At 33.4% G+C, this 461373-nt stretch carries 422 protein-coding genes, 1 tRNA gene, 1 other RNA gene, 8 pseudogenes and 3 riboswitches (2 of these 435 running past the window's edge); of the genes and pseudogenes, 259 read left to right on the top strand and 173 right to left on the bottom strand.

What is annotated here, in order from left to right; genetic code table 11:
* The 3 genes and pseudogenes from AL499_RS03275 to AL499_RS12250 form a co-directional block, all read left to right on the top strand.
* A protein-coding gene (locus AL499_RS03275) for a cytochrome d ubiquinol oxidase subunit II (protein ID WP_002493060.1) crosses the window boundary here: on the top strand, positions 1 to 818 show its 3' portion. Its footprint begins 199 nt before the window's first position; only the last 818 of its 1017 coding nucleotides appear in the window; its start codon lies off the left edge, out of view; its stop codon occupies positions 816 to 818.
* Positions 819 to 886: 68 nt separating this feature from the next.
* Complete coding sequence (locus tag AL499_RS03270; RefSeq protein ID WP_002459431.1) at positions 887 to 1546, top strand: potassium channel family protein; 660 nt, start codon at positions 887 to 889, stop codon at positions 1544 to 1546.
* Between the two features lie 296 nt (positions 1547 to 1842).
* Positions 1843 to 2021, top strand: a pseudogene (locus tag AL499_RS12250) (IS5/IS1182 family transposase); the annotation flags it as partial.
* 109 nt (positions 2022 to 2130) lie between these two features.
* Here AL499_RS12250 and rnjA read toward each other — a convergent pair.
* From rnjA to def, 3 genes are all read right to left on the bottom strand, one after another.
* A complete protein-coding gene (rnjA, locus tag AL499_RS03260; RefSeq protein ID WP_002478368.1) occupies positions 2131 to 3810 on the bottom strand; it encodes a ribonuclease J1 in 1680 nt (559 codons plus the stop codon).
* Positions 3810 to 4028 carry a DNA-dependent RNA polymerase subunit epsilon gene (locus tag AL499_RS03255; RefSeq protein WP_002459428.1) on the bottom strand — a complete coding sequence of 73 codons (219 nt, stop codon included), beginning with the start codon at positions 4026 to 4028 and terminating at the stop codon, positions 3810 to 3812. Before AL499_RS03255 ends, rnjA begins: the two co-directional genes overlap by 1 nt.
* A gap of 434 nt (positions 4029 to 4462) precedes the next feature.
* Positions 4463 to 5014, bottom strand: coding sequence for a peptide deformylase (def, locus tag AL499_RS03250; RefSeq protein WP_002493063.1), 552 nt, complete (start codon positions 5012 to 5014; stop codon positions 4463 to 4465).
* A gap of 137 nt (positions 5015 to 5151) precedes the next feature.
* On the opposite strand from def, the gene AL499_RS03245 reads away from it, so the two are divergent.
* From AL499_RS03245 to AL499_RS03185, 13 genes are all read left to right on the top strand, one after another.
* Positions 5152 to 5781, top strand: a complete 630-nt coding sequence (locus tag AL499_RS03245; protein WP_002493071.1) for a YkyA family protein — start codon at positions 5152 to 5154, stop codon at positions 5779 to 5781.
* Between the two features lie 166 nt (positions 5782 to 5947).
* Entirely contained in the window at positions 5948 to 7060 is a 1113-nt protein-coding gene (gene pdhA / locus AL499_RS03240; protein ID WP_002459425.1) for a pyruvate dehydrogenase (acetyl-transferring) E1 component subunit alpha, read from the top strand.
* A 3-nt stretch (positions 7061 to 7063) separates the two neighbouring features.
* Complete coding sequence (locus tag AL499_RS03235; RefSeq protein WP_002459424.1) at positions 7064 to 8041, top strand: alpha-ketoacid dehydrogenase subunit beta; 978 nt, start codon at positions 7064 to 7066, stop codon at positions 8039 to 8041.
* A 212-nt stretch (positions 8042 to 8253) separates the two neighbouring features.
* Positions 8254 to 9558, top strand: coding sequence for a dihydrolipoamide acetyltransferase family protein (locus tag AL499_RS03230; protein ID WP_002478366.1), 1305 nt, complete (start codon positions 8254 to 8256; stop codon positions 9556 to 9558).
* 3 nt (positions 9559 to 9561) lie between these two features.
* On the top strand, positions 9562 to 10968 hold the full coding sequence (gene lpdA, locus AL499_RS03225) for a dihydrolipoyl dehydrogenase (protein WP_002493058.1): 1407 nt from the start codon (positions 9562 to 9564) through the stop codon (positions 10966 to 10968).
* A gap of 203 nt (positions 10969 to 11171) precedes the next feature.
* Positions 11172 to 11459, top strand: a complete 288-nt coding sequence (locus AL499_RS03220; RefSeq protein ID WP_002493056.1) for a UPF0223 family protein — start codon at positions 11172 to 11174, stop codon at positions 11457 to 11459.
* Between the two features lie 328 nt (positions 11460 to 11787).
* A complete protein-coding gene (locus AL499_RS03215; RefSeq protein ID WP_002459420.1) occupies positions 11788 to 12327 on the top strand; it encodes a helix-turn-helix domain-containing protein in 540 nt (179 codons plus the stop codon).
* A gap of 14 nt (positions 12328 to 12341) precedes the next feature.
* Positions 12342 to 13436 (top strand): ABC transporter ATP-binding protein, encoded by a 1095-nt coding sequence (locus tag AL499_RS03210; RefSeq protein ID WP_002478364.1) that lies wholly within the window; start codon positions 12342 to 12344, stop codon positions 13434 to 13436.
* Positions 13429 to 14226 (top strand): ABC transporter permease, encoded by a 798-nt coding sequence (locus tag AL499_RS03205; RefSeq protein WP_002493062.1) that lies wholly within the window; start codon positions 13429 to 13431, stop codon positions 14224 to 14226. Before AL499_RS03210 ends, AL499_RS03205 begins: the two co-directional genes overlap by 8 nt.
* Positions 14227 to 14231: 5 nt before the next feature.
* Complete coding sequence (locus tag AL499_RS03200; protein WP_037540687.1) at positions 14232 to 15044, top strand: ABC transporter permease; 813 nt, start codon at positions 14232 to 14234, stop codon at positions 15042 to 15044.
* The gene (locus AL499_RS03195) at positions 15041 to 16114 is read left to right on the top strand and encodes an ABC transporter substrate-binding protein (protein WP_002478363.1); all 1074 of its coding nucleotides are present in this window, start codon (positions 15041 to 15043) and stop codon (positions 16112 to 16114) included. The genes AL499_RS03200 and AL499_RS03195 overlap by 4 nt, the downstream gene beginning before the upstream one ends.
* A gap of 72 nt (positions 16115 to 16186) precedes the next feature.
* Positions 16187 to 17233: a lipoteichoic acid stability factor AuxB gene (auxB, locus tag AL499_RS03190; RefSeq protein WP_002493069.1), complete on the top strand. Its 1047-nt coding sequence runs from the start codon at positions 16187 to 16189 to the stop codon at positions 17231 to 17233.
* Between the two features lie 131 nt (positions 17234 to 17364).
* Positions 17365 to 17820: a DUF4064 domain-containing protein gene (locus tag AL499_RS03185; protein WP_002478361.1), complete on the top strand. Its 456-nt coding sequence runs from the start codon at positions 17365 to 17367 to the stop codon at positions 17818 to 17820.
* A gap of 262 nt (positions 17821 to 18082) precedes the next feature.
* Here AL499_RS03185 and AL499_RS03180 read toward each other — a convergent pair whose 3' ends face one another.
* Both AL499_RS03180 and AL499_RS03175 read right to left on the bottom strand, forming a co-directional pair.
* Positions 18083 to 19435, bottom strand: coding sequence for an Nramp family divalent metal transporter (locus AL499_RS03180; RefSeq protein WP_002459413.1), 1353 nt, complete (start codon positions 19433 to 19435; stop codon positions 18083 to 18085).
* A gap of 261 nt (positions 19436 to 19696) precedes the next feature.
* Positions 19697 to 20308 (bottom strand): YktB family protein, encoded by a 612-nt coding sequence (locus AL499_RS03175; protein ID WP_002493059.1) that lies wholly within the window; start codon positions 20306 to 20308, stop codon positions 19697 to 19699.
* Between the two features lie 182 nt (positions 20309 to 20490).
* Between AL499_RS03175 and AL499_RS03170 the strand changes: the two genes are divergently transcribed.
* The gene (locus AL499_RS03170) at positions 20491 to 21306 is read left to right on the top strand and encodes an inositol monophosphatase family protein (protein ID WP_002493064.1); all 816 of its coding nucleotides are present in this window, start codon (positions 20491 to 20493) and stop codon (positions 21304 to 21306) included.
* A 172-nt stretch (positions 21307 to 21478) separates the two neighbouring features.
* Here the strand turns inward: AL499_RS03170 and AL499_RS03165 are convergent, their stop codons facing one another.
* The gene (locus AL499_RS03165; RefSeq protein WP_002478359.1) at positions 21479 to 21676 is read right to left on the bottom strand and encodes a DUF5325 family protein; all 198 of its coding nucleotides are present in this window, start codon (positions 21674 to 21676) and stop codon (positions 21479 to 21481) included.
* 98 nt (positions 21677 to 21774) lie between these two features.
* On the opposite strand from AL499_RS03165, the gene typA reads away from it, so the two are divergent.
* Positions 21775 to 23622 carry a translational GTPase TypA gene (gene typA, locus AL499_RS03160; protein WP_002459409.1) on the top strand — a complete coding sequence of 616 codons (1848 nt, stop codon included), beginning with the start codon at positions 21775 to 21777 and terminating at the stop codon, positions 23620 to 23622.
* Positions 23623 to 23778: 156 nt separating this feature from the next.
* Here the strand turns inward: typA and AL499_RS12710 are convergent.
* Both AL499_RS12710 and AL499_RS03150 read right to left on the bottom strand, forming a co-directional pair.
* Positions 23779 to 23922: pseudogene (locus AL499_RS12710) on the bottom strand (DUF2197 domain-containing protein); the annotation flags it as partial.
* A 1-nt stretch (position 23923) separates the two neighbouring features.
* Complete coding sequence (locus tag AL499_RS03150) at positions 23924 to 24409, bottom strand: hypothetical protein (protein ID WP_002459407.1); 486 nt, start codon at positions 24407 to 24409, stop codon at positions 23924 to 23926.
* Between the two features lie 143 nt (positions 24410 to 24552).
* On the opposite strand from AL499_RS03150, the gene AL499_RS03145 reads away from it, so the two are divergent.
* The 4 genes and pseudogenes from AL499_RS03145 to AL499_RS12445 all read left to right on the top strand — a co-directional run.
* On the top strand, positions 24553 to 24831 hold the full coding sequence (locus AL499_RS03145; RefSeq protein WP_002459406.1) for an Fpa/YlaN family protein: 279 nt from the start codon (positions 24553 to 24555) through the stop codon (positions 24829 to 24831).
* A gap of 300 nt (positions 24832 to 25131) precedes the next feature.
* A complete protein-coding gene (gene ftsW / locus AL499_RS03140) occupies positions 25132 to 26370 on the top strand; it encodes a cell division peptidoglycan polymerase FtsW (RefSeq protein ID WP_002478357.1) in 1239 nt (412 codons plus the stop codon).
* Between the two features lie 606 nt (positions 26371 to 26976).
* Complete coding sequence (locus AL499_RS03135) at positions 26977 to 30423, top strand: pyruvate carboxylase (RefSeq protein ID WP_002493061.1); 3447 nt, start codon at positions 26977 to 26979, stop codon at positions 30421 to 30423.
* Positions 30424 to 30889: 466 nt separating this feature from the next.
* Positions 30890 to 31077: pseudogene (locus AL499_RS12445) on the top strand (IS5/IS1182 family transposase); the annotation flags it as partial.
* Positions 31078 to 31179: 102 nt separating this feature from the next.
* Here AL499_RS12445 and AL499_RS03130 read toward each other — a convergent pair.
* Positions 31180 to 32091, bottom strand: a complete 912-nt coding sequence (locus AL499_RS03130) for a COX15/CtaA family protein (RefSeq protein ID WP_002493108.1) — start codon at positions 32089 to 32091, stop codon at positions 31180 to 31182.
* A gap of 235 nt (positions 32092 to 32326) precedes the next feature.
* Between AL499_RS03130 and cyoE the strand changes: the two genes are divergently transcribed.
* From cyoE to AL499_RS03110, 4 genes are all read left to right on the top strand, one after another.
* Positions 32327 to 33238, top strand: a complete 912-nt coding sequence (gene cyoE, locus AL499_RS03125) for a heme o synthase (RefSeq protein WP_002493104.1) — start codon at positions 32327 to 32329, stop codon at positions 33236 to 33238.
* 25 nt (positions 33239 to 33263) lie between these two features.
* Positions 33264 to 33725, top strand: coding sequence for a DUF420 domain-containing protein (locus AL499_RS03120; RefSeq protein WP_002478353.1), 462 nt, complete (start codon positions 33264 to 33266; stop codon positions 33723 to 33725).
* Positions 33726 to 33911: 186 nt separating this feature from the next.
* Positions 33912 to 34967, top strand: coding sequence for a CAP-associated domain-containing protein (locus tag AL499_RS03115; RefSeq protein ID WP_037540411.1), 1056 nt, complete (start codon positions 33912 to 33914; stop codon positions 34965 to 34967).
* 16 nt (positions 34968 to 34983) lie between these two features.
* On the top strand, positions 34984 to 35418 hold the full coding sequence (locus tag AL499_RS03110) for a YlbF/YmcA family competence regulator (protein ID WP_002478351.1): 435 nt from the start codon (positions 34984 to 34986) through the stop codon (positions 35416 to 35418).
* Positions 35419 to 35505: 87 nt separating this feature from the next.
* Here the strand turns inward: AL499_RS03110 and AL499_RS03105 are convergent, their stop codons facing one another.
* Positions 35506 to 36432 carry a lysophosphatidylglycerol phospholipase D gene (locus AL499_RS03105; protein WP_002493085.1) on the bottom strand — a complete coding sequence of 309 codons (927 nt, stop codon included), beginning with the start codon at positions 36430 to 36432 and terminating at the stop codon, positions 35506 to 35508.
* Positions 36433 to 36590: 158 nt separating this feature from the next.
* On the opposite strand from AL499_RS03105, the gene AL499_RS03100 reads away from it, so the two are divergent.
* On the top strand, positions 36591 to 36842 hold the full coding sequence (locus AL499_RS03100) for a YlbG family protein (protein WP_002459394.1): 252 nt from the start codon (positions 36591 to 36593) through the stop codon (positions 36840 to 36842).
* A gap of 16 nt (positions 36843 to 36858) precedes the next feature.
* Here the strand turns inward: AL499_RS03100 and AL499_RS03095 are convergent, their stop codons facing one another.
* Positions 36859 to 37248: a DUF7147 family protein gene (locus AL499_RS03095; RefSeq protein ID WP_002478349.1), complete on the bottom strand. Its 390-nt coding sequence runs from the start codon at positions 37246 to 37248 to the stop codon at positions 36859 to 36861.
* A gap of 68 nt (positions 37249 to 37316) precedes the next feature.
* Here AL499_RS03095 and rsmD point away from each other — a divergent pair, with 68 nt between their 5' ends.
* The gene (rsmD, locus tag AL499_RS03090; protein WP_002478348.1) at positions 37317 to 37868 is read left to right on the top strand and encodes a 16S rRNA (guanine(966)-N(2))-methyltransferase RsmD; all 552 of its coding nucleotides are present in this window, start codon (positions 37317 to 37319) and stop codon (positions 37866 to 37868) included.
* Positions 37861 to 38343 carry a pantetheine-phosphate adenylyltransferase gene (gene coaD, locus AL499_RS03085; RefSeq protein WP_002459391.1) on the top strand — a complete coding sequence of 161 codons (483 nt, stop codon included), beginning with the start codon at positions 37861 to 37863 and terminating at the stop codon, positions 38341 to 38343. Before rsmD ends, coaD begins: the two co-directional genes overlap by 8 nt.
* Positions 38344 to 38414: 71 nt before the next feature.
* Here the strand turns inward: coaD and AL499_RS03080 are convergent, their stop codons facing one another.
* Positions 38415 to 39548: a nucleotidyltransferase gene (locus AL499_RS03080; RefSeq protein WP_002493103.1), complete on the bottom strand. Its 1134-nt coding sequence runs from the start codon at positions 39546 to 39548 to the stop codon at positions 38415 to 38417.
* A gap of 126 nt (positions 39549 to 39674) precedes the next feature.
* Here AL499_RS03080 and AL499_RS03075 point away from each other — a divergent pair, with 126 nt between their 5' ends.
* The 5 genes from AL499_RS03075 to pheT all read left to right on the top strand — a co-directional run bounded on the left by AL499_RS03075 (position 39675) and on the right by pheT (position 45332).
* Complete coding sequence (locus AL499_RS03075) at positions 39675 to 40226, top strand: YceD family protein (protein WP_002459389.1); 552 nt, start codon at positions 39675 to 39677, stop codon at positions 40224 to 40226.
* Between the two features lie 85 nt (positions 40227 to 40311).
* Positions 40312 to 40485, top strand: a complete 174-nt coding sequence (gene rpmF, locus AL499_RS03070; protein ID WP_002435373.1) for a 50S ribosomal protein L32 — start codon at positions 40312 to 40314, stop codon at positions 40483 to 40485.
* A 254-nt stretch (positions 40486 to 40739) separates the two neighbouring features.
* The gene (locus AL499_RS03065; protein ID WP_002493092.1) at positions 40740 to 41480 is read left to right on the top strand and encodes a TrmH family RNA methyltransferase; all 741 of its coding nucleotides are present in this window, start codon (positions 40740 to 40742) and stop codon (positions 41478 to 41480) included.
* 391 nt (positions 41481 to 41871) lie between these two features.
* Positions 41872 to 42930 (top strand): phenylalanine--tRNA ligase subunit alpha, encoded by a 1059-nt coding sequence (pheS, locus tag AL499_RS03060; protein ID WP_002493102.1) that lies wholly within the window; start codon positions 41872 to 41874, stop codon positions 42928 to 42930.
* Positions 42930 to 45332 (top strand): phenylalanine--tRNA ligase subunit beta, encoded by a 2403-nt coding sequence (gene pheT / locus AL499_RS03055; protein ID WP_002493083.1) that lies wholly within the window; start codon positions 42930 to 42932, stop codon positions 45330 to 45332. The genes pheS and pheT overlap by 1 nt, the downstream gene beginning before the upstream one ends.
* 545 nt (positions 45333 to 45877) lie before the next feature.
* On the opposite strand, the gene rnhC is transcribed toward pheT, so the two are convergent.
* Positions 45878 to 46810 (bottom strand): ribonuclease HIII, encoded by a 933-nt coding sequence (rnhC, locus tag AL499_RS03045; protein ID WP_002478344.1) that lies wholly within the window; start codon positions 46808 to 46810, stop codon positions 45878 to 45880.
* A 230-nt stretch (positions 46811 to 47040) separates the two neighbouring features.
* Between rnhC and zapA the strand changes: the two genes are divergently transcribed.
* The 12 genes from zapA (at position 47041) to AL499_RS02985 (ending at position 60217) form a co-directional block, all read left to right on the top strand.
* Positions 47041 to 47298: a cell division protein ZapA gene (zapA, locus tag AL499_RS03040; protein WP_062248857.1), complete on the top strand. Its 258-nt coding sequence runs from the start codon at positions 47041 to 47043 to the stop codon at positions 47296 to 47298.
* A gap of 1 nt (position 47299) precedes the next feature.
* A complete protein-coding gene (locus AL499_RS03035) occupies positions 47300 to 47821 on the top strand; it encodes a CvpA family protein (RefSeq protein ID WP_002478343.1) in 522 nt (173 codons plus the stop codon).
* 55 nt (positions 47822 to 47876) lie between these two features.
* A complete protein-coding gene (gene polX, locus AL499_RS03030) occupies positions 47877 to 49589 on the top strand; it encodes a DNA polymerase/3'-5' exonuclease PolX (RefSeq protein WP_002493100.1) in 1713 nt (570 codons plus the stop codon).
* A 9-nt stretch (positions 49590 to 49598) separates the two neighbouring features.
* Positions 49599 to 51950, top strand: a complete 2352-nt coding sequence (locus tag AL499_RS03025) for an endonuclease MutS2 (RefSeq protein ID WP_002493099.1) — start codon at positions 49599 to 49601, stop codon at positions 51948 to 51950.
* A gap of 162 nt (positions 51951 to 52112) precedes the next feature.
* Positions 52113 to 52427, top strand: a complete 315-nt coding sequence (gene trxA, locus AL499_RS03020) for a thioredoxin (protein ID WP_002459379.1) — start codon at positions 52113 to 52115, stop codon at positions 52425 to 52427.
* An 89-nt stretch (positions 52428 to 52516) separates the two neighbouring features.
* The gene (uvrC, locus tag AL499_RS03015) at positions 52517 to 54295 is read left to right on the top strand and encodes an excinuclease ABC subunit UvrC (RefSeq protein ID WP_002478340.1); all 1779 of its coding nucleotides are present in this window, start codon (positions 52517 to 52519) and stop codon (positions 54293 to 54295) included.
* Positions 54296 to 54639: 344 nt separating this feature from the next.
* Positions 54640 to 55254 carry a succinate dehydrogenase, cytochrome b556 subunit gene (gene sdhC / locus AL499_RS03010; RefSeq protein WP_002478339.1) on the top strand — a complete coding sequence of 205 codons (615 nt, stop codon included), beginning with the start codon at positions 54640 to 54642 and terminating at the stop codon, positions 55252 to 55254.
* 51 nt (positions 55255 to 55305) lie between these two features.
* Entirely contained in the window at positions 55306 to 57072 is a 1767-nt protein-coding gene (sdhA, locus tag AL499_RS03005) for a succinate dehydrogenase flavoprotein subunit (RefSeq protein ID WP_002459376.1), read from the top strand.
* Positions 57072 to 57908, top strand: a complete 837-nt coding sequence (sdhB, locus tag AL499_RS03000) for a succinate dehydrogenase iron-sulfur subunit (protein WP_002459375.1) — start codon at positions 57072 to 57074, stop codon at positions 57906 to 57908. Before sdhA ends, sdhB begins: the two co-directional genes overlap by 1 nt.
* Before the next feature lie 406 nt (positions 57909 to 58314).
* Positions 58315 to 59115 (top strand): glutamate racemase, encoded by an 801-nt coding sequence (gene racE / locus AL499_RS02995; protein ID WP_002493101.1) that lies wholly within the window; start codon positions 58315 to 58317, stop codon positions 59113 to 59115.
* An 11-nt stretch (positions 59116 to 59126) separates the two neighbouring features.
* The gene (locus AL499_RS02990; protein ID WP_002459373.1) at positions 59127 to 59708 is read left to right on the top strand and encodes an XTP/dITP diphosphatase; all 582 of its coding nucleotides are present in this window, start codon (positions 59127 to 59129) and stop codon (positions 59706 to 59708) included.
* Positions 59708 to 60217 carry a YfcE family phosphodiesterase gene (locus AL499_RS02985; RefSeq protein WP_002459372.1) on the top strand — a complete coding sequence of 170 codons (510 nt, stop codon included), beginning with the start codon at positions 59708 to 59710 and terminating at the stop codon, positions 60215 to 60217. The genes AL499_RS02990 and AL499_RS02985 overlap by 1 nt, the downstream gene beginning before the upstream one ends.
* 168 nt (positions 60218 to 60385) lie before the next feature.
* On the opposite strand, the gene AL499_RS02980 is transcribed toward AL499_RS02985, so the two are convergent.
* Positions 60386 to 61078, bottom strand: a complete 693-nt coding sequence (locus AL499_RS02980) for a YjjG family noncanonical pyrimidine nucleotidase (protein ID WP_002493098.1) — start codon at positions 61076 to 61078, stop codon at positions 60386 to 60388.
* Positions 61079 to 61324: 246 nt separating this feature from the next.
* Between AL499_RS02980 and AL499_RS02975 the strand changes: the two genes are divergently transcribed.
* A tRNA-Arg gene (locus tag AL499_RS02975) sits at positions 61325 to 61398 on the top strand.
* Positions 61399 to 61866: 468 nt separating this feature from the next.
* On the opposite strand, the gene AL499_RS02970 is transcribed toward AL499_RS02975, so the two are convergent.
* The gene (locus tag AL499_RS02970; protein ID WP_002459370.1) at positions 61867 to 62313 is read right to left on the bottom strand and encodes an N-acetyltransferase; all 447 of its coding nucleotides are present in this window, start codon (positions 62311 to 62313) and stop codon (positions 61867 to 61869) included.
* Between the two features lie 173 nt (positions 62314 to 62486).
* Between AL499_RS02970 and bshC the strand changes: the two genes are divergently transcribed.
* The 30 genes from bshC to AL499_RS02820 all read left to right on the top strand — a co-directional run bounded on the left by bshC (position 62487) and on the right by AL499_RS02820 (position 96301).
* Complete coding sequence (gene bshC, locus AL499_RS02965; protein ID WP_002493095.1) at positions 62487 to 64100, top strand: bacillithiol biosynthesis cysteine-adding enzyme BshC; 1614 nt, start codon at positions 62487 to 62489, stop codon at positions 64098 to 64100.
* A 143-nt stretch (positions 64101 to 64243) separates the two neighbouring features.
* On the top strand, positions 64244 to 64675 hold the full coding sequence (gene mraZ / locus AL499_RS02960; RefSeq protein WP_002459368.1) for a division/cell wall cluster transcriptional repressor MraZ: 432 nt from the start codon (positions 64244 to 64246) through the stop codon (positions 64673 to 64675).
* A gap of 35 nt (positions 64676 to 64710) precedes the next feature.
* Positions 64711 to 65625: a 16S rRNA (cytosine(1402)-N(4))-methyltransferase RsmH gene (gene rsmH, locus AL499_RS02955; RefSeq protein WP_228865542.1), complete on the top strand. Its 915-nt coding sequence runs from the start codon at positions 64711 to 64713 to the stop codon at positions 65623 to 65625.
* Positions 65626 to 65638: 13 nt separating this feature from the next.
* On the top strand, positions 65639 to 66040 hold the full coding sequence (gene ftsL, locus AL499_RS02950; RefSeq protein ID WP_002459366.1) for a cell division protein FtsL: 402 nt from the start codon (positions 65639 to 65641) through the stop codon (positions 66038 to 66040).
* Positions 66021 to 68324 carry a penicillin-binding protein gene (locus AL499_RS02945; RefSeq protein WP_037540435.1) on the top strand — a complete coding sequence of 768 codons (2304 nt, stop codon included), beginning with the start codon at positions 66021 to 66023 and terminating at the stop codon, positions 68322 to 68324. Before ftsL ends, AL499_RS02945 begins: the two co-directional genes overlap by 20 nt.
* Before the next feature lie 359 nt (positions 68325 to 68683).
* On the top strand, positions 68684 to 69649 hold the full coding sequence (mraY, locus tag AL499_RS02940; protein ID WP_002493096.1) for a phospho-N-acetylmuramoyl-pentapeptide-transferase: 966 nt from the start codon (positions 68684 to 68686) through the stop codon (positions 69647 to 69649).
* Between the two features lies 1 nt (position 69650).
* Positions 69651 to 71000: a UDP-N-acetylmuramoyl-L-alanine--D-glutamate ligase gene (gene murD, locus AL499_RS02935; RefSeq protein WP_002478330.1), complete on the top strand. Its 1350-nt coding sequence runs from the start codon at positions 69651 to 69653 to the stop codon at positions 70998 to 71000.
* 15 nt (positions 71001 to 71015) lie between these two features.
* Positions 71016 to 72290, top strand: a complete 1275-nt coding sequence (locus AL499_RS02930) for a cell division protein FtsQ/DivIB (RefSeq protein WP_002493105.1) — start codon at positions 71016 to 71018, stop codon at positions 72288 to 72290.
* Between the two features lie 102 nt (positions 72291 to 72392).
* Positions 72393 to 73802 (top strand): cell division protein FtsA, encoded by a 1410-nt coding sequence (gene ftsA / locus AL499_RS02925; RefSeq protein WP_002459361.1) that lies wholly within the window; start codon positions 72393 to 72395, stop codon positions 73800 to 73802.
* A gap of 29 nt (positions 73803 to 73831) precedes the next feature.
* Positions 73832 to 75013, top strand: coding sequence for a cell division protein FtsZ (gene ftsZ / locus AL499_RS02920; RefSeq protein ID WP_002459360.1), 1182 nt, complete (start codon positions 73832 to 73834; stop codon positions 75011 to 75013).
* Between the two features lie 156 nt (positions 75014 to 75169).
* Positions 75170 to 75961 (top strand): peptidoglycan editing factor PgeF, encoded by a 792-nt coding sequence (gene pgeF, locus AL499_RS02915; RefSeq protein ID WP_002493082.1) that lies wholly within the window; start codon positions 75170 to 75172, stop codon positions 75959 to 75961.
* Positions 75962 to 75979: 18 nt separating this feature from the next.
* Complete coding sequence (locus AL499_RS02910) at positions 75980 to 76648, top strand: YggS family pyridoxal phosphate-dependent enzyme (RefSeq protein WP_002478328.1); 669 nt, start codon at positions 75980 to 75982, stop codon at positions 76646 to 76648.
* Between the two features lie 13 nt (positions 76649 to 76661).
* On the top strand, positions 76662 to 77240 hold the full coding sequence (locus AL499_RS02905; protein WP_002493091.1) for a cell division protein SepF: 579 nt from the start codon (positions 76662 to 76664) through the stop codon (positions 77238 to 77240).
* 11 nt (positions 77241 to 77251) lie between these two features.
* The gene (locus AL499_RS02900) at positions 77252 to 77548 is read left to right on the top strand and encodes a YggT family protein (RefSeq protein ID WP_002459356.1); all 297 of its coding nucleotides are present in this window, start codon (positions 77252 to 77254) and stop codon (positions 77546 to 77548) included.
* Between the two features lie 62 nt (positions 77549 to 77610).
* Positions 77611 to 78405, top strand: coding sequence for a YlmH family RNA-binding protein (locus tag AL499_RS02895; RefSeq protein WP_002459355.1), 795 nt, complete (start codon positions 77611 to 77613; stop codon positions 78403 to 78405).
* Positions 78406 to 78428: 23 nt separating this feature from the next.
* A complete protein-coding gene (locus AL499_RS02890) occupies positions 78429 to 79061 on the top strand; it encodes a DivIVA domain-containing protein (protein WP_002478327.1) in 633 nt (210 codons plus the stop codon).
* Between the two features lie 228 nt (positions 79062 to 79289).
* Positions 79290 to 82040 carry an isoleucine--tRNA ligase gene (gene ileS, locus AL499_RS02885; protein ID WP_002493088.1) on the top strand — a complete coding sequence of 917 codons (2751 nt, stop codon included), beginning with the start codon at positions 79290 to 79292 and terminating at the stop codon, positions 82038 to 82040.
* A gap of 375 nt (positions 82041 to 82415) precedes the next feature.
* Positions 82416 to 83213 carry a VOC family protein gene (locus tag AL499_RS02880; protein ID WP_002459352.1) on the top strand — a complete coding sequence of 266 codons (798 nt, stop codon included), beginning with the start codon at positions 82416 to 82418 and terminating at the stop codon, positions 83211 to 83213.
* 306 nt (positions 83214 to 83519) lie between these two features.
* Complete coding sequence (gene lspA / locus AL499_RS02875) at positions 83520 to 83993, top strand: signal peptidase II (protein ID WP_002459350.1); 474 nt, start codon at positions 83520 to 83522, stop codon at positions 83991 to 83993.
* Positions 83994 to 84006: 13 nt separating this feature from the next.
* Complete coding sequence (locus tag AL499_RS02870; protein WP_002493086.1) at positions 84007 to 84924, top strand: RluA family pseudouridine synthase; 918 nt, start codon at positions 84007 to 84009, stop codon at positions 84922 to 84924.
* A 304-nt stretch (positions 84925 to 85228) separates the two neighbouring features.
* The gene (gene pyrR, locus AL499_RS02865; RefSeq protein WP_002459348.1) at positions 85229 to 85756 is read left to right on the top strand and encodes a bifunctional pyr operon transcriptional regulator/uracil phosphoribosyltransferase PyrR; all 528 of its coding nucleotides are present in this window, start codon (positions 85229 to 85231) and stop codon (positions 85754 to 85756) included.
* 288 nt (positions 85757 to 86044) lie between these two features.
* Entirely contained in the window at positions 86045 to 87355 is a 1311-nt protein-coding gene (locus tag AL499_RS02860; protein WP_002459347.1) for a uracil-xanthine permease family protein, read from the top strand.
* A 23-nt stretch (positions 87356 to 87378) separates the two neighbouring features.
* On the top strand, positions 87379 to 88275 hold the full coding sequence (locus AL499_RS02855; RefSeq protein WP_037540419.1) for an aspartate carbamoyltransferase catalytic subunit: 897 nt from the start codon (positions 87379 to 87381) through the stop codon (positions 88273 to 88275).
* Positions 88275 to 89549 (top strand): dihydroorotase, encoded by a 1275-nt coding sequence (locus tag AL499_RS02850; protein ID WP_002493090.1) that lies wholly within the window; start codon positions 88275 to 88277, stop codon positions 89547 to 89549. The genes AL499_RS02855 and AL499_RS02850 overlap by 1 nt, the downstream gene beginning before the upstream one ends.
* A gap of 1 nt (position 89550) precedes the next feature.
* Positions 89551 to 90651 carry a carbamoyl phosphate synthase small subunit gene (locus AL499_RS02845; RefSeq protein WP_002493107.1) on the top strand — a complete coding sequence of 367 codons (1101 nt, stop codon included), beginning with the start codon at positions 89551 to 89553 and terminating at the stop codon, positions 90649 to 90651.
* Positions 90644 to 93817: a carbamoyl-phosphate synthase large subunit gene (gene carB / locus AL499_RS02840; RefSeq protein WP_002459343.1), complete on the top strand. Its 3174-nt coding sequence runs from the start codon at positions 90644 to 90646 to the stop codon at positions 93815 to 93817. The genes AL499_RS02845 and carB overlap by 8 nt, the downstream gene beginning before the upstream one ends.
* A gap of 176 nt (positions 93818 to 93993) precedes the next feature.
* Positions 93994 to 94686, top strand: coding sequence for an orotidine-5'-phosphate decarboxylase (gene pyrF, locus AL499_RS02835; protein WP_002493094.1), 693 nt, complete (start codon positions 93994 to 93996; stop codon positions 94684 to 94686).
* A complete protein-coding gene (gene pyrE / locus AL499_RS02830; protein ID WP_002459341.1) occupies positions 94687 to 95298 on the top strand; it encodes an orotate phosphoribosyltransferase in 612 nt (203 codons plus the stop codon).
* A 27-nt stretch (positions 95299 to 95325) separates the two neighbouring features.
* Positions 95326 to 95556, top strand: a complete 231-nt coding sequence (locus AL499_RS02825; RefSeq protein ID WP_002459340.1) for a hypothetical protein — start codon at positions 95326 to 95328, stop codon at positions 95554 to 95556.
* 328 nt (positions 95557 to 95884) lie between these two features.
* Positions 95885 to 96301 carry a VOC family protein gene (locus AL499_RS02820; protein WP_002459339.1) on the top strand — a complete coding sequence of 139 codons (417 nt, stop codon included), beginning with the start codon at positions 95885 to 95887 and terminating at the stop codon, positions 96299 to 96301.
* Between the two features lie 193 nt (positions 96302 to 96494).
* On the opposite strand, the gene AL499_RS02815 is transcribed toward AL499_RS02820, so the two are convergent.
* A complete protein-coding gene (locus AL499_RS02815; RefSeq protein ID WP_002493106.1) occupies positions 96495 to 98192 on the bottom strand; it encodes an Rqc2 family fibronectin-binding protein in 1698 nt (565 codons plus the stop codon).
* A 159-nt stretch (positions 98193 to 98351) separates the two neighbouring features.
* On the opposite strand from AL499_RS02815, the gene gmk reads away from it, so the two are divergent.
* The 13 genes from gmk (at position 98352) to AL499_RS02750 (ending at position 112288) form a co-directional block, all read left to right on the top strand.
* Entirely contained in the window at positions 98352 to 98975 is a 624-nt protein-coding gene (gene gmk / locus AL499_RS02810; RefSeq protein ID WP_002459337.1) for a guanylate kinase, read from the top strand.
* Positions 98975 to 99187 (top strand): DNA-directed RNA polymerase subunit omega, encoded by a 213-nt coding sequence (gene rpoZ, locus AL499_RS02805; protein ID WP_002459336.1) that lies wholly within the window; start codon positions 98975 to 98977, stop codon positions 99185 to 99187. The genes gmk and rpoZ overlap by 1 nt, the downstream gene beginning before the upstream one ends.
* A gap of 226 nt (positions 99188 to 99413) precedes the next feature.
* Positions 99414 to 100613, top strand: a complete 1200-nt coding sequence (coaBC, locus tag AL499_RS02800; RefSeq protein WP_002493097.1) for a bifunctional phosphopantothenoylcysteine decarboxylase/phosphopantothenate--cysteine ligase CoaBC — start codon at positions 99414 to 99416, stop codon at positions 100611 to 100613.
* A complete protein-coding gene (gene priA, locus AL499_RS02795) occupies positions 100613 to 103021 on the top strand; it encodes a primosomal protein N' (RefSeq protein ID WP_062248854.1) in 2409 nt (802 codons plus the stop codon). The genes coaBC and priA overlap by 1 nt, the downstream gene beginning before the upstream one ends.
* 351 nt (positions 103022 to 103372) lie before the next feature.
* Complete coding sequence (locus AL499_RS02790) at positions 103373 to 103861, top strand: peptide deformylase (RefSeq protein WP_002493109.1); 489 nt, start codon at positions 103373 to 103375, stop codon at positions 103859 to 103861.
* A complete protein-coding gene (gene fmt, locus AL499_RS02785) occupies positions 103854 to 104786 on the top strand; it encodes a methionyl-tRNA formyltransferase (RefSeq protein ID WP_002493087.1) in 933 nt (310 codons plus the stop codon). Before AL499_RS02790 ends, fmt begins: the two co-directional genes overlap by 8 nt.
* Entirely contained in the window at positions 104783 to 106090 is a 1308-nt protein-coding gene (gene rsmB, locus AL499_RS02780; RefSeq protein ID WP_002493084.1) for a 16S rRNA (cytosine(967)-C(5))-methyltransferase RsmB, read from the top strand. The genes fmt and rsmB overlap by 4 nt, the downstream gene beginning before the upstream one ends.
* A 2-nt stretch (positions 106091 to 106092) precedes the next feature.
* Positions 106093 to 107187, top strand: a complete 1095-nt coding sequence (gene rlmN / locus AL499_RS02775) for a dual-specificity RNA methyltransferase RlmN (protein WP_037540427.1) — start codon at positions 106093 to 106095, stop codon at positions 107185 to 107187.
* A 6-nt stretch (positions 107188 to 107193) separates the two neighbouring features.
* The gene (locus AL499_RS02770) at positions 107194 to 107937 is read left to right on the top strand and encodes a Stp1/IreP family PP2C-type Ser/Thr phosphatase (RefSeq protein ID WP_002459329.1); all 744 of its coding nucleotides are present in this window, start codon (positions 107194 to 107196) and stop codon (positions 107935 to 107937) included.
* Positions 107934 to 109937 (top strand): Stk1 family PASTA domain-containing Ser/Thr kinase, encoded by a 2004-nt coding sequence (gene pknB, locus AL499_RS02765; protein WP_002492935.1) that lies wholly within the window; start codon positions 107934 to 107936, stop codon positions 109935 to 109937. The genes AL499_RS02770 and pknB overlap by 4 nt, the downstream gene beginning before the upstream one ends.
* Before the next feature lie 183 nt (positions 109938 to 110120).
* Positions 110121 to 110996: a ribosome small subunit-dependent GTPase A gene (gene rsgA, locus AL499_RS02760; RefSeq protein WP_002492929.1), complete on the top strand. Its 876-nt coding sequence runs from the start codon at positions 110121 to 110123 to the stop codon at positions 110994 to 110996.
* A complete protein-coding gene (rpe, locus tag AL499_RS02755) occupies positions 110996 to 111640 on the top strand; it encodes a ribulose-phosphate 3-epimerase (RefSeq protein WP_002459326.1) in 645 nt (214 codons plus the stop codon). Before rsgA ends, rpe begins: the two co-directional genes overlap by 1 nt.
* A 6-nt stretch (positions 111641 to 111646) precedes the next feature.
* Complete coding sequence (locus AL499_RS02750) at positions 111647 to 112288, top strand: thiamine diphosphokinase (protein ID WP_002492934.1); 642 nt, start codon at positions 111647 to 111649, stop codon at positions 112286 to 112288.
* 125 nt (positions 112289 to 112413) lie between these two features.
* Here the strand turns inward: AL499_RS02750 and rpmB are convergent, their stop codons facing one another.
* On the bottom strand, positions 112414 to 112602 hold the full coding sequence (rpmB, locus tag AL499_RS02745; protein WP_002459324.1) for a 50S ribosomal protein L28: 189 nt from the start codon (positions 112600 to 112602) through the stop codon (positions 112414 to 112416).
* Between the two features lie 388 nt (positions 112603 to 112990).
* On the opposite strand from rpmB, the gene AL499_RS02740 reads away from it, so the two are divergent.
* From AL499_RS02740 to rplS, 22 genes and pseudogenes are all read left to right on the top strand, one after another.
* Positions 112991 to 113365 (top strand): Asp23/Gls24 family envelope stress response protein, encoded by a 375-nt coding sequence (locus AL499_RS02740; RefSeq protein WP_002459323.1) that lies wholly within the window; start codon positions 112991 to 112993, stop codon positions 113363 to 113365.
* A gap of 13 nt (positions 113366 to 113378) precedes the next feature.
* Positions 113379 to 115034 carry a fatty acid kinase catalytic subunit FakA gene (gene fakA / locus AL499_RS02735; protein WP_002478304.1) on the top strand — a complete coding sequence of 552 codons (1656 nt, stop codon included), beginning with the start codon at positions 113379 to 113381 and terminating at the stop codon, positions 115032 to 115034.
* A 276-nt stretch (positions 115035 to 115310) separates the two neighbouring features.
* On the top strand, positions 115311 to 117356 hold the full coding sequence (gene recG, locus AL499_RS02730; protein ID WP_002492933.1) for an ATP-dependent DNA helicase RecG: 2046 nt from the start codon (positions 115311 to 115313) through the stop codon (positions 117354 to 117356).
* Positions 117357 to 117471: 115 nt separating this feature from the next.
* Positions 117472 to 118041: a transcription factor FapR gene (gene fapR / locus AL499_RS02725; RefSeq protein ID WP_002492927.1), complete on the top strand. Its 570-nt coding sequence runs from the start codon at positions 117472 to 117474 to the stop codon at positions 118039 to 118041.
* Complete coding sequence (gene plsX / locus AL499_RS02720) at positions 118034 to 119020, top strand: phosphate acyltransferase PlsX (protein WP_002478302.1); 987 nt, start codon at positions 118034 to 118036, stop codon at positions 119018 to 119020. The genes fapR and plsX overlap by 8 nt, the downstream gene beginning before the upstream one ends.
* Entirely contained in the window at positions 119013 to 119939 is a 927-nt protein-coding gene (gene fabD, locus AL499_RS02715; RefSeq protein WP_037540432.1) for an ACP S-malonyltransferase, read from the top strand. Before plsX ends, fabD begins: the two co-directional genes overlap by 8 nt.
* On the top strand, positions 119932 to 120666 hold the full coding sequence (gene fabG / locus AL499_RS02710) for a 3-oxoacyl-[acyl-carrier-protein] reductase (RefSeq protein ID WP_002459317.1): 735 nt from the start codon (positions 119932 to 119934) through the stop codon (positions 120664 to 120666). The genes fabD and fabG overlap by 8 nt, the downstream gene beginning before the upstream one ends.
* 182 nt (positions 120667 to 120848) lie before the next feature.
* Positions 120849 to 121082: an acyl carrier protein gene (locus AL499_RS02705; RefSeq protein WP_001830184.1), complete on the top strand. Its 234-nt coding sequence runs from the start codon at positions 120849 to 120851 to the stop codon at positions 121080 to 121082.
* 142 nt (positions 121083 to 121224) lie between these two features.
* On the top strand, positions 121225 to 121932 hold the full coding sequence (gene rnc, locus AL499_RS02700) for a ribonuclease III (protein ID WP_207754609.1): 708 nt from the start codon (positions 121225 to 121227) through the stop codon (positions 121930 to 121932).
* Between the two features lie 85 nt (positions 121933 to 122017).
* The gene (gene smc / locus AL499_RS02695) at positions 122018 to 125587 is read left to right on the top strand and encodes a chromosome segregation protein SMC (RefSeq protein ID WP_002492116.1); all 3570 of its coding nucleotides are present in this window, start codon (positions 122018 to 122020) and stop codon (positions 125585 to 125587) included.
* Complete coding sequence (ftsY, locus tag AL499_RS02690; RefSeq protein ID WP_002478299.1) at positions 125584 to 126807, top strand: signal recognition particle-docking protein FtsY; 1224 nt, start codon at positions 125584 to 125586, stop codon at positions 126805 to 126807. The genes smc and ftsY overlap by 4 nt, the downstream gene beginning before the upstream one ends.
* Positions 126800 to 127132, top strand: a complete 333-nt coding sequence (locus AL499_RS02685; RefSeq protein WP_002459313.1) for a putative DNA-binding protein — start codon at positions 126800 to 126802, stop codon at positions 127130 to 127132. The genes ftsY and AL499_RS02685 overlap by 8 nt, the downstream gene beginning before the upstream one ends.
* A 17-nt stretch (positions 127133 to 127149) precedes the next feature.
* Positions 127150 to 128517: a signal recognition particle protein gene (gene ffh / locus AL499_RS02680; protein WP_002459312.1), complete on the top strand. Its 1368-nt coding sequence runs from the start codon at positions 127150 to 127152 to the stop codon at positions 128515 to 128517.
* Between the two features lie 225 nt (positions 128518 to 128742).
* Positions 128743 to 129156: pseudogene (gene tnpA / locus AL499_RS02675) on the top strand (IS200/IS605 family transposase); the annotation flags it as partial.
* A 416-nt stretch (positions 129157 to 129572) separates the two neighbouring features.
* Complete coding sequence (locus tag AL499_RS02670) at positions 129573 to 130937, top strand: AMP-binding protein (protein ID WP_235605119.1); 1365 nt, start codon at positions 129573 to 129575, stop codon at positions 130935 to 130937.
* Positions 130934 to 132079, top strand: coding sequence for an acetyl-CoA C-acyltransferase (locus tag AL499_RS02665; RefSeq protein WP_002493073.1), 1146 nt, complete (start codon positions 130934 to 130936; stop codon positions 132077 to 132079). Before AL499_RS02670 ends, AL499_RS02665 begins: the two co-directional genes overlap by 4 nt.
* Positions 132048 to 132422: a hypothetical protein gene (locus AL499_RS02660; protein WP_002493076.1), complete on the top strand. Its 375-nt coding sequence runs from the start codon at positions 132048 to 132050 to the stop codon at positions 132420 to 132422. Before AL499_RS02665 ends, AL499_RS02660 begins: the two co-directional genes overlap by 32 nt.
* Entirely contained in the window at positions 132412 to 132672 is a 261-nt protein-coding gene (locus AL499_RS02655) for a hypothetical protein (RefSeq protein WP_002459308.1), read from the top strand. Before AL499_RS02660 ends, AL499_RS02655 begins: the two co-directional genes overlap by 11 nt.
* 214 nt (positions 132673 to 132886) lie before the next feature.
* A complete protein-coding gene (gene rpsP, locus AL499_RS02650; protein WP_002459307.1) occupies positions 132887 to 133162 on the top strand; it encodes a 30S ribosomal protein S16 in 276 nt (91 codons plus the stop codon).
* A gap of 129 nt (positions 133163 to 133291) precedes the next feature.
* Positions 133292 to 133792: a ribosome maturation factor RimM gene (rimM, locus tag AL499_RS02645; RefSeq protein WP_037540673.1), complete on the top strand. Its 501-nt coding sequence runs from the start codon at positions 133292 to 133294 to the stop codon at positions 133790 to 133792.
* Positions 133792 to 134529 (top strand): tRNA (guanosine(37)-N1)-methyltransferase TrmD, encoded by a 738-nt coding sequence (gene trmD, locus AL499_RS02640; RefSeq protein WP_002459305.1) that lies wholly within the window; start codon positions 133792 to 133794, stop codon positions 134527 to 134529. Before rimM ends, trmD begins: the two co-directional genes overlap by 1 nt.
* 105 nt (positions 134530 to 134634) lie before the next feature.
* Positions 134635 to 134985, top strand: a complete 351-nt coding sequence (rplS, locus tag AL499_RS02635; RefSeq protein ID WP_002459304.1) for a 50S ribosomal protein L19 — start codon at positions 134635 to 134637, stop codon at positions 134983 to 134985.
* Between the two features lie 246 nt (positions 134986 to 135231).
* On the opposite strand, the gene AL499_RS02630 is transcribed toward rplS, so the two are convergent.
* Complete coding sequence (locus AL499_RS02630) at positions 135232 to 137838, bottom strand: YfhO family protein (protein ID WP_002493078.1); 2607 nt, start codon at positions 137836 to 137838, stop codon at positions 135232 to 135234.
* 4 nt (positions 137839 to 137842) lie between these two features.
* Positions 137843 to 140434, bottom strand: a complete 2592-nt coding sequence (locus tag AL499_RS02625) for a YfhO family protein (RefSeq protein WP_002493075.1) — start codon at positions 140432 to 140434, stop codon at positions 137843 to 137845.
* 256 nt (positions 140435 to 140690) lie between these two features.
* On the opposite strand from AL499_RS02625, the gene ylqF reads away from it, so the two are divergent.
* The 44 genes and pseudogenes from ylqF to rny all read left to right on the top strand — a co-directional run bounded on the left by ylqF (position 140691) and on the right by rny (position 195915).
* Positions 140691 to 141575: a ribosome biogenesis GTPase YlqF gene (gene ylqF / locus AL499_RS02620; RefSeq protein WP_002493074.1), complete on the top strand. Its 885-nt coding sequence runs from the start codon at positions 140691 to 140693 to the stop codon at positions 141573 to 141575.
* Positions 141559 to 142326: a ribonuclease HII gene (locus AL499_RS02615; RefSeq protein ID WP_002493079.1), complete on the top strand. Its 768-nt coding sequence runs from the start codon at positions 141559 to 141561 to the stop codon at positions 142324 to 142326. The genes ylqF and AL499_RS02615 overlap by 17 nt, the downstream gene beginning before the upstream one ends.
* A gap of 110 nt (positions 142327 to 142436) precedes the next feature.
* Complete coding sequence (sucC, locus tag AL499_RS02610) at positions 142437 to 143603, top strand: ADP-forming succinate--CoA ligase subunit beta (protein WP_002493081.1); 1167 nt, start codon at positions 142437 to 142439, stop codon at positions 143601 to 143603.
* Between the two features lie 21 nt (positions 143604 to 143624).
* The gene (gene sucD / locus AL499_RS02605) at positions 143625 to 144533 is read left to right on the top strand and encodes a succinate--CoA ligase subunit alpha (protein ID WP_002478289.1); all 909 of its coding nucleotides are present in this window, start codon (positions 143625 to 143627) and stop codon (positions 144531 to 144533) included.
* A gap of 160 nt (positions 144534 to 144693) precedes the next feature.
* Complete coding sequence (locus tag AL499_RS02600) at positions 144694 to 145929, top strand: aminoacyltransferase (RefSeq protein WP_037540675.1); 1236 nt, start codon at positions 144694 to 144696, stop codon at positions 145927 to 145929.
* A gap of 634 nt (positions 145930 to 146563) precedes the next feature.
* The gene (gene dprA / locus AL499_RS02595) at positions 146564 to 147460 is read left to right on the top strand and encodes a DNA-processing protein DprA (protein WP_051002514.1); all 897 of its coding nucleotides are present in this window, start codon (positions 146564 to 146566) and stop codon (positions 147458 to 147460) included.
* A gap of 165 nt (positions 147461 to 147625) precedes the next feature.
* Entirely contained in the window at positions 147626 to 149701 is a 2076-nt protein-coding gene (gene topA / locus AL499_RS02590) for a type I DNA topoisomerase (RefSeq protein ID WP_172412355.1), read from the top strand.
* A gap of 51 nt (positions 149702 to 149752) precedes the next feature.
* Complete coding sequence (trmFO, locus tag AL499_RS02585; RefSeq protein ID WP_002459294.1) at positions 149753 to 151060, top strand: FADH(2)-oxidizing methylenetetrahydrofolate--tRNA-(uracil(54)-C(5))-methyltransferase TrmFO; 1308 nt, start codon at positions 149753 to 149755, stop codon at positions 151058 to 151060.
* Between the two features lie 131 nt (positions 151061 to 151191).
* Positions 151192 to 152085, top strand: a complete 894-nt coding sequence (xerC, locus tag AL499_RS02580) for a tyrosine recombinase XerC (protein WP_002491833.1) — start codon at positions 151192 to 151194, stop codon at positions 152083 to 152085.
* The gene (gene hslV, locus AL499_RS02575; protein ID WP_002459292.1) at positions 152086 to 152628 is read left to right on the top strand and encodes an ATP-dependent protease subunit HslV; all 543 of its coding nucleotides are present in this window, start codon (positions 152086 to 152088) and stop codon (positions 152626 to 152628) included.
* Positions 152629 to 152674: 46 nt separating this feature from the next.
* Positions 152675 to 154078, top strand: a complete 1404-nt coding sequence (hslU, locus tag AL499_RS02570; protein ID WP_002478282.1) for an ATP-dependent protease ATPase subunit HslU — start codon at positions 152675 to 152677, stop codon at positions 154076 to 154078.
* 21 nt (positions 154079 to 154099) lie between these two features.
* On the top strand, positions 154100 to 154873 hold the full coding sequence (codY, locus tag AL499_RS02565) for a GTP-sensing pleiotropic transcriptional regulator CodY (protein WP_002459290.1): 774 nt from the start codon (positions 154100 to 154102) through the stop codon (positions 154871 to 154873).
* Positions 154874 to 155091: 218 nt separating this feature from the next.
* Positions 155092 to 155880 (top strand): 30S ribosomal protein S2, encoded by a 789-nt coding sequence (rpsB, locus tag AL499_RS02560; RefSeq protein WP_002459289.1) that lies wholly within the window; start codon positions 155092 to 155094, stop codon positions 155878 to 155880.
* Positions 155881 to 156063: 183 nt separating this feature from the next.
* On the top strand, positions 156064 to 156942 hold the full coding sequence (tsf, locus tag AL499_RS02555) for a translation elongation factor Ts (RefSeq protein WP_002459288.1): 879 nt from the start codon (positions 156064 to 156066) through the stop codon (positions 156940 to 156942).
* A 136-nt stretch (positions 156943 to 157078) separates the two neighbouring features.
* The gene (pyrH, locus tag AL499_RS02550; RefSeq protein WP_002459287.1) at positions 157079 to 157801 is read left to right on the top strand and encodes a UMP kinase; all 723 of its coding nucleotides are present in this window, start codon (positions 157079 to 157081) and stop codon (positions 157799 to 157801) included.
* 84 nt (positions 157802 to 157885) lie between these two features.
* Positions 157886 to 158440 carry a ribosome recycling factor gene (gene frr / locus AL499_RS02545; RefSeq protein ID WP_002491836.1) on the top strand — a complete coding sequence of 185 codons (555 nt, stop codon included), beginning with the start codon at positions 157886 to 157888 and terminating at the stop codon, positions 158438 to 158440.
* A 261-nt stretch (positions 158441 to 158701) separates the two neighbouring features.
* Entirely contained in the window at positions 158702 to 159463 is a 762-nt protein-coding gene (locus AL499_RS02540; RefSeq protein WP_002478281.1) for an undecaprenyl pyrophosphate synthase, read from the top strand.
* Positions 159464 to 159476: 13 nt separating this feature from the next.
* Entirely contained in the window at positions 159477 to 160259 is a 783-nt protein-coding gene (locus AL499_RS02535) for a phosphatidate cytidylyltransferase (protein ID WP_002478280.1), read from the top strand.
* A 210-nt stretch (positions 160260 to 160469) separates the two neighbouring features.
* Positions 160470 to 163151 carry an MSCRAMM family fibrinogen-binding adhesin Fbl gene (gene fbl / locus AL499_RS02530; protein WP_062248846.1) on the top strand — a complete coding sequence of 894 codons (2682 nt, stop codon included), beginning with the start codon at positions 160470 to 160472 and terminating at the stop codon, positions 163149 to 163151.
* 508 nt (positions 163152 to 163659) lie between these two features.
* Positions 163660 to 164946 carry an RIP metalloprotease RseP gene (rseP, locus tag AL499_RS02525; RefSeq protein ID WP_002491842.1) on the top strand — a complete coding sequence of 429 codons (1287 nt, stop codon included), beginning with the start codon at positions 163660 to 163662 and terminating at the stop codon, positions 164944 to 164946.
* Between the two features lie 18 nt (positions 164947 to 164964).
* On the top strand, positions 164965 to 166665 hold the full coding sequence (locus AL499_RS02520; RefSeq protein WP_002459281.1) for a proline--tRNA ligase: 1701 nt from the start codon (positions 164965 to 164967) through the stop codon (positions 166663 to 166665).
* A 227-nt stretch (positions 166666 to 166892) separates the two neighbouring features.
* Positions 166893 to 171203: a PolC-type DNA polymerase III gene (locus AL499_RS02515; protein ID WP_096801220.1), complete on the top strand. Its 4311-nt coding sequence runs from the start codon at positions 166893 to 166895 to the stop codon at positions 171201 to 171203.
* 136 nt (positions 171204 to 171339) lie between these two features.
* The gene (gene rimP / locus AL499_RS02510; protein ID WP_002478277.1) at positions 171340 to 171807 is read left to right on the top strand and encodes a ribosome maturation factor RimP; all 468 of its coding nucleotides are present in this window, start codon (positions 171340 to 171342) and stop codon (positions 171805 to 171807) included.
* 20 nt (positions 171808 to 171827) lie between these two features.
* A complete protein-coding gene (gene nusA, locus AL499_RS02505; protein ID WP_002459278.1) occupies positions 171828 to 172991 on the top strand; it encodes a transcription termination factor NusA in 1164 nt (387 codons plus the stop codon).
* Positions 172992 to 173008: 17 nt separating this feature from the next.
* Entirely contained in the window at positions 173009 to 173293 is a 285-nt protein-coding gene (gene rnpM, locus AL499_RS02500; RefSeq protein WP_037540354.1) for an RNase P modulator RnpM, read from the top strand.
* On the top strand, positions 173290 to 173607 hold the full coding sequence (locus tag AL499_RS02495) for a L7Ae/L30e/S12e/Gadd45 family ribosomal protein (protein WP_002459276.1): 318 nt from the start codon (positions 173290 to 173292) through the stop codon (positions 173605 to 173607). The genes rnpM and AL499_RS02495 overlap by 4 nt, the downstream gene beginning before the upstream one ends.
* A gap of 4 nt (positions 173608 to 173611) precedes the next feature.
* Positions 173612 to 175768, top strand: a complete 2157-nt coding sequence (gene infB, locus AL499_RS02490) for a translation initiation factor IF-2 (protein ID WP_002478274.1) — start codon at positions 173612 to 173614, stop codon at positions 175766 to 175768.
* A gap of 209 nt (positions 175769 to 175977) precedes the next feature.
* On the top strand, positions 175978 to 176325 hold the full coding sequence (gene rbfA / locus AL499_RS02485) for a 30S ribosome-binding factor RbfA (protein WP_002459274.1): 348 nt from the start codon (positions 175978 to 175980) through the stop codon (positions 176323 to 176325).
* A 197-nt stretch (positions 176326 to 176522) separates the two neighbouring features.
* The gene (gene truB / locus AL499_RS02480; protein WP_002491848.1) at positions 176523 to 177440 is read left to right on the top strand and encodes a tRNA pseudouridine(55) synthase TruB; all 918 of its coding nucleotides are present in this window, start codon (positions 176523 to 176525) and stop codon (positions 177438 to 177440) included.
* A 13-nt stretch (positions 177441 to 177453) separates the two neighbouring features.
* Complete coding sequence (gene ribF, locus AL499_RS02475) at positions 177454 to 178425, top strand: riboflavin biosynthesis protein RibF (RefSeq protein WP_002459272.1); 972 nt, start codon at positions 177454 to 177456, stop codon at positions 178423 to 178425.
* Positions 178426 to 178538: 113 nt separating this feature from the next.
* Positions 178539 to 178808, top strand: coding sequence for a 30S ribosomal protein S15 (rpsO, locus tag AL499_RS02470; protein ID WP_002459271.1), 270 nt, complete (start codon positions 178539 to 178541; stop codon positions 178806 to 178808).
* 135 nt (positions 178809 to 178943) lie between these two features.
* Positions 178944 to 181040 (top strand): polyribonucleotide nucleotidyltransferase, encoded by a 2097-nt coding sequence (gene pnp, locus AL499_RS02465; RefSeq protein ID WP_002491850.1) that lies wholly within the window; start codon positions 178944 to 178946, stop codon positions 181038 to 181040.
* A 183-nt stretch (positions 181041 to 181223) separates the two neighbouring features.
* Positions 181224 to 182897, top strand: coding sequence for a ribonuclease J2 (rnjB, locus tag AL499_RS02460; protein ID WP_002459269.1), 1674 nt, complete (start codon positions 181224 to 181226; stop codon positions 182895 to 182897).
* A 412-nt stretch (positions 182898 to 183309) separates the two neighbouring features.
* Positions 183310 to 185541 (top strand): annotated as a pseudogene (locus AL499_RS02455) (FtsK/SpoIIIE family DNA translocase); the annotation flags it as partial.
* A gap of 3 nt (positions 185542 to 185544) precedes the next feature.
* The gene (locus AL499_RS02450) at positions 185545 to 186279 is read left to right on the top strand and encodes a GntR family transcriptional regulator (protein ID WP_002459267.1); all 735 of its coding nucleotides are present in this window, start codon (positions 185545 to 185547) and stop codon (positions 186277 to 186279) included.
* A 78-nt stretch (positions 186280 to 186357) separates the two neighbouring features.
* Positions 186358 to 187626, top strand: a complete 1269-nt coding sequence (gene yfmF, locus AL499_RS02445; protein ID WP_002478270.1) for an EF-P 5-aminopentanol modification-associated protein YfmF — start codon at positions 186358 to 186360, stop codon at positions 187624 to 187626.
* Entirely contained in the window at positions 187619 to 188911 is a 1293-nt protein-coding gene (yfmH, locus tag AL499_RS02440) for an EF-P 5-aminopentanol modification-associated protein YfmH (RefSeq protein ID WP_002491845.1), read from the top strand. The genes yfmF and yfmH overlap by 8 nt, the downstream gene beginning before the upstream one ends.
* Entirely contained in the window at positions 188908 to 189612 is a 705-nt protein-coding gene (gene ymfI / locus AL499_RS02435; protein WP_037540356.1) for an elongation factor P 5-aminopentanone reductase, read from the top strand. Before yfmH ends, ymfI begins: the two co-directional genes overlap by 4 nt.
* 97 nt (positions 189613 to 189709) lie before the next feature.
* On the top strand, positions 189710 to 190543 hold the full coding sequence (locus AL499_RS02430) for a YmfK family protein (RefSeq protein WP_002459263.1): 834 nt from the start codon (positions 189710 to 189712) through the stop codon (positions 190541 to 190543).
* A 21-nt stretch (positions 190544 to 190564) separates the two neighbouring features.
* Entirely contained in the window at positions 190565 to 190957 is a 393-nt protein-coding gene (locus AL499_RS02425; protein ID WP_002492103.1) for a helix-turn-helix domain-containing protein, read from the top strand.
* A 21-nt stretch (positions 190958 to 190978) separates the two neighbouring features.
* Positions 190979 to 191554: a CDP-diacylglycerol--glycerol-3-phosphate 3-phosphatidyltransferase gene (gene pgsA / locus AL499_RS02420; RefSeq protein ID WP_002459261.1), complete on the top strand. Its 576-nt coding sequence runs from the start codon at positions 190979 to 190981 to the stop codon at positions 191552 to 191554.
* 170 nt (positions 191555 to 191724) lie between these two features.
* Positions 191725 to 192867: a CinA family nicotinamide mononucleotide deamidase-related protein gene (locus AL499_RS02415; RefSeq protein ID WP_002492107.1), complete on the top strand. Its 1143-nt coding sequence runs from the start codon at positions 191725 to 191727 to the stop codon at positions 192865 to 192867.
* A gap of 173 nt (positions 192868 to 193040) precedes the next feature.
* On the top strand, positions 193041 to 194087 hold the full coding sequence (recA, locus tag AL499_RS02410; protein WP_002478267.1) for a recombinase RecA: 1047 nt from the start codon (positions 193041 to 193043) through the stop codon (positions 194085 to 194087).
* Between the two features lie 268 nt (positions 194088 to 194355).
* Positions 194356 to 195915: a ribonuclease Y gene (gene rny / locus AL499_RS02405; RefSeq protein ID WP_002478266.1), complete on the top strand. Its 1560-nt coding sequence runs from the start codon at positions 194356 to 194358 to the stop codon at positions 195913 to 195915.
* Between the two features lie 356 nt (positions 195916 to 196271).
* On the opposite strand, the gene AL499_RS02400 is transcribed toward rny, so the two are convergent.
* Entirely contained in the window at positions 196272 to 196490 is a 219-nt protein-coding gene (locus AL499_RS02400; RefSeq protein ID WP_002459257.1) for a hypothetical protein, read from the bottom strand.
* Between the two features lie 155 nt (positions 196491 to 196645).
* Here AL499_RS02400 and AL499_RS02395 point away from each other — a divergent pair, with 155 nt between their 5' ends.
* The 17 genes from AL499_RS02395 to hfq all read left to right on the top strand — a co-directional run bounded on the left by AL499_RS02395 (position 196646) and on the right by hfq (position 216529).
* Complete coding sequence (locus tag AL499_RS02395) at positions 196646 to 197434, top strand: TIGR00282 family metallophosphoesterase (RefSeq protein WP_002459256.1); 789 nt, start codon at positions 196646 to 196648, stop codon at positions 197432 to 197434.
* Positions 197435 to 197567: 133 nt separating this feature from the next.
* Positions 197568 to 199328, top strand: coding sequence for a 2-oxoacid:acceptor oxidoreductase subunit alpha (locus AL499_RS02390; RefSeq protein ID WP_002459255.1), 1761 nt, complete (start codon positions 197568 to 197570; stop codon positions 199326 to 199328).
* The gene (locus tag AL499_RS02385; protein ID WP_002459254.1) at positions 199329 to 200195 is read left to right on the top strand and encodes a 2-oxoacid:ferredoxin oxidoreductase subunit beta; all 867 of its coding nucleotides are present in this window, start codon (positions 199329 to 199331) and stop codon (positions 200193 to 200195) included.
* A 541-nt stretch (positions 200196 to 200736) separates the two neighbouring features.
* Positions 200737 to 201357, top strand: coding sequence for a poly-gamma-glutamate hydrolase family protein (locus tag AL499_RS02380; RefSeq protein WP_037540357.1), 621 nt, complete (start codon positions 200737 to 200739; stop codon positions 201355 to 201357).
* Between the two features lie 57 nt (positions 201358 to 201414).
* Positions 201415 to 201708 carry a thiamine-binding protein gene (locus tag AL499_RS02375; protein ID WP_002492111.1) on the top strand — a complete coding sequence of 98 codons (294 nt, stop codon included), beginning with the start codon at positions 201415 to 201417 and terminating at the stop codon, positions 201706 to 201708.
* A gap of 186 nt (positions 201709 to 201894) precedes the next feature.
* The gene (miaB, locus tag AL499_RS02370; RefSeq protein ID WP_002459250.1) at positions 201895 to 203439 is read left to right on the top strand and encodes a tRNA (N6-isopentenyl adenosine(37)-C2)-methylthiotransferase MiaB; all 1545 of its coding nucleotides are present in this window, start codon (positions 201895 to 201897) and stop codon (positions 203437 to 203439) included.
* The gene (locus AL499_RS02365) at positions 203440 to 203808 is read left to right on the top strand and encodes a YlbF/YmcA family competence regulator (RefSeq protein ID WP_002459249.1); all 369 of its coding nucleotides are present in this window, start codon (positions 203440 to 203442) and stop codon (positions 203806 to 203808) included.
* Positions 203809 to 203826: 18 nt separating this feature from the next.
* Positions 203827 to 204315: an energy coupling factor transporter S component ThiW gene (gene thiW, locus AL499_RS02360; RefSeq protein WP_002459248.1), complete on the top strand. Its 489-nt coding sequence runs from the start codon at positions 203827 to 203829 to the stop codon at positions 204313 to 204315.
* A gap of 187 nt (positions 204316 to 204502) precedes the next feature.
* A complete protein-coding gene (gene mutS / locus AL499_RS02355) occupies positions 204503 to 207112 on the top strand; it encodes a DNA mismatch repair protein MutS (RefSeq protein ID WP_037540359.1) in 2610 nt (869 codons plus the stop codon).
* A gap of 16 nt (positions 207113 to 207128) precedes the next feature.
* A complete protein-coding gene (gene mutL, locus AL499_RS02350; protein ID WP_037540362.1) occupies positions 207129 to 209042 on the top strand; it encodes a DNA mismatch repair endonuclease MutL in 1914 nt (637 codons plus the stop codon).
* 14 nt (positions 209043 to 209056) lie between these two features.
* The gene (locus tag AL499_RS02345) at positions 209057 to 209590 is read left to right on the top strand and encodes a glycerol-3-phosphate responsive antiterminator (protein ID WP_002459245.1); all 534 of its coding nucleotides are present in this window, start codon (positions 209057 to 209059) and stop codon (positions 209588 to 209590) included.
* A gap of 329 nt (positions 209591 to 209919) precedes the next feature.
* On the top strand, positions 209920 to 210738 hold the full coding sequence (locus tag AL499_RS02340) for an MIP/aquaporin family protein (RefSeq protein WP_002459244.1): 819 nt from the start codon (positions 209920 to 209922) through the stop codon (positions 210736 to 210738).
* Positions 210739 to 210830: 92 nt separating this feature from the next.
* A complete protein-coding gene (glpK, locus tag AL499_RS02335; protein ID WP_002492109.1) occupies positions 210831 to 212330 on the top strand; it encodes a glycerol kinase GlpK in 1500 nt (499 codons plus the stop codon).
* 142 nt (positions 212331 to 212472) lie between these two features.
* On the top strand, positions 212473 to 214146 hold the full coding sequence (locus tag AL499_RS02330) for a glycerol-3-phosphate dehydrogenase/oxidase (RefSeq protein ID WP_002492114.1): 1674 nt from the start codon (positions 212473 to 212475) through the stop codon (positions 214144 to 214146).
* A 251-nt stretch (positions 214147 to 214397) separates the two neighbouring features.
* On the top strand, positions 214398 to 215333 hold the full coding sequence (locus tag AL499_RS02325; RefSeq protein ID WP_002492112.1) for an alpha/beta hydrolase: 936 nt from the start codon (positions 214398 to 214400) through the stop codon (positions 215331 to 215333).
* A 6-nt stretch (positions 215334 to 215339) separates the two neighbouring features.
* Positions 215340 to 216293 carry a tRNA (adenosine(37)-N6)-dimethylallyltransferase MiaA gene (miaA, locus tag AL499_RS02320; RefSeq protein WP_002459239.1) on the top strand — a complete coding sequence of 318 codons (954 nt, stop codon included), beginning with the start codon at positions 215340 to 215342 and terminating at the stop codon, positions 216291 to 216293.
* Positions 216290 to 216529 carry an RNA chaperone Hfq gene (gene hfq / locus AL499_RS02315; RefSeq protein ID WP_002459238.1) on the top strand — a complete coding sequence of 80 codons (240 nt, stop codon included), beginning with the start codon at positions 216290 to 216292 and terminating at the stop codon, positions 216527 to 216529. The genes miaA and hfq overlap by 4 nt, the downstream gene beginning before the upstream one ends.
* 160 nt (positions 216530 to 216689) lie before the next feature.
* On the opposite strand, the gene AL499_RS02310 is transcribed toward hfq, so the two are convergent.
* Positions 216690 to 217166, bottom strand: a complete 477-nt coding sequence (locus AL499_RS02310) for a glutathione peroxidase (protein WP_002459237.1) — start codon at positions 217164 to 217166, stop codon at positions 216690 to 216692.
* Positions 217167 to 217276: 110 nt separating this feature from the next.
* Here AL499_RS02310 and hflX point away from each other — a divergent pair, with 110 nt between their 5' ends.
* The 4 genes from hflX (at position 217277) to glnA (ending at position 221899) form a co-directional block, all read left to right on the top strand.
* Positions 217277 to 218515, top strand: coding sequence for a GTPase HflX (gene hflX / locus AL499_RS02305; RefSeq protein ID WP_002492660.1), 1239 nt, complete (start codon positions 217277 to 217279; stop codon positions 218513 to 218515).
* 18 nt (positions 218516 to 218533) lie between these two features.
* A complete protein-coding gene (locus AL499_RS02300) occupies positions 218534 to 219772 on the top strand; it encodes a methionine gamma-lyase family protein (RefSeq protein ID WP_002492656.1) in 1239 nt (412 codons plus the stop codon).
* Positions 219773 to 220200: 428 nt separating this feature from the next.
* Entirely contained in the window at positions 220201 to 220539 is a 339-nt protein-coding gene (locus tag AL499_RS02295) for a MerR family transcriptional regulator (protein WP_012990857.1), read from the top strand.
* A 19-nt stretch (positions 220540 to 220558) separates the two neighbouring features.
* Positions 220559 to 221899: a type I glutamate--ammonia ligase gene (gene glnA / locus AL499_RS02290; protein ID WP_037540365.1), complete on the top strand. Its 1341-nt coding sequence runs from the start codon at positions 220559 to 220561 to the stop codon at positions 221897 to 221899.
* 393 nt (positions 221900 to 222292) lie between these two features.
* Here the strand turns inward: glnA and AL499_RS02285 are convergent, their stop codons facing one another.
* On the bottom strand, positions 222293 to 223318 hold the full coding sequence (locus AL499_RS02285) for a threonine aldolase family protein (protein WP_037540366.1): 1026 nt from the start codon (positions 223316 to 223318) through the stop codon (positions 222293 to 222295).
* Between the two features lie 230 nt (positions 223319 to 223548).
* Between AL499_RS02285 and cls the strand changes: the two genes are divergently transcribed.
* The 5 genes from cls to AL499_RS02260 all read left to right on the top strand — a co-directional run bounded on the left by cls (position 223549) and on the right by AL499_RS02260 (position 228491).
* Positions 223549 to 225030, top strand: a complete 1482-nt coding sequence (gene cls / locus AL499_RS02280) for a cardiolipin synthase (RefSeq protein ID WP_002478254.1) — start codon at positions 223549 to 223551, stop codon at positions 225028 to 225030.
* A gap of 154 nt (positions 225031 to 225184) precedes the next feature.
* Positions 225185 to 226057 (top strand): ABC transporter ATP-binding protein, encoded by an 873-nt coding sequence (locus AL499_RS02275; protein ID WP_002492670.1) that lies wholly within the window; start codon positions 225185 to 225187, stop codon positions 226055 to 226057.
* Positions 226054 to 226785: an ABC transporter permease gene (locus tag AL499_RS02270; protein ID WP_002459228.1), complete on the top strand. Its 732-nt coding sequence runs from the start codon at positions 226054 to 226056 to the stop codon at positions 226783 to 226785. Before AL499_RS02275 ends, AL499_RS02270 begins: the two co-directional genes overlap by 4 nt.
* Complete coding sequence (locus tag AL499_RS02265; RefSeq protein WP_002492667.1) at positions 226786 to 227892, top strand: sensor histidine kinase; 1107 nt, start codon at positions 226786 to 226788, stop codon at positions 227890 to 227892. It abuts the gene before it with no gap.
* Positions 227889 to 228491, top strand: coding sequence for a response regulator transcription factor (locus AL499_RS02260; RefSeq protein WP_002459226.1), 603 nt, complete (start codon positions 227889 to 227891; stop codon positions 228489 to 228491). Before AL499_RS02265 ends, AL499_RS02260 begins: the two co-directional genes overlap by 4 nt.
* Here AL499_RS02260 and AL499_RS02255 read toward each other — a convergent pair whose 3' ends face one another.
* Together AL499_RS02255 and AL499_RS02250 are read right to left on the bottom strand one after the other, a co-directional pair.
* The gene (locus AL499_RS02255) at positions 228492 to 228677 is read right to left on the bottom strand and encodes a hypothetical protein (RefSeq protein WP_002478251.1); all 186 of its coding nucleotides are present in this window, start codon (positions 228675 to 228677) and stop codon (positions 228492 to 228494) included.
* 233 nt (positions 228678 to 228910) lie between these two features.
* Complete coding sequence (locus AL499_RS02250; RefSeq protein WP_002459224.1) at positions 228911 to 229102, bottom strand: hypothetical protein; 192 nt, start codon at positions 229100 to 229102, stop codon at positions 228911 to 228913.
* 138 nt (positions 229103 to 229240) lie between these two features.
* Here AL499_RS02250 and nucI point away from each other — a divergent pair, with 138 nt between their 5' ends.
* Positions 229241 to 229783 carry a thermonuclease NucI gene (gene nucI, locus AL499_RS02245; RefSeq protein ID WP_002492004.1) on the top strand — a complete coding sequence of 181 codons (543 nt, stop codon included), beginning with the start codon at positions 229241 to 229243 and terminating at the stop codon, positions 229781 to 229783.
* Positions 229784 to 229863: 80 nt separating this feature from the next.
* Here the strand turns inward: nucI and AL499_RS02240 are convergent, their stop codons facing one another.
* Complete coding sequence (locus AL499_RS02240) at positions 229864 to 230721, bottom strand: NERD domain-containing protein (RefSeq protein WP_002459222.1); 858 nt, start codon at positions 230719 to 230721, stop codon at positions 229864 to 229866.
* 314 nt (positions 230722 to 231035) lie between these two features.
* Here AL499_RS02240 and AL499_RS02235 point away from each other — a divergent pair, with 314 nt between their 5' ends.
* Positions 231036 to 231614 (top strand): hypothetical protein, encoded by a 579-nt coding sequence (locus AL499_RS02235; protein WP_002459221.1) that lies wholly within the window; start codon positions 231036 to 231038, stop codon positions 231612 to 231614.
* 292 nt (positions 231615 to 231906) lie between these two features.
* On the opposite strand, the pseudogene AL499_RS02230 reads toward AL499_RS02235, so the two are convergent.
* Positions 231907 to 233279 (bottom strand): annotated as a pseudogene (locus tag AL499_RS02230) (aspartate kinase).
* A gap of 193 nt (positions 233280 to 233472) precedes the next feature.
* Here AL499_RS02230 and AL499_RS02225 point away from each other — a divergent pair.
* Genes AL499_RS02225 through AL499_RS02210 form a run of 4 tightly spaced genes read left to right on the top strand, consistent with a single transcriptional unit; the run spans position 233473 to position 237591 of the window.
* Positions 233473 to 234750, top strand: a complete 1278-nt coding sequence (locus AL499_RS02225; RefSeq protein WP_002459219.1) for a homoserine dehydrogenase — start codon at positions 233473 to 233475, stop codon at positions 234748 to 234750.
* 5 nt (positions 234751 to 234755) lie between these two features.
* Positions 234756 to 235817 (top strand): threonine synthase, encoded by a 1062-nt coding sequence (gene thrC / locus AL499_RS02220; protein ID WP_002459218.1) that lies wholly within the window; start codon positions 234756 to 234758, stop codon positions 235815 to 235817.
* The gene (gene thrB / locus AL499_RS02215; RefSeq protein ID WP_002478247.1) at positions 235817 to 236734 is read left to right on the top strand and encodes a homoserine kinase; all 918 of its coding nucleotides are present in this window, start codon (positions 235817 to 235819) and stop codon (positions 236732 to 236734) included. Before thrC ends, thrB begins: the two co-directional genes overlap by 1 nt.
* Positions 236735 to 236781: 47 nt before the next feature.
* Complete coding sequence (locus tag AL499_RS02210; RefSeq protein WP_002492007.1) at positions 236782 to 237591, top strand: Cof-type HAD-IIB family hydrolase; 810 nt, start codon at positions 236782 to 236784, stop codon at positions 237589 to 237591.
* Positions 237592 to 237790: 199 nt separating this feature from the next.
* Here AL499_RS02210 and AL499_RS02205 read toward each other — a convergent pair whose 3' ends face one another.
* Entirely contained in the window at positions 237791 to 238105 is a 315-nt protein-coding gene (locus AL499_RS02205; protein WP_002459215.1) for a hypothetical protein, read from the bottom strand.
* Between the two features lie 178 nt (positions 238106 to 238283).
* Positions 238284 to 239729, bottom strand: coding sequence for an amino acid permease (locus AL499_RS02200; RefSeq protein ID WP_002492000.1), 1446 nt, complete (start codon positions 239727 to 239729; stop codon positions 238284 to 238286).
* A gap of 220 nt (positions 239730 to 239949) precedes the next feature.
* On the opposite strand from AL499_RS02200, the gene AL499_RS02195 reads away from it, so the two are divergent.
* The 5 genes from AL499_RS02195 to AL499_RS02175 all read left to right on the top strand — a co-directional run bounded on the left by AL499_RS02195 (position 239950) and on the right by AL499_RS02175 (position 244292).
* The gene (locus AL499_RS02195; RefSeq protein ID WP_002478245.1) at positions 239950 to 241455 is read left to right on the top strand and encodes a catalase; all 1506 of its coding nucleotides are present in this window, start codon (positions 239950 to 239952) and stop codon (positions 241453 to 241455) included.
* A gap of 79 nt (positions 241456 to 241534) precedes the next feature.
* Complete coding sequence (gene rpmG / locus AL499_RS02190; RefSeq protein WP_002459212.1) at positions 241535 to 241684, top strand: 50S ribosomal protein L33; 150 nt, start codon at positions 241535 to 241537, stop codon at positions 241682 to 241684.
* 160 nt (positions 241685 to 241844) lie between these two features.
* Positions 241845 to 242114 (top strand): 30S ribosomal protein S14, encoded by a 270-nt coding sequence (rpsN, locus tag AL499_RS02185; RefSeq protein WP_002492006.1) that lies wholly within the window; start codon positions 241845 to 241847, stop codon positions 242112 to 242114.
* Positions 242115 to 242277: 163 nt separating this feature from the next.
* Positions 242278 to 243255: a GMP reductase gene (gene guaC, locus AL499_RS02180; protein WP_002459210.1), complete on the top strand. Its 978-nt coding sequence runs from the start codon at positions 242278 to 242280 to the stop codon at positions 243253 to 243255.
* A gap of 11 nt (positions 243256 to 243266) precedes the next feature.
* Positions 243267 to 244292: a CAP domain-containing protein gene (locus AL499_RS02175; protein WP_002478244.1), complete on the top strand. Its 1026-nt coding sequence runs from the start codon at positions 243267 to 243269 to the stop codon at positions 244290 to 244292.
* Positions 244293 to 244505: 213 nt separating this feature from the next.
* Here AL499_RS02175 and lexA read toward each other — a convergent pair whose 3' ends face one another.
* Positions 244506 to 245129 carry a transcriptional repressor LexA gene (gene lexA, locus AL499_RS02170; protein WP_002459208.1) on the bottom strand — a complete coding sequence of 208 codons (624 nt, stop codon included), beginning with the start codon at positions 245127 to 245129 and terminating at the stop codon, positions 244506 to 244508.
* A 142-nt stretch (positions 245130 to 245271) separates the two neighbouring features.
* Here lexA and sosA point away from each other — a divergent pair, with 142 nt between their 5' ends.
* The 7 genes from sosA (at position 245272) to sbcC (ending at position 253598) form a co-directional block, all read left to right on the top strand.
* Complete coding sequence (sosA, locus tag AL499_RS02165; RefSeq protein ID WP_002492001.1) at positions 245272 to 245505, top strand: DNA damage-induced cell division inhibitor SosA; 234 nt, start codon at positions 245272 to 245274, stop codon at positions 245503 to 245505.
* 262 nt (positions 245506 to 245767) lie between these two features.
* Positions 245768 to 246004 carry a DUF896 domain-containing protein gene (locus AL499_RS02160; protein ID WP_002459206.1) on the top strand — a complete coding sequence of 79 codons (237 nt, stop codon included), beginning with the start codon at positions 245768 to 245770 and terminating at the stop codon, positions 246002 to 246004.
* Between the two features lie 110 nt (positions 246005 to 246114).
* Positions 246115 to 248103 carry a transketolase gene (gene tkt, locus AL499_RS02155; RefSeq protein ID WP_002491993.1) on the top strand — a complete coding sequence of 663 codons (1989 nt, stop codon included), beginning with the start codon at positions 246115 to 246117 and terminating at the stop codon, positions 248101 to 248103.
* A gap of 258 nt (positions 248104 to 248361) precedes the next feature.
* Positions 248362 to 248604 carry a YneF family protein gene (locus AL499_RS02150; RefSeq protein ID WP_002459204.1) on the top strand — a complete coding sequence of 81 codons (243 nt, stop codon included), beginning with the start codon at positions 248362 to 248364 and terminating at the stop codon, positions 248602 to 248604.
* Positions 248605 to 248775: 171 nt separating this feature from the next.
* A complete protein-coding gene (locus tag AL499_RS02145; RefSeq protein ID WP_012990854.1) occupies positions 248776 to 249243 on the top strand; it encodes a CcdC family protein in 468 nt (155 codons plus the stop codon).
* Between the two features lie 199 nt (positions 249244 to 249442).
* The gene (sbcD, locus tag AL499_RS02140; protein WP_002478241.1) at positions 249443 to 250567 is read left to right on the top strand and encodes an exonuclease subunit SbcD; all 1125 of its coding nucleotides are present in this window, start codon (positions 249443 to 249445) and stop codon (positions 250565 to 250567) included.
* Positions 250568 to 250571: 4 nt separating this feature from the next.
* A complete protein-coding gene (gene sbcC / locus AL499_RS02135) occupies positions 250572 to 253598 on the top strand; it encodes an exonuclease subunit SbcC (RefSeq protein WP_037540370.1) in 3027 nt (1008 codons plus the stop codon).
* A 132-nt stretch (positions 253599 to 253730) separates the two neighbouring features.
* On the opposite strand, the gene mscL is transcribed toward sbcC, so the two are convergent.
* A complete protein-coding gene (mscL, locus tag AL499_RS02130; RefSeq protein WP_037540403.1) occupies positions 253731 to 254087 on the bottom strand; it encodes a large conductance mechanosensitive channel protein MscL in 357 nt (118 codons plus the stop codon).
* A 204-nt stretch (positions 254088 to 254291) separates the two neighbouring features.
* On the opposite strand from mscL, the gene AL499_RS02125 reads away from it, so the two are divergent.
* The 3 genes from AL499_RS02125 to menI all read left to right on the top strand — a co-directional run bounded on the left by AL499_RS02125 (position 254292) and on the right by menI (position 259581).
* Complete coding sequence (locus AL499_RS02125; RefSeq protein ID WP_002459199.1) at positions 254292 to 255932, top strand: BCCT family transporter; 1641 nt, start codon at positions 254292 to 254294, stop codon at positions 255930 to 255932.
* Positions 255933 to 256186: 254 nt separating this feature from the next.
* Positions 256187 to 258892, top strand: coding sequence for an aconitate hydratase AcnA (gene acnA, locus AL499_RS02120; protein WP_002459198.1), 2706 nt, complete (start codon positions 256187 to 256189; stop codon positions 258890 to 258892).
* 215 nt (positions 258893 to 259107) lie between these two features.
* Entirely contained in the window at positions 259108 to 259581 is a 474-nt protein-coding gene (menI, locus tag AL499_RS02115) for a 1,4-dihydroxy-2-naphthoyl-CoA hydrolase MenI (protein ID WP_002491890.1), read from the top strand.
* Between the two features lie 160 nt (positions 259582 to 259741).
* On the opposite strand, the gene AL499_RS02110 is transcribed toward menI, so the two are convergent.
* A complete protein-coding gene (locus AL499_RS02110; RefSeq protein ID WP_002478237.1) occupies positions 259742 to 260038 on the bottom strand; it encodes a HesB/YadR/YfhF family protein in 297 nt (98 codons plus the stop codon).
* Positions 260039 to 260414: 376 nt separating this feature from the next.
* On the bottom strand, positions 260415 to 261023 hold the full coding sequence (gene plsY, locus AL499_RS02105; protein ID WP_002459195.1) for a glycerol-3-phosphate 1-O-acyltransferase PlsY: 609 nt from the start codon (positions 261021 to 261023) through the stop codon (positions 260415 to 260417).
* Positions 261024 to 261228: 205 nt separating this feature from the next.
* On the opposite strand from plsY, the gene parE reads away from it, so the two are divergent.
* The 5 genes from parE (at position 261229) to mprF (ending at position 271535) form a co-directional block, all read left to right on the top strand.
* Positions 261229 to 263223: a DNA topoisomerase IV subunit B gene (gene parE / locus AL499_RS02100; protein WP_161510815.1), complete on the top strand. Its 1995-nt coding sequence runs from the start codon at positions 261229 to 261231 to the stop codon at positions 263221 to 263223.
* Positions 263220 to 265622 carry a DNA topoisomerase IV subunit A gene (gene parC, locus AL499_RS02095; protein ID WP_002491897.1) on the top strand — a complete coding sequence of 801 codons (2403 nt, stop codon included), beginning with the start codon at positions 263220 to 263222 and terminating at the stop codon, positions 265620 to 265622. Before parE ends, parC begins: the two co-directional genes overlap by 4 nt.
* A gap of 211 nt (positions 265623 to 265833) precedes the next feature.
* Positions 265834 to 267291, top strand: a complete 1458-nt coding sequence (gene alsT / locus AL499_RS02090; RefSeq protein WP_002478235.1) for a glutamine transporter AlsT — start codon at positions 265834 to 265836, stop codon at positions 267289 to 267291.
* A gap of 309 nt (positions 267292 to 267600) precedes the next feature.
* Positions 267601 to 268824: an AI-2E family transporter gene (locus tag AL499_RS02085; protein WP_002459191.1), complete on the top strand. Its 1224-nt coding sequence runs from the start codon at positions 267601 to 267603 to the stop codon at positions 268822 to 268824.
* A 188-nt stretch (positions 268825 to 269012) separates the two neighbouring features.
* A complete protein-coding gene (mprF, locus tag AL499_RS02080; protein WP_062248833.1) occupies positions 269013 to 271535 on the top strand; it encodes a bifunctional lysylphosphatidylglycerol flippase/synthetase MprF in 2523 nt (840 codons plus the stop codon).
* A 196-nt stretch (positions 271536 to 271731) separates the two neighbouring features.
* Here mprF and AL499_RS02075 read toward each other — a convergent pair.
* The 4 genes and pseudogenes from AL499_RS02075 to msrA (AL499_RS02060) form a co-directional block, all read right to left on the bottom strand.
* Positions 271732 to 272097: pseudogene (locus tag AL499_RS02075) on the bottom strand (transposase); the annotation flags it as partial.
* A gap of 318 nt (positions 272098 to 272415) precedes the next feature.
* Positions 272416 to 272673 carry an SdpA family antimicrobial peptide system protein gene (locus tag AL499_RS12820; RefSeq protein ID WP_002459188.1) on the bottom strand — a complete coding sequence of 86 codons (258 nt, stop codon included), beginning with the start codon at positions 272671 to 272673 and terminating at the stop codon, positions 272416 to 272418.
* A gap of 140 nt (positions 272674 to 272813) precedes the next feature.
* Positions 272814 to 273035 carry a hypothetical protein gene (locus AL499_RS12815; protein ID WP_158519353.1) on the bottom strand — a complete coding sequence of 74 codons (222 nt, stop codon included), beginning with the start codon at positions 273033 to 273035 and terminating at the stop codon, positions 272814 to 272816.
* 948 nt (positions 273036 to 273983) lie between these two features.
* On the bottom strand, positions 273984 to 274496 hold the full coding sequence (msrA, locus tag AL499_RS02060) for a peptide-methionine (S)-S-oxide reductase MsrA (protein ID WP_002491893.1): 513 nt from the start codon (positions 274494 to 274496) through the stop codon (positions 273984 to 273986).
* A 139-nt stretch (positions 274497 to 274635) separates the two neighbouring features.
* On the opposite strand from msrA (AL499_RS02060), the gene AL499_RS02055 reads away from it, so the two are divergent.
* The gene (locus AL499_RS02055; RefSeq protein WP_002478232.1) at positions 274636 to 275616 is read left to right on the top strand and encodes an LCP family protein; all 981 of its coding nucleotides are present in this window, start codon (positions 274636 to 274638) and stop codon (positions 275614 to 275616) included.
* A 58-nt stretch (positions 275617 to 275674) separates the two neighbouring features.
* Here AL499_RS02055 and AL499_RS02050 read toward each other — a convergent pair whose 3' ends face one another.
* Positions 275675 to 275860, bottom strand: coding sequence for a 2-hydroxymuconate tautomerase (locus tag AL499_RS02050; RefSeq protein WP_002459183.1), 186 nt, complete (start codon positions 275858 to 275860; stop codon positions 275675 to 275677).
* Between the two features lie 152 nt (positions 275861 to 276012).
* On the opposite strand from AL499_RS02050, the gene AL499_RS02045 reads away from it, so the two are divergent.
* Positions 276013 to 277275, top strand: a complete 1263-nt coding sequence (locus tag AL499_RS02045) for a Y-family DNA polymerase (RefSeq protein ID WP_002459182.1) — start codon at positions 276013 to 276015, stop codon at positions 277273 to 277275.
* A 115-nt stretch (positions 277276 to 277390) separates the two neighbouring features.
* On the opposite strand, the gene AL499_RS02040 is transcribed toward AL499_RS02045, so the two are convergent.
* The 9 genes from AL499_RS02040 to AL499_RS02000 form a co-directional block, all read right to left on the bottom strand.
* A complete protein-coding gene (locus AL499_RS02040; protein ID WP_037540377.1) occupies positions 277391 to 278482 on the bottom strand; it encodes a prephenate dehydrogenase in 1092 nt (363 codons plus the stop codon).
* A 594-nt stretch (positions 278483 to 279076) separates the two neighbouring features.
* Positions 279077 to 280168 carry an L-ascorbate 6-phosphate lactonase gene (gene ulaG / locus AL499_RS02035; protein ID WP_002459180.1) on the bottom strand — a complete coding sequence of 364 codons (1092 nt, stop codon included), beginning with the start codon at positions 280166 to 280168 and terminating at the stop codon, positions 279077 to 279079.
* A gap of 73 nt (positions 280169 to 280241) precedes the next feature.
* A complete protein-coding gene (locus AL499_RS02030; protein WP_002459179.1) occupies positions 280242 to 281918 on the bottom strand; it encodes a BglG family transcription antiterminator in 1677 nt (558 codons plus the stop codon).
* Positions 281919 to 281950: 32 nt separating this feature from the next.
* Positions 281951 to 282655, bottom strand: coding sequence for an L-ribulose-5-phosphate 4-epimerase (locus tag AL499_RS02025; RefSeq protein WP_002459178.1), 705 nt, complete (start codon positions 282653 to 282655; stop codon positions 281951 to 281953).
* A 1-nt stretch (position 282656) separates the two neighbouring features.
* Positions 282657 to 283520 (bottom strand): L-ribulose-5-phosphate 3-epimerase, encoded by an 864-nt coding sequence (locus AL499_RS02020; RefSeq protein WP_002492662.1) that lies wholly within the window; start codon positions 283518 to 283520, stop codon positions 282657 to 282659.
* A gap of 4 nt (positions 283521 to 283524) precedes the next feature.
* Positions 283525 to 284190: a 3-keto-L-gulonate-6-phosphate decarboxylase UlaD gene (locus tag AL499_RS02015; RefSeq protein WP_002459176.1), complete on the bottom strand. Its 666-nt coding sequence runs from the start codon at positions 284188 to 284190 to the stop codon at positions 283525 to 283527.
* Positions 284191 to 284238: 48 nt separating this feature from the next.
* Positions 284239 to 284718 carry a PTS sugar transporter subunit IIA gene (locus AL499_RS02010; RefSeq protein WP_002492664.1) on the bottom strand — a complete coding sequence of 160 codons (480 nt, stop codon included), beginning with the start codon at positions 284716 to 284718 and terminating at the stop codon, positions 284239 to 284241.
* A gap of 24 nt (positions 284719 to 284742) precedes the next feature.
* Positions 284743 to 285024: a PTS sugar transporter subunit IIB gene (locus AL499_RS02005; RefSeq protein WP_002459174.1), complete on the bottom strand. Its 282-nt coding sequence runs from the start codon at positions 285022 to 285024 to the stop codon at positions 284743 to 284745.
* A gap of 37 nt (positions 285025 to 285061) precedes the next feature.
* Complete coding sequence (locus AL499_RS02000; protein WP_002478227.1) at positions 285062 to 286507, bottom strand: PTS ascorbate transporter subunit IIC; 1446 nt, start codon at positions 286505 to 286507, stop codon at positions 285062 to 285064.
* 840 nt (positions 286508 to 287347) lie between these two features.
* Between AL499_RS02000 and AL499_RS12705 the strand changes: the two genes are divergently transcribed.
* A complete protein-coding gene (locus tag AL499_RS12705) occupies positions 287348 to 287500 on the top strand; it encodes a M42 family peptidase (protein WP_002459171.1) in 153 nt (50 codons plus the stop codon).
* A gap of 292 nt (positions 287501 to 287792) precedes the next feature.
* On the opposite strand, the gene AL499_RS01985 is transcribed toward AL499_RS12705, so the two are convergent.
* On the bottom strand, positions 287793 to 288194 hold the full coding sequence (locus AL499_RS01985; protein ID WP_002492661.1) for a ribonuclease HI family protein: 402 nt from the start codon (positions 288192 to 288194) through the stop codon (positions 287793 to 287795).
* Between the two features lie 207 nt (positions 288195 to 288401).
* The gene (locus tag AL499_RS01980) at positions 288402 to 289106 is read right to left on the bottom strand and encodes a queuosine precursor transporter (protein WP_002492666.1); all 705 of its coding nucleotides are present in this window, start codon (positions 289104 to 289106) and stop codon (positions 288402 to 288404) included.
* A gap of 236 nt (positions 289107 to 289342) precedes the next feature.
* Here AL499_RS01980 and AL499_RS12230 point away from each other — a divergent pair, with 236 nt between their 5' ends.
* From AL499_RS12230 to brnQ3, 24 genes and pseudogenes are all read left to right on the top strand, one after another.
* Positions 289343 to 289537: a zinc-finger domain-containing protein gene (locus AL499_RS12230; RefSeq protein WP_002459168.1), complete on the top strand. Its 195-nt coding sequence runs from the start codon at positions 289343 to 289345 to the stop codon at positions 289535 to 289537.
* Positions 289538 to 289547: 10 nt separating this feature from the next.
* Positions 289548 to 289802 (top strand): NifU N-terminal domain-containing protein, encoded by a 255-nt coding sequence (locus AL499_RS01975; RefSeq protein WP_002459167.1) that lies wholly within the window; start codon positions 289548 to 289550, stop codon positions 289800 to 289802.
* Positions 289803 to 290034: 232 nt separating this feature from the next.
* On the top strand, positions 290035 to 290472 hold the full coding sequence (gene brxA, locus AL499_RS01970; RefSeq protein ID WP_002492665.1) for a bacilliredoxin BrxA: 438 nt from the start codon (positions 290035 to 290037) through the stop codon (positions 290470 to 290472).
* A 193-nt stretch (positions 290473 to 290665) separates the two neighbouring features.
* Positions 290666 to 291622 carry a thymidylate synthase gene (locus AL499_RS01965; RefSeq protein WP_002478224.1) on the top strand — a complete coding sequence of 319 codons (957 nt, stop codon included), beginning with the start codon at positions 290666 to 290668 and terminating at the stop codon, positions 291620 to 291622.
* A gap of 40 nt (positions 291623 to 291662) precedes the next feature.
* On the top strand, positions 291663 to 292148 hold the full coding sequence (locus AL499_RS01960) for a dihydrofolate reductase (protein WP_002459164.1): 486 nt from the start codon (positions 291663 to 291665) through the stop codon (positions 292146 to 292148).
* 485 nt (positions 292149 to 292633) lie between these two features.
* Positions 292634 to 293473, top strand: coding sequence for a DegV family protein (locus AL499_RS01955; protein ID WP_002459163.1), 840 nt, complete (start codon positions 292634 to 292636; stop codon positions 293471 to 293473).
* Between the two features lie 88 nt (positions 293474 to 293561).
* Positions 293562 to 294089: a peptide-methionine (S)-S-oxide reductase MsrA gene (gene msrA, locus AL499_RS01950; RefSeq protein WP_002459162.1), complete on the top strand. Its 528-nt coding sequence runs from the start codon at positions 293562 to 293564 to the stop codon at positions 294087 to 294089.
* Positions 294082 to 294510 carry a peptide-methionine (R)-S-oxide reductase MsrB gene (msrB, locus tag AL499_RS01945; protein WP_002459161.1) on the top strand — a complete coding sequence of 143 codons (429 nt, stop codon included), beginning with the start codon at positions 294082 to 294084 and terminating at the stop codon, positions 294508 to 294510. The genes msrA (AL499_RS01950) and msrB overlap by 8 nt, the downstream gene beginning before the upstream one ends.
* A 12-nt stretch (positions 294511 to 294522) precedes the next feature.
* Positions 294523 to 295023 (top strand): PTS sugar transporter subunit IIA, encoded by a 501-nt coding sequence (locus tag AL499_RS01940; protein WP_002492789.1) that lies wholly within the window; start codon positions 294523 to 294525, stop codon positions 295021 to 295023.
* Positions 295023 to 295244, top strand: a complete 222-nt coding sequence (locus AL499_RS01935; protein ID WP_002492786.1) for a YozE family protein — start codon at positions 295023 to 295025, stop codon at positions 295242 to 295244. Before AL499_RS01940 ends, AL499_RS01935 begins: the two co-directional genes overlap by 1 nt.
* Positions 295245 to 295448: 204 nt before the next feature.
* Positions 295449 to 296864 (top strand): S41 family peptidase, encoded by a 1416-nt coding sequence (locus AL499_RS01930; RefSeq protein ID WP_207754615.1) that lies wholly within the window; start codon positions 295449 to 295451, stop codon positions 296862 to 296864.
* Between the two features lie 15 nt (positions 296865 to 296879).
* Complete coding sequence (locus AL499_RS01925) at positions 296880 to 297383, top strand: GNAT family N-acetyltransferase (RefSeq protein WP_002459157.1); 504 nt, start codon at positions 296880 to 296882, stop codon at positions 297381 to 297383.
* Positions 297384 to 297400: 17 nt separating this feature from the next.
* The gene (locus AL499_RS01920) at positions 297401 to 298474 is read left to right on the top strand and encodes an undecaprenyldiphospho-muramoylpentapeptide beta-N-acetylglucosaminyltransferase (protein ID WP_002459156.1); all 1074 of its coding nucleotides are present in this window, start codon (positions 297401 to 297403) and stop codon (positions 298472 to 298474) included.
* A gap of 14 nt (positions 298475 to 298488) precedes the next feature.
* Positions 298489 to 299112 (top strand): phosphatase PAP2 family protein, encoded by a 624-nt coding sequence (locus AL499_RS01915; RefSeq protein ID WP_002492773.1) that lies wholly within the window; start codon positions 298489 to 298491, stop codon positions 299110 to 299112.
* Positions 299113 to 299545: 433 nt separating this feature from the next.
* A pseudogene (locus AL499_RS12700) lies at positions 299546 to 299644 on the top strand (hypothetical protein); the annotation flags it as partial.
* 135 nt (positions 299645 to 299779) lie between these two features.
* Positions 299780 to 300439, top strand: coding sequence for a response regulator transcription factor (locus tag AL499_RS01910; protein ID WP_002459153.1), 660 nt, complete (start codon positions 299780 to 299782; stop codon positions 300437 to 300439).
* The gene (locus AL499_RS01905) at positions 300436 to 301815 is read left to right on the top strand and encodes a HAMP domain-containing sensor histidine kinase (RefSeq protein WP_037540381.1); all 1380 of its coding nucleotides are present in this window, start codon (positions 300436 to 300438) and stop codon (positions 301813 to 301815) included. The genes AL499_RS01910 and AL499_RS01905 overlap by 4 nt, the downstream gene beginning before the upstream one ends.
* 194 nt (positions 301816 to 302009) lie before the next feature.
* A complete protein-coding gene (locus AL499_RS01900) occupies positions 302010 to 304817 on the top strand; it encodes a 2-oxoglutarate dehydrogenase E1 component (RefSeq protein WP_037540383.1) in 2808 nt (935 codons plus the stop codon).
* A 13-nt stretch (positions 304818 to 304830) separates the two neighbouring features.
* Complete coding sequence (gene odhB, locus AL499_RS01895; RefSeq protein ID WP_037540386.1) at positions 304831 to 306138, top strand: 2-oxoglutarate dehydrogenase complex dihydrolipoyllysine-residue succinyltransferase; 1308 nt, start codon at positions 304831 to 304833, stop codon at positions 306136 to 306138.
* A gap of 288 nt (positions 306139 to 306426) precedes the next feature.
* Positions 306427 to 307233 carry a VOC family protein gene (locus tag AL499_RS01890; protein WP_002492774.1) on the top strand — a complete coding sequence of 269 codons (807 nt, stop codon included), beginning with the start codon at positions 306427 to 306429 and terminating at the stop codon, positions 307231 to 307233.
* Positions 307234 to 307269: 36 nt separating this feature from the next.
* Positions 307270 to 307473, top strand: a complete 204-nt coding sequence (locus AL499_RS01885) for a DUF6501 family protein (protein ID WP_002459148.1) — start codon at positions 307270 to 307272, stop codon at positions 307471 to 307473.
* Positions 307474 to 307599: 126 nt separating this feature from the next.
* Entirely contained in the window at positions 307600 to 308391 is a 792-nt protein-coding gene (locus AL499_RS01880; protein ID WP_002478216.1) for an ATP-binding protein, read from the top strand.
* Positions 308392 to 308407: 16 nt separating this feature from the next.
* Positions 308408 to 310297, top strand: coding sequence for a vWA domain-containing protein (locus AL499_RS01875; protein ID WP_002459146.1), 1890 nt, complete (start codon positions 308408 to 308410; stop codon positions 310295 to 310297).
* Between the two features lie 126 nt (positions 310298 to 310423).
* A complete protein-coding gene (gene brnQ3, locus AL499_RS01870; protein WP_002492788.1) occupies positions 310424 to 311767 on the top strand; it encodes a branched-chain amino acid-like transporter carrier protein BrnQ3 in 1344 nt (447 codons plus the stop codon).
* Positions 311768 to 311822: 55 nt separating this feature from the next.
* Here brnQ3 and AL499_RS01865 read toward each other — a convergent pair whose 3' ends face one another.
* From AL499_RS01865 to AL499_RS01855, 3 genes are read right to left on the bottom strand one after another with little or no spacing between them, the layout of a single operon-like run.
* Complete coding sequence (locus tag AL499_RS01865; RefSeq protein ID WP_002492771.1) at positions 311823 to 312962, bottom strand: toxic anion resistance protein; 1140 nt, start codon at positions 312960 to 312962, stop codon at positions 311823 to 311825.
* Positions 312963 to 312986: 24 nt separating this feature from the next.
* On the bottom strand, positions 312987 to 313610 hold the full coding sequence (locus tag AL499_RS01860) for a 5-bromo-4-chloroindolyl phosphate hydrolysis family protein (protein WP_002478214.1): 624 nt from the start codon (positions 313608 to 313610) through the stop codon (positions 312987 to 312989).
* Between the two features lie 15 nt (positions 313611 to 313625).
* Positions 313626 to 313895 carry an acylphosphatase gene (locus AL499_RS01855; RefSeq protein WP_002459142.1) on the bottom strand — a complete coding sequence of 90 codons (270 nt, stop codon included), beginning with the start codon at positions 313893 to 313895 and terminating at the stop codon, positions 313626 to 313628.
* Between the two features lie 167 nt (positions 313896 to 314062).
* Between AL499_RS01855 and msaA the strand changes: the two genes are divergently transcribed.
* From msaA to AL499_RS01840, 3 genes are all read left to right on the top strand, one after another.
* Positions 314063 to 314371 carry a regulatory protein MsaA gene (gene msaA, locus AL499_RS01850; protein ID WP_002492780.1) on the top strand — a complete coding sequence of 103 codons (309 nt, stop codon included), beginning with the start codon at positions 314063 to 314065 and terminating at the stop codon, positions 314369 to 314371.
* Between the two features lie 204 nt (positions 314372 to 314575).
* Complete coding sequence (gene cspA / locus AL499_RS01845; protein ID WP_002433901.1) at positions 314576 to 314776, top strand: cold shock protein CspA; 201 nt, start codon at positions 314576 to 314578, stop codon at positions 314774 to 314776.
* 403 nt (positions 314777 to 315179) lie between these two features.
* The gene (locus tag AL499_RS01840; RefSeq protein WP_080679162.1) at positions 315180 to 315998 is read left to right on the top strand and encodes a hypothetical protein; all 819 of its coding nucleotides are present in this window, start codon (positions 315180 to 315182) and stop codon (positions 315996 to 315998) included.
* A 614-nt stretch (positions 315999 to 316612) separates the two neighbouring features.
* Here the strand turns inward: AL499_RS01840 and lysA are convergent.
* The 9 genes from lysA to AL499_RS01790 all read right to left on the bottom strand — a co-directional run bounded on the left by lysA (position 316613) and on the right by AL499_RS01790 (position 327405).
* The gene (gene lysA / locus AL499_RS01830; RefSeq protein WP_002492782.1) at positions 316613 to 317878 is read right to left on the bottom strand and encodes a diaminopimelate decarboxylase; all 1266 of its coding nucleotides are present in this window, start codon (positions 317876 to 317878) and stop codon (positions 316613 to 316615) included.
* Positions 317879 to 318955, bottom strand: a complete 1077-nt coding sequence (locus AL499_RS01825) for an alanine racemase (protein WP_002492784.1) — start codon at positions 318953 to 318955, stop codon at positions 317879 to 317881.
* A 4-nt stretch (positions 318956 to 318959) separates the two neighbouring features.
* Positions 318960 to 320111 (bottom strand): M20 metallopeptidase family protein, encoded by a 1152-nt coding sequence (locus AL499_RS01820; protein WP_002492785.1) that lies wholly within the window; start codon positions 320109 to 320111, stop codon positions 318960 to 318962.
* Positions 320112 to 320266: 155 nt separating this feature from the next.
* Entirely contained in the window at positions 320267 to 320986 is a 720-nt protein-coding gene (gene dapD / locus AL499_RS01815; RefSeq protein WP_002478209.1) for a 2,3,4,5-tetrahydropyridine-2,6-dicarboxylate N-acetyltransferase, read from the bottom strand.
* A 20-nt stretch (positions 320987 to 321006) separates the two neighbouring features.
* A complete protein-coding gene (gene dapB, locus AL499_RS01810; RefSeq protein WP_002478208.1) occupies positions 321007 to 321732 on the bottom strand; it encodes a 4-hydroxy-tetrahydrodipicolinate reductase in 726 nt (241 codons plus the stop codon).
* Positions 321732 to 322616 (bottom strand): 4-hydroxy-tetrahydrodipicolinate synthase, encoded by an 885-nt coding sequence (dapA, locus tag AL499_RS01805; RefSeq protein ID WP_002492783.1) that lies wholly within the window; start codon positions 322614 to 322616, stop codon positions 321732 to 321734. Before dapA ends, dapB begins: the two co-directional genes overlap by 1 nt.
* Positions 322617 to 322618: 2 nt before the next feature.
* Positions 322619 to 323608, bottom strand: a complete 990-nt coding sequence (locus AL499_RS01800) for an aspartate-semialdehyde dehydrogenase (RefSeq protein ID WP_002492792.1) — start codon at positions 323606 to 323608, stop codon at positions 322619 to 322621.
* 216 nt (positions 323609 to 323824) lie between these two features.
* On the bottom strand, positions 323825 to 325027 hold the full coding sequence (locus tag AL499_RS01795; RefSeq protein ID WP_002492777.1) for an aspartate kinase: 1203 nt from the start codon (positions 325025 to 325027) through the stop codon (positions 323825 to 323827).
* 85 nt (positions 325028 to 325112) lie between these two features.
* Positions 325113 to 325288, bottom strand: a riboswitch (Lysine riboswitch).
* A 515-nt stretch (positions 325289 to 325803) separates the two neighbouring features.
* Positions 325804 to 327405, bottom strand: coding sequence for an ABC-F family ATP-binding cassette domain-containing protein (locus AL499_RS01790; RefSeq protein WP_002459128.1), 1602 nt, complete (start codon positions 327403 to 327405; stop codon positions 325804 to 325806).
* A 142-nt stretch (positions 327406 to 327547) separates the two neighbouring features.
* Between AL499_RS01790 and cvfB the strand changes: the two genes are divergently transcribed.
* From cvfB to phoU, 6 genes are all read left to right on the top strand, one after another.
* Entirely contained in the window at positions 327548 to 328444 is an 897-nt protein-coding gene (cvfB, locus tag AL499_RS01785) for an RNA-binding virulence regulatory protein CvfB (protein ID WP_002492768.1), read from the top strand.
* 263 nt (positions 328445 to 328707) lie between these two features.
* Complete coding sequence (locus AL499_RS01780) at positions 328708 to 329688, top strand: PstS family phosphate ABC transporter substrate-binding protein (protein ID WP_002459126.1); 981 nt, start codon at positions 328708 to 328710, stop codon at positions 329686 to 329688.
* 187 nt (positions 329689 to 329875) lie between these two features.
* Complete coding sequence (gene pstC, locus AL499_RS01775; protein ID WP_002478202.1) at positions 329876 to 330802, top strand: phosphate ABC transporter permease subunit PstC; 927 nt, start codon at positions 329876 to 329878, stop codon at positions 330800 to 330802.
* Position 330803: 1 nt separating this feature from the next.
* Complete coding sequence (gene pstA, locus AL499_RS01770) at positions 330804 to 331724, top strand: phosphate ABC transporter permease PstA (RefSeq protein ID WP_002459124.1); 921 nt, start codon at positions 330804 to 330806, stop codon at positions 331722 to 331724.
* A 69-nt stretch (positions 331725 to 331793) separates the two neighbouring features.
* Positions 331794 to 332693 carry a phosphate ABC transporter ATP-binding protein PstB gene (gene pstB / locus AL499_RS01765; protein ID WP_002459123.1) on the top strand — a complete coding sequence of 300 codons (900 nt, stop codon included), beginning with the start codon at positions 331794 to 331796 and terminating at the stop codon, positions 332691 to 332693.
* A gap of 5 nt (positions 332694 to 332698) precedes the next feature.
* A complete protein-coding gene (phoU, locus tag AL499_RS01760) occupies positions 332699 to 333349 on the top strand; it encodes a phosphate signaling complex protein PhoU (protein WP_002459122.1) in 651 nt (216 codons plus the stop codon).
* A gap of 78 nt (positions 333350 to 333427) precedes the next feature.
* On the opposite strand, the gene pepF is transcribed toward phoU, so the two are convergent.
* Positions 333428 to 335236, bottom strand: a complete 1809-nt coding sequence (pepF, locus tag AL499_RS01755) for an oligoendopeptidase F (protein WP_002492889.1) — start codon at positions 335234 to 335236, stop codon at positions 333428 to 333430.
* Positions 335237 to 335464: 228 nt separating this feature from the next.
* Here pepF and AL499_RS01750 point away from each other — a divergent pair, with 228 nt between their 5' ends.
* Complete coding sequence (locus AL499_RS01750) at positions 335465 to 335839, top strand: hypothetical protein (protein ID WP_002459120.1); 375 nt, start codon at positions 335465 to 335467, stop codon at positions 335837 to 335839.
* A 263-nt stretch (positions 335840 to 336102) separates the two neighbouring features.
* On the opposite strand, the gene AL499_RS01745 is transcribed toward AL499_RS01750, so the two are convergent.
* The 19 genes from AL499_RS01745 to AL499_RS01655 all read right to left on the bottom strand — a co-directional run bounded on the left by AL499_RS01745 (position 336103) and on the right by AL499_RS01655 (position 357252).
* Positions 336103 to 337104 (bottom strand): siderophore ABC transporter substrate-binding protein, encoded by a 1002-nt coding sequence (locus AL499_RS01745; protein ID WP_037540392.1) that lies wholly within the window; start codon positions 337102 to 337104, stop codon positions 336103 to 336105.
* A gap of 59 nt (positions 337105 to 337163) precedes the next feature.
* Entirely contained in the window at positions 337164 to 337937 is a 774-nt protein-coding gene (locus tag AL499_RS01740; RefSeq protein ID WP_002459118.1) for an HAD-IIB family hydrolase, read from the bottom strand.
* Positions 337938 to 338528: 591 nt separating this feature from the next.
* Positions 338529 to 339788 carry an aminoacyltransferase gene (locus AL499_RS01735; protein ID WP_002491880.1) on the bottom strand — a complete coding sequence of 420 codons (1260 nt, stop codon included), beginning with the start codon at positions 339786 to 339788 and terminating at the stop codon, positions 338529 to 338531.
* A gap of 17 nt (positions 339789 to 339805) precedes the next feature.
* On the bottom strand, positions 339806 to 341065 hold the full coding sequence (locus AL499_RS01730) for an aminoacyltransferase (RefSeq protein WP_002478197.1): 1260 nt from the start codon (positions 341063 to 341065) through the stop codon (positions 339806 to 339808).
* Between the two features lie 649 nt (positions 341066 to 341714).
* On the bottom strand, positions 341715 to 342455 hold the full coding sequence (trpA, locus tag AL499_RS01725) for a tryptophan synthase subunit alpha (protein WP_002459114.1): 741 nt from the start codon (positions 342453 to 342455) through the stop codon (positions 341715 to 341717).
* Positions 342445 to 343662, bottom strand: a complete 1218-nt coding sequence (trpB, locus tag AL499_RS01720; RefSeq protein WP_002491871.1) for a tryptophan synthase subunit beta — start codon at positions 343660 to 343662, stop codon at positions 342445 to 342447. The genes trpA and trpB overlap by 11 nt, the downstream gene beginning before the upstream one ends.
* On the bottom strand, positions 343655 to 344290 hold the full coding sequence (locus AL499_RS01715) for a phosphoribosylanthranilate isomerase (RefSeq protein WP_002491882.1): 636 nt from the start codon (positions 344288 to 344290) through the stop codon (positions 343655 to 343657). The genes trpB and AL499_RS01715 overlap by 8 nt, the downstream gene beginning before the upstream one ends.
* The gene (gene trpC / locus AL499_RS01710; RefSeq protein ID WP_037540405.1) at positions 344287 to 345069 is read right to left on the bottom strand and encodes an indole-3-glycerol phosphate synthase TrpC; all 783 of its coding nucleotides are present in this window, start codon (positions 345067 to 345069) and stop codon (positions 344287 to 344289) included. The genes AL499_RS01715 and trpC overlap by 4 nt, the downstream gene beginning before the upstream one ends.
* Positions 345070 to 345071: 2 nt before the next feature.
* Positions 345072 to 346073 carry an anthranilate phosphoribosyltransferase gene (gene trpD / locus AL499_RS01705; protein WP_002478193.1) on the bottom strand — a complete coding sequence of 334 codons (1002 nt, stop codon included), beginning with the start codon at positions 346071 to 346073 and terminating at the stop codon, positions 345072 to 345074.
* A gap of 7 nt (positions 346074 to 346080) precedes the next feature.
* Positions 346081 to 346647 carry an anthranilate synthase component II gene (locus AL499_RS01700; RefSeq protein WP_002491878.1) on the bottom strand — a complete coding sequence of 189 codons (567 nt, stop codon included), beginning with the start codon at positions 346645 to 346647 and terminating at the stop codon, positions 346081 to 346083.
* Positions 346644 to 348047, bottom strand: a complete 1404-nt coding sequence (locus AL499_RS01695) for an anthranilate synthase component I (RefSeq protein WP_002459108.1) — start codon at positions 348045 to 348047, stop codon at positions 346644 to 346646. The genes AL499_RS01700 and AL499_RS01695 overlap by 4 nt, the downstream gene beginning before the upstream one ends.
* 870 nt (positions 348048 to 348917) lie before the next feature.
* The gene (locus AL499_RS01690) at positions 348918 to 349799 is read right to left on the bottom strand and encodes a 5'-3' exonuclease (RefSeq protein WP_002459107.1); all 882 of its coding nucleotides are present in this window, start codon (positions 349797 to 349799) and stop codon (positions 348918 to 348920) included.
* Positions 349789 to 353253, bottom strand: coding sequence for a dynamin family protein (locus AL499_RS01685; RefSeq protein WP_002491875.1), 3465 nt, complete (start codon positions 353251 to 353253; stop codon positions 349789 to 349791). Before AL499_RS01685 ends, AL499_RS01690 begins: the two co-directional genes overlap by 11 nt.
* 263 nt (positions 353254 to 353516) lie before the next feature.
* Entirely contained in the window at positions 353517 to 354152 is a 636-nt protein-coding gene (locus AL499_RS01680) for an SDR family oxidoreductase (RefSeq protein ID WP_002459105.1), read from the bottom strand.
* Between the two features lie 138 nt (positions 354153 to 354290).
* Positions 354291 to 355421, bottom strand: coding sequence for a THUMP domain-containing class I SAM-dependent RNA methyltransferase (locus AL499_RS01675; protein WP_002491877.1), 1131 nt, complete (start codon positions 355419 to 355421; stop codon positions 354291 to 354293).
* 131 nt (positions 355422 to 355552) lie between these two features.
* Positions 355553 to 355937: RNase P RNA component class B (gene rnpB, locus AL499_RS01670), an RNA gene on the bottom strand.
* 53 nt (positions 355938 to 355990) lie between these two features.
* Positions 355991 to 356329, bottom strand: a complete 339-nt coding sequence (gene gpsB / locus AL499_RS01665; RefSeq protein WP_002478187.1) for a cell division regulator GpsB — start codon at positions 356327 to 356329, stop codon at positions 355991 to 355993.
* 25 nt (positions 356330 to 356354) lie between these two features.
* On the bottom strand, positions 356355 to 356909 hold the full coding sequence (locus AL499_RS01660) for an SLOG family protein (RefSeq protein WP_002459102.1): 555 nt from the start codon (positions 356907 to 356909) through the stop codon (positions 356355 to 356357).
* 1 nt (position 356910) lies between these two features.
* The gene (locus tag AL499_RS01655) at positions 356911 to 357252 is read right to left on the bottom strand and encodes a DUF1798 family protein (RefSeq protein WP_002478186.1); all 342 of its coding nucleotides are present in this window, start codon (positions 357250 to 357252) and stop codon (positions 356911 to 356913) included.
* A gap of 249 nt (positions 357253 to 357501) precedes the next feature.
* On the opposite strand from AL499_RS01655, the gene recU reads away from it, so the two are divergent.
* Positions 357502 to 358128 carry a Holliday junction resolvase RecU gene (gene recU / locus AL499_RS01650; RefSeq protein WP_002459100.1) on the top strand — a complete coding sequence of 209 codons (627 nt, stop codon included), beginning with the start codon at positions 357502 to 357504 and terminating at the stop codon, positions 358126 to 358128.
* A complete protein-coding gene (locus tag AL499_RS01645) occupies positions 358125 to 360320 on the top strand; it encodes a transglycosylase domain-containing protein (protein WP_062248830.1) in 2196 nt (731 codons plus the stop codon). Before recU ends, AL499_RS01645 begins: the two co-directional genes overlap by 4 nt.
* A gap of 89 nt (positions 360321 to 360409) precedes the next feature.
* Here the strand turns inward: AL499_RS01645 and AL499_RS01640 are convergent, their stop codons facing one another.
* The 25 genes from AL499_RS01640 to cmk form a co-directional block, all read right to left on the bottom strand.
* Entirely contained in the window at positions 360410 to 360742 is a 333-nt protein-coding gene (locus tag AL499_RS01640; RefSeq protein WP_002459098.1) for a YpoC family protein, read from the bottom strand.
* A 6-nt stretch (positions 360743 to 360748) separates the two neighbouring features.
* Positions 360749 to 361408 carry an endonuclease III gene (nth, locus tag AL499_RS01635; RefSeq protein WP_002478185.1) on the bottom strand — a complete coding sequence of 220 codons (660 nt, stop codon included), beginning with the start codon at positions 361406 to 361408 and terminating at the stop codon, positions 360749 to 360751.
* Complete coding sequence (locus tag AL499_RS01630; RefSeq protein WP_002459096.1) at positions 361398 to 362084, bottom strand: DnaD domain-containing protein; 687 nt, start codon at positions 362082 to 362084, stop codon at positions 361398 to 361400. The genes nth and AL499_RS01630 overlap by 11 nt, the downstream gene beginning before the upstream one ends.
* Positions 362085 to 362267: 183 nt before the next feature.
* Positions 362268 to 363560, bottom strand: a complete 1293-nt coding sequence (gene asnS / locus AL499_RS01625; RefSeq protein WP_002459095.1) for an asparagine--tRNA ligase — start codon at positions 363558 to 363560, stop codon at positions 362268 to 362270.
* A gap of 107 nt (positions 363561 to 363667) precedes the next feature.
* Positions 363668 to 366349, bottom strand: coding sequence for a helicase C-terminal domain-containing protein (locus tag AL499_RS01620; RefSeq protein ID WP_002492100.1), 2682 nt, complete (start codon positions 366347 to 366349; stop codon positions 363668 to 363670).
* Positions 366350 to 366372: 23 nt separating this feature from the next.
* Entirely contained in the window at positions 366373 to 367344 is a 972-nt protein-coding gene (locus AL499_RS01615) for a biotin--[acetyl-CoA-carboxylase] ligase (protein WP_002478183.1), read from the bottom strand.
* A complete protein-coding gene (locus AL499_RS01610) occupies positions 367331 to 368533 on the bottom strand; it encodes a CCA tRNA nucleotidyltransferase (RefSeq protein WP_002492330.1) in 1203 nt (400 codons plus the stop codon). The genes AL499_RS01615 and AL499_RS01610 overlap by 14 nt, the downstream gene beginning before the upstream one ends.
* Positions 368534 to 368545: 12 nt before the next feature.
* Positions 368546 to 369664, bottom strand: a complete 1119-nt coding sequence (bshA, locus tag AL499_RS01605) for an N-acetyl-alpha-D-glucosaminyl L-malate synthase BshA (RefSeq protein WP_002478182.1) — start codon at positions 369662 to 369664, stop codon at positions 368546 to 368548.
* 26 nt (positions 369665 to 369690) lie between these two features.
* Complete coding sequence (locus AL499_RS01600) at positions 369691 to 370014, bottom strand: nucleotide pyrophosphohydrolase (RefSeq protein ID WP_002478181.1); 324 nt, start codon at positions 370012 to 370014, stop codon at positions 369691 to 369693.
* 169 nt (positions 370015 to 370183) lie between these two features.
* Positions 370184 to 370879 (bottom strand): zinc metallopeptidase, encoded by a 696-nt coding sequence (locus AL499_RS01595; protein WP_002459089.1) that lies wholly within the window; start codon positions 370877 to 370879, stop codon positions 370184 to 370186.
* A 45-nt stretch (positions 370880 to 370924) separates the two neighbouring features.
* A complete protein-coding gene (locus tag AL499_RS01590) occupies positions 370925 to 371521 on the bottom strand; it encodes a DUF1405 domain-containing protein (protein WP_002492329.1) in 597 nt (198 codons plus the stop codon).
* 3 nt (positions 371522 to 371524) lie between these two features.
* On the bottom strand, positions 371525 to 372085 hold the full coding sequence (locus AL499_RS01585) for a YpiB family protein (RefSeq protein ID WP_207754588.1): 561 nt from the start codon (positions 372083 to 372085) through the stop codon (positions 371525 to 371527).
* Positions 372086 to 372108: 23 nt separating this feature from the next.
* Complete coding sequence (locus tag AL499_RS01580) at positions 372109 to 373353, bottom strand: tetratricopeptide repeat protein (RefSeq protein WP_002492334.1); 1245 nt, start codon at positions 373351 to 373353, stop codon at positions 372109 to 372111.
* Positions 373354 to 373356: 3 nt separating this feature from the next.
* Positions 373357 to 374652, bottom strand: a complete 1296-nt coding sequence (gene aroA / locus AL499_RS01575; RefSeq protein WP_002459085.1) for a 3-phosphoshikimate 1-carboxyvinyltransferase — start codon at positions 374650 to 374652, stop codon at positions 373357 to 373359.
* Between the two features lie 10 nt (positions 374653 to 374662).
* Complete coding sequence (gene aroB / locus AL499_RS01570; protein WP_002478177.1) at positions 374663 to 375727, bottom strand: 3-dehydroquinate synthase; 1065 nt, start codon at positions 375725 to 375727, stop codon at positions 374663 to 374665.
* 33 nt (positions 375728 to 375760) lie between these two features.
* The gene (gene aroC / locus AL499_RS01565) at positions 375761 to 376927 is read right to left on the bottom strand and encodes a chorismate synthase (protein WP_002492340.1); all 1167 of its coding nucleotides are present in this window, start codon (positions 376925 to 376927) and stop codon (positions 375761 to 375763) included.
* A 398-nt stretch (positions 376928 to 377325) separates the two neighbouring features.
* Positions 377326 to 377775, bottom strand: a complete 450-nt coding sequence (ndk, locus tag AL499_RS01560; RefSeq protein WP_002492333.1) for a nucleoside-diphosphate kinase — start codon at positions 377773 to 377775, stop codon at positions 377326 to 377328.
* 142 nt (positions 377776 to 377917) lie between these two features.
* A complete protein-coding gene (locus AL499_RS01555; protein WP_002478175.1) occupies positions 377918 to 378874 on the bottom strand; it encodes a polyprenyl synthetase family protein in 957 nt (318 codons plus the stop codon).
* Position 378875: 1 nt separating this feature from the next.
* Complete coding sequence (locus AL499_RS01550; protein WP_002492336.1) at positions 378876 to 379601, bottom strand: demethylmenaquinone methyltransferase; 726 nt, start codon at positions 379599 to 379601, stop codon at positions 378876 to 378878.
* 12 nt (positions 379602 to 379613) lie between these two features.
* A complete protein-coding gene (locus AL499_RS01545; protein WP_002478173.1) occupies positions 379614 to 380180 on the bottom strand; it encodes a hypothetical protein in 567 nt (188 codons plus the stop codon).
* A 275-nt stretch (positions 380181 to 380455) separates the two neighbouring features.
* Complete coding sequence (locus AL499_RS01540) at positions 380456 to 380728, bottom strand: HU family DNA-binding protein (protein ID WP_002478172.1); 273 nt, start codon at positions 380726 to 380728, stop codon at positions 380456 to 380458.
* A 169-nt stretch (positions 380729 to 380897) separates the two neighbouring features.
* Positions 380898 to 381896: an NAD(P)H-dependent glycerol-3-phosphate dehydrogenase gene (locus AL499_RS01535; RefSeq protein WP_002492343.1), complete on the bottom strand. Its 999-nt coding sequence runs from the start codon at positions 381894 to 381896 to the stop codon at positions 380898 to 380900.
* 17 nt (positions 381897 to 381913) lie between these two features.
* Positions 381914 to 383224: a ribosome biogenesis GTPase Der gene (gene der / locus AL499_RS01530; RefSeq protein WP_002459076.1), complete on the bottom strand. Its 1311-nt coding sequence runs from the start codon at positions 383222 to 383224 to the stop codon at positions 381914 to 381916.
* 173 nt (positions 383225 to 383397) lie between these two features.
* A complete protein-coding gene (rpsA, locus tag AL499_RS01525) occupies positions 383398 to 384576 on the bottom strand; it encodes a 30S ribosomal protein S1 (protein WP_002492345.1) in 1179 nt (392 codons plus the stop codon).
* Positions 384577 to 384858: 282 nt separating this feature from the next.
* Positions 384859 to 385518 (bottom strand): (d)CMP kinase, encoded by a 660-nt coding sequence (gene cmk, locus AL499_RS01520; protein ID WP_002459074.1) that lies wholly within the window; start codon positions 385516 to 385518, stop codon positions 384859 to 384861.
* Between the two features lie 76 nt (positions 385519 to 385594).
* Between cmk and AL499_RS01515 the strand changes: the two genes are divergently transcribed.
* The gene (locus tag AL499_RS01515; RefSeq protein ID WP_037540397.1) at positions 385595 to 386563 is read left to right on the top strand and encodes an asparaginase; all 969 of its coding nucleotides are present in this window, start codon (positions 385595 to 385597) and stop codon (positions 386561 to 386563) included.
* 290 nt (positions 386564 to 386853) lie between these two features.
* On the opposite strand, the gene AL499_RS01510 is transcribed toward AL499_RS01515, so the two are convergent.
* From AL499_RS01510 to AL499_RS01490, 5 genes are all read right to left on the bottom strand, one after another.
* Complete coding sequence (locus AL499_RS01510; RefSeq protein WP_002492335.1) at positions 386854 to 387837, bottom strand: amidohydrolase family protein; 984 nt, start codon at positions 387835 to 387837, stop codon at positions 386854 to 386856.
* Positions 387838 to 388199: 362 nt separating this feature from the next.
* Positions 388200 to 389186 (bottom strand): bacillithiol disulfide reductase YpdA, encoded by a 987-nt coding sequence (gene ypdA / locus AL499_RS01505; protein WP_002478167.1) that lies wholly within the window; start codon positions 389184 to 389186, stop codon positions 388200 to 388202.
* A gap of 289 nt (positions 389187 to 389475) precedes the next feature.
* Positions 389476 to 390804 (bottom strand): elastin-binding protein EbpS, encoded by a 1329-nt coding sequence (gene ebpS / locus AL499_RS01500; RefSeq protein WP_226952583.1) that lies wholly within the window; start codon positions 390802 to 390804, stop codon positions 389476 to 389478.
* 130 nt (positions 390805 to 390934) lie between these two features.
* A complete protein-coding gene (locus AL499_RS01495; protein ID WP_002459069.1) occupies positions 390935 to 392314 on the bottom strand; it encodes a RecQ family ATP-dependent DNA helicase in 1380 nt (459 codons plus the stop codon).
* Positions 392301 to 393260: a helix-turn-helix domain-containing protein gene (locus tag AL499_RS01490; protein ID WP_002492332.1), complete on the bottom strand. Its 960-nt coding sequence runs from the start codon at positions 393258 to 393260 to the stop codon at positions 392301 to 392303. Before AL499_RS01490 ends, AL499_RS01495 begins: the two co-directional genes overlap by 14 nt.
* A gap of 110 nt (positions 393261 to 393370) precedes the next feature.
* Here AL499_RS01490 and AL499_RS01485 point away from each other — a divergent pair, with 110 nt between their 5' ends.
* Positions 393371 to 393619, top strand: a complete 249-nt coding sequence (locus AL499_RS01485; RefSeq protein WP_002449743.1) for a ferredoxin — start codon at positions 393371 to 393373, stop codon at positions 393617 to 393619.
* A 141-nt stretch (positions 393620 to 393760) separates the two neighbouring features.
* Here AL499_RS01485 and AL499_RS01480 read toward each other — a convergent pair whose 3' ends face one another.
* The 6 genes from AL499_RS01480 to AL499_RS01455 all read right to left on the bottom strand — a co-directional run bounded on the left by AL499_RS01480 (position 393761) and on the right by AL499_RS01455 (position 399629).
* Positions 393761 to 394303: an ECF transporter S component gene (locus tag AL499_RS01480; RefSeq protein WP_002478165.1), complete on the bottom strand. Its 543-nt coding sequence runs from the start codon at positions 394301 to 394303 to the stop codon at positions 393761 to 393763.
* Positions 394304 to 394368: 65 nt separating this feature from the next.
* Positions 394369 to 394499, bottom strand: a riboswitch (FMN riboswitch).
* 524 nt (positions 394500 to 395023) lie between these two features.
* Positions 395024 to 396772 (bottom strand): ATP-binding protein, encoded by a 1749-nt coding sequence (locus tag AL499_RS01475; protein WP_002492342.1) that lies wholly within the window; start codon positions 396770 to 396772, stop codon positions 395024 to 395026.
* Positions 396756 to 397481 carry a response regulator transcription factor gene (locus AL499_RS01470; RefSeq protein WP_002459064.1) on the bottom strand — a complete coding sequence of 242 codons (726 nt, stop codon included), beginning with the start codon at positions 397479 to 397481 and terminating at the stop codon, positions 396756 to 396758. Before AL499_RS01470 ends, AL499_RS01475 begins: the two co-directional genes overlap by 17 nt.
* Positions 397482 to 397631: 150 nt before the next feature.
* Entirely contained in the window at positions 397632 to 398369 is a 738-nt protein-coding gene (locus tag AL499_RS01465) for a pseudouridine synthase (protein WP_002478163.1), read from the bottom strand.
* Between the two features lie 2 nt (positions 398370 to 398371).
* Positions 398372 to 398905, bottom strand: coding sequence for an SMC-Scp complex subunit ScpB (scpB, locus tag AL499_RS01460; protein WP_002492337.1), 534 nt, complete (start codon positions 398903 to 398905; stop codon positions 398372 to 398374).
* Positions 398898 to 399629 carry a segregation and condensation protein A gene (locus AL499_RS01455; protein ID WP_002459061.1) on the bottom strand — a complete coding sequence of 244 codons (732 nt, stop codon included), beginning with the start codon at positions 399627 to 399629 and terminating at the stop codon, positions 398898 to 398900. Before AL499_RS01455 ends, scpB begins: the two co-directional genes overlap by 8 nt.
* A gap of 93 nt (positions 399630 to 399722) precedes the next feature.
* Here AL499_RS01455 and AL499_RS01450 point away from each other — a divergent pair, with 93 nt between their 5' ends.
* A complete protein-coding gene (locus AL499_RS01450; protein ID WP_002478161.1) occupies positions 399723 to 400238 on the top strand; it encodes a DUF309 domain-containing protein in 516 nt (171 codons plus the stop codon).
* Between the two features lie 12 nt (positions 400239 to 400250).
* Here AL499_RS01450 and xerD read toward each other — a convergent pair whose 3' ends face one another.
* From xerD to AL499_RS01435, 3 genes are all read right to left on the bottom strand, one after another.
* Positions 400251 to 401138, bottom strand: coding sequence for a site-specific tyrosine recombinase XerD (gene xerD, locus AL499_RS01445; RefSeq protein WP_002478160.1), 888 nt, complete (start codon positions 401136 to 401138; stop codon positions 400251 to 400253).
* Between the two features lie 38 nt (positions 401139 to 401176).
* Entirely contained in the window at positions 401177 to 401641 is a 465-nt protein-coding gene (gene fur, locus AL499_RS01440; protein WP_002459058.1) for a ferric iron uptake transcriptional regulator, read from the bottom strand.
* Positions 401642 to 401749: 108 nt separating this feature from the next.
* On the bottom strand, positions 401750 to 402292 hold the full coding sequence (locus AL499_RS01435; protein WP_002478158.1) for an NUDIX hydrolase: 543 nt from the start codon (positions 402290 to 402292) through the stop codon (positions 401750 to 401752).
* A gap of 83 nt (positions 402293 to 402375) precedes the next feature.
* On the opposite strand from AL499_RS01435, the gene AL499_RS01430 reads away from it, so the two are divergent.
* Positions 402376 to 403284, top strand: coding sequence for an aldo/keto reductase (locus tag AL499_RS01430; RefSeq protein WP_002492339.1), 909 nt, complete (start codon positions 402376 to 402378; stop codon positions 403282 to 403284).
* Between the two features lie 165 nt (positions 403285 to 403449).
* On the opposite strand, the gene AL499_RS12615 is transcribed toward AL499_RS01430, so the two are convergent.
* Positions 403450 to 403758, bottom strand: a complete 309-nt coding sequence (locus tag AL499_RS12615; RefSeq protein WP_037540399.1) for a hypothetical protein — start codon at positions 403756 to 403758, stop codon at positions 403450 to 403452.
* 128 nt (positions 403759 to 403886) lie between these two features.
* Positions 403887 to 404642, bottom strand: a complete 756-nt coding sequence (locus tag AL499_RS01420; protein WP_002491899.1) for an SDR family NAD(P)-dependent oxidoreductase — start codon at positions 404640 to 404642, stop codon at positions 403887 to 403889.
* Between the two features lie 87 nt (positions 404643 to 404729).
* Here AL499_RS01420 and proC point away from each other — a divergent pair, with 87 nt between their 5' ends.
* Positions 404730 to 405542 (top strand): pyrroline-5-carboxylate reductase, encoded by an 813-nt coding sequence (gene proC, locus AL499_RS01415; RefSeq protein WP_002478155.1) that lies wholly within the window; start codon positions 404730 to 404732, stop codon positions 405540 to 405542.
* Positions 405543 to 405629: 87 nt separating this feature from the next.
* On the opposite strand, the gene rnz is transcribed toward proC, so the two are convergent.
* Positions 405630 to 406553 carry a ribonuclease Z gene (gene rnz / locus AL499_RS01410; RefSeq protein WP_002459053.1) on the bottom strand — a complete coding sequence of 308 codons (924 nt, stop codon included), beginning with the start codon at positions 406551 to 406553 and terminating at the stop codon, positions 405630 to 405632.
* A gap of 154 nt (positions 406554 to 406707) precedes the next feature.
* Between rnz and zwf the strand changes: the two genes are divergently transcribed.
* The gene (gene zwf, locus AL499_RS01405; RefSeq protein WP_002478153.1) at positions 406708 to 408192 is read left to right on the top strand and encodes a glucose-6-phosphate dehydrogenase; all 1485 of its coding nucleotides are present in this window, start codon (positions 406708 to 406710) and stop codon (positions 408190 to 408192) included.
* Positions 408193 to 408333: 141 nt separating this feature from the next.
* Positions 408334 to 409215, top strand: a complete 882-nt coding sequence (locus AL499_RS01400; RefSeq protein WP_002491902.1) for an AraC family transcriptional regulator — start codon at positions 408334 to 408336, stop codon at positions 409213 to 409215.
* 264 nt (positions 409216 to 409479) lie between these two features.
* On the opposite strand, the gene AL499_RS01395 is transcribed toward AL499_RS01400, so the two are convergent.
* From AL499_RS01395 to AL499_RS01380, 4 genes are all read right to left on the bottom strand, one after another.
* Positions 409480 to 411126, bottom strand: coding sequence for a glycoside hydrolase family 13 protein (locus AL499_RS01395; RefSeq protein ID WP_037555001.1), 1647 nt, complete (start codon positions 411124 to 411126; stop codon positions 409480 to 409482).
* Positions 411127 to 411137: 11 nt separating this feature from the next.
* Complete coding sequence (locus AL499_RS01390; protein WP_002491900.1) at positions 411138 to 412142, bottom strand: LacI family DNA-binding transcriptional regulator; 1005 nt, start codon at positions 412140 to 412142, stop codon at positions 411138 to 411140.
* 264 nt (positions 412143 to 412406) lie between these two features.
* Positions 412407 to 413813: an NADP-dependent phosphogluconate dehydrogenase gene (gndA, locus tag AL499_RS01385; protein ID WP_037540401.1), complete on the bottom strand. Its 1407-nt coding sequence runs from the start codon at positions 413811 to 413813 to the stop codon at positions 412407 to 412409.
* Positions 413814 to 413888: 75 nt separating this feature from the next.
* Complete coding sequence (locus AL499_RS01380) at positions 413889 to 415013, bottom strand: M20/M25/M40 family metallo-hydrolase (protein ID WP_002492590.1); 1125 nt, start codon at positions 415011 to 415013, stop codon at positions 413889 to 413891.
* A gap of 155 nt (positions 415014 to 415168) precedes the next feature.
* Between AL499_RS01380 and prli42 the strand changes: the two genes are divergently transcribed.
* Both prli42 and tnpA (AL499_RS01375) read left to right on the top strand, forming a co-directional pair.
* A complete protein-coding gene (gene prli42 / locus AL499_RS12605; RefSeq protein ID WP_014533303.1) occupies positions 415169 to 415264 on the top strand; it encodes a stressosome-associated protein Prli42 in 96 nt (31 codons plus the stop codon).
* A gap of 186 nt (positions 415265 to 415450) precedes the next feature.
* On the top strand, positions 415451 to 415933 hold the full coding sequence (gene tnpA / locus AL499_RS01375) for an IS200/IS605 family transposase (RefSeq protein ID WP_062248827.1): 483 nt from the start codon (positions 415451 to 415453) through the stop codon (positions 415931 to 415933).
* 124 nt (positions 415934 to 416057) lie between these two features.
* Here the strand turns inward: tnpA (AL499_RS01375) and AL499_RS01370 are convergent, their stop codons facing one another.
* From AL499_RS01370 to AL499_RS01285, 18 genes are all read right to left on the bottom strand, one after another.
* A complete protein-coding gene (locus tag AL499_RS01370) occupies positions 416058 to 417035 on the bottom strand; it encodes an aromatic acid exporter family protein (RefSeq protein ID WP_002459046.1) in 978 nt (325 codons plus the stop codon).
* Between the two features lie 13 nt (positions 417036 to 417048).
* A complete protein-coding gene (brxB, locus tag AL499_RS01365) occupies positions 417049 to 417486 on the bottom strand; it encodes a bacilliredoxin BrxB (protein WP_002478146.1) in 438 nt (145 codons plus the stop codon).
* A 147-nt stretch (positions 417487 to 417633) separates the two neighbouring features.
* Positions 417634 to 418887, bottom strand: coding sequence for a dihydrolipoamide acetyltransferase family protein (locus AL499_RS01360; protein WP_002491916.1), 1254 nt, complete (start codon positions 418885 to 418887; stop codon positions 417634 to 417636).
* A gap of 13 nt (positions 418888 to 418900) precedes the next feature.
* The gene (locus AL499_RS01355; protein ID WP_002491924.1) at positions 418901 to 419884 is read right to left on the bottom strand and encodes an alpha-ketoacid dehydrogenase subunit beta; all 984 of its coding nucleotides are present in this window, start codon (positions 419882 to 419884) and stop codon (positions 418901 to 418903) included.
* Positions 419877 to 420875, bottom strand: coding sequence for a thiamine pyrophosphate-dependent dehydrogenase E1 component subunit alpha (locus AL499_RS01350; protein WP_002459042.1), 999 nt, complete (start codon positions 420873 to 420875; stop codon positions 419877 to 419879). The genes AL499_RS01355 and AL499_RS01350 overlap by 8 nt, the downstream gene beginning before the upstream one ends.
* Before the next feature lie 15 nt (positions 420876 to 420890).
* A complete protein-coding gene (lpdA, locus tag AL499_RS01345; RefSeq protein ID WP_002491913.1) occupies positions 420891 to 422315 on the bottom strand; it encodes a dihydrolipoyl dehydrogenase in 1425 nt (474 codons plus the stop codon).
* A 211-nt stretch (positions 422316 to 422526) separates the two neighbouring features.
* Positions 422527 to 423414 (bottom strand): phosphate acyltransferase, encoded by an 888-nt coding sequence (locus AL499_RS01340; RefSeq protein WP_002459040.1) that lies wholly within the window; start codon positions 423412 to 423414, stop codon positions 422527 to 422529.
* 31 nt (positions 423415 to 423445) lie between these two features.
* Positions 423446 to 425125, bottom strand: a complete 1680-nt coding sequence (gene recN / locus AL499_RS01335) for a DNA repair protein RecN (protein WP_002459039.1) — start codon at positions 425123 to 425125, stop codon at positions 423446 to 423448.
* Between the two features lie 15 nt (positions 425126 to 425140).
* On the bottom strand, positions 425141 to 425593 hold the full coding sequence (ahrC, locus tag AL499_RS01330; RefSeq protein WP_002478141.1) for a transcriptional regulator AhrC/ArgR: 453 nt from the start codon (positions 425591 to 425593) through the stop codon (positions 425141 to 425143).
* 303 nt (positions 425594 to 425896) lie between these two features.
* On the bottom strand, positions 425897 to 426778 hold the full coding sequence (locus AL499_RS01325) for a polyprenyl synthetase family protein (RefSeq protein WP_037540760.1): 882 nt from the start codon (positions 426776 to 426778) through the stop codon (positions 425897 to 425899).
* Positions 426756 to 426986, bottom strand: a complete 231-nt coding sequence (locus AL499_RS01320) for an exodeoxyribonuclease VII small subunit (RefSeq protein WP_002459036.1) — start codon at positions 426984 to 426986, stop codon at positions 426756 to 426758. Before AL499_RS01320 ends, AL499_RS01325 begins: the two co-directional genes overlap by 23 nt.
* Complete coding sequence (xseA, locus tag AL499_RS01315) at positions 426979 to 428316, bottom strand: exodeoxyribonuclease VII large subunit (RefSeq protein ID WP_002491920.1); 1338 nt, start codon at positions 428314 to 428316, stop codon at positions 426979 to 426981. Before xseA ends, AL499_RS01320 begins: the two co-directional genes overlap by 8 nt.
* A gap of 20 nt (positions 428317 to 428336) precedes the next feature.
* The gene (nusB, locus tag AL499_RS01310; RefSeq protein WP_002459034.1) at positions 428337 to 428723 is read right to left on the bottom strand and encodes a transcription antitermination factor NusB; all 387 of its coding nucleotides are present in this window, start codon (positions 428721 to 428723) and stop codon (positions 428337 to 428339) included.
* Between the two features lie 24 nt (positions 428724 to 428747).
* Positions 428748 to 429110: an Asp23/Gls24 family envelope stress response protein gene (locus AL499_RS01305; RefSeq protein WP_002491912.1), complete on the bottom strand. Its 363-nt coding sequence runs from the start codon at positions 429108 to 429110 to the stop codon at positions 428748 to 428750.
* Between the two features lie 16 nt (positions 429111 to 429126).
* On the bottom strand, positions 429127 to 430482 hold the full coding sequence (gene accC, locus AL499_RS01300; protein ID WP_002478138.1) for an acetyl-CoA carboxylase biotin carboxylase subunit: 1356 nt from the start codon (positions 430480 to 430482) through the stop codon (positions 429127 to 429129).
* On the bottom strand, positions 430482 to 430955 hold the full coding sequence (gene accB, locus AL499_RS01295; RefSeq protein ID WP_002459031.1) for an acetyl-CoA carboxylase biotin carboxyl carrier protein: 474 nt from the start codon (positions 430953 to 430955) through the stop codon (positions 430482 to 430484). The genes accC and accB overlap by 1 nt, the downstream gene beginning before the upstream one ends.
* A 236-nt stretch (positions 430956 to 431191) precedes the next feature.
* Positions 431192 to 431749 (bottom strand): elongation factor P, encoded by a 558-nt coding sequence (gene efp / locus AL499_RS01290; RefSeq protein ID WP_002459030.1) that lies wholly within the window; start codon positions 431747 to 431749, stop codon positions 431192 to 431194.
* 27 nt (positions 431750 to 431776) lie between these two features.
* Positions 431777 to 432838 (bottom strand): M24 family metallopeptidase, encoded by a 1062-nt coding sequence (locus AL499_RS01285; RefSeq protein ID WP_002491911.1) that lies wholly within the window; start codon positions 432836 to 432838, stop codon positions 431777 to 431779.
* Positions 432839 to 432941: 103 nt separating this feature from the next.
* Here AL499_RS01285 and AL499_RS01280 point away from each other — a divergent pair, with 103 nt between their 5' ends.
* On the top strand, positions 432942 to 433532 hold the full coding sequence (locus AL499_RS01280; RefSeq protein WP_002491910.1) for a putative periplasmic lipoprotein: 591 nt from the start codon (positions 432942 to 432944) through the stop codon (positions 433530 to 433532).
* Positions 433533 to 433560: 28 nt separating this feature from the next.
* Entirely contained in the window at positions 433561 to 433776 is a 216-nt protein-coding gene (locus AL499_RS01275; RefSeq protein ID WP_002459027.1) for an SA1362 family protein, read from the top strand.
* Positions 433777 to 434230: 454 nt separating this feature from the next.
* On the opposite strand, the gene AL499_RS01270 is transcribed toward AL499_RS01275, so the two are convergent.
* On the bottom strand, positions 434231 to 435061 hold the full coding sequence (locus AL499_RS01270) for a lipoate--protein ligase family protein (RefSeq protein ID WP_002459026.1): 831 nt from the start codon (positions 435059 to 435061) through the stop codon (positions 434231 to 434233).
* A gap of 150 nt (positions 435062 to 435211) precedes the next feature.
* Between AL499_RS01270 and AL499_RS01265 the strand changes: the two genes are divergently transcribed.
* On the top strand, positions 435212 to 435598 hold the full coding sequence (locus tag AL499_RS01265; RefSeq protein ID WP_002459025.1) for a rhodanese-like domain-containing protein: 387 nt from the start codon (positions 435212 to 435214) through the stop codon (positions 435596 to 435598).
* 305 nt (positions 435599 to 435903) lie between these two features.
* On the opposite strand, the gene gcvPB is transcribed toward AL499_RS01265, so the two are convergent.
* The 28 genes from gcvPB to dnaG form a co-directional block, all read right to left on the bottom strand.
* Positions 435904 to 437379 (bottom strand): aminomethyl-transferring glycine dehydrogenase subunit GcvPB, encoded by a 1476-nt coding sequence (gene gcvPB / locus AL499_RS01260; RefSeq protein ID WP_002478135.1) that lies wholly within the window; start codon positions 437377 to 437379, stop codon positions 435904 to 435906.
* Positions 437369 to 438718, bottom strand: a complete 1350-nt coding sequence (gene gcvPA / locus AL499_RS01255; protein WP_002478134.1) for an aminomethyl-transferring glycine dehydrogenase subunit GcvPA — start codon at positions 438716 to 438718, stop codon at positions 437369 to 437371. Before gcvPA ends, gcvPB begins: the two co-directional genes overlap by 11 nt.
* Before the next feature lie 16 nt (positions 438719 to 438734).
* Positions 438735 to 439826, bottom strand: coding sequence for a glycine cleavage system aminomethyltransferase GcvT (gene gcvT / locus AL499_RS01250; RefSeq protein ID WP_037540763.1), 1092 nt, complete (start codon positions 439824 to 439826; stop codon positions 438735 to 438737).
* 73 nt (positions 439827 to 439899) lie between these two features.
* Positions 439900 to 439999: riboswitch (glycine riboswitch) on the bottom strand.
* Positions 439996 to 440514: a shikimate kinase gene (locus tag AL499_RS01245; protein WP_002459021.1), complete on the bottom strand. Its 519-nt coding sequence runs from the start codon at positions 440512 to 440514 to the stop codon at positions 439996 to 439998. (Overlaps the previous riboswitch by 4 nt.)
* Positions 440515 to 440667: 153 nt before the next feature.
* Positions 440668 to 441027 (bottom strand): competence type IV pilus minor pilin ComGF, encoded by a 360-nt coding sequence (locus AL499_RS01235; protein ID WP_002459019.1) that lies wholly within the window; start codon positions 441025 to 441027, stop codon positions 440668 to 440670.
* Positions 441028 to 441088: 61 nt separating this feature from the next.
* Positions 441089 to 441382 (bottom strand): hypothetical protein, encoded by a 294-nt coding sequence (locus AL499_RS01230; RefSeq protein WP_002459018.1) that lies wholly within the window; start codon positions 441380 to 441382, stop codon positions 441089 to 441091.
* Positions 441369 to 441863: a competence type IV pilus minor pilin ComGD gene (gene comGD, locus AL499_RS01225; protein WP_225306455.1), complete on the bottom strand. Its 495-nt coding sequence runs from the start codon at positions 441861 to 441863 to the stop codon at positions 441369 to 441371. Before comGD ends, AL499_RS01230 begins: the two co-directional genes overlap by 14 nt.
* Positions 441796 to 442110, bottom strand: coding sequence for a competence type IV pilus major pilin ComGC (comGC, locus tag AL499_RS01220; protein WP_002459016.1), 315 nt, complete (start codon positions 442108 to 442110; stop codon positions 441796 to 441798). The genes comGD and comGC overlap by 68 nt, the downstream gene beginning before the upstream one ends.
* Before the next feature lie 14 nt (positions 442111 to 442124).
* A complete protein-coding gene (comGB, locus tag AL499_RS01215) occupies positions 442125 to 443189 on the bottom strand; it encodes a competence type IV pilus assembly protein ComGB (RefSeq protein WP_002478130.1) in 1065 nt (354 codons plus the stop codon).
* Positions 443161 to 444135, bottom strand: a complete 975-nt coding sequence (comGA, locus tag AL499_RS01210) for a competence type IV pilus ATPase ComGA (RefSeq protein WP_002491905.1) — start codon at positions 444133 to 444135, stop codon at positions 443161 to 443163. The genes comGB and comGA overlap by 29 nt, the downstream gene beginning before the upstream one ends.
* Before the next feature lie 46 nt (positions 444136 to 444181).
* Positions 444182 to 444805, bottom strand: a complete 624-nt coding sequence (locus AL499_RS01205; RefSeq protein WP_002459013.1) for an MBL fold metallo-hydrolase — start codon at positions 444803 to 444805, stop codon at positions 444182 to 444184.
* Positions 444806 to 444808: 3 nt separating this feature from the next.
* A complete protein-coding gene (locus tag AL499_RS01200) occupies positions 444809 to 445132 on the bottom strand; it encodes an MTH1187 family thiamine-binding protein (RefSeq protein ID WP_002459012.1) in 324 nt (107 codons plus the stop codon).
* On the bottom strand, positions 445132 to 446118 hold the full coding sequence (locus AL499_RS01195) for an ROK family glucokinase (RefSeq protein WP_002491907.1): 987 nt from the start codon (positions 446116 to 446118) through the stop codon (positions 445132 to 445134). The genes AL499_RS01200 and AL499_RS01195 overlap by 1 nt, the downstream gene beginning before the upstream one ends.
* On the bottom strand, positions 446115 to 446318 hold the full coding sequence (locus tag AL499_RS01190; protein WP_002459010.1) for a YqgQ family protein: 204 nt from the start codon (positions 446316 to 446318) through the stop codon (positions 446115 to 446117). Before AL499_RS01190 ends, AL499_RS01195 begins: the two co-directional genes overlap by 4 nt.
* Positions 446302 to 447759, bottom strand: a complete 1458-nt coding sequence (locus tag AL499_RS01185; protein WP_002491909.1) for a rhomboid family protein — start codon at positions 447757 to 447759, stop codon at positions 446302 to 446304. Before AL499_RS01185 ends, AL499_RS01190 begins: the two co-directional genes overlap by 17 nt.
* Positions 447760 to 447775: 16 nt before the next feature.
* Entirely contained in the window at positions 447776 to 448312 is a 537-nt protein-coding gene (locus tag AL499_RS01180; protein WP_002459008.1) for a 5-formyltetrahydrofolate cyclo-ligase, read from the bottom strand.
* 249 nt (positions 448313 to 448561) lie between these two features.
* On the bottom strand, positions 448562 to 448711 hold the full coding sequence (rpmG, locus tag AL499_RS01175; RefSeq protein WP_001830957.1) for a 50S ribosomal protein L33: 150 nt from the start codon (positions 448709 to 448711) through the stop codon (positions 448562 to 448564).
* Positions 448712 to 448914: 203 nt separating this feature from the next.
* Positions 448915 to 450996, bottom strand: coding sequence for a peptidoglycan D,D-transpeptidase FtsI family protein (locus AL499_RS01170; RefSeq protein WP_002459007.1), 2082 nt, complete (start codon positions 450994 to 450996; stop codon positions 448915 to 448917).
* A gap of 118 nt (positions 450997 to 451114) precedes the next feature.
* Entirely contained in the window at positions 451115 to 451717 is a 603-nt protein-coding gene (locus AL499_RS01165; protein ID WP_002459006.1) for a superoxide dismutase, read from the bottom strand.
* A gap of 225 nt (positions 451718 to 451942) precedes the next feature.
* The gene (locus tag AL499_RS01160; RefSeq protein WP_002459005.1) at positions 451943 to 452362 is read right to left on the bottom strand and encodes a Fur family transcriptional regulator; all 420 of its coding nucleotides are present in this window, start codon (positions 452360 to 452362) and stop codon (positions 451943 to 451945) included.
* 2 nt (positions 452363 to 452364) lie between these two features.
* Positions 452365 to 453204: a metal ABC transporter permease gene (locus AL499_RS01155; RefSeq protein ID WP_002491919.1), complete on the bottom strand. Its 840-nt coding sequence runs from the start codon at positions 453202 to 453204 to the stop codon at positions 452365 to 452367.
* Between the two features lie 78 nt (positions 453205 to 453282).
* Entirely contained in the window at positions 453283 to 454074 is a 792-nt protein-coding gene (locus AL499_RS01150; RefSeq protein ID WP_172412353.1) for a metal ABC transporter ATP-binding protein, read from the bottom strand.
* A 95-nt stretch (positions 454075 to 454169) separates the two neighbouring features.
* Complete coding sequence (locus AL499_RS01145; RefSeq protein ID WP_002491914.1) at positions 454170 to 455060, bottom strand: deoxyribonuclease IV; 891 nt, start codon at positions 455058 to 455060, stop codon at positions 454170 to 454172.
* Positions 455061 to 455069: 9 nt separating this feature from the next.
* Positions 455070 to 456413 carry a DEAD/DEAH box helicase gene (locus AL499_RS01140; protein WP_002459001.1) on the bottom strand — a complete coding sequence of 448 codons (1344 nt, stop codon included), beginning with the start codon at positions 456411 to 456413 and terminating at the stop codon, positions 455070 to 455072.
* 36 nt (positions 456414 to 456449) lie between these two features.
* Positions 456450 to 457550 carry a Nif3-like dinuclear metal center hexameric protein gene (locus AL499_RS01135; RefSeq protein ID WP_002491917.1) on the bottom strand — a complete coding sequence of 367 codons (1101 nt, stop codon included), beginning with the start codon at positions 457548 to 457550 and terminating at the stop codon, positions 456450 to 456452.
* Positions 457540 to 458229 carry a tRNA (adenine(22)-N(1))-methyltransferase gene (locus AL499_RS01130; RefSeq protein WP_037540768.1) on the bottom strand — a complete coding sequence of 230 codons (690 nt, stop codon included), beginning with the start codon at positions 458227 to 458229 and terminating at the stop codon, positions 457540 to 457542. The genes AL499_RS01135 and AL499_RS01130 overlap by 11 nt, the downstream gene beginning before the upstream one ends.
* A 68-nt stretch (positions 458230 to 458297) precedes the next feature.
* Positions 458298 to 459404 carry an RNA polymerase sigma factor RpoD gene (gene rpoD, locus AL499_RS01125; RefSeq protein ID WP_002458998.1) on the bottom strand — a complete coding sequence of 369 codons (1107 nt, stop codon included), beginning with the start codon at positions 459402 to 459404 and terminating at the stop codon, positions 458298 to 458300.
* 292 nt (positions 459405 to 459696) lie between these two features.
* On the bottom strand, positions 459697 to 461373 hold the 3' portion of the coding sequence (gene dnaG, locus AL499_RS01120) for a DNA primase (RefSeq protein WP_002478118.1). Its footprint extends 138 nt past the window's final position; 1677 of the gene's 1815 nt are visible here — the last part of the coding sequence; its start codon lies beyond the right edge, outside the window — the gene reads right to left on this strand; the stop codon is at positions 459697 to 459699.

The raw sequence follows: 461373 nt of genomic DNA, 5'->3' as shown, positions 1-461373 counted from the left end.
ATGTAGGTATGATTGCTTTATTTCCATCAGCAATTCACTATTTGAATACAATGATTTTAATTCCTGGTTCAATAGCACTTATCTGTATAATCATCAGAGGTTGCAGTTATATTTTTATCAATAAAAGAGCTGACATAAGTCTACCATGGCTGTTGATATATTGTTTGTCTGGATTAGGAATTCCGGCTGCATTAGCATCTGTTCTCACTATATCAGAAGGCGGTTATATTGTAGAAGATGGCGCACACCTTGATTTGAATTGGGTACAACTGGCCATTAGTCCGTTTGCTTGGTCAGTAGTCTTTTTAGCCGTGATAACAGTGTTGTATATTTCAGCAGGTTTTTTGACATATTCTGCAGCAAAATTAAAAGATACACACGTATATTTAACTGTAAGAAAGTGGCTGTTGCTTTGGAGTATACCAATGATTATGGTCTCATTATTTGTTTTTCTATCATTACGAATTCAAAATGCGAATCATTTTACCAATGCGATATATAATTATTGGTGGATGTTTACTTTAAGTTTACTATGTTTTATCATTGCGATGTCTCTAGCTTTGTTAAAAAAATACCATGGAATCGCAATGCTTATGATGATATTACAACTGTTTTTTGCTTTTTTCGGTTACGGGTTGAGTAAGTTACCTTATATTGTATATCCATTTGTTAAAATAACAGATACTACAGTTAGTGTTGCTACAGGATTAACACTTATGATTGTTATTATTTTAGGTTTACTTTTACTTATTCCATCGTTAATATTATTATTGAGATTAGCAACAGACAATAAAGGGATTGTCAAAAATCAGAAATAAAGATTGAGTGAGGATTGGGTTCTTATTATACCTATCCTCATTTCTATCATGATAGGAGTATACTTACTATGGATAAAGAGTACGTTGTGATTGGATTAGGACGTTTTGGGGGAAGTATTGTTAGAGAACTAAACGCACTTGATATGGATGTTATGGCGATTGACCACGATGAAGCTAGAGTTAATGAATATAGTGATATTGCAACACATGCGGTCATTGCTGACACTACGGATGAAGCAGTAATGAAAAGTTTAGGTATTCGAAACTTTGATCATGTCATCGTAGCCATAGGGGAAAATATTCAATCTAGTACTTTAACAACGTTGATATTAAAGGAACTAGGTGTTAAGAAAGTAACGGCTAAAGCCCAAAATGATTATCATGCTAAAATATTAAATAAAATTGGGGCAGATACGGTAGTACATCCAGAACGGGATATGGGACGACGTATTGCACATAATGTAGCAAGTGCCAGTGTGCTTGATTATTTAGAGTTATCTGATGAACATTCACTAGTTGAACTTAAGGCGAGTGAAAAGATGGCTGGACAGTCCATTGTCAATTTAGATATTCGAGCTCAATATGGAATCAATATCATTGCAATAAAGCGGGGTAAAGAAATAATTGTATCACCAGACCCAAATATCAATATTGAAATTGGCGATATTTTAATCATGATTGGACATGATAATGATTTAAATCGCTTTGAAAAGAAAATTGTTCGCTAAGAAATAATCTATTTTAAACATAAAAAGAGGCTGGGATATAAATCTCAGAAAAATAGCGCTCAGATGAATTGAATTCAACTCATCTGAGCGCTTCTTTTTATTCAATACTTCGTATTGTTGGCTCGCTTTCTTAGGGGACAGCTTCAGCTTGTAGTCTTCAGCTCGTCCTGTTTCCTCGAGAGTCTCGCCAAAATACGTCGCATTTATATGTAATTTTACATCAACATACTTTAAAAAAATAAGGCACTTTCGTATCATTTAATAAACTTCACTAAACTAAATTAACGAGGTGCCTTATGTATAAAGATTATAACATGACTCAACTTACATACCAATGGAAACTTCAATTCTTATTCCTACAAATGATATTTCTCGATATGTAAATGAAATTGTTGAAATAATCCCAGATAATGAATTCAAACACCATCGTGGGGCTACATCTTACCACTCTAAAATGATAACGAGCTGTATATTATCTAATACATAAGGGAAAAGCCAATTTCTATCAAATAATTTTAATAGAAATTGGCTTTTTTACATTGTTTAAGAACTTAATGTCTGAGACCCTTAGTATGGTCTAAACATCATTCTTCATTGACTTTCATAATCACAGGTAAAATCATTGGTTTGCGCGCTGTTTTTTCGTATAAATAAGGCTGCAATGTTTCAATGATAGATGATTTAATTTGATGCCATTGAATGTCTTTATTACTATTTAATTTGGAAATAACATCAGTTTTGATGCGACGTTGTGCATCGTATATCAATTGTCCAGATTCACGCATGTAGACGAAGCCACGTGAGATAATATCTGGTCCAGATAATAATTTGTTTGTTTTGAAATCAATGCTAACAACAACAATCACGAGACCTTCTTCAGAAAGAAGTTTACGGTCACGAATAACTACATTGCCAATATCACCAATACCACTACCATCAACCAAGACGTTACCGGATGGAATGCGACCAGCTTTACGTGCTGAATCATGTGTTAAAGCAAGTACATCACCAATGTCAAAAATAAAGACATTTTCTTCTGGTACACCGCAATCCACACCAGTTTGACCATGTGCTGTTAACATGCGATACTCACCATGAATAGGTAAGAAGAACTTGGGTTGTATTAAGCGTAACATTAATTGTTGGTCACCTTGAGAACCATGTCCAGATGTATGGATATTAGATATTTTACTATGAATAACCTCTGCACCAGCTTTATATAATGCATTGATGGTTCTATTAATACTTTTAGTATTACCTGGTATAGGTGAGGAGCTAAATACAACTGTATCTTCTGGGATGATTTTAATTTGTTTGTGTGTACCATTAGCTATTCTTGATAATGCAGCCATTGGTTCACCTTGAGAACCTGTACATAAAATCAATAATTCATGTTTTGGAATATGATGAATTTTATTAGGTTCAACGAATGTTTCAGGTGGAGCTTTAATATAGCCTAACTCCATACCAATTTTAATATTATTTTCCATTGAACGACCAAATGTCACAATTTTACGGTTGTACTTAATTGCTGCTTCTACCGCTTGTTGGACACGATAAATATTTGAAGCGAATGTTGCAAAGATAATACGGCCTTTGCAATTTCTAAAAATCTTATCCACATTTTGGCCAACTTCACGTTCACTTAATGTGAAGTCCGGGACGAGCGCATTCGTAGAGTCTGATAACAGACACAATACGCCTTCTTTACCAAGTTGCGCCATCTTAGCGATATTTGCAGGCGCTCCTACAGGTGTAAAGTCAAATTTGAAGTCTCCCGTGTGAACAATTTTACCTTCAGGTGTGTCAACAATAACACCATATGCTTCGGGAATGCTGTGTGTTGTAAGATAGAATGATACTTCAAAATGTTTAGATTTAATTACACTATCTTCTGTAATTTCAATCAATTCCGCATTTCTTAATAAATTGTGTTCATCTAATTTATTTCTAATTAAGCCTAGAGCTAATGGGCCACCATATATAGGCACATTAATTTGCTTCAATAGGTAGGGCACACCACCTATATGGTCTTCGTGACCATGTGTTATAAACAGACCGACAATTTTGTCTTGATTCTGTTCTAAATAAGTGTAATCGGGAATAACGTAATCAATACCCAATAAATTGTCATCTGGAAATTTTATTCCAGCATCGATAATGACAATTTCATCTTTGTACTCAACGGCGTAAGTATTTTTACCTACCTCTCCAAGACCGCCAAGTGCATATACACCTACTTCATTTTGATGTAATTGTTTCATTATTCAGCGTTCTCCACATTAAAATGTTCAGAATGTTCTTTTTCATATTCTAAATGTGCGCCCTCTAATTTTGTAATAAATTCGATGTTATAATTACGATCTTTTAAATAGCGTCTAACTTGTTCTTCTGTTTCGCCTTCAACATAAATAGTTTGAGTGTTTTCTCGTACGATAACCTCGTTTTTATTATGCTGATAAAATACTTTAAATATTGCCATGTTATCTATTTCCTCCTAATACGTTAACTTTTAAATGAATTTAAATAAGAACCTAGTACATACACAGGGTAGCTAAACTAAGTACCAATGTCCTGCTCGTTTTTTAATTAATGAAATAAAATGTCACAACATACAAGCCTTTTAATTGAAATTAAAATCTTACTGCCCGTTATGTTTTCTAGGGTATATTTCGTCGTTCATGTATTGAAATTAGTAAGTACTTTACTAAAATTCCAGTTATTCATTATTTTACATGAAGTAACGGAATAAATAAAGCAGTTTATAATATACTGATAATTATTATAAAAAAACTAAGCTTTATGGCAAAAATGAACAGCTAGTATCTCGTTTTAAAGATACTAGCTGTGATGATGTCACCATGATATATTGATAACTATATAATATTGTAAATATACTGCTTAGCAGTTCCCAAATTATACTTCTATTGAATCAGGTAGTGGTGTTAAAGGGTGTTCGGCATCAATATGATCATAGAACATGATACCGTTTAAATGATCAATTTCATGTTGAACGACAATAGCTGGATATCCTTTTAATCTAAGTTTAATATCTTTACCATCAACGTCTTTAGCTTTCACTGTTACTCGGTAGTGTCTATGAACGAGACCAGGTATGTTTTTATCAACGCTTAGGCAACCTTCGCCAGTAGGTAAATATGCGTACTGAACACTATAGCTTACCACTTTAGGATTGACTAACATTAAATCGTAAGAACGACCATTTCCATCATCAGGTAAATAGACAGCAATCATTTTCTTTGAAATATCTATTTGAGGTGCTGCTAAGCCAACACCTGATCGTAAGCCATATCGATTAGCAATTTCATCGTCTTGACTATTAATTAAAAATTCACGCATAGATTTTAAAGTTTGTTTATCTTCATCAGACAGTGGAAAATCAACATCTTGAGCTTCGGCACGTAATGTTGGATGACCGTCTTTAATTATATCTTTCATAGTTAACATGAATATACACCTTCCTTTATTAATTATAATCTATTATATTGAATAGCATTTATTATACGCTATTTGATTTGATTTATAAAAATACTTTCTATATCATTACAATCATTACAGTGAGTATATCTCGGGAGGGACTATAAATGAAATTATATCGAGCTTTGGGTGTCTTGCTTGCATCCACTCTTTTGCTGGCCGGATGTACAACGGATAGAAAAGAAGTGAGAGCTTATGAAGATACGATACAACAAGCCTCTAGCAATGAACAAGTTATAAACTCAACTGGTCAAAAATTAAATGATTTAGAAAAGCAAAAGCAACAGTATTATAAAAAAATTGTAACTAATAATCCAGACACACGTGTTAAAATTGCTGATAAGATGATTAGTAATATCAATGAAAGAAGCAAAGAATTTAATAAAGAAGTCAAAGCTATGAATGCTTCAAATAAAGAATTCAAAAAAGCAAGCAAACATATTAATCAAATTAAAGATGATTCCAAAAGAAAAGAACTCAAGGAACTTGATGATGCACTCAAAGATAAATACAAAAAGCACGATGATTATGCCGCAGCATATCGTAATATTTTAGATAAAGAACGATCATACTTTAAATTGTTGAAACAAAAAACGGTTATGCAACAACAAGAAAAAGAAAAGGGAGAAGCAATTAACAAGGCTCAAAAAACATTTAAGAAAAAATTTGAAGCATACATAAAAGCGTTGAATAAGGTCAATAAAGAAAAAGGAGATATTGACAAAATAAGCGAATGATTTAACTAATACAGATTGTCTAAATGGACTAATACAGATGGACAATCTGTATTCTTTTTTAGTAACACAGAACTTTTCCAAATTGATTAACAGGTCTATTTATTTATGATACAATACAAATGGATAAAATGAATTTCTATTATATGGGAAAGGTATGGTGAATTGAATGGCTCCTAAGTTACAAGCCCAATTCGATGCAGTAAAAGTTTTAAATGAGACGCAATCGAAATTTGAAATGGTTCAAATTTTGGATGTAGATGGTAATGTCGTAAATGAAGACTTAGTACCTGATTTAACAGATGAACAACTTGTAGAATTGATGGAAAGAATGGTATGGACTCGAATTCTTGACCAACGTTCTATTTCATTAAATAGACAAGGACGTCTAGGTTTCTATGCGCCTACAGCAGGACAAGAAGCTTCACAATTAGCTTCACAATATGCTTTAGAAAAAGAAGACTTTATTTTACCTGGTTACCGTGATGTACCACAAATTATTTGGCACGGTTTACCATTAACTGAAGCATTCTTATTCTCAAGAGGTCACTTCAAAGGAAATCAATTCCCTGAAGGTGTAAATGCCTTTAGTCCACAAATTATTATCGGTGCGCAATACATTCAAACTGCTGGTGTCGCATTTGGTATTAAAAAACGTGGTAAAAAAGCAGTAGCGATTACTTACACAGGTGATGGTGGATCTTCACAAGGTGACTTCTATGAAGGTATAAACTTTGCTTCTGCTTATAAAGCGCCTGCAATTTTTGTAATTCAAAATAATAACTACGCAATTTCTACACCACGTAGTAAGCAAACAGCTGCCACTACATTGGCTCAAAAAGCAATTTCTGTAGGTATTCCTGGTATTCAAGTTGATGGAATGGATCCATTAGCAGTTTATCAAGCAACTAAAGAAGCACGTGATCGTGCAGTTGCAGGTGAAGGTCCTACTTTAATTGAAACAATGACATATCGTTATGGACCACATACAATGGCTGGTGACGACCCAACTCGTTACAGAACTTCAGATGAAGATGCAGAATGGGAGAAAAAAGATCCATTAGTACGTTTCAGAAAATTCCTTGAAAATAAAGGTTTATGGAATGAAGATAAAGAAAACGAAGTAATCGAACGTGCTAAAGATGATATTAAAAAAGCAATCAAAGAGGCAGACAAAGTTGAAAAACAGAAAGTTACTGACTTAATGGACATCATGTATGAAGAAATGCCTCAAAACTTAGCTGAACAATATGAAATTTACAAAGAGAAGGAGTCGAAATAAGCCATGGCACAAATGACAATGGTTCAAGCGATTAACAATGCGCTTAAAACTGAATTGCAAAATGACGAAAATGTTTTAATTTTCGGTGAAGACGTTGGTGTTAACGGCGGTGTATTCCGTGTTACTGAAGGTTTACAAAAAGAATTCGGTGAAGACCGTGTATTCGATACTCCATTAGCTGAATCAGGTATTGGTGGTTTGGCTCTTGGTTTAACTACTCAAGGATATCGTCCAGTTATGGAAATTCAATTCCTTGGCTTCGTTTTTGAAGTGTTTGACGAAGTTGCTGGACAAATCGCGCGTACTCGTTTCCGTTCAGGTGGTACAAAAACAGCTCCTGTAACTATTCGTACACCATTTGGTGGTGGGGTACATACGCCTGAGTTACACGCTGATAACTTAGAAGGTATTTTAGCTCAATCACCTGGTATTAAAGTGGTTATTCCTTCAGGCCCTTACGATGCAAAAGGTTTATTAATTTCATCTATTAGATCTAATGACCCAGTTGTTTATTTAGAACATATGAAATTATACCGTTCATTCCGTGAAGAGGTACCTGAAGAAGAATATACAATTGAAATTGGCAAAGCTAAAGTTGTTAAAGAAGGTACAGACATCACTTTAATCGCTTATGGTGCAATGGTTCAAGAATCCGTTAAAGCTGCTGAAGAACTTGAAAAAGATGGTCATTCAGTAGAAGTGATTGACTTACGTACTGTTCAGCCATTAGATATGGATACGCTAGTTGCTTCTGTTGAAAAAACAGGACGCGTTGTTGTTGTTCAAGAAGCACAACGTCAATCAGGTGTTGGCGCAAATGTTGCTGCTGAATTACAAGAAAGAGCAATTTTATCATTAGAAGCACCAATTGCACGTGTTGCTGCTGCTGATACAGTTTATCCATTCACTCAAGCTGAAAATGTTTGGTTACCAAACAAAAATGATATTGTTGAACAAGCAAAAGCAACATTAGAGTTCTAATAATTTGTTGTAAAAAATTGCAAGACTTACTTTTGAATAAATGATTTAGATGTGTAAAAATGAACTATGAGGTCGGGACAACTAAGGGTTTTGTATCATCTGGTAAAACGCATTAAAAAAGCTTTTCTAGTTGCATATTAAGCTGATGTCTCAACCTCATGTTATAAATTTAATGAAATAATTGAAAATGACATTATTAGGAGGACAAGAACGTGGCATTTGAATTTAGATTACCCGACATTGGTGAAGGTATCCACGAAGGTGAAATTGTAAAGTGGTTTGTTAAAGCCGGAGACACTATTGAAGAAGATGATGTGTTAGCTGAAGTTCAAAACGATAAATCCGTAGTTGAAATCCCTTCTCCAGTAAGCGGTACAATTGAAGAAGTGGTAGTAGACGAAGGAACTGTTGCAGTAGTAGGAGACGTCATCGTTAAAATTGATGCACCTGATGCTGAAGAAATGCAATTTAAAGGTCATGATGACGATTCATCAGCTAAAGAAGAGCCAGCTAAAGAAGAAGCTAAAGCTGAAACTGAAGAAGCGCCAGCAGCATCAGCTTCACAAGATGAAGAAGTAGACGAAAACAGAAAAATTAAAGCAATGCCTTCAGTTCGTAAATATGCACGTGAAAAAGGTGTTAATATTAAAGCGGTTGCTGGTTCAGGTAAAAATGGCCGTATCACAAAAGAAGACATTGACAACCACTTAAATGGTGGCGGTGCTCAAGCTGCATCTGCTTCTAATGAAAGTGCAGCTGCTTCAACTTCTGAAGAGACTTCTGCACCTCAAACTCAATCGGTTCCAGAAGGCGACTTCCCTGAAACAACTGAAAAAATCCCTGCAATGCGTAGAGCAATTGCTAAAGCAATGGTTAACTCTAAACACACTGCACCTCACGTAACATTAATGGATGAAATTGATGTTCAAGACTTATGGGATCACCGTAAAAAATTCAAAGAAATTGCAGCTGAACAAGGTATTAAATTAACATTCTTACCATATGTAGTTAAAGCACTTGTTTCTGCACTTAAAAAATATCCAGCACTTAATACTTCATTCAATGAAGAAGCTGGCGAAATTGTTCACAAACATTATTGGAATATTGGTATCGCAGCTGACACTGACAGAGGTTTATTAGTGCCAGTAGTTAAAAATGCAGATCGTAAATCTATCTTCCAAATTTCAGATGAAATTAACGAATTAGCTGTTAAAGCTCGCGACGGTAAATTAACTTCTGAAGAAATGAAAGGTGCTACATGTACTATCAGTAATATCGGTTCTGCTGGTGGACAATGGTTCACTCCAGTTATCAATCACCCAGAAGTAGCTATCTTAGGTATTGGCCGTATTGCACAAAAACCAATCGTTAAAGACGGCGAAATCGTTGCAGCTCCTGTATTAGCATTATCATTAAGCTTTGACCACAGACAAATTGATGGTGCAACTGGACAAAATGCAATGAACCATATTAAACGATTATTAAATAATCCAGAATTATTATTAATGGAGGGGTAAAACATGGTAGTTGGAGATTTCCCAATTGAAACAGATACTATTGTTATTGGAGCAGGCCCAGGTGGCTATGTTGCAGCAATTCGCGCAGCACAATTAGGACAAAAAGTTACAATCGTAGAAAAAGGTAACTTAGGTGGCGTATGCTTGAACGTTGGTTGTATTCCTTCAAAAGCATTATTACACGCTTCTCATCGCTTTGTTGAAGCACAACACTCTGAAAACTTAGGTGTAATCGCTGAAAGCGTATCACTTAAATTTGACAAAGTTCAAGAATTCAAACAATCAGTTGTAAACAAATTAACTGGTGGTGTTGAAGGCTTATTAAAAGGTAATAAAGTGGAAATTGTTAAAGGCGAAGCTTACTTCGTAGATAACAATAGCTTACGTGTTATGGATGAAAAAAGTGCTCAAACTTATAACTTCAAAAACGCTATTATCGCAACTGGTTCTAGACCAATAGAAATTCCTAACTTTGAATTTGGTAAACGTGTTATCGACTCAACTGGTGCGTTGAACTTACAAGAAGTTCCAGGTAAATTAGTTGTTGTTGGTGGCGGTTATATTGGTTCTGAACTTGGTACTGCATTTGCTAACTTCGGTTCTGAAGTTACAATCCTTGAAGGTGCGAAAGACATCTTAGGTGGATTTGAAAAACAAATGACACAACCTGTTAAAAAAGGCATGAAAGACAAAGGTATTGAGATCATTACTGAAGCAATGGCTAAAAATGCTGAAGAAACTGAAAATGGCGTTAAAGTTACTTATGAAGCTAAAGGTGAAGAACAAACAATCGAAGCTGATTACGTATTAGTAACTGTTGGCCGTCGTCCAAATACAGACGAATTAGGCTTAGAAGAATTAGGTCTTAAATTTGGTGATCGTGGATTATTAGAAGTAGACAAACAAAGCCGTACTTCTATCGACAATATTTATGCAATTGGTGATATCGTTCCTGGTTTACCACTTGCTCATAAAGCAAGCTATGAAGCTAAAGTAGCTGCTGAAGCTATCTCTGGACAAGCTTCAGAAGTTGATTATATTGGTATGCCTGCTGTATGCTTCACTGAACCAGAATTAGCTCAAGTTGGTTACACTGAAGCTCAAGCTAAAGAGGAAGGTTTAGAATACAAAGCTTCTAAATTCCCTTATGCAGCAAATGGCCGTGCGTTATCATTAGATGATACTACTGGTTTCGTTAAATTGATCACATTAAAAGAAGATGACACACTTATCGGTGCACAAGTTGCTGGTAATGGTGCTTCTGATATCATTTCTGAATTAGGTTTAGCTATTGAAGCAGGAATGAACGCTGAAGATATCGCATTAACAGTACATGCTCACCCAACATTAGGTGAAATGTCTATGGAAGCAGCTGAAAAAGCTATTGGATTACCAATCCACACTATGTAATAGTGATTTATAAATCGTTTAGAGCCTAAGACATCATTATGTTTTAGGCTCTAAGCTATATATTGGCGGCAGTTGACTGAATTGAAAACACGCTTATACTAAGTTTTTTCAATTTAAATCAACCTTGCCAGGGCGGGAATACGAATTCAAAATGAACTCTGTCCCGCTCTCTTTTTTGCTATATTACTTAAGGAGGTAAATTAATGGAATATCAATATCCTTTAGATATGGACTGGACACATGATGAAATGTTAAAGGTGATTGCCTTTTTTAATCAAATAGAGCGCTATTATGAGTCATCTGTGTCATTCGATCAAGTTATAGCGCACTATCGAAATTTTAAACAAATTGTACCTGGAAAAGCAGAAGAAAAACAAATATTTAAAGAATTCGAGCAAAACAGCGGTTACAACAGCTACCAAGTCATTAAAGAAGCAACAACACAAAATAAACCAACACACATACAACAAAAAAACAACACAAGAACATAGGGGCCCCAACACGGAGGCTTTCAAAACGAAAGCCAACAAACAACGCGAGTTGGGGTGGGGCCCCAACAAAAAGAAATGCAACAAGCATTTCCACGGACAAAGCAAGTTGGGGTGGCCCCAACTTGGAGAAGTTCGGTCAGAAATCCAACAAGCAAAACAAGCTGAGATAATACTAAGAATCTTATTATGCATTATTTTTTTCCATTCATAATTAAATAATTATAAAAAGTATTGCAACATGAGCTGTATTTTGTTATTTTTATTAAGCATTAAACAAAATGTTTAATATTACTAAACATGATACAGCTATTTTTAGGTGGTTACATAGATGGATATTGGAATGAAATTGAAAAATTTAAGGATGCTCAAAAATTTAACGCAGGAAGAATTAGCTGAACGTACTGACTTAACGAAGGGATATATTTCTCAAATTGAGAGTCAACATGCGTCTCCAAGTATGGAGACATTTCTAAATATATTAGAAGTTTTAGGTACGCGGCCAAGTGATTTTTTTCAGGAGAAAACTAAAGAAAAGGTGCTTTATACAGCTGAAGATCAAACAATTTATGATGAATATGACAAGGGCTATATTTTAAAATGGTTAGTCACAAATTCAAATGAGTATGACATGGAACCACTCATGCTTACGTTAAAGCCTGGTGCATCATATAAACATTTTCAGCCTTCTAATTCAGATACCTTTATTTATTGTTTAGAAGGGCAAATTACTTTGTCACTCGGGAACCAACTTTATCGTGCAAATGCAGAAGATGTACTTTATTTCAGGGCAAATGATGTTCATCAATTATGCAATAACAGCAAGCAGAACGTTACGATATTGATTGTAGCAACTGCATCATATTTATAAGGAGTTATGACATTATGCAACCATTATTATCATTTAAATCAGTGAGTAAAGGCTATGATGATTTAAATATTCTTGACCATATGGACTTAGATATTGAATCAGGCTATTTCTATACTTTATTGGGTCCATCAGGATGTGGTAAGACGACTATTTTAAAGCTTATTGCGGGGTTCGAGACACCAGACAGTGGAGAGATTATTTATCAAAATCGTTCTATCGAAAATTTACCGGCTAATAAACGTAAGGTCAATACCGTTTTTCAAGATTATGCGTTATTCCCGCATCTCAATGTTTATGATAATATTGCTTTTGGTTTAAAGCTTAAGAAATTATCTAAAAAAGATATTGATCAAAAAGTGACAGATGCCTTGAAGTTAGTAAAGTTATCAGGTTACGAACAGCGCAGTATTAATGATATGAGTGGTGGTCAAAAACAACGTGTAGCTATAGCTCGAGCGATTGTTAATGAGCCAGAAATATTATTGTTAGATGAATCATTATCAGCCTTAGACTTAAAACTACGTACTGAAATGCAATATGAGCTCAGAGAATTACAATCACGATTGGGTATTACATTTATTTTTGTTACGCATGATCAAGAAGAAGCCTTAGCATTAAGTGACTACATTTTTGTGATGAAAGACGGTAAAATACAACAATTTGGTACACCAACAGATATTTATGATGAACCAGTGAATCGTTTTGTAGCTGATTTTATTGGCGAATCAAATATTGTAAATGGCACCATGGTCAAAGATTATGTAGTTAATATTTATGGGCAGGATTTTGATTGTGTTGATATGGGGATTCCTTCTGGTAAAAAGGTTGAAGTTGTGATTCGTCCAGAAGATATCTCTTTAATAGAAGCCGAAGCTGGTTTGTTTAAAGCTACAGTGGATTCTTTGCTCTTTAGAGGTGTGCATTATGAAATTTGTTGTGTAGATCGAAAGGGCTATGAATGGGTTATACAAACTACTAAAAAGGCGGATGTGGGTAGTGAAGTTGGTTTATATTTTGAACCAGAATCTATTCATATCATGGTTCCAGGAGAAACTGAAGAGGAATTTGATAAACGTATTGAAAGCTATGAGGATACTGATGATGAGTAATATTAAAAAGATACTATTAGTGCCTTATATATTATGGATGATTATCTTCATAATTTTGCCTGTATTATTGTTAATATATTTTTCATTTACCGATATAAATGGACATTTTAGTTTCACTAATTATCAACAAATATTTCAGTATAAGTATTTTGAAATGTTTTGGGACTCAATTCTTTATGCCGCATTAATTACTATGATCACGTTGTTCATCAGTTACCCAACTGCATATTTTATTAGAAACGCTAAAAATCCTAATTTCTGGTTATTAATACTTATTATTCCAACTTGGATTAATCTGTTATTAAAAACATATGCTTTTATTGGTTTGCTTAGTCACGATGGGCTGATTAATAAAGTACTTGGAATATTAAATGTTCCAAAAGTAGACATGCTATTTACATCAGCTGCCTTTTTAGTTGTAGCTAGTTATATTTATATTCCTTTTATGATATTGCCGATTTTCAACAGTATGAAATCAATACCTGTAAATCTAATTCAAGCATCTAGTGATTTAGGTGCAAACCCATTTACAACATTTAGAAAAGTGATATTGCCACTAACAAAAGAAGGTGTTTTGACAGGGGTACAAGTTACTTTTATTCCCTCATTATCGTTATTTATGATAACGCGATTAATTGCAGGTAACAAAGTAATCAACATAGGTACTTCTATTGAAGAACAGTTTTTAGTGATTCAAAATTATGGTATGGGAGCTACGATTGCAATCGTCTTAATTGTATTTATGGCACTCATCCTTATCATTACGAAATCTAACGATGAAAGAAGGTGACCAATGTGAAATGGTATGGCAAATTATATATAAGTATCTTATTGGTCATCTTATATGTCCCAATATTTTTTCTAATGTTTTATTCATTTAATTCTGGTGGAAATATGATACATTTTGAGCATTTTACGTTCGAACATTATCAAAGCTTATTTAAAAATGACAAACTCATGGCAATTATTTTTAATACAATAGCAGTAGCACTATTGGCTGCATCAATTTCAACTGTTATAGGAACATTTGGAGCGATAGCACTCTTCTATTTAAGACAGAAGAAACTCAAAGTAACATTATTGACATTAAACAATGTACTTATGGTGTCATCTGATGTAGTTATCGGTGCTTCATTTTTAATTATGTTTACTGCGCTTGGACATTTTATGGGAATCGGATTAGGTTTCGGTACTGTTTTAGCATCGCATATTGCGTTTTGTATTCCAATTGTAGTTATTGTTGTTTTACCACAACTTTATGAAATGAATCACAATATATTAAATGCTGCACGAGATTTAGGAGCAACAGAATCACAAATTTTAAGTCGCGTACTTATTCCAAATTTAATGCCTGCGATTATAGGTGGTTTTTTTATGGCTTTAACATATTCATTAGACGATTTTACGGTTAGCTTTTTTGTGACTGGGAATGGTTTTAGTGTCCTATCAGTTGAAGTCTATGCCATGGCTAGAAAAGGAATAAGTATGGAAGTAAATGCGATTTCAACACTGCTATTTGTTGTTATCGTCATTGGTATAGTTGGTTATTATGGTATCCAGCATACCTTAAAGCGTAAACCTAGATTGAAAAGAGGTATGCTACGATGAAACAGTTTCTTCAATTAGTTTGCGGCGCGCTGGTTATTGGATTACTTTGTCTAGGGATAAGTCATCTTTTTAGTGGACATGAAAAAGCAAAATCTGGCAAAAAAATATATGTTTATAATTGGGGAGAATACATTGATCCTGAATTGATTAAACAATTTGAAAATCAAACGGGGATAGAAGTTATATATGAAACGTTTGATTCTAACGAGGCGATGGAAGCCAAAATAAAAAATGGTGGTACTCACTATGACGTTGCTTTTCCAAGTGAATATACGGTACAAAAATTAAAGCGTGCAAACTTACTTGTGCCATTGAATCATCATAAATTACCAAATATGCGAAATTTAGACCCAGATTATTTAGACAAGTCTTATGATAAGGGAAATCAATATTCTATTCCATATTTTTTTGGTACAGTGGGTATATTATACAATAAACAAGCATATCCAGACGCGTCATTTAATCATTGGTCTGATTTATATCAAGAACGATATCGTAATGATGTATTACTTGTCGATGGGGCGCGAGAAATTATAGGATTAAGTTTAAATAAATTAGGTTATAGTTTAAATGACACCAATTCACAACATTTACGACAAGCTGAACAAGATTTGAAAAAGCTAGGACCACAAGTTCGAGGCGTTGTTGGTGATGAAGTAACAATGATGTTGCAGCAAAATGAAGGTAACATCGCGGTAGTGTGGAGTGGTGTTGCTGCACCACTTGTGCAAGGAAGCGATAAGTATAATTACGTTGTTCCTAAAGAAGGCTCCAATCTATGGTTCGACAATATGGTGATACCAAGGACAGCTCAAAATAAAGAGGGTGCATATCAATTTATAAACTTCCTTTTAGATGCGGAAAATAGCAAGAAAAATACGGAATGGGTAGGCTATGCGACACCAAATAAAGCAGCACGTCAGTTACTACCTAATGAAATTAGAAACGATCATCGTTTCTATCCAACACAACAAGAACAAGCCCGCTTAGAAGTATATAAAGATCTTGGTCAGCGAACACTTGGGAATTATAATGAAAGCTTTTTGAATTTTAAAATGTCGTTAAAGTAGCATAAAATTGTAGTTATTTAAGTTAAAATTCGATATAATTATTTGATAAGGATGGTAAGGGAGTTGTAATAAATGTCAGGAGAACAGTATACTCAAATCAAACGGCCTGTAAGTCGTTTAACTGAAAAAATACTTGGTTGGTTTAGCTGGATTTTCTTGTTGCTAATGACAATTATTACTATGTTTATTGCATTAGTTTCATTCAGTAATGATACGTCAATACAGAATTTAGAAGCCACATTAAATAACAATGATTTAATTCAACAAATATTAGGTAATAATGGTTTTAATACAACTCAGTTTGTAATTTGGTTACAAAACGGTATTTGGGCAGTGATAGTATATTTTATTATTTGTTTGCTCATCTCATTTTTAGCACTGATTTCAATGAATATTAGAATATTATCAGGAATATTATTTTTAGTTGCATCTGTTGTTACGCTACCACTCGTACTTTTATTTGTGACATTAATCATTCCTATTTTCTTCTTTATCATTGCTATTATGATGTTTGCAAGAAAGAATAAGGTAGAAATAGTACCTGCATATGGCTATCCTGGTTATGATGATAACTTTGATTATCGCTATAATGAGCCGGATTATCAACAACAGCCACCGATATATGATGATTATGAACGTCATCAGCCTAACGACGGCATGGCATATCACATGCCACAAGAATCGAGCAATCCATCATTTAACGAAGATGATAAATATGATCAATATCCTAAACGTGCGATTATGAGTGACTATCAATCAACAGATGATGAAGATGAGACACCACAAGTACTCTCAAGACAGGCAAAATATCATAAGAATAAATATCAAGATGAATTTAGCGATGAAGGAGCTGCCCCATTTAATGAAGCAGTTGTCCAACAAGAACCGGTATTAGATAAAAAAGAGTTAAAAGCGCAACGCAAACAAGAAAAAGCTGAAATTAAAGCAAGAAAACGTGAAAAACGAAAAGCTTATAATCAGCGTATGAAAGAAAAACGTAAAAATCAGCCAAGCGCAGTAAATCAGCGACGTATGAACTATGAAGAACGTAAACAAATATTTAATCATGAAAATAGTGCAAAAGATCAGCAAGAAAGTCATCTTGATGATTCAAAATAAACTATGAAGTAAAGCGCGGAGCATCGAGTCAATAAAGACTGATGTTCCGCTTTTTATTATTATAATGTATTCGCTTTTAACATATATTTTTAGTATGATAGATATTGAGTACAATAAGGGAGAGTTGCTATTTGAAGACAAAGAAAGAGCTGGTCATTGCATGGATAGCAAATGGTCTAAGTCTAATTTTTTTGCTTTTTAATATCTTATCCATGCTTTTAACAGATGAAAAGAATAATGTGAAAGAATATGAACAAATGGCGAAACAATTTGCTGGTAAAAACGTTACAGTGACCCCAGAGCTAATTCATTTTATTATGGTGTTTTTCATAGGCATTTTAGCATTTTCAACTATATTGGGAATCGCTGCGACAACATTGATAAAAAATCGTTCACTTATTGCAATATTTCTATTTATTTCTGCAGTTTTAATAGGACTATTTAGTATGAACATCATTGCAATGATTTTATGGTTAATCGTTATTGTGTTGTTGATTGTTAAAAGAAACCAATATAAAAATGATTCCGATTGGCATGCAGAACAATATAAACATGCAGAAAAGAAAGAAAATCCATATATCTATTAAATGAAAAGTTGAAGCATTACGTGTATATTAATAGTGTTTAAGACATAATTTATAAAATAAAAGCTCGTAAATGATTTTTCACAATCATCTACGAGCTTTTTTATCTTGATACTTCATATTGAATAGCTTGGTTCTCCTAGAAGAACGTTCATAACCAATCCCAAATGAAAGGGTTTGTAAATTTTCGCTTTGAAAAATTTTTACCGAGTCTCGGTCTTTAGCATGTCCTATAGATCGAGTTTTATTTTAAATTAGGAGCCATTTATATAAATTCTTTAAATGTTTCGATAATCAAATAAACATTTAATACACTTAAAACAATGATAAGTATCCATGAGCAATAATTAACCCATGATTTATTTACGAAAGGTCCCATTAGCTGTTTGTTACTTGTAGATAGCTGCAACGGTATAAGTGAAAACGGCAAAGCAATACTTAAAAATACTTGTGAAAATACTAGTAATTGTTCAATTTTCTCTTCATTACCTTTAAAAATGATGAGGCAAATAATAACTGGAATAACAGCAATTGCTCGAGTGACAAGACGTCTTAACCAGTTAGGTAATGAAATATTTAAAAAACCTTCCATAACAATTTGACCTGCTAATGTTCCTGTAATGGTCGAATTTTGACCTGAAGCTAACAAGGCAACAGCAAAAAGTGTACTCATGATAGCACCTAACGCAGCTCCAAGAATAGGTTGTGTCCGTAATGCATGGTATAAATCATAAAAGCCACCTAGTTGATCTTGGTTAACGCCATAAAATAGTGATGCACCTAATACTAATAATAAACAATTAACTACAAAGGCAACGGATAATTGTAGATTAGAATCAATTGTTGCATACTTAATTGCCTGTGCTTTTTCTTTTATAGAGTGTCTATCATATTGGCGTGATTGGACAATAGATGAATGTAGATACAAATTATGTGGCATAATTGTAGCTCCAACAATACCCAACGCGATATATAAAATTCCATGATTTGTAATGATTTCTTTATGAGGAACAAATCCTTCTAAAATAGCTGTTGTACTTGGAGAAGAGATAAATACCTCAAAGACAAAAATGGCTAATACAGTAAAAATTAATGTTCCAACAATGGCTTCAATTTTTCTAAAACCAAATTTCATTATAAATAGTAATAAAAATACATCACAGACTGTAATAATAGCGCCAACAATCAATGGGATGCCTAACAACAAATTTAGTGCGATGGCACTACCTATAACTTCTGCAATATCTGTTGCTATAATGGCAAGTTCTGCAATAATCCAGAAAATAATTGCCACTGGTTTTGAAAGATAATGTTTTGTCATTTGAGCTAAATCATGACTGGTCGCAATCCCTAGACGCAGTGTCATGCTTTGCAGTAGCATAGCAGATAAACTGGATATTAAGATAATAAATAATAAGGTATATCCAAATTGTGCTCCACCTTGCATTGAAGTAATCCAATTTCCGGGGTCCATATAACCAACAGCAACTAATAGGCCAGGGCCCAAAAATGCTAGAAATTTTTGGCTTGATGTACCATTTGAATCAAATTTAATCGTATTATTAATTTCATCTAAGCTTAGATGTTTAGGTTGATGTGTAGTGTCTCTCTTATTCATTCATAAAACTCCTTAATAGTAGATGTATAAATATTAACCTAAAATAAAAATTAGGTCAACCTAAACTTTTTTTATTATTAGAAAAAAATTATGCTTATTTAAGAAAATATATAATTTTTTGGTCAGTACGATAACACCTAGTTATAGTATCAACTATATCGGTTGAATGTATAAACAATAAAACGCAATTAAAAAAACTGCCACTGACATTTGAAATGATTCATTGTCAGTGGCAAGGTTAGAATAATTATATGGCTAAAATTATGCGTAGAATTTAATAAATTCGTTAAATGTTTCTTCAACAAAATTTAGGAAAGCTCGATCGCTTTTTAAGCGTTTATCGTTTGGTGCAAGTGTACGTGCAACAAAGAATTCGCCTTTTTTCACATTTTTGACTCTATCAATTGCTTCATGTAATTCGTCGACGGATAAGTCTTTGATAAGTGGTTTATCAGGTTTCATGTGATCAAGACAAATGCGATAATCTTCAGGTAAATGTGTTAACGTATCGAAGTGTTTATCAAATGTCTTAACACGTTGGGCTTTATCTTTAGTTTCGTGCATAACACCATACATGATAAACAGATGGTCTTTAAATAGCCCAATTTGAAAATGAGGCAACATTTTATAACCACGTTTATTCGTTGCAAATGCTACCCATGTGTCTTTAGGTGGATTAACACTGCGACGTGCATGCTTTGCTACATGTGAATAAAATGTTTCACCTGTTTGAGATGTAAAATAATCAGCAAAATAATCTCCTAAAGCACGTAATTGAGGTCTAACATGCGCTTCTAGAGCTTCCATGCGTGCATCTAAACCGTCGACATCAAATGCTTTAAAATCTTTTTGTTTAAACGTATACTTAGTCATTGTTTAACTCCTTTATAATGGAATAAGGTTGTTACTATTGTAGCATAAGTCCACACTATTCGACTTCGAAGTTGATTATAGAAATAACGTTTAAAGATCTATTGAAAAGGAAAACAAAATTGTATTGTATATAACAATGTAGGTGGAATCATGTATAATGATAGATAATAGGAGATGGTACCGTGGCACTATATGATTTTGCGAAAAGTTTAATACTAGAAGCAGGCAATAATGTTAGATTAATGATGAAAGAAAAGTTAAGTATTGAAACGAAATCAAATCCGAATGATTTAGTAACTAATGTTGATAAAGCAACAGAAACATATATTTATGAGGCAATTCACTCCAACTATCCTGAACATAAGGTGATTGGAGAAGAAGGACATGGACATAACATCAGAAATATTGATGGAGTAGTATGGGTTGTCGATCCTATTGATGGCACGCTTAATTTTGTGCATCAACGTGAAAATTTTGCGATTTCTATTGGTATTTATTACAACGGAAAAGCCTATGCAGGATTTGTTTATGATGTTATGAAAGATGCTTTATATCATGCAAAAGTACATGAGGGAGCCTTTGAAAATAATCATCGTCTTGAAGCAATTGGTACATCAGAATTAAAATCAAGTTTAATTGGTATAAATCCTAACTGGGTAACAAAGCCTATCATTGGGCCGATTTTTCAGCCAGTTGTAAATCGTGCTAGAAGTTCCCGTGCGTACGGGAGTGCTGCACTTGAAATTATTGCTGTAGCTAAAGGACAACTAGCAGCATACATTACACCAAGATTGCAACCTTGGGACTTTGCTGGCGGGTTAATTATACTAAATGAAGTTGGTGGCAAGGGAAGTAATTTGTTAGGAGAAACTTTAGAGATTACACATCCTGATTCTGTTTTAATGGCTAATCAAACAGTTCACGAAGAACTTCTTCAACAGTTCTTTTTACCACATCAACAAACTTTAACAGAATTACATGCTAAATATTACAAATAAAAGAGAGCGGAACAGAATGCATTATGAATTCGAAGTTTCGCCCTGACATGGTTGACTAGGATTGAAAAAACTTGTATAAGCGTATCTTTAATCCAGTCAACTACTGCCAATATAGAGTTCAGAGCCCAGAACAAGAATAATGTTCCAGGCTCTTCTAATATTCATCTGAAGTTTATAGCCAATGATTATTACGATATTTTTTCTTAAGTGTAAAGCCTATGCCAAATATTGCAATGAGCAATATAAGTGTTAAAATCATCATTGGAACACTTCCAGCACCAACACTGAAGCTAAATAACACTAAAAATATAACAGCTAAGATTGATAATATCCAAAATATAGATTTTGATTTTTGTTTTTGATTTTGCATACCCCACCCCACCTTTTGCTTATCATTTCTTAATAGTATGATATAATAAAAAAGTTGTAATTAAAAGTGGGAGTTTACCTAAGAAAGGAAATAATAATATGACTAATAGAAGAGAAGATGTACGTAATATCGCAATTATTGCTCACGTCGATCATGGTAAAACGACATTAGTAGATGAATTACTTAAACAGTCGGGTATTTTTAGAGAGAATGAACATGTTGACGAGAGAGCGATGGACTCTAATGATTTAGAGAGAGAACGTGGTATTACAATTCTTGCCAAAAATACTGCAGTCGACTATAAAGGAACAAGAATTAACATCTTAGATACACCTGGACACGCTGATTTTGGCGGTGAAGTAGAGCGTATCATGAAAATGGTTGATGGTGTCGTTTTAGTAGTAGATGCGTATGAAGGTACGATGCCACAGACACGTTTTGTATTGAAAAAAGCATTAGAACAAAATTTAAAACCAGTTGTGGTTGTTAATAAAATTGACAAACCATCTGCTAGACCTGAAGGTGTAGTAGATGAAGTTCTAGATTTGTTTATCGAATTAGAAGCTAACGATGAGCAATTAGATTTCCCAGTAGTTTATGCTTCAGCTGTAAATGGTACAGCGAGTCTTGATGCTGAGAAACAAGATGAAAATATGCAATCACTATATGAAACAATTATTGATTATGTGCCAGCACCAATTGATAACAGTGATGAACCATTACAATTCCAAGTAGCATTATTGGATTATAATGATTACGTTGGCCGTATTGGTATTGGGCGAGTTTTCAGAGGGAAAATGCATGTAGGTGATAATGTTTCATTAATTAAATTAGATGGCAGTGTAAAAAATTTCCGTGTGACTAAAATATTTGGTTATTTCGGCTTAAAACGTGAGGAAATTGAAGAAGCGCAAGCCGGTGATTTAATCGCTGTTTCTGGTATGGAGGACATTAACGTAGGTGAAACGGTTACGCCAACGGATAATCAAGAAGCATTACCGGTGTTACGCATTGATGAGCCTACATTAGAAATGACATTTAAGGTGAATAATTCACCATTTGCTGGGCGTGAAGGAGATTTTGTGACAGCACGTCAAATTCAAGAACGTCTAGAACAACAGCTTGAAACAGATGTTTCCTTAAAAGTATCACCAACTGACTCTCCTGATACATGGATTGTTGCTGGTCGTGGAGAATTACATTTATCTATTTTAATTGAGAATATGAGACGTGAAGGGTTCGAGCTTCAAGTATCTAAACCACAAGTTATTTTAAGAGAAATTGATGGTGTATTAAGTGAACCATTTGAACGTGTTCAATGTGAAGTACCTTCTGAAAATGCAGGTGCTGTGATTGAATCATTAGGTGCACGTAAAGGCGAAATGGTTGATATGACAACAACGGATAATGGTTTAACGCGCTTAATCTTTATGGTTCCAGCACGTGGTATGATTGGTTACACAACTGAATTCATGTCTATGACACGTGGATACGGTATTATCAATCATACATTTGAAGAGTTTAGACCGCGAGTGAAAGCACAAATTGGTGGTCGTCGTAACGGTGCATTGATTTCAATGGATCAAGGTCAAGCAACAGCATATGCCATTATAGGTTTAGAAGATCGTGGTGTTAACTTCATGGAACCAGGTACTGAAGTATATGAAGGTATGATTGTTGGAGAACACAATCGTGAAAATGATTTAACTGTAAATATAACAAAAGCAAAACACCAAACAAACGTGCGATCTGCAACAAAAGATCAAACACAAACAATGAATCGTCCTAGAATTTTAACGTTGGAAGAAGCGTTAGAGTATATTAATGATGATGAATTAGTAGAGGTAACACCGCAAAGTATTCGTTTGAGAAAGAAAATTTTAAACAAAGCAGCACGCGAAAAAGAAGCAAAACGTGTAAAACAAATGATGCAAGATAACGAATAAAATAGATTAGTAAGTGATATAAAAAAGCTGATTGAAGTATTGACTTCAATCAGTTTTTTTAGTCTTTGCAGTTTTTTTATTCTTCTTGAGCGACTTTTTCGGCTGTTTGTGACAGCGTTTATCTGTTGCATTTCTTTGTGTTTCTTGTGTATAAGGTCGTTGTTTAGGTTTATCCAGTCGACTCTTACAATCATCGCACATAAACGTGCGTATAGGATTATTTTGTAATCGCTTAGCTTCAACGGTTGCTTCATCAATAAATACTTTGCGATCACAAATGATACATTGCACTTCACGCAAATTAAATCACCTCGATATGAGTTATATGCTTAAACTGGTAATCATATCCTTTATTTTGTATATAAACAAAACTATCAACAGCATTGTCTTCATAGAGACGTTTACCATCTTTAGCGAATTGGAAAAATAAATAGGGGAGTAAATCTAATGGAACATCGATAGCATCTTGGTTTTTATCAATTAAGCGAATCATTGTTGCATTATTATGCGGTTCAGCATTTTTGAAAAACGGAGTCATATTAATGACGAAAGAGTCCTCTAAGACGGCACGTTTTTTATATTTAATCTCAGAATTAAGTGTTGGTGGGTTTGTTTGACCTTCAAGTATGGCACGATTCCATTCTCTATTATCATCAAATTCAATGGGTTTAGATCCGTCAAAAACGCCTTGTTCAAGGTCAGAAATACTGACTTTACGATCATCAAAAATCCAAGTTGTACTATCCAATGTAATCGGATATTTAACTTCACCTGTTATCTGTATCATTATATGTTACACTCCCTAAATTTAAACTACGATTTCATTTTAGCATAAATTTAAAATTTCCTTTACTGAAATTCACTTGCTTTTTGGTATGTAGTAAGATAAACTTTTTACATGAAGATATTTAAGGATAGGGGGAGTATGTGATGGCGAACCAAACTAATTTAAAAAGTGTGGCATATGAACAATTAAACAAAGATGCAGATAGAATATTACAACTTATCAAAGTTCAAATAGATAATTTAACGTTACCATCTTGCCCATTATATGAAGAAGTTCTCGATACTCAAATGTTTGGCCTACAAAAAGAAGTTGATTTTGCTGTTCAACTTGGGCTTGTTGATAAAGAAGATGGCAAAGATTTAATGTTAAGACTTGAGAAAGAACTTTCAAAATTACATGAAGCATTTACAGATGTTAAATAATAAATGGGAGTTTTTAATAACTTATATATAATTAAGTGTTGCGTACTAACAAGATACATACATGCGGGTTGATGACAAGTGACTGGAGTATTAATTGAACTTAATATTCTCAGTCACTTTTATGTTAAGTATGATGAATGTTGTGTTTGATTTTGTTTATGAGCTATAGTCAGTTAATATTTGAGAAATAGCTCGCTTGAAGTATATAATAGTTTAGAAAGATTTCTTTACATAATTTTAAAATATAAATTTTTCAGATGAAATAACTAGTTTAAAATTTAGAATTGGATGATCAACTTTATGAATAATTTTAAAAATTTAATGAGAAAGATTGGTAAAACATCTAAATTTATCGATTATCCATTATTAATAGCTTATGTGATATTGTGCCTGATTGGATTAGTTATGGTATATAGTGCAAGTATGGTTGCTGCTACTAAAGGAACGTTAACTGGTGGCGTTGAGGTAGCTGGTACGTATTTTTACGATCGACAATTACTCTATGTTATTTTGAGTTTTGCGATTGTATTTGTCATTGCATTTTTGCTAAACGGCAAAATCTTGAAAAACCCTCAAGTGCAGGTAGGTATTATGGGAACAATCATACTATTACTACTTTTAACGCTCATTATTGGGAAGAACATTAATGGTTCAAAAAGTTGGATTAACCTCGGATTTATGAACTTACAAGCGTCAGAATTACTTAAAATTGCCATTATTATGTATATCCCTTTTATTATTGATAGAAAAATGCCTAGAGTAAAAAAAGATTTTACTTTAATATTTGCACCTGTGGGATTAGTTTTATTCTGTTTAGCGCTTGTCTTTTTACAGCGCGATGTTGGGCAAACATTATTGATTATTATTATATTTGGTTCGATATTGTTATATTCAGGTTTAGGCTTTGAAAAGTTTTTCAAAGGAAAGTTCTTTATCATCTTAACGGCTATTGCTGCAGCTTTTTTCATAGTATTACTTATAGTGGCATTATCAGGACATTTGCCTGGCTATTTACAAGCGCGTTTTAGTACATTAGTTGATCCGTTCGCATCATCGGCTGGAACGGGTTATCACATTTCTAACTCACTTATAGCTATAGGTAATGGAGGTCTATTTGGTCGAGGACTAGGCAACAGTGTGATGAAGTTAGGTTATTTACCTGAACCACATACCGATTTCATCTTTGCTATAATTTGTGAAGAATTAGGATTAGTCGGTGGTTTATTCGTTATAGGCTTATTATTTTTTATTGTCTATAGAGCTTTTATACTTGCAAATAAAACGACATCATATTTCAATAAACTTGTATGTGTTGGTGTAGCAAGCTATATTGGCAGTCAAACATTTGTTAATTTAGGAGGCATTTCTGCAACCATTCCATTGACTGGTGTACCATTGCCATTTATTAGTTTTGGTGGTTCATCAATGATTAGTTTAAGCATTGCACTTGGCTTATTGCTTATGATCGGTAAACAAATTAAGAAAGAAGATAAATTACGCAAACAACGTCAAAAAAGTATGCCAAAACGCATAATGTAGTAACATCTATCTTTATAGCTATTTGAATCATTTATCATCCAAGATGCTGCGACATAGAAGCCTCTGACAAGTTGAAGAAGTCAATTTCTACTGAAACTCAATAGAAATTGACTTCTTCATTATTTCTATCATTAAAGGACCATTAAGACAAATACGAAGCCCTTCACCAAAACACATAAAAGTGGGGCCCCAACAAAGAGAAATGCAAGAAGCATTTCTACAGACAACGCAAGTTGGGGTGGGGCCCCAACAAAGAGAAATGCAAGAAGCATTTCTACGGACAACGCAAGTTGGGGATGCTGAAGTCTGTCTTTATATGTCAAACTACCTTTAATGCTATTTTGGAGAGATGTATGTCCTAGCTGGTTTTAATCATTTATGATTATTTTACTAAGTTTTAGATATAGTATAGCAACAAATACTGAATGATGATAAAATTAAATTATGATATATAATAACTTTTGCTTATTCGCTTATGGTCAGTTTTAGTTTGTGTATTGTTAGCATATTTTCACAAAATATTAATGGCTTTTTAGCGTAAATTAAGATAAAATTTTATTATCTAATTAGTTAGAATTTTCAAATAATAAGAGGGGTGTCACTGCTTTGAAACACATTAAAAAGTTACTGGTTGCCAACCGCGGTGAAATAGCAATAAGAATTTTTAGAGCAGCAACTGAATTAAATATTAAAACGGTCGCAATTTATTCTAATGAGGATAAAAGTTCTTTACATAGATATAAAGCTGATGAGTCCTATTTAGTTGGTAAAGATTTGGGACCAGCCGAAAGTTATTTGAACATCGAACGCATTATAGCTGTAGCTAAAGAAGCTGGTGCAGATGCCATACATCCAGGGTATGGTTTTTTAAGTGAAAATGAACATTTTGCACATCGATGCCATGAAGAAGGCATTAAATTTATAGGACCTCATTTAGATCATTTAGATATGTTTGGGGATAAGGTTAAAGCAAGAACAACTGCAATAAATGCGGATTTACCTGTTATACCAGGGACAGATGGACCGATAGAAAACTTTGAAAGTGCTCGCGCATTTGCGGATGAGGCGGGCTATCCGTTAATGATTAAAGCCACAAGTGGTGGTGGCGGTAAAGGTATGCGTATCGTTAGGGAAGCGAACGAATTAGAAGATGCCTTTCATCGTGCTAAATCTGAAGCTGAAAAATCTTTTGGCAATAGTGAAGTATATATTGAAAGATACATTGATAATCCTAAACATATTGAAGTACAAGTTATTGGAGATGAATTTGGCAATATTGTGCATCTATATGAGCGTGATTGTTCAGTACAACGTCGCCATCAAAAAGTTGTTGAGGTAGCGCCATCTGTTGGTTTGTCAAAAGAATTGCGAGAGAAAATTTGTAATGCAGCTTTACAATTAATGACTAAAATCAAATATGTAAACGCCGGTACGGTGGAATTTTTAGTTTCAGGTGAAGACTTTTATTTTATTGAAGTCAATCCTCGTGTCCAAGTAGAACATACGATCACTGAAATGATTACAGGTATTGATATTGTTAAAACTCAAATATTAGTGGCTGATGGTGCAAGCTTATTTGGTGAGGAAATTGGTTTACCACAACAACAAGATATCCATACTTTAGGATATGCAATTCAATGCCGCATTACAACAGAAGATCCTACTAATGATTTTATGCCTGATTCAGGTACAATCATTGCTTATCGTTCAAGTGGTGGCTTTGGCGTTAGATTGGATGCTGGTGATGGATTCCAAGGTGCGGAAATTTCACCTTATTATGATTCATTGCTTGTCAAATTATCAACGCATGCCGTGACTTTTAAACAAGCAGAAGAAAAAATGGAACGATCATTACGTGAGATGCGTATCCGTGGTGTGAAAACGAATATTCCATTTTTGATTAATGTGATGAGAAATGAAAAATTTAGAAGCGGCGATTATACAACTAAATTTATTGAGGAAACACCTGAATTATTTGATATACAACCGACACTGGATAGGGGAACAAAAACACTTGAATACATTGGCAATGTAACAATCAATGGCTTCCCAAATGTTCAGCAAAGACCTAAACCAGATTATGAAACGACTTCTATACCACGTATTGCAAAGAAACAAATCAATAGTTTGTCTGGTACTAAACAATTGTTAGATCAGCATGGACCAAATCATGTTGCACAATGGGTGCGTCAACAAGATGATGTCTTAATTACTGATACCACTTTTAGAGATGCACATCAATCTCTCTTAGCTACGAGAGTACGTACAAAAGATTTAATGAATATTGCTTCAAAAACAGCTGAAGTCTTTAAAGATAGTTTTTCACTTGAAATGTGGGGTGGCGCAACCTTTGATGTTGCATATAATTTCCTTAAAGAAAACCCATGGGAGCGATTAGAACGTCTTCGTGAAGCAATTCCAAATGTATTATTCCAAATGTTGTTGCGTGCGTCGAATGCGGTGGGGTATAAGAATTACCCCGATAATGTTATCAAGAAATTTGTTGCTGAAAGCGCCAAAGCTGGGGTAGATGTCTTTAGAATTTTCGATTCATTAAATTGGGTCGATCAAATGAAGGTAGCCAATGAAGCGGTGCAAGAAGCAGGTAAGATTTCTGAAGGTACCATCTGTTATACAGGTGATATTTTAAATCCGGAGCGTTCTAATGTCTTTACGTTAGAATACTATGTAAATTTAGCTAAACAATTAGAACGTGAAGGTTTCCATATATTAGCGATTAAAGATATGGCAGGTTTGTTGAAACCTAAAGCAGCATATGAATTAATTGGCGAATTGCGCGCAGCTGTTGATATGCCTATTCATTTGCATACACATGATACAAGTGGCAACGGATTGTTGACATACAAAGAGGCAATTGATGCTGGGGTAGATATTATTGATACAGCAGTCGCATCAATGAGTGGTTTAACAAGTCAACCAAGCGCGAACTCTTTATACTATGCTTTAAATGGCTTTGATCGTAATATGCGTACTGATATCGCTGGACTTGAAACGTTGAGTCATTACTGGGGGCATGTGCGTGATTATTATAATGATTTTGAAAGTGATATTAAATCTCCAAATACTGAAATTTACCAACATGAAATGCCAGGTGGTCAATATTCAAATTTAAGTCAACAAGCTAAAAGTTTAGGTTTAGGAGAACGCTTTGACGAAGTTAAAGATATGTATCGCCGTGTTAACTTCTTATTTGGTGATATCGTTAAAGTTACGCCTTCATCAAAAGTTGTTGGGGATATGGCACTTTATATGGTTCAAAATGATTTGGACGAAGAAAGCGTGATTAGAGATGGTCATAAACTTGATTTTCCTGAATCAGTAGTTTCTTACTTTAAAGGGGAAATTGGGCAACCAGTTAATGGTTTTAATAAGCAATTGCAGGATGTTATTTTAAAAGGTCAGCAGCCGTTAACCGCACGACCAGGTGAATATCTGGATGATGTAAACTTTGATGCAGTACGTAAAGAATTGGCTAATAAACAACAAGAAGAAGTGACTGATCAAGATTTAATTAGTTATGTATTGTACCCTAAAGTATACGAACAATATATAGCGACTAAAGAGCAATATGGTAATTTATCATTACTAGATACACCTACTTTCTTCTTTGGAATGCGTCATGGAGAAACAGTAGAAATTGAAATTGATACTGGTAAACGTTTGATTATTAAATTGGAAACGATTAGTGAGCCAGATGAAAATGGCAATCGTACAATCTATTTTGTGATGAATGGTCAAGCACGACGTATCTACATTAAAGATGAAAATGTTAAAACAAATGTGAATGTAAAACCTAAAGCAGACAAGACGAACCCAAGTCATATTGGTGCGCAAATGCCTGGATCTGTGACAGAAGTTAAAGTTGCTGTAGGAGATGAAGTTTCTGTAAATCAACCGTTATTAATAACTGAAGCTATGAAAATGGAAACAACAATACAAGCACCATTCAATGGTATAATTAAGCAAGTCACTGTGGCAAATGGTGATGCCATCGCTACTGGTGATCTGCTTATCGAAATTGAAAAAATATAACATAATAATAAAGGCACAAAAAGGGTCTGGGACATACATCTCAGAAAAACAGCAGTAAGATATTTTCAATTTAAAAATATCTTGCTGCTGTTCTCTATTTTCACAATACTTCGTATTGAATGGCTTCGCTTTCCTAGGGTGCCGTCTCAGCCACCCCAACTTGCTTTGTCCGTTGGCTTTCTTTTCGAAAGCCTATCTGTCGGGGCTCCACCACAACTTGCTTTGCTTGGTGAAATGCTTTTCGCATTTCTCTTTGTTGGGGGCCCACCCCAACTTGCTTTGATCGACGAAATACTTTTCGTATTTCTCTCTGTTGGGGCCCCTGTCTTCGACTGGCACTGCTCCCTCAGGAGTCTCGCCATAAATACTGCGTATTAACATGTAATTTTACCTTTAAATGCTTTAAAAATAAGGCACTTTCGTGTCATTTAATAAACTTTACTAAACTAAATGAACGAGGTGCCTTATGTATAAAGCTTATAACATGACTCAACTTACACTATACACTACCAATGGAAACTTCAATTCTTATTCCTACAAATAATATTTCTCGATATTTAAATGAAATTGTTGAAACAATCCCAGATAATGAATTCAAAACACCATCATGGGGCTACATCTTACCACCTTAAAATGATAACGAGCTATATATTATCTAATACATAAGGGAAAAGCCAATTTCTATCAAATAATTTTAATAGAAATTGGCTTTTTTACATTGTTTAAGAACTTAATGTCCCAGACCCTTTTTTAAAATTATAAATGTGAGCTGCGAATTGTTCGAAGCATTAACATAATAAAGTATGCAATCATACCAAACAGTATCGTAATAAATAATGCGTGGAATAAAGCTATAATTAAATTAACGTGCGTAATGATTGAAAGTGCACCAGTCACAACTTGTAAAATAATAAGTATAAATGCTGCAGTGTAACCATAACGAACCGTTCTATTTTCTGAATAATTCTTAACGGCATGAATAAAGGTAATTAAAATCCATGTAAAAGCAATCAATGCCATACCTCTATGAACAAATTGTACCCATTCTTGTTCACCATGTGGCATAATATGATCGAATGGAACTGGCCACGCCCCATAAGCTAGACTTGCTTTGGTATGACGTACTAAAGCACCAGTATAAATTGTAAGATAAACGATAATCGTCATAATCCAAGTTAATGTTCTTAGTGGTTTTTTGATATATAATTCATCAGCTTCGTATTTTTGGTCTACTTCAAAAACAATCAACATTAAGACAAAAACAGATGAGAAACTAATTAAAGAAATACCAAAGTGTAATGCTAAAACATAAGAATTTTGTTGCCAAATAACGGCTGCTGCGCCCACTAATGCTTGTACAAGTAAAAAAGCGACACTGATAATACATAGTGGCTTCACTTCTTTGATATAACCAATATTTTTCCATGCTGTAATAACAAGCCATAAAACAATGATTAGAGATAAACCTGACATTGCTCGGTGACTTAATTCAATAATCGTTGCGATCGGTAAATTTTCTGGTAATAAAGCACCGTGACATAGTGGCCATGAAGCACCACAACCATCTTCAGAACCAGTTTTTGTTACTAAAGCCCCACCTAATTGTACAAACCCCATAATTATGGCAGCTAGTACGGATAACCATTTAAGGTTTTTTTGTTTAAACAATTTTATACACCCCATCATTAAATAATAGTTAGCCTAAATTATACCTTGGATGACTATAATTTAATGTCCATATTTCTATTCTAGCCATTATTTCAATTATACATCATTCATAGTGTTTTCAAAAAGAGAGTTTTTGAATGTCGATAAAGTGTCACAAATAATTTTTTATTCAACTGGTCAATTTACTATATTTAATATATCATAGTACTATATGGAAATTTTAAGGAGGGGGCATATGAATAAAGAACAGACTTTATCACACACTTCAAGTCGCGTTTCTTTCAAAGAATTACAACAAATAATTAAAATGGGTCTTGTTCAAGGTAATTTGATTCCTGCATTTGCGGGTGCTTGGCTTGCAGTCGTTATGACTAGCCATTCCTTCCTATCATCGATTCCACAAATTATATTAATGATAATAGGGTCGACTTTGATTATGGGGGGCGCTTGTGCAATAAACAACTACTACGATCAAGATATAGATCGTATTATGCCAAGTAAACAAAACCGACCGACCGTTAATGATAGAATTTCAGATAGAAACTTAATGCTATTAAGCTTCGGAATGATGTTAGTGGGGGAAGCTTGTTTATTTTTATTAAATATTCCAACTGGTGTACTAGGTCTTGTAGGTATAGTTGGTTATGTATCATTTTATTCTATTTGGTCTAAACGTCATACAACGTGGAATACTGTAGTAGGTAGTTTTCCTGGTGCAGTACCTCCATTAATTGGATGGGCAGCTATTGACGGACAATTAAGTCTTGCTGCTTTCGGACTATTTTTAGTGGTATTTTGTTGGCAACCAATTCATTTTTACGCTTTAGCAATTAAAAGAAAGGATGAATATGCATTAGCCAACATTCCAATGTTACCATCCGTTAAAGGTATCAAAAGAACGCGTGTCAGCATGTTCTTTTGGCTTGTTTGTTTATTGCCTTTACCATTCTTCTTCACTAATTTAGGTACTACATTTATTGTGTTAGCTACTTTATTAAATTTAGGATGGCTTTTCATTGGTTTGACAACATTTAAAAAGGATACAGACCAAACAAAATGGGCTACAAAAATGTTTATATACTCGCTCAATTATTTAGTAGTATTTTTCGTAATGGTTGTTGTAGTTTCATTAATTAAAATGATATAAAATACTGAAGGCAAGGATGAAATTTATGAATGTACCTATTCTACCTACGATTAGTACGAGTTGTATTGTAATTAGTGCCATTTTAATTGCCATCGGTTGGTGGCAAATTTGGCATAGGCATGTAAATGCTCATAAGAAAACAATGTTATGGGCCGCTGTATTCGCATTAACGTTCTTTATTATTTATGCAACACGTACTGTGTTTATAGGTAATACGGACTTTGGTGGTCCCGATTCATTGCGACCATTTTATAAAGGTTTTTTATTTTTCCACATAAACCTAGCTACATTAGGTGGTATTGGTGGTTTAGTACAGATTATTACTGCTTTTAAGGATAAATTTAATATTCATAGAAAAATTGGTCCTACAGCATCTGTTATTTGGTTTTTGACAGCTATTACAGGTGTTACGGTGTATATACTACTTTATGTATTATATCCAGGTGGGGAGACGACGTCGGTAATTAAGGCAACGTTAGGATTATAATCTCAATACAACTGGGCTATAGGGGCTCTATTAACTGGTGAAACTTGTCGTTTTACCAGTTTTTTATCTACTTAATTGAATATTACGATTAAATTAAAGTACAATAAAAGCCGAAGTCCTTATATAAAATGTTTTGTAGTTTAAAGTATCAATTTTTATAATATATTATTAAGTAAGAGGTGAAAGATAATCAAATTATTATTGAAAATATTAGGTGTCGTGCTGTTAGTAACATTTTTAATATATTTATTTTATTCACCTCGATTACAATTTGATGTATTAGAAAATCCAAATAAATCTACTAATACGAGTCGTTCAGATCAAAGTGCACATCAAAACAATCAAAAAGATGATGGAAATCCTAAGCCTAAAGAAGGGATTGGCACTTGGATAGGAAAAGACATCTCTTATTTAACTAAAAAGTTTGGACAGGCAGATCGGTCATATCGATATAGTGATCATTATAAAAACTATGTTTTTAAACAACAAGATGCTTATTATGTTGTATTAGTTAGAGATAAGCGTATTAAATCGGTTTATGCTACGGGTGAAAATGCCAATGTTGCCCCTTTAAAAATTAATGATAGTGCAGCTAGAATTTTTGAGAATACGAGTATTAACCCTGATCCAACATTTAAAGTTAATAATAGGACATATCATTTTGAATTATCAGATGAAGATTTGAAAACTCAAACATTGATAAAATATGGTGAAAATTATGCTCAAGTTTATGTTGATCAACAAACGAATGATATTATGGGAATACGTTATTTAGATAAAGAGGCACTTGCACTTTTTAAACCTTATCGTTTAGAAGATGATGAACAATCATCGAAGTCTCGCATCAAGCATTCTGCAGATATTCCTTTTGAGCAAAACCCAAATCAGCTTATGACACTTTATGAAATAACTAATGAAATACGTAAACTAAAAGGAATTAAACCGATGCGTGTTAATAGTGATATTGCCCATATCGCCGCAATTAACTTATATGATGCAACAGATTCTGATAGTGTAGCATTTACTGAAGATACGTTACGAAATCAATTAGAGAATCAAAATATTGAATTTAAAACGACAAGTCAAAATGTTGGTTATGATTTTGATGATGTCCCAACACTCATCCATAGTTGGATGAATTCGGATATACATCGCTCAAGATTATTGAATAAAAAATACAATGAAATGGGTGGAGAAGTTATGAAAAATTACTACTCACTTATTTTTGTGGAAGATAAATAAAGGAGGTAGGCCAAAGATGTACACAGAAGAAATGGGTTATATTTTAGATGAAATCGAAAAGTTATCAGATATGGTGACTGATTCAGAAATATATTATCAGTTTAAAGAGGCTCAATTAAAGCTAGATCGTGATGATGAAGCACATCTCATGTATGAAGCTTTCTTAAAATATAAACATATGTATGATGAAGTCATGCGTTTTGGCCGATACCATCCTGACTATCAAACTATAATGTTAGAAACACGGCGTCGCAAACGTGCTTATGAAATGCTTCCGGTTGTGATGGACTATAAAGTTAAGGAAGTTAAGTTACAAAATTTAATAGATGAACTTATAAGCAAAATCGCACATGCAGTATCTGCAAATGTGAAAATTGAGGCAGGAAATCCCTTTTTCCAAACGGATGAGCGTGGTTGTGCATCAGGAGGTTCATGCAAGTGCTCGTTATAAGTAGAATTAGAATATAATTAACATATATAGTAAAAACCTTCAAGTGAGACTATAGCAGTCAAACATTTGAAGGTTTTTCACGATATTTTATTTTATCGTTAATGAATCCTTAAATTGTTTTCCAAGATCAGGGCGATCTGTTACCAGTGTGTGTGCACCTTTTAAATATAAATCATGCATCATATCAATGCTATTAATACCGTAATATCCCGGTACAATATTTAGGGTATTTAACCACTGGATAAAGCGACGAGAAGTTAATGGTATGCCTTTGAAATGTGTTGGCATTTGGAAAGTATTTGCTTGTGGGTGAAAGCTACGTGCAGTGCCACTAAAGAACTTCAAAAATCCTTCTGCGACTTCCTTTTGACTAGCGCCAATTGCAACTGAATTTTGCGCTATTTTATTGAACCTGTCAATTTGTTTACTATAGAAGCTTGTAACTAATACACGGTCTTGCGCTTGATTATTTAAAATATCGTCAAACATCTTTTGTGGTGCAATAGATCCTTCATAGCTCCCTGGATGATCTTTTAAATCAACGTTAATTCGCATGTTTGGATATAATTTTAGTAATTCATCAAATGTTAGAATAGCTGTTTTCTCATGACCACGATAAGGTGTGGTTCCATTTATATCTGTAAAATGATAACCCGCATCCAATTTTTTTAATTCAGCTACAGTATGTTCGCTTACTTTACCTGAACCATTTGTGGTGCGATCAACTGTAGCATCATGAAAAACAATGAGTTTTTCATCTTTAGTAAGGCGTACGTCTGTTTCGAAACCATCTACATCAAAAGATACAGCATGGTCAAATGCAAGTTGAGTTTGCTCTGGTCTTACGGCCATGCCACCTCGATGTGCAAAAATATAAGGTGAACGTCCTTGGAAGAATGGTGGAATCGTCTTTGGCTGTTGTTGGGATTGTTGTCGTTTATAGAATAATAGGCCACTCATAATACCTATTCCAGCTAATCCCCAGTTTATTAAACGTTTATTTTTTATTGACATATATAGTGCCTCCTCAAAGGTATTAATATAAGCGTATCAAATTTATATATTAGGTAACAGTAAAGGTACTTTATTTCGTATTAGGACGAAGTTATTTTCTAAAATATTAAGACATGATATGATAATGAATGCATAAATAAATGGAGTGATGACAAACAATGAACTTAATACCTAGAACGAGTTTGACTGTTTATTTAAAACACATTAAACATGAGCGACAGCTGCGAAAATACGGACATATTGTTCATACAAATAAGCAAGAAAGATATGTCATTATTTATATTAATGAAGTTGATGCAGATGTAATTGTGCATAAGCTGATGCAAATGAAATACGTTCGGCACATTGATGCTTCGCCATATAAATACTTAAAGAAAACATATGAAAAAGAAAAGCACGAAACGCTTTAATTCAATAGTTTAAATATCATTGGAGTGGTGGTATCCAATTTTGTAAACGCAAAATGCTGATTAGATATTTAAAGTATAGGTCTAAATCGTGAAAGGCTTCGATAGGCTGAACATCAACACCAATCGTTTGAATATTATATTGTTCAGCTTTCTCATTAATCATCTGAAACTTTTTGTTACTTTCTGGATAAGGATAAGACATCGCATTAAGCATGATATACATAGCTTGAAAATGATGGCCTTCAGTAGGTTGCATAACGAGTGCTATAGATGATCGTTGCTTTTCAGATTCTGGCGTGTGGAAGTACATTATTTTATCTACACGAGCATGGTCATAATCTATCAGTGTTAAAAATTCAAACAGGTCAGTCAACCCTTCTCCAAGAACGATAAATGATTGTTTCATTAGTTAAGTAATTCTCCTTTTTTAATCAAATTATAGTAAAACACAAGATGAAATGGAAGTGTATTAACATGCGCGTGATAGCTGGTAAACATAAAAGTAAAGCACTTGAAAGTTTAGAAGGTCGAAACACGAGACCAACAATGGATAAAGTTAAAGAAGGCATTTTTAATAGTCTTCACAATGTAAGTGGACTTGGACTAGATTTATTTGCTGGAAGTGGTGCGCTTGGTATTGAAGGTTTGTCACGTGGAATGGATAAAGTAATCTTTGTTGATCAGAATTTTAAAGCAATCAAAGTAATTCAAGCGAATTTACAACAATTAGACTTAACAGAACAAGCTGAAGTATACAAAAATAATGCAGATAGAGCATTAAAAGCTTTAAATAAAAGGGATATTCAATTTGATTATATCTTTTTAGATCCGCCATACAATAAAGGACTTATAGATAAAGCTTTAATTCAAATTGAAACATTTAATTTGTTAAAAGAAAGTGGTATCATCATCTGTGAGTTTAGTCATCAAGAAGATATTGCTATACAATCATTCAAAGAGCTTAAACGCTATCATTATGGTTTAACAGACACGTTGCTGTTAGAAAAAGGAGATAAAAATGGGTAAGACAAAGGCAGTTATTCCAGGAAGTTTTGATCCAATCACGTACGGACATTTAGATATTATTGAACGTAGTGCGGGACGATTTGATGAATTACATGTTTGTGTGTTGAAAAATAGTAATAAAGCTGGCACATTTACGGTAAATGAACGCATTGAACTTATTGAGGAGTCTGTAAAACATTTATCTAATGTTCAGGTCCATCATTTTGATGGATTACTTGTTGATTTTTGTGATCAAATAGGTGCTAAAACAATTATTAGAGGCTTACGTGCGGTTAGTGATTTTGAATATGAATTGCGATTAACATCTATGAACAAAAAGCTTAATAGTGATGTTGAAACGATGTACATGATGACAAGTACAAATTATTCCTTCATTAGTTCAAGTGTTGTTAAGGAAGTAGCACAATATAAAGCAAATATAAGTGATTTTGTACCACCTAACGTAGCAACTGCATTGAAAGAAAAATTTAAATAATATGTAAACAACCCCTTCTGAAAGTACTATTTAACGAGCTTTCAAAAGGGGTTGTCATTGGTATAGCGCTATCATTTTCGAATAACAGGCGTGTTAAAATCATTTTGAGTACTATGGGTACATAAATTATAAAGTTGCGTAGCTTTAATTTCTTGCGTGAAAAAGGGCGCAGTTTTCTTTGTTATATTTGTGATATAATTTCGCTCTGGAAATTGTGCTTTTAGATACTTCAAATATTGTTGACCCTTGTTAGTCATGCCTAAAATACGAGCTGCTTTTATATTAGTAGGAACATCTTGTTGGTGTATATTGAGTACGATGTTCATTAAGGCACGTTGAATGTGCGTGTATGTATAGCGTTTCGTTTTAACGAGGGTTATGAAACTATCTAAATCGTGTGCTTTAGTTATCAATGATTGTAAACGATGTTCTAAGCCTTCATTGATTGTGTATATTTGTGCTAAGTCTTCCGATGATTGTGTAATTAAAGCATATTGAATATAAGGAAACAATGCTTCTTTTGTCATTTGTGGCTGCTCATAAAGATGCCACATGTGATTTGGTACAACTTGTTTCCAAAGTGTGTCATTTGAATTTAAAGCGTGACGAATTGCACTACCACTTGCCAATGTTTGGTGATCAATTGATGATTGATGATGATATGTACCTAAGCGTTCAATCGTCATAGCATTAATGTTTGGTGCAAAATTATGAATAGCTTTTAAATAACTAAGTCCTAAAATATTATTTGGAGTTTGTAAAATGTGATGTTGATTAAAATGGTCACTTAAAACACGTGGGTAACTTTTACCGCTATTGATTTGAGCCCTATACTTTGGATTTGTTTCAAATTGTTGAATATCTTGAGCTATTTTAGTCAACGCCTCAATATTGGCACTTTCACTACCAAATGAAATCGTATCTATGCCTAGATAATCGGCAAGCAATATACCGTATTTGGCAAAGTAATCTGATGAAGATAGACTGCCAATTATAGGAAGTTCAACAACTAAATCGACGCCTTCTAAGGCCATCTCGGCACGAATAAACTTATTGAATATTGCTGGTTCACCACGCATTACAAATTGTCCGCTCATCAATGCAATGGTGACATCGGCATTGGACAGTTTTTTTGATTGTCGGGCATGATACAAGTGACCATTATGAAATGGGTTATATTCCGTTATAAGTCCAACACTTTTCATTTGCAATTCGTCCTTTCAGTATTCATCATAAGTATTGTAACAGATACTTTGATGTTAAGAAAAAATCTTGACAACTCTTGTAGAGAAAGTTAAAATAAATTTTGTGCTTGTTAGAGGTGAAGCCATATGAAATGGTCAATAACACAATTAAGAAAATATCAAGGTCAGCCCTTTGAATTTAATGAAACAGCGAAATTTGATCACTTAAAGGAATCGCTAGGTCTTATTGATTTGTCTGAGATTCATGTAGAAGGTCAACTTAATGTTAAGTCGAATGAAGTGATTGCAGATATGCATGTAACTGGGACATATACGATGCCATGTGCACGTACATTGGAACCAGTTGAAGTGCCACTAGATGTGACAACTTCAGAAGTATTTGATTTAGAGGGATATAATGATTATGCCGATGAAAGTGAGCTTGATGAACATTATCATCTAGCCACTGATGGTATGATAAACATTAAAGATATTGCGGAAGAGCTAGTCATAATTGAGAAACCCATGCGTGCATATTCTGATAACAGCAATCAGATGTTAACAGAAGGTAACGGCTGGGAAGTTATTGACGAAGATCAATTGATTGAACTTGCAAAGGGTGATGAAGATAAATCTTCGGAAACAATGCAAGTTGATCCTAGGCTTCAGAAATTACAACAATTATATGATAAAGAGTAATAGCAGATTACGTCTTGTTATAGTATAATTAGGAACTAATCTGACATTTAGAATTAACTGGCTTTAATATTAAGGAGGATAAATCATGGCAGTACCAAAAAGAAGAACGTCTAAAACGAGAAAAAACAAACGTCGTACACACTTCAAAATTTCAGTGCCTGGTATGACTGAATGCCCAAGTTGTGGCGAATACAAATTATCTCACCGTGTATGTAAAAATTGTGGTTCATACAATGGTGAAGAAGTTGTTAGCAAATAATTTTAGCATAGTGCTAAAATAATATGAATAATAAAGAAACCCAATGATGACAACAAATCATTGGGTTTCTTTATGTGTTTTTATAAATACATTACAAGAATGGACTGCAGAATCACACTACGTAGTTTAAAAATAATTTGATACGATTGAAATGACAATCTTTATATTAATGTAACTGAATGTTCATCAACGTTGTGCTAATATATAGGGCGAAGCATATAACAACCATAATTACATAAAATTGGAGAGTTTTAATGGAACAAATTACATCTGCACAAAATAGTAAGATTAAAAATGCAAATAAACTTAAAAAGAAACGTGAACGTGATAAAACGGGACAAGCACTCATTGAAGGTATTCATTTAATTGAAGAAGCTTATCAAAGTAATCTGACGATTAAACAATTATTTGTTATCGAACCAGAGCGAACAGAGCAAGCATTGATAGATTATGCAGAAGAAACATTTCAAATTAATATGAAAGTGGCAGAAGCATTATCAGGTACAATTACACCTCAAGGATTCTTTGCAGTAATTGAAAAGCCAAACTATGATGTAACACATGCAAAACAAGTATTACTCATTGACCGCATTCAAGATCCTGGCAATTTAGGAACATTAATTCGTACAGCAGATGCTGCCGGTATAGACCTTATTGTTATGGAAAAGGGAACAGCAGATGCGTATCAGGATAAAGTGCTTAGAGCTAGTCAAGGTAGTGTCTTCCATATACCTGTGGTGACTGCAGACTTACAAGGGTTTATAAAGCAGTTCGAAGGTCCTGTATTTGGTACTGCACTAGAAAATGCTGTGTCATATAAAAATCTTGAACCCCAAGAAACATTTGCACTGCTACTTGGTAATGAAGGGGATGGAGTAAATAACGCGTTGTTAGAACATACGACGAAAAATTTAATTATTCCAATTTATGGCAAAGCAGAAAGTTTAAATGTTGCAATTGCTGGAAGTATTTTACTTTACCACTTGAAAGGTTGACCCGTTTGTTTAAAATCGGCTATACTTAGATGTATATAATAAAGTATAGTGATGACAAGTACTCATAAAATTGAATGATAAACCAATAAAAAGACCTTAACTAGTAGAACGAATTGTGCAGGGAGAATAAGCGTGACTGAAACTTATTCCAATTTCGATTAGTTACTTTCATCTTTTTGGTTACTTAAAGAGATTTAAGTCGGAGCGCGTATCTTCGTTAACAATGCAGAACAAGTGTATGTAAAATAAAGTAAGGCTTAGTGTCTTATTTTATAATGACATAAATTTGGGTGGTACCACGGAAGACTTTCGTCCCAAGATATAGGGAGGTAAGTCTTTTTTTATGCTCGAAAACTAAGTTTAAAAATAAAAAGTGTGAGGTGTCATTTATATGACTCAGATGGATTCAATGGCGAAATTAAAACAACAAGCATTAGTTGATATTAATGAAGCTCAAAATGAACGCGAATTACAAGATGTAAAAGTTAAATATTTAGGTAAAAAAGGTTCAGTTAGTGCTCTAATGAAAAATATGAAAGATTTACCTAATGAAGAAAAACCTGCCTATGGTCAAAAGGTAAATGAATTAAGACAAACCATTCAAAATGAATTAGAAGAAAAACAAGCATTATTAAAACATGAAAAATTGAACCAACAACTTGCTGAAGAAACGATTGATGTTACATTACCAAGTCGTAAAATCAACATAGGTTCTAAACATCCTTTAACAAGAACGATTGAAGAAATTGAAGACTTATTTTTAGGTTTAGGTTATGAAATTGTTGACGGTTATGAAGTTGAACAAGATTATTATAATTTTGAAGCATTAAACTTACCTAAGTCACATCCTGCGCGTGATATGCAAGATAGTTTCTACATTACAGATGATATTTTAATGCGCACTCATACATCTCCAGTTCAAGCACGGACGATGGAAAAACGTAATGGTGTAGGGCCAGTAAAAATTATTTGTCCTGGTAAAGTATATCGACGTGACTCAGATGACGCAACACATAGTCATCAATTTACTCAAATAGAAGGGTTAGTCGTTGATAAACATATTAAAATGAGTGACTTAAAAGGCACATTAGAATTATTGGCTAAAAAGTTATTTGGGGCAGAACGTGAAATTCGTCTTCGCCCTAGTTACTTCCCATTCACAGAACCATCCGTTGAAGTTGATGTATCTTGTTTTAAATGTAAAGGTAAAGGCTGTAACGTATGTAAACATACAGGCTGGATTGAAATTTTAGGTGCTGGTATGGTGCATCCAAACGTACTTGAAATGGCTGGATTTGATTCGAATGTATATTCTGGCTTTGCCTTTGGTATGGGGCCAGATCGTATCGCGATGTTAAAATATGGTATTGAAGATATTCGTCATTTCTACACTAATGACGTACGATTCCTTGATCAATTTAAAGCTGTAGAAGATAGAGGTGAATTGTAATGTTGATTTCAAATGAATGGTTAAAAGATTATGTTGATGCAGGTGTAGCTATTGAAGATTTAGCAGAGCGTATTACTCGCACAGGTATTGAAGTAGATGACATAATCGACTATACCAAAGATATCAAGAACTTAGTTGTAGGATATATCCAATCTAAGGAGAAACATCCTGATGCAGACAAATTAAATATTTGTCAAGTAGATATTGGTGAAAAAGAAGCTGTTCAGATTGTATGTGGCGCACCTAATGTCGAAGCGGGACAACACGTTATCGTCGCTAAAGTTGGTGGACGCTTACCTGGTGGCATTAAAATTAAACGCGCTAAGTTGCGTGGTGAACGTTCAGAAGGAATGATTTGTTCATTACAAGAAATTGGTATTTCCAGTAATGTTGTTCCAAAAGCATATGAAAATGGTATTTTCGTTTTTACTGAACCAATTGAACCTGGGACTGACGCTTTAACAGCACTTTACTTAAATGACCAAGTGATGGAATTTGATTTAACACCGAATCGAGCTGATGCATTAAGCATGATTGGTACTGCATATGAAGTAGCAGCGCTATATAAAACTAAAATGACGAAACCTCATACACAAAGTGATGAAATTTCTGAATCCACATCAAATGAGTTATCAGTATCTATTGATAATCCTGAAAAAGTGCCATACTACAGTGCAAGAATAGTTAAAAATGTGACAATAGCCCCATCTCCAATTTGGATGCAGATGCGCTTAATTAAAGCAGGTATTCGTCCAATCAATAACGTTGTAGATATTTCTAATTATGTCTTATTAGAATACGGTCAACCATTACACATGTTTGACCAAGATCACATTGGCTCTAAAGAAATAATTGTGCGCCAAGCAAATGAAAATGAAACTATGACTACCTTAGATAATACGGAGCGTACCTTAGTAAATAGTGACATTGTTATTTCAAATAGCAAAGAACCAATCGCTTTAGCAGGTGTCATGGGTGGAGATTTTTCTGAAGTTACAGCAACAACAACAAATGTTGTAGTAGAAGGCGCTATCTTTGATCCGGTTTCTATTCGTCATACATCTCGTCGTTTAAACTTGCGTAGTGAAGCTTCTAGTCGCTTTGAAAAAGGTATTGCAACTGAATTTGTCGATGAAGCTGTTGATAGAGCATGTTACTTACTTCAAACATATGCAGATGGTAACGTATTACAAGGCCGAGTGTCTGCGGGTAATTTAGGTTCATTTGTGACACCAATTAAAATCACTGCTGAAAAAGTAAACAAAACAGTTGGATTTAACTTATCTTGTGGTGAAATAAAAGCTATTTTTGAACAATTAGGCTTTAAAACACAACAAAATGGTGACGAATTAACAGTCAATGTACCATCACGCCGTAAAGATATTACGATTAAAGAAGATCTGATTGAAGAAGTTGCACGGATATACGGATACGACAACATCCCATCAACAATGCCCGTTTTTGAAGATGTCACAAATGGCGAATTAACAGATCGTCAGCATAAAACGCGTATAGTAAAAGAAACATTAGAAGGTGCTGGTTTAGACCAAGCAATTACGTATTCACTTGTTTCAAAAGATCATGCGAAAGATTTTGCTTTACAAACACGTCCAACAATTAGCTTATTAATGCCTATGAGTGAAGCGCATTCCACTTTACGTCAAAGCTTATTACCACATTTAATCGAAGCAGCTGCATATAATGTGGCGCGTAAAAATAAAGATGTCAAATTGTATGAAATAGGACGCGTTTTCTTTGGTAATGATGAAGGTGAATTACCAGAGGAGGTAGAATATTTGAGCGGCATATTAACTGGTGAGTATGTAGTTAATACATGGCAAAATAAAAAAGAAGCCGTTGACTTCTATATTGCCAAAGGCGTTGTAGATCGTGTCGCGGAAAAGTTAAATCTCGAGTTCAGTTATAAAGCCGGTGAAATTAGTGGGTTACATCCTGGTAGAACAGCAATCATATCTTTACAAGGTAAAGATATTGGTTTTATTGGCGAATTGCATCCACAATTAGCTGTGGAGAATGATTTAAATCGCACATACGTATTTGAATTAAACTATCATACTATAATGGAAGTAGCAGTTGGCTACATTAACTATCAACCAATCCCTAAATTCCCTGGAGTGACTAGGGATATTGCCTTAGAGGTCACAAGTGATGTTCCAGCATCAGTGTTGTTAGAAACAATCCATAGTAATGGTGATGATATTCTTCAAGATTCATTAGTATTTGATGTTTACGAAGGGGAACATTTAGGTGAAGGTAAGAAATCTATTGCGATTCGCTTGAATTATTTAGATACAGAAAATACATTAACAGATGAACGTGTCACAAAAGTACATGATAAAATTTTAGCAGCTTTACAAGCACAAGGCGCTGTAATAAGATAATTTGGCGAAAAGAGACAGACTGGGACACAAATCCTAGAAAAAAATAGCCAGTAAATGAGTTTTTGTAAGCTCATTTACTGGCTATTTTATTGACAATACTTAATGGCTTCGCTTTCCTAGGGTGCCGTCTCAGCCACCCCAACTTGCGTTGTTCGCGGAAATGCTTGATGCATTTCTTTGTGTTGGGGGCCCCACTCCAAATTGCTTTGTCCGTTGGCTTTCTTTTCGAAAGCCTGTCTGTTGGGGCACCTGTCTTCAGCTTGTCCTGTTCCCTCAGGAGTCTCGCCATAAATACTACGTATTAACATGTAATTTTACCGTTAAATGGTTTAAAAAATAAGGCACTTTCACATTGTTTAGTCGACTTCACTAAATGAAATGAACGAGGTGCCTTATATAAGCGATAACTTGAAGCAATAGATGTTACCACTAGAGACTTTAATTTTAATAGTTTCAATTAATATGGTGGAAACCATATCCAATAAAAAGATTTTGGCGTTTCAATTTTAATCTATTACATTTATGTCTTAAATTGTTATTGCTTACTAATTTTGCTTTCTTTCTACTAATTTCAGTGCTTTTTCTCGGTTTTTAAAATGTTTTTTAGAAATACTATCTAATTTGTTAATTCCACTCTTATCAATGATTTTAGCAGCAACTAAATCAACCTTATTACCAGCACCTTTAGGAATTTCGCAATGCATTTTGCGAGCGAGTTGATCCATATATTTGACAAATGCATAGCGAGAGATAATACTGGCAGCTGCAATTGCTAGAGATTTTGACTCTCCTTTTGTTTCAAATTTTGTTTTTTCTGGAAATGGTAATGCACTTAAGGCATAATGTTGATAAACTTCACGCTGAGCGAATTGGTCAATCACAATATAATCGATGTTGTCTGGATGAATTTTTTGAGTAACATTTTTAATAGCTTCATTATGAAGAACGGCTTTCATTTTTACTTGAGACCAGCCTAAAGCTTGGCGCTCATTATATTTAATATTATCTAATGTTAGCAATGAATGTGGAATAAATGTCACTAACTGCTCCGCCAAGTCAATAATTTTAGTATCAGTTAGTTTTTTTGAGTCATCGACACCTAATGTTTTTAAAATAGCAACATGTGATTGAGTGACATAAGCAGCACATACGGTTAAAGGACCAAAATAATCTCCACTTCCGGCTTCATCGCTACCAATACAATCATATTTGTCATATTGAAGTGTATGAGTTGATGATTGCTTTGAAGTTGTTGCTGCCATGGCAGCATCGTGATAATTTGGAAGTAATTCTCGAGCAATATTTTCAGCTTGTTTACCTTGAAACATGACTTTGCCAGAGTTATAGATATTAATGGTTGTCTGTTTATAATTAGTGCGTGCACGCATCCCTTGTGGTAAGTTATGCTGTTCAAAGTCAATTTGATTTAAGAGCTGCTCTATTGCTTCGTTTGTTAGTTTTTGGACGACATTTGCCATAGATGTCAGAAATCCTTTCTTTAAAAAATATTAACCAGCAATATCATATCATGAAATTAATGATGTAGTAATATTCTAGTATAACACTATAACTTACTGAATCAGATGGATGGGCTTACAAATTTAGATGCTGTCATGTATAATGTACTTAATATAACATTACATAGAAACTAGCTGATGAAAAAATGTAATAGAACTGAAGTTTATCAAAAAGGTCAGGAGACATAATTATGAGTGAATTTAAAAACAGAATTAATGTAACGATTAATGATCAACATTATACTATTGTTGGTGAAGACAGTCCTGAGCATATTCGTTATGTCGCTCATTTAGTAGATGAGAGAATCAAGGCGCTAAAAACTTCTGGTCTTGATACAACACGAAAGTCTGTATTAACGGCCGTCAATATTATGCACGAAAAGGTACTATTAGAAGAAAATCGTCGCCTCCAAGAAGAAGTGAATCAATTTAGACGTAGAGAGCTATAATATGATACTAGATTTAATTGTATTATTATTTGTAGGTTATGTCATGCTTATGGGATATCGCCGTGGATGGTGGTTAAATTGTTTACACGTTATGACGACGATGGTTGCCTTGTGGATTGCACATAACAATTATCAAGGTATTGCACAAAGATTATTAGTTTTTTTACCGTTCCCGAAAACTGTAGCTTATGATATGACTTACGCTGTGCCTTTTAGTCAAGTTCAGCAACGCTTTGATGCAATTGTAGCTTTTGCACTAGTTGCTATATTGAGCAAGATTATTTTGTATCTTCTTGTAGTGTCATTTGATAATATAGTAACGTACAAAAAATTATATAATTGGAGTCGCTGGTTAGGGGCCTTGTTTGGATTGCTATCAGCCTTGATATCTGTGCAAATTCTACTTTATATGCTGGCGCTTTATCCTAATGAATGGGTTCAGATGAGTTTAGCTCATTCATGGCTTAGTAAAGCAATTTTATTACATACACCAATCGTTTCAGCATATATTTTAAATTTATAAAATCTGATAAAGGTCAGGATTTCTTTTCCTGGTCTTCTTTTTATGAGGTGACGGTATGACAAAGAAAGATGTTATTAAATTATTAGAGCAAATTGCTACTTATATGGAGTTGAATGGAGAAAATACCTTTAAAGTGTCAGCTTATCGCAAAGCGGCGCAAAGTTTGGAAATGGATGAACGCCCTTTAGAAGAAATTGATGATGTGACGGAGCTAAAAGGAATTGGTAAAGGTGTCGGCGAAGTGATTAGTGAATATCGTCAAACTGGTGAGTCAGAGGTCTTATCTGATCTGAAAAAACGTGTGCCTGAAGGTCTGATTCCACTGTTGAAAATTCAAGGTTTAGGTAGCAAGAAAATCGCAAAGCTATATCAAGAGTTGGGCATTGAAGATAAAGAAAGTTTGCAACGTGCATGTGAAGCTGGTCAAGTAAGTCAGTTAAAAGGATTCGCTAAAAAAACAGAAACTAATATTTTAGAGGCTGTCAAAGCGTTAGGTGCTAAAAAAGAACGGTATCCTATTGATCAGATGCGAGGTTTGAACGAGCAAATTGTCGCTTATATTAAGACGCTGACTGCTATCGATAATTATTCATCAGCTGGGAGTTTTCGTCGCTATAAAGAAATGAGTAAAGATTTAGATTTCATCATAAGTACGACGGAGCCTGACAAAGTTCAAGCGCAATTATTAAATATTCCCAACAAAGCAAAAGAAGTGGCTGTGGGACAAACAAAAATCTCTTTAGAAATAGAATATGATGATGAAACAATTGGTGTAGATTTTAGACTCATTGAACCAGCAGCATTTTATCATACATTACAACATTTTACTGGCTCAAAAGAACATAATATTCGCATTCGACAACTTGCTAAAGCGCAGGGAGAAAAAGTAAGTGAATATGGAATTGAAACGTCAGATGGACAACTGATTCAATATAATAATGAAACTGATATTTATAAACACTTTAACGTGAATTGGATTGCACCGGCGATGCGTGAAGACGGCAGTGAATTTGAAAGAGATTTAAGTGATATTATTACCTTAGATGATATCAATGGTGATATCCATATGCATACGACTTATAGTGATGGCGCATTTTCTATTCGACATATGGTTGAGGCTAACATTGCTAAAGGATATCATTTTATGGTTATTACTGACCATTCTCAAAGCTTAAAAGTTGCCAACGGTCTGCAAGTAGAACGTTTATTACGACAAAATGAAGAAATTAAAAAATTGAATCAAGAATATCAAGAAATTGATATTTATTCAGGCACAGAAATGGATATTTTGCCAGATGGTTCACTGGATTATGATGATGATGTTTTAGCACAATTAGACTATGTTATTGCTGCGATACACCAAAGCTTTAACCAATCTGAAGCAGATATCATGAAACGTCTAGAACATGCATGTCGAAATCCATATGTACGACACATTGCTCATCCAACGGGGCGCATTATTGGGAAGCGTCCAGGATATCAACCTAATATTGAACAATTAATGCAACTTGCTGAAGAAACTCAAACAATTTTAGAAATCAATGCTAATCCAAAGCGACTGGATTTAAATGCAGATATTGTTAAAAAATATCCGAATGTTAAGTTGACGATAAATACTGATGCACACCATACAGATCATTTGGAATTTATGAAATATGGTGTAGCAACAGCGCAAAAAGGATTTGTTACTAAAGATAGAGTCATCAATACCTTATCGCGAGAAGACTTTAAAAAATTCATTGCAAACAATATTAAAATGAAGAAATAGAGGGATTTGATGAGACAGAAAACGTTAGATGTCTTAGAATTTAATAAAATTAAAGCACTCATCGCTAATGAGACAATTAGTGACTTGGGGCGGGAGAAAGTACTACAACTGCATCCTGCGACTGATTATGATACTGTTGTTTTTCAAATGAATGAAACTGATGAAATATCACAAATTTATAATAAATATAGGATGCCAAGTCTAAGTGGATTATCAAAAGTTTCTCCATTACTTCACCGCGCTAAGATTGGTAGTGTATTGAATGTTACAGAATTAAATCAGTTAAAAAGGCTCATTCAAGTTCAAAACCAATTTAAAACATTTTATAATCAATTGCTTGAAGATGATGAACAACAAGTCTATTATCCTTTGCTACATGATAATATGATGCGCTTACCTGTATTAACTGATTTATTTCAAGAAATTAATGATAAATGTGATACACATGATTTATATGATCATGCGAGTTACGAATTACAAGGCATTCGCAGTAAAATTTCAAGTACGACACAACGCATTAGACAAAATCTAGATCGTATTGTTAAAAATCAATCTAATCAAAAGAAACTATCGGATGCTATAGTAACTGTGCGCAATGAACGTAATGTTATACCAGTAAAAGCTGAATATCGCCAAGATTTTAAAGGTATTGTGCATGACCAATCAGCATCTGGACAAACGTTATATATTGAACCATCATCTATTGTAGAAATGAACAATCAAGTGAGTCGCTTACGCAACGATGAGGCTGTGGAAAGAGAACGAATTTTAACTATATTAACAACAATGGTTGCGCAACAAGCTGAACAATGTTTAGTAGCTGAAGAAGTTATGGGTCACTTAGATTTCTTAACAGCTAAGGCACGTTATGCAAGTGCAATAAAGGGAACAAAGCCTACATTTTATGAAGCGCGTACAATTTATTTGCCCAATGCCTTTCATCCATTGTTAGATAAAGAAACTGTTGTTGCAAATACGATTGAATTTGCTGATGATGTGGAAACAGTGATTATTACGGGGCCAAATACTGGTGGGAAAACAGTCACGCTTAAAACACTAGGATTAATTATAATTATGGCACAATCAGGGTTGTTAATTCCCACATTAGACGGTAGTCAGTTAAGCGTGTTTCATGATGTCTTTTGTGATATTGGAGATGAGCAGTCTATAGAACAATCATTATCTACATTTTCATCACATATGAAAAATATTGTCGCTATATTACAACAAGCAGATAAGCATAGTTTAATACTGTTTGACGAGTTAGGAGCAGGAACAGATCCTAGTGAAGGCGCTGCACTAGCAATGAGTATTCTTGATTATACAAGAGCGCTTGGCGCGCTAGTCATGGCAACGACACACTACCCAGAACTTAAAGCGTATAGCTATAACCGCGAAGGTGTCATGAATGCTAGTGTCGAGTTTGATGTTGATACATTGAGTCCCACATACAAATTATTAATGGGTGTTCCTGGCCGATCAAATGCATTTGATATATCGAAAAAATTAGGTCTTAACTTATCAATTATAAATAAAGCAAAAACCATGATTGGTACAGATGAGCAAGAAATCAATTTAATGATAGAATCGCTTGAAAAAAATGCGAAACGTGTAGATACGCAGCGTATAGAACTTGACCATTTATTGAAAGAAGCACAGCAAACACACGATGATCTTGAAAAACAATATAATCAATTCCAAGCATACGAAAAACAATTAATAGAAGATGCGAAAGATAAAGCAAATCAACGTGTTAAAGCTGCTACAAAAGAAGCAGATGAGATATTAAAAGAGTTACGAACGCTAAGAGATCAAAAAGGGGCCGATGTTAAGGAACATGAATTAATAGACAAGAAAAAGCAACTTGATAATCAATATGAAGCGAAATCGATTAAACAACAAGTTCAAAAGCAAAAATACGATAAAATTGTAGCCGGAGATGAAGTTAAAGTTTTATCATATGGACAAAAGGGCGAAGTGTTAGAGTTAGTTGGAAATGATGAAGCGGTAGTTCAAATGGGTATCATTAAAATGAAATTGCCGATTGAAGATTTGGAAAAAATAAAAAAGAAACAAGAAAAACCGACTAAAATGATTAAACGCCAACATCGTCAAACGATTAAAACGGAACTGGATTTAAGAGGATATCGTTATGAAGAAGCGTTAATTGAGTTAGATCAATATTTAGACCAAGCTGTATTAAGTAATTATGAACAAGTTTATATCATACATGGCAAAGGCACAGGCGCTTTACAAAAAGGTGTTCAACAACATTTGAAACGACATAAAAGTGTAAAATCATTTAGGGGTGGTATGCCAAGTGAAGGTGGCTTTGGTGTAACTGTCGCAGAATTAAAATAATCATCACTATTCATTTGCTAAAATGATAGAATAAACTTTACTTCAACTATATATTGCGGTTAATATGAGTGATGTAAGAAAAATGTGAGCAATTGCAATGCAATAGATGATATTGTCTGTTATAATTTGCTCATCATTTAAATTTAAGGAGGATTGGCTGTCATGGCAATCGTAAAAGTAACGGATTCAAACTTTGATGAAAATATTCAAGATGGCGTTAAATTAGTAGACTTTTGGGCAACTTGGTGTGGACCTTGTAAAATGATTGCTCCAGTATTAGAAGAATTAGCAGGAGATTATGAAGGTAAAGCTGATATTTTAAAATTAGATGTTGATGAAAACCCATCAACTGCTGCTAAATTTGAAGTAATGAGTATTCCTACTTTAATTGTATTTAAAGATGGAGAACCTGTAGATAAAGTTGTAGGTTTCCAACCAAAAGAAAATTTAGCAGAAGTATTGGATAAACATTTATAATCACACAGAAATGGGGACGGGGCATTACATCTGATGTAATTGCCTCTTCTTTTTGTGTGTAATAATCGAGAAAGGGGGAGTGTGATACGTTGAGTTATCAGCAAGCTATTCGTGAAAAATTAAGTGTTGTACCTATTGAACCAGGGTGTTATTTGATGAAAGATCGCCAACAACAGGTAATTTATGTCGGTAAAGCTAAACGTTTACGCAATCGTTTACGTTCGTATTTTACAGGGGCTCATGATGCTAAAACAACGCGTTTAGTTGGGGAAATACGTGACTTTGAATATATCGTAACATCTAGTGAAACAGAATCCCTCCTATTAGAATTAAATTTAATTAAACAATATCAACCGCGTTATAATATATTATTAAAGGATGATAAGAGTTATCCTTTTATTAAAATCACTAAAGAAAAGTATCCTCGTTTATTGGTAACACGTACAGTTAAAAAAGGGACAGGTAAATATTTTGGACCATACCCTAACGCTTATTCAGCACAAGAAACCAAGAAGCTATTAGACCGTATTTATCCATTTAGAAAATGTGATACGATGCCAGATAAATTATGTTTGTACTACCATATTGGTCAATGTTTAGGTCCATGTGTTTATGATGTTGATCAACAGCAATATGCCCAAATGACAAAAGAGATATCTGACTTTCTTAATGGTGAAGATAAAACCATTTTACAAAATTTAGAACAGAGAATGATGGCTGCAAGCGAAAAATTAGATTTTGAACGTGCTAAAGAATATAGAGATTTAATTCAACACATTCATAATTTAACGAAGAAACAAAAAATTATGTCATCAGATAATACGATTCGTGATGTGTTTGGTTACCACGTGTCTAAGGGCTGGATGTGTGTTCAAGTATTTTTTATTCGCCAAGGTAATATGATTCAACGGGATGCCACTATGATTCCGATTCAACAAACGGAAGAAGAAGAATTTTATACCTTTATTGGCCAGTTTTATAGTTTAAATCAACATATATTGCCCAAAGAAGTGCATATACCAAAACACTTAGATGCTAAATTAATTCATTCTGTCGTTGATACTAAAATTGTGCAGCCGGCACGTGGAGCGAAAAAAGAAATGGTTGATTTAGCAAATCATAATGCTGAGGTAGCGCTTGATAATAAATTTGAATTAATTGCTCGTGATGAATCACGGACTGTGAAGGCAATTGAAGAGTTAGGTGAGCGTATGGGCATTCAATCACCAATACGTATTGAAGCTTTTGATAATTCAAACATTCAAGGTGTTGATCCAGTATCAGCTATGGTGTCATTTGTTGATGGTAAACCAGATAAGCGTGGCTATCGAAAATATAAAATAAAAACAGTAGAAGGTCCAGATGATTATAAATCTATGAGAGAAGTCGTACGTCGTCGATATACAAGAGTGTTAAATGAAGGCCTTCCTTTACCAGATCTTATTATTGTAGATGGAGGTAAAGGACACATGTCAGGGGTTAAAGACGTGTTAGAAAATGAATTAGGCTTAGACATTCCAATAGCTGGTTTGCGTAAAAACGATAAACATCAGACCTCTGAACTGCTTTATGGGCCAGAAGCTGAAGTGGTACCTATGAAGAAAAATAGTCAAGCATTTTATCTATTACAGCGTATTCAAGATGAAGTGCATCGCTTTGCCATTACTTTCCATCGACAAACACGGCAGAAACAAGGCATGCGTTCTATACTTGATACCGTTGATGGTATAGGTAGTAAAAGAAAAACTAAATTATTGCGTACTTTTGGTTCTATCAAGAAAATGAAAGAAGCAACTTTACCAGAATTGCAAAATTGTGGCCTTCCTGAAAAAGTAGCTAAAAGTTTGAAAGAAGCATTAAATAATTAAAAAATTAAGATTTTGGGACGTGAGAATCATTCTCATGTCCCAAAGTGTTGTAAAAAATGTTACAATATAGTTAACAAACAGCTAATTTTTTTATAGATTTGTGGAAGCGTTTTCTAATTGATAAACATTATCATTTAAGTGTTCCTGATAATGTTTTAATTGAAAAATACACAAATGCTAAATCCACCATCCAGTTCATTTTATAATACTTGCAAATTGTATTTAAAAAAATTTGAAAACTTAAAATTTTTATTTTTCAATTAGCAAGAAATAGGATGTCTTAGTGGTATCACATCATTTAAATTAGCTAATTTTAATTATTGTTTCTTCAGGGGGGAGTTCTTTTGGCTCATACAAAAAACGAATTTTACTTAAGACGTGTTCATTCGTTATTAGGTATTATTCCAATCGGGGCATTTTTAGTAGTGCATTTGATGGTAAACCATCAAGCTACTCAAGGTGCTGAAGCATTTAATAAAGCATCTATGTTTATGGAATCATTGCCGTTTTTAATTATCGTTGAGTTTCTATTTATTTATATCCCAATTTTATATCATGGTTTGTATGGTATTCATATCGCATTTACAGCAAAGGAAAATATTGGGCATTATTCAATATTTAGAAACTGGATGTTTGCATTACAACGCGTAACGGGTGTAATTACGTTTATTTTTATTTTCGTACATTTATGGCAAACGCGCTTACAAAAGGCATTTTTCGGTAAAGAAGTTAATTATGATATGATGCATCAGACATTACAACACCCTTTGTGGGCAATTATTTATATGATTTGTATCGTGGCAGTCGTTTTTCACTTTGCTAACGGTATTTGGTCATTTTTAGTGACATGGGGGATTTTACAATCTAAAAAATCTCAACAAGTTTTCACTTGGGTATCACTCATTGTCTTTTTGATATTGTCTTATATTGGTGTATCAGCAATTGTAGCATTTATGTAAATTTCGTTTTAGCGTAAGTTTTAGTTCAATATTTAGGGGAGTGACAATTCTATGGCAGAGAAGAAAATTATTGTTGTCGGAGGCGGACTTGCCGGTTTAATGTCAACAATTAAAGCTGCAGAACAAGGTGCTCATGTGGATTTGTTCTCATTAGTACCTGTTAAACGTTCGCACTCTGTATGTGCCCAAGGGGGTATCAATGGTGCGGTAAATACAAAAGGTGAAGGAGATTCTCCGTGGATTCATTTTGATGATACCGTTTATGGTGGAGATTTTTTAGCAAATCAACCACCAGTTAAAGCAATGACTGAAGCTGCACCACAAATTATTCATTTATTAGACCGCATGGGCGTCATGTTTAGCAGAACAAAGGAAGGTTTATTAGACTTTAGACGCTTCGGTGGGACATTGTATCATCGAACAGCATTTGCTGGTGCAACAACAGGGCAACAACTATTGTATGCGTTAGATGAACAAGTACGTTCCTTTGAAGTAGATGGACTAGTGACAAAATATGAGGGCTGGGAATTTTTAGGAATTGTTAAAGATGAAGATAATGCAGCTAGAGGAATTATAGCTCAAAATATGACAACTTCAGAAATTCAATCTTTCGGTTCAGATGCGGTCATTATGGCTACAGGTGGTCCAGGCATTATTTTTGGTAAAACAACGAACTCTATGATTAACACTGGGTCAGCAGCTTCAATTGTTTATCAACAAGGTGCTAAATATGCAAATGGCGAATTTATTCAAATTCATCCGACTGCGATTCCAGGTGATGACAAATTACGTTTAATGAGTGAATCTGCACGTGGTGAAGGCGGTCGTATATGGACATATAAAGATGGTAAGCCTTGGTACTTCTTAGAAGAAAAATATCCAGATTATGGTAACTTAGTACCTCGTGATATTGCAACGCGTGAAATTTTTGATGTTTGTATCAATCAAAAATTAGGTATTAATGGTGAAAACATGGTGTATCTGGATCTGTCTCATAAAGATCCACATGAATTAGATGTTAAATTAGGTGGTATCATTGAAATTTATGAAAAATTCACTGGTGACGATCCTCGTAAGGTACCAATGAAGATTTTCCCAGCAGTTCACTATTCAATGGGAGGACTTTATGTTGATTACGATCAAATGACCAACATTGATGGTTTATTTGCTGCAGGAGAATGTGATTTTTCACAACATGGAGGTAACCGTTTAGGTGCAAACTCATTATTATCTGCAATTTATGGTGGTACTGTCGCTGGACCAAATGCGGTAAAATATGTTGAAAATATTGATAAAACTTATGCTGATTTAGATGATTCAATTTATCAAGCACGGGTAGATGAAGAACAACAAAGATTCGATAATTTACTTAATATGCGTGGCACAGAAAATGCCTATAAATTACATCGTGAACTCGGTGAAATTATGACAGCTAATGTTACAGTTGTAAGAGAAAATGATAAATTATTGGAAACCGATAAGAAAATTGTTGAGCTCATGGAACGCTATCAAAATATTGATATGGAAGATACACAGACATGGAGTAACCAAGCCGTGTTCTTTACTCGTCAATTATGGAATATGCTTATACTTGCACGTGTTATCACAATTGGTGCTTATAATCGCAATGAATCACGCGGTGCGCATTACAAACCAGAATTTCCAGAACGAAATGATGAAGAATGGTTAAAAACAACATTAGCAGAGTATATGGGTAAAGATGAAGCACCAAAATTTACTTATGAGCCAGTAGATGTAAGCTTGATCCCACCACGTAAACGTGATTACACTAGCAAGTCTAAAGGAGGTAAAAAATAATGACTGAAACACTATCAGCAAATAACACTCCAAAAGACCAACATGCAGACAGTAATCAACAACCACAAAAAGAAAAACAAAAAACAATTAAATTAATTATAAAACGTCAAGATAATCAAGACTCTAAACCATACGATGAAGCGTTTGAAATCCCTTATAAAGACAACATGAATGTCATTGCCTGTTTGATGGAAATTAGACGTAATCCAGTAAATGCAGAAGGAAAGAAAACAACGCCCGTTATTTGGGACATGAATTGTTTGGAAGAAGTTTGTGGTGCATGTTCGATGGTAATTAATGGTCGTGCAAGACAATCATGTTCAGCCATCGTTGATCAATTAGAGCAACCTATTCGTCTAGAACCAATGAGTACGTTTCCAGTTATTCGTGACTTACAAGTTGACCGTACACGAATGTTTGACAACTTAAAACGTATGAAAGCTTGGATTCCTATTGATGGAACTTATGATTTAGGTCCTGGACCTCGTATGCCGGAGAAAAAACGACAAACAGCATATGAACTGTCAAAATGTATGACATGTGGTGTGTGTTTAGAAGTTTGTCCGAATGTAACACCTAATAATAAGTTTGTCGGTGCACAAGCCATCTCACAAGTTCGTCTATTTGATTTACATCCTACAGGTGCTATGACAAAGGATGAACGATTAGATGCATTAATGGGGACAGGTGGATTGCAAGAGTGCGGTAATTCTCAAAACTGTGTAAATGCATGTCCTAAAGGTATCCCATTAACAACGTCAATTGCAGCAATGAACAGAGAAACAACGTTCCATATGTTCAAATCATTCTTTGGTTCAGATCACAAAGTGGAATAATCGCTGTACAAGCTTTAGAAAAATAGATTTCTAAAATAAATAAGCCTGAAAATGAAGTCAATTGATTTCGTTTTTGGGCTTATTTTATAGCCGAGCTTTGATAGGTGTTTTTCGTAACGCAAAGCTTCAGTGTATGATCCTTTAAAATAGTTATTTAGATATCATTTATTTTAATGATGATACATAGATGCTAAAGTGTAACAAATAACAAAAGATGTTACTGTTAAGTTCAACAGATTTTTATCAATTTTTGTTATGTTTTCATCTACTTTAATTAATATGGTTTTTCACATTAGAATGATGTTTTATGTGTAGGGATATCATTTTTAAAATAGCCTTAGATGATTTCACTATATTTAATGTGCTAAAATAAAAATACTATTGCAATTAATTGAGGATGAAAAATATGAATAAACCCATTGGTGTTATAGATTCAGGAGTTGGAGGATTAACTGTAGCTAAAGAAATTATACGCCAGTTACCAAATGAGACTATATATTATTTAGGTGATATAGCACGGTGTCCATATGGACCAAGACCTGGAGAGGAAGTTAAAGCTTTCACCACTGAACTAGCTAATAAATTAATGGAATTTGACATTAAAATGCTGGTTATTGCTTGTAATACGGCAACTGCAGTCGCTTTAGAGCATTTACAACACATACTGTCTATTCCAGTTATTGGCGTTATTGAACCAGGTGCACGTACTGCTATTATGACGACCAAAAATCAACATGTGCTTATACTTGGAACAGAGGGAACTATTAAATCTGAAGCTTATCGACATCACATTAAACGCATTAATCCTAATGTTGAGGTAACAGGTGTGGCCTGTCCAGGATTTGTACCTTTGGTCGAACAAATGCGTTATAATGATCCAACAATAACGAGTATTATTATTCATCAGACATTAAAACACTGGCGAAACAGTATAGCGGACACTGTCATATTAGGATGTACGCATTATCCCTTGTTATATCAACCGTTGAATGATTATTTTGGTGGAGACAAAACGGTCATTTCTTCTGGACTAGAGACAGCTAGGGAAGTAAGTGCTTTGTTGACATTTAGTAATGAGCACGCCAGCTATACAGCCCAGCCACAGCATCGCTTTTTTTCTACAGGTGATACGACGCATATTACTAATATTATTGCTGAGTGGTTGCATATGAAAGTAAAAGTAGAACAGATTAAATTAACAAATTAGGGGGATAAACGATGACCGATATTGTGATAGCTACAAATAACCAAGGAAAGATTAATGATTTTAAAGCGATTTTTCCAAACGATAATGTTATCGGTATTTCAGAATTGTTGAAAGACTTTGATGTTGAAGAAACAGGGACAACCTTTGAAGAAAATGCTATTCTAAAATCAGAAGCAGCAGCTAAAAGATTGAATAAACGAGTGATTGCTGATGATAGTGGCTTGGAAGTTTTTGCACTTAACGGTGAGCCAGGGGTGTACTCTGCACGATATGCCGGTTTAGACAAAAATGATGATGACAACATAGACAAATTATTATCTAAATTAACTGATATCACACAACGTGAAGCTCAGTTCGTGTGTGTGATTAGTATGAGTGAACCAGATCAACCAACACGGACATTTAAAGGGACGGTATCTGGTCGAATTACTGATGAACGTAGAGGAGATAATGGTTTTGGTTATGATCCTGTCTTTTATGTACCTGAAAAAGGCCGCACAATGGCTGAACTGAGTGCAACAGAAAAAAGTCAAATTAGTCACAGAGGAGAAGCTATAAAACAACTTCAAGCATACTTAAAGGGTGATGTATAATGTCAAAATGGATTATTGTAAGTGATAATCATACTGAAGCTGGTATTTTATATCAAATTATCGCTTGGCATCAAGATTATGATGTTGCTTTGCATTTGGGAGATTCAGAATTTGAATATCATGATACGGAACTAAGTTTATTCCAACGTGTTAAAGGGAACTGCGATTTTTATCCAGAATTTCCAAATGAAGAACTTATCTCATCTGATGACATTAAAGCGTTCTATACTCATGGCCATCTGTATTCTGTTAATCGTGGACGCCAACAATTAGCAGAAAGAGCAGCTCAGGAAGGCTGTCAATTTGCTTTTTACGGACATACTCATGTGGCTAAATATGAACAGATTGGATCTGTCCATGTGATTAACCCTGGTAGTATCTCACAATCTAGAAGTCAAAAAGAAGAGACTTTTGCAGAACTATTAATTGATGATAATAAAAGGCGTGCAGTCTTGCATTTTCGCAATCGGAATAATGAAATTTTAGACACGATACACATAAAGATATAAAGAAATCCGATAACCTTCGAGCTGTATGTCATTCCAGCTTATAGGTTATCGGGTTTTATGCCAAAAATAACTATAAAAGCAATGCTATTATCACTACTTGCATACTAAAAAAGATATTTGTATGGCTTATCAAATTGTTATTGATAGATGCAACAATATTTTAAAACATTAAGTAGATTGTATAATAGGTAATAATTCGGCTAATGTTCGAATCTCAAAGTCAGGTTTAATTGCTGTTGAATTTGTTTTGTTTCTAAAGTTAAACCAGCATGTTGCAATGTTAGCATTATGACCACCTAATATATCTGATGTTAAAGAATCTCCAATAATCATTGCAGTGGATCTCGCAGTAGGTTTAATGTGATTAAAAACATAATCAAAAAATCCAGACATAGGCTTTTGATAACCTGTGTGTTCTGAAATAAAGATACCCTCAAATAAATTATCGAACGGTGTTTGTGCAATACGGCGTTGTTGTGTTATAGCGACACCATTAGTCACAATATAAAGTGAACAATGCTGACGTAATTGAGCTAATGTAGCTAATGTGTCGTTGAAATATTTAACTGGTGCTTTAGCCAATTCATCTCTAAAACACTCATCGGCTTCATGACCATTAACAGTTATATTATGGTGCTTAAAGTATTTAATAAAGCGTTGAGATAACACGTCTTCTTTTGAAAGTTGATTATTTTGAAAAGCTTCCCAGTGTGCTTGGTTAATCTTTTTGAATAAAGTGAAGTCATCATAAGTAGGAGATGACTGGTAATTTTGGGCCATATTGAAAAAGGCTTGTTCTTCAGCATCATCAAAATCTACTAATGTATCGTCAAAATCTAATAACAACGTTGTATATTTCATATTAAAATACTCCTTAAAAAGTAGAATTAAATGCATTTTAACATGAAGATATGCTGAAAAGGTAATAAGTTGGATAAATGTGAGGAAACTTGATGTTAAGTTTAAAATCATTATCTGGGTCAAGTTATTAAAGTAGCGTTAATGGATTAAAATAGCATTAATAGTGAAAAATATAACCTTTTTTTAGATAGTAACTATTGCGCAATAGCGTCGAATTAGATATAATAATTCTTGTGTTAAAAATTTGTCCTGGTAGCTCAGCTGGATAGAGCAATGGCCTTCTAAGCCATCGGTCGGGGGTTCGAATCCCTCCCAGGACGCTATTTGTATTAATCTCGTTTTACCATGTTAGTTTGTAACATTGGTAACACGGGATTTTTTATTTTATATAAAAAGAGAAAATAAAACTTTATGTCACGGAATAACTAGGTATATTTTAGTGCCACTATAAAATAATAAAGTGTTCAATAGCTGAAATAACTTTATCATCTATTTCGGTTAATTTAAAAAATAAATGATTACGATGTGGAATGCTAAAACTATATAAATGTTATTATAAATAATCACAATTACATAATTTAATCAGCAATATGTATTTTGTCCTCAAGCTTAATATGAGTACATTCAAAAAAAGGAGCGTGACAGCATTCGTTACGAATTCGTAGTCCCGCTCCAGCAAGATTGACTAGGGTTGGAAAAACTAGGTATCAGCGTATTTTCAATCCAGTCAACTACTGCCAATATATCGTTCACAGTCTAAAACATAATGATGTCCTAAACTGATCATTTTAAACTTTAGGTGACCATATTAACACGTCATGGCCTTCTGGATTTTTAGCGTTTACGTCTTCAAATCCTAATTTAGTAAAGAAATCTTTTGATTGATTGCGTCCAATAGCTTTGATTGGAAGACCTTTCTCTTTAGCAAAGTCAATGAGTGCACGTCCATAGCCATGATGCTGATATTCGGGGAGCACTTCTAATTTCCACAGTAGTATGTAATTATCGTAATCTGGGAAATAAAGTTCTTCCACGTCACCTTTACGCAATAGTGCCATGCGCGCTACCAAGTTATCTCCGTGAAAAATGCCATAGAAAGGTGTTTCAGAACTTGCATCAATCATTTGTCCTTGAAATTCATCGACCATATATAAATCCTTATTGCCATACTCTCGAAAAGCTTCAAAAAGTTCATCTGTTTTATAATTAATTTCTAATCGTTTAATTTCTACCATAACATATCCCCCTTAGCATCTTTATTTTACTATACCCTAAAAAATATGTGTAATTCATTTAGTTTTGAAACACGAAGCACCGAAAATTTTAAAAAGTGTAAGCCGTTAAATTGTCAATGTGTTGTATAATCTTTATACTGTATTCATAATAGCGATACTGAAGGAGAAAATGTATGGACTGTTTAATTACTAAATTACATGATAATGATTCATTCATGACAAAATTAAAAAACAGTGATCCATCGCTAACATCATTTTTCCAGTATGATGCGATGAAGAAAACAAGTTTTGATGTTAAGATGAACAAGCCTAATAATGGTAGAGAACAACAACTTGCACAAATTATTCAAGATTATATGTCGGATTTAACTTTATCAGAGCAACAGCAAAAAAATATTGATAACTTAGCAGCAGGGGCTAAAGTTGTCATTGGTGGTCAACAAGCTGGTTTGTTTGGAGGACCTTTATATACTTTTCACAAGATATTTTCTTTGATAACGTTATCTAATGAGTTGCGAGAGCGCTATGATTGTAGCGTTGTTCCAGTATTCTGGATAGCTGGGGAAGACCATGATTTTGATGAAGTTAATCATACTTTTGCTTATGATCAACAATTGGCTTCTGTGGAAAAGATTAAATATCATACTTTGACTCCACCGGAAAGTAACGTAAGTCGATATGTCCCGGACAAAGTTCAAATGAAAAATGCACTGCAAGCATATTTCAAGGAATTAGCTGAAACAACACATACTGCTGAATTGTATCATATGTGTTTGCAAATCATAGAACGCTATGACACGTGGTCGAATATGTTTAAAGCACTTGTACATGAAGTGTTCAAAGTGTATGGTGTGTTATTTATAGATGCGCAATATGAGCCACTTAGAAAGTTAGAACGTCCTATTTTAAAGGATATGTTGCGCAAACATAATGATATAAATAAAGCATTTCATCAAAAGCAACGTGAGACTGAAAACAATAAACTATCAAAGATGATTGTGACTGACACAAACGTCCATTTATTTTTACATCAGGATAATATGAGACAATTACTTACGGAAGAAAATGGTATTTATAAGTTAAGTAAATCAGAAGTTACTTATCGTGAAGATGAATTATTAGACTTGATTGAACAAAATCCAGCGCAATTCTCAAATAATGTTGTTACACGTCCAGTAATGGAAGAATGGCTCTTCAATACTGTAGCGTTTATAGGTGGCCCAAGTGAAATTAAATATTGGGCAGAATTAAGCGAAGTATTTAACACGTTAGATGTGGAAATGCCTATTGTATTACCGCGTATAAAAATAACTTATCTCTATACTAGAATAGAGAAACTTTTACAACAATACCAAATAGATATAGCTGATGTATTAACTAATGGAATTGAAGAAAAGCGTCAAAAATTTATACGTGAACAAGCATCGCAAACATTTTTAGATCAAGTTTCACAATTAAAAGAGTTTCATGAAGAAATGTATCAAAAATTAAAGCGAGAAGTACAACATAACCAAAATAATAGTAACTTAGTTGATAAAAATCATGAAATCCACCATAAACAACTTAATTATTTAGAACAAAGATACTTATTAAATATTGAACGTGAAAATGTGATTAGCATGAAACACTTTAAGGAAATCAGTGAATCACTCCATCCAATGGGAGGACTCCAAGAAAGAATATGGAATCCATTACAAATAATGAATGATTTTGGGATGGATGTGTTCAACCCCTCCACCTATCCACCACTTTCTTACACTTTTGATCATATTGTTGTAAAACCTTGATATATCAAGGTTTATAGCCGTTTCGTCTTTTTGGCGAAACGGTTTTTTTATGTCTTTTTTTATAAATTTTAAGATATTTTACAGAATTAGTGGAGGATAGTGGTGAGATGTGGTAAATTATAAATAAGGTGAGGTGAGAAAAAATGTTCATGGGAGAATACGATCATCAATTAGATACAAAAGGACGAATGATTATTCCGTCCAAGTTTCGTTATGACCTCAATGAGCGTTTTATTATCACTCGAGGCCTTGATAAATGTTTATTTGGTTACACGTTAGAAGAATGGCAACAAATTGAAGAGAAAATGAAAACCTTACCAATGACTAAAAAGGATGCACGTAAGTTTATGCGTATGTTCTTCTCTGGTGCGATTGAAGTAGAACTAGATAAACAAGGACGTATTAACATACCTCAAAATTTGAGAAAATACGCCAACTTAACAAAAGAATGTACAGTAATAGGGGTGTCAAATCGAATCGAGATTTGGGACCGCGAAACATGGAATGATTTCTATGAAGAATCAGAAGATAGTTTCGAGGATATTGCTGAAGATTTAATAGATTTTGATTTTTAAATGGGGGAATAAACGTGTTTCATCATGTCAGCGTTATGCTTAACGAAACCATAGATTACTTAAATATAAAGCCTGATGGTGTATACGTAGATTGTACGCTAGGCGGCGCAGGACATGCCCTTTATTTATTAAATCAGCTCAATGATGAAGGTCATTTGATTGCTATTGATCAAGATACAACAGCAATAGATAACGCAAAGGAAGTGCTTAAAGCGCATCTACATAAAGTGACCTTTGTTCATAATAACTTTCGAGAACTCACACACATTTTAAAAGAACTAAATATTGAAAAAGTAGATGGCATTTACTATGACTTGGGTGTTTCAAGTCCACAGTTAGATGTCCCGGAAAGAGGATTTAGTTATCACCATGATGCGAAATTAGATATGCGTATGGATCGAACACAAACGCTTAGTGCTTATGAAGTAGTAAATGAATGGTCATATGAAGCATTAGTAAAAATATTCTATCGCTATGGTGAAGAAAAATTTTCAAAACAAATTGCACGGCGCATTGAAGCACATCGCGAATTACAGCCTATAGAAACGACATTACAACTGGTTGATGTGATTAAAGAAGGGATACCTGCCAAAGCGAGACGAAAAGGTGGTCACCCAGCTAAAAGGGTGTTCCAAGCCATTCGAATTGCCGTCAACGATGAATTGTCAGCATTTGAAGATTCAATTGAACAGGCAATTGAACTTGTAAAGGTTAATGGACGCATTTCAGTAATTACTTTCCATTCATTAGAAGATCGATTATGCAAACAGATTTTCCAAGAATATGAGAAGGGTCCAGAGGTACCTAGAGGTTTACCAATTATTCCAGAAGAATACACACCAAAGTTAAAAAGAGTTAATCGGAAACCTATCACTGCTACTGAAGAAGATTTAAATCAAAACAATCGGGCACGTAGCGCCAAATTACGTGTTGCAGAAATATTGAAATAAGGAGTAATGGACGATGGCTGTAGAAAAAATTTACCAACCATATCAGGATGTTTCTCAAACAAGCATTCCTAAACAACAACCACAAGCAGAACCAAGAAGACAAACTGTAAAAAGAAAAGTAGTTGTACAACTTACTAGATTTGAAAAGGTCTTATACATATCATTGATTACTGTCATTGCCTTGATTAGTATTTATGTGCTATCTTTAAAAATGGATGCGTATGATACGCGAGGAAAGATTGCAGATTTAGATCAAAAGATTGAAAAGCAAACAAGTGAGAACAGCGCACTTAAATCTGAAATTAAAAAGAATTCTTCTTATGAACGCATTTACGATAAGGCAAAAGCACAAGGTATGAGCCTTAAGAATGATAATGTAAAGGTAGTGCGTAATGATGGCGAAGCGAAAAATTAAAATTAAAAAAAATAAATTAGGAGCAGTCCTCCTTGTTAGTTTATTCGGACTGCTCTTTTTTATATTGGTTTTAAGATACTCATATATCATGGTGACCGGACATTCTTCTGGACAAGACTTACTAACACGAGCAAATGAAACGTATCTTGTTAAAAATCAAGAACAACCCGAACGCGGTAAAATTTATGATCGCAATGGGAAAGTGTTAGCTGAAGATGTTGAGCGTTTCAAATTAACGGCAGTGATTGATAAGAAGGCCAGTGAAAACAGTAAAAAGCCTCGACACGTCGTAGATAAAAAGAAAACTGCTAAAAAATTAGCAGAAGTCATCGATATGAAGGCAGATGATATTGAGAAAAAATTAAATCAGAAAAAGGCGTTTCAAGTTGAGTTTGGTCAAAAAGGAACAAATTTAACGTATCAACAAAAAGAAAAAATTGAAAAAATGAACTTACCAGGCATTACACTATATCCAGAAACAGAGCGGTTCTATCCAAATGGAAATTTTGCTTCTCATTTAATTGGACGTGCACAGAAGAATCCAGATACGGGTGAACTGAATGGTGCACTGGGTGTTGAAAAGATATTTAATAGTTATTTAAATGGTAAAAAAGGTGCACTATCATATATACAAGATATATGGGGGTACATTGCACCAAACACGAAACATGAAAGCTCACCTAAACGTGGAGATGATGTACATTTAACGATTGATTCCAATATACAAGTATTTGTGGAAGAAGCCTTGGATGGTATGGTTGAACGCTATCAACCTAAAGATTTGTTTGCCGTTGTAATGGATGCTAAAACAGGTGAGATTTTAGCTTTTAGTCAACGACCTACATTTAATCCTGAAACGGGTAAAGATTTTGGAAAAAAATGGGCAAATGATTTATATCAAAACACTTATGAACCAGGATCTACATTTAAGACTTATGGGTTAGCAGCTGCCATTCAAGAAGGTAAATTTAAACCAAATGAAAAGTATAAATCAGGTCACATGGATATTATGGGATCAAGAATATCTGACTGGAATAGAGTTGGTTGGGGTAGAATACCTATGACACAAGGATTTACTTATTCTTCAAATACACTTATGATGCAATTGCAAGATTTAGTTGGTGCAGATAAGATGAAATCTTGGTATGAACGCTTTGGTTTTGGTAAAACGACTGGCGGCATGTTTGATGGTGAAGCAAGTGGTAATATTGCATGGTCTAATGAATTACAACAAAAAACATCAGCATTTGGACAATCAACGACTGTAACTCCTGTACAAATGATTCAAGCGCAATCAGCCTTTTTTAATAAGGGAAATATGTTGAAACCATGGTTTGTGAATAAAGTAGACAATCCTATTTCTAAAAAAACCTTCTATAAAGGCGAAAAATCTTATGCAGGTAAGCCAATAACTGAAGAGACAGCCAATAAAGTAGAAACTGAACTTGATAAAGTTGTTAACAGTGAAAAAAGTCATGCACAGAATTATCGTGTAGAAGGCTATGATATCGAAGGTAAAACGGGAACGGCGCAAGTAGCGGATGAAAAAAGCGGTGGTTATGTTAAAGGGCCTAACCCATACTTTGTAAGCTTTATTGGAGATGCACCTAAGAAAAATCCACGTATCATTGTTTATGCGGGCATGAAACTTGCACAAAAGAATGACCAAGAAGCATATGAATTAGGTGTTAGTAAAGCTTTTAAACCAATTATGGAAAACACACTTAAATATTTAAATGTCGGCAGCTCAAAAGACAAAACAAACAAAGCAAAATATAGTAAAGTTCCAAATGTTGAGGGTGATGCCACTCAAGATGCGAAATCCAAACTACAAGATAAATCGTTAAATCCAATCGTTATTGGCAGTGGTCAAAAAGTAAAAACGCAATCTGTCAAATCTGGAAGTGAATTATTGCCACATAGTAAAGTACTTCTTCTTACTGATGGAGATGTTACAATGCCAGATATGAAAGGTTGGACGAAAGATGACGTATTGGCATTCCAAAGTTTAACGAATATTAAAGTCATCACAAAAGGAACCGGCTTTGTTACTGATCAATCTATTTCAAATGGCACGAAGCTGAAAAAAAGCGATAAAATTGAGCTTACGCTTTCAGCAAAAGATGCTGATGGCAGTCAATCAGAAGAGCAAGCTACTTCATCGGATAAGAATGATTCAACCGATAACCAAAAGCAAGATAAAAAAGATACATCTAAGTCAAAAGAGTCAAAAGAGGATTCAAAAGATCAACAAGACAATGCAGCTAAAGACAGTGAAGATTAGCTTGCTTCAATTAATGATGTGAGTTAACTAAAAATTTAATTTGTAAATTAAGATATAAACACGTATCACACAGTTTTGCGCTTTATGTTTAACTGCGCAGCTAGATATGGAGGAGCTAGAAGCCCCTATGCCTGTTCTATAAGTAAATTGTAGAACAATTTTCAGAATAACAATGTTTGTCAGCTTCTTCTCCTCGTGATTATCTGGCTAAATCATTGAGTAATGATGAAATATTACTTATCACATGGCAACATAAAATACATCTAAATAATGATGTGAAGTGTTAGTCATATTGTTAAAATAATAAAGTGAAAATGATGTGTATAAAATTTTGTATCTTAGTTAAAAAGGAGAAAATTATGCTTTTTTTATTTGCGATTATTGCGCTACTTATCACATTCGTATTAGTACCTGTACTTATTCCAACTTTAAAGAGAATGAAATTTGGACAAAGTATACGAGAAGAGGGTCCAGAGAGTCATATGAAAAAGACAGGAACGCCAACAATGGGTGGATTGACATTTTTAATTAGCATTATAATAACTTCGCTCATTGCTGTATTCTTCGTCGACAAATCCAATCCAATCATTTTGTTATTATTTGTAACAATTGGTTTCGGTTTGATTGGTTTTATTGATGATTACATCATTGTGGTAAAGAAAAACAATCAAGGTTTAACAAGCAAACAGAAATTTTTGGCTCAAATAGGTATTGCAGTTATATTTTTTGTATTAAGTTATGTATTCCATTTAATTCATTTTTCAACTGCGATTCACATACCTTTTACAGAAGTGGACATTCCTTTATCCATTTTCTACGTGATTTTCATTGTCTTCTGGCAAGTTGGTTTTTCCAATGCAGTTAACTTAACAGATGGCTTAGATGGTTTAGCAACTGGATTGTCTATTATTGGATTCACAATGTACGCGATTATGAGCTTTATCTTAGATTCTCCAGCCATAGGGACATTTTGTGTTATCATGATTTTTGCATTACTAGGTTTCTTACCATTTAATCTTAATCCCGCAAAAGTCTTCATGGGGGATACGGGCAGCTTAGCGCTTGGTGGTATATTTGCTACCTTGTCGATTATGTTAAATGCAGAATTATCATTACTGTTTGTTGGATTTGTATTTGTGGCTGAAACATTATCAGTTATTTTACAAGTAGCTTCTTATAAATTAACTAGAAAGCGTATTTTCAAGATGAGTCCGATTCATCATCATTTTGAATTGTGTGGTTGGAACGAATGGAAAGTCGTTACTGTTTTTTGGACTGTTGGCTTGGTTACAGGACTTATAGGCTTATGGATTGGAGTGCATTAACATGCAGAATTATACAGGTTTAGAAGATAAAGATGTTCTTGTTCTTGGTTTAGCTAAAAGTGGATATGAGGCAGCAAAATTGTTGACTAAACTTGGAGCTATTGTCACTGTTAATGATGGCAAAGATTTATCTCAAGATCCACATGCAAAAGACTTGGAAACAATGGGTGTTACAGTCGTTGGCGGTGGACATCCACTGTCATTATTAGATAAAAGCCCGATGATAGTTAAAAATCCAGGAATTCCATATCATTTACCTATTTTAATCGAAGCGCAAAAACGTGGTTTGAAAATCGTAACTGAAGTTGAATTAAGCTATCTAGTTTCTGAAGCGCCCATTATCGCGGTGACTGGTACAAATGGTAAAACAACGACAACTTCACTTATAGGTGATATGTTTAGCAAGAGCAGGTTGACTGGACGCTTATCTGGTAACATTGGTTATGTTGCATCAAAAGTCGCTCAAGATACACACCCAGATGAATATTTAATTACAGAATTGTCTTCATTCCAATTGCTAGGCATAGATAAGTATCGTCCACACATCGCTATTATTACAAATATTTATTCGGCGCATTTAGACTATCACGGTACACTTGAAAATTATCAAAATGCTAAAAAGCAAATATATAAAAATCAAACAGCAGATGATTATCTTATTTGTAATTATCACCAACGCCATTTGATTGAATCAGAACAATTAAAAGCTAAGACACTTTATTTTTCTACACAACAAGAAGTAGATGGCATTTATATTAAAGATAACTTTATTATTTATAAAGGCGTGCGAATTATAAATATTGATGATTTAGTGTTACCTGGTGAACATAATTTGGAAAATATTTTGGCGGCAGTCTTAGCATCATTATTGGCAGGTGTTCCTGTTAAAGCTATCATTGATAGTTTGACTACATTCTCAGGCATTGAACATAGACTGCAGTATATTGGTACAAATCGAACTAATAAATATTACAATGACTCAAAGGCTACTAATACACTAGCAACACAATTCGCGCTTAATTCATTTAACCAACCTATCATTTGGTTATGTGGTGGGTTAGATAGAGGTAACGATTTTGATGAACTAATTCCTTATATGAAACATGTCAGAGTAATGGTTGTGTTTGGCGAAACACAAGAGAAATTTGTTAAATTAGGAACGAGTCAAGGTAAATATGTAATTAAAGCCACAGATGTTACAGATGCAGTCGATAAAGTACAAGATGTGATAGAACCAAATGATGTCGTATTACTCTCTCCGGCTTGTGCAAGTTGGGATCAATATCAAACCTTTGAAGAACGAGGGGATAAATTTATTGAAAGTTTTAAAGCACACTTACCATCATATTAAAGGGTGTGAATAAACATGGATGAACAAAAATCAGATAGTAAAATAAGACATATCAATGCCAACGATTTTGAACGACAGCGCCGTAAATCTAGTACAAAGCGCAGACGAAACCGCTTATTTAGCGATAAAGACAACTTCGATACTTCAACGGAGCAAGAAGATAACACACAATCAAACATAGACAATCATGATTCTTCAAATGACATCAACATGGCTACACAACATGAAAATAATGAGGAAATCCAAAACACAGAAGATGAAATAAACAACAGTGCTTTAGAAAACAATCTGCATGATCAACAAAATGAACCATCTGAAGAAGACTTATCCAGTACAGCACAAGATGATACAGCAATCCAACATAATACTGATGACGGCGATGTGACAGAAGATAATGAAGATATTGAGAAACCGCCGCCACTTACACCTGAAGAACTAAGAGAACAAAAAAGACGACAGCGTAGAAAACGTCAAAAGACAATCCAATACATTGTTATAACAGCGCTGATCCTTATCATCATACTTTTTCTGTTGTATATGTTTACGCCAATTAGTCGCATAGCAAATGTAACAATTAAAGGTAATCATAATGTATCAACATCAGAAATAAATAAGCAATTAAATGCGAATAGTGGCGAAAGAATGTATACATTTAGTAATAGCAAGGCTAAGGCCAAATTAAAAGACAATCCTTTGATAAAACATGTTGATATACAGAAACATTTACCGAATACATTATCTGTTACAATAGAAGAAAATCAAGTTGTAGGTATGATTAAAGATAAGGATGATTATATTCCAATATTAGAAGGGAATACGGAATTAAAAAACTATAAAGGGCAATTAACAGACCGAGGACCTATCATTGAAGGTTTTAAAGGTGATAAAAAACAAGAAATTGTTCACGCCTTAGCGGAAATGTCTCCTAAAATTAGAAGTATGATTGCTGAAGTAACATACGAACCACAAAAGAATAAGCAAAATCGAATTAAATTGTATACGAAAGATGATATGCAAGTGATCGGCAATATTAAAACGATAGCAGATAAAATGAAGTACTACCCACAAATGTCTCAATCGTTGTCACGTGATCAATCAGGTAACTTAACAACAGATGGATACATTGATTTATCAGTAGGAGCATCGTTCATACCTTACAAAAATCAAGAAGCACAACAATCACAAACTGAACAAGATGTGACAAAAAACTCTCAGCAAGAAAATGAGGCAAAAAGTGAATTACAAAGTGTACTTAACAAAATAAACGAACAATCTAAAAAAAATAATTAAAAAATTCCGATATATTATGTCTTTATAGTTCACAAGTGTAACGACGTATTGTAAACTAAACATAGTGCATTTTAATAGTAATTTGTCAGGAGGTGCCTATCTATGGAGGAACATTACTACGTTAGTGTAGATATTGGTTCATCAAGCGTAAAAATAATAGTAGGCGAAAAATTTCACAATGGTATAAATGTGATAGGTACAGGACAAACCTACACAAATGGTATTAAAAACGGTCTGATTGACGATTTTGACATTGCGAAACAAGCGATTAAAGATACGCTCAAAAAGGCTTCTATTGCTTCTGGTGTAGATATTAAAGAAGTGTTTTTAAAATTGCCAATCGTTTCAACAGAAGTGTTCGATGAAACTAATGAAATTGAATTTTATGAAGATACTGAGATTAATGGCACACACATTGAAAGTGTTTTAGATGGTATTCGGGATAAAAATGATGTCCCTGGTACGGAAATTATTAACGTATTTCCTAGTAAATTTATCTTAGACGGGAATAACGAAGTTTCAGATCCTAAAGAAATTATTGCAAGACATTCTCTTAAAGTTGAAGCAGGCGTGATTGCAATTGAAAAATCAATTTTAATCAATATGATCAAATGTGTTGAAGCATGTGGCGTAGATGTATTAGATGTTTATTCTGATGCTTATAATTACGGTTTCATTTTATCCGCAATGGAAAAGGAACTAGGCACATGTGTTATTGATATTGGTGAAGATTTAACACAGGTAGCTTTCTATGAACGTGGTGAATTACTTGATGCTGCTTCAATTAAACTTGCTGGTAGAGATATAACCAGTGATATTGCAGAAGCATTCAATACTTCATATGAAACGGCTGAAAAGATTAAGCAACAATATGGACATGCTTATGCAGAAAGCGCTTCAGATCAAGATGTATTTACTGTAGATCAAGTTGATAGTGAAGAAACGGTAGAATATTCTCAAAAAGATTTAAGTCACATTATTCAAGCAACAATGGAAGACATTTTCAATTGCGTATTTGATATTCTAATTAATTTAGAATTGACACGAGTGAATGGCGGATTTGTTGTTACAGGTGGATCATCTAATTTATTAGGTGTGAAAGATTTACTAACTATATTAGTAACTGAAAAAATCAGAATACATACACCATCACAAATGGGTATAAGAAAACCTGAATTTACATCTGCAATTTCTACAATTTCTAGCAGTATCACTTTTGATGAATTATTAGATTATGTTACAATAAATTATCAAGATAATGAGGAATTTGAAGAAGAAGTCATCGCTTCTGAAGAAAAAGAAAATACTTCTAGATCAATTGGTTTTAACTGGTTCAAAGGTAAATCAAATAAAAATGATTCTACACAAAATAAAGATGAGCCAGAATACCATGAAAATTACGATGACCATACAACAGATCAAAATTCTGAAGAAGAACATCATGATGGGCACGATAAATCTGATAAAGAAGAAAGTAAATTTAAAAAACTTATGAAATCTCTATTTGAATGATTGGCCATAAAAACTAGGAGGAAAATTAAATGTTAGAATTTGAACAAGGATTTAATCATTTAGCGACACTAAAAGTCATCGGTGTAGGTGGCGGCGGAAATAACGCGGTAAATCGTATGATTGACCATGGTATGAACAATGTGGAATTCATTGCTATTAATACAGATGGACAAGCTTTAAACTTATCAAAAGCTGAAGCTAAAATTCAAATTGGTGAAAAATTAACACGTGGTTTAGGTGCTGGCGCAAACCCTGAAATTGGGAAAAAAGCTGCTGAAGAATCTCGTGAACAAATTGAAGATGCCATTCAAGGTGCAGACATGGTATTTGTTACTGCTGGTATGGGTGGCGGAACTGGTACAGGTGCTGCGCCAGTTGTAGCGAAAATAGCTAAAGAAATGGGTGCATTAACAGTTGGTGTTGTTACTCGTCCATTCGGCTTTGAAGGACGTAAGCGTTCAACTCAAGCAGCAGCTGGTGTTGAAGCAATGAAAGCAGCTGTTGATACATTAATCGTTATTCCAAACGATCGCTTATTAGATATCGTAGATAAATCTACACCTATGATGGAAGCATTTAAAGAAGCAGACAATGTATTACGTCAAGGTGTACAAGGTATTTCTGACTTAATCGCTGTATCTGGTGAAGTTAACTTAGACTTTGCTGATGTTAAAACAATCATGTCTAACCAAGGCTCTGCATTAATGGGAATTGGTGTGTCATCAGGTGAAAATAGAGCTGTTGAAGCTGCTAAAAAAGCAATTTCATCACCATTACTTGAAACATCTATTGTTGGTGCTCAAGGTGTGTTAATGAATATTACTGGTGGCGAATCATTATCATTATTCGAAGCACAAGAAGCTGCAGATATTGTTCAAGATGCTGCTGACGAAGATGTTAATATGATTTTCGGTACAGTTATTAATCCAGAATTACAAGATGAAATTGTTGTCACAGTTATTGCAACAGGTTTCGAAGATAAACCGTCAACACAAGGACGTAAAGCAAACACTGGCTTTGGTTCAAGCGCGCCATCTTCAAGTGCACCTGGAACAGCAAATACAACTAAAGAAGAGCCTTCTTTCAAGGCGAATCATTCTTCACGTAACACTGAAGCTTCAGCAGAGCGTACGCAAACGACTAAGGATGATGACATTCCTAGCTTTATTAGAAATAGAGAAGAAAGACGTTCTAGAAGAACAAGACGTTAATCTAAAGAAAAATACAAAATTCATAAAAAGTCATCGGGTCATAGCGGTCTGATGACTTTTTATTTTAATCTTAAAATCACTGTAATTTTAGTATATAATTGTAATGTATACGTTGCTTATAACTGCGAAGAAGACGGTTAAATTGAGGTGCTTGATATGAAAGATAGATTTAAAAAAGAACCACATCTATTGCGATATGAAGATGACAAACTTGAACATGTAACGTTAGGTTTTACTACAAGAGAAGGCGGTAGCAGCCCTTATCCAGAACGAGCATTTAATATGGCTCGTTATATTGATGATGCGCCAGAACATGTGACTAAGCACCAGCAGCTATTAGCAGCAGCTATTGATTTCCCTAGAGCGCATTGGGTATTTCCAATACAAACACACGAGAACAAAGTGGCTGAGGTTACCGTACGAGACCAAGGTACAAATATCGATGCGCTTAGTCACAAGCTAAATGGTATTGATGGCCTATATACTTATGACTCAAATGTACTGTTGACGATGTGTTATGCGGATTGTGTACCGATATACTTTTATAGTGAATCTCATGACTTTGTAGGTTTAGCGCATGCTGGTTGGAGAGGAACATATGGTCAAATCGTTATTGAAATGATAAATCAAATTAAATTTCCGTTATCTGACTTGCAAGTTGTTATAGGACCTGCAACGTCTAATTCTTATGAAATCAATGATGAAATTAAAGAAAAGTTTGAAACGCTGCCGATTGATAGTCAATGTTATATTGAGACACGAGGAACGAATCGTCATGGCATTGACTTGAAAAAAGCCAATGCATTACTATTACAATCTATGGGAGTACCTCAAAATAATATTTATATTACACAATATGCAACGTCTGAAGATTTAAATCTCTTTTTCTCATATCGACTTGAAGAAGGGCATACAGGTAGAATGTTAGCTTTTATCGGACGCAAGTAAGGAAGGCGATGAATAGATATGGATGTGAAATCCAATTTAGCACATATTCAACAAGAAATTGAAAGTCATAAGAAAAAAAGCACAATAGATAGCCATATCAATGTGATAGCAGTTACAAAATATGTTACAATAGAGCGAGCTAAAGAAGCATACGATGCAGGTTTGAGACATTTTGGTGAAAATCGCTTAGAAGGATTTTTAGAAAAGAAAGCTGCATTACCAGAAGATGCTGTTATGCATTTTATTGGTTCATTGCAATCTAGGAAAGTTAAAGATGTCATCAATGAAGTTGATTATTTCCATGCGCTAGATCGAATGAGTTTGGCTAAAGAAATCAACAAACGTGCGAACCATACTATTTCTTGTTTTTTACAAGTTAATGTTTCAGGTGAAGCGTCTAAACATGGAATCCATTTAAATGAAGTGGACAAGTTTATAGATGATATTAAAGCTTATGAGAATATTAAAATTGTAGGCTTGATGACAATGGCACCATTTACAGATGATACACAATATATTCAAGAATTATTTAAGAAATTAAGATTAAAACGGGATGACATACAACAACGACAATTAACTTATGCACCGTGTACGGAATTATCTATGGGAATGAGTAATGATTACCCTGTAGCAGTTGAAGAAGGCGCAACATATATAAGAATTGGAACTAAATTGGTAGGAGAATAGGAGTGAGCCATCAGTGGCAATTAAAGATTTATTTAATAATTTCTTCGAGTTTACTGACGAAGAAGAAGTTGTCGAAGAACCAGAACAATATCGTGAAAAAGAATCACAAAAACCAGCACAATCACGTACACCACAAGCAACACAGTCAAATTCGAATTTCTCAGCTAATCAAAGCGAACTAAGATCAGTACCTAATAGAAGATCTTCAAGAAATCAAAATAATGAAGAAAGGAATTATCGAATGAACACACTATCAAAATCAGGCTCTAAAAACGTCGTTACTATGGATCAATCATCAGACTATTCGTCACAAGAAAGTTCTAAAATGTGTTTATTTGAACCACGTGTCTTTTCTGATACACAAGATATTGCAGACGAATTAAAAAATCGACGCGCAACATTAGTTAATTTACAAAGAATCGATAAAGTATCAGCTAAACGTATTATAGACTTTTTAAGTGGAACAGTTTATGCTATTGGCGGCGATATCCAACGCGTGGGCACAGATATCTTCTTATGCACACCGGACAATGTTGAAGTGGCTGGTAGTATTACAGACCATATTGAAAATATGGAACAACCGTACGAATAAGGAGATTAAATATGAGCATTAGCTTGTTAGCAACGATATTTAACTTCATATCATTTTTAGTTACTGTTTATTATTTTGGTATGATTATTTATTTCTTTACTTCATGGGTTCCTAATATACGTGAGTCGGTCGTAGGCCGCTTTTTGAGTAGTATTTATGAACCGTATTTAGAACCTTTCAGAAAAATCATTCCACCTCTTGGTATGATAGATATTTCATCTTTAGTAGCACTCTTTGTACTTATTTTATTCCAATGGGGACTAGATAGTATATTTAGAGCAATTCTTATTTATGTAGCTACGCATTAGTTGCGGTTAAACGAGGGAAGTACAATCTACTTAACCTCGTTTTATTACGTTATCGAACTTTATTGGTACGTTTAGGAGGACTTATCATCGATATTTATCAGCATTTTCGCCCTGAAGAACATGAGCTTATAGATCGATTAATTGACAAATGCGATCAGGCAGCACAACAATATGCCCCGGTATTAACAAATTTTCTAGATCCAAGAGGACAATATATACTATCAGTGATAGTGGGAAGTTATGAAGATATACAAGTCGCATTTAATGGTGGGCTTTATGCAGAAAGACAGCGAGCTATCATTGCCCCGTCATATTATGAACCGCGTGTTGAAGACTTTGAGTTATGTTGTTTAGAGATTGACTATCCGGAAAAATTTGTTACGTTGCAACATCAACATGTGCTGGGAACATTAATGTCTTTAGGTATTGAACGAGAGCAAGTAGGAGATATACATGTTGCGCAACGTATTCAATTTGTTTTGACAAGACAGTTAGAATCGTATATCATGATGGAATTAACTCGAATTAAAGGCGCAACAGTAAAACTTAATTCTATTCCATTACAAGATATGATACAATCAGAAGAGAATTGGAAAATTCAACATACTACAGTCAGCGCAATGCGCTTAGACGTTGTATTAAAAGATATGATTCATAAATCAAGGTCAATTGCGAAACAATTGATTGAGAAAAAACGCGTCAAGGTGAATCATACAATTGTTGAAGCATCGGATTTTCAGCTGGAGCCTAATGACTTATTATCTATTCAAGGCTATGGGCGTGCACAATTGTTGGAAATCGGTGGTAGAACTAAAAAGGATAAATACTACATTACGTATCAAACATTATTTAAATAGTGTAAATCGAAGGAGGATATAGCATGCCTTTTACACCTAATGAAATTATAAATAAAGAATTCACTCGTGTAAAAAATGGTCTTGAACCTGAAGAAGTGAGTGATTATTTAAAACAATTAAGCAATGAAATTGAAAGACTTAAAGAAGATAAAAAACAACTTGAAAAAGTGATAGAAGAGCGCGATACTAATATTAAGTCTTATCAAAGTGTTCATCAATCTGTAAGTGATGCACTTGTTCAAGCGCAACAAGCAGGTGAACAAACGAAAGCAGCAGCTGAAAAGCAAGCTGAAGCAACGTTGGCACAAGCACAAGCGAAAGCAGATCAAATTGTTAACGATGCTATCGAAAAGGCACGTCGCTTATCATTCCAAACTGAAGATATGAAACGTCAATCTAAAGTGTTTAGATCACGCTTCCGCATGTTAGTTGAGGCGCAGCTTGATTTATTAAAAAATGATGATTGGGACTACTTATTAAACTATGATTTAGATGCTGAACAAATTACACGAGAGAACGTGCAACATTTAAATGATCAAGATTTAACAGCAGAAGAACGACAACTTAAAGCTGAACAGCAGCAACCAGATCATACATCTCAATCAGCAGAAGATGAAACAACGCAAGATAACACTGATCAGTCATCACCTAAATAATGAATAATATTTAAGTCAGACACGTAAGAAGGATATCACGTTTTAAAGCGAGTCAGGAGTTGGTGGAAGCCTGACAAACGATGACTTCTTATATCACTGATTTAATAAAAAAAGAATTATGACAAGAGAGAGCTCTAAGTTGAGTTAAGCAGGGTGGTACCGCGGCATTTTCCGTCCCTATTAATTGAACTTAGAGTTCTTTTTTAATTATAAGGAGTGAGTAATAGTATGAATTATAAAGAAACATTATTAATGCCTAAAACAGATTTTCCAATGCGAGGAGGTTTACCGAAAAAAGAGCCTCAAATACAAGAAAAATGGGACGCTGACAATCAATATCAAAAAGCTTTAGCTAAAAATAAAGGTAATCAAACATATATACTTCATGATGGTCCGCCATATGCAAATGGTAATCTTCATATGGGACATGCTTTAAATAAAATTATTAAAGATTTTATTGTCCGATATAAAACAATGCAAGGGTATTATGCACCTTTCGTGCCAGGATGGGACACGCATGGCTTACCTATAGAACAAGCATTGACTAAAAAAGGTGTAGACCGCAAAAAAATGTCAATTGCCGAATTCAGAGAAAAATGTAAAGAATTTGCGCTTGAGCAAGTAGAATTACAAAAGAAAGATTTTAAAAGTTTAGGGGTTCGTGGGGATTTCAATAATCCTTATATCACTTTAAAACCAGAATACGAAGCAGCTCAAATTCGCCTATTCGGTGAAATGGCTGACAAAGGCCTAATCTATAAAGGTAAAAAGCCAGTCTACTGGTCACCATCAAGTGAATCATCACTTGCTGAAGCAGAAATTGAATATCATGATAAACGCTCAGCATCTATTTATGTTGCATTTGATGTCAAAGATTCAAAAGGCGTTGTTGATGAAGATGCACAATTCATTATTTGGACAACTACACCTTGGACAATTCCATCAAACGTTGCTATTACAGTTCATCCAGAACTTAAATATGGTCAGTATAATGTGAATGGCAAAAAATATATTATTGCCGAAGCATTAGCTGACGAAGTTGCTGAAGCATTAGACTGGGATAAAAATCACATCAAATTAGAGAAAGAGTTTATGGGTAAAGAACTAGAATATGTCGAAGCACAACATCCGTTCTTAGACCGTGTCTCATTAGTTATCAATGGTAACCATGTTACAACAGATGCAGGTACAGGTTGTGTTCATACCGCTCCTGGACACGGTGAAGATGACTATATCGTAGGACAAAAATACGGCTTGCCAGTTATTAGTCCGCTAAACGATAAAGGTGTCTTCACAGAAGAAGGCGGTCAATTTGAAGGTATGTTTTATGACAAAGCTAATAAAGCAGTTACTGATTTATTAACTGAAAAAGATGCATTATTAAAATTAAGCTTTATTACACATAGTTATCCACATGACTGGCGTACAAAAAAACCAGTTATTTTCCGAGCAACACCTCAGTGGTTCGCATCAATCAATAAAGTAAGACAAGATATTTTAGATGCTATAGAAGAAACTGAATTTAAAGTTAACTGGGGTAAAACGCGTATTTATAATATGATTCGTGACCGTGGTGAATGGGTCATCTCACGTCAACGTGTTTGGGGTGTACCTTTACCAGTATTTTATGCGGAAAATGGCGATATTATTATGACTAAAGAAACAGTTAATCATGTTGCTGATTTATTTGAACAATATGGCTCAAATGTTTGGTTTGAACGTGAAGCTAAGGAACTCTTACCTGAAGGATTTACGCATCCTGGTAGTCCTAACGGTGAATTCACGAAAGAAACGGATATCATGGATGTCTGGTTTGATTCAGGTTCATCTCATAGAGGTGTATTAGAAAACCGTCCAGAACTCAGTTTCCCTGCGGACTTATACTTTGAAGGTAGTGACCAATATCGTGGTTGGTTTAACTCTTCAATCACTACAGCAGTAGCTACGAGAGGTCAAGCGCCATATAAATTCTTATTATCTCATGGTTTCGTTATGGACGGAGAAGGTAAGAAAATGAGTAAATCACTTGGTAACGTTATTGTTCCAGACCAAGTTGTAAAACAAAAAGGTGCTGACATTGCACGTTTATGGGTGAGTAGTACGGACTATTTAGCTGATGTACGTATCTCCGATGAAATCTTGAAACAAACATCTGATGTTTATCGTAAAATTAGAAATACATTAAGATTTATGTTAGGTAACGTGAATGATTTTAATCCAGATACAGATGCAGTATTAGAATCAGATTTACTTGAAGTTGATCGCTACCTCTTAAATCGTTTAAGAGAATTTACAGCAAGTACTATCCATCACTATGATAACTTCGATTATTTAAATATTTATCAAGAAGTTCAAAACTTCATCAATGTTGAACTAAGTAACTTTTACTTAGATTATGGTAAAGATATTCTTTATATCGAAGAGAAAAATTCACATAAACGTCGTAGTATGCAAACGGTGTTATATCAAATTTTAGTGGATATGACTAAATTATTAGCACCAATCTTAGTGCATACCGCCGAAGAAGTTTGGTCACATACGCCACATGTTAAAGAAGAAAGTGTACATTTAGCTGATATGCCTGAAGTCGTTGACGTCGATCGTGCGCTTCTTGATAAATGGAATCAATTTATGTATTTACGTGATGACGTTAATCGTGCATTAGAAGCGGCACGTAATGATAAAGTCATTGGAAAATCATTAGAAGCGAAAGTCATTATTGGAAACAATGATAACTACAATGTTACTGACTTCTTAGCACAATTTGCTGATTTGCATCAATTGTTTATTGTGTCTCAAGTTGAAGTTGTTGATTCAGTTGATAATGGTATAACATATCAGCATGGAGATATCCGTATTGAACATGCACAAGGCGATAAATGTGAAAGATGTTGGAATTATAGCGAACATTTAGGTTCTGTAGGTGAATTAGATCATCTTTGTCCACGTTGTCAAGAAGTTGTAAAAACGTTAGTTTAAAGATGATAGAAGTATAACGCTGTGATAATTGAAAATATTTAGATTTAAAAGTAAAAACTTTGGCATAGACGGATTGTTTTCACAATAACTAAATAGTAATAAATTATAAAATAACACTGATATAACAGTAAATAACTTATATAAAAAGCAGTAGTGATTAATTAAGTCTACACAGATTTTAATTTTCACTGCTGCTTTTTTTCTTTCAATGTCATCGTGTTAAATTTGAAATTTAAGTTTATGCTTGATATCCCATTGTAGGTTTCATAATATAATGTAGGAAACAGCCAAAATAATTTTAAATATGTACACTTAAACTGTAAAGGTAAAATATATCGTATATATTTTAGATTCAATAAAAATGGAGCGTGACCTATGTTTCACTCAGCAGAAGCTCATTTTGTTAATGGCATAACATTAAATGTAAAAAATTTAGCAGCTTTACGGCCTTTTTATGAGGATGTTATTGGATTTCAAGTAGTAACTGCTTCTATTAATTGTGTGCAGTATGATGTAGGCTTATCTCATCATATCCTTACCTTACAAGAGATATCATCTGGACGTGAACCTCAACTAACTGAGGCAGGGTTATTTTACATAGGGATATTATTGCCGCATAATAGCGATTTAGCAAATCTTATGGTTCAATTTAGTGATTTTGATATTCCGATGAATGGCGGGGAGCAAAGTACGTCAACATCACTCTTTGTCGAAGATCCAGAAGGCAACATGTTAAAATTTTATGTTGATTATCCTCTTGAAGATTGGCTATATCGCACGCATCTGCATTCAATGCATATTAAAGCTATGAATATTCCTAAATTACTGAGTTACACGACAGAAGTTGGCTGGCAGGGTATACCTAAAGATACAAAAATCGGCAATATCCATCTAAAAACAACGCGATTATCTGAAGTTGAACAATATTATAAAGCCTACTTTGGTTTAAAGAAAAGCGCCCAATTGGATAAGATGTCTCTTTTTTTAGCTTCACAGTATTATCACCATCACATCGCACTCAATCATTGGATATCTAGAGTTAAGCGCGTTGATAATGAACACACTTATGGTTTAGCATTGATTGATTTTTATTATCCAGAAACGACACATCTTTGGTTAAAAGGACCAGATGGTTTACAATTTCGCTTTAATTTTATAAAAGTAGAATCATGATACGAACAAAGAAATCATCCTAATTGTCGCCAGCATTTTAATGATATTACTAGCAATAGTTGTCGTCATAGAAAATAAAGATATGATGAAAGGTTTCGCTAATGAAAGTAAATGTTTGGTTTTGTTTGCATTAAAGGCTAAATCATTTAGAAGAATATACAACATGAATTCATTGCACTTTATTTTATAAAGTATGATGAGCGTGGCAGGTCTCTGACTGAATGTCACTCTCTCTTTTTTTATATGGTTGAGTAAGCTATAATGAAGTGTGTTGTAAAGAAACAAGTATCGAATGGAGGAACATAGATGCAAAAGAAATTCTATGTTGGCATTTCAACATTGGTTGTATTAGCGTTAGTTATATTTGATCAATTAACGAAATGGCTTATTGTAAAATCAATGTCTATTGGAGATTCATATGAGGTAATTCCTGGATTTTTAAATATTACATCACACCGCAATAATGGTGCAGCTTGGGGTATATTGAGTGGGAAGATGGTATTTTTCTATATTATAACAATTATCATTTTAGCCATCCTTGTCCTCTTTTTTATTAAAGAAGCACAATATCATTTATTTATGCAAATAGCAATTAGTCTACTCTTTGCGGGTGCATTAGGGAATTTTATAGATCGTATCGTTAATGGAGAAGTTGTAGATTTTATTGACACCAATATTTTTGGATATGACTTTCCAATATTTAATGTTGCGGATTCTAGCTTAACTATAGGTGTGTTACTCATCATAATCGCTTTACTTAAAGACACTAAAAAAGAATAGGGAGGTTAATTTAATGACAATGCATAGTATAGAAATTACAGATACTAGACACACAGGACAACGCATAGATAAGTTGCTGTCTGACTATAATCATGACTGGTCCAGAAGTCAAATTCAGGATTGGATAAAACATGAATTAGTAATCGTGAATGGGAAAGCAATTAAAGCAAATTATAAGGTTAAGTTACATGATTCTATTGTCATTACCGAAAAGGAAGTGGTTGATGCAGATATTCAACCAGAAAATTTAAATTTAGATATTTACTACGAAGATAAAGATGTTGCTATTGTATATAAACCTAAAGGCATGGTGGTTCATCCTTCTCCAGGTCACTATAGCGGTACGTTAGTCAATGGTTTGATGTATCAAATCAAAGATTTATCGGGCATCAATGGTGAAATCAGACCCGGCATTGTACATCGAATTGATAAGGACACATCGGGATTGTTAATGGTTGCTAAAAATGATATTGCGCATCGTAGTCTAGTTGATCAGCTTGTAGCTAAATCGGTTAAACGTAAATATACTGCGTTAGTTCATGGTAATATTCCTCATGACTATGGTACAGTTGATGCTCCGATTGGGCGTAATAAAAAAGATCGTCAGTCTATGGATGTTGTAGATGACGGAAAGGATGCTGTGACACATTTCAATGTATTAGAACACTTTAAGGACTATACGTTGATAGAATGTCAATTAGAAACTGGCCGAACACATCAAATTCGAGTACACATGAAGTATATAGGTTATCCTTTGGTGGGAGATCCTAAATATGGCCCGAAAAAAACTTTAGATATCGGTGGTCAAGCCTTGCATGCTGGTTTAATTGGCTTTGAACATCCGGTAACTGGGGAGTATATTGAACGTCAAGCAGTACTTCCTGATGCATTTGAACAGTTGCTTGAAGACATTCGCAAGAGAGATGCGTAGCGTATGATGTGACCATTTCTTTGAGGTTTAAAATGAGATAACTGTAGCATTAAAACATGATTGACAAGCTACTAAAATAACGGTAAACTAAGGACAGTTTAAAACCAACAACGTCTTTAATTGAACGTCCAGAGAGACTTCAAAGGCATGATAACGTTTAATATATGTATGGTGTATTTGTCGATTTTAAATAGCCTATTTCACTATAGTTGCTTGAGAAATATTGTACACCTTTTGTATAGATAACCTCATGTCTTGTAAGACATGAGGTTTTTGTGTTGTAATTCTTAAAAGAGGTGTTAATGTGTCAGAACGTATTATTATGGATGAAGCAGCTGTTCAACGTACAGTGACAAGAATAGCACATGAAATCTTAGAATATAATAAAGGCACTGACAATTTAGTGCTTTTAGGCATCAAAACGCGTGGAGAATTTTTAGCACAACGCATTCAAGAACGTATATTAAAAATTGAGCAACAACTCGTGCCTACTGGAACAATTGATGTTACATCATTTAGAGATGATATTGAACTGACTGAGCAAACGTCTTCGCAACTTGCTTATGATATCGATGTTGATATTACTGGTAAAGTAGTTATTATCATTGATGATGTTCTATATACGGGTAGGACTGTTAGAGCTTCACTTGATGCGATACTTAAACATTCAAGGCCAATCAAAATTGGCTTAGCTGCACTTGTCGATAGAGGACATAGAGAATTGCCAATTCGCGCAGATTTTGTTGGAAAAAACATACCGACTTCCAAAAACGAATCAGTTTCAGTATTTTTAGCAGAAAAAGATTCGCGTACGGCAGTCGTTATATCATAGCCGCCTTTTAAAGCAGTACGAGAGACTGGAAAAGGTGAAGTAAATGAATATACACAAAAATCCGATTGTATTAATGAAAGCAGCGCAACAATATCAGAAGTTAACCTTGATAAGTATTTCTGTATTTACTTGCAAAGTAGATTTAACCGTTACCGATTGTGTATAATACCATACTTCATTTTAATCATTTGAGCACGACTTGAGTAAGAATGTGCTATAAATTTGATTTTTAGTCTCTTTACATTAATTAATGTAAAGAGCTTTTTTTATAAGAAAGGAAGAACAAATATGGAGAATGAACAAATGTTTGAACGCACGGTTAAACCCGTGTTAGATGTAAAGGATAAGCCTAGACCGGCTCAGTGGGGACTGTTAAGTTTGCAACATTTATTTGCAATGTTTGGCTCAACAGTATTGGTTCCTTATTTGACTGGACTTCCTATATCAGCAGCCTTGTTAGCTTCTGGTATTGGGACATTATTATACATATTGATTACACAGGCTAAGATTCCAGCATATCTTGGATCTAGTTTTGCGTTTATTACGCCAATTATTACTGGATTAAGTACACATAGTTTAGGTGATATGCTTGTCGCATTATTTATGAGTGGTGTGATGTACATTATCATTGGTATTTTAATTAAAATAAGTGGAACAGGGTGGTTAATGCATCTTTTACCGCCTGTAGTTGTAGGACCAGTAATTATGGTTATCGGTTTAAGTTTAGCGCCGACTGCAGTGAATATGGCTGTTTATCAAGATTCAGCACATATGAAAGGTTATAGCTTGAGCTATTTAGTCGTAGCACTTATCACTTTGCTAGTTACGATTGTTGTTCAAGGTTTCTTTAAAGGTTTCTTATCATTAATTCCAGTATTATGCGGTATTATTGTTGGATATATCGTTGCAATATTTATGGGGCTTGTACATTTTGCACCTATAGCTAAAGCTAAATGGTTAGATGTGCCTCATATCTATTTACCGTTTAGAGATTATGAGCCGTCTATTCATTTAGGGCTTATCTTGGTTTTAATACCAGTTGTCTTTGTAACTGTAAGTGAACATATTGGCCATCAATTAGTAATAAATAAGATTGTAGGGAAGAACTTTTTCGAAGATCCAGGTTTGCATCGATCAATTATTGGTGATGGTATTTCGACTATGTTTGCAAGTATTATTGGTGGACCACCAAGTACAACCTATGGTGAAAATATTGGTGTACTAGCTATTACGAAAATATATAGCATTTATGTTATAGGTGGTGCAGCTGTCATCGCAATTGTTTTAGCATTTATAGGTAAATTCACGGCCTTAGTTTCATCTATACCGACACCAGTTATGGGCGGTGTGTCCATTCTATTATTCGGAATTATTGCTGCAAGTGGTTTACGCATGTTAGTTGAGAGCAATGTTAATTTCGCGGATAATCGTAATCTTGTGATTGCTTCTGTTGTCTTAGTTGTGGGTATAGGAAACTTAGTGATTAATTTAAAGGACATTGGCATCAATCTTCAATTAGAAGGTATGGCTTTAGCCGCTTTATCTGGAATTATACTTAATTTGATTTTACCAAAAGAAAAAGCACAGCAAATAAAATAATGAATGTATAAGGAGGATGAATGATGAAGCATCTACTGTCTATGGAAGAATTAAGTATTGAAGAAATTTATCATTTAATTGAAACTGCGAGTCAATATAAAGCTGGACATTATCCTGATAAGGCGCATCAACAACAGTTTGTTGCTAATTTATTCTTCGAGAATTCAACACGCACGAAATGTAGTTTTGAAGTAGCAGAACAAAAGTTAGGTTTATCACTAGTTAACTTTGAAACAGCAACTTCATCAGTTCAAAAAGGTGAATCTTTATATGATACATGTAAGACATTAGAGCATATAGGGGTAGATTTATTAGTTATCAGACATCCGCAGAATGCTTATTACAAAGAACTTGCAGATATTAATATCCCAATAGCTAATGCAGGAGATGGTAGTGGTCAACATCCAACTCAAAGTTTATTAGACATTATGACCATTTACGAAGAATTTAAAGATTTTGCTGGTTTAAACATACTCATCTGTGGTGATGTTAAGAACTCGAGAGTTGCACGTAGCAATTATGATAGTTTGACTAAACTAGGTGCACATGTCTGTTTCTCAAGTCCACAACAATGGATTGATGATACATTATCAGCACCATATGTTGATATCGATGATGTGATTGAAGAAGTAGATATCGTGATGTTGCTCCGTGTGCAACATGAACGTCATGAAGCAGCGTCACAAACATCTTTTGAAGCGCAGCATTATCATGAACAATTTGGTTTGACAAAGTCAAGATATGAACGATTAAAAGATAGTGCGATTATTATGCATCCGGCACCAGTAAATCGTGGTGTTGAAATCGATACATCTTTGGTTGAAGCACCTAAATCTCGTATTTTTAAGCAAATGGAAAATGGTATGTACTTACGCATGGCAGTCATTAATGAACTTTTAAAGGAAAAGGAGAATCACTAATGAAATTAATTAAAAATGCACAAATCTTAGATAATGGCGAACTTAAACAAAAGTCAATTTTAATCGATGGACAATACATTAAAGAAATCAATGACACGATTAACATAGATGATAACGTTGAAGTGATAGATGCTCATGGACTATTTGTAGCACCAGGATTTGTAGACGTTCATGTTCATTTGAGAGAACCGGGTGGAGAACATAAAGAGACAATTGAAACAGGAACTAAGGCAGCCGCACGCGGTGGATTTACAACAGTATGTCCTATGCCCAATACGCGTCCAGTGCCTGATTCAGTGACGCATTTTGATAATTTAAAACAATTAATTAAAGAAACTGCACAAGTTAGAGTCTTACCTTATGCTGCTATTACAGTGAGACAAGCAGGTAAAGAACATGTTGATTTTGAAGCGTTAGCTCAAGATGGTGCATTTGCTTTTACTGATGACGGGGTAGGTGTTCAAGAATCTGCAATGATGTACGAAGCAATGCAGGCCGCTGCCAAAGTTAATAAAGCGGTTGTTGCACATTGTGAAGATAATAGCTTAATATACGGTGGTGCAATGCATCAAGGTAAGCGGAGTGAAGAACTAGGCATACCAGGTATACCCAATATTTGTGAAGCCGTTCAAATTGCGAGAGATGTGCTATTAGCTGAAGCAGCTCATTGCCATTATCACGTTTGTCATGTCTCAACAAAAGAAAGCGTTAGAGCCATTCGTGATGCTAAAGCAGCGGGCATTCATGTAACTGCAGAAGTAACACCACATCATTTGCTATTAACAGAAGATGATGTACCTGGAGATAATGCGATTTTTAAAATGAATCCTCCTTTAAGAAGTAAAGAAGATAGAGAGGCGTTATTAGAAGGATTGTTAGACGGTACAATTGATTGTATTGCAACAGATCATGCGCCTCATGCAAAAGAAGAAAAAGCACAACCAATGACGAAAGCGCCATTTGGTATCGTTGGTAGTGAAACAGCTTTTCCATTACTTTACACACATTTTGTTAAAAATGGGGATTGGTCATTACAACAATTAGTTGATTATTTAACTATTAAACCAGCTCAAACTTTTGATTTGCCATACGGACGATTAGAAGAAGGAAGTTTTGCTGACTTAACAATCATCAACCTTGATGAAGAGCGAGAAATCAGAGGAGAAGATTTCTTGTCTAAAGCTGATAACACACCATTTATAGGGTATAAAGTATACGGGAACCCTGTGTTAACAATGGTAGCAGGCGATGTTAAATATAAGGAGGAAGTGTAATATGCTGGAACGACGTTATCTTGTATTAGAAGATGGAACATTCTATGAAGGTTATAAGTTAGGTTCTGATGAACTATCAATAGGCGAAATCGTCTTTAACACTGCTATGACTGGTTATCAAGAGACGATTTCTGATCCGTCATATACTGGACAAATTATTACCTTTACTTATCCACTTATTGGTAATTATGGAATTAATAGAGATGACTTTGAAGCGTTAACACCAACTTTAAATGGTGTTGTCGTCAAAGAAGCTAGTACACATCCAAGTAACTTTAGACAGCAAAAAACATTGCACGAAGTACTTGTTCAATACAAGATACCTGGAATTTCTGGCGTAGATACACGTAGTATTACACGCAAAATTCGTCAGCATGGTGTATTACGCGCAGCGTTTACAGATTGCAGAGAAAATATTGATGAACTTATTAACAAATTAAAGTCAACGGAATTACCGAGAGACGAAGTAATGACAGTATCAACAAAGACACCATATGTATCTACTGGTTCGAATCTTAGCGTAGTATTATTAGACTTTGGGAAAAAACAAAATATTGTACGTGAACTCAATTTAAGAGGATGTAATGTGACTGTGGTTCCTTACGATACAACTGCTGAAGAAATTTTAGCGATGTCACCGGATGGCATCATGCTATCAAATGGACCAGGTGATCCAGATGTTGTTGAAGTTGCCATCAACATGATAAAAGGAATTTTAGGGAAAATACCATTTTTTGGTATTTGTTTAGGACATCAACTATTTGCATTATCACAAGGGGCATCGTCATTTAAAATGAAATTTGGTCATCGAGGTGCTAATCATCCAGTTAAAGATTTGAGAACTGGAAAAGTAGATATTACAAGTCAAAACCATGGCTATGCGATTGACAAAGATTCATTAGCACAAACTGATTTAGAAATTACACATATTGCACTAAATGACGATACGGTTGAAGGTTTACGTCACAAAACATTACCAGCTTTTTCAGTGCAGTATCACCCTGAAGCAAGACCAGGTCCAAGTGATTCTAATTATTTGTTTGATGATTTTATAGCAATGATTAATGAGTTTAAAGAAAAGGAGCGTAATACTCATGCCTAAACGTGACGATATCAAAACGATTTTAGTAATAGGTTCAGGACCAATTATCATTGGACAAGCAGCAGAATTTGACTACGCAGGTACACAAGCGTGTTTAGCACTTAAAGAAGAAGGCTATCGAGTCATTCTAGTTAATTCTAACCCTGCTACGATTATGACTGATAAAGAAATTGCAGATAAAGTATATATCGAACCGTTAACACATGATTTTATTGCGCGTATTATTCGCAAAGAACAACCTGATGCTTTATTGCCAACATTAGGTGGTCAAACGGGATTAAACATGGCAATTCAACTTCATGAGAGTGGTGTGTTAGAGGCGAATAATGTTAAATTGTTAGGCACAGAATTAAAGTCAATTCAACAAGCAGAAGATCGAGAACTATTCCGCACTTTGATGAATGATTTGGATGTGCCAGTACCAGAAAGTGATATCGTTAATACGGTTGAACAAGCGTTTAGTTTTAAAGAACAGGTTGGTTATCCGTTAATTGTGCGACCAGCATTTACGATGGGTGGTACCGGAGGCGGCATTTGTCACAATGATGAAGAACTAAAAGAAGTCGTTAGCAATGGTTTACATTATAGTCCAGCAACGCAATGTTTGATTGAAAAGTCTATCGCAGGATTTAAAGAAATCGAATACGAAGTGATGCGCGATAAAAATGATAATGCTATCGTGGTTTGTAATATGGAAAACATTGATCCAGTAGGTATTCATACTGGGGATTCTATTGTTGTAGCACCAAGTCAAACATTATCAGACGTTGAATATCAAATGTTGCGTGATGTCTCACTGAAGGTGATTAGAGCCTTAGGAATAGAAGGGGGTTGTAATGTTCAACTCGCTTTAGATCCGCATTCATTTAATTACTACATTATAGAAGTTAATCCACGTGTGTCTCGTTCATCAGCATTAGCTTCTAAAGCAACGGGATATCCTATTGCGAAATTAGCCGCTAAAATTGCAGTAGGATTAACATTAGATGAAATGCTTAATCCTATTACAGGCACATCTTATGCAGCATTTGAACCTACATTAGACTATGTTATATCGAAAATTCCGCGTTTTCCATTCGATAAATTTGAAAAAGGTGAACGTGAATTAGGTACACAAATGAAAGCTACAGGTGAAGTGATGGCGATAGGGCGCACGTATGAAGAATCGTTATTGAAAGCGATTCGCTCGTTAGAGTATGGGGTGCATCACCTTGGACTACCTAATGGTGAAAGTTTTGATTTAGACTATATTAAAGAGCGAATTAGTCATCAAGATGACGAACGTTTATTCTTTATTGGTGAAGCAATTCGTCGGGGTACAACATTAGAAGAAATACATGAAATGACTAAAATTGATTATTTCTTCTTACATAAATTCCAAAACATTATCAATATTGAGCATGAATTAAAAGCACATCCTGGAGATTTAGATTATCTTAAATATGCTAAAGATTATGGCTTTAGTGACCGAGTTATTGCCCATCGTTGGGATATGGAAACAGAAGCGGTTTATCAACTGCGCATGGCACATCAAATTAAACCAGTTTACAAAATGGTAGATACATGTGCTGCAGAATTCGAATCATCAACGCCATATTATTATGGAACATATGAAACTGAGAATGAATCAGTTGTAACAGATAAAGAAAAGATCTTAGTACTTGGTTCTGGGCCTATTCGTATCGGCCAAGGTGTAGAATTCGACTATGCAACCGTTCATGCTGTATGGGCGATTCAGCAAGCAGGTTATGAAGCAATTATTGTTAATAATAATCCAGAAACCGTATCAACAGACTTTTCAATTTCAGATAAATTATATTTTGAACCGTTAACAGAAGAAGATGTAATGAATATCATTAATTTAGAACAACCTAAAGGTGTGGTTGTGCAATTTGGTGGGCAAACAGCAATTAACCTAGCGGATAAATTAACAAAGCATGGTGTTCAAATATTAGGTACTTCACTAGAAGACTTGAATAGAGCTGAAGATCGAAAAGAATTTGAAGCATTGTTAAGAGATATTCATGTGCCACAACCAAAAGGAAAAACGGCTACGTCACCACAAGAAGCTTTAAATAATGCACGTGAAATTGGTTATCCAGTAGTTGTAAGACCGTCGTACGTACTAGGTGGACGTGCTATGGAAATTGTTGACAATGATCAAGAATTAGAAAATTATATGGAACAAGCGGTAAAAGCTAGTCCAGAACATCCTGTATTAGTTGATAGATATTTGACGGGTAAAGAAATAGAAGTCGATGCTATTAGTGATGGCGATACAGTTATCATTCCAGGTATTATGGAACATATTGAGCGTGCTGGCGTGCACAGTGGTGATTCAATCGCTGTTTATCCACCGCAAACATTATCACAAGAAGAACTTGATACGTTAGAAGATTATACAATCAAGTTAGCCAAAGGGTTAAATATTGTAGGGTTGATTAATATTCAGTTTGTGATAGCTCATGATGGTGTTTACGTATTAGAAGTAAATCCGCGTTCTAGTCGTACGGTGCCATTTTTAAGTAAAATTACGGATATACAAATGGCACAATTAGCAATGCGTGCAATTATAGGTGAGAAATTAGCAGATTTAGGTTATCAACCAGGTGTGCAACCATATAGTGAAGGTGTTTTTGTTAAAGCACCGGTGTTTAGTTTTAATAAACTAAAAAATGTCGATGTAACACTCGGACCTGAAATGAAATCAACAGGTGAAGTGATGGGTAAAGACTTAACACTTGAAAAAGCATTGTTCAAAGGCTTGACAGGCAGTGGTGTTGAAGTTAAAGATCACGGAACGGTGCTCATGACAGTGAGTGATAAAGACAAAGAAGAAATAGTTAAACTCGCACAGCGCTTAAATGAAGTGGGATATAAAATTTTAGCGACGAAAGGCACAGCGGATAAACTTGCTCAGCATCATATTCCAGCTGAAGTAGTTGGTAAAATTGGTGGCGAAAATGATTTGTTGACGCGCATTCAAAATGGTGATGTTCAAATTGTTATTAACACCATGACTAAAGGTAAAGAAGTAGAACGAGACGGCTTCCAAATCCGTCGCACAACAGTTGAAAATGGTGTGCCTTGCTTAACATCATTAGATACAGCAAATGCATTAACAAATGTGATAGAGAGCATGACCTTTACAATGAGAAATATGTAATTAGGGAGCGGGACAGAATGTATTATGAGTTCGTAGTCCCGCCCTGGCAAGGTTAACTAGGATTGAGAAAAACTTGGTAAAAGTGTGTTTTCAATCCAGTCAACTACTGCCAATATTTAGTTTGTATCCTAAAACAGACCCATATTTCAAGATAGAATTGGAGGTGGAAATTTAACATGAAAAATCTACCAATTATTGCATTAGACTTTGAGTCTACAGACAAAGTCAATGACTTTTTAAATCAATTTAACGAGCCATTATTTGTAAAAGTAGGTATGGAATTATTTTATCAAAGTGGACCACAGTTTATTCGCGATATTAAAGCACGAGGCCATGATATTTTTTTAGACTTAAAATTGCATGATATACCACATACCGTTAACAAAGCGATGCAAGGTTTAGCCAAGCTTGATGTAGACTTAGTTAACGTGCATGCAGCAGGTGGAACACTTATGATGCAAGAAGCAATGAAAGGGTTACGCGTGTTTAATCAAAACACTAAACTAATTGCTGTTACACAGCTAACTTCTACAACTGAAGCGATGCTACATCAAGAGCAAAATATTCAAACATCAATTGAAGAGGCCGTATTAAACTATGCACAGCTTACACAACAAGCTGGCTTAGATGGTGTGGTATGCTCACCGCTAGAAGCCAGATTACTTACAGAACATTTAGGTGCTGACTTCTTAAAAGTGACACCAGGGATTCGACCAAAAGGCGTAACAGCGGACGACCAACAGCGTATTACAACACCAGAAGACGCTAAGCAGTTAGGCTCAACTCATATTGTTGTGGGTAGACCAATTACACAAAGTGGACACCCAGTTGAAAGTTATCATTCTATAAAAGAAAGTTGGTTAAGTTAAATGGCAAAAGAGATTGCAAAAGCTTTATTACAAATTGAAGCAGTTTCATTATCACCTGATGCGTTATTTACTTGGAGTTCAGGTATTAAATCTCCGATATATTGTGATAATCGAGTAACGTTAGGTTTTCCAAAAGTACGTCGTCAAATTAGAGATGGATTAGTTAATTTAATTCAAGCGCATTTTGAAGAGGTTGAGGTTATTTCTGGTACAGCTACAGCAGGTATTCCACATGCTGCATATATTTCAGAAACAATGAATCTACCAATGAATTATGTACGCTCTAAAAGTAAAAGTCATGGTAAACAAAATCAAATTGAAGGTGCTGCAAGCAAAGGGAAAAAGGTTGTTGTTGTTGAAGATTTAATCTCTACAGGTGGTTCTTCTATCAATGCCGTACAAGCATTGGAAGAGGCTGGTGCAGAAGTATTAGGTGTTGTTGCTATATTTACTTATGGCTTAGCTAAAGCAGATGAAATGTTTGAGGAACAAAAATTGCCGTTTTACACGTTGAGCCACTACAACGAGTTAATTCAGGTTGCACGTGAAATGGGTGCAATTAAGGAAGAAGATATAAAAACATTAGTTGATTGGCGCGATAATTTAGCATAATATAGTGTATAAAAGGAGGGGACAATAATGTCTAATGAAAGTAACCAAGGCAATGATTTTTATCATCAGCTTAAGCATGTAAATGAATTTTTACAAAGACCAGAAGACTTTAACTCTCCGATTGCACAAAATGTTGAAGAATATGAACAACATACGTCACAAAGTCAAGGCATACACCAAGAAATTGATGTTTTTGTACGTCCAAGTGATATATTTAAAGAAGCCAAAGCTAATTTAAGAGAAAAGGGTCATATATAATTAAACAAATGCATGTCACATAAGCAGGTAAGTGCGCGTTTATGTGACATGCATTTTTAATAAAAGTGATTAAATTATCGAATAAAGAATTTGACGCATAACCATCCTAGAAACAAAACGATAAAAAAGGCTAATAGCGAAATAATTCCAATTGACATTAATAAGACTCCCTTCATTTAGAATTGATTTTTACCTTTTTATATAAAAATCAACATATAGTCAATATCTAGTTACGTACTTTAATAAAGCATAAGTTTAATTTATTTATGACTTGTATATATATTAAAATAAGAGCAAAGAAAAATAAACTTAAAGGTGGACAAGATAAATGGAAATCCCTAAAATTACGACATTTCTTATGTATAATAATCAAGCAGAAGAAGCAATAAATTTATATACGTCATTATTTGATGATAGCGAGATTATAACGATGGTTAAATATGATGAAGATGGTCCAGGAGAACCTGGAACGGTTCAACATTCTATCTTTACATTAAATGGTCAAGTTTTTATGGCTATTGATGCAAACAGTGGCCAAGAACTTCCAATGAACCCAGCGATATCACTATATGTTACAGTAAAAGACAACGCCGAAATGGAACGGCTATACAATGGACTAAAAAAAGAAGGCGCAATCCTCATGCCTAAAACAGAAATGCCGCCATATAAACAATTTGCTTGGGTTCAAGACAAGTATGGCGTTAGCTTTCAGCTCGCACAGGAGCCTCCAACAAAAAGAAACTGAAGCTAGTTTTGTATGTGTTATAAGTTTATGGGAGCGGGACAGAATTCATAATGAATTTGTAGTCCCGACCCGGCAAGATTGACTAGGATTGAAAAAAGCTTGGTATAAGCGTATTTTCAATCCAGTCAACTACTGCCAATATAGAACTCAGAGCCTAAAATATAATTATATCCCAGACTCGCAACTACTGATGTTAAGATTGTTTCATGCTTTGAATTTTATCGTAATCAGGCGTAGCATATAATGTTTTTTGATTGTCGTAAGTTACAAATCCAGGTTTAGCGCCTGAAGGTTTATGCACGTTTTTTATTTCTGTATAGTCTACAGGGATTTGGCCAGATAGTCCCGCCTTTGAAAAGTAACCCGCTAACATTGCCGCTTCTTTAATCGTCGTTTCACTTGGATGCGCATTTAAAATCACAACATGAGAACCTGGAATATCTTTTGTATGAAACCATAAATGTGATTTATGCGCTTTTTTATTAGTTAAGTAATCATTTTGTTTATTATTTTTGCCGACAAGAATAGTATCTCCATCCGTGGATAAATATGTTTGTAAACGTATGGCTGTCTGCTTTTTCTTATGGCGTTGTCTGCGTTGTTTCATAAAGCCTTGTTCAGCTAGTTCATCACGAATTTCATCAATTTCATCAACAGTAATATGTTGTAGCTGTTGCTCTATTGTTTCAAAATAAGCAATATTTTCTTTCGTTAGTTGAATTTGATGTTTTAACTCATGTTCTCGTGTCTTCATACGCTGATATTGCTTATAATAATATTGTGCATTTACAGAAGGGGATTTAGTTGGATTTAATGGGATTGTGACGTCTTTACCTGTGTAATAATTGAGTGCAGTTACCGTTTTATCACCTTGTTTAATTCGATAAATATTTGCTGTAATAAGCTCTCCGTATAATCGTTGTGTTTCTTTATCTTTAGCTCCCTCATATTCTGAAATTAATTTAGATAACTTATGTTCATTTTTGTTTAATTGCTGTTGCACAAAACGCACTAAATCATTTGCACGTTGCTTTACTCTATCACGTTCACCTCTGGCATCAAAGTAACGATCTAATAATTCATGCAAAGATGCATATTCAGATACATCATCTGAAAATTGTAACAACGGCATAAAGTAAAAATCTTCTTTACCAGTTTCATGATTTTTATGGAAAATAGGCTGTGGTTGATTATATGTTTGTTGCATGACTTCATCATAGGCTAATGGTAACGTTTCATTAGTCATAAATTGACGTCGCTGTACGATTTCATTACTAATTAATGGACTAAAACCTTCAAAGGTATTAAGTAATTGTTTGGCAATTTTTCCTGCATTAAAATCAATATATTTTAACGTTTGTTGTCCAGTAATCTCAAAAGGATTAAGCTTATGCTGAGTTGGTGGTGCTTCATATTTAAAGCCTGGCATAACAGTACGATATTGGTTTGTATTTGGTGTTAAATGTTTTAAGCCTTCTAGTATTTTTCCATCATGGTCTGTCAAGATAAGATTACTGTGTTTACCCATGATTTCTAAGATAATAGTGCGATAGATGGTATCGCCAATTTCATCTTTACTTTCAACGTCAATTTCAACACGACGATCGTTGCCAATTTGGCGAATTGCTTTGATAATACCACCTTCTAAATGTTTACGGAATACCCTTGCAAACATTGGTGGATTAAATGGATTGTCATACTTTTTATATGTTAATTGTAATCTTGAAAAGCTAGAATGAATCGACATGAGTAATTGATGATTTTGTCGCTGTTGTCGAATTACTAATATGACGGTATCATTTTCAGGTTGATTCACTTTATGAATACGTCCGGACACTAAAAATTGTAATGCTTCTACCATTTTCTTTGTAAATAATCCATCAAATGCCATGAATTTTTGCCACCTTCATCTTAATTCATTCATCATATTTTAACATGATAGACGACTATCGTCATGAAAGAAGTTTAATTAAGATATGCTATACAATTTTAATGACAATGTGATATCATATTAAAATAATAGAAGAATAGCATAGAAAGGTCGTAGGGCATGGATAATGAAAAAGGATTACTCATAGTTCTTTCCGGACCATCGGGCGTAGGAAAAGGAACTGTACGTAAGCAAATATTTGATGATCCAACCACATCATATAAGTACTCTATATCTATGACAACACGTGATAAACGTGATGGAGAAATCGATGGCGTAGATTATTTTTTTAAGACGAAAGAAGAATTTGAAACATTAATACAACAAGATCAGTTTATCGAATATGCTGAATACGTTGGTAATTACTATGGCACACCTGTTCAATATGTCAAAGATACGATGGAAGCTGGACATGATGTTTTCTTAGAGATTGAAGTTGAAGGTGCTAAGCAAGTAAGGAAGAAATTCCCGGACGCACTTTTTATATTTTTAGCGCCACCAAGTTTAGAACACCTAAGAGAAAGATTAGTAGGTCGTGGTACAGAATCTGATGAAAAGATTCAAAAACGTGTAAGTGAAGCACGTAAAGAAGTAGAAATGATGAATTTGTATGATTACGTTGTAGTCAATGATAAAGTTAATTTGGCTAAACAGCGAATCCAGTCGATTGTTGAAGCAGAGCATTTGAAGAGAGAGCGTATTGAAGCAAAATATAGAAAAATGATATTGGAGGCCAAAAAATAATGTTAAACCCACCGTTAAATCAATTAACAGCTAAAATTAATTCTAAATATCTGATTGCCACTACGGCAGCTAAACGTGCACGTGAATTAGATGAAAAAGCGAATACGGCATTACTTGCAAATTATCATTCAGCTAAACCTGTTGGCAAAGCGCTTGAAGAAATTGCAAGTGGTAAAATCGTACCAGAAATTCCTGCAGAATATCGCGGTTAATCCTTTTAATTCATGATCATATTGATGTCATACAAATAGCACACCTTTAAATACAATGCAGTCAATGAGACTACAACTTAGGCATTGGTTAAAAGGTGTGTTTTATCTTTTTAGCACTAGTTAAGCTGACAATTATTGCTGTGTTATCTTTTTTTCATCTTACATACATTTGTGTATAATGAAGATAAATAAGGATGGCTAAGTAGACCAAAGAGGAGTTCAAACAATGAAGCATATATTATTAGCGGTTACAGGGGGCATTGCGGCATATAAAGCAATTGATTTAACAAGCAAATTAACACAAGCTGGCTATGAAGTAAAAGTCATGTTAACTGAACATGCACAACAATTTGTTACACCACTGGCGTTTCAAGCAATTAGTAGACATCATGTATATACAAACACGTTTATTGAAGCGCATCCTGAAGAGATTCAACATGTAGCATTAGGAGATTGGGCAGATGTTATTGTTGTGGCACCGGCAACAGCAAATACGATTGCTAAGTTAAGTGCTGGTATTGCAGATGATATGGTGACATCAACATTGCTGGCAACAAAGACGCTAAAATTTATCGCACCAGCAATGAATGTACATATGTATGAGAATCCACGCACGCTTCACAATATAAGCATTTTAGAAGACGATGGGTATCACTTTATTCAACCTGGTGATGGATTTTTAGCTTGTGGTTATGTTGCTAAAGGTCGTATGGAAGAACCACTGGAAATTTTAAACGTAATTAATCGTTATTTTGATCAGCAAGAACATCTACAACAAAGTACGTTTAAAGGTAAACATGCATTAGTAACAGCTGGTCCTACAGTTGAAGTTATAGATCCAGTGCGTTTTGTATCAAATCGGTCATCTGGCAAGATGGGTTATGCACTTGCACAAGCCTTAAAGCAACGCGGTGCAATAGTGACATTAGTCACTGGACCAACACAACTAGACGACCCACAAGGCATTGAAGTTGTGCATGTTCAAAGTGCTGAAGAAATGTTTAAAGAAGTGACAGCACGTTATCAGACCCAGGATATTGTATTCAAGGCAGCAGCAGTATCAGACTATACGCCTAAAGAGGTTCAACCCCATAAGGTGAAGAAGCAAGATGGTGAGTTATCCGTTGTCTTTAAACGCACCCCGGATATTTTAAAATATTTAGGTGAGCATAAAGCACATCAATATTTAGTGGGATTTGCTGCTGAAACGCAAGATATCGAGCGTTATGCACAAGAAAAATTAACACGTAAAAATGCAGATGTAATTATTTCTAATAATGTTGGTGATACATCGATTGGTTTTAGTTCGGATGATAACGAGTTAACAATGCATTTTAAAAATCATTTACAAATTGATATAAGTAAAGGGAAAAAAATAGACGTAGCCCAACGAATTTTAGATGAATTAGAAACTAGGTGGCATTAATGATAGCAAAGGTTATTGTTGATATACCGTCAAAGAGTGTTGATTTCACATTTGACTATGTCATACCCAAACGATTAGCTGCATTTGTTCAAGTAGGTGTTAGAGTTGTTGTGCCATTTGGACCAAGAACAGTGCAAGGGTATGTTATGGATATACAATCACATCCAGATCAAGATATCGATGAAACTAATCTTAAGGAAATCAAAGAAGTACAAGATATTCAACCAGAATTAACTTCGGAATTAATACAATTAAGTGCATGGATGAGTAATTATCATGTTACCAAAAGAATTTCGGTGCTTGAAGCAATGTTGCCAAGTGCCATAAAAGCGAAATATCAAAAAGCATTTGAACTTGTGAAAGAACAAGAAGTTGCTGAAAGTTTACGCGTAAAATTTAATAAAGAAGGTCATTACTTATATAAGGATGCACAAAAAAACAATGATTTAGCTGAATTGGTGCAGTTGTTGAATAATGGTGACATACGAGAGGTTACATTATTATCACAAAAATTAAAGAAAAAAACACAGCGTGCGGTAAAAATTATCCAAGGATACCATCCAGACGAAGTATTAGCGAAGTTGGAAAAATATATAAAACAATATGATTTGTATGCATATTTATTAGATGAGCAGCAACATATTGTCTTTTTAAAAGAAATCAACGATATGAGATTTTCAAATTCGAGTCTCGATGCACTAATTAAAAAGGGATACGTTGAAAAATATGATGCAGAAATTGATAGAGATCCATTTGCAGATCGCGTGTTTGAACAAGAAGTTAAACAAAAACTCACTATAGAACAGCAACATGCGTTTGACACTGTGAAAACAACGCTCGATGGCGACGAAGCCCGTACCTTTTTATTACATGGCGTCACTGGTTCAGGAAAAACCGAAATCTACTTACAAACTATTGAAGCAGTTTTAAATAAAGGTAAACAAGCTATGATGCTCGTGCCAGAGATTGCCTTAACGCCGCAAATGGTGTTACGTTTTAAACGACGTTTTGGTGATGATGTAGCTGTCTTACATTCAGGTTTATCGACAGGAGAAAAGTATGATGAATGGCAAAAAATTCGAGATGGACGTGCTCGAGTAAGTGTGGGTGCACGCTCAAGTATTTTTGCCCCTTTTAAAGAACTCGGATTAATTATCATCGATGAAGAACATGAATCTACCTATAAACAAGAAGACTATCCACGGTATCATGCACGTGAGATCGCTCAATGGAGAAGTCAATACCATAACTGTCCAATTATTTTAGGCAGTGCAACACCATGTTTGGAATCATTTGCACGTGCTGAAAAAGGGGTTTACACGTTGCTTTCATTACCACATAGAGTCAATCAGCAAGCGCTTCCTAATATTGATATTATCGATATGCGAGAAGAATTGTCACGTGGCAATCGTTCTATGTTTTCAAATGATTTGAGAGATGCAATGAATGCACGATTAAAGAAAAAAGAGCAAATTGTGTTGTTTTTAAATCGCAGAGGATACGCTTCATTTATGTTGTGTAGAGATTGTGGTCATGTACCTCAGTGTCCTAATTGTGATATTTCATTAACCTATCATAAAACCACTGACCAGTTGAAATGCCATTATTGTGGTTATGAAGAAACGCCTTCTAATCAATGTCCTAATTGTGAAAGCGAACACATTAGACAAATGGGAACAGGTACTCAGAGAGTTGAAGAACTGTTGCAGCAAGAATTTCCGGATGCACGTATCATACGAATGGATGTTGACACGACATCACGTAAAGGTGCACACGAAAAACTGCTAAGCGATTTTGAACAAGGAAAAGGCGACATTTTATTAGGTACGCAGATGATTGCCAAAGGCTTAGACTATCCTAACATTACTTTAGTTGGTGTTTTAAATGCTGATACTATGCTTAATTTACCTGATTTTAGAGCGAGTGAACGAACATATCAAATATTAACACAAGTTGCAGGCCGTGCTGGTCGCCATGAAAAAGAAGGTCAAGTTATCATTCAAACCTATAATCCAGAGCATTATGCAATTCAAGATGTTAAACAAAATAATTATTTAACATTTTATCAACGAGAAATGACTTATCGAAAATTAGGAAAATACCCACCATATTATTTTTTAATTAACTTCACTATTTCACATAAAGAGATGAAAAAAGTAATGGAGGCTTCTAAGCATATTCATCATATTTTATTGCAACATCTCACCTCAAAATCATATGTGTTAGGCCCTTCTCCAGCAGCATTATCTCGAATAAATAATGAATATCGTTTTCAAATTTTAGTTAAATACAAACGAGAACCAGAACTATTAACAGCTTTACAATATTTAGATGACTACTATCATGAACAATATATAAAAGATAAACTCTCATTGAAAATAGATATCGATCCACAAGTCATGATGTAATGACATTTTAAGAATATTAAATTATAAAACAGAAGTAACCTGACAGTCTGTGACATCATTGATGTTTTAAGTTATGAACTAAATATTGACAGTAGTTGATTGGATTGAAAATACACTTATATCAAGCTTTTTTTCAATCCTAGTCAACTTTTCCGGGGCGGGACTACGAATTCATAATGAATTCTGTCCTGCTCGCTTGTTTTAAGTGGAACAATAATCAACGCATTTAAGAAATAATTCATTTCAGGTTAAAGACATATGTTAAAATGGATGGTGTTATTTGAACAGTGGTCGCAATTTCTTGTTAGATAAGTTATAATGATATGATGAATTTTAAAGAGGAGTCTATACATGACAGTTAAACCATTAATCAAATCGACGCATCCTTTATTAAAAAGGAAAGCACAAAGAGTGACTGAGTTTGATAAACCATTAACACAACTATTGTTAGATATTGAAGACACGTTATATCAACAAGAAGCTTCAGCTTTATGCGCTTCTCAAATAGGGATAGATAAGCAAGTGGCTATCGTTGATATGGAAATGGAAGGTTTATTACAACTTATCAATCCTACTATTATAAAAGCTTCTGACGAACAGGTCATTGATCTTGAAGGCTCTATTAGTTTACCCGGCATTTATGGTGAAGTAGCACGTAGTCAGATGATTGTGGTTCAAAGTTATGATGTACAGGGAAATACTCTAGAATTAACGGCTTATGATGATGTGGCACGCATGATGCAACACATTATTGACCAAATGAATGGCATAGCATTTACAAATAAAGCACAAAAAATTTTAACTGACAAAGAAGTGGAGGCGTATTTTGATAATGAGTAAAGTCATATTTATGGGCACACCAGATTTTTCAACGACAATATTAGAAATGTTAATCAAGGAACATGAAGTGATTGCCATTGTTACTCAGCCTGATCGTCCAGTAGGTAGAAAACGTGTACTGACACCACCACCTGTAAAAAAAGTGGCGCTCGAACATGATATTGCAGTTTATCAACCAGAAAAGTTAAAAGGTTCTGAAGAGTTGGAAGCATTATTACAGTTGGATAGTGATTTAATTGTCACTGCAGCTTTTGGTCAGTTATTGCCAGAAGTATTACTCGAAAAACCTAAATATGGTGCAATCAATGTTCATGCCTCCTTATTACCTAAATATCGAGGAGGCGCACCAATCCATCAAGCCATTATTGATGGTGAAACAGAAACGGGTATAACCATTATGTACATGGTGAAAAAGCTTGATGCTGGTAATATCATTGCGCAACAAGCTATTGGTATTACTGAAGATGATAACGTTGGTACTATGCATGATAAATTAAGCATTTTAGGTGCAGATTTATTACAAAAAACATTGCCGGACATTTTAGAAGGAAAGAATCAGAGTATTCCTCAAGATGATTCTAAGGCAACATTTGCTTCAAATATTAGTCGAGCCGACGAACGTGTTGATTGGCAGCGCAACGCTCAAGAGATTCATAACCATATTAGAGGACTTGCACCATGGCCGGTTGCATATACTACAATGGATGATAAAAATATGAAAATTTTTGCTGCACATATCATTAAAAATAAAGCTGGGGAACCAGGAACAATCATTGCAACAACAAAGCAAGCAATCATTGTTGGTACGCAATCAGATGATGCTATTGCAATAACGGATATGCAGTTGGCTGGTAAAAAACGTATGCCCGTTTCAAATTACTTAAGTGGTGTTCAAACCTCTTTAGTTGGGAAGAAATTAATATGACACAATCTGTAAGACGCCATGCACTAGATAGTATCCATGCGATATTGAATGAAGGGGCTTATAGTAACTTAGAAATCAATGATGTGCTTAGCTCTCAAGACTTGTCAGCTGTTGATAAAGGGTTATACACTGAACTTGTATACGGAACAATTAAACGAAAATTCACACTAGACTATTACTTGAGACCTTTTGTACAAACGAAAATTAAAGGCTGGGTGCGACAATTACTATGGATGAGCATCTATCAATATGTTTATTTAGATAAAGTACCTAATCATGCGATTATCAATGAAGCTGTTGAAATAGCTAAACATAGAGGTGGGCCACACAACGGTAATATTGTTAATGCTATTTTACGTCAGATAATGCGTAGTGATTTACCTAATGTGGATGATATAACTGATGAAAAGAAGCGAATGTCAATTGCATATAGCTTGCCTAAATGGATTGTTGATCATTGGGTAACTCATTATGGCCTAGCTCAAACGCATCGTATAGGCCAAGCATTGCTCACACCCACAGAGACGACTGTTAGGGCTAATATTGTTAAAGCGTCAATAAATGATATTATTGATGCATTAGAACAAGACGGGTACACGGTTACAAAGGATTCTGATATATTAAGTTGCTTGCATATACAAGGACGCCCCGTTATTGAGGCACGTGCATTTAAAGAAGGTTTAATATCCATACAAGATAAAAGTTCTATGTTTGTAGCACAATTGGCAAATTTACAAGCACATGATAAAGTGTTAGATGCTTGTAGTGCGCCTGGTGGTAAAGCATGTCAAATGGCAGAAATTTTAGCTCCAACAGGGAGTGTTGATGCTACAGATATCCATGCACATAAAATTAATTTAATAAAATATAATATCAAAAAATTAGGCTTAAACAACGTACATGCATTTCAACATGATGCAACTCAACCATATACAGAGATGTATGATAAAATCTTGGTGGATGCACCATGTAGTGGTTTAGGAGTGCTGAGACATAAGCCAGAAATTAAATATACGCAATCCAAAGAAGGCACACAAGCACTAGTAGACTTGCAATTAAACATTTTAAATAATGTAAAACATCATTTAAAACCTGGTGGGACAATTATTTATTCAACTTGTACTATTGAACAATTAGAAAATGAAAATGTAATTTATAGTTTTTTAAAGGAAAATAAAGATTTCGAATTTGAGCCAATGATACACCCACAAACAGGTGAGCAAATCAAAACCCTTCAAATTTTGCCACAAGATTTTAATTCAGATGGCTTCTTTATCACGAAGATAAAAAGAAAGGAAAGTTAAGCATGATAACCACTCAAAAAAAGAAGAAGAATAAGTTTTTACCTGATTTTGATAAGCAATCGATTTATTCGTTGCGTTTTGATGAAATGCAACAATGGCTAGTTGAGCAGGGGCAACAAAAATTTAGAGCGAAACAAATCTATGAATGGTTATATCAAAAGCGGGTTAATTCTTTTGAAGAAATGACTAACTTATCCAAAGATTTGCGTAAACTACTGGCAGATCATTTTGTTATAACGACATTAACGACAGTGGTTAAACAAGAAAGTAAAGATGGCACTATTAAATTTCTATTTGAACTGCAAGATGGTTATACAATAGAAACCGTATTAATGCGTCATGATTATGGCAACTCTGTATGCGTAACAACACAAGTGGGCTGCCGCATTGGGTGTACATTCTGTGCGTCTACTTTAGGTGGCTTAAAACGTAATTTAGAGGCTGGAGAAATAGTGTCACAAGTACTTACAGTACAAAAAGCGCTCGATGCAACAGAGGAACGAGTATCACAAATTGTAATTATGGGCATTGGTGAACCATTCGAAAACTACGATGAAATGATGGACTTTTTACGAATAGTTAATGATGATAATAGTCTAAACATTGGTGCACGTCACATTACGGTATCTACCTCTGGAATTGTGCCGCGCATTTATGACTTTGCAGATGAAGAAATTCAAATTAACTTTGCTGTAAGCTTGCATGCTGCGAAAGATGATGTACGCTCTAAATTAATGCCAATCAATCGCGCTTATAATGTTGATAAATTAATGGAAGCCATCCGTTATTATCAACAAAAAACAAACCGACGTATTACATTTGAGTACGGCTTATTTGGTGGCGTCAATGATCAACTTGAACATGCACGAGAATTAGCACATCTAATTAAAAATCTAAACTGTCATGTTAATTTAATCCCAGTCAATCATGTTCCAGAGCGAAATTATGTAAAAACATCAAAAGATGATATCTTTAAGTTTGAAAAAGAATTAAAAAGATTGGGTGTAAATGCTACAATAAGACGAGAACAAGGTTCAGATATTGATGCTGCATGTGGTCAATTAAGAGCAAAGGAACGACAAGTAGAAACGAGGTAAGAGACAATGCTAAACGCACAATTTTTCACTGATACAGGTCAACATAGAGATAAAAATGAAGATGCTGGTGGTATATTTTTAAATAAAACGCATCAGCAATTGTTAGTATTATGTGATGGTATGGGTGGTCACCAAGCGGGTGAAATAGCGAGTCAGTTTGTAACAAATGAACTTCAAGCGCGTTTTGAACAAGAAAATTTGATTGAAGAGTCTCAAGCTGAAACGTGGTTGCGTACAACATTAAAACAAATTAATCTCGAATTATATTATTATGCACAAGAAGACCCAGGATATAGAGGCATGGGGACGACATGTGTCTGTGCCTTGATTTTTGAGAAAAAAGTCGTTATTGCTAACATTGGAGATTCAAGAGCATATGTCGTCAATTCAAGAGAGATAGAACAGCTTACACAGGATCATTCATTTGTTAATCATCTAGTGATGACAGGTCAAATTACTGAAGAAGAAGCATTTCATCATCCGCAAAAAAATATTATTACACGTGTAATGGGAACAGATAAACATGTGACACCTGATATTTATTTTAAGCGAATCAATTACTATAATTATTTATTATTATGCTCTGATGGATTGACAGATTATATAAGAAATGACGTAATCAAGGATGCGCTTTTAGAAGAGTTAACTATAGAACAGTTAGGAAATAAGCTCATACAATTAGCACTTGATTATCAATCTAGAGACAACATAAGTGTAATTCTTGCAGCTATAGAAGGTGACAAAGTATGATCGGAAAAATAATTAGTGATCGTTATAAAGTGATTGATAAGCTTGGTGGCGGCGGAATGAGTATGGTTTACTTGGCTGAAGATATGATTCTTGAACGTCAAGTAGCGATTAAGGCAATTTCTATTCCACCAAACGAAAAGGAAGAAACTCTTCGCCGTTTCGAGCGTGAAGTGAATAACTCGACGCAACTTTTCAGTGAAAATATCGTCAATGTTTATGATGTTGATGAAGAAGACGATTGTTTCTATTTAATTATGGAATATATTGATGGACCAACGTTATCTGAATATATACATACACACGGGCCACTTAACATTGATACTGCAATTCAGTTCACGCAACAAATATTGAATGGAATTCAGGAAGCGCATCATAAAAGAATTGTTCATCGTGATATTAAACCCCAAAATATTTTAATCGATAAAAATAAAACACTAAAAATATTTGATTTTGGGATTGCAAAAGCGCTAAGTGAGACATCATTAACTCAAACAAATCACGTATTAGGTACCGTGCAATATTTATCACCAGAACAAGCAAAAGGTGAGCCAACAGATGAATCAACCGATATATATTCGATTGGCATCGTATTGTATGAAATGTTAGTTGGTGAGCCACCTTTTAATGGAGAAACGGCAGTTAGTATTGCAATTAAACATATCCAAGATGCAATTCCGAACGTTACAGATATTAGACAAGATGTACCTCAAGCACTTAGCAATGTTATCTTAAAAGCGACGGAAAAAGATGTAAGCGATCGTTATATTAATATACAAGCTATGACGGATGATTTGAGTAGTGCACTTATCGATAGCCGTGCAAATGAGGATAAATATCAACACGAAGAAGAAACTGTAAAAACATTGGCTATCGATAAAAATGATATTAAAAGTAAAATGAAAGAATCTGACAATAAAGGTAAAATTGCGCAAACAATGCAAATACCTATTGTAAATCAACGACAATTTCAATCAGCAGAGGAGCATGTTTTTGTTCCTCAAAAGAAAAAATCGTCAAAAGGGAAAAAGTTTTTAATTGCTTTAATCATAATATTATTAATTGCTAGTTTAGCTGGTTTTATCGCATGGGGTGTCTTTGGAGATAAATATGAAGAAACACCAGATTTAAGTGGTAAAACGGAAAAAGAAGCAGAACAATTACTCAAAGAGAAACATTTGAAGTTAGGCAATATATCTAGAAGTTATAGTGATAAGTATGCGGAAAATCAAATCATTAACTCTAAGCCAGAAGCAGGTTCACGTATCAATCAAGGTGATGCAGTAGATATTGTTTTATCAAAAGGTCCTGAAAAGGTCACAATGCCTTATGTTGTTGGAATGACAAAGGCAAAAGCCCAAGAAAAATTAAAGTCATTAGGTTTGAATCATATCTCTATCAAAAAAGATTACAGTCGCACAGTGGCTAAAGGATTGATAGCAAAACAAAATCTACCAGCTGACAGCAAGGTAAGGCTTAATGACCATCATATTGAACTAATTGAATCACTAGGTGTTAGACAAGTATTTGTTAAAGATTATGAGGGCAAAGCCTATTCAACTGCGAAAAAAGAATTAGAAGAAGATGGTTTAAAAGTTAAAGTAACTACAGAAGCAAGTGATAGTGTCAAAAAAGGAAACGTCATTTCACAATCACCAAAAGATAAAGAAGTAGATGAAGGTTCGACGATTCAATTGAAAGTTTCAAAAGGCGAAGATACAGATTCAGACGAGGATAAAAATGATGAAGATGGTGATTCAGATGATGTTAAAACCCATTCTGAAACAGTAGATATTCCATACTCTGGAAAAGATGATGAAAGCCAAACAGTAGATATTTACATTCGTGATGAGGACCATAAAGCGTCAGAAGTTGCACGAAGTTTTAAAATTAAAGATGATAAAACCACTACGATTTCTTTGAAAATAAAAAAAGGAACAACGGCAGGTTATACAGTGCGTGTTGACAATAAAATTGTATTGGATAAAGATGTGGATTATTAATATCATTAAGTGTTGAGTCACCATTATATGATTAGCGGATAAACAAAGATAATGTTAACTTTGTTTATCCGTTTTTTTAATGTCTAGACAACAAAATATTATATAATAAGTGAATTACAGATATATTAATATGGTGCATTTTGATATAATAACCTCGTATCATAAAAATTGAGAGGTGTCAGTTTGAAAACAGGACGCATCGTTAAATTAATAAGTGGCGTGTATCAAGTAGATGTCAATGGTGATCGGTTTAATACTAAGCCACGCGGATTATTTAGAAAAAATAAATTTTCACCAGTGGTTGGAGATATTGTAGATTTTGAAGTACAAAATAACACGGAAGGTTATATTCAGCATGTTCGAGAGCGTAAAAATGCTTTAAAACGTCCGCCAGTTAGCAATATTGATGGTTTAGTTATCGTGATGAGTGCCGTAGAACCGCAATTTTCAACACAATTGTTAGACCGTTTTATCGTTATTGCACATTCTTATAAACTTCATCCATCTATTTTAGTAACAAAAAGAGATTTAGCAAATTCTCAACAAATTAAAGATATTGAAGAAGTATTAAACATATATAAACAAATAGGTTATATGACTCAATTTGTTGGTATAGATGATGATAAAGCAACAATGATGCAACAATGGCCATCAGGATTAATCGTATTGAGTGGTCAGTCTGGCGTTGGAAAAACGACGTTTATCAATCACTATCGTCCCGATTTACAATTAACCACAAATCATATCTCAAAATCTTTAAATCGCGGTAAACATACAACACGACATGTTGAATTATTTGATCGTAATCAAGGATATATTGCCGATACACCAGGATTTAGTGCTTTAGATTTTAATCATATTGAGAAAGATGAAATCAAACATTATTTTGTAGAATTTAATCAGTATGGTGAACATTGTAAGTTTAGAAATTGTAATCACATTAATGAACCCCAATGCCAAGTAAAAGCTGCACTATCAGAAGGCAAGATTGCACAATTTAGATATGATCATTATTTACAACTTTATAATGAAATTGCAGACAGAAAGGTAAGATACTAGTGAAAAAATTATATCCATCGTTATTATCAGCTGATTTCAGCCAATTAAATCAAGAACTTCACAAACTAGAACAAGCAGGCGTTGATGGTCTTCACTTTGACGTGATGGATGGTCAATTTGTGCCTAACATATCGGTTGGGTTTCCAGTATTAGAGGCTGTGAGACGTGAGACTACTTTACCAATTGACGTACATCTGATGATTGCGCAACCTGAACGTTATATAGAACAATTTGCTCAAGCTGGGGCCGATTTTATTTCTGTTCATGTTGAAGCAACGCCACATATTCATCGTGCACTTGAACTCATCAAGTTACAAAATATTAAAGCAGGCGTTGTAATTAACCCAGGTACACCAGTAGAACTGATAAAGCCGGTGTTAAGTATTGTTGACTATGTCTTAGTGATGACAGTAAACCCGGGATTTGGTGGACAACAATTCATTCAAAGTTGTGTTGCAAAAGTTCAACAATTGGCAGAACTTAAAGCAATCAATTCCTATGATTTTGATATTGAAGTCGATGGTGGCATTAATGATCAAACAATTAAACTGTGTGCTGAAGCTGGTGCATCAATGTTTGTCGCTGGTTCTTACTTCTTTAAACATCATGACTATGCAGTTGTAACTCAAGATTTGAAAGGTTGAGACGTCATGAAAATCAATTTGCTTTGTGCGGATAGACATTTACCTGTAGGTGTATTAGAACAGTATCGTAATGAAGCGTGGGCAGGTATTGACCGTGGTGCGCTTATATTGGTCGAACATGGAATAAACCCAGTTTATTCGGTTGGAGATTTTGATTCAGTTAGCGAGCATGAGCGACAACAATTAATTGAAAAATTAGATATTCATCCTGTTAAAGCAGAGAAAGATGATACGGATTTAGCTTTGGGAGTGGAGCAAGCTGTAGCACATGGTTATACGGATATTTTTATCTATGGCGCTACGGGTGGTCGTTTAGATCATTTTATGGGAGCACTTCAGATATTACTTAAAAAACATTATCGTCGCCACGGAATTGCTATTAAAATGGTTGATGCCCAAAATGTCATTCAATTGTTGGAAATGGGACGACACAAAATAGCTAAAGATGAACATTTCCCTTATATTTCATTTATACCTGTCAACGGTGAAGTCGTACTTTCATTAGAAGGTTTTAAATACAATTTAGAACGACGACAATTAGAAATTGGTTCGACTTTAACAATTTCAAATGAAATTAATCATCCATATGCATGGATCGACATACATCAAGGACAAGTATTGCAAATAAGAAGTCGCGATAATGATTAACATAAGAGTAAACATAAAAGGAGCACATCGACTTAAAACGATGTGCTCCTTTATGACTAGATAATCAAACTAGTGAATTAACATGGTCACCACATATGATCATGTTAATGTGTGCATTATATTTATTAAACTCTAGTAACTTTACCAGATTTTAAAGCACGTGCAGAAACCCAAACTTTTTTAGGTTTTCCGTCTACAAGGATTCTAACTTTTTGAAGGTTAGCGTTCCATCTGCGTTTGTTCGCATTTAAAGCGTGTGAACGATGATTACCTGTTGATGCTTTACGACCAGTTACGTAACATTGTTTACCCATCAAAGTACCTCCTTTAATAAATATAAATACACTTAGATACTTATATACTTGAATAAGATACCATAATCACACTATATAAGCAAGAAAATTTCGTTTGATTTTCATTATTATCTATCGTTTACAAATTTTTGTGATATAATTGTTAGCTGTGGAGTTATATAGTATGATACTTTTAAAGATAAGTTAAAGTATAGTGAATGTGAGGACATAGCTAAAGCAAATAGCAAAGTTCCAAAATGAATAAGTAAATAAGATGAATCGGTCAGAGTTTGTCGACCAAGTTAAATTCAAGTTGAAAGAGATGTAATGGCTTGTCATAAGACAATGTTTAGCCATCATCTCAGCATGCGTCATTTTATATTTAACCAATAATCAGGAGGACTTTAAGATGACATTAGAAATTTCAAACGAATATGGCAAAATTGATATTTCAAATGAAGTAATAGCATCTGTGGTCGGTAGTAAAGCCGTAGAAAGTTATGGAATTGTAGGCATGGCTTCCAGACAGCAAGTGCGCGATGGAATTGCTGAAATATTAGGTCATGAAAATTACGCTAAAGGCATTGTAGTTCATGAAAACAATGGTATTTTAGATGTTGATATGTATATCATTGTTAGCTATGGTGTGAAAATTTCTGAAGTAGCTAATAATGTTCAATCTACAGTGAAATATACATTAGAGCAAGCACTTAATGTAAAGGTAAATTCAATTAATATATTTGTACAAGGTGTACGAGTGAATACTAAGGGCAAGAAGGTTTAGGAGGACAATCATAATGATTAGCGAAATAAATGGTAAATTATTTGCCGATATGATTATACAAGGGGCACAAAATTTATCTAATAATGCAGATTTGGTAGATTCATTAAACGTTTATCCTGTACCCGATGGTGATACAGGCACAAATATGAATCTGACGATAACGTCTGGAAGAGAAGAAGTTGAAAATAATCTTTCTCAAAATATTGGAGAATTGGGCAAAACGTTTTCTAAAGGTTTATTGATGGGTGCACGAGGAAACTCAGGCGTTATTTTGTCTCAATTATTCAGAGGTTTTTGTAAAAATATCGAAGATGCTAAAGTCATAGATGCACAACAATTTGCAGCTAGTTTTCAAGCGGGGGTAGATACAGCTTATAAAGCAGTGATGAAGCCGGTTGAAGGGACAATTTTAACTGTAGCTAAAGATGCTGCTAAGGGTGCTGTAGCAAAAGCGGAAGAGACTAGTGATATTATTGAAATTATGACACATACAATTGAAGAAGCTAAAAAATCATTGGATAACACTCCTAATTTATTAGCAGTACTAAAAGAGGTTGGTGTTGTTGACAGCGGTGGCAAAGGTTTACTATGTGTTTATGAAGGCTTTTTAAAAGGACTTAAAGGTGAGCAAGTTGAAGCTCAAGCACCTAAATTAGATACAGAAACATTTGTCAATGAGGAACATGATTTCCATGGTGTAATTAATACAGAAGATATTATTTATGGTTACTGCACAGAAATGATGGTGCGCTTTGGCAAAGACAAAAAGCCGTTCGATGAACAAGAATTTAGAAGTGATATGAGTAAATTCGGCGATTCGTTACTTGTCATTAACGATGATGAAATTGTAAAAGTTCATGTACATACCGAAACGCCAGGTGACGTTTTTAACTATGGACAACAGTATGGTGAATTAATCAAGCTAAAAGTAGAGAACATGCGTGAGCAACATCGAGAAGTAATTCGCAAAGAAGCTAGTGGGAATCAAAAGAAACAAGATAAGCACGAAACAGTTGAAACAGCAATTATTACTATTTCTATGGGTGAAGGCATTTCAGAATTATTTAAATCGATGGGTGCAACACACATTATTAGCGGTGGACAAACGATGAATCCATCAACAGAAGATATTGTTAAAGTAATCGAACAGTCACAATGTAAACGTGCTATTATTTTGCCAAATAATAAAAATATTCTAATGGCTAGTGAACAAGCAGCAAGTATCGTTGATGCTGAGGCAATCGTAATTCCAACCAAATCCATTCCTCAAGGCATCGCAGCTTTATTCCAATATGATGAAGGCTCGTCATTAGAAGATAATAAGGCGCACATGGAAACGGCACTTGAAACTATTCAGTCTGGTTCTTTAACGTTTGCAGTTCGAGACACTAAAATTGATGGTGTTGAAATTAAAAAAGATGAATTTATGGGCTTAGCAGAAGATAAGATTGTGATTAGTGATGCCGATGAATTTGCTGCATTACAAGGCTTATTAAAGCAATTGCTAACAGATGATAGCGAAATTTTAACGGTTATAACTGGGAAAGATGCAACACAAGCCGTAACAGATGAACTTTCGGAATGGCTTGAGGAAAGTTATCCAGACTTAGAGGTTGAACTCCATGATGGTGGTCAACCAATATACAACTATTTATTATCAGTTGAGTAGTCTGTAACCATCTGTTCTCAATTGCAGATATGTGAAGATAATTTATTAGTGAACGGTTGACAATTTAAATGATATATAGTGAGATTTGTATTATTTGTACGATGTGTATCCATAAGTCAACTCATATGATGAGAGTGTTACAGAATTTTTATCTGTGCGCTCTCTTTCTATTTTAAAACATAAGATGGTAACATAAGTGTAGTGAATAATATGAAAAATAAACGAATCGAATATAAATAAAGCTTGTCATAATTTAGATATAATAAGGTGATTGATATGACTAAGGTAAATTTAATAGAGAGCCCGTATCCATTGTCTCATATAAAAGGACTAGGCCCTAAACGTATAGCAATATTAAATGAACTAAATATATATTCAGTTGGTGACTTAGTGTTGTATTTACCTACACGCTATGAAGACAATACAGTAGTTGATTTATCGACGGCTGAAGATCAAACGATGGTAACAGTTGAGGGTGAAGTTTATTCAATGCCAACCGTTGCATTTTTTGGACGTAATAAATCAAAATTAACGATACATTTAATGATTAACAATATTGCTGTTAAATGTGTGTTTTTCAATCAACCTTATTTAAAAAATAAAATCGCCTTAAATCAACGAGTTACGGTTAAAGGGAAATGGAATCGTGCTAAGCAAGAAATAAATGGTAACCGTATGTTCTTTAATCAGTCTAACAGTAAACAGGACGAACTCGAACCCATTTATCGTATTAAAGATGGGATTAAACAAAAAAATATGCGAGATATGATACGTGAAGCACTTCGTGATGTGACAATTCATGAATGGCTTTCTGAGGATCTAAAAGCAAAATATAAGCTAGAATCTCTCGAATCAACAATTAAAATTTTACACCACCCAAAAGATAAGGCTGCGTTATTGCGTGCAAGACGTACATATGCCTTTACGGAATTGTTCATGTTTGAGTTGCGCATGCAGTGGTTGAACCGATTAGAAAAGGCCGCAGATAATGCAATAGAAATTAATTATGATTTAAGGCAAGTTAAAGACTTTATAGATGTGTTGCCTTTTGATTTAACAGATGCACAAAAACAAAGTGTGAATGAAATATTTAGAGATTTAAAAGCACCTATTCGAATGCATCGTTTATTGCAAGGTGATGTAGGATCAGGAAAGACAGTAGTTGCTGCGATTTGTATGTATGCATTAAAAACAGCTGGATATCAGTCTGCACTTATGGTGCCAACGGAAATTTTAGCTGAGCAACATGCAGAAAGCTTAGTTAAACTTTTTGGTGAACGTGTGAATGTTGCACTGTTAACTGGTTCGGTTAAAGGTAAGAAACGTCAGCTGTTATTAGAGCAATTAGCACAAGGTACGATTGACTGTGTAATTGGTACACACGCTCTGATTCAAGAAGATGTTCAGTTTAATAACATAGGATTAGTAATCACTGATGAACAACACCGTTTTGGTGTTAATCAACGACAATTACTGAGAGAAAAAGGTGCAATGACTAATGTCTTATTTATGACTGCAACACCTATTCCAAGAACATTAGCTATATCTGTTTTTGGAGAGATGGACGTATCCTCTATTAAACAGTTGCCTAAAGGACGAAAGCCTATTAAAACAAGCTGGGCGAAACACGAGCAATACGAACAAGTATTACATCAAATGACTTCAGAGTTACAAAAAGGTCGCCAAGCTTATGTGATTTGTTCGTTGATTGAGAGTTCTGAACATCTCGAAGATGTGCAAAATGTTGTCGCTATTTATGAATCGCTGCAGCACTATTATGGAGCTGAACGTGTCGGACTATTACACGGGAAATTATCAACAGAAGATAAAGACGACGTAATGAATCAATTTAGTTGTCATCAAATAGATATATTAGTATCAACAACCGTCGTTGAAGTAGGCGTAAATGTCCCAAATGCGACATTTATGATGATTTATGATGCTGATCGTTTTGGATTGTCGACATTACATCAATTGCGTGGTCGTGTGGGTCGTAGTGAACATCAAAGTTATTGCGTATTAATCGCTTCCCCAAAGACTGAAACTGGTATTGAACGCATGACGATAATGACACAGACGAATGATGGATTTGAGCTAAGTGAACGTGATTTAGAAATGCGAGGTCCAGGTGACTTTTTCGGTGTCAAACAAAGTGGTTTACCTGACTTCATGGTTGCCAATGTAGTTGAAGACTATCGCATGCTAGAAGTTGCCCGAGATGAGGCATCTGAATTAATACAATCCGGTGAATTTTTTACAGCAACATATCATCATTTACGCAGCTTTATAGAAGATCATTTGTTGCATACAAGTTTTGACTAATGACATATGCAAATTTTAAGCTCAACTTAGGTTATTTGTTGAGCTTTTTAAATATAAAATGTTATGATATGTGAAGATGTTTAAGACTTGGTACTAAATAAAAGGGGGGGATGGCATGAAATTGAAAAAAAATGAACGACGCATCGCCATTCAACAAGCGATTGAGCATAACCCTTTTATCACTGATCATGAACTTTGTGAGCAATTCAGCGTCAGTATACAGACGATACGACTAGATCGTACACATCTCAAAATCCCAGAGTTGCGCAAGCGAATTAAATTGGTTGCAGAACAAAATTATCAACATTTACAATCACTAGAAGCAAACGAAATATTTGGTGATATCATTAAGATGAATCCCAATATCGAGGCAGAATCAATCATTCATATTGCCTCAGATTCTGTCTTTTCAAAGAATAATATCGCACGAGGACATATTTTATTTGCGCAAGCGAATTCATTATGTGTTGCTTTAATTCATAAACCGACTGTATTAACATCTGAAAGTAATGTAACGTTTGTCGAGAAAGTGAAATTAAATGATACGGTAAGAGCACGCGCTAAAGTGGTAAAGCATAGTGAAAACTATTATCATATTGATGTTACATCATATGTTAAAGAAATATTAGTTTTTAAAGGTCATTTTAAAATGTTCTATATAAGCGAGGATGAATATAATGGTTAAAATTGCAATTGATATGATGGGTGGCGACGATGCACCTGGTATTGTTTTAGAAGCAGTTGATCAAGCAATTAAAGATTTCAAAGATTTAGAAATCATTCTATTTGGGGATAAGCAACAATATACACTCAATCATGAACGTATAGAATTTAGGCATTGTACGGAAAAAATTGAAATGGAAGATGAGCCTGTAAGAGCAATTAAACGAAAAAAAGATAGCTCTATGGTCCGCATGGCTGAAGCAGTGAAAAATGGCGAAGCAGATGGTTGTGTTTCTGCTGGTAATACAGGTGCTTTAATGTCAGCGGGATTATTTATTGTTGGACGTATTAAAGGTGTTGCACGACCAGCACTTGTCGTTACTTTGCCAACAATAAATGGTAAAGGATTTGTGTTCTTGGATGTAGGCGCGAATGCTGATGCTAAGCCAGAACATTTATTGCAATATGCACAATTAGGTAATATTTATGCACAAAAAATACGCGGTATTGCTGAACCTAAAGTATCATTATTGAATATTGGTACAGAAGCAGCTAAAGGCAATACCCTAACGAAAAAATCATATACATTATTACAAGATGATGGTAGTTTTAATTTTACTGGTAATATTGAGGCTAAGACGTTGATGGATGGAACGACAGATGTTGTTGTTACCGATGGTTATACCGGAAACATGGTATTAAAAAATATTGAAGGTACAGCAAAGTCAATTGGCAAGATGTTAAAAGAAACATTATTAAGTAGCTTTAAAAATAAATTAGCTGCTTTAGTGTTAAAGAAAGATTTAGCTCATTTTGCTAAAAAAATGGATTATGCCGAATACGGTGGTTCAGTGCTATTAGGCCTTGATGGTACGGTAGTCAAAGCACATGGAGGATCAAATGCTAGAGCATTTTACTCTGCAATTAGACAAGCAAAAATTGCAGGGGAACAACATATTGTGCAAACAATGCGAGAAACGGTAGGTGCAAACGATGAGTAAAACAGCAATAATTTTTCCAGGTCAAGGTGCGCAAAAAGTTGGTATGGCTGAAGATTTATATCAACATAATGAAGCTGCAACGAAGATACTTAATCAATCCCAAGAAGTGATGGATTTTGATTTATTCGAAACCATGTTTACAGACCAAGAACAAAAATTAAGTCAAACAGAATATACGCAACCCGCGCTTGTTACGCATAGTATTGCATTACTGCATGCATTAGAACATATTGATGCAGATTATACGTTAGGACATAGCCTAGGCGAATATGCTAGTTTAGTGGCAGCCGGCGTACTTGACTTTGAGGATGCTGTAAAAATTGTGCGCAAACGTGGTCTATTAATGGCTCAAGCTTTTCCTAATGGTGTAGGTAGCATGGCAGCTGTCTTGGGGTTAAGCTATGAAGAGGTAAACCACATATGCCAAACCTTATCTACACAAGATGAAATCATCGAACCAGCAAACATTAATTGTCCAGGACAAATTGTAGTATCTGGCCATAAAACTTTAATAGATAAGCTTGTAGAAGAAGGAAAAGCTTTAGGAGCAAAACGCGTAATGCCTTTAGCTGTTTCTGGACCATTTCATTCTTCAATGATGCAGGTCATTGAAGATGCATTTTCTACATATATTGATCGATTTGAATGGCAGAATGCCAAATTCCCAGTAGTACAAAATGTGAATGCACTGGGTGAGACAGATGCACAAGTGATTAAAGGGAATATGGTTAAGCAATTATATTCACCAGTACAATTTATTCAATCTATTGAATGGTTACTTGCACAAGGTGTCGATCATTTTATTGAAATAGGACCAGGAAAAGTACTATCAGGGTTAATCAAAAAAATTAACCGAGATGTTAAATTAACGTCAATTCAAACTATAGAAGATGTGAAAGGATGGAATCAAAATGGCTAAAAGTGCATTAGTTACAGGTGCTTCTCGCGGAATTGGACGAAGCATTGCATTACAATTAGCAAGTGAAGGTTACAATGTTGCAGTAAATTATGCTGGCAATAAAGAAAAAGCAGAGGAAGTCGTATCCGAAATAAAAGAACTTGGTGTGGATGCTTTTGCGATACAAGCAAATGTAGCAAATGGTGATGAAGTAAAAGCGATGATAAAAGAAGTTGTAGCACAATTTGGCGCGATTGATGTGCTTGTTAATAATGCTGGTATTACAAGAGATAATTTATTAATGCGTATGAAAGAACAAGAATGGGATGATGTGATTGATACCAACTTAAAAGGTACATTCAATTGTATTCAAAAAGTGACGCCACAAATGTTGCGTCAACGCAGTGGTGCAATTATCAATTTATCTAGTGTTGTTGGAGCAGTAGGAAATCCAGGACAAGCGAATTATGTTGCTACTAAAGCAGGTGTGATCGGCTTGACTAAATCTGCTGCACGTGAGCTTGCTTCACGAGGCATTACTGTTAATGCAGTAGCCCCAGGATTTATTGTGTCAGATATGACCGACGCACTTAACGATGATCTTAAAGAACAAATGCTACAACAAATACCATTAGCTAGATTTGGTCAAGATACTGATATCGCTAATACTGTCGCCTTTTTAGCATCAGATAAAGCTAAATATATTACAGGTCAAACCATTCATGTTAACGGCGGCATGTATATGTAAAGTATATATCGCATGTTCATTTAAAATATTTACGTCATGCTAAGTAGAATAACCAGATTTAACTATGTCTAAATTTCAAGCAGCATTTTAAAATTACCATAAAACTTTAGCTTGTATTTTGGCTTTTAAAATGGGAAAATGTAATAGTCTATGAATGGACTTTTTAAAGGAGGTGAATCGACGTGGAAAACTTCGACAAAGTAAAGGATATCATCGTTGACCGTTTAGGTGTAGATGCTGATAAAGTAACAGAAGACGCATCTTTTAAAGATGATTTAGGCGCTGACTCACTTGATATCGCTGAATTAGTAATGGAATTAGAAGACGAATTTGGTACTGAAATTCCAGATGAAGAAGCAGAAAAAATCAACACTGTTGGTGATGCTGTTAAATATATTAACAGTCTTGAAAAATAATAAAATGACATCTGGGTCGTCGAGGAGATGGCTCAGATTTTTTCTTTAGTTTTTAATTTAATTCACTTAAAATAGGGAGTGAAGTGTTTTATTATACACTGAATTAGGAGGTATCTGTGTGGCTAACGTAAAAAAAGATGAGATGATTAAAGATTTCAGACAACGGTTTGAACAAAAGATGAATGAATTAGGTATCCATTTTGATAATATAAAATTGTACCAACAAGCGTTTTCTCACTCTAGCTTTATTAATGATTTTAATATGAATCGTTTGGAGCATAATGAACGATTAGAATTTTTAGGAGATGCGGTATTAGAAGTGACGGTTTCACGTTATTTATTTGATAAACATCCGAACTTACCGGAAGGCAATTTGACAAAAATGCGTGCAACAATTGTATGTGAGCCCTCACTTGTAATATTTGCTAATAAAATTCAATTAAACCAATTAATATTATTAGGTAAAGGAGAAGAAAAAACGGGTGGTCGCACACGCCCTTCACTTATTTCTGATGCCTTTGAAGCATTTGTCGGTGCACTTTATTTGGATCAAGGATTAGGAGCTGTGTGGCATTTTGCTGAAAAAGTAATTTTCCCTTATGTAGAAGATGATGAACTTATTGGAGTTGTAGATTTTAAAACGCAGTTCCAGGAATTTGTTCATAGTCAAAATAAAGGGGATGTGATGTATCGTCTTGTTAAAGAAGAAGGGCCAGCACATCACCGTTTGTTTACATCTGAAGTGATATTAGAACAACAAGCGATAGCACATGGTCAAGGAAAGACTAAAAAAGAATCAGAACAAAAAGCAGCTGAACGCGCATATCATATTATGCGACAACATAAATAATGGCATTTCGACAATGTTTAAAATAAGCTGTTAACAAGCTTTATGTTTATAACTTAACAACGAGGTAAAGATTAAGGAGATTAACATGGTTTATTTAAAATCAATAGATGCCATTGGCTTTAAATCATTTGCAGAACATACAAATGTACAGTTTGATAAAGGCGTCACTGCTATCGTAGGGCCAAATGGAAGCGGTAAGAGTAATATCACCGATGCGATTAAATGGGTGTTGGGTGAACAATCAGCCAAATCTTTACGTGGTTCTAAAATGGAAGATATTATTTTTTCTGGTGCAGAACATCGTAAGGCACAAAATTTTGCTGAAGTAAAACTACATTTGGATAATGCCAAAAAAGATTTGCAAATAGATGCAGATGAAGTCGTTGTCACTCGACGTTTATATCGCAGTGGTGAAAGTGAATATTTTTTAAATAATGAGCGTGCTAGATTAAAGGATATTGTAGATTTATTTTTAGATTCTGGGTTAGGTAAAGATGCTTTTAGCATTATTTCACAAGGTCGAGTTGATGAAATTTTAAACGCGAAACCAATAGATCGTCGTCAAATTCTTGAAGAATCTGCAGGTGTATTAAAGTATAAAAAGCGTAAGGCAGAGTCAGTTCAGAAACTTGATCAAACTGAAGATAACCTCACACGTGTGGAAGATATTCTATATGATTTAGAGGGACGCGTTGAGCCTTTAAAAGAAGAAGCTGCCATCGCAAAAGAATATTTGCAATTGATGAAAGAAATGAAAGAAAGCGATGTCATCGTTACTGTTTATGATATCGATACTTACACTGAAGACAATGAGCAGTTGGATGGACGCTTGAACGAGCTAAAAAGTCAACAAGCTCAAAAGGAAAGCAGTCAAGCACAAGTAAAACAACAATTACAAAAATATAAAGGTACTCGTCAACATATAGACAATCAACTGGAACAGTTAAATAAAGATTTAGTACAGACAACTGAAGATTATGAAAAATTTTCTGGTCAATTGAATGTACTTGAAGAGCGCAAAAAGAATCAGTCGGCTACCAATGCCCGTTATGAAGAAGAACAGGACAATTTGCAACAACAATTAGACAAGCTAAAGATAGAAGAACAGCAAGCAAAGGAACAACTTGAAACACTAAAAAAGAAACAAAAAGAGTTAAATTCAATAATTCAAACGTTAGAGAGTCAGTTATATTCTTCGGATGAACAACATGATGAAAAATTAGAGAACATCAAAAACGACTACTACGCTTTGATGTCTGAACAATCAGATGTCAACAATGATATTCGTTTTTTAGAACATACAATTAGTGAAAATGAAGCTAAAAAATCACGTCTTGATTCACGATTACTAGAAGCGTTTAACCAATTAAAAGAAATACAAAATGATGTGGCAGAAACTACAAAAGCATATAAGCAAGCTAAATCAAAGTTAACCCATGCTGAAAATGAAATTAAACGCCTTGAGCAACAAATGACCCAAGCTAAAAAACGTCAAACAGAACAAGAGAATCAATTATATCAAGCCTATCGTTATACAGATAAGTTAAAGTCAAGAATTGATAGTTTAGCTATTCAAGAAGAGGATTATACTTATTTCTTTAATGGGGTCAAACATGTGCTAAAAGCGAAAGATAAAGCATTAGATGGAATCCATGGTGCTGTAGCCGAAGTTATCCAAGTACCTTCGCAATTAACTCAAGCGATAGAAACGGCTCTAGGTGCTTCACTTCAACATATTATTGTGACATCTGAACAAGATGGGCGTCATGCAATTCAATACTTGAAGCAACGTAACTTAGGACGTGCAACGTTTTTACCGCTGAATGTGATACAACCTCGCCGAGTTGCGCAAGAAATTAAACAAACTGCACAACAAGCAGAAGGATTTGTGAATATTGCTGCAGATGCGGTTAATGTTCATGCATCATATCGCAATATTGTTGAGAATTTATTAGGAAACACGATTATTATTGATAATTTAAAACACGCGAATGATTTGGCTCGTCAAATTCATTATCGTACGCGTATTGTGACGTTAGAGGGGGATATTGTTAACCCAGGCGGCTCTATGACTGGTGGAGGCGCTCGTAAAACGAAAAGCATATTGACCCAAAAAGATGAATTAAGTCAAATGCGTGGACAACTACAAGAATATGAAAGACAAACTCAACAATTTGAACAAGCGTTACAACAACAGAAATCGCAAACTGAACAGTTAGGTAATCAATATTTAGAAGTAAGTCAACAGTTTAATCAATTCAAAGCGCAAGTACACAATTACGAATTATCATTAGACCGCTTAACAACACAAGAACAACATTTAAAAGATGAACATGAAGAATTTGAGTTTGAGAAAAATGATGGCTACCGAAGTGAAAATAGTCGTCAAACCTTAATAGAGAAACAACAGCGTTTACAGACAATACAAACAAAGTTAACTCAATTAGAAAATGACATTGAGCATTATACGCAATTAACAAAAGAAGATAAGGCATCAACGACTCAAACACAGCAAACATTGAACCAAAAACGTTCAGATCTTGCAGTTATCAAAGAGCGAATTCAAACGCAACGTGATGCTTTAGAACGTCTCACACAGCAACGAGCACAAACAACAAAAGAAATGGCCAATGTTGCTGACAAAATTAAATTATTTAATTCAGATGAAATGATGGGGCAAGAAGTATTTGATAAATTACAAGCTCAAATCAATGATAAACAACAAGAAAGAACCATATTAAACGATAAATTAACGGAACTTAAAGAACAGCGACAATTATTAAATAATAATATTGAAGATAGCGAACAGCAATTACAAAGCTATCATCAAGATATTTTATCAATAGAGAGTTATTACCAAGATATTAAAGCAAAGCAATCTAAACTTGATGTGCTGATTAATCACGCAATTGAACACCTTAATGAACAGTATCAATTGACTGTTGAGCGTGCACGTGATTTATATAAAGCTGAAGAGCCGATTGAGTCATTGCGTAAAAAGGTTAAACTTACAAAAATGTCTATCGATGAACTAGGACATGTCAATATCAATGCAATTGAACAATTTGAGGAACTCAATGAACGCTATACCTTTTTAAATGAGCAGCGTACTGATTTAAGAGAAGCTAAAGAAACACTGGAACAAATTATTTCAGAAATGGATCAAGAGGTTGCAGGACGCTTTAAGACAACATTCCATCAAGTGCAAACACATTTTACAAACGTCTTTAAATCGCTATTTGGTGGTGGGCATGCTAAGTTAGAATTGACCGAAGATGATTATTTAGCAGCAGGTGTAGATATTATTGTGCAACCGCCAGGTAAGAATTTACAACATCTATCTTTACTTAGTGGTGGTGAACGCGCATTAAGTGCGATTGCTTTACTCTTTGCAATATTGAAAGTTCGTTCTGCACCTTTTGTTATTTTAGATGAGGTTGAAGCAGCGCTTGATGAAGCTAATGTTATTCGCTATGCCCGGTATTTAAATGAATTATCAGATGAAACACAGTTTATCGTTATTACACATCGTAAAGGTACGATGGAATATGCTGATAGACTATACGGTGTTACGATGCAAGAATCTGGGGTATCGAATTTAGTTAGCGTAAACTTAAACACTATAGATGAAGTAATGAAGGAGGAACTAGAATGAGTTTTTTTAAAAAATTAAAAGATAAGTTTTCTAGTAAGCCTAATGATGATAAAGAAAGAGATTTAACAGATAAAAGTGATGAGGAACAACAACTCTCATCAGATACATCGGCCGATAGTCCAGCTGATTCAGAACCAGCTAAAAAGAAACCGAGAAAATTGAGCGAAGCTGATTTTGATGAAGATGGCTTAATATCAATTGAAGACTTTGAAGAAATTGAGGCACAAAAAATTGGTGCTAAATTTAAAGCTGGTCTTGAAAAGTCACGACAAAATTTCCAAGAACAATTAAATAATCTTATAGCACGCTATCGTAAAGTAGATGAAGATTTCTTTGAAGCTTTAGAAGAAATGCTAATCACTGCTGACGTTGGTTTCAATACGGTAATGCAGTTAACTGATGAATTGCGTACGGAAGCACAACGACGTAATATTCAAGACACAGCTGATTTAAGAGAAGTAATTGTTGAAAAAATTGTCGAAATTTATCATCAAGAGGATGACCAATCAGAAGTGATGAATCTCGAAGATGGTCGCTTGAATGTTATTTTAATGGTTGGTGTTAATGGTGTTGGTAAAACAACAACTATTGGTAAATTAGCATATCGTTATAAAATGGAAGGCAAAAAAGTAATGCTCGCTGCTGGAGATACATTTAGAGCCGGCGCTATTCAACAACTTAAAGTATGGGGAGAACGTGTTGGCGTTGATGTTGTAAGTCAAAGTGAAGGTTCAGACCCTGCAGCTGTCATGTATGATGCTATTAATGCAGCGAAAAATAAAGGCGTGGATATTTTAATTTGTGACACAGCTGGACGTTTACAAAACAAAGCGAACTTGATGCAAGAATTAGATAAAATGAAACGTGTTATTGGTAGAGCTGTGCCAGGTGCACCGCATGAAGCATTACTATGTCTGGATGCTACGACAGGACAAAATGCGTTATCACAAGCCCGTTCATTCAAAGAAGTTACAAATGTATCAGGTATTGTGCTTACGAAACTTGATGGTACTGCTAAAGGTGGTATCGTCTTAGCCATTAGAAATGAATTGCATATTCCAGTGAAATACGTGGGTCTAGGTGAACAACTTGACGATTTACAACCTTTCAATCCTGAAAGCTATGTATATGGTTTATTTGCCGATATGATTGAACAAAATGAAGAAATACCTGAGCAACAACAAGAAACAGCAGCTAATGAGGGAAATAACCATGAGTGATTATGATTTAGTCAAAACGTTACGCATGAATTATTTATTTGATTTCTATCAAGCATTATTAACCAAAAAACAACGCAATTACTTGGAACTCTTCTATTTACAAGATTTTTCATTAAGCGAAATTGCGGATACATTTGAAGTGAGCAGGCAAGCAGTTTATGATAATATAAGAAGAACTGGTGATCTAGTAGAAGATTATGAGCAGAAGCTTAAACTATATGAAAAATTTGAACAACGACGTCAACTATACTATCAAATGAAGCAAGTCATACATCAACCAGATAAAGTAAAAGACTATATTGAACAATTAGAAGAACTAGAATAAATAAGGAGGGCAATATCATGGCATTCGAAGGATTGTCCGAGCGATTGCAAGCCACGATGCAAAAAATGCGTGGTAAAGGAAAAGTAACAGAAGCTGATATTAAAACAATGATGCGTGAAGTACGACTCGCATTGTTAGAAGCAGATGTTAACTTTAAGGTTGTAAAACAATTTATTAATACTGTGTCAGAACGCGCATTAGGCTCAGATGTCATGCAGTCATTAACGCCTGGTCAACAGGTAATAAAAATAGTCCAAGATGAGTTAACACAGCTCATGGGTGGTGAAAATACGACGATTAAAATGGCAAACAAACCACCAACTGTAGTGATGATGGTAGGTTTACAAGGTGCAGGTAAAACAACTACTGCTGGTAAATTAGCCCTTTTAATGCGTAAAAAATACAATAAAAAGCCAATGCTTGTAGCAGGAGACATTTATCGTCCAGCTGCTATAGATCAGTTACAAACAGTGGGTAAACAACTAGATGTTCCAGTATACAGTGAAGGTGATCAAGTTAAGCCACAACAAATTGTTGAAAATGCTTTAAAACATGCCAAAGAGGAACATTTAGATTTTGTCATTATCGATACAGCTGGTCGTTTGCATATCGATGAAGCATTAATGAATGAATTACAAGAAGTTAAAGCGATTTCTAAACCAGATGAAGTCATGTTAGTTGTCGATGCAATGACAGGTCAAGATGCAGTTAATGTAGCACAATCATTTGATGAACAGCTAGATGTAACTGGTGTGACATTAACAAAGTTAGATGGGGACACACGCGGTGGTGCAGCGTTATCTATTCGTTCAGTGACACAAAAACCAATTAAATTTGTCGGTATGAGTGAAAAAATGGATGGACTAGAGCTGTTCCATCCTGAACGTATGGCTTCACGTATTTTAGGTATGGGTGATGTTCTAAGTTTAATAGAAAAAGCGCAGCAAGATGTTGATCAAGAAAAAGCGAAAGATTTAGAGAAAAAAATGCGTGATTCCTCATTTACGTTAGAGGATTTCTTAGACCAATTAGATCAGGTGAAAAACTTAGGACCGCTAGATGATATTATGAAAATGATTCCTGGTATGAACAAGATGAAAGGTATGAATAAGTTAAATATGGACGATAAGCAAATTGACCATATTAAAGCAATTATTCAATCCATGACGCCAATGGAAAGAGCAAATCCTGCAACGTTAAACGTATCACGTAAAAAGCGAATTGCCAAAGGTTCTGGACGTTCATTACAAGAGGTCAATCGTTTAATGAAACAATTTAATGATATGAAGAAAATGATGAAACAATTTACTGGTGGTGGCAAGGGTAAAAAGGGTAAACGTAGCCAAATGCAAAATATGCTAAAAGGTATGAATTTACCATTTTAAACCCATTAAAATCAGTCTGGAAATAAATAATTGTTAACAAGTTGAAGCAGGCAATTTCTATTAATTTTCAATAGAAATTGCCTGCTTTTTTTGTAAAAAGAAAACCATACGCTATGCGTATGGTTCAGAAAAGGTTCTACCATTGTCACAAAAAATGCATCTCTTCGTACTAGAATTAATATTGGTCAGCCAACCAAAATAATCAACACGAGGAGATGCTATTTAATGTCATCCGACACAAACAGTTTAGCACATACAAAATGGAATTGTAAGTATCATATCGTCTTTGCTCCTAAATACAGAAGACAAGTGATATATGGAAAAATAAAAAAAGATATTGGAATGATTTTGCGTCAATTGTGCGAAAGAAAAGGCGTAGAGATAATTGAAGCAGAGGCATGTAAAGATCATATTCACATGTTAGTTAGTATTCCGCCAAAAATAGGTGTATCATCATTTGTTGGCTATTTAAAAGGAAAAAGTAGTTTAATGATATTTGATAGACATGCCAACTTGAAATATAGATATGGAAATAGAAAGTTTTGGTGCAAAGGATATTATGTAGATACTGTAGGTAGAAACAAAAAAGTAATTGAAAATTATATACGAAACCAATTACAAGAGGATATCGTTGCAGATTAAATCTCAATGGAAGAATACCTAGATCCGTTTACAGGAGAAGAAATTAAAAAAAGAAAGAAAAAATAGTAACCCTTTAGGGTTGCTGGAATAGTAGTGCAGTTGGCTAACTTATCAGTGCCCTTTTAGGGCTGGCCAGTATGAAAGGCTTATAGCCGCAGAACAAACCACCCGTTCACACGGGTGGTTTTGATTATATTAACCGCTATTAAAACAATGTTCAGTGCTTTTAACTACTATCATAGGAGCATAAAGACGATTTTTAATTTCAAATCATTTTATGCGCTTATTTTGGAATTATGTCCCCATTTGTAATCTTAGTATGTTTTTTTAGCCAAAAAGTAATAGCATCATGTATAATTGTAAACACGAAATTATTTATAGTTAACAATATGGTGATGATAATGATTGAAACAATGACAAAAATAACGCAATATAGTAAAACACAACCTCATAATCGTGCATTAATCATAAATAATAATCATTTAACATATAAAGAACTTAATCATAAAATAATACAAGCATGTGGTGAGATGCCTTACTCGATACATAATAAAAGAATAGGCTTAATGCACCCATCGTCAATGGTGAGAATAGTACATTATTTTATGGTGCATCAACTTGGAGGTATTCCAGTAATGATGAATTCGCAATGGCATCAGTCTATGGTTGCTGATGTAACAACTCAATGTCATATTGATATGATTATTGATGCATCAGGCTATCATAAAACGGAATACTATGATGATGATACGCTAATACAACAGCCTAATCAGTTATTGCACATTGGTTTTACTTCAGGGACAACAGGGTTACCAAAAGCTTATTACAGAAATGAACCTTCTTGGATAGCGTCTTATAAAATGAACGAAACACTCATCAGTCAAAATCATGATGTTTTAGTGGCACCTGGGCCAATAGAGCACTCATTAACACTTTACACATGTATGTATGCACTTTATAGTGGGCGTACTTTTAGCGGGCAAGATGATTTTGATGCTAAGCAATTAATTCAATCACTTGAATCCACAAATCAGGCAACAATGGCCTTATTTGTTGTACCTACCATGTTGTCGACAATCCTTACTTATGACTTGTCGCATATTTCAATAGGCATGATATTGAGCAGTGGCGCAAAATTATCTACATCACTTTATCATCGTATTCAAGATACAATGCCATCGGTTGATGTTGTAGAATTCTTTGGTACTTCTGAAGCTAGTTTTATCAGTTATAATTATAACCGTCATGCGCCATTAGATTCGGTTGGAAAGATATGTGAAAGTGTTGATATAAAGTTGACACACATAGATAAACAAGGCATTGGTATGTTATCCATTAATAGTAAAATGGCTTTCAGTGGCTATATAGATCATACAAACTACAATCATATTGATTGGCTAGAGACGGGAGATTTTGCTTATGTGGATAAACAAGGCTTTCTCTATTTGATGAGTCGGCACAATGAACGTTTAATCATTGGTGGTAACAATATTTATCCGGCACGTATTGAACAGCTGTTACATAATCATCCGGATATAGATGAAGCAATCATCATTGGTAGACCGCATGCTAAATTTGGTGAAGTAGCAGTTTTGCTTTATACGGGAGAGGTTGCATTAACTTACCAAGACATTCGACAGTATTTAATTTCAAAAGTGACAAGATATGAAATACCTTCAATCGTACAACGTGTTAAAGAAATGACTTATACAGAAAGCGGTAAAATAGCACGGCATATGATGCAAGAAAAATACATAAAAGGGGAATTATCTACATGAGAGAAGCCGTTATTGTTGCAGCCAAACGCACAGCATTTGGTAAGTATGCGGGTCAACTTAAACATTTAGAACCAGAACAATTATTACTTCCACTATTTCAATTTTATCAGAATAAATATCTCAATATATGTGGTCATATTCAGGATGTTATCATTGGTAATACAGTAGGGAATGGAGGTAATGTGGCACGTAAATCATTGTTGACGGCAAATTTAGAATACGGCATACCTGGTTTAACATTGGATCGCCAATGTGGTTCGGGGTTGGAAAGTGTCATTTATGCATGTCGGATGATTCAATGTGGTGCAGGGTCAGTTTATCTAGCTGGTGGCGTTGAAAGTACAAGTCGTGCGCCTTGGAAAATTAAAAGGCCACAATCAGTTTATGATACCAACTTACCGCAATTTTATGAGCGTGCTTCTTTTGCACCTGATAATCAAGATGTTTCAATGATTCAAGCGGCTGAAAATGTAGCGCAACATTATCATATAAGCCGTGATGAACAAGATGAATTTGCTTTTCGCAGTCATCAGAAGACTGCATCCTTTTATCAAAACGGTAAAATTAAGAAAGAGATTGTTCCGATTCACTCAAAAGGACAAACTTTTGCGCAAGATGAAAGTTTAAAACCACGATTAACACCAGCTAAATTTAGTCGATTTAAGCCACTTTTGCCAGGAGGAACTGTAACTGTAGGAAATAGTTGTATGAAAAATGATGGTGCAGCTTTGATATTGGTCTTAGAGAAACAACTCGCAAAACGATTTGGATTTAGCGAAGGACTCGTCTTTAAGCAAGCTGTAACAAAAGGTGTTGATCCAACCATGCTAGGCATTGGTCCAGTTGCTGCTGTCCAACAATTATTATCACAAACGCGTTTTTCTATAAATGATATTGATACATTTGAAATTAATGAGGCATTTAGTTCACAGGTATTAGCTTGTCAGCAACAATTACATATACCTATAGATAAACTCAATATTTGGGGAGGTGCGATAGCGACTGGTCATCCATACGCAGCGAGTGGTGCAGCGCTAATAACACGCTTATTTAATATGGAAGATAAGATGACGAGCATTGCTACAATGGGCATTGGAGGAGGAATGGGTAATGCGGCCCTCTTACAACGAGAACATTTTTAAAACCATTCAATTTATTGAAGCGGATGTACGTGCATATTGCGCTTTATTCCAACAACAATATACCGGCAAAGTACCTGTATTGATGTGTGCACAACTATGGCCTAATTTTGATTTATTTAGCCAGTTTCTTAACGATAAAATCATATTAACTGAAACTCGTGTGGCTAAAAATAAAGAGTTAATTGTCGATCAGTCATACCATGCACATTTAACGTGTATATCACAACGTCAAATCAAGAATATTACAAAATATCAGTTTTGTTTACAGCTTACTATACAAGGAGAGGTATGTGTTGAAATTGAGCAAACCTTTATTAAAGAAGGTGGTAGCGGTGCAGTTTGATTCAAAGATGGTACACACATATTTAAGGCTTGTTCATGATAAAAATCCATTACACTCACATATTGTGCCAGGACAACTTGTTTGTGAATATATTTTTCAAAATTATCAACTGACATGGTCTTCCTTCAAAGTAAAATATCAACGACCTATTCAGATTAATGAAAAATTATATATACAAAAAGAGCAGCAATCGGTAAAAGTATTCAATCAACAACACGAACTAAAATTAATCATTTATAATAGACTTTAATAAGCGATGGTATTGAGATAATATTATCTTCAAATTTAACAGATGATTTAAGCTTTATGATAACAACACTTTTAATAGCACATTGGTCAAAAAAGTGAGATACATTTATAGAGTTAAAAATGGTAAAGAAAAAACTCTTTACAAAGTATAACAGACCTGTTAATATTTATTCTTGTAGAAAATAAATATTGAAATTTAAAGGAGCGTTTTATCAATGGCAGTTAAAATTCGTTTAACACGTTTAGGTTCTAAAAGAAATCCATTTTATCGTATCGTAGTAGCAGATGCACGTGCACCACGTGATGGACGTATTATCGAACAAATCGGTACTTACAATCCAGCACATGTTAATGCACCAGAAGTTAAAATCGATGAAGAATTAGCATTAAAATGGTTAAAAGATGGTGCAAAACCAACAGATACAGTTCATAATATTTTATCAAAAGAAGGTATTATGAAAAAATTTGACGAACAAAAACACGCTAAATAATTAGCTTGTACTATAATTGCTGAATTTTATAAAGGCCGGGACAAACATAACTGTCTCGGCCTATTTTAAAAAGGTAAAAGTATATAGTTAGCGGCATTCATAACTTTAATGACCGAGGGAGCGAAGATAATGCAAGTTGAAGTTGGACAGATTGTAAATACGCATGGTATTAAGGGCGAAGTAAAAGTAAAATCTCATTCTGATTTTACAGATACGCGTTTTCAACCAGGAGAAGTATTAACCTTAAAGCACAATAACGACAATGTTGAGTTAACAGTGACATCATATCGTATTCATAAAGGCTTCCACATGCTAAAATTTGAAGGATTTGATAATATCAATGATGTTGAATCATTTAAAGGTGACTATTTGTATCAAGAGCGAGATCATGAAGGCATTGAATTAGCAGAGCATGAATTTTATTATTCTGACATCATAGGATGTACGGTTTTTAATGGAGAAATACCTATTGGGCGTGTCACAAATATTATTGAAACCGGTGCGAATGATGTCTGGGTAGTAAAAGGCGATAAGGAATATATGATTCCTTATATTGCTGATGTAGTTAAAGATGTTGATATTGAAAATAAAACGATTATGATCACACCGTTAGAAGGGTTGTTAGATTAATGAAAATTGATTATTTAACGTTATTCCCCGAAATGTTTGAAGGCGTGCTTAACCATTCGATTTTAAAACGTGCACAGGATAAAGGAATCATCAATGTGAATACAATTAATTTTAGAGATTATGCAGTCAATAAACATAATCAAGTTGATGACTACCCTTTTGGTGGTGGGCAAGGTATGGTGCTGAAGCCAGAACCTGTGTTCAATGCAATGAAAGATATTCAGCATAATGATGAGACACGTGTTATCCTGATGTGTCCTCAAGGGCGTCCATTTACACAAAAGATTGCGCAAGAACTAAGCTCGACTGAGCATATTGTCTTTATTTGTGGTCATTACGAAGGATATGATGAACGTATTCGAGAACATCTTGTTACAGATGAAATTTCTATGGGTGATTATGTCTTAACAGGTGGTGAGCTACCAGCTATGACTATGACGGACGCTATTGTGCGCTTAATTCCTGGTGTCCTTGGTAACCAACAATCTCATCAAGACGACTCGTTTTCAGATGGCTTACTAGAATTCCCGCAATACACGCGTCCAAGAGAATTTCAAGGTATGACTGTACCCGACGTATTATTATCAGGAAATCATGCACACATTGAAAAATGGAGACACAAACAAAAACTTATACGCACATATCTTAAGCGTCCGGATTTATTAATGGCTTATCCTCTAAGTGAACAAGATAAAGAAATAATAGAAAGCTTTAAAAAGCAATTGAAAAAAGGCTGACCATGTGCTAACATAGTTTAAGTGTGAAAAGACACTAAAAATCACTATGATCCGCTGCTATACTTTTGTCTAGGCAAGAACATAGGTTGAAGGAGAGAAATTATAATGAGTAATCATAAGTTAATTGAAGCAGTAACAAAATCACAATTACGTACAGATTTACCTTCATTCCGTACAGGTGACACTTTACGTGTACACGTACGTATTATTGAAGGTTCACGTGAACGTATCCAAGTTTTCGAAGGTGTTGTAATTAAACGCCGTGGTGGAGGAATTTCTGAAACATTTACAGTTCGTAAAATTTCTTCAGGTGTTGGTGTGGAACGTACTTTCCCATTACACACGCCAAAAATCGAAAAAATCGAAGTTAAACGTCGTGGTAAAGTTCGTCGTGCTAAATTATACTACTTACGTAATTTACGTGGTAAAGCTGCTAGAATCCAAGAAATTCGTTAATCAGCATATCGAAAGTAATGATAAGACAAGGGTTAGTGTAATGCTTGTCATATACAAGAACTTCCAACCTCATGTATGGTTTGCAGAGGCTGGAAGTTTTTCTCTTTGAAATAGGCTATAAAAGTGCTCATAGAATAAAAAGTCACAGATACATGTTAATATTTAGTCCTATAATAAGGAGCGGAACAGACTTGATTATGAATCTGTGCCGCTCCTTATAAATTTTAGGTTTTCTGTCCCGGTTTGTTATACTTTTCTTTTAACCCAAAAACGAAATGCAATACTTAAAATTATTCCAAGTATACTCATGATGAAAAGTAAATGCCAGTGTGGAGGTGTATAGGTTAATCTGATATGTGTGTCTCCTTTGTTAACTGGAATTGCTGTCATAATACCATTCACTTTCTTAACATCTTCGTGGCGACCATTTACAGTAGCCTTCATGCCATCTGCATAAACCATAGGGAGAACGACATAGCCAGATGTTGATTTTGATTTCGAAATCGTATAACCGTTTTTATTTTCTTTTACACTAACAGCTTTTAAGTCTTTTGCTGATTGTTGCAAGGACGAGTAATCTTCGCCATATATTCCTTTAACTGATAAGCGATAAGTTCCTTGAGATAGATGTATATTTAGCTTATCAGACGCTTTTACACGCATCGTGACGGGTGTAACAAAACGACGATATTTGTATGTTAATTCATTACGATCTTGCGCATATTCATTTACACCAACTTCATGATTTTTATCAGGTGTGAGCAACTCAACATCCATTTCAACATATAAATCTTTATATTTTTTAGCTACGTTTTTAGGTAAGGTATACGTAACGCCACCGTTATTTTTATCTACTTTTAAATGAGAATGATTTTGCCAAGTTGCATTATGAGTAGACCGCTTTGCTTCATCTATTAAATTTTGATTAGCTTTAAACGCTGTGTTTGCTTTAATTGAACCATCGCTAGGGACGATGCCTTGTAACATGGCTTGCTCTCTATCTAACGGTGATTTTAAATCTGACGCATTAAATACTTTATTTGTTACATGAGTTGCAGGATAATTTATTGTGTTTTTAGAATGGATTAATGTATCATTACCGTTTTTAATAGTGTCTATCTTTTTAAATCCATAGGGTATATTGAGATCATTTGGATGTCTAAAACGATCTTGAACATTCCAGAGTGCTTCTAAATTCGCACGATTACTCAAATAACGATATGTACTATTTTTATCAACCGGCATATTGATTTGCATAAGATGATCATAGTAGTTTAAGATACTTCCATCAAAAATACTTGAATATAAGGATATGCCGTTATAATGATAAATAAATGGTGAGTTTAAAGCATAGAATGACATATAATCAATACGATGTAGTGGATTGTTATTTTTGTGATTAATCTGCTGAATTACTTTTGCAAGCTTCGTATTATAATAACTTGGATCTGTGATCGTTGACATCGTCGTTGAGTATGGACCTATCGTACGTTTACTTGATTCAATTGTCATCACGACTTGTTGAACAAAGAAGATGACAACGATACCAAGTAAAACCAATGGATGATAAAGCCATTTTTTTCTCCAAACTAACAAGGCTAAGATAATAATAAGTATGAGTGAGATTAGCATCCAATTGACAAAATGTTCCGCAAATAGATATCGACATAAGCCAAAGATAAATACAGGAATAGCAGTAAAGCAATACTGTTTTATCGATAATTCTGATATATGTTGGATATATAAAGCCATTAAAGCACTTGTTGAAAGCACTAAGAAGTATACCCAACGCCTTTGAGGCAATGAAAAGCCATTAAATGCGCTATCAAAATATTGTGTTAATGATCCGATTAATAAAAACCAAGTGATGATCGCGAATAATTTATAATAATAATGCTTATACAACTTGAAGCTTAACAAAGCGACAAGTGCAATAATCGAAATTGTGATGTAAAAGCCATTAGAAAAAATATAATAATTATCCTGTGTTAAATCAGTAAACAGACTGATTTTAAAATCAGAGTTTTGTTGTCTGTCATTATTTAAAAAGGATGATACTCCCGTATAAAAGCCAATGATACTTGAAAATAGTGCTAGTATCGTACCAAACATAAGTAGATAAAACTTTTGCCAACGTGTAACGATATCATAGCGATATTCAAAAATAATACGTAATAAGAAATATATTCCTAAAACAATCGCTTGATAATAACTAAAATAGAAATTAGAAAATAATGTTATAGCTATTGCGACGATAAAAACGCCTATCTTACCACGTTGAAAAAATCTTTCCATCCCCCACAATGAGAGTGGTAAAAAAATTAATAAATCTCCATAAAATGACCACGTGAAATTATAATAAAGACCAACAGTTGATGCGCCATATAAAATCGTGGCTATCATCAAGGGTGCTTGTTTTAATTTTAAATATCTAAAATAATAAAATGCACAAATAAATGTCAATAGTGAACGACCTAAAGCAACAATAAGTTGATTGAATGGCCAAAATCCAATGACATGAGGATTCCAATGTAATAAGCGTTCGCCCAACCATATCATGATAAAGTTACACCACATTGTTGGCGATAGCGAATAATAATAGGCAAGACTTTTAACATAATCGCCACCCAAACCAAATGAGTGATCATAAAATCCTTTTAATTGTGTGTAATGTTCATATAAATACATTTGAAAAGGCATCATTTGTCTAAAACCATCACCAACACCACTAAATACATATCCCTTACTTATCCAATCTTTAATAAAAGGAAAATAAATGATTAGTGTTGCTATAAATGAGATTAAAGTGATCATTACAAATGTCTTCATCGCTTGAACAGTTCTTTTTTGCATCACGTTATTCCTCATCTTTCCTTTTTTTAGTGAAAATACGTGTGATCATTATGCTACAAAGGATACTTATTGATGATAACAGCAGCATGACTATCCAATGTGGTGGTAAATATTTAATGATAATTGAAGTTGTACTTTTCTTAACAGGAATACCTGTCATCATGGTGTTTACTCTGATTGGATTGATACGTTTACCATCTACATACGCCATCATACCTTTACGATAAGGTATATTAACAACCGCCATTCCTTGTGAATGTGGAGCTAAAGTAATACGAACGCCATCGTGAATATCTTGATAACGATGGTCAAAATTAGCTTGACGATGCGTCTGAACTAACTTATGATAATTTTCACCATGTAACGAAATTAACTTCATATCAAATGTACCAGAAGGTGTGAGCTGAATGCTAATATTACCATTCTCATCAGGTTGCGTGCGATACAATTGTGTATTGACGCCTGTGCGATACGTAGATTGATTATACAATCTGTGATTAACATAACCATTGATAGCTACACTATAATTACTATCGGGTTGACCACGTTTAATATACATAGTGAGATAAAAATCAGTGTAATGTTGACGTATTGATTTGGGTACATGTAATTTAATCATGCCACCTTGTTGGCTGTTTACTTTTATATGTTTATTAGATAAGCATTGAATATGTTGGGATGATTGTGAAACTTTATTTAATAAATTTTTACTGTGCTTACGATAATTGTTTCCACCATTATGTACAATGACACCATCTAACATGGCATGTTCTCTATCAATCGAAGTTTTTATTGACTGGTCATTATAAAGATGGTTGGTCACTTTCACTGCAGGTAAATTCAATTTATTTTCATATATGGCATATTGTCCACTTGATTTTATCTTTTGAAAATAGGCAGGTAAATTATTTTGATAATCTTTTAACATCATATAACGAACAGAGAATAAACTTGCAATATTTTGACGTCCATTAGTAGATTGATAACGACTTAATGATTCTTCGGCTAAATTAATTTTCAAGTCATCATAATATAAATCTAAAATATTATGATGAAAAATACTTGAATACAGACTTAAGCCTTTAAACTTCTGATACATAGGTGTATTATCTTGCTCATTGACACGCCAATCAATACGCTCCCATGGCTCTTTTGTATGTGTCATATATGATAAAAGCTGCCGTTGTAACTCAGAATTGTATAGGCTAGAATGGATATACATATTATTCGCACGCTGTTCGTGATCTTTAAAATAAATTTGATTTTTAATAAAAACAGCAGAAACAAGAATACTTAATGAAATAATGGAAAATACATAAATCTGCTTTATTATTAAACGTGATGTAGCATCTTTTATGATTAAAGTGAATAGTCCAATCAAAGAAACTATGGGCACTAAAACTAACCAAGGGACATATTGATGATAAACAATGACGCTAATAAAAACAGCTGATTGTGCTACAATATTTGTCCATATATACGTTTTTAAACGAATTGTACTAAAATATTTTATAAACAGTCCGATAACCATCGCAGAATTAAACGCTAGTAAAAAATGCCAACGTTTTTGCGGTGCCGAAAAACCATTAAATATTTGATCTACGATAGGCATAAAATTAAAAAGGATAGTAATACACGTTAAAAATGCAAAAAGTCTAAAATAATAGTGCTTATATAGCTTAAATGTTAGCAATGCTTGTATCGTGATAAATAACAAGATGATTAAGTAATTGTCAATAAAGATATTATTATTAATATTTAAAGATTCGAATACAGGAACATGATCTTTATACGGAATACGGCGATTGTTAATATAACTTTGAGCACTATAATAAAACATAAATAAGGCATTAGCTAAACCTAGAAACGCGCACAATACAGATAACCATAAAGCTGTTATGCGTTTCATCCTATCATCTTTATGTGGAAAGGTGATGCGAATAAGCAAATAACCTGCACCAATGAGTAAAAAGTAATAGGCGAAATAAAAGTTATTTATCATGATGATGGTAATGGCTAAAATTAACAGACCTATCTTTTTTTGTTGTAGCATGTGTTCGATTGCATAAAGTAATAAATGTAATCCGATAAATACATCACTAAAAAATGGCCAATAGACAGTAAAACGATAATACAATGGTGACATAACAAAGAGAAAAGCAATTAAACTACTGTTCACTCGATGTTTAACAATTCGCATACTAAATAAATATGTAACAAGCATCGCAATTGTAGCTTTGACAATTGATATAACAATTGCATTTATGGTCCAAAAAGTAACATTTCCGGTAGGTAACGATACTATTAAGTTAGTAATATATATTATGATGGCATTTATAATGAACAATAAATTAGTTGAAAAATAGTAACTTAAATCGCTAAAAAAGTCTCCTCCTAGACCAAAGTCAGTAGCATAGAAAAATTGACCTTGACTCCATTTGTCATACAGATACATTTGCATTGGAATCATTTGTTCTATGCCATCATTTGGACCAGTAAACAAAATACCATCGTGAATGAAGCGGTAAAGAATATATGTATGTCCAATAATAGCAAGTGTTAAAAATAGCATAATCATGAGTAACTTTTTTGTCATAACTTAGCCTCGATTAAGTCAATTTGTTATTGTCTTTTTGTGACTCTGTTTAAATTGTAGGGGATGCTGGTTACGATGAAAAGTATTTGTACTTAGGAGTATGCATTTAAACATAACATTAAATTTTTACTATTACAGTTAAATTCTATAAAATAAAAGTGATAGTTGACATAAATTCTTTCTCAATGTTGGGAAGCACTGTGAATATACAGTATAATCAAACAGTTAACAATACATAGGAAGTAAGGTGACAATGATGGCAATACAATGGTATCCAGGACACATGGCAAAAGCAAAAAGGGAAGTGACGGAACAACTAAAAAAAGTAGACGTGGTGTTTGAATTAGTAGATGCAAGAATACCATATAGCTCAAGAAATCCAATGATAGATGATGTCATCAAACAAAAGCCACGTGTGGTTATTTTAAACAAAAAAGATATGACTAACTTAAAAGAAATGTCAAAGTGGGAACACTATTTTGTTGAACAAGGATTCTATCCAGTTGCTGTAGATGCAAAACATGGTAAAAATTTAAAAGGTGTTGAAGCAGCAGCGATCGAAGCAACCAAAGATAAATTTGCGAAAGAACAAGCTAAAGGTCTTAAACCAAGAGCAATAAGGGCAATGATTGTAGGCATACCAAATGTAGGGAAATCGACATTAATTAATAAACTCGCGCGCAAAAATATTGCGCAAACAGGTAATAAACCAGGTGTTACAAAGCAACAACAATGGATTAAAGTTGGAAAAGTATTGCAATTACTTGATACACCAGGTATTTTATGGCCAAAATTTGAAGATGAACTTGTAGGTAAAAAGCTCAGCTTAACAGGTGCAATCAAAGATAGTATTGTACATTTAGATGATGTAGCTATCTTCGGACTTAATTTTCTTATCCAACATGATATCGAAACATTGCGCCAACATTATCATATTTCTGTAGAAGAAGACGCAGCAATTTTGGAATGGTTTGATGCAATTGGACGGCGTCGAGGATTATTACAAAAAGGAAACGAAGTCGATTATGAAGCAGTAATTGAATTGCTCATTAATGATTTACGCAATGCCAAAATGGGTACCTACTGTTTTGATTTATATTCAGAAATGAAAAGGGATATTGCACATGAAAATAACGATTAAAGAAGCTAAAGCGCAGTTAAATAAGGTAACAACATTAGAAGCACTTTCAAATCATGCTTTACACCTTGATGAACGTAAAGGTATACAGCAAGCAATTCGTGTTAGACAGCGCCAACTTGAAAAAGAGTTAAAGTTAGAGCAGGATTATCAGAGAATGATGAAGTATGAACAAGAAATATTGCAGCAACAACCAGACGCTATAATATGTGGTATCGATGAAGTAGGTCGAGGTCCATTAGCTGGGCCAGTAGTTGCATGTGCGGTCATTTTAAATGCAAATCATCATTATTTAGGATTAAATGATTCAAAGAAAGTTTCGGCGGTCAATAGAGCACAGCTGAATCAAGATTTAATGGCTAATGTTAGGGGTTATGCCTATGGAATTGCTTCAGCAGCTGAAATTGATCAATTAAACATCTATAGAGCAACGCAAGTAGCGATGCAACGTGCTATTAATCAACTACAAGTTCGTCCAACACATTTATTAATTGATGCAATGTCAATAGATAGTACGATTTCACAAACAGCTATCATCAAAGGAGATGCCAAAAGTGTATCCATTGCTGCAGCGAGTATTATGGCAAAAGAATATCGTGATCATTTAATGCGTGACTACGCACAAGTATATCCACATTATGGATTTGATAAAAATGTAGGATATGGTACAAAAGCACATTTAGCAGGTTTAGAACAATATGGTGTCACACCTATACACCGAAGAACCTTTGAACCAGTTAAATCTATGTTATAATTATTAGAATTTTAAATAAATTGCAAAAAGTAAATGACTTACAGTTTACAATAGCGCTTTCATTTTTTATAATTGAGTAGAACTTAACCTAAGAAACAGGAGGATGGAAGATGAATATCCACGAGTATCAAGGTAAAGAAATATTTCGTTCTATGGGCGTAGCTGTTCCAGAAGGACGTGTCGCATTTACTGCTAAAGAAGCGGTGGAAAAAGCGAAAGAATTAAATTCAGATGTATATGTGGTTAAAGCACAGATCCACGCTGGGGGTAGAGGTAAAGCAGGTGGTGTTAAAATTGCTAAATCACTTTCTGAAGTTGAAACATACGCAAATGAATTATTAGGTAAACAATTGGTAACGCATCAAACTGGTCCAGAAGGTAAAGAAGTGAAACGCTTATATATAGAACAAGGTTGCGATATTCAAAAAGAGTATTATGTCGGTTTTGTTATTGACCGTGCAACCGATCGTATCACTTTAATGGCTTCTGAAGAGGGCGGTACTGAAATTGAAGAAGTAGCTGCAACAACACCAGAAAAAATCTTTAAAGAAACGATTGACCCAGTGGTAGGTTTATCGCCTTACCAAGCGCGTCGAATTGCATTTAATATTAATATTCCTAAAGAATCTATCAACAAAGCTGCAAAATTTTTAATTTCTTTATATAACGTATTTGTAGAAAAAGATTGTTCTATTGTGGAAATTAACCCATTGGTAACAACTGGAGACGGTGAAGTATTAGCTTTAGATGCTAAAATTAACTTTGATGATAATGCATTATTCAGACATAAAGATATTCAAGAATTGCGTGACTTAGAAGAAGAAGATCCAAAAGAAATCGAAGCATCTAAATATGACTTATCATACATCGCATTAGATGGAGATATCGGTTGTATGGTTAACGGTGCTGGTTTAGCAATGGCAACAATGGATACAATTAATCATTTTGGTGGAAATCCAGCTAACTTCCTAGACGTAGGTGGCGGTGCTACGAAAGAAAAAGTTACTGAAGCTTTTAAAATCATCTTAGGTGATGACAATGTTAAAGGTATCTTTGTAAACATTTTCGGAGGAATTATGAAATGTGACGTTATTGCAGAAGGTATTGTAGCAGCAGTGAAAGAAGTAGAATTAACTTTACCATTAGTTGTGCGCTTAGAAGGTACGAATGTTAAACGCGGTAAAGAGATTTTAAATGATTCAGGTTTAGCAATCGAGCCAGCAGCTACTATGGCTGAAGGTGCTCAAAAAATTGTTAAGCTTGTTAAAGAAGCGTAAGGAAAGGATGGGAACACTAAGATGAGTGTATTTATAGATAAGAATACTAAAGTAATGGTGCAAGGTATTACAGGGTCTACTGCCCTTTTCCATACAAAACAAATGCTTGATTATGGTACACAAATTGTCGCAGGGGTAACACCGGGTAAAGGTGGACAAGTTGTTGAAGGCGTACCAGTATATAACACTGTAGCTGAAGCTAAACAAGAGACAGGTGCTAACGTATCTGTAGTATACGTACCAGCTCCATTTGCAGCAGACTCTATTTTAGAAGCAGCAGATGCCGATTTAGATATGGTAATCTGTATCACGGAACATATTCCTGTAGTGGATATGGTCAAAGTGAAACGATATTTAGAAGGCAGAAAAACGCGTCTAGTTGGACCAAACTGTCCAGGCGTTATTACTGCTGATGAATGTAAAATTGGTATTATGCCAGGCTATATTCATAAAAAAGGTCATGTTGGTGTCGTATCACGGTCTGGGACATTAACTTACGAAGCAGTTCATCAATTAACTGAAGAAGGTATTGGTCAAACAACTGCTGTAGGCATTGGTGGTGACCCAGTTAATGGAACAAACTTTATCGATGTACTTAAGGCATTTAATGATGACGAAGAAACTAAAGCGGTTGTTATGATTGGTGAAATCGGTGGTACTGCGGAAGAAGAAGCAGCAGAATGGATTAAAGCAAATATGACTAAACCAGTTGTTGGTTTTGTTGGTGGTCAAACGGCCCCTCCAGGAAAACGTATGGGACATGCTGGTGCAATTATTTCAGGAGGAAAAGGAACTGCAGCTGAAAAAATTAAAACATTAAATAGCTGTGGCGTGAAAACAGCTGATACACCATCTGAAATTGGTACAACATTAATTGCAGCTGCTAAAGAAGCAGGCATTTATGAACAATTATTAACAATAGATAAATAACTGTCTAATAAAGATAATATTTGATTAGCAGATAGATGACTAATAAGCCATCTATCTGTTTTTTTGTTGGGCATTTTTTAATTAAATATGTATATGTATTAATTTTTGAATATATAGTAATATATATATATATATATAATGATAATTAAGAAGGTGCAGCATGAATTTTACAACTTTGACTTGTGAGGAGTTTAATACCTATGTATCAAAACACTTCTCACATTATACTCAATCAATACAACTATATGAATATCGTAAGCAGCAGCATAAAGGCGTTCATCTCGTTGGTGTGAAAAATATTTATGGGGAAGTTATAGCAGCATGTCTATTAACAGAAGCACGGGTACTCAAAATATTTAAATATTTTTATAGTCATCGTGGACCTGTGATGGATTATAATGACTTATCGCTTGTTAAATTTTTCTTTAAGCATCTTACGCGCTACCTAAAGAAACAGCGTGGTTTATTTGTTCTTATTGACCCTTATATTTTAGAAAATATTCGTAATGCAGAGGGGGAAATTATTCATACGTATAACAATGAAAAGTTGATTGATACGATGCATCGTTTAGGATATGAACATCAAGGTTTTAGCGTTGGATACTCCGATATGAGCCAAATTAGATGGCATTCAGTACTTAATTTACAACAAAAATCTGAAGATCAATTGTTAAAAGAAATGTCGTATCAAACAAGATGTAATATTAACAAAACCTTTGAAATGGGTGTTGAAGTCATTACCTTACCTATAGAAGAGACGGATAGATTTTATCGATTGTTTAAAATGGCTGAAGAAAAACATGGCTTTAATTTCAGAGAAGAGTCATACTTTGAAGAAATGCAAAAGATTTATCATGACAATGGATATATTAAATTAGCGTATATCAATTTAGCTGATTATTTGACGCGGCTTGAAAAACAACGACAAAAATTAATAGTATTATTAAACGATGTAAAAGAAACTTTAGAAATTAATCCAAATTCTAAGAAAAGTAAAACAAAATATCAACAGTTAACACAACAATTAGCGAGTATCGATAAAAATATTGCTAAAACTCAAGATTTACAACAGGAAGATGGTAATATTCTTGATTTAGCAGCTGCATTATATGTCTATAACAATCATGAGATGTATTATTTATCAAGTGGTTCAAATCCTAAATATATCCAATATATGGGGGCATATCGTTTACAATGGGATATGATTTGTTTTGCCAAGTCTCATCATATTCATCGTTATAATTTTTATGGTATAACAGGTGATTTTAGTTCACAGGCGGAGGATTATGGTGTGCAACAATTTAAAAAAGGCTTTAATGCGTTTGTAGAGGAATATATTGGCGATTTCATTAAGCCTTTGCGACCATGGTTATATAAATTCTATTCAAGAAAATAGGACAATTTATAAAATGGACTAGAATTAAAATAAGCTTATTATAAGCGCATTTTCAATCCGGTCAACTACTGCCAATATTTAGTTAAGAGCCTAAAACACAATCATTAAGTTTTAGGTTCTTCTTTATTTACAAGACTTTGAATTATCGACTTGTATAGAAGATAGCCGCACCCCAACTTGCTTTGTTTGTCGAATTTCATTTCGAAATTCTCTTTGTTGGGGCCCCACCCCAACTTGCTTTGTTTGTCGAATTTCTTTTTGAAAGCCTCTTTGTTGGGGACCCTTTAAATAAGGCCTTTTTGTCTCATTTATAAACTAAATGAATGAGGTGTTTTATGAATAAGAGTCAATATAGGCTGCCAATAGAAACTTCAATTTTAATACTTTCAAATGATGTTTCATATCATATTAACTATATTGTGGAGATAATATTGAAGAAAAGGTTTTGGCATCACAATTTTAATCTGTTACTTTTATTTTTAGACTGTTTATTTTATGTAGATGCATCACAATCAGTCATTTAAATAGAAGAAACTGATATAGAAATAAGCATTTTTACTTGTTTCAATTAGATTAAATTAAAGCTAGAATTGTTAAACAATTGAGATATAGATTGTTGCATTGGCAAGTTATAATGAGTAAAAAAGGAAGTGGCCTAGTGGACGATATTGTTTTATTAAAATTACGTTATAGTGGTATACAAGCGCCTCAATTTCAACGGCTTATACATGCGTACCCTAACTTTTTATCATTTTCAGAGGATGATTTACTTAATTTATTATCGAAGACAGAAATTAAAAAATGGTTCGGAGACATAGCTGCACAATACAAACGGATTTCTGAAGATTATATTTTAACATCATTATACGATGCCTCTGTCAAATTTATCACTATCAATAGCCAATGTTATTCTACCTTATTAAAAGAAATTTATGATTTTCCACCAATCCTATTTTATCGTGGTGATATTTCACTCCTTAATTCAAACACTACATTAGCCGTTGTCGGTTCTCGTAAAGCCACAAGTTATTCCTACAAAGCTTTAGACTTTTTATTTAGCCAATTTAATCGTCGCTTCACGATTGTTTCAGGTTTAGCCAAAGGAGCCGATAGCATGGCACACGAATTAGCTATACAACACCATCATGCGACAATCGCAGTGCTTGGATTTGGACATCTCACACATTATCCTAAAGAAACATATATTTTACGTCAAAAAATTGAAGCTCATCACTTATCAATCAGTGAATATTTACCTTTCGAACCAGTAACGAAATATCATTTTCCACAACGAAATCGCTTAATAAGCGGTATTTCTAAAGGTGTACTGATTACCGAAGCTGAAAAACGTAGTGGTAGTCAGATTACAATCGCACATGCACTTGACCAAAATAGAAATGTTTATGTTCTTCCAGGAGATCTATTTAATCCACTTACACAAGGTAATTTATATCGTGCACGAGAAGGAGCGTGTATTGTTACAGGAGCTGAAGATATTTTAATGGATTATGATATTAATAAAGTTTTTTGAAATTATTAAATAATGTGTGCGCAGATAGAAAAAATATAGTATCTTAATTTATGCAATTTTTTTAACAATATCGTTATAAAATGAAAAATAGAACATTAAAAGATTGACAAAAACAAAATTAAGCGTTTATCATTTATCTTTAGTAATTAGTTCAGCGAGGGGGAAATCACTTTGGCAGATAATTTAGTCATTGTTGAATCGCCTGCAAAAGCAAAAACCATTGAAAAATATCTAGGTAAAAAATATAAAGTTATCGCTTCAATGGGACACGTACGTGACTTACCACGTAGCCAAATGGGCGTGGATGTTGATGATAACTTTGAACCGAAATATATAACGATACGCGGTAAAGGGCCGGTAGTAAAGGAATTAAAGAAATATGCGAAAAAAGCTAAAAAGGTTTTTCTTGCTAGTGACCCCGACCGTGAAGGTGAAGCGATTGCTTGGCATTTATCAAACATATTAGAACTTGAAGATTCAAAAGAAAATAGAGTCGTATTTAATGAAATTACAAAAGATGCGGTGAAAGAAAGCTTTAAACATCCACGAGATATTGAAATGGATTTAGTTGATGCGCAACAAGCACGACGTATTTTAGATCGACTTGTAGGATATAACATTTCACCTGTATTGTGGAAAAAGGTAAAAAAAGGATTGTCAGCAGGGCGTGTACAATCTGTTGCTTTAAGATTAGTCATAGACCGTGAAAATGAAATTCGCAATTTCAAACCAGAAGAATATTGGACAATTGAAGGTGAATTTAGATATCAAAAATCCAAATTCACGGCTAAATTTTTACATTATAAAAATAAACCATTTAAATTACAAAACAAAGATGACGTTAATAAAGTAACTGCTAAATTAGATGGTGACCAGTTTGAAATAACAAATGTGAATAAAAAGGAAAAAACTAGAAATCCAGCACAACCTTTTACAACTTCAACATTGCAACAAGAAGCAGCGCGTAAATTAAATTTCAAAGCGCGTAAAACAATGATGATTGCACAACAATTATATGAAGGTATAGATTTAAAACGGCAAGGTACTGTTGGTTTAATCACATATATGCGTACAGATTCTACTAGAATATCAGACGCTGCTAAAAATGAAGCTAAATCATATATTACAGAGAATTATGGCAGCAATTATGTATCTAAGCGTCAAGCCAAAGGTAAACAGGGGGACCAAGATGCCCATGAAGCAATTCGTCCTACAAGTGCAATGCGTACGCCTAATGAAATGAAATCATATTTATCAAGAGATCAACATCGTTTGTACAAATTAATTTGGGAACGTTTTGTTGCAAGCCAAATGGCCCCAGCGATACTTGATACCGTTGCCTTAGATGTAACGCAAAATGACATTAAATTTAGAGCGAACGGTCAAACGATTAAATTTAAAGGCTTTATGACATTATACGTAGAAGCAAAAGACGATAAAGAAAATGATAAAGAAAATAAATTGCCAAATCTTAAAGAAGGAGATAAAGTTACTGCAACTCAAATAGAGCCAGCACAACACTTTACTCAACCACCTCCACGTTATACCGAAGCTAGATTAGTCAAAACGTTAGAAGAATTAAAAATTGGTCGACCTTCAACATATGCGCCAACAATAGATACAATCCAAAAACGTAACTATGTCAAATTAGATAGTAAGCGTTTTGTGCCTACAGAATTAGGTGAAATTGTCTATGAACAAGTGAAAGAATACTTCCCTGAAATCATTGATGTTGAATTTACAGTTAATATGGAAACATTATTAGACAAAATTGCGGAAGGCGATATGAAGTGGCGCAAGGTTATTGATGACTTTTATAATAGTTTTAAACTAGATGTCGCTAGAGCAGAAAAAGAAATGGAAAAAATAGAAATTAAAGATGAACCTGCTGGCGAGGATTGTGAAGTATGTGGGTCTCCAATGGTCATTAAAATGGGGCGTTATGGCAAATTTATGGCATGTTCTAATTTTCCAGATTGCCGTAACACTAAAGCGATTGTTAAAACAATTGGTGTTACATGTCCAACTTGTAAAAAAGGCGATGTTGTTGAAAGAAAATCTAAGAAAAATCGCATATTTTATGGTTGTTCTAATTATCCAGAATGTGATTTTATTTCATGGGATAAACCAATTGGAAGAGACTGTCCAAAATGTGAGCATTATTTAGTAGAGAAGAAAAAAGGACGCAGTAGTCAAGTAGTTTGTTCTAATTGTGATTATCAAGAAGAAGCTCAAAAATAGTATTATCAATAAAGCCTTAAAATAAAGTATGGCTAAAATAGGAGGATTGAAATGACACAAACAGTCAATGTGATTGGTGCTGGACTTGCAGGTTCTGAAGCTGCGTATCAATTAGCCCAACGCGGGATTAATGTCAATTTAATAGAGATGAGACCAGTGAAACAAACACCAGCGCATCATACAGATAAATTTGCTGAACTCGTGTGTTCCAATTCTTTACGTGGAAATGCATTAACAAATGCGGTAGGCGTGTTAAAAGAAGAAATGAGAAGGCTTGATTCGTTAATAATTAAAGCAGCGGATCAGGCTAAAGTCCCTGCTGGGGGTGCATTAGCAGTAGATAGACATGATTTTGCTGGTTATGTTACCGACGCATTACGCAGTCATCCCAATGTAACTGTATTAAATGAAGAAATAACACAAATTCCTGACGGGCATTCAATTATTGCCACCGGACCATTGACAACTTCAAGTTTAGCGCAAGAAATCGTTAATATAACTGGTAAAGATCAACTTTATTTTTATGATGCTGCTGCACCTATCATTGAAAAAGATTCAATTGATATGGACAAAGTATACTTAAAATCACGTTATGACAAAGGTGAAGCTGCTTATTTAAATTGTCCGATGACTGAAGAAGAATTCAACCGTTTTTATGATGCGGTATTAGCAGCAGAAGTTGCGCCAGTTAATGAATTTGAGAAAGAAAAATATTTTGAAGGATGTATGCCATTTGAAGTTATGGCAGAACGTGGGCGTAAAACATTACTATTTGGTCCAATGAAGCCGGTTGGGTTAGAAGATCCTAAGACTGGGAAACGCCCATTTGCAGTTGTGCAACTCAGACAAGATGATGCCGCAGGAACGCTCTACAATATTGTAGGGTTCCAAACGCATTTGAAATGGGGCGCACAAAAAGAGGTTATTCAATTAATTCCAGGATTAGAAAATGTTGAAATTGTAAGATATGGTGTAATGCATAGAAATACTTTTATTAATTCGCCGGATGTACTCAATGAAAAATATGAACTTATTGGGAATGAACACATACAATTTGCTGGTCAAATGACTGGTGTTGAAGGATATGTTGAAAGTGCGGCGAGTGGTCTTGTTGCTGGCGTCAATTTAGCACATAAATTACTTGCAAAAGGTGAAGTGATTTTCCCTAGAGAAACGATGATTGGTAGCATGGCTTATTATATTTCGCATGCGAAAAATGACAAAAACTTCCAACCAATGAATGCTAATTTTGGCTTATTGCCGGTGCTTGAAAAGCGTATAAAAGATAAAAAAGAGCGGTATGAAACACTTGCAAACCGTGCATTAGAATATCTTGAAAAGTATAAAAAAACATTATAATTTATACAAAAACAAGTCTTAAATTGTAAACTAATTTTGACAAATTCTCAAAAAATTTTGAATAAAATATCAAATTATTTTAGCCCCCTTCATGTAATATGCTACAATGCATATGATGGAGGGTATTTTTGTTGAACGAGATTCAGAAAGCGTTTTTATATATGTTAAAAGTAGAAAGAAATTTCTCCGACCATACGATTAAGTCCTATCATGATGATTTGATGCAATTCAATGAATTTTTAGCACAAGAGATGTTGACTTTATCAGCGTTTGAATATAAAGATGCTAGAAATTACTTGAGCTACTTGTATAATAAAAATTTGAAAAGAACAACAGTTTCACGCAAAATTTCGACGTTGCGTTCGTTCTATGAATATTGGATGACACAGGACGAAACTGTTATTAATCCATTTGTGCAGTTAGTACACCCTAAAAAAGAGCAGTACTTACCACAATTTTTTTATGAGGCAGAAATGGATGCACTTTTTGAAACGGTATTACACGATGCTAAAAAGGGATTACGTGATCGAGTAATATTAGAATTGCTTTATTCTACTGGAATGCGTGTTTCAGAACTTGTCCATATTAAGAAAATGGACATTGATTTAACATTGCCAGGAGTTAAAGTGCTAGGAAAAGGGAGCAAAGAGCGTTTTCTTCCTTTTGGAGAGTTTTGTAAGCAAAGCATAGAACAATACTTATTAGAATTTGGTCCTGTAAAACAGAATGACCATCCATTTTTATTAGTAAATATGAATGGACAACCGATAACTGAACGTGGTGTGCGCTATGTGTTAAATGATATTGTAAAACGTACGGCGGGTGTTACAGACATACACCCTCATAAACTACGCCATACCTTTGCAACGCATTTGCTTAATCAAGGCGCAGATTTACGGACAGTTCAGTCTTTATTAGGACATGTTAATTTATCGACGACAGGACGATATACACATGTTTCAAAAGATCAATTACGAAAAGTGTATTTAAATGCTCATCCTAGAGCAAAAAAGGAGCGTAATTAAATGAGTACATCAATACATGCAACAACAATATATGCTGTAAGACATAATGGTGAAGCAGCAATGGCTGGGGATGGCCAAGTGACGCTAGGGCAACAAGTCATCATGAAACAAACAGCACGAAAAGTTAGACGGTTATATGATGATAAAGTTTTAGCAGGATTTGCTGGAAGTGTCGCGGATGCCTTTACCTTATTTGAAAAATTCGAAACTAAATTACAACAATTTAGCGGTAATTTAGAACGTGCAGCTGTTGAGCTTGCCCAAGAATGGCGTGGTGATAAACAACTACGCCAATTAGAGGCAATGTTGATTGTTATGGATAAAAGTGGCATTTTAGTGGTGAGTGGTACAGGAGAAGTTATTGCACCTGATGATGACATTATTGCGATTGGTTCAGGTGGCAATTACGCATTAAGTGCTGGTCGCGCATTAAAACGCCATGCAGCACATTTGTCTGCTAAAGAAATGGCTTATGAAAGTCTTAAAGTAGCATCTGACATTTGCGTCTTTACTAATGATAATATCATTGTTGAAACACTATAAAAATAATACTACACATGATTTGAGTTAAATTGATGGAGGTAACAAAATGGATACAAATGGGATTAAACTTACACCCAAAGATATTGTTTCTCAACTTAATGAATACATCGTCGGTCAAGATGATGCTAAAAGAAAAGTAGCCATTGCTTTAAGAAATCGCTACAGACGAAGTTTATTAGATGAAGAAACAAAACAAGAAATCGCGCCTAAAAATATTTTAATGATTGGGCCAACTGGTGTGGGTAAAACGGAAATTGCTCGGCGCATGGCTAAAATTGTTGGTGCTCCGTTTATCAAAGTAGAAGCAACAAAATTTACTGAAGTTGGCTACGTGGGACGCGATGTTGAAAGCATGGTCAGAGATTTAGTAGACGTAGCAGTTAGATTAGTTAAAAATCAAAAGAAAGCAATGGTTAAAGATGAAGCTGTGGCCAAAGCAAATGATAAATTAGTTAAATTGCTAGTTCCAAGTATGAAGAAGAAAGCAGCACAAGGCAATAATCCTTTAGAAAATCTTTTTGGTGGTGCCATTCCAAATTTTGGAAATAACCAAGAAGATGAGGAAGAACCACCAACAGAAGAAATTAAAACTAAACGCTCTGAAATAAGACAGCAATTGCTAGCAGGAAAACTCGAAGACGAAAAGGTGCGCATTAAAGTAGAGCAAGATCCTGGGGCCTTAGGAATGCTTGGTACAAATCAAAATCAACAAATGCAGGACATGATGAATCAGTTGATGCCTAAGAAAAAGGTTGAACGAGAAGTGCCAGTAAAAACAGCAAGAAATATTCTAGCCGATGATTTTGCCGATGAACTTATCGACCAAGAAACAGCCAATCAAGAAGCAATAGAACTTGCAGAACAGATGGGGATTATCTTCATTGATGAAATTGATAAAGTAGCTACAAATAATCAAAGTAGTGGCCAAGATGTTTCTCGTCAAGGCGTCCAAAGAGATATTTTACCAATACTTGAAGGTAGCATGATTCAAACTAAATATGGTACTGTTAATACTGAACATATGCTCTTTATTGGTGCTGGCGCGTTTCATGTCTCTAAACCTAGCGATTTGATTCCAGAATTACAAGGACGCTTTCCAATTAGAGTAGAACTCGAAAGTTTAACGGTTAATGATTTCTATCGTATATTAACTGAACCTAAACTTTCATTAGTTAAACAATATGAAGCATTATTGAAAACTGAGGAAGTAACTGTTAACTTTACAGATGGAGCAATTACGAAATTGGCAGAAATTGCGTATCAAGTTAATCAAGATACGGATAATATTGGTGCACGTCGCTTACACACAATTTTAGAAAAAATGCTTGAAGATTTATCATTTGAAGCACCAAATATGCCTAATGCAGTCGTCGATATTACACCGCAATACGTGGATGAAAAATTGAAGTCTATTTCAACAAACAAAGATTTAAGTGCATTTATTTTATAATATATATAAAGGAGAAAAATTATGAGCTTATTATCGAAAACGAGAGAGTTAAACACATTATTACAAAAACATAAAGGTATTGCAGTTGATTTTAAAGATGTTGCACAAACGATTAGTAACGTGACTGTAACTAATGTATTTATAGTATCACGAAGAGGTAAGATATTAGGTTCAAGTTTAAATGAGTTATTAAAAAGCGAACGCATTAATCAAATGTTAGAAAGCAAACATATCCCAGAAGAATATACAGAGCAACTTATGGAAGTAAAACAAACACAATCTAATATAGATATAGACAACGTGTTGACTGTTTTCCCACCAGAAGATAGAGAAACATTTATTAATAGCAGAACAACTGTTTTCCCAATATTAGGTGGGGGAGAACGTTTTGGGACGCTTGTTTTAGGTCGAGTTAAAGATGACTTTAATGAAAACGATTTGGTTCTAGGAGAATATGCTGCAACAGTCATTGGTATGGAAATTTTACGTGAGAAACACAATGAAGTAGAAAAAGAAGCGCGTGATAAAGCAGCAATTAATATGGCTATCAATTCTTTATCTTATTCTGAAAAAGAAGCTATTGAACATATTTTTGAAGAATTAGGCGGAAATGAAGGATTATTAATCGCATCTAAAGTAGCAGATAGAGTAGGTATCACACGTTCAGTTATTGTCAATGCATTACGTAAACTTGAAAGTGCTGGTGTCATAGAATCTCGATCATTAGGAATGAAGGGCACATTTATTAAAGTTAAAAAAGAAAAATTTCTTGATGAATTAGAGCGAAATAAATAAAGTAACGTATTAGTAAGGAAGTCATACACAATATGATAAATTTAAAATGTCAAAATATGTACTCAAGTATTGCTTTGACGTACTATTTATGATATATTAATTTTCGGCTATAAAGCCAATACACACATAATAAATGAATATATAAAGGGTGCAATTCGAGGATTGTCTTTATATTAGTTTGTTATGGAGGTAAATAACCAAACAGGAGGAAATGAAACATGGCAGTTATTTCAATGAAACAATTGTTAGAAGCTGGTGTTCACTTCGGTCACCAAACACGCCGTTGGAACCCAAAAATGAAAAAGTATATCTTCACTGAAAGAAATGGTATTTATATCATTGACTTACAAAAAACAGTGAAGAAAGTTGAAGAAGCTTATAACTTCATTAAACAAGTATCTGAAGATGGCGGTAAAGTCTTATTTGTAGGTACTAAAAAACAAGCACAAGAATCAGTGAAAGCAGAAGCTGAACGTGCTGGACAATTCTACGTTAACCAAAGATGGTTAGGTGGAATCTTAACAAACTATAAAACAATCTCTAAACGTATTAAACGTATCTCTGAAATCGAAAAGATGGAAGAAGATGGTTTATTCGACGTTTTACCTAAAAAAGAAGTTGTTGAACTTAAAAAAGAATATGACCGTTTAATCAAATTCTTAGGCGGTATCCGTGATATGAAATCAATGCCTCAAGCATTATTCGTTGTTGACCCTCGTAAAGAGCGCAATGCGATTGCTGAAGCACGTAAATTAAATATTCCAATCGTTGGTATTGTTGACACTAACTGTGATCCTGATGAAATTGATTACGTTATCCCAGCAAACGATGATGCGATTCGTGCCGTTAAATTATTAACTGGTAAAATGGCTGATGCTGTCTTAGAAGGTCAACAAGGTGTATCTAATGAAGAAGTAGCTGCAGAGCAAAACATCGATTTAGATGAAAAAGAAGAAGCTAAAGATGCAGAAACAACTGAAGAAAACACTTCTGTTGAATCAAACTAAGAAATAGTTTAAATGGGTGATAAGATGTGATGCTTATCACCTTTTTTTCAAATCAAATTGATTGAGTCGGCAGTAAAGTGAAAAAATATTTAAATGACAATAGAGTATTGGAAATATCACTACTAATAATGGTAATATTTAAGTATATTGATTATTACAATGAAAATATTGGAGGAATAATGAATGGCAATTTCAGCAAAACTTGTTAAACAATTACGCGAAAGAACTGGCGCTGGTATGATGGATTGTAAAAAAGCGCTTACTGAAACTGATGGTGACATCGATAAAGCAATTGATTACTTACGTGAAAAAGGCATTGCTAAAGCAGCTAAAAAAGCAGACCGTATCGCTGCAGAAGGTTTAGTACATGTTGAAGTTAAAGGCAATGAAGCAGCTATCGTTGAAATTAACTCTGAAACAGACTTCGTAGCACGTAACGAAGGTTTCCAAGAATTAGTAAAAGAAATTGCTAATCAAATTCTTGATACTAAACCTGAGTCAGTAGATGCATTAATGGAAACTAAATTACCAAATGGTCAATCTGTTGATGAAAAAATGAAAGAAGCAATCTCAACAATTGGTGAAAAACTAAGCATCCGTCGTTTCGCAGTAAAATCAAAATCAGATAACGATGCATTTGGTGCATACTTGCACATGGGTGGACGCATTGGTGTATTATCAGTAGTTGAAGGTTCTACAGATGAAGAAGCAGCTAAAGATGTGGCAATGCACATTGCTGCTATTAACCCTAAATATGTTTCTTCTGAACAAGTTAGTGAAGATGAAATCAATCATGAAAGAGAAGTATTAAAACAACAAGCATTAAATGAAGGTAAACCAGCAAATATCGTTGAAAAAATGGTCGAAGGTCGTTTACGTAAATATCTTCAAGAAATTTGTGCAGTTGATCAAAACTTCGTTAAAGATCCAGATCAAACAGTTGAAGCTTTCTTAAAATCAAAAGGTGGAAAACTTGTTGACTTCGTACGTTATGAAGTAGGCGAAGGCATGGAAAAACGTGAAGAAAACTTTGCTGACGAAGTTAAAGGACAAATGAAATAACCCGTCATAAAGTTTACAAGGAAGAAGGCACCTTTGAGGTTTTCTAAATATAAATGATTATATTTATTTTAGAAGACGCGACCGTGTCTTCTTTACTTGTATCTGTTACATATTTTTTAATGGAGAGGACAAAAAAATGACTCAAACTTCTAAATATAAACGTGTCGTATTAAAATTAAGTGGTGAAGCACTAGCTGGTGAAAAAGGCTTTGGCATTAATCCAATTATCATTAAAAGTGTTGCTGAGCAAGTAGCTGAAGTTGCCAAAATGGATTGTGAAATTGCAGTCATTGTTGGTGGTGGAAATATTTGGAGAGGTAAGACAGGTAGCGACTTAGGTATGGATCGCGGTACAGCAGATTACATGGGTATGTTAGCAACTGTGATGAATGCACTTGCCTTGCAAGATAGTTTAGAACAACTTGATTGTGATACTCGAGTATTAACATCCATTGAGATGAAACAAGTAGCTGAACCCTATATTAGACGTCGAGCAATTAGACACCTTGAGAAGAAGCGGGTAGTCATCTTTGCTGCTGGCATCGGCAATCCATACTTCTCAACTGATACAACCGCAGCTTTACGTGCTGCTGAAGTTGAAGCAGATGTTATTTTAATGGGCAAAAATAACGTGGATGGCGTATATTCTGCTGATCCAAAAGTTGACCCTAATGCAGTTAAATATGAACATTTAACACATATTCAAATGTTACAAGAAGGATTACAAGTTATGGATTCTACTGCTTCGTCATTCTGTATGGACAACAATATTCCATTAAATGTATTCTCCATTATGGAAGAAGGCAATATTAAGCGCGCAGTAATGGGCGAGAAAATTGGTACGTTAATAACAAAATAATCATATTGAAATTTTAATAAATGGCATATAGTATATATAGTGAAGTATATAATATTATAGTCGAAAACTTTGAGGTGTAAAAAAATGGCTGACATAATTAAAGATACAAAAGCAAGAATGAACAAATCAATTGAAAATTTATCTCGTGAACTTGCGAATATTAATGCAGGTAGAGCAAACTCTAATCTTTTAAACGGTGTGACAGTTGATTATTATGGTGCACCTACGCCTGTACAACAATTAGCCAGCATTAATGTTCCTGAAGCACGTTTATTAGTGATTTCCCCGTATGATAAAACATCGGTAAAAGACATTGAAAGAGCAATTATCGCTGCGAATTTGGGTGTAAACCCTACAAGTGATGGAGAAGTGATTCGTATCACAGTTCCTGCATTAACTGAAGAACGTCGTAAAGAATTAGTTAAAGATGTTAAAAAAGTTGGAGAAGATGCAAAAGTATCAATCCGTAACATTCGTCGTGATATTAATGATCAATTGAAAAAAGATGAAAAAAATGGCGACATCACTGAAGATGATTTAAGAACTCAAAGTGATGATGTACAAAAAGCAACGGATGATTCAATCAAAGAAATTGATCAATTAGTTGGAGACAAAGAAAAAGATATTATGTCTGTTTAAAACTAATTTCAACAGATTTATTACAAAAATTAGATATAAACACGAATAGTCTGAGTCTTAACTGTATCAAGCTGCATGTGTTATTTCACTTGAGGTTTAACAAGAAATGTACCTTTTTTAGAGAAATATTGCATCAGACTTTGGTACAGTTTTTCTATTTGCTTATTCAATGCCATGAATGAGTATGATAAAATGATAGATGATTTCTTATATAATGATATTTATAATACTACAGAGATGATCAGGCTCGGAGGAAAGACCATGTTCAAGAAGCTAATAAATAGAAATAAGATTGAGATAACAGATGATATTGATTTAGACATGCGTAATATACCTGAACATGTAGCAATTATCATGGACGGGAATGGTCGATGGGCTAAAAAGAGAAAGATGCCGCGTATAAAAGGCCACTATGAAGGTATGCAAACAATCAAAAAAATAACAAGAGAAGCCAATAACCTTGGTATTAAGTATTTAACACTTTACGCTTTTTCAACAGAAAATTGGTCTAGACCTGAAAGTGAAGTTAACTATATTATGAGTTTACCTGTTAATTTTTTAAAAACATTCTTGCCAGAGTTGATTGAAAAGAATGTTAAAGTAGAAACGATTGGATTTATGGAAGGATTACCAGAGTCTACGATAAAGGCTATTAATGAAGCCAAAATTAAAACAGAACATAATACAGGATTAAGATTAATTTTTGCGATTAACTATGGTGGGAGAGCAGAAATTGTACATAGTGTGAAAGCAATTTATAAAGAACTTCAAGCTCAAGGTTTAGATGAAGAAAGTATTAATGAAAATATGATTTCAAGTCATTTAATGACTAAATCATATCCAGAACCTGAATTATTAATTCGAACTTCTGGAGAACAACGGATCAGTAATTTCTTAATTTGGCAGGTTTCATACAGTGAATTTATTTTTAATGAAAAGTTATGGCCGGATTTTGATGAGCAAGAATTGAAATCGTGCATAAAAATATATCAATCTCGCCAACGACGGTTTGGAGGATTATAGTAAGGAGTCTTTTATGAAAGTTAGAACACTGACGGCAATTATTGCATTACTTATATTTCTGCCCATTTTATTAAAGGGTGGATTTATTCTCATGTTATTTGCATTCTTATTAGCGTTGATTGCGCTGAAAGAATTGCTCAATATGAATATGATAAAGTTTTTATCTATTCCAGGCATTTTTAGTGCTATTGCTTTAATAATTATCATGTTACCGCAAGATGCGGGAGCATGGGTTCAAATGATTCAACTTAGAAGTTTAATTGCAATGAGTTTTATCTTATTAAGCTATACTGTTTTATCAAAGAATCGATTTAGTTTTATGGATGCAGCATTTTGTTTAATGTCAGTTGCCTATGTAGGCATTGGTTTCATGTATTTTTATGAAACGCGTTCAGAAGGTTTACATTTCATACTCTATGCATTCTTAGTTGTTTGGCTTACAGATACAGGTGCATATATTTTTGGGAAATTATTAGGGAAGCATAAATTATGGCCGGTTATCAGTCCAAATAAAACAATTGAAGGTTTTATTGGAGGATTATTTAGCAGTTTAATCGTGCCGTTAGTTATGATATTCTTTGTGGATTTTAACATGAATATTTGGCTCATTTTGCTCATCACCATTATATTAAGTATGTTTGGTCAACTTGGAGATTTAGTTGAGTCTGGTTTTAAAAGACACTTTGGTGTAAAGGATTCAGGAAGAATTTTACCAGGACATGGTGGTATTTTAGATCGTTTCGATAGTTTTATGTTTGTCTTACCTTTATTAAATATTTTGCTTATTCAAATTTAAATTTTGGAAATGGCTCATTTTATGTGATAGTGTAAAATGAGTCATTTTTTGTGTATATTCAAAAACTTAATAATTGATTTTATTGAAATTTACCTGTATAATGCTAACTTATTGCATAAACGTTAATTAAAGTCTTATTCTATAAATAATACAATTATTAGTACACGTTTAAATTAGGGGCATAATCATATCAATCAAAGGAGAGATTAAATGAAACTAACAAAGAAAGAAAAGTTTTCAATTCGGAAGCATAAATTTGGCGTATCATCCATACTGGTAGGTAGTATTATTGGTCTGACAATGTTAATGACTAAAGAAGCTGAAGCTGAAGAAGTGGAGCGTAATTTGTCAAAACAACAAATACAGCATAATAATGATGCTACTGGTGACACTCAAGATGATAATAATTATAATAATGAAATATCAAATCAGGAAGCAACAACGCAGAACAAACAAATAACTCAGTCTGACAATGTAAATAGCGAGGCACAAGCAATAAATGAAATAAGCGACAGCCATCGTACAGTCAATAAAGCCACTGAAGCACTAGACAATAACTCTACTTTAAATACATCCACCGATGTATCACCTGCAACGAAACAAGATACAACTACTAGCAATCAAACAACTCAGGAAAACAATGATGCAACAACACAAACCAAAACAAATTATAAGCAAGATGGTAATAACAACGTATTATCCCAAGTAGCAACCAATGACAATCAGTCTTCAAATCAACCACGTAACAGTCACCTAAATACATCCACAGTAACATACAACAATAATCATCAAGTAAGAAGATTAGCAAAAGTTGAAGCAACAAATACAGATAATAACGTTACTCAGACTTCAGACATATCGAATAAACTCTCAAATGTAACAGCGACAATTGAAGCGGCAGATACGATTTACCCACATAAAGCAGAATATGTAAATTTAAATTATCGTTTCCAAGCCCCAGATGATGTTCAAGCAGGAGATAGTATTAAAATTACTATTCCTCAAGCATTAAACTTAAATGGTGTAACAGCTACTGCTAAAGCACCTAATATTATGGCAGGTGACCAAATATTAGCTACTGGGACAATCGATGAAGAAGGAAATTTAATTTATACGTTTACAGATTATGTAACAAATAAAAATAATATTACAGGACAGATATCAATTCCTGGGTATATTGATCCTAAAAATGTAACACATACGGGTAAAGTGAATTTAGAGACATCTATTGGCCAAACAACTGCAAAGAAAACTGTGACAGTTGATTATGAAAAGTATGGAGAGTTTCGTAACTTGTCAATCAAAGGAACTATTGATCAAATTGATAAGGTGAATAACACATATAGACAAACCGTATATGTAAATCCTAGTAGTGATACTGTAGTGGATCCTTATTTAAGAGGCGGTTCAATACCGGGTACCAATAGTAATGTAATTATAGATGAGCAGAATACATCAATAAAAGTTTATAAAGTTAAAGAAAAAGCGCATCTAACAGACAGCTATTATGTTGATCCATCAAATTATGAAGATGTTACAAGTGACGTCAAAATTACTTTCCCTGAAAAAGGAATATATCAAATCAACTTTAATACTGAAGATGATCAAATTAATTCTCCATACGTAGTTGTTATTAATGGTCATGTTGATCCGAATAGTAATGGCAATTTGTATTTACGTTCTACATTATATGGTTACGATTCTAATTTCACTAGAGTTTCTATGGCATGGGATAATGAAGTAGAATATCATGCAGGAAGTGGTAATGGTGACGGTATAGATAAACCTGTAATACCGGATCAACCGGGGGATTCCGATAGTGATGCAGATTCCGATAGCGACGCAGACTCAGATAGCGACGCAGACTCCGACAGCGATGCGGACTCCGATAGTGATGCGGACTCCGATAGTGATGCAGATTCCGACAGCGATGCAGACTCAGATAGCGACGCAGATTCCGACAGCGATGCAGATTCCGATAGTGATGCGGACTCCGACAGTGATGCGGACTCAGATAGTGACGCAGATTCCGACAGCGATGCGGACTCCGACAGCGACGCAGATTCCGATAGTGATGCAGATTCCGATAGTGATGCGGACTCCGACAGCGATGCAGATTCCGATAGTGATGCGGATTCCGACAGCGACGCAGATTCCGATAGTGATGCAGACTCCGACAGCGATGCGGACTCCGATAGTGATGCAGACTCCGACAGTGACGCGGATTCTGACAGCGACGCAGACTCCGATAGTGATGCAGACTCAGATAGTGACGCAGATTCCGACAGCGATGCAGATTCCGACAGCGACGCAGACTCAGATAGCGACGCAGACTCCGACAGCGATGCGGACTCAGATAGTGATGCAGATTCCGACAGCGATGCAGATTCCGACAGCGACGCAGACTCAGATAGCGACGCAGACTCCGACAGCGATGCGGACTCAGATAGTGATGCAGATTCCGACAGCGATGCAGATTCCGACAGCGACGCAGACTCAGATAGCGATGCAGACTCCGACAGCGATGCGGACTCAGATAGTGATGCAGATTCCGACAGCGATGCAGATTCCGACAGCGATGCAGACTCAGATAGTGACGCAGATTCCGACAGCGATGCGGACTCCGATAGCGACGCAGACTCAGATAGTGATTCAGAAAATGATAATGTAAGTGTTGAAGTTGATAATAATTCTAATCAACGTGGTATATCAACAATGAAAGCTCAACATCAACATCATGACTCAAATAACACTACACAGAAAAACGCAGATAAATCCTTGCCAAAAACAGGAGAACAGTCAGAACAAATTGGCTTTATATCAAGCATACTTCTATTTTTAGGTGGATTATTATTCTTAAATCGTCGCCGTTCAAAAAAAGAAGATAAATAAAAGATAGTAAGATGGAAATGTTCTATTAAATATGTAATACTAATATGAATTTAAGCATTACGAATATGAATCTTATAAACTAAGTTACTATACGGGAGTGGAAATGAAAGTTAAAATAACTTTTCCAGCTCCCGTTAACTTATTTGCAGCTATATATTTAACAATTATTAAGTAAAATTATTTGTTTGATAGTAGGAACTAAGTTATATAAAATGATATACTTAAGAAGTTGTTTATCAATATGATAGACAAGAGATTATTAAAATGAATACTGTGATGTAAATAAAAATCATTAAAACGGATATAGTATCAAAGTTAGCATTTTTCTTATATATATTTAAATTTAAAACGTGTTCTTATAAAATAATGCTAAGATAGCTAAACCATGAGTAATAAGTATTATGAAGGTTTATAAAATGAATTGACATTATATGTACGTTTTATATAGTATTTTTGAATAAGTAATGATTTTCAGCATGAAATCAAATAAATTATAGAGGTGTAGTTATTGAGCATATTAATTACAGTTGTATCATTTGCTATCGTATTTGGAGTGCTAGTGACAGTGCATGAATATGGGCATATGTTTTTTGCAAAGCGTGCAGGAATTATGTGTCCAGAATTTGCAATTGGGATGGGACCAAAAATCTTTAGCTTTAGAAAGAATGAAACGTTATACACGATCCGTTTATTACCAGTTGGTGGCTATGTCCGTATGGCAGGTGATGGGCTTGAAGAACTGCCAGTACAACCTGGTATGAATGTTAAAATTAAACTCAATGAGCAAGATGAAATTACACACATTATTTTAGACGATCAGCACAAATTTCAACAAATTGAAGCTATCGAAGTTAAAAAATGTGATTTTAAAAATGAGTTATTTATAGAGGGTATTACAGCGTATGATGAACAACGTCATCACTTCAATATTGCGCAGAAAGCGTTCTTTGTTGAACATGGTAGTTTAATTCAAATTGCCCCTAGAAATCGCCAATTTGCACATAAAAAACCGTTACAAAAGTTTTTAACACTTTTTGCTGGGCCATTGTTTAATTTTATTTTAGCGTTAGTTCTTTTTCTTGGATTAGCTATGTATAGTGGTGCACCGACTACTATAGTAGACAAAACAATTGACAAATATCCTGCCCAACAAGCTGGTATTCATAAGGGAGATAAAATTCTTCAAATCGGCGGGCAAGACATCAAAAATTTTAAAGACATTCAGAAAACCTTAGATGGCACGAAAGCTAAAAGCACAATAGTAAAAATTGAACGCGATAATAAAACAAAGAATATCGAAATTAAACCTAAAGAATTTAAACAAAAAACTACTAAAACTAAAACACAATCTACATTTTTATTGGGTATTGCACCAACATATGACCATTCTTTACTACCATCGTTAAAATTTGGTGTAACAGAATTCTTCGATAAAGGAAAGCTAATTTTCCAGGCTGTGGGTACATTATTAGCTAGTATTTTTACAGGAGACTTTACGTTTAATATGTTAAATGGACCTGTGGGTATTTATCATAATGTAGATACGGTAGTAAAATCTGGAATTTATAATCTAATAAGTTATACAGCGCTATTAAGTGTTAACCTAGGTATAATGAATTTATTACCAATACCTGCCCTTGACGGTGGTCGTATTTTATTCGTTATTTATGAAGCTATCTTTAGAAAACCAATTAATAAAAAAGCAGAAACAATGATTATTGTAGCAGGGGCTATTTTTGTCTTGCTTGTTATGATAGCAGTAACATGGAATGATATTCAACGCTATTTCTTATAATTATAGGAGGAGAAAGTCATGAGACAATCAAAAGTATTTATACCAACTATGAGAGAAGTGCCTGCTGAAGCTGAAGCTTTGAGTCATCAATTACTCCTTAAAGCGGGACTAATCAAACAAAGTACAAGTGGTATTTATAGTTACTTACCATTAGCAACACGTGTCCTTAATAATATTTCTAAAATCATTCGCGAAGAAATGGAACGCATTGATGCGGTTGAAATTTTAATGCCAGTATTACAACAAGCTGAACTTTGGGAAGAATCAGGTCGTTGGAGTGCATACGGTCCAGAATTAATGCGCTTAAAAGATAGAAATGGGAGAGAGTTTGCATTAGGGCCTACACATGAAGAGGTAGTTACTTCTTTAGTTCGAGATGAATTAAAATCATACAAGCGTCTACCACTTACGCTATTTCAAATTCAGTCAAAATTCCGTGATGAAAAACGACCACGTTTCGGCTTATTACGTGGACGTGAGTTTATAATGAAAGATGCCTATTCTTTTCACGCTGATGAAGCATCATTAGATGCAACATATCAAGACATGTATCAAGCATATGGAAGAATTTTTAAACGTGTAGGTATTAACGTGCGCCCTGTACTTGCCGATTCTGGTGCTATTGGTGGCAATCATACCCACGAATTTATGGCACTAAGTAAAATTGGCGAAGATACGATTGTTTATAGTAATGAAAGTGATTATGCAGCTAATATTGAAAAAGCAGAAGTTGTATATCAGCCACAACGTCAAGAAGAATCGTCAGCAGACTTAACTAAAATTGAAACACCAAATGTTAAAACTGCACAAGAGTTAGCAGACTTCCTACAGTTACCATTAAACGCCATTGTTAAATCAATGATTTTTAAAATAGACGGTGAATTTGTCATGATTCTTATCAGAGGTCATCATGAACTTAATGACGTTAAATTAAAATCATATTTTGGCACAGATGCTATTGAGATGGCAACAGAAGATGAAATTGTCAATTTAGTAGGTGCGCATCCGGGTTCACTAGGTCCAATTTTTGATAAAGATATCAAAATAATTGCTGATAATTATGTGCAAGATTTAACGAATTTAGTCATAGGTGCTAATGAAGATGGTTATCATTACATGAACGCAAATATAGGCAGAGATTTTACTGTAGATGATTTTGGTGATTTTCGTTTTATTCTTGAAGGTGAAATGTTGAGCGATGGATCTGGTAAAGCTCAATTTGCAGAAGGTATTGAGGTTGGACAAGTCTTTAAACTTGGCACTAAATATTCTGAAGCGATGAATGCGACGTTCTTAGATAATCAAGGAAAAGCACAACCATTAATTATGGGATGCTATGGCATCGGTGTTTCTCGTACATTAAGTGCTATTGTTGAGCAAAATAATGATGATAACGGTATTATTTGGCCTAAAACCGTAACACCATTTGATTTGCATCTTATTACTGTAAATCCTAAAAAAGAAGAACAACAATCATTAGCAGATAATTTGTATGAGCAACTTAACGGTATGTTCGACGTATTATATGATGATAGAAAAGAACGAGCCGGTGTGAAATTTAATGATGCAGATTTAATTGGGTTACCTATTCGTATTGTTGTAGGTAAACAAGCAGCTGAAGGCATCGTTGAAGTCAAAGTTCGACGTACAGGCACAAGTGAAGATGTACATGTTGAACAACTTGAACAATACATTAAAGCTATTTATAACGAATTATAAAGTTTAAAAGTATAAATGACATAAAGCGGTGAAAATTCCCACTCATAGGTTTTCACCGCTTTTGATTGAACAAAGTACCTGGTTGTGTGACAAAAAGTTATTTTGCAGACATGAATTTTTTAAATTACAGTAGTATAATAAGAAGTAAATTTATTTTTGAATTATTAGCAAAAATTGATATTTTAACGTGATAAAAGTAATATTTTAAGGTGGTAGTTGTCTTGGCAATGACAAATCAAGAAAAATTTAAAGTACTTGCTGACCAGATTAAAATAGCTAATCAGCTTGAGCAAGATATTATAGAACAAGGCGAATTAATGCGTATAGATGTTTCGAAAAAGAACAGAACTTGGGATTTCCAAATTAAGTTACCACGTTTTTTATCTAAAGAAGACTATCTTATCTTTACACACGCAATAGTCGAAGAATTTAAAGAAATAGCAACTGTACAGTGGCATTTTACTATTGCTGATACTCATAACCAAGATGAATTTGCGATAAAATATTTTGATTATTGTATTGATCAGACAGCATTATCTCCAAAAGTTAAAGGACAGTTAAAGCAAAAAAGCCTAATTATGTCAGGCGATGTCTTGAAAGTGATGGTTTCTAATGACGTCGAAAGAAATCACTTTGACAAAGTTTGTAATGGGAGTTTGGTAAAGGCATATCAGCAGTGTGGTTTTGATATCAATAAAGTTGTTTTTGAAACAGATCATAGTCATCAAGATGAAAACTTAGCATCACTTGAAGCACATATTCAACAAGAGGATGAACAAAGTGCACGTGAAGCTACGGAAAAACTTGAAAAAATGAAAGCAGAAAAAGCGAAACAACAAGACAATAATGAAAGTACCGTTTCTAAGTGTCAAATTGGAAAGACAATACAAGTTGAAAATATTAGAACTATCGAATCAATTGTTGAAGAGGAATTTAAAGTTGCAATTGAAGGGGTTATTTTTGACATAAATTTAAAAGAACTTAAAAGTGGTCGTCACATAGTCGAATTAAAAGTTACTGATTACACAGACTCATTAGTATTAAAGATGTTCACACGTAAAAACAAAGATGACTTAGATCACTTTAAAGCTTTAAGTGTCGGCAAGTGGATACGTGCTCAAGGACGCATTGAGGAAGATAGTTTTGTCAGAGATTTAGTTATGATGATGTCTGATATTGAAGAAATTAAAAAAACACCTAAACAAGATAAATCAAAAGAGAAGCGCGTAGAATTTCATTTACATACTGCAATGAGTCAAATGGATGGGATACCTAACATTAATAGTTATGTTGCTCAAGCAGCCGAATGGGGTCACAAAGCGATAGCAGTGACGGACCACAATGGTGTTCAAGCATTTCCAGATGCGCACAGTGCAGCAGAAAAGCATGGCATAAAGATGATTTATGGAATGGAAGGTATGTTGGTAGACGATGGTGTGCCTATTGCATATAAACCCACGAATCGTGACTTAAAAGATGCTACTTATGTAGTGTTTGACGTTGAAACAACGGGTTTATCCAATCAATATGATCAAATCATTGAGTTAGCGGCTGTTAAAGTTTATGATGGTGAAATTATTGATAAATTCGAACGTTTTAGCAATCCACATCAAAAATTATCAGAAACGATTATTAATTTAACGCATATTACAGATGATATGTTGACAGATGCACCCGAAATTGATGAAGTATTGACAGAATTTAAAGAATGGGTTGGGGATGCTATTTTCGTAGCACACAACGCTTCTTTTGACATGGGCTTTATTGACACCGGATATGAGCGCATAGGTTTTGGACCTTCGACCAATGGAGTAATCGATACGCTTGAATTATCTAGAACGATTAATACAGAATATGGTAAACATGGATTAAACTTTTTAGCTAAAAAATATGGTGTCGAACTTACGCAACATCATAGAGCAATTTATGATACTGAAGCTACTGCATATATTTTTATTAAGATGCTTCAACAAATGAAAGAATTAGGTGTATCAAATCATAAAGACATCAATAAGAAGTTGTCGAATGAGGACGCGTATAAACGTGCACGTCCATCTCATGTCACACTGATTGTCCAAAACCAAGAAGGACTTAAAAATCTCTTTAAAATTGTTAGTGCATCATTGGTCAAATATTATTATCGTACACCTCGTATTCCAAGATCTCTACTTGATGAATTCCGTGAAGGTCTATTAATTGGCACAGCATGTGATGAAGGTGAATTATTTACAGCTGTAATGCAACGCGATCAATCGGAAGTTGAAAAAGTTGCGAACTATTATGATTTTATCGAAGTTCAACCACCTGCATTGTATCAAGATTTACTTGATCGAGAGTTAATCCGTGACACAGCGACGTTACATGAGATTTACCAACGTTTGCTTAAAGCAGGAGAACAGGCCAATATACCTGTTATTGCAACAGGTAATGCCCATTACTTAAATGAACATGATGGCATAGCGCGTAAAATATTAATCGCTTCACAACCAGGTAACCCATTGAATCGTTCAACTTTACCTAAAGCGCATTTTAGAACAACTGATGAAATGTTAGATGAATTTCATTTCTTAGGAGAAGAAAAGGCATATGAAATCGTCGTTAAAAATACAAATGCTTTGGCTGATCGCATTGAACGTGTTGTACCGATTAAAGATCAGTTATTTACTCCAAGAATGGAGGGTGCAAATGAAGAAATACGTGAATTAAGCTATAGTAATGCCAAAAAATTATATGGTGAAGATCTACCACAAATTGTTATTGATCGACTTGAAAAAGAGTTAGCCAGTATTATCGGTAATGGTTTCGCAGTTATATATTTAATCTCTCAGCGACTTGTTAAGAAATCTTTAGAAGATGGATATCTAGTGGGATCAAGGGGATCAGTAGGATCAAGCTTCGTAGCAACAATGACTGAAATTACAGAAGTTAATCCGCTACCTCCGCACTATATATGTCCACAGTGTAAAACGAGTGAATTCTTTAATGATGGATCTGTAGGTTCTGGCTTTGATTTACCAGATAAAAAATGTGAAACATGTGGCAGTGAATTAATTAAAGAAGGTCAAGATATTCCATTTGAAACATTCTTAGGATTCAAAGGGGACAAAGTACCTGATATTGACTTGAATTTTAGTGGTGAATATCAACCAAACGCGCATAACTATACGAAAGTTCTTTTCGGAGAAGACAAAGTATTCCGTGCAGGGACTATAGGTACAGTTGCTGAAAAAACTGCCTTCGGATATGTTAAAGGCTATTTAAATGATCAAGGAATTCATAAGCGTGGTGCTGAAATTGATCGTTTAGTTAAAGGATGTACAGGAGTAAAACGTACGACTGGACAGCATCCGGGGGGCATTATTGTTGTACCAGATTACATGGATATCTATGATTTTACGCCAATTCAATATCCGGCTGATGATCAGAATTCAGCATGGATGACGACACACTTTGATTTTCATTCTATACATGATAATGTCTTAAAACTTGATATACTAGGGCACGATGATCCTACCATGATTCGTATGTTGCAAGATTTATCAGGTATTGACCCAAAAACAATTCCAGTTGATGATAAAGAAACAATGAAAATTTTTAGTAGCCCTGAAACGCTAGGTGTGACGGAAGAAGATATTTTATGTAAAACAGGTACGTTTGGGGTACCTGAATTTGGTACAGGATTTGTAAGACAGATGCTTGAAGATACAAAACCAACTACTTTTTCGGAGTTAGTACAAATTTCAGGATTGTCTCATGGTACAGATGTATGGTTAGGTAACGCCCAAGAACTAGTGCGAAGTGGTATATGTGATTTATCGGGTGTGATAGGTTGCCGTGATGATATCATGGTGTACTTAATGTACGCCGGATTAGAACCATCTATGGCATTTAAAATAATGGAATCCGTACGTAAAGGTAAAGGATTAACCGATGAGATGATTGAAACCATGAAAGAAAATAATGTACCAGACTGGTATTTAGATTCATGTTTGAAAATTAAGTACATGTTCCCTAAAGCACATGCGGCAGCATATGTTTTAATGGCAGTACGCATTGCTTACTTTAAAGTACATCATCCATTGTATTATTATGCAGCATATTTTACGATTCGTGCATCTGATTTTGATTTAATCACGATGATTAAAGATAAAGAAAGCATTAAAAATGCTGTTAAAGATATGTATGCACGCTATATGGAATTAGGTAAAAAAGAAAAAGACGTATTAACAGTGTTAGAGTTAGTGAATGAGATGGCTCATAGAGGCTTTAGTATGCAGCCGATTAGTTTAGAGAAAAGCCAGGCATTTGATTTTATTATCGAAGGTGATTCTTTAATTCCACCATTTATTGCAGTTCCTGGACTTGGTGAAAACGTTGCGCAACGTATTGTAGAGGCGCGTAGTGAAGGTCCTTTCTTATCAAAAGAAGATTTAAATAAAAAAGCTGGCTTATCACAAAAGATTATTGATTACTTAGATGATTTGGGTTCTTTACCAGATTTACCAGATAAAGCACAGTTATCTATATTTGATATGTAATTGACGCACTAAATATTGTTACAATTTGTTTACTACAATTAGTTATGGTATACTTTAATTGTGTAAAAAATGATACTCAGGCAAAAAGAGTGGGCATATACCCGCTCTTTTCTATTTGCCAAAAAGGGAGGTCTGTATGAGCAAAATAACTGAAGAGGTAGAAACTCTTATTCAACCAGTGTTGGAAGCTTTAAATTATGAACTTGTAGAAGTTGAATTTGTGAAAGAAGGTAAAGATCATTTCTTACGTGTATCTATTGACAAAGAAGGTGGCGTAGATTTGAACGATTGTACACTTGCCTCCGAAAAAATTAGTGAAGTGATGGATGAGCATGATCCGATTAAAGAAATGTACTATCTTGATGTGGCTTCACCAGGTGCAGAGCGACCAATCAAAAAAGAGCAAGATTATCAAAAGGCAATCCAACAGCCTATCTTTGTGTCACTTTATGCACCTATCGAAAATAATAAAGAATGGCTAGGTATTTTAGTGGAAGTTACAGCAGAAACAATTACCATGGAAGTTAAAGAAAAAGCCAAGAAAAAACAAATTAGCATACCAAGAAATAAAATAGCAAAAGCACGTCACGCGGTAATGCTCTAACGTGATGAGGAGGAATAATTGTGGCAAGTAATGAACTATTATTGGCAACAGAATATTTAGAAAAAGAAAAGAAAATCCCAAGAGAAGTTTTAATTGATGCGATTGAAGCCGCATTAATAACGGCTTATAAGAAAAATTATGATAGCGCACGCAATGTTCGTGTCGAATTAAATATGGACGAAGGTACATTTAAAGTAGTGGCTCGCAAATCAGTAGTTGAAGAAGTTTCTGATCATAGAGATGAAGTGGATTTGAGCACTGCACTTGTTAAAAATCCTGCATACGAAGTGGGCGATATTTATGAAGAAGATGTGACACCAAAGGATTTTGGCCGCGTTGGCGCTCAAGCAGCTAAACAAGCTGTTATGCAACGATTACGTGATGCAGAAAGAGAAATCCTTTATGATGAATTTGTAGATAAAGAAGATGATATTTTAACTGGTCTTATTGACCGTGTTGATCATCGTTACGTTTATGTTAATCTAGGTCGTATTGAAGCCGTATTATCTGAAGCTGAAAGAAGTCCAAATGAAAAGTATATCCCTAATGAACGTATTAAAGTTTATGTCAATAAAGTTGAACAAACAACAAAAGGGCCTCAAATCTATGTGTCTCGCAGTCATCCTGGTTTGCTTAAACGATTATTTGAGCAAGAAGTTCCTGAAATTTATGATGGCACAGTAATCGTAAAATCTGTTGCACGTGAAGCAGGTGATAGATCTAAAATCAGCGTGTACTCAGAGAATCCAGACATCGATGCTGTAGGTGCATGTGTTGGTGCAAAAGGTGCACGTGTCGAAGCTGTTGTTGAAGAGTTAGGTGGAGAAAAAATCGACATTGTCCAATGGGATGAAGATCCTAAAGTTTTCGTTAAGAATGCTTTAAGTCCTTCACAAGTTTTAGAAGTTATTGTCGATGAAAGCAATCAATCAACTGTTGTCATCGTTCCAGATTATCAATTATCATTAGCTATTGGTAAAAGAGGGCAAAATGCGCGATTAGCAGCTAAATTAACAGGTTGGAAAATCGATATTAAATCAGAAACAGATGCACGTGAAGCAGGTATCTATCCTATTGTAGAAGCTGAAAATCATGCAGATGAAGCTGAAATTGAAATAGACGACGAATCAATTGAAACAACAGAAATAGATGCAGCTGAAGAATCCAAAAACACTGAAGAATAGGCTGGTGTATGTATCTTATGAAAAAGAAAAAAATACCAATGCGTAAATGTATCTTAACGAATGAGATGCAACCAAAAAAAGATATGATTCGAGTGGTTATTAATAAAGAAGGCGAGATATTTGCAGATGCTACTGGTAAGAAACCAGGGAGAGGTGCCTATGTTTCTAAAGTGGTTTCAGCTGTTGAACAGGCACAGCAAAAAGGCGTTTTAGAAAAGTACTTCAATGCGAGCAAAGAACAACTTGATCCGGTCTACAAGGAAATCATTCGACTTATATATAGAGAAGAGATACCTAAATGACTGAAGCTCAAATTATGAACTTTCTTGGCTTAGCCATGAGAGCAAGAAAAGTAAAGTCTGGTGAATCAGTTTTGATGACTGAAATCAAAAAAAAGACATTAACATTAGTCATCTTAGCTTCTGATGCATCTGATAATACAACAAAAACAATTAAAAATAAATGTCATAGTTATCAAGTTCCGCTGAGAGTATTTGGAACGAAAGAACAATTAGGACAAGCTTTGGGCAAAAGCGAACGAGTTAATATCGGAATCACTGATGCTGGATTTGCTAAAAAATTAGTGTCAATGATCGATGAATATCGTAAGGAGTGATTATATGAGTAAACAAAGAATTTATGAATATGCGAAAGAATTAAATTTAAAGAGTAAAGATATTATAGATGAACTTAAAAGTATGAATGTTGAAGTATCTAATCATATGCAAGCACTAGAAAAAGAACAAATCACAGCGCTTGATAAAAAATTCAGACCACAAAAACAACAGAATAATAAACAAGAAGCTCAAAATAATCACCAAAAATCATCTAATAAATCAACTCAAAAATCAAATCAACAACAAGGTAGTAAACAACAAGGAAATCAACAAACTAAGAACAATCAAAAGAAAAGCAATCAAAATAATAATAAGGGCAATAAAAATAATAAAAGCAACAAAAATAGTAAAAACAATAAAAATAACAAAAATAATACGGTTAAAAAACCAGTTGAGCCTAAAGAAATTCCATCAAAAATTTCATATACTGAAGGTATTACAGTTGGAGAACTAGCTGATAAAATGAATGTAGAGTCAGCTGAGATTATAAAAAAATTATTCTTATTGGGTATTGTTGCCAATATTAATCAATCTTTAGACGAAGATACATTAGAACTGATTGCTAGTGATTATGATGTTGAACTTGAAAAAGAAATAGTTATTGATGAAGAAGATTTATCTATTTATTTTGATGATGAACAAGAAGATCCTGATGCAATTGAAAGACCTGCTGTTGTTACAATTATGGGACATGTTGACCATGGTAAAACGACACTTCTTGACTCAATTCGTCACACTAAAGTGACTGCAGGAGAAGCTGGAGGGATTACGCAGCATATCGGTGCTTATCAAATTAAAAATGCTGGGAAGAAAATAACATTTCTAGACACACCAGGACATGCAGCATTTACAACGATGCGTGCTCGTGGTGCCCAAGTTACTGACATCACTATTTTAGTTGTGGCAGCTGATGATGGCGTCATGCCTCAAACAATTGAAGCGATTAATCATGCTAAAGAAGCAGATGTACCTACGATTGTCGCTGTAAATAAGATTGATAAACCAACAGCTAATCCTGATCGAGTTATGCAAGAATTAACTGAATATGGACTCATTCCTGAAGATTGGGGTGGCGATACCATCTTTGTACCGCTATCAGCATTAAGTGGTGAGGGTATTGATGATTTATTAGAAATGATTGGTTTAGTGGCAGAAGTTCAAGAATTAAAAGCTAATCCAAGTAAGCGTGCAGTTGGTACAGTGATTGAAGCTGAGTTAGATAAATCACGAGGGCCATCAGCTTCACTGTTAGTACAAAACGGTACTCTAAATGTAGGTGATGCCATTGTTGTCGGTAACACATATGGACGTATTCGTGCAATGGTCAATGATTTGGGCCAACGTATTAAATCAGCAGGACCATCCACACCAGTAGAAATTACAGGTATTAACGATGTGCCACAAGCTGGAGATCGCTTCGTTATCTTTAGTGATGAAAAGCAAGCGCGTCGTATCGGTGAAGCACGTCACGAAGCCAGTATTATACAACAACGTCAAGAAAGTAAGAATGTAACTCTAGATAACTTATTTGAACAAATGAAACAAGGTGAAATGAAAGATTTAAATGTCATTATCAAAGGTGATGTGCAGGGTTCTGTTGAGGCACTAGCTGCATCATTAATGAAAATTGACGTTGAAGGCGTTAATGTACGTATTATTCACACTGCAGTTGGTGCAATCAATGAATCAGATGTTACATTAGCTAATGCATCTAATGGAATTATCATTGGTTTTAATGTGAGACCGGATTCAGGAGCTAAACGTGCAGCAGAAGCTGAAAATGTAGATATGCGCTTACATCGTGTTATCTATAATGTTATCGAAGAAATTGAATCAGCTATGAAAGGAATGCTAGACCCAGAATTTGAAGAACAAGTCATCGGTCAAGCTGAAGTACGTCAAACATTTAAAGTATCTAAAGTAGGAACAATTGCAGGCAGCTACGTTGTTGAAGGTAAAATCACTCGTAATGCAGGTGTTCGTGTGATTAGAGACGGTATTGTTCAATTTGAAGGTGAATTAGATACATTAAAACGTTTTAAAGATGATGCTAAAGAAGTAGCACAAGGTTACGAATGCGGTATTACAATTGATAAATATAATGACCTTAAAGAAGGCGACATTATTGAAGCATTTGAAATGGTAGAAGTAAAACGTTAAATTTATCGAAAATAAATGATAATACAATTAAAAACTGTCAGCATTGAGGAACTATGTTGACAGTTTTTGAATATCAAAAAATTTATAAATTTATGTGTTAAATAGTACAATATAACTTATAATAAACAATGATATTCACATGCAAAGACGTATTATGACTTTATTGAATTTTGAATAAATACAAAAATGGACAAAGAGGTGAACGATTTATGACTAATATGAGAGCTGAACGTGTAGGCGAACAAATGAAAAAAGAGATTATGGATATTGTTAATAATAAAGTCAAAGATCCAAGAGTAGGTTTTATTACTATCACAGATGTAGACTTAACGAACGACTTATCACAAGCTAAAGTATTTTTAACAGTACTTGGCAGTGATAAAGAAATTGATGATACATTTAAAGCATTAGATAAAGCAAAAGGTTTTATTAAATCAGAATTAGCAACTCGTATGAGATTGCGCATAATACCAGAATTATCATTTGAGTATGACAAATCCATAGATTATGGTAATAAAATTGAAAAAATGATTCGAGATTTGCATAAAAAAGATTAAAATTAACGTTAACATTTAAAAGCAAGATTAAGGCAAGCAATTCGATTTTAAATACTCAATCTTCTATGGTTTTTAGTAAAGACAGTGAGTATTTTAAAGCAGCTTGTCTTTTTTCTTGTAAAAATAATGTTCGAAGCGCTAATCATCAGTGTTATAATGTGAAAGAATAGCATTTATTATTTAAAAGGTGTGAAAATATGTATAACGGTATTTTGCCTGTACGCAAGGAAAGAGGACTTACAAGTCATGATGTCGTCTTTAAATTGAGAAAGATATTACAAACTAGAAAAATAGGTCACACGGGCACACTTGATCCTGAAGTTGATGGTGTATTGCCAGTTTGTATTGGCATCGCCACTCGAGTAAGTGATTATATCATGGATATGGGAAAAACCTATCATGCTACTGTGGCTATAGGGATAAGTACCACTACTGAAGATCAAACTGGAGATATATTAGAACAGAAAACAATAAATGTAGGAGAAATTACATCAGAAGCAATTGACTCGACCTTGTCTCAATTTCAAGGATGGATTACTCAAATTCCACCTATGTATTCATCAGTTAAAGTTAAAGGAAAAAAGCTTTATGAATATGCTAGAAATGGTGAAACTGTAGAGCGTCCAGAAAGAAAAGTTGAGATAAAAAGCATACAACGTGTTTCAGAAATTCACTTTAAACAAGGCATGTGCTTATTTGATATAGATATTACTTGTGGTAAAGGGACATACATACGTACGCTTGCTACAGATATTGGCAAAGCATTAGGCTTTCCAGCACATATGTCACGCCTTACTCGAACATCATCTGGCGGATTTAATATAAGTGATAGTTTAACTATTGAGCAAATCAAAGTATTGCATGAGCAAGAACAGTTACAAGAAAAGTTGTTTCCTATAGAATATGGATTAAAAGGTCTACCTTCTATTGAAATATATAATGAGGACATCAAGCATCGTATACTTAATGGACAAAAGTTTCAGAAGTCTATGTTTTCTACAGTTATTCAACAACAAATTGTATTTATTGATGGTAGGACACAACAAGTTTTAGCTATCTATATTTCACATCCAGATAAGCCAAAGGAAATTAAACCAAAGAAAGTTTTTAATTAAAGGAGAAATATTAATGAAAGTGATAGAAGTAACGCATCCTATACAGCCGGAACAACTGATTAACGAAGATGTTGCGATGGCTTTTGGCTTTTTTGATGGTATGCATAAAGGTCATTTAAAGGTTTTTGAAACACTCAACGAACGTGCTGAAGCGCATAACTTGAAAAAAGCAGTTATGACATTTGATCCACATCCTTCTGTCGTTCTAAACCCAAAAAGAAAAAGAACTACATATTTAACACCTTTGACTGATAAATTAGAGATGATTGAACAACAAAATATCGATTATTGCATTGTCATTAATTTTTCTTCGCGTTTTGCTGATGTGACTGCAGAAGATTTTGTTCAAAATTATATTATAAATAACCATGTTAAAGAAGTGGTTGCTGGTTTTGATTTTACTTATGGTAAATTTGGCAAAGGAAATATGACAGTATTAAAAGAAATGGACGACTTTAATACGACCATTGTTGGAAAGCAAGAAATTGAAGCCGAAAAAATTTCTACTACTGCTATTCGTCAGGCTTTGCAAGAAGGTCATTTGCAAAAAGCTAACAATGAATTAGGTTATTTATACCGTTTAAAAGGTACCGTTGTACAAGGTGAAAAAAGAGGGCGTACGATTGGTTTTCCAACCGCGAATGTTCAACCTAGTGATGATTATGTGCTACCGAAAAAAGGTGTATATGCTGTTAGTATGGCTATTGGTGCAGAAAAGAGATTGTATCGTGGTGTAGCAAATGTTGGTGTAAAGCCAACATTCCATGATCCTTCTAAAGCGGAAATTGTAATAGAAGTTAATATTTTTGATTTTGATGAAAATATCTATGGTGAAAGGGTCATTGTTTATTGGCATCATTATTTACGACCTGAAGTTAAATTTGATGGCATTGATCCGCTAGTTGAACAGATGAATGAAGATAAAGCTAAAGCCCAATATTTACTGGCAGTTGATTTTGGCGATGAAGTATCATATAATATATAAAGTTGAGTTTTGTAAATAAAGACATCAACCAATATAATCCTTTATCTTGGCAGGTTGAGACTCCGACGCCTAGCTCAGATTGAGGTGTATACAAATTATAGGAGGAATTGATTATGGCAATCACTCAAGAACGTAAGAATGAAATTATTAAAGAATACCGTGTACACGAAACAGATACTGGTTCACCAGAAGTACAAATTGCTGTTTTAACTGCTGAAATTTCAGCATTAAACGAACATTTAAGTACTCATAAAAAAGACCATCATTCACGTCGTGGACTATTGAAAATGGTAGGTCGTCGTAGACATTTATTAAACTACTTACGTAGCAAAGATATTCAACGTTACCGTGAATTGATTAAATCATTAGGTATTCGTCGTTAATCTTAATACACTTTGAGGGAAGTTCTATTCACTTAGGGCTTTCCTTTTTTTATAGAAATAAGACAAATAACTATTATAAAAATTCAAAAATTAATGATATGATATACATATTAGAATGAAGAGAGGAGATTCATAATGTCTCAAGAAAAGAAAGTTTTCAAAACTGAATGGGCCGGCCGTTCATTAACAATAGAGACAGGACAATTAGCTAAGCAAGCTAACGGTGCTGTTTTGGTACGTTATGGCGATACAGTTGTCTTATCAACTGCTGTTGCGTCAAAAGAACCACGTGATGGTGACTTTTTCCCATTAACAGTAAATTATGAAGAAAAAATGTATGCTGCTGGTAAAATCCCTGGTGGTTTTAAAAAAAGAGAAGGTCGTCCTGGAGATGAAGCGACATTAACAGCACGACTTATCGATAGACCGATTAGACCTTTGTTTCCTAAAGGATATAAACATGATGTTCAAATTATGAATATCGTCTTAAGTGCAGATCCTGATTGCTCACCTGAAATGGCAGCGATGATTGGTTCATCAATGGCGCTTAGCGTATCTGATATTCCATTCCAAGGTCCAATTGCCGGTGTGAATGTTGGTTATGTAGATGGCAAATATGTTATTAATCCTACATTGGAACAAAAAGAGCAATCTCGTTTGGATTTAGAGGTTGCAGGGCATAAAGATGCTGTTAATATGGTTGAAGCCGGTGCAAGTGAAATCACAGAACAGGAAATGTTAGAGGCTATTTTCTTTGGGCATGATGAAATAAAACGTCTTGTTGAATTCCAACAACAAATTGTTGATCATCTCCAACCAGTTAAGTCAGAGTTTATTCCAGTTGAACGCGATGAAGCGTTAGTTAGTAGAGTACAAGCATTAACAGAAGAAAAAGGTCTTAAAGAAACGGTGTTAACATTCGATAAAAAACAACGTGATGATAACTTAGACGAGTTAAAAGCGGAAATTGCAGCAGAATTTATAGACGAAGCTGATCCTGAGAATGAATTGCTAATTAATGAAGTTCATGCAATTTTAAATGATCTAGTTAAAGAAGAAGTACGTCGTCTTATTGCAGACGAAAAAATCCGACCTGATGGGCGTAAACCAGATGAGATTCGTCCTTTAGAATCTGAAGTTGGTATTTTACCAAGAGCACATGGGTCAGGATTGTTTACACGTGGACAAACTCAAGCATTGTCTGTATTGACACTCGGAGCCTTAGGTGATTATCAAATTATTGATGGTTTAGGACCTGAACAAGAAAAACGATTTATGCATCATTATAATTTTCCTAATTTCTCAGTTGGTGAAACGGGTCCTGTAAGAGCACCAGGACGTCGAGAAATCGGACATGGTGCTTTAGGTGAACACGCATTACGTCACATTATTCCGGATACATCTAAATTCCCTTATACAATAAGAATCGTGAGTGAAGTACTTGAATCTAATGGTTCATCTTCACAAGCATCCATTTGTGGTTCTACTTTGGCCTTAATGGATGCAGGTGTACCAATTAAAGCACCGGTTGCAGGTATTGCGATGGGTCTTGTTACACGTGAAGACAGCTATACAATCTTAACAGACATACAAGGTATGGAAGATGCCTTAGGAGACATGGATTTCAAAGTTGCTGGTACAAAAGATGGTATTACGGCAATCCAAATGGATATTAAGATTGATGGGTTAACACGTGAAGTTATTGAAGAGGCTTTAGAACAGGCACGTAAAGGTCGCTTAGCGATTATGGACCACATGTTACAAACGATTGATCATCCACGTGCTGAGCTTAGTGCATACGCACCAAAAGTAGAAATTATGCACATTAATCCAGATAAAATTAGAGATGTCATTGGACCTGGAGGCAAAAAAATCAATGAAATTATTGATGAAACAGGTGTGAAATTAGATATTGAACAAGATGGAACAATTTATATTGGGGCTGTAGATCAAGCAATGATTAATCGTTCAAAAGAAATCATTGAAGCGATTACACGTGAAGCTGAAGTTGGTCAAATTTATGATGCAAAAGTAAAACGTATTGAAAAATATGGTGCGTTTGTAGAAATATTCTCAGGCAAAGATGCATTATTACACATTTCTCAAATTTCAAAAGACCGCATTAATAAAGTTGAAGATGTCTTGAAAATTGGAGATACGATTAAAGTTAAAATCACTGAAATCGATAAACAAGGTCGCGTCAATGCCTCTCATAAAGTACTTGTTGAATAAGGTTCTGTTTTTTAAAACGAATTAAATCAATTAATGAAGTTTTAGGTAGTGTGCTAGACGCGCTACCTTTTCTATTTTTTAACCGGAGTTGAAATGGTTTTAATAGTGTACACAGCGTACAATTTAACTTATAATAATGAATGAGTATATATTTGGACGGGAATTTTTATAGGAGGTAACATTTTGAGTTTAATTAAGAAAAAAAATAAAGATATTCGCATCATACCCTTAGGTGGCGTGGGTGAAATCGCAAAGAATATGTATATCGTCGAAGTTGACGATGAAATGTTTATATTAGACGCCGGCTTGATGTTTCCAGAAGATGAAATGCTAGGTGTTGACATTGTTATACCGGATATTACGTATGTCCTTGAAAATAAAGCGCGTTTAAAAGGGATTTTCTTGACTCATGGACATGAACATGCCATTGGTGCAGTAAGTTATATTTTAGAGCAGTTAGATGTTCCAGTCTATGGATCAAAGCTTACATTGGCACTTGTTAAAGAGAATATGAAAGCGCGTAATATAAAGAAAAAAGTACGCTATTATACAGTTAATCATGATTCAGTGATGAAATTCAAAAATGTAAATATTACGTTTTTCAATACAACACATAGTATTCCAGATAGTTTAGGTATTTGTATTCATACATCATATGGTGCCATTGTCTATACAGGCGAATTTAAGTTTGACCAAAGCTTACAAGGAAACTATGCGCCAGATTTAAAACGAATGTCAGAAATAGGAGAGAATGGTGTTTTTGCGTTAATAAGTGATTCTACAGAAGCGGAAAAACCTGGTTACAACACACCAGAAAATGTCATTGAAACGCACATTTATGATGCATTTGCTAAAGCAAAAGGACGAATTATTGTATCATGTTATGCATCAAACTTTATTCGTATTCAGCAGGTGTTAAATACTGCTAGTAAGTTAAATCGTAAAGTTTCATTCTTAGGCAGATCACTAGAAAGCTCATTTAATATTGCACGTAAGATGGGATATTTTGATATACCTAAAGATCTCCTTATTCCAATTGATGAAGTTGAAAATTATCCGAAAAATGAAGTTGTTATTATCGCTTCTGGAATGGAAGGCGAACCTATTGAAGCATTAAGTCAAATGGCACGTAATAAACATAAAATTATGAACATTCAAAAAGGTGATTCAGTGTATCTAGCCATTACAGCTTCTGCTAATATGGAAGTTATTATTGGTAATACTTTAAATGAGTTGGTTCGTGCAGGTGCACATATCGTTCCTAATAATAAAAAAATACATGCTTCTAGTCACGGTTGCATGGAAGAATTAAAAATGATGCTTAATATTATGAAACCAGAGTACTTTATTCCAGTACAAGGTGAATTTAAAATGCAAATTGCGCATGCTAAATTAGCTAATGAAACTGGCGTTGCTCCAGAAAAAATCTTTTTAGTTGAAAAAGGTGACGTCATGCATTACGACGGTAAAGACATGACTTTGAGTGAGAAAGTTACATCAGGCAATGTTTTAATTGATGGTATCGGTGTTGGTGATGTAGGTAATATCGTGTTAAGAGATCGTCATTTACTAGCAGAAGATGGCATTTTTATTGCTGTCGTAACGTTAGACCCTAAACATCGTCGTATCGCTGCTGGACCTGAAATTCAATCAAGAGGATTTGTCTATGTTCGGGAAAGTGAAGAACTTTTAAAAGAAGCAGAAGAAAAAGTGCGTGAAATCGTAGAAGCCGGTCTACAAGAAAAACGTATTGAATGGTCTGAAATTAAGCAAAATATGAGGGACCAAATTAGCAAGCTATTATTTGAGAGTACGAAACGTCGTCCAATGATTATACCAGTTATCTCAGAAATTTAATAAATTAGCTTCTAGTGAGTTGTTCACATTTATATAAAGAGGTTGGGTCGTATCACTTGAATTTGTACAATGATGCTATCAGAGTGTCGCAGTACATGTAGAAAGATAGATGATAGTGTTATCATAATGTAGCCAGTCGGTTGCTTGATAAAGTTATCTATTAGTGAATATGTCGCCCTACCTCTTTAATCATTTATGTTATGACACAGAACAACAATACATAAGCAACACAGATGTTGTATCATGTTAAAGATTAAAAAGAAGGTGTATGAGTTTGCCACAAACAAAGAAGAAAACTACTTCTAGAAAGAAAAAAACAACCGCGCGTAGAACGTCAAGAAATAGAAAAAATAGCAGTGATAATTCAGTACGTTTCATATTTGCAATCATTGTTATCGCAATATCGATATTTGGTTTATTTCAATTAGGGATTATAGGTCGTGCAGTGGATAGTTTTTTTAATTATCTATTTGGATGGAGTCGCTATATGACTTATATTCTTATTAGTTTAATATCACTTTATATTGCTTTTGCTGGTAAAATACCGAAATCAAGACGGACATCAGGTATATTTTTATTACAATTTGTCTTGTTATTGATAGCACAACTCAACTTTCATTTTACTAAAGGTGTATTAGCGGAGAGAGAACCGGTGTTATCATACGTTTATAGCGCTTATGATTCTTCCCGTTTTCCTGATTTTGGTGGCGGCTTGATAGGTTTTTATCTATTAGCAATATTTGAACCATTAGTTTCAATTATAGGTGTCATATTAATCACCATTGTGTTAAGTGCATCTAGTATCATTTTAATTATGAAATTGAGACATCGTGATGTATTAAAATCATTATTCACAAAAATTAAAGATTTCAGCCAAGCAGCATCTGCTAAAATAAAGCAACAGCGTATTAAAGCACAAGAGAAAAAGCAACAACGTTCAGAAGAAAAACAGCAGCAATTACTAGAAAATGGTCAGCAAGACTCTGAAGTCAAAGATGTATCTGACTTACCTGAAATAACAAGTAATAATGATATTCCTATTTATAATCATAATGAAAAAGGGCAGGCTAATCATTCTTCACGAAAAAAACGTCGCTTTGAAACAACTGATATGAATTCAGATACTGATGAAAACAAAGCGCAATCATTAGAAGCTGAAACCAATGAGGAAACAATGATTGATGACCAAGTAGGTAGCTCGATTTCTGAAGCGGGGGAAGTGGCCAATGAAGCATATCATATTCCGCCTTTATCATTATTGAATCAACCGACTAAGCAACAAACGACATCTAAAGCAGAAGTGCAACGTAAAGGTCGTGTACTAGAAACAACGTTAAAGAACTTTGGTGTGAATGCAAAAGTTACACAAATTAAAATTGGACCTGCAGTAACACAATATGAAATTCAACCAGCTCAAGGCGTTAAAGTAAGTAAGATAGTTAACTTACATAATGATATTGCGTTAGCCTTAGCAGCAAAGGATGTAAGAATAGAAGCACCAATTCCAGGGCGGTCTGCAGTAGGAATTGAAGTGCCTAATGATAAAATTTCATTGGTAACGCTTAAAGAAGTATTAGATTCAAAATTCCCAGCTCAAAATAAATTAGAAGTTGGCTTAGGTCGTGACATTTCTGGGGATCCTATGACAATACAACTTAATGAAATGCCGCATTTATTAGTAGCAGGATCGACAGGTAGCGGTAAATCTGTCTGTATTAATGGCATTATCACGAGTATATTACTTAATGCAAAACCACACGAAGTAAAACTTATGTTAATTGACCCTAAAATGGTAGAATTAAATGTATACAATGGAATTCCACATTTATTAATACCTGTTGTTACTAATCCACATAAAGCTGCACAAGCACTTGAAAAAATTGTTGCTGAAATGGAACGACGCTATGATTTGTTCCAACATTCATCAACACGCAATATAGAAGGTTATAATCAATATATTCGTCAACAAAATGCTGAGTTAGACGAAAAGCAAGCGGAATTACCATATATTGTTGTTATTGTAGATGAGTTAGCTGATTTAATGATGGTAGCAGGAAAAGATGTTGAAAACGCCATACAACGTATTACACAAATGGCAAGAGCGGCAGGTATTCATTTAATTGTTGCAACACAACGACCTTCTGTAGATGTTATTACTGGTATTATTAAAAATAACATACCGTCACGTATTGCGTTTGCAGTGAGTTCACAAACTGATTCAAGAACAATTATTGGCTCAGGTGGTGCTGAGAAACTTCTTGGTAAGGGTGATATGCTTTATGTTGGAAATGGCGAATCATCGCAAACGCGTGTGCAAGGTGCGTTTTTAAGTGATTATGAAGTCCAAGAAGTAGTGAATTATGTTGTGGAACAACAACAAGCAAACTATGTAAAAGAAATGGAACCAGACGCACCAGTAGATAAATCAGAGATGAAAAGTGAAGATGAATTATATGATGAAGCTTACTTGTTTGTTTTAGAAAAGCAGAAAGCGAGTACGTCATTATTGCAAAGACAATTTAGAATTGGATACAATAGAGCATCAAGATTAATGGATGATTTAGAAAGAAACCAAGTGATTGGTCCACAAAAAGGAAGTAAACCACGACAAGTATTAATTGATTTAGATAATGATGAGGTGTAAATCATGGCAGAATTGACCGCTATTTTTAAAGTGAAAGAATATATTTTAAATCAAATACATTCAAATAAATATCTACCTGGTGACAAACTTCCTAGCAATTTAGCAATTGCACGTGAACTTCATGTGAAAACAGATGATGTTTATGATGCTATTGGTGAACTTATCACAGAGCAGGTATTAACGGATAACTTTGAAGAAGGGCCAAGTGTGAAAGCACTTCACCCTTTTTACTATCCGCTAAATAAATTATTTAGCATCAGTGAAATGATAACATGTGCTGGATATCAATCAGGGACAGAATATTTAAGTTTAGAACAGCAGCCAGCGAGTATTTTAGATGCAGAAAAGTTAGGTATACAAGATCAAGAATTGATTACTGTAATAGAACGTATACGCACAGCAAATCAAGTGCCTGTCGTTTATTGTTTAGACAAAATAGCAAACCATCATTTGACCTGTACAGAGTATCAATCGCGAAGTGGTTCAATGTTGAAGGCAATAGAAGATAACACGGGTTTAAGTATTGAATATGCCGAAACAGAGGTTGAGGCTATTAGCTATGAGCCACATATTTCAGAAGTATTAAATGCTTCTCCCCACGAAAGCTTAATGATGTTAAAGGTTACGCATTATGACGAAAATCAGCAGCCCATTCTTTATTCTTTAAATTATTTAAAAAGCAGCTTAGTTAAATTTAAAATAACTAGATGCAAAGGCGAGAATAGCGATACATTTTAAGGTTGTTTTTATTAGTTGTAATTAATAAGCTTTATAAATGGTAGTAGAAAGACAACTTTGAAAGAGAGGCGAAAGAATATGACAGAGAAAGAAAAACAGAATAATATTCATATATTTTCCACAGAAAAGTTCAAAACAACGACTATAACTTTTAAGTTTATGACCCCATTAAATTATGAGACGATTACACAAAGATCAGTGCTCAGCAAAGTTTTAACCAGGGCTACACAACACTTCCCTACAGACAAGGCTTTCAATCAACATTTAGCAGGTTTATATGGTGCTTACATCAATAGTTCTGTATCCAAATATAAGAATCAACATGTAGTAAGTATTTCATTGGAGATTGTTAATGAACGTTATTTAAAGGATACGACACCACTCCTTGAAAAAGGGTTAGACTTACTTTACGAAGTGATTTGGAATCCACTTATTCATGATAAAGCTTTTCATAATACATATGTAACACAAGAAAAAACATTACTTACTAAGAAATTAGAATCCATGGTTGACAATAAATCACAGTTTGCATTTTTAAATTTGATGAAACATATGTTTAAAAATGAAGCCTATCGTTTTTTAGCAACAGGCCAGTTAGAACAAATAGATCAGGTTACGCCAACGAGTCTATACAATACATATCAAGCTATGATTACTAATGATACATCTTCCGTTTATATTGTAGGAAATGTAGATGAAGCACATGTTACAAAAATGATAGAACAAAAGTTCCCTATGTCTTCCATTACACTTGAAAAAGTTGACGAAAATCTAGACTTAGCAAATGAAATCCAAGTTCAAGATATCAAAGACTATGATGTGGTTGATCAAGCTAAATTGAATTTAGGTTATCGTTTCCCTGCTACTTATGGAAACGTAAATTATTACACACTTGTTGTTTTTAATATGATGTTTGGTGGAGATCCATCTTCAGTTTTATTTAGTGAAGTGCGTGAAAAACAAAGTTTAGCATATTCTATTCATTCACAAATCGATGGTAAAAATGGTTATTTATTTGTGTTAAGTGGTGTTTCAGTCGATAAATACCAAGTTGCTAAGCAAACTATTTTAGATGAATTTGATAAGTTTAAAAATGGAAACTTTAGCGAAGAAAAATTAGCTTTAGCCAAAAAGGTTATTGCATCCCAGCGCTATGAATCGATGGATAGACCAAAAAGTATTATCGAAATAATGCATAATCAATTACTACTTGATTATCCTCAAAGTAACGAACAATATATTGATGCTATAAATAAAGTAACCAAAGAAGACATAATCGAATTAGTAAACCAAGCTCAATTAGATACAATTTATGTCTTAACAAAAGGAGATGACATAAATGAATGAACATTATTATGAACTTATTGATGAGCGTGTTTATGAAAAAGAACTAGACAATGGATTGCGTTTATTTATCATTCCTAAAAAAGGATTTCAAAAAACATTTGTTACATATACGACGCAATTTGGTTCCCTTGATAGTAAATTCAAACCATTTGATCAAGATGATTTTGTAACTGTACCAGATGGCGTAGCCCATTTTTTAGAACATAAATTATTTGAAAAAGAGCAAGGCGAAGACTTATTTACATCATTTGCTCAAGACAGTGCTCAAGCAAATGCATTTACTAGTTTTGATCGTACAAGTTATTTGTTTAGTGCAACTGATCAAATTGAAGCCAATATTATTCGTTTATTGTCCATGGTTGAACAGCCTTATTTTTCGGAAGAAACTGTTGAAAAAGAAAAAGGAATCATAGCAGAAGAAATCAAAATGTATCAAGAACAACCAGGTTATAAATTAATGTTTAATACACTAAGAGCTATGTACCATCATCATCCAATCAGGGTGGATATTGCTGGAAGTGTCGAAAGTATCTACCATATTACAAAAGATGATTTATATCGCTGTTATGAAACGTTTTATCATCCTTCCAATATGGTGTTGTTTGTTGTTGGAGACGTTAATCCGGAAGAAATATGCCAAATTGTTGAAAAGCATGAAGCGAAACGAGACAAAGTCTATCAACCTACGATAGAACGATCTTTAGTGGATGAACCGTCATATGTTAAAGATGCTAATGTGCGTGAATGTATGAAATTGCAGTCTCCACGAATTATGCTTGGTTTTAAAAATACGCCAGGTGATTTGTCACCACAACAATTTGTTCAAAAAGATCTAGAAATGACATTATTTTTTGAATTAGTTTTCGGTGAGGAAACAGATTTTTATCAAATGCTGCTTAATGAATCATTGATAGACGAAACATTTGGTTATCAGTTTGTGCTAGAGCCAAGCTATAGTTTCTCAGTTATTACGAGTGCAACACAACAACCTGACAAATTAAAAGAATTATTACTCAATGAGTTAGCTCAAAATCGTGGACAGCTTACAGATGATGCAACGTTCCAATTACTAAAAAAACAATTTATAGGCGAGTACATTTCTAGTTTAAACTCTCCTGAATATATAGCTAATCAGTATACTAAATTATATTTTGAGGGAGTTAGTGTCTTTGAGTTACTAGATATTGTTGAACGTATTACACTTGAAAGTATTAATGAAACGACAATGGCTTATTTAAATCTTGAACAACAAGTAGATAGTCGTTTGGAGATTGAGACACAATGAAGGCATTAGTGTTAGGCGGATCAGGAAGTATTGGAACGGCAATTGTTGAGCGCTTATTATCTGACGGTTATGATGTTATTTTGCATTATTATCGCAGCGATATCGAAGATTTGCGAGAAAAATATCATGGTAAAAGTGTATCTTTTATTCAAGCAGATTTAAGTCAAAATATCGATTTAGAGCAAACATTTGGACACATTGATAAACTGGATTGCCTTATCTATTGTAGCGGCGTAGCCCTATACGGTATGCTCCAAGATATGACGGATGATGATATGGATAAGAGTTATTATATTCATGTTAAACAAATGATGCGTTGTTGCCGTTTTTTTATTGATAAATTACGACAAAGTCAACATGGAAGAGTGATTGTTATCTCTTCTATTTGGGGTGAGACTGGCGCAAGTATGGAAACAATTTATTCGGCGATGAAAGGTGCACAAATAAGTTTTGTTAAAGCATTGAGTCAAGAATTGGCTTTGACGACGGTGACCGTTAATGCTATTGCGCCCGGTATAGTTTCAGGGCGAATGAGCGATATCTGGTCTGAGGATGATTTAGCAGAAATTTTACAGAACATTCCACAACAGCGACTTGTGACACCGACTGAAATTGCACATACCTGTTCATATTTATGCCATCCTTTAGCACGTAGTATCACTGGAACAGTGCAAAAAATTAACGGCGGTTGGTATATTTAATAAGATATTTTGTTGTTTATTTTCTTATATTCATGTAATCATTTGAAGTGTTATAATAGCTTTAATAAATTGATGTTATCTACAAGGGGGATGACTGATGGCCATAATTGAAAAGAAAGAATGGTATCTTGAGTATAGGATTACGTTAAATCGTCCAGGTTTGCTAGGAGATGTATCAAGCCTTCTCGGTATGCTCGGCATCAGCATTGTTACGATTAATGGTGTGGATCAAGGCAAGAGAGGCTTGTTAATCAAAACCGATAGCCTCGAAAAAGTAAAACGTTTTGAAAACATTATTTCAGAGGTTAATGATATTGAAATAACCAAACTAAGACTTCCTGAATTGCGAGATAGGTTAGCTGTAAGACACGGTAGATACATTGAGCAAGATGCAGATGATAAGAAAACCTTTCGTTTTGAACGAGAAGATTTAGGACTGTTGGTGGATTTTTTGGCTGAATTGTTTAAAGAAGAGGGGCATAAGCTTATTGGTATAAGAGGAATGCCTCGTGTTGGCAAGACCGAGTCAATTGTTGCAGGTAGTGTTTGTGCTCATAAACGATGGTTATTTATTAGTTCAACACTTATTAAGCAAACAGTTAGAAGTTCACTTATTAAAGGGGAATATGAGTCAAATCATGTTTATATCATCGATGGTGCAGTAACAGGTAGAGAAACCAATCAAAAGCATCAAGAGCTTGTGCGTGAAGTGATGACATTACCATCTATTAAGGTTGTAGAACATCCCGATTTATTTGTAGAAACATCAGAATATACTATGGATGATTTTGACTATATTATAGAATTGCGGGAAAATAAACTTCAAAAAATTGAATATGAGCATATGAAAGCTCAGACTCAAAAGGTACAAAGCAAGAACAACTTGGATTTTGGTGATCCATTTGGTGGTGGATTTGGTTTCTTTGAATAATAAAGTTGGAGGCTATATCAAGTGAAAACAGTTGGTGAAATATTAAAACATAGAAGAGAACGTTTAGGAATGACATTAGCTGAACTAGAGTCACGAACGCAAATTAAACGTCAAACATTACAGCATATTGAGAATAATAATTATGAATTATTGGCTAAAAAAGATTATGCAGAAGGTTTTATTCGTAAGTATGCTAAAACTGTAAATATTGATGATAACCAATTAGTATCTGCACATAGAGAAGAAATTCCCAATAGTCAAAGCCAACTAGATGATTTAATCACACAGTTTCAAAGTATTGAACCACCAACCCAACACGTTTCTTATAAAGAACCTATTCAATTGACTATAATCATCGTCTCACTAAGTATCATATCTGTTATACTATGGATTATTGCAGTATTAATTTTTTAAATATAGAAATGAGGCTTTTTAATGAACATACCTAACCAGATTACAGTTTTTAGAGTTATCCTCATCCCCGTATTTATCCTTTTTGCTCTTGTAGATTTTGGATTCGGTACGGTATCCGTTTTAGGAGGCTACGATATACGCATTGAGCAGTTGATTAGTGCGATAGTATTTATAGTTGCTTCACTGAGCGATTTTGTTGATGGATATTTGGCGCGTAAATGGGAATTGGTTACGAATATGGGGAAATTTTTAGATCCTTTAGCTGATAAATTACTCGTATCAAGCGCCTTGATTGTAATGGTAGAACTAGGAATAACTAATTCTGTTGTAGCGATTATTATTATAGCACGTGAATTTGCTGTGACAGGACTACGATTATTACAAATCGAACAAGGATTTGTAAGTGCAGCAGGTCAATTAGGTAAAATTAAAACTGCTGTAACGATGGTTGCAATTATTTGGCTACTATTTGGCGATCTGTTCGTTAACGTGATTGGATTCTCAATAGGACAAACATTGCTATACATCGGTGTCTTATTTACAATATTATCTGGCCTTGAATATTTTTATAAAGGTAGAGCTGTTTTTAAACAATAGCTATTTCTGACCAAGATGTTCTGAAGTTTATACACGCATAATAAATGACGTGATTCATAAGTATAAACTTTTTATTAGGACACTTGGTCGTTTTTATTGTAAGTTAATAATTGGCACAAGTTTTTGACACATAAAGTGATAATTTTTTATTGAATAGGAGCTTTTAATTTATGAATATATCAATTATAGCGGTTGGTTCAGAACTGCTATTAGGTCAAATAGCAAACACCAATGGTCAATATTTATCAAAATTATTTAATAGTATTGGAAAAAGTGTAGTAGAACATACAGTTGTTGGTGATAATCCAGAACGATTGGCGCATGCTATATCACAAGGATTTACACGATTTGATACTATCGTATTAACTGGCGGGTTAGGACCAACAAAAGACGATTTAACCAAACAGGTTGTTGCAGATATTTTAGGACGACAACTGGTTATAGATGATGTGGCACTTAACTTTATTCAAGACTATTTTAATGCTCAAGGGCAAATAATGACCCCCAATAATAAGCAACAAGCTTTAGTGATAGAAGGTTCAACTGTATTAGCAAATGATTATGGTATGGCACCTGGCATGTTAATAACAGAAGGTAATAAAAAAATAGTCCTACTTCCAGGACCACCGCGTGAAATGCGTCCAATGGCTAAAAATAAGTTATTACCGTATTTATTAGATGGCGAACATATCATTTTTTCAGAACAACTCCGTTTTGCTGGTATAGGGGAATCAAAAGTTGAAACATTGTTAATGGATTTAATTGATGCACAAGAAAATCCGACTATTGCACCATTAGCGGGTACTGATGAGGTATATATACGCTTAACAGCTAATGCGGATACTAAAGAAGATTGTCACGATTTAATAGCACCTGTGAAAGATGAGATATTAGCTAGAATTGGTGAATATTATTACGGTTCTGATGATATTCTTATAGAAGAAGCCGTGAGTCAAAAGTTAACTGATTCATACGCAATTTATGATGGTGTGACCAATGGTGCATTATATCATCGCTTAAAAGATGTAGATGAAAAACAAAAGTTAGTAGGAATGTTGCCAGATTCAGAAATATTTTTGAGCAACACATCAAATATTCATGACAAGCTGCAACAGGCAGCATTATATATAAAAGAGACATACCATAGTAAAATGGGAATTGCATTATTGAATGAAGATGAGAAAGTCTATATAGGTTTATTAACAGATCAAGCATTTAAAGCTAAAATGTTTAAAATGCCACAAACACGAAATATTCTAAGACGCAGAAGTCAAAATTATGCTTTGATAACATTACTTAATTGGTTAAGATAGTATCATTTTTTGAACTTATGTTCGTATATTTTTAGTTTTAACATGAAATTAATATAAGTTTACCGTAAATATAGCGAACAAATATTCGTAAATCTCTTGTATTTTATATGAAATGATTGTATAGTAATGATAAGACAATAAACAGGAAAATAATCCTATTAGGAGGTCTCGTTTTGGATAATGATCGTCAAAAAGCGCTAGATACTGTAATTAAAAATATGGAAAAATCATTCGGTAAAGGTGCCGTAATGAAATTAGGGGATAATAAAGGCCGTCGCGTATCTAGTGTATCTACTGGATCAGTGACATTAGATAATGCTTTAGGAGTTGGTGGATATCCTAAAGGAAGAATTATAGAAATATATGGTCCTGAAAGTTCAGGTAAAACGACCGTTGCATTACATGCAATTGCCGAAGTTCAAAAAAATGGTGGTATTGCAGCTTTTATTGATGCTGAGCATGCGCTAGATCCTGAATATGCAGCTGCTTTAGGTGTAGATATTGATAACTTATATCTTTCTCAACCAGATCATGGTGAACAAGGTTTAGAAATCGCTGAAGCCTTTGTACGTAGTGGAGCTGTTGATATTGTAGTTGTGGACTCAGTTGCAGCTTTAACACCTAAAGCTGAAATTGAAGGAGAAATGGGAGATACGCATGTAGGTTTACAAGCCCGCTTGATGTCTCAAGCATTACGTAAGCTTTCAGGTGCAATTTCTAAATCAAATACGACAGCCATTTTCATCAATCAAATTCGTGAAAAGGTTGGCGTAATGTTTGGTAATCCTGAAACAACACCTGGTGGCCGTGCACTTAAATTTTATAGTTCAGTACGTTTAGAAGTTCGTCGTGCAGAACAATTAAAGCAAGGTCAAGACATCGTTGGTAATAGAACGAAAATCAAAGTTGTTAAAAATAAAGTTGCGCCGCCATTTAAAGTTGCAGAAGTAGATATTATGTATGGTCAAGGAATCTCTAAAGAGGGAGAACTCATTGATTTAGGTGTTGAACATGATATTGTTGATAAATCAGGTGCTTGGTACTCATACAATGGAGATAGAATGGGCCAAGGTAAAGAAAATGTCAAAACTTATCTAAAAGAAAATCCAGAAGTAAGAGATGATATTGATCGTAAACTAAGAGAAAAATTAGGTATTTTTGATGGTGATGTTGAAGAAAAAGAAGCTAAAGCACCAGAATCTCTATTTGATGAAGAATGATATCAAGTTTGAGTGATATGATTTAACGCATAGTTAATTAACTACAAAATAATTAAATATATAACTTTTAAAATACCTTGTTGGTTTTATGGCCATCAAGGTATTTTTATACACTATTTTTAATAGAATTACAATGATTAATAGGCTTCTTACCTTGACATTCACACAACTAAAAAAGTACAATTAGTTTGTATGATTATTATAAATTTCATAAAATCATATCGATTTTGATATACAGAACATAGCCCTAGAAAAAGGAGGTGTTTGTGTGAATTTATTAGCCCTCCTACTCATTTTGCTTGGGATTATTCTAGGAGTTGTTGTAGGGTATTTCGTAGCCCGAAATTTGTTGCATCAAAAACAATTACAAGCAAGACAAACCGCTGATGATATTATTAGGCAAGGAAACAAAGAAGCTGAAAATATCAAAAAAGAAAAGTTACTTGAAGCAAAAGAAGAAAACCAAATCTTAAGAGAACAAACTGAATCAGAATTACGTGAAAGACGTGGTGAGCTTCAAAAACAAGAAGCCCGACTTCTTCAAAAAGAGGAAAATTTAGATCGAAAATCTGATCTATTAGACAAAAAAGATGAGATTTTAGAACAAAAAGAATCTAAACTTGAAGAAAGACAACAACAAGTAGATGCAAAAGAGAGTAGTGTTCAATCATTAATAATGAAGCATGAACAAGAATTAGAACGCATCTCCGGTCTTACTCAAGAAGAAGCTGTTAGAGAACAACTTCAGAGAGTTGAAGAAGAACTGTCACAAGATATTGCAGTACTTGTTAAAGAAAAAGAAGCAGAAGCTAAAGAAAAAGTCGATAAAACTGCCAAAGAATTATTAGCTACAACTGTCCAAAGATTAGCAGCAGATCATACAACAGAATCAACAGTATCAGTTGTTAATTTACCAAACGACGAAATGAAAGGTCGTATTATTGGTAGAGAAGGTAGAAATATTCGAACATTAGAAACATTAACAGGTATCGATTTGATAATTGATGATACACCAGAAGCAGTTATTTTATCTGGTTTTGATCCAATTAGACGTGAAATTGCAAGAACAGCATTAGTCAATTTAGTATCAGACGGTAGAATCCATCCTGGTAGAATTGAAGATATGGTTGACAAAGCAAGAAAAGAAGTTGACGAAATCATTCGAGATGCGGGAGAACAAGCTACCTTTGAAATGAATATTCATAATATGCATCCTGAATTAGTGAAAATTTTAGGTCGCTTAAATTATCGAACAAGCTACGGTCAAAATGTGTTGAAACATTCGATTGAAGTTGCGCATTTATCAGGTATGCTTGCTGCTGAATTAGGTGAGGATGTAAGTTTAGCCAAAAGAGCTGGCTTGCTCCATGATGTTGGTAAAGCAATAGACCATGAAGTTGAAGGTAGTCACGTTGAAATTGGTGTAGAACTCGCTAAAAAATACGGCGAAAATGATACGGTAATAAATGCTATTCATTCTCATCATGGTGACGTGGAACCCACTTCTATCATATCAATTTTAGTCGCGGCAGCAGATGCTTTATCCGCTGCACGACCAGGTGCACGTAAAGAGACTTTAGAGAATTATATCCGCAGATTAGAACGCTTAGAAACATTATCTGAAGGTTACGATGGCGTTGAAAAAGCATTTGCTATACAAGCCGGACGAGAAATAAGAGTAATCGTTTCTCCGGATGAAATTGATGATTTAAAATCATATCGCCTTGCACGAGATATTAAAAACCAAATCGAAGAAGAACTTCAATATCCTGGTCATATTAAAGTGACAGTTGTTCGTGAGACCAGAGCAGTTGAATATGCTAAATAAAACAGGCCTTTCGTGCCTGTTTCTTAAATGTCGACAAACCTAATGTTGTAAAATATTAGGTTTGTTTTTTTAGGTGTTATTTTTAATTATAAGGCACAACTTACTTCATTATTGTTTCAAATAAAAATGATTAGTTCAACATTAAATAATAAGCTAGGTTAATGCTTATGCATAATTGATCATCTTATTAAGAACTTAAAGTAAGGCATCATAAAAATATATTTATTTGAAATATGAAGTGCCACCAAAAGTTAGAATTTTCATTCAACTTTTGGTGGCAACCTGTATTAATAATTTAAATGTTTATATGTTTATTCATTAATATGCAAATTGTTGTCGTTAATAGGTGTGGTATGTTAATGCTTCAATTGTAAATCCGCTTTGTTCATCTCTGAAATGACTTCAGCAGTGTCATAGCAGTTTGTTGCAACGTTAGAATATCTTTCTGCTAAGCGATAAGCATTAATATATAACTCTAAACATTCTTTTGCGATATCTTCAGCATCTTCAGATTTTGCTGGGTTTGCTGTTAAAACCAATTCTGCAAATCTTTCTGGATCAATGTTAATTGACATGTAATATATACAACTCCTATTATTTTATAAATTCATCTTAACATAGGTTTCTTTACTGAAAAAGAAATGCACTTTAAAACAAAATAAAAATAGTTAATCTGCTTTAATTCTTTTTGATTTTGACTTAAAATTATTTATGAAAGGATGAACAATTCATGAGAATACTTTTTATAGGAGATATCGTAGGGAAAATTGGTAGAAAAGCAATAGCAGAATACCTACCTAAAATAAAGCAATCACATAGGCCAACAATAACGATTGTCAATGCGGAAAATGCTGCACACGGTAAAGGTCTAACCGAAAAAATATATAAGCAATTGCTAAGAGACGGCGTTGATTTTATTACAATGGGAAATCATACCTATGGTCAACGGGAAATATATGATTTTATCGATGAAGCGAAAAGAATGGTGCGACCAGCAAACTTTCCTAGTGAAGCACCTGGCGTGGGTATGAGATTTATCCAAATTAATGATATTAAATTAGCTATAATTAATCTACAAGGACGTTCTTTTATGCCAGTTATTGATGATCCTTTTAAAAAAGCAGATGAACTTATAAATGAGGCTAAACAACAAACACCATATATATTCGTTGATTTTCATGCGGAAACAACATCTGAAAAAAATGCAATGGGCTGGTATTTAGATGGACGGGTGAGTGCTGTTGTTGGTACACATACACATATACAAACAGCAGATGAACGTATTTTACCCCAAGGCACGGGATATATTACAGACGTTGGTATGACTGGTTTTTATGATGGTATTCTAGGTATCAACAAGACAGAAGTTATTGAGCGATTTATTACAAGTTTACCGCAACGTCATGTTGTCCCTGATGATGGACGCAGTGTGTTGTCAGGTGTGCTGATTGATCTTGATAGAGAAGGAAAAACATCACATATTGAAAGGATACTAATTAATCAAGATCATCCATTTTAACAAGTTCCTAAGAACGATATGAAGACTATCGTCCATAAGTATGAGTTTATGAAATTACCACTGTTGACATAGTAATACGGTGGTTCTTTTTGTTATTATTTAAGATGAATTAATTCCACAGGAGGCTTATGATATGAAACCACAATTATCGTGGAAAGTGGGCGGACAACAAGGTGAAGGTATAGAATCTACAGGTGAAATCTTTGCAACTGCAATGAACAGAAAAGGATACTATTTATATGGGTATAGACACTTTTCGAGTCGAATAAAAGGCGGTCATACAAATAATAAAATAAGAGTATCATTAACACCTGTTCATGCTATTAGTGATGATTTAGATATCCTTGTTGCATTTGACCAAGAAACTATCGAATTAAATCATCACGAAATGAGATCAGATAGTATTATTATTGCTGATACTAAAGCAAAACCAGAAAAGCCTGAAAACTGTAAAGCACAACTCATTGATTTACCATTAACTGCAACTGCAAAAGAGTTAGGTACTGCATTAATGAAAAATATGGTAGCTGTCGGAGCAACATGTGCTTTAATGAACTTAAATACACAAACTTTCGAAGATTTAATTCGAAATATGTTTATGAAAAAAGGCGACAAAGTTGTCGATATGAATATAACTGCATTGTATCAAGGATACCAATTGATGCAAGAGCAATTAGATCAAATTCAAGGAGATTTTGAATTAGTAGCAACGGATAGTGCGCCGCATTTATATATGATTGGGAATGATGCTATAGGGCTGGGTGCAATTTCAGCAGGCTCAAGATTTATGGCAGCATATCCGATTACACCTGCATCTGAAATTATGGAATATATGATTGCTAATTTGCCAAAAGCAGGAGGGGCTGTTGTACAGACTGAAGATGAAATCGCAGCTGCCACAATGGCTATTGGTGCAAATTATGCTGGTGTAAGAGCATTTACTGCAAGTTCTGGGCCCGGATTATCTTTAATGATGGAAGCAATCGGTCTTTCTGGTATGACAGAAACACCATTAGTTATTGTAAATACGCAGCGTGGGGGACCTTCAACAGGCTTGCCAACTAAACAAGAACAATCTGATCTTATGCAAATGATATACGGAACTCATGGTGATATACCAAAGATTGTTCTTGCGCCAACTGATGCAGAAGATGCATTTTATTTAACTATTGAAGCTTTTAATTTAGCCGAAATTTATCAATGTCCAGTTATTGTCTTAAGTGATTTGCAGTTGTCTCTAGGTAAACAGACAGTGAAAGCATTAGACTATAATAAAATTGAAATCAATCGTGGTGAGATTATCCAAACTGATATTGAGAGAGAAGAGGGAGATAAGGAATACTTTAAACGCTATGCGATAACAGATAGTGGTATATCCCCAAGACCAATACCTGGTGTAAAAGGTGGTATTCATCATGTAACTGGCGTAGAGCATAATCAACAGGGTAAACCAAGTGAAGCTGCGATGAATCGATGCGAACAAATGGATAAAAGAATGAGAAAAACAGAACAGCTACGAATTGAAAATCCTGTAGAGTCAAACGAAACGTATGATGAAGCAGATATATTATACATTGGTTTTATCTCAAGTAAAGGTGCCATTCAAGAAGGTACATCACGATTAAAAGATGCAGGAATAAAAGTTAATACAATGCAGATTCGCCAATTACATCCATTTCCTAAAGAAATCATCCAAGACGCCATCAATAAAGCTAAAAAGGTAATTGTTGCAGAACATAATTATCAAGGACAACTCGCAAGTATTATTAAAATGAATACGCAGATTCAAGATAAATTAGTACAGCAGACAAAATATGATGGTACGCCATTTTTACCACATGAAATTGAGGAACAAGGACTTAAAATTGTAAAAGAATTAAAGGAGTTGGTCTAATTGGCTACATTTAAAGATTTTAGAAATAGCGTCAAACCAAATTGGTGCCCAGGTTGTGGTGATTTCTCAGTACAAGCAGCCATTCAAAAAGCTGCTGCCAATGTAGGATTAGAGCCAGAAGAAGTAGCCATAATTACAGGTATAGGCTGTTCCGGACGTTTATCGGGTTATGTAAATTCTTATGGTGTTCATGCTATTCATGGTAGAGCATTACCTTTAGCTCAAGGTGTAAAAATGGCAAATAAAGATTTAACTGTTATTGCATCAGGTGGGGATGGAGATGGCTATGCGATAGGTATGGGGCATACGATTCACGCATTAAGAAGAAATATGAATTTGACTTATATCGTTATGGACAATCAAATTTATGGCTTAACAAAAGGACAAACTTCACCTTCTTCAGCTGTTGGTTTTGTTACGAAATCAACACCTAAAGGCAATATAGAAAAAAATGTTGCGCCATTAGAGTTAGCGCTATCTTCAGGTGCAACCTTCGTCGCTCAAGGATTTTCCAGCGATATTAAAGCTTTAACAAAAATGATTGAAGATGCAATTAATCATGATGGATTTTCATTTGTAAATGTTTTCTCACCTTGCGTAACATATAATAAAGTGAACACATATGATTGGTTTAAAGAACATTTGACAAATATAGAAGATATCACTGATTATGATACATCGGATAAGCAATTAGCTATGAAAACAGTCATTGAACATGAATCTTTAGTAAAAGGAATAGTGTATCAAGATACTTCAACTCCGTCTTATGAGTCGCAAATCGTAGAGTTAGAAGATACGCCATTGGCTAAAAGAGATTTGCAGTTACCGGAAGAAGTATTTAACACTTTAACAGAGCAATTTGTATAGTAGTTTATAAAAGGCTAGGCCATTAAGTGTCTAGGGTATAAGTAATCCTGAACAATAAGGTAATATTATTTTCCCAATTTTTGTTAACGCATATTGATTGCAACATATGTTAATTGTAGAAATGATTGTTGTATTTCCCTTTGTTGGGATCCAAGCACAGCGTAACTGGCTAGAACAGTTTTTCTAACAAAGCAAGCCAGTGTGACTGATATAGAATCCTAAAGACGCGAAGCCATACAACATAGAGTATTAAATATAAATAAGGAAGCGGGACAGCATTCATTTTGAGTTCTTATTTACACCCAGTCAAGGTTGACTAGGATAGAAAAAGCTGGGTATCAGTGCATTTTCAATTTAGTCTACTAAATATATAGTTAAGAGCCTCGAACATAATAATCATGTTTGAGGTTCTATTATTTTGGATTATGTCTCTGCTGTTTATTTTTAATAAATTGAAATTTTATTTATTTTCTGTAAATCACTTTTATAACTTCTAAAATAGGTAATATGAAATATAAGTTGTATAAAGGAGTGATGTATGATGGATAAATTTAAAACGATGGAGACATTGGAACAACAAACAGCTGAACATCAAGATTGGAAGATTGAAACGGAAGATAATCACAGTCAAGTGGTTATTATTGCCCCACATGGTGGCGGAATTGAGCCAGCAACTACAGAGTTAACAAAACTGATAGCCAAAGAAGGTAACTATAATTACTTTGTTTTTAATGGAATGAGAAGCAAGGGGAATCAAGAACTGCATGTGACTTCAATTCATTATGATAATAAAATAGCGATAGACCTTGTAAAACGGAGTGAAAGAACAATTGCTATACATGGATGTAAAGGTGAAAGTCCAATAGTCTATATTGGAGGTAAAGATGAACTGCTGAGTAAAAAAATAAGCAATAGTCTGAAACAAATAGGTATAAAAGTGGCGCATGCCCCAAGCAACATGTCAGGCAAACAATCAAATAATATTGTTAATTGTAATCAACTTGGTGCGGGTGTACAACTAGAATTAACATCGGCACTCAGAAAACAATTATTTAAAAATGGAAAATACGGCTATCACAATCGAACTAATAAAGATAATTGGAGTAACTTAATGTATCAGATAGCACAAGCAATTGTAGAATCAACATCTCAAGTTGACTAAATATAAGATAAAAATGATATGATGAACATAAAGAACAATTTTTTCGAGGTGATAATGATGCAAGATACATTAATGAGTATTCAAATTATACCAAAGACACCACAAAATGATGATGTAATCCCATATGTTGACGAAGCTATTAAATTGATAGAACAATCTGGACTGCATTATCGAGTAGGTCCGCTTGAAACAACAGTACAAGGTGAAATGAGTGCTTGTTTAATTCTCATTCAAAAATTGAACGAGAGAATGGTTGAATTAGAATGTTCAAGTATTATTAGCCAAGTTAAGTTTTATCATGTACCCGAAGGTATTTCGATTGAAACTTTAACAGGAAAATATGATGGATAAGCTACGATTTAAATAATAAATAGTGATGGGGTAAGCTTAAAGGACAATGTATTGACCTTTTTCTTGCCCTAATTTTTTTATAATAAAGATGTCTTTAAAATTCAGAATGAAGGCATTTTGCACTTTATAGCTAAATTTAATATAATGGAATAATGATAAAAAGGGCATATGGAAAGGATTTTTTAAGTGAATGAAGAGCAAAGAAAAGCTGGTACGATAGATATTTTAAGTGAACGTAATAAAAAAGAAGAAAAAGATTATAGCAAGTACTTTGAGACGGTTTATCAGCCGCCTAGTTTAAAAGAAGCTAAAAAACGTGGGAAACAACAAGTACAATATAATCGAGATTTTCAGATAGAGGATAAATATCGCAATATCGGTCAAGGACGTACATTTTTAATTAAAACATATGGTTGTCAGATGAATGCGCACGATACAGAAGTAATGGCCGGTATTTTAGAAGCACTAGGTTATCAATCCACCTCTGATATTCAAGAAGCAGATGTCATACTTATAAACACTTGTGCTATCCGTGAAAATGCCGAGAATAAGGTGTTTAGTGAGATTGGAAATTTAAAACACCTAAAGAAAAATAGACCTGATTGCCTAATTGGTGTTTGTGGTTGTATGTCGCAAGAAGAATCAGTAGTCAATAAAATTTTAAAGTCATATCAAAATGTCGATATGATTTTTGGCACACATAATATCCATAAATTGCCAGAAATTCTTGAAGAGGCATATATGTCTAAAGCAATGGTTGTTGATGTGTGGTCCAAAGAGGGGGACATCATTGAAAACTTGCCGAAAGTGAGAGAAGGCAATATTAAAGCATGGGTGAATATCATGTATGGTTGTGATAAGTTTTGTACGTATTGTATTGTTCCTTTCACAAGAGGAAAAGAACGTAGTCGTAGACCAGAAGATATTATTGCGGAAGTCAAAGAACTTGCACGTGAAGGTTATCAAGAAATCACGTTATTAGGTCAAAATGTTAACTCTTATGGGAAAGATATTGAAGATATAGATTATGAGCTTGGCGACTTACTTGAAGCTATTTCTAAAATTGATATTCCTAGAGTTAGATTTACAACAAGTCATCCATGGGATTTTACTGACAGAATGATACAAGTGATTGCGCAAGGTGGTAATATTGTGCCACATATTCATCTTCCGGTTCAATCAGGAAATAATGCAGTGTTAAAAATTATGGGGCGTAAATATACGCGTGAAAGTTATTTAGAATTAGTATCAAAGATTAAAGCGGCTATTCCGAATATTGCTTTAACAACTGATATTATTGTTGGCTACCCTAACGAAACAGAAGATCAATTTGAAGAAACGTTAACACTATACGATGAAGTGGCTTTCGAACATGCTTATACGTATTTATACTCGCAGCGCGATGGTACACCAGCTGCTAAAATGAAAGATAATGTACCGCTAGAAGTGAAAAAACAACGATTACAACGTTTAAATCAAAAGGTTGGACAGTATTCACAACAAGCTATGAGCCATTATGAAAACACAACTGTGACTGTATTATGTGAAGGCACAAGTAAAAAAGATGACACAGTACTAGCTGGATATACTGGTAAAAATAAATTAGTGAATTTTAAAGGTCCTAAAGAAGCGATTGGTCAATTAGTAGAAGTGAAAATTGATGAAGCTAAACAATATTCATTAAATGGTACCTTTGTTAGATTCACTCAACAAACGTTGGTGACGCCTTAAATGTATTCAAAAAAAGATATTTTAACGTATGCCGATGGGATAACAAAGAATATTGAAAAATTGGATATTATCCAAACCTATCAGCGTGTCGAACAACAAATTCATCAAAATAAGACGATTGCAACAAAGATGAATCAGCTTAAAAAGCAACAAAAGCAATCGGTCAACTTTCAGAATTATGGTAAACAACATGCGTTTGAACAATCAGAAGATGAAATTAATCATCTTGAAGCAGAAATTAATCATTTGCCTATTGTAGATGAATTTAAAAGCGCGCAATTTGAAGCTAATGAATTTCTACAATTGATGATTAGCACAATGGAAAATAGATTAAATGAACATCATACTGATGAACATAGTAATCAATAGTGAAAGGATTGTAATCTTATGAACACAAAGAAGTTAACTGTGACTGCCATACTTATTGCCATTAACGTTGTCTTAAGCAGTATCATTGTTATACCGGTAGGACCAATCAAAGCAGCACCAGTACAGCATTTTATCAATGTTTTATGTGCAGTATTTGTTGGACCATGGTATGGCTTAGCACAAGCACTTATCTCATCAATTATCAGAATCACATTTAATACAGGTAGCTTCTTTGCATTTCCAGGTAGCATGATTGGTGTGTTTTTAGCAAGTTTATTTTATATGTATAAAAAACATATCTTTATAGCTGCTATTGGAGAAGTTATTGGTACGGGTATTATTGGTAGTTTGATGTGTATACCAATGGCTTGGATATTAGGATTTCACAATTTTGTTGTTAAACCATTAATGTTAGCTTTTATTGTTTCTAGTGTGATTGGTGCAGTAATAAGCTATATATTATTGATTATTTTAAAAAAGCGAGGTTTACTTGATCGTTTTAAGTAGAGCCTAAAACATTGACTTATGCGTTTATAGCTGCAAAAGTCAATGTTTTTTTATGTTAAACTTTAAAAGATAATATCAATAGGCGACTTGTTTATAGTTATGTTAAAATATATAAGTTAACGAAGGCAAATAATTTTAATAATAATATAAATCAAAAAGTAAAAAGAAATAAGGTTGTGAATAATAAATGGCAAATGTAACACCTATGATGCAACAATATTTAAACATAAAAGCACAATATAATGATTGTTTATTATTCTTTCGATTAGGCGATTTTTATGAAATGTTCTTTGATGATGCTAAAGAAGCATCACGAGTTCTTGAAATTACTTTAACGAAAAGAGATGCCAAAAAAGAAAAAACTATTCCAATGTGTGGCGTACCGTATCATTCGGCAAATAGCTATATTGAAACTTTGATAAATAATGGATATAAAGTTGCTATTTGTGAACAGATGGAAGATCCAAAGCAAACCAAAGGAATGGTGAAAAGAGAAGTAGTACGTATTGTCACGCCTGGTACTGTAATGGAGCAAGGCGGGGTGGATGACAAACAAAATAATTATATATTGAGTTTTATTCAAAGACAAAATCAAATAGCACTTAGCTATTGTGATGTTTCTACAGGTGAATTGAAGACAACACAATTTGAAGGTACATCGACACTGTTAAATGAAATAACTACGATTAATCCGAATGAAATTGTTGTTAATCAAGCGTTGTCTGATGCGCTTACACGACAAATAAATTTGACCACTGAAACGATTACAGTCAATGAATTACTTTCTCAAAACGAATATGAGGTAAATCCCAAAAAAGAAACCTTGATGTTCGATGCAACACAATTATTGTTAGATTATATTCACCATACTCAAAAAAGAGATTTGTCTCATATTGAAGATGTGAAAGAATATGCTGCAATTGATTTTATGAAAATGGATTACTATGCAAAACGAAATCTAGAATTGACAGAAAGTATTCGATTAAAATCAAAAAAAGGCACTTTATTGTGGTTGATGGATGAAACAAAAACGCCGATGGGTGCTAGACGATTAAAGCAATGGATTGATCGTCCCTTAATTCAACAACAAGAAATAGAGCATCGCTTAAATGCTGTTGATCAGCTAATAAACGCTTTTATTGAAAGAGATACATTAAGAGGTTATTTGAATCAAGTTTATGATGTAGAGCGACTTGTTGGTCGAGTAAGTTACGGTAATGTTAATGCTCGAGATTTAATTCAATTGAAACATTCCATATCAGAAATCCCACATATTAAACAATTATTGTTAGAAATGGATCAAACATTTAGTCAGCAATTTGATAAATTGGAACCTTTAGATGACCTATTAGATATATTGGAAAATAGTATTGTGGAAGAACCGCCTATATCTGTTAAAGATGGTGGACTATTTAAACGTGGTTTTAATCAGCAGTTAGATGAATATTTGGATGCGTCTCAAAATGGAAAAAGCTGGTTAGCGCAATTACAAGCTAGAGAAAGAGAAAAAACAGGTATTAAATCTTTAAAAATTAGTTTTAATAAAGTCTTTGGTTATTTCATTGAAATTACAAGAGCAAATTTACAAGGATTTAATCCGACTGATTATGGTTATCATCGTAAACAAACACTTTCTAATGCAGAAAGATTTATTACTGATGAATTAAAAGAAAAAGAAGACATTATACTTGGGGCTGAAGATAAAGCAGTTGAACTAGAGTATCAATTATTTGTAAAATTACGCGAGCATATTAAAACGTATACTGAGAAACTTCAGCAACAAGCAAAAATCATTTCGGAATTAGATTGTTTGCAAAGCTTTGCCGAAATCGCACAACGCTATAATTACACAAGACCTCAGTTTAGCGAGAATAAGACATTGAATTTAGAAAATTCTCGTCATCCTGTTGTTGAACGAGTGATGGATCACAATGATTATGTCCCTAACGATTGCTTGTTAAATAAAGAGAACTTTATTTATTTGATAACTGGGCCAAATATGTCTGGTAAGTCAACATATATGCGACAAGTGGCTATTATAAGTATTATGGCGCAAATGGGTTCATTTGTTCCTTGTGATAAAGCGACATTACCAATATTTGATCAAATATTTACGCGTATTGGTGCTGCCGATGACTTAGTTTCAGGTAAGAGTACATTTATGGTTGAAATGTTAGAAGCACAAAAAGCATTAACTTATGCTACGGCGGACAGTTTAATAATCTTTGATGAAATTGGGCGTGGCACATCAACATACGATGGCTTAGCTTTAGCTCAATCAATGATAGAGTATGTCGCAAAAACATCACACGCTAAAACACTATTTTCAACGCATTACCATGAATTAACAGATCTAGATCAAGAATTAAGCTGTTTGAAAAATGTGCATGTTGCAGCTGACGAGTACCAAGGAGAACTTATTTTCTTACATAAGGTTAAAGATGGTGCGGTAGATGATAGCTATGGTATTCAAGTTGCCAAATTAGCAGATTTACCTAACGAAGTGATTGAAAGAGCACAAGTTATTCTTGACCAATTCGAACAAAAATCGACGCAATCGTCACAGATACGGTCGCAAGACAATAAAGATGCATATATTGCAGAATCACAATCAGCATATCTGAAAGACTCTGAAAATCAAGCTGTAAAACCAGCATATGAACAAACAACCTTTAGCTTATTCGACGATGTAACCACAGAAAGTGAAATTGAAGCTGAAATTAGAACATTAAATATTTCCAATATGACACCACTTGATGCATTAATTAAACTAAATGAATTACAAAAAAAGTTATAAAATGAGGTGAAATGAAATGGGAAAAATAAAAGAGTTACAAACCTCTTTAGCTAATAAAATTGCAGCTGGCGAAGTAGTTGAGAGACCTAGTTCAGTAGTAAAAGAATTATTAGAAAATGCAATCGATGCTGATGCAACTGAAATTAATGTAGAAGTTGAAGAATCTGGTATCTCGTCGATTCGTGTAGTTGATAATGGCTCAGGTATAGAGGCCGACGATTTAGATTTAGTGTTTCATAGACATGCTACAAGTAAGCTGCATGATGATGACGATTTGTTTCATATACGAACATTAGGATTTAGAGGCGAAGCATTAGCAAGTATCTCTTCTGTTGCAAAGGTTACTTTAACGACGTGTACTGATAACGAACAAGGTCATGAGATTTATGCTGAAAATGGTCAAATCGTGCATAAAAAGCCTGCGAAAGCTAGAAAAGGTACAGATGTTAAAGTCGAGTCATTATTTTATAACACGCCGGCACGTTTAAAATATATTAAAAGTTTATATACCGAATTGGGTAAAATAACTGATATTGTGAATCGTATGGCAATGAGTCATCCAGATATTCGTTTTTCTTTAGTATCAGATGGTAAAATAATGTTGCAAACAAATGGTTCTGGAAAAACAAATGAGGTTATGGCTGATATTTATGGTATGAAAGTAGCTAAAGATTTAGTTCATATTACTGGTGATACAAGTGATTACCATATAGAAGGTTACGTGGCTAAACCTGAACATTCTAGAAGCAATAAACATTATATTTCTATCTTTATTAATGGTCGTTATATTAAAAATTTCATTCTTAATAAAGCGATTGTTGAAGGTTATCACACGTTGATGATGATTGGTCGTTATCCAATTTGTTATATTAATATTAAAATGGATCCTATACTAGTAGATGTTAATGTACATCCCACAAAATTAGAAGTGCGATTGTCAAAAGAGGAGCAGTTGTATCAACTTATCGTTGAAAAGATAAGAGAGGCATTCCATGATCGGATTTTAATACCACAAAATAAATGGGATGAGAAGCCGAAAAAGAATAAAGTTCTGCATACATTTGAACAACAACAAATGGATTTTGAGAAACAACGACAAAATACTAACTCAAATGACACATCTAGTGAACGAGCTTCAAATGAATTAGAACAGACAACGACATCTGATGATTTCAATGAGGAAACAGTGCAACCAGTTGACTCTACTTATAATAAACGAAATTCAAATGATGATTACTTTGAACGACAAAAAGAATTTTTGTCTGAGCTAGAAAATAGTACATCTAGCAATAGTTCATTATTGGAACAAGAAGATATTAAAGGTACGGTTAGTAAGACACCATCGCGTCGTGTCCCTTATATGGAAATTGTTGGTCAAGTACATGGAACTTATATTATTGCACAAAATGAAAATGGCATGTTTATGATAGATCAGCACGCTGCTCAAGAACGGATAAAATATGAATATTTTAGAGATAAAATAGGAGAGGTTACTAATGAGGTACAAGATTTACTTATACCTATGACCTTTCATTTTTCAAAAGATGAACAAATCATTATAAACCAATATCAATCGGAGTTAGATAAAGTAGGCGTGCATTTAGAGCATTTTGGAGGTAGTGACTATATTGTAAATAGCTATCCAGTATGGTTGCCGAAAGCAGATGTTGAAGACATTATTAAAGATATGATTGAGTTAGTATTAGAACATAAAAAAATTGATATAAAAAAATTGCGCGAAGATGCTGCAATTATGATGAGCTGTAAGAAGTCAATTAAAGCAAATCACTATCTTAAAATAAATGAAATGGCAGATTTAATTGATCAGTTAAGAAAAGCCGAAGATCCATTTACATGTCCACACGGAAGACCTATTATTATTAACTTTTCAAATTATGAATTAGAAAAACTATTTAAAAGAGTTGTTTAGAAAGGACAGTGCGCATGAATGATAATGTTTTACCGGCAATTAGAAATATGAAAGATTTAGAAAAGCTGACAGAAACCGACTATAAATCTTGTGTCCTTCTAGATATGCATATAGGACATTTGAAAAGTGTTATGGAACTATTAGCACAGCATGATATCTCAGCATACATTCATGTTGATTTGATTAAAGGTATGAGTCATGATGAATTTGCTTGTGAATATATTATTCAAACCTATCAACCCAAAGGTATTGTTTCTACCAAAACAAAAGTGATTCAAAAAGCCAAATCATTAAATAAAACAACGATATTTAGAGTATTTATTATTGATAGCCAAGCATTAAATCGAAGTATTAGATTAATACAAAAGGTTCAGCCTGATTATGTAGAAGTATTACCAGGTGTTGCCAGTAAAATTGTAAAAATAATTAAACAAAGTACAAAGACAGAAGTTATCGCTGGTGGTTTGATTAGCGAAAAAAGAGAAATTGAGGAAGCTGTGTCAAATGGGGCGAGCTATGTAACTACTAGTGATCGCAGTCTTTGGTAGTTTATCAATATAACCTATGATATTAAGAATGATATTAAATGATTAACCAATAAAAATGATAAGTTTAATGATGTGTAGGTAATGAGATTAATTATATGTGGCGGGCAATAAAGTAAACCTTGACTTTGAGCCCGCTGCTTGCTTAAATAAAAAATTGTTGTAATTTTCAAATATTAGAGTAAATATAAGACTCGATTTAAAACAAAATATTGACAACGCTTACATGTCGATAGTATGATAGTCCCAAGTTAATAATAGAATAAGAGACGAGGAGATTTCTACAATGAGGTATGCATTGTGGAGATTTTTTTGTTTAGGAGGTTATTTTAATGAATGTATACGTAGCAGAATTTTTAGGTACTGCTATATTAATTTTGTTTGGTGGTGGCGTGTGCGCAAATGTTAATTTAAAGCGGACATTGGGACACAAGTCAGACTGGATAGTTATTTCGTTTGGATGGGGATTGGCCGTGACGATGGGGGTCTATGCAGTTGGTAATATTTCAGGCGCACATTTAAACCCAGCAGTTACTGTTGCTTTAGCCATGGATGGTAGTTTTAGTTGGACACAATTACCTGGTTATATTTTGGCACAAATGTTAGGTGGCATTGTCGGAGGTGTTCTAGTGTGGCTTATGTACTTGCCTCATTGGAAAGCAACTGATGATCAAGGCGCTAAATTAGGCGTCTTTTCAACTGGTCCAGCTATCAAAAATTATATGGCCAATTTTATTAGTGAGATTATTGGAACTACCATTTTGACAATGGGAATTTTATTTATAGGTATCAATAAGATTGCTGATGGGTTAAATCCTATCATTATTGGAAGTTTAATTATAGCTATTGGTCTAAGCCTAGGTGGTACAACTGGTTATGCTATTAATCCAGCACGTGATTTAGGACCGCGTATTGCTCACGCATTGTTACCTATTGCAGGTAAAGGCGCATCTAATTGGGCTTATGCAATTGTTCCGGTTCTTGGACCTATCGCTGGTGGAATGCTAGGTGCCGCATTATATCAGTTGTTCTATAAAGGACATTTAACTACAATATCGATTATTGGCATTATTGTAGTTATATTAACTGTAATACTAGGTTTTGTTTTAAATAAAATTGTGCAAAGTGATGATATTGAAACGATTTATTAATTAATAATAAAATTGTGTTAGTATTGGCATAATTTAGTAGTTATTTCATTTGTACAGTTTCTAAGCTAAAAGACTAAAGGAGTGGCCATTAAATGGAAAAGTATATTTTATCAATTGATCAAGGAACTACAAGTTCTCGTGCCATTTTATTTAACAAAGATGGAGAAATCAAAGGGATTTCACAACGAGAATTCAAACAATATTTCCCACAATCTGGGTGGGTAGAACACGATGCGAATGAAATTTGGACGTCGGTGTTATCAGTTATGGCTGAAGTATTAAATGAGAATAATGTCAATGCCAATCAGATTGAGGGGATTGGTATTACAAATCAACGTGAAACGGCAGTTGTTTGGGATAAAAATACAGGACGTCCTATTTATCATGCTATCGTATGGCAATCACGTCAAACACAAGGAATTTGTCAAGAATTAAAAGAACAAGGACATGAGGAAAAATTCCGTGATCGTACTGGATTATTATTAGATCCTTATTTCGCTGGTACGAAAGTAAAATGGATTTTAGACCATGTTGAAGGGGCACGCGAAAAAGCAGCTAATGGTGAATTGTTATTTGGAACTATAGATTCGTGGCTTGTGTGGAAACTATCTGGTAAAGAAGCACATGTTACTGATTATACCAATGCTAGCCGTACCTTAATGTTCAATATTTATGATTTAAAATGGGACGACGAATTACTTGAAATTTTGGATGTTCCACGCAATATGTTACCGGAAGTCAAAGCTTCAAGTGAAATTTATGCGAAAACAATTAGTTACCATTTCTTTGGTCAAGAAGTGCCGATTAGTGGTATTGCCGGAGATCAACAAGCTGCTTTATTTGGTCAAGCATGTTTTGATCGTGGAGATGTGAAAAATACATATGGCACTGGTGGCTTTATGTTAATGAATACAGGTGAAAAGGCTGTTAAATCTGAAAGTGGTTTATTGACGACGATTGCATATGGTCTTGATGGCAAAGTGAACTATGCGTTAGAAGGTTCTATCTTTGTATCAGGTTCGGCTATTCAATGGTTACGAGATGGTTTAAGAATGATTAATTCTGCACCGCAAAGTGAAAATTATGCGACACGTGTAGAATCAACTGAAGGGGTTTATGTCGTACCTGCATTTGTAGGATTAGGAACACCATACTGGGATGCTGAGGCACGAGGTGCAATATTCGGATTAACACGTGGCACAGAAAAAGAACACTTTATACGAGCTACTTTAGAATCATTATGCTATCAAACACGAGATGTTATGGAAGCGATGTCTAAAGATTCTAATATAGAAGTTAACAACTTACGTGTCGATGGCGGCGCAGTAAAAAATAATTTCTTAATGCAATTCCAAGCGGATATTGTGGATACGCCAGTGGAAAGACCGGAAATTCAAGAAACAACGGCGTTAGGTGCAGCATATTTAGCTGGATTAGCTGTTGGTTTTTGGGATAGTAAAGATGAAATTGCACATCGTTGGAAACTAGAAAAAGAATTCGAACCACAAATGGAAGATCAAGAACGAACTAAGCTTTATAAAGGATGGAAAAAAGCAGTCGAGGCAACACAAATTTTCAAACTTGAACAATAAACTATGAAATAGACGTAGTGTTTTAATTTGTGTTATACTTTTAATAAGTTAATATTTATCTTGAGAAGAAGAGATCTGTTTGACAGTACTTTGTATTGGGACAGGTCTCTCTTTTTTTATCTAATATAGGAGGGGTATGACGATGACATTATCAACGTTAAAAAGAGAAGCAATCAAACAAAATTTAAAGCATAAAGATTATGATGTGGTAATTATTGGTGGAGGTATTACGGGCGCAGGTATTGCTTTAGATGCAAGCCAGCGTGGAATGAAGGTTGCATTAGTAGAAATGCAAGACTTTGCACAAGGAACGAGCTCACGCTCAACGAAGCTTGTTCACGGAGGTTTACGTTATTTAAAACAACTACAAGTAGGTGTCGTAGCTGAAACGGGTAAAGAGCGCGCCATTGTTTATGAAAATGGTCCACACGTTACAACTCCGGAATGGATGCTGTTACCTATGCATAAGGGTGGAACCTTTCGCAAATTTAGCACATCAATTGGTTTAGCAATGTATGACCGATTAGCAGGTGTTAAAAAAGCAGAGCGTAAAAAAATGTTATCTAAAAAAGAAACCTTGGCTAAAGAACCTCTAGTTAAAAAAGCAGGCTTAAAAGGCGGAGGCTACTATGTAGAATATCGCACGGATGATGCTAGATTAACAATTGAAGTTATAAAAAAAGCTGCCGAACAAGGTGCGGATATCATAAATTATACGAAATCAGAACACTTTATTTACGATACAAAACGCAAAGTGAATGGCGTAGAAGTTAAAGATCAACTTTCAAATGAAACTTATCAAATTAAAGCAAAAAAAGTAATCAATGCTGCTGGACCATGGGTTGATGAAGTAAGAAGCGGTGATTATGCTAGAAATAATAAACAATTACGTCTTACTAAAGGTATTCATGTAGTTATTGATCAATCTAAATTCCCATTACAACAAGCGGTATATTTCGATACAGAGAATGACGGACGCATGATTTTTGCCATACCACGTGAAGGTAAAGCATATGTAGGTACTACAGATACATTCTATGATAATGACAAAGCATCACCTTTAGTGACACAAGAAGATCGAGATTATATTATAGACGCTATTAATTATATGTTCCCCGATGTTCAAGTGACGGATAGTGATATTGAATCTACGTGGGCTGGTGTGCGTCCATTAATTTTAGAAGAAGGCAAAGATCCTTCAGAAATATCACGTAAAGATGAAGTATGGGAAGGAGATTCAGGTCTTCTAACAATTGCAGGCGGTAAACTCACAGGATATCGTCATATGGCATTGGATATAGTTAACTTATTAGCTAAGCGATTGAAGCAGCAATATGGTTTAACATTCGATGCGTGTGCAACGAAACATTTACCAATTTCTGGTGGTGACGTTGGTGGAAGTAAGAACTTTAATCAATTTGTTGAACAAAAAGTCCAAGAAGCAAAAGCATTCCATATCGATGAAAATGTTGCACGACGTCTTGCTTCAAAATACGGATCTAATGTAGATCAATTGTTTAATATTGCACAAACTGCACAATTGCACGATATTGATTTACCACTTGAAATTTATGTTGAACTTATTTATAGTGTTCAAAATGAAATGGTATATAAACCAACCGACTTCTTGGTACGCCGAACAGGTAAATTGTATTTTAATATTCAAGATGTTTTAGCCTATAAAGCAGGTGTTATCGAAGTGTTAAGTAATTTATTGAACTATACGCCTGCGCAGAAGATACAATTCACTGCTGAACTAGATCAAGCTATTGATGAGGCTCAAACTGGCAATGATCAACCTGCTGTAAAAGCATAAGTATTATGTGTAAAAATATTGTTATATAAACGAGTAACACCTTGAAAAGTAGGCGGAGGTCTAATTTTCAGGGTGTTATTTCTTGTTTAATAATATAGGCGTTTTTACTAATTATTTTGAAGATAATGAGCTTTGGCTAAGCTTTTCAACAAAAGCAAACCATTTGATAACAGTGATAAGTAAAGGTATATTAAAATATAACACTGAATTTTATACATAGTACATGATATTTCATTTTAGGAGGCATATATGTGAGCCAAGGCACGTTTTATATCACCGTTGAAGATGGCACAATGTTGGAAGTTAAACTTAATAAAGCGCATAAGACCACAATTGGCGTAGTACATATTTTTCATGGTATGGCAGAGCATATGGATAGATATGATAATTTAGTCCATGCATTTAATCTACATGGTTACGACGTGATTCGTCACAATCATCGAGGACATGGAAAGGAAATAACGATTCATGAACGCGGCCACTATGATGATTTGCGTATTGTAGCTCAAGATGCAGAAGAAATTGCACGGACAATATATGGTGACTTTGGCAAATTGCCATATATTGTTTTGGGTCACTCAATGGGGTCAATTATTGCGCGTCGTTTTGTTGAACAATACCCTGATGTTGTTGATGGCTTAATTTTGACGGGGACAGGTCAATTTCCATTATGGAAAGCCATTCCAGCAGTAGTTAGTCTTAAACTTATAGCTTTATGCCTAGGTAGAAGAAAGCGTCTAAAATGGGTAAATCAACTTGTTTATAAATCATTTAATAAACGTATCGACAATCCTCAAACGCCAAGCGATTGGCTATCTTCTCAACGAGCAGAAGTAGATAAATATGTTGAAGATGAATACTGTGGCTTTTTAGTGTCTAATCAACTTATCTATCAAACGGTTAAATATATGATGGTGACATCATGGAAAAAAGAACTCAAGAAGATAAATAGTAAGCTACCGATTTTGTTGATATCAGGTAAGGAAGATCCATTTGGTGATTACGGCAAAGGTGTGCGTAAGCTAGGACGAAAATTTAAAAGAGCAGGTATAAAACATATCACGGTACAACTATATAAATTCAAAAGACATGAAATATTATTTGAAGATAATTATGATTTAACATGGAATCACATGTTTGAATGGATTGAAAAACATATTTTGAAGCGAACAAACGAGAGAGGATAGTAAAATATGATGAGCAAAAAGCCGTTTATCGTTGTTGTCGTTGGTCCAACGGCATCAGGGAAAACTGAATTGAGTGTTGCCCTAGCTAAGAAAATAAATGGTGAAGTGATTAGTGGCGATTCAATGCAAGTGTACAGACAAATGGATATAGGTACAGCAAAAGTAACACAAGAAGAAATGGAAGGTGTACCGCATCATCTTATCAATATTTTAAATCCAGATGAAGCCTTTTCGGCATACGAATTTAAAAAACGTGCAGAACAATGCATCGCAGATATCACTGCGAGAGGGAAAATTCCTATTATTGCAGGCGGTACAGGTTTGTATATTCAATCACTGATTTATAATTATCCATTTGAAAAGGAAGAAATTACAGCTGAAAAGAAACGTGAAGTCGCAAAAAAAATGAATGAATTAGAAGAATTAGATAATGATCATTTACATCAATATTTAAATACATTTGATTCAAAATCTGCTTTAGAAATACACCCTAATAATCGAAAAAGAGTACTTAGGGCAATAGAATATTATTTAAAAACAGAAAAACTTTTAAGTTCACGCAAGAAAGTTCAACAATTTACAGAAAATTATGATACATTATTAGTAGGGATTGAAATGTCGCGTGAAACATTATATTTTAAAATAAATAAACGAGTTGATATTATGTTGACCAACGGATTATTTAGGGAAGTGGAAGCACTGCTTGAATCAGGATATGAGCATGAACAGAGCATGCAAGCAATTGGCTATAAAGAGCTAATTCCTGTGGTCAAAGGTGAAGAAACATTGTCTTATGCAGTTGATAAATTGAAACAGCATTCGAGACAATACGCCAAAAGACAACTGACTTGGTTCAAGAATAAGATGAAAGTGCGATGGTTAGATAAAGAGAACATGTCGCTTCAAATGATGTTAGATGAGATTACAACCCAAATAAATAAAAGGAGTTCTGTAAAATGATTGCAAATCACAACATCCAAGACCAAACACTAGAAAATTTTAAAGTGAATCAAACAGAAGTCACTGTCTTCTTCTTAAATGGTTTCCAAATGAAAGGTGTTATTGAAGACTTTGACAAATATGTTGTCAACATCGTATCTCAAGGTAAACAACATTTGATTTACAAACATGCGATCAGTACTTTTGCTGTAGATACAGAAGGCTCAGACACTGTTGAAACAAACAGCGAAGAATAGGTTATAAGCTTACAAGCTTTTAATCATCATATCTAAGTAAGCGAAGTATTCGGTTACTACACATGTTTACAAACATAGGCGATAACGCATTAAAATAATATCGTTAGTTGTTTGTAAAAAGCATCCAGCTCGCTAAAAACGAACTGGATGCCTTTTTGTGTTATAAAAGAGCTTCAATTGCTTCATGTAATTGTGCAGGTTTCTTTTGAGGAGAAAAACGTTTAACCACATGACCTTGACGATCAACTAAAAACTTCGTAAAATTCCATTTAATTTTCTCATTAAACATACCATGTTGCGCGTCAGTTAAAAATCTAAATAATGGATGTTGATGCTCTCCCTTTACATCAATTTTTTCGTGAATAGGGAATGTGACACCATAATTAATTTTACAATTTTGATTAGCTTCAGCACCAGAACCAGGTTCTTGACCACCGAATTGATTACATGGAAAACCTAATACGACAAGACCTTGTTCTTTGTATTTATCATAAATCTCTTGAAGTCCTTCAAATTGAGGTGTAAAACCACACTCACTTGCAGTATTCACGATGAGCATGACGTCCCCTTTATATTTTTCTAATTTATAGTCTTTACCATCTGAAGTTTGAACGACAATATCATAAATATTTTCCATTCTATTCACCCTTTCAATTTATCTTTAATTTAACATAATTTATGCAGATAGTCTTAAATAAAGCACTGTGTTAGAATGATTTGAGTAGCAAGATTAAGGAGATGCATACTATGGTGCAACAAGCAGCATATAGCACACAACAGAAACGAGAAACTGCAGTTTTAGTCGGTGTAAATGCCCAAGTAGATAATCAATTTGATTATGATTCAACTATGCAAGAATTACAGGCCTTATCACAGACATGCCAGCTTGAAGTGGTTAGTCAAATAACACAAAATCGACAACAAGTTGATCATAAATATTATGTTGGTAAAGGTAAAATCGATGAAATTAAAGCATTTATTGATTTACATGATATAGATGTCGTTGTAGCAAATGATGAATTAACGACAGCACAGTCCAAAAGTTTAAATGATGCGTTAGATGTTAAGATTATTGACCGCACACAACTTATACTAGAAATTTTTGCATTACGTGCTAAAAGTAAAGAAGGGAAGTTACAAGTTGAATTAGCACAGTTAGATTATTTACTACCTAGACTACAAGGCCATGGAAAGAGTTTGTCACGTTTAGGTGGAGGAATAGGTACGAGAGGTCCAGGTGAAACCAAGTTAGAAATGGATCGACGACATATTCGAACACGAATAAATGAAATTAAACATCAATTACAGACAATAGTTGAACATCGAGAAAGATATCGAAATAAACGCGAGCAAAATCAAGTATTTCAAATAGCATTAGTTGGCTATACTAATGCAGGTAAATCGTCATGGTTTAATGTATTGTCTGGTGAAAGTACTTATGAGCAAAATCTATTGTTTGCTACGCTAGACCCTAAAACTAGACAAATCCAGCTAAATGAAGGATTTAATGTGATAATTACGGACACAGTAGGATTTATTCAAAAACTACCAACAACTTTAGTAGCTGCATTTAAATCCACTTTAGAAGAAGCCAAAAATGCTGATATATTATTACATATAGTTGATGCGAGCCACCCTGAATTTCGCTCACAATACGAAACAGTCAATCAGCTAATTCAAGAATTAGAAATGGACCAAATTCCACAAGTTGTATTGTTTAACAAAAGAGATTTATGCCCTTCTACAATGGCTTTACCAATGTCATCATCATTATCTGAATTTGTATCGACACAGCATCATTCAGATATTACAAAGGTCAAAGCGTTGTTAATTAAACAGATAAAAGAAAGTTTAACTTATTATTCAGAAACTGTGGCAAGTTCCAATGCACAACGCATATACTTTTTGAAACAGCATACACTAATAGAAGAAATGAACTTTAATCCTCAAAACAATTGTTATGAGGTTACGGGATATAGAAAATAACAAAAAGGAAGATTATACATGTCAGATTTAACACACACAATTGCAGAAGTAGAAGATATCTTAGCACCATTTTTTCAACAGATTGAAGACATTGCAGTTTTGAATCAGGAAAAAGTACTAGCAGCATTTCATCATGTAAAAGCAACAGAAAGTGATTTACTAGGAACTACTGGTTATGGATATGATGATATTGGAAGGCAGCATTTAGAAGAGATTTATGCACATACATTTCGAGCACAAGCAGCTTTGGTGCGTCCGCAAATTATTTCAGGTACACATGCGATTACAATAGCGCTTCAAAGTATGTTAAAGCATGGAGATGAACTACTTTATATTACTGGAAGTCCATATGATACTTTATTAGAAGTTATAGGCGTCAATGGTAATGGTATCGAAAGTTTAAAAGAGCATGGCGTTAAATATCGTGATATTCCATTAAAAGATGGTGATATAGACACTTCACAAGTTTTGAGCACGATTACTGATAAAACAAAAGTAGTTGCTATACAACGCTCTAAAGGATATGATCAACGACCATCTCTTAATATTGATAAAATTGAATGCGCTATTCAAAAAATTAAAGCACAATATCCGCATGTTATTATTTTTGTAGATAATTGCTATGGCGAATTTGTTGAAACACGAGAACCAATTGAATGTGGTGCAGATTTAATGGCAGGATCACTGATTAAAAATCCTGGTGGTGGTTTAGCTAAAATTGGTGGTTACATCGCAGGTCGTGAAGATTTAATTGAACGTTGTGGCTATCGACTAACGGCACCTGGAATTGGGCGTGAAGCAGGGGCTTCGGTCTATGCACTTCATGAAATGTATCAAGGCTTCTTCTTAGCACCACACATAGTGAGCCAAAGTTTGAAAGGCGCTTTATTTACGAGTCTTTTATTAGAGAAAATGCATATGCATACAACGCCCAAATATGATGTACCACGCACTGATTTAATCCAAACAGTACAATTTGAAACAAAAGAACAAATGATTTCTTTCTGTCAAAGTATTCAACATGCGTCACCTATAAATGCACATTTTAGTCCAGAGCCAAGTTACATGCCTGGTTATGAAGATGATGTCATTATGGCTGCAGGCACTTTTGTCCAAGGTGCATCTATCGAATTATCTGCAGATGGTCCAATTCGTCCACCATATGAAGTTTATGTCCAAGGCGGTTTAACTTATGAGCACGTTAAACTAGCGATTATTTATGCAGTAAAACAATTACAAGAGCAACAATTAGTATAGTCAGAAACATTTTAGAATATAAATGTAGTGGATTCAAATTGGAACACCAAAACTTTTTCTTTGGATATGGTTCTTACAATATTGGGTAGCGTAGATTAATTTATATCAGGATTTTATACAAAAGGCACCTCGTTCATTTAGTTTAGTAAAGTTTATTAAATGATACGAAAGTGTCTTGTTTTTTTAAGCATTTCAATATAAGACGACATGTTAATACGTATTATTTATGGCGAGACTCCTGAAAGAGCAGTGTCAGTCTATTTTATAAACCACATGACTTCGTATGATTAAGATTAATGAAGTATTAACCATTCTATGTTAGAAAACCTGACATATTTTTGTATTATAAAAAAAAGTATGCTAAATTGTTAACAAGTTCAAAAGTAGAGGTGAGGTTATTAGTGTCTAATGATAAATTAAGGCGTAATATGGCCGTATTCTCTATGAGTGTTGTAAGTAAATTAACGGAATTATCAGCAAGACAAATCCGTTATTACGAAACACATGAACTGATAACGCCCGAACGAACAGCAGGAAATAAACGATTATTTTCAATGAATGATTTGGAACGACTTTTAGAGATTAAAGCGCTTTTAGAAAAGGGTTTTAACATCAAAGCAATCAAACAAATTATTTTAGATGATCAAGGGCATTTAACAACTGATGAACAAGAGACTAGAAAAAGAATGATTGTAGATGCAACGCAAAAACCCATAGGTGAAGCATTGCCAATAAATCGTGGAGATTTATCCAGATTTATTAAATAAAGTAGTGGAGGATTCAAATATGCCAAAACGTACATTCACAAAAGATGACATTCGTAAATTTGCAAAAGAAGAAAATGTAAGATACTTACGCTTACAATTCACAGATATTTTAGGAACAATAAAAAATGTAGAAGTTCCAGTAAGCCAATTAGAAAAAGTGTTAGATAATGAAATGATGTTTGATGGTTCTTCAATTGAAGGATTTGTTCGTATTGAAGAATCAGATATGTATTTACATCCAGATTTAGATACATGGGTTATTTTCCCATGGACAGCAGGACAAGGTAAAGTAGCACGATTAATTTGTGACGTATATAAAACGGATGGTGAACCTTTTGAAGGGGATCCACGTGCGAACTTAAGACGTATCTTGAAAGAAATGGAAGACATGGGTTATACAGACTTTAACCTTGGACCTGAACCAGAATTCTTCTTATTCAAATTAGATGAAAAAGGTGAACCAACACTTGAGTTAAATGACGATGGTGGATACTTCGATTTAGCACCAACTGACTTAGGTGAAAACTGCCGCCGTGATATCGTTTTAGAACTTGAAGACATGGGCTTTGATATTGAAGCAAGTCACCATGAAGTAGCACCTGGTCAACATGAAATTGATTTTAAATATGCAGATGCAATTTCAGCATGTGATAATATTCAAACATTCAAGTTAGTTGTAAAAACGATTGCACGTAAACATAATTTACACGCAACATTTATGCCAAAACCATTGTTCGGTGTAAACGGTAGCGGTATGCACTTCAATGTGTCATTATTCAAAGGTAAAGAAAATGCCTTCTATGATCCAAATGGTGAAATGCAATTAACAGATGACGCATATCATTTCACAGCTGGTATTTTAAATAATGCACGTGGCTTCACAGCTGTATGTAATCCGATTGTAAACTCATACAAACGCTTAGTACCAGGTTATGAAGCACCATGTTATATCGCATGGAGTGGTAAAAACCGTTCTCCATTGGTTCGTGTACCTTCATCAAGAGGGTTATCAACACGTATTGAAGTGCGTTCAGTAGATCCAGCGGCAAATCCTTATATGGCGCTTGCAGCTATTTTGCAAGCAGGGTTAGACGGTATTAAAAATAAAACAGAAGTACCAAAACCAGTGAACCAAAATATTTACGAAATGAATCGTGAAGAACGTGAAGCTGTTGGCATTCATGACCTTCCATCAACACTTTATACAGCATTAAAAGCAATGCGTGAAAATCCAACGATTAAAAAAGCATTGGGTAACCATATTTACAATCAATTTATTAATTCTAAATCAATTGAATGGGATTATTACAGAACCCAAGTTTCTGAATGGGAGCGCGACCAATACATGAAACAATATTAATCGCTAAGCAAACAGGGGACCGACTTAGGGATAACAAGGAGTTAAGGCACTTTGCCTTAGCTTCTTTTTTATATAAAAGTGGACAACTAACCTATAAAAGAAAGCTATTTTTTCATTGGATGGTCAACTATTGGGCAACTCATTTTAAAATATATTCTTGATATATTTCTCAAAGTTTTCATTAGTATCATCATTCATCTTAAATTATTACAGAATGTTTAGATTTGATTAGAAAAGGTTTATATACTCTTTCAAATCACCAAGGTAATACGTTTTAAACTATAAAAAAAGAGTAGATAACAAATATTGTCAAAAACATTGTTATCATACTCAAAAATTTTTAGACGGCTAATTTGTTATATCTTCTTTAGTTAAAAATATAAGTATTTTCTATTATATTAATTCTAATAATTGATTGACATTTTCTTCAGTTGTTGCCCAACTTGTAGCAAATCTTACGACGCGATGATTTTCATCGTATTTTTCCCAAACTGCGAACTTTACTTTTTGTTGTAATTGTTGAATTTTCTCTTCGCTTAATATGAAAAATTGTTGATTCGTAGGTGAGTCGAAATAGACTCTGTAACCTTTGTCAATAAACCCTTTTTTCATTTTATTGGCCATGTGAATCGCATGACGACTGATGTCAAAATATAAATTGTTTGTAAATAATTCTAAAAATTGAATACCAACTAATCGTCCTTTAGCTAATAATGCACCGTGTTGTTTAATGCGTGTAGTGAAGTGTTTTGGTTCATTATATTGCGTAAAGACAATTGCTTCACCGCACAATGCACCAACTTTTGTGCCACCGATATAAAAAATATCACAATACTTTGCAATATCTGTGATATCTACGTCAGTTGCGTCGCTCATTACGCCATAACCCAATCTAGCACCATCCATAAATAATGGTATTTGATGCTTACGACATACTTCTGACAAAGCTTGTAACTCACTTTTTGAATAGAGCGTACCATATTCTGTAGGATGTGATATATAAACCATTCCCGGAAAGGCCATATGTTCTTTTTTGAAATCACTATTAAATGTTTCCAAATATTGTTTCACTGATTCTGCTGTAATTTTTCCTTCGTTTGATTCTAACTCTATTACTTTGTGACCGCTGAATTCAATGGCTCCTCCTTCATGAACGGCAACATGTCCTGTATTGGCTGAAATCACAGCTTCGTACGGTTCTAATACTGTACTTATAACGACTTGATTGGTTTGTGTGCCACCAACTAAAAATCTTACAGTCGCATGTGGACAGTCAATAATTTCTCTAATTTTATCAGCTGCTTGTTGAGAAAATTGGTCGGCACCATAACCGGCTTCTTGCATCATATTTGTTTCTATAAGTCGTTGTAACACTTTTTCATGTGCACCCTCTAAATAATCGTTTTCAAATGAAATCATGAAATTCCCCCTTAAATTAACAGAACTTTCTGAAAATATAATATGACAATTATAGCGCATTTTTCGTTGGAAATAAATTAAATTTCGCAATTAAATAATTGTAAGCGTTTTAAAGTTGATGTTAAAAGATACAGTAGTTTGATATTTAAAACTAAAAAAGCTATTATTTAAATTAGTAAATAAATATGAATAATGAATATAAATGACGCTGAAAGAGGGAAAGATGAATTATGTTCTTAGGGGTAACGGGAAATTTAGGTATTATATTTACATTTTTGTTAATCATTGGCTTTATATTGAACTTGATTTTAGCATTTATTATTATCTTTTTAGAACGTAATAGACGAAGTGCTACGTCAACATGGGCATGGCTTTTTGTGCTGTTAGTATTGCCACTCATTGGCTTTGTTTTATATTTATTTTTTGGTCGAACTGTGTCAAAGCGTAAAATGGAAAAACATAATGGTAAGGAGCTTAATGCATTTAAGCAATTGATAGATGATCAGATAAAAAGTTTTGACAAACATAATTATGGTACTAGCAATGAACTAGTAACAACACATCATGATTTAGTTCGCATGTTGCTTATGAACCAAGATGGCTTTTTAACTGAAAATAATCAAGTGGATGTATTTACGGATGGGCATGAGTTGTTTGATCAAGTTATAGAAGATATATACAATGCTAAACACTACATTCATTTAGAATATTATACGTTTGAGTTAGATGGTTTAGGTAAACGTATTCTTGATGCTTTAGAAACGAAGTTAAAAGAAGGTTTAGAAGTAAAACTCCTTTATGATGATGTTGGTTCTAAAAAAGTTGGCTTATCTAAATTTAAGCAATTTAAAGCACTTGGAGGCGAAGTTGAAGCATTCTTTGCATCGAAGTTTCCATTAATTAATTTTAGAATGAATAATCGTAATCATCGTAAAATTATAGTCATAGATGGTCAAAAAGGCTATATTGGTGGTTTTAATATAGGAGATGATTATTTAGGATTGGGAAAATTAGGTTATTGGAGAGATACACATTTTAGAATTCAAGGTGATGCAGTTGATGCCTTGCAAGTAAGATTTATTTTAGATTGGAACTCTCAAGCACATCGTACTCAATTTGAATATGATAGTAAGTATTTTCCTAAAAAAGATTATGGAGATGGTCATACACCACTTCAAATTGTGGCAAGTAGTCCGGCAGAAGATTGGCATCAAATTGAATTTGGTTATACTAAAATGATTATGAGTGCTAAAAAATCGATTTACTTACAGACGCCTTATTTTATACCGGATAATGCTTATATTAATGCATTAAAAATGGCAGCGAGTACAGGGGTAGAAGTGCATCTTATGATACCATGCAAACCGGATCATCCTTTTGTTTATTGGGCGACTTTTTCTAATGCGGCCGCTCTATTAGATAGTGGGGTGCATATTCATACCTATCAAAATGGCTTTATTCATTCAAAATTATGTATGATTGATGATGAAGTAGTGTCTGTAGGTACAGCTAATATGGATTACAGAAGTTTTGAACTTAATTTTGAAGTCAATGCCTTTGTATATGATAAAACGATTGCACAGCAATTAAAAAAAGCTTATCAAGAAGATATCAAAAAATCTAAATTGTTAACTAAAGAAAAATATAACCAACGTTCATTAAAAATAAAAATAAAAGAAGACATTGCAAAGCTCGTATCACCAATTTTATAACAAGTAGTTAAAGTATTGGAGTATTACCACCTATTGAAATATTTTCAGTAGGTGTTTTTTATGACAAATGTCATTCTAACATGATGACATTTGCATCTAATATCAAACGTCATTCCTTGTTATTGTTGTAATAGTCAAACAAGAGGTGATTTAGATGATTGAAGTAAAAGGTATAAAAAAACAATTTGGGAAAAAATTAGTGTTAAACGACATTAATTTGAAAATTCAAAATGGTAAATGTACGGCTTTTATCGGTAAAAATGGAGCGGGTAAATCAACATTGATTGATATTATTATTGGTAATTTAACTCCTAATGAAGGTCAAATTATAGATAAGTCAGAATTATTAGACCCATCAAAAATGGCTATTTTATTTCAAAAGACGCAATTTCCCAAAATGATAAAAGTGAAAGAGTTATTTTACTTACATCACGCATTATATCCACAAGCAATGTCACTTAAGACATTTAAAGCATTAACATTATTTGACGATGCTCAGTTAAATCAAATGGCTAATAAACTATCGGGTGGACAGCAACGGTTGCTAGATTTTGCCCTTGCATTGGTAGGGCATCCGCAATTACTCATTCTTGATGAACCAACAGCAGCAATGGATATAGAGACTAGAGAATATTTTTGGCAGGTGATTCAACATCTCAAAGATCAAGGAACAACTATTTTATATACGTCACACTACATTGAAGAAGTAGAGCGGATGGCTGATCATATTGTCTTATTAAAAAATGGTGTTATTCAAATGAACGACACGTTATCACAAATTCGCCAACAAGATGCGATGACATTTATTTATATACCTAAAAAATATCAAAAACAGCTTCATATTAATGAAAAGATACAAGAAACAAAGCAACAGCACATCATTAAAATATGTACCAAAGATGTTTCGCGAACGCTACAAGATTTGCAACAACAGCAAGTAAATTTAAATGAGATTGAGATACATAAAGCATCATTACTTGAAATCATGTTTAAAGATAATCATTCAAAAGAGGTGGAAACATTATGACGATGACTTTATTAACAACGGAATTAAAAGTTCTTTTTAGAAAAAAAGTGTATCTAATTTTTTCGATTTTATTACCTTTATTCTTTTATCTTATTTTTACGTCAATTTTAGATTTACCTAAAGCTCAACAACAAGTGTTTAATAAAGAATATATGTATAGTATGGTAGTGTTTAGTTTATTGAACTTTTGTATGATGTCGTTTCCTTTAGATATGATAGAAGAACGTGCCAATGGATGGTATAAACGGTTAATGGTTACACCTATGTCAATATCACGTTATTACGGTGTAAAAGTCGTGCGAACGATGATACAATTTTTATTATCGATTGTTATCATTTTTGTCGTTGCACATTTCTCTAAAGACGTTACGATGAGTATTGCTGAGTGGATGTTATCAGGTATATTACTTTGGATTGGCGCAAGTTTATTTTTAACCTTTGGTCTTGTTATTGCCCAATTTGATGATACGCAAAAAGCAAGTAGTATAGCTAATATGATATGTATATTGCTTGCAATAGCAGGAGGACTTTGGTTCCCAACAACAACTTTCCCCGATTGGATGCAGCAAGTATCAAAGTGGATGCCAACCTACCATTTAAAAGCGATTGCATATGACTTAAGTAAAGGTAGCGGAATCAATGTACAATCATTTAGTATTATATTTATATATAGTATATTTGCCTTAATCATTGCATTGTGGATAAATCATAGAAAAGATGTGTCTTAAATGAAAGAACGTTCAGTAACTATATTTTTAGCAGAAAAAATAACGCCACTCATTTATTTGATATTTCCAATATTGGCTACATTTTCAGATGATATAACACGATCTAAAGTTGAATATGTAAGCATTGTTATTGTATTTACTATCACATATATGATGATTATTTTTGGTTACACTAAGTGGCGAAATAATTGGCTTTTTATATTGTTTATTATACATTATGCGATTTTAATATATTTCGTATTTTGTAATACACCTATGAACACGTTATTTTTCTTTTTTAGTGCGTTTGCTTTGCCATTTATGTTAAAAGTAGGCATAAAATCTAAATTTTTTGTCTTATTTTGCATGGCGCTAGCAGCAGCTCTAATGATGCAATACTATATAGATCAAAGTCATATGTTTGTTTTATTAGTGTATTATTTAGTCATTTTAATGATGTGTCTAGGCAATATCCGAGCTGTTCATGAAAGACATTTAAAAGATCAATTAAATGCTAAAAATGAATATATTAATATGTTGATTACTGAACAAGAAAGAAATCGTATAGGTCAAGATTTGCATGATACACTAGGTCATGTGTTTGCAGGGATGACATTGAAAGCAGAACTAGCTACAAAATTAATTGACCAGCAACCAGAACAGGCAAAAGAAGAAATTGAAGCACTGGCAGATTTATCACGTCAAACATTGACTAAAGTTAGAGCAATTATCGAAGATTTAAAAACACAAACGTTTGATGAAGAGGTTCATGCTATCGAACATGTATTAAAAGATGCGAATATTTCTTTTGATTTTTATAATGCTAATATTGCCAAGACGATGAGCCCTGTACGTCAATCTACATTAGCAATGATATTAAGAGAAGCAATAAATAATATTATTAAGCATGCGCATGCGACCAAAGTAGAAGGAAACTTAATAAACAAACAAGAGAAAATTATATTATGTGTATCGGATAATGGTCAAGGTATGCGACAACCAGAAACTGTTCGTTTAAATAGTATAGAACAACGTGTTGCATATTTAAAAGGAACATTAGTTATTCATTCTAGTAAACAACAAGGAACGACCATTGAAGTTCATATTCCAAGAGGTGAGCAACTATGATTTCAGTTATTGTAGCGGAAGACCAAACAATGTTAAGGCAAGCGATGGTTCAATTACTTAATATGAGCGATGATATTAAAGTGGTAGAACAATTTGGCGATGGCGCTTCTGCATTAAGATATATCCAAAAGCACAGTCCTCAAGTAGCTATATTGGATATTGAGATGCCTGAGATGACGGGGCTGGAAGTCCTTGCTAAAGTGAGAGAAGGAAACGATTCAACTAAGATTATTATCGTAACGACATTTAAAAGACCAGGTTATTTTGAAAAAGCGGTTGCGAATGATGTAGACGCATATGTGCTTAAAGAACGTTCTGTTGATGATTTGATTGGCACGATAAAAAAAGTAATAACAGGGGAAAAGGAATACAGTGCTTCACTCATGACATCAATGATTTCTAATATGAATCCACTCACACACAAAGAACAAATTGTCTTAAGAGAAATTGGGCTGGGCCTCAGCAGTAAAGAAATCGCAAATAAATTGTATTTGTCGGACGGAACAGTGAGAAATTATACATCAGCTATTATTGATAAGATGGAGGCGGACAATCGCTTTGAAGCTTGGAAAAAAGCGTTTGAAAAAGGTTGGGTTTAATTATTTTGTAACTACTTTTTGGTTGCTAGACATTTTATCAACATGTTCAGCCAAAAGTCTCAAAACGTGTGCTACTTTGTCAGGTGGTGTATCACTAGCTAACGTATGTTTAAATGTGTAGCCTTCTTGTGTTTTTACGCAGTATACAAGAGCATCAGTTTCAATAATAATATCCATAATTTCCATTTTAAACACCTCATATCCCATTTGAATTTAATCACAGTCTAAAAACTTAACTTTTAAAATATTTTTCGTAAGAAAGTTCGTCTTTTAGTATCTTTACTTATATATACCACATTTTGAATAAAAATAACATTATTAAACTTTAATCTACAATTTTAAATCAAAAAAATGCCTTCAAAAGCTTGAAATTAGCTTTTGAAGGCATTATAGAAGAAAAACTATTTGTTGCGTGATGATTATTTATTATTACGCTTATTTATGATGTTTTGGATAAGATAAACTAGAAAACCTACGAATACCCCTAGTAGTATAGCGACTACAATTGATACGATGATAGGTAATTTAAAAATGATTTGGAGAATAACTCCTACAATTATAGCAATGACAGCTCCAATGATGGTAACGAGGCTCTCATTTTGTTCGCTCATATTATTCACTCCCAACTTTCAATAATATTATATCATGCTTTAAATAGAAGTGAATGGAATAACAGTGTAATTTCATATTGACCTTGATGAAGATAATTAGATATGATAATTGAGTAAATTTAAAATGAGGAGCAACTAATGAAATCCAAAAAGTCAAAATCAATTGTTATTTTTGCGGTCATAGTACTTATTGTCTTAGGTTTTCAATATATTAATCATACAGGACCTTTTCAATCTCTGTTATCACAATCTAAACAGCAATCATCTACTGATTTAAAAGGAAAGGAAAAAGTTCATATTATACGTGTAGTTGATGGTGATACCTTTGTAGCTCGTAATAGCAAAGGCCAGCAGCTTAAAATTCGTTTAATCGGCGTTGATACGCCTGAAACAGTGAAACCTAATACACCTGTACAGCCATGCGGTAAAGAAGCATCGCATTTTAGTAAAAAGAACTTAACCAATAAAGATGTTTATCTGGAATATGATAAAGAAAAAAATGATCGCTATGGACGTGTTTTAGCATATGTTTGGCTGGATAAAGATACATTATTTAATGAGCTATTAGTAAAAGAAGGGTTAGCTAAAGAAAAATACTTTGCACCTAATGGAAAATATAGAGACGTCTTTATCAAAGCACAAAACGAGGCGCAAAAGAAAAAAATCAATCTTTGGAGTTAGAAAAAGCCAGGAATGCCCATCTGCTTATGTGATTGTGGTTACATCACTTTATGAGAGGTGCATTTCCGGCTTTTTAATTATTAATCAAAACTTTTTGCAATGGTTTCGACTTGTTCTTTAGTCAGTGGATGTTTTGACAACTCTATAGCATGTCCAATGACGGATTTTAATGAAGATTTTGTAGAAACAGTATCTACATATTTTCCTCTTTCATCTGATCCTTCAATTATATTGACACTACCATCATTAAAGTACACAACACCAATACTTTGAATTTTGTGATTGAAGTGGTTTTCAATGCCGTCTTTTAATGTTTTAGAGTTCAGTGCTGCCTGTTGATAAGGATCTACGTCATAAAAATCAAAAATAACACGATTACTTTGTATTTTTTCAATAAACGTATATATTTCTTGACGTGATGAATTAAATTGGCTGTGATACTGCTTGGCAATGTAATGTCCAATGACTTGATCAATTGAACTAAAGCTAGATAAATTTAATTCATCCTTTACAGATGCGTCAAAATGGTAAAATGTTTTTTGCTTCCAATTTTTGACATCGATATTGATTAGACCTACATCTGAGACAACGATAAAGTCAAATGTTCTTAAATACTCGAAGAATGGATGTTTTGTAGCTAATTTACTAGTCTGAATAATTTCGTAGTATTTTAGCTGGCCATTCTTTTTGAAACTTTCAAGTATTTCTTTGACTTCACGTTTTGCATTTTTCTTAGCATGTGTGCTGACATCGTTATTAGAACTTAACATTTGATTTTTGAGTTCAGTATTTTCATTACTGAGAATCGCGTTCTTAGAAGTGAGTTGATTTTTAGCGTATACTTCTGTATCAATTCTACTTTGCATGTAGCGATGATGTAGTATAGAAGCTAAAATGAGTATCACTAATAAAATAATAAGCACTATTGACAAGGTCATTATTTATCACCTTACTCTGTTTATTTTGTATTGTTATATCATTAAAATACTCCTGATTATTAAAGATATTTTAATCATACAAATACACTGTAAATTATATACAGTTTAATTTATTAATTCAATCAATGCGTAGACAAAATGTGTAGCTTATTAAATATCTAAAGTTCAAATTAAAGCCAAAGTAACTATATATATAATTATAGGTAAATATGAAGTAACATGCAGTTTACCAAAAGTTCACAATTCAAAAATTGAAAATGTAGTACGAGCAAGTTATAATTGAGTAATGAAAGCGTTTCCTAAGGAGGGGTCGAATGGCTAAATTACAGGATTACAAAGCTAAGGACTTAGTAAATATTTTACTTGATAACTGTCCACAAGCTTTTAAATTTCATGGAGAAGTAGCCATGCAATTATTTTTGAATAATCAATTTGATCTTCCTTCTATAGTTGATTTATGTGTAGAGCGTAAGCATTTAACAGAAGTGATTACAGCTTTGCCTAATGATATTAAATTAACATACTATAATAAAAACAATCATGTTTTAGATACGAGTCAACTTGTTATTACAGAGGTCGTTCATATTACTGTAATGAACAACACTAGTTTATTATTAAATATATTTATATATGATGTAGCGAATGGTGAATGGATTTTTAGATTAGATAATCATGTGAGATTGCCTCAAAATAATATTTATTTCCATTCTTTGACATGGAATGTGGATTATATTAAACCAGAAATTGTACTAATGTATGATTTTTTAGATAATCAAAATTATCACCAATCTTCTAGTTATAAAAAAGTATTAGATGCATTAAGCTATTATCAATTTGTTATTTTACAGACTGTAGTAGGCGAAGATAAAATTAAAAAATGTCTTAATGAGTAATCAAACAAAATAACATATCGGGAAATATCATTTGTAGGAATAAGTATTGAAGTTTCCATTGGTAGTGTAAGTTGAGTCATGTTATCATCTTCATACATAAGGCACCTCGTTAATTTAGTTTAGTGAAGTTTATGAAATTATACGAAAGTGCCTTATTTTTTAAAGTATGTTGATGTTAAATTATATTTAAATACGACTTATTCAATAAAAAAGAAGCAGTCAGATGAGTTGAATTCAATTCATCTGACTGCTAATTTTCTGAAATTTATGTCCCAGCCTGTTTTGTCTTTGTTTAAACGTTATCGATGCATTTTCCGTGATAACAAAATTCATACGTTGCATGTACGGCTTTTTCAGCATCTTTAACTGAAATACCAAACATCATCGATATTTCAGAAGCACCTTGATTAATCATTTTTAAATTGATGTTAGCTTGTGCTAATGCATGCGTGATTTTATTTGCTGTTCCTACGGTCTGATTCATTCCTTCTCCTACAATCATTAAAATAGCTAAATCATGATCTACACTTAATTCATCAACTTCACACTTCTTACGTATTGCGTTTAGAACGTCTTCTTCTTTACCTTTAAGTTGATGTGAACGCATAATTATGCTGATACTATCGATGCCAGATGGCATATGATCAAATGAAATATTAAAGTCTTCTTATATTTGTAATATTTTTACAGTAAATCCAATTTGACGATTCATTAAATATTTTTTGATATTAATAACTGTAAAATCTTTATCACAGCTTATCCCACTAATGACATTATTTGCACTGATATCTCGGTCATGTTTGATAAAAGTGCCTTTATCTTGTGGACGGTTTGTATTTTTAATCACGACAGGTATGCGATGTTTGTAAAGTGGCTGAAGTGCTTCGTCATGGAAGACACCAAACCCTGCATAAGACAGTTCACGCATTTCTCGATATGTGATTTCTTTAATAAGCTCTGGATGTTTAATAACATTAGGATTGGCTTTAAAAATTCCAGAAACATCAGTGAAGTTTTCATAAAGTGATGCATTAACTCCACGTGCGATGATAGCACCTGTTATATCCGAGCCTCCTCGTGGGAATGTGACAATATAGCCATGTTTAGAAACACCAAAGAAACCAGGAATAATGATTTTTCCTTTAATGTTACGTAATTGTGCAATTCGCTCATAAGCTTGCTCCAATATTTGGGCTTGTTGCGGTAAATCAGTGACTAGAATTCCTGCATCCTCAGGAGATAAATACGTGGTATGTACCCCTTGCGTATTATTATAATCTGCAATGAGCTGTGCATTAAAATTTTCTCCACATGACAATAATGCATCATAGAGACGCGGTGGACGATTTTTTAATGAATGAATTAATTTTTCTAATGTCGTATCTATTGATTTGAGTATCTCGGTCGACATTTGAAGTTCATTAACAATGTCAGCGTATCGTTGCACAATTTGACGCTTCTTATCTTGATAATCTAAACCACTTGTTACTTTTTCATATAGTCGAATTAATAAATCTGTCGTTTTAATATCATTTTTATAACGTTTACCAGGAGCGGAAACAATGATAATTTTTCTTTCGTCATCAGCATTAACAATGTTTAATACTTTTTTATTTGAGATGCATTAGCGACGGAACTACCTCCAAATTTAGCTACTTTAACCAATGGAACCAACCTTTCTAAAAAATCAGAAAATTCTATTTAATTTTCTGATAGCACGTGATAATATATAGCTATATATTTGGAGTGAAGTTTTAAACATTGAAATAATAAGAATTGATTTATATAATATACTATTATATAGTATTTTTCAACAGTACAAATGTATTTTAGAAAAAGACAAAAGGGGGGATAAGTAATGAAAGAATTAAATATTGCGTTATTAGGGCTTGGTACAGTTGGCTCAGGTGTAGTTAAAATAATCGAAGAAAATAGGCAGCAAATTAAAGACACAATTAATAAAGATATTATTATTAAACATATTTTAGTCCGCAATAAGGCAAAGAAGCGTCCTATAAACTTTCAACAATATCATTTAACTGAAGATGTACATGAGATATTAAATGATGACTCAATTGATATTGTTATTGAAGTAATGGGTGGCATTGAACCAACAGTTGATTATATAAGTAGAACACTTAAAAGTGGTAAACATGTGATTACTGCAAATAAAGATTTGCTTGCAGTTCATTTACGTTTACTTGAAGATTTAGCAGAAGCTAACGGTGTAGCGCTTAAATTTGAAGCAAGCGTTGCAGGTGGTATTCCAATTGTAAATGCAATAAATAATGGATTAAATGCCAATAATATTTCAAAATTCATGGGCATATTTAATGGTACCTCAAATTTTATTTTAACTAAGATGTTTCAAGAGCATACATCTTTTGAAGAAGCATTAAATGAAGCGCAGCGTTTAGGCTTTGCTGAAGCAGATCCTACAGATGATGTAGAAGGTATTGATGCAGCTAGAAAGGTAGTTATAACTTCATACTTATCATTTAATCAAGTGATTAAATTAAATGATGTTTACATAAAAGGTATTAGTGAGACAACGCTTGATGATATTCTTGTGGCTGACAAGTTAGGCTATAAGATTAAATTGATAGGTAAAGGCATTTATGAACATGGAAAAGTACATGCGTCTGTTGAACCAACATTGATACATAAAAGTCATCAATTAGCCTCTGTAGACAATGAATACAATGCTATTTATGTTATAGGTGATGCTGTAGGAGACACGATGTTCTATGGCAAAGGTGCAGGTAGTTTAGCGACAGGTAGTGCCGTAGTAAGTGATTTATTAAATGTGTCGTTATTCTTTGAATCTAATTTACACACGCTACCTCCTCATTTTGAACTTAAAACAGATCAGACTAAAGAGTTAATGGATCATGAGCATTTAGTTACACTACAAGAAAAATATAGTTACTTTGTTGTGGTTAATAGTAGTGAAACATTAGACAAAATAAAAGAAATAATCAAGTCTAATCTGCCTTTTCATAAATCTTTTGACATTATAAAAAGAAATGATACTACATATGCTGGAGTTATTACAGGTGTTGATGTATCACCAGAACAATCATTAAAGCAAGCAGGTATTGATATAATCAAAGTTTATCCTGTAGAAGGAGTTTAAATATTATGAAAAGATGGCAAGGATTAGTAGAAGAATATCGGTCTTATTTACCGGTTAATGAAGAGACGCCTCAACTTACACTAAATGAAGGAAATACACCATTAATTCATTGTGACTATCTGTCACAAAAATTAAATATAAATCTATACGTAAAGTATGAGGGAGCAAACCCTACTGGCTCGTTTAAAGACCGTGGTATGGTTATGGCTGTGACAAAAGCAAAAGAACAAGGGAAAAAGATTGTGATATGTGCTTCGACAGGAAATACATCTGCTTCTGCAGCTGCATATGCTGCTAGAGCAGGCTTAAAAGCAATTGTAGTTATTCCAGAAGGTAAAATAGCACTCGGAAAATTATCACAAGCTGTCATGTATGGTGCTGAAATAGTGTCAATTGAAGGTAACTTTGATGAAGCGTTAGAAATTGTTAAAGAAATTGCGAAAGATGGTGAGATTGAATTAGTTAATTCAGTTAATCCGTTCCGCATTGAAGGACAAAAGACGGCATCATTTGAAGTTATTGAGCAATTAACAAAAGCTCCGGATATTTTAGCTATACCGGTTGGTAATGCTGGTAATATTACAGCATATTGGCAAGGATTTAAGGAATATCATGATAAGCATGGTGTAACATTACCACGTTTATTTGGTTTTCAAGCAGAAGGTGCTTCTCCTATTGTTCAAAATAAAGTCATTAAAAATCCAGAAACAATAGCGACTGCGATTCGTATAGGAAATCCTGCGAGTTGGACTAAAGCAACCGCTGCATTAAATGAATCTCACGGATTAATTGATAGTGTAACTGATGAAGAAATTTTAGAAGCTTATCAAATTATGACTTCAAAAGAAGGCATATTTAGTGAGCCAGCAAGTAATGCATCAATTGCAGGATTAATTAAATTACACCGTGCTGGACAGTTGCCAAAGAATCAGACAGTTGTAGCTGTATTAACGGGTAACGGACTTAAAGATCCTGATACGGCTATATCACTTCTAGATAATCCGATTCAACCTTTACCTAATGATAAACGAAGTATTATTGAATATATCAAAGGGGTTCTTAAATAATGGAGGACTATTTACATTTAAAAGTGCCTGCATCTACTGCTAATCTCGGTGTGGGTTTTGATTCAATTGGCATGGCGATTGACAAATATTTACATTTATATGTATATAAAATTGCAGGTGAAAATTGGCAGTTTCATTATTTAAATAAAGAGTTAGATAGCTTACCTAAAAATAAAAATAATTATATTTATCAAGTTGCGCAAGAGGTCGCAGAACGTTATCAGGTTAAGTTGCCGGCATTAAGAATTGATATGAGAAGTGATATTCCTTTAGCACGAGGTTTAGGTTCATCTGCTTCTGCTTTAGTAGGTGCATTGTACATTGCTAATCATTTCGGGAATATACAGTTGTCGAAATATGAACTTTTACAACTAGCAACCGAAATGGAAGGTCATCCAGATAATGTTGCGCCAACTATTTATGGAGGATTACTTGCAGGGTATCATAATCCAGAGACTTTAGAAACAGATGTGGCACATATTAACATACCTAAAGTTGACATTATTTTGACTATTCCACCATATGAGTTAAGAACTGAAGATGCAAGACGTGCACTTCCACAGTCTTTTGGTCATAATAATGCCGTTCAAAGTAGCGCTATTAGCAATACAATGATTTGTGCATTAATACAACATAATTATGAGCTTGCTGGAAAAATGATGATGCAAGATGGCTTTCATGAACCGTTTCGTCAGCAACTGATTCCAGAATTTGCAAAAGTTAAAGAAATTGCGCAAGCATATCATGCATATGCTACGGTTATTAGTGGTGCAGGCCCAACGATTTTAACACTTAGCAGAAGGGAATACAGCGGTGAAATTGTGAGACAATTGCGCCGAGCATGTCCACATTGTATTTCTGAGCTCTCCTATATCAATGAAACAGGAGTATTTGAAGAAATTGTGTTTCAACATTAATTTTATTGTAAAATAAAATTGAGATAGAGAAAGGAGAGACAACTTTTATGACTACATATCAAGTGGTTGTGATGGACATGGATGATACTTTATTAACACGAGACAATAAGGTTGATCCAATTACGAAGCAATATTTAATTGATATTCAAAATCAAGGAATTAAAGTAATATTAGCTTCTGGGAGACCAACGGAAGGGATGTTACCTACAGCGTATGAATTGAAGTTAGACATGCATAAAAGCTATATCATGAGTTATAATGGCGGACAAACGATAAGCGTTGCTGATGAATCTATCGTTGCTGAGCAGTCAGTTCGCAAAGAGGATTTTGATGCTATAGTGGATTATTGTCGTCAAAATAACTTTTTTGCTATGACTTATCAAGATGGATACATTATTTATGATGACGACCATGAATATATGAATATTGAATCAGAAATAACTGGATTACCTATGAAACGTGTTAATGATTTAAAGCAATATATACAGCAAAATGTTCCGAAAGTGCTTGCAGTTGATTATGAGGAACATATTACAAAAGCACGACAACATTTAGCAGGGTCGTTTAATGATAATGTTGACGTAACTACGAGCAAACCATATTTTTTAGAATTTATGGCTAAAAATGTGTCGAAAGGTCATGCTATTTCGTCATTTTGTGATAAATCAAATATTGACCTAGCTCAAGTTATCTGTTTTGGCGATAGTCCGAATGACATATCAATGTTTAAAGTAGTAGGTCATGCCGTAGCAATGGGAAATGCTACTGATGATTTAAAAGCAATCTCAGATGAAGTTACATTAGATAACAATGCTAATGGTATTCCACATGCGTTAAAACAACTACTAAACATATAAAGCAATAAGATTATCATGTTTAGTAATAATAAATGGTCTGGGACATCATTATGTATTAGGCTATGAGTTAAATATTGACAGTAGTTAACTGGATTGAAAATACACTTATACCAAGCTTTTTTCAATTCTAGTCAAGCTTGATGGAGCGGAACAAAATTCATTATGAATTTTGTTCCGCTCCATTTGTGATTTATTAAAATTATTTAGCAGTATGCGTCCATTCATTCTTCCCTCTGTAACGTTTGATGTGTGCATAGACCTGATCTGCAGCGTAATCAAGGTTTGTATAAACTGTTATGGTAAATGCAGACTGATTCTCTTCAAAGGGTTCTTCTAAAAATACTTCTTTTAAATGATTGAATAAATTATTCATCTGATTATGATCTAAACTAGGGTATTCTCTTAAAGTACGTTTGATTAAGCGTCCTTTGCTATCCTCTAGGGATTGCACTACGATAACAAATCTCTCATCTTTCTTCAATACATCATCGAATAAATTAGTTTGTCCTATCATATAATCCACCTCGAAACCTTAGTCTTTAACTACATTATACATAATAAAGCCTTTTCAGAAAATAATACATTTAAAAAAGCGCAACACTTTTAATGTATAAGCATACAAAATTAGCGTTGCACTTCGACGATATTTATTAAAGATATAGTAAATTAATGTGTATTATTACTATGATATATTAGTTAATTTCATGTTGTGATAAATCCATATCTTCCAATTTGACATATTTTGTTTTTCTAATCAGTTTATGAATAAAGAAAATGATTGCGAGTACGATAAGTGGTAAGAAATTGATAAATACACCACTGAATTGGCCAGCCATCAATTTGCCGAATGAACTACCGAATAACAGGAAGATCAACATCAAGAATACAATAATTGGTCCAAGCGGATATAAAGGAGAACGATAAGGCAATAATGTTGAAATATCTTTTCCTTGTTTTTTAATTGCACGACGCAATCTTACTTGTCCCCATGTACTTGCACCCCAAACTAAAATAACCATTGAGCCAATGATATTAAGTAAACTAAATACTGCATTGGCATTAAAATTAGCATAAATAATAACTAAAACAATGAAAATATATGTCGTTATTAATGCACGCAATGGTAATTTGGTAGTTGGATTTAACTTTCCTAAAAATTTGGGTGCTTGGCGATTATCACTAAGTGAATACAACATGCGACTTGTAGTATATAAACCAGAATTCGCTGCTGATAACAATGAAGTTAAGATAACAGCATTGATGACTGATGCAGCAAAAGCAATTCCAATACGATCAAAGACAATCGTAAACGGACTTTGTGCGACTGATTCATGTTCATTTAATAGCAATGAATCTGTATAAGGAATAATTGCTGAAATAACAAAAATTGACAATACATAAAATAATAATATTCTCCAAAAGACTTGCTTAACAGCTTTAGGCATCGTTTTACTTGGATTATCAGATTCACCAGCGGTAACAGCAACGACTTCAGTACCTCCGACAGAGAATCCAGCTACAAGTAGTACGCTAAGAATGCCTGTGATGCCACCTACAAATGGTGCATTACCTTTTGTAAAGTTATCAAAACCATATGCATGTCCACCAAGTATGTCAAATATCATGAGAAAACCAATAGTTATAAATACAATAATTGTAATTACTTTAATTAATGAAAGCCAAAACTCAGTTTCTCCAAAAGCTTTAACCGTAAATATATTAAGTAATAAAAGTAATGTGATGAATATTAAACTCCAAGTCAATGGACTGAAGAAATGGAATACATTCCAGTAATGTATAACACTAGCTGCAACCATAACATCGACACTCGAAACTAAAGCCCACATAATGTAATATAACCATCCCATGGTAAAGCCGAGTGATGGGTCAATAAATCTCGTAGCATATGAACTAAATGAGCCAGATACTGGATAAAAAGTTGCGAGTTCTCCAATTGAAGCCATTAGAAAATAAAGCATAACTCCAATTAATAAGTAGGCTAAAATTGCACCACCAGGACCTGCTTGAGCAACGACACTTCCGGTTGCTACAAAGAGACCAGTTCCAATTGCGCCACCGATGGCTATCATAGATATGTGTCTGGAACTAAGACCACGTTTCATATTATTATCTTCCATATGAGCTCTCCCATCTATTTTATAAATATACACATCATTTTAATCCTTTTAAATCAAGTATTCAATAGATTTTGAGAATATTCCGCATAAATATTTTAAATTTTCTGATATTTAATAACGGAGATATACAAGTTTGATAATGATTAAATTGTGGGTATGTTAACTATAAGCTAAATTATAATTATTATAATGAAGCATTAGTCTTGAAAGGAGCATATCTATGTCAAAAGAGGATAAAAAATTAACTGATCTTTTTGGGCACCCCGTTTCAGATAGAGAAAACAGTATGACAGCTGGTCAAAGAGGTCCACTTATGATGCAAGATATTTATTACTTGGAACAAATGGCACACTTTGATCGTGAAGTAATTCCAGAACGCCGTATGCATGCGAAAGGATCAGGGGCGTTCGGAACGTTTACAGTTACGAATGACATTACGAAGTACACATCAGCTAAGATTTTTTCAGAAGTCGGTAAACAAACGGATATGTTTGCACGCTTTTCAACGGTAGCTGGTGAAAGAGGGGCAGCAGATGCTGAACGAGACATTCGTGGGTTTGCGCTTAAATTTTATACTGAAGATGGAAACTGGGATTTAGTGGGGAATAATACACCGGTCTTTTTCTTCAGAGATCCTAAACTCTTTGTTAGTTTGAATCGTGCCGTAAAAAGAGACCCTCGTACCAATATGCGTAGTGCACAAAACAACTGGGATTATTGGACAGGGTTACCTGAAGCATTACATCAAGTGACAATACTAATGTCTGATAGAGGCATTCCTAAAGATCTTCGGCATATGCACGGCTTTGGATCACACACCTATTCGATGTATAATAATGAAGGTAAACGTGTTTGGGTGAAATATCATTTTAGAAGCCAACAAGGTATTGAAAATTTAACCGATGAAGAAGCGGCAGATGTGATTGCACAAGACCGGGATTCATCACAAAGAGATTTATATAATGCTATTGAAAATGGAGATTATCCTAAATGGAAAATGTATATTCAAGTGATGACTGAAGAGCAAGCAAAAAATCATAAAGATAATCCATTTGATTTGACTAAAGTTTGGTATCATGGTGAATACCCATTAATTGAAGTCGGCGAATTCGAATTGAATCGTAATCCAAATAATTATTTCCAAGATGTAGAGCAAGCTGCTTTTGCGCCAACGAATATTGTACCTGGTTTAGATTTTTCACCTGATAAAGTATTACAAGGAAGATTATTTTCATATGGAGATGCACAACGTTACCGTTTAGGAGTTAACCATTGGCAAATTCCAGTGAATCAACCTAAAGCTGTCGGAGTAGAGAATCTATGCCCGTTTAGCCGCGATGGACAAATGCGTGTCTTAGATGATAACCAAGGTGGCGGACCACATTATTATCCAAATAATCAAGGCGTATACGCTTCTCAACATGAATATAAAAAGCCACCATTCCCAACAGATGGTGATGGTTATGAATATAATTATAGGGAAGACGATGATAACTACTTTGAACAGCCAGGAAAACTATTTAGATTACAATCGGATGAAGCAAAGGAAAGAATGTTTATAAATACAGCTAATGCGATGGATGGCGTAACAGAAGATGTTAAAAAGCGACATATTCGTCATTGCTATAAAGCTGATCCAGACTATGGAAAAGGCGTCGCCAAAGCACTAGAAATTGATATCAATACAATAGATTTAAATGATGAAAACGATGAGACACATGAATAGCTAGAAGATATTGCATCCTTGTAAAAGTTGTGTTAAAATTTTAAATCGTAAGTATTCCTAACAAGAAAGGGTGTTTAACGTGCGCGTAAATGTTACATTAGCATGTACAGAATGTGGCGATCGTAATTATATTACTACTAAAAATAAACGAAATAATCCTGAGCGTATCGAAATGAAAAAGTATTGCCCAAGATTAAAAAAACACACATTACATCGTGAAACGAAATAATCACTTACCTTTAAATACGACAATTTAAAGTTTGACATAAGAGCTGTGGAATGCAATCCATAGCTCTTATTTATATAGTAAAAACTTATTCTTGATTTAATTAGAAAATATGCTAAAATATAAAACGTAATAATTACGATTTAAGGAGCGTTTTTAATATATGGCTAAAAAATCTAAAATTGCGAAAGAACAAAAAAGAGAAGAATTAGTTAGTAAATATTATGAATTAAGAAAAGAACTAAAGAAAAAAGGTGATTATGAGGCTTTACGTAAATTACCTAGAGATTCATCGCCAACACGTTTAACGCGTAGATGTAAAGTAACAGGCCGTCCTAGAGGCGTGTTAAGAAAATTTGAAATGTCTCGAATCGCATTTAGAGAACACGCGCATAAAGGACAAATTCCTGGTGTTAAAAAATCAAGTTGGTAAATTTTCAAAAGTACAACTCAAGTCCATTTACATTGACAATAAAAAATTGTAAAGTATATGAGGGTAGAAAATATGAATGATTATCAAGTGTTTTGATTTAATCATTCGTGATTTACCCTCAGTTTTTTATTTTTATACTTAATTATAAGGGGCTTATAAATAAATGAAAATTTTTGATTATGAAGATATCCAATTAATTCCGAATAAATGTATTGTTGAAAGTAGATCTGAGTGCGATACTGCAATTCAATTTGGCCCACGTAAATTTAAATTGCCAGTTGTGCCTGCTAATATGCAAACAGTTATGAATGAAAAATTAGCACAATGGTTTGCTAAAAATGAGTATTTTTATATAATGCATCGTTTTGACGAAAAGTCTAGAATACCATTCATTAAAAATATGCATGATCAAGGATTATTTGCGTCTATATCAGTTGGTGTTAAAGCACGTGAATTTGACTTTATTGAGCAATTACAACAAGCTGATATCGTGCCTGAATATATAACGATAGACATTGCTCATGGACATTCTGATTTAGTTATCCGTATGATTAAACACATCAAGCAACATTTGCCACAAGCCTTTGTAATTGCTGGAAATGTTGGTACACCTGAGGGCGTAAGGGAATTAGAAAATGCCGGTGCAGATGCGACAAAGGTTGGTATTGGACCAGGAAGAGTGTGCATTACCAAAATAAAAACTGGATTTGGAACTGGAGGCTGGCAACTCGCTGCACTCAATTTGTGTAGTAAAGCAGCACGTAAGCCGTTAATTGCTGATGGAGGCATTCGCACGCATGGTGATATTGCAAAATCGATACGTTTCGGAGCTTCAATGGTTATGATAGGTTCATTATTTGCTGCACACGAAGAATCTCCAGGAGAAACAGTTGAGTTAGATGGTAAACTGTACAAAGAATATTTTGGAAGTGCTTCAGAATTTCAAAAGGGTGAACGTAAAAATGTTGAAGGTAAAAAAATGTTTGTCGAACATAAAGGCTCATTAGAGCATACACTTGTAGAAATGCAGCAAGATTTACAGAGCTCTATTTCATATGCTGGTGGCAAAGATTTAAAATCTTTAAGAACTGTCGATTATGTAATTGTTCGAAACTCAATATTCAATGGGGATCGAGATTAAATTTTTGGTAGGTGAAAACCATTAAAAAATTTTTAAGCATTAGTTTAATTTTACTATGTATTATTATTATCTTTCCAATTAGAGAAAGTTCTCTAGTCGTACACATGCAGCAAGACGTCAGAAGTTTTATTGATCAACAAGTATTCAATAAAGAAGATGAAAATGAAGAGACACTTAAAGTACCTCAAGAACAACCTTTTGCTGTTAATAATGTTCAGTTAAATATGAAAAAAGGTAATGTAGAAGAAAAATATGGTAAAGCCAAAAGAATAACCACAAATGAATATGGTACAAAATGGTATGCATACTATGATGGCGATTATCAAAGATTTGTAATGATTGCATATTTAGATAATAAAGTGCACGCTTTGTATACAAATCAAAACATAATAACTTCTAAGTCTAAGATTAAGTATGGGACACCCAAGCAAGTTGTTAGACAAAGGTTGGGTCAACCTATAACTGAAATGGATAAACAAAGGTTGCGTATTGCAATTAAAAATAGTGAATATGATGTCTTTCATTCAAATCATGTGTATACAACGATATTTTATGATAAACATGAACAAAATGGTGTAACAGCATTAATGCAAGTTAGTGATAAAATGGAAAAGCGTTTAACAAAACAATATGCAGCACCGTCTAAATCATTAGCTAAAAGTTATGAAATGCAAAATGTAGATTTAATTAATTCAGAAAGAAAGCAACATCAATTAGCTACTTTGTCATATTCAAGCAACATTTCAAACACGGCACGCAAACATAGTGAAGATATGGCGAAGCATCATTATTTTGATCATACGAATTTAGACCAAGAGTCACCATTCGATCGGTTAAAAGCAGATCGCATTGAATTTAATGCGGCCGGTGAAAATCTAGCTTATGGTCAAGTTAGCAGTATTTATGCCCATCAAGGATTAATGAATTCATTAGGACATCGAAAGAATATCTTAAATGAACATTTTAACACGGTTGGTGTGGGTGTAGATTTTAATGATGAAAGGCAGCCTTATTGGACAGAAAATTATACGGGTTAAGCGTTTAATAATGACTAGTAATGGGTAAAATTTCTGTGAAGGAAGTCGATGAATATGACATCAAAACAGAATAATAATCAAAAAGAGGATATTTTGGAAAAAGTAAAAGATATCCTGCATAAAAGTAATCAAAAAGAAGCTAGGCACTAGTTGCTTAGCTTCTTTAACTTTATATAAGAGAATTACTAACAATAAAATGTTTTATTGACACAATTAAAGTTCACGGTACAAGCCGATAACTTTACCTAAAACAGATACTGAATCAAGGTAAATTGGCTCCATGGAACTATTTTCCGGTTGTAAACGATAATGATGCTTTTCTTTATAGAATCGCTTAACAGTAGCCTCATCTTCGTCTGTCATAGCTACAATTATGTCCCCATTTTCTGCAATGGTTTGACTTCTAACTATTACTTTGTCTCCATCAAGAATGCCAGCTTCAATCATACTTTCACCAACTACATTTAAAATAAAAATGTCACTATTATGTGTAGAGGTTAAATGCTCAGGTAATGGAAAATACTCTTCAACATTTTCAACGGCAGTAATAGGAATACCAGCAGTTACTTTACCAATGACAGGTACGTGAATAGTCCCTTCCATATCGATAGCGGCATCATTATGCTCTGATACAATTTCAATAGCTCTTGGTTTTGTAGGGTCTCTGCGGATATAACCTTTTTCCTCTAGTCGAGATAAATGTCCATGCACCGTAGAACTTGAAGCTAATCCTACAGCTTCTCCTATCTCACGAACACTAGGCGGATAACCTTTTGTTTGAACAATATGCTTAATGTAATCATATATTTCACTTTGACGTTTTGTTAATTCTCTCATATATAGGCACTCCCTAATTTTATTTATTTTTATTATATCATTTAGTAACAAATAAAACAAACATTTGTTCGTAAAAATGTTGACATAGAACATGAGTTCTGATAAATTATAAATACAAACAAATGTTCTAGGAGTGTTTAACATGATTTTAAAATATAAAAGTCAAATAGCTACTTATATCATAGTTTTTATAATATCTTTGCTTGTTTTCTCTTTATTTTTCACGACGGCATATCAAAATTCTAAAGTAGAACAAACGTACGAAATGGCAGATCATAATATCTCACAACATTACAAAATCAACTCTGAAAGCAAACAACAATCTATATCTAACAGCGAACAAAATCACACAGGTGTGTTCGCATATGCGAAATAATCACGAACAACATATTTCATATTTATTATATTTAGGTAAAGCAATGCGGTAATTTTTATCAACAGTGCGATTTAATTAGAAAAGTAATATACAATTTTGTGATGGGGTAAGTTGAATTATTGTAATGATGCTAATAAATATTAATGATATATCATGAAAGGTGAGCGTAACGATTTGGTTACATTCACCTTTTTGTTATATTCTTTATAAGTTAGGTACTATTTAAATGTGAAATATGTATATATAAAGGTGGGTAAATTCAATGACTAAAAATAATTTGAACATCGATAGAATTAATCAATTAGCAAGAAAGAAGAAAGAGCAAGGCTTGACAGAAGCAGAGGCAAAAGAACAAGCTAAGTTACGTAAAATATATTTAGAAGAATTTAGAAAGGGCTTTAAACAGCAAATTGAGCACACTAAAGTTATGGATCCTGAGGGTAATGATGTAACGCCTGAAAAGCTAAAACAAATTCAAAAACATAATAAAAATAAATAGTTTCTGCAAACTACAGAAAATTTAGTAATTTTAAACGAATATTTATGAATTTATCTATAATTAAGGTATAATAATAGCAACATTTATTTCTAGAAGGGAAGACATAAAAAATGTTTAACGAAAAAGATCAATTAGCAATAGATACCATTCGTGCATTAAGCATTGATGCAATTGAACAGGCTAACTCTGGGCATCCGGGTTTACCAATGGGAGCTGCACCAATGGCATATACTTTATGGACAAGACATTTGAATTTTAATCCACAGTCTAAAGATTACTTTAATAGAGATAGATTCATTTTGTCTGCTGGACATGGATCTGCATTACTTTATAGTTTATTACACGTCTCAGGAAGTCTTGAGCTTGAAGAGCTTAAACAGTTTAGACAATGGGACTCAAAAACACCAGGGCATCCAGAATATAGACATACTGATGGTGTAGAAGTAACAACAGGACCATTAGGACAAGGATTTGCAATGGGAGTAGGGATGGCATTAGCTGAAAGTCATCTTGCAGGTAAATTTAATAAAGATAATTTTGATATTGTTAATCACTATACTTATGTATTAGCTTCAGATGGCGATTTAATGGAAGGAATTTCTCATGAAGCGGCTTCATTTGCAGGCCATAATCAATTAGATAAACTCATTGTCTTATATGATTCAAATGATATTTCATTAGATGGAGAATTAGATAAAGCTTTTTCTGAAGATGTAAAAAAACGTTTTGAATCATATGGTTGGAATCATATTTTAGTTAAAGATGGTAACAATTTAAACCAAATAGACAAAGCGATTACTACTGCTAAGTCTCAGCAAGGTCCAACTTTAATTGAAATTAAAACAATTATTGGTTATGGTTCACCTAACAAAAAAGGCACAAACGGTGTCCATGGTGCACCTTTAGGCGCAGAAGAAAGAAAACTAACATTTGAAAACTATGGTTTAGATCCAGATAAAAAATTCTATGTTCCTGAAGAAGTATATGAAATTTTCCAAACAACAATGTTAAAACGTGCTAATGAAAATGAAGAATCTTGGAATGATAAATTAGAAGCATATTCTCAACGATATCCGCAATTAGCAGAAGAATTTAAATTAGCTGTCAGCGGTAAGTTGCCATCAAATTATAAAGAAAAATTACCAAGATTTGATTTGAATCATAATGGTGCTTCTCGTGCTGATTCTGGAGAAGTTATTCAAGCTTTAAGTCAATCTGTTCCATCTTTCTTTGGTGGTTCTGCTGACTTAGCTGGTTCAAATAAATCAAACGTTAAAGAAGCTAAAGATTATGACAAAGATACACCAGAAGGTAAAAATATATGGTTCGGTGTACGTGAATTTGCTATGGGCGCAGCAGTCAATGGTATGGCTGCACATGGAGGCTTGCATCCATATGGAGCGACATTCTTTGTATTTAGTGATTATCTAAAACCAGCATTGCGTTTATCTGCAATAATGGGTCTTAATTCAACATTTATTTTCACGCATGATTCAATAGCTGTCGGAGAAGATGGTCCTACGCATGAACCAATTGAACAACTCGCTGGCTTAAGAGCGATTCCCAATATGAATGTTATTCGCCCAGCTGATGGTAATGAAACACGTGTAGCTTGGGAAGTTGCACTTGAATCTGAACAAACGCCAACATCGTTAGTATTAACTCGTCAAAACCTCCCTGTCCTTGATGTAACAGAAGCACAAGTAGAAGAAGGCGTTCGTAAAGGTGCTTATACAGTATTTGAAACAGAAACAGCAGTTGAGTATTTATTATTAGCTTCAGGTTCTGAAGTAAGTTTAGCTGTTGAAGCTGCGAAAGATCTTGAAAAGCAAGGTAAAGGTGTAAGAGTTGTATCAATGCCAAACTGGTTTGCTTTTGAACAACAATCTGATGATTATAAAGAATCTGTCATTCCAAAACATATTACGAAACGTGTTGCGATTGAAATGGCATCATCACTTGGTTGGCACAAGTATGTGGGTACTGATGGCAAAGTCATTGGTATAGACGAATTTGGGGCAAGTGCGCCAGGTGGGCTAGTAGTTGAAAAATATGGTTTCACTAAAGAGAATGTATTAAATCAAATACAAACGCTTTAAATAAATTAAGTTTTATAAAGATTGAGGCATTTGAAGTTAACGATTTGACTAACTTTATTTTCTCTATGTCGACTATTTCGGCATAGAAGTTTAACAAATCTTAATTGCGCATGCCTCATTTTTCTGTTAAAAAAGGTATCATTTATATTATGTTTTTTGTTATGATCGTAATTGTGGATGATTTACGCTCAAACTCAAGCTTGAAATACTAATTATAATTTAGTAAAATTCAGTAGGATATAGAAAGCGGGTGAAACAATGGCAACATGGATAGCAATTATATTAATTGTATTAGCATTAATTGCTGGATTAGCAATTGGCTTTTTCCTAGCAAGAAAATATATGATGGATTTCTTGAAGAAAAATCCACCAATTAATGAAGAAATGCTACGAATGATGATGATGCAAATGGGACAAAAACCATCACAAAAGAAAATCAACCAAATGATGACAATGATGAACAAAAATATGGATCAAAATATGAAAAATCCAAAAAAATAAGTTGATAATCATAGGATTGTAGACAGTTACTTGTTTACAATCCTTAAATTATAGCAAGTTAAACTGAATAGTATATATTTAAATCGATATGCGTTTTAATTGCATAGTGATGTACTATCATGTGAAAATAAATAGAAATAAAGTTTCGACATAAATAAGAGGGTGTCAATGTTGGCGTATTTAATTTTTTCAATTGTGTTTGCATTTATCATGGGTATCGCAGTCATTATTATTAGAATGAAAGCACAAAAATTTCCAGTTAATGAAAAAAAGATTATTTTACCACCGTTTTTTATGGCTACAGGTGCCTTTATGTATGTGATTCCATATTTTAGATTAACAGGGGCTGAAATGCTTGAATCCTTGGTTTTAGGCGTATTATTTTCTTTAGTCTTAATTTGGACAACACATTTTGAAGTACAAGGTACGAAAGTTTATATGAAGCGTTCAAAAGCATTTCCAATTATTTTAATTTCACTATTAGTTATTAGAACTGTAATTAAAATATTTATTAGTAGTGAAATAGATCCGGGAGAGATAGGCGGCATGTTCTTCTTGTTAGCCTTCTGCATGATTGTTCCTTGGAGATTGGCTATGCTATATAAATTTAAAAAAATCGAGAAAGAACTTGTTAATTAATAAAATTTCTTTAAAAACTGAGACTCAAAATGACACTTAATGTCGTTTTGAGTCTTTACTTTTATTGCAATGACAAGCAGTGAAATCTACTTTGTGTGCCTAAGTTATAAAGTTTTAAATATATATCATTAAGACTTGATAGTTTTTCAAATGCATCTTATAATTAAAACGAACAAACGTTCTGTATTTGGAGGTAACAATGAAAATCATTCATACTGCGGATTGGCATTTAGGAAAAATACTAAATGGCAAATCCTTACTAGAGGATCAAATATATATATTAAAGCAATTTATTGATCAAATGTTAATTGAAAAACCAGATATTATCGTTGTTGCAGGTGATTTATATGATACATCTTATCCAAGTAAAGATGCCATAAAGCTCTTAGAACAAACGATTTATCAGTTAAATATAGAATTAAAAATTCCAATGATTATCATTAATGGTAATCATGATAGCAAAGAAAGATTAAATTATGGCTCACCTTGGTTTCAACTTTCCAACTTACATATAAAAACATCTTTAGAAGATTTAACATGCCCAATAACATTTGGAAATATTAAATTTTATACAATGCCATATGCCACAGTCAGCGAAGTAGCTCACTTCTTTGATGATGAGACGATTCAAACACATCAGCAAGCTACAGAAAAATGTCTAGAAATCATGTCGAATAAATTAAACAAACAAAATATAAATATTATTATTGGTCATCTTACGATACAAGGCGGTAAAAAATCAGACTCTGAAAGGCCTTTAACAATTGGTACTGTAGAAAGTGTTAATAAAAAGGTATTCGAAGCATTTGATAAAGTATTACTTGGCCATTTACATCATCCGTTTAGTATTAATGACGATAAAGTCAATTATAGTGGATCATTATTACAATATTCATTTTCTGAAGTTGGGCAAGCTAAAGGATATCGTGTAATTGAGATTGACACTAATAGTAAAATTCAAGATACATTTAAACAGCTACAACCATTAAAAGAGTTAGAAGTTGTTGAAGGACAATATAATCAAGTCATTGCAGAAGAGATAGCAGTAAAAAACAAAAATAATTATTTTCATTTTAAATTGAAAGGTATGTCTCATATTACCGACCCCATGATACATCTTAAAAAAATCTATCCTAACACACTTGCCTTAACGAATATCAGTTATCAAACTGATGATGTAACAACACGTCATGCAATAACAAAATTAAAGGATGAAGATATTATTAGCGAATTTTATAAAGAAATGACAAATGAGCCCTTAACAAATGTACAAAGTCAAAAAGTTGAATACATTCTAAACCATCTTTTGACTAAGGAGGATTGAAGCGATGAAACCTTTGACTTTAACGTTGTCTAACTTTGGACCATTTTTAAATGAAACGATTGATTTCAAACAAGTATTCGAAAATCAATTATTTCTTATTAGCGGTAAAACAGGTTCCGGTAAAACCATGATTTTTGATGGAATTGTTTACGCTTTATTTGGTGTAGCATCTACGAAGAGTAGAACTGAAAGCGATTTGCGAAGTCATTTTGCTGAGGCTAAGGAACCTATGAGCGTAACGTTTGAATTTGAAATTAATCAGCGACAGTTCAAAATTTTTAGACAAGGTTCATATATAAAAGAAGGCAATAAAACTAAAACGCCTGGAAAGTTAACTGTCTATGAATTTGATGGAGAAGTGTTTGATTTGCGTGAAAGTAAAATACATGAAGGCAATTTATTTATACAACAACTCTTAGGCGTTAATGCAGAACAATTTAGACAGTTGTTTATTTTGCCTCAAGGAGAATTTAAACGATTTTTAGTTTCAAGTAGTTCAGACAAGCAAAGCATTCTACGTACATTATTCAATAGCCTCCGTTTTGAGCAAATACAGGATATATTAGCTGACGAGGTGAAAAATGAGAAACAATTGATCGAACAAAGATATAACAAAATAGCAATGGTATGGGAAGAAATTGAAGATTTTGAAATTGAAGATTTGCAAGCACTGAAACAAATAGAAAGTATACAAATACAAAAGCTTGTAGATGCTATAACTATTTTTCAAAAATATGGTAGTGAACAATTGTTAGCAACAACAAAATTAAAACAAGCAGAAAAATGTCAAACAGAAAAGCTTCATAAAGCATTAGTGGCAAATAATGAATTAGAAAAGCAATTAAATGATTTAGCTGATTATACTCAACGCTTTGAATTATTGCGGCAAGAGCAAGAAAATATAGATAAACTTAAGCATAAAATTACTCAATTGAATGAAATTCGAACTTTAAATACACTTGTTCAGCAGCGAGAATCACAAATAGCAAAATTAAACGATTTTAACAATGCTATCACATCAAAAGGTAAAGATATTGAGTCCATACAAGAGCAACAAAAGCAGCTACAAGAACAAATGCAAATACTAATAAAAAGTGAACATGCTATTAATCAATACAAAGAATATATTGATAAGTGTCACATAATTTATCAAAAGATAGAAAGCCACAGAAAAGCTATGGCAGAAAATGATAATGTAAAAAAACAATTAAGTGAAACGCAGCAGAAGATAAAGCAATATAATGAGAAACAAACTAAGCTTAAAAAGCAAAAAGCAGAAAATGATATAGATTATAATAAAATTGTTGAATTAACAGATGAATTGGCACATATCAACAAATTAATAGATAAGACTAAAGAAACTTTAAGCAATAACCAAAAGTTTAAGGAATTAAAAAATGAATATATTGAAGATAAGAAACAGTTAAAAATGATTGAAAAAGAATTTGAGCATGTTTCAAATCATATAAATAAGTTGACTGCAAAGAATTTAGACTTAAATGACAAAGAAAGTTTTATTAACGAGCTTCAATCAGCATTATCTATTGGAGAAATTTGTCCTGTATGTGGTAATGAGATTCAATCTTTAGAAAAACATATTGACTTTGAAAATATTAAACTACAAAAACATCAATTAGATACACTTGAAAAAGAAAAGTTGTCACTTACAGAGCAAAAAATTAAACTTGAAACCGAAATGTCACACGCTCAAGATAAAATGAAAGAAATAAAGGTTGATGAAGAACCACTTGATCTTGAGTCGTTGCAAGTACAATATAATGAAAAAGAACTAGAAAAAGCTTCTTTTAAAGAAAAATATGCGATGACTAAACAAATTGAAACACAAATAAATGAGTATAAAAAAGATATACATCAGATGGAACTACAATATAAGGATTTATCTCATCAGAGGAACCAAAATGAACAACGTATAGGAGAATTTATATCAACAACCCAGACTAAAGATATCGATACATTTATACAACAGTTTGAAAGCTATAAAAAACAAATAGAAATATTTGAAAATTCGAAAGAACAATTAACAAATGAAATTATTACAGCCAATCAGCAAAAGCAATTAGAAAGTAATAATTTAATCAATATACAGAACCAAAAACACATTGCAGAAAATGAGTATCAAAGTGTTGATAAAGATATACAAACTGAAATGAGACGATATGCGATTAAGGATGAAAAAGCGTTATTTAAAATATTAGAAGACATGCATCTTAAATCAGATTATGAACAACAAGTCGAAGCATATAGCAAGAAATACGCAGCACTTGAGCATGAAATAGGGCGTTTAAAATCATTGACTCATGATAAAGTTCTACAAGACACAAAACAATTAGAAAATTCATATCAAGTTCAAAGTAAAAAATTAGATAAAGTTATAGAACAAGAAAACACATTGAAATATCAATTGAAAAAGAACGATCAAAAGTTTGATGTACTTTATGAAAATATCAATTATCTGACTAAAGAATTAAAATCGCAACAAGAAATTTTTAATTTAGCAGAAATTCTTTCGGGAAAAAATAGTCAGAAGTTAACGCTGGAAACTTATGTATTAATTTATTATTTGGAACGCATTATCGCACAAGCAAACTTAAGATTAGCTACAATGAGTGGTCAACGGTATCATCTGCAAAGAAGAAAAAGTTTATCACACGGTTATAGTGGTTTAGAAATAGACGTCTTTGATTTTCATTCTAATAAATCTAGACATATTAGTTCATTATCTGGTGGGGAAACATTTCAAGCTTCGTTAGCTTTAGCGCTTGGTTTAAGTGAAGTTGTTCAAGAAGAATCAGGTGGAATAACACTGGAATCTATGTTTATTGACGAAGGATTTGGTACTTTAGATCAAGAAACACTTGATACAGCATTAGATACACTTGTTAACTTAAAATCATCTGGTCGTATGGTAGGAATTATTTCACATGTGACTGAGCTTAAACAACGTATTCCGCTCATATTAGAAGTAACTTCTAAACAGTTTCAAAGCGCTACACAATTTAAGTTTAATTAACAAGCTTTGATGAATGAAACTATATGAGCGTTTATAGTTCAGCCTATATATAAATACTTTTAAGTGTTGGCTATATAAATAACATAAAAAAGACAGAGGCTAAAAATTTTTAACCTCTGTCTATAAAATATATTAATTTTTTTCACGAAGTAAATCGCGAATTTCTGTAAGTAATACTGTGTTTTCTTCAATAGTCTCTTCTGGCTCTTCTTTTTTCATTAAAGTATTTGCAATTTTAACAAATACAAATAATGCAAAAGCAACAATTAGGAAGTCAATGATAGATTGAATGAACAATCCGTATTTAATGCCCCAGAATTCCCAATCTTTTGCAAAATCAACAGAACCGAAAATTTTACCAATTAATGGCATGATGATATAAGTTACTAATGAAGTAACGATTTTATTGAATGCTGCACCCATAACGACTGCAATTGCTAAATCTAATACGTTGCCTTTTAATGCAAATTCTTTAAATTCTTTCAACATAACTTTTATATCCTTTCTAAACATAATACACCTCATTATACAATATATAATTTATTTAGAAAATACTTTTTCTAAATAAATTTGATAAAAGAATTTAGGTTTGATATCCTTATAGGTATCGTTTGAGGTATAGCGTTGCTTTCTAAACGTAGTATATCTCGCGCATTGAAAATTTAATACTATAATGAAGGGAGTTATTTATTTATGAATTCTTCTTCTCAAAAAAATAGTAGCGGAAAGAAGTTTTCACCTGTATTTATTTATAGCGCTATTCTTGTTGCGATTGTAGTGCTAGTTGGAGCGATTTTTCCGACTAAATTTGGCAGTGTTACAGGCGCAATCAGTGGTTGGATTACTGATAAATTAGGTTGGTATTACCTTATTTTAACTACAATCATTGTTTTCTTCTGTATCTTTTTAATTTTCAGTCCTATAGGTAAATTAAAATTAGGTAAACCCAATGACAAACCTGAATTTAACACTGTTTCTTGGTTTGCTATGCTATTTAGTGCAGGTATGGGTATTGGCTTAGTGTTTTATGGAGCTGCTGAACCTATGTCACATTTTGCATCACCACCAGATGCTGATCCAAAGACAACACAAGCATATACTGAGGCACTACGCTCTACATTTTTCCATTGGGGCTTTCATGCATGGGCTACATATGGAGTTGTCGCATTAGCGCTTGCGTATGCGCAATTTAGAAAAAATGAACCAGGTTTACTGTCTAGAACCTTAAGACCTATTTTAGGTGATAAGGTGGAAGGTCCAATTGGTACAATTATTGATGTTTTATCAGTCTTTGCAACTGTCGTTGGTGTAGCAGTATCACTTGGTATGGGAGCACTACAAATTAATGGTGGTTTAAATTATTTATTCAACGTTCCTAATACGGTATGGGTACAATCAATTATTATTGTTGTAGTAACAGTACTATTTATTGCGAGTGCATGGTCAGGTTTAAGTAAAGGTATACAATATTTAAGTAACTTAAACATTGGTTTAGGAACAATATTAATGATTGCTGTCCTTATTATTGGGCCGACAGTGCTTATTTTAAATATGTTTACGAGCTCGACTGGTAGTTTGTTTAATACATTTTTATTTAACAGTTTAGATACGGCTGCTTTAAATAGCCAAAAAAGGGAATGGATGTCTACTTGGACATTGTACTATTGGGGCTGGTGGTTAAGCTGGAGCCCATTCGTTGGTGTATTTATTGCCCGTGTATCTAAAGGTCGTTCTATTCGAGAATTCATTTCTGGTGTATTACTTGTTCCAGCAATCGTAAGCTTTATCTGGTTCAGTGTATTTGGCGTTTTAGGTATTGAAACAGGAAAAAAACATCCAGAATTATTTAAAATGACACCTGAAACACAACTTTTTGGTGTGTTTAACGAAGTGCCATTAGGTATGTTATTATCCATTATTGCGCTTATTCTTATTGCATCATTCTTTATCACTTCTGCCGATTCTGCAACCTTTGTGCTGGGAATGCAGACTACGTTTGGTTCTCTTGAGCCAACAGGTTTTGTGAAAGTCACATGGGGCGTAGCACAATCACTGATTGCATTTATTTTATTACTTGCCGGTGGTGGAGATGGTGCAGCAGCATTGAGTGCCATTCAAAGTGCTGCAATTATCAGTGCCTTTCCATTCTCCTTTGTCGTCATATTGATGATGATTAGTTTCTATAAAGACGCTAACCAAGAACGTAAATTCTTAGGTTTGACGCTGCAACCAAACAAGCACCGTTTGCAAGAATATGTTAAACATCAACAAGCTGATTATGAAGCAGATATTTTAGAGAAACGTGAAGCACGGAGAAATACTGAAAAAGACTAATTATTGATAATTTATTGTCCTTATTGCTTAAAAAGTGATAAGGACTATTTTTATTGAAAATCATTCTCAATTAATAACTATTTCTTATTGAACGTATGCTTAATGATAACTTTTACTTATATAGTCTGATTAAAAAAGGAAATCCTAAAAACGCCTATTTATAGCGAATTGCAGTTGTTTTAAAATTTAGTTAATTATACAATTTAAGTAACGGCATATAAAAATATTATGATTTAGTTCAAGGGGGAAATACTATGGCTTCTAACATGAAATCACATGCTAAAAAGACATTTAAAGTGAACGACAAATCTTATGTGTATTATGATTTGAAAAGTTTAGAAGAACAAGGTTTAACTACGGTATCTAAATTACCATATTCCATCAGAGTATTATTAGAATCTGTATTAAGACAAGAAGATGATTTTGTTATTACGGATGATCATATTAAAGCATTAAGTCATTTTGGGGGAGAAAATAATGAAGGTGAGGTTCCATTTAAACCTTCTCGAGTGATTTTACAGGATTTTACTGGAGTTCCAGCAGTAGTGGATTTAGCATCATTGCGTAAAGCAATGAACGATGTTGGTGGCGATATTAATAAAATTAATCCAGAAGTTCCTGTTGACTTAGTCATTGATCATTCTGTTCAAGTAGATAGTTATGCAAATCCAGATGCGCTTGAACGCAATATGAAATTGGAATTTGAACGAAATTATGAAAGATATCAATTCTTAAATTGGGCAACTAAAGCATTTAACAACTATAATGCAGTACCGCCTGCAACTGGTATTGTACATCAAGTGAATTTAGAATACTTAGCTAATGTCGTTCATGTTCGTGATGTTGATGGAGAAGAAACAGCATTTCCAGACACACTAGTAGGTACTGACTCTCATACAACTATGATTAATGGTATCGGGGTATTAGGATGGGGTGTTGGTGGTATTGAAGCAGAAGCAGGTATGCTTGGACAACCCTCTTATTTCCCAATTCCAGAAGTTATTGGTGTCAGATTAACTAACACATTACCTCAAGGCTCAACCGCTACGGACTTAGCTTTAAGAGTGACTCAAGAATTACGTAAAAAAGGTGTAGTTGGCAAATTTGTTGAATTCTTTGGACCAGGTGTTACAGATTTACCACTAGCTGATCGTGCAACTATCGCAAATATGGCGCCAGAATACGGTGCTACTTGTGGCTTCTTCCCAGTTGATGAGGAATCACTAAAATATATGAGATTAACAGGACGATCAGAAGAGCATGTTGCATTAGTTAAAGCATACTTGGAACAAAACAATATGTTCTTTACTGTTGATAAAGAAGACCCAGAATACACTGATGTTATTGACTTAGATCTATCTACGGTTGAAGCATCATTATCAGGGCCAAAACGTCCCCAAGACTTAATCTTTTTAAGTGACATGAAATCAGAATTTGAAAAATCAGTTACTGCACCTGCGGGTAACCAAGGTCATGGATTTGATAAAAAAGAATTTGATAAAACAGCTGAAATCCAATTTAGTGACGGTTCAACTGCAACTATGACAACAGGGGATATAGCGATAGCAGCAATTACTTCATGTACAAATACATCAAATCCATATGTCATGTTGGGGGCAGGTCTAGTTGCTAAGAAGGCTGTCGAAAAAGGGCTCAAAGTGCCAGAATTTGTTAAAACTTCATTGGCTCCAGGTTCAAAGGTTGTAACAGGTTATTTACGTGATTCAGGTTTACAAGAATATCTTGATGATTTAGGTTTCAATCTAGTTGGTTATGGTTGTACAACATGTATTGGCAACTCAGGTCCGCTTTTACCTGAAATAGAAAAAGCAATTGCTAAAGAAGATTTGCTTGTTACGTCTGTATTATCAGGTAACCGTAATTTTGAAGGTCGTATCCATCCATTAGTTAAAGCAAACTACTTAGCTTCACCACAATTAGTTGTTGCTTATGCTTTAGCTGGGACTGTTGATATTGATTTGCAAAATGAGCCACTTGGAAAAGGAAAAGATGGCGAAGATGTTTATTTAAATGATATTTGGCCATCAATCAAAGAAGTTGCAGACACAGTAGACAGTGTAGTGACGCCCGAGTTATTCTTGGAAGAATACAAAAATGTATATAATAATAATGAAATGTGGAATGAAATTGATGTGACTGACGCACCATTATATGACTTCGATCCTAATTCAACATATATTCAAAATCCTACATTTTTCCAAAACTTATCTAAAGAACCTGGCACAATTAAACCTTTAAAAGATTTGCGTGTTATGGGTAAGTTTGGAGATTCAGTTACAACTGACCATATCTCACCAGCTGGTGCAATTGGTAAAGATACGCCAGCAGGTAAATATTTACTTGATCATGATGTACCTATTCGTGATTTTAATTCATATGGTTCAAGACGTGGGAATCATGAAGTTATGGTACGTGGCACATTCGCAAATATTCGTATTAAAAACCAATTAGCACCTGGAACTGAAGGTGGCTATACAACTTATTGGCCAACGGATGAAGTGATGCCTATCTATGACGCTGCTATGAAATATAAAGAGGACGGTACTGGTTTAGCTGTATTAGCTGGTAATGATTATGGTATGGGTTCTTCACGTGACTGGGCTGCCAAAGGTACTAACTTATTAGGCGTTAAGACAGTTATTGCTCAAAGTTATGAACGTATTCACCGTTCTAACCTAGTCATGATGGGGGTATTACCATTACAGTTTAAAGATGGTGATTCAGCAGACTCACTTGGCTTAGATGGTAAGGAAGAAATTTCTGTAGATATCAATGAAGATGTTAAGCCGCAAGATACTGTTAAAGTTCATGCTAAAAAGGAGAATGGTGAAGTAGTTGATTTCGATGCAACTGTTCGCTTTGATTCTTTAGTAGAGTTGGATTATTATCGTCATGGTGGTATTTTACAAATGGTTTTACGTAATAAACTTGCACAATAAACAAGGCGAAATACAGTCTGGGACATCATTATGTTTTAGGCTAGGAACTAATTATTAGCAGTAGTTAACTGGATTGAAAATACGCTGATACCAAACTTTTTCAATTCTAGTCAACCTGGTTGGGGTGGGACTACGAATTCATCATGAATTCTGCTCCGCTCCTTTTTTATGTTAGAATTGATAAGAAAGTTATATTGAAAGAAGGATATTTGATTATGATATACAGTATTACTGAAATCGAGGCTAGATACCAAGAAACAGATAAAATGGGTGTGATTTATCACGGCAACTATGCTACATGGTTTGAAGTAGCGCGCACAGATTATATTAGAAAATTAGGCTTTAATTATGCTGACATGGAAGCGGTGGGCATTATATCTCCTGTTACAGATTTGAATGTGAAGTATATCAAATCCATTACATATCCTGAAACTGTTAAAGTTAAGACTTGGGTGGAAAAATATTCGCGGCTACGTTCAATTTATGGCTATGAAATATATAATGAGCAAGGAGAACTTGCTACAACAGGGACTACTGAGCTAATTTGTATGAAGGCAGATAATTTTAGACCTATTAGATTAGATCGCCATTTTCCAGATTGGCATGAAACATATAGTAAAGTTGAAGCATTAAATAAAAATAATATTGAGTTAGAAGTAACGAATAAAGATGATTTAAATCATCTTTAAAATTAAGCGGAACGAATATATTACAAAATAGTTTTTAAACCTTTGAAATGATAGCTTAAAGCAAATGAGCTATTTTTATAAAAAAATAGCTATGAAGACTGATATCTTGAGTAAAAGTCTCATAGCTATTTCTTATTATTCTATTAAACTGCAATTGATGTTACTTTGTAGTATAAGCTATTTCATCTTCGTGATTAACGGTATCAACTTCAATAATATCGTCTTTAAAGTACCACAAATCGTCTTCAGCAACTACAACTTTAAGGTTATTATAATTTTCACTGTAACCAATATCTATGTCATCTTCATTTTCAACGCGAAAAGCAGGACTGAAGCCTTGTTTTAATTGGAATTCTCCACCGTAGCGGACATAGAATTGTAAAACTTTATTGTTGTCTGGCAAATCTAATTCATCTTTAAACCAGTTGATAGCTTGTTCAGTTAATTGTATTTTCAATTTATAACCTCCTAATAGCTCATTCATCAATACCCATAAATAATTTATCTTCGCAAGTAGGATTATAGCATAGTAGCTATTAAAAATATTTGAATATGCTTAATGAAATAGTTAACGATAACTCAAGAATAATATTGAGGCTGGTGCATCATTATGTTTAAAGCTACGAACTATATATTGGCAGTAGTTGATTGGATTGAAAATACACTGATACCAGGCTTTTTTCAATTCTATTCTGGACTACGAATTCATCATGAAATCTGTTCCACTCTCGTTTTCCAATTTTAAGTTGTTATTGTATTATAAAAACCGCAAAAGCTTATACAAGTCTTGTTGCGGTCGAAAAATAGCAATAATTTTAAATTGTTGAGCTTAATTACATCCATTTAATTTTAGGTTCTTCACCCTTGACAATTCTGATAATATTAGAACGATGTCGTACAATTAATATAACTGAAACAAGCAAACTGACACCAAGTAATACATAGTCATGTATGACAAATGCACCAACAACACAACTAATCGCAGCAATAATACTTGATAAGGACACAAATTTAGATAGGTATAAAATAATAAAGAAAATCAATGCTAAAATTAGCAACAATATAGGATTAACCCCTAGTACGACACCTGCACTTGTAGCTACTGCTTTGCCACCTTTAAATTTAAGATAGACAGGATAAACATGGCCTAGAATTGCAAATAAACCAACGATGAGTCCATGGGTAAAAAAGGTGCTTAGTGGGCCATCTGCATGCACAGGCAACCAAATTGGAAAGAATACAGTTATGAATCCTTTAAAAATGTCTAGAAATGTTACTAAAAAACCAGCAGGCTTGCCAAGTACTCGAAAGCTATTTGTTGCACCAGTGTTGCCACTTCCAAATTGTCTTATATCTTTTTTAAAAAAGAGTTTTCCAACAACATAACCACTTGGAAAAGCTCCTATGAGATAGCTGAGTAACAACATGAGGACTATCATCATAATAATTACACATCCTTTTATAACTTAGCTCTATTTTACCATAAACTGATTATTTTTTACGACAATAAATTTAAAACAAATGTTATGGTAAATAAATAGCCTTGTTTTAAACTCAGACTTGCAATTTAAGCAGATTTATATAAGAATAACTATTGTATAGAAAAAATAACGAACGTACGTTTGTAGGAGGAAAATTACATTGACAGTGAATAAAAAAAACAATTATTCAGATGATTCAATACAGGTTTTAGAAGGATTAGAAGCTGTGCGTAAAAGACCTGGTATGTATATTGGCTCCACTGATAAGCGCGGGCTCCACCATTTAGTATATGAAGTTGTTGATAACTCTGTTGATGAAGTATTAAATGGCTATGGTGATGAAATCAACGTCACAATTAATAAAGATAATAGCATTACTATTGAAGATAATGGTCGAGGTATGCCAACAGGAATCCATGCTTCAGGTAAGCCGACGGTACAAGTTATTTTTACCGTTTTACATGCTGGAGGTAAATTTGGTCAAGGTGGTTATAAAACATCTGGTGGCTTGCATGGTGTGGGTGCATCAGTAGTGAATGCGCTTAGTGAATGGCTAGAGGTTGAAATACATAGAGATGGAAATATCTATAAACAAAGTTTTAAAAATGGGGGTTTGCCTGCCACTGGTTTAGTCAAAGCAGGAAAAACTAAAAAAACTGGCACTAAAGTAACTTTTAAGCCTGATCCAGAGATTTTTAAAGCGTCAACGACATTTTCTTTCCAAACATTAAGCGAGCGTTTACAAGAGTCTGCATTTTTATTAAAAAATCTAAAAATTAAACTAACCGATTTACGCAGTGGTAAAGAACGTGAAGAACTATACCATTATGAAGAAGGTATTAAAGAATTTGTAAGTTACGTAAATGAAGGTAAAGAAGTATTACATGATGTAACTATGTTTTCTGGCCAATCTCATGGCATTGAAGTCGATGTGGCTTTTCAATATAATGATCAATATTCTGAGAGTATTTTAAGTTTTGTTAATAATGTACGGACTAAAGATGGTGGTACGCATGAAGTAGGATTTAAAACTGCTATGACCAGAGTATTTAACGATTATGCACGACGCATTAATGAATTAAAAGAAAAAGATAAGAATATTGATGGTAATGATATACGTGAAGGACTAACAGCCATTATTTCAGTGAGAATTCCTGAAGAATTATTGCAATTTGAAGGACAAACAAAGTCTAAACTTGGAACAACAGAGGCTAGAAGTGCAGTAGATTCTGTCGTAGCTGAGAAATTACCTTTTTATTTAGAGGAAAAAGGGCAGCTTTCCAAATCTTTAGTTAAAAAAGCAATTAAAGCACAGCAAGCACGTGAAGCAGCTCGCAAGGCCCGCGATGATGCCCGTTCTGGTAAAAAGAATAAACGTAAAGATACATTGTTATCTGGAAAACTCACACCTGCACAAAGTAAAAATACTGAGAAAAATGAATTGTACTTAGTCGAAGGTGATTCAGCAGGTGGTTCTGCCAAGTTAGGACGTGATCGCAAATTCCAAGCGATTTTGCCACTTCGAGGTAAAGTAATCAACACAGAGAAGGCGCGCTTAGAAGATATATTTAAAAATGAGGAAATTAACACGATTATTCATACAATCGGTGCTGGTGTAGGTAACGATTTTAAAATTGAGGATAGTAATTACAACAGAGTTATCATCATGACCGATGCGGATACTGATGGTGCTCATATACAGGTACTGTTATTAACGTTCTTCTTCAAATACATGAAACCTTTAGTTCAAGCAGGACGAGTGTTTATTGCTTTGCCGCCACTTTACAAACTTGAAAAGGGTAAAGGAAAAGCTAAGCAAGTTGAATATGCCTGGACGGATGATGAATTAGACAAACTTCAACAATCACTAGGAAAAGGATTTACGTTGCAACGGTATAAAGGTCTAGGTGAAATGAATCCCGAACAATTATGGGAGACGACGATGAATCCAGATACAAGGACATTGATTCGAGTACAAGTTGAAGATGAAGTGCGATCTTCTAAACGTGTTACTACATTAATGGGTGATAAAGTGGCACCAAGACGTGAGTGGATTGAACGCCATGTTGAATTTGGTATGCAAGAAGATTTGAGTATTTTAGATAATACAGAGGTTCAAGTATTAGACAATGAAAATTATACTGAGGAGGAAACAAATTGAGTGAGATAATACAAGACTTATCACTTGAAGATGTTATTGGTGACCGCTTTGGTAGATATAGTAAATATATAATTCAAGAACGTGCTCTGCCAGATGTAAGAGATGGACTTAAACCAGTACAACGCCGTATTTTGTACGCTATGTATAGCAGTGGTAATACGTATGATAAGAATTTCCGTAAAAGTGCCAAAACTGTTGGGGATGTCATTGGACAATATCATCCTCATGGCGATTCATCAGTATATGATGCGATGGTACGTTTAAGTCAAGATTGGAAATTACGTCATGTACTCGTAGAAATGCATGGTAATAATGGTAGTATCGACAATGATCCTCCTGCTGCAATGCGTTATACAGAAGCTAAGTTAAGTCAATTAGCTGAAGAATTATTGCGCGATATTAATAAAGAAACAGTATCTTTTGTCTCTAACTATGATGATACAACCCTTGAACCTATGGTGTTACCGGCGCGATTTCCTAATTTACTAGTTAATGGTTCTACTGGTATTTCAGCAGGTTATGCTACTGATATTCCACCTCATAATTTAGCTGAAGTCATTCAAGCAACCTTAAAGTATATAGATAATCCTAATATATCAGTAAGTCAGCTTATGAAATATATTCAAGGGCCAGATTTTCCAACTGGTGGCATTATTCAAGGTGTTGATGGCATAAAGAAAGCATATGAAACTGGTAAAGGGAAAATTGTAGTTCGTTCAAAAGTTGAAACAGAAGCATTAAGAAATGGCAGACAACAATTAGTTGTGACCGAAGTGCCATACGAAGTAAATAAAAGTTCGCTTGTTAAGCGAATTGATGAATTACGAGCAGATAAAAAAGTAGATGGAATTGTCGAAGTTAGAGATGAGACCGATCGTACTGGTTTGAGAATCGCTATTGAATTAAAGAAAGAAGCTAATAGTGAGGCTATTAAAAATTATCTATTCAAAAATTCTGACTTACAAATTTCATATAATTTCAACATGGTGGCAATAAGCGACGGTAGACCAAAATTGATGGGTATTCGTCAAATTATTGATAGTTATTTAAATCATCAAATTGAAGTTGTTGTCAATAGGACTAAATTTGATTTGGATCATGCAGAAAAGCGTATGCATATTGTAGAGGGATTGATGAAAGCTTTATCTATTTTAGATGAAGTTATCGCCCTTATCCGAGAATCGAAAAACAAACGAGATGCTAAAGATAATTTAGTGGCAACATATGGTTTTACAGATGCTCAAGCAGAAGCGATAGTTATGTTGCAATTATACCGTTTAACAAATACGGATATTGTTGAATTGAAAAATGAGCACGCTGAGCTTAGTGAACGCATTAAAGAATATCGTCATATTTTAGATAACCATGACGCTTTGCTAACTGTTATTAAGAACGAATTAAAAGATATTCGTAAGCGTTTTAAATCTGAAAGACTGTCTGCAATTGAAGCAGAAATTGCAGAAATTAAAATCGATAAAGAAGTAATGGTTCCTAGTGAAGATGTCATTATGAGTGTTACTGCTCAAGGATATATTAAACGTACTTCAACACGAAGTTTTAATGCGAGTGGTGTTTCAGAAATCGGGCTTAAGCAAGGTGACCGATTATTAAAATATCAAGAGGTAAATACGCAGGATACGATTCTTGTCTTTACAAATAAAGGCAGATACTTGTTCATTCCGGTACATAAATTAGCAGACACGCGGTGGAAAGAATTAGGGCAACACGTGTCACAACTTGTAGCAATCGAAGAAGACGAATATATAATCAATGTATATAATGAAAAAAATTTCCAACAAGAGGCATTTTATATTATGGCTACACGTAACGGTATGATTAAAAAAAGTCATGCTGGATTATTTAAAACAACACGTTACACTAAACCATTAGTTGCTATGAAAGTGAAACCGCAAGATGAAATTATTAGTGTACAACGTTTGACAGAAGATCAAATTATAACGGTACTAACGCATAAAGGTATGTCATTAACATATAACACTAATGAGTTATCTGACACAGGTTTGAGAGCTGCTGGTGTGAAATCTATCAATTTAAAGGTGGAAGATTTCGTAGTTATGACCGAAGTTGTTGAAGCTGGACAAACGATCATTATGGCTACCCAACGTGGGGCTATGAAACGTATTGACTTTAAAGTTTTACAATTGGCAAAACGAGCTCAACGAGGTATTACTTTATTGAAAGAATTAAAGAAAAATCCACATCGAATCGTTGCTGGTCATGTGGTAACAGAAAATCAATCTGAATATATGATCTATTCAGAGTCACATGTTGAAGAAGGTCTTATTGTTGATATTCATAAATCTGAACAATACACGAATGGTTCATTCATCGTCGATACGACTGAGTTTGGAGAGGTAATTAATATGACTATTCAATAATGTTTTTAGTGATTTTATTTTCATAGTTAAAATAAAATGATAAACTTAGAATTGTTATTTATTTTTTAACTTGTATAAAAGCAAGAGATTTACATTTAATAGGAGTAAGTTCATTGTTCCATTTTCAATGAATCATATAACCTAAATTATAAATGTAAATCTCTTAACGTATTCACTAGATAAATTTAGATAAATGTGAGGTATGGATAGAGTGAGAGATTTTGATAATTTGATTCCTGGCTGGTTTAAGACAATTGTGCAAGTCGGAAACGATTTAATATGGTCACAGTACCTAATTGGTCTGTTACTAACGGTTGGCTTCTTCTTTACTATTAGTTCAAAATTTGTACAACTTAGAATGTTGCCAGAAATGTTTAGAGCGCTCGTTGAGAAACCAGAAACATTAGAGTCTGGAAAGAAAGGTATTTCACCATTTCAAGCGTTTGCGATAAGCGCCGGCTCACGTGTGGGTACGGGGAATATTGCAGGTGTTGCTACTGCCATTGTTCTTGGTGGCCCAGGTGCAGTATTTTGGATGTGGATTATTGCTTTTATCGGAGCAGCAAGTGCGTTTATGGAAGCTACACTTGCCCAGATATATAAAGTTCATGATAAAGAAGGTGGGTTCCGTGGAGGACCTGCATATTACATAACAAAAGGACTTAATCAAAAATGGTTAGGTATTTTATTTGCGATTTTAATTACAGTGACATTTGCATTTGTATTTAATACGGTGCAATCTAATACGATTGCAGAATCATTAAATACACAGTACAATGTCAACCCTGTGATAACAGGCGTTGTATTAGCAGTTATTACTGGGATTATCATTTTTGGTGGTGTTCGTAGTATTGCAACACTATCATCACTAATAGTACCTATTATGGCTATTATTTATATTGGTATGGTTTTAGTTATTTTATTGATGAATTTAGATCAAGTTGTTCCAATGATTGGCACAATTATCAAGAGTGCTTTTGGCATTGAACAGGTTGCTGGTGGTGCGTTAGGAGCTGCTATATTACAAGGTATTAAGCGTGGTTTATTCTCAAATGAAGCTGGTATGGGTTCAGCACCAAATGCTGCAGCGACAGCAGCTGTTCCACATCCAGTTAAACAAGGTTTAATTCAATCTCTTGGTGTTTTCTTCGATACAATGCTCGTATGTACTGCTACAGCAATTATGATTTTACTTTATTCAGGTTTGAAATTTGGCGATAGTGCGCCACAAGGTGTTGCTGTCACACAATCAGCTTTAAATGATCATTTAGGATCTGCTGGCGGTATCTTTTTAACTGTAGCTGTGACTTTATTTGCATTTTCATCAGTTGTAGGGAACTATTATTACGGACAGTCTAATATAGAGTTTTTATCAACGAATAAAATAATCTTATTTATTTTTAGATGTTTAGTTGTGATATTAGTGTTTGTTGGTGCTGTAGTTAAAACGGAAACAGTATGGAGTACAGCAGATTTGTTTATGGGACTTATGGCCATTGTGAATTTAATATCGATTATTGGTTTATCCAATGTAGCTTTCGCAGTGATGAAAGATTATCAACAACAACGTAAAGAAGGAAAACATCCCGTGTTCAATCCCGAAAATTTACAAATAAATTTATTTGGCATTGAATCTTGGGGACGTGAAAATAAATCTAAAAAATCATAGTGTAAACTTTTAAAGTTTGAGATATTTTAAAATGAGTAAACTTGTTAAATTATATTTATAATAACCGTTTAAAATTGCGTTGTGCTATTTAAAAACAATTTGTGTTGCTCACAAACTCTGTAAAATAGGGGTGGGGAATTAAGTCATAACTATTGGCTTTTTACCTGCTCCTATTTTATCGTATTGATGCATTTTCAGATAAAATAATCTATAATTTATGACAAGTATGGTATGATATAGATTAGTAAAATACAATCAATTGAAAAATGTAGTTACAAATAGAGAATACGAGTTAAGGTTTGGTGAATAATGATGTTGGATGATAAAAAGAATACAGCTGAAAAGAAACCAGGTAAATTAAGTTTTTCTGAAACAAGATTTATGCGATTTTTTGGTGGTAAGGATCTTATATTTGCACTTAGTGCATTGGTATTATTAGGTATTGTTATATTTATTTTTGACAAAGTCTCATATGTATTTGAACCATTTATCATTGTCTTTAACACTATTGTAGCACCAATCATTCTATCGTTAATTTTGTTCTATTTAATCAATCCAATCATTAACTTGATGGAGCGTTATAACATTCCAAGATTGCTGGGTATTGTTATAGTATTTTTAGCTATTGTTGGACTTATTGCACTCATCGTTAATTTATTGATTCCGGTCATTGGCAGTCAGGTAACACGCTTAATACATAATGCGCCTGCATATGTGACTAAATTTAATGATACTTTAGATAAGGTGACGCACTTTTCGTTCTTGTCCTCATTTTATGATCAAATACAGACCAATTTAGATTCTTTATCTAAAAAGATTCCTAGTATTGTTACAGACTATTTTGATGGTTTTGGAACTAAATTAAGAACATTTGCTGAAGCTATTGTAAATGTTGGCGTAGTTTTAATAACAACACCATTTGTACTGTTCTTTATGCTAAAAGACGGTCATAAATTTAAAGAGTACACGACTAAAATTATGCCACCTAAATTTAGAAAAGATTATCATGACTTATTAGAAAAAATGAGCGTTCAAGTGGGTTCTTATATACAAGGACAAATTATTGTGTCATTTTGTATTGGTATTTTATTGTTTATTGGCTATACGATTATTGGTCTAGATTATAGCTTAATATTGGCAAGTATCGCTGCAGTAACAAGTGTTGTACCTTATTTAGGACCAACGATCGCTATTTCACCTGCAATTATTATTGCGCTAATAACCTCTCCGTTAATGCTTTTAAAATTAGCTGTTGTATGGACATTAGTTCAATTTATAGAAGGTCATTTTATTTCTCCAAATATTATGGGTAAAACATTAAAAATACATCCATTAACAATTATTTTCATTTTGCTTAGTGCAGGGAACTTGCTAGGGATTGTAGGTGTCATTTTAGGTATTCCAGCTTATGCGATATTAAAAGTACTGGTGTCTCACATATTCTTAATTTTTAAACGCCGATATAATAAGTATTATGGTGATGATGCTGGAGACTATGATATTCCTAAAGAAGATTCGAAAATAGCAGAATAGTATAGTAGCCGATGAAGTAGGACAGTTTGGGATTGCTTTATCGGCTTTTATTGCATATGTGAATCAATTCAACGGTTTAGTGCACCTTAGTATATTACAAATCTGTTAGGACGATAGTCATGTTCAATCACAGGCAGTTATGATATATTTTCAGTAACAAAAGAATTAATTAGAATTGATGTGAAAAAATGAATCAGGAAGTTAAAAATAGAATTTTATCTATATTAAAAATTACTTTTGCAACAGCATTGTTTTGCATTGTGGTATTTACACTCTATCGTGAATTATCACATATTGATTTTAAAAATACAGTTACCGTATTTAGTAAAATCAATCGCTGGATGCTCGTTGGACTATTTGCTTGTGGTGGTGCATCATTACTCTTGCTCTCTATGTATGATGTCATCTTAGTCAAATCATTAAAGATGGAAATGCCTTTATTTAAAATCATTCGAATAAGCTACATTATCAATGCTTTTAATGCCATTATAGGTTTTGGTGGTTTTATTGGTGCTGGTGTGAGAGCAGTTGTATATAAAAATTATACGGAAGACAAGAAAAAATTAGTACATTATATTTCAATCATCTTAATCTCTATGCTCACAGGATTAAGCTTATTATCTATCTTGGTTGTGTTACATGTATTTAATGCATCACATATGATTGACAAAATAAGTTGGGTACGTTGGATATTATATGTCGTTGCTTTATTTTTACCTATCTTCATCATATACACGATTATGCGCCCAGCAGATAAAAAGAATAGATTTATGGGTGTGTATTGCACATTAGTTTCAAGTGTTGAATGGCTAGCAGCTGCATTAGTATTATATTTATCTGTATTAATAGTCGATATCCATATTTCATTTATGACTTTAATAGGCGTCTTTATTATTGCAGCTTTATCAGGATTAGTCAGCTTTATTCCTGGTGGATTTGGTGCCTTTGATTTAGTTGTACTTCTTGGTTTAAAATCATTAGACATCCCTGAGGAACAAATTTTATTAGCGCTGTTACTTTATCGTTTTGCCTATTATTTTGTACCTGTCGTTGTGGCACTATTACTCTCTACGTTTGAATTTGGATCAACTGCTAAACGTTACTTTGAAGGTTCTAAATACTTTGTTCCGGCTAAAGACATCACCTCTTTTGCAATGTCTTATCAAAAGGATATTTTAGCAAAAATCCCATCATTATCGGTGGCTATCCTTGTTTTGATAACAAGTATCATGTTTTTTATAAATAATATGACGATTATTTATGATGGTTTATTTGATGAAAATCATCTTGTGTATTACATTGTGTTATCAATTCATACAAGTGCCTGTTTATTACTATTGTTAAATGTGAAAGGGATATTTAAACAAAGTAGAAGAGCTATTATTTTCGCAATGATCTCGATTATATTAATTTTTGGAGCAACAATTTATACATATGCATCTGCCTTATTATTAAGTTGGCTTATTGTTATGTTTGCTATATTGGTTGCTGCATACCGTCGTGCGAAAGTATTAAAGCGCCCATTCAGATTACATCAATTTGTAATGTCATTTATTATGAGTGTTGTTGTGCTTTATGTGAATCATTTTATTATCTCACAAACTTTTTATGCGTTGGATGTATATCAAATAGAAATGAATACATCTGCATTGAGATATTATTTCTGGTTAACCATTCTAGTGATTATACTTGTTGTAGGTATTATTGCCTGGTTGTTTGATTATCGATTTAATCGTCCACATCAAATAAACGACTATAAACAATGTGAAACTATTATTGATTCATATGGGGGTAACTATTTAAGCCATTTGTTATACAGTGGTGATAAAGATGTTTTTATGCATGATAATGAACAAGCCTTTTTAATGTATCGTTATAAAGGTAATGCGCTTGTTGTACTAGGTGATCCTATTGGGGATACTCAAAGCTTTCAAACGCTACTCGAATCGTTTTATCAATACGCTGAACGCTTAGGCTATGATGTTATCTTTTATCAAGTAAGTGATCGATTTATGCCACTCTATCATAACTTTGGTAATCAATTTTTCAAATTAGGGGAGGAAGCTATTATTGATTTAACCCAATTTACTATTTCAGGTAAAAAGCGTAGAGGCTTCCGCGCGACACTTAATAAACTTGAAGAGCTTGAGTTTAAGTTTGAAATTCTTGAACCGCCATTTTCAAACAACCTTATGAGTAGTTTAAAAGAAATTAGTGATATGTGGCTGGATGGTCGTCAAGAAATGCACTTTTCTGTAGGACAATTTACGCCGGAATATTTATCCAAAGCACCGATTGGCGTTATTAAAGATAAAGATGATAAAATCATTGCTTTCTGTAGTTTAATGCCAACATATTATAATGATGCTATATCAGTTGATTTAATACGGTGGTTGCCGGAAATTGAATTACCACTAATGGATGGCTTATATTTACACATGTTATTGTGGAGTAAAGAAAAAGGTTACGGTGCCTTTAACATGGGTATGGCCACGTTGTCTAATGTTGGTCAAATGGATTTTGCTTTTGTGAGAGAAAGAATTGCTGGACGTGTTTTTGAACATTTTAACGGTTTATATCGTTTCCAAGGATTAAGACGTTATAAAGAAAAATATAGTCCTAATTGGGAACCAAGATTTTTAGTTTATAGAAAAGACAGTTCTTTATGGTACAGCATGTTAAAAGTAATGCGTGTCATACGTCATAAATAATAAAACTAGGTGAACATCCTCTCAAGAAAAATTCAGGATAGAATATAAAGCCCAAAATAAACATATTAAGATTAGTCAAGCCCTTTAAAATAAGCATTATTAAATTAGTCCGTTCAATTTAAATTTTTTGAATAAGGTGTTAAACTATATTTGGTTGTACGTTTGACTCATGTGGAGACATTTGATAATCGTACAATTACCGATTCGATACTAAATAATGAATCGTTTTTAATAGTCGATTCATACATGCGATGACGGCAGTCTTATGAGCTTTCTCATTAGGCTGCTTTCTTAATTTATAGTAATAATCGACGACATGGTTATCATAATGACGTTGTCCCCTAATAATATTCATAACCACCCAAAATAAAAGTCTTCTCTCTTTTTTATTGTCATTCTTGGTAATCGTATCTCTACTGTGTGTACGACCTGATTGATATCGTGTAATATCTCCGATTTCGCCAATAATCATAGCCGTTGTTAATTCACCAATTCCAGGTATTGAATGAATATTTTCAAAACAATTAAGTTGCTTTGCTAACTGAATCATAGCTTCATCTAATTATTTGAGAAGTTGAAACTTTACTTAACCTTTCTCATTTCATTTTCCTATACACGGTTTCAAGAACCCAACATACTACAAACGAATTTCAAAAGGCGAGAGTAAAGCTGACTAGTTTTTAATACGGGTTTAAAACCAAAGAGACCGTACAGTCTACTCCTCTCTATAACTATAAAAAATAGCTATGAAGAAATCTATCGTCATAGATTTCTTCATAGCTAATCTTAGTATGTTTCCAAGGAATAGGATCACTATAATATATGATAATATCTCCTCTTTACTTTTGGATTTAATTGATTGTTAACCATTTTGATTTTTTCATTTTTCGACCAAATTTAATAGGATTACTAGTAGTGTCTTTCCATTTTTTTCGTTTATTTTAGATATTAGTCTTCCAACTTCTACATCTTTTAATCTGCCATATCTAGATAAACCAAAATAGTTATTTGGGCTAGCGTTTGGAAATTGTGTTGCTCGTTCTCCTGTTTTTGTGTTGATAACTCTATATGTATTATCTCTAGGATTTCTACTATAAAAAGCCCATCCTTGAGGAAGTACTCTAAAGACAAGAAGCATTAATTATTTGTGTTTTATCTTTAGTAGGGTTATTAGGCATTATACTTAATATAGAACTAATAAATATTAAAAAATAAACAAGAAATACTGATATCAAAATCATGATAGTTTTATTGAATGTAAGATCTTCTTTTCTGTTATTATTCGACCATTTTTTTCACCTCTTTTTCAGTGATTATTATAATTACTATAATGAAAGTGATAAATAGGATGAATTGTATTATTAAAGAAGTGATAGAAATACCAAATATTATGTCAAATATAGTCCATACTATCCCTAAAGGTAAAAACCAATAGCTAAATTTAATACTAAATTTAACAAAAAAATCTTGAGTCAATTTCCAATTCTTTTTATTTTTCATTGAATTTTTAGTTCGCAGGCCCATAAAATAGTTAACTTGATCTCCAACATTATTTTTTAAAGATTTTTTTAAAAATAATGTTATTATTAAATTAGATAAAACTGTTAATAGTAAAATTATAATTAACCAACTCCTTTTTTTTAATATAGCAAACGGTTGAAATAAAAACCAATCCTATTTTTAAAACTTTAATTTTTAATTTAACTTTAGAAATAATTTGATGAATACGCTATACAAAACGATTACCTATAATCGTTAATTATGTTAACTAAACTAAAAGGCATAAACGTTGATTTAACAGCGTTTATGCCTTTTGATTATTATTATCCATTATGCAGGTTTTATACATACTTCCAATGATACGTTTTCATATATTTTGATCAAGAGAAATTTTGTATCTTTATTCAGTTCTTAAGCGTCTAAAAAATAGACGGGTAGCATTCAATTTGATTTTTGATGACGATGATACAAATTTACTATACGTACTTGAAAAGATGTATGTGTTTAATACAACTTTAAAAACAGTCGGGGACATAAATCCTAGAAAAATAGCCAATAAATGACTTTTATAATTTTATTTACTGGCTTCTTTATTTACAATATTTCGTATTGTTGGCTCGCTTTCTTAGGGGACAGCTTCAGCTTGTCCTGTTCCCTCAAAAGTCTCACCAAAATACGGCGTATTTATTTGTAATGATACATTGAAATACTTTAAAAAATAAGGCACTTTCGTATAATTTAATAAACTTCACTAAACTAAATTAACGAGGTACCTTATGTATAAAGCGATAACATGACGCAACATATGCCATTTAGTATTAATACTTTCAAACGATATCTCTCATCATATTAATGATATTATTGAAACGATACTCGAAGAAAAGATTTTGGGATTTTAATTTTAATCTATTTTATCTATATCACAGATTGATTTTAGATAAAGTAACATTAATGTAAATCTGCTTGATAATTAGCACGATCTTGTTGTTCTTTGGCATAGTGCTCAGGATTCTTTTTATAAAAGTCTTGGTGATATTCCTCTGCTTTATAAAAAGTTGAAGCAGGTAAAATCTTTGTGGCAATAGCTTTGTCAGAATATATGGTATGTTGCAATTGCTGAATGTAGTTTTCGGCAATTTTCTTTTGATCATCGTTCGTATAAAAAATAGCTGTTTTATACTGGGAACCTCTATCTTGAAACTGGCCTGCATCATCTAATGGATCAATCACTGAAAAGAAAATTTCAAGTAGTTTATGATATGAAAAAAGTGCAACATCGTATTCAATTTTAACTGTTTCATAATGACCTGTTGTACCTTTTTTAACATCTTCATAAGTTGGATTGTCAGTCGTTCCTCCCATATAGCCTGATGTTACTTTTTCAATACCTTCAAAAGTATCGAAAGGCTTTGTCATACACCAAAAGCAACCTCCGGCAAAATATGCGGTATTTATATTCATTTATACCATCCTCTCATTAGACCTTAGTACCATTTTTTCATAAATATCTTGATTTTTTTAGCTATTTTCTATAACTTTAATGTATATTATAATACATAGATAGCGTATTTTGAAGAAATTAAAATTAAGGTAGGTAGCCATGGCAGAAGAGAAGGAACAAACCAAATACAGAAGAAGTAATGGGACTACTACTTCAACTAAAAAAACTAAAAAACGTATAAAAAAATTACCCATCGCAATATTAATTGTTTTGATTTTACTTGTGAGCTTGATTGTCTATATTACAGTGAGCTATCAAAATGGAATTAAATATGCTGAAGAACATGCAAAGGATGTTAAAATTCATAAATTTAATGGCCCTATAAAAAATGATGGGAAAATTTCAGTGTTAGTGCTAGGTGCAGATAAAGCACAGTCTGGAAAATCTAGAACAGATTCTATGATGATTGTACAATACGATTATTTACACAAAAAAATGAAAATGATGTCTGTGATGCGTGATATTTATGCAGATATTCCTGGATATAATAGCTATAAGCTTAATGCAGCTTATACATTAGGTGGTCCAGAGTTATTAAGACAAACTTTGAATAAGAATTTAGGAATTAATCCTGAATATTATGCAGTTATTGATTTTACAGGTTTTGAGAAAATGATTGATGAGTTAGCGCCTAATGGGGTGCCTATAGATGTTGAAAAAGATATGTCCAAAAATATTGGCGTGTCATTAAAAAAAGGACACCATCGACTTAATGGTAAAGAGCTATTAGGATATGCTAGATTCCGTCATGATGCTGAAGGTGATTTTGGTCGTGTACGTCGTCAACAGCAAGTGATGCAAACATTAAAGCAAGAATTAGTAACACCTAGCACAGTTTTTAAATTGCCACGTGTTGCAGGTATTTTAAGAGGTTATATTAACACAGATATGCCCGATTCAGCGATTTTCCAAACAGGTATAAGTTTTGGTATTCGTGGAGATAAAGATGTACAGTCTCTGACTATACCAGTGAAAAATTCATACCAAAATATCAATACGAATAATGATGGAAGTGCCTTAGATATTGATAAACAAAAAAATAAAGAAGCTATCAAGAAGTTTTTAGATGATGATAACTAAGTATAGTAAAAACGCCAACTACGTATGTAGCTGGCGTTTTTATCGATTTTAAAGGGTTTTATTGATCAGATTTTCTTATTCCGCCTACACCATAATGATTTTTCTTCATTTCTTCAATAATCACATGAATTGCATCACGATTAGCGCCTGTTGTTTTTTCTACTGCATTAGTGACTTCTGATACTAATGCTTTCAATTGTTCATCAGAGCGACCTTCTATTAATTTTACATTTATGATTGGCATAAATAGCGCCTCCTTTAAAATTTAAGTCTATTTTAGTATAGCATGAAACCTTTATGTTTAGAACAATATTTTATAGAACATTTGTTCTTATAAGTATTGAAAAAGAACATTTGTTCGTATATAATTAAAATATCTACAGGGAGGTAGTGGGAATGTATGATTACAATTTATTAGACGATAGGGATGTCTTATGTATTGATCAAAAAAGCTTTTTTGCAAGTGTTTCATGTATAGAGAAAGGTTTAAATCCAAAAACAACAAAGTTAGCAGTAGTAGCAGATACTAAACGACAAGGCTCAGTGGTACTTGCAGCAACACCAAAATTAAAAGAATTAGGTATTAAAACAGGTTCAAGACTATTCGAAATTCCACATCGTAATGACATTTATATTATTAATCCTAGTATGAGGAAGTATTTAAACGTATCTATAGCTATTTCAAAAATAGCATTACGTTATGTTCCAGCTGAAGATTTACATCAATACAGTATTGATGAATTTTTTATGGATGTAACAGATAGTTATTATCGCTTTAATTCTACTGTTACTGCTTTTTGTGAACGCTTAAAAAAGGAAATATATGAAGAAACAGGAATTATGTGTACAGTAGGTATTGGCTCAAATATGCTGTTAAGTAAAGTAGCAATGGATACTGAAGCTAAACATACTATAAATGGTATAGCAGAATGGCGTTATCATGATGTTCCGAATAAATTATGGAATATACAACCTTTGAGAGAATTTTGGGGAATTAATAAACGGACAGAAGTTAAATTAAATAAACGTGGGATTTTTACTGTGGGAGATTTAGCAAAATACCCACATAACCAATTAAAGAAAGCATTTGGAATATTAGGTACTGATTTACATTTACATGCGAATGGAATAGATCAAAGTAAGTTACGAGATAAGCATCATATTACAAATCCTTCAATTTGTAAGAGCCAAATTTTAATGCGAGATTACACCTTTGAGGAATCTAAAGTAGTTATGCAAGAATTAATAGAAGATGTGGCAAGCAGGGTGAGAGCGCGAAAACAAATGGCAAGAACAATTCACTTTTCATTTGGCTATAGCGAAGGTGGTGGCGTGCATAAGCAATATACACTTGAAGATCCGACTAACTTAGAAAAAGAAATATTTAAAGTAGTAAACTACTATGCTAATCATTTATGCGATAAAAAAGTATTATACCGTACATTAAGTGTATCTTTAACACAACTTGTACCTGAAGATCAACGGCAATTGAATTTATTTTTTGATGAATACGAACGTAAACGAGATGAAAAATTAGCTAAAACGATTGATAATTTACACATGAAATATGGTAAAGGCATTGTATCTAAAGCTATATCTTATACTGATTCAGGTACTAAGCACGGACGTTTAGGATTAATGGCAGGACATAAGATGTAATAATTACATTGGGAGTGGGACAGAATTCATGATGAATTCGTAGTCTCACCCCGGCAAGGTTGACTAGGATTGAAAAAATGGTACCAGCGTATTTTCAATCCAATCAACTACTGACTTATGGTACATAGGTATCAAATTCATGCAAAGCTTTAATACCTTTATCACGATCTTCGGGTGTTTTAAAACTGATTTGAAGTGCACCAAGAATATCTTCACGGACTTCTAAAATTTTTAAGTTGCTTATAGAAATGTTATGTAAACTTAGAATATAAGTAACTTGGTTAATCATACCCGGTTTATCCGGAATATCTACAAATAGATCATACGCTGTATTTAATGCGCCTTGTTGTTTAAGGGGTAAAGCATCACGATATGTTTTAGCGTTAGCAAAAAACGCTTGAATTTCTTCGATTTTATCGTTTTGAATTAATGAAGATAATGCTACTAATTGTTGTTGCATATCTTGTATTAAGTTTAGAATGGCTGTTTTATTACTAATTGTAATATCGCGCCACATTTCTGCATTACTACTAGCTATGCGAGTAATATCGCGAAAACCACCAGCAGCAAGTTGTTTAACTAATTTATGTTTTGTAGATTGATTTGCATTTAAATGCACCAAACTAGCTGCAATAATATGGGGTACATGGCTAACAGCTGCAGTGACAATATCATGTTCTTTTGCTGTTGTTTCAATAAATTTAGCTGAAGTAGAGCTAAATAATTGTTTCAAATATTGAGCAGCATCGCGATTTTTAGTTGAATTATAAACGAGAACGTAATATGCATTTTCAAATAAATGCTTTTTAGCATTTAACACCCCAGACTTATGACTACCGGCCATTGGATGGCCACCTACAAGGTGTATATTATGATGCAATAGTCGATTTTCAAATTCTAAAACGTTTGTTTTTGTACTCCCAGTATCAGTAACAATTAGGTTAGCCTGAGTGTTAAATAGATGTAATTGAGCTAAATAACGAATCGTTTGTTGAACAGGCGTTGCAAAAATTAAAACATCTGCTTGTTCAACGGCAATGCGATAATCGGTTATTTTAGTATCAATAATACCCATAGAATATGCTTTTTCTAACTGAGAAATATCTGAATCATATGCAGAGATATGAAGATTACTGTGATAATACTTTAAATTACTTGCCAAGCTACCGCCAATTAAGCCTAGTCCAATAAAAACAATATTGTGCATTAAGAATCACCTTATTCAAAATTTTCAGAATAAAAATATTGTAAAGTAGATGGAGTAATTAATCAAATATAATTAGGGGAGTAAAAGGTATAGTAATCTGTAATTTAAAAAAGGGATATATGCGTGACTGAAAATACTTTAGAAACAATCCAGACACTAATTGAAATTGGTAGTCCAACAAGAAATGCTACAGAAGCAATATCATTAACAGTTAGTTTATTCGACACGGATGATTAATAAAGCTGCATTACTTATAATAGTAAAAGGGAGAACTGTGAAATTCAAACTGAATCAGGAGAAATCTTTATAGGAATAATATATTTTACATGAAACAAATGTTCATGTTTATAAAGACAGCAATAAACAGTCTCTATAGACGATAAACATATGGAAGTGCGCATTGGTGAGAGAACACAATCAGCATAAGAAACTAGAGATTTAGGTATAGAAGTGGGGGATGTATGAGTTTTGATTCAAGGACAAAAATTACAAAATTAGAGTTTATTAAAGCGTGCCAGCAAAATTTCAGGTTTTGCCGACACGCTGTGATAACCGTTTGATAAGTGTTTTTTTATTTATTGCTTTCTAATTCAATTATAATAATGCTTTAAATTGAATATTTGAAGGTTGTTCAAAAGCATCATCAAAACCGCGTGGGTGATGGTATTCTATTTTATCTTTGTCTTCTGGATAAGTATATTTACCACCAACTTCCCATATGAAAGGATGGAATTGATACTGTAAGCGATCTTTGCGCATTTTCCAGAGTTCTATAATTTCATTTGTAGATGCCATGAAATTAGACCAAATATCATAATGTACTGGAATAATTACTTTCGCATTTAAGTTTTCTGCCATACGTAAAAGATCAATCGATGTCATTTTATCTTGAATACCTACAGGATTGTCACCATAGTTATTGAGTACAACATCTATTTTAAAGTCTTTACCGTGCTTGGCAAAGTAATTTGAAAAATGTGAGTCAGCACCATGGTAAATCGTACCACCTGGAGTTTCAAATACATAATTGACTGATTTTCGAGCCATTTCTTCGTCAGTTACTGGAAGTCCTTTTAAATTGTTGTCATTTTCTTCGCTGCCTTCAACTGGCAATGTAACAAGACAAGTTCTATCGAATGATTCTACCGCTGTTACTTTTACATCTTTAAATTCGAAGCTTTCACCTGGCTTTATTGTGATAATACGATCTTCTGAAACACCCCATTCTTTCCAGATGCGGGCACATTCATGCGGACCCACAAATTTAACATGGTTTAATTTTGGATTGTTGAAGATTGCCGCAGCTGTATTAATATCAATATGATCACTATGGTAATGAGAAACTAGGTAATAATCTAATTCGTTTATCGCAAATGGATCAATAACCATTGGCTGTACACGAAGATTTGGTTGTAGTTTACGAACGCCTGCCATATTGGCCATTTGATGTCCTCGAACCATATCTTTAACTTTTTTAGTAGATTTGCCTCTGTTTGACCATAAGTCCATAACGATATTTGCACCTTCTGGCGTTTTGATCCAGATACCACAATTGCCTAACCACCACATTGCAAAATTACCTTCATTAACAACTTCATTTTCTATTTCTTCATTAAGCCAAGTTCCCCATTCTGGAAAGGTAGATAGAATCCATGACTCTCTTGTAATATCTTTAACATTTTTCATTATTGAATCTCCTTATATCATTATTGTTATTTAAGTATTTCAATGAATCTACTTTCTTTATGCAAATGAAATTTTAAAAATTTTTAGTTTCTAAAGTTTGGATTAATTCTTTGAGAAATAACTTTTCGATTTGATTTCGTAAGTTATATTGTTCACTTTCATCTCTAATATAATGTTTCAATATTAAATCTAGTTGATTAGAAAAATTATAAAAATTTATTTCATTACTTGAATATCTATAAGAAACGATACGTATAATATCTTCATTTGTGAGAATTGGATTAACAAATATTACGGGAATATCCGTTTCGATAGCATCACTTGTAGAAATGATAATATCTGAATTTAAAATTTCTTTAACACTATCGAATTCTTCTAAAGTAAATACAGTATCAATATATGCATTAGATATATAGGACTGGCATTGTTTTAAGAAGAATTTTCTCATGCCAATACCTTCATCGCATATAAGTGTAATTTTTTTAACTGGTATTTCACTATTTGGATTATTGTGAATTGCACCACCAAGATGTATGGCTATATAAGCTATGTCATCATCAGTCATGTGAATTAGCCAAGCTTCTTCAAGTAATGTAATACAACGCTTTGTAACCATGAATAGATAGTTGAACTTTTCTTTAATATTATTTGTAAATTGTGTATCTGAAGGAATATTGTAAGTCTTTTGATAAAGTAAAGATTTACAGTGTGTTAGAAGTTGATTCAACAACATATTTCGTTTTGAAATATTTATATTATATTCATGCTCAAAAAGCGATAAAAATAATTCTAAAGTCTCACGCATATCATCATAATCATTACTAACATTATGAATATCACTATCTTTACGCAATGATAAAAGTAAAAGGGCTATAATATTTTTTGCCATTTGATCAAAAGAAACATTAAATTCAGACTCTAAAGAGGATACAAGCTTTTCAGACACTTTATATTCAATGCGCTCTTGAACAAGTATGAAATCTTTTCTTATCAATTCATAATTGTAAGCATTAATCCCGCTGTTATAAGAAACCATTAACAAATAGGGTAGTATTTGTAACATAAACTCACTATCTTTTCGATTAAGTATTTTACCTAAATCATTACTTATTTCTTTTAATAAGGTCTTTAAAAAATCCGTTTTTTCTAATGAGTGATAGTGACTAAAGCTTGTATTAGATAAAAGTTTCTCATGAATCAAAGATTTAAAAGCTTCAGATGATGATTTATGAATTTCATGCAGTATTTTATATATAAATTGAATTTTAGATAACAGATGGCATTCAATATAATATCCTCCAAACTTTTTTACACGTAGATGAATATTAAATTGTTCAAATTCTATAAGTTCTCGAATATTATTGAGATCATTTAGAATCGTATTATGTGAGACATCAACAAGTTCCATAAGTTTGTTGATTGTAATGAATTCATTTGAGATACAAATATATATGATGATTAGCCATTGGCGTTCTTCTATGCTCATAACATATTGCGTTGTATCAGATTTACTTAATAACTCTATACAGGCGCGTTTTTGATCATCGTTTAATAAAATACCAATATGTGGGTAGTTTATTATTTTCTTTGTATCGTCTGGTAATGACTGATTTATTTTTTTAAGGTGATAGTATACTTTACGTCTAGATTGACAAAGATTTTTTGAGATTTCTGTAATTGTTTCTGGTTGTTCAATTTGAATTAAGTAGTCTAGTAGAGTATGACTTGTTTTATCTAAGCTGAGTATCATAAACTATCACCTTTTTATTTAGTATTTTAATGTTATTGCTGACCGTAATAAGCGTTAGTGCCATGTTTTCTTAAATAGTGTTTATCCATAATATAACTTGGTGCATTTTCCACACACGGATTAATTTGTTTCGTATATCTGTTCATCTTGGCGACTTCTTCAAGGACAACAGAATGATAGATAGCTTGTGAAGCATTTTTACCCCATGTAAACGGACCATGATTACTAACGATAACACCAGGAATAGACGTTGGATCAAGTTTTCGTTCTTTAAAAGTTTCGACAATGACTTTTCCTGTTTCTTTTTCATAGGCATCTTCAACTTCATTATATGTCAATGAACGTGTACATGGTATAGGACCATGAAAATAATCTGCATGAGTTGTACCTAAGAATGGAATGTCTAATCCTGATTGTGCCCATCCAACTGCTTCTGTAGAATGTGTGTGTACAATCCCGCCAATTTCTGGCCATGCCTTATATAATTCAAGATGTGTTTGAAGGTCAGAAGAAGGGTTAAATGATCCTTCTAATACGTTTCCTTCAAGATCTGTGACGACCATATTTTCCGGTGTGAGTTTTTCATAATCTACGCCAGAAGGCTTAATGACCACAATTCCTAAATCACGATTGATTTCTGATACATTGCCCCAGGTGAATTTAACAAGTTTGTATTTAGGAAGTTCTATGTTTCCATGATATACGTTCTGACGCATTTGTGTTAATGTTTCTGACATACTATTTTAACCCCACTTTCTCAATTAATGGATAAAGAAAAGATTGTGCAGTTTTTATAGCGTAACGTGTTTCTTCAACAGTATCATAATTTTCTGACCACATTTCAATCAGGAATGGGCCATTATAATGAATATCCTTTAATATTTTAAAAAACTTTTCCCATTCTACACAACCTTCTCCAAATGGTACATCTCTGAATTGTCCATTTGAATCTTCTGTTACTGCGTATGTGTCTTTTAAGTGTATAGAGGCAATAGATTGTCTTCCTTTATAAAATTCATCTAAAAGGTTATTGTTCCATGCAGATATATTACCTATGTCTGGATAGACGTATAGAAAAGGGGAATTAATTTCTTTTTCAATGGCAAGATATTTTTTAATTGAATTAATGTATGGATCATCCATTGTTTCGATTGAAAGAATGACTTGAGCTTCTTCTGCCAACGTACAAGCTTGTCGAAGATTCTTTATAAATCGTTTGTGAGTATCTATGGATTTTTCTTCATAATAAACATCATAACCAGCTAATTGAATATTTCGCACACCGATATCTTGCGCAAATTCTATACATTTTTTCATTAATTCCATAGATTTTTCTTCAGTATTAAAATCATTTGACCCCATTGGGAAACGCCTATGACCACTGAAAGTAATCGTAGGTATACGTATGCCTGTTTCGAAAATAGCTTTTACAAGTTCTAGTCTTTGTTCTTTAGACCAGTCTAATCTTGCTAAACGAGTATCTGATTCGTCAATAGATAGTTCGACAAAATCAAAACCGAGTTCTTTAGCGAATTTAAGTTTTTCTATCCACGTATAATGTTTTGGCAATGCTTTTTCATAAATACCAATTGGACGAGACATAATCTTACCCCCAAATACGCTTGATTTCATCTTTAAATTCACGTGCAGCAGATAGTGGGTCTTCAGCTTCTGTAAGACTACGACCAGCAATAAATGTATAAACATCTATACCTTTAAAAAGTTTAAGTGTTTCTACAGATAAACCACCCGTAACAGATACACGGAAGCCCATATCGATTAATTTTTTCACTTTTGAAAGATCTTTTTCCCCCCAACTTTCGCCATCTAATAGAGCATCGCGCGACTGATGATATATTGCTTGTTCAATACCAATATCGAGCCACTTTTGAGCTTCTTCAAAAGTCCAATCTCCATATAATTCAACTTGTATTTCTCCTTGATCACCTCGTTCTTCTTTAATAGCTTTAAGTGCAGCTTTCATTGTTGGTATAGTTGCTGAGCATATACATGTCATCCAGTCAGCTCCTTTTTTGGCGTTGTTTAAAGCTACTGTTCCGCCAGCATCTGCACATTTAGTGTCAGCGACAATTGTTTTATTAGGAAATAGTTTACTTAGTATTTCTACTAGTTCACTTCCTACCTGTAAAAGACAAACTGTTCCAGCCTCAATGATATCAACTTCATTTCCAACGAGTGAAGCAGCTTTAACCGCATCAGACATTGTTGAATGATCTAATGCTACTTGCAATTTAGGTAATTTCTTTGTCATTTCTTTTCCTACTTTCTAATTAAATTTAATATTATTTATAAATAAATTTTAAAATTTAATTCCTTCAAGATAAGGGCTATCTTTAGTTTCTTCAATTATAGAAAGGACTTCATCTTTAGTTTGACAATCATTTAAACGTCTAATTGCATCTTTTAAATCAAAAAGTGCAACAATTTGAGGTATAGCAATTGAATTATGAATTTTCGAGCTCGTTGCAGCCAATGTAAGAAGAATACTGACTTCTTTTCCGTCTGAGAACTTTACGGGTTCTTTAAGAATAATTAATGAGAATGCATCTCTTATTACACCTGCTTCAGGACGAGCATGGGGCATAGCCATTCCAGGAGTTAATATATAATATGGACCATAATGTTCCGTCGATTCAATAATTGCATCGTAATATTCAGGTTTAACAGCACCACTATCGATGAGTGGTTGTACAGATAACTTAACAGCTTCTTTCCAATCTTTCGCAGTTAAACCTAACTGAATTGAATCGTTATCAATCAAAGCTTGTTTTAAATTCATAAGTATTGTGCTCCTAACTAAAAATTATTTTAAAGCTTCTTTTAATTTAGTTTTAATTTCATTGTCATCCATTAAGTTGTCTAAGCCTATGAGTTTGCATTTTGTATAGTCTTTCATCTCTGCAATTAAATGGTTAGAAACGATGACTATATCATAATTACTAGCAATTCCTTTAGCTTCTCCTACTGAGCAAGATGCAGATTCAACATTTAATACATTTAATTCTCTTAATGCGTTTTCAACTTTCATTTTGATAACCATTGATGAACCCATTCCGTTTCCACATGCTGTAAGTACTTTAATCATAAAAATTCCTCCTAAATATAATTAATTATTGTTTTTGTTATTGATGAATCCCTGAATAATAAGCTTCTTTATTTTTAGCGCGTCTAAACTGTAATTGAGGGATAAGTAAAAAGAATGCACAAACCAAAATATAACCAGCAATACCTAAATATTTAAACATATAAGCAAATGGTACCCATGGAATGTCTAAATCGATATTTCCATGATATCCACCTGAAAGGCTAAGTAATAATACTGCTAAAGCGCCGAATGTAACTTGTATTATTCCTGAAATAAATGACAATATTATTGCTGCTCTCCAACCACCACGTTTATCTGCGTATACAGCAATAGCTGCGTTATCGAAGAATACAGGTACAAACCCCGTAATAATAAGTACTGGGTTTTTGAATACGATTAATAAGACAATCATAATGACTTGTCCAATTAAACCACTCACGAAACCAAACAGTACAGCATTTGGAGAACCAAAACCAAATGAAGCTGCTACGTCTACTGCTGGGAATGAACCAGGAAGTAATTTGTTAGAAATACCTTGGAATGCATTTGTTAATTCTCCAACGAACATTCTTACACCTTGCATTAACATAAATAAGTAAACAGAGAACGTGAATGCCGTTTGAATAACGAACATAAAGAATGATTGTTTTTCTGGCACGTATAAAGTACCACTTGTGATGACTTTAGCATTTGATAAAATATCTGGACCTAAGATGAATAAAATGGTTCCAAAGAAAACTAACATTAAAGTAGCTGATGCAACTACTGTGTCATGAAAAATACTTAGAAATTTTGGCAATTTTAAGTTATCTAAATTTTTATCTTTGTTACCCAATTTTGATGCGACTTTGTCTGTAAACCAAATCGCAAATTGTTGTTGGTGACCAATCGCAAATCCACCATTGTTTGTTAAACGTTGTGTAGGTTCAACAGTTAAATTTGAACTTACTGCCCAATATAATCCGCATATTGTACCAATACCAAACGTAGCAAGTAATGGACTTTCACGGAATGTTGGAATCAGTAAAATCATTACCGTAATTGTTGCAGCTTGTTGTACCATAATATGTCCAGTAATAAACAACGTTCTGACTTTCGTGATTTTGCGTAATGCTACTAAAAAGATATTCACAAAAAATCCTACTAAAAGTGCAGATGTCGCAATACCTACAAATTCTGGAAAGTTATTAGCGATTTTGTCATTTGCTGCAGTTAATCCAAAATAAGGGTCGATAACAGCAGCACCAATACTGAATTTGTAATTAAGAGCTGCTAGAATAGGCCGAAATGTTGTGACTAATCCGCCAGCAGCAATATCTAAAATCATGTAGCCTACAGTTGCTTTTACAGCTCCAGCAAAAACAGCATAGTACGGTTTTTTAAGTAAAGCGTAACCGAGCATTACTAACAAACCAACAAAGAAAGCTGGTTTTTGTAAGATATTCTGCGAAAACCAATTTAAGATTATTGGTATATATTCCATATTTATAACCTCCGTAGTATTAAACCTATAATGCATTGATTTACAAGAATTATTATATAAATGAATCCGCTTACATGTAAGACCAATTTGTACACACAAGAGTGTACAAATATAGTTTTTTAATATTTAATTGTTTTGTTAAAGGTATAAATAAAAATATCGCATGAAATTTATAATTAAACATGACATTTGATTTTTGAATTATGAACACTAATTTTATATATATTTTTAGTATGACTTATTTATAACAAAACATTCTTTACTTTATTCCTTAACAAGTGTTAGTTGACCAAGTTAATAATTCTTTGGTTTTTACCTATATAAATTAAAAAATATCAATAACATTAATCCTAAAATAACCAAATAAGTAAGTGAGTTAGGTTGTATAATAAATCGGACGGATGGGAAATTTTTATAACTTTTAAGAGGGTTCATGCTAGATACAACTTCATATATCAAAGCGCACGCTGAACAGTTAGCTTATCCGACACAGATAACTAATAAAGGTGCATTACTTTAGAAGGCGAGCACAATGTGAAGCAAAGCTATATATATGAACATGTAGATACAATAGCTTGAATGGTTAAAGAAATTAAGGAAGATAGCCGTTTGAACATTGATTTTATTAGTGGATTTAACTTAATAGAAGATGAGAAATGTGAAATTTAAACTGAATCAGGAGGCACATTTACAGGAACAATATGTATACATGAAACAAGTGTTCATGTTTATAAAGACAGCAATAAACGTTCTAAAGATGATAAATATATGGAAGTGCGCATTGGAGTACATAATCAGCACAATAAACTAGAGATTTATGTATAGAAGTGGGGGAACTTTATGAGTTTTGATTCAAGGACACAAATTCCAAAAACGGGGTTTATTAAATCAAGACATCTGGATGATAAGTCAAGTGTAACGATGATTATTGGATTACTCAAAAAATTAAAACACAATGATGCTACAACATATAACACAATTTTACATTTTTAATAATGAAGCAATAGGCTATGATGCTAATGCTTCAATCTCAGAATATATGATTGAAGTATAGGGCCTTAGAAATGGGGATAATGGGTGATGGTCAATCGCTGGATGAGTAGATAGTTTTAATCAGTGCAGAAGATATCTCTGGCTCATATCATAAAGTGCTTAAAAAGCATTTAGCAAAATTATGTGAAACCAATCATATTCTACTTTAAAATAGATATTTATCCTTATTACGCATCTGACGCATCGGTATTATTGAAGTCGGCTGCCTATATTAAACACGGCTTATTCTAAATCAATCTTTATTTTTAATATATTGGTAAAGTGCTTGTTTAGCATGATGATTTGCTTCTTTATTTTGTTCTCGAGGAATCCATTTGACAAATAATAAATCAAAACTAGGTTCTAATATTTTGACTTGGTCCAAATACGGTTTAAATTTTATATTTTTTACATTATCTTTTAACATAGCATCTTCAATAAGCTTAGAATCTGTATATAATAAAGCATTTGTCACATTAAGCTCACGTGCATATTCTAGAGCGCGAATAAAAGCTGCCCATTCTGCACTATGATTATCTAAAAGGCCGATATAATGCGTATAAATATGATGATTGTTATCGTCTTTAATAATAATGGCGCAACAGCTTTCACCTGGATTACCATTGGTTGCAGCATCAAAAAATATTTTAGCCATTGAAACAACACCTGCAATACTTTAAATTTATAATACAAATTTATTTTAAGAAATAACTTTGTTTATAGCAATTGAAAATTTATAGATGATATAGAAAAAGAGCGGAATAAAGTCATATGTGACCTCATATTCCGCTCATGTCTATAACTGTTAGGTATAATCAACAAGTTAGTTTATTTAAGTGTAGTCAATAATATTAAATGTATATTAGTAATCTTTATCTAGGTTAGCTATTTTACCTTTACGATACATGGATTTAGCAATGTAACCAAAAGGTACGTTTAGTATTGTAGATAAAAGTTTTAATAGGTACGTAGTAATAAAAATTTCAAACACGGCCATACCAGGTAATGTGCCAATAAATGCGATAGCCACGAATAGTGCAGTATCTATAATTGAGCTTAAAGCTGTACTACCATAAGCACGAATAATAAATGTTTTATCCGAACTGAATATCTTTTTAATCATACTAAAAATAAACACATCAACATGTTGACCAATAATATAAGCTATGATAGAACCTAGTGCGATTCTTGGTATAAGATTGAAAATCGTTTCCATGCCACTTTGCGCAATGTCTTCAGGTGCTGGAATGAAATGCAATGACATTTGCATAACAATAATCATAATTAAAGTTGAAGAAAACCCGAGCCAAACTGCTCTTTTAGCTATCTTTCGACCATAAATATCATTTAGTATGTCAGTTGCTAGATAAATCGAAGCAAACATGACATTACCAAGAGTTGCTGAGATGCCAAAAATATGAATTGTTTTTATGACCTGGATATTGGCAATGATTGTACCTATAGCAATCCAAACAATAAGGCCTTGTTTGCCAAAAGCTCGAAACATAAGTACCATTAAAATAAAAGTAACTAAAAAACTTGCTGCCCCAAATATCTCATTAAACATAGAAATCCTCCTAAATTTTGATAATGCGGGTGTTTAGAAACCGCTAAAAACAACTTATACATTTTACTTCAAAAAATTCGAATATGCAATTTAAATATAACCACATTTATAACGAATAATAAGTAAAAGCTCGTGGTAATGAGAAATAGAATAATTCAAAATTATAATAAATTAAGCTATAATGTTAACATGTATTTAAAATTAGGTGCTATTAAGCCTAAAATGACTTAAAAGGAGTGTCTGATATACTTACACATTCCGAGCAGAATGCAATTCATAAGATAGATGATTTAATGAACACGTATTGTGAACAATGTTTGTTGAAATCACATATAAGAAAGACAGAAGGTAAGACCCAAGCGCATCATTTTTGCATTAATGAATGTTCAGTGGGTAAGCAAATTAAACAAATTGGAAATGAACTGCAATAGGAGGTAAATTATGCAAATTGAAGCAATTAGCGAAACACCGAATCAAAATACAATAAAAATTACGCTGTCAGAAAAAAGAAGTGATAATAAATCAGATACTTACACGCATGCTGCAGATGGACAACCTGAATTTATTAATCGCTTATTTGATATAGAAGGTGTAACCTCTATCTTTTATGTGATGGATTTTATTTCAGTCGATAAGGAAAATGATAAAGATTGGGATGAATTAATTCCTAAAATCCAAGAAAAGTTTAATGCATAAAAGTACCGGTTAAAAATTGATTTATAATATGTCTGACGACGTACTGTTATATCTAATTAAGTTGCTGTTTAATAAATTAGAAGTATTAAAGTCATAGGCTGATCGTTAGTATATGAAGTTAAATTATAAATTAAGATGACAATTTTATATATTCAAAACGGAGCTGAAGGGTTACCTTTGTTTTGAAATAAATTGTAATGTTGAAAGAAGAAAACTATGAGGGGGAAATATCATGAATCCATATGAACAATATATGCGGGAGCTTGCACAACAAATGAAAGCTGAACTTACAGAAAATGGATTTGAAAGTTTAGAAACAAGTGATGCAGTTTCACAATATATGAATCAAGTTGGGGAAGACGATACTACTTTTGTAGTAATCAATTCTACATGTGGTTGTGCAGCTGGTTTAGCACGTCCAGCGGCGGTAGCAGTAGCAGATCAAAATGATAAAAAGCCAACACACAAGATAACTGTTTTTGCTGGTCAGGATAAAGAAGCTACACAAACTATGAGAGCGTATATTCAACAAGTGCCGTCAAGCCCATCTTACGCCTTGTTTAAAGGAACTGAATTAAAACATTTTATTCCTCGTGAACATATCGAAGGACGAGATATTCAAGATATTTGCATGGATATTAAAGATGTTTTTGATGAGTATTGCAACTAAAATCTACAGTCTAAGTTGAAGTGAAATAAACTTCAATTTAGACTTTTTTAAATAAATATAAAAATGTGCGTAATCATTCTAATATTGTACTATTTCTCACTTAGCGCTGGAGATTTTCTTTTTAGTCTTTTAAGTTTTCTAGTATAATAAAACTAATATTTAACACATTTTATTTAAGAAAGGAGATTAAATAATGTTAAATCCATTTGATGCTGCATATCATGACTTATGTGAAGATATATTAGCTATCGGTAAAAATAAAGATGATCGTACGCAAACAGGAACAGTTTCCAAGTTTGGACATCAGTTGCGCTTTGATTTAACCAAAGGATTCCCATTGCTAACAACAAAAAAAGTGTCTTTTAAATTGGTGGCTACAGAGTTACTGTGGTTTATTAAAGGTGATACGAATATTAGATATTTATTACAACACAATAATAATATCTGGAATGAATGGGCTTTTGAAAAATATATTAAATCCTCTGATTATCATGGGCCAGATATGACTAATTTTGGTCATCGCTCATTGGTTGATGATCATTTCAAAGCACAATATAAAGAAGAAATGACACGATTTAAAGAAAATATTCTCACCGATGATGCATTTGCTAGAAAATATGGAGATTTAGGAAATGTATACGGAAAACAATGGCGCGATTGGGTGGACCAATACGGCAATCACTTTGATCAGTTAAAGACGGTCATTGAACAGATAAAAACCCATCCTAACTCTAGACGTCATATTGTTTCAGCTTGGAATCCTGCAGAAGTTGATACAATGGCTTTACCACCATGTCATACTATGTTTCAATTTTATGTACAAAATGGCAAATTAAGTTGTCAATTATATCAGCGAAGTGCTGATATCTTTTTAGGTGTACCTTTTAACATAGCAAGTTATGCTTTATTGACCCATTTGGTGGCGAAAGAATGTGATTTAGAAGTTGGTGAATTTATCCATACATTTGGCGATGCACATATTTATTCTAATCATATAGATGCAGTTCATACACAACTGAGTCGCAGTAGTTTTGAACCACCAACCATTCGTATTAATACGGATAAATCTATTTTTGATATTAGTTATGAGGATATCGAATTGATAAATTATCAATCACATGCAGCGATTAAAGCGCCTATAGCTGTTTGATAAACAAGCATTTAACAACTAATAGTAAAGGAGTGCAATTATGACATTATCAATATTAGTAGCACATGATCAACAACGCGTGATTGGCTATAATAACGATTTACCATGGCATTTACCTAATGATTTAAAGCATGTGAAAAAATTGTCAACAGGCAATACGTTAGTCATGGGTAGAGGAACTTTTGAATCCATTGGTAAACCTCTACCTAATCGACGTAATGTTGTATTAACACATAATCAAAATTTTCAACATGATGGTGTTGATGTTATCCATTCTATTGATGAAATATATAATTTGCCAGGTCATGTATTTATTTTTGGTGGGCAAAGTCTTTTCGACAAAATGATTGATAAAGTAGATGATATGTATATTACTGTGTTAGAAGGGAAATTTAAAGGTGATACGTTCTTTCCGCCATATACTTTTGAAGAGTGGGAAGTTGCATCTTCAGAAGAAGGTGTTTTGGATGAAAAGAATACAATTCCTCATACTTTTTTACATTTAGTTAGACGTAAGAAAAATTAGAGCTAATGGCGTGGAGCCCCAATTCACAGCTCGCAAAGCTTGATGAAATGCTTTTTAGTATTTTCTCTATGCTGAAGGCATAAAGTCGATCGCTCGCTAAATATAATTTTAGAATTCAGTTTGACTTAAGCTATAAACGTCATTAATGCGTATTTGTAATATAAATCAGTTGTACTTTATAAATAATGTTAGTATGATGCTAACTAAAGTAACAACGTGAGTGTTATGTTTAAATAATTAATCCTAAGTAATAAAGATGCAAATTTGGGTTAGATTTTGTGTCACAAACATGAATAATTAGTTAAATGTTTAAAATAAATAAAAAGTGCAATAGTGAAAAATGTACTTTTGTCAGCTTATAATAACTAACAAATAGACTTTAAAATACGTAACATGCTATTCTCCATTGAAGTTATTAATGACTGAAACGTAAAGTTATAGTCTAAAATTATACGAAATATATCATTTTTTGGGGGAAGGACTTTATGAAACAACAGGTTATTGTTACCGACTCAACTTCAGATTTAACACATCAATACTTAGCAGAGCATCAAATCCATGTTGTACCGCTCAATTTAACGATTGATGGTAAATCATACGTAGACCAGGTTGATATTTCGTCGGAAGAATATATAAACAGAATTGAAGATGAGGCTGATGTTAAAACGAGCCAACCTTCTATTGGAAAATTTATCAATAAATATGAAGAATTGGGTCAACAAGGTGTTCAAATTATTAGTATACACATGTCATCTGGATTAAGTGGTACGTATCAAACAGCCGTTCAGGCCAGCCATATGGTTGAGGCTGATGTTACAGTTATTGATTCAAAATCTATTTCATTTGGTTTAGGTTATCAAATAAAATATTTATCTGAAATTATTAATAAAGGTTATAGTACTGATGAAATTGTTCAAAAAGTGAAAGATATGCAACAAAATATTAAATTATTTGTTGTTATTGGGCAGTTGAATCAACTAATTAGAGGCGGTAGAATTAGTAAAACGAAGGGTTTAATTGGTAATATTATGAAAATTAAACCAGTTGGTACGTTAGTAGATGGCAGCCTTGAAATTGTGCATAATTCAAGAACGCAAAATGCGAGTATTAAATTTTTAAAAAAAGAAATCGCAGAATTTGTTGAAAATCACAAAATAAAGTCCATTGGTATTGCACATGCTAATGTTATTGAATTTGTTGATAAAGTAAAACATCAATTTACGGAGTCATTTGACTTTGAAAATTATGATGTTAATGTAACAACACCTGTAGTTTCAACACACACAGGCCAAGGTGCTATAGGCTTGGTTGTTTTGCGAGACTAAGTGGAATATTCTGAGTTAAAACATAAAATGTAAATTATTAATAGCTAAAAATTAGCGTGAATTATGAGATAATTAAGGAGGCAATGATATGGCATATGCAACGTTGGCTGGTGGTTGTTTTTGGTGTATGGTAAAACCTTTCACCTCATATCCTGGTATTGAAGATGTTGTTTCTGGATACAGTGGAGGGCATATTGAAAACCCTACTTATGAACAAGTTTGTACTAATCAAACAGGCCATAGAGAAGCCGTACAAATCACGTATAATCCTGATATTACATCTTTTGAGAACATATTAGATGTCTATTTTAAAACCTTTGATCCCACTGATAACAAAGGCCAATTTTTTGATCGAGGCGAAAGCTATGAACCAGCAATTTTTTATCATGATATAGCACAGAAAAAAGCTGCTGAATTAAAAATTCAACAATTAAATGAACAAGGCATCTTTAAAAAACCAGTGATTACGCCAATTATTGAATACAAAAACTTTTATCCTGCCGAAACATATCACCAAGATTACTATAAAAAGAATCCACAGCATTACGAACGGTATCAACAAGGTTCGGGACGTAAAGGTTTTATAGAATCACATTGGGGAGGACAAAATGATTAAAAAGAGTAAAGATGACTTAAACGAAATGGAATATCTTGTTACACAAGAAAATGGAACAGAGCCTCCTTTTGAAAATGAATACTGGAATCATTTTGAAAAAGGGATTTATGTTGATAAAATTTCTGGGCAACCACTTTTTACATCAGAAGAAAAATTTGAATCGAGTTGTGGTTGGCCGAGCTTTTCAAAAGCTTTGAATGATGATGAAATTGTGGAATTAGTTGATAAAACATTTGGTATGGTGAGAACTGAAGTACGTTCAGAACAAGCTAATAGTCATTTAGGGCATGTTTTTAATGATGGTCCTAAAGATCAAGGTGGATTAAGATATTGTATCAATTCTGCAGCCATTCAATTTATTCCATATGACAAATTACAAGAGTTAGGCTATGGGGATTTAATCCCTCATTTTGAAAAATAGGAGTGACCTAAAATGTTTAAAAAGCTATTTGGTAAAGGCAAAGAAGTTAATAAAAATATTGAAATTTATGCACCATTAACTGGTGAATACGTAAAAATTGAGGATATTCCAGATCCTGTATTTGCACAAAAAATGATGGGTGAAGGCTTTGGTATTAATCCAACTGAAGGCGAAGTGGTTTCTCCAATCGAAGGGAAGGTTGATAACGTATTCCCAACAAAACACGCAATCGGATTAAAAGCGGATAATGGTTTAGAACTATTAGTCCACATTGGTTTAGATACAGTTCAGCTAGATGGAGAGGGCTTTGAAGTATTAGTAAATAGCGGTGACACTGTTCAAGTTGGAGATCCTTTAGTGAAATTTAACTTAGAGTATATTAGCAATAATGCTAAGTCTGTAATATCTCCAGTTATTATTACAAATACTGATCAAACAAGCGCTATCAATATCAATGATGTCAACGCTATTGTCAAAGGTGAAACAAAAGTAGTTGATGTGACAATGAAATAATGAAAGATTATTCATTCTATCATTTTGCCTTAACAGCACGTGGACGTAAAGGTGACAAAGGAAAATTAGCTGAACAAATTTTTAATGATTTATCATTTCCAAAGCATGAAAATGATTTTAATAAACTATCAGAATATATAGAAACGCAAAGTGAATTTACGATTCCAATGTATGTGTTTGACGATTTATATGAAGAATACTCTGAGTGGCTAAAATTTTAATCTAAATTTCTATAATATTTAATTATAGAGGTTGAGACGCATCGTATTTTTATGCTCCCAACCTCTACTTTTTTATTTGCGTTTATTGACGAGAAACGACATACTGATAATATCCAAAAAGCCTTAAGAAGGTCATGAGGGAATAGTTACATAGAGGGAAGTGTTAAAGTGAGTCAAGAAACTGAACATCAACAAATCGACGAAATGGATGAGCATAAAAGTGTGAAATTCAGATTTTGGAAATTTGTAGTACTACAACTCGTTATAATTTTAGCTACGATAGCAATTACAGTTTGCATTACTTTAGCTATCAGTCATAAAGTGAGTGGGCTCACAAAAGATGAGCGACAAGCGATGAATAAAATTCAATTTGTATATAAGACATTAAACAATGATTATTATAAAAAACAAAGTCCTAATAAATTAACTGAAGCTGCAATTGACGGTATGGTCAAAGAGTTGAAAGATCCATATTCTGAATATATGACTAAAGAAAAAACAGAGTCATTTAATGAGGGAGTTTCTGGTGATTTTGTTGGTATCGGTGCTGAAATGCAGCAAAAAAACAATCAGATTATGGTAACAAGTCCAATGAAATCATCTCCGGCTGAGAAAGCAGGTTTACGACCTAAAGATATAGTAACTAAAGTTAATGGTAAATCTGTTGAAAAGCAAAGATTAGATCAAGTAGTGAAAATGGTTAGAGGTAAAAGAGGCACAACTGTAACTTTAACGATCAAACGCGGTTCTGAAGAAAAAGACATAAAAATTAAACGAGATAAAATTCATGTTAAGAGTGTGGAATATAAGAAAAAAGGACAAATTGGAGTTATTACCATAAATCGCTTCCAAGAAAACACTTCTGGAGAATTAAAATCAGCAATTTTAGATGCACATAAACAAGGTGTACACAATGTCATATTGGATTTACGAAATAATCCAGGTGGCTTATTAGATGAAGCCGTGAAAATGGCGAATATTTTTATAGATAAAGGTAAACCCGTAGTTAAATTAGAAAAAGGAAATGACAAAGAAACAATCGATACTTCAAATGACTCATTAAAAGAAGCGAAAGATATGAAATTTTCGATTTTAGTGAATGAAGGTTCGGCAAGTGCATCTGAAGTATTTACTGGCGCATTAAAAGATTATGGTATAGCTAAGGTATATGGCTCAAAAACATTTGGTAAAGGGATTGTTCAAACAACAAAAGAATTTAAAGATGGTTCTTTACTAAAATATACACAAATGAAGTGGTTAACACCTAAGGACCATTATATTCATGGTAAAGGTATTCAACCAGATATCAAATTAGATACGCCTAAATACCAATCATTAAATGTCATTCCGAATGATACAAGCTATCATAAAGGAGACAATAATAAACATGTGAAAGCTATGAAGATTGGTCTAACAGCATTAGGATATAAAGTAGATAATGAATCTAAAGACTTTGACGACAACTTAGAACAAGCAATTAAAGCATTTCAACAAGATAATAACTTAACTGTAAATGGACAATTTGATAAGGAAACAAATGATAAGTTCACAGTACAATTGGTTGAAAAAGCAAATAAAGAAGACAAAGTTCTAAATGAACTTTTAAAAAAATTAAAATAAAGAGGTGTTCTTAACATGATTAGATTAGCAATTAAGAATGATTTGCCATACATTGAAGCATTAGTAGAAACTGCCAAAGAAATAATGAAAGAATTTAATAATAATCAATGGGATGACAAATATCCTGCACGAGAACACTTTGAAGAAGATATTGCGAATCAAACATTATATGTACTAGAGGACAATGATGAAATCCAAGGCTTTATTGTTGTCGACCAACAACAATCAGAATGGTATGATAAACTTGACTGGCCAGTTAAACGGGAAGGCGCATATGTTATTCATCGCTTAGCTGGAAATCCTGAATATAAAGGCGCTGCAACTGAATTATTTAAATTTGCTGTTAATTTAGCAACAGATCACGGTATACATGTTATTTTGACAGATACATTTGCATTGAATAAACCTGCACAAGGTTTATTTGAAAAATTTGGTTTTACAAAAGTTGGAGAAGCTGAAATCGACTATCATCCATTTGATAGAGGTGCGCCATTTTATGCCTATTATAAAAACATTTAAGAATAGAGGTTATAATTATGACTAAAATTGCATTTACAGGAGGCGGAACAGTGGGTCATGTATCAGTAAACTTAAGTTTGATACCCACTGCGTTAAATCATGGATATAGTGCATTTTATATTGGTTCAAAAGCAGGAATTGAGAAAGAAATGATAGAATCTCAATTACCTGATATTGAATACCATGCTATTTCAAGTGGTAAATTACGTCGCTATATTTCTGTTGAAAATGCTAAAGATATTTTTAAAGTGGTAAAGGGAATATGGGATGCTCGCCGCATACTTAAAAAAGAAAAACCTGATTTGTTGTTTTCTAAAGGCGGATTTGTCTCAGTTCCAGTGGTTATTGCTGCTCGTACCTTAAACATACCCACTATTATTCATGAGTCTGATTTAACACCAGGATTAGCGAATAAAATTAGTCTAAAATTTGCGAAAAAGATTTATACAACATTTGAAGATACACTGAACTACTTACCAAAATCCAAGGCTGATTTTATTGGTGCAACCATACGTGAAGATTTAAAGCATGGTCATGCTTCAAGAGGGTATGAATTAACTCAATTTGATAAAGATAAAAAAGTCTTATTAGTAATGGGAGGTAGTCTAGGAAGTAAAAAATTAAATAGTGTTATTCGTGAAAATTTAGAGGCACTGCTCGAAGATTACCAAATTATCCATCTAACAGGTAAAGGACTTATTGATGGCTCGATTCAAAAAGAAGGTTATATCCAATATGAATTTGTGAAAGAAGAATTGACGGATCTGTTAGCTATTACAGATACTGTAGTTAGTCGAGCTGGATCAAATGCAATATACGAATTTTTAACGCTGCGACTGCCAATGTTATTAATTCCTTTAGGTTTAGACCAATCACGTGGTGACCAGATTGATAATGCAAAATATTTCGAATCAAAAGGTTATGGGCGTGTCGTTTTAGAAGAAGAACTATCATCAACTAAGCTATTAGAGCAGCTAGGAGATATTGAAGCATCACGAGATAGCATAATGAATCATATGTCAGACTATCAAGAAAGTTATACCAAAGAAGATTTATTAAATAAAATCATCGATGATGCACTCAGTCATTAAGAGGGGGAAATTTTGTGAACCGCACGAAGCGCATTTCATTGCTCATTATTTTTACATTAGTGTTTGGAATAATAGCTTTCTTTCATGAGTCTCGTTTGGGAAAGTGGATTGATAATGAGGTTTACGAATTTATTTATGCTTCAGAAAGTTTTATCACGACATCTATATTATTAGGTGCAACCAAAATTGGTGAAGTGTGGGCCATGTTGTCACTTTCTCTAATGCTGATTGCCTATCTCATGCTTAAACGTTGTAAAATAGAAGCACTCTTTTTTGTACTAGTTATGGGACTATCAAGTATACTCAATCCGGTGTTAAAAAATATATTTGACCGTGAAAGACCAACTTTATTGCGATTAATTGATATCACTGGATTTAGTTTTCCAAGTGGACATGCTATGGGTTCGACCTCATTCTTTGGAAGCGTGATGTTTATTATTAACCGTAAAATGTCTGGCGCTGATAAAGGTATTATTATTGGCTTATGTGCATTAATGATTTTGATGGTATCCATCTCTAGAGTTTATTTAGGAGTTCATTATCCTACAGATATTGTTGCCGGTATCATTGGTGGGATATTTTGTATTGTTTTATCAACGCTAATTTTAAGAAAAAAACTTTATAACATTACAAATTAAAAAATCAATGCAAGTTAAATCATTAACTATCATTTTAAATAGCCAAAACTAATCAGCTAGGACAAAATATCTTTGACTGGGGCCCCAACAGAGAGAAATGCGAAGCGCATTTCACCAAACAAAAAGGCTTTCAAAAAGAAAGGCTACAAGCAAAGCAGGTTGGGGTACCTAAAGCTATCCCCTTAGCAAGTGAGCCAACAATATAAAGAAGCACAAAGATGATTTATTTCACATCACCTTTGTGCTATTTTTTGGAATTTATATTCCAATTTTTTCTTAACATTCCGAATTATATGATAAGGAATGTCAGTGTCAAAATATAGATTAAAAGCAGCTACCATTAGGGAGCTGCTTTTATGTACACGTTTAGCGTTATTGTAAGCTTTACGTTAGTCTTTTAAGGGCATATAAAAGGGGAATTCGAAAATGATCAATCCATAAGAACGAATATGTGGGGGGAGTTCTATTTGGTATTGATAATCATTTTCAATTATTATTATACATCATTGATAATGATTGTCAATTAGAAAACTGAAATTTTTATGATAAATTTTTGAAAGTTAATCATAAATCTTAGACTATGGTTGGTGGTTAAATATTTTGTATTATAATAAAATAGAAAAGTCAGGTAGTGAAATAAACAGTGTAATGCAAAAGAGGTGGAGAAATGGCAAATATTTTAATTGTCGAAGATGAACAAAATTTAGCTCGTTTTCTAGAGCTGGAATTAACGCATGAAAATTATAAAGTGGACATAGAGAATGATGGGCAAAGTGGTTTAGATAAAGCGTTAACCAAAACATATGACTTGATTATATTAGATATAATGTTGCCTCATATTAATGGTTTAGAAATCTGTAGAAGAATTCGTCAGCAATACACGACACCCATCATTATTATTACAGCAAAGAGTGAAACGATGGATAAAGTAACTGGCTTGGATTATGGGGCAGATGATTATATTGTAAAACCATTTGAAATTGAAGAATTATTTGCTCGAATACGAGCGATTTTACGCAGACAACCCCAGAAAGATGTTATCGATATTAATGGTATTATTATTGATAAAAATGCTTTTGAAGTAACCGTGGACGGGACACAACTAGATTTAACTAAAACAGAATATGATCTTTTGTATGTTCTTGCAGAAAATAGGAATCATGTCTTGCAACGCGAACAAATACTTGATCATGTATGGGGATATGATAGTGAAGTTGAAACGAATGTTGTAGATGTTTACATCAGATATTTAAGAAATAAGTTAAAGCCTTTTAATAAAGAAAGAACGATTGAAACAGTTCGAGGCGTAGGATATGTGATACGATGATAAAACAACGTAAACTAAAATATAAATGGATGATTATTACAACTTTGATTATGTTCTTAACAATCTTGTTATTCTGTCTAGTGATTATCTTTTTCTTAAAAGATACCTTAAAAGATGGTGAATTAGATGAAGCTGAAAGAAGCTCAAAAGATATAGCTAATTTATTGGAGTCTAAACCTATTGATACAATTTCTCCATTAGACATTAGTGCATCGCTGGAGAATTTTCAAGAAGTATTAATCTATGATCATAATGGAAAAAAATTATTTCAAACTGCGAACAATAATGCTACACACTTTTATCCTGGTTTCGATAAGAATAATCATGACCGCATAAAAATTATGAGCAGAAATGGTGAAGACTATATTGTGTTGACTGAAACAGTTGATACGCCAAGCTTTCATGGTTATACAGTATTAGTGCATTCCCTACAAAAATTTAATAATACTGTAGGTTCAATATATGTTGTTGCTTTAGTATTTTGTATTATTGCAACTATTATTACAGCAGGCATTAGTTACATATTTTCATCACAAATCACAAAACCAATTGTGACTATGTCAAACAAAATGATTCAAATCCGGCGTGATGGTTTTCAGAAAAAATTAGAATTAACAACTAATTATGAAGAAACAGACAACCTTATTGATACATTTAATGATATGATGCTACAAATCGAAGAGTCATTTAATCAACAGCGGCAATTTGTAGAAGATGCTTCGCATGAATTGCGTACACCACTTCAAATTATTCAAGGCCATCTTAATTTAATTCAGCGCTGGGGTAAAAAAGATCCAGCAGTGTTAGAAGAATCACTCAATATTTCCATTGAGGAAATGAATCGAATTACAAAGTTAGTTGAAGAGTTGTTGTTATTGTCAAAAGATAATGTTACACATTCAGCCAATGAACATGAACCAGTTGATATAAACATAGAAATAAGAACGCGTATTAAATCTTTAGAGCAATTGCATCCTGATTACAACTTTGAACTTAATTTATCACCCAAACAATTACTTCTATATATGAACCGTCATCAATTTGAACAATTATTGCTTATTTTTTTAGATAACGCTATGAAGTATGATACAAAGCGTAAGAAAATTAAAGTTGAAACACAATTACGCAATAAATTGATTACCATTAAAATCACGGATCATGGTCAAGGTATACCAAAAGCAGATCAAGAATTCATATTTGACCGTTTTTACCGTGTTGATAAATCACGTGCCCGTAGTCAAGGTGGAAATGGGTTGGGGTTGTCTATTGCTGAAAAATTAGCGACTGCAAATGGTGGATATATCACTGTTGATAGTGAAGTTAACCAATATACTACATTTACTATTCAATTTGCAAAAGACGCCAACCTTGCATAATCGTATAAGAAATGATGAATTATGCATTTTCTTTATTTATAAACAACAAAATTAAATGCCTGAAAAGGTTAGCAGAATCACATTTTGAATGGGTTCTGCTTTTTATTTTTTAATCCATATATGTACTTTATCAATGCATAAATTAATGCTATTATTAACGTGTAAGCGTTTAACTATTATGTGGAGGGTATCATATGACAAAGGATAAGACAGATGTTACAGAAGCACCTGTAAACTTTGGCGCAAATCTTGGTTTAATGCTTGATTTGTATGATGATTATTTGCAAGATCCATCATCTGTGCCTGATGATTTACAAGTGTTATTCGGAACAATAAAAAATGGTGAAGCTCATACTATAGCTCAGCCAGCCACAGATGGGAGTGGTGACTTAACGGATGATAGCACAATTAAGCGAGTAATGCGCTTGATTGATAATATTAGGCAGTATGGCCATTTATTAGCAGATATATATCCGATAAATCCTCCTAAAAGAACACATTTACCTAAATTAACAATCGAGGATTTTAATTTAGATAAACAAACTCTAGAAGGTATAACAGCAGGCATTGTTTCAGATCATTTTAAAGATATATATGATAATGCCTATGAAGCAATTAAACGTATGGAACAACGTTATAAGGGGCCAATTGCTTTTGAATACAATCATATAAATAATAATAAAGAACGTACGTGGCTAAAACGACGAATTGAAACGCCGTATAAAGCTACATTAAATCATGATCAAAAAAGGCATTTATTTAATACTCTCGCACACGTTGAAGGTTTTGAAAAATATTTGCATAAAAACTTTGTTGGTGCAAAACGATTTTCTATTGAAGGCGTGGATACATTAGTGCCCATGTTGCAGCATACATTGAGACGAGCGGCTGAAGAAGAAATTCAGAATATTCAAATTGGCATGGCACATCGAGGTAGATTAAATGTTTTAACACATGTTCTGGAAAAGCCATATGAAATGATGATATCGGAGTTTATGCATACTGATCCAATGAAGTTCTTACCTGAAGATGGTAGCTTAGAATTAACTGCTGGATGGACAAGTGATGTGAAATATCATTTAGGCGGAGTCAAAACAACGGATACGTATGGTATTCAGCAACGTATTTCATTAGCGAATAATCCAAGTCATTTAGAAATTGTAGCACCGGTAGTTATTGGAAAAACGAGAGCAGCACAAGATAACACACATGGCGTAGGAAAACCTACGACAGACTATCATCAATCTATGCCTATTATTATTCATGGTGATGCTGCTTACCCAGGTCAAGGTATTAACTTTGAAACAATGAACTTAAGCAATCTTCACGGTTATTCCACTGGTGGCACATTGCACATTATTACAAATAATAGAATTGGCTTTACAACAGAACCGATTGATGGACGATCTACAACATATTCAAGTGACGTAGCGAAAGGTTATGACGTTCCTATTTTACATGTTAATGCGGACGATGTGGAAGCAACTATTGAAGCTATTGATATTGCGCTTGAATTTAGAAAGGAATTTCATAAAGACGTTGTTATTGATTTAGTCGGTTATCGCCGCTACGGACATAATGAAATGGACGAACCATCAATTACGAATCCAGTACCTTATCATAATATTCGTCAGCATGACTCAGTGGAATTATTATATGGCAAACAATTAATTGATGAAGGTGTTATCTCTGAAGATTATATGAATGAAACAATTGAACGTGTGCATAAAGAGATGCGTGCAGCACAAGATAAGATCGATAAAACAGATAAAATGGATGACCCTGAAATGGCTAGACCAAGTGCACTACAAGCGCCATTAGAAAGTAAAACAGCATCATTTTCAGTTGAAAAGTTAAAAGAAATCAACGATGCGATGTTATCTTATCCAGAGGGATTTCATATATTAAAAAAATTAAATAAAGTATTAGAAAAGCGTCGAGAACCATTTGAGAAAGAGGAAGGATTAGTTGATTGGGCTCAAGCAGAGCAACTTGCATTTGCGACAATACTGCAAGATGGGACTTCAATACGTTTAACTGGACAAGATAGTGAGCGTGGTACGTTCAGTCATCGCCATGCTGTATTACATGATGAAGAAACTGGAGACACATACACGCCATTACATCATGTGCCACATCAAAAGGCGACATTTGAAGTCCATAATTCGCCACTTTCTGAAGCAGCAGTAGTTGGATTTGAATATGGCTATAATGTTGAAAATAAAGAAAGTTTTAATATTTGGGAAGCACAATATGGAGACTTTTCAAACATGGCACAAATGATGTTTGATAATTTTATGTCAAGCGCACGAGCAAAGTGGGGAGAACGAAGTGGCCTAACATTATTTTTACCACATGCTTTTGAAGGACAAGGACCAGAACATTCATCAGCACGGCTAGAACGTTTTTTACAATTAGCTGCAGAAAATAATAGCACTGTCGTTAACCTATCAAGCGCAAGTAATTATTTCCATTTATTACGTGCTCAAGCAGCAAGCTTAGGAACACAAGCCATGAGACCATTGATTGTAATGTCACCAAAAAGTTTATTGCGCAATAAAACAGTAGCACAACCTATTGATAAATTTACTGAAGGGCAGTTCCAACCAATTCTTACCGAGACTTATAATCCTAAAAAAGTGAAAAAAGTTGTACTGGCTTCTGGAAAAATGTTTGTCGATTTGAAAGAATATTTGGTTAAGAATCCAGATGAACAAATATTATTAATTGCTGTTGAACGTTTATATCCATTCCCAGAAGATGAGATAAAGGCAATATTTGATACATTACCGCATATCGAAAGTGTATGTTGGGTACAAGAAGAACCTCAAAATCAAGGTGCATGGTTATATGCATATCCACATCTTAAATCTATCACACCAGAACAAATTAATTTAAACTATCATGGAAGAATTAAACGCGCAGCTCCGGCTGAAGGCGATGGCGAAATTCATAAACTTGTGCAAAGTAACATTATTAAAAGTGTCTTAAAACGAAACTAGGGGGAAATTATTTATGCCAGAGGTTAAAGTTCCGGAATTAGCAGAATCAATTACAGAGGGGACCATTGCAGAATGGCTTAAAAATGTTGGCGATTCTGTTGAAAAAGGAGAAGCAATTTTAGAATTAGAAACAGATAAAGTTAATGTGGAAGTTGTATCAGAAGATGCAGGTGTGATTCAAGAACAACTTGCTAATGAAGGTGATACTGTTGAAGTAGGACAAGCCATTGCCATTGTTGGAGAAGGTAGTGCTGAAGCGAAATCAGCAGAAGCTTCAAAATCTGACGCTAAGGCTGAATCTAAAGGTGAGTCGGAGTCAGAAACAACTACAGATACAGCTAACAAAGACACAACTCGTGATCATGAACAGCGACAAGATGAAGCTGAAAAAGCAGATCGTTCTGACGAAGCAAAAAAACATACTCAACGTGTAAATGCCACACCTTCAGCACGTCGTCATGCTTTAAAACAAGGTGTAGACCTTGCTGAAGTAGCAGGTAAATCTAATGATGTCGTAAGAAAAGAAGATATTGATCAACGTCAACAACAGTCATCAAATAAAAAAGCAGAAACGGCACAAAGAAAAGCGCCAGAAACATCATCTTCGACACCAAACAAACCAGTTATTCGTGAAAAAATGTCTCGTCGTAAGAAAACAGCAGCTAATAAATTGCTTGAAGTATCAAATAATACAGCAATGTTAACGACATTTAATGAAGTTGATATGACGAATGTGATGGAATTACGTAAACGTAAAAAAGAAAAATTTATGCAAGATCATGATGGTACAAAATTAGGATTTATGTCATTCTTCACAAAAGCAGCAGTAGCCGCGTTGAAAAAATATCCAGAAGTCAATGCTGAAATTGATGGAGATGACATGATCAAGAAACAATATTATGATATTGGTATAGCTGTATCAACAGATGATGGTTTATTAGTTCCATTTGTAAGGGACTGTGATAAGAAGAATTTTGCAGAAATCGAACAAGAAATTGCTAATTTAGCAGTTAAAGCGCGTGATAAAAAATTAGGCTTAGACGACATGGTAAATGGATCATTTACAATTACTAACGGTGGTATCTTCGGTTCAATGATGAGTACGCCAATCATTAATGGTAGTCAAGCAGCAATATTAGGTATGCATTCAATTATGACACGTCCAATTGCGATTGATAAAGATACAATTGAAAATCGACCAATGATGTATATTGCTTTAAGCTATGATCACAGAATTATTGATGGTAAAGAAGCAGTAGGTTTCTTGAAAACAATTAAAGATCTCATTGAAAATCCAGAAGATTTATTATTAGAATCATAATTACGCGTTAACTAATATGATATATCTTTATAAGAGCAGGTTTGTCATTTGATGGCCTGCTCTATTTATTTTTAGTACTAATTTAAAATATAAAGATTAGTTATAAATGTCATTGAATCGTTATCTTGCATGAATAGTGTTAGTTCTTTTAAAATGAAACAGTTCAAAATAATTTGCTGGTTGGGGAGAAGTGAAAAAATGAATGGCGTACTTCAGAACCTCATCATATAAATCATTTAAGAAATAAGTTATAATGACAATGAAATGAATAAAATAGGGGTGTCTTTTATGAGCGGACTGAGAAGTGTCACGATTGGGACAAGTGATATGATGAGTACAAAGGCTTTATTTAAAGATATAGTTGGTATGAATATTGTTGATAAAAACAACGCATTGCGCTTTGGCGATGCAAATTTAAGTCCAGGTACACGATTACATTTTGTTGAAGTACCGCATAGTGATTATCGTAATCAACATATTGCTAGTGTTGGATTTCGTACACCTACTGATGAAGGTTTGATAGAATATCAGGAAATATTTAAGAGCCATAATATTACTTTTGGTGATATGTCTGAATTAAATGGACATAAACATTTTAATTTTATGGATAAAAACCAACAAATTTTTGATATTTATTCAAATGAACATAATGTTGGTATTCAATTAGGTATGCCTGATTTTGATAGCTCAGTTAATCCTTTGCATCAGGTTCAAGGGCTAGGACCGGTAATCCTTCAAGTGAATGAGTTATCTGTGACGGCATCATTGCTTACACATGTCTTTGGATTGCATCATTTTGCAGAATATGAGTCCTCAGAATTCGAAAATAAAAAAATCCAAGTATTTAAAATTGGAGATGGTGGTTTAGGTGGGGAAATACATTTATATCAAGCAGAACCACAAATCGAAATGACTGAAGAGGGTGTTGTTGAACAAGTAGAATTTGCTACTCAAGATGTACACCAATTTAATCAAGCTTTGTCTGATCTTAAAGAAATAGGGGTACCTTATCAAACACTAAATCAAGGTGATGTTAAATCGATACGCATCACTGAAAATAGTGGTATTTCATTTATTTATACATTAGAAAATTAAAATTTATATAAATTGTAAAAAGGAAGGTCATGTAATATGCTACACGAAACATGGAAAACAAAAACACCAATTAAACAAGTTGAAGTGGTTAATACAGATGCTAAAAAATTTACAGTATCCGATATGTTAACTATAGGACAACGATATGATGTTATTAATGAAACAGAAGAATATTATCAAATTATTGATAATTCTGGATTAGTTGGTGGTTATTATAAAACGTACTTTAAAGAAGTATAGAAAATAAGTTTAATGTGATTGTACAATAACTTAATAATAAATATAGGATCTAGGCTGAGTACAGTGATAATTGTTCCTTTCCTAGGTCTTATTTTCATTTAATTAACTAAAGGAGTTCATAAATTAATGGTACAAAATCAATATAAAAATTCAGATGAATCGGTTTTTAATGATGCGAAGGCGCTATTTGAATTGAATAAAAATATTTTATTAAAAGGCCCTACAGGATCTGGTAAAACAAAATTAGCAGAAACTTTAAGTGAAGTCGTCCATATTCCAATGCACCAAGTAAACTGTTCTGTTGATTTAGATGCAGAGAGCTTATTGGGGTTCAAAACGATTAAAACAAATGACCAAGGTGATCAGGAAATTGTTTTCATTGACGGACCAGTCATTCGTGCTATGAAAGAAGGTCATATTTTATATATTGATGAAATCAATATGGCCAAACCCGAAACATTGCCAATATTAAATGGTGTACTTGATTACCGACGCAAATTAACAAATCCCTTTACTGGTGAAGTAATTGAAGCAGCTCCTGGATTTAATGTTATTGCAGCGATAAATGAAGGATATGTAGGGACATTACCAATGAATGAAGCGCTTAAAAATCGTTTTGTTGTTATTCAAGTAGACTATATTGACGGGGACATATTAAGTAATGTGATTAAAGAGCAAAGTCGTTTGCAAGACGATAAAATTATTGCGCAAATCATCAAATTTAATGAAGACTTAAGAACCATGTCAAAACAAGGCCAAATTTCTGAAGAAGCAGCTAGTATACGTGCTTTAATAGATTTAAGTGATTTAATTACAGTTATGCCTATTGAACGTGCCATACAGCGAACAATTATCGATAAACTAGAAGATGAACGTGAACAACAGGCAATTAAAAATGCAATCGAATTAAACTTTTAGAAAGGGATAGTTGATTATGAGCGATCGTTTTATAAAATTTAATGATGAGCAACTAGATGCTAAACAAGTGATGATGTTGCAAGATTTAGCACGCTTGCTCTTAAAAAACGAACAGACAACCGTTAAAATTCAAAAATTCCCTTATTATGATCCAATGAATAATACATTGATTACAAGCTGGTTTTGGTCTCATCGACCTAAACAAATTGAACGTGCAGGTTTAAAAACAGACGTCATGCTCGCAGCTTACGGTTACAAATTGATGGACGAAAAAATAGTTAATGAGGTTATTCACGACAAAGCATTTAAACATCCTAAATTTTATCAGCAAATTTTTCGATTATTAGAAGATTCACGAGTATTTAATCATATACGTAATGATCGACCTAGTACTGCTAAGATTATAGATTTACGTCTGCAAACGCGTTTGTCTTATACTGAATCACAAATTAAATTTTATAAGACTAAAACCGTGTATACAGATTTGCTATTTTTATATTTAGAACGCGCATTTTTAACTCAAAATTTCTTTGAGATTCCAACAATTCATGCACAAATAGATGATATATTAAATCATATGTTCCAATATTTGCCTAACTTCTTCCAAAATAGATCTTCTGAAGATAATATGTACCTCGCACAACGTATTATGTTTCAAGTGGATGATATATTAAAGGAAGATATGCTGAATGAATATTATCATTTACCTAAAAAGGTATATGAAGCAATACAAGAAATGACATTTGAAGAGTTAAAACGTACTGATGCAGCTAATGTAGATGGACATGATAATACAAATGAAGAAACCGATTCTGAGTCTGCTGAAGCCGATACAAATGCGGAAGATAGTAAGTCAGAAGGTGGCGCTTATCTAGAAATGGAACTTCACGAAGGCGAAAACAGTGATGTCATGAGTGACAATGATACAGCACGTGAAGGAGATTCATCTGACGATATGACAGATATGATGACTAAAAAAGGACGCGGCTCTGAAAGTACGCTGGATAACCAAGAAGGTGGTGCCATTGGTCAAAATGCTTCGTTTGCACTAAAAGGTATCAATGAAAATGTTGAAATTAAATGGCAAATTCCTGATATCTTACCAGAATATTTGATGCAGTATCAAACCGTTAAATCAGATGTTCAATTTGAAACAAAAGATTTAATACAAATTATTAAAAAAACAATTGAGCGTGAGCATCAAGATGAGCGTCACAATTTAACTAAGGGACGTTTGCAGCGAAATTTAACCAATTGGTTCATAGATGATCAATATAAATTATTCTACAAGAAGCAGGACTTGAGTAAGTCATTTGATGCAACTTTTACACTACTTGTAGATGCTTCAGCAAGCATGTTTGACAAGATGGAAGAAACAATAAAAGGTGTCGTCTTGTTCCATGAAACATTAAAATCGTTGAATGTAAAACATGAGATATTAGCATTTAACGAAGATGCTTTTGATTCGGATGAAACACGTCAACCTAATATTATAGATGAAATTATCAACTATGATTATTCTACATTAGAACGTAGTGCACCTCGCATTATGTCACTCCATCCACAAGATGATAATAGGGATGGCGTAGCTATTAGAATTGGTAGTGAACGATTATTGAGACGTAGTCATAACCAACGATTTTTAATTGTCTTTTCAGATGGTGAACCATCTGCATATAATTATAGTCAAGATGGTATCTTAGATACTTATGAAGCTGTTGAGATGTCAAGAAAATACGGTATTGAAGTATTTAATGTCTTTTTAAGTCAAGATCCAATTACTGAAGAGATAGAACAAACAATTCATAATATTTATGGTCAATATGCCATCTTTGTTGAAGGTGTAGAAAATTTACCGAGTCACTTGTCACCACTATTAAAAAAACTACTGTTAAAATCCCTATAAATTAATGTTATTCAATAAGTAATATTAATTTGATTTTTAAATTTTCTGAAATTAACTAGACTTTTAAATCCTTTTTATGCTAGAATTTAAATTATTGCAATTTTACAGATAAAAAGGAGCAGTAGCATGAATAAGAATACTTGGATAATCGGTTTCACTTTATTTGCTATGTTTTTTGGAGCAGGAAATCTGATATTTCCACCTAATCTTGGACAAGATAGTGGCCGCTTTTTTTGGCCAGCAATCATCGCTTTTTCATTAACAGGAATCGGTTTACCTTTATTAGGTGTCATGGTAGGTGCTCTTGATAAAAATGGATACATTGGCTCATTTAATAAAATTTCACCTAAATTTTCAGTAGTATTTCTTGTTATCATTTATTTAACTATTGGACCGTTATTTGCAATTCCTAGAACTGCATCGACAGCATTTGAGATGACAATTACACCAATTGCACATACGAATGGTAACGTAGCATTATTAATTTTCACATTAATCTATTTTCTAATAGTTTTATATCTGTGTATCAATCCGAATAAAATGGTTGAACGTATAGGCTCATTGTTAACACCATTGTTATTAATTACAATTTTAGCAATGATAGTTAAAGGATTTATAGACTTTGGAAGCAATCCGCCGTCTCATGGTAATTTAGATTTATATCAATCTCATTTTGGTGCTTTTACAAAAGGCTTTACGGAAGGTTATTTGACGATGGATGCGATAGCAGCAATTGCATTTTCAATGATTGTTGTCAATGCTGTTAAACTAACAGGGGTAAACCATGCTGATCAAATTTTTAAGCAAACTGCATTAGCTGGTCTAATTGCGGCAAGTGCTTTAGTATTTATCTATATTTCTTTAGGATTTTTAGGTAATCATATGGCTATCTCGCAGGACAAGTTAGATTTATTAGTTTCTCATAATCAAAATGTAGGAACATATCTGCTTACATTGATTGCTTCAACAGGTTTTGGATTATTGGGGAAATATTTATTGGGAATAATTGTGGCTTTGGCATGTTTAACGACAGCTTGTGGTTTGATAGTGGCTGTAAGTCAGTATTTTAATAGTATTTTGCCAAAAATTCCATATAAAATGTATGTTGTTTTCTTTACGTTTGTGAGTTTTCTATTGGCAAATTTGGGATTAAACAACGTTATAGCAATGTCAGTACCTGTACTAAGTATCATTTATCCAGTTGCTATTACAGTAGTGCTACTTATATTATTAGCACGTTTTATACCAACAAAACGAATTGCCCAACAAATACCTATTGTTGTAGTTAGTATTGTATCAGTGCTAAGTGTGATGAGTACGAGTGGTTGGATAAAAATGCCATTCATTGCGCATTTACCTTTAAAACAATATTCATTAGAATGGCTACCTATCGCAGTGATAGCTACTGTAATAGGTTATATCGTGTCAATATTTATTAAGCAAGAACATATTATATATCAGAAAGAATGAATAAATGCGCTAGGGTTATCTGCTCCTAGCGCATTTATTTAATATTCGGTTGAATTTATTTATTGTGTCGCATATTGTTTAAATGTGTCTTTAGTTCAGTTTCAAGTTGATTAAGTTCTTTTTCGGCTTGCTGACGTTTTTGTCGGCCTTGTTGTTGAATTTCAAGTGTTTGTTCTATCGTTTGAATAATATCACTTTGAGTTGCTTTAAGTGTGTCTAAGTCTACAATACCACGTTCATTTTCGGTTGCTGTTTCAAGCGCATTTTGTTTTAACATTGATGCATTTTGTGTAAGTAGATCATTTGTAGTATCGGTAACGGCACGTTGTGATCTAACAGCGTGTCTTTGTCTTAATAGTGTCAGTGCAATAGCCATTTGGTTTTTCCAAAGGGGGATACTAGTTAAAATAGAACTTTGAATTTTCTCAGCTAAAGCTTGGTTAACATTTTGAATCATTCGAATTTGAGGTGCAGTTTGTAGTGCAATTTGACGTGAGAGTTGTAAATCATAAATTCTTTTGTCTAATCGGTCAACGAATTGTTCCATATCGGCGATATCTTGAATAGCCATTTGATTGTTATTTTGTTGTGTATGTTCGCGCATACGAGGCAATGTCTCTGTTTGTATTGTTTCTTTCTTTTGTTGAGCTGCTAAAATATATAATGAAATGTCATCAAAGTAATTTTTATTTAATTCATAAAGTTCGTCTAATAACGCAATATCACGTGATAAATGATCTTTGTGTTGATTCAATTGGATAGTAATACGGTCAATTTGTGAACTGACAGATTGCATTCTAGAAAACATTTCATTTATAGAAGCTTTTGTGCGTCTAAATAATCGTTTCAATTTAGATTGCTTCTCAGGACTCAAATCATCCAGGTTAACTGCTTTTAATTTCGACATTAATTGATTTAGAGTATCGCCTACAGGGCCAACATCTTTACTTTTTACTTCATCTAACATATGATGAGAAAATTGAGACATCTTTTGTTGTAAATTTGCACCAAAAGCTAGTAGACTTTCATTGTCTAATGGTTTAATCGTTTCACATATTTCTTCAATTCTACGAGTTTCTTCAGGTGTTAGCTTTTGGATTTGTGAGTTATTCTCTTTATTTGGAGAATGAGAAGTTTGACCATTGATATATTCGTCTAGAGGATGTGACTTAAAAGATTGTTTCTCATTGCTCATTTCGTTATTCACTCCAGTGCTAGTTTATAATCGCTTTCGTTGCTGTTCGATTTTATTTAGTTCTATCTCAGTATCTAGTCGTTCATAGTCTTCTTCATTTAGTCGCTTCAAATCGGCAATAAGTGTGCGTTTAATTTCATCCAATGTAATACGCGTTTGCTGTAGTTTTTGTTTTTCTGCTTTCGATTTTTTAGGCATTCGTGCTAAGTGAGTATAAGATTCCACAAGATTTAAAGCGTTGTCTATGTGTGAATAAAAAAAGCTTTCCACCTTAAAAAACATACGTGGTCGTTGTTTTACGCTAAAATGTATGGACTTTGCAATACGATAAATATCATTTATTTGTCTAAAATCTTGTATAGATCTAATATTGATAAAGGATTTTATAATACTTCGGATTTTTTTGTGAGAAATACTTAATTGCTGTCTGACAAAACGATAGTCTCTTCTTGATAAGCCAATATCAATTAAATATTTGCGAGAGGTAAGACGCTGTGTCGGTAGGTAGGAAACAAAAAACATCGATAACCCAATTAAAGCATCTAACAGAAAAGAAATATCTAATACGAAAATACTCACAATACATGATATTATCGCGATTGGCGTGCCCACTAGAACACCGAAAATTCGAGAAATAGTGTACCTCACGGTCATCTTCCTTTGTTAAATAGTTTTAAATTCTTTAAGTTGGTTATCAATTTCAAGTGTTTCGATTTCATAGTCATCAACATGTGATGCAGGTGATGCACCTGTTGTTACACTTGCAATAAACTGATTTAATTGTTCTTCATTCCCTTGAGCATATATATCTACATAATCTTCAATATTTTGTACTGTCCCAGTTATTTTGAATTTATGTGCAATTCTTTGCGTATAAAATCTAAAGCCCACGCCTTGTACGATACCATAGATCTTAATATGTTTGCGTTGCATAACATCCCCCCTTGTTTATATTATACGAACTTTTAAACTAAAAACCTAATAATTGCTACAGCTATCGCAAAGGGCATCCGTCAAAAGTATGAGTCGGAATGCTTGAATTTATAAACTAAAAAGCTAAAATATTGATTATAGGTATAGCATTCAGGGGGGAAACTTAAATGTGGACAGTGGCAAAAATAAGGGCTGATTATGAGGGCTGGTGGCTATTTAGTGACTGGACTGATAAAATTGTGAAACAAAATTCATTTTCGACATACACTGAAATGCTTGATGCTTATAAAGCACTTATTAAACAAAGTAAAAAAGACTATGATAACTATGTTGTAGGTAAGTTTAATATACATGCTTTTTATAACAATTGTGATATGAATTATTGTGAAGATTGTGAAGAGGACTTACAAATATTTTATAGCTTTATTGTATTAAATAATAATGAGGTTTATTTAAATATGCCAAAATTTGAATAAACAATAGTTTTCTACATTTATATTGCATTTTGGCGTAATCTAACATATAATAACAACTAAGCAGTAGTTTTATTCCATATTGCAAAGAATATCTGAAGTTTTATACATAATTATTAATTAGTTATACATAATACATACATGTATTTTTTGTAATATGCGAATAACGCATATTGTATGAATTTTAGTCTTGGAGGTTTCACAGTTATGAAACAAGGTACAGTAAAATGGTTTAATGCTGAAAAAGGTTTTGGTTTTATCGAAGTTGAAGGAGAAAACGACGTATTCGTACACTTCTCAGCTATTAACCAAGATGGTTACAAATCATTAGAAGAAGGTCAATCAGTAGAATTTGAAGTAGTTGAAGGCGACCGCGGACCTCAAGCTGCAAACGTTGTTAAACTATAATAAATATATTGTAGATAATTGACTTCACCACACCTTACCAAGATGTAAGGTGTTTTTTTATTAGATTATGAAAATTTTGTGTTATAGATGCATGATAAAGACGTTTAAACTCATCAATATAAACAAATAGTTGCAAAATATGATAAGATTAAATTGCTTGCAAAAATGTATTATTCTTTTTCAAAAAGTATACAAATTTAATTGTTTTATAGAAATAGATTAAAATAAATTACATTGAATACAGTATTAAGAATAAAATAAATCACTATCACAAAATATGAGTGGCATTAAGAAAGAAGTATTAACAAGAGTATGAAAGTCAAAGTATAGAATAAATAGGTAATATTTTGCTTGTAAATCTATTAGAATATAACGATTGTTATGTGAAAATTCAATAGTGAGGATGAGTGGAATAATGAGTATAGCTTGCGTTTTCATAATTTGGCTATTTTTAACAATATTTTTTATTTTAGTAACAGGAAATGTTGTTATAAAAGGTGAAACATTTCCTTTAGAAAATTTATGGATTTTCATTGTACTTTGGATCATTTTGTTTTTTGTAATTATAGCTTTTTTATTATATAGAAGATATACACAAAAACAGTTTGCTAAAATTATAAAAGATGAAAAAAATAACGAATTTAAAATTTTTGATAATGGAGAATATTTTTATCAAGCACCATTAATAACGATTGATAAACAATATATTCCAATATACGGCAATAAAAATATATACTACACAACGGATTTTAATAATGTAATTCAAAAGTGGATGAGTATAATTGGTTTTTTTCCTCTTTTTGGAATATTTTTAAAATCAGATAATCATATTTTAAAAATAAAACGAATAAAACTTTTGTCTTTACGTCCTCATTATAAAGTGTATCTGGATAAAACTAATATAGGGATTTTACAAAGACAAAAATTGATTACAGAAAAAGGAATGAAACAACAACTACCTTATACGTTTTATTCTAATAAGAACACAATGTATAAATTTATTAATCCTTATTTAAGTATGAACACTAAAATTGTAAAGGATGACAAAGTGATATTTGATGCTCACAGAAGTTTCTTCGATTTAAATAAGATTCAATATACAAAAAGTAGGGGTGAAAGACATACAATTCAAATAGATAACACTTCTGAATTAGATTATCCTGATGAAGTTTTTCTAGGGTTATATATACAAATTATGATAAATAAAAGAACTAATGATTAAATTTTATTTAAGTGATAATATAAATTTTCTAATCTAAATATAACAAACAAAGTTAGAAGAGAAGTTGGTTTTGTCTTAATATAAGAAAAATAATGAAAAAGGGACAGTATGAGACATAAATATCTAGGATTAAAGAGAAAATGGTAATTTCTAGCGAAATAAAGATAGAAATTACCATTTTCTTCGTTATTTTAGGGTAATATGATGTAGCACCACGATGATATTTGAATTCCTCTGGTAGTGTAAGTTAAGTCATGTTATGTTCTTTATACATAAGGTACTTCATTAATTTAGTTTAGTTGTGTTTATTAAATTATACGAAAGTACCTTATTTTTTAAGTATTTTGATGTAAAATTACATATAAATACGCCATATTTTGGCGAGACTCTTGAGAGAACAGGACAAACGGGGCCCCAACAAAGAGAAATGCGAAAAGCATTTCGTCTGGCAAAGCAAGTTGAGGTGGGGTCCCAACAGATAGGCTTTCGAAAAGAAAGCCATCGGACAAAGCAAGTTGGGGTAGCTGAAGCTGTCCCCTGAAAAAGCGAGCCAACAATCTCACTATTTTTCTAAGATCTTCCTATTATATTAAGCCGCTAGTGGGGTACTTTAATTATTTTGTATCATTAATAATAAGTTGTCGTAGTGATTGTCGTTTAATTACTTCTCTCGCCTTACCATCTTTTAAAAAGAAGACTGACGGTTTTTGCATTTGATTGTAATTCGATGACATTGAATAGTGATAAGCTCCAGTTGAGAGGATAGACAAAATATCTCCGCGATGAACTGATGATGGTAATTTGGCATTTCTAATGATTATATCTCCGGATTCACATAGTTTTCCAGAGATTGTAACTGTTTCATCTGCGGATTCATGACGATTAACAAGTAATGCTTCATATTGTGCATCATAAAGTGCTGTTCGTATATGGTCACTCATACCACCATCAATTGATACATACTTGTTAACTCCAGGTATGTCTTTAATTGTACCTACTTCATAAAGTGTTATACCTGCTTCTCCAACAATTGAACGTCCTGGTTCAATACCAATCTCAGGAACTGAGTAGTTTAATTCTTTTGTTATATCTTTGATAGCAGTTGTGATTTCTGCAATGCCTTCTTCAATTGGAAAGCTTGTGTCACCTTCGACATATTTAATGCCAAACCCACCGCCTAAATTTAGCAACTCGACTTGAATTTGTTGTTCAGATAACCAATTTAAGACAATTTTTGCTGTTTCAATCATGGCTTCTGTACCTTCAATTTGTGAGCCAACATGGAAATGAATACCTTTTAAATACAAATGCTTGGAAGCTTTAATTTTATTAACTGCTTCCAGTGCTAGACCATATTTAATTGATAATCCAAATTTACTATCTTCTTGACCTGTTTGAATAAACTCATGAGTATGTGCTTCAACACCAGGATTAACTCGTAATACAACATTTACCGTATCACTCGCATATTTATCAATTAATTCTATTTCTTCTAAAGCATCTACAACAAAATAGCCAATCCCATTTTCTAATCCATATTGAATCTCACGTTTTGTTTTATTATTACCGTGGAAGTGAATTTGTTTTGGATCAAAACCTGCTGATAGGGCGGTATATAACTCTCCTTCAGATACAACGTCTAATTGTAAACCTTCTTCTTGAACAAGTTTGACCATTTGCAAACACGTAAAGGCTTTTGAAGCATATGAAATATTATATGTTAAACCACTTTGTTTAAAAGCGGAATGATAACGTCTCATTTGATGACGAATTTGATCTTCATCATATACGATGGTGGGGGTACCAAAGCTTAAAGCTAATGTTTTAAGACTAGTACCTCCCATAGTTAGTTCACCATAATCATTATATTTAACAGTCATTTATTTGTACTCCTTTATTAAAGAATCATGGTTCATTGCACTGAGCTGTTCTGAATTTGCTCCTACGCCTTTAAATGTAAATTCATCTATGCGTATATCATTATTATATAATACAACTTCGTCTCTTGCATGAACAAGCTCATCCACTTCAACAAACATATGACTCATCATTAGTGCACGAATCGGATAACGTTTTCCGTTGATGATTACATCATGTTGTGCTCTGGATTTTAAAATTCCATCACCATAGCCTATATCTACGACCGCAAGGCGGGTATGATGATTCTTACATTCATATGCAAAGCTGTACCCACAATAATCCCCTTTATTTACTTCTCTTACTTGAATCACATTTGCTTTAACGGTTAAAGCCTGTTTAATTTCAGAAGGTTTTAACGAACTATATGGGCGTGAACCATACAATGCAATACCAACTCGAGCATGTGTGTGATTGGAAAGTACTTGATGTTGCTCACGATAAAAGCTTGCACTATTTTGAGCATGAATCATGTCAAAAGTATAACCTTCTGCTAATAGTGTATTTAAAACCTTTAACCAAGCACGTTTTTCAGTATCGTATTCTGGCACATCAAACTCATCAGCATAACCAAAATGAGTCCATAAACCTGTGATATGCATTTTATGAGGTTGATTATTTTGCGCATGGTCTTTTAATACTTCGCGTAGTTCGCTAAGATTTTTAAACCCTGAACGATGTAATAAGTTTTCATATTCTAAATGCACATTGATATCATACAAATTGGATTTATTAGCATAATAATATTGCAGTGATGGCAACGTCATGTGAATACGGTTATGACGCACAATATCAAAGTCATAAACAGCATTCATTAAAAAGATAGTAGCTTTAGGCACAAGTTTTCTAATACGAACGGCTTCTTTAAGAGAAGTCGTGCTAAAAGTATTTATACCTGCCTTTAAAAACATATTTACAGCATACTCTAATCCATAGTGATAGGCATTGTTTTTTACTACAGCCATAATAGGTTGGTTATTTTTAACAGTTACGACATTGTTGAAAAATATGTCTGAATTTACGGACCATGTTGCAGTCACTATATTATGCCTCCCCGTATTGTTCTAATAAATTTTCATAGTAATCAGCTACATAAATTAATACACGCTCATCGAAATTTAAATGGGATGTGTGTAATCCAGTAATATAATTTTTGGCTTCGTTACGCGTTCCAACAAAAGCAAAATAAGCTGGGGCAAGTTGTTGACCATAGAAACTAAAATCTTCTCCAAATAAAAAAGGTAAAGGTTTCTCAACAACTTCTAAGCCAGCATTGACAATGGCCTGTTCAACTGTGTTACGTAATTGTGGGCTATTCATCGTTGCAGGATAGCCTTCTTCAAATTTAACTTGACAATCAACGTTGAAAAGTAAGCTCACACTTTTAGCAATTTTTTGCATCTGTGTTTTAACGCTATTTAAATCATTTGCATCATAAGTACGAATTGTACCTTCTAAATAACCGTGGCTTGGCACTGTGTTAATAGCTTCTCCAGCTTCAAAGTGGCCCATATGGACAATATTTCGCTTCAAGCCATTAAGATGAAACTGTTGGATCATTCCCACTTGAGCAAGCACGTGTTGCAATGCTTCTCCACAAGAATGACCTTGCTCTTTATCGGCAACATGGCTAGATAATCCTTGCAGATAAAAACGGTATTCAGTTGCACTAGCAGTAATCTCATTATCACGAATAACGATTTGTCCTTCTTCTGCAAAAGGATTTACATGAACTCCAAAAATGGCTTCAATAGGGTAGTTATTAAATGCACCTGCTTTGATTAAACGATTGGCGCCGCCACCAGTTTCTTCAGCTGGTTGGAAAATAAATACGACATTATGTGGCAATAGTCCTTTATCCGCTTGGTCTTTACAACGTTTTACGAATAACATCAATGCAGTTGTGTGTCCATCATGACCACAGGCATGCATAACATTATCAACTTGACTACGATAATCGATATCATTTTCCTCAAAAATAGGCAAAGCATCAATATCTGCTCTAAAAGCTATAGTATGATCACTGTTGCCTTCTAAATAAGCGATTGCGCCTGTTTCAAGGGGTCTTTCATAAGATACACCGATATCATCTAAAAACGCAGTAATATATTTGGTTGTTTCGAATTCATGTAAGCTAAGTTCTGGATGCTGATGTAAGTGACGTCTATGTGTTGTTACAAATTCTAATTCATTCATGCTATCATCCTCTTTTATCAATATAATACATACATCTATTGTAACTTAAATATTTGTAGTATACCGCTTGTAAAAAGTATAACTAAGGAGGTGAAATGATAAGCAATTGCAACATCTCAACCTCCGAAGTACTTTAATTTAATTGAACAAAGTAATTAATCATTTAGTTTTCTTAAAGCAGAGACAATTTCATGTTTTGAGTCTTCTACTTCAGATGTTTGTTTTATAACCTTTGCAGGTGTACCTGCAACGACGGCACCTGCTGGTACATCTTGAGTGACAATGGCACCTGCAGCTACAATGGCACCTTTACCAACGTGAACGCCTTCAAGAATAACAGCATTCGCACCGATTAAGACATTATCTTCAATTACTACTGGTTGCGCACTTGGTGGTTCAATAACGCCCGCTAATACTGAACCAGCACCCACATGCACATTTTTTCCAGTTGTTGCACGTCCGCCTAAAGTTGCATTCATATCAATCATTGTACCTTCACCAACGACTGCACCAATATTAATTGTGGCGCCCATCATAACGACAGCTCCATCTTCTATTGTGGCACCTTCACGAATAAAAGCACCTGGCTCAATACGCGCATTAGTATTTGTTAAATCTTTGAGCGGGATAGCTGAATTTCTTCGATCCATTTCAATTTCTAAATCAGTTAAACTAGATTGATATTGCTCATAGAAAGGCTTCCAATCATCTGCTTCACAGAAAATAATTTTAGAGTTATTTGAGCCAAAGACTTTGAATGAATCAGGAAATGATATATTACTAAAATCCCCGTTGATATATATTTTTAGTGGTGTAGATTTTTTTGCATCACTAATGAATTGAATTATTTCTTGCGCTGATAAATGTTGAACCATAATTGATGTCTCTCCTTAAATTATAAATTGTCAAAAGTATAAAAACCATTTTTCTTATGAACGAGTTTCGTTGCAGCTCCTATGGCACCATTTGCAAAAATATCTTTTGATTGTGCTTTATGTGAAATTGTTATTGTTTCATCAGTGCCAGCAAACAAGATATCATGTTCTCCAACAATCGTTCCGCCACGTACTGCGTGGATACCAATTTCATCTTTAGTGCGTTTTTCATTACGTTCATGTCTATCGTAAACGGGTGTCACATTCTCACGTAATTCTTTAATTACGTCATAAAGTTTGACAAGTGTTCCACTCGGTGCGTCGACTTTTTTGTTATGATGTGCTTCTGTTAATTCGATGTCAAAATCTTGTAATAGGGGAACAGCTACTTCTAAAATTTTAGTTAATGCATGAACACCATAACTCATATTTGCACTGAAGAAAACTGGCATGCGTTTACTAAGTTGTTTAAGTTTAGCTGTAAGTTGCTCTTTTTCACCAGTTGTAGCAATGACTAATGGCAATTCAAAGTCTTCATCGAGCAATGGTAATAATAATTTGGGATTTGAAAAATCAATGGCTACATCTGCCTCATTTTGTGCATCCTTGATATGGTCATAACGTGGGTAAGGTGTGCTCGGGCTATTTTCGCGATCAATGACACCAACGATTTGATGACCTTTTTCTTCAGCTAGTCGTGCAACACGTTGATTCATTGCGCCATAACCAATTAATAATATCTTCATTAAAGTTCACCTGCTTTAAATTGCTCGTAAGCGTTAATTAATACTTTAGTTTCTGCAGCTTCTAAAGGTAGAAGTGGTAAACGTAGTTCATAATTACCAAAACCTAAATGACTTGTTAAAGCTTTAATTGGAATTGGATTTACATCACATGATAAAGTTGATAATAGTTTACTTATTGGTTCAAAACTTTTTGTAATATTTTCTCCTCTTTGTTTAGCATCATATAAAGCTTGAAATTCTTGAGGTATCACATTTGCAATGACTGAAATGACCCCATTGCCGCCTCGATTATAAAATTGAACGACGTTGTCATCATTACCACTATATAATGCAAACTCCGCTTGGTTAATACGTTTTTTTACTTCTTCATAATATGCAAAGTCATTAGTGGCATCTTTGATAGCTATAATATAATCATTATGACTTAGCGTTTCGACTGTTTCTGGATTAATCGTCATATTAGTACGAGAAGGTACATTATAAAGTACTACAGGCAATTTAACCTCGTTTGCAATCGTTTCAAAATGCTTAATTAAGCCGCGTTGGTTTGTTTTATTATAATAAGGTGTGATTAACATGATTGCATCAGCGCCTAGTTCTTTTGCACGCAATGATGCCTGTATAGATTTTGCAGTATTATTTGTGCCAGTTCCAGCAATGATCGTTACACGATGATTGACTTGTTTAATAACGGCTTCGAGTACCTGTGCTTTTTCGTTGTCAGTTAGCGTAGGGCTTTCTGCAGTAGTACCGTTGACAATAATTGCTTTAACATTATTTTTAAGTAAAAAATCTACATGTCTTTCAAGTGCTTGATAGTCAACTTCATTATTAGTAAATGGGGTAGCTAGAGCTACACCAACACCTTCGAATAAATGTGCCATAATTATCTAGCTCCTTTTAATTTAATGACTTGCTCTAATACTTGAACGGCATTTAATGCGGCGCCTTTTAGTAAGTTATCAGAAGTACACCAAACATGGAATGTATTGTCTAGTGAGTCATCACGTCTAATACGTCCAACAAATACCTCATCTTTGCCCGTAGAATTAATGGCTAATGGATATTCATTATTGGCTGGATTATCTACGAGAACAACACGAGGATCTTTGTCAAATAAAGCTTTGATTTCTTCAGTTGTTGCTTCTTCAATAAGTGTAACATCGATTTCAACGCTATGACTATCTTGTACTGGTACGCGTGCACATGTTGCCGTTACACGTAAGTCTGGTTCGTTTAATATTTTACGTGTTTCATCAATCATTTTTTGTTCTTCTTTAGTATAGCCATCTTCTAAAAAGATATCGATGTGAGGTAGAACATTATTATAAATAGGGTGAGGATATGCTTCTGGTGCTTTACCATTTGCACCTTCAGCTAAATCTCTTTTTCCTTTAATACCAGAACCTGAAACGGCTTGATATGTTGTATATGCAACACGTTTTAAACCAAATTTTTCTTGCAAAACTCTTAGTGGAACTACTGATTGAATAGTTGAGCAGTTTGGATTGGCAATAATGCCGCGTTTAAAATGGGGTTCATTTACTTCTGGAACGACTAAGTCTATATCTTTATTCATACGCCATTGGCTTGAGTTATCAATTACAATTGCACCTGCTTGTTCGAAAATAGGAGCAAATTGTTTACTTGTACCACCACCAGCACTCATTAAGACATAGTCAAAATGTTCACTTGCTGCTGCTTCTGTTAATTCTTGTACTATATATATTTGATCTTGGAAATCAATTTTCTTGCCAGCTGAGCGCGCTGAAGAAAAAAGCACTAATTCATCAAAAGGAATGCCTTTTCTATCTAAAGTTTCTAACATTTTTGTTCCAACTAATCCTGTTGCTCCAACTACTGCTAATCTTGTCATAAGTCTGTCACTCCATTATTCATTCTATTTGAAATTTTGAAAATCTTTAAAATGTATCTATGGGATTGGGACAGAATTCAATATGAATTTGTAGTCCCGCCCCGGAAAGATTGACTAAGATTGAAAAAAGCTTTGTATCAGCGTATTTTCAATCCAGTCAATACTACCAATATAGGGCTCAGAGCCTAAAATATAGCTATGTCCCAGAAACATATTCTATATTTCAAATGCATCATACAATGTTTGTACGGCTCGGTCACCATTCTGTGCATCAATGACATAAGAAATGCTAATTTCAGAAGTGGTTGTTTGGTAAAAAGGGATTTTGGCATTTATCAATGTGATAAATGCTTTAGAAGCTACGCCTGACATATCGCGCATGCCTGAACCAATTAGTGAAATTTTGACATATGTTTCATTAATCTTATAATCTAATGCACTAAAAGATACGGATAGATTTTCTAATATATCTGAGATTTGATGAATATCACTATCTTTGATAGAAAATGATAATTGTAATCCTTCAACATTGACAATTTGAGATATCATATCTACATTAATTGCGCCTTTATCTAAAGCGGTAAATAGTTGTGTAAGCAAACGGTCATCAGATAAAGGATAGCTAATTGTGATATGCATCATGTGTTTATCTAAAGCTACACCAGTGACAGCTTTTTTCTCTAATATTTCACTATTGGGCATAATCCATGTTCCTTTCACATTTGATAAAGTACGACCTAAATAGATAGGAATATCATAATTTTTGGCTAACTCAACACTTCGAGTCTCTAATACGTCTGCGCCTAATGCACTCATTTCCATCATCTCTTCATAAGAGACGACATCTAATCTCTTAGCTCGACTCAAAATACGAGGGTCTGTTGCATAAACACCATCGACATCTGTGTAGATTTCACATGGGGTTGCATTACTAGCGGCAAGTGCAACGGCTGTAGTATCTGAACCCCCACGACCAAGCGTGGTTAATTCATAGTTATCATTTATACCTTGGAAACCTGCCACAACAATAACATCATACGTCTCAAATGCATGATCAAATACTGCAGGATTGATTTCAGCAATTTTGCTTTTCAAATGATGACCTATTGTTTTAATGCCAGCTTGATAACCTGTCATTGAACGGGAAGCAACACCTATATCATTGAGAACCATTGATAAATAAGAAACAGTTTGTTGTTCTCCGGTAGTTAACAGTAGGGCAAGTTCTTGATCTCTAGGTGTTGTTGTTAATGATTGTACGTTTTCCATTAACAGGTCCGTTGTTTTACCCATAGCACTTACTACTACAATTAATTGTTCACCTTCATCGACACGACGCTTAAGCATCGCTGCGATATTTTTTATTTTTGTAAAATCAGCGACTGATGAACCGCCAAATTTTAAAACGCGTCGTTTCAAATTGTTAAACCTCCAATATTAAAGGAGACACATGCTACTAAAAAAGAGCAAGTTCGGAATGCGCGAACTTGCTCGGGATTTTTATAACAAGTGATGCACTCCATTATTAAAAAATAATGACAAACTTTTGGCTTTTAACCATAAAGTCCAATAAAGCGAACCTGCTAGTTGCATTATTTCGGCATCGCACCCTTTCAGAAATAGCTGTTAGCAGACAGTACTCTATTTCTTACTAATGATTGATGCGCCTCATCAAAATCTTATTCAATTGATATGTTTTTCATTATACATGGTGGGTTAGCATCTGTAAACTGAGAATTTAGATTTTTACAAATTTACTGACAATTAAAGTTTTCATAATGCTGTAATTGACTAATTAATCATAGTTAATGTAAAAAGTAATATCGCTGCTATGCATTTTTAAAAATAATAAACAGGTTTATTTAAATATAAGTTTAGACATCACGCTCTCTGACAAGTGGAAGGAAGCGCGACAGTATTCATTTTGAATTTGTATTTCTTACCGGCATGTATGACTAAAATCGAAAAAAAGCTTGATATAAGCATATTTTTCTATTCAGTCGACTGCTGCCAATGCCAATATATACTTTAGAGCCTAAAACATAATTACGTCTTAGGCTCTGAATGATTTTTATAATAAATGACATTAAGATTAAATACAGTTCTTTTAAGTGCGAAGCATGATGAAGACATACTTGAGAGAACAGGGCAAACTATATTTAATGTACCAGTTTGTTTAGAAATCGATGGGGAGATTATGAGAGAACGCCAGTTTCTTTTAGATATTCTTCATATGGTAATTCTTTTGATAATCCACCAGCTTGATTTAAATCAATGACACGGTTGGCAATGGTATTGATGAATTCAAAATCATATGACGTAAAGATAATTGAACCTTTAAATGACTTCAAACCATCGTTTACAGCAGTGATACTTTCTAAGTCAAGATGATTTGTAGGTTCATCGAGTAACAGAACATTGGCACTTGAAAGCATCATTTTACTTAACATACAACGGACTTTTTCTCCACCTGAAAGAACGCTGGCTTTTTTCTTAACTTCTTCACCACTGAATAGCATGCGGCCTAAGAAACCACGTAAAAATGTTTCTGTTTGCTCATCTTCAGGTGCATATTGACGCAACCAATCAACTAAATTCATATTCACACCCTCAAAGAACTCTGAGTTATCTTTAGGGAAATAACTTAATGATGTCGTAACTCCCCACTTAACAGTACCTTCATCTGGTTCCATTTCTCCTGCAAGGATTTTTAATAATGTTGTTTTGGCAATTTCACTGTCACCAATTAGAATTGCTTTATCATTAGGATTCATAGTAAAAGAAATGTTATCTAAGACTTTTTCACCATCGATTGTTTTAGAGATATTTTCAACTGCTAACAAATCGTTACCAATTTCACGCTCTGGTGTAAATTTCACAAAAGGATAACGTCTTGAAGATGGTTGAATATCATCTAATTCAATTTTTTCCAACTGTTTCTTTCGACTTGTAGCTTGTTTAGATTTAGAAGCATTAGCAGAGAATCGTGCGATGAAATCTTGTAACTCTTTCATTTTCTCTTCTTTTTTCTTATTTTGTTCCTGAGCCATCTTTTGTGCTAATTGACTTGATTGATACCAGAAATCATAGTTCCCAACATATAATTTAATTTTTCCAAAATCTAAATCAGCAATATGGGTACATACGTTATTTAAAAAGTGGCGATCATGAGACACAACAATAACAGTATTATCAAAGTTAATTAAAAAGTCTTCCAACCAGCTAATTGCTGGAATATCTAGACCATTGGTAGGTTCGTCAAGTAGTAATACATCAGGGTCGCCAAATAAACTTTGTGCTAATAAGACTTTTACTTTTTGATTATTTTCCAATTCAGCCATTTTTTTGTCGTGTAAATCAGTAGAAATACCTAATCCTGATAGTAAAGAAGCAGCATCTGCTTCAGCATTCCAACCATTCATCTCAGCAAATTCACCTTCAAGTTCGGCAGCGCGAATACCGTCTTCATCGCTAAAATCTGGTTTCATATATATGGCATCTTTTTCTTTCATTACTTCGAATAAACGTTCATGTCCTTTAATAACAACATCAAGTACACGTTCATCTTCATAGGCAAAGTGATCTTGTTTTAATACGGCGAGACGTTCGTTTTTGCCTAAGACAACGTGACCAGTTTGTGAGTCTAATTCACCTGATAAAATTTTCAAAAACGTTGACTTACCAGCGCCATTAGCACCAATAAGACCATAACAATTACCTTCAGTGAATTTAATATTAACATCTTCAAATAGTTTACGATCACCAAAACGTAAACTAACATCAGTAACTTGTAACATTCATTTGCTCCTTTTTTACGTTTTTCTAACGGATGAATTATATCATATAATATCTTGACTTTCGACTGAATAATTGTTGTTATGGTAGAAAACATTAGACATGTTATAATAAATAGGAATACATTACTCGAAGGAGAACAATATGGCATTAGATAAAGATATAGTAGGTTCAATTGAATTTCTAAAAGTCGAAGGCAAACAAGGTTCTACTTATTTGTTAAAAGGCCCGAATGGTGAACAAGTTAAATTGAATCAATCTGAAATAAGTGATGATGATGAGTTAGAAATAGGAGAGGAATATAGTTTCTTTATATATCCCAATAGATCTGGGAATTTATTTGCAACGCAAAACATGCCTGATATAACAAAAGATAAATATGATTTTGCTAAAGTATTAAAAACGGACCGTGATGGTGCGCATGTAGACATCGGTTTACCTAGAGAAGTGCTAGTGCCTTGGGAAGATTTACCAAAAGTTAAAGATGTATGGCCCGTAGCAGGGGATTATTTACTCGTTACTTTGCGTATCGATCGTGACAATCATATGTTTGCTCGTCTCGCTAGTGAAACAATTGTCGAAAAAATGTACACGCCAGTGCAAGATGATGATATGTTAAATGAAATTATAGAAGCAAGACCATATCGTTTATTAAGAGTAGGTAGTTTCTTACTATCTAAAGAGGGATACAAAATATTTGTACATGAGTCTGAACGCAAATCAGAGCCGCGTCTAGGGGAAAAAGTTAATGTACGTGTCATTGGTCATAACGACAAAGGAGAGCTTAATGCGTCATTCTTACCACTTGCACATGAACGCTTAGATGATGATGGACAAATCATTTTTGATTTATTAGTTGAATATAATGGTGAACTTCCTTTTTGGGATAAATCAAGTCCAGAAGCCATTAAAGAAGTTTTTAATATGAGTAAAGGTTCTTTTAAACGAGCTATTGGTCATTTATACAAACAAAAAATCATTAATATTGAAACGGGAAAAATTTCTTTGACGAAAAAAGGCTGGAGCCGTGTTGAGGATTAAATTTAGCCACATAGATTATAACTAAATACAGTATTTAAAAATGGTAGTAGGCAATAAGTTGAACTTATATTTGTCTAGCTACCATTTTTCTTTTTAAATACAAGCTTCATTAAAACAGATTATATAAGCTTAATTTATCAGCGGTTTTAAACTTAACAAAACATTTACATTCACTCTATTTTAATTTAACAAAGGGTCTGTAGTATTAGAAGTGTAAGAAATACATATAACATTTGGGTTATTTATATTAGGAGGATATATTAATGAAAAAGTGGCAATTAGTTGGTACTACTGTATTGGGCGCTTCGGTTTTATTAGGAGCTTGTGGCGGAAATGGCTCAGGTAATGGTAAAGATGTTAGCGGAGAAGTTAAAGGTGACGGATCATCCACAGTAGGTCCTATCGTTGAAAAACTAAACGAAAAATTTGCTAAAGATTATCCTGATGTAACAGTATCATCTGGTACTTCTGGTACTGGCGGTGGCTTCGAAAAATTCATCGCTGGAGAAACAGATTTCTCAAATGCTTCAAGACCGATTAAAGATGAAGAAAAGAAAAAATTAGAAGACAAAAATATCAAATATAAAGAATACAAAATTGCTCAAGATGGCGTAACAGTAACGGTAAACAAAGATAACGATTTTGTTGATTCTTTATCAAAAGACCAATTGAAAAAAATCTACTCTGGAGAAGCTAAAACTTGGAAAGATGTAAATTCAAGTTGGCCAAATAAAAAAATCAAAGCATTTTCACCAGACCAATCACATGGTACTTATGATTTCTTCAGTGAAGAAGTAATGGATAAAGGTGATATTAAAGCTGAGAAAAATGCAGATACGAATGTTATCGTTCAATCTGTAGAGAAAAATAAAGAAGGTATTGGTTACTTTGGCTATAACTTCTATCAACAAAATAAAGATAAATTGAAAGAAGTAAAAATTAAAGACGATAAAGGCAAAGATACAAAACCAACTAAAAAAACAATACAAGATAATTCATACGCTTTAAGTAGACCATTATTCATCTATGCAAAAGAAAAATCATTAGAAGAAAATAAAGGCTTCCAAGAATTTATGAAATTCGTTCTTAAAGATGAAGGTAAATCTGCAGAAGATGCAGGTTATGTAGCATTGCCAAAAGATGATTACAAAAAAGAACAAAAGCAATTAGATAAATTCATCGACAAAAATGGCAAAAAAGATGATAAAAAAGATAAAGATAAAAAAGACAAGAAAGATAAATAATAAATAAATCAATAGAACTGGGTTGGGAATAAAATAAGTGATAGAAACGTAATGAAATACGTATACTCACTTATGTAGGTTGAACATGAGTTAATTGACGCGTGCATCACTGATTAACTCAGAGTTAAACCGAATCTATTCCCAATCCACTTTTTTAATAATTGGGAGAAAACGGAGTGTGTATGGTATGGCTTCAAATACAAATGTTAGGGAATTGATTGCCAAGAATAACGCAAAAAAGGGCGGTAAAAGCGATAAAATCGTACCTATGATTCTAGCTGTTATTTCATTTATATCTATATTAGTTACGATTGGCATATTAGTTACATTATTAACAGAAACAATTACATTTTTCACTAGGGTATCCATTACTGAATTTCTTTTCACTACAGAATGGGCACCATTTTCATCTAGTCCTAAATATGGCATTTGGGCTTTAGTTATAGGGACGTTAAAAATTACGCTTATCGCAGCAATATTTGCAGTACCTATTGGATTGGGTGCAGCCATTTATTTAAGTGAATACGCAAGTGATAGAACGCGACGTATTATTAAGCCAATATTAGAAATTTTAGCTGGGATTCCGACAATCGTTTTTGGTTTCTTCGCATTAACATTCATTACACCAATTTTAAGATCTATTTTTCCAGAATTAGGAAGCTTTAATTCAATTAGTCCAGGATTGGTTGTTGGTGTGATGATTATACCGTTAATTACGAGTATGAGTGAAGATGCAATGTCTTCTGTTCCGAATAAAATTCGAGAAGGTGCACTGGGGCTTGGAGCTACTAAGTTTGAAGTAGCGACGAAAGTAGTGTTACCAGCAGCTATTTCAGGTGTATTGGCTTCAATCGTTTTGGCGATTTCAAGAGCTATTGGTGAAACAATGATTGTCTCACTAGCGGCGGGTAGTACACCAACTGCTTCCTTAGATTTAACAGGTTCCATTCAAACAATGACAGGTTATATAGTTCAAGTTGCGACTGGGGATGCAACATATGGCTCAGATGTTTATTACAGTATTTATGCTGTTGGATTTACATTATTTATATTTACGTTACTAATGAACCTGCTTTCTCAATGGATTTCTAAGCGCTTTAGAGAGGAGTATTAATATGTCATCATCAACAAATATACACAAAAAAGCTTTAGTAGATCAGTCTAAAGTTGAAAAAAATATTAGTACACGCATGACTAAAAATAAAATCAATAAATTTTTATTTTTAGCATGTACGTTGATTGGGTTGCTTTTTTTAGCAGCATTACTTATTGATACCTTAATTAAAGGTGTGGGTCATCTAACGCCTTCATTCTTTACTAATTTTTCATCATCAACACCCTCTCAAGCGGGTATAAAAGGGGCTCTGGTTGGTACATTATGGCTCATGTTAACCATCATACCATTTTCAATTATTTTGGGAGTAGGAACAGCAATTTATCTAGAGGAGTATGCTAAGAAAAATCCATTTACAGATTTTATTAAAGTTTGTATTTCTAATTTAGCTGGTGTACCTTCTGTAGTTTTCGGATTACTTGGATTGACAATCTTTGTTAGAGGTATGAATATTCAAGCCTTATCATTAGGTAATTCAATTTTAGCTGGTGCATTAACCATGACGTTATTAATTTTACCTGTCATTATTGTTGCAGCTCAAGAGGCAATAAGAGCAGTGCCGTCATCAGTTAGAGAAGCATCTTATGGTTTAGGTGCAAACAAGTGGCAAACAATCCGAAAAGTTGTGTTGCCAGCAGCACTACCAGGAATTTTAACTGGCTTTATTCTAGCATTATCTCGTGCTTTAGGTGAAACTGCGCCATTAATTTTAATAGGTATTCCTACAATACTATTGCGTTTACCTAATTCTGTCATGGATCAATTCCAGGCGTTACCAATGGCGATATATAACTGGGCTAAATTACCGCAAGCAGAATTTCAAAATGTTGCTTCAGCAGGAATTATAGTACTTTTAGTTATCTTATTATTAATGAACGGTTTAGCTATTTATTTCCGTAATAAATTTAGTAAAAAGTTCTAATCATGTTGGGTGTTCACGTGAACTAGGGATTTGTTTTTATAGTAATTAGAGAGTGAAGGAGTTTTCAAAATGACAAACAATTTAACTAAAGATAAAGAAAACATAGAACAAGCAGTAGAAAAAAATAATCAACAAACAACCAAAGCACAAAATGATTCAACAATAATAACAACAGAGCATTCAAAAAAAGAAGACCATCTTTCAGATAGTGATAGAAAAGTAGTCTATTCAACACAAAATTTAGATTTGTGGTATGGAGATAATCATGCGTTACAAAATATTAACTTAGACATTTTAGAAAACAACGTTACAGCAATTATTGGACCATCTGGTTGTGGAAAATCGACTTACATTAAAGCGCTCAATCGCATGGTAGAATTAGTACCTTCCGTTAAGACAGCAGGAAAAATATTATATCGTGATAAAAATATTTTTGATGAGAAGTATTCAAAAGAGAAACTACGTACAAATGTTGGTATGGTCTTCCAGCAACCTAATCCATTCCCTAAATCAATTTATGATAATATTACTTATGGCCCGAAAACGCATGGTATTAAAGATAAAAAAATATTAGACGAAATTGTTGAAAAATCGTTACGTGGAGCAGCAATTTGGGATGAATTGAAAGATCGTTTACACATGAACGCATATGGTTTATCTGGCGGTCAACAACAACGTGTTTGTATAGCGAGATGTTTGGCAATTGAACCAGATGTTATTTTAATGGACGAGCCAACTTCAGCCTTAGATCCGATTTCAACGTTAAAAGTCGAGGAACTTGTACAAGAGCTTAAAAAAGATTATTCAATCATTATGGTGACACATAATATGCAACAAGCCGCACGTGTTTCGGATAAAACGGCCTTTTTCTTAAATGGCTATGTTAATGAATATGATGATACGGACAAAATATTCTCTAATCCTTCTGATAAGCAGACGGAAGATTATATTTCTGGACGTTTTGGTTAAAAAATATGACAATTATTCGTCAAAATTATCAAGAACAACTCGATGAATTATTAAAAGATATTCGTCGCATGGGCTTGTATACGTACTTCAATATAAATAATGCAATTGTGTCATTAAGTGAAAAAGACAAAAATTTTGCGCGTCAAGTCATTAATAAAGATAAAGATATTAATAAATTAGATTGTGAAATAAATGAAAAAGTTATTTTACTTATTATGAAACAACAGCCTATTGCTAGCGACTTAAGAATGATGATGGCAGCTTTAAAAATTGCTACTGATTTTGAAAGAATGGGTGATAATGTTGCAAGTATCGCTAATATTCGTTTAAGAGTTAAAATAACGGATGATTACGTGCTTACACGCCTTAAAACAATGGGGAAACTTGCGATGCTTATGCTGCAAGATTTAAATACGGCCGCAAAACATGAAGATATAACATTAATTCGTGAAATTATTGATCGTGATCAAGATATAGATGATTTATATGCTAATATCGTCAATACAACATATTTAATAGATAATGATCCATTTGTGGCTGGGCAAGCACATTTAGCAGCACGTAACTTAGAACGTGTGGGGGACCATGTAACTAATATTGCTGAAAGTGTATATTATTATTTGACGGGAGAACATTTTGATAGCTTTAAACGTTAATATAACAATCAAATGAATGATCACAATAAAAAACAACCACGATGCCTTATTTAAGTTAGGCTTCGTGGTTATTAGTTATTACTGTTGCTCAATGATATTAGTTAAAGCTTCGACTTCATTCACCAGTTTTGAAATATAGGCTATTGTAGATTTTAATGCAGCTTCTGTTGTAATATCAACGCCAGCCATTTTAGCTAATTCAACTGGGGATTTACTGCCACCTGCGCGCAAAGTATTCAACCAAGCATTAACTGCAGGTTGCCCTTCGTTTTTAATTTTTTGAGCTACCACAGTACCAATAGTTAATCCTGCTGAATAAGTATAGGAGTATAGACCCATATAGTAGTGTGGCTGTCTCATCCAAGTTAATTCTGCACCATTGGTTAACTCGACAGCATCACCAAAGAATTGTTCGTAGACATTACGTGTAATATGATTTAATAATGGTGCAGTCAAGGACTCGCCTTGATCAACAAGTTTATACACTTCACGTTGATAAGCCGCTTCAAGTAGATGTGTAACCATATTATGATAATATGTGCGTGATAAAATTGAGCCAATCACCCAGCGTTTAAATTTAGGATCATCACTATGTTCAAATAAATAGTTAGACATGAGCATTTCATTCATAGTTGAAGGTGCTTCGACAAAATACATTGAGGCCTCTGAATCTAAGAAGTGTTGGTTTTCTTGAGCAAGGTTGAAATGACCTGCATGTCCAAGTTCATGAGCTAGGACAAATGTTTCAGTCATTTTTCCAGTCCAAGATATAAAAACATATGAATGTGATAAATAAGGACTTGCACAATAAGCACCTGTTTCTTTACCTTTATTTTGAGCAAAATCAATCCATCGTCTTGCATAGGCTTGTTCAACCATGTCCATATATTCTTCGCCTAGGACGCTTAAGGCACCTCTAATATATGTTTTAGATTCTTCTATTGATATTTCAGGTTCATAGCTTGGATCAACAGAAATTTTCAAATCTTCAAAACGCATTTTTTCTAAGCCATGAATACGTTTTAATAGACGCGCATATTTTTGCATCACGGGTGCTAAATCACTCATGATAACGTCAATTTGGCGATGATACATATCTCTGCTGACTTCCTGATCATGTAATAAAAAATCAATAACAGAGTCATAACCTCTTAAAGTAGCTTCGATTTTTTCTTGTTGTACTTGCATGTTATATGTTGCTGCTGTTGTATGTTGATATTGACGTAAAGCATCACTAAAGTGTTTAAAACTTTGCTGTCTAAAGTTAGGATCAGGGTGGTCTTCATATTCATTTTCAAAAGTAGCATAATCTAGAGGGTAGGTTATACCATCATGTTCAAATGGATGAAAGTGAACATCTAACATTTTTGTAGTGCCGTATAGATCATATGCACTTGAAAACAAAGGCGAAAGTGTCGCAAGTGTCTCTTCAACAGCAGGGGATAATTGATAAGATTTTCTTTGAATCAATTTCTCTATATAGTGTGGGTAAGGAACATTGGCTTGAATTGTTCGTATTTGATTATCTGACAAAGCAAGGAGTTCTGATTCAACGAAAGAAAGCTGACTCGCTATCAAACCCATTGATGTTGAAAATTTCGCGTTTACCTTTTGACCTTCTTCATCTGTAGTATCAACGCTAAGTCTTAGTTCAACATAGTTTGCTAATCGATCTATCGTAATTAAAATATTTTCATATTCATCTAATGCTTTAAGTGTAAGTTGTGTATTTGTAAGTTGAGATTTAAAAGATTGCTGGAAATGTTTTGCACGTTTAGTTGTTTCAGCTAAAGTGTTATAAAAATCATCATCACTTTTAAATAAATCTTGCAAATCCCATGTTTCATTAGTAGGGACATCTTTTCTTAATGGTAATCCTATAGGCATTAATATCACTCCTATGTATTTGTATGTATCATTTATTATACATGAATTTATCAATTTCTTCAGAACCGTTAATAAATAAAAAAGTACATGAAAAGATAGGGGAGTGTACACTTAATTGTAATCGTAAGGCTAAAATTGTGTGATTTCAGTGATAAAGCGATGGTATAATGAATAAAATTTATGATATAGTTATACATAATGTAGATTAAAAGATTAAGGAGTATAATAATGAGTATCTTTGATATGCCTAATTATTTGTGGATAACTATTATAGCGATGGTTATTCTAACAGTTATTTGTACTTTAATACTGCATAAATGGTTTTTTGCTTCAATTGTAACGTTTGTTGTACTTGCAATTCTGGCATTTTTTATACCTAATTTTTATTCTATTTCATACCAACCATTGCTAGGTTATGCTGCATTCTTAGCGATTATGAGTTTAATCTTGAGTTTCTTATTATGGTATAGCACAAGAAATTGGAGACGTGAACGCAAGAAAAAACAATTAGAAAAAGAAATACGTCAAGAATATGCAAATAAACATGAGCAACAACCATTCGATAACAATAATGAAGAAATATTACGTCGAAAAAAGCGTTAACATAAAAAACACATATAGCACAAAGGTGATTTGACTGACATAAATCATCTTTGTGCTTCTTTTTTATTCAATACTATATTTATTAGTTCAATAGATTAGAGGACAGCTTCAGCCGGTAGTCTTCAACCATAAGAGAAGGTAGGTTTGTCAATAACACTTAATGTAACAATAATGAAGCAGGCCATTTCTATTGAAAATTCATAGAAATGGCCTGCTTCAACTTGTCAGAGGCATTTACGTCTCAGTCGGTTTTTGTTGTAGGCTTATTTAAATGCTTGTTTAATTTTAGCTAATTGATCTATCGTTAGTTTGTTTCCGCCTTCACCAAAATACCAAGCGTTAGATTCAAACTGATAAACTTGACCATTTTTAATGGCTTTGACATTTTTTACAACATCATTTTTTAACTCATCTGGCAATTGTTTGTCATTACCTTTTGTACGATTAATAACAAAAATTTTGTCAGGGTTAATTTTTGTTAAGTATTCATTGCTAATAAGATTACCAGCAGAATTAACTTTCATTTGTTTATCAGCATGTTTGATGCCAAGATCATGATTAAGGAAGCCCCCATAACGACCACTTGAAGCAAATGCTTTCATTCCTTTATCATCAACAGCTAAGAATAGCACACGTTCATCTTTAACTGCTTTTTTTGTTTCAGCAACTTGAGTCGAAAGTTTATTGTTTAACTTTTCTGCAGCTTTTTTCTTATCGAAAATTTTTCCCATTAATGTTGTATGTGCTTTAATAGATTTAATATAATCGTCATTATCTGGACTGACAAATAAAATTTTAGCATTTGGGGCAGCTTTTTTCATTTCATCTAATGTTTTGGTATGTGCTTGTCTAAAGGAAGCAAATATAATATCGGGTTTCGCTTTGGCTAACTGATCGAAATTCGGACGTCCAGGATTTCCTAAATTCATGTATTTGTCATTTTTAAATTCAGAGAGGGAAGAAGGGAGGAAAGCGTCACCTTGACCTTTAGCAATAGCTACAATACGATTTTGAACGTTAAGCTGTTGCATGATATCTAAAGCACCGTAATCTAATACGGCAACACGTTTAGGATTAACTGGGACCTCAACTTTTTCTGTTTTCATTTCTCCTTTATCATGAGTATTGTTTTTATCTTTAAATTCATATGTATTCTTGACGGTAATCGTTTTACCATCGTGGTTACTTGAATTATCATCATTCTGACACGCTGCTAATAATAGCAATATTATAAATATCGTACATACTTGTATAATTTTTTTCATAAATAAAACCTCCTAGTTGTCATTATAAATGATATTGATAATCATTTTCAATTAAATCTTTAATTTGTTGCAATATATTTGTCGATTTGATTGCAAATTGCATTAATATCAGCATTTATAACTGAAATATGAGGTTGATTATTTAAATCATCTATATAAAATGTATTATTAGATACAAGTACACCATTAGTAGCATGTTGCAATAGTCCAATATCATTGTGATCATTACCAAATGCAATATAGGGTGCATCATTTTTTAATATTGATTGTAATGTTTTGTATTTATTGATGCCATGCGCTGTAATATCAATATTAGATTCATTTGAATGGTTGATGAGTTCTAAAGTAGTTTGATGTTGCATTAAGTGCTGAGCAATTTCTGAAAAATGATGTGATTTAATATTAAGAAAGATTACCTTTATAGGATGTGTTATTTCATCAAGTTGACGTAACTCAGCCAATTTGTGAGGATCTAAACGAGTATAAATCGTATTATTGGCGTTTACATTTGCTGCATAATCCCAGGCATCATCGACAATATAACTCAAGTTATAATTTACTATTAATTCCTTTATGAGTTCAAAATCATCTTGATTAATATAATCTATGACTTTAATTTTATTATCAGTTGAAATAATAGAACCATTGCCGCCAATCAACGTATTATTTTGAAAATCAGGTATCACTGGCAATAAGTCACGTATAGGTCGTGCTGATGCAAAAATCACTTGGTGGCCGTAAGATTGCAATTGCTTTAGACGACTAATGATTCTATTGTCAATATGTTGACCGTCGAAGCAAAGCGTGCCATCTATGTCGAAAACAAAATTCATAGTAGAAGCTCCTTAGTTAAGATATAAAATAAAGTATAGCATACTTGAAAAAGGTTAGAAGATAGTAAAATACACATAACTTCCTATAATATATATTATGTAAACTAAAATAAAAAACCGAAATAGGGGTGAGCATTTATAAATAGTGAGCAGTTAGTTATAGTTTATTAAGTTTTATCTGCTATATGTATGTGCTCAAGTCATACGAATTGCTTGCTGTGTGAATGAATGCTCATCACAGACAAGTTGAATTTATTGATGTACTTTATAACTAATATTAACTTTACTTGCAAATAAACAGGTTTATTCTAAGCTTTTAACACTATTTTAGCGCATTTAATATGAATCTGTACGTATTTCATTTATATGTATAATAATAAAAAGTATAGTATTAGTAAAAATGCAATTAAAAATTATTGTAGAGTATAGTTGTAATAGTGAAAATATATGCTAATATTAAATTGTAGGACGCAACACGAAACTACATCTCAGATTACTCTGCCTACATCTTGTATCAAGTCTCTATCACTTGATACAAAAAAGAAAAGCATTGTGGTTGTTTACCTTAATGCTTTTCTTCTTAATATCTAGTTACTTTTTGATTTTCTTACGTATACGATCTAATGTTGTGAATAGCCAATATTTAACTTTATTAATTGGTTTATAAAAATCCCCTATTAATTCCTCAATATGAACATTGAAGCCTCGTTTAAAGCGATAAACACCGTAATCTTCACTATCTTTAGTAAAATCACCGGATACTCCATAGAAGTTATACCGATCATAGCCATGTTCAAAGCAATAGTTCATCATATACCAATGCATCATATATGGACCCATAAAATGATTGTATTTTGCTGAAGAACCTCCAGAAAAATAATTTAACTCATAAGCATTAGCAAAGTATACGCCAGCAGCTAAATTTAGTACGGCACCATCAGTTTGACGTAGTTCGCTAGAATTTAAAAGTTCTTTTTTATCGTGATCTATTTGTTTGTCTAATTCTGCAATCTTATTTAGTTGCTTATCACTTTTATTTTCTTTAGTCATCATTTGGTCACGTCGAGCTTCTTTATAATTAATAGCATCTTGTAATGATGAAATATATTCGTCTAAATTTATATATGCTAATGGTACTAAAGCTTTATCACCATATGTATCGATGAAATTGTAGAAATAATCATCTGTTTTAGAAACAAAACCAGTGCGTTCTTCAGTTTCACGATAGAGGTCAAGGAACTGATCAAAGTCGTCTCTACCAAGGAATTTTACCTTAACTCCAAAGTTTATCGCTTTATTTATATTGCGTTTACGTTGACTATCGAATTGTTTTTTTAGTGATTGAGGTGTTTCGTTTTTTAAATATAAAACCCCCATCCACCGCACTTGACTAAAGGAATCATATTTTGTAGTGAATCCATGATGTTCATAGCCGTGAGACTTTAATAAATTAATCATTGCATCGTTTTTGTCATGATTTTCAAGCGGGTTAACATCTTTATCATAGATTTGATAAATCCAATACGGATCTAATTTGACATATAGACATTGATGATGATGTAGGTATTTGTCTAGTTCTTTTAGATAGAAATCAACTAATCCAAGATCGGTATAATCCATGACAGGGCCACGATTAGAATAATAGACATAGCTACCCATTGTTGGTATTTTTGAGAAAAGACTAGCAGCAAGAACTTTATTATTTTCATCTTTTATTCCTAATAATACCACTTGAAAACCATCATTTTCCCTTGTTACGATATTTTCCTTTACTTGGAAGTAATGACTTTCTAATGATGGATTTTGTACAAAGTTTTCATATTCTTTAATTGTTAACTCTGTAAATTTCATAATTAATCCATTCTCCTCTATAGCTTATTTTGAATTCGTTTTAACACTGAATAAAGTTTATACATAGGTTTATTTATAGGTTTTACAAAATCACCAACGTATTCAATCACTTCTGCACCATAACCTTTTTTAAAGCGAATGACACCTGCGTCTTCAGCATCATCTGAGAAGTTTCCACTAATGCCGTAGAAATTATATCTGTCTATGCCGTGTTCGATAGCATAGTTAATCATAGTCCACTGAACCGCGTAACTACCTGCAAAATGACGATATTTATTAGCGGTACCTCCAGCGTAGTATACAACTTCAAACGGATTAATAATAAAGAAACCGGCAGAGATAGGTAACTCATTACCGTGTTCCGCTTGTAACTGATTAGCCTCATTTAACTTTTGTTGATTGGCATCGAGTTGTTGTTGTAGGTTGTCTCGTTTATTATAAGCTTTTTTGTTATCTGGTCGTTTCTCAATGTCTTTAAGTGCTTTGCCTAAATCTTTTTCTAAAGTTTGTCGTTCATTCGTTAGTTCTTCTATATATTCATCAAATTTTAAATATGCTAGAGGCACAAGCACCCTATCTTTATAGTACTTAAACCGATTGTAATAAAATTGGTCGTCTCTATCAGAGAATTCTTTAGATTCTGACGTCTGCTCCATAAATGAACGAAAGATAGGTAGTTCTTCTTCAGTAAGGAACTTTACTTTGACTCCATTTTTTTGAACTTTTTTTGTATTTCTTTTACGTAAACTATCCATATTATTTAAAACATCTTTAGCTGTCTTATCCTTTAAATTAAGAATAGAATGGAATCTGATTTGTAATATTGGATCAAATCCTGTTGTAAAGCCATCATGATGGTATCCGAGTTGTTCCATTTTATTGAAAAACCAATCATTGCCAGCATTTGCCGTTATATTACCGTCATGGTCTCTATATTGATAAGGTAAGTATGGATCTATGCGGACATAGAGACAGTTATACTTTTTTAAATATTTAGTTAGCTCATTAAAGAAAAAATGTACAAGTTCTTGGTTAGCATAATCTATAACTGGGCCTCTATTGCTGTAAAAGTATTTAAAAAACTTCATGACTGGTACAGCTGTCAATAAACATGCTGCAATTACTTCGTTATTATTATTTTTAACACCAACTAAATGTGTTTCTGTTTTTTCGGCAACTTTTAAATTATAGTTACCTGTCATTTGAGTAAAATGACTATATGGCATTTGATCTGTGAAATCACCGAATTCATTTGCTGTTAAATTTGTAAACTTCATTCATATAACTCCTAATTATTATTTGATTAATTTCTAGTATTTAAATGTAGTCAATGAACATCAAAATCTCTAAAATTACTGATATATTCAATTGTAACACCATATGCTAATTGAATTAAGTATACAATAGATACTGGTAAAACTAAAATATTAACAATGATATTGAGTATATCTATTTTAGTTATATTATGATTATAATGAATGCTCAATAATTCGTATTTGATTGAATAAGACGAAATATTTTAAAACAGATGCTTTAAGATCAATTTTGGATATTAATGTAACGTATATATAAAGAAAATCTTTTATTAAAATTTGAACGTCAAAATCTTTTCTTCCGGTTTGGTTCCTTAAGAGGTACTATTTGAATGTATTAAAACGTCAATTTATATTGTTAGCATATATTTTTATACACTCGGTACCTCCTTCATTTAGTTTAGTGAAGTCTATTAAATAAGATGAAATAATGTCAATAAATTAGCCAGTAAATGAATTAACAAAAAACTCATTTACTGGCTAATTTTTCTGGCCCCAATTCGTCCGCTTCGAGTGGTATTGACTTTGAATTTTGTAAGCTTTGCATTTATTTATGCATGCTAATGATTGAGTATAATTATCTCAGTAAGGTAATTATAAAACGGATTTAGGGTTAATCAAATTGACTGCTTAATCTTTGGCGAATTGAGTTGATGTAAGTGATAATGTCCTCTTGAGACTGAGATTTTAAGCGTTTTACAATTTCACTTCCAATGACAACACCGTCTGCATATTGAATGATTTCGCTAACTTGTTCAGGTGTACGTATACCAAATCCACAGACAACAGGAATTTGCGTAATAGACTTTAATAGCGCTAATTTTTGCTTTAATTCAGGATGAAATGATTCATTTTGACCTGTTACAGCGTTCATAGTTACTGTATAAATAAAACCTTCTGCATGTGTGGCAATTTCTCTTATACGTTCTTCAGGGGCTGTCATAGCTACTAATGAAATTATTTTAACTGAATAGTTAGTCACTTGTTCTTTTAATTTCTCAGTGAGTTCAAATGGTAAATCTGGAATAATTAAACCATATACCCCTGCTTCTTCGCATGATTTAAAGAATGCTTCTATACCGTAAGTCATGACAATATTATAATAAGTCATAAGGATATAGTTTGCTTTAATTTGATGTTGGTTCTGTTTAAGTTGTTCAAATATAGTATCAATAGTTACATTATCTTTAATAGCTTGGTTGGCTGCCTTCATAATGATTGGTCCATCGGCAACAGGATCTGAAAATGGTACACCAATCTCAATGTAATCAGCGCCATGTTCACTTAATAATTTGACATGTTGAATGAAATCTTTATCTCCCATTACATATGGAATAAATAATTTATTGTGCATGGCTATCACCTCTTTGTTGAATGTATTGTCTTATAGTTTCCATGTCTTTATCACCACGACCAGAAATCGTCACCACAAGCAACTGATCCTTATCCATTTGTGGCGCTAATTTTTCAACATAACTTAAAGCATGCGCGCTTTCTATGGCAGGGATAATGCCTTCATCTTTAGTAAAACGGATGAGTGCTTCCATTGCTTCTGTGTCAGTTGCATTCGTATAATGGACTCTACCAATATCGTTATAGTATGAATGTTCTGGACCAATGCCGGGATAATCTAAGCCAGCTGAAATAGAATGTGCAAGTTCTATTTGACCGTGTCTATCTTGAATAAGATACATTTTTGCGCCATGTAGTACACCTGGTTTACCTTTGCCTATAGCAAGTGCATGTTTGTTTGTATTTGCACCTTCCCCAGCAGCTTCAACACCATATAATTGGACTTCATCTTTTATAAAAGGATAAAATGTTCCTATCGCGTTAGAGCCACCTCCAACACAAGCAACAACGGCATTAGGCAAGCGGCCTTCTTTTTCTAATATTTGTGTTTTAATTTCATTTCCGATAACACTTTGAAAATCTCTTACTATCGTAGGAAATGGATCAGGTCCTAGTGCTGAACCGAGTAAATAATGTGTATCATCAACATGACTAACCCAGTATTGTAATGCTTTATTAACGGCGTCTGATAATGTCCCTTGACCATCTTCAACTGAGACTACCTTTGCGCCTAAGAGTTCCATACGAAACGCGTTTAGTTGTTGACGTTGGATATCTTCTTTCCCCATAAATACAATTAGTTCCATATCGAATAATGCTGCAACGGTTGCACTTGCTACACCATGTTGTCCTGCACCAGTTTCCGCTACCAATTTACGTTTGCCCATACGTTTTGCCAGTAAAGCTTGTCCAAGCGCATTATTTATTTTATGAGCACCAGTGTGATTTAAATCTTCACGTTTTAAATATATCTTTGCGCCGCCTAAACGTTGTGTGTAAGATTGTGCAAAGGTTAATGGTGTGGCTCGACCTACGTATTCAGTTAAATAATCATTTAGCTCTTGTTGAAATTGAGGATCTTTTTTTGCTTTATTATAAGCTTGTTTTAATTCTAATACTGCTGGCATTAATGTTTCTGGTACAAATTGTCCACCGTATTCGCCAAAAAAACCTAATTGATCTGCTTCTGTTTGAATATTGTTATACATGATAAATCGCTCCTTTAACATGTTGAATGATTGCTTTCATTTTATTTAAATCTTTATGATTGTCTGTTTCTATACCGCTAGAAATATCGTATCCAGCATGGCTCAAATTTAAGGTTTCAATATATTTTATTTTGTTCAACGTAAGCCCACCAGCTATTAAATAATTTATATCTGTAGGTAAAGACTTTAAAATCTGCCAATCATATGACTGTCCTGTGCCACCATATGAAGCAGATGGAGTATCAATAATAAAACTATCTGCAACCTCTCGATAATATTTAATTTGTTTAAGTAGTTGTGAGTTAGCAGGTAAAGCTTTAATTATTTTAATATTCTTGAAATTCTGTTTAGTTTTAGAGATAAGTTTAATATTTTCAGTTCCATGAAACTGTACGCAATTAATCTGCGCATATTGAAGTATATATTGCAAATTGTCCCATGATGGATTAACGACGACTAATACACATTCAATTGCTTTGGGAATTAGCTGTGATAAATAAGCGATTGTATCAGCTTGAATATGACGCTTACTTTTATCATAATAAACCATTCCTAGTGCATCGATGTTGAGTTGTTGTGCATTTAAAATATCTTGTTTTGTTTGGAAACCGCAAAATTTTAATTTCATAAATTTACCTTTTCTAACATAAGACTTGGCAAGAATTCAGAGATATTTGTGCAATTCATTAAAGCACCGCCAATGAGTATACCAGATATTCCTGTCTGTACTATTGATAGCACGTCTTCTCTCGAATGGATACCACTTTCAGAAATGTAGAATCTGCCAGAATGTTTTTGACGTAATATTTGATTGGTATGTTCTACATGAGTGTTAAAAGTTGTTAAATCCCTATTATTAATTCCGATTAATGATGCATTAAGTTGATGCGCACGTTGTAATTCTTTAATGCTGTGGACCTCAACCAGTACTTCCAAACCTAGTTTATGTGCATATTTGTAAAGTTGTTTTAGTTTACTATCTGTTAAACAATGAACGATTAGTAATATCATTGAGGCCCCAGCTTTCTTTGCAACATCGATTTGTATCGTATCAATAATAAAATCTTTACAAAGTATAGGAAGTGTTGTATGGCTGTATAAGTTTTGTAGACGTTCAAAGCTTCCATCGAAATAATGTTCATCCGTTAATATAGAAATTGCAGCTGCGCCATTAGCCTCATATTCTTGAACTTGTTTAACTAAATCTTTTACATTGAATTTTGGAACTGAAGGACTTTTCGTTTTAATTTCAGCAATGATAGATAAATGTTTACTTTTGCTAAGTGTAGATTTAAATGTAGGCTTATTTATTGGCGTTAAATCTTTTAATGATTTTAGTTTGTTGTCATAGTAACCATTAGCTAATAGTCTTTTTTTATAATCGACAATTTCAGTTAAAATAGTCATCATTACGCATTCCCTTCTACAATTAAGCATTGTTTCATAGCAAGTCCATTGTCTATTAAATACTCAGCTATTGATATTCCAGCTTGAATGCTATGTACTTTTTCAGCGACATAAAGTGCAATTGCTGCATTAAGGACGACAACATCTCTTTTTGATGATCTGTCTTTTCCGTTTAGAATATCTAAGGTAATACGTCTATTTTCTTCTGGGCTACCTCCTTTAAGTTCGCTATCAGGTGCATATGAAAATCCTAAGTCTTGTGCATTTAATGTGTAGTGGTTTACGTTACCATTTTCATCTAGTTCATAAATTAAATTATTACCTGATAATGTGGCTTCATCCATGCCGTGCGCACCATGTAAGACAATTGCTCTACGTCGTCCTAAATCTTTTAAAGTATGGATGATTGAGTCCAATTGGTTTGGATCAAAGACCCCCATAACTTGATAAGTCAGTGCAAAAGGATTAATAATAGGACCTATTAAATTAAAAAATGTCGGTTTACCAATCATTTTTCTTACTGGTTGAATATATTTCATTACAGGATATGCTTCAGGTGCACTTACAAAGGCTAAACCTTTATTATCTAAGCGTTGACTTACGTCTTCAACTTTGGTTGTTTGAATATTAAGTTGTTGTAGTAAATCAGTGCTGCCAGAATGTGATGTTATACTTTTGTTTCCATGTTTAATAATTGGCACGCCTGCTGCTGCAACAATAAATGCAACGGTTGTAGAAATATTAAAACTATTTGATTTATCTCCGCCAGTGCCACAGACACACATTGCACCTGGGTAGGATGGTTGGACAGGGTACATCGTTTGAATTAAGCTGCGAACCAGATGTGTTAATTCTTTCTGTTGTAGTTCTCTGTCTGTAAATGTTTGTAACAATTCAACTTTGTCATGGTTTTCCACTTTGGGATCAATGAGTATTTTAATCAAGTTGTTAGCATCTGCTTGAGAAAATGGGTGATGGTTAGTTAGTGATTCTGTTGATTTCATATTGTTGTTAGCCTTTCTGTGTGATGTTTAAGAAATTAGTAATAATTTGTTCTCCATAATCGGTGGCGAATGATTCTGGATGATATTGTATGCCATAATGCGGACGTTTATTGTGCTCATATGATTGAATAGAATCTTCCGTTTTTCCTGTAATGATTAAATTTTTAGGAAAATGATTGGCATCTGAAATAAGTGAATGGTAACGCATGATATTAAATGACGAAGGACACCCTTTATACAATAATGATGAATAAGTTTGGTGCATAATATCGACTTTACCATGCATGACAGTGTCAGATTGGATTACTCGACCACCGTAATAACAAGTCAACGCTTGTGCGCCTAAACAAACGCCTAATATTGGTAAATTTTTGTATGTTTCTATTATTTGTAACAGATAATTGTTATCTAAAGGATGGCCTGGACCAGGGGAAATAATAACACCAGATACCGTTTCTTGATATGTTAATGCATCTGGATCGTCAGGATATTTTACGATGACATTTTGATGTTTTGACACTATGTCAACTAAGTTATAGGTAAATGAATCATAGTTATCGATAATTAATATCATGGTGTGACCTCCAATAAACTTTTTGCTTTTAATTGCGTTTCTCGTAATTCTTTTTCAGGAATCGAATCATAAACAACACCGCAACCTGCTTCAACATGAACTTCTTTGTCATCTATTAGCATTGTACGTATAGCAAGTGCAAAATCTAAATCTTGATTACAATTTATGTAGCCAATGCCCCCACTATAGATGCCACGTTTATATGGGTGGCTTTCATAAATCCGTTGAATAGCACGTAATTTTGGTGCGCCTGATACAGTGCCAGTTGGCAATAAACTTGCAATTATAGTCATCGGTGATAATGATTTATCGACATTGCCTCGTACTTCACTAACGATATGCATCACATGCTCGTATTTTTCAATTTCCATAAGTTTTAATATGCTGGTTGAACCTGGTAGCGCTATTCTATTGATATCATTTCTACCTAAGTCAACAAGCATACTGTGCTCGCTGCGCTCTTTAGAATCATTGAGTAGTTGTTGTGCATGAGCTAAATCTTCATCTGGTGTTGTACCACGTTGAATTGTTCCAGCTATAGGATTAGTGTAAACTTTATCTTTATGAACTTTGACAAAGCTTTCAGGAGAACTACCTATGATAATAGGCTCATCCATATTAATATAGTACATGTAAGGACTTGGATTTTGTCTTTTCAAATTTTGATACAATTGAAATGTTAATTGATGTAACTGATTGCCAAAGTGATGTTGATAACTGTAGATGCGTGATGGGACAACTTGAAACATATCTCCAGATTGAATTTTTTGTTTATATTGGCTAATCATATTTAAAAACGATGTTTTATCAATATTACTTGTTATAACTTTATGATGTTGAAAATCAATAGTTTGATGAAGCGGTTGAATATTGTAGAGTCTTTTTATATTATTCTCAACACGTGCTTCTAATTGTTCTTGTGATGCTAATGAAAATTGATTGGTCGCAATGACATACAAATCATCTTTATAATGATCAAATACATATACATCTTCAATCATGAAAAATCTTGCATCATGTTCATTGTTTAACTTGAGTGGTGTTTTTTTCAAAATTGGAAATTCATGGCGTGCTAAATCAAAACTACATGAACCAATAAATCCTGAAATAAAGGGTAAGTCCTGCAAGTCAGAATGCGATATGGACTCATTAAATTGATTTATATAATTTTTAAAATAATCATAAAAATGAGTTGTTATCGTTTCTGATTGTTGCTGCGTCTTAATTTCTAAAAAATCATCATATAGTGTTATTGTGCCGTAATAATCTAAAGCAACAATTGAGTAGCGACCTTTGACCTGAGTTTGATTAGCACTTTCTAAAATAATCTTTTTCGTACTTAATTGTGCAAGTGCTTCTGGCGTCATCGTTGCCTTCAAAACTTTGTAATAAATTTTCATTTTAAGCTCCTTCCATAAAAAAACAGCATCCTCTATACAAAAGGACGCTGTTGCGCGGTACCACCTTGATTAACAATATAGGTTAGATATTGTTCACTTTAAAATATAATATTGATAAAATTTACTGAACCCAATTTCATCATTCAAGGTGTTAGTTTTCATCAACCACTAACTTTCTAAAACTACCGTATAAACAACTACTAATTTCAGTAATTAAAGCGTAAAAAAACACGTTAACGCTAAACACATAAGGACGCGTTACCGTGGTGCCACCTTAATTAACAATATACATTGTTCACTCATTAATATAGTCATATTTTAAACTTTGAAGACCCAATTCATTTAACACGCCGTGCTAATTTACATCACCCATTAGCTTTCTTATTGTTACGTAACGTAAAACTACTTATCCTTCAAATTATCTGATAATTCTTATATTTCAGTATATTACATCACCTTTTTAATAATGTCAACCCTTGTTCATAATATGGTTAAAATTAAAAAAGATTATTTTATTAGAGTTGTTTATAATTAATTATGTGCGTCTCCCATTGTCTATAAATAAGAGTCATTAACATCATTCATTTTGAATTCGTATTACGCAAGGTCAACTAGACTTGAAAAAAGCTTGGTATAAGCGTATTTTCAAGCCAGTCAACACTGCCACTTTATATAGTTCATAGTCTAAACATAATGATGTCCCAAACGGTTCTTTATTTGTAATGCTTCGTATTTTATGGTTTCGCTTTCCTAGGGTGTTGTCTCAGTTTCGGCTCTAACTAGCATTACTTCCTCAAGCGTCATGCAATATACGATATATATGTGTGTGTGATTTTACAACTTTTGTTTTTTACTTTTAAATTATGTTACTTAACTAAAGTTAGTCGCAAGATATTTACCTGAGACAAATAGTTCATGTTCATTACAAATTGACAATATATTTTGTAACGTATTGGCGTATGTCATTTTATCAAATAATGACTCCGTATCTAGTGGTACGTTGGTATATATTTCAGCAAGTTGTTTAGAAAGTTTTAAGTCATCAATATGACTATTAATCTTTGTTTGTTGGCCTTGGGTTAGCTTACTAATATTACTAAGGACACCTTCGACACTTTGATGTTCTTTTATTAACTTAAGTGCCGTTTTTTCACCTATACCTTTAACGCCGGGATAGCCGTCTGCTGTATCTCCCATGAAAGCTTTAACATCAATGAATTGCTTTGGTGTAATTCCATAATCTTCAAGAAAACGTTCAAGTGTGTAACGATTATATATATTAAAGCCTTTTTTGGTTAACCAAACTTCTACATTAGGATTGATACATTGCAATATATCTTTGTCCCCAGTAATAATAAATACCTCATTTTGATCTGAATAAGTTTGGGCTAAGCTACCTATAACATCATCAGCTTCATAATTGACAACACCAATATTTACAAAACCAAACTGAGTTGCGATTTCTTTGACATAATCAAATTGTGGAATGAGTTCATTTGGTGGTGCAGGACGGTTTTGCTTATATGAAGCATACATTTGATTTCTAAATGTTTCTTGTCCCATATCCCAGCAAACTGCAACATGACTTGGTGCTATATCATGAATAGCTGAAAAAATGTGTCTTACAAAACCTTGAACGCCATTTGTAGGTATACCTTTCGAATTATACATAAATTGATTGTGTAAGCTTGTTGCGTAAAAATGTCTAAATAATAATGCCATACCATCTACTAGTAATACTCTATTCGTCATAAGTGTGGCCTTCTTTCCCTTGTAAAATATGATCTAATTGACGCGCTGCTTGTTCTATAGATGTGATAAGTTGATTGTCCAGTTTAAATGATAAAAGTGTTTGAATTTGTGTCTGTACTTCGTTTTCTAAGTCTAAAAATACATGTTCGTATTGATCTTCCATGTCCTTTATGACATTTTGGAGCTTGTGACGTAAGTCGTTTAAACCATTTTGTATTAAATGTAAGGTTTGCTGTGCAATATTTTGTTGTATTTTTCTTTGAATATTATGATTTAAAATATTACGTTTTGTTAGATTTTTAGGTAATACCTTTAACATATCTTCTAATTCAATAGTAAGTTTCGGTGTATTGCTAATTTCAATATTAATATTTAGTTCAGGTTGAATGAAAATATGAACTTGTTCTAATTTTTTTAATACTGGAGATAGTTGACGTTCTATATCATGTTGGAAATGTTTTTTAATTCGTTCAGTAATAAGTGTTTGTTCTAAGTAAAAACGTTGGTGAATTTGAGTTAAATAGTCTTTTGTGGCGTCTGACTTTTGTTTTGAGAAGTCAGGATGCTGAGTCAATTGACTATTAAAAACACTTTTAACGTCGTCTAATAATTGCAATTTTAATCTATCATTTAAATAATAAATTTGGTCATCAATTTCATTAATAGATAATTGACTTGATGTTGTTATGAGTTGTGTAGCAACATGTGTTTCTTGCTGATATTGTTGTAATTTATTATTTCGAGTTCTTAGTTGTGCTTCATTGTTATAATAATCATCAATTAATTCTGCATAGGCCTGTTTAATTTGTGCTAATTGATGTATCATTTGTGTTTCTAAAATAGACTTTGCTTCTACTTTTGCAAAATAATCAATACTATCTCTTAAGTTAATGATGCCTTCATCTTTTCTTTTAAGGCCGATGCGACTTGATACTGTATAAATTTCAGACTTTAAACCTACCTGATTTAAAGCATTAAAAACATATTCTTTTACACTATCAATGTCATTTTTTGATTCTGCTAAGTCAATTGCATTTACTATCATTTTAAACGATTGATGATCATTTAATTGATTCATTGCCTTCATGTGTTCTATAAAGGCCTTATCATTATCTGTAAATGAGTGATTAAAGTAGCTAACATAGAGAATTAAATCTGCCGAAGTTAAAATTTGTTCAGTTTCATTAGTATGACGTTGGTTATTTGAATGTAAACCTAATGAATCAACAATAATTTTATCCTGTAACCATTCGATTGGCAGTTTTAAGTGTACAGTTTTTACGAAAGCGGCATACGCATCTTCAGAACTCCATTTTTTAATTTCTGCTTGTTCAATATTATGTTTTGTACCTTGAGTGAGCATAGTTTGATACAATGAAGCATGTTTTTCAATAGCATTGATAAATGCAAGTTGATTTTTAGGTAATTTTTGTTTGATTTGATTTAAATCACTTTTTAACAGTGCTTCAAGACTATCAAATGATAAGTGATGATACTTCAGTATATCGTTTAATTCGGCTACTAATTGGTCATTTGTTTTTAACGTGATATAACTTTGTTCACCATATGACAATTCGGTAGTGGCTGCAGTTGTAGGATTAGGAGAACTAACTAAATATGTATCTCCAAGTAAAGCATTAATTAAACTGCTTTTTCCTGCACTAAATGTGCCAAATACTGCTATTTTTACTATGTTTTGGTTCATGCGTTTTAAAGTGTCTTGAATATCCATTTTTGTTTGTTCAAAAAGTGGTATATCTTTTATGATGTTTAAGTCTTCAGCTATATCGGCATGTTGTGTTTTTTCTTTATGCTTAACTGTTTCAATATGATTGTGTTCATGTGAATCTGTAGTTTCTGATAACATATAATTTGTTTCGGTACGTCCGATGAGTTTATCTAAAGAATCATCCAAATGTATATAATAATGACGATAATTCTTTGTTGTGAGAGACTCTTTTAACTGTTTTAATTCAATAAACCGTTCATAAATCGTTAAATCATTGTCTGCATCATCAGATAAATCGTTAGCTTGAGCATACTTAGATGCCTGCTCAAATAATGGTTCAGATTCTTGTTCTACAAATTTACGAATGGCCTTTAATGTATCATCAGAAAATGTAAGTACATAGGTATTACTAATTGCTGTTTGAGGTTGGTATAAAGATGATACCAAGGCTTCATCGATGTGATAATGTTGATTTAATATGTTTGAAGTTACTGTACTATTATTGATGAAGCGCGTTAAAAAGGACATATCTTCTCGCATAGGTTGACGAATTTGCTGATTGACTTTGTCTTGTAACATATCGATTACAAGTTTAAGGCGACGTTGTTGTTCCGCTTCCTTCTTTTTCTTCTTATTTAGAAAACCGTGCACTTTAAAATCTTTTGACATACTTTCTAGATAAAATCGTATTTGTTCACGCATATCGTGTGTCATGATATATGCATTTTCAAGTATGTCTTTCCGTTTCATTTTAAGAAAACGCAATAATTCTTGTGGATTATTTAACATCTTTGCTTCTTCGCTTACAGCTTGATTTTGTTGAAAACGTAAATATGCTTCTTGAAAATCTTGTTCCTCAATATCCAAAGTTTCTAAAATATTTTGAAGCTCACTTTGAATATATGACAGTTGTGAATGCGCGATAAAATCTAATGTTCGCTCGACGTATTGATTGATGGATTCTCTATGTTCATCCATAGTTACTAAGTCACGTGACAGGTCTTTTAATTGATTATGTGGATGTTCAAATTTAGAGACATAGTAAATTTGCTCTACATTGATATCCCATTCTTTAATGGATTGTGCTACCTTTTTCTTAAATGTATCGAAGCTTAGTTCTTCTTCCTGGTGTTTATCAATTTGATTAATAACAAATACTACAGGCAATCCTGCTTCGTTCATCCGTTTTAAAAATTTGAAATTCAAAGCTGATTGCACATGATTGTAGTCGACTGTATAAACGATAAGATTGCTTGTATACATATATTGTTCGGTTGAAGATAAATGTGTTGATATATTTGAATCTACACCAGGTGTATCTTGCAATGTAAATCCTGGTTTGAATTTTGTTGAGTTAATTGCAATTTCTATTGATTCGACATCTACATTTAACCTATTCATCTGTTTGACTTCATCATACGTCTTAAGTCTGGTATATTGCTGACCGGTAATATTAGCAATAATCCCCTCTTCTTCTGCAACAGACACAATGGCTGTATTACTTGTTGTTGGAACAGGAGAACTTGGTAGTATATCTTGTTCTAATAGTAAATTGATAAGTGTAGATTTACCGGCTGAAAAATGACCGACAAATGAAATGGTAAATTGATTTAAATATACTTTTTTAATAACTTGGTTAATTGTGTTAATTAATTGTTTGTTGTTAGATTTTTCTATTTCTTTTTTTAGTTTATATAAATGGTCTAATTGACTTTGATTTATCATAAGCGCTTCCCCTTTGTCACAGTACATAGCTTTATTTTACAAATAAATACGTGCATTAATAAAGTGAAAATGGCTGGAAAATGAATATAAACAAAAAGAATTACAGTCAAAAATGATTTCAATGTTTTTCACAACAACGATTAAGAACGCAAAGCGCTTAATAAAACACTTTACGTTCTTGAAAATTTTATTGAGTTTTTTTAAAAGTTGATGTGGCTGTACAGCTTTAATTTAATTATTTTGCGACATAGTGACTTGGATTACTACATCCATGCTGGTTTGTCTCCATCAGTATTTGGCTTGTTTACGCCAATATTTTCTTTGGAGTGCAGCGATGGATTTTTTGCTATTTTAACTGCTAAATTAGCAACACTTTTTCTTGATACTTCTGTACCTTTAAATTGCTCTCCTTTTTGGGTCACTTCATAATCGGTTTCATTTTTAAATGTAAACCAGGCTGGACGAATAATTGTATAGTCTAAATTTGAAGCTTCGATAATATCAGCTGCTTTACGGTATTTTAGCAATTTATTACCAAATTGTTCTTTATTAAATTGATTGAATTTATCTGGTAATTCATCATAAATTCCTGGAGCAGCGATAAAGATAAGGCGAGAAACATTTTTTTGTGCCATTGCATTTACAATAGCTGTTGCTTCAGCGTCCATAGAGCCTGATAGACTAGCAAAGACAACATCTACTTTATCCAGCGCTTTAACGATATCTTGTTCATTTTTAGCGTCACCTTCATATACCGTGATGCGATTTGATCTATAGTCGGGTATACGATGCGCATTTCTTAAAAATAAATCTACATTATAAGTTGTATTTTCCAAAAATATTTTAGTAGCTTCAATGGAAACTTTACCATTGGCACCGATAATTAAAACAGTCTTCATATTTATCTCTCCTAACTATGATGTAATTCTTCTGTATATGTTAACTAAAAACTCAGTTATCCTTACTTTACAATAGTAATGATAAGAGTGCGAATGAATTATTTGTGACTAAATTTATTATTGCAGATAACTCATATGTTAATATTGCGGTTTTTTACCCCAATATTGATAATAATTACATTCGATATAACCGTTAAATAATTTACGACGTTTTGTCGCTTTACGATTAGCTAAAAACTCAAATTCTTTATTGCTCGTTAAAATGTAAGTTGATAACAAGGGATGCTGTGCCATCAATTTACCAATGTAACGATACATTGTTTCGACCTCTTCTCTATCGCCGATACGTTCACCATATGGTGGATTGCCTATTAATGCCATTGGTTCTTCACGATGAATAGTTAGTGTATTCACATCTTTAACTTCAAATTGAATGATATCACTTAATCCTACCTCTGCAGCGTTACGTTTAGCAATTTCAATCATATCTGGATCGATATCATAGGCATAGACTTCGACTTCTTTATCATAATCTGCTTGTTGGTCGGCTTCGTTACGCAGTTTTTCATAAAGATCTTCTGGAATAATATGCCATGCTTCAGATACAAATTCCCTATTAAACCCTGGCGCAATATTTTGTGCTATAAGACATGCTTCAATAGCTATTGTTCCTGAACCACAAAAAGGATCGATTAATGGTGTTTGTCCTGTCCAATTTGCTAATTTTATCAAACTTGCAGCTAAAGTTTCTTTTATAGGTGCTTCACCTTGAGCTAAACGATAACCCCGTTTATTTAGCCCAGAACCAGAGGTATCTATCGTTAATAACACATTATCTTTTAAAATCGATACTTCCACAGGGAATTTTGCACCTGTTTCATTTAGCCATCCAGATTCTTGATAAGCATATTTTAAGCGTTCAACAATCGCTTTTTTAGTTATAGCTTGGCAATCAGGTACGCTGTAGAGTGTTGATTTAACGCTTTTTCCTTGGACTGGAAAGCTGCCATCTTTATCAATAATAGTTTCCCATGGTAATGATTTTGTTTGTTCAAATAATTGTTCGAAAGTTGTCGCATTAAAACGACCAACTACAATTTTTACTCGATCAGCGGTACGTAACCAAAGATTGCATTTTACTATGGCAGATTCATCGCCTTCAAAGAATATACGCCCGTTTTCTACCTGAGTTTCATAGCCTAGGTCTTGAATTTCTTTTGCGACCACTGCTTCTAATCCCATTGGACAAACAGCTAATAATTGAAACATGTTTAATCTCCTTTAATTAAGTGATTTCAAAGTCTATTTTAACGAATAATCATAGTTCTGAATAGTTTAGTAATGAAATTACATGAAAAAAGCTCTCCGCACAAAGGGAGAGCTAAACTAGTAAATGATATTTCTGTAAGCCATGTTCTGTTCCGTTGTACTCATAATGTGTACTAGCTGCACTGGTACGCGGGTGGTAATCATCTGTCTACCTATCATCTTATTTCAGATGAAATGTGTCTCGTTTATACGTTGAATTCCGCTAAACAAGTGCTCCTACCTAATTTGGATTGCTCACTCGAGGGGTTTACCGCGTTCCACCTTTTATATTTCTATAAAAGCTACGTCACTGTGGCACTTTCAAATTAATTTAACCTTATCTGATGACTTAGGTTATTTCATTGCCGTCAAATTAATGCCTTGATTTATTATTTCATCAAGCACGAACACTACAATCATCTCAGATTGTGTGAGCATGGACTTTCCTCTATATTGCTATAGCGATTACCCAAAATATCACTTTTGCGATTATACCATATTATATTTCTTAGTAACAAACGTAAATGTCTTTATTTACCAAATACAGCTTTTTCAAGATTTGAAATTCTTTTTAAAATATCGACGTTATTGTTGTTAGAGTTGGCACTGCCAGAAGCGAAAGATTTGTTGTCTTGGGGTCTAGATGTTGCTACACGTAATCTTAATTCTTCCAGTTCTTTTTTTAATTTGTTATTTTCTTCTGATAATTTTACAACTTCACTGTTCATATCTGCCATCTTTTGATAGTCAGTAATAATGTCATCCAGAAAAGCGTCTACTTCTTCTCTTCTGTAGCCACGTGCCATAGTTTTTTCGAAATCTTTCTCATAAATATCTTTAGCTGATAGCTTTAAAGATACATCTGCCATTTTATCCACCTCATTTTTCAAAACTTTAATCTTCAGCCCACTGTAAATCATTAATGAAATCTTGTAATTCATCAAACGTCACAATATCACAAGTATAGTTTGTTTTAGACATAAAATCAACTAACATCGCTTTAAAAAACTTGGGACTCCCCTCTTGCTCTTCATCATAAATAAGTAGCGTCAAATCAGAATGTTCCAGCATAAAGCGGTCAGCCTGTTTAAACTGAAAAGCCCCCTTATATTGACTATGATAAATACTATCCACATAATCTGCTTTGGCTACCAGTTGGTTATAGACTAATTGATTTTGCTCATTCCAGCGTTGCGTATGACCTTCAAATGGTGTGATAATCGCTAATTTTAGTTCGGGATATTGTGCTTTCAACTCAATAACAACTTGAGCTGTCCACAGTTCTATACCCATTTGACCTTGAATTAACACCCATTCTAGTCCTTCATCAAGATAATTTATTAATTTATGACGTATAAATTGTTTTAAATAATAAACTTCCGGAGCGTCATCTTTAAAAATATTCAACTCAAATGATTTATAACCAGTTATATAAATTGTTTTTACCATATTATTCCCCAATTTCAAGTTGTGATGCCATGTAATTTAAAACATAAGTCACATTTTTAAATTTCTCATTAAAAAGTTTGCGACTTGTTCTATAATAATGACATTCAACTGATAATTCTTTCACCATTTGTAAAAATATCTGCCATTTATATTCATTTAAATAAGGTAATGTTACGATGTCATCTTTATAATAGGAAAACTGTGTAAGAAGAGAATCTATTTGCGTGGCATAAGGCTTTACATAACGGTCAAAATCATAATTGCACTGTGATTTTTTAACTTTATTATAGGTAGATTTTATATATTTTAATTCATCATTTAATTGATTAATATATTGTTGCATTTAGGCCTCCCATAAATAAATTTAACATAATTACACAGTGACGTCATTTTAGTATCTTTTTCAGTGTTATTTATGACACATCATTAACTAAATTAACTGAAATATTGTGTTAATTGGCAATAAACGTTAAAATGAAGTGGTTAATGTATAGATTGATATTTTATACATTATTCTCATATAAAAGTTTGGAACATTAAAATGCCTCATGTATAATAAGAAGGGTTTATAACCAAACTGGTGGTGAAAGTAATGAATTATCCAAACGGGAAACCATTTAATTCAAATAAGACTAAGGTCGGACGCAATGATGCCACTATTTCAGGTAATATAGAATATGGTGGGCGCGGAATGTCTTTGGAAAAAGATATAGAATTATCTAATTCTTATTATTTAGACAAAGATATAGCTGTTATTCACAAGAAACCTACACCAGTGCAAATTGTGAATGTTCATTATCCGAAACGAAGTAAAGCAGTTATAAATGAAGCTTACTTTCGTACGCCTTCAACAACTGACTATAATGGTGTTTATCGAAGTCATTATATCGATTTTGAGGCAAAGGAAACGAAAAATAAAACGTCTTTCCCATTAAACAACATTCATGATCATCAAGTTGCGCATATGCAAAAAGCACATGTCCAGCGCGGTATTGTGTTCTTAATTATGCGATTTAAAGTACTTGATGAAGTGTATCTTCTTCCCTATTCTAAGTTTGAATATTTCTGGAAAAGGTACAAAGCGGATGTTAAAAAGTCGATAACAGTTGAAGAAATACGAAAAAATGGTTACCATATTCCTTATCAGTATCAACCTAGATTAGATTACCTCAAAGCTGTTGATAAGTTGATATTAGATGAAAGTGAGGACCGCGTATGACGGAAAAGCAAGGATCTTCTCAACCTAAGAAAGGTAATAATGGGAAATCCAAACAAAAACAGAATAAAAGTGTGAAGAGAACGATTATTAAGATTATAGGTTTTATGTTTATTGCCTTTATCATTCTCGCACTATTAGGTATTTTACTTTTTGCTTATTATGCATGGAAAGCACCCGCATTTACAGAATCGAAATTACAAGATCCTGCGCCTGCTAAAATCTATGATAAAAATGGCAAATTAGTTAAAACACTCGACAATGGTGCTAGACGAGAGCATGTTGATTTGAAGAATGTACCGAAAAACATGAGAAATGCAGTTTTAGCAACTGAAGATAATCGTTTTTATGAACACGGTGCACTTGATTATAAACGTTTATTTGGGGCCGTAGGTAAAAACTTGACTGGTGGCTTTGGTTCACAAGGTGCTTCAACATTGACCCAACAAGTTGTCAAACGATCATTTTTATCAGAAGAGAAATCTATTGGTCGTAAAGCACAGGAAGCATACCTTTCATATCGGTTAGAGCAAGAGTATAGTAAAGATGACATTTTCCAAATGTATCTAAATAAGATTTACTATTCTGATGGTGTATATGGTATTAAAGCTGCAGCTAAATATTATTTCAATAAAGACTTAAAAGATTTAAATTTAGCTGAAGAAGCATATTTAGCTGGTTTACCACAAGTTCCAAATGTTTATAACATTTATGATCATCCAAAAGAAGCAGAAAATCGTAAGGGTACAGTTCTTTATTTAATGCATTATCACAATCGCATTAGTAAAAAAGAATGGGAACAAGCGAAGAAAACATCTTTAAAAGATAATCTCGTTCAACGTGGTACAAAAGAACGTCAAACTGGTACGAAAAATCAAGATACGGATTACGATTCTTATGTTAACTTTGTAAAATCTGAACTTATGAATAATGATAAGTTTAAAAATCAAAATCTTGGTGATGTTTTACAAAGCGGAATCAAAATCTATACAAACATGGATAAAGATGTCCAAAAAACATTACAAAATCGTATAGACAACGGTAACTTCTACAAAAATGATGATCAGCAAGTTGGTTCTTCAATTGTAGACAGCAAAACTGGCGGATTAGTTGCTATTTCAGGTGGACGTAATTTCAGAGATGTCGTCGATCGAAACCAAGCTACTGACCCTCACCCTACTGGTTCATCATTAAAACCATTCTTAGCATATGGTCCAGCAATTGAAAATATGCAATGGGCTACAAATCATGCTATTCAAGATGAATCTAGTTATCAAGTTGAAGGTTCTACATTTAGAAACTACGATCAAAAAGGTCATGGAACAGTATCAATGTATGATGCTATTCGACAAAGTTTCAATATACCAGCTTTAAAAACATGGCAAGCAACACGTTCTCAAGCTGGTAACAATGCACCGAAGAAATTTGCATCAAAAGTTGGACTTGATTACAAGAATGAAATTGGTCCGTCTGAAGTACTAGGTGGTTCTTCATCAGAATTCTCACCTACTCAATTAGCTTCAGCATTTGCGTCAATTGCAAATGGAGGAACATACAATAATGCACATTCTATTCAAAAAGTTGTGACTGCAGACGGCGAAACAATTGAATATGATCATTCTAGTCATAAAGCAATGAAAGACTATACGGCTTACATGTTGGCTGAAATGCTTAAAGGTACGTTTTCAGCATATGGTTCAGCATATGGACATGGTGTTTCTGGCGTTAATATTGCAGCGAAAACTGGTACTGGAACATATGGTGAAGAAGTTTATCAAAAATATAATTTACCAGATAGTGCAGCTAAAGATGTATGGATTAATGGTTTCACTCCAAAATACAGTATGTCAGTGTGGATGGGCTTTAAAGAAGTTAAACAATATGGTACAAATTCATTTGTTGGTCATTCTGAACAAGAATATCCACAATATTTACTAGAAGAAGTGATGTCTGATATTTCACCAAGAGACGGTTCAGACTTTAGTAAACCTGACTCTGTAAGTGGTAGTAATAAAGAATCATTATCAGTAGCTAATCACCCTGATAATAATACAACAGGACGAAAAGTTTATGGAAGTAGCGGTTCTAGCGACAGTACTTCAAGTTCAAATCGTTCAAGTAATTCAAACACATCAAGTGGAGCAAGAAACAACTCAAGCAGCACAGGTGGTTTAAGCTCAGTTTTCGGACGATAATAAATTCGTCATAAATGAAATTCCCTCTAAAGCTTTCTTAATTATTTAAGAGATGCTTTAGAGGGAATTTTTTATTATTTAATGCACATTTATGATTTACGGAATTTCAATCTTGTTTGATAGCTTGCAGCCATTTTTATTAATTCGCTTTTTAATGTTTTCATTTGTCTGTAACCCATAAAATGGTATTTTCTAGTTAATAGATATTGATAGCGTTCGTAGAAATTCATTGGAACGATAGGATAAAGTGAGAGTGATTCAAAATCAATTGCAGAAATTTGATTGATTTGTTTGAAGTAATCTATTAACAGTTGAAAATATGCATCAACTACTGGTTTGGCTTCAGCTGAATTTAAATTTCTGGTAGCTGCAAATTGTTCAAGTTGTTGTTCTAATACTTCAAAATCTTGCTTTTCTATCATCTGAAATCACGCTTTCTTTAATTTAAGTTTATATCGTTTTTGTCCTTCTCTACAATCATCAAACAATGGGCATATGTCACATTTTGGTTTTCTTGCAATACAATGATAACGGCCGAAAAATATTAATTGATGATGGCTTTTATTCCAGCGGTCCCTTGGGATTATTGAGCATAACCTATCTTCTACTTGTCGCACATTATCTTTCCATCTATTGATACCTAAGCGTTTTGAGACACGTTCGACATGGGTGTCGACGGCTAAAGCTGGTTCTCCGAATGCTACACTCATCACCACATTTGCCGTTTTACGTCCAACTCCTGCTAAACTTTCTAGTTCTGCATGAGTTTGGGGAATTTGACCATTAAATTTTTCAAGTAGTGAGGTACATAATTTTTTGATATTTTTTGCTTTATTACGATATAAACCAATAGAACGGATATCTTGTTCTAATTCTTCTAATGGTACAGCTAGATAATCTTCAGGTGTTTTATATTTAGTGAATAATGTAGCGGTTACTTTATTTACTAAGTTATCCGTACATTGGGCTGACAAAAGAACTGCAATTGTCAGTTCGAATGCATTATTATGCCTTAGTTCGCATTCTGCATTTGGAAACATATCAGCGATAATATCGATCATTTTTAGCGCTTTCTTTTTACTTATCATCTAAGTTCTCTCCATTTAACCAGTCAAATTTAGGGACTTCTTTAACTGTATGTTTCATTTTAGGCTTATGAAACTGTTCACGAATTTTATTTGTATCATCGATTGTTTTTACATTATTTTTCTTCCAATTAAGCAGTATTCGATCCATATATTTAAAACTAAGCTTATTTTGCCCCACTGCTTCATCCAAAGCTGCTTGGATGATACTAATGTCGTGATGATCCACATCAATCCACTGATTTAACGTTTCAATTTCATAGGGTGATAACGGTCTAGCAAATATTTGTTCTATCAAAGTGAATAACTGTTGGAATTGATTATCTTCTTGCTTATTTTGACTCTTAAGTTCTTGTTGCTTGAGCAAGGATAATAATTTAGTATAAAACGGATCCAAGTTCATATATTCGGTAAATTTACCTTCTTCATCTTTATTCACATTTAATTCCAATAAATCTAATTGGATAAGATGTTGTATAATTGTGGTGATTTCTCTAGAATCTAGTGTCGATCCTTTTCTTAAGGCTTCTATTGAGGGCTGTTTATTAGAAGTTTCTGCAGCATAAATTAATTTAATAAGAATAACCAAATCTTGTTCATCCATACCTAATTCACTATAATGATCAAATAATTCTCTTCTTAATACGACTGGTCTTGTCTTGAGTTGAAAGATATCCATATATTATCACCTCAATATATTTAGTTTCTATAAAATGGGAGTGAGACAGTTTGTTATCCCACTCCCCTAACCAAAATTCTAAAGTTGTAGATTGCGAGCATTAATAGGCAATCAGTTTAGCGTTAAAATTGTTTATGCCTAATCAATAAGCTTATCATTTCTTACTTAATAAACATGTAAATGTTATGGATAAAGTCTATTTAGTAAGCGTGGGAATGGTGATGTTTCTCGAACATGTTCAACACCTGATATCCACGCAACTGTTCTTTCTAAACCTAAACCAAAACCACTATGTGGAACGCTACCATAGCGACGCAAATCTAAGTAGTAACTATAGCTTTCCTCATCTAAGTGATATTGCTTGATGCGTTCTTCAAGCAATTCTAAATTGTTAATACGTTCTGAACCACCTATAATTTCACCATAACCTTCTGGCGCGATTAAATCGGCACAAAGCACAGTATTGTTATTGTCTGGATTTGGTTGCATATAAAATGGTTTAATTGATGTTGGATAATTTATGATAAACACTGGCAAGTCATAATGATTAGCAATAGCTGTCTCATGCGGTGCACCGAAATCATCGCCCCATTCGATATCATCAAATCCTTGTTCTTTGAGATAATCAATCGCATCATCATAGGTAATACGAGGAAATGGTGTAGCTACCTTTTCTAATTTTGAAGTATCTCTATCTAATAATTTCAATTCTAAAGTACAATTTTCTAATACGGATTGGACCACATGCGCAACATATTGCTCTTGAACCTCTAAACTTTCAGCATGCGTTGTAAAAGCCATTTCTGCTTCAATCATCCAAAATTCAATTAAATGACGACGTGTTTTAGACTTTTCAGCACGGAACGTTGGACCAAATGAAAAAACATTTCTATGAGCCATAGCCGCAGCTTCAAGATATAATTGACCACTTTGAGATAAAAACGCATCTTGATCAAAGTATTTTGTATGGAATAACTCACTTGTGCCTTCAGGTGCACTTGCCGTTAAAATAGGTGGATCAATTTTAGTATAGCCGTGCGTATCAAAAAATTCATAGGTAGCTCTAATAATTTCATTTCTAATTTTCATAACAGCATGTTGTTTTTTTGAACGCAGCCATAAATGACGGTGGTCCATTAGAAATTCTGTGCCATGATTTTTGGGAGTAATTGGGTAATCATGTGCTTCGTGAATTACTTGAATTGATGTGACTTGCATTTCATAGCCGATATCAGAACGATTATCTTCAGATATTGTACCTGTAACATAAAGTGAAGATTCTTGTGTAATATCTTTAGCAAGTTGGAAAGTCTCTTCATCTACGGCAGACTTAACCACGACACCTTGCATAAAACCAGTACCATCTCGAAGTTGTAAAAATGCAATTTTACCACTTGAACGTTTGTTTGTTAACCAAGCTCCAATTGTTACTTCTTGGTTAAGATGTTGTTTTGCTTGCTTAATTGTTGTCTTCATAACTCGTCTCCTATTGTGTATTTCTGTTTATTAATACTCTTTCATTTTAACAAAAGCACTATGTAAGTTCTAGTTGTCCATATTTTATTTTTACTAGTGTTTCAAGCTTATTTAATCTTATTGAGTAATTTATTGAATTGCTGGATATCACCTTTATTCTGACGATAATCTACAAGTACTTGAGAAAAGAAATTTTTATAGTTACTATGAATTAATCTGTCATCAAATGAAATGATTAAACCTTGATCTTCTTCGTTACGAATTAAACGTCCTAATCCTTGTCTAAATCGTGTAACTGCATCAGGTAATACATATTCTTTAAATGTAGATTTGAACTCTGAATCCATCAGCCAATATTTTGTATTATATTTATTCATAAATGGTAATTTAGCAATCATGACACATTTAATGCCATTTGATTGAAAATCAAAACCTTCAAAAAATGTTGATGTGCCTAAAAGTATTGCTTTATCAAAACTATTGAATTGCTGCACAATTTTATAATTTTGATTTTGTTGTTGTGTCAAGACGATATAATCTTCAAATGATGGTAAGTCATTGATAAGTTCTTGTACCATGTGCATCATTTTATAGCTGGTAAATAGAATGAGACATTTTGATTGCGTTTTTTGTGTATAAACTTCTAAATATTGCACGATTGAAGAAACATAATCTTCAATGCTTAAATAGTTATAAGGTTCTACATCAGTAGGTATAAACACATTTGTATTTTTAAGTTGTGGCATTGGATTTTGAACTTCAAATGTATTAAATGAGACAGTTTCGGTAAACCAATTTTTAAAGGCATCAAACGAATGGTTAAATGTTAAAGTACCAGATATAAAAGTTAAAGATTTAAATTTATCTAAAATTTGTGAGGTTAAAACGTCTTTGACATTATAATCTTTAATAAATAAACGAATGGTCGATTTTTGCTGTAAATTTTTTATGGCAATAAACGTCGTGTGATGTTCTAATAAACTGTTTTCAATTGCCTTGTAGCGTTCATTAAGATATAGGAGTTGTTTTCTAAATGATTTAACAGTTTTATGACTCATACCATTAAAGAATTCCAAGGTTTTATTAACTTTTGTAATGACTTGATGTAAATCATTCAAAATGGATTGTGTATCAAAATCATAGACATAATGGTATCGATGAGTGTCATCATCGTGTGTTTCACTGCTGTGTATAATATCAAACATTGTAGTAAATAAGCGTTCATTTAATTCATGAATATCAGTTATATGAGATTTCAAGCCAAAAACATCAATGGGTGGGATGTCTAATTTTTCTAGAATACGTTGTTGTTCTAAGTGATCAATAGCTTTCAATAATTTTTCATTTTCATTTTTACCGATTAAGCCAAGTTGATATTTTATATCTGCATAGTTCAATTCGTTAGTGACTTGATTTAAAGCATAGTCAGGAAGACGGTGTGCTTCATCTATAATACAATCGTCAAATAATTCATAAATAGAATTTTCGTGATCAGAATGAATGAGGTGTGCATGATTTGTTACACCAATTTGAATGTTTTGTGCATTGCGTTTAATATAATTATAAAAATGAACATCGTTTTTTTCTGGAACATATGTTTCAATTTTTTGGTCAAAGTACATCTTTTGACCGCCTTTTAAATTAAGCTCTTGTATGTCGCCAGTTTCAGTCTCAGTTAGCCAGATGAGCAGTTTCATCTTCAAGATACTTACTTCATAATTGATATTTTCATCTTTCAATATTTGACTGATTAATCCTAATGAAATATATTCACTTTTGCTTTTAATCAATAAGGCATTAATTTTAAATTCTAATGCTTGATTGAGTTCAGGGATATCTTTATAAAGTAGTTGATGCTGTAAAAGCTTTGTATTCGTTGAAATCATGACATGTTTATCCGTTTCAATGTTATACATTAAGGCTGCGAGCAAATAAGCTAAGGACTTACCACTTCCTAGTGGTGCTTCTATCATGGCTTTATCACTATGCATTAATTGATCAAGAATAATTTCAGCTAAGTATAATTGTTGTGGCCTATAAGTTAACTTTAATTGCGCCACTACTTTTGAATATAAGTCTTTTAAAGAACCATTAAAGTCTGTTTTTGGTGCTTTTAAATCGATTTGTTTTTTATACATAATTTGTTCAAAACGGTCAAATTTGTTATCTGGCAAAGCGTTTTTATATTGGCGTACCATTTCAAACAAAATATGATACAAGTCATATTTTAAGTTTTTGCTTAAATAATATAATTGTTTTAACGTGTCTAGCGGTAATGTTTCAAACTTTTGAAATGCTTTAATCATTAATTTTGCAGTTGTTGTTGCATCTTCATCAGCACGGTGCGCATTATCTAATGGAATATGGTGTGCCTCTGCCAATTCACTCAGCTGATAACTTTTATCTGTAGGGAAAGCAATTTTAAATAATTCAACAGTATCAATCACCTTTTTGGGTTGAAAATGGATGTGATTACGTTTAAATGCCTTTTTAATAAAAGTTAAATCAAAAGAAACGTTGTGTGCAACAAACACAGAATCTTTAAGCTGTTTATAGACGTCTTCTGCAACTTCATGAAAATATGGTGCTTGCTTTAACATATCTTCTTCTATTGAAGTGAGCGCTTGTATAAATGGAGGGATTTCTACATCAGTGTTAATCATTGAATGGTAGGTACCTACAATTTTTTGGCCACGAACGAATGTGATACCTATTTGAATAATTTCATCGTAATCAAGCTGGTTACCGGTCGTTTCTAAGTCAACAACGGCGTAACTTGTTTGCCCCATGATTATCTCTCCTTAACTCATGATTATATTTCAATATCTGCACTCATTAAACGGCGCATATTCCCTTGGTTATCTCTGACAATTAAAAAGCCGTTATAATCTATATCTTCCGCTTCACCCATAAATTGCGTGCCATTTTCAGTGAATTTTATTTGACGCTGCCAAATGTTAGATGCTTTGATATATTCATCACGGATGGTATTAAATGGCTGTGTAAGAAACTGTTGATAGCGATAAACAATTTGTGAGATAAGCTGATCAAAAAATGCATAGCGATTAATTTTATGTGTGGCATGGAGGCGTATGCTCGTTGCTCTGGACTTAATTTCTTCTATAAAATCATCTTCAGTATGATTCATATTAATGCCAATACCACAAATGATTGCTTCAACAGCATCGTAATTCGCAACCATTTCAGTTAAGAAGCCGCAAACTTTTTTATCACCGATATAAATATCATTTGGCCATTTTATTTTAACCTCATCATTCGCAAATGCTTGAATAGCATCACGAATACCTAAAGCAATAAATAGGTTGAACTTAGGCATCATATCAAATGGTACATTAGGTCTTAAAACAACTGACATCCACAAGCCTTTCCCTTTAGAGGAACTCCAATTTCGGTTGAAGCGACCACGTCCTTTTGTTTGTTCATCACTCAATATTAGATAAGATTTAGAATTATTGACTAACATTTGTTTAGCAATTATTTGTGTCGAATCGGCTGTGCGATAAACTTCTATTTGATCAAATATCTGATGTTTGTTGACAATAGGTTTAATAATGCCTAAATACCATTGATCAGGTAACGATTTCAACTGATGTCCTTTATGATTAATCGATACGATGTCGCAACCTTCGACTTTTAATTGGTCAATAATTTTCTTTACAGCTGCACGTGAGATGTTTAATTGATTGGCAATATGCTGTCCTGAAATGTATGTGTTGTGATGTTGATATAGCATATTAATCACATCTTGACTATATTTCGACATGTTTTTTCACCCACTTCAATATCTGTTCTTTATTATTTTGCACATTGTTGTTGACAATTGCTACTTCAATCATTCTTAATACCGTTTTAATCCAAGGACCACGTTTTTTATTGAAGAAGTTAATTAAATCATAACCACTTATTGCGATATCTTGACGCTGATTTATAATAAGTGATTGTGATATATCGTGAATCACCTCAGGATTAATGATAACAGGATTACCTACTTTTATATGCTGATCTTGAAACATTTGACGATGGTTTAAGATTTCTAATAAAGAATGACTGCCATAGTCATATACTAATAGACGTAAATCTTGTTTTGATTTTATCTTATTCAAAAGTTGAAGCAAAGATAGCAATTGTTTAATCTTTTGTTTCTCGTTGTTACTTATTTTGAGAGAAGTAAGAGAAAATTGACTATTTGTTGCAAACAACAATGATGCAATCCATAGTTCGAAAGACATAGGCTCTGTTACTATAAATTTGTTCATATCTATAGATTCAAAGAATGGGATATGGTTAAACAACCCTAGCTGAATCATATGCTTGTAACTGGATGACACATAATGCCCTTGTATTAATTTTTTTAATTCAACGATAATACGTTCTATAGATAAGTAAGCTGTATCTGCCACACGTTGTTGCATGGCAAGAAATGTTGTTGTATCAATTGTAAAGCCTAATTGAGCCTCGAAACGGAGACCACGTAATATTCGCAGAGCATCTTCTTCAAATCGCTCATGAGGCTCTCCTACCGTTCGGATAATGTGTTGCTTAATATCAGCTTGTCCACCAAAGTAATCGTAGATTTGATAAGATTTGTCCATTGCAATGGCATTCATGGTAAAATCACGACGTTCAACATCTTGATACAAATTTCTGACAAACGTTACCTCACTAGGGCAACGATGGTCTGTATATTCTTCTTCTGCTCGAAATGTAGTTACTTCATAATTATGCTGTCCATAAACAACATTGATTGTGCCATGTGCTTTGCCAATAGGAATTGTATGCTGAAATATTGTTTCAATTTCATCAGGTGTAGCGCTTGTTGTGATATCAATATCATGTATATCTCGTCCCATAATATAGTCACGCACTGATCCACCTACAAAATAAGCCTCGTAACCGTGTTGCTGAATTTTTGTTAGTAAAGGTTTTGCTTGTTCAAATAATCTATATGACATCTGATACCTCTTTTACTGTAACATTTTATTGTAATAATATTCATATTGGTCAGTAATAAGTTCTGAGCCAAAACGTTCTTTAATATCCTTTAGCATATTGTGTTGTATCGTCTGATATAATTGTGGATTATTTAATAGTTCTAGCACATATTCACTAGCCTGTGCACTATCACCAACGTCAACGATATAACCTGTTTCTCCATGCTTGATAACTTCTTTAATGCCTCCTGCGTTTGAGCCAATCGGTACGACGCCTGTCTTCATCGCTTCCAACAAGCTTAACCCAAAACTTTCCTTTTCACTTAAAAGTAAGACAATATCTGCAAGTTGATAAAATTCACTCACACAATCTTGCTTTCCTAAAAATAACACATGATCTTCTACATTAAGGTCACGTGCTTTTTGACGCATATCACAGAGTTCAGGGCCATCACCCAACAATAATAACTTACTTGGTATGGATTGATGTACTTTTGCAAAAGTCTCAATTATAGTATCTATGCGTTTAACACGTCTAAAATTAGATACATGAATAAGTACGCTCTCCTCAGGAAGAATACCATACATGTTCTTTAGAGACTCATCATGTTTTGTCGGAAATTCATCCTCACGCACAAAGTTATAAATAGGAATGATATCTTTATCAGTCTCAATAATATCTTTAGTTTGTTTAGCTAATGACTGACTGACGCTTGTCACTATGTCACTTTCTTCGATTCCGAATTTTATAGCATCTTTTAATGTGTGGTCATAACCAAGTACTGTGATATCTGTGCCATGAAGTGTTGTCATGATTTTTATATCTTTACCAGACATTTGGCGAGCAAGTATGCCGCAAACAGCATGTGGAACTGCGTAATGCATGTGTAATATATCTAAATCATACTCTTTAATAACTTCCGCAATTTTTGTACTTAAAGTGATATCATAAGGCGGATATTGAAATACGGCGTATTGATTAACTTCAACTTGATGAAAAGTGACGTTTGGCAAAGGCTTTCTAATTCTAAATGGTAGATTTGAAGTAATAAAATGAACTTCATGACCACGTTCTGCCATCTTAATGCCGAGTTCTGTAGCAATAATTCCCGAGCCACCCATTGATGGGTAGCATGTAATCCCAATTTTCATTTAGCCATAACTCCCTTCCTATTACATCAAGACTTGCGCTCAAAACGGTTTTTATCACGTGTATTAAACTTTTTCATCGTTTCATTAAAGCTGTCAGTCATATCAATGTTTAAAGAGTTAGCGATGCAAAGAAGTACAAATAAATTGTCCCCTAGTTCGGCTTTTACGGTGTTATCTTCTTCTGAATCTTTCTTTTGTTTCTCACCATAATAATGATTAATTTCTCTAGCTAATTCGCCAACTTCTTCTGTTAAGCGTGCTAAGTTGGCTAAAGGAGAAAAGTATCCCGCTTTAAATTGACTGATGTATGCATCGACTTCTTTTTGCATCTCTTTCATAGATTTAGTCATTGTCATTCTCCTTTAATAATTATGTCTTATATAGTATATATCAAAATTTCTGAACATGCATTCGTCGTGCAACGACAAATAAAAAACAAGGTACAACTTGTGCACCTTGTTAAAGAATATGGCTATACGAATATCTCAAAATTGTAGCATTAAATGCTATATTTACTTGTTAATCACTAGAACGCGCAATAAGGATAAGTCTTACAAGTTCAGCAACAGCTGTTGCAGTAGCTGCCACATATGTCATCGCAGCGGCTGATAAAACTTTTTTAGCATGTTTATATTCTTTTTCATTTACAATATTTAAGCTTTGTATTTGTTTCATAGCACGTGAGCTGGCATCAAACTCTACTGGTAAAGTAACGATTGAAAACAATACGGCTAGTGACATTAATCCTGCACCAACCCATAACGCTGTTGAGCCAAAAGCACTACCAAGTGTTGTTAATACAATACCTAATAAGACAAGCATATAACTTAGTGAACTACCAATATTTGCAAAAGGTACTAACGCTGTTCTAAAGCGTAAGAATGCATAACCTTGTGCATGTTGAATTGCATGCCCAACTTCGTGCGCAGCAATTGCTGTGCCAGCTACAGATGGACGATCAAAGTTAGCTGGAGATAAACAAACGACTTTCTTTTTTGGATCGTAGTGATCTGTTAAAAAGCCTTCTCCTCGTACTACTTCGACATCATAAATACCGTTAGCATGCAGGATTTCTTCAGCGACTTCACGTCCTGTTTTACCACTTGTAGATCTGACTTGTGAATATTTTTCATAATTTGACTTTACGTTGTGTTGTGCCCACATAGGAATCGCCATAATGATGACAATATAAATTATATAAGACATTAAAGACATTAAACTCACTCTCCCTTTGATAATATTTTACTGAGAACACGCACATTAAGCAAATAATTTAAACTTTAATATGGAACCAAATATATAATATAACAGAATACTCATGAAACTTAAACATACTGTAAATACAGCAATTGGAACAAGGTGCATAGCGATAAAGTCATATATAGGATACTGCTCAAATAGATAGTCTATCGCATCGTTAATGAATAGCCATAATGAACCAACTGCTATTGCAAAAGACGAACGTTGTAGTCGTGGATAAATATAACATGCTTCCATAGCCATTATGGCGTGAGATAATAGCAGGAGTAGACCATTTATTGTTATATCATGATTTTCAATAAACATTAAAATGTTCATGCTGACAGCCCAAATACCATATTTAAATAATGTTAAAAAAGCTAGAGTACCAACAATACTACAACGTTTATTGTTCAAGAAGCAATATAATGTTAAACATAAAAATAACGAAGCGGTTGGACTATCAGGTACAAATGGTAAAAAATACCATGTTGTTGAAGATAATTGTTCAGCATACCAGTAATAGCCATATAACGCACCTAAAACATTGCAAAACAAAAGCAATAAAAGAAACGGTTTATAATATAAGGATAGTTCCCAAATTTCACGAATGCGCATAATTTAATCCTCTAGATTGTTATTAGTCATGTGTTGAGCTTTAATCGTATTTAGAACATGTGTTAATTGCGTAAAACGTTCTGTGTCATGCATCAATAAACTTAAATCAATATTTTCATACAGCTGACTTAAAAATTGATGTTGTAACGTACTATTTGAAGATAAGGTATGAATATAAGGTAAATAGGATTGGTATCGCTCAGATTGTACTATTTGTGCTAAAATAAGCTGTTCTAATTTCGCATCCGGTCCGACGTGAAGTGGAAAATGTATTAAGATATCAAATGGTGTAGATTGTGAAATAATGACATTAAAAATCTCATTAGAATTAATAAGGTGGTTATGATGATATTTATACTGAATTGCTTCATCATCAGCACCAACAAGTGAAAGCTCAAGTGTTGGGTGAGATGGAATCTTTTCTACAACAAAATGAATTTGGCTAAGCATTTTATCAGATGCTTTAATATAGTTAAGTAACCAAACACTTATACGTGATTTAAAATGATAATGAAACAAAGCATATTCTATATAGCTTTGTTTCATTTGTGTAAGTGAATCCATCTGCACTATATTACCCCCTCTTATCAATTTTCAAGTCTAGCGGTTTCTTCGTGCCAAATTTCATTGCTAGGATCTAATTCTAACAGTTGATTTAAAATTTGTTGCGCATGATTTTTGTCACCAATTTCTAATAAATAGTAATAATAATCACTTAAAAATGCACTCTGCGTCTTAAGGGTTGGATAGGCTAATTCAAAGAAATGCTGAGCCTCTTTATCGCGTTCTTCTTGGCCAAAAGCAAAAGCAAGGTGCCATGTAAATACGGGATCTAAATCTTCTTCGTCTACGTATTGCAAGAGGTTAATCAACGCTTCATAATCTTCTTCAGAACGGAATAAATCAGCTAATAATAGTAATGGCTCGTGATAAGCATTATCCACTTCTAGAGCTTGTTTGAGTAATGCGACACCTTCATTAGCGTCTCCATGTTCTATTTCAATACTACCAGTTGAAACCATTAACTCTTTATAAAATTGACTTAATCGTAGACCTTCTTTACCAATTTCTATTGCATCAGCATAATTCTTTTCATGTTCATATAACTGTTGAAGGTAATAATAACCTTGTAAAAAGTCTGGATCTTTGGTTAACAAAGTAGTCATGATTTTAATGGCTTCTAATGACAAATCATTTTTCTCATACGCAATTGCTTTTTTAAAATAATCATCGGATGTCATTTCTTCATCGCTGATTTCATCAAATAAACGGATGGCATCGGAATAATTACCACTTTGTAAACTACAATCAGCCATACGCGCAAATAAATTAATACCATTAATTTCATATTCACCAGTGTCTAACACTGTTTGGTACTCATGTGTCGCGCGCAGATACTGACCGTCATAATACAATATTTCTGCCAAAGCAAAGTGTATAATTGGATCGTTGGGTTCGAGATCTCGAGCTTCTATTAATTTATCAATAGCGACCTCTAACATATTTATTTGTTGATAAAGGTCGGCTTCAAGCATTAATTTCTCTGTTGAGGTTTCAACGTGTCTTAAATATTCAAGCGCTTCATCTGTTTGATTTTCAGCCATTAGTCCCTCAATAAAATAAATCAGCAATTCACTTTCATCGGGATATTTATGATAAAGTGTTCTAAAAACTTCTAATCCTTGAGGCATGAGGCCAAAATTATACAATGTTTCGCCTAAGATAAACAAAGCATCATCATTTGGAGATGTTAATGCATCGTTTACACGAGAATCTATATTGTCTATTTTTTGTAGATTGATATCGTCTATCAATTTGTAGATATCTTCCATTTGTTATTCTCCCTCATTTTCTAACTGCTTTAATTTTGATAAGAAACCTGGAAAAGAAACATTTACAGCATCGAACTGTTTAATTTCAAGTGGTTCTGATGAAAGTAATGATCCAATGGCTAACATCATACCAATACGATGATCGGATAAGCTATCAACTACTGCAGCTCTCGTCAATGATGATGGATGGATGATTAGGCCGTCCGCAGTGGGTTGAATATCAAATCCTAATAAGCCTAGCATATCTGCAGTTGTATCAATACGGTTTGTTTCTTTCACTTTTAATTCTGTAGCATCTTTAATAATGCTTGTACCTGTTGCTTGTGTACATAGTAACGCGATAATTGGTAATTCATCAATCGATTTAGGCACAAGCTCACCATCAATATGAATTGGTTTTAAATTTGGTGTATATTGAACATGAATTGATGCAGTAGGTTCAGCCTCTTGTGTTTGATTTAAAAGTTCAATGTGCGCACCCATTTTTAGTGCGATATCTATAATACCTGATCGTGTTGGATTAATGCCAACGTTATGAATTGTAATATCACTGCCAGGTGTAATTAAAGCTGCCACAATAAAGAAAGCAGCTGATGAAATATCGCCAGGTACAGTGAAATCACGTGCTTTAATATGTTGAATAGCATTCTTTGGTACTGTAATAGATTTACCATCAATCGTAATTGGAATATTAAAATGTTTAAACATTGTTTCAGTATGATTTCTACTTAATTCTTTCTCTATAACTGTCGTGCTATCATTGGCAAATAAACTTGCAAGCAGTATCGCACTTTTAACTTGTGCACTTGCAACCTCCATCTCGTATCGAATACCATGAATATTTCCTGGTTGAATAATGAGTGGCGTGTAATTATTATCAACACTTGAAATATTAGCTTGCATTAATTGCAGGGGTTTAAGTATACGATCCATAGGTCTTTTTCCAATTGAAATATCACCTGATAAAACGCTTTGAATCCCAACGCCACTTAGTAATCCTGCTAATAATCTTGTTGTTGTACCTGAATTACCAGTATATAGTACTTGATGAGGTGTCTTAAAGTTCCTATAACCAGGAGAATCGATATAAACATTATCATCTTTAATGGTAATATCTACACCAAGTAACTTGAAGATATTTAATGTTCTCAAACAATCTTCACCTAAAAGCGGTTGATAAATAGCTGTTTTTCCAGACGCTAATGAAGCTAACATAATAGCGCGATGTGTCATAGATTTATCACCAGGAACCGTTATTTCACCTTTGAGTGGACCTGTAATATGAATGGTTTGTGTCATGCTATATCACCTACTTATAATATGATAATAAATCTTTAAATGCCTTATGAAGTATGTCTTTATCTACGTGCTGAACAACTGGTTGTCCAATAGATTTAAGTAATACCATTTGAATACCCTTACCATTATTTTTCTTATCACCTAACATGAGATGATATAGTTGATCAAACTGCATTGTTGAAATAAATTGCGTTGGGTATTGTAATTTCTCTGCATAGTCTACAAAGTGTTTAATATTAAAGTTTGATCTTAATATTTCATTAGCAACTATAAATTGATAAATGATACCGAACATAATCGCGTGACCATGAGGGATTTTATATTGATATTCTATTGCGTGACCAAAAGTATGACCCAAGTTTAAAAATTTTCGTTTGCCTTGCTCTTTTTCATCCTCAGTGATAATTTCAAGTTTAGTTTGAATGCCTTTAAAAATAAAATGCTCAATATCTTTTAAAGATTGTAATTTTGATTGGTTTGGAAAGGCGTTTTCTATAGATTGAAAGTCATACGGATTGGATAATAATGCATGTTTATATACTTCGGTATAACCACTTAATACTTCTTCATATGGCAATGTTTGAAGAAAATCCAAGTCATAGACGACAGCATTAGGACGATGGAATGCTCCAATTAAATTCTTACCATGTTGAGAATTAATGCCTACTTTACCACCAACGCTTGAATCATGAGCCAAGATGGTTGTTGGCACTTGAATAAAATGGACTCCTCTTAATAAGGTTGCTGCCAAAAATCCTGTGAAATCTCCTGTAGCACCACCACCAATCGCAACTAAACATGTTTCACGCGTTGGTTGATAACTAAGTATTTGTTCAATGACTTGATGATAATGGTCAAATGATTTGGTACGTTCTCCTGCTGGAATGGTAATTTTGATTGCATGTTGCGCAGTTACATAATCATTAATTTTGGCTTTGAAGTTAAAATCTACATATTCATCAACAATAACGAAAATTTTATCATAGTCATCTGTGACGCTTGATAGATATTGAAATGCACCGTGTTCTACAATAATGGGATAATTATTTGTGTCATAAGTTGTTGTTAATTCCATTGAATACACCTTCTATTTATTGATTAAACTTGTCTAAAATTCAATATTTAATTGACGACGTTCTTCGATTTGTGACACAAGTTGCTCCATGTGGTTAGATTGAAATTCTTCAAGTATTGCTTTCGCTATTTCAAAGGCAACGACATGTTCACAAACCACACTTGCGGCAGGTACAGCACAACTGTCTGAACGTTCAATGGTTGCTTTAAAGTCCTCTTTCGTATTGATATCTACAGAATTTAAAGGTTTATATAATGTTGGAATAGGTTTCATCACACCATTAATAATTAGTGGCATACCGTTTGTCATTCCACCTTCAAAGCCACCTAGATGATTTGTAGCTCTATAATATCCTTTATTTTTATCGTAATGAATTTCATCTTGAATCGCACTTCCAGGTTTTTCAGCAGCTTTAAATCCTTCACCGAAACTCACACCTTTAAAGGCATTAATACTAACAACACCTTGAGCAATACGACCATCTAATTTTCTATCGTATTGTACATAACTGCCAACACCAACTGGCATATGTTCAACCATCACTTGAACAACACCGCCAATTGAGTCCCCTTCTCGTTTAGCTTCATCTATTTTATCGCGCATTGCTTGAGCAATCTTGTCATCAACCACACGTACATCATTTTTATCAATATTTGATTTGAAAATGTTTGGATCGTATAAAGCTTTGTCTTTAATACCACCAATCTCTACAACACGACTATACATATTTATACCAAGCTGTGCCAATAATAGTTTACATACTGCACCTACAGCTACGCGTGCAGCTGTTTCTCTTGCAGAAGAACGCTCTAAGACATTTCTCAAATCTCTATGATTATATTTCATACCACCAATTAAATCGGCATGACCTGGTCTCGGTTTAGTAATGGTTCGCTTCATTTCTTGTTGTTCTTTTGCTGTGATTGGTTCTACACCCATGATATTGCGCCAATGAGTGAAATCATCATTTGTTACGACAATAGTAATTGGACTTCCCAATGTATAGCCATTTCTAACGCCAGAAACAATTTGTACGGCATCTTTTTCTATTTGCATTCTACGTCCTCTTCCATAACCGCCTTGACGTTTAAACATTTCCTTATTAATATCTTCTGCGTTGATCGCTAAATTTGCAGGAACACCTTCAATAATAACAGTAAGTTGTGGACCATGTGATTCACCGGATGTTAAATATCTCATGATGATTAGCTCCTTCCCATATGTTAATAATTCTCATATGTTCTTATGTTACCATATATGGAAAAGTAAAATAATAAAAATTAAGGGAGTAACTATTTTAAATCAAGCTATTAGGAATAGATATGACTATAGAACAATCTTCTTTAATTAACTGTCTGGGACATAAAGTTTTTAGACAAGTAAAAAAGGAAAATTTCTATTGAAATAGTATTGAAATTGCCTTTTCTAAGTATGTTGATATAAAATTACATATCAATGAGACGTATTGAATAAAAAAGAAGCATTCAGATGAATTGAATTGAATTCATCTGAATGCTATTTTTCTAGGAATTATGCCCTAGATTGCTAGAGATATAGATGTCATACCTCTTAAGATTGGATAAAATGAACTTATGAAATTATTCGTATAACCACTTATCCCTAGGTGCTGAATAGTTACTGATTTCATTTTCATCAAACCATAAATGAATTTCTCTTTCAGCCGAAGCTAATGAATCAGAACCATGAATAACATTTCTCCCAACAGTTAAACCTAAATCACCTCTAATTGAACCTGGTGCTGCTTCTGCTGGATTAGTTTGACCAATAATATGACGAGACACATTAACGGCATTCTCTCCTTCAACTACCATTGCAAATACAGGAGCTGAAGTGATAAATGAAATCAATCCATCGTAAAAAGGTTTACCTTTATGTTCGGCATAATGTGCTTCGGCTAATGAAGTTGGTACAGTCATCAACTTTGCGCCTACAAGCTTTAAACCTTTATTTTCAATTCTAGAAATAATATTTCCTATTAAATTACGCTGTACAGCATCTGGTTTTAGCATTAAAAATGTTCGTTCCACTGTGTATCCCCCTGTTTTCATGTTCCAAAAATGATTATCCTTTACACTATTTTTATGTATATGTGTGTGTAGCATGTAAGAAACCTGCTACTAACTTAATAGTAACAGGTGTTTAAAGCGCTTTCAAGATATTAATTTGTGCTTATATTTCTCGGGAACCCATTTTTTTAATTAATTTTCGGAATAAATTTTGAGCATGTGGCTCGTTTAAACTATCTATAAGTTTTAATGCTTTATCTAAATAATGATCACTTACTTCTTTAGCTTCATGAATACTCTCAGAATTTCGTATATCTTGGATACATATTTCGAAATGCTCTTTAGGGCTTTCGGATGTTAAATCTGTTATTTTTTTCTTGAATTGACTGTTACGTCGCATTTCAAGTAATACAGGTAATGTAATATGTCCGTTCATTAGATCACTGCCAACGGGTTTCCCTAATTTATTTTCAGAACTTGTGAAATCAAGAATATCATCTATAATTTGGAAACTCATACCTATGTAATGACCAATCATTTTTAATTTATAAACGGTTTGTTGAGAGGCATTAGATGTTAAAGCGCCTACCTCTGTAGCCAATTGAATCAATAGAGCAGTTTTACGATTAATACGTCTTAAATAATTAGATATTGTTTGGTTACTGTTGAATTGATCTTGGAATTGAAATAGTTCTCCACGACAAACATCCACTATAGATGTAGAAATAATGGTATGAATTCGCGGATGATTAACTTCTGATAATTGTTCTAAGCCTAGCGCTAATAAAAAATTGCCAGTTAAAATAGCGGTAGTTTGGTCCCACTTTTTAGAAATTGTTAATCGACCTCTGCGTTTATCACTTTTGTCAATTACATCGTCATGCACAAGTGTTGCCATATGGATGAGTTCTAATGCTACAGCTACTTTATATGTATCTTCTGACTGTTTTGATTTACCAAATTGACTACTCAGTATAACAAATGCTGGTCTCACTCTTTTGCCTCCAGATGACAATAAATGAAGAGATGCTTCTTCAAGCACAGTATCATTACTTTTGATTATTTGTTCAAGAAGGTTATTTACTTTTTTAATTTCATTATTTATGTTTAACTTTGCCACGTTAATCACCTTTGGTAGAACTTTTTTCTTTATAGCCAAGGTGCATTGCAGCAACGCCACCTGTAAAGCTACGTACTTTAATGTTACTAAAACCAGCTTGACTAAATAGTCGTTTTAACTTTTCTTTATCTGGAAAATTAAATGTTGATTGTTGTAGCCATTCGTATTCTTCTTTAGATTTTGCAAAGAGTTTGCCAAAAATAGGCATAACGAATCTAAAATATAATTTGTAAACTTGTTTGAAAACAGGCATTGTAGGTTGACTAGTTTCTAGGCACACAACCATACCGCCTGGTTTTAGTACGCGATGCATTTCTTTCAGAGCGCCTAAATAATCTGGTACATTACGTAAACCAAAACCTATTGTTACATAGTCAAAAGAGTCATCTTCAAAAGGCAAATGCATAGCATCACCATGAACAAGATGAACATTATCCATAGCGGAAGTTTTTTCTTTTCCAACTTTTAACATATTTTCACTAAAATCAAGTCCAGTAACCTCACCGTTAGGGCCGACTGCTTTGCTTAATGCAATTGTCCAATCTGCCGTTCCACAGCATACGTCCAATGCAACGCTGTCTTTTTTAACACGCATTTCTTTCATTACATGTTTACGCCAAACTTTATGTTGTTCAAAGCTAATAATATTGTTTAAGCGATCATATTTTTGCGAAATATTTTGAAAAACGGTATGTACTTGTTCTTTTTTTGCATTATTGTCAGCCATTATGATTTACCTCTACTTTTTTTCTATAAAACTTTGATTAATTTTTTGAATATCAATTTTTGCTTTTTCTTTGCTATACATTTTTAAATATGATGGATAATATGTTTCAATATCTTCAAAAAGATACTTATAGATATTTGCTATGTCAATTTCTTCACTAAAATAAGATATCGTGATTTGGGGAAATATCGCTTCTATCTTTATGATAGCATCTGTGACTTCTTCTTCGGAAAGTGTTTGCTGATGCAAAGAAGACTTGATTTCATTTACTGTTATAATTGCCTTACTCATTGATAATTGAAAAGCTGGTTCATTTAAATCAGCTAACAATGTATAAAAATGGGCACTTAGTAAGTCACCAATAAGTATAGAATGTTTTGATAAGTTATTATCTGTTATACCATCTAGATGTCTCATTGATGTATCAATTGTGAGGCATGCAAGTTTCGCTTGTTCAGGGATATCGTATTTATCTAATAAACTACCAAGCTTTTGGTTAATATGGATTGGCTCATAGTCTGATATACCCTTTAACCTAACATCAATTTGTTTATTTAGTTTACTTATAGTCGTTTCCATTTTCACACCTCACGATATTATCAATATACATCTTAACATTATCTGCTTGAAAATTAAATAAAGATAGAACTTCTATCTGATGTCAAAGTTAAAACGCATGAGCATGTTGTTAATAAATATTAAAATTTTCTTATTTTGATCAACCTGTGATATTTGAATACAGTAGAGACGGAGTACAATTAGATTTTAAAGTTTAATTGTAACGAAACTTATGTTATTTATGCATTTTTAACTATAAATAAAAAAGCCCTTTTAAAAGGGCTTTAATAAGTAAACTATTTAACAGCATCTTTTAATGCTTTACCAGCTTTAAATGCTGGTACTTTACTTGCAGGTATTTCGATTTCTTTGCCAGTTTGAGGGTTACGTCCTTTACGTGCAGCACGTTCACGTACCTCAAAGTTTCCGAAACCAATTAATTGAACTTTTTCACCTTTAGATAAAGAAGTTTGGATTGATTCGAAAACAGCATCTACAGCTGAACCAGCTTGTTTTTTAGTTAAGTCAGCTTGTTCTGCAACTGCATTAATTAAATCTGTTTTGTTCATATCAGATTCACCTCCTGATAAATGATAATGATAACTTAATACCATTATGGTATGACTTTAACACAATGAGACTAATAACCGCAATAATTTATGTGCGATAAACCTTGAAATAGAGCGATTTATTGATAAGTTTTTAAGTTAATATGCATTTATAGTGTAAAAATACACATTATTCCGATTTTTTATCTCTTCCCATTAATTTTTTTACGCCATCTTTAACAGGTTCGTTTTCAAATAATACTTCATATAAAGCATTGGTAATAGGCATATCAACGTGGAGCGATTTAGCTAAATGGTAAACAGATTCTGTAGTGTATATACCTTCTACAACCATATTCATTTCATTTAATGCTTCGTCCATCGTTTTACCTTGACCTAATTTGTATCCTAGAGTAAAGTTACGAGAATGTGTTGATGTACATGTTACGATTAAATCACCTATTCCACCCAACCCTAAAAACGTCATAGGATCAGCACCTAACTTTTCCCCTAAACGACTAATTTCTGCTAAACCGCGAGTCATTAATGCTGCTTTAGCATTATCGCCAAAGTTAAGTCCTGCTACAATTCCACTTGCTACTGCAATAATATTTTTTAATGCGCCACCTAATTCAACACCAATTAAATCGTTGTTTGTATAAACGCGTAAATAATCATTCATAAATAAGTCTTGAATGAGTTGACTAACTGCTTCATCTTTTGAAGATGCAGCTACTGTAGTTGGTTGTTTAATCACGACTTCTTCTGCATGACTTGGCCCTGATAAGACACCTATACCTGCATTATGTTCTGGAGCAATTGTATCTTCCAACATTTCTGATACACGTTTGAATGTGCCATTTTCAATTCCTTTTGCGACATGAATAAATGTTTTTTTAGAAGATAAGTGCTGATCAATTTCACCTGCTACTTCTCGCATCGCTTTTGTTGGTAAAGCCATCAGAAAAACGTCTGAAAATTGTATAGCTTGATTAATATCAGTTGTAGCTTTAATGCTATCACAAAGTTTAGCTTCTTTAAGATATTGTGGATTCATATGATGTTCATTTAGATTATTTACATTTTGTTCATTTTTCCCCCACATTAATACATCATGGCCGTTTTCAGCTAGTACATTTGCTAATGCGGTTCCAAAACTTCCCATACCAAAAATAGATATCTTTGTCATAATGATCCTCACTTTCTTTAATTTCGTTTTCTTGGAATAATATGAATCGGCGTGCCTTCAAAACCAAAAGCATCACGAATTTGGTTTTCTAAATAGCGTTTATAAGAAAAATGCATCAATTCAACATCGTTAACAAATATAACGAAGGTTGGTGGTTCAATTGCTACTTGAGTAGCATAGAAAACATTTAAACGGCGACCTTTATCTGTAGGTGTTGGATTCATTGAAATCGCATCTGTAACTACTTCATTTAGTGTAGAGCTTTGAACACGTTTTTTATGATTTTCGCTTGCTTCATTGATATAAGGGAACAGTGTACGTAATCTTTGTCGCTCTTTGGCTGAAACAAATGCAATTTGTGCATAATCTAAAAATTGAAAGTTTTTACGAATATCATCTGTAAATTTTTTCATTGTTTTACTATCTTTTTCGACAGTGTCCCATTTATTGACAACAATTACGACCGCTTTTCCTTCTTCATGTGCATAACCTGCAACGCGTTTGTCTTGCTCGATAATACCTTCTTCAGCATCAATAACAATAAGAACGACATTAGACCGTTCAATTGCTTTTAATGCACGTAAAACTGAATATTTTTCGGTAGACTCGTAAACCTTCCCTTTTTTGCGCATACCTGCTGTATCTATTAAGACATAATCTTGGTTATCATAAGTATACTCAGTATCGATTGCATCTCGAGTTGTACCCGCTACATTAGAAACAATAACGCGTTCTTCTCCAAGAATGGCATTCACTAAACTTGATTTTCCAACATTTGGACGTCCGATAATTGAAAGTCTAATTGTATCTTCATCATATGGATCCTCAGTTTCTTTATTGAAGTGCTTAACAACTTCGTCGAGTAAATCACCTAAGCCTAAGCCGTGGGAACCAGAAATTGGATAAGGTTCGCCAAAACCTAAAGCGTAAAAGTCATAAATATCAGTTTTCATTTCTGGATTATCGACTTTATTTACTGCAAGAACAACTGGTTTTTTAGATTTATATAAAATTTGAGCAACCATTTCATCACTTTGAGTTAAACCTTCACGTACATTAACCATAAAAATGATAACATCAGCTTCGTCAATTGCAATTTCCGCTTGTGCTCTGATTTGAGTTTGAAATGGCGCATCTCCGATTTCTATACCACCTGTATCAATGATATTGAATTCATGAGTTAACCATTCGCCTGAAGAATAGATACGGTCACGTGTGACACCAGGAGTATCTTCTACTATAGATACACGTTCACCGACTACTCTGTTAAAAATTGTAGACTTGCCTACATTTGGCTTACCTACAATTGCTACTACAGGTTTAGTCATTTGTTAATTCCTCTCTTTCTTAAATCTCTATAATTTTATCATATGCGTACTTTAAATCAAATAAACATTAATTTCTAGAGCTATAGCATCACATCATTTTTAAAATAATAATAGCCCAATTAAAGTAGATACCTTAACTGGACTAAATAAAAACGGATTATAAAAATAACGAATTAGAATTTTAAATCTTTAAATTTGTCTCTGAACATATCTCCTAATGTTGGATTGTCATCATCGCTATCATTATCTATATAAGATTGTGTTGTTGCCTCATCACTTTCAATGACATCTTCATTAGGTAAAGTTGCTTTAATTGAAAGTGAAATACGTTCATTATCTTCGTCAACACCAAGAATTTTGACATTGACTTGTTGGCCAGGTTCAAGTTTTTCACTTGGAGAACCGATGTGTTTATGGTCTATTTCTGAAATATGGACTAATCCTTGAACACCTGGTGCTACTTCAACAAAGGCACCAAAAGCAGCTAATCTTACAACTGTACCTTCGATAACATCATCTTCATGGAATTGGCCTTTAATGCGTTCGAAAGGTGTTGGAAGTGTGTCTTTGATAGACAGAGAAATACGTTCTGAATCTTTCTCTACAGATTTGACTTTCACTTCTACTTCTTGTCCTACACTAACAACGTCTTCAGGAGAATCTACATGTTCATGTGAAAGTTCTGATACATGTACAAGTCCATCTACACCACCAATATCAATAAAGGCACCAAAGTTTGTTAAACGTGCTACTTTACCTTTAATAACGTCTCCAGCATTAAGAGAATCAAGTAAAGATGCTTTTTTAACTTCATTTTCTGCTTGTTCTACAGCTTTACGGCTTAAAATGACTCTATTTTTTTCCGGTTCTAATTCTTCGACTTTAATTTTAATAGTTTGACCGTCAAACACAGAGAAGTCTTCGATAAAATCTGTTGAAATAAGTGAAGCGGGCACAAAGCCTCGTTGACCTACGTCTACCACTAAACCGCCTTTAACTACTTCAGTAACTTTTGCTTCAATTACTTCATCGTTATTAAGTTTCTCTTGTAAGTATTCATAGGATTTTTCAGTTTCAAGTTGTCTTTTAGATAGAATGTAAGCACCTGATTCATTTTCTTCATCAACTTCAATTTTAGTGACATACGCTTCGATGCTGTCACCTACGCTAACTACTTCATTTGGATTATCAATATGATGTGTAGAAAGTTGACTTATTGGAATGATACCATTGTATTTACCACCATTAATGTGAACTACAACTTGTTTATCTTCAACTTGTTGAACTTCACCGGTGATTTTGTCACCTTCTTTTATATCATTGATCATTGATTCGTTGAATTCTTCAGTCATCTTGTTTGCCTCCTTATACACTACATAATTATAACATCTTATAATATGACAGAATTGTCAAGAAATTCCTTCTCATGCGAATCATGAAACATAAACTTGTCAGAGCTTCTTGAAAAAAGTAATGAAAAAGATTATTGAATATTCAAGAATTTAAAAAGTAATTTTTAGGTCTTTAATTGATATATACACGTAATATATACAACTTTATTATATGCCTTAATGTACTTTTGATAAAAGAAAAGCAACTATGATTTTAAACGTTAATCATAGTTGCTAGTAACATTATTTAATTTTGTCTACCAAATTTAAAATTTCATCTGTAACTTCTTCGATTGATTTTCCTGTTGTATCTAATGTAATGGCATCTGTAGCTTTTTTTAGTGGTGAAATTTCTCGGTTCATGTCATATTGATCACGTTCAGCAATATCAATCTTTAATTGTTCGATATTAGATTCAATGCCGCGTTGTTCATTATCTTTTTGACGACGTTCAGCACGCTCTTCAACGGAAGCTATCATATACACTTTAAGTTCTGCATCAGGTAGAACTACGGTACCAATGTCTCTACCATCCATAACAATCCCTTTTTGATGTGCAAGTTTTTGTTGGATTTTAACTGCGAATTTTCGAATTGGTGCCTTTGATGCGACATATGACACGTGACTCGTGACTTCGTTATCACGCAAAAAATCTGTAACATCTTCGTCATCAAGAAGGATGCGTTGGCCTTTTTCAGGGTCATATGTAAGCTGCAAGGTTGTATGTTGGATTAAATCTTCGAAGTCTTCCGTTTTATTTAGTTTTAAATATTTATATGTTAATGCCCGATACATAGCACCAGTATCCACATATATCATTTTTAATTGAGTTGCAACACGCTTTGCAATCGTGCTTTTTCCTGCTGCTGCTGGTCCATCCAACGCAATATTAATTGAAGCCATTATTAAATTACCTACCTTGTTGTTTTATTTATAATATTTTATCATAAATATGTAAATGATAACTAGGAGGACACATATGAAAAAGTTACTTGTCATTCATACAGGCGGAACGATTAGTATGTCACAAAATCACTTAAATAAAGTGATAACTAACAATAATAATCCAATTTCTCAACATGAATCATTGATACAGCAATATGCTGACATCCAAGAGGTACATCCTTTTAATGTGCCCTCCCCACAAATAACTATTGAACATATTATTCAGTTAAAAGATATTATTGAATCTGCAAATATCAATAATGAATATGATGGATTCGTTATAACTCATGGTACAGATACTTTAGAAGAAACAGCTTTTTTACTGGATTTAATTATTAGCATTGAGGCTCCAATTGTTATTACGGGTGCAATGCGTTCCTCAAATGAAATTGGTTCGGATGGCTTATATAATTTTATAAGTGCCATTAGGGTTGCAACGTCTAAAGAGGCGCAGAATAAAGGTGTAATGGTTGTGTTTAATAATGAAATTCATACTGCACGTAACGTAACAAAAACGCACACATCTAATATCAATACTTTTCAAAGTCCTAATCATGGCCCATTAGGTGTCTTAACAAAAGATAATGTTCAGTTCCATCACCGTCCATATCAGCAGACTGTATACTCAAAAGTGAATGCCGACCTTGTAGTACCTTTGATTAAAGCGTATTTAGGAATAAGTAGTGATATTTTTAACTTTTATGCTCAGCAACAAGTTGATGGCATTGTTATAGAAGCGTTAGGACAAGGAAATTTACCAACAACATGTTTAGCTGGATTAGAACGTTGTATACAACAGCAAATCCCTGTAATAATTGTTTCTCGTTCATTCAATGGTATTGTAAGTCCGACTTATGCTTATGAAGGCGGTGGTTATGATTTAGAATCGAGAGGTTGCATTTTTTCAAATGGATTGAATGGGCCTAAAGCGAGATTAAAATTATTAGTTGGCTTGAGTAATCAATTAACACTTAAACAATTGAATAGTTATTTCAATTTTTAATGTTTAATAATAAATAAGGTTGATAAGTCTAGTTAGAATACTTTATGTAGTTAATTATTTTAAACAATGAATAATTAGAATTAAATATGGAAACTTAATTATTTTATATGGGTAGTAGATCCGGGATATTATTATGTTTTAGGCTATCAACTAAATACTGGCAGTAGTTGACTGGATTGAAAATACGCTGATACCAACCTTTTTCAATTCTAGTCAACCTTTGCCGGGGCGGGACTACGAATTCATAATGAACGCTGTCCTGTTCCCTCCTGCGCTAGTATTAACATTAACTAAAAACTATCTTTAAATCTTGGGAATAATGTGAGTGCATTATTTCTTTTAACATCTTCAATCTTTTGAGGGTTAAAATTAGCATCATTTTCTATAGTGTTAATCATTAATTTGTCAATTTTTTCAGGTGCATAGTGGGCGTCACTACCAAATAGAATATGATCATCTGTTGTTGTCTCATCTAATGCTTTGAATGTTGCTAACTGTGTTGATAACGCAGTATCGTAATAAAAATCACTTATATAGTCTTCAGGTGATTTAGAAAGAGTTACATATTTACTATTATCCATTGTTTGTTTAATAAGTTCGTAACATTGATTAATTCGCCATGTTAGATATGGAAGTGTGCCACCTGCATGAGCTAAAATAATTTTAATATTAGGATGTCGGTCCATCGTTCCACTCAAAATCAGATTAGCAGCTGCTCGTGTAGTATTAAATGTAAACTCAGCCATAAAGTCGACTGGCATGTATTTTGGTCGGGGTACATAATCTGGCGGTGTACTTGGATGAATAAAGACAACTGCTTGTCTGTCATTTAAAACTCTCATTAAATCCTCAAATTCAGGATCTCCTAAAAATGATTCACTATAGTTTGACAACAATGCTACACCATCTAATTTCAGCGTATCTAAAGCATAAATTGCCTCTTCTATAGCGCCTTCAACGTCAGGAAGTGGTAAAGTAGCGAATGCTCCAAAACGATTTGGATAATCATTGATGAGTTTTGCTTGAAGTTCGTTAATATTTCTTGCTACGTCTTTCCTTTTTTCTGGATCTAATGGTTCAAGAGCAGGATCAGAAATAGAAGTAATACCCGCCTCGATACCTAACCGATCCATCATCTCAATGCTATCTTGGGGTTCCCATTTTTTTATTTTAAGTCCACCAGCTTTATCGATGCCACTATCATTTAATGCTTTTAAATAAATTTCGGGAATAATATGATGATGAATGTCTATATATCCACTACGTTTAACCATAAATAAACGCCTCCAATTTTTAAACTTCTATACAACTCGACTATTTATAGACAACTTGTATAGAAACCATGTTACGCTTAGTATGAATAATTTCAATGAACAAAAATTATTAAATTGTATATTAAACTACAAAATATTCATTAGTGTAAATAAAATATAAGATTATAGATAAAAATATGAGTTATGACTAATAAACGTCAAAAATTTAACTTAAACTATTGAAAGAAAAAATATAAATTAAATTGGGGTTTCAAAAGGAAAAAATATAGGTCTAGTCTTCTCTAAAATAAAAAAGCTATGAAGAAATCAATGAGCATAAAATTTCTTCATAGCTTTTTTTATTATGTTGTATTTATAAATGGTTAAGTCTCTAAAGGTGTTTGCTTTTTAGTTAAAATGCTTTGTGTAATGACGCCACCATGGTATTTTCCGTTTTCAATAAAAATCGAATTATTGTCATTTCCAGCAGTGATGACCCCTGCAATATAACAGTTTTCTACATTTGTTTCATAAGTTTCTTTATTATGGACTGGTGCAGTGCCATATTCGTTTGTATTAATTTCAATTCCGATTGACTCTAAAAAGTCATAATCAGGATGATATCCAATCATAGCAAAAACATAGTCATTTGGTATTTCGATAAGCTTACCATCTTTTTTATATGTAACGGTAGTTTCGCTAATCTTTTCTACTGTTGCATTAAATTCCATCTTTATTTTCTCATGATTAACCAATGATTCGAAGTTTGGCAAAATCCACGGTTTAATAGCGGCTGAATAACGGTCTCCTCTATATAATACGGTAACATTAGCACCTGCTTTTTCTAATTCCAGTGCAGCATCAACAGCAGAATTTTTACCGCCAATGACCACAACATTTTGATCAAAATATGGATGTGCTTCTTTAAAATAGTAAAAAACTTTAGCTAAATTTGCACCTTCAGCTTCTAATTGATTATGCTGACCATAGTATCCTGTAGCGACAGTTAAGAATTTACATTGATATACATCTTTAGTAGTCGTTATAGTAAATTTATTGTCAATTTTTTTAACCGTTAAAACTTCTTCAAAGGCGTGTACATTTAATTGATGGTGTTTGACTACTTCACGGTAGTATACGAGTGCTTGATTACGATGCGGTTTACTTTCTTCAACAATAAATGGAATATCACCTATACTTAGTTTGTCACTTGAAGAAAAGAATGTTTGATGTGTAGGATATTTGTATATTGAATCAACAACATTACCTTTTTCAATGACTAAGGTTTCAATACCTTTCTTTTTTTGTTCTATAGCTGCACTTAAACCACATGGGCCTCCTCCAATAATAATACTTTCATAACTTTGCATTTTTATGGCCTCCTTTAACCCCTTAATTATTATAGCAGTTGGTTTCTTATTTCTAAATAAAATTGTTTGATGTATTTAAAAGAGATTTAGCAATGAATATGATTAAAAAAGAGCGGGACTATGAATTCATAATGAATTCTGTCCCGCCCCGGTAAGGTTGACTAGGGTTGGAAAGAGCTTATTATAAGCGTATTTTCAATCCAGTCAATTACTGTCAATATATATTTTTATATGGTTATATTTTTGAAGGTACCTTTTTTAGACGTATCGTTTTGGTTATTTATTTGTCTTATCTTGGTATAACTAAATGTTGTCCATTAGAAATGTTATTACTTGTTAAGCCGTTTGCGGCTTTTATTTTATTAACATTTTCTGGAGAACCATTACCATAATATTGAATGGCGATACGATAAAGATTTTGGTTACCAACAACGGTATGCGTTTGTTGGCCTTGTGCGCTATTTGACTGTGACGCTCCGTTTTGTTGTTGTTGCGCATTTTGATTGTTAGCTTGATTATTTACACCGTTTGAATTATTAGCTGATGCGTTATCAGAGTTTGCTTCAGAATTGTTGTCATCATTTGATGCATTGTTACTACTATTATCATCTTTTTTATCTTTACTATCTGATTTTTCTTTGTTGCTTTTATCATTGTTACTAGCTTTATCTTTCTTATCTTGTTGTGCTACTTTTTGATTGTCATCTGCTTGATTATCACCGTGATCTTTATTCAAATACATACCTAAAAAGATAGCTAGCGCGGCAAGCACAAGCAATAAAGCTAATAATGGCAACAATAAGCCTTTAATTCCACGTTTGTTCGATTCCTTATCATCATGATGCTCCGGTCTGTTCGTATTGTTGTAATGATTGTTTTGACTTGCTGCTCCAGCTGCACCTGCTGTACCACTACCTGCAGCCTTTTTCTTATCATTTTGGGTTAATCTATGTTTGTTTTCTTGTTGGGTAGAATCATCATTGTTATTTTTATTGTTATGATTTGCTGATGCACCTATTCCAGCGGCTCCAGCAGCCCCAACGCCTGCAGCTGTTGTTTTGTCTAATTTAGACGACTTTTTTTCTGGATTATTTTGCGCTTGATCATCATCTGCTATTGCTTGCTTAGATTCATTTTGAGTACTTTGATTGTTTTGTTTGTTGCTTTGTTGTTCGCCAGTATTTCGAGTATCGTGTCTATTGCTTACTGATTCCTTATTATCATGACTTGCTGCGCCAACACTTGCACTGGCCGCACCTTTACGGTTCTGAGAATTCGCATTTTTGTGTTCTGTTGGCTTTGCTTCTTGTTGCGGTTTAGTTGAATCATGTGATGGTTGTCTTTCATCTTCCGTTTGATGGTTTTGATTGTCTTTTTCATTATAGTTATGAACTTGTTTATCTTGATTGCTTTTGGTGTTCCGCTGACGTTTACGTTGACGACGTTGTGCATTTCGGGGTGGAAATTGTTGGTTGTTGTCTAAATTTTCTTGTACTTGCTCCTTTTCATTTGTTGTGTGTTCTTCTGTGTGGTGTTCTGATTTATCTTCGTGCTGATTCGTGTCAATTGATTGACGGTTTTTTTCAAAATCATCTTTAAAATTATTAGACACACTCATCATCCTTTCTCTACTGCGAATTAATTATTGTTAGTTATAGTTTACCCAAGAAAATTTATAATATGTACTTATAAATACAATTTATTACAATAATTATAGCGTTACTAAATATTTATAGCAAAGGAAGTACTTAGCTAAGAAATAAATTTTTAAGTTTATCTTCATAAGACATTTGACGTTTGACCTTTTTTCGATTATAAATTTTAAGCGGTTTTATATCAGTATCATGGTCACAACATATAGATGGAATATCAGGGACTTCTCCAAAAAATTCTAATAAGTATTTTCGACGACATTGATCAAGTTGGCTATAACTAAGCATACGATTAAGTGCGAGTTGTTTTCTCTCTTGTGCTATTTGGAAAATCTGTTTAAGTTGTGCATAAGTGAAATGAGAATGTAAGATTTCTAATATATCTTGCTTCAATGGCTCAATGTTTGCACCAAGTTCGTAGCAGTCAATATCATAAGGTAAAATCATATCTGCAAAAAGGATGGTTTCTAATAAATAGCGATCATCTGGTTGAAATAGGCTAATTGCTTGGCTCGGTTGCTGATCACGCCCTGCTCTTCCTATTTCTTGGAGATAACTAGACGGACTGGTAGATAGATGAAAATGAATAACCGTGCGAATATCCTTTTTATTGACTCCCATACCAAATGCACTAGTTGCTACAATGACTGGTATATCATTATTGATAAATTGTTGTTGGACGGTTTGTCGTTCTTGATAAGATAAATCACCATGGTATATCCCTGTTAAATACCCATGTTTATATATAGTCTTGGCTAATTCAACACACATTTTTTTAGACGAAACATAAATAATTGTTGGACCAGATTGTTCTATGTAGTGCATTAACCAATTCATTTTTTCTTGATCATTTCTAAAGTTAATGTGCTGAAAACTAATATTAGGTCTATTCATATGTGTTTTGATAACATGAAATGACACATTTAACAGCTGATTTAAATCCTGTTCCAAATGTGGCGGAGCAGTAGCAGTTAGCGCAAGGATGGTAGCATTTTTATAATAGTTGGTTATTTTACTAATAAGCGCATAATGCGGTCTGAAGTCATATCCCCATTCAGAGATACAATGTGCTTCATCTAGTACAATAAGACCAAAATCGATAGTTGAAATTAGTTTGAAGTTTTGAGGTTGTAATATAAATTCAGGACTTAAAAATATAAAGCGACTCTTCGCTAAGCGTTTCATATTCCAGTTTTTTTCATTATCATCCATACCTGAATGAATGTATGCAACAGACTGTTCTCCACTCATTTTTAATTGTGCAACCTGATCGTCCATCAAAGAAATAAGCGGGGAAATAATTAAAGTTGATTGCTGTAATTCATAAGTAGCCATTTGATAACATAGACTTTTACCGCTACCAGTCGGTAAAATGCCCAATGTATGATTTGAATCTAATACACTTTTAATAATTTCCTTTTGTCCTGCTTTAAAGTTATCAAAACCAAACCAGGATTTTAATTTATCCTCTAGCAATAAGCTCACCTCTTTCAATTCCAACAATCATTAGTTTTATTTCAAAATAAGACAAGTTTGGGAAAGCCTGTTTATATGCTTTTAATCGCTCTCCACGATGTTTGTTATAAAATTCATTAAATTGATGGAAACCGTCTTCAGATATGAAATCAAAATAATGAGTGATATAACCTTTAATAAATAACTCTAGTATATGATCTTCGATTGTATTCAGTTTGACGTGTTGTTTTTGAGCAATTTGCGTCATTGAAAAACGTTGTTTTAATTGTTGTTGGGTTATGTGTGTTTTATGTAATAATGACGGTTTAATGATACATTGACTAAGTATTGGATAACGATATTCTATTTCTAGTTCATACATTAGTGTTACAAGTTCGTTCATTTCTAGGTTAAATAAATGCTGTTCAGGTATACTTTCAATCAAACTGATTTGTTGACGGGTATACATTGGTTCTTCATAGCCTTGTAAATAATAATGTAGACAACAATAATTGTTATTATTTGTATATAGAGCTTTAAATAATTGATTTAGCTCAGTGATAAATGCGCTATCCTTATCTTCTTTTTTTATATAGTAGTAGATTTGTTTAACTTTTCTTTGGATAAGGCCATGCTGTGAAATAGGTATAAATGAATAGACCTTTTGTTGCGTGTTTGACAACGTTTGAATAAGTAATTGAATACAATTGAAAGTATGTACTAAACTATCATACGTATATCTTGGATGAACTTTTATCGTCATGTCATTGTTAACATTTTGTGCCATAAATCGCTCGAAAGACGGATATTTTAAATTGGGTAAACTGTGATATAATGATAAAAGTTGTTGACTGCAGGCGTCAAAAAAGGTTTGATGTGTTTTTTTGCCTGTTAATAAATTAAAAATGCTTTTATTTGTTTTATAAGTGAATGAATGTTGTTTAGAATAAAGTATAATATCTTTCAATCTCGACCCTCGCTCTTATGAAACTAATAAATTAATAAAAAGTTTTTTCGATGTATACATGAGTATTTGTTATACTAGTGTAGCATGTTTATCAAAGGAGGCGAATGAAAATGGCTAAATATACAATCGTTGATATGGATACGTGTATTGCATGTGGTGCATGTGGTGCGGCCGCTCCAGATATTTATGATTATGACGATGAAGGTATTGCTTTCGTAATCCTTGATGATAACCAAGGTACTGCCGAAGTGCCAGAAGAGTTATATGAAGATATGGAAGATGCCTTAGAAGGTTGTCCAACTGATTCCATCAAAATAGAAGAAGAACCTTTTGATGGTGATGCTTTAAAATTCGAATAGCACATAGCTATTTTATATATAGTAGATTAGTAGTTAAAGCAAAATATTAATTATAATAATTGCAGGCAATGTTTCTCAAATGGGAGCATTGCCTGCTTTGTATTTACAAGCGTATCTTTAAAAGTTTCATTTACCTGTTAATTATTTAAGTACGCTTTTAATTCTGCGATATAAAAGTATAAATATGATTGAGATGATTGCCCCTTTGATAATATTAAACGGTATGATACCAGAGACGATAATGATTTTTATATTTTTTACAATATCTGCTAAGTTGAAAATCATGCCATATAGTGGCAACAATACGAAATAATTTAAAATACTAAGTACAATGGTCATAACTAATGTAGCCATGACTAATGCAGTTATCATTGCTTTATTAGCAACATGTCCTCTTTTATTAACATAATATGCTGTAAGTAAGAAACTTATACCGGCTAAGAAATTAGCCACAGGACCTACTGGGTCTCCCATATTAAAGAAAAAATTAAGCAAATTTTTAATAAATGCCACTATAATACCTGCTATAGGACCCATTGAAAAAGTTGCTAACAATGTAGGGACATCACTGAAATCTAATGTTAAGTATGGCGGAAAAAAAGGTAGTGGAAACTTTAAAAAAGTCAAAACAAAGCCAATGGCACTTAACATGCTAATGGTTATTAGACGTTTATTTTGTTGCATATGTAGTTTTCTCCTTCCATTCATCTTGCAAAGAATTGGAGGAAAATTGTTCACAACAAATAAACCTCCATCTTCTCCCATCCAGACTATACTGTCGGCTCTAGATTCGCACTAGATCAGCCGCTTGTTGAACACAAGCAGGTCGCAGGCTTTATTTACTGCCGGTTGGGAATTACACCCTACCCCGAAGATGAATTTTAAAATATTTTACGTCATTAATCATACGACAACACTAGCCGCAAAGCAATAAAGTTGCCCGGTAAGAGATGATGATTGAGAGCGGGACAGAATTCATTATGATTTCGTAGTTCCGTATCGGAAAGGTTGACTAGGATGGAAAAAGCTTGGTATAAGGATATTTTCAATTCAGTCAACTACTGCCAATATATCGTGCATAGTTAATCTCAATATGTTTTAACTGATATTAACTATATATAAGGTCAGGCCGGCTCATAAACGTCTCTGCTTAAATAGCCTTCGTCCTTATTTTTATATTAAGTCAAAGTCCAGCACAGAAAAAACTGACTAAACCATTTTTTAACAAAGCAAGCTGAAGTAGTCTCCTAAGCATGCGAGTCAATCATACAAAGTATTGAATATAAAAAAGCACAAAGACGATTTTTAATTTTAAATCATCTTTGTGCTATTATTTGCGGGTTTATGTCCCTGTCTGAATTCAGTGATATTATCTTTGATAAATTTTATAAATAAGCCTGAAGATTAAGGCTTCGGTAACTTGATTGTAAATGTTGTTCCCTCTCCAACGACACTTGATACAGTGATCGTACCTCCATGTTCTTCTATAATCATTTTACAAATGAATAATCCTAAGCCGGTTCCTTGTTTGCCACGTGTTCTGGATGCTTCAACCTTGTAAAAGCGATCAAAAACAAGATTTAAATGTTCAGGAGCAATACCACTGCCTGTATCATTTATGTGAAGCACATTGTACTTATCAGTATCTTCGCTAGTAATAGAAATTGTATCACCAGGTTGAGTATATCTTGTAGCATTATCAATAAGATTTGTGAGCACTTGATCGATTCGATCAGAATCGTAGTACCACAATGCGTCATTAGTTTCTGGAGTTAAGTACATATTTAATGATAAATCACTAGCTTGTTGTCTATACTTTGTTTGTATTTTGTTTAATAATGGTGCAATAGGTTGTATCTCTTTATTAACAGATAACCCTTCAGCATCCATTCTTGCAACATTGAGTAATTCATTAACTAAACGATTGAGCCTATTCGTTTCATCTAAGACAATTGATAATGACTCTTTAATTTCTTCTGGTTCCGTAACGATACCGTCAACAATTGATTCTGTATATCCTTGTAATAATGAAATAGGTGTACGCAATTCATGAGAAACATTAGCAATGAAATCTTTTTTCATTTGATCTAAGTTATGCTCATTAGTCATATCACGAATAATAACGACAATTCCACTGCGACCATCTTCTTGAATCTGAGGAATGTAACTCATAATGAAGACATAATAGCGTGTGTCAAAATCGTATTCTCGAAATTCTGTGCCTTTACTTGTAAAAGTATCTTCGATTTGGTCTTCAATTCGTTCATACATAGATTGATCAATAGTTGGTAAAATTTCATCTGCCATTTTATTTGATAATATAATGTCGCGATGATCATTGATACCTACAACACCTTCAGCCATTGAATTAATTAAACTATCACGAATATTTTTTGAGGTTGATAGTGCTTGAACATTTTCCTGAATTTCGAAACTCATGTCGTTTAATGCGCGAGATAGTTCACCAATTTCATCTTTAGTTGTTACAGATGAAATTTGAGAATAATCCCCTTTAGAAACACTTTTAGCCTGATTTCTAAGCTTTCTAAGTGGTTTAGTAATTCTATTAGATAGGAAAAAGGCGAAGACAGTTGAAATACCTAGGAAAATAATTGCAGTTATCAGAATAATAATCGTAATAGCGTTATTGGTATCTTCTATGGATTTTAAATCCTGATAAATAAAGACGCCACTATAATGACTGTGACTTCCCTTTTGAGCTTTCATAGGATAACCCAGTAAGATATAAGAACGAGAATGGTCATTATGTTTTAATGTTACATTTTGAGTTGCAGATTGACCTTTATTAAACACTGGAGAAAAGTGTTCGTTTTGATTAATCTTAGCCAACATTTGATTATTTAATTGTGACTCTTTAGCATTATGATGTGTTGACTTGTCTTTCATAATAATAACGCCACCAGAACCACTAATCAGTTTTTGGCTATGTTCAATAGCTAACTTTTTATTTTTAGATGTTTCAACAACTTGACTGATTCTTCTGGCATCATCACGAATTGATTTTTCTGTTTGCTCAGTATAATAGTATTGAATAAAAGTTATTAATGCAGCACTTAATAAAATTAAAACTGTCGTTACTATAAAGATAATAGTTAACCACAGTTTTATTACAACACTATTTAGTCGGCTCATCGCTAGCTCTAACTTCAAATTTGTAGCCAACACCCCATACTGTTTGAATCATTTGTGCTGCATCTTCTGAAACACGATTAAGTTTTTCTCTTAAGCGTTTAACATGGGTATCAACAGTTCTTAAGTCACCATAAAATTCATAATGCCAAACTTCTTTAAGTAATTGTTCTCTATCAAATACTTTGTTTGGTGTTTTAGCTAAATATATTAGTAGTTCATATTCTTTGGGTGTTAAGTTAACTTGTTGATTATCAGCTAATACACGATGCGCATCATTATCAATAAGTAAATGATTAAATTCTATGATATCTCTCGCATGAGGCTCGCTTTGTTCGGCGCTTGTTGATTGTGTACGTCTTAATAGCGCTTTCACTCTTAAGACCACTTCACGTGGAGAGAATGGTTTAACAATATAATCATCAGCACCTGATTCGAATCCTTCAACTCGGTTAGTTTCTTCGCCTTTAGCAGTAAGCATAATGATAGGTGTATCTTTATGCTCCCGTAGTTTTGATGCGACCTCGATTCCATCCATTTCAGGAAGCATTAAGTCTAAAAGTATGCATGCATAATTGTGGTCCATGGCTAATTCATAGGCTTCTTTGCCGTCACTAGCCTCATGAATGTTAAAAGATTCTCTCTCTAAGTATAATTTGAGTAATCTTCTAATTCTGTCTTCATCATCTACGATAAGTATTTCCTTACTCATTAATTCATATACCTCCTACACATGCTATTTTCTTGTTTATTATAGCATATGGTAATTGTTAAATCTCTAATTTCAAATTTGATTGTGAAAAAATTAGCAATGATTTTATAACCATAAAATTAACTTCAGCAAACTACATGTAACCGCTTACTAATTACCGTTTTCTGCTTGATGACGTAATACTTTTACTTCATGAGGTGTTAATACGCGTCCTTCTCCAGCGTTAAGACCTTTTAAATTTAGTGAACCGAATTGTATACGTGTTAATTTATTAACGCTATGGCCAAAATGCTCAAACATACGACGTACTTGTCGATTTCTTCCTTCACTAATGGTAATCTCAACTAACGTTGTATTTTTGTCTTTATCTTGGCGTTTAATTTTAACAGTAGCGGGTTGAGTTAAACCATCTTCAAGTTCTATTCCTGCTTCAAGTGCTTTTACTTCTTCGCGCATAAGGTAACCTTTGAGTTTGGCAACATATGTTTTTGGTATATGGTACCGTGGATGGGTCATAAGATTAGTGAACTCACCATCATTTGTTAGTAGTAATACTCCGGATGTATCGTAATCTAAACGACCAACAGGATATATTCTAGTATCTAAGTCTTTAAAATAGTCAGTCACAACTGTTCTTCCACGGTCATCTGATACACTAGTAATGACTTGCGCTGGTTTATGAAACAGAATATATATTTTATCTTCTTGTTCCATTTTGATTCCTTCTACTTCAACTTGATCTGATGGTTTTACTTTTGTGCCAAGTTCAGTGACAACTTCTCCATTCACTTTGACTTTACCTTCAGTAATCAATGTTTCAGCTTTTCTTCTAGACGTATAACCACTATTAGCAATTCTTTTTTGCAATCGCTCTAGTTCTTTGCTCATAATCATTCTCCCTTTTGATTAACTAATTGACTAAAGAAATCTTCCATTTCTTCATCATCTTCTTCGGTAGTCGGTAAATCTTCTATTGTTTCTAATCCAAATACATTTAAAAATAATTCAGTTGTATACAAGTGATGGCTTCTTGAATGTTCAACATCTTTAGCTTCAATCATACCACGAGCAACTAATGTTCTAACAGCACCATCTGAATTAATACCTCGTATTAATTCAATATCACTACGTGTAATAGGTTGATTATAAGCAACGATTGATAACGTTTCCATTGCAGCTTGTGATAATTTCATATTTGACTTTTGTTGAACGAGTTTTTCAATATAATTAGCAGCATCTTTTTTTGTAGTTAATACATAAGTTTGACCGTAGTGATGAATTTCTAGTCCATGAGATGAATAATTATCGATTAATTCAATCAATTGTGGTTTAGTAATGTCCAGTATCTCTAGTAATTGTTTTGTGTCAATACCTTCATCGCCAGCTGTATATAATAATGCCTCTAAGATTGCTTGTTTATCCAACTTGATAATTCACTCCCCTTACAATATCAATATCATCAAAATTTTGCTTTTGACTTATGTTTATTATGCCAGCCTTAGACATTTCTAAAATAGCAAGAAAATGCGTAACGACTTGTTCAATTGGTTCATGAAAAGTAAATAAGCTGAAAAAATTAAACGCTGTTTGTGTACGTAATCTTGTCGTTACAATTTCTGTTGCTTCTTCAATAGTGAATGTTTCTTTACTGATTTCTACAGTTTTTGGTGTGTGATACTCAACGCGATTTTTCACTCTTTGATAAGCAACAATCAGTTCTGTCAAATCAATGGTGTTTGATTTATCCCAACTTTCATTAGTTTCTAAATGAGATAAATCTGTCGGATGTTTTGTAAAGTAGAGATCTCGTTCTGCTTTCATACTATCAAGTATTTCTGTATATTCTTTATAGTTTTGATATTCAATTAGTCTACCTACTAAATCTTCACGTGGATCTTCTTCAAATTCTACATGATCATCTGATTGAGGTAGAAGTAATTTACTTTTAATCATTAAGAGTTCAGACGCCATAACGAGATATTCACTAGCAATATTAATTTCTAGACGCTTCATCGTATGTACATATTGCATATATTGCTCAGTTAATGTTTTCATTGGAATGTCATAAACATCTATTTCATATTTCTGAATTAAATGGAGCAATAAATCGAGTGGACCGCTAAAAGCGTCTAATTTTACTTCATACATTTTTATCTACCTCATATTGCATCTATTGTGCATATTTATCAAAAATATTATAGCATGAATAGTAGATATATTTAAAATGAAGGATGTATTTATTTGGAAAAAGCACTTATTGAATTTTTTTATCAATTTCACAGACATCAACATTACTTTTTATGTCATGATATTTTAGAAGATGCATGGAAAGAGCAACCATCATATTCAAAGCAAGATGCTATTGTGAGTTTAATTTTATTTACAACAGCTTCATATCACCATAGACGACATAATTATAAAGGTGCTTTAAAAAGTTATAAAAAAGCACTAGTTACGATATGCAATGCGGTAGAAACACATCAATTACCATTAAACATTGAAGCATACCAACAGCTAATAGAAGAGAAAATTTATCAGGTTACAAAGCAGCATGAGTTTATTCCTATCTATTTGCCTATGACGTCTGAAGCAGAATTAATCGTCAAACGTTTTCATTCAGATTATTTCTTTGAACCAGAAACGTTAACCGATGACTATATTATTCATCACCATAAATTAAGAGATCGCTCTGCTGTAAACCAAGCTAGAATATTAGCTAAAAAGAAAAAGAGTCATAATAAAGATTTTAGTGACTGACATTAATCTTTATTATGCCCTTGGATGATATTGATTATATATTTGCCTGATTTGTGCTTTAGAAACATGAGTATATAATTGCGTAGTTGATATGTCTGAATGTCCAAGCATTTCTTGAACTGCTCTTAAATCAGCACCGTTTTCTAATAAATGTGTTGCAAATGAATGTCTTAAAGTATGTGGCGTTAATGTTTTCGTAATATTTGATTTTATGCCATATTGTTTAATCATTTTCCAAATACCTTGTCGAGATAATGGTTTACCATGCATATTTAAAAACAATACATTCGTAACCGTGCTTTTAAGCAATTGTGGTCGAATCTCCTTCATATAAGTCTTTAAATAATCTATGACAGTATCACCTAATGGAATAATGCGTTCTTTATCACCTTTACCAAACACACGTACAAAGCCCATTATGACATTAATGTTTTCTATTTCAATATGCACGAGTTCGGAAACACGCATACCAGTTGCATACATTAATTCAAGAATTGTGCGATCTCTATAGCCATTTTTTTTAGATAAATCTGGCGCTTCTAATAAACGTACAACTTCATCTATTTCAAGAACATCAGGTAATTTTTTCTCGTATTTCGGTGTTTCAAGTAATACAGTTGGATCTTTTGCGGCATACTTTTCTCGTAATGCAAATTGATGAAAACTTCTAATAGTTGAAATAAAACGAGCTAACGATTTAGCCGAACTTCCTTGATCAATTAAGTAACCTAAACACTCTTGTATCGTTTGACGGTCTATAAAGTCGATATGTTCAATATGTCGTGTTTCAAGATAAAGTTTATATTTATCTAAATCTCTACGATAGGCACCAATCGTATTTGGACTTAATCCCTTTTCAATTTGAATAAATTTTAAATATTCTTCTATGATTGTATTCATGTCATAACCTCTTTAAAACGGGATGTAACAAAGTGTCTTTAAGAGGATTTGTTATCTCCTTTACCTTTAGCTTGACATTCAGCACATATGCCATGAAATGTTAAGCGATGATCTAAAATTTTAAAATTAAATTCAGTTTCCACACGTTCTTCGACTTGTGGTAATAAATCTTCTTCAATTTCATCAACACGACCACACTCCATACAAACTAAATGATGATGAAAATGTTTAGCACCTTCTTTTCTTAAATCGAAGCGGGCAACGCCGTCACCAAAATTAATCTTGTCTACTACTTTTAATTCTGCTAATAATTCTAACGTACGATAGACAGTGGCTAACCCAATTTCTGGAGCACGATCCTTTACCTTCAAATATACATCTTCTGCACTTAAATGGTCCTTTTCATTTTCAATTAAAACGCTCACTGTTGCTTCACGTTGAGGTGTTAATTTATATGAAGATTGTTGTAATTGTTGCTTCACGCGATTTAAACGGTCTTCCACGGAAGCTTCACCCCTCTACTAAAAATTATAATCATTTTAATCTATACTGATAAAATTCTCATTTATAAAGTACCAATATTATCAATAAAACGCAAGTAAGACTGCTTATTATTTAGAATTATTATAATGTAGCAGTAAATATTGTAGTGCGATGATTGTTTTTGCGTCGGTGATTTCATTAGTTGCTAATCGTTGGCTTATCTCTGTTAAAGGTATTTTATGTAATTCGACAAATTCATCATCGTCTAAATGCATCTTGCCAGGTGATAATTTGTCAGTAAAGTAGATAGATAATTTTTCATTTGAAAAGCCAGGAGAACCATACATATCCGTTATATGCACAAGATGTTCAGCAACATACCCTGTCTCTTCAGACAATTCTCTTTTAGCTGCACTTTCAAGTTGCTCTCCTTGTTCTAATTTACCAGCTGGAATTTCTAGTAAAGGTTGCTCAATTGGCTTGCGATATTGTTTAACTAATAAAACTTCATTCTCAGGGGTCACCGCACATACTGCTACGGCACCATTATGATAAATAAGTTCACGTTTGGCTCTTTTGCCATTCGGTAATTCCACTTCATGAAGTTCCAGGTCTATGATTTTCCCATTATAAATAACTGTTCTATCAATGGTCGTTTCTGTAAAGTCCATTATTTATTCACTCCTCTTTCATTTAGATGGATATATTGATAAGATAAATGCGTTAATTAAAGTGTATCGAAAGGAGCTAGGACATGCAAAAAAATATTTTAAAGAGTGGCATAGAAATTTCTGAATTAGGTTTAGGTTGCATGAGTTTAGGAACAAATTTTAAAACTGTTCAATCTATTATTGATTGTGCTATCGAGCATGGTATTACTTACTTTGATACGGCTGATATGTATGACCGTGGAATGAATGAAGAACTTGTAGGGAAAGCACTTAAAAAATACCATAATCGTGGTGATATCATCGTTGGTACAAAAGTAGGTAACCGTCTATTAGATAATGGTCAGACAACTTGGGATCCTTCTAAGAAACATATTAAAGAAGGCGTGAAACAATCGCTGAAGCGTCTAAAAATGGAACATATTGATTTATATCAATTGCATGGTGGGACTATCGATGATCCTATAGATGAAACGATTAGTGCCTTTGATGAATTGAAGCAAGAAGGTATCATACGTTCATACGGTATTTCATCCATTCGTCCAAATGTTATTGACTATTACTTGAAGCATAGTCAAATTGATACAATTATGTCGCAATTTAATCTGATAGATAATCGCCCAGAACGCTTATTAGAACAAATCCATGCAAAGCAAGTTAAGTTACTCGCTCGTGGCCCCGTATTTAAAGGATTATTAACTGCTAATAGTATTGATGTATTAGATAGTAAATTTCATGAAGGTATATTTGACTATACGCATCATGATTTAGGTGAAACAATTGCTTCTATTAAAGAAATTGATAATAATTTAAGTGCGTTATCATTTAACTATTTAGTGTCACATGATGCATTAGGATCTATTATTGTTGGCGCAAGTTCAGTGAAGCAACTTGAAGAAAATGTGCATAATTATTTAATTAAACTTAGTTTAGACAAAGTTAAAGCAGCGCGTCATCGTGTAAAAAATATAGAATATACGCAGCATTTAACTTAGGAAAACAGCTTGGACATCAAAAATAAAATATTAGCGCAAAGAGAGCGGAACAGAATTTATTATAAATTCGTAGTCCTGCCCTGATAAGGTTGACTAGGATTGAAAAAAGCTTGATTTAAACATATTTTCAATCCTAGTCAACTATTGCCAATATTAGTTCATAAGTTAAGACATCATGATGTCCCAGACTTTTTGCGCTTCTTTTATATTCAACAATTTGTATTTTATTGGTTCGTCTTCATAGGGCGCTGTCTCATCCTCCCCACCCCAACTTGCTTTGCTTGGTGAAATGCTTTTTGCATTTCTCTTTGTTGGGGCCCCACCCCAACTTGCTTTGCTTGGTGAAATGCTTTTGCATTTCTCTTTGTTGGGGCCCCGGCACTGTTTTCTCATGAGTTTTGTTATAAATATTATGTATTTACATGTCATTTTACGGTGAAGTGCTTTTAAAAAAGTATGGCGCTTTTGTATCATTTAATATTCGTTAATAATCGCAATGAATGAGGTGCCTTATGAATAAGAATAATGACATGAAGCAACATATGTTATCAATAGAAATATCAGTTTTAACATCTTTAATGTTTAGCCTACAAATTATTGCATTACATTTTATTTTTAAATAATGGTGCAAAAATACGTTCAAATGTTCTTGGAGCAAGTTGATATATTTTGAGCAGTTGATGCATCCATGTCGGTTGATTTATTTCTTGCTCTTTTCTAATTATGCCTTTAATAACTCGGTGTGCTAACTGTTCAGGTTCAATCATTAGACGACTATACTTTGTTGCATATGTCATCGTGGGGTCTGCTTTTTTATGAAATGGCGTTCGAATCGGACCAGCATTAACAACCATAATGTGTAATTCAGGTGATTCTATTCTTAATGCGTTTAACGAAGCGTTTAAAGCTGCTTTAGATGCACTGTAATGTGCGGCATGTGCTTGAGTAACAAAAGCAGCTTGGCTTGAAATAGCTACGATTGACGCCCCATTAACTAAATAAGGTGCTAAACCATAAAAGAGCAAATGAAATCCAAGTAAATTAACTGCATAAGTTTCTATCATTTCCTTATTTGAATGAGCGGCTATAGATTTAAAGTAACCTAAACCTGAGCTATAAATAATGCCATCAATAGTTTCTGACCATTGAGAAGCAAGTGCTATAATGTCATTTTGTTGTTCTAAATCACAACATATTGTTTGAATATGTCCTTTGTATTTATTTAACGACAATGATTGATACTTCTCTATGTCTCTTATGATTAAGGTCACTTTTGCGCCATGACTTAGCAATGCTTTTACAATTTCTAAACCTAAGCCACTTGTTCCTCCAGTTACAACATAATGTTTACCTATCATTTTGTTCTCCTTTTAGTATCAATTTCGACCATATTTTATAGTTATGTTACTATGTATCTATCAAAAGGGGAAGGAATTGATATAATAATGAAACTTGTTTTTTATGGTGCAGGTAATATGGCTCAAGCTATTTTCACAGGTATTATTAATGCAAATAAGTTAGAATCAAATGACATTTATCTTACGAATAAATCTAATGAAGAGCGCCTTAAAACATTTTCAACTCGCTTAGGTGTTGAATATAGTTATGATGATGCAGCTTTATTAAAAGGTGCAGATTATGTTTTTTTAGGAACAAAACCACATGATTTTGAAACTGTTGCCAAACGCATTCGTCCATATATACAAGATAATAATCGCTTTATATCAATCATGGCAGGACTGCCTATTGATTATATTAAACAGCAACTTGAAGTTAATCAGCCAGTAGCGCGTATCATGCCTAATACAAATGCGCAAGTGGGTCATTCAGTCACAGGTATTAGCTTTTCAAATAATTTTGGACCAACTGCTAAGCAAGAAGTGATTGATTTGGTAAACGCCTTTGGTTCTGTAATAGAAGTTGACGAAAGTCATTTACATCAAGTGACAGCAATTACTGGAAGTGGTCCAGCTTTCCTTTACCATGTATTTGAACAATATGTCAAAGCCGGGACAAATCTTGGTTTAGAGAAGCGTCAAGTAGAAGAATCAATCCGTAATCTTATAATTGGTACGAGTAAGATGATTGAACGTTCAGATTTAAGTATGGAACAACTTAGAAAAAATATTACATCCAAGGGTGGTACTACGCAAGCAGGGTTAGATGCGCTTGCAGAGCATAATATATCGGGTATATTTGAAGACTGTTTAAATGCGGCTGTTAAAAGAAGTATAGAATTATCTAAAAATGATAACTAATACAATTAAAACATTAAATAGAGTAGCATAGAAATCTTTAAGTTAAACTGATTTTCTGTGCTACTCTATTTTATATATTATTTATTTTTATTCAATTTTGAAAGTGTCGAAATCGTTTACAAATATGAAATTAGGTACATTGTCTTGCTGCAAAAGATGATTATAAATGTGATGAATATCCTCTTTATTATAGCGATTACTCATATGAGTGATTAATGTTTGCTTAACATGTGCCTGATGAATAAGCTGAAATACATCATCTATATGACTATGATGATAGTTATTTGCTAATACTTTATCCCCTTCTATGTATGTAGCTTCATGAATCATTAACTGAGCGTCCTGTGCTATGATTTTCTCGTTGGCACATGGCTTAGTATCTCCAAATATTGCTATGATTGGACCTGGTTTTGCTAATCCTTTAAAGTCTTGGGATTTATAAATAATATTATTAAATTCAAATGTATCGTTATCCTTAACTTCTTGGTATTTAGGACCTGGCTCAAGTCCGAGTGCTTTCAAAGCTTCGACATTAATTTTACCTGGTGTTGTAGGCGCTTCAACTCTGTAACCATAAGATACAATGCCATGGTTTAGAACCTTTGCAGTTACCTTAAACCCATTATGATGATAACTAAACCCATCGTCGATTTCTATAAAAGTAATTGGATAATTCAAGTGAGATTCAGATAAGCTTAAAGTTGTTTCAACAAATGCCTTGATTCCATGAGGGCCAACCAAAGTTAAAGGTTTACTTTCTCCTCCTTGAAATGAGCGACTTGTTAATAAACCTGGTAATCCAAAAATATGATCGCCGTGCATATGCGTTATAAAAATATGATCAACTTTACCGAGTTTAATGGAATGATGTAAAATTTGATGTTGTGTTCCTTCGCCTACATCAAATAGCCATATTGAATTAGAGTAAGGTTCCAAATTTAAAGCAATTGCTTGTGTATTTCTTTCTTTTGTAGGCAAGCCTGCGCTCGTACCAAAAAACGTTACTTCCATGCATATGCCTCCTTTACTTCAATATATTTTATCATAAGTAATGACAATTGTTATAATAAGAAATAAAGTATAATATAAGCAAAAAGATATGAATACCTGTCCCTTTTATTTTATAATAAGAAAATCATATCCCTAAAGAATTGAGGTTTTGATCTTGAGTACAAAAAACAAACATATTCCTTGTTTAATTACAATTTTTGGAGCAACTGGTGATTTAAGTCACAGAAAGCTTTTCCCATCTCTTTTCCATTTATTTCAACAAAATAATCTTGATGAACATATTGCTATCATCGGAATTGGTCGCCGAGATTTAACAAATGATGAATTTCGTCAACAAGTTGCATCTTCTATACAGCACCATGTAGGCAATACAGACTTATTAGATGAATTTATGACGCATGTCTATTATCATCGTCATGATGTCAATGATGAGGCAAGTTATCAATCGTTGTTAACTTTTTCAAATGAATTAGATAAGCAATATCAATTACAAGGTAATCGCCTATTCTATTTAGCTATGGCACCTCAATTCTTTGGTATTATTTCAGATTTCTTAAAAACATCTGGTCTTACTAATACACATGGTTTCAAACGTCTAGTTATAGAAAAACCATTTGGCAGTGATTTGAAATCTGCAGAATCTTTAAACAAACAAATTAGAAGATCGTTCAAAGAAGAAGAAATATATAGAATTGATCATTATTTAGGTAAAGATATGGTGCAAAACATTGAAGTGTTAAGATTTGCCAACGCGATGTTTGAGCCTTTATGGAATAATAAATATATTTCAAATATTCAAGTAACATCATCAGAATTATTAGGTGTTGAAGATCGTGGAGGATACTATGAATCAAGTGGTGCATTAAAAGATATGGTGCAAAACCATATGCTTCAAATGGTGGCTTTACTTGCCATGGAAGCACCTATTAGTTTAAAAAGCGAAGATATACGTGCCGAAAAGGTAAAAGTATTAAAATCTTTACGTAAATTAGAGCCAGAAGAAGTTAAACAAAACTTTGTACGTGGCCAATATGGTGAAGGTTATATTGATAATAAGCCAGTTAAGGCTTATAGAGATGAGGATCGAGTAGCAAATGATTCTAACACGCCAACGTTTGTGTCAGGTAAATTAATGATAGATAACTTTAGATGGGCTGGTGTACCGTTTTATATCCGTACAGGCAAACGTATGAAGTCAAAAACAATTCAAGTTGTAGTTGAGTTTAAAGAAGTTCCAATGAATTTATATTATGAATCAGATAAGCTGTTAGATTCTAACTTATTAGTCATTAATATCCAACCAAATGAAGGTATTTCACTGCATTTAAACGCTAAAAAAAGCATCCAAGGTATCGAAACTGAACCAGTTCAACTATCTTATGCAATGAGTGCTCAAGATAAAATGAACACAGTTGACGCGTATGAAAACTTACTTTTTGATTGTCTAAAAGGAGATGCGACTAACTTCACGCATTGGGAAGAATTAAAATCAACATGGAAATTTGTCGATATCATTCAAGAAGAATGGACATTAAATGATCCTGTATTTCCTAATTATGAATCTGGAACTAATGGTCCGCTTGAAAGCGATTTATTATTAAGCCGAGATGGTAATCACTGGTGGGACGATATTCAATAAAAACATAAAGAGCAGCATATCGTTTTATGTATTCGAGTGCTGTTCTTTTATTTTTAAATTAATGTGACCGTAATTGGTGTATATTTAGTGAAATTATTGTAAAATATAATGTAATGATTGAAATTTATTGGAGTGAAAGTTTTGGACGTTATTAAGCAGCTACAACAGGCCATTGTTTATATTGAAGACCGCATTACCGAGCCGTTTAATTTGCAGGAATTAAGTGATTACGTTGGTCTTTCACCTTACCATCTCGACCAATCATTTAAAATGATTGTGGGTTTATCTCCATCAAATTATGCTCAAGCAAGAAAAATGACACTTGCAGCAGAAGATATGATACAAAATTCATCACGTCTTGTTGATGTTGCAAAAAAGTATCAATATGCTAATGCAAATGATTTTGCAAATGATTTTAGTCGTTTTCATGGTCTCTCACCTATTCAAGCATCTACTAAAAAAAATGAACTTAAAATTCAAAAAAGAGTATACATAAAATTATCTACAACAGAGCGTGAACCATTTCCCTATAGATTAGAAGAAACCAGCGATATTGCGCTGGTTGGGCATGCACGATATATTAATACAAACCAACTGTCCAATCCATTTAATGTTCCAGACTTTTTAGAAGATTTATACCTTGATGGTAAGATTAAAGATTTATTAAAGTATAATAATGTAAGCCCTTATGAATTATTTGTCATTAGTTGTCCTTTAGACAACGGGTTGGAAATATTTGTCGGCGTTCCTAGTGATCGATACCCGATGCATTTAGAAAGTAGACGCTTACCTGGTCGTCATTATGCAAAGTTTAATCTGCACGGTGAGATAGATTATGCTGTAAATGAAGCATGGCATTTTATTGAAACGAGTTTGCAATTAACATTGCCTTATGAACGAGATAGCCTTTATGTCGAGATATATCCACATGAGATATCTTTTGAACAGCCAACTAAAATTCAACTTTGGTTACCAATACAACAAGAAACATATCATGTAGATTCAGAAGATGAAATAGAATAATGTGACAAACGACAAGTCTGGGACATAAAGTTCTTGGACAAATAAAAAAGCAATTTCTATTGAAATAATATAGGAACTGGCCTTTTTTAAGTATGTTGATGTGAAATTACGCATAAATGAGATGTATTTTTGCAAGACCCTTTGCGGTACAGAATTCATAATGAATTCGTAGTCCCGCCCCGGCAAGGTTGACTAGGATTGAAAAAGCTTGGTATTAGCGTATTTTCAATCCAGTCAACTACTGCCAATATTATAGTGGTCAAACTAAAGTTCTGCAACAAAACATTCATATGGTTGGACTTTTTCCAGAATTACTTCACTTGGATAATTGTGTAATTTAATCTTGGCATGCGTAATATCAAATGGTAAATTAAGTTTTGCTTCAGTTTTTGTTAAATTAGCTGCTACTACAACAGTTTTATCTCCAAGTGTGCGTGTGTATGCAAATATTTTAGAATTATCAGCATCTACTAAATCAAATTGACCATAAGTATAAATGTCATCAGATTTTTTTAATTTAATTAACTTTTTATAAAAATTCAATACAGAATGTTCATTACTTAATTGCTCTTTAACATTAATCGTTTTATAGTTAGGATTGACTGGAAACCATGGTTGCCCTTCTGTAAATCCACCATTCACACTATCATCCCATTGCATTGGTGTACGCGCGTTATCACGATTTTCCATTTTATACTTGTCTAGTAGTTTTTCAACGTCTCCACCTGACTTTTTCACAATTTGATATTCATTTTTTACAGCTATATCATTAAATGTCTCTATGCTTTCAAATGGATAGTTGGTCATACCTATTTCTTGTCCTTGATAGATAAATGGTGTACCTTGTTGTAAGAAATAAACTACAGCGTGGCTTGTCGCCGACTCATACCAATATTTTTCATCATCTCCCCATGTTGAAACTCTACGTGGTTGGTCATGATTTTCAATAAATAATGCATTCCACCCTATGCCTTCGAGACGTTTTTGCCAATGATTTAAGACATTTTTGTAGGCGTTGACATTAAATTTTTGATCTCCTGTTGACCATAATCCGAGATGTTCAAATTGAAAAATCATATTAAATTTTCCTTCGTCCTCGCCTACCCATTCTTCTGCATTATCTGGATTAACACCATTTGCTTCACCCACTGTCATAATATCATAATGACTCAAAGATTTATCTTTCATTTCCTGAAGCCACGCTTGTATACCTGGTTGATTCATATCAACATCAAAGGCAGGTGCATAGGATTTACCAATTGGAACTGGTAAATCCCCTGCTTCAAATGTTTTCTTAATATGAGTAATTGCATCAACTCGAAATCCATCAATTCCTTTATCAAACCACCAATTCATCATGTCGAATATGACTGTTCTTACTTCAGGATTATGCCAATTTAAATCGGGTTGTTTTTTACTAAATAGATGGAAATAATATTGTTGTGTTTGAGTATCATATTCCCAAGTAGATCCATTAAAGATACTTTCCCAGTTATTTGGCTCTGAACCGTCTTCTTTAGGATCTCGCCATATATACCAATCGCGTTTGGGGTTATTCTTGCTTGATTTTGATTCTATAAACCATGGATGCTCATCAGAAGTATGATTAACGACTAAGTCTAAAATCAATTTCATATCACGTGCATGAATTTCATTTAACAGTTGATCAAAGTCAGACATTGTACCAAATTCATCCATGATTGCTTGATAATCACTTATATCATACCCATTATCATCATTAGGTGATTGATACATTGGACTTAACCAAATGACATCAATGCCTAAATCTTTTAAGTAATCTAACTTAGCAATGAGACCGGGTAAATCCCCGATACCATCATTATTACTGTCATTAAAGCTTCTAGGATACACTTGATATGCGACCGCTTCTTTCCACCAATTTCTTTTAATTGACATAGTACCTACTCCTTTATATTTATTTGAGTTGATTGACGTTGAATGATTGATGTTGGTATATAGATGTTTTGATTTTCTACATTAGATACTTGTTGTTGTGCTAATAGATTAATGATTTGTGTTGCAGCAGTTTGTCCTAAACATTCTGTATTTATATTGATACACGTTTGTGGGGGTGAAGCACTTTCGGTTATAAATGAATAATTAAATGTTGCAGTGCCTATATCTTTTGGAATAAACACATGATTATCATATAACACGCTTAAAAGATGTAGATTAAGCATTGCATCTGAAGTGATAATAGCATGAGGTAATTGCTGTAAGCATAATAAGTATTTGACAAATTGTTGTAAATCTAGGCGCTGATTTGATATGTTGTGCACTTTGGGATATAAACTCGCATCGATCATTGCTTGTTGATAGCCAATTGTTCGATCTGCGGAAACTGCATAATTACCTTTTTCGGACAAAAATAGAATATCTTGATAGCCTTGTAGGATTAACCAATCAGTTAGTTTATATGCTGCTTCAATATTATCATTATCAATATGGATGACATCATTTTTATTATAATTTTTACCAATAACAACAAACGGTATACCTAGATTAACTAATAATTGAAAGATAGGATCATTTTCTTTGGAATAAAGTAATATAAATCCATCCACCTTTTTGCTATCTATAAAATATTGAACCTCTTTTAACAAATCTTTTTCATTATTTGAAACTGTTGTATTGGTAGCATAATTAAATTGATTACATGTGTTACTTATGCCAGTAATCACATCATTATAGAATGGATTTTGGCGCAATAGATTTGTTTCACTTTTGAAGATAAGACCGATTGTATTTGTTTTTTTAGTTATAAGTGTACGTGCAGCTTGATTAGGGAAGTAATTTAATTCATCCATCGCTGTTTGTACCTTTTGAATAGTGGCTAAACTAATTTTCTTGTTACCTTTAATGACTCTTGAAACAGTTGATGGTGAGACATTTGCATACCTTGCCACGTCTTTAATTGTTACCGTAAAATCACCTCTTTTATAGTAAGCGCTTTCAATAGAAATTCTATAACATTTAATAGGTAAAAGTAAAATAATTATGCAAACGTTTGCACAGAATGATAAGAAGGGAGCGGGACTACGAATTCATAATGAATTCTGTCCCGCTCCGGCAAGGTTGACTAGGAATGACAAAAGCTTAGTGTAAGCTTATTTTAAATCCAATCAATAGTGCATAGCCTAAAACATACTAATATCCTAGACTCTTAAATATTATTCTTCAACCCATTGTGTATGGAATACGCCTTCTTTGTCTTTACGTTCATAAGTATGAGCGCCAAAGTAATCGCGTTGAGCTTGGATTAAGTTAGCAGGTAAGTTCTCTGAACGATAACTATCATAGTAATTAATACTAGCTGAGAAACCTGGTGTAGGCACGCCATTACGAACACCTGTAGCTACGACATCTCTTAATGCATCTTGATATTCAGTTACAATACCTTTAAAGTAAGGGTCTAATAATAAATTTTGTAATTCTGAATTATTATCATATGCATCTTTAATTTTTTGCAAGAATTGTGCACGGATGATACAACCTTCGCGCCAAATCATAGCTAAATCGCCCAATTTAAGATTCCATTCGTTTTCTTCACTTGCTTTGCGCATTTGAGCAAAACCTTGAGCATAAGAACAAATTTTACTCATATATAAAGCTTTACGAATTTTTTCTAAGAATTCATCTTTGTCACCGTCAAATGTAGCGTTTGGTCCATTTAATAATTTGGAAGCATTGACACGTTCTTCTTTTATGGATGAAATAAAACGAGCAAATACTGATTCTGTAATAATTGTTAATGGAATACCCAATTCTAACGCGTTAATCGATGTCCATTTACCAGTTCCTTTTTGGCCAGCAGTATCAAGAATTTTTTCTACTAAAGCATCATGACTTTCGTCTAATTTTGTAAAGATATCTCCAGTGATTTCGATTAAATAGCTTTCTAATTCACCAGCATTCCAATCTTTGAATGTTTTCGAAATCTCTACATGTGACATACCTAATAGGTCTTTCATCATAGCATAACTTTCCGCGATTAATTGCATATCGGCATATTCAATACCGTTATGGACCATTTTCACGTAATGGCCTGCACCATTAGGACCAATATATTCTACACAAGAAGCACCGTCTTTAGCTTTCGCAGCTATAGCATCTAAAATATCACTTACTTTATTGTATGCTGCTTCTTGTCCACCAGGCATCAAAGAAGGACCAGTAAGAGCCCCTACTTCTCCACCAGATACACCCATGCCTATGAAATTAATGCCGCTTTGGGCTAACGCTTTATTTCGACGAATCGTATCTTGGTAATTTGTATTTCCTCCGTCAATAAGAATATCATCATCATCTAATAAAGGTAACAAACTATCTATAGTTGCATCTGTAGCAGGACCAGCTTTTACCATGAGTAAAATTTTACGAGGTTTTTCTAGGGACTTAACAAACTCCTCTAAACTATAAGTTGGATGAATATTTTTTCCTTTTGATTCTTCTACCATTTCATCCGTTTTTTGTCTAGAACGGTTAAACACAGAAACACTGTAACCGCGTGATTCTATATTCCACGCCAAGTTTTTCCCCATTACTGCCAAACCTACTACACCGATTTGTTGTGTCATATTACTTACCTCTCTTGTTCAATTTTTCATTAGTATTGTATCATATATTATGAGTATACTTCATCTTACATAAACTTACTTAGCTACATTTTCAACGATTTTAATTAGTTGCTCAGTTAATTGACATAAAGCAGTCACTGAAATTCTTTCTGATGTAGTGTGGATGGCTTCATAACCAACGCCTAATATCACAGTAGGAATGCCTAACATATTGATTATACTTCCATCTGAACCGCCACCTGAAATTACAGTATCTCCAGATAAGCCTAATGCATGGGCACTATTTACAGCAATTTGAGTGACAAGTGCGTCGTCGGGAATTTTAAAACCAGGATAACTTTTTACTACATTTACTTCAGCAGCGCCACCCAATGCTTTAGCTGTAGATTCAAACGTTTCTTTCATATGATGTATTTGTTGTTTGATCATTGTATCGGAATGAGATCTTGCTTCTGCCTCTAAAACAACTTCGTCAGCAACAATATTTGTAGCAGAGCCACCATGAAATTTACCAATATTAGCTGTAGTCACATTATCAATTTGGCCTAATTTCATCTTACTAATTGCTTTTGCAGCAATATTAATCGCACTAACACCTTTATTAGGAGTACTTGCATGCGCTGTTTTACCTTTAATGATTGCCTCTAAAAGCATTTGAGTAGGTGCACCAGTTACGGTTGTGCCAACATCTACACTAGCATCTACAGCAAAACCATAATCAGCATCTAAAAGACTGTCATCAAGTGCTTTAGCTCCTAATAATCCTGATTCTTCCCCTACGGTAATAATGAATTGAATTTGTCCATGTAAAATATTGTGTTCTTGGATGTGCCGAATCATTTCTATAATAGCTGCTAATCCTGCTTTATCGTCAGCCCCTAAAACCGTAGTACCATCAGAATAAATATAGCCGTCTTCTTTAATTTCAGGTTGAATATTTACACCAGGAACGACGGTATCCATATGACTCGTAAAATAAATTTTATCAATATCTCTATTCGTATTATTACTTGGTAATGTACAAATTAAATTGTTTGCACCTAAACCATCATGCTGACTGGCTTGATCTTCAATTACATTTAACCCTAATTGTTTTAATTTAGTTTTTAATATGGGTTGAATTACTGATTCATGACCCGTTTCTGAGTCGATTTGTACCAATTCTAAAAATGTATCAACTAATCGCGATTGGTTAATCACCTTGCCCACTCCTTCTTCTAAAACTTATGATTATAGTTTAACTGACTTGAGTTAACAGAGAAAATATAATGATTGCCATTTTGAAGTAAATCATATAAGGTTATTTTATATATAAATTTTATAACATTATCATACAGTGTTAAGGAGCGTTTCAATTGAATAACAAAGTTTTAAGAGTTATTATTATCGTCATGTTGGTTGCAGTTGTGGCAGCATTATTATTAACAAGTTTAGTGCCATTTATGCAATAAAATACAGGCATGTTGTAATGACATTGTGTCATGCAAGCATGCCTGTATTTATTGTAAAAAGAAAACCATACGCTATGCGTATGGTTCAGAAAAGGTTCTACCATTGTCACAAAAAATGCATCTCTTCGTACTAGAATTAATATTGGTCAGCCAACCAAAATAATCAACACGAGGAGATGCTATTTAATGTCATCCGACACAAACAGTTTAGCACATACAAAATGGAATTGTAAGTATTATATCGTCTTTGCTCCTAAATACAGAAGACAAGTGATATATGGAAAAATAAAAAAAGATATTGGAATGATTTTGCGTCAATTGTGCGAAAGAAAAGGCGTAGAGATAATTGAAGCAGAGGCATGTAAAGATCATATTCACATGTTAGTTAGTATTCCGCCAAAAATAGGTGTATCATCATTTGTTGGCTATTTAAAAGGAAAAAGTAGTTTAATGATATTTGATAGACATGCCAACTTGAAATATAGATATGGAAATAGAAAGTTTTGGTGCAAAGGATATTATGTAGATACTGTAGGTAGAAACAAAAAAGTAATTGAAAATTATATACGAAACCAATTACAAGAGGATATCGTTGCAGATCAAATCTCAATGGAAGAATACCTAGATCCGTTTACAGGAGAAGAAATTAAAAAAAGAAAGAAAAAATAGTAACCCTTTAGGGTTGCTGGAATAGTAGTGCAGTTGGCTGACTTATCAGTGCCCTTTTAGGACTGGCCAGTATGAAAGGCTTATAGCCGCAGAACAAACCACCCGTTCACACGGGTGGTTTTGATTATAATTCACTATGTAAGCGCAATGAGCCGAATTGTGATTTTATTTGTAAATAATCCTCTAATTCATTTAAAATCTGAATTAAACTTGAACGTGAATTTAATGCTTTATGTGTGGTTGGTAAAGGCAATTCATTTAATGTGAGTCTGATTTCATATAAAGAATGTAAGCGCAATACTGTATAGTCGTTGCTATTGACATTTTCACCAATTTCATACAATAAATGTGAGACTCTTTTAGCTATTGGATCGTTTATTTCAACATTTTGAAGGTGTGCGTGTATACGTTTTAATAACTCAAGTTGTTCTTGTCGCATATCAAAATAGTGATAGTATGAATTTTCATTACGTACAAAATGATTTTTTACATCTCTAAATGCGATTGACTTTCCTTTGCTAATATCTAACTGTAATTGCTTGAAATTCAATTTAATAATCTCATTTGATGATTTACATAATTGGCTAAATTTTAAAAAGACTTCTTTAAATTCTTGTTCAATTTTAGCTTTATAACGCATTAAATCTTTATCTAAACTTGGCATAATTAAATTCATAATAAAAGCAATACCAAGACCAACACATAAAAGCTGGATTTCATTGAAAATTAAATGAAGGTTAATTGCTTTAGCGTTAAAGACATGAAGTAAAATAACGCAACTGGTAACGACACCTTCTTGTACTTTTAACATCACGGTAACAGGAATAAATAACATAACGATTAAACCTAGAATAACTGGTGTTTGACCTAATAAACTGAAGATAGCAGAACCAATAAATAAAACTAAGATACAGGATATAAATCGAGATACTATCGCTTGAACCGAATGCATTTTTGTATGTTTGATGCACAACACAATAAGGATAGCACTTGAAGCATAATTATCAAGTCCTAGCCATTTTGCTAGAATGACTCCGAGAGTAATACCTACAGCTGTTTTCAGTGTTCTAAATCCAATCTTATAAGGATTTAACTTTAACATGTGTAAGCACCAATTATCTTTCTTCGCAGTACTTATCGAATAACGCTTGTAATTGATTGATGACATCCATAACATCATGTCCTTCAATTTGATGACGTTCAATCATTTCAGTGATTTTACCGTTTTTAATAAGTGCAAAAGATGGACTAGATGGTGCATAGCCTTCAAAATAATCTCTTGCTTTTTGTGTTGCTTCCTTATCTTGACCAGCAAATACCGTAACAAGACGTTGAGGCAATTTATCATAATGTAATGCGTGTGAAGCTGCTGGACGAGCTACGCCTCCTGCACAACCACATACAGAATTCACCATCACTAATGTGGTTCCTTGTTGTTGTAATACTTCATCAACCTCTTCTGCAGTTGTTAGTTGTTGATAGCCAGCTTGTTCAATTTCACTGCGGGCTTGATTAACTACATCGTTCATATATAAATCAAAATTTAAATCCATATGATTCACCTTTCATTTTAAAAAGACTTTCCTTTATTCTACTAATATTGACAGCAATCTTCAATAAGCTTGTTTACTCGAAATGATATAACACAAAAAGCATGAAAACAAAATCAAAGTTGACTACGTTTTCATGCCTGCAAAATATTAATAAATATTTGTTGTCTCTATCGTATATTGTTCAATGCGTTTTTTAACGTGTGACATAAACTTACCTGTTTGTACCCCATCAAGTATTCTATGATCAATTGAAATACATAAATTTACCATGCTTCTAACAGCTATCATATCATCAATAACTACAGGTTTTTTAATGATTGATTCAACTTGTAAAATGGCTGCTTGAGGATGATTGATAATACCCATAGAAGAAACAGAACCAAATGTACCTGTGTTATTTACAGTAAATGTACCGCCTTCCATGTCAGCTTGTGTTAATTTTTTTGTCCGTGCTTTATTTGCTAAATCATTAATTTCTCTAGCAATACCTTTAATTGATTTTTCATCCGCGTGTTTAATCACTGGGACATATAACTTATCATCATCAGCTACTGCTATAGAAATGTTTATGTCTTTATGAATGATGATGTCTTCACCGTCCCAACTACTATTAAGAATAGGATTTGCTTTTAAAGCGTCTGCCACGGCTTTTACAAAGAATGCAAAGAACGTTAAGTTATAACCCTCTTTTTCTTTAAAGTTATTTTTATAATGATTTCTTGTTTGAACTAAGTTTGAAGCATCTATTTCAACCATCATCCAACCGTGTGGTATTTCTGTTACACTAGTTACCATATTTTGCGCGATGGCTTTTCTGACACCGTTGACAGGAATACTTGATGGTTGCAATGACTCAGTCTTAGAAGTTGTATTTCTAGTTGCTGTCGTAGCTTTAGTTTGTTGCTTTTCTTGACTTGTGTTATCGCTGTGTTGTTGAATATATTTTAAAATATCTTTCTTGGTTACACGTCCCTCAAATCCTGTACCTATTACTTGTGTTAAATCTACTTGATGTTCAGCAGCTAATTTGAATACTACAGGTGAAAATCGACCGTTATTATTTTTTGCGTCTGTATCTTGTGATTTATAAGAATTTAAGGCATTTTTTGCAGACTGAGATTCAGTTATGTTATTTTGAGATTTATCATCAATATGGTTATTTGTTTCTCCATGTGTCTCAATACGACAAATAATTGAATCAACGGCAACTGTTTCACCTTTATCAACAAGTATTTCAGTAATTGTACCTGATACTGTTGAAGGGACTTCAGCAGTGACTTTATCTGTGATAACTTCACATAGTGGCTCATATTCATCTACTGAATCTCCAACTGAGACTAACCACGTTTCTATTGTACCTTCATGTACACTTTCACCTAACTTTGGCATTTTTACATCCATTTTTATACACTCCTTAAAATGACGCAAGTTCACGCATTTTCGCTTCAATTTTTTCAGGATTCATCATTACTTCGTTTTCTAAAGAAGGTGAAAATGGCATTGAAGGTACATCTGGACCAGCTAATCTCATGATAGGTGCATCTAAATCAAAGAGACAGTTTTCAGCTATAATTGCTGCGACCTCTGACATAACACTTCCTTCTAAATTATCCTCTGTGACCAACAAGATTTTGCCATTTTGTTTTGCATGTTGAATGATTGTTTCCTTATCTAATGGATATATGGTTCTTAAATCGACAACTTCAACACTAATGCCATCTGCTGCTAATATATCAGCTGCTTGCAGACAATAATTAACACATAATCCGTATGTAAATACAGTTATATCTTGTCCTTCTCTTTTTACATCTGCTTTTCCAAGTGGCACGGTATAATAGCCTTCAGGAACTTCTTCTTTTAAAAAACGATAAGCTTTTTTATGTTCGAAGAATAATACTGGGTCATTAGATGCAATGGATGATAATAATAATCCTTTAGCATCATAAGGGGATGATGGTATAACAACTGTTAATCCAGGCGTTGAAGCAAAAATACTTTCGATGCTTTGCGAGTGATACAAACCACCATGAACACCTCCACCAAAAGGTGCGCGAATTGTGATAGGACAATTCCAATCATTATTGGATCGATAGCGCATTTTTGCTGCTTCACTAATAATTTGATTTGTAGCTGGTAAAATAAAGTCTGCAAATTGAATTTCAGCAATTGGTCGTTTACCTAAAGCTGAAGCACCAATCGCAGTACCTACTATATTTGATTCGGCTAAAGGTGTATCAAATACACGTTCAACACCATATTTTTCTTGTAAGCCTTTTGTTGCACCGAAGACACCACCCTTAACACCTACATCTTCACCAAGAATAAAGACATTTTCATCCTTTTCCATAGCGATATCTTGAGCTTGTAGAATAGCATCTAAATAAGATAATTTAGCCATTTTGACTACTCCCTTCTTCATATACATGTGTGTAAGCTTCTTCTACATTAGGGTAGTCTGCAGCTTCGGCATCTTTAGTTGCTTGATTGATGATATGTTTATGTTCATTTTCTATTTTATCTAACCATGTTTGATCAATAATGCCAGTGTCCAGTAAGTAAGATTTAAATTTGACATTACAGTCATTTGCTTTTAATCCCTCTTTAATACTTTTACTGCGATACTGATCGTCATCGTCAGAAGAATGCGGTGTCATTCGAGCTGTAACGGCTTCTATTAACGTTGGGCCATCACCATTTAATGCACGTATTCTAGCTTCTTTCATGGCAGCATAAACAGCAATTGGATCGTTACCATCAACTGTAATCCCTTTTATACCATAGCCTATTGCCCTATCTGATAATTTTTCGGCAGCGTATTGTAATGAATCAGGCACTGAAATTGCATATTTGTTATTGATAATAACACACACTAAAGGCAACTTATGCACACCAGCAAAGTTTAGACCTTCATGGAAGTCGCCTTGATTAGTACTTCCTTCACCGATAGTTGCCACAGCTATATTTTCTTTTTTATCCATCTTCAGTGCTAGCGCTGCACCAGCTGTATGTGGAATTTGAGTCCCTACAGGAGAACTTTGGGAAAGCATACCTTTTGCTTTATAGCCATAGTGGGCAGGCATTTGTTTCCCTCCAGAGTTAACATCATCTTTTTTACCAAATGAATTTAACATAATTTGATAAGGGCTCATACCCATATACGTTACAAAAGCTAAATCTCGATAATAAGGTGAGGAAATATCTCCTTCTTTAAGTGCGTAAGCCATACCAATTTGAGTCGCTTCTTGCCCTTGGCCACTGACAACAAAAGGTATTTTACCAGCTCGATTTAATAACCATAAGCGCTCATCTACTTTTCTTCCTAAATCCATTCCTTTGAAAATGGCTTTTAAATCATCTTCGGTTAATCCGACAGATTGATAATCTTTCATTGTATTTCCTCCTAATTAAACGTGAATAGCTCTATTCTCTATTTTCAATCCTGCTTCCATCAATATTTCTGACATGGATGGATGTGCATGTGTTGTTAATCCTAATTCTAACGCAGAACCATTCATAAATTGTAATAATGCAGCCTCATTTATTAGTTCAGTAACATGTGTTCCAAACATTTGTATACCAATGATTTCTTTATCATCTGCACGAACTATAACGTCGATAAATCCAGCTTGATTGTCCGCTGACACTATCATTGATTTACCATTTGCGCGAAGTGGTAATGTATAGCGTTCGAATTCAATATCTTGTACTGTTGCATCATTATCATTCATTCCTATAGAAGCGATTTCTGGGTATGTATATACACATTTAGGCATTAATTGATAATCTATAGGAATAGGATTATGTTCAAACATATGTTCTACGGCAACGATACCTTCTTTCGAGCCAACATGTGCGAGTTGTAATTTACCTATACAATCTCCGGCTGCATATATATGTTGTTCTTCAGTTTGTTGAAATTTATTGATATTTATATAACCTGCATCATTACAAGTGATCTTAGTGTTGTTTAACCCAATATCTGAAGTGTTAGGTTTACGACCAACTGCAACTAACACTTTATCAACATTAATTATTTGGTTATCCTTCAATGTAAAATCGATTTTTTCTGTTGTAATATTAACTGTATCTTTAGTTAATTCTACATTTAAATGAAAATGTACACCACGTTGTTCTAATGCTTTTTGAATGGCTTGAGAAATACGCTCACTCTCAGTAGGCAGTACGCGAGATGATGATTCAATTACATGTACATGAACACCTAAATCAATCATAAGTGAAGCAAATTCTAAACCAATGACACCAGCACCAATAATGGCTATGCTGTGAGGTAATGTATCTAGATTCAATACATCATCACTCGATAATACAATGTGATGATCAAAAGGTAAAAATGGTAATTCTGTTGGTCTAGAGCCAGTTGCGATAAGTACAAATTGATTTGTCAGTAATTCTGATTGCCCATCAGTATATTCTACGGAAATCGTTCCACTTTGAGGTGAGAATATTGAACTCCCTAAAATTCGGCCAGTTCCATTATAAATATCAATATGATTTTGTTTCATTAAATGCTGAACACCTTGGAACATTTGATTAACTATTTGCGTCTTCCGTTGCATAATTTTGTTGAAATCAATGGAAAAATCATTAATTTTTATGCCATATTCACTACTTTGTGTAACTGTATGTGCAACTTCGGCAGATTTCAATAAAGATTTGGTTGGTATGCATCCTTTATGCAGACAAGTACCACCAAGCAATTGTCGTTCAACAATTGCTACTTTTTTACCAAGTTGTGATGCCCTAATTGCGGCAACATAACCTGCAGTTCCACCGCCTAACACGACTAAATCATATTGGTTTTTTGACATTGATAAAACTCCCGTCTTTACAACTTCATTTTTAACTACGCATTTATGAAGTTCAATGACTTTTAAATATAGTTATATATTAATTTCACTAAATCATTTTACAACATGTAATTTAACAAAATGAAGAATTATTCTTTATTTTGATATTTATTTACTCTTAAAGCTATAAAACTCAAAAATTATTTGCGTACTGTATAGTTTATGTTTTTGTTTAACTTAAACTTATAGCTAAATGAATTGAATCGATAATTGTTTGTAATTGATCAGATCTTGATGTATAGGAAATTGGTATTGCTGCTCCAAGTAGAATACTCGCTACTTGAGCATGACCTATCAATGTGAATGATTTATAAATGGCATTACCAACATCTATATCAGGAACAAGTAATGCATCAACTTCACCAGCTACCTCAGACATTTCATTTTTTTGAATAGCAATATTTTTGTCAATAGCATTATCCAAAGTGATTGGACCATCTACGGTAATAAAGCGTTCGTTCATTTTAGCAAAGTGCTCTTTTAATTTTGCGGCATCAATCGAAGACGAGATTTTCACAAAAGGTTGGTTAACCGATGATAAAATGCCAATATTAAAATGATCATACTCCATTGATTGCGCAAAACGTTTCAAATTAAAAATTGTGTTTATTTTTGTTTTATATTCCGGAAAACGTTGATATACGACATCACTTAAAACTAACGTCTTATAATATTGTGGTAAATCAAAACAAGCAATGTGATTAAATGATTGAGAAGCATTGCCAAATGCTTGTGTTAAAAACTTTTTAAAACGGGTTGTAGATATATTGCCTTTAACCAAAATGCTTGTTGAATCTTTTTCCAAATCTTGGCTACAAGAATAAAATAAATCTCGCAAATTATCATTTAATTTAAAGTGAATACGTCTTAATAATTGAATATCTAAATCATAAGAACGTATTAACTCGGAAGCATCCTCAATATCATATATATAAATATGTGCGTGTGTCGTTTTTAAAAGATTAATAATTGCAGCAATATATTTTTCTTCATTTGCAAATAAAATTCTTATATTTCCAGTAAAATTTTCTTTTTTCTGAATCAATTGTTTATAATGCATACGACTCAGCTCCACATCATTATTATTATGTTTAAGTTTGACGTTGATTTTGTGATATCATTTCTTTTGCATTTTCACGTGTTAAATCAGTAACATGTGCACCCGAGATCATGCGCGCGACCTCATTAATACGTTCTTCATTTTTTAACTCTTTCACATGTGTTGTTGTGCGACTATCATCCGAGGCTTTACTTATTAATAGATGGTGATCACTCATAGAAGCTACTTGTGGCAAATGCGAAATACATATAACTTGTATATAAGAAGCGATATCTTGCATTTTTTCTGCCATTTTTTGAGCAGCTTGTCCTGAAACACCTGAATCTACTTCGTCAAACAAAATAGCTGTTTGACCTCTTGATTTAACAAAAATACTTTTTAGTGCAAGCATGATACGTGATAATTCACCGCCTGAAGCAACTTTATTTAAGCTTTTTAATGGTTCTCCTTTATTAGGACTTATTAAGAACTCTACAAACTCAATACCGTCTTGATTCGGTTCTTCAAGTGGTTGAAAGGCAATTTCTAAATTTGCATCTTTCATTTGTAAATTGCGAATTTCCGCAACAATATGATCTCTTAATTCAAGAGCAACATTTCGTCGTTCCTTAGATAACTGTTGTCCTTTATCATAAACCCTATCTTTAAGTATGTTAATCTCTTCTTTTAGTTGTGCCGTACTTTCTTCGTAGTTTTCAATTTTTGAAATTTCATGTTCGAGCTTACTTTGATAAGTGATCAAACTAGGAATATCCTTGCCATACTTTCGTTTTAAATTATTTAATAAATTCATTCTAGATTCTGCTTCATTTAATACTTGCTCATCAAATTCTGTATTAGTCATGTCATCATATAGCTCGTGTTTAGCATCTTCTAAAGTATAGTAGAATTGATCTACTTCCTCTTTAAGTTTTTGGTATTTATTTGGCAAAATGTCATTAATAACTTGTAATTGATTGCTAAACTCATATAAACGATCGGTTATGGCATTGTCATCTGTTAATGTCATATGAGCGTTATTTAGTGCAATGCTTAACTTTTCAGAATTTTGAATACGATTAATGTCACTTTCTAGTTGTTCTTCTTCATCTTCTTTTAATTGAGCTTCTTGTAATTCTTCATACTGAAACTTCATTAAGTCTAAACGTTGCAGTAGTGCTTGATCAGCAGATTCAAGCTCTTCAAGTTCTTTTTGTTTCTGTTTATAAGAACGAAATATGTCTTGATACTGCTCTTTTAACTTTAAGTATTTATCTTCGGCATAATCATCAAGTAATTTTAAATGATATTTTTGCTTTAATAAGGATTGCGTTTCATGTTGACCATGTATATCTAATAATTCTTGCATAACTTTACGTAAATCTTGAAGGGTAACGGTTTGATTATTTAAGCGACAGATACTTTTACCAGAGCTAAATATTTCACGTTTCACTAACAAAAAATCTTCATCGATATCTATGCCAAGTTCGGAAAGTATCGAAATGGCTTCAATGCTATTATCTATGTCGAAGATACCTTCAATAATGGCTTTCTTTTCGCCATGACGCACAAAGTCGGATGACGCTCTCATACCAATTAATTGTCCTATGGCATCAATAATAATAGATTTTCCAGCACCTGTTTCACCACTCAAAACAGTTAGTCCATCAGAAAATTGAATTTCTAATTCGTCAATGATGGCAAATTGTTTGATTGATAAATTCTGTAGCATACATTCATCGCATCCTTATAATAAGTTAAAAATTCGAGATTTAATCTCATTACTAGCATTTTCATCTCTACAAATGAGTAAACATGTGTCATCGCCACAAATTGTTCCTAGCACTTCTGGCCAATCAATTTGATCCAGAATGGCACCAATCGATTGTGCATTGCCTGGTAATGTTTTTAAAACTAAAAGATTACCAGTACCTTCTATATTTACAAATGAGTCCATAAGATATCTTCCTAATTTTTCAAGCGGATGATATCTTCTATCGTTAGGCAAGCTATAAACATAATGACCTGATGGTGCTGGAACTTTAATAAGTTGTAATTCTTTAATATCTCTTGAGACAGTAGCTTGTGTTACATTGAGTTCATATTCATTCAAACGTTTAACTAATTCATCTTGAGTTTCTATTTGTTCGTTTGAAATAATTTCTCTTATTTTTATATGTCTTACAGATTTTTTAGCCAATATGAACACCTCTATTTACGAATATTTATACATTTATCTTATCACAATGCTAAAAGAACTACTACTAATGCTATTATGAATAGATATTTGAATTTGAACATAAAATAGTGTGAGTGTGTTGTGTACAAATGATTGACGAGAGATGTTTGATTCAAAATAATACGCTATTAACTAGAATATTTAGGTTGTGGCTAGAAAACCATTTATACATTTTGCAATTGTTTTGAATATTTATAAGTTGACTAGTTTCGTACAGAAAAACAACAAAAGGATACCCCTTTTGTTGTTATGTTATAATTGATTTTAATGATCACGTGTATAAAATAATTCAACGATATCTTTTAGCTGACTTATATCATAATCCTCTTTAAGTTGCTCAAGTTCATTTAGGGCAGCATTTTTATGCATTGCTAATTTTTCTTCGGCACCATCTTTTCCTAATAATGAGACATACGTACTTTTATGATTATCTATGTCGCTGCCAATTTTTTTACCTAATTTTGATTCTTCTCCATAAACATCAAGTAAATCATCTTTGATTTGAAACATTAATCCTAAATGTTGGCTAAATAAATTAAGATGCTCTGCAACATGCTCATTGACTTGAGCAATATCAGTTGCAGCCATGACAGCAAAGGTAAGTAACGCACCAGTCTTAGCTCTATGAATTTGTTCTAATGTTGAAATATCCACTGCCTGAGTCTCACTTTGCATATCAAGTGCTTGTCCACCGACCATGCCTAGATGACCACTTGCAAAAGCTAAACGTTGTATTAATTTAACTTTAATATCGTTATCAAGTTGAGTATCATTTGAAATGACATCAAAAGCTTTAGTTAATAGTGCATCACCTGCTAAAACTGCTTTCCATTCGCCAAATACTTTATGGTTAGTTAACTTACCACGACGATAATCATCATCATCCATAGCAGGTAAATCATCATGTATAAGCGAGTACGTATGTATCATTTCTAAAGCAGCTGCTGTAGCTAATCCTAATTGATAATCTTTGTTCAACATATCCAATGTAAGAAGAAGTAATAGCGGGCGAACGCGTTTACCCCCTGCATTAATTGAATATTGCATGCTTTCCTCAAGGTTTGTACCGAGCTTTGACTGAGGAATAAGATCGTCTAATACTTGGTTGACTTGTGAAATTAAGTCATTCTTCGATAGGTTCGTCATCATGATCTTCCTTTGATTCGTCTTTCATTAAATCATTCACTTTTTGCTCGGCTTCTTTTAAGGTAGTATCACAAGCAGCTGATAATGTCATGCCACGTTGATATAGGGCTAAAGATTCTTCTAACGACACCGTTTCATTATCTAATTTTGTAACGATATTTTCTAGTTCTTCCATCATTTGTTCAAAACTTTGCTGATCTTTACTCATTGTCACACCTTACTTTCTTAATAGTAGCTTCTACTTGACCATCTTTCATATTTAAAGTGATATCATCATTAACCGTTAAATCATGTGTGCTTGTCACAACTTGATTATCTTTGTGAATAATTGAATAACCTCGTAACATTGTATTGGTTGGGCTTAAATGATTAAGTTGTTCAACTTGATTATGCAATAATGTGCTAAATTGTTTTAACTGGTGCTGCATTATTTTTGTTAAATTGGTTTCAAGCTGATTCGTTTGTCGTTGTTCAGTTAATATATGCTGTTTGAAATTTTTGATGTTAAATCGTTGCTGTATTATTTGTAAATTTTGCTTTTGCTCTTTAAGCTTTGTAATTATTTTTAAATTTAACTGTTTTTCTAAATCATCACGTCGTTGTATCTGTTGATCGTACAATAATGAAGGTTGCTTAAATTTATAATATGATGAGATATGTTGTAATTGTTTGCGATGCTGTTCAATACGTTGTCTTATATATCGAGTTAATGTAAATTGTTGCTGTTTAATTTGTTGCATAAGATCATATTGATCTGGTGTTGCTATAACAGCAGCTTGTGTTGGTGTGGCTGCACGGATATCAGCAGCAAAATCACTTAAAGTAAAATCTGTTTCATGGCCAACTGCCGAAATAATAGGAGTTTGGCAATTATAAATTGCTCGAACAACTTCTTCTTCATTAAAGTTCCATAAGTCTTCAATAGATCCACCACCACGTCCAACGATAATTGTGTCAACATTTAAACTATCAGCATATCGAATTTTTTCAATGATATCTTGCTTTGCTTGTGTTCCCTGAACAAGTGTACTAATGGGAATCTTTTCGACTAATGGATATCGACTTTCTATTGTTGTTTGAATATCACGAATAGCTGCACCAGTGCTTGCGGTTAGAATGGCAATTTTTTTAGGATATTTTGGAATTGATTTTTTATATTGTTGGTCGAAAAGGCCTTCTTTAGTTAATTTCTTTTTCAATTCTTCAAGGCGTTGGTATAAATTACCTATACCATCTAATTGCATTTTATTGACATAGATTTGATAGTTGCCACGGCGTTCGTATACTGAGACGCGTGCCTCAATGAGCACCTCGTCTCCTTCTTTAGGATCGAAATTAATTTTCGCTGCGTTACCTTTAAACATCATTGCGCTAATAACACTATTTTGATCTTTAACATTGAAATAGAGATGGCCACTTGAATGACGTTTAAAATTTGATAATTCACCTTTAATTAATACAGATTGCAAATGTGGATCTTGATCAAACTTATATTTGATGTATTTAGTTAATGTACTGACACTTAAATATTCTGTCATAAATTATCACTCAATTACTGTTAATTTATATTGCTTAAAACACCATTGATAAATTTATAATGATCATCATCACTGAATTGCTTTGTAAGTTCCACCGCCTCATTTATGATCACTTTTGGTGGCGTATCACTATGCAGTAATTCAAATGTTGCCATTCTTAAAATAATACGATCCGTTTTTAATAAACGATTTAATGACCAATCTTTTAAATGAGGTTCAATTGCTTTATCCAATATTGGCTCATGGTCTTTCACACCAGTAACCAACCAATGGATAAAGGTGAAATCTAAGTCAGGATGATCATCTTTAATAAAATTTATCGCTTCACTAATGCTTAAATCACTATCTTTCATTTCGAGCTGGAATAGTGTTTGAAATGCTTGAGTTCTTGATTCTTTTCGACTCATAAATAACTCCTTCTATTGTGTGTCTTATTTCTCAACTGTAATATGTGTGATGTGCACATTAATTTGATTTAATTCAATTGCCGTCATTGTTTTTATAGAATTAAAGATAGCGGATTGAATGTTACTTGCCGCTTTGGAAATTTTAGTGCCATGTTTTAAAGAACAGTAAACATCAATGTTAATGCCTTCCTCTTTAGCATCTATTTTTAATAGTTTATTAAAGTTTTTATGGTTAATTTTTTCTAAGTTTGTATTTTTTAAGTCAGCAAAATGTCCTGATATACCTTCTGCTTCAGACGTCGCTATAATGGCAATCACGGATAAAACTTCTGGTGCGATTTCAACTTTACCTAAATTTTTATTTGTATAATCTGCAACATTTACCATAAATCGTACCTCCTAATTAATTTTCATCAGACATGACATTGTTCTGTTCTAAGAATTTAGTATTAAATAAACCACTTTGGAAAATATCATTCGTTAATAATTTTAAATGGAATGGAATAGTAGTATCAATACCTAATACTAAATATTCACTTAAAGCTCGAATTCCTGTATTAATGGCTTCACGTCTTGTTGGTTCATGAACGATAAGCTTTGCAACCATAGAATCATAAAATGGTGGTATAGTATAGTTTGTATAGCATGCTGATTCAACTCTCACTCCAAAGCCACCTGGAGCTAAGTATTGTGTAATCTTTCCAGGTGATGGCATAAAATCTTTATATGGATTTTCAGCATTAATACGAAATTCAATGGCATGTCCATTAATTTTTATATCACTTTGTGTAAATGGTAATGCTTCACCCATGGCCACTTTTAATTGAAGTTTGACTAAGTCAATGCCTGTTACCATTTCAGTGACAGGATGTTCAACTTGAATTCTTGTGTTCATTTCCATGAAATAAAATTGATCATCATCTAAATCATAAATAAATTCTACCGTTCCTGCATTTTCATAGTTAACTGCTTGTGCTGCTCTCACTGCAGCAGCACCCATTTCCTCTCTTTTAGCTTCAGTTAGAATAGGTGATGGGGATTCTTCAACTAACTTTTGCATGCGTCGTTGGATTGTGCAATCGCGTTCTCCAAGATGAACTACATGTCCAAATTGATCACCAATAATCTGAATTTCTATATGTCGGAAATTCTCTATGAATTTTTCAAGATATAATCCCCCATTACCAAATGCAGTCTCTGCTTCTTGTTGAGTCATCTTATATCCTTTTTCTAATTCTTGATCATTACGTGCGACACGAATGCCTTTGCCGCCGCCACCTGCAGTCGCTTTAATTATTACTGGATAACCAATATGATTAGCAATTTGTTTAGCATCATCAATCGACTGTAATAATCCTTCGCTACCTGGTACTACAGGTACATTTGCTGCAATCATTTCCGCTTTTGCTACATCTTTAATCCCCATTTTTTGGATAGATTCAAAGCTAGGTCCAATAAATTTTAATTGACAGGCTTCGCATAACTCAGCAAAGTCTCCATTTTCAGCTAAAAATCCATAACCTGGATGTACGCCATCACAGCCTGTTGACGTAGCAATTGATAAGATATTTGGAATATTTAAATAAGAATCTTTTGACTGAGTAGGACCAACGCAATATGCTTCATCAGCAATTTGAGTATGTAATGCGTCTTTGTCCCCTTCAGAATAGATTGCAACTGTTTGGATACCTAAATCATGGCATGCACGTATGATGCGTACGGCGATTTCACCACGATTTGCAATTAATACTTTTTTCATCATTTCACCTTAAATAACGGTTGGCCATACTCTACCATTTGTCCGTCTTCTACTAATATTTCTACGATTTCACCTGTAATCTCAGCTTGAATTTCATTGAATAATTTCATAGCTTCTAATATACAAACGGTTGAATCATTTGTAACTTTATCTCCGACTTGAACATAAGCTTCTTCTTCTGGAGATGGTGACTTATAAAATGTGCCAACCATTGGTGCATTTATTGTATTATAGTTTTCATCTGAATGTGGTTTTTCAGCAGTAGCAGCATCGTTTTGACTAACAGGTGAGGCTGAGTTTGATTCACTTGATTGATAAACAGGTGCAGCTTGAGTTGTATATTGTGGTGTAATGATTTCAGTTTCTTTTTCTTTTTTTAGACTAACTATATTATCTTTTTCTTGAATGTTGATTTCAGTTAAGTTTGATTGATCAAGAATTTCAATTAATTCTTTGATTTCTTTAAAATTCATATGAATGACTCCTTAAGATTGTTTTCCTTTACTCGTATATTTTACTGGACTGCTAGAGTCAATTCAAGCAAGGGATGTTTATTACTATGAAAATCAAAATAAAAGTGAGCTAAGACAGTTTATGTTTGCCTCAGCTCAACTCATAATGATAATAGATGGCGTGCTAAAATAGCATTATTAATATGCACAAATAATGGTCTATATCGTGTGCTTAATTCAATGTTTTATTACAAGGACTATCCTCTTGAAATGTAGCTACCATCACCAGTATTAATAATTAAAGTATCCCCTTCATTGACAAATAATGGGACGTTTAAAGTATATCCTGTTTCAACTGTGGCAGATTTAGTAGCACCAGTTGCAGTATCCCCTTTAATACCTGGTTCGGTTTCAGTTACTACTAACTCAACTGTTTTAGGTAATTCAACTCCAATTGTTTCGCCTTCATAAGATTGAATTTGAACTTCCATGTTTGCTTTTAAGTAATTTAATTCATCTTTTAAATAATCTCCAGATAATTCAGTTTGATCAAATGTTTCATTGTCCATAAATACATGGTTATCTCCGTCAGCATATAGATATTGCATACGACGATTTTCAATCATAGCTTGTTCGACTTTTTCACCAGCGCGGAAAGTTTTTTCTTGAATAGCACCTGTTCTTAAGTTACGTAATTTCGAACGAACAAAGGCAGAACCTTTACCTGGTTTTACATGTTGGAAGTCGATAACTTTCCAAATAGCATTATCTACAGAAATTGTTAAACCTGTTTTAAAATCATTAACCGAAATCATTCAGTTTCCTCCTCAATTATACGCTTTCTATAAAATAATAAGGTCTTTCGTACATTTAGTAAAGACTTCGCAGCCATTTTCTGTAATTAAAATGTCGTCTTCTATTCGAACACCACCAAGACCTTCAACATAAATACCTGGTTCAATGGTAACACAATTATTAACTTTTAATGTATTATTCGTGTTTTTTGATAACAAAGGCCCTTCATGAATGTCTAATCCGATACCATGTCCTAAAGAGTGACCAAACGCGTCCCCATAGCCATGCTTGTCAATATAATCTCTTGCCAAAGCATCAGCTTGTTGTGTGGTCATACCTGCTTTAATTTGATTGATTGCTAATTGCTGTGACTCTAATACAATATTGTATATTTCTTCCAATTGAGCTTTAGGTTTTCCTATGCCGAATGTACGTGTTATATCAGAACAATAACCATGATAATATGCTCCGAAATCTAAAGTAATCATATCCCCTTGCTCAATGATTTTATCACTAGCCACACCATGTGGTAATGCACCACGATAGCCCGATGCAACAATCGTATCAAATGATGGTCCATCTGCACCAAGATGTAGCATTTTACTTTCTAATAAAGCTTTTATTTCTTTTTCAGTCATGCCTGCTTTAGCGACGGTTAAAATATAATTATATGTATCGTCAACGATATGTGCTGCTTCTTTAATGAGGTCGATTTCAGCGGATGATTTTATTTCACGAATCGTTTCGATTTCATTTGCAATTGAACTAAAAGTAATCGTATTATCTTGTAATGATTTATAGGTATCGTAACTTACTAAATGCCCCTCGAAACCAATTATGGAGAAGCCCTTATCTAGTAGCACTTGTTTTACTTCTGTGATAAGATCATGCGTACGATTTATAATTTCAAAATCAGTTGCCTGTTCTGTAGCTTGTTTAATATATCTAAAATCTGTGATTAATATATTTTGTTGCTGACTAATAATTAAAGCGCCGCTTGTGCCAGTAAACCCAGATAAATATCTGCGGTTAAAATCGGATAATATCACAATAGCATCTAACTTTTTAGCATCTAATATCTGTTGGCGTACTTGGGATAATTTACTCATAATTAATCCTCCTTAGTTAACATTTGTAGTATTTTTATCTATACTTTAAAATGATAGCATAATAATTGGAGAAATAAAGTGATATTCAAACAGGGAGATACGTATGAAAAAAATAGTTTTGGCAATCGGTGCGTCGTTACTCTTAGCGGGTTGTGGATCTCAAAATTTAGGACCACTTGAAGATAAAACGACACAGTTAAGAGATGATAATCATCAGCTTAAATTAAAAATTCAAGAATTAAACAGTGAAGTTACATCAGAAAAAGAAAAAGTTAAAGCTTTAGAAAAAGATAAAAATAATAAAAAACAAGCAGCATCAAATAACCAAGAAGCTAAATTTCTTAAAGCTTCTGCTGAATATTATCAACAAATTACTAAGGCTATAGATATGTATAATAAACTTGATTTGACTAGAACTTCATCTAAGGTTAAAAAAGAGAACCTAGACAAATTAGATGAAATCGATAATAAACTTTCTGAAGCCTATTCAAATTATCAATCTTCTGTGAATGAGCATGATTTAAATAGTGATAATAAGAAAAAACATAAAGTTATCAAATCATTAAATAAAGATTTAACATCAGCTTTAGATGATATCAAATCTGGATATCAGTCAAAGGATACTAAGAAATTAAAAAAAGGACAATCAGAACTTGGACAAGTTAATTTAAGTGACAATCAAACAACAAAATAAGCAATGAATTATATCGAGGAGTTTTAATGTGAAAAATTTTATATTTTATCTTGTTCTAGCTATAGCAGCTATAGGATTAATCTTGAATTTTAATGTATTCGTAGTTTCATTTGCCAAGACAATTTTTGGGCTTATCATTATCATCATAATTATTTATTTAATTTACTATTTCTTCTTTTTGACTGAGGATCAGCGCAAATACCGTCGTGCTGTAAGAAAATATCGAAAAAGACATCGTAAATAAGTACAATAAAACAGGGTCTGGGACATTAAGTTCTTAAACAATGTAAAAAAGACAATTTCTATTAAAATTATTTGATAGAAATTGTCTTTTCCCTTATGTATTAGATAATAAATTATACGAAAATGACTAATTTTTTAGCATTTAAAGGTAAAATTACATGTTAATACGTAGTATTTAAGGTGAGACTCCTGAGGGGGCCAACAAAGAGAAAAGCGAAAAGTAATTCGTCGAACAAAGTAAGTTGGGGTGGGGCCCCAAAAGATAGGCTTTCGAAAAGAAAGCCAACGGACAAAGCAAGTTGGGGTGGCTGAAGCTGTCCCCTAGGAAAGCGAAGCCATTCAATACGAAGTATTGTGAAAATAGAGAACAGCAGTAAGATATTTTCTAAAAATTATCTTACTGCTGTTTATTATGGATTTACACCGTCCCAGACCCTGTTTTATTAAAGAAGTGATTATTTTCTATAATTCCATTCATCTGAACGATATTTATCTTCCAGTTTTTTTACTTCTTGCAATTGTTCATCTGTTAAAGTGAGTGGCTTTAATTCTATACCTAATCCTTGTTTGAAACCTTTTTCAAATGCTTGTTCCATATCCGTGATAGAAATATAGTGATCAGCAATATCATTTAGGGCAACAGCTTTATCTACAAAAGCAGCTTTCATTTTACTTTTTAAACGCTCGTTTTTGAAGATAAACATATCAAATAATTCATCAACATCAACATCTTGAAGTAATGAACCGTGCTGAAGGATAACCCCTTTTTGTCTTGTTTGTGCACTTCCTGCAATTTTTCTCCCTTCAACTACCAATTCATACCAACTTGGTGCATCAAAGCATACTGCACTACGAGGTTGTTTAAGCTTTTCTCTTTCTTCTTTTGATTTAGGTATAGCAAAGTAAGCGTCTAACCCAAGTTCTTTATATCCTTCTAATAATCCCTGTGAAATAACGCGATACGCTTCTGTTACAGTAGAAGGCATATTAGGGTGAGATTCAGGAACAATAACACTGTATGTTAGTTCTTTATCATGAAGAACACCACGTCCTCCGGTTTGACGTCTTACAAGTCCGAAACCTTTTTCTTTTACTTTATCAATATCAATTTCTTTCGTTAATCGCTGAAAGTATCCCACTGATAATGTTGCAGGATTCCACGTATAAAAGCGAATAACTGGCCCAATGTCACCACTGGCAACAAAGTTTAATAAGGCTTCATCCATAGCCATATTATAAAAAGGATCATGACTACCAGTATTGATAAAATTCCATGTTTCAGTCATAAAAAAACTCCATTCACTAATCTATATATTTCTATGCTAGCATTAAAGTAAAATTACTAAAATAATTTACGGAATTAGCATTAAATTATTTTGATAATTTGCGCCAACAGTCTTATAATTATAATATCGGTAATTTAGGGAGGATGCAAGATGAATATCTCTTTGATCATTGCTATAGCGATTATTGTTTTAATCATTCTTTACATGCTATATAATTGGATTTTGAACAAAAGATCCGTAACAGAATTAGATCAAAATGAATTTCATAGTGGTCTAAGAAAAGCACAAGTGATAGATGTGCGAGAGAAAGTTGATTACGATTACGGACATATTAATGGTGCCCGAAATATTCCTATCACGATGTTTAAACAAAGATTTCAAGGTTTGAGAAAAGATCAACCTATTTATCTTTGTGATGCAAATGGTATCGCAAGTTATCGTGCTGCAAGAATATTAAAGAAAAATGGCTACAAAAACCTTTATATGTTAAAAGGTGGCTATAAAAAATGGACTGGTAAAATCAAGTCCAAAAAGTAATACGATAAAAATTAGATGCGTTTGGGACATCATTAGAAAAATTAGCCAGTAAGTGAGTTTCTTGTAAATTCATTTACTGGCTAATTTATTGACTACACTTCCTATGATTAGCTTTCTTAGAGGACAGCTTTCAGCCACTTCAACTCGCCCCGCTTGAAAAATGGCTTCGCATTTCTTTGTGCTGGGGCCCCGCCACTAGCAATGTGCGCGCATGTGTTTTTAATATATGGAACTAAGATATTGGATTTTAGAAAAAATAAATCCCTTATAGAGAAACGTGCTTGTCTATAAGGGATTATTTATGATTATTCTTTTTCAGCGTGCAAATTTTCGAATTTTAATACTGGTTTACGTGCTGCTTGTGTTTCATCCAAACGATCAATAATAGTGGTATGTGGTGCTTCTAATACTTTATCAGGATCGTTTTTTGCTTCTTCTGCAATTTCAATCATTGCATTAATAAAGTGGTCGAGTGTTTCTTTAGACTCAGTTTCTGTTGGTTCAATCATCATTCCCTCTTCAACATTTAATGGGAAATAGATTGTTGGTGGATGTACACCAAAGTCTAGTAGACGTTTTGCCATATCGAGTGTACGCACGCCATGTTCTTTTTGTTTAGAACCGCTAAGCACAAATTCATGTTTACAATACTGTTCATAAGGTATTTCAAAATAGTCTTTCAAACTAGCTTTAATATAGTTAGCATTTAATACTGCAGCTTCAGATACTTCTTTAAGACCTTCAGCACCCATCGTTCTGATGTAAGTATACGCTCTTAAATAAATACCAAAGTTACCGTAAAATGGTTTGACACGTCCAATAGAATTTTCAATGTCATTGTCGTATTTATATGTTTGCCCTTCTTTAATAACCATAGGTTTAGGTAAATAGCTAGCTAATTCTTTTTTTACACCAACTGGTCCAGAACCAGGGCCGCCACCACCATGTGGACCTGTAAATGTTTTGTGAAGGTTTAAGTGTACGGCATCAAATCCCATATCTCCTGGGCGTACTTTATCCATGATAGCGTTTAAGTTCGCACCATCATAATAAAGTAATCCTCCTGCTTCATGTACGATTTCACGAATTTCCATGATGTTTTTTTCGAAAATTCCTAATGTATTTGGATTAGTTAACATAATAGCTGCTGTATTTTCATTAACAACACGTTTCAAGTCATCAATATCAACTTCTCCACGTTCATTTGATTTTACAGTGACAGATTTAAATCCAGCAAATGATGCAGAAGCAGGATTTGTACCATGAGCAGAATCAGGAACAATAACTTCATCTCGATGGCCTTCACCATTTTTTTGATGATAAGCTTTGAAAATCATTAATGCAGTCCATTCACCGTGAGCACCTGCAGCTGGTTGAAGTGTGACTTCATCCATGCCAGTTATTTCTTTAAGTTCTTCTTGTAGGCTATAAATAATTTCTAAAGAGCCTTGAACTTGATCCTCATCTTGGAGCGGATGAGATTCAGCAAATCCTGGAATACGTGCAACTTTTTCATTAATTTTTGGATTATACTTCATCGTACAAGAACCTAAAGGATAAAACCCAGAATCAACACCAAAGTTTTTGTTTGATAACTCTGTATAGTGACGAACTAAGTCTAACTCAGCAACTTCAGGTAATTCCGCTTTTTCTTTTCGGATAAATTTCTCATCTAAAATTGATGATACAGCGTCGGTTTTGATATCAGATTGTGGTAATGAATACGCATATCTTCCTTCTTTAGATCTTTCAAAAATTAATGGGCTAGATTTACTTACCATTTAACTCACCAGCTTTCTTAACGAATGTATCAATTTCTTCTTTTGTTCTTAATTCAGTAACTGCAATCAACATATGATTGTTCAAGTCATCTGATACGGCACCAAGATCAAATCCGCCAATAATACCTTCGTCTTTTAATTGAGCGTTGATATCTGCAATTGGTTTATCAAATTGAACCACAAATTCATTAAATGATGTACCATCTAAAACTTTAAAATCATGAGACTTAAATTGTTCTTTTGCATAATTTGCATGTTCTAGATTTTGAACTGCAATATCATAAATCCCTTGTTTACCAAGCGCAGACATAGCAATTGATGAAGCTAGTGCATTAAGTGCTTGGTTTGAACAAATGTTAGATGTGGCTTTATCACGACGAATGTGTTGTTCCCTAGCTTGTAAAGTTAAAACAAATCCACGATTTCCGTGGTCATCCTGTGTTTCCCCAACTAAACGACCTGGTACTTTACGCATTAATTTTTTGGTCGTTGCAAAATATCCACAATGTGGCCCACCAAATTGTGCTGGAATACCGAATGGTTGCGTATCGCCTACTACAATATCTGCACCAAATGAACCTGGAGGTGTCAGTAAGCCTAACGCTAATGGATTTGCATAGACGATAAATAATGCTTTTTTATTTTCAATAAATGAATGGATTTTTTCCAAGTCTTCAATTGATCCATAGAAATTAGGATATTGTACTGCAACTGCAGCTGTATTATCATCGATAGCTGCTTCTAATTTGTCTAAATCAGTAACTGTACCGTCAAGATCTACTTCAACAACTTCGAAATCTTTGCGTACTTTCACATACGTGTCTAAAACTTGTAATGCTTGATAATGTAAACCTTTAGATACAACGATTTTGTTTTTCTTAGTATGGTTAAAAGCTAAGATACAAGCTTCGGCAAAACTTGTTATGCCATCATACATTGAAGAATTGGCAACATCCATATTTGTTAATTCACAAATCAGTGTTTGAAATTCAAAAATAGCCTGAAGCTCACCTTGAGAAATCTCGGGTTGATAAGGTGTATAAGCGGTATAGAATTCTGATCGTGAAATCATTGCATCTACGACAGATGGTGCGTAGTGATCATATACACCAGCGCCTAAAAATGAAGTATGCGTCTCTTTCGTAATGTTTTTATTTGCTATATTGTTTAAACGTTTCAATAAAGTGGTTTCAGACTCTCCACTAGCAATATTTAAATTCCTATTTAAAAGAATATCTTTAGGTACATCTCCAAATAGGTCATTAATAGATTTCGCACCAATAGTATCTAACATTTCTTGCTTATCTTTATCAGTTAATGGAATATAACGATGACTCAAAGTACACACCCCTTAATTATTTTTCAATTTGATTCTTTTTAACAATTTTAGCTTTTAATTGTCTTTTTCTAACTTGAACTAATAATTCCCGTCCCATTTCAAATTCGTCACGGTTAATAATTGCTAAAGCAATAGATTTTCCAGATGTTGGTGATTGAGTACCAGAAGTGACTTCTCCAATCACGTTACCATCTAAATCCATAACTTCATAACCAGTACGAGCAATGCCTTTTTCTAATAATTCTAGGCCTACAGTTCTTCGTTTAGAACCATTTTCTTTTTGATCTTTCAAGACAGATTTACCGATAAAGTCTTCTTCAATTAAAGGTTTAGCTGCAAAGGCAATTCCGCCTTCATATGGTGTAATACTCTCTGTTAAATCTTGACCATGTAATGGCAACCCAGCTTCTAAACGTAATGTATCACGTGCACCAAGGCCACATGGTACAACATCGTGTTCTAACAAGCCGTTCCAAATATCAACAGTATCATTAATATCACAATAGATTTCAAAGCCGTCTTCACCAGTATATCCAGATTGTGATAGAATTACATTTTTTCCTAATAATTTTACATTTTGTTTGAATTCAAAAGGTTTCATTTCACTAACATCTATATCAACTAATTGACTGACTAAATCTCTTGCTTTTGGTCCTTGAATAGCTAATTGACCATATTTGTCTGAAACATTTGATATTGTCACATCAAACTTTGAACTTTGCTTTTCTATCCAAGTAAAGTCTTTATCAGTATTTGCAGCATTGACGATTAATAAATAATCATTATTTTCTAATTTATAAATTACTAAATCATCAATGACACCGCCTTCTTCATTACATAAAGCAGTGTATTGAGCTTTATTATCAGTTAAGTTGTTTGTATCATTTGAAAGTAAATATTGGACAAATTTACTAGCATCATTACCTTTAATAGCTATTTCTCCCATATGACTGACATCGAACAACCCAATATCATATCGAACTGCTTTATGTTCATCTTTAATACTAGTAAATTGAACAGGCATAGCCCATCCACCGAATTCTACAATCTTAGCACCACTATCTACATAGTTTTGATACAATGGTGTTTTTTTTAATTCGCTTGTCATTTAAAAACCCCCTATTATTTTATAAAAAAACAGGATAGCCAAAGCTACCCTGTTTATAAACGAATTCAGGATGCGTTACAGTATTATCCTTTTGCCTGAGAGTTTCGTTTATACAACTTGCACCTTCGGCGACAAAGTAGTTTAACTACTTTATGCTCTCTAATACTGATCAATCGCGATTTATGCTATTGATAATCTCTTCATAAAGTTGTTGAATAGAAAAACTACTATTCACTTTTATGAATGCGATTTCATTATATCTTGAAACCCTTGTTAAATACAAGCTTTTTAATTGGGATTTGGTTTTGCTTTTAGCATTAGGTCGATGTGAATCGTTAACAATTCTTTGATAAATTATATCGATGTCGCAATCTAACCATATCACATTTTGTTGCGTTTTTAGATAATGAAAGGAAGCATCATTTTCAATAATTCCCCCACCTGTTGCAATAATATCAAATTGCTGTAACGCTTCTTTTAAGTAATGATATTCTAACTCACGAAAATGTTGTTCGCCACGTGTTGCAAATATTTCAGGTATTGATTGCTGCTCGTTTATTTCAATGAATTGATCTAAGTCAACAAAAGATAGAGTGAGCTTTTGAGCCATAAATTGTGCTAACGTTGATTTTCCAGTACCCATAAATCCAATAAAAATAATTGGTTTTGTAAAATTAAACAATGTCATCTTCCTTTTTTGAACGTCTCAATAATCTGATTATTGTAATACATTTCTAAATTATTTAAAGTCTTAAGCTTTACTGTATATTGTACCGTATATAAAAATAAAAGTGATAGATAAATTGTAAAAATTACAAGAAGCGCGATACTTATAAAAGCTTTATTGTGATAGGTATAAGTTTTTTTCATAAGTATTCATGACACCTCCACTTTGCAAATGAATTTTAATAAATTGATGGTTCACAATAGTAAAGGACGCTGACTGTACATCGTTTAATAAAATAATATTACCTTTGTGTGGATATTCTAAAATTATTTTATGAGATTGATATTTGAGCCATAGTAATTCATGATTCTTTTTTATCAGTATCTTCTGAGGAGTTTTGACTTCAAAAGTAGCATGCTGAAAAACTTTATTTTGGTGTAATGATATAGCAAATAATTCATATTCAACATCAAAAGCATTCGTTGCTTGATGAAAATAGTAATTTGCATTATGAATAAAGAGAGGAAGCAACATACAGAGGGTGAAGGTTATAAAAAGGGTTAATAGCATCTCAATTAACGTAAATGAAGCGATCCTAAATTTTAATACATGTTTTAATATGTGTCTGTGCATTTAAACCACAAATTGATGATGAGTTTAAATGAATATAATACTCATCAACAGTAACTCCTTTAGCTAATTCTTGAAATTTGTAGTGCTTAACTGCGTTTAGCATGACGTTTAAATTATCCAAATGATATAACTCCTCTTGATAATTATTATTTAATTGTTGAAATGAACTGATTATCGTCGTATATATTAAAACAACGATTAACAGTCCGAATAGACTATCAATAAGTAGTACACCTTGAAGTCTATATTTTTTCATAACGTATTCTCCCTTGGTCGATATTAAAAATTATTCTATAAGTTGCAGTTGGATATTTTATATAAAGAGAACCAAATTGGTTGATTTCTCCTTGGGCATTGAAAGTTAGAAGTGAAATATTAGATATACGGTAAATATAACCATTAGAGATACTAAAATGATACTTTTGACCATGTTGTTCAATCACTTTTATTTGATTACTGTTTTTTGAAAATAATAAAGTAATGGATTGATGATTCCGAAGTGCTTTAGATTTATAAAAGTCAAATTGATTGATTAGTAATGTTACATTATTATTGTGAGCAGATTGAATGTAATGATAAGTTGAAAGATAGCTTATTGAGATGAAAAGAAGAAGTTGTATGATAAATAAGGCAAGCATTGTTTCAATTAAAGTGAATGCTTTAGCTTTGTTAATTTGCAACTGCCTCACCATTTGATATGCTGATGGTTTCCCCAGATTTGCAATTCTTTTGACCATCTTTAATAAAACCCTCAGAAATTAAATCATCAATGCTTTTTGGAGATCCATTATGCTTTAGAGTATAGGCTTCTATTTGGCTATTGACCATCTTTACTTGTGCTTCACAACCTGTTGATTGTACATGTGCTGTTTGTTTGGCAATGTTTGGAATAATTAAGATAAGCAAGACACTAATAATTAGTAATACTAATAACATTTCTATTAGTGTAAACGCTTTGCATTTTTTATAAAAAGAAAATTTCATAATTAGCTCCTTTATTATTTAATTGTTTGAATCAAATTGAACATTGGTAACATGATGACTAGATAAATAGTGATGATAAAGCAACCTAAAATAATAAAGATGAAAGGCTGAATAAATTTTAAATGTTTATTGACTCTTTCTTCAAATTGCTGAATAAGGATTTGACTATAAAAGTGCAATTCCATATCTAATTTGCCACTCTTTTCTCCTTGTTCTAAAAATTTAATTAAATCATTTTGAAAACAAGCTTCATCTTTGAGAATTTGTGATAATGATTGACCTTGATTAGATTTTTCTAATAATCGCTGTCCAAGGTAATTTAAAAACATATCATTGTTCTGCTCAGTATATATAGATACTATTTTTTGCAGTGATATACCATTCTTATAAAACAATGCTAGTTCGTTAGCTAATTTATATGTCATTAGCAATTTATAATAGTTGTTAGCAATAGGTATATGAGTTATAAATTGTATTTGCTTATATACATCGATACGTTTTAAAAAGTATTTTATTATGAGTACAGAAATCATTAATAAAGTTGAGAATAGTAAAATAATATTAGGTAGGTAGCTGATAAGTATTGTAAGGAGATGTTGTCCTCGTGATACAGGAACATTCATAGTGTCATAAAGTTGTGTAAATTGAGGTAAGACAGTTAATTTTAAAGTTGTCAGTATGCCAAGAAAAACAATAATTAAAACGATTGGATATTGTATGGTTTTAATAAACCGTTCTTTTGCTTTGATATGTCGTTGCATATATTGAGCTGTTTGTCTTAATGAATTAGTAAATTCACCATACTGTTCTGCAAAATAAATTTGTGAAAGAATACCTGGAGAAAATGTTAATAATTTTAAAACTTCGTAGCAATTACCTCCGCTTTTTATAGTGCTTATTACTTGTGATGCTAACTGTACATTTTTAGAAAGATAATAAAAATTAAGGAATTTAAAGCTTTCAAGTAATGTAAAACCATTGTCTAACAGATTACACAAGCTTAATAACAACTCTGCTTGTTGTTTGTGAGTTAAAGGCTTGCGATGATAATTAAGTATATTTATTAGCAGTTTCTTCACAAATGACCCCTTCTTTTGACATGTTACCAATTAACTGTGATAAATGATGAAATGATTTAGGCAAGGTATGATTATGTTCAAAAAAGTATTCTATTTGATGATTTATCATCATTTCGCAAACCAATGCTCGTTGTTGATTTAGGGTGGTAATGAGTCTTTGATTAGAGATTAAATTAATTGATTGACATATTTCTTGAACTGAAATTCCCATTTCTAATAATCTTAATAAAGTTCCTTTGCAGTTGTTTGCGTGAATTGTAGATAATACTAAATGGCCACTTAAACTTGCCTGAATAACACATTTTGCGATACTGGCATTTCTAATTTCGCCAATTAAGATAACATCAGGATCACAGCGCAGAATAGCTTTAAATGTTGATACATAATTAATGCCTGCTTTATCATTTACAGATACTTGTGTAATGCCTGATATCAATTGTTCAACTGGATCTTCAATTGTAATAACATTTAAATTAAGCTCTTGTTGTGCATATAAAACCATTTGATACATCAGTGTACTTTTACCAGATCCAGTTGGACCACTAAATAATAACAATCCTTGCTTTTTATTCATAAACTGTTTGAAATCATTAAATTGGTAACACGTTTTATGTTGTTGAAAGTATTGTGGTACGATACGAATGACGCAACTTTCTGTACCTAATGATAGTGGTAAAGTTGAGATTCTTAAGTAATATTGTTGCTTATATTGATAGGTATATCTTCCACTTTGGGCGATTTGATGTGTTGATATATCTAAGCCAGCTTGAAATTTCATAAACGTTAACAGTTTAGTATAGATGCTTAAATTTAATTCTTCATAATATACAAGTTGGTCATTAACACGAAATTTAATGATGACAGTAGTTTGACTTGGAATAAAGTGAATATCACTTGCATTCTGTTGTATCGCTTTGTTAACAATTTCCTTAAATAATATTTTCATAAAAGCACCTCCTACATATATAAACGTAGGAGGTGTTATTTTTACTTTAACCATTTAAATAGGGATTTAATTGTTCATCATCAACTGTCGTATAATCTCCGTGTCCAGGGAACAAAGGTAAATCGCCATCTAATTCAAAGAGTTTATCTTTGATAGAGTCAACTAATGTTTCGTAATCACCACGATATAAATCTGTTCGTCCTATGCCATTATTAAATAGTGTATCACCAACTATTGCAAAGTCATTAAAGACATAAGATAAACTACCTGGAGAATGTCCTGGTGTATGCAAGACATCAAACTCAAAGCCTTGAATATTTGCATGGCCTTCTTGAAGCGGCTTAGGTTTAGCTGTGCTAACAACTATTGGCATACCATATTGTTGGAATTTTTCAGAGCCGTTCTTTTCTGGTGTAGTCAGAAAGCTGAATTCTTCATCATTCATATATAGGGGAACTGGATATTTTGCTAATACTTCATCAAGTGCGCCTATATGATCAAAATGCGCATGTGTTAATAAAACAGCTTGTAATGGTTTGTTAATTTGATTTAATTTTTTAAAGATTTTATCTACTTCACCTGCAGGATCAAATAAAATAACGGAATGATCATTTTCAACAAAATAAGTATTGGTATCAACTAAACCTAACGTTAGTTTTGAAATTCTCATAATTTATTCACCTTTGTTGTCCAAATGTTTTTGGACAGATTTTAGTTTATCATTCATTTTACGTTTTTTATCTCTTCGATCATCTATACGTAAATTCGTACAAACTCGGTCTAATCCTTTATCAAATGGTAATTCGTGTATGGCTTGTACTACTTCAAATAAATCTTTTAAATCGCCTTCTATTAAAGTATTCATAGGTGTTAATTGATAATCAATTTTCCCTTGGTCTTTAAACTCTTTTAATTTTGTTTGTATTTCTGCAATATATTTACTTACACTTGGTCCTTCTGTACCTACTGGAATAACAACTACATCTACAATAGCCATTATTTAACACCATCCTTTTCAATAATATAAGTTTTAATTAAACCGGCAGCGCCTGTAATACCAGCATCATTACCTAGTTTAGCTTGAACAATCTCTGTATTGTGCTGAGCCGGTTTGAACGCATAATGATGAAAATCAGTTTTGATGTTTTCTATTAATATTGCACCTGCTGTAGACATACCACCACCTAGCACAATATATTTAGGGTTACTAGTTACACTAATGATACTACATAAATAGCCAATATGATTAGCAACCTTTTCAGTGATAAAAATACAGAATTGATCACCAGCTTTTGCTGCATCAAAAACTGCTTTTGCAGTAACTTTATTTTCTTTAATTAAAGGTAAAATTGATGATTTAAATGTTAATTTTGGATAATAAAAGTTAATTAAATTAACCACACCAGTAGCTGAAGCAACAGTTTCAATACAACCAGCATGTCCACAATTACAATCAAATCTTTGATCAAAATCTGTTCGAATGTGTCCTAATTCCGCACCTGAACCATTGTGTCCATGAACTAATTTTCCGTTAGAGATTACGCCTCCGCCAAGTCCAGTACCAAGTGTAATAGCTACAACATCATCGGCACCTTTGCCGGCACCTTTATGTTTTTCGCCAAGTGCTGCAACATTAGCATCATTATCTACATAAATTGGACAATCAAGCATTTTGGAAAAAATTTCTCTTACATTTACATGGTTTGGCCAATGTAGATTAACAGCACCATATACAACACCACTTTCAAAATCAACAGGACCAGGAACTCCTATCCCAAGGCCTATTACATTGTCCATTGTGTAATTTTGTTGTGGTAGTTGTTTTTCAAATGATTGTTTAATTTGTGTTAATAATGTCACACCTGATGGATCAGAAGTATCTGTATGAATCGACCATTTTTTTAATTGATTCAATTGTTCATCAAAGATGCCTAGTTTACAAGTTGTGCCACCAATATCTGCTGCTAAAATTATGTTCTTCATTTGTGTTCATTCCTTCTTTGGTTAATAATCAATAAACTTTTTAAATAAGTATCTTTTGAAATAAGCTGATAATCAAATAAGCTTCTAATCTCTTGTGCCATCATTTCACACGTATCTTTTGGATTTTTAAAATAAATAATATAGCCAAATTCTTTAAGTAATTGTTGAACATCATAAAAACTATTAATTTTTGTCTTCATTGACTATTTTCAACTCTTTTTTTAAATTTAAATAATCCGCATTGTTGGGTTCTACCTTTAAAGCATGATTAATATATTTTTCAGCTTTTTTATTGTCACTAAGTGATCGATTTGCGATAGCTAATTCATAATTTAATAATCCTGAATTAGGATAATTGCGCAATCCCCTTTCCCACTCAGCGATGCTCTCAGCTTTAGATTTGGTAGCTGCTGTAATTAACCCCTTTAAATAGTATGTTTTAGCATCATCATAATGATTATCCAACGTCTGTGAAACTATTTTTTCGGCTTCGTTATAGTTATAATGATTCATTTCATCTTCTATAAGAATATTGTAAATATTATCTTCTTTAATCGTGAATATTCTAACCTGCAATAAAATGAAAAGTATTAAAAATACGATTAAGAGCAACCAAAAAATATTCCGATTCGCTTTATAATAATAGCCTATATAGATTAGTAATAAGCCAGATATAAAACCACCAAGGTGTGCCATGATATTAACGTTTGATAATAACAGCGAAAACCCAATTAGTATAACTAATGCAATCAATAATTGGCCAATCATCTTACGAGAATAAACTTTACTTATTATCATCATTACTATTATGGCACCTATAAGCCCAAAAATTGCCCCACTAGCACCAGCTGAAACAGTATCAGTATTAAAAGACAAAGATAAAAAATTTCCGAAAAGTCCAGAAATAATATATAAAATCAACATTTTCATTGGGCCTATAATCGCTTCAACAATTTTACCAAATATAAAAAGCGATAGCATATTCATCAATATATGTTCAAAATTAAAGTGTAAGAACATCGAAGTAATAAGTCTATACCATTCTCCATGAACAACGTTAAAGTGGACTAAACCACCCATGTCTAAGAGCTTTATATTTGAAAAGCGATTTAATAGTAATATCATGCTAAGCCAAATTACAATATTTATAGTAATTAAACTATAGGTAGCAGGAGAAAATTTTGCCATATATTTGTCTAAAGGATTTTGATTTAGCACTCTTTTTTTGTAATAAGCTGTTGTTTTACTATCTTTTTTATTAAAAAGACGACGTAAAAATTTATTCGGTATACATTGTTGCGCATCAGCTTCAGACGCTATTATTTTAACACTTATTTTTAATGGCTGTAATTCTTGTAAATCTTCAATGGGGACAGGTTTGTCCGAAAAGTAGTAAAAATCACAGGTTTTTGGTTGGAAGTTAAATTTTAGCGTAATATCATTGATGTTTTCTTTAATCTTTGATTTATCAAATCTAATTTCTTGTGATGAGTTAACGGTATCTTTAATAATAATGAGAGACTGTTTTTTTCTATTGCATAACCATAGTTCATGCTGTTCGCTATTTTGATATATATAGTCATAGTTTAAATATCTAATCCAGTAATAACTTGATTTCCAATAAAGTTTTTCTAATTTCATGGCGTCCTCCATAGCGCTATGTTGTATAAATAATTAATTGATCCACAGCCTGATCATAATAATCAGTTGCAAAGTTCACGATTTGGAAATCATAAACTAAACTAATCGTATGAGAAGGATGTTCACTTAAAAAGCGGTCATAATATCCGCCCCCGTAGCCTATTCTATATCCGTCTTTATTAAAGGCTACACCAGGGACAATAATTAAATCTAACTCATTGGTTGTAGCCGTGTTTGAAGTAGAATAATTAATTCCTTTTGCATCTTTACTTATATCATTTAATGATAATAATTGCTTAAATGTCATATGATTTTCATTATAATCAGTGTGAGGGACATATATTTGTTTTCCCATTTTAATTGCCGTTTCTATAATGTCATATGTATTCACTTCATGGGGCATAGAAAGCACGATAGAAATTTTTTGAGCTTTTTGAAATACTTCTTGCTGGAATAATTGACCCTTTAGCCATAGGTCTGCAGTTTTTTTAGAAGAAGCATCAAAAGATTTCATCTTTGAAATCATATTTTGACGAATTTGTTTTTTAGTCAATCTATCACCCTCTTATCCACTTATTATAACGTTTATAAAATATATTGTCATTTATACAAAACGATAATTTGTAATAATTAAAACGGTTTGAACATAAATAAAACGGATTAAAATTGCAACACCTAAATCTTTTTATCTGTATGATTTCTATTCAAAGCCAATAAAAAAGCCAGTAAATGAATTTACAAAACTCACTTACTGGCTAATTTATCTAGGAATAATGTCCTAGCTTGTCAAACCATTACCAAATTATTTAGTTTCACGGTGTAAAGTATGTTTATTATCACGTGAACAATATTTTTTCATTTCAACACGTTCAGGATTATTTCTTTTGTTTTTAGTTGAGATGTAGTTTCTGTCACCACATTCTGTACAAGCTAATGTAACGTTTACGCGCATGATTATACCTCCTTACCTTATCTAAATACGACTTATTAATCATACCACTATCATACTTAATTGAAAAGTACTATTTTTAATTAGCTGTGTTAATAGCTGCTAAATGAACACCTATACTTCTGCAATGAATATTAAGTCTTAAGTGGATTGTTGATGTATTAGACGGCTATTATTGTTAGCTTAAACCTATATACATTTTGATGTTAATCTGTTTCATTATTACCATCGTTATCCTTTTTATCGGCATGATCTTTAAAATAGTAATTAATAATATCTCTTCCTAAATCGCCACCGTTTAACCATGGTGGTGGCACCGGTTGATTTGTATAAACGATAGAAAATGCTAATTGTGGATTATCTATCGGTGCATATCCAATATATGTTGAATTAACACGTGATTCGCCATTTTGGAAGACTTCAGCTGTACCTGTTTTTCCTGCAGAAGGCACAGTGGTTTTATGGAAACTTGCATATCCAGTACCGTCTTGTTTATTAAAGGCCATTTTAAAGCCTGCTTTAACTTCATCAAGTTGATCTTGTGTATTATTGACTCTATTTAATACGTTACCCTTAATTTTTTTCTTAAGTGGTCCTAACTCATCGGTATTTGTAGAATCATGTATTGCAAGACCGATATGAGGTTGTATGCGATATCCGTTATTAGCAATTGTAGACACATATTGCGACAATTGTATTGGCGTATAGGTATCGTATTGTCCTATCGCTAAGTCTAAATAATTACCAGGATTATTTGTCAATGGTGCCGTTTGACCTGCAGTTTCGTTTGGTAAATCAATGCCAGTTTTTACTCCTAAGCCTACTTGATTAAGGCCTTTACGAAGTTTTTGCCCCGCTGCTGAGATATCGGTTGGTAATGTCATGCCAGATGAATATGGATCTCCAGCTAATTTTAATGCAGTTTTAAACATATATACGTTCGATGAATGCATTAAGGCTTCTTTGTCATTGATTGTAATACGATTATTTTTATTAAAATAAGAGCGTTTAGTGAGTCCGCCTCTGAAATGTAGTGGTTCGTCTACCATTTCTTCACCAACTTTTATGGCGTTATTTTGATATCCAGCAAGTAGTGTGCCACCCTTCACTGATGACCCAACTGCAAACTGTGCTGTGAAGTTACCAATGTCATAGTCAGTTAGCTTACCATTTTTATCAATTTGTTTACCAGCCATTGCTAAGATATCACCGTTTTTAGGGTTTTGAACAACAATCATAGCGTTATCCATATCTTTTGCACCCTGACTTCTTAATTTATTAATTTGCTTTTCTAATAATTCCTCAGCTTTTTTCTGTAAATCGATGTCTATAGTTAGTTGTAAATCATGACCACGTGCACCTGGATTGATTACTTCAGAATTAATAACACGTCCTGATTTATCGGTCGTATATTTCATTTCTTTTTTCTTACCACGTAACACATCTTCATATTGATATTCCAAATATGACTTGCCCACACGATCATTTCTAGAATAGCCTTTAGCAAGATATTGTTCCGTTAATTCTTTAGGTACACCTTCAGCAGGTGTAGAAACATTACCAAAAATACCTCTTAGGCTATCACCATAAGGATATTTACGATCCCAATCCATAGTAGTATTAATGCCAGGTAATTTATTTAACTGTTGAGATACGGCTGCATATTCTTTTTCTGAAACATCTTTATTTTTAATCATTTGTGGGTCTAAAGTTGAACCAGCTGACATTTCTCTATAGATTGCTAGTACTTGCAAATCATCTTTAGAGAATGAATTTAATTGCTTTTTACTTATTTTATTATGAAGTGCTTCATCGTATTGATCTTGAGTAATACTACCATCATCAATTAAGTTTTGTTCTTTTGTCATCATTTGCTGGGCTTGTTTCGGATGAAGTTGTATCCAAAAGTCTTGTTTGTCTCTAGTTGTTATTTTATCTGTATCCATATGAATTAATTTGGCTAACTTTTTAGCCGTGTCTAACATTTCTTGTTGGGATGTTTTCTTAGATCTCGTATATGTAATAGCCATTTTTGAAGCATTATCTACAAGCACTTTGCCGTTTCGATCTAATATACGTCCCCGTGGTACAGATTCATTTACAGTGATATTTTCGTTATCTTTGATTTCTTGTTTGTAATGTGAGCCTTGTGCGATTTGCAAGTATCCTAATCTGAGTACAATTATTACAAAAATAAAGACAATGAGTCCGAATATAAAATTAATGCGGTGATTCATTGTATTTCTTATTTTTTCATCGTTTGATTTTTCCTTTAACCTTTTAAGCAAAATAACCTACCTCTATTCAACTTCTCTACTATCAAATGATATATGAAATCGCGAGATATTTCTATTATTTTGGTAAAAAAATAACGGTCTCGATAGCGAGACCGTGATATGTGACTAATTATTTTTGAGCTTCATTATATAATTCGTCAACTTTTTCCCAATTTATCACATTCCAAAATGCACTAATATAATCAGGACGTTTATTTTGATATTTTAAGTAGTATGCGTGTTCCCATACATCTATACATAAGATAGGTGTTTTTCCTTCAGTTAATGGGTTGTCTTGGTTAGGCGTTGTAACAATTTCTAATTTACCGTTATTTACAACTAACCATGCCCAACCTGAACCAAAACGACCTGCAGCTTTGTCAGCGAATTCTTTCTTGAATTCATCTAAAGAACCCCATTGTTCTTTAATTTTATCAACTACAGTACCTTTTTCTTCAGAATTAGGAGTTAAAAATTCCCAGAATAGTGAATGGTTTAAGTGTCCACCACCATTATTACGTACAGCTGTTTGAATGTTTTCAGGAACGCTATCTAAATTGGCAATAATTTCCTCAATAGATTTAGACTCTAAGTCTGTACCTTCAACTGCAGAATTTAATTTAGTCACATACGTATTATGATGTTTATCATGATGGATTTCCATTGTTTCTTTATCAATATGTGGTTCTAATGCATCTGCTTCATATGGTAATTTTGGTAATTCAAAAGCCATTATTAATCATCCTCCTAAATATGTTCTAACTCATAATAACAAGTAATCTGGGATACAACAAAATATTTGCTTATCCATATACTATATTATTATTCTTACTATAATACTATAGCGCATTTGAAATTATTTTAAACATAAAACTAATATAAATACTTAAATGGAAGGAAATTCAGACTATTGACCTATATTTAAACATTTATTGGTATAAATATGATTGATGAAAAGTTAATGTGATTTATGTTGACAAGACTCACATGTACCATATATTTCAAGTTTATGCGTGTGGATATCAACGTTTGGTAAAAATTGTTTAACTTCATCAATTGGGCAATATTCAATGATTTTAGTATCACCACATTGTTCACAAATAAAATGGTGATGGTGGTGATTTGTACATGCAATTCTAAATTTCATTTCTCCGTCTAGTTCTGTACTTTCAATGATTCCTAAATCTTTAAATAAATGTAAGTTTCTATAGACAGTATCAAAAGAAATTCCAGGATAATGTTGATCTAATTGTTGTTGGATATGCTTTGCGTTAATATATTTATCTTTTTCAACAAAAATATCAAGCATGTGTTTTCTCTTATCTGTATATTTTAAACCATTATCTTTAAGGATTTTAATAGCATCATTTGTATTCATAATTAAACACCCTTTTTAAAATTTACTTTTTGTAGTAGCATAGCTAATCCTAGCATTATCACTAATAAAGCAACGATAACACCGCCAGGAGAAATGTTCATATAAAATGCTAATACTAAACCTAATACAACTGACAATTCCCCTAGTATAATACTACTGATGATAAGTTGTTTAAAGCCATTTGTAATTCTCATAGAAATTGCAATAGGCAAAGTGATTAATGCACTTACTAATAAAATACCAACTACGCGCATGGATGCTGAGATTACCATAGCCACAATAATAATAAATAAGAATTGTATCCATTTTGGAATGCCGATAACGGTAGCATATTCTTCATCAAATGATAGGATAAACATTTCTTTGTAAAATAGCATGACAAAGCTGAATACAATTATAGTAATAATAATAATTGTCACTAAATCACTTAAACTTACTGCGCTAATCGACCCAAAGAGTAATCCAACTATTTCTTGATTAAAACCATCTGCCAAAGATATAAATATGGCACTTAAAGCGATACCTGCACTCATAATTATTGGGATAGCTATTTCTTGATAATTTGTATAAGAAGTACGTAATTTTTCAATAAGTAAGGCACCTATGATTGCAAAAAGTATGCCAAACCACATAGGATTTATGATAATGAGCGCAGGAAAAACGGTTAGTATAAACATGCCAAAAGATATTCCGCCTAAAGTGACATGACTTAAAGCATCAGCAATAAGGGATAATCTACGAACCACAATAAATGCGCCGATCAATGGGGCAATAAAACCTATTAAAAGTCCGCTAATCAATGAGTATCTCATAAAATCAAAGTTTAATAATGCATCGATCAAAAGTAAACACCTCTAATCAAACTTGTGTGATAACGATATACATTTAATAACATAATCTGACTCCTAGTGATATTAGTATTATGATTTTTGACAACATTGTCGGTTATGTTGATGGTCAACAAATTGTATTGGGTGACCATAAATTTTAGAAATTTCGACTTCATCCAAAGATTTAAACGCTTCTGTTGTACCATGAAAATGAAGATGTTTATTTAAACAAGCCACTGTTGTTGCAGTATCTGCTACAACACCTATATCATGTGTAACTAAAATGATAGTGATGCCTTCTCTCTTTAATGTTTCTAATGTTTCATAAAATTCACTAACATGTTTAGCATCAATGCCATTAGTGGGCTCATCCAATACAAGTACACTAGGGTTAGATATTAGTGCACGTGCAATAAGGACGCGTTGTTGTTGACCGCCAGAAAGTTTGGCAATATTTTTATGCATTAAATGACTAATATTCAATTTGTTTAAGACATGTTCTACTTGTTGATAATCGTTTTTATTAAAGTGTTGAAAAAGTCGCTTTGTTTTCGTTAAGCCACTCATAACGACTTCTCTTACACTTGCAGGAAATCCTGCATTAAAAGCAATTGCTTTTTGTGATACATAGCTTATTTTTAATGATGACTTTTTCTTTTTATATTGTTGTCCATCTACATAAATGTCGCCAGTTTGCAACGGCAATAATCCGAGGATAATCTTTAACAACGTTGACTTCCCGGCACCATTTGGACCGACAATTGCTAAAAAGTCACCTTTATTTATTTTAATATTAATATTTTCAAGAACTTGCTTATGATCAAAATAATAATTAATATTTCTCAATTCAAATACTGGTGTTGACATCTTTTCACCCCGCAATTTACTATACATATATTTATAAAATTTGTAAATAGTAACCTTTACGATAGAATTGCAAAAACTGAGACTTTATCAAAATCTCAGTTTTTAAATAGTTATTGCGTTAGCAATTTATCTTTGAGTTGTGGATCAAATTGTTGTGCTTTTAGCATCTCAATTTCAAGCTTGTAAGGTGCTTTTTTATTTTTCTTATCTTCACCTACAAAAGGTGTTTCAAGAATTTTAGGTATATCTTTAAAAGCATCATGATGGACAATATAATTTAATGCATCAAAGCCAATGTATCCAAATCCAATATTTTCATGACGATCCTTATGTGCACCACGTTCATTTTTACTATCATTGACGTGAACAACCTTGATGCGATCAACACCAATTATTTTGTCAAATTCATTTAAAACACCGTCAAAATCTTCTTTAACATTATATCCAGCATCATGAGTATGACATGTATCAAAACAAATAGATAAACGTTCATTGTTGTTTACACCATCAATAATGCGTGCAATCTCTTCAAAAGAGCGTCCAACTTCAGAGCCTTTTCCTGCCATTGTTTCAAGTGCGATACGAACGACATTATCATTCGTTAGTACTTCATTCAAACCTTCAATAATACGTTTAATACCGGCATCTGCACCAGCACCAACATGTGAACCAGGGTGTAAGACGATATCTTTAGCTCCTATCGCTTGAGTACGTTCAATTTCATTTTGTAAAAAATTGACGCCTAATTCGAAAACTTCTGGTTTTGTAGTATTAGCGATATTAATAATGTAAGGCGCATGTACTACAATATTTGATAGGCCATAGGATTTCATTGCTTCATGACCTTTTGCGATATTTAAATCTTCTATCTTTTTTCTACGTGTATTTTGTGGCGCACCGGTATAAATCATGAATGTTGATTCTCCATAACTATGCGCATCCTCAGCAGCACCTTGTAACATTTTTTTACCACTCATTGACACATGAGATCCTAATAGCATAACTATCACCTAACCTTTTTTGTTTTTTCTATTCTGTCTATTTTGTCGTTTGCTATATTGTTTTCTTTCTTGACGCTTCATTTGTTCAACCTGTTGTTTAAATTTCTTTTTATAGCCAGGCTTCACTTTATTTTTAGATTTACTACGTACTTTTTGCTTTACTTCATTAGTTAAGTGGTCGTCTTTACGTTCGCGCTTTTTCCGTGTATTGAATGATTTCACTGGTTGTAATTCATTGTTTTTGATATCGACCGTTTCAAATTGATAACCTTTGTCCTCAATTAATGAAATATTATGTTCATCATCAGGACTATATAGTGTAATAGCTACGCCTCTATAATTACCTCGTCCTGTTCTTCCAACTCGATGTGTGAAGAAATCGATATCATTTGGTACATCAAAATTGATAACATGGCTCACACCTTCAATATCGATTCCACGAGAAGCTAAATCACTTGCAATAACAAATTGGAAGTCTAAATTGCGAATGCGTTTCATTTGCTGTTTACGTTCACGCGGTGTTAAACCTCCATGTATCATGCCGACTTTGATGCCAGATGCATTTAGAGAGTCTGCTAATTCATTAGCATTTTCACGACTATTGCAGAAAATAATACATAAATAAGGATTTAAAATATCAATTAATTGTAATGTTTTTTCAACTTTAGCTGTACCTTTTGTTGGAATAAGATAGAATTCGATATTTTTCTTATTTTGAGATTGATTATCGACAACTATGAACTCTGGTTGATTTAGATATTTGTTTAAAAATGGATGCAGTGATTTAGGTATAGTTGCGCTAAAGACTGCAATATTTGACGTATCATTTAGACGCGCTGCAATTTGATCTACTTGATCTATTAATCCTAAATCAATCATTAAATCTGCTTCATCGATAATTAAGTACGAAGCTAAATGAACATGTAAATGACCACTCATTGCTAAATCATTAATCCGTGTAGGTGTACCAATGATGAATTGTGGTTGTATATGCGTACGTTGTTTGTCTTTTTCAATGTCAGTTCCCCCGATAAACAATGAAACCTTAACGTTTGATTTGAATTGTGCCAAATGCTGAGTAGCCTGATAAAGTTGTTGAGCTAGTTCTCTGGTTGGTGCAACCACTATTACTTGAGGCTCTTGAAGATCTATGTCAATTAAATGCATGAGTGGCAATAAAAAAGCGTGTGATTTACCTGTACCAGTTTGAGATTGTCCGATTAAATTTGTTCTTTTTAATATTTTAGGAATAATACGATTTTGTATTTCCGTAGGCTTTTCAAAATTTAAATCTTTAATCGCATCTAGCATGGTTGATTCTAAATTAAATGTTTCAAATGGATGCTTGGACATGAAAATGCCTCCTAATTTATGTTTATTTTACTATGATTAATAGTATTGAAATGGATCAGTATTGATAGAAGAAGATGATATTGTTATATCAGCATCATGATCAGTTAACCAATCAGATAATAGCTGTTTCAAACCATCTTTCATGACGTATTCACTATAATGGTTGATATCTAAAATATTCATGCCTTCTGTTTTTGCATCGAGCGCATCATGATGTTTAACATCTCCAGTTACAAAAATATCTGCTCCTCTTTGAAATGCTACGTGCTCAAAGCCGATACCTGAGCCGCCAATGATTGCAACTCGACTAATTGTTATATCAGGTTTTCCAGCATAACGCAAGCTCGGAATAGCTAGAGTGGATTTTGTTTCTTGAATAAAATCTTTAATATTTTGAGGTGTTGCTAAATTTCCAATCATTCCTAAACCGCTATCAGCTTCTTTTGATAGTTCAATAAAATCATAAACTGGTGTTTCATAAGGATGATACTGTTGAATTAAATGTTCTGCAAGTTTACGTTGTTGTGATTGAATCATAAATTCAAGCTTAACTTCATTCACATATTCAATGTGATCTATTTTACCGATAAAAGGATTAGCTTCACCTACTGGTTTAAACTGTCCAGTACCTTTACTTTCAAAAAAACAATATTCATAGTTGCCTTCTTGTGCTAATCCAGCTTTACTAATTTGGCGTTTAAATTGTTCCAAATGTTCTTCGGGAATAAATGTTTGAACTTTGTAATATGTTGTAGTTTGAGGCACTAATATTTCAATATCTTGCAATTTTAATTTGGTAGCTAGCATAGCGTTGACACCTTTGTAATAGTGATCTAAATTAGTGTGTAACGCGATAACTTGGATATCGTGTTGAATTATTTTACGTATCAACCGTCCATAACCGTCATCTGTAATGGATGTCAGTCCTTTAAAGATTAAAGGATGATGACATATAATAGTGTTGATTTCTTTTGTTAATGCTTCTTCAACCACTTCATTTGTGCAATCTAACGCAGTTAAAATTCCAGTCATCTTTGTATGTTTGTCACCAATTAATAAGCCAACATTATCCCATGATTCGGCAGTTTTTAAAGGGACATGTTTTTCAATTATTTGCATTAATTCATCAATTTTCATTGGCTAACACCTCTTCAATCAAATCGATTTCAAGAGAGACCTCTTGAAGTCTCTCCTGATGTGTCGTTGGATTTAACTGTTTTTTTATATGTTTTAGTGCAGTAAGTTCATGATGCCACTTCGAAAAGAAAATATCATTTTTATTGCGCAACAAGATGGGGCCAAATTTAAGTTCGTATTTAGTATATTGTGGTTTCTCATCGCTATACTTTGCGACAACAATTTCGTAAATATGACCTTTTTCTATCAAAATTTCTTCCGCAATAATAGTAAAGTTTAAATTTACTAGCGTTTTACGCAACGTCTCAGTTTGAATATTACTTTGAAGGATAAGTCGTGTTTGTTTTGATAATTTTGCCTGGCCTTCAGTTAATATTTTAGCAATGAGCGGTCCACCCATGCCACAAATTGATATTGAATCAATTACGTCATTATCATAAATAACTGCTAAGCCGTCGCCTAATCGAACATCTATTTGTTGTGTTAAGTGATGTGCATGGACATTTTGTTTAGCTGCCTTAAACGGTCCTTCGATAACTTCTCCTGCTATTGCGTTATTACATAAATGATGTTGAACTGCATAGATGGGTAAATAAGCATGATCTGAACCAATGTCAGCCAAAACGCCTGGTTGAATATATTTGCTAACAGTTTGCAATCTTTTATTTAGTGATATCATTGATTTCTCCTTTATGTAAAAGAGGCTGAGACATCTTATATTGTCTCAGCCGAATAAAGCGATATGATTTAGTCCATAAAGTCTTTTAAGCGTTTGCTTCGACTTGGATGTCTAAGTTTTCTCAAAGCTTTTGCCTCTATTTGACGAATACGTTCTCTTGTTACACCAAATACTTTACCAACTTCTTCTAAAGTGCGTGTTCGTCCATCGTCTAAACCGAATCTTAAGCGCAATACATTTTCTTCTCTATCAGTTAATGTATCCAACACATCTTCGAGCTGTTCCTTGAGCAATTCATAAGCTGCATGGTCAGAAGGACTTTGAGCTTCTTGGTCTTCAATAAAATCACCAAGATGACTATCATCTTCTTCACCGATTGGCGTTTCTAAAGACACTGGTTCTTGAGCAATTTTTAGTATTTCTCGAACTTTTTCAGGAGGTAGGTCCATTTCTTCACCAATTTCTTCAGGTGCAGGATCTCGTCCTAAATCTTGAAGTAATTGACGTTGAACGCGGATTAATTTATTAATCGTTTCTACCATATGCACTGGGATACGAATTGTACGTGCTTGGTCAGCAATTGCACGAGTAATTGCTTGTCTAATCCACCACGTTGCATAAGTTGAGAATTTAAACCCTTTATTGAAGTCAAACTTCTCCACAGCTTTAATTAGTCCCATGTTGCCTTCTTGAATTAAGTCAAGGAATAACATGCCTCGTCCTACATATCTTTTAGCTATGCTTACCACAAGTCTTAAGTTTGCTTCAGCTAAACGTGATTTAGCAATTTCATCGCCTTGTTCAATACGTTTTGCTAATTCAATTTCTTCTTGTGCATTAAGAAGGTTAACACGTCCAATTTCTTTTAAGTACATGCGGACAGGATCATTTATTTTAACGCCTGGAGGTGCACTTAAATCATTTGGATTAAGTTTTTCATCGGTATCTGAACTATCTTTTTCGTTTACTAGTGAAATGTCATTATCATTCAATTGATCAAAAAATTCATCCATTTGATCGGTGTCCATATCGAAGTTTTGCATTTTTTCTGCAATTTCTTCATGGCTCAAATGGCCTTCTTTTTTACCTTTTTCAAGCAATTGTTTTTTTACATCTTCTAAAGTTAAAGTAGGATCAATTGTTTGCTTTTTAATTTTTACTTTGTTATCAGACATGAAAAGGCCTCCCGAAAATAATATAAGCTTTCAATAGCGATATTTAATTATATAACAAACTTATATAATGTCGATAGTATAATTAAAAATTCATAACAATTACGCACAAGTATTGTCGTTATTTTTATTTACTACGTTATAATCATTTTGAATTAATAGACAAATATCAATCACAGACTATATTTACCCATTAAAAGCGCATAATAACCATTATACAATATAAACCTTAAAATAGAAACAGTCTGTGCACTATTATTATTATGTTTTGAAATACTTATCATTTGTTACATTATCACATTCGTTGTTGATTTTTTTGAACAATCATTTGTAAATAGTATTTAACCATATCAATATCGCCGGTACGCTGAGCTTCGTTTAACTTGTGATTTAAGATTTCAATCGAATCTTCATCATTATTTTCCATTAAGGTCGCGATATAGTCTTCAATTTCATGGTCAAAAGGCTCTAAATTTAAATCATAATTATCTAGTGAAATCATCATTTCTCTCAAATCACTAGAATCTGTATATTGAATGAAATCGCTGATATGATAATTGTCATTTTCAGCATAAAAATCTTTTAATATCTCAAATATTTGTTTGAAAGAGGGATTAGAAAAAAGTTGACTATTGATATTTGCTGCATAATTTAAAAATGTATCTTTATCATTCATAAAATGTTTTAGTAAGCCACGCTCTGCTTTTTCACGTTTATTTAAATGATTAAAATTGTCTATTTGAGGCGCATGCATAGGCTGATTATCATGAAAATATGCACCAGAATAATAGTTATCGTAATCATATTCAGTAATTGAATGAGATTGTTGAGCTATTTCATTATTTAAACGATTTGCCTCAATATTAAACACACCAGCTACATCTTGAACAATTTTGTTTTTTAGAATATTTGATTGTACAAATGCGACATCTTGTATAGCTTCCTTCAAATATCGTTCGTAGGCTAAATCATTATGTTGTATTTCGTCTTGTTTCGTCTTGTATTTAAAGACAATAAAAGATTTCTTTTCAGTAGCTACAAAATTCAAAAATTCCTCTTTACCATATTTCACTATATATTCATCTGGATCCATATCATTTGGTAACTGTATAATATAAACATTAAGTCCTTGTTGTAATAATACTTGGCCTGTTTTAAGTGCAGCTTCTCTACCAGCAAAGTCGCCATCAAACATAAGGGTAACATTGCTGGTTAATTTTTTTAAAAATGTTATATGTTCTTGTGATAGAGCTGTTCCCATGCTGGCAACTACGTGTTTTAATCCTGCGGCGTCTGACTTAATGACATCCATAAATCCTTCTAAGAGAATAACTTCATCATTTTTACGTATACGTTTTCTAGCATAATCAAGATTATATAATAACCTTCTCTTTTGGAATATAGGTGTTTCAGGACTGTTTAAATATTTGGGCTCTTGATTACGATAGGTTCTGCCTGAATAGCCTACAATACGTCCTTGTGCATTGTTTAATGGAAACATGATGCGGTCTCTAAAGCGATCATAGTAGCTAAAGTTTTCTTCATTTCTGGACAGTAGCCCTGCTTCGTATGCAAGTTCAATATCATAGTCATTCTTTGTTAAAAAATCTAAACAGAAGTGTGCATTATCTGGGGCATATCCTATGCCGCGTTGTTGAATTAACTCGTCGGTAAAACCGCGTTGTTTTAAATAGTTTAATGCTTCTTCCCCTTCAACTGTTTTTAATAAAGCATATTGATAATATGTTTGCATCAATTCGTGCATCTCTATCATTTTTAAGTCATCAGATGCGATTTGTGGTGTTTCTGAAGGTGTACCAATATCAACGTTTATATTGACACGTGCACCTAATTCTTTCACTGCTTCAACAAAAGAGATATCTTTTATATCTTGTGTAAATTGAAAGACATTTCCACCCTTTTTACAACCAAAGCAATGACAAATTTGCTTATCTTCAGAAACTGTAAATGA

It is taken from the genome of Staphylococcus lugdunensis (assembly GCF_001558775.1).
Classification (GTDB): domain Bacteria; phylum Bacillota; class Bacilli; order Staphylococcales; family Staphylococcaceae; genus Staphylococcus; species Staphylococcus lugdunensis.
This window is presented reverse-complemented; position numbering and strand designations above follow the sequence as displayed.

Bases quoted from the DNA above. Each gene is read 5' to 3' on its own strand.
- AL499_RS03270 (WP_002459431.1), top strand. From the start codon at position 887: ATGGATAAAGAGTACGTTGTGATTGGATTAGGACGTTTTGGGGGAAGT.
- rnjA (WP_002478368.1), bottom strand. From the start codon at position 3,810: ATGAAACAATTACATCAAAATGAAGTAGGTGTATATGCACTTGGCGGT.
- AL499_RS03255 (WP_002459428.1), bottom strand. From the start codon at position 4,028: ATGGCAATATTTAAAGTATTTTATCAGCATAATAAAAACGAGGTTATC.
- def (WP_002493063.1), bottom strand. From the start codon at position 5,014: ATGTTAACTATGAAAGATATAATTAAAGACGGTCATCCAACATTACGT.
- AL499_RS03245 (WP_002493071.1), top strand. From the start codon at position 5,152: ATGAAATTATATCGAGCTTTGGGTGTCTTGCTTGCATCCACTCTTTTG.
- pdhA (WP_002459425.1), top strand. From the start codon at position 5,948: ATGGCTCCTAAGTTACAAGCCCAATTCGATGCAGTAAAAGTTTTAAAT.
- AL499_RS03235 (WP_002459424.1), top strand. From the start codon at position 7,064: ATGGCACAAATGACAATGGTTCAAGCGATTAACAATGCGCTTAAAACT.
- lpdA (WP_002493058.1), top strand. From the start codon at position 9,562: ATGGTAGTTGGAGATTTCCCAATTGAAACAGATACTATTGTTATTGGA.
- AL499_RS03220 (WP_002493056.1), top strand. From the start codon at position 11,172: ATGGAATATCAATATCCTTTAGATATGGACTGGACACATGATGAAATG.
- AL499_RS03215 (WP_002459420.1), top strand. From the start codon at position 11,788: ATGGATATTGGAATGAAATTGAAAAATTTAAGGATGCTCAAAAATTTA.
- AL499_RS03210 (WP_002478364.1), top strand. From the start codon at position 12,342: ATGCAACCATTATTATCATTTAAATCAGTGAGTAAAGGCTATGATGAT.
- AL499_RS03205 (WP_002493062.1), top strand. From the start codon at position 13,429: ATGAGTAATATTAAAAAGATACTATTAGTGCCTTATATATTATGGATG.
- AL499_RS03195 (WP_002478363.1), top strand. From the start codon at position 15,041: ATGAAACAGTTTCTTCAATTAGTTTGCGGCGCGCTGGTTATTGGATTA.
- auxB (WP_002493069.1), top strand. From the start codon at position 16,187: ATGTCAGGAGAACAGTATACTCAAATCAAACGGCCTGTAAGTCGTTTA.
- AL499_RS03180 (WP_002459413.1), bottom strand. From the start codon at position 19,435: ATGAATAAGAGAGACACTACACATCAACCTAAACATCTAAGCTTAGAT.
- AL499_RS03175 (WP_002493059.1), bottom strand. From the start codon at position 20,308: ATGACTAAGTATACGTTTAAACAAAAAGATTTTAAAGCATTTGATGTC.
- AL499_RS03165 (WP_002478359.1), bottom strand. From the start codon at position 21,676: ATGCAAAATCAAAAACAAAAATCAAAATCTATATTTTGGATATTATCA.
- typA (WP_002459409.1), top strand. From the start codon at position 21,775: ATGACTAATAGAAGAGAAGATGTACGTAATATCGCAATTATTGCTCAC.
- AL499_RS03150 (WP_002459407.1), bottom strand. From the start codon at position 24,409: ATGATACAGATAACAGGTGAAGTTAAATATCCGATTACATTGGATAGT.
- AL499_RS03145 (WP_002459406.1), top strand. From the start codon at position 24,553: ATGGCGAACCAAACTAATTTAAAAAGTGTGGCATATGAACAATTAAAC.
- ftsW (WP_002478357.1), top strand. From the start codon at position 25,132: ATGAATAATTTTAAAAATTTAATGAGAAAGATTGGTAAAACATCTAAA.
- cyoE (WP_002493104.1), top strand. From the start codon at position 32,327: ATGAATAAAGAACAGACTTTATCACACACTTCAAGTCGCGTTTCTTTC.
- AL499_RS03120 (WP_002478353.1), top strand. From the start codon at position 33,264: ATGAATGTACCTATTCTACCTACGATTAGTACGAGTTGTATTGTAATT.
- AL499_RS03110 (WP_002478351.1), top strand. From the start codon at position 34,984: ATGTACACAGAAGAAATGGGTTATATTTTAGATGAAATCGAAAAGTTA.
- AL499_RS03105 (WP_002493085.1), bottom strand. From the start codon at position 36,432: ATGTCAATAAAAAATAAACGTTTAATAAACTGGGGATTAGCTGGAATA.
- AL499_RS03100 (WP_002459394.1), top strand. From the start codon at position 36,591: ATGAACTTAATACCTAGAACGAGTTTGACTGTTTATTTAAAACACATT.
- AL499_RS03095 (WP_002478349.1), bottom strand. From the start codon at position 37,248: ATGAAACAATCATTTATCGTTCTTGGAGAAGGGTTGACTGACCTGTTT.
- rsmD (WP_002478348.1), top strand. From the start codon at position 37,317: ATGCGCGTGATAGCTGGTAAACATAAAAGTAAAGCACTTGAAAGTTTA.
- coaD (WP_002459391.1), top strand. From the start codon at position 37,861: ATGGGTAAGACAAAGGCAGTTATTCCAGGAAGTTTTGATCCAATCACG.
- AL499_RS03080 (WP_002493103.1), bottom strand. From the start codon at position 39,548: ATGAAAAGTGTTGGACTTATAACGGAATATAACCCATTTCATAATGGT.
- AL499_RS03075 (WP_002459389.1), top strand. From the start codon at position 39,675: ATGAAATGGTCAATAACACAATTAAGAAAATATCAAGGTCAGCCCTTT.
- rpmF (WP_002435373.1), top strand. From the start codon at position 40,312: ATGGCAGTACCAAAAAGAAGAACGTCTAAAACGAGAAAAAACAAACGT.
- AL499_RS03065 (WP_002493092.1), top strand. From the start codon at position 40,740: ATGGAACAAATTACATCTGCACAAAATAGTAAGATTAAAAATGCAAAT.
- pheS (WP_002493102.1), top strand. From the start codon at position 41,872: ATGACTCAGATGGATTCAATGGCGAAATTAAAACAACAAGCATTAGTT.
- pheT (WP_002493083.1), top strand. From the start codon at position 42,930: ATGTTGATTTCAAATGAATGGTTAAAAGATTATGTTGATGCAGGTGTA.
- rnhC (WP_002478344.1), bottom strand. From the start codon at position 46,810: ATGGCAAATGTCGTCCAAAAACTAACAAACGAAGCAATAGAGCAGCTC.
- zapA (WP_062248857.1), top strand. From the start codon at position 47,041: ATGAGTGAATTTAAAAACAGAATTAATGTAACGATTAATGATCAACAT.
- AL499_RS03035 (WP_002478343.1), top strand. From the start codon at position 47,300: ATGATACTAGATTTAATTGTATTATTATTTGTAGGTTATGTCATGCTT.
- polX (WP_002493100.1), top strand. From the start codon at position 47,877: ATGACAAAGAAAGATGTTATTAAATTATTAGAGCAAATTGCTACTTAT.
- AL499_RS03025 (WP_002493099.1), top strand. From the start codon at position 49,599: ATGAGACAGAAAACGTTAGATGTCTTAGAATTTAATAAAATTAAAGCA.
- trxA (WP_002459379.1), top strand. From the start codon at position 52,113: ATGGCAATCGTAAAAGTAACGGATTCAAACTTTGATGAAAATATTCAA.
- sdhA (WP_002459376.1), top strand. From the start codon at position 55,306: ATGGCAGAGAAGAAAATTATTGTTGTCGGAGGCGGACTTGCCGGTTTA.
- sdhB (WP_002459375.1), top strand. From the start codon at position 57,072: ATGACTGAAACACTATCAGCAAATAACACTCCAAAAGACCAACATGCA.
- racE (WP_002493101.1), top strand. From the start codon at position 58,315: ATGAATAAACCCATTGGTGTTATAGATTCAGGAGTTGGAGGATTAACT.
- AL499_RS02990 (WP_002459373.1), top strand. From the start codon at position 59,127: ATGACCGATATTGTGATAGCTACAAATAACCAAGGAAAGATTAATGAT.
- AL499_RS02985 (WP_002459372.1), top strand. From the start codon at position 59,708: ATGTCAAAATGGATTATTGTAAGTGATAATCATACTGAAGCTGGTATT.
- AL499_RS02980 (WP_002493098.1), bottom strand. From the start codon at position 61,078: ATGAAATATACAACGTTGTTATTAGATTTTGACGATACATTAGTAGAT.
- AL499_RS02970 (WP_002459370.1), bottom strand. From the start codon at position 62,313: ATGGTAGAAATTAAACGATTAGAAATTAATTATAAAACAGATGAACTT.
- bshC (WP_002493095.1), top strand. From the start codon at position 62,487: ATGGACTGTTTAATTACTAAATTACATGATAATGATTCATTCATGACA.
- mraZ (WP_002459368.1), top strand. From the start codon at position 64,244: ATGTTCATGGGAGAATACGATCATCAATTAGATACAAAAGGACGAATG.
- rsmH (WP_228865542.1), top strand. From the start codon at position 64,711: ATGCTTAACGAAACCATAGATTACTTAAATATAAAGCCTGATGGTGTA.
- ftsL (WP_002459366.1), top strand. From the start codon at position 65,639: ATGGCTGTAGAAAAAATTTACCAACCATATCAGGATGTTTCTCAAACA.
- AL499_RS02945 (WP_037540435.1), top strand. From the start codon at position 66,021: ATGGCGAAGCGAAAAATTAAAATTAAAAAAAATAAATTAGGAGCAGTC.
- mraY (WP_002493096.1), top strand. From the start codon at position 68,684: ATGCTTTTTTTATTTGCGATTATTGCGCTACTTATCACATTCGTATTA.
- murD (WP_002478330.1), top strand. From the start codon at position 69,651: ATGCAGAATTATACAGGTTTAGAAGATAAAGATGTTCTTGTTCTTGGT.
- AL499_RS02930 (WP_002493105.1), top strand. From the start codon at position 71,016: ATGGATGAACAAAAATCAGATAGTAAAATAAGACATATCAATGCCAAC.
- ftsA (WP_002459361.1), top strand. From the start codon at position 72,393: ATGGAGGAACATTACTACGTTAGTGTAGATATTGGTTCATCAAGCGTA.
- ftsZ (WP_002459360.1), top strand. From the start codon at position 73,832: ATGTTAGAATTTGAACAAGGATTTAATCATTTAGCGACACTAAAAGTC.
- pgeF (WP_002493082.1), top strand. From the start codon at position 75,170: ATGAAAGATAGATTTAAAAAAGAACCACATCTATTGCGATATGAAGAT.
- AL499_RS02910 (WP_002478328.1), top strand. From the start codon at position 75,980: ATGGATGTGAAATCCAATTTAGCACATATTCAACAAGAAATTGAAAGT.
- AL499_RS02900 (WP_002459356.1), top strand. From the start codon at position 77,252: ATGAGCATTAGCTTGTTAGCAACGATATTTAACTTCATATCATTTTTA.
- AL499_RS02890 (WP_002478327.1), top strand. From the start codon at position 78,429: ATGCCTTTTACACCTAATGAAATTATAAATAAAGAATTCACTCGTGTA.
- ileS (WP_002493088.1), top strand. From the start codon at position 79,290: ATGAATTATAAAGAAACATTATTAATGCCTAAAACAGATTTTCCAATG.
- AL499_RS02880 (WP_002459352.1), top strand. From the start codon at position 82,416: ATGTTTCACTCAGCAGAAGCTCATTTTGTTAATGGCATAACATTAAAT.
- lspA (WP_002459350.1), top strand. From the start codon at position 83,520: ATGCAAAAGAAATTCTATGTTGGCATTTCAACATTGGTTGTATTAGCG.
- AL499_RS02870 (WP_002493086.1), top strand. From the start codon at position 84,007: ATGACAATGCATAGTATAGAAATTACAGATACTAGACACACAGGACAA.
- AL499_RS02860 (WP_002459347.1), top strand. From the start codon at position 86,045: ATGGAGAATGAACAAATGTTTGAACGCACGGTTAAACCCGTGTTAGAT.
- AL499_RS02855 (WP_037540419.1), top strand. From the start codon at position 87,379: ATGAAGCATCTACTGTCTATGGAAGAATTAAGTATTGAAGAAATTTAT.
- AL499_RS02850 (WP_002493090.1), top strand. From the start codon at position 88,275: ATGAAATTAATTAAAAATGCACAAATCTTAGATAATGGCGAACTTAAA.
- AL499_RS02845 (WP_002493107.1), top strand. From the start codon at position 89,551: ATGCTGGAACGACGTTATCTTGTATTAGAAGATGGAACATTCTATGAA.
- carB (WP_002459343.1), top strand. From the start codon at position 90,644: ATGCCTAAACGTGACGATATCAAAACGATTTTAGTAATAGGTTCAGGA.
- pyrF (WP_002493094.1), top strand. From the start codon at position 93,994: ATGAAAAATCTACCAATTATTGCATTAGACTTTGAGTCTACAGACAAA.
- pyrE (WP_002459341.1), top strand. From the start codon at position 94,687: ATGGCAAAAGAGATTGCAAAAGCTTTATTACAAATTGAAGCAGTTTCA.
- AL499_RS02825 (WP_002459340.1), top strand. From the start codon at position 95,326: ATGTCTAATGAAAGTAACCAAGGCAATGATTTTTATCATCAGCTTAAG.
- AL499_RS02820 (WP_002459339.1), top strand. From the start codon at position 95,885: ATGGAAATCCCTAAAATTACGACATTTCTTATGTATAATAATCAAGCA.
- AL499_RS02815 (WP_002493106.1), bottom strand. From the start codon at position 98,192: ATGGCATTTGATGGATTATTTACAAAGAAAATGGTAGAAGCATTACAA.
- gmk (WP_002459337.1), top strand. From the start codon at position 98,352: ATGGATAATGAAAAAGGATTACTCATAGTTCTTTCCGGACCATCGGGC.
- rpoZ (WP_002459336.1), top strand. From the start codon at position 98,975: ATGTTAAACCCACCGTTAAATCAATTAACAGCTAAAATTAATTCTAAA.
- coaBC (WP_002493097.1), top strand. From the start codon at position 99,414: ATGAAGCATATATTATTAGCGGTTACAGGGGGCATTGCGGCATATAAA.
- priA (WP_062248854.1), top strand. From the start codon at position 100,613: ATGATAGCAAAGGTTATTGTTGATATACCGTCAAAGAGTGTTGATTTC.
- AL499_RS02790 (WP_002493109.1), top strand. From the start codon at position 103,373: ATGACAGTTAAACCATTAATCAAATCGACGCATCCTTTATTAAAAAGG.
- fmt (WP_002493087.1), top strand. From the start codon at position 103,854: ATGAGTAAAGTCATATTTATGGGCACACCAGATTTTTCAACGACAATA.
- rsmB (WP_002493084.1), top strand. From the start codon at position 104,783: ATGACACAATCTGTAAGACGCCATGCACTAGATAGTATCCATGCGATA.
- rlmN (WP_037540427.1), top strand. From the start codon at position 106,093: ATGATAACCACTCAAAAAAAGAAGAAGAATAAGTTTTTACCTGATTTT.
- AL499_RS02770 (WP_002459329.1), top strand. From the start codon at position 107,194: ATGCTAAACGCACAATTTTTCACTGATACAGGTCAACATAGAGATAAA.
- pknB (WP_002492935.1), top strand. From the start codon at position 107,934: ATGATCGGAAAAATAATTAGTGATCGTTATAAAGTGATTGATAAGCTT.
- AL499_RS02750 (WP_002492934.1), top strand. From the start codon at position 111,647: ATGAAAATCAATTTGCTTTGTGCGGATAGACATTTACCTGTAGGTGTA.
- rpmB (WP_002459324.1), bottom strand. From the start codon at position 112,602: ATGGGTAAACAATGTTACGTAACTGGTCGTAAAGCATCAACAGGTAAT.
- AL499_RS02740 (WP_002459323.1), top strand. From the start codon at position 112,991: ATGACATTAGAAATTTCAAACGAATATGGCAAAATTGATATTTCAAAT.
- fakA (WP_002478304.1), top strand. From the start codon at position 113,379: ATGATTAGCGAAATAAATGGTAAATTATTTGCCGATATGATTATACAA.
- recG (WP_002492933.1), top strand. From the start codon at position 115,311: ATGACTAAGGTAAATTTAATAGAGAGCCCGTATCCATTGTCTCATATA.
- fapR (WP_002492927.1), top strand. From the start codon at position 117,472: ATGAAATTGAAAAAAAATGAACGACGCATCGCCATTCAACAAGCGATT.
- plsX (WP_002478302.1), top strand. From the start codon at position 118,034: ATGGTTAAAATTGCAATTGATATGATGGGTGGCGACGATGCACCTGGT.
- fabD (WP_037540432.1), top strand. From the start codon at position 119,013: ATGAGTAAAACAGCAATAATTTTTCCAGGTCAAGGTGCGCAAAAAGTT.
- fabG (WP_002459317.1), top strand. From the start codon at position 119,932: ATGGCTAAAAGTGCATTAGTTACAGGTGCTTCTCGCGGAATTGGACGA.
- rnc (WP_207754609.1), top strand. From the start codon at position 121,225: ATGATTAAAGATTTCAGACAACGGTTTGAACAAAAGATGAATGAATTA.
- smc (WP_002492116.1), top strand. From the start codon at position 122,018: ATGGTTTATTTAAAATCAATAGATGCCATTGGCTTTAAATCATTTGCA.
- ftsY (WP_002478299.1), top strand. From the start codon at position 125,584: ATGAGTTTTTTTAAAAAATTAAAAGATAAGTTTTCTAGTAAGCCTAAT.
- AL499_RS02685 (WP_002459313.1), top strand. From the start codon at position 126,800: ATGAGTGATTATGATTTAGTCAAAACGTTACGCATGAATTATTTATTT.
- ffh (WP_002459312.1), top strand. From the start codon at position 127,150: ATGGCATTCGAAGGATTGTCCGAGCGATTGCAAGCCACGATGCAAAAA.
- AL499_RS02670 (WP_235605119.1), top strand. From the start codon at position 129,573: ATGACAAAAATAACGCAATATAGTAAAACACAACCTCATAATCGTGCA.
- AL499_RS02665 (WP_002493073.1), top strand. From the start codon at position 130,934: ATGAGAGAAGCCGTTATTGTTGCAGCCAAACGCACAGCATTTGGTAAG.
- AL499_RS02660 (WP_002493076.1), top strand. From the start codon at position 132,048: ATGCGGCCCTCTTACAACGAGAACATTTTTAAAACCATTCAATTTATT.
- rpsP (WP_002459307.1), top strand. From the start codon at position 132,887: ATGGCAGTTAAAATTCGTTTAACACGTTTAGGTTCTAAAAGAAATCCA.
- rimM (WP_037540673.1), top strand. From the start codon at position 133,292: ATGCAAGTTGAAGTTGGACAGATTGTAAATACGCATGGTATTAAGGGC.
- trmD (WP_002459305.1), top strand. From the start codon at position 133,792: ATGAAAATTGATTATTTAACGTTATTCCCCGAAATGTTTGAAGGCGTG.
- rplS (WP_002459304.1), top strand. From the start codon at position 134,635: ATGAGTAATCATAAGTTAATTGAAGCAGTAACAAAATCACAATTACGT.
- AL499_RS02630 (WP_002493078.1), bottom strand. From the start codon at position 137,838: ATGCAAAAAAGAACTGTTCAAGCGATGAAGACATTTGTAATGATCACT.
- AL499_RS02625 (WP_002493075.1), bottom strand. From the start codon at position 140,434: ATGACAAAAAAGTTACTCATGATTATGCTATTTTTAACACTTGCTATT.
- ylqF (WP_002493074.1), top strand. From the start codon at position 140,691: ATGGCAATACAATGGTATCCAGGACACATGGCAAAAGCAAAAAGGGAA.
- AL499_RS02615 (WP_002493079.1), top strand. From the start codon at position 141,559: ATGAAAATAACGATTAAAGAAGCTAAAGCGCAGTTAAATAAGGTAACA.
- sucC (WP_002493081.1), top strand. From the start codon at position 142,437: ATGAATATCCACGAGTATCAAGGTAAAGAAATATTTCGTTCTATGGGC.
- sucD (WP_002478289.1), top strand. From the start codon at position 143,625: ATGAGTGTATTTATAGATAAGAATACTAAAGTAATGGTGCAAGGTATT.
- AL499_RS02600 (WP_037540675.1), top strand. From the start codon at position 144,694: ATGAATTTTACAACTTTGACTTGTGAGGAGTTTAATACCTATGTATCA.
- dprA (WP_051002514.1), top strand. From the start codon at position 146,564: ATGAGTAAAAAAGGAAGTGGCCTAGTGGACGATATTGTTTTATTAAAA.
- trmFO (WP_002459294.1), top strand. From the start codon at position 149,753: ATGACACAAACAGTCAATGTGATTGGTGCTGGACTTGCAGGTTCTGAA.
- hslV (WP_002459292.1), top strand. From the start codon at position 152,086: ATGAGTACATCAATACATGCAACAACAATATATGCTGTAAGACATAAT.
- hslU (WP_002478282.1), top strand. From the start codon at position 152,675: ATGGATACAAATGGGATTAAACTTACACCCAAAGATATTGTTTCTCAA.
- codY (WP_002459290.1), top strand. From the start codon at position 154,100: ATGAGCTTATTATCGAAAACGAGAGAGTTAAACACATTATTACAAAAA.
- rpsB (WP_002459289.1), top strand. From the start codon at position 155,092: ATGGCAGTTATTTCAATGAAACAATTGTTAGAAGCTGGTGTTCACTTC.
- tsf (WP_002459288.1), top strand. From the start codon at position 156,064: ATGGCAATTTCAGCAAAACTTGTTAAACAATTACGCGAAAGAACTGGC.
- pyrH (WP_002459287.1), top strand. From the start codon at position 157,079: ATGACTCAAACTTCTAAATATAAACGTGTCGTATTAAAATTAAGTGGT.
- frr (WP_002491836.1), top strand. From the start codon at position 157,886: ATGGCTGACATAATTAAAGATACAAAAGCAAGAATGAACAAATCAATT.
- AL499_RS02540 (WP_002478281.1), top strand. From the start codon at position 158,702: ATGTTCAAGAAGCTAATAAATAGAAATAAGATTGAGATAACAGATGAT.
- AL499_RS02535 (WP_002478280.1), top strand. From the start codon at position 159,477: ATGAAAGTTAGAACACTGACGGCAATTATTGCATTACTTATATTTCTG.
- fbl (WP_062248846.1), top strand. From the start codon at position 160,470: ATGAAACTAACAAAGAAAGAAAAGTTTTCAATTCGGAAGCATAAATTT.
- AL499_RS02520 (WP_002459281.1), top strand. From the start codon at position 164,965: ATGAGACAATCAAAAGTATTTATACCAACTATGAGAGAAGTGCCTGCT.
- AL499_RS02515 (WP_096801220.1), top strand. From the start codon at position 166,893: ATGACAAATCAAGAAAAATTTAAAGTACTTGCTGACCAGATTAAAATA.
- rimP (WP_002478277.1), top strand. From the start codon at position 171,340: ATGAGCAAAATAACTGAAGAGGTAGAAACTCTTATTCAACCAGTGTTG.
- rnpM (WP_037540354.1), top strand. From the start codon at position 173,009: ATGAAAAAGAAAAAAATACCAATGCGTAAATGTATCTTAACGAATGAG.
- AL499_RS02495 (WP_002459276.1), top strand. From the start codon at position 173,290: ATGACTGAAGCTCAAATTATGAACTTTCTTGGCTTAGCCATGAGAGCA.
- infB (WP_002478274.1), top strand. From the start codon at position 173,612: ATGAGTAAACAAAGAATTTATGAATATGCGAAAGAATTAAATTTAAAG.
- rbfA (WP_002459274.1), top strand. From the start codon at position 175,978: ATGACTAATATGAGAGCTGAACGTGTAGGCGAACAAATGAAAAAAGAG.
- truB (WP_002491848.1), top strand. From the start codon at position 176,523: ATGTATAACGGTATTTTGCCTGTACGCAAGGAAAGAGGACTTACAAGT.
- ribF (WP_002459272.1), top strand. From the start codon at position 177,454: ATGAAAGTGATAGAAGTAACGCATCCTATACAGCCGGAACAACTGATT.
- rpsO (WP_002459271.1), top strand. From the start codon at position 178,539: ATGGCAATCACTCAAGAACGTAAGAATGAAATTATTAAAGAATACCGT.
- pnp (WP_002491850.1), top strand. From the start codon at position 178,944: ATGTCTCAAGAAAAGAAAGTTTTCAAAACTGAATGGGCCGGCCGTTCA.
- AL499_RS02450 (WP_002459267.1), top strand. From the start codon at position 185,545: ATGGCAGAATTGACCGCTATTTTTAAAGTGAAAGAATATATTTTAAAT.
- yfmF (WP_002478270.1), top strand. From the start codon at position 186,358: ATGACAGAGAAAGAAAAACAGAATAATATTCATATATTTTCCACAGAA.
- yfmH (WP_002491845.1), top strand. From the start codon at position 187,619: ATGAATGAACATTATTATGAACTTATTGATGAGCGTGTTTATGAAAAA.
- ymfI (WP_037540356.1), top strand. From the start codon at position 188,908: ATGAAGGCATTAGTGTTAGGCGGATCAGGAAGTATTGGAACGGCAATT.
- AL499_RS02430 (WP_002459263.1), top strand. From the start codon at position 189,710: ATGGCCATAATTGAAAAGAAAGAATGGTATCTTGAGTATAGGATTACG.
- pgsA (WP_002459261.1), top strand. From the start codon at position 190,979: ATGAACATACCTAACCAGATTACAGTTTTTAGAGTTATCCTCATCCCC.
- AL499_RS02415 (WP_002492107.1), top strand. From the start codon at position 191,725: ATGAATATATCAATTATAGCGGTTGGTTCAGAACTGCTATTAGGTCAA.
- AL499_RS02400 (WP_002459257.1), bottom strand. From the start codon at position 196,490: ATGTCAATTAACATTGATCCAGAAAGATTTGCAGAATTGGTTTTAACA.
- AL499_RS02395 (WP_002459256.1), top strand. From the start codon at position 196,646: ATGAGAATACTTTTTATAGGAGATATCGTAGGGAAAATTGGTAGAAAA.
- AL499_RS02390 (WP_002459255.1), top strand. From the start codon at position 197,568: ATGAAACCACAATTATCGTGGAAAGTGGGCGGACAACAAGGTGAAGGT.
- AL499_RS02380 (WP_037540357.1), top strand. From the start codon at position 200,737: ATGGATAAATTTAAAACGATGGAGACATTGGAACAACAAACAGCTGAA.
- AL499_RS02375 (WP_002492111.1), top strand. From the start codon at position 201,415: ATGCAAGATACATTAATGAGTATTCAAATTATACCAAAGACACCACAA.
- AL499_RS02365 (WP_002459249.1), top strand. From the start codon at position 203,440: ATGTATTCAAAAAAAGATATTTTAACGTATGCCGATGGGATAACAAAG.
- thiW (WP_002459248.1), top strand. From the start codon at position 203,827: ATGAACACAAAGAAGTTAACTGTGACTGCCATACTTATTGCCATTAAC.
- mutS (WP_037540359.1), top strand. From the start codon at position 204,503: ATGGCAAATGTAACACCTATGATGCAACAATATTTAAACATAAAAGCA.
- mutL (WP_037540362.1), top strand. From the start codon at position 207,129: ATGGGAAAAATAAAAGAGTTACAAACCTCTTTAGCTAATAAAATTGCA.
- AL499_RS02345 (WP_002459245.1), top strand. From the start codon at position 209,057: ATGAATGATAATGTTTTACCGGCAATTAGAAATATGAAAGATTTAGAA.
- AL499_RS02340 (WP_002459244.1), top strand. From the start codon at position 209,920: ATGAATGTATACGTAGCAGAATTTTTAGGTACTGCTATATTAATTTTG.
- glpK (WP_002492109.1), top strand. From the start codon at position 210,831: ATGGAAAAGTATATTTTATCAATTGATCAAGGAACTACAAGTTCTCGT.
- AL499_RS02330 (WP_002492114.1), top strand. From the start codon at position 212,473: ATGACATTATCAACGTTAAAAAGAGAAGCAATCAAACAAAATTTAAAG.
- miaA (WP_002459239.1), top strand. From the start codon at position 215,340: ATGATGAGCAAAAAGCCGTTTATCGTTGTTGTCGTTGGTCCAACGGCA.
- hfq (WP_002459238.1), top strand. From the start codon at position 216,290: ATGATTGCAAATCACAACATCCAAGACCAAACACTAGAAAATTTTAAA.
- AL499_RS02310 (WP_002459237.1), bottom strand. From the start codon at position 217,166: ATGGAAAATATTTATGATATTGTCGTTCAAACTTCAGATGGTAAAGAC.
- hflX (WP_002492660.1), top strand. From the start codon at position 217,277: ATGGTGCAACAAGCAGCATATAGCACACAACAGAAACGAGAAACTGCA.
- AL499_RS02300 (WP_002492656.1), top strand. From the start codon at position 218,534: ATGTCAGATTTAACACACACAATTGCAGAAGTAGAAGATATCTTAGCA.
- AL499_RS02295 (WP_012990857.1), top strand. From the start codon at position 220,201: ATGGCCGTATTCTCTATGAGTGTTGTAAGTAAATTAACGGAATTATCA.
- glnA (WP_037540365.1), top strand. From the start codon at position 220,559: ATGCCAAAACGTACATTCACAAAAGATGACATTCGTAAATTTGCAAAA.
- AL499_RS02285 (WP_037540366.1), bottom strand. From the start codon at position 223,318: ATGATTTCATTTGAAAACGATTATTTAGAGGGTGCACATGAAAAAGTG.
- cls (WP_002478254.1), top strand. From the start codon at position 223,549: ATGTTCTTAGGGGTAACGGGAAATTTAGGTATTATATTTACATTTTTG.
- AL499_RS02275 (WP_002492670.1), top strand. From the start codon at position 225,185: ATGATTGAAGTAAAAGGTATAAAAAAACAATTTGGGAAAAAATTAGTG.
- AL499_RS02270 (WP_002459228.1), top strand. From the start codon at position 226,054: ATGACGATGACTTTATTAACAACGGAATTAAAAGTTCTTTTTAGAAAA.
- AL499_RS02265 (WP_002492667.1), top strand. From the start codon at position 226,786: ATGAAAGAACGTTCAGTAACTATATTTTTAGCAGAAAAAATAACGCCA.
- AL499_RS02260 (WP_002459226.1), top strand. From the start codon at position 227,889: ATGATTTCAGTTATTGTAGCGGAAGACCAAACAATGTTAAGGCAAGCG.
- AL499_RS02255 (WP_002478251.1), bottom strand. From the start codon at position 228,677: ATGGAAATTATGGATATTATTATTGAAACTGATGCTCTTGTATACTGC.
- AL499_RS02250 (WP_002459224.1), bottom strand. From the start codon at position 229,102: ATGAGCGAACAAAATGAGAGCCTCGTTACCATCATTGGAGCTGTCATT.
- nucI (WP_002492004.1), top strand. From the start codon at position 229,241: ATGAAATCCAAAAAGTCAAAATCAATTGTTATTTTTGCGGTCATAGTA.
- AL499_RS02240 (WP_002459222.1), bottom strand. From the start codon at position 230,721: ATGACCTTGTCAATAGTGCTTATTATTTTATTAGTGATACTCATTTTA.
- AL499_RS02235 (WP_002459221.1), top strand. From the start codon at position 231,036: ATGGCTAAATTACAGGATTACAAAGCTAAGGACTTAGTAAATATTTTA.
- AL499_RS02225 (WP_002459219.1), top strand. From the start codon at position 233,473: ATGAAAGAATTAAATATTGCGTTATTAGGGCTTGGTACAGTTGGCTCA.
- thrC (WP_002459218.1), top strand. From the start codon at position 234,756: ATGAAAAGATGGCAAGGATTAGTAGAAGAATATCGGTCTTATTTACCG.
- thrB (WP_002478247.1), top strand. From the start codon at position 235,817: ATGGAGGACTATTTACATTTAAAAGTGCCTGCATCTACTGCTAATCTC.
- AL499_RS02210 (WP_002492007.1), top strand. From the start codon at position 236,782: ATGACTACATATCAAGTGGTTGTGATGGACATGGATGATACTTTATTA.
- AL499_RS02205 (WP_002459215.1), bottom strand. From the start codon at position 238,105: ATGATAGGACAAACTAATTTATTCGATGATGTATTGAAGAAAGATGAG.
- AL499_RS02200 (WP_002492000.1), bottom strand. From the start codon at position 239,729: ATGGAAGATAATAATATGAAACGTGGTCTTAGTTCCAGACACATATCT.
- AL499_RS02195 (WP_002478245.1), top strand. From the start codon at position 239,950: ATGTCAAAAGAGGATAAAAAATTAACTGATCTTTTTGGGCACCCCGTT.
- rpsN (WP_002492006.1), top strand. From the start codon at position 241,845: ATGGCTAAAAAATCTAAAATTGCGAAAGAACAAAAAAGAGAAGAATTA.
- guaC (WP_002459210.1), top strand. From the start codon at position 242,278: ATGAAAATTTTTGATTATGAAGATATCCAATTAATTCCGAATAAATGT.
- lexA (WP_002459208.1), bottom strand. From the start codon at position 245,129: ATGAGAGAATTAACAAAACGTCAAAGTGAAATATATGATTACATTAAG.
- sosA (WP_002492001.1), top strand. From the start codon at position 245,272: ATGATTTTAAAATATAAAAGTCAAATAGCTACTTATATCATAGTTTTT.
- AL499_RS02160 (WP_002459206.1), top strand. From the start codon at position 245,768: ATGACTAAAAATAATTTGAACATCGATAGAATTAATCAATTAGCAAGA.
- tkt (WP_002491993.1), top strand. From the start codon at position 246,115: ATGTTTAACGAAAAAGATCAATTAGCAATAGATACCATTCGTGCATTA.
- AL499_RS02150 (WP_002459204.1), top strand. From the start codon at position 248,362: ATGGCAACATGGATAGCAATTATATTAATTGTATTAGCATTAATTGCT.
- sbcD (WP_002478241.1), top strand. From the start codon at position 249,443: ATGAAAATCATTCATACTGCGGATTGGCATTTAGGAAAAATACTAAAT.
- sbcC (WP_037540370.1), top strand. From the start codon at position 250,572: ATGAAACCTTTGACTTTAACGTTGTCTAACTTTGGACCATTTTTAAAT.
- mscL (WP_037540403.1), bottom strand. From the start codon at position 254,087: ATGTTGAAAGAATTTAAAGAATTTGCATTAAAAGGCAACGTATTAGAT.
- AL499_RS02125 (WP_002459199.1), top strand. From the start codon at position 254,292: ATGAATTCTTCTTCTCAAAAAAATAGTAGCGGAAAGAAGTTTTCACCT.
- acnA (WP_002459198.1), top strand. From the start codon at position 256,187: ATGGCTTCTAACATGAAATCACATGCTAAAAAGACATTTAAAGTGAAC.
- menI (WP_002491890.1), top strand. From the start codon at position 259,108: ATGATATACAGTATTACTGAAATCGAGGCTAGATACCAAGAAACAGAT.
- plsY (WP_002459195.1), bottom strand. From the start codon at position 261,023: ATGATGATAGTCCTCATGTTGTTACTCAGCTATCTCATAGGAGCTTTT.
- AL499_RS02085 (WP_002459191.1), top strand. From the start codon at position 267,601: ATGATGTTGGATGATAAAAAGAATACAGCTGAAAAGAAACCAGGTAAA.
- mprF (WP_062248833.1), top strand. From the start codon at position 269,013: ATGAATCAGGAAGTTAAAAATAGAATTTTATCTATATTAAAAATTACT.
- AL499_RS12820 (WP_002459188.1), bottom strand. From the start codon at position 272,673: ATGCTTCTTGTCTTTAGAGTACTTCCTCAAGGATGGGCTTTTTATAGT.
- AL499_RS12815 (WP_158519353.1), bottom strand. From the start codon at position 273,035: ATGAAAAATAAAAAGAATTGGAAATTGACTCAAGATTTTTTTGTTAAA.
- msrA (WP_002491893.1), bottom strand. From the start codon at position 274,496: ATGAATATAAATACCGCATATTTTGCCGGAGGTTGCTTTTGGTGTATG.
- AL499_RS02055 (WP_002478232.1), top strand. From the start codon at position 274,636: ATGGCAGAAGAGAAGGAACAAACCAAATACAGAAGAAGTAATGGGACT.
- AL499_RS02050 (WP_002459183.1), bottom strand. From the start codon at position 275,860: ATGCCAATCATAAATGTAAAATTAATAGAAGGTCGCTCTGATGAACAA.
- AL499_RS02045 (WP_002459182.1), top strand. From the start codon at position 276,013: ATGTATGATTACAATTTATTAGACGATAGGGATGTCTTATGTATTGAT.
- AL499_RS02040 (WP_037540377.1), bottom strand. From the start codon at position 278,482: ATGCACAATATTGTTTTTATTGGACTAGGCTTAATTGGCGGTAGCTTG.
- ulaG (WP_002459180.1), bottom strand. From the start codon at position 280,168: ATGAAAAATGTTAAAGATATTACAAGAGAGTCATGGATTCTATCTACC.
- AL499_RS02030 (WP_002459179.1), bottom strand. From the start codon at position 281,918: ATGATACTCAGCTTAGATAAAACAAGTCATACTCTACTAGACTACTTA.
- AL499_RS02025 (WP_002459178.1), bottom strand. From the start codon at position 282,655: ATGTCAGAAACATTAACACAAATGCGTCAGAACGTATATCATGGAAAC.
- AL499_RS02020 (WP_002492662.1), bottom strand. From the start codon at position 283,520: ATGTCTCGTCCAATTGGTATTTATGAAAAAGCATTGCCAAAACATTAT.
- AL499_RS02015 (WP_002459176.1), bottom strand. From the start codon at position 284,190: ATGACAAAGAAATTACCTAAATTGCAAGTAGCATTAGATCATTCAACA.
- AL499_RS02010 (WP_002492664.1), bottom strand. From the start codon at position 284,718: ATGAATTTAAAACAAGCTTTGATTGATAACGATTCAATTCAGTTAGGT.
- AL499_RS02005 (WP_002459174.1), bottom strand. From the start codon at position 285,024: ATGATTAAAGTACTTACAGCATGTGGAAACGGAATGGGTTCATCAATG.
- AL499_RS02000 (WP_002478227.1), bottom strand. From the start codon at position 286,507: ATGGAATATATACCAATAATCTTAAATTGGTTTTCGCAGAATATCTTA.
- AL499_RS12705 (WP_002459171.1), top strand. From the start codon at position 287,348: ATGAGTTTTGATTCAAGGACACAAATTCCAAAAACGGGGTTTATTAAA.
- AL499_RS01985 (WP_002492661.1), bottom strand. From the start codon at position 288,194: ATGGCTAAAATATTTTTTGATGCTGCAACCAATGGTAATCCAGGTGAA.
- AL499_RS01980 (WP_002492666.1), bottom strand. From the start codon at position 289,106: ATGTTTAATGAGATATTTGGGGCAGCAAGTTTTTTAGTTACTTTTATT.
- AL499_RS01975 (WP_002459167.1), top strand. From the start codon at position 289,548: ATGCAAATTGAAGCAATTAGCGAAACACCGAATCAAAATACAATAAAA.
- brxA (WP_002492665.1), top strand. From the start codon at position 290,035: ATGAATCCATATGAACAATATATGCGGGAGCTTGCACAACAAATGAAA.
- AL499_RS01965 (WP_002478224.1), top strand. From the start codon at position 290,666: ATGTTAAATCCATTTGATGCTGCATATCATGACTTATGTGAAGATATA.
- AL499_RS01960 (WP_002459164.1), top strand. From the start codon at position 291,663: ATGACATTATCAATATTAGTAGCACATGATCAACAACGCGTGATTGGC.
- AL499_RS01955 (WP_002459163.1), top strand. From the start codon at position 292,634: ATGAAACAACAGGTTATTGTTACCGACTCAACTTCAGATTTAACACAT.
- msrA (WP_002459162.1), top strand. From the start codon at position 293,562: ATGGCATATGCAACGTTGGCTGGTGGTTGTTTTTGGTGTATGGTAAAA.
- msrB (WP_002459161.1), top strand. From the start codon at position 294,082: ATGATTAAAAAGAGTAAAGATGACTTAAACGAAATGGAATATCTTGTT.
- AL499_RS01940 (WP_002492789.1), top strand. From the start codon at position 294,523: ATGTTTAAAAAGCTATTTGGTAAAGGCAAAGAAGTTAATAAAAATATT.
- AL499_RS01935 (WP_002492786.1), top strand. From the start codon at position 295,023: ATGAAAGATTATTCATTCTATCATTTTGCCTTAACAGCACGTGGACGT.
- AL499_RS01930 (WP_207754615.1), top strand. From the start codon at position 295,449: ATGGATGAGCATAAAAGTGTGAAATTCAGATTTTGGAAATTTGTAGTA.
- AL499_RS01925 (WP_002459157.1), top strand. From the start codon at position 296,880: ATGATTAGATTAGCAATTAAGAATGATTTGCCATACATTGAAGCATTA.
- AL499_RS01920 (WP_002459156.1), top strand. From the start codon at position 297,401: ATGACTAAAATTGCATTTACAGGAGGCGGAACAGTGGGTCATGTATCA.
- AL499_RS01910 (WP_002459153.1), top strand. From the start codon at position 299,780: ATGGCAAATATTTTAATTGTCGAAGATGAACAAAATTTAGCTCGTTTT.
- AL499_RS01905 (WP_037540381.1), top strand. From the start codon at position 300,436: ATGATAAAACAACGTAAACTAAAATATAAATGGATGATTATTACAACT.
- AL499_RS01900 (WP_037540383.1), top strand. From the start codon at position 302,010: ATGACAAAGGATAAGACAGATGTTACAGAAGCACCTGTAAACTTTGGC.
- odhB (WP_037540386.1), top strand. From the start codon at position 304,831: ATGCCAGAGGTTAAAGTTCCGGAATTAGCAGAATCAATTACAGAGGGG.
- AL499_RS01890 (WP_002492774.1), top strand. From the start codon at position 306,427: ATGAGCGGACTGAGAAGTGTCACGATTGGGACAAGTGATATGATGAGT.
- AL499_RS01885 (WP_002459148.1), top strand. From the start codon at position 307,270: ATGCTACACGAAACATGGAAAACAAAAACACCAATTAAACAAGTTGAA.
- AL499_RS01880 (WP_002478216.1), top strand. From the start codon at position 307,600: ATGGTACAAAATCAATATAAAAATTCAGATGAATCGGTTTTTAATGAT.
- AL499_RS01875 (WP_002459146.1), top strand. From the start codon at position 308,408: ATGAGCGATCGTTTTATAAAATTTAATGATGAGCAACTAGATGCTAAA.
- brnQ3 (WP_002492788.1), top strand. From the start codon at position 310,424: ATGAATAAGAATACTTGGATAATCGGTTTCACTTTATTTGCTATGTTT.
- AL499_RS01865 (WP_002492771.1), bottom strand. From the start codon at position 312,962: ATGAGCAATGAGAAACAATCTTTTAAGTCACATCCTCTAGACGAATAT.
- AL499_RS01855 (WP_002459142.1), bottom strand. From the start codon at position 313,895: ATGCAACGCAAACATATTAAGATCTATGGTATCGTACAAGGCGTGGGC.
- msaA (WP_002492780.1), top strand. From the start codon at position 314,063: ATGTGGACAGTGGCAAAAATAAGGGCTGATTATGAGGGCTGGTGGCTA.
- cspA (WP_002433901.1), top strand. From the start codon at position 314,576: ATGAAACAAGGTACAGTAAAATGGTTTAATGCTGAAAAAGGTTTTGGT.
- AL499_RS01840 (WP_080679162.1), top strand. From the start codon at position 315,180: ATGAGTGGAATAATGAGTATAGCTTGCGTTTTCATAATTTGGCTATTT.
- lysA (WP_002492782.1), bottom strand. From the start codon at position 317,878: ATGACTGTTAAATATAATGATTATGGTGAACTAACTATGGGAGGTACT.
- AL499_RS01820 (WP_002492785.1), bottom strand. From the start codon at position 320,111: ATGAATGAATTAGAATTTGTAACAACACATAGACGTCACTTACATCAG.
- dapD (WP_002478209.1), bottom strand. From the start codon at position 320,986: ATGGTTCAACATTTATCAGCGCAAGAAATAATTCAATTCATTAGTGAT.
- dapB (WP_002478208.1), bottom strand. From the start codon at position 321,732: ATGAAGATATTATTAATTGGTTATGGCGCAATGAATCAACGTGTTGCA.
- dapA (WP_002492783.1), bottom strand. From the start codon at position 322,616: ATGGCACATTTATTCGAAGGTGTTGGTGTAGCTCTAGCTACCCCATTT.
- AL499_RS01800 (WP_002492792.1), bottom strand. From the start codon at position 323,608: ATGACAAGATTAGCAGTAGTTGGAGCAACAGGATTAGTTGGAACAAAA.
- AL499_RS01790 (WP_002459128.1), bottom strand. From the start codon at position 327,405: ATGTTACAAGTTACTGATGTTAGTTTACGTTTTGGTGATCGTAAACTA.
- cvfB (WP_002492768.1), top strand. From the start codon at position 327,548: ATGGCATTAGATAAAGATATAGTAGGTTCAATTGAATTTCTAAAAGTC.
- AL499_RS01780 (WP_002459126.1), top strand. From the start codon at position 328,708: ATGAAAAAGTGGCAATTAGTTGGTACTACTGTATTGGGCGCTTCGGTT.
- pstC (WP_002478202.1), top strand. From the start codon at position 329,876: ATGGCTTCAAATACAAATGTTAGGGAATTGATTGCCAAGAATAACGCA.
- pstA (WP_002459124.1), top strand. From the start codon at position 330,804: ATGTCATCATCAACAAATATACACAAAAAAGCTTTAGTAGATCAGTCT.
- pstB (WP_002459123.1), top strand. From the start codon at position 331,794: ATGACAAACAATTTAACTAAAGATAAAGAAAACATAGAACAAGCAGTA.
- phoU (WP_002459122.1), top strand. From the start codon at position 332,699: ATGACAATTATTCGTCAAAATTATCAAGAACAACTCGATGAATTATTA.
- pepF (WP_002492889.1), bottom strand. From the start codon at position 335,236: ATGCCTATAGGATTACCATTAAGAAAAGATGTCCCTACTAATGAAACA.
- AL499_RS01750 (WP_002459120.1), top strand. From the start codon at position 335,465: ATGAGTATCTTTGATATGCCTAATTATTTGTGGATAACTATTATAGCG.
- AL499_RS01745 (WP_037540392.1), bottom strand. From the start codon at position 337,104: ATGAAAAAAATTATACAAGTATGTACGATATTTATAATATTGCTATTA.
- AL499_RS01740 (WP_002459118.1), bottom strand. From the start codon at position 337,937: ATGAATTTTGTTTTCGACATAGATGGCACGCTTTGCTTCGACGGTCAA.
- AL499_RS01735 (WP_002491880.1), bottom strand. From the start codon at position 339,788: ATGAAATTTACAGAGTTAACAATTAAAGAATATGAAAACTTTGTACAA.
- AL499_RS01730 (WP_002478197.1), bottom strand. From the start codon at position 341,065: ATGAAGTTTACAAATTTAACAGCAAATGAATTCGGTGATTTCACAGAT.
- trpA (WP_002459114.1), bottom strand. From the start codon at position 342,455: ATGCACAATAAATTATTTATTCCATATGTAATGGGAGATAAAGATTTC.
- trpB (WP_002491871.1), bottom strand. From the start codon at position 343,662: ATGTATAACAATATTCAAACAGAAGCAGATCAATTAGGTTTTTTTGGC.
- AL499_RS01715 (WP_002491882.1), bottom strand. From the start codon at position 344,290: ATGAAATTAAAATTTTGCGGTTTCCAAACAAAACAAGATATTTTAAAT.
- trpC (WP_037540405.1), bottom strand. From the start codon at position 345,069: ATGACTATTTTAACTGAAATTGTCGATTATAAAAAAAGACTATTAGCT.
- trpD (WP_002478193.1), bottom strand. From the start codon at position 346,073: ATGAAATCAACAGAATCACTAACTAACCATCACCCATTTTCTCAAGCA.
- AL499_RS01700 (WP_002491878.1), bottom strand. From the start codon at position 346,647: ATGATATTAATTATCGATAACTATGATTCATTTACCTATAACTTAGTT.
- AL499_RS01695 (WP_002459108.1), bottom strand. From the start codon at position 348,047: ATGAAAATTTATTACAAAGTTTTGAAGGCAACGATGACGCCAGAAGCA.
- AL499_RS01690 (WP_002459107.1), bottom strand. From the start codon at position 349,799: ATGACGAATAGAGTATTACTAGTAGATGGTATGGCATTATTATTTAGA.
- AL499_RS01685 (WP_002491875.1), bottom strand. From the start codon at position 353,253: ATGATAAATCAAAGTCAATTAGACCATTTATATAAACTAAAAAAAGAA.
- AL499_RS01680 (WP_002459105.1), bottom strand. From the start codon at position 354,152: ATGAAGACTGTTTTAATTATCGGTGCCAATGGTAAAGTTTCCATTGAA.
- AL499_RS01675 (WP_002491877.1), bottom strand. From the start codon at position 355,421: ATGTTTCAATTATTAGCTGTTTGTCCAATGGGATTAGAAGCAGTGGTC.
- gpsB (WP_002478187.1), bottom strand. From the start codon at position 356,329: ATGGCAGATGTATCTTTAAAGCTATCAGCTAAAGATATTTATGAGAAA.
- AL499_RS01660 (WP_002459102.1), bottom strand. From the start codon at position 356,909: ATGGTAAAAACAATTTATATAACTGGTTATAAATCATTTGAGTTGAAT.
- AL499_RS01655 (WP_002478186.1), bottom strand. From the start codon at position 357,252: ATGCAACAATATATTAATCAATTAAATGATGAATTAAAATATATAAAA.
- recU (WP_002459100.1), top strand. From the start codon at position 357,502: ATGAATTATCCAAACGGGAAACCATTTAATTCAAATAAGACTAAGGTC.
- AL499_RS01645 (WP_062248830.1), top strand. From the start codon at position 358,125: ATGACGGAAAAGCAAGGATCTTCTCAACCTAAGAAAGGTAATAATGGG.
- AL499_RS01640 (WP_002459098.1), bottom strand. From the start codon at position 360,742: ATGATAGAAAAGCAAGATTTTGAAGTATTAGAACAACAACTTGAACAA.
- nth (WP_002478185.1), bottom strand. From the start codon at position 361,408: ATGATAAGTAAAAAGAAAGCGCTAAAAATGATCGATATTATCGCTGAT.
- AL499_RS01630 (WP_002459096.1), bottom strand. From the start codon at position 362,084: ATGGATATCTTTCAACTCAAGACAAGACCAGTCGTATTAAGAAGAGAA.
- asnS (WP_002459095.1), bottom strand. From the start codon at position 363,560: ATGAAGACAACAATTAAGCAAGCAAAACAACATCTTAACCAAGAAGTA.
- AL499_RS01620 (WP_002492100.1), bottom strand. From the start codon at position 366,349: ATGGGGCAAACAAGTTACGCCGTTGTTGACTTAGAAACGACCGGTAAC.
- AL499_RS01615 (WP_002478183.1), bottom strand. From the start codon at position 367,344: ATGTCGAAATATAGTCAAGATGTGATTAATATGCTATATCAACATCAC.
- AL499_RS01610 (WP_002492330.1), bottom strand. From the start codon at position 368,533: ATGTCATATAGATTATTTGAACAAGCAAAACCTTTACTAACAAAAATT.
- bshA (WP_002478182.1), bottom strand. From the start codon at position 369,664: ATGAAAATTGGGATTACATGCTACCCATCAATGGGTGGCTCGGGAATT.
- AL499_RS01600 (WP_002478181.1), bottom strand. From the start codon at position 370,014: ATGACTAAATCTATGAAAGAGATGCAAAAAGAAGTCGATGCATACATC.
- AL499_RS01595 (WP_002459089.1), bottom strand. From the start codon at position 370,879: ATGTCTTTAATGTCTTATATAATTTATATTGTCATCATTATGGCGATT.
- AL499_RS01590 (WP_002492329.1), bottom strand. From the start codon at position 371,521: ATGCGCATTCGTGAAATTTGGGAACTATCCTTATATTATAAACCGTTT.
- AL499_RS01585 (WP_207754588.1), bottom strand. From the start codon at position 372,085: ATGGATTCACTTACACAAATGAAACAAAGCTATATAGAATATGCTTTG.
- AL499_RS01580 (WP_002492334.1), bottom strand. From the start codon at position 373,353: ATGGAAGATATCTACAAATTGATAGACGATATCAATCTACAAAAAATA.
- aroA (WP_002459085.1), bottom strand. From the start codon at position 374,652: ATGACACAAACCATTCATATTACAGGTCCACTCAAAGGTGAAATAACG.
- aroB (WP_002478177.1), bottom strand. From the start codon at position 375,727: ATGGAATTAACAACAACTTATGACACAAATAATTATCCCATTATTGTA.
- aroC (WP_002492340.1), bottom strand. From the start codon at position 376,927: ATGAGATATTTAACATCCGGTGAATCACATGGTCCACAACTTACTGTT.
- AL499_RS01550 (WP_002492336.1), bottom strand. From the start codon at position 379,601: ATGGCTGACAATAATGCAAAAAAAGAACAAGTACATACCGTTTTTCAA.
- AL499_RS01545 (WP_002478173.1), bottom strand. From the start codon at position 380,180: ATGGAAACGACTATAAGTAAACTAAATAAACAAATTGATGTTAGGTTA.
- AL499_RS01540 (WP_002478172.1), bottom strand. From the start codon at position 380,728: ATGAACAAAACAGATTTAATTAATGCAGTTGCAGAACAAGCTGACTTA.
- AL499_RS01535 (WP_002492343.1), bottom strand. From the start codon at position 381,896: ATGACAAAGATATCTATTTTTGGTATGGGAAGTTTTGGAACCGCATTA.
- der (WP_002459076.1), bottom strand. From the start codon at position 383,224: ATGACTAAACCTGTAGTAGCAATTGTAGGTAAGCCAAATGTAGGCAAG.
- rpsA (WP_002492345.1), bottom strand. From the start codon at position 384,576: ATGACTGAAGAATTCAACGAATCAATGATCAATGATATAAAAGAAGGT.
- cmk (WP_002459074.1), bottom strand. From the start codon at position 385,518: ATGGCTTCAATTAATATTGCGTTGGATGGACCAGCAGCAGCAGGAAAA.
- AL499_RS01515 (WP_037540397.1), top strand. From the start codon at position 385,595: ATGAAAAAGTTACTTGTCATTCATACAGGCGGAACGATTAGTATGTCA.
- AL499_RS01510 (WP_002492335.1), bottom strand. From the start codon at position 387,837: ATGGTTAAACGTAGTGGATATATAGACATTCATCATCATATTATTCCC.
- ypdA (WP_002478167.1), bottom strand. From the start codon at position 389,186: ATGCAAAGTTATGAAAGTATTATTATTGGAGGAGGCCCATGTGGTTTA.
- ebpS (WP_226952583.1), bottom strand. From the start codon at position 390,804: ATGAGTGTGTCTAATAATTTTAAAGATGATTTTGAAAAAAACCGTCAA.
- AL499_RS01485 (WP_002449743.1), top strand. From the start codon at position 393,371: ATGGCTAAATATACAATCGTTGATATGGATACGTGTATTGCATGTGGT.
- AL499_RS01480 (WP_002478165.1), bottom strand. From the start codon at position 394,303: ATGCAACAAAATAAACGTCTAATAACCATTAGCATGTTAAGTGCCATT.
- AL499_RS01475 (WP_002492342.1), bottom strand. From the start codon at position 396,772: ATGAGCCGACTAAATAGTGTTGTAATAAAACTGTGGTTAACTATTATC.
- AL499_RS01470 (WP_002459064.1), bottom strand. From the start codon at position 397,481: ATGAGTAAGGAAATACTTATCGTAGATGATGAAGACAGAATTAGAAGA.
- AL499_RS01465 (WP_002478163.1), bottom strand. From the start codon at position 398,369: ATGAGCAAAGAACTAGAGCGATTGCAAAAAAGAATTGCTAATAGTGGT.
- AL499_RS01455 (WP_002459061.1), bottom strand. From the start codon at position 399,629: ATGTATGAAGTAAAATTAGACGCTTTTAGCGGTCCACTCGATTTATTG.
- xerD (WP_002478160.1), bottom strand. From the start codon at position 401,138: ATGAATACAATCATAGAAGAATATTTAAAATTTATTCAAATTGAAAAG.
- AL499_RS01435 (WP_002478158.1), bottom strand. From the start codon at position 402,292: ATGGACTTTACAGAAACGACCATTGATAGAACAGTTATTTATAATGGG.
- AL499_RS01430 (WP_002492339.1), top strand. From the start codon at position 402,376: ATGCAAAAAAATATTTTAAAGAGTGGCATAGAAATTTCTGAATTAGGT.
- AL499_RS12615 (WP_037540399.1), bottom strand. From the start codon at position 403,758: ATGATACAAAAGCGCCATACTTTTTTAAAAGCACTTCACCGTAAAATG.
- AL499_RS01420 (WP_002491899.1), bottom strand. From the start codon at position 404,642: ATGATAGGTAAACATTATGTTGTAACTGGAGGAACAAGTGGCTTAGGT.
- proC (WP_002478155.1), top strand. From the start codon at position 404,730: ATGAAACTTGTTTTTTATGGTGCAGGTAATATGGCTCAAGCTATTTTC.
- rnz (WP_002459053.1), bottom strand. From the start codon at position 406,553: ATGGAAGTAACGTTTTTTGGTACGAGCGCAGGCTTGCCTACAAAAGAA.
- gndA (WP_037540401.1), bottom strand. From the start codon at position 413,813: ATGACACAACAAATCGGTGTAGTAGGTTTGGCAGTAATGGGGAAAAAC.
- tnpA (WP_062248827.1), top strand. From the start codon at position 415,451: ATGTCATCCGACACAAACAGTTTAGCACATACAAAATGGAATTGTAAG.
- AL499_RS01370 (WP_002459046.1), bottom strand. From the start codon at position 417,035: ATGTTAAAGTTAAATCCTTATAAGATTGGATTTAGAACACTGAAAACA.
- brxB (WP_002478146.1), bottom strand. From the start codon at position 417,486: ATGGATTTAAATTTTGATTTATATATGAACGATGTAGTTAATCAAGCC.
- AL499_RS01360 (WP_002491916.1), bottom strand. From the start codon at position 418,887: ATGGATGTAAAAATGCCAAAGTTAGGTGAAAGTGTACATGAAGGTACA.
- AL499_RS01355 (WP_002491924.1), bottom strand. From the start codon at position 419,884: ATGGCTAAATTATCTTATTTAGATGCTATTCTACAAGCTCAAGATATC.
- AL499_RS01350 (WP_002459042.1), bottom strand. From the start codon at position 420,875: ATGAAAGATTATCAATCTGTCGGATTAACCGAAGATGATTTAAAAGCC.
- lpdA (WP_002491913.1), bottom strand. From the start codon at position 422,315: ATGTCAAAAAACCAATATGATTTAGTCGTGTTAGGCGGTGGAACTGCA.
- AL499_RS01340 (WP_002459040.1), bottom strand. From the start codon at position 423,414: ATGCATTATAAACAATTGATTCAGAAAAAAGAAAATTTTACTGGAAAT.
- recN (WP_002459039.1), bottom strand. From the start codon at position 425,125: ATGCTACAGAATTTATCAATCAAACAATTTGCCATCATTGACGAATTA.
- AL499_RS01325 (WP_037540760.1), bottom strand. From the start codon at position 426,778: ATGACGAACCTATCGAAGAATGACTTAATTTCACAAGTCAACCAAGTA.
- AL499_RS01320 (WP_002459036.1), bottom strand. From the start codon at position 426,986: ATGAGTAAAGATCAGCAAAGTTTTGAACAAATGATGGAAGAACTAGAA.
- xseA (WP_002491920.1), bottom strand. From the start codon at position 428,316: ATGACAGAATATTTAAGTGTCAGTACATTAACTAAATACATCAAATAT.
- nusB (WP_002459034.1), bottom strand. From the start codon at position 428,723: ATGAGTCGAAAAGAATCAAGAACTCAAGCATTTCAAACACTATTCCAG.
- AL499_RS01305 (WP_002491912.1), bottom strand. From the start codon at position 429,110: ATGGTAAATGTTGCAGATTATACAAATAAAAATTTAGGTAAAGTTGAA.
- accC (WP_002478138.1), bottom strand. From the start codon at position 430,482: ATGAAAAAAGTATTAATTGCAAATCGTGGTGAAATCGCCGTACGCATC.
- accB (WP_002459031.1), bottom strand. From the start codon at position 430,955: ATGAATTTTAAAGAAATCAAAGAATTAATTGAAATTCTTGATCAATCA.
- efp (WP_002459030.1), bottom strand. From the start codon at position 431,749: ATGATTTCGGTTAATGATTTTAAAACAGGTTTAACAATTTCTGTAGAT.
- AL499_RS01285 (WP_002491911.1), bottom strand. From the start codon at position 432,838: ATGAGTAAATTATCCCAAGTACGCCAACAGATATTAGATGCTAAAAAG.
- AL499_RS01280 (WP_002491910.1), top strand. From the start codon at position 432,942: ATGAAAAAAATAGTTTTGGCAATCGGTGCGTCGTTACTCTTAGCGGGT.
- AL499_RS01270 (WP_002459026.1), bottom strand. From the start codon at position 435,061: ATGACTGAAACATGGAATTTTATCAATACTGGTAGTCATGATCCTTTT.
- AL499_RS01265 (WP_002459025.1), top strand. From the start codon at position 435,212: ATGAATATCTCTTTGATCATTGCTATAGCGATTATTGTTTTAATCATT.
- gcvPB (WP_002478135.1), bottom strand. From the start codon at position 437,379: ATGGTAAGTAAATCTAGCCCATTAATTTTTGAAAGATCTAAAGAAGGA.
- gcvT (WP_037540763.1), bottom strand. From the start codon at position 439,826: ATGACAAGCGAATTAAAAAAAACACCATTGTATCAAAACTATGTAGAT.
- AL499_RS01245 (WP_002459021.1), bottom strand. From the start codon at position 440,514: ATGACATTGTTTAATTTTACAAAACCAATTATTTTTATTGGATTTATG.
- AL499_RS01235 (WP_002459019.1), bottom strand. From the start codon at position 441,027: ATGTTGCTTCCTCTCTTTATTCATAATGCAAATTACTATTTTCATCAA.
- AL499_RS01230 (WP_002459018.1), bottom strand. From the start codon at position 441,382: ATGAAAAAATATAGACTTCAAGGTGTACTACTTATTGATAGTCTATTC.
- comGD (WP_225306455.1), bottom strand. From the start codon at position 441,863: ATGGTCAAAAGAATTGCAAATCTGGGGAAACCATCAGCATATCAAATG.
- comGC (WP_002459016.1), bottom strand. From the start codon at position 442,110: ATGAAATTTTCTTTTTATAAAAAATGCAAAGCGTTTACACTAATAGAA.
- comGA (WP_002491905.1), bottom strand. From the start codon at position 444,135: ATGAAAATATTATTTAAGGAAATTGTTAACAAAGCGATACAACAGAAT.
- AL499_RS01205 (WP_002459013.1), bottom strand. From the start codon at position 444,805: ATGAGAATTTCAAAACTAACGTTAGGTTTAGTTGATACCAATACTTAT.
- AL499_RS01200 (WP_002459012.1), bottom strand. From the start codon at position 445,132: ATGGCTATTGTAGATGTAGTTGTTATTCCAGTAGGTACAGAAGGACCA.
- AL499_RS01195 (WP_002491907.1), bottom strand. From the start codon at position 446,118: ATGAAGAACATAATTTTAGCAGCAGATATTGGTGGCACAACTTGTAAA.
- AL499_RS01190 (WP_002459010.1), bottom strand. From the start codon at position 446,318: ATGAAGACAAAAATTAATAGTTTTTATGATGTTCAACAATTACTTAAA.
- AL499_RS01185 (WP_002491909.1), bottom strand. From the start codon at position 447,759: ATGAAATTAGAAAAACTTTATTGGAAATCAAGTTATTACTGGATTAGA.
- rpmG (WP_001830957.1), bottom strand. From the start codon at position 448,711: ATGCGCGTAAACGTTACATTAGCTTGTACAGAATGTGGTGACAGAAAC.
- AL499_RS01165 (WP_002459006.1), bottom strand. From the start codon at position 451,717: ATGGCTTTTGAATTACCAAAATTACCATATGAAGCAGATGCATTAGAA.
- AL499_RS01160 (WP_002459005.1), bottom strand. From the start codon at position 452,362: ATGAATACAAATGATGCTATTAAAATCCTTAAAGATAATGGTTTAAAA.
- AL499_RS01145 (WP_002491914.1), bottom strand. From the start codon at position 455,060: ATGCTATTAGGATCTCATGTGTCAATGAGTGGTAAAAAAATGTTACAA.
- AL499_RS01140 (WP_002459001.1), bottom strand. From the start codon at position 456,413: ATGTCCAAGCATCCATTTGAAACATTTAATTTAGAATCAACCATGCTA.
- AL499_RS01135 (WP_002491917.1), bottom strand. From the start codon at position 457,550: ATGAAAATTGATGAATTAATGCAAATAATTGAAAAACATGTCCCTTTA.
- AL499_RS01130 (WP_037540768.1), bottom strand. From the start codon at position 458,229: ATGATATCACTAAATAAAAGATTGCAAACTGTTAGCAAATATATTCAA.
- rpoD (WP_002458998.1), bottom strand. From the start codon at position 459,404: ATGTCTGATAACAAAGTAAAAATTAAAAAGCAAACAATTGATCCTACT.